The organism is Prosthecobacter dejongeii, from assembly GCF_014203045.1.
Taxonomy (GTDB): Bacteria; Verrucomicrobiota; Verrucomicrobiia; order Verrucomicrobiales; family Verrucomicrobiaceae; genus Prosthecobacter; species Prosthecobacter dejongeii.
This window is the reverse complement of the sequence record NZ_JACHIF010000002.1, coordinates 57672-519044: the sequence shown is the minus strand read 5'-3', so window position 1 is coordinate 519044 and position 461373 is coordinate 57672. Positions and strand designations below refer to the sequence as shown.

General features: G+C 56.9%; 372 protein-coding genes, 5 tRNA genes and 2 pseudogenes (2 of these 379 running past the window's edge). 137 read left to right on the top strand and 242 right to left on the bottom strand.

Going from position 1 to position 461373, the window contains the following annotated elements; translation table 11 throughout:
* From HNQ64_RS07350 to HNQ64_RS07340, 3 genes are all read right to left on the bottom strand, one after another.
* Positions 1 to 241, bottom strand: the 5' end (the start) of a protein-coding gene (locus HNQ64_RS07350; protein WP_184207013.1) for an HAD-IA family hydrolase. The gene continues 464 nt to the left of window position 1, outside the view; the window shows 241 of its 705 coding nt (coding positions 1–241); it begins with the start codon at positions 239 to 241; its stop codon lies beyond the left edge, outside the window.
* Positions 242 to 336: 95 nt separating this feature from the next.
* Entirely contained in the window at positions 337 to 618 is a 282-nt protein-coding gene (locus HNQ64_RS07345; RefSeq protein WP_221305366.1) for a hypothetical protein, read from the bottom strand.
* Between the two features lie 107 nt (positions 619 to 725).
* Positions 726 to 1400: a hypothetical protein gene (locus tag HNQ64_RS07340; protein WP_184207009.1), complete on the bottom strand. Its 675-nt coding sequence runs from the start codon at positions 1398 to 1400 to the stop codon at positions 726 to 728.
* A 160-nt stretch (positions 1401 to 1560) separates the two neighbouring features.
* Between HNQ64_RS07340 and HNQ64_RS07335 the strand changes: the two genes are divergently transcribed.
* On the top strand, positions 1561 to 2052 hold the full coding sequence (locus tag HNQ64_RS07335) for a hypothetical protein (protein ID WP_184207007.1): 492 nt from the start codon (positions 1561 to 1563) through the stop codon (positions 2050 to 2052).
* A 109-nt stretch (positions 2053 to 2161) separates the two neighbouring features.
* Here HNQ64_RS07335 and HNQ64_RS07330 read toward each other — a convergent pair whose 3' ends face one another.
* The 14 genes from HNQ64_RS07330 to HNQ64_RS07265 all read right to left on the bottom strand — a co-directional run bounded on the left by HNQ64_RS07330 (position 2162) and on the right by HNQ64_RS07265 (position 22015).
* A complete protein-coding gene (locus HNQ64_RS07330) occupies positions 2162 to 3253 on the bottom strand; it encodes a 6-phosphofructokinase (protein WP_184207005.1) in 1092 nt (363 codons plus the stop codon).
* A gap of 74 nt (positions 3254 to 3327) precedes the next feature.
* Positions 3328 to 4305, bottom strand: coding sequence for a D-alanyl-D-alanine carboxypeptidase family protein (locus HNQ64_RS07325; protein ID WP_184207003.1), 978 nt, complete (start codon positions 4303 to 4305; stop codon positions 3328 to 3330).
* A 64-nt stretch (positions 4306 to 4369) separates the two neighbouring features.
* Positions 4370 to 6208 (bottom strand): beta strand repeat-containing protein, encoded by a 1839-nt coding sequence (locus HNQ64_RS07320; protein WP_184207001.1) that lies wholly within the window; start codon positions 6206 to 6208, stop codon positions 4370 to 4372.
* 172 nt (positions 6209 to 6380) lie between these two features.
* A complete protein-coding gene (locus tag HNQ64_RS07315) occupies positions 6381 to 6788 on the bottom strand; it encodes an RNA-binding S4 domain-containing protein (protein ID WP_184206999.1) in 408 nt (135 codons plus the stop codon).
* Positions 6785 to 8086 carry a 16S rRNA (cytosine(967)-C(5))-methyltransferase RsmB gene (gene rsmB, locus HNQ64_RS07310; protein ID WP_184206997.1) on the bottom strand — a complete coding sequence of 434 codons (1302 nt, stop codon included), beginning with the start codon at positions 8084 to 8086 and terminating at the stop codon, positions 6785 to 6787. The genes HNQ64_RS07315 and rsmB overlap by 4 nt, the downstream gene beginning before the upstream one ends.
* Before the next feature lie 12 nt (positions 8087 to 8098).
* Complete coding sequence (locus HNQ64_RS07305; protein ID WP_184206995.1) at positions 8099 to 9415, bottom strand: UDP-glucose dehydrogenase family protein; 1317 nt, start codon at positions 9413 to 9415, stop codon at positions 8099 to 8101.
* A 125-nt stretch (positions 9416 to 9540) separates the two neighbouring features.
* Positions 9541 to 11979: an LPS-assembly protein LptD gene (locus tag HNQ64_RS07300; protein ID WP_184206993.1), complete on the bottom strand. Its 2439-nt coding sequence runs from the start codon at positions 11977 to 11979 to the stop codon at positions 9541 to 9543.
* Positions 11980 to 12111: 132 nt separating this feature from the next.
* Entirely contained in the window at positions 12112 to 12906 is a 795-nt protein-coding gene (lpxA, locus tag HNQ64_RS07295; protein ID WP_184206985.1) for an acyl-ACP--UDP-N-acetylglucosamine O-acyltransferase, read from the bottom strand.
* A 32-nt stretch (positions 12907 to 12938) separates the two neighbouring features.
* Positions 12939 to 14009 carry a Gfo/Idh/MocA family protein gene (locus HNQ64_RS07290; RefSeq protein ID WP_184206984.1) on the bottom strand — a complete coding sequence of 357 codons (1071 nt, stop codon included), beginning with the start codon at positions 14007 to 14009 and terminating at the stop codon, positions 12939 to 12941.
* Positions 14010 to 14662: 653 nt separating this feature from the next.
* A complete protein-coding gene (locus tag HNQ64_RS07285; protein ID WP_184206983.1) occupies positions 14663 to 15976 on the bottom strand; it encodes a DUF1501 domain-containing protein in 1314 nt (437 codons plus the stop codon).
* A gap of 34 nt (positions 15977 to 16010) precedes the next feature.
* Positions 16011 to 18356, bottom strand: coding sequence for a DUF1549 domain-containing protein (locus tag HNQ64_RS07280; RefSeq protein WP_221305365.1), 2346 nt, complete (start codon positions 18354 to 18356; stop codon positions 16011 to 16013).
* Between the two features lie 66 nt (positions 18357 to 18422).
* The gene (locus HNQ64_RS07275) at positions 18423 to 19358 is read right to left on the bottom strand and encodes a TIM barrel protein (RefSeq protein WP_184206981.1); all 936 of its coding nucleotides are present in this window, start codon (positions 19356 to 19358) and stop codon (positions 18423 to 18425) included.
* 72 nt (positions 19359 to 19430) lie between these two features.
* Complete coding sequence (locus HNQ64_RS07270) at positions 19431 to 20462, bottom strand: sugar phosphate isomerase/epimerase family protein (protein ID WP_184206979.1); 1032 nt, start codon at positions 20460 to 20462, stop codon at positions 19431 to 19433.
* Positions 20463 to 20509: 47 nt separating this feature from the next.
* Positions 20510 to 22015, bottom strand: coding sequence for a hypothetical protein (locus HNQ64_RS07265; protein ID WP_221305364.1), 1506 nt, complete (start codon positions 22013 to 22015; stop codon positions 20510 to 20512).
* 92 nt (positions 22016 to 22107) lie between these two features.
* On the opposite strand from HNQ64_RS07265, the gene HNQ64_RS07260 reads away from it, so the two are divergent.
* From HNQ64_RS07260 to HNQ64_RS07250, 3 genes are all read left to right on the top strand, one after another.
* Positions 22108 to 22722: a ribonuclease HII gene (locus HNQ64_RS07260; protein ID WP_184206977.1), complete on the top strand. Its 615-nt coding sequence runs from the start codon at positions 22108 to 22110 to the stop codon at positions 22720 to 22722.
* 77 nt (positions 22723 to 22799) lie between these two features.
* Positions 22800 to 27074, top strand: a complete 4275-nt coding sequence (locus tag HNQ64_RS07255; RefSeq protein WP_184206975.1) for a choice-of-anchor D domain-containing protein — start codon at positions 22800 to 22802, stop codon at positions 27072 to 27074.
* A gap of 110 nt (positions 27075 to 27184) precedes the next feature.
* On the top strand, positions 27185 to 28858 hold the full coding sequence (locus HNQ64_RS07250) for a hypothetical protein (RefSeq protein WP_184206973.1): 1674 nt from the start codon (positions 27185 to 27187) through the stop codon (positions 28856 to 28858).
* A 76-nt stretch (positions 28859 to 28934) separates the two neighbouring features.
* Here the strand turns inward: HNQ64_RS07250 and HNQ64_RS07245 are convergent, their stop codons facing one another.
* Genes HNQ64_RS07245 through HNQ64_RS07230 form a run of 4 tightly spaced genes read right to left on the bottom strand, consistent with a single transcriptional unit; the run spans position 28935 to position 31046 of the window.
* Positions 28935 to 29177, bottom strand: a complete 243-nt coding sequence (locus tag HNQ64_RS07245; RefSeq protein WP_184206971.1) for a hypothetical protein — start codon at positions 29175 to 29177, stop codon at positions 28935 to 28937.
* The gene (locus HNQ64_RS07240; protein ID WP_184206969.1) at positions 29174 to 29902 is read right to left on the bottom strand and encodes a hypothetical protein; all 729 of its coding nucleotides are present in this window, start codon (positions 29900 to 29902) and stop codon (positions 29174 to 29176) included. The genes HNQ64_RS07245 and HNQ64_RS07240 overlap by 4 nt, the downstream gene beginning before the upstream one ends.
* Entirely contained in the window at positions 29899 to 30315 is a 417-nt protein-coding gene (locus HNQ64_RS07235; RefSeq protein WP_184206967.1) for an ExbD/TolR family protein, read from the bottom strand. The genes HNQ64_RS07240 and HNQ64_RS07235 overlap by 4 nt, the downstream gene beginning before the upstream one ends.
* Positions 30316 to 30347: 32 nt before the next feature.
* Complete coding sequence (locus tag HNQ64_RS07230) at positions 30348 to 31046, bottom strand: MotA/TolQ/ExbB proton channel family protein (protein ID WP_184206965.1); 699 nt, start codon at positions 31044 to 31046, stop codon at positions 30348 to 30350.
* A gap of 121 nt (positions 31047 to 31167) precedes the next feature.
* On the opposite strand from HNQ64_RS07230, the gene HNQ64_RS07225 reads away from it, so the two are divergent.
* From HNQ64_RS07225 to HNQ64_RS07205, 5 genes are all read left to right on the top strand, one after another.
* Positions 31168 to 31638 (top strand): response regulator, encoded by a 471-nt coding sequence (locus tag HNQ64_RS07225; RefSeq protein ID WP_184206963.1) that lies wholly within the window; start codon positions 31168 to 31170, stop codon positions 31636 to 31638.
* Complete coding sequence (locus HNQ64_RS07220) at positions 31628 to 32278, top strand: phosphoribosylanthranilate isomerase (protein ID WP_184206961.1); 651 nt, start codon at positions 31628 to 31630, stop codon at positions 32276 to 32278. The genes HNQ64_RS07225 and HNQ64_RS07220 overlap by 11 nt, the downstream gene beginning before the upstream one ends.
* 59 nt (positions 32279 to 32337) lie before the next feature.
* Complete coding sequence (locus tag HNQ64_RS07215; protein WP_184206959.1) at positions 32338 to 35019, top strand: zinc-dependent metalloprotease; 2682 nt, start codon at positions 32338 to 32340, stop codon at positions 35017 to 35019.
* 89 nt (positions 35020 to 35108) lie between these two features.
* On the top strand, positions 35109 to 37646 hold the full coding sequence (locus HNQ64_RS07210) for a hypothetical protein (protein WP_184206957.1): 2538 nt from the start codon (positions 35109 to 35111) through the stop codon (positions 37644 to 37646).
* A 36-nt stretch (positions 37647 to 37682) separates the two neighbouring features.
* On the top strand, positions 37683 to 38051 hold the full coding sequence (locus tag HNQ64_RS07205) for a DUF2237 family protein (RefSeq protein ID WP_184206956.1): 369 nt from the start codon (positions 37683 to 37685) through the stop codon (positions 38049 to 38051).
* A gap of 13 nt (positions 38052 to 38064) precedes the next feature.
* On the opposite strand, the gene HNQ64_RS07200 is transcribed toward HNQ64_RS07205, so the two are convergent.
* The 8 genes from HNQ64_RS07200 to HNQ64_RS07165 all read right to left on the bottom strand — a co-directional run bounded on the left by HNQ64_RS07200 (position 38065) and on the right by HNQ64_RS07165 (position 46290).
* Entirely contained in the window at positions 38065 to 39807 is a 1743-nt protein-coding gene (locus HNQ64_RS07200; RefSeq protein WP_184206954.1) for a tetratricopeptide repeat protein, read from the bottom strand.
* 71 nt (positions 39808 to 39878) lie between these two features.
* Positions 39879 to 39983 carry an AURKAIP1/COX24 domain-containing protein gene (locus tag HNQ64_RS24295; RefSeq protein ID WP_133796641.1) on the bottom strand — a complete coding sequence of 35 codons (105 nt, stop codon included), beginning with the start codon at positions 39981 to 39983 and terminating at the stop codon, positions 39879 to 39881.
* 30 nt (positions 39984 to 40013) lie between these two features.
* Complete coding sequence (gene hisG / locus HNQ64_RS07190; protein WP_184206952.1) at positions 40014 to 40898, bottom strand: ATP phosphoribosyltransferase; 885 nt, start codon at positions 40896 to 40898, stop codon at positions 40014 to 40016.
* Positions 40899 to 41079: 181 nt separating this feature from the next.
* Positions 41080 to 41538, bottom strand: a complete 459-nt coding sequence (locus tag HNQ64_RS07185) for a YhcH/YjgK/YiaL family protein (protein WP_184206950.1) — start codon at positions 41536 to 41538, stop codon at positions 41080 to 41082.
* A gap of 98 nt (positions 41539 to 41636) precedes the next feature.
* Positions 41637 to 42623 (bottom strand): L,D-transpeptidase, encoded by a 987-nt coding sequence (locus HNQ64_RS07180; protein WP_184206948.1) that lies wholly within the window; start codon positions 42621 to 42623, stop codon positions 41637 to 41639.
* A 64-nt stretch (positions 42624 to 42687) separates the two neighbouring features.
* Positions 42688 to 42894: a PIN domain-containing protein gene (locus HNQ64_RS07175; RefSeq protein WP_184206946.1), complete on the bottom strand. Its 207-nt coding sequence runs from the start codon at positions 42892 to 42894 to the stop codon at positions 42688 to 42690.
* Between the two features lie 498 nt (positions 42895 to 43392).
* Positions 43393 to 43827 (bottom strand): YciI family protein, encoded by a 435-nt coding sequence (locus tag HNQ64_RS07170; RefSeq protein WP_184206944.1) that lies wholly within the window; start codon positions 43825 to 43827, stop codon positions 43393 to 43395.
* Positions 43828 to 44064: 237 nt separating this feature from the next.
* Entirely contained in the window at positions 44065 to 46290 is a 2226-nt protein-coding gene (locus HNQ64_RS07165; protein WP_184206942.1) for an NADP-dependent isocitrate dehydrogenase, read from the bottom strand.
* A gap of 193 nt (positions 46291 to 46483) precedes the next feature.
* Here HNQ64_RS07165 and bcp point away from each other — a divergent pair, with 193 nt between their 5' ends.
* A complete protein-coding gene (gene bcp / locus HNQ64_RS07160; protein ID WP_184206940.1) occupies positions 46484 to 46957 on the top strand; it encodes a thioredoxin-dependent thiol peroxidase in 474 nt (157 codons plus the stop codon).
* Between the two features lie 168 nt (positions 46958 to 47125).
* Here the strand turns inward: bcp and HNQ64_RS07155 are convergent, their stop codons facing one another.
* The 4 genes from HNQ64_RS07155 to HNQ64_RS07140 all read right to left on the bottom strand — a co-directional run bounded on the left by HNQ64_RS07155 (position 47126) and on the right by HNQ64_RS07140 (position 50957).
* A complete protein-coding gene (locus tag HNQ64_RS07155; RefSeq protein WP_184206938.1) occupies positions 47126 to 48085 on the bottom strand; it encodes an acetyl-CoA carboxylase carboxyltransferase subunit alpha in 960 nt (319 codons plus the stop codon).
* A gap of 14 nt (positions 48086 to 48099) precedes the next feature.
* Complete coding sequence (locus tag HNQ64_RS07150) at positions 48100 to 49026, bottom strand: LysM peptidoglycan-binding domain-containing protein (protein WP_221305362.1); 927 nt, start codon at positions 49024 to 49026, stop codon at positions 48100 to 48102.
* Positions 49027 to 49044: 18 nt separating this feature from the next.
* Positions 49045 to 49578 (bottom strand): hypothetical protein, encoded by a 534-nt coding sequence (locus tag HNQ64_RS07145; protein WP_184206936.1) that lies wholly within the window; start codon positions 49576 to 49578, stop codon positions 49045 to 49047.
* 98 nt (positions 49579 to 49676) lie between these two features.
* Positions 49677 to 50957 (bottom strand): thymidine phosphorylase, encoded by a 1281-nt coding sequence (locus HNQ64_RS07140; protein WP_184206934.1) that lies wholly within the window; start codon positions 50955 to 50957, stop codon positions 49677 to 49679.
* 80 nt (positions 50958 to 51037) lie between these two features.
* Here HNQ64_RS07140 and HNQ64_RS07135 point away from each other — a divergent pair, with 80 nt between their 5' ends.
* Entirely contained in the window at positions 51038 to 53620 is a 2583-nt protein-coding gene (locus tag HNQ64_RS07135; RefSeq protein ID WP_184206932.1) for a VWA domain-containing protein, read from the top strand.
* Positions 53621 to 53626: 6 nt separating this feature from the next.
* Positions 53627 to 54118, top strand: a complete 492-nt coding sequence (locus HNQ64_RS07130; RefSeq protein ID WP_184206930.1) for a hypothetical protein — start codon at positions 53627 to 53629, stop codon at positions 54116 to 54118.
* On the opposite strand, the gene HNQ64_RS07125 is transcribed toward HNQ64_RS07130, so the two are convergent.
* From HNQ64_RS07125 to HNQ64_RS07070, 12 genes are all read right to left on the bottom strand, one after another.
* Complete coding sequence (locus HNQ64_RS07125) at positions 54096 to 59306, bottom strand: beta strand repeat-containing protein (RefSeq protein WP_184206928.1); 5211 nt, start codon at positions 59304 to 59306, stop codon at positions 54096 to 54098. The two genes, HNQ64_RS07130 and HNQ64_RS07125, sit on opposite strands and share 23 nt — an antisense overlap.
* Positions 59307 to 59514: 208 nt before the next feature.
* Complete coding sequence (gene lpxD, locus HNQ64_RS07120) at positions 59515 to 60552, bottom strand: UDP-3-O-(3-hydroxymyristoyl)glucosamine N-acyltransferase (RefSeq protein ID WP_184206926.1); 1038 nt, start codon at positions 60550 to 60552, stop codon at positions 59515 to 59517.
* A gap of 364 nt (positions 60553 to 60916) precedes the next feature.
* Positions 60917 to 61927, bottom strand: coding sequence for a biotin synthase BioB (bioB, locus tag HNQ64_RS07115; protein ID WP_184206924.1), 1011 nt, complete (start codon positions 61925 to 61927; stop codon positions 60917 to 60919).
* A 94-nt stretch (positions 61928 to 62021) separates the two neighbouring features.
* Entirely contained in the window at positions 62022 to 62756 is a 735-nt protein-coding gene (locus tag HNQ64_RS07110; protein WP_184206922.1) for a hypothetical protein, read from the bottom strand.
* 39 nt (positions 62757 to 62795) lie between these two features.
* On the bottom strand, positions 62796 to 63518 hold the full coding sequence (locus HNQ64_RS07105) for a 3-keto-disaccharide hydrolase (protein WP_184206920.1): 723 nt from the start codon (positions 63516 to 63518) through the stop codon (positions 62796 to 62798).
* A gap of 97 nt (positions 63519 to 63615) precedes the next feature.
* Positions 63616 to 64014 (bottom strand): hypothetical protein, encoded by a 399-nt coding sequence (locus tag HNQ64_RS07100; protein ID WP_184206918.1) that lies wholly within the window; start codon positions 64012 to 64014, stop codon positions 63616 to 63618.
* A gap of 39 nt (positions 64015 to 64053) precedes the next feature.
* Complete coding sequence (locus HNQ64_RS07095) at positions 64054 to 64470, bottom strand: hypothetical protein (RefSeq protein ID WP_184206916.1); 417 nt, start codon at positions 64468 to 64470, stop codon at positions 64054 to 64056.
* A 29-nt stretch (positions 64471 to 64499) separates the two neighbouring features.
* A complete protein-coding gene (locus HNQ64_RS07090; RefSeq protein ID WP_184206914.1) occupies positions 64500 to 65834 on the bottom strand; it encodes an ATP-dependent nuclease in 1335 nt (444 codons plus the stop codon).
* A 30-nt stretch (positions 65835 to 65864) separates the two neighbouring features.
* On the bottom strand, positions 65865 to 67100 hold the full coding sequence (locus tag HNQ64_RS07085) for a DNA cytosine methyltransferase (protein ID WP_184206912.1): 1236 nt from the start codon (positions 67098 to 67100) through the stop codon (positions 65865 to 65867).
* Positions 67097 to 67747 (bottom strand): Eco29kI family restriction endonuclease, encoded by a 651-nt coding sequence (locus HNQ64_RS07080; protein ID WP_184206910.1) that lies wholly within the window; start codon positions 67745 to 67747, stop codon positions 67097 to 67099. Before HNQ64_RS07080 ends, HNQ64_RS07085 begins: the two co-directional genes overlap by 4 nt.
* Before the next feature lie 94 nt (positions 67748 to 67841).
* Positions 67842 to 68204, bottom strand: coding sequence for an arsenate reductase family protein (locus tag HNQ64_RS07075; protein ID WP_184206907.1), 363 nt, complete (start codon positions 68202 to 68204; stop codon positions 67842 to 67844).
* 20 nt (positions 68205 to 68224) lie between these two features.
* Positions 68225 to 68584 carry a hypothetical protein gene (locus HNQ64_RS07070; protein ID WP_184206905.1) on the bottom strand — a complete coding sequence of 120 codons (360 nt, stop codon included), beginning with the start codon at positions 68582 to 68584 and terminating at the stop codon, positions 68225 to 68227.
* Positions 68585 to 68839: 255 nt separating this feature from the next.
* Here HNQ64_RS07070 and HNQ64_RS07065 point away from each other — a divergent pair, with 255 nt between their 5' ends.
* Positions 68840 to 70015: an ATP-binding protein gene (locus tag HNQ64_RS07065; protein WP_184206903.1), complete on the top strand. Its 1176-nt coding sequence runs from the start codon at positions 68840 to 68842 to the stop codon at positions 70013 to 70015.
* Between the two features lie 23 nt (positions 70016 to 70038).
* Here HNQ64_RS07065 and HNQ64_RS07060 read toward each other — a convergent pair whose 3' ends face one another.
* Both HNQ64_RS07060 and HNQ64_RS07055 read right to left on the bottom strand, forming a co-directional pair.
* On the bottom strand, positions 70039 to 71688 hold the full coding sequence (locus HNQ64_RS07060; protein ID WP_184206901.1) for an esterase/lipase family protein: 1650 nt from the start codon (positions 71686 to 71688) through the stop codon (positions 70039 to 70041).
* 42 nt (positions 71689 to 71730) lie between these two features.
* Complete coding sequence (locus tag HNQ64_RS07055) at positions 71731 to 72513, bottom strand: glycosyltransferase family 2 protein (RefSeq protein WP_184206899.1); 783 nt, start codon at positions 72511 to 72513, stop codon at positions 71731 to 71733.
* Between the two features lie 92 nt (positions 72514 to 72605).
* Between HNQ64_RS07055 and HNQ64_RS07050 the strand changes: the two genes are divergently transcribed.
* The 4 genes from HNQ64_RS07050 (at position 72606) to HNQ64_RS07035 (ending at position 77261) form a co-directional block, all read left to right on the top strand.
* Positions 72606 to 73610 carry a hypothetical protein gene (locus HNQ64_RS07050; RefSeq protein WP_184206897.1) on the top strand — a complete coding sequence of 335 codons (1005 nt, stop codon included), beginning with the start codon at positions 72606 to 72608 and terminating at the stop codon, positions 73608 to 73610.
* A gap of 54 nt (positions 73611 to 73664) precedes the next feature.
* The gene (locus HNQ64_RS07045; protein WP_184206895.1) at positions 73665 to 74144 is read left to right on the top strand and encodes an Lrp/AsnC family transcriptional regulator; all 480 of its coding nucleotides are present in this window, start codon (positions 73665 to 73667) and stop codon (positions 74142 to 74144) included.
* Positions 74145 to 74168: 24 nt separating this feature from the next.
* Entirely contained in the window at positions 74169 to 75347 is a 1179-nt protein-coding gene (locus HNQ64_RS07040) for a pyridoxal phosphate-dependent aminotransferase (protein WP_184206893.1), read from the top strand.
* Positions 75348 to 76091: 744 nt separating this feature from the next.
* A complete protein-coding gene (locus HNQ64_RS07035; protein ID WP_184206891.1) occupies positions 76092 to 77261 on the top strand; it encodes a serine hydrolase domain-containing protein in 1170 nt (389 codons plus the stop codon).
* Here HNQ64_RS07035 and HNQ64_RS07030 read toward each other — a convergent pair.
* The 15 genes from HNQ64_RS07030 to HNQ64_RS06960 form a co-directional block, all read right to left on the bottom strand.
* On the bottom strand, positions 77227 to 77661 hold the full coding sequence (locus tag HNQ64_RS07030) for a MauE/DoxX family redox-associated membrane protein (RefSeq protein ID WP_184206889.1): 435 nt from the start codon (positions 77659 to 77661) through the stop codon (positions 77227 to 77229). The genes HNQ64_RS07035 and HNQ64_RS07030 overlap by 35 nt on opposite strands.
* A 29-nt stretch (positions 77662 to 77690) precedes the next feature.
* Positions 77691 to 77978, bottom strand: a complete 288-nt coding sequence (locus HNQ64_RS07025; RefSeq protein WP_184206887.1) for a type II toxin-antitoxin system RelE/ParE family toxin — start codon at positions 77976 to 77978, stop codon at positions 77691 to 77693.
* 2 nt (positions 77979 to 77980) lie between these two features.
* A complete protein-coding gene (locus HNQ64_RS07020; protein WP_184206885.1) occupies positions 77981 to 78211 on the bottom strand; it encodes an addiction module protein in 231 nt (76 codons plus the stop codon).
* A 42-nt stretch (positions 78212 to 78253) separates the two neighbouring features.
* On the bottom strand, positions 78254 to 79516 hold the full coding sequence (locus HNQ64_RS07015; RefSeq protein ID WP_184206883.1) for an MFS transporter: 1263 nt from the start codon (positions 79514 to 79516) through the stop codon (positions 78254 to 78256).
* Between the two features lie 56 nt (positions 79517 to 79572).
* Positions 79573 to 80328, bottom strand: coding sequence for a CAAX prenyl protease-related protein (locus HNQ64_RS07010; RefSeq protein WP_184206881.1), 756 nt, complete (start codon positions 80326 to 80328; stop codon positions 79573 to 79575).
* A gap of 80 nt (positions 80329 to 80408) precedes the next feature.
* Positions 80409 to 82118, bottom strand: coding sequence for a DEAD/DEAH box helicase (locus tag HNQ64_RS07005; protein ID WP_343075880.1), 1710 nt, complete (start codon positions 82116 to 82118; stop codon positions 80409 to 80411).
* Positions 82119 to 82241: 123 nt separating this feature from the next.
* Positions 82242 to 82317: transfer RNA gene (locus tag HNQ64_RS07000), tRNA-Ala, on the bottom strand.
* A gap of 88 nt (positions 82318 to 82405) precedes the next feature.
* Positions 82406 to 83998 carry a tetratricopeptide repeat protein gene (locus tag HNQ64_RS06995; RefSeq protein ID WP_221305361.1) on the bottom strand — a complete coding sequence of 531 codons (1593 nt, stop codon included), beginning with the start codon at positions 83996 to 83998 and terminating at the stop codon, positions 82406 to 82408.
* A 171-nt stretch (positions 83999 to 84169) separates the two neighbouring features.
* A complete protein-coding gene (locus HNQ64_RS06990; protein WP_184206877.1) occupies positions 84170 to 84982 on the bottom strand; it encodes an LpxI family protein in 813 nt (270 codons plus the stop codon).
* Between the two features lie 94 nt (positions 84983 to 85076).
* Positions 85077 to 85367, bottom strand: coding sequence for a hypothetical protein (locus HNQ64_RS06985; RefSeq protein ID WP_184206874.1), 291 nt, complete (start codon positions 85365 to 85367; stop codon positions 85077 to 85079).
* Between the two features lie 68 nt (positions 85368 to 85435).
* A complete protein-coding gene (locus tag HNQ64_RS06980; protein WP_184206872.1) occupies positions 85436 to 86515 on the bottom strand; it encodes a pyridoxal-phosphate-dependent aminotransferase family protein in 1080 nt (359 codons plus the stop codon).
* A gap of 106 nt (positions 86516 to 86621) precedes the next feature.
* Positions 86622 to 88469, bottom strand: coding sequence for a DUF4340 domain-containing protein (locus HNQ64_RS06975; protein ID WP_184206870.1), 1848 nt, complete (start codon positions 88467 to 88469; stop codon positions 86622 to 86624).
* A gap of 10 nt (positions 88470 to 88479) precedes the next feature.
* Positions 88480 to 89970, bottom strand: coding sequence for a DUF7088 domain-containing protein (locus HNQ64_RS06970; RefSeq protein WP_184206868.1), 1491 nt, complete (start codon positions 89968 to 89970; stop codon positions 88480 to 88482).
* 39 nt (positions 89971 to 90009) lie between these two features.
* Positions 90010 to 90768, bottom strand: coding sequence for an ABC transporter permease (locus HNQ64_RS06965; RefSeq protein WP_184206866.1), 759 nt, complete (start codon positions 90766 to 90768; stop codon positions 90010 to 90012).
* Positions 90769 to 90785: 17 nt separating this feature from the next.
* Positions 90786 to 91727, bottom strand: a complete 942-nt coding sequence (locus HNQ64_RS06960) for an ABC transporter ATP-binding protein (protein WP_184206864.1) — start codon at positions 91725 to 91727, stop codon at positions 90786 to 90788.
* Positions 91728 to 91916: 189 nt separating this feature from the next.
* Here HNQ64_RS06960 and HNQ64_RS06955 point away from each other — a divergent pair, with 189 nt between their 5' ends.
* Together HNQ64_RS06955 and HNQ64_RS06950 are read left to right on the top strand one after the other, a co-directional pair.
* Positions 91917 to 92180: a Sec-independent protein translocase subunit TatA/TatB gene (locus tag HNQ64_RS06955; RefSeq protein WP_184206855.1), complete on the top strand. Its 264-nt coding sequence runs from the start codon at positions 91917 to 91919 to the stop codon at positions 92178 to 92180.
* Positions 92181 to 92346: 166 nt separating this feature from the next.
* Positions 92347 to 93156 (top strand): endonuclease/exonuclease/phosphatase family protein, encoded by an 810-nt coding sequence (locus HNQ64_RS06950; RefSeq protein WP_184206853.1) that lies wholly within the window; start codon positions 92347 to 92349, stop codon positions 93154 to 93156.
* On the opposite strand, the gene HNQ64_RS06945 is transcribed toward HNQ64_RS06950, so the two are convergent.
* Entirely contained in the window at positions 93139 to 94068 is a 930-nt protein-coding gene (locus tag HNQ64_RS06945; RefSeq protein ID WP_184206851.1) for a bifunctional riboflavin kinase/FAD synthetase, read from the bottom strand. The two genes, HNQ64_RS06950 and HNQ64_RS06945, sit on opposite strands and share 18 nt — an antisense overlap.
* A gap of 131 nt (positions 94069 to 94199) precedes the next feature.
* Between HNQ64_RS06945 and HNQ64_RS06940 the strand changes: the two genes are divergently transcribed.
* The 5 genes from HNQ64_RS06940 to HNQ64_RS06920 are packed head-to-tail and all read left to right on the top strand — an operon-like array spanning position 94200 to position 102068.
* On the top strand, positions 94200 to 95243 hold the full coding sequence (locus HNQ64_RS06940) for a patatin-like phospholipase family protein (RefSeq protein WP_184206849.1): 1044 nt from the start codon (positions 94200 to 94202) through the stop codon (positions 95241 to 95243).
* Positions 95197 to 96690 carry a phenylacetate--CoA ligase family protein gene (locus HNQ64_RS06935; protein ID WP_184206847.1) on the top strand — a complete coding sequence of 498 codons (1494 nt, stop codon included), beginning with the start codon at positions 95197 to 95199 and terminating at the stop codon, positions 96688 to 96690. The genes HNQ64_RS06940 and HNQ64_RS06935 overlap by 47 nt, the downstream gene beginning before the upstream one ends.
* A 45-nt stretch (positions 96691 to 96735) precedes the next feature.
* A complete protein-coding gene (locus tag HNQ64_RS06930) occupies positions 96736 to 98013 on the top strand; it encodes a thiolase family protein (RefSeq protein ID WP_184206845.1) in 1278 nt (425 codons plus the stop codon).
* 28 nt (positions 98014 to 98041) lie between these two features.
* A complete protein-coding gene (locus HNQ64_RS06925) occupies positions 98042 to 100168 on the top strand; it encodes a 3-hydroxyacyl-CoA dehydrogenase NAD-binding domain-containing protein (protein WP_184206843.1) in 2127 nt (708 codons plus the stop codon).
* A 43-nt stretch (positions 100169 to 100211) separates the two neighbouring features.
* A complete protein-coding gene (locus HNQ64_RS06920; protein ID WP_184206841.1) occupies positions 100212 to 102068 on the top strand; it encodes an acyl-CoA dehydrogenase family protein in 1857 nt (618 codons plus the stop codon).
* A gap of 2 nt (positions 102069 to 102070) precedes the next feature.
* Here HNQ64_RS06920 and HNQ64_RS06915 read toward each other — a convergent pair whose 3' ends face one another.
* The gene (locus HNQ64_RS06915) at positions 102071 to 102454 is read right to left on the bottom strand and encodes a YkvA family protein (protein WP_184206839.1); all 384 of its coding nucleotides are present in this window, start codon (positions 102452 to 102454) and stop codon (positions 102071 to 102073) included.
* A gap of 158 nt (positions 102455 to 102612) precedes the next feature.
* Between HNQ64_RS06915 and HNQ64_RS06910 the strand changes: the two genes are divergently transcribed.
* The 4 genes from HNQ64_RS06910 to HNQ64_RS06895 all read left to right on the top strand — a co-directional run bounded on the left by HNQ64_RS06910 (position 102613) and on the right by HNQ64_RS06895 (position 106589).
* Positions 102613 to 104277 carry an extracellular solute-binding protein gene (locus HNQ64_RS06910; protein WP_184206837.1) on the top strand — a complete coding sequence of 555 codons (1665 nt, stop codon included), beginning with the start codon at positions 102613 to 102615 and terminating at the stop codon, positions 104275 to 104277.
* Between the two features lie 19 nt (positions 104278 to 104296).
* Entirely contained in the window at positions 104297 to 105988 is a 1692-nt protein-coding gene (locus tag HNQ64_RS06905; RefSeq protein ID WP_184206835.1) for an ABC transporter permease, read from the top strand.
* A 63-nt stretch (positions 105989 to 106051) separates the two neighbouring features.
* Entirely contained in the window at positions 106052 to 106222 is a 171-nt protein-coding gene (locus HNQ64_RS06900; protein WP_184206833.1) for a hypothetical protein, read from the top strand.
* Positions 106223 to 106280: 58 nt separating this feature from the next.
* Complete coding sequence (locus HNQ64_RS06895; protein WP_184206831.1) at positions 106281 to 106589, top strand: Dabb family protein; 309 nt, start codon at positions 106281 to 106283, stop codon at positions 106587 to 106589.
* Between the two features lie 46 nt (positions 106590 to 106635).
* Here the strand turns inward: HNQ64_RS06895 and HNQ64_RS06890 are convergent, their stop codons facing one another.
* From HNQ64_RS06890 to HNQ64_RS06865, 6 genes are all read right to left on the bottom strand, one after another.
* A complete protein-coding gene (locus HNQ64_RS06890; RefSeq protein ID WP_184206829.1) occupies positions 106636 to 107799 on the bottom strand; it encodes an acyltransferase family protein in 1164 nt (387 codons plus the stop codon).
* 89 nt (positions 107800 to 107888) lie between these two features.
* Positions 107889 to 109262, bottom strand: a complete 1374-nt coding sequence (locus HNQ64_RS06885) for a tetratricopeptide repeat protein (RefSeq protein WP_184206827.1) — start codon at positions 109260 to 109262, stop codon at positions 107889 to 107891.
* Positions 109259 to 109942, bottom strand: coding sequence for an energy transducer TonB (locus HNQ64_RS06880; protein WP_184206825.1), 684 nt, complete (start codon positions 109940 to 109942; stop codon positions 109259 to 109261). Before HNQ64_RS06880 ends, HNQ64_RS06885 begins: the two co-directional genes overlap by 4 nt.
* 24 nt (positions 109943 to 109966) lie before the next feature.
* Positions 109967 to 110374, bottom strand: a complete 408-nt coding sequence (locus tag HNQ64_RS06875) for an ExbD/TolR family protein (protein ID WP_184206823.1) — start codon at positions 110372 to 110374, stop codon at positions 109967 to 109969.
* A 2-nt stretch (positions 110375 to 110376) separates the two neighbouring features.
* The gene (locus HNQ64_RS23890) at positions 110377 to 111885 is read right to left on the bottom strand and encodes a MotA/TolQ/ExbB proton channel family protein (RefSeq protein WP_246430964.1); all 1509 of its coding nucleotides are present in this window, start codon (positions 111883 to 111885) and stop codon (positions 110377 to 110379) included.
* A 22-nt stretch (positions 111886 to 111907) separates the two neighbouring features.
* Positions 111908 to 112702, bottom strand: coding sequence for a DUF3450 family protein (locus tag HNQ64_RS06865; RefSeq protein WP_184206821.1), 795 nt, complete (start codon positions 112700 to 112702; stop codon positions 111908 to 111910).
* Between the two features lie 365 nt (positions 112703 to 113067).
* Here HNQ64_RS06865 and HNQ64_RS06860 point away from each other — a divergent pair, with 365 nt between their 5' ends.
* The 4 genes from HNQ64_RS06860 (at position 113068) to HNQ64_RS06845 (ending at position 117938) form a co-directional block, all read left to right on the top strand.
* Positions 113068 to 115614, top strand: coding sequence for a circularly permuted type 2 ATP-grasp protein (locus HNQ64_RS06860; RefSeq protein ID WP_184206819.1), 2547 nt, complete (start codon positions 113068 to 113070; stop codon positions 115612 to 115614).
* 32 nt (positions 115615 to 115646) lie between these two features.
* Complete coding sequence (locus HNQ64_RS24290) at positions 115647 to 116528, top strand: transglutaminase N-terminal domain-containing protein (RefSeq protein ID WP_184206817.1); 882 nt, start codon at positions 115647 to 115649, stop codon at positions 116526 to 116528.
* Between the two features lie 71 nt (positions 116529 to 116599).
* The gene (locus HNQ64_RS06850; protein ID WP_184206815.1) at positions 116600 to 116854 is read left to right on the top strand and encodes a hypothetical protein; all 255 of its coding nucleotides are present in this window, start codon (positions 116600 to 116602) and stop codon (positions 116852 to 116854) included.
* A 37-nt stretch (positions 116855 to 116891) separates the two neighbouring features.
* A complete protein-coding gene (locus HNQ64_RS06845) occupies positions 116892 to 117938 on the top strand; it encodes an NHL repeat-containing protein (protein ID WP_184206813.1) in 1047 nt (348 codons plus the stop codon).
* A 4-nt stretch (positions 117939 to 117942) separates the two neighbouring features.
* Here HNQ64_RS06845 and HNQ64_RS06840 read toward each other — a convergent pair whose 3' ends face one another.
* The 5 genes from HNQ64_RS06840 to HNQ64_RS06820 all read right to left on the bottom strand — a co-directional run bounded on the left by HNQ64_RS06840 (position 117943) and on the right by HNQ64_RS06820 (position 125019).
* Entirely contained in the window at positions 117943 to 119298 is a 1356-nt protein-coding gene (locus HNQ64_RS06840; protein ID WP_184206811.1) for a hypothetical protein, read from the bottom strand.
* Positions 119299 to 119363: 65 nt separating this feature from the next.
* Positions 119364 to 120899: a 4-alpha-glucanotransferase gene (gene malQ, locus HNQ64_RS06835; protein WP_184206809.1), complete on the bottom strand. Its 1536-nt coding sequence runs from the start codon at positions 120897 to 120899 to the stop codon at positions 119364 to 119366.
* 62 nt (positions 120900 to 120961) lie between these two features.
* On the bottom strand, positions 120962 to 123475 hold the full coding sequence (locus HNQ64_RS06830) for a serine/threonine-protein kinase (protein WP_184206807.1): 2514 nt from the start codon (positions 123473 to 123475) through the stop codon (positions 120962 to 120964).
* 137 nt (positions 123476 to 123612) lie between these two features.
* Positions 123613 to 124098: a hypothetical protein gene (locus tag HNQ64_RS06825; RefSeq protein WP_184206805.1), complete on the bottom strand. Its 486-nt coding sequence runs from the start codon at positions 124096 to 124098 to the stop codon at positions 123613 to 123615.
* 18 nt (positions 124099 to 124116) lie between these two features.
* Positions 124117 to 125019: a hypothetical protein gene (locus tag HNQ64_RS06820; RefSeq protein WP_184206803.1), complete on the bottom strand. Its 903-nt coding sequence runs from the start codon at positions 125017 to 125019 to the stop codon at positions 124117 to 124119.
* 145 nt (positions 125020 to 125164) lie between these two features.
* Between HNQ64_RS06820 and rimO the strand changes: the two genes are divergently transcribed.
* Complete coding sequence (gene rimO / locus HNQ64_RS06815) at positions 125165 to 126517, top strand: 30S ribosomal protein S12 methylthiotransferase RimO (RefSeq protein WP_184206801.1); 1353 nt, start codon at positions 125165 to 125167, stop codon at positions 126515 to 126517.
* Between the two features lie 140 nt (positions 126518 to 126657).
* Here the strand turns inward: rimO and HNQ64_RS06810 are convergent, their stop codons facing one another.
* On the bottom strand, positions 126658 to 129345 hold the full coding sequence (locus HNQ64_RS06810) for an autotransporter-associated beta strand repeat-containing protein (protein WP_184206792.1): 2688 nt from the start codon (positions 129343 to 129345) through the stop codon (positions 126658 to 126660).
* A gap of 253 nt (positions 129346 to 129598) precedes the next feature.
* Here HNQ64_RS06810 and HNQ64_RS06805 point away from each other — a divergent pair, with 253 nt between their 5' ends.
* Both HNQ64_RS06805 and HNQ64_RS06800 read left to right on the top strand, forming a co-directional pair.
* The gene (locus tag HNQ64_RS06805) at positions 129599 to 130900 is read left to right on the top strand and encodes a hypothetical protein (protein WP_246430963.1); all 1302 of its coding nucleotides are present in this window, start codon (positions 129599 to 129601) and stop codon (positions 130898 to 130900) included.
* A 94-nt stretch (positions 130901 to 130994) separates the two neighbouring features.
* Positions 130995 to 132164 carry a class I SAM-dependent rRNA methyltransferase gene (locus tag HNQ64_RS06800; protein ID WP_184206790.1) on the top strand — a complete coding sequence of 390 codons (1170 nt, stop codon included), beginning with the start codon at positions 130995 to 130997 and terminating at the stop codon, positions 132162 to 132164.
* A gap of 45 nt (positions 132165 to 132209) precedes the next feature.
* Here HNQ64_RS06800 and HNQ64_RS06795 read toward each other — a convergent pair whose 3' ends face one another.
* On the bottom strand, positions 132210 to 133616 hold the full coding sequence (locus HNQ64_RS06795) for a DUF1501 domain-containing protein (protein WP_184206788.1): 1407 nt from the start codon (positions 133614 to 133616) through the stop codon (positions 132210 to 132212).
* Positions 133617 to 133711: 95 nt separating this feature from the next.
* Here HNQ64_RS06795 and moaC point away from each other — a divergent pair, with 95 nt between their 5' ends.
* Together moaC and HNQ64_RS06785 are read left to right on the top strand one after the other, a co-directional pair.
* Complete coding sequence (gene moaC, locus HNQ64_RS06790) at positions 133712 to 134167, top strand: cyclic pyranopterin monophosphate synthase MoaC (protein WP_184206786.1); 456 nt, start codon at positions 133712 to 133714, stop codon at positions 134165 to 134167.
* A gap of 9 nt (positions 134168 to 134176) precedes the next feature.
* Positions 134177 to 134662: a MogA/MoaB family molybdenum cofactor biosynthesis protein gene (locus HNQ64_RS06785; RefSeq protein ID WP_184206784.1), complete on the top strand. Its 486-nt coding sequence runs from the start codon at positions 134177 to 134179 to the stop codon at positions 134660 to 134662.
* On the opposite strand, the gene HNQ64_RS06780 is transcribed toward HNQ64_RS06785, so the two are convergent.
* From HNQ64_RS06780 to HNQ64_RS06770, 3 genes are all read right to left on the bottom strand, one after another.
* Positions 134649 to 134804, bottom strand: coding sequence for a hypothetical protein (locus HNQ64_RS06780; protein ID WP_184206782.1), 156 nt, complete (start codon positions 134802 to 134804; stop codon positions 134649 to 134651). The two genes, HNQ64_RS06785 and HNQ64_RS06780, sit on opposite strands and share 14 nt — an antisense overlap.
* A 389-nt stretch (positions 134805 to 135193) precedes the next feature.
* Positions 135194 to 143914 (bottom strand): IPT/TIG domain-containing protein, encoded by an 8721-nt coding sequence (locus HNQ64_RS06775; protein ID WP_184206780.1) that lies wholly within the window; start codon positions 143912 to 143914, stop codon positions 135194 to 135196.
* 1110 nt (positions 143915 to 145024) lie between these two features.
* Positions 145025 to 147763 (bottom strand): phosphoenolpyruvate carboxylase, encoded by a 2739-nt coding sequence (locus tag HNQ64_RS06770; RefSeq protein ID WP_184206778.1) that lies wholly within the window; start codon positions 147761 to 147763, stop codon positions 145025 to 145027.
* 196 nt (positions 147764 to 147959) lie between these two features.
* Here HNQ64_RS06770 and HNQ64_RS06765 point away from each other — a divergent pair, with 196 nt between their 5' ends.
* Entirely contained in the window at positions 147960 to 149036 is a 1077-nt protein-coding gene (locus tag HNQ64_RS06765) for a sugar kinase (protein ID WP_184206776.1), read from the top strand.
* Positions 149037 to 149099: 63 nt separating this feature from the next.
* On the opposite strand, the gene HNQ64_RS06760 is transcribed toward HNQ64_RS06765, so the two are convergent.
* From HNQ64_RS06760 to HNQ64_RS06750, 3 genes are all read right to left on the bottom strand, one after another.
* Positions 149100 to 172001 (bottom strand): SdrD B-like domain-containing protein, encoded by a 22902-nt coding sequence (locus HNQ64_RS06760; protein WP_184206774.1) that lies wholly within the window; start codon positions 171999 to 172001, stop codon positions 149100 to 149102.
* Between the two features lie 258 nt (positions 172002 to 172259).
* Entirely contained in the window at positions 172260 to 172988 is a 729-nt protein-coding gene (gene truB, locus HNQ64_RS06755; RefSeq protein ID WP_184206764.1) for a tRNA pseudouridine(55) synthase TruB, read from the bottom strand.
* Complete coding sequence (locus tag HNQ64_RS06750) at positions 172966 to 173955, bottom strand: DHH family phosphoesterase (protein ID WP_184206762.1); 990 nt, start codon at positions 173953 to 173955, stop codon at positions 172966 to 172968. The genes truB and HNQ64_RS06750 overlap by 23 nt, the downstream gene beginning before the upstream one ends.
* Positions 173956 to 174092: 137 nt before the next feature.
* On the opposite strand from HNQ64_RS06750, the gene HNQ64_RS06745 reads away from it, so the two are divergent.
* The gene (locus HNQ64_RS06745; protein ID WP_184206760.1) at positions 174093 to 174665 is read left to right on the top strand and encodes an acyl carrier protein phosphodiesterase; all 573 of its coding nucleotides are present in this window, start codon (positions 174093 to 174095) and stop codon (positions 174663 to 174665) included.
* A gap of 3 nt (positions 174666 to 174668) precedes the next feature.
* On the opposite strand, the gene HNQ64_RS06740 is transcribed toward HNQ64_RS06745, so the two are convergent.
* Together HNQ64_RS06740 and HNQ64_RS06735 are read right to left on the bottom strand one after the other, a co-directional pair.
* Positions 174669 to 176057, bottom strand: coding sequence for a right-handed parallel beta-helix repeat-containing protein (locus HNQ64_RS06740; RefSeq protein ID WP_184206758.1), 1389 nt, complete (start codon positions 176055 to 176057; stop codon positions 174669 to 174671).
* Positions 176058 to 176125: 68 nt separating this feature from the next.
* Positions 176126 to 179845, bottom strand: coding sequence for a beta strand repeat-containing protein (locus HNQ64_RS06735; RefSeq protein WP_184206756.1), 3720 nt, complete (start codon positions 179843 to 179845; stop codon positions 176126 to 176128).
* A 208-nt stretch (positions 179846 to 180053) separates the two neighbouring features.
* On the opposite strand from HNQ64_RS06735, the gene HNQ64_RS06730 reads away from it, so the two are divergent.
* Positions 180054 to 180887 carry an LOG family protein gene (locus HNQ64_RS06730; RefSeq protein ID WP_184206754.1) on the top strand — a complete coding sequence of 278 codons (834 nt, stop codon included), beginning with the start codon at positions 180054 to 180056 and terminating at the stop codon, positions 180885 to 180887.
* A 35-nt stretch (positions 180888 to 180922) separates the two neighbouring features.
* Here HNQ64_RS06730 and HNQ64_RS06725 read toward each other — a convergent pair whose 3' ends face one another.
* The 28 genes from HNQ64_RS06725 to HNQ64_RS06590 form a co-directional block, all read right to left on the bottom strand.
* Positions 180923 to 182239, bottom strand: coding sequence for a carbon-nitrogen hydrolase family protein (locus HNQ64_RS06725; protein ID WP_184206752.1), 1317 nt, complete (start codon positions 182237 to 182239; stop codon positions 180923 to 180925).
* Between the two features lie 44 nt (positions 182240 to 182283).
* A complete protein-coding gene (locus HNQ64_RS06720; protein ID WP_184206750.1) occupies positions 182284 to 183294 on the bottom strand; it encodes a polyprenyl synthetase family protein in 1011 nt (336 codons plus the stop codon).
* A gap of 209 nt (positions 183295 to 183503) precedes the next feature.
* On the bottom strand, positions 183504 to 184043 hold the full coding sequence (locus HNQ64_RS06715) for a PEP-CTERM sorting domain-containing protein (RefSeq protein ID WP_184206747.1): 540 nt from the start codon (positions 184041 to 184043) through the stop codon (positions 183504 to 183506).
* 144 nt (positions 184044 to 184187) lie between these two features.
* A complete protein-coding gene (locus HNQ64_RS06710) occupies positions 184188 to 184667 on the bottom strand; it encodes a phage virion morphogenesis protein (RefSeq protein WP_184206737.1) in 480 nt (159 codons plus the stop codon).
* Positions 184657 to 184854 (bottom strand): hypothetical protein, encoded by a 198-nt coding sequence (locus HNQ64_RS06705; RefSeq protein ID WP_184206735.1) that lies wholly within the window; start codon positions 184852 to 184854, stop codon positions 184657 to 184659. Before HNQ64_RS06705 ends, HNQ64_RS06710 begins: the two co-directional genes overlap by 11 nt.
* Positions 184851 to 186422: a phage minor head protein gene (locus HNQ64_RS06700; protein WP_184206734.1), complete on the bottom strand. Its 1572-nt coding sequence runs from the start codon at positions 186420 to 186422 to the stop codon at positions 184851 to 184853. The genes HNQ64_RS06705 and HNQ64_RS06700 overlap by 4 nt, the downstream gene beginning before the upstream one ends.
* 45 nt (positions 186423 to 186467) lie before the next feature.
* Positions 186468 to 186923, bottom strand: coding sequence for a hypothetical protein (locus HNQ64_RS06695; RefSeq protein WP_184206732.1), 456 nt, complete (start codon positions 186921 to 186923; stop codon positions 186468 to 186470).
* A gap of 1 nt (position 186924) precedes the next feature.
* Entirely contained in the window at positions 186925 to 187323 is a 399-nt protein-coding gene (locus HNQ64_RS06690) for a hypothetical protein (protein ID WP_184206730.1), read from the bottom strand.
* Positions 187320 to 187529 carry a hypothetical protein gene (locus HNQ64_RS06685; RefSeq protein WP_184206728.1) on the bottom strand — a complete coding sequence of 70 codons (210 nt, stop codon included), beginning with the start codon at positions 187527 to 187529 and terminating at the stop codon, positions 187320 to 187322. Before HNQ64_RS06685 ends, HNQ64_RS06690 begins: the two co-directional genes overlap by 4 nt.
* The gene (locus tag HNQ64_RS06680; protein ID WP_184206726.1) at positions 187526 to 187837 is read right to left on the bottom strand and encodes a winged helix-turn-helix transcriptional regulator; all 312 of its coding nucleotides are present in this window, start codon (positions 187835 to 187837) and stop codon (positions 187526 to 187528) included. Before HNQ64_RS06680 ends, HNQ64_RS06685 begins: the two co-directional genes overlap by 4 nt.
* 9 nt (positions 187838 to 187846) lie before the next feature.
* Positions 187847 to 188089, bottom strand: coding sequence for a hypothetical protein (locus HNQ64_RS06675; protein WP_184206725.1), 243 nt, complete (start codon positions 188087 to 188089; stop codon positions 187847 to 187849).
* Between the two features lie 13 nt (positions 188090 to 188102).
* Positions 188103 to 188321, bottom strand: coding sequence for a hypothetical protein (locus HNQ64_RS06670; protein WP_184206723.1), 219 nt, complete (start codon positions 188319 to 188321; stop codon positions 188103 to 188105).
* Entirely contained in the window at positions 188318 to 188473 is a 156-nt protein-coding gene (locus HNQ64_RS06665) for a hypothetical protein (protein ID WP_184206721.1), read from the bottom strand. The genes HNQ64_RS06670 and HNQ64_RS06665 overlap by 4 nt, the downstream gene beginning before the upstream one ends.
* A 134-nt stretch (positions 188474 to 188607) precedes the next feature.
* Entirely contained in the window at positions 188608 to 189408 is an 801-nt protein-coding gene (locus HNQ64_RS06660; protein ID WP_184206719.1) for a hypothetical protein, read from the bottom strand.
* A 4-nt stretch (positions 189409 to 189412) separates the two neighbouring features.
* Entirely contained in the window at positions 189413 to 189688 is a 276-nt protein-coding gene (locus HNQ64_RS06655) for a hypothetical protein (RefSeq protein WP_184206717.1), read from the bottom strand.
* An 18-nt stretch (positions 189689 to 189706) separates the two neighbouring features.
* On the bottom strand, positions 189707 to 190234 hold the full coding sequence (locus tag HNQ64_RS06650; RefSeq protein ID WP_184206715.1) for a hypothetical protein: 528 nt from the start codon (positions 190232 to 190234) through the stop codon (positions 189707 to 189709).
* 105 nt (positions 190235 to 190339) lie between these two features.
* Positions 190340 to 190915: a host-nuclease inhibitor Gam family protein gene (locus HNQ64_RS06645; RefSeq protein WP_184206713.1), complete on the bottom strand. Its 576-nt coding sequence runs from the start codon at positions 190913 to 190915 to the stop codon at positions 190340 to 190342.
* Between the two features lie 19 nt (positions 190916 to 190934).
* Positions 190935 to 191330 carry a hypothetical protein gene (locus HNQ64_RS06640; protein WP_184206711.1) on the bottom strand — a complete coding sequence of 132 codons (396 nt, stop codon included), beginning with the start codon at positions 191328 to 191330 and terminating at the stop codon, positions 190935 to 190937.
* Positions 191278 to 191442, bottom strand: coding sequence for a hypothetical protein (locus HNQ64_RS06635; RefSeq protein ID WP_184206709.1), 165 nt, complete (start codon positions 191440 to 191442; stop codon positions 191278 to 191280). The genes HNQ64_RS06640 and HNQ64_RS06635 overlap by 53 nt, the downstream gene beginning before the upstream one ends.
* A 25-nt stretch (positions 191443 to 191467) precedes the next feature.
* Positions 191468 to 191908, bottom strand: coding sequence for a helix-turn-helix domain-containing protein (locus tag HNQ64_RS06630; RefSeq protein WP_184206708.1), 441 nt, complete (start codon positions 191906 to 191908; stop codon positions 191468 to 191470).
* A 26-nt stretch (positions 191909 to 191934) separates the two neighbouring features.
* Positions 191935 to 192216 (bottom strand): hypothetical protein, encoded by a 282-nt coding sequence (locus tag HNQ64_RS06625; protein ID WP_184206706.1) that lies wholly within the window; start codon positions 192214 to 192216, stop codon positions 191935 to 191937.
* Between the two features lie 12 nt (positions 192217 to 192228).
* Positions 192229 to 193254, bottom strand: coding sequence for an ATP-binding protein (locus tag HNQ64_RS06620; RefSeq protein ID WP_184206704.1), 1026 nt, complete (start codon positions 193252 to 193254; stop codon positions 192229 to 192231).
* Between the two features lie 31 nt (positions 193255 to 193285).
* Positions 193286 to 193750 carry a hypothetical protein gene (locus HNQ64_RS06615; RefSeq protein ID WP_184206702.1) on the bottom strand — a complete coding sequence of 155 codons (465 nt, stop codon included), beginning with the start codon at positions 193748 to 193750 and terminating at the stop codon, positions 193286 to 193288.
* A 19-nt stretch (positions 193751 to 193769) separates the two neighbouring features.
* On the bottom strand, positions 193770 to 195734 hold the full coding sequence (locus HNQ64_RS06610) for a hypothetical protein (RefSeq protein WP_184206700.1): 1965 nt from the start codon (positions 195732 to 195734) through the stop codon (positions 193770 to 193772).
* A gap of 12 nt (positions 195735 to 195746) precedes the next feature.
* Positions 195747 to 196046, bottom strand: a complete 300-nt coding sequence (locus tag HNQ64_RS06605; RefSeq protein ID WP_184206698.1) for a hypothetical protein — start codon at positions 196044 to 196046, stop codon at positions 195747 to 195749.
* A 22-nt stretch (positions 196047 to 196068) separates the two neighbouring features.
* Entirely contained in the window at positions 196069 to 196932 is an 864-nt protein-coding gene (locus HNQ64_RS06600; protein ID WP_184206696.1) for a ParB N-terminal domain-containing protein, read from the bottom strand.
* A 248-nt stretch (positions 196933 to 197180) separates the two neighbouring features.
* Positions 197181 to 197381, bottom strand: a complete 201-nt coding sequence (locus HNQ64_RS06595) for a hypothetical protein (protein WP_184206694.1) — start codon at positions 197379 to 197381, stop codon at positions 197181 to 197183.
* 29 nt (positions 197382 to 197410) lie between these two features.
* Positions 197411 to 197623: a hypothetical protein gene (locus tag HNQ64_RS06590; RefSeq protein ID WP_184206692.1), complete on the bottom strand. Its 213-nt coding sequence runs from the start codon at positions 197621 to 197623 to the stop codon at positions 197411 to 197413.
* 48 nt (positions 197624 to 197671) lie between these two features.
* Here HNQ64_RS06590 and HNQ64_RS06585 point away from each other — a divergent pair, with 48 nt between their 5' ends.
* From HNQ64_RS06585 to HNQ64_RS06470, 24 genes are all read left to right on the top strand, one after another.
* Complete coding sequence (locus HNQ64_RS06585; protein WP_184206690.1) at positions 197672 to 198619, top strand: S24 family peptidase; 948 nt, start codon at positions 197672 to 197674, stop codon at positions 198617 to 198619.
* Between the two features lie 47 nt (positions 198620 to 198666).
* Complete coding sequence (locus HNQ64_RS06580; RefSeq protein WP_184206688.1) at positions 198667 to 199125, top strand: hypothetical protein; 459 nt, start codon at positions 198667 to 198669, stop codon at positions 199123 to 199125.
* A 273-nt stretch (positions 199126 to 199398) separates the two neighbouring features.
* Entirely contained in the window at positions 199399 to 200472 is a 1074-nt protein-coding gene (locus HNQ64_RS06575) for a phage protease (RefSeq protein WP_184206686.1), read from the top strand.
* Positions 200473 to 200563: 91 nt separating this feature from the next.
* Complete coding sequence (locus HNQ64_RS06570) at positions 200564 to 200980, top strand: hypothetical protein (RefSeq protein WP_184206684.1); 417 nt, start codon at positions 200564 to 200566, stop codon at positions 200978 to 200980.
* A 48-nt stretch (positions 200981 to 201028) separates the two neighbouring features.
* Entirely contained in the window at positions 201029 to 201958 is a 930-nt protein-coding gene (locus tag HNQ64_RS06565) for a Mu-like prophage major head subunit gpT family protein (protein WP_184206682.1), read from the top strand.
* 95 nt (positions 201959 to 202053) lie between these two features.
* Positions 202054 to 202557, top strand: a complete 504-nt coding sequence (locus HNQ64_RS06560) for a hypothetical protein (protein WP_184206680.1) — start codon at positions 202054 to 202056, stop codon at positions 202555 to 202557.
* A 91-nt stretch (positions 202558 to 202648) separates the two neighbouring features.
* Positions 202649 to 203068: a phage protein Gp36 family protein gene (locus HNQ64_RS06555; protein ID WP_184206678.1), complete on the top strand. Its 420-nt coding sequence runs from the start codon at positions 202649 to 202651 to the stop codon at positions 203066 to 203068.
* A gap of 2 nt (positions 203069 to 203070) precedes the next feature.
* The gene (locus HNQ64_RS06550; protein ID WP_184206676.1) at positions 203071 to 203769 is read left to right on the top strand and encodes a hypothetical protein; all 699 of its coding nucleotides are present in this window, start codon (positions 203071 to 203073) and stop codon (positions 203767 to 203769) included.
* 11 nt (positions 203770 to 203780) lie between these two features.
* Entirely contained in the window at positions 203781 to 206987 is a 3207-nt protein-coding gene (locus HNQ64_RS06545) for a beta strand repeat-containing protein (protein ID WP_184206674.1), read from the top strand.
* A gap of 56 nt (positions 206988 to 207043) precedes the next feature.
* Positions 207044 to 207472: a hypothetical protein gene (locus HNQ64_RS06540; RefSeq protein WP_184206672.1), complete on the top strand. Its 429-nt coding sequence runs from the start codon at positions 207044 to 207046 to the stop codon at positions 207470 to 207472.
* A 29-nt stretch (positions 207473 to 207501) separates the two neighbouring features.
* Entirely contained in the window at positions 207502 to 208032 is a 531-nt protein-coding gene (locus HNQ64_RS06535; RefSeq protein ID WP_184206670.1) for a hypothetical protein, read from the top strand.
* Positions 208029 to 208313 carry a hypothetical protein gene (locus tag HNQ64_RS06530; protein WP_184206668.1) on the top strand — a complete coding sequence of 95 codons (285 nt, stop codon included), beginning with the start codon at positions 208029 to 208031 and terminating at the stop codon, positions 208311 to 208313. The genes HNQ64_RS06535 and HNQ64_RS06530 overlap by 4 nt, the downstream gene beginning before the upstream one ends.
* 2 nt (positions 208314 to 208315) lie before the next feature.
* Positions 208316 to 209806, top strand: coding sequence for a tape measure protein (locus HNQ64_RS06525; RefSeq protein ID WP_184206666.1), 1491 nt, complete (start codon positions 208316 to 208318; stop codon positions 209804 to 209806).
* Between the two features lie 6 nt (positions 209807 to 209812).
* Positions 209813 to 210427, top strand: a complete 615-nt coding sequence (locus HNQ64_RS06520) for a hypothetical protein (RefSeq protein ID WP_184206664.1) — start codon at positions 209813 to 209815, stop codon at positions 210425 to 210427.
* A complete protein-coding gene (locus HNQ64_RS06515) occupies positions 210424 to 210783 on the top strand; it encodes a hypothetical protein (protein ID WP_184206661.1) in 360 nt (119 codons plus the stop codon). The genes HNQ64_RS06520 and HNQ64_RS06515 overlap by 4 nt, the downstream gene beginning before the upstream one ends.
* Positions 210784 to 210844: 61 nt before the next feature.
* The gene (locus HNQ64_RS06510) at positions 210845 to 211246 is read left to right on the top strand and encodes a hypothetical protein (RefSeq protein WP_184206660.1); all 402 of its coding nucleotides are present in this window, start codon (positions 210845 to 210847) and stop codon (positions 211244 to 211246) included.
* Between the two features lie 18 nt (positions 211247 to 211264).
* Positions 211265 to 211534, top strand: a complete 270-nt coding sequence (locus HNQ64_RS06505) for a hypothetical protein (RefSeq protein ID WP_184206658.1) — start codon at positions 211265 to 211267, stop codon at positions 211532 to 211534.
* Between the two features lie 42 nt (positions 211535 to 211576).
* The gene (locus HNQ64_RS06500) at positions 211577 to 211858 is read left to right on the top strand and encodes a hypothetical protein (protein ID WP_184206656.1); all 282 of its coding nucleotides are present in this window, start codon (positions 211577 to 211579) and stop codon (positions 211856 to 211858) included.
* Positions 211859 to 211891: 33 nt separating this feature from the next.
* The gene (locus tag HNQ64_RS06495) at positions 211892 to 212077 is read left to right on the top strand and encodes a hypothetical protein (RefSeq protein WP_184206654.1); all 186 of its coding nucleotides are present in this window, start codon (positions 211892 to 211894) and stop codon (positions 212075 to 212077) included.
* A 97-nt stretch (positions 212078 to 212174) separates the two neighbouring features.
* The gene (locus HNQ64_RS06490; RefSeq protein WP_184206652.1) at positions 212175 to 212762 is read left to right on the top strand and encodes a M15 family metallopeptidase; all 588 of its coding nucleotides are present in this window, start codon (positions 212175 to 212177) and stop codon (positions 212760 to 212762) included.
* Between the two features lie 5 nt (positions 212763 to 212767).
* A complete protein-coding gene (locus HNQ64_RS06485) occupies positions 212768 to 213457 on the top strand; it encodes a hypothetical protein (protein WP_184206650.1) in 690 nt (229 codons plus the stop codon).
* 2 nt (positions 213458 to 213459) lie between these two features.
* The gene (locus tag HNQ64_RS06480; protein ID WP_184206648.1) at positions 213460 to 214389 is read left to right on the top strand and encodes a terminase large subunit domain-containing protein; all 930 of its coding nucleotides are present in this window, start codon (positions 213460 to 213462) and stop codon (positions 214387 to 214389) included.
* Positions 214386 to 215090 carry a hypothetical protein gene (locus HNQ64_RS06475; protein ID WP_184206646.1) on the top strand — a complete coding sequence of 235 codons (705 nt, stop codon included), beginning with the start codon at positions 214386 to 214388 and terminating at the stop codon, positions 215088 to 215090. The genes HNQ64_RS06480 and HNQ64_RS06475 overlap by 4 nt, the downstream gene beginning before the upstream one ends.
* A gap of 7 nt (positions 215091 to 215097) precedes the next feature.
* Positions 215098 to 216714: a phage portal protein family protein gene (locus HNQ64_RS06470; protein WP_184206644.1), complete on the top strand. Its 1617-nt coding sequence runs from the start codon at positions 215098 to 215100 to the stop codon at positions 216712 to 216714.
* A 62-nt stretch (positions 216715 to 216776) separates the two neighbouring features.
* Here the strand turns inward: HNQ64_RS06470 and HNQ64_RS06465 are convergent, their stop codons facing one another.
* The 6 genes from HNQ64_RS06465 to HNQ64_RS06440 form a co-directional block, all read right to left on the bottom strand.
* On the bottom strand, positions 216777 to 221354 hold the full coding sequence (locus HNQ64_RS06465) for a beta strand repeat-containing protein (RefSeq protein ID WP_184206642.1): 4578 nt from the start codon (positions 221352 to 221354) through the stop codon (positions 216777 to 216779).
* Between the two features lie 183 nt (positions 221355 to 221537).
* On the bottom strand, positions 221538 to 223772 hold the full coding sequence (locus HNQ64_RS06460) for a redoxin domain-containing protein (RefSeq protein ID WP_184206640.1): 2235 nt from the start codon (positions 223770 to 223772) through the stop codon (positions 221538 to 221540).
* Positions 223773 to 223828: 56 nt separating this feature from the next.
* A complete protein-coding gene (locus tag HNQ64_RS06455; RefSeq protein ID WP_221305360.1) occupies positions 223829 to 225094 on the bottom strand; it encodes an AMP-binding protein in 1266 nt (421 codons plus the stop codon).
* A 68-nt stretch (positions 225095 to 225162) separates the two neighbouring features.
* Complete coding sequence (locus tag HNQ64_RS06450; RefSeq protein WP_184206638.1) at positions 225163 to 226071, bottom strand: ROK family protein; 909 nt, start codon at positions 226069 to 226071, stop codon at positions 225163 to 225165.
* 7 nt (positions 226072 to 226078) lie between these two features.
* On the bottom strand, positions 226079 to 226876 hold the full coding sequence (locus tag HNQ64_RS06445; protein ID WP_184206636.1) for an SDR family NAD(P)-dependent oxidoreductase: 798 nt from the start codon (positions 226874 to 226876) through the stop codon (positions 226079 to 226081).
* 314 nt (positions 226877 to 227190) lie between these two features.
* The gene (locus HNQ64_RS06440; protein WP_184206634.1) at positions 227191 to 228597 is read right to left on the bottom strand and encodes a DUF1501 domain-containing protein; all 1407 of its coding nucleotides are present in this window, start codon (positions 228595 to 228597) and stop codon (positions 227191 to 227193) included.
* Positions 228598 to 228759: 162 nt separating this feature from the next.
* Between HNQ64_RS06440 and HNQ64_RS06435 the strand changes: the two genes are divergently transcribed.
* The 6 genes and pseudogenes from HNQ64_RS06435 (at position 228760) to HNQ64_RS06410 (ending at position 234470) form a co-directional block, all read left to right on the top strand.
* Positions 228760 to 228936: a hypothetical protein gene (locus HNQ64_RS06435; protein WP_184206632.1), complete on the top strand. Its 177-nt coding sequence runs from the start codon at positions 228760 to 228762 to the stop codon at positions 228934 to 228936.
* A pseudogene (locus HNQ64_RS24285) lies at positions 228936 to 229349 on the top strand (putative toxin-antitoxin system toxin component, PIN family). The gene HNQ64_RS06435 and the pseudogene HNQ64_RS24285 overlap by 1 nt, the downstream one beginning before the upstream one ends.
* Positions 229350 to 229432: 83 nt before the next feature.
* Positions 229433 to 230173, top strand: a complete 741-nt coding sequence (locus tag HNQ64_RS06425; RefSeq protein ID WP_221305359.1) for a L,D-transpeptidase family protein — start codon at positions 229433 to 229435, stop codon at positions 230171 to 230173.
* 84 nt (positions 230174 to 230257) lie between these two features.
* Positions 230258 to 231358, top strand: coding sequence for a DNA-processing protein DprA (gene dprA / locus HNQ64_RS06420; RefSeq protein WP_184206628.1), 1101 nt, complete (start codon positions 230258 to 230260; stop codon positions 231356 to 231358).
* A 73-nt stretch (positions 231359 to 231431) separates the two neighbouring features.
* Complete coding sequence (locus tag HNQ64_RS06415) at positions 231432 to 232718, top strand: glycosyltransferase family 4 protein (RefSeq protein ID WP_184206621.1); 1287 nt, start codon at positions 231432 to 231434, stop codon at positions 232716 to 232718.
* A 309-nt stretch (positions 232719 to 233027) separates the two neighbouring features.
* Positions 233028 to 234470: an NfeD family protein gene (locus HNQ64_RS06410; protein WP_184206619.1), complete on the top strand. Its 1443-nt coding sequence runs from the start codon at positions 233028 to 233030 to the stop codon at positions 234468 to 234470.
* 23 nt (positions 234471 to 234493) lie between these two features.
* Here the strand turns inward: HNQ64_RS06410 and HNQ64_RS06405 are convergent, their stop codons facing one another.
* Positions 234494 to 235189 carry an SGNH/GDSL hydrolase family protein gene (locus HNQ64_RS06405; RefSeq protein ID WP_184206617.1) on the bottom strand — a complete coding sequence of 232 codons (696 nt, stop codon included), beginning with the start codon at positions 235187 to 235189 and terminating at the stop codon, positions 234494 to 234496.
* 96 nt (positions 235190 to 235285) lie between these two features.
* Between HNQ64_RS06405 and HNQ64_RS06400 the strand changes: the two genes are divergently transcribed.
* Positions 235286 to 236752, top strand: coding sequence for an enolase-like domain-containing protein (locus HNQ64_RS06400; RefSeq protein WP_184206615.1), 1467 nt, complete (start codon positions 235286 to 235288; stop codon positions 236750 to 236752).
* A 388-nt stretch (positions 236753 to 237140) separates the two neighbouring features.
* On the opposite strand, the gene HNQ64_RS06395 is transcribed toward HNQ64_RS06400, so the two are convergent.
* The 8 genes from HNQ64_RS06395 to HNQ64_RS06360 all read right to left on the bottom strand — a co-directional run bounded on the left by HNQ64_RS06395 (position 237141) and on the right by HNQ64_RS06360 (position 251668).
* Positions 237141 to 238766, bottom strand: coding sequence for a hypothetical protein (locus HNQ64_RS06395; RefSeq protein ID WP_184206613.1), 1626 nt, complete (start codon positions 238764 to 238766; stop codon positions 237141 to 237143).
* 83 nt (positions 238767 to 238849) lie between these two features.
* Positions 238850 to 240229 carry a UDP-N-acetylmuramate:L-alanyl-gamma-D-glutamyl-meso-diaminopimelate ligase gene (mpl, locus tag HNQ64_RS06390; RefSeq protein ID WP_184206611.1) on the bottom strand — a complete coding sequence of 460 codons (1380 nt, stop codon included), beginning with the start codon at positions 240227 to 240229 and terminating at the stop codon, positions 238850 to 238852.
* Positions 240230 to 240338: 109 nt separating this feature from the next.
* Positions 240339 to 243890 carry a GAF domain-containing protein gene (locus HNQ64_RS06385; RefSeq protein ID WP_184206609.1) on the bottom strand — a complete coding sequence of 1184 codons (3552 nt, stop codon included), beginning with the start codon at positions 243888 to 243890 and terminating at the stop codon, positions 240339 to 240341.
* A gap of 2 nt (positions 243891 to 243892) precedes the next feature.
* Complete coding sequence (locus tag HNQ64_RS06380) at positions 243893 to 244939, bottom strand: GAF domain-containing protein (protein ID WP_184206607.1); 1047 nt, start codon at positions 244937 to 244939, stop codon at positions 243893 to 243895.
* A complete protein-coding gene (locus HNQ64_RS06375; protein WP_184206604.1) occupies positions 244936 to 245379 on the bottom strand; it encodes a response regulator in 444 nt (147 codons plus the stop codon). The genes HNQ64_RS06380 and HNQ64_RS06375 overlap by 4 nt, the downstream gene beginning before the upstream one ends.
* Before the next feature lie 24 nt (positions 245380 to 245403).
* The gene (locus HNQ64_RS06370) at positions 245404 to 247347 is read right to left on the bottom strand and encodes a sensor histidine kinase (protein WP_184206603.1); all 1944 of its coding nucleotides are present in this window, start codon (positions 247345 to 247347) and stop codon (positions 245404 to 245406) included.
* Between the two features lie 359 nt (positions 247348 to 247706).
* Entirely contained in the window at positions 247707 to 249437 is a 1731-nt protein-coding gene (locus HNQ64_RS06365) for a response regulator (RefSeq protein WP_184206601.1), read from the bottom strand.
* A gap of 266 nt (positions 249438 to 249703) precedes the next feature.
* A complete protein-coding gene (locus HNQ64_RS06360) occupies positions 249704 to 251668 on the bottom strand; it encodes an alpha-1,4-glucan--maltose-1-phosphate maltosyltransferase (protein WP_184206599.1) in 1965 nt (654 codons plus the stop codon).
* Between the two features lie 310 nt (positions 251669 to 251978).
* Here HNQ64_RS06360 and rsmH point away from each other — a divergent pair, with 310 nt between their 5' ends.
* The 10 genes from rsmH (at position 251979) to murG (ending at position 264383) form a co-directional block, all read left to right on the top strand.
* Positions 251979 to 253172 carry a 16S rRNA (cytosine(1402)-N(4))-methyltransferase RsmH gene (rsmH, locus tag HNQ64_RS06355; RefSeq protein WP_246430962.1) on the top strand — a complete coding sequence of 398 codons (1194 nt, stop codon included), beginning with the start codon at positions 251979 to 251981 and terminating at the stop codon, positions 253170 to 253172.
* Positions 253169 to 253525: a hypothetical protein gene (locus tag HNQ64_RS06350; protein WP_184206597.1), complete on the top strand. Its 357-nt coding sequence runs from the start codon at positions 253169 to 253171 to the stop codon at positions 253523 to 253525. Before rsmH ends, HNQ64_RS06350 begins: the two co-directional genes overlap by 4 nt.
* On the top strand, positions 253522 to 255414 hold the full coding sequence (locus tag HNQ64_RS06345) for a peptidoglycan D,D-transpeptidase FtsI family protein (RefSeq protein ID WP_184206595.1): 1893 nt from the start codon (positions 253522 to 253524) through the stop codon (positions 255412 to 255414). The genes HNQ64_RS06350 and HNQ64_RS06345 overlap by 4 nt, the downstream gene beginning before the upstream one ends.
* Positions 255411 to 256958 (top strand): UDP-N-acetylmuramoyl-L-alanyl-D-glutamate--2,6-diaminopimelate ligase, encoded by a 1548-nt coding sequence (locus HNQ64_RS06340; RefSeq protein WP_184206593.1) that lies wholly within the window; start codon positions 255411 to 255413, stop codon positions 256956 to 256958. The genes HNQ64_RS06345 and HNQ64_RS06340 overlap by 4 nt, the downstream gene beginning before the upstream one ends.
* A 2-nt stretch (positions 256959 to 256960) precedes the next feature.
* Complete coding sequence (locus tag HNQ64_RS06335) at positions 256961 to 258331, top strand: UDP-N-acetylmuramoyl-tripeptide--D-alanyl-D-alanine ligase (protein WP_184206591.1); 1371 nt, start codon at positions 256961 to 256963, stop codon at positions 258329 to 258331.
* Positions 258328 to 259479, top strand: coding sequence for a phospho-N-acetylmuramoyl-pentapeptide-transferase (mraY, locus tag HNQ64_RS06330; protein ID WP_184206589.1), 1152 nt, complete (start codon positions 258328 to 258330; stop codon positions 259477 to 259479). Before HNQ64_RS06335 ends, mraY begins: the two co-directional genes overlap by 4 nt.
* Before the next feature lie 81 nt (positions 259480 to 259560).
* Entirely contained in the window at positions 259561 to 260892 is a 1332-nt protein-coding gene (murD, locus tag HNQ64_RS06325) for a UDP-N-acetylmuramoyl-L-alanine--D-glutamate ligase (RefSeq protein ID WP_184206587.1), read from the top strand.
* Between the two features lie 25 nt (positions 260893 to 260917).
* The gene (locus HNQ64_RS06320) at positions 260918 to 262021 is read left to right on the top strand and encodes a LysM peptidoglycan-binding domain-containing protein (RefSeq protein WP_184206585.1); all 1104 of its coding nucleotides are present in this window, start codon (positions 260918 to 260920) and stop codon (positions 262019 to 262021) included.
* Positions 262022 to 262091: 70 nt separating this feature from the next.
* Positions 262092 to 263267, top strand: a complete 1176-nt coding sequence (locus HNQ64_RS06315; RefSeq protein ID WP_184206583.1) for an FtsW/RodA/SpoVE family cell cycle protein — start codon at positions 262092 to 262094, stop codon at positions 263265 to 263267.
* Between the two features lie 6 nt (positions 263268 to 263273).
* On the top strand, positions 263274 to 264383 hold the full coding sequence (gene murG / locus HNQ64_RS06310; protein WP_184206581.1) for an undecaprenyldiphospho-muramoylpentapeptide beta-N-acetylglucosaminyltransferase: 1110 nt from the start codon (positions 263274 to 263276) through the stop codon (positions 264381 to 264383).
* A 241-nt stretch (positions 264384 to 264624) separates the two neighbouring features.
* Here the strand turns inward: murG and HNQ64_RS06305 are convergent, their stop codons facing one another.
* From HNQ64_RS06305 to HNQ64_RS06260, 10 genes are all read right to left on the bottom strand, one after another.
* A complete protein-coding gene (locus tag HNQ64_RS06305) occupies positions 264625 to 265695 on the bottom strand; it encodes a zinc ribbon domain-containing protein (protein WP_221305358.1) in 1071 nt (356 codons plus the stop codon).
* Positions 265696 to 265750: 55 nt separating this feature from the next.
* On the bottom strand, positions 265751 to 267022 hold the full coding sequence (locus tag HNQ64_RS06300) for a putative Na+/H+ antiporter (protein ID WP_184206579.1): 1272 nt from the start codon (positions 267020 to 267022) through the stop codon (positions 265751 to 265753).
* Between the two features lie 129 nt (positions 267023 to 267151).
* Positions 267152 to 267520, bottom strand: a complete 369-nt coding sequence (locus HNQ64_RS06295) for a DUF1428 domain-containing protein (protein WP_184206577.1) — start codon at positions 267518 to 267520, stop codon at positions 267152 to 267154.
* A 44-nt stretch (positions 267521 to 267564) separates the two neighbouring features.
* Positions 267565 to 267969 carry a hypothetical protein gene (locus tag HNQ64_RS06290; protein WP_184206575.1) on the bottom strand — a complete coding sequence of 135 codons (405 nt, stop codon included), beginning with the start codon at positions 267967 to 267969 and terminating at the stop codon, positions 267565 to 267567.
* Between the two features lie 40 nt (positions 267970 to 268009).
* Positions 268010 to 268420, bottom strand: a complete 411-nt coding sequence (locus HNQ64_RS06285) for a VOC family protein (RefSeq protein WP_184206573.1) — start codon at positions 268418 to 268420, stop codon at positions 268010 to 268012.
* Between the two features lie 223 nt (positions 268421 to 268643).
* Positions 268644 to 269081 (bottom strand): VOC family protein, encoded by a 438-nt coding sequence (locus tag HNQ64_RS06280; RefSeq protein WP_184206570.1) that lies wholly within the window; start codon positions 269079 to 269081, stop codon positions 268644 to 268646.
* A gap of 82 nt (positions 269082 to 269163) precedes the next feature.
* On the bottom strand, positions 269164 to 269703 hold the full coding sequence (locus tag HNQ64_RS06275) for an SRPBCC family protein (RefSeq protein WP_184206568.1): 540 nt from the start codon (positions 269701 to 269703) through the stop codon (positions 269164 to 269166).
* A 41-nt stretch (positions 269704 to 269744) separates the two neighbouring features.
* Positions 269745 to 271037 (bottom strand): RNA polymerase sigma factor, encoded by a 1293-nt coding sequence (locus tag HNQ64_RS06270; protein ID WP_184206566.1) that lies wholly within the window; start codon positions 271035 to 271037, stop codon positions 269745 to 269747.
* Positions 271038 to 271047: 10 nt separating this feature from the next.
* Positions 271048 to 271455 (bottom strand): YciI family protein, encoded by a 408-nt coding sequence (locus HNQ64_RS06265; RefSeq protein WP_184206564.1) that lies wholly within the window; start codon positions 271453 to 271455, stop codon positions 271048 to 271050.
* A gap of 63 nt (positions 271456 to 271518) precedes the next feature.
* Positions 271519 to 272193: a TetR/AcrR family transcriptional regulator gene (locus HNQ64_RS06260; protein WP_184206562.1), complete on the bottom strand. Its 675-nt coding sequence runs from the start codon at positions 272191 to 272193 to the stop codon at positions 271519 to 271521.
* 107 nt (positions 272194 to 272300) lie between these two features.
* Here HNQ64_RS06260 and HNQ64_RS06255 point away from each other — a divergent pair, with 107 nt between their 5' ends.
* From HNQ64_RS06255 to HNQ64_RS06225, 7 genes are all read left to right on the top strand, one after another.
* Positions 272301 to 272453, top strand: coding sequence for a hypothetical protein (locus HNQ64_RS06255; RefSeq protein WP_184206560.1), 153 nt, complete (start codon positions 272301 to 272303; stop codon positions 272451 to 272453).
* Positions 272454 to 272465: 12 nt separating this feature from the next.
* Positions 272466 to 272549, top strand: a complete 84-nt coding sequence (gene kdpF / locus HNQ64_RS24455) for a K(+)-transporting ATPase subunit F (protein WP_184207248.1) — start codon at positions 272466 to 272468, stop codon at positions 272547 to 272549.
* Positions 272550 to 272561: 12 nt separating this feature from the next.
* Complete coding sequence (gene kdpA, locus HNQ64_RS06245) at positions 272562 to 274274, top strand: potassium-transporting ATPase subunit KdpA (RefSeq protein ID WP_184206558.1); 1713 nt, start codon at positions 272562 to 272564, stop codon at positions 274272 to 274274.
* A gap of 22 nt (positions 274275 to 274296) precedes the next feature.
* On the top strand, positions 274297 to 276306 hold the full coding sequence (gene kdpB / locus HNQ64_RS06240; RefSeq protein WP_184206556.1) for a potassium-transporting ATPase subunit KdpB: 2010 nt from the start codon (positions 274297 to 274299) through the stop codon (positions 276304 to 276306).
* Positions 276307 to 276319: 13 nt separating this feature from the next.
* Positions 276320 to 276904 carry a K(+)-transporting ATPase subunit C gene (gene kdpC / locus HNQ64_RS06235; protein ID WP_184206554.1) on the top strand — a complete coding sequence of 195 codons (585 nt, stop codon included), beginning with the start codon at positions 276320 to 276322 and terminating at the stop codon, positions 276902 to 276904.
* Between the two features lie 18 nt (positions 276905 to 276922).
* Positions 276923 to 279556 carry a sensor histidine kinase gene (locus HNQ64_RS06230; RefSeq protein ID WP_184206552.1) on the top strand — a complete coding sequence of 878 codons (2634 nt, stop codon included), beginning with the start codon at positions 276923 to 276925 and terminating at the stop codon, positions 279554 to 279556.
* Positions 279557 to 279624: 68 nt separating this feature from the next.
* Entirely contained in the window at positions 279625 to 280281 is a 657-nt protein-coding gene (locus HNQ64_RS06225) for a response regulator (protein ID WP_184206550.1), read from the top strand.
* A gap of 5 nt (positions 280282 to 280286) precedes the next feature.
* On the opposite strand, the gene HNQ64_RS06220 is transcribed toward HNQ64_RS06225, so the two are convergent.
* Positions 280287 to 283004, bottom strand: coding sequence for a PQQ-dependent sugar dehydrogenase (locus tag HNQ64_RS06220; RefSeq protein ID WP_184206548.1), 2718 nt, complete (start codon positions 283002 to 283004; stop codon positions 280287 to 280289).
* 104 nt (positions 283005 to 283108) lie between these two features.
* A complete protein-coding gene (locus HNQ64_RS06215) occupies positions 283109 to 284542 on the bottom strand; it encodes a sulfatase (RefSeq protein ID WP_221305357.1) in 1434 nt (477 codons plus the stop codon).
* A 430-nt stretch (positions 284543 to 284972) separates the two neighbouring features.
* Between HNQ64_RS06215 and HNQ64_RS06210 the strand changes: the two genes are divergently transcribed.
* Entirely contained in the window at positions 284973 to 287123 is a 2151-nt protein-coding gene (locus HNQ64_RS06210; protein ID WP_184206546.1) for a DUF1549 domain-containing protein, read from the top strand.
* Between the two features lie 33 nt (positions 287124 to 287156).
* On the top strand, positions 287157 to 288458 hold the full coding sequence (locus tag HNQ64_RS06205) for a DUF1501 domain-containing protein (protein WP_184206544.1): 1302 nt from the start codon (positions 287157 to 287159) through the stop codon (positions 288456 to 288458).
* 773 nt (positions 288459 to 289231) lie between these two features.
* Here HNQ64_RS06205 and HNQ64_RS06200 read toward each other — a convergent pair.
* From HNQ64_RS06200 to argC, 3 genes are all read right to left on the bottom strand, one after another.
* Positions 289232 to 289687, bottom strand: a complete 456-nt coding sequence (locus HNQ64_RS06200; RefSeq protein WP_184206542.1) for a transposase — start codon at positions 289685 to 289687, stop codon at positions 289232 to 289234.
* 1208 nt (positions 289688 to 290895) lie between these two features.
* On the bottom strand, positions 290896 to 292185 hold the full coding sequence (gene argJ / locus HNQ64_RS06195) for a bifunctional glutamate N-acetyltransferase/amino-acid acetyltransferase ArgJ (RefSeq protein WP_184206540.1): 1290 nt from the start codon (positions 292183 to 292185) through the stop codon (positions 290896 to 290898).
* Positions 292182 to 293231, bottom strand: a complete 1050-nt coding sequence (gene argC, locus HNQ64_RS06190) for an N-acetyl-gamma-glutamyl-phosphate reductase (protein WP_184206537.1) — start codon at positions 293229 to 293231, stop codon at positions 292182 to 292184. Before argC ends, argJ begins: the two co-directional genes overlap by 4 nt.
* 209 nt (positions 293232 to 293440) lie before the next feature.
* Between argC and HNQ64_RS06185 the strand changes: the two genes are divergently transcribed.
* Positions 293441 to 293833 carry a hypothetical protein gene (locus HNQ64_RS06185; protein ID WP_184206536.1) on the top strand — a complete coding sequence of 131 codons (393 nt, stop codon included), beginning with the start codon at positions 293441 to 293443 and terminating at the stop codon, positions 293831 to 293833.
* 74 nt (positions 293834 to 293907) lie between these two features.
* Positions 293908 to 294741, top strand: coding sequence for a TrmH family RNA methyltransferase (locus tag HNQ64_RS06180; RefSeq protein ID WP_184206534.1), 834 nt, complete (start codon positions 293908 to 293910; stop codon positions 294739 to 294741).
* A gap of 1 nt (position 294742) precedes the next feature.
* Here HNQ64_RS06180 and HNQ64_RS06175 read toward each other — a convergent pair whose 3' ends face one another.
* From HNQ64_RS06175 to HNQ64_RS06090, 18 genes are all read right to left on the bottom strand, one after another.
* Positions 294743 to 295333 carry an HAD family hydrolase gene (locus tag HNQ64_RS06175; protein WP_184206532.1) on the bottom strand — a complete coding sequence of 197 codons (591 nt, stop codon included), beginning with the start codon at positions 295331 to 295333 and terminating at the stop codon, positions 294743 to 294745.
* A 70-nt stretch (positions 295334 to 295403) separates the two neighbouring features.
* On the bottom strand, positions 295404 to 295649 hold the full coding sequence (locus HNQ64_RS06170; RefSeq protein WP_184206530.1) for a hypothetical protein: 246 nt from the start codon (positions 295647 to 295649) through the stop codon (positions 295404 to 295406).
* Positions 295646 to 296416: a tetratricopeptide repeat protein gene (locus HNQ64_RS06165; RefSeq protein ID WP_184206528.1), complete on the bottom strand. Its 771-nt coding sequence runs from the start codon at positions 296414 to 296416 to the stop codon at positions 295646 to 295648. The genes HNQ64_RS06170 and HNQ64_RS06165 overlap by 4 nt, the downstream gene beginning before the upstream one ends.
* Positions 296417 to 296446: 30 nt before the next feature.
* Positions 296447 to 297727 (bottom strand): tubulin beta chain, encoded by a 1281-nt coding sequence (locus HNQ64_RS24280; protein ID WP_184206526.1) that lies wholly within the window; start codon positions 297725 to 297727, stop codon positions 296447 to 296449.
* Positions 297728 to 297784: 57 nt separating this feature from the next.
* Complete coding sequence (locus HNQ64_RS06155) at positions 297785 to 299206, bottom strand: tubulin beta chain (protein ID WP_184206523.1); 1422 nt, start codon at positions 299204 to 299206, stop codon at positions 297785 to 297787.
* A gap of 304 nt (positions 299207 to 299510) precedes the next feature.
* Entirely contained in the window at positions 299511 to 300767 is a 1257-nt protein-coding gene (locus tag HNQ64_RS06150) for a PQQ-binding-like beta-propeller repeat protein (protein ID WP_184206521.1), read from the bottom strand.
* 59 nt (positions 300768 to 300826) lie between these two features.
* Positions 300827 to 301456, bottom strand: coding sequence for an alpha/beta fold hydrolase (locus HNQ64_RS06145; protein ID WP_184206519.1), 630 nt, complete (start codon positions 301454 to 301456; stop codon positions 300827 to 300829).
* A gap of 76 nt (positions 301457 to 301532) precedes the next feature.
* A complete protein-coding gene (rpoC, locus tag HNQ64_RS06140) occupies positions 301533 to 305672 on the bottom strand; it encodes a DNA-directed RNA polymerase subunit beta' (protein WP_184206517.1) in 4140 nt (1379 codons plus the stop codon).
* A 48-nt stretch (positions 305673 to 305720) separates the two neighbouring features.
* Positions 305721 to 309575 (bottom strand): DNA-directed RNA polymerase subunit beta, encoded by a 3855-nt coding sequence (gene rpoB, locus HNQ64_RS06135; RefSeq protein WP_184206515.1) that lies wholly within the window; start codon positions 309573 to 309575, stop codon positions 305721 to 305723.
* Between the two features lie 359 nt (positions 309576 to 309934).
* Positions 309935 to 310315 carry a 50S ribosomal protein L7/L12 gene (gene rplL, locus HNQ64_RS06130; protein ID WP_184206513.1) on the bottom strand — a complete coding sequence of 127 codons (381 nt, stop codon included), beginning with the start codon at positions 310313 to 310315 and terminating at the stop codon, positions 309935 to 309937.
* A gap of 132 nt (positions 310316 to 310447) precedes the next feature.
* The gene (rplJ, locus tag HNQ64_RS06125) at positions 310448 to 310966 is read right to left on the bottom strand and encodes a 50S ribosomal protein L10 (RefSeq protein WP_184206511.1); all 519 of its coding nucleotides are present in this window, start codon (positions 310964 to 310966) and stop codon (positions 310448 to 310450) included.
* A gap of 19 nt (positions 310967 to 310985) precedes the next feature.
* On the bottom strand, positions 310986 to 311684 hold the full coding sequence (rplA, locus tag HNQ64_RS06120; protein ID WP_184206509.1) for a 50S ribosomal protein L1: 699 nt from the start codon (positions 311682 to 311684) through the stop codon (positions 310986 to 310988).
* Positions 311685 to 311732: 48 nt separating this feature from the next.
* Positions 311733 to 312158 carry a 50S ribosomal protein L11 gene (gene rplK, locus HNQ64_RS06115; protein WP_184206508.1) on the bottom strand — a complete coding sequence of 142 codons (426 nt, stop codon included), beginning with the start codon at positions 312156 to 312158 and terminating at the stop codon, positions 311733 to 311735.
* A 68-nt stretch (positions 312159 to 312226) separates the two neighbouring features.
* Positions 312227 to 312796, bottom strand: coding sequence for a transcription termination/antitermination protein NusG (gene nusG, locus HNQ64_RS06110; protein WP_184206506.1), 570 nt, complete (start codon positions 312794 to 312796; stop codon positions 312227 to 312229).
* A gap of 44 nt (positions 312797 to 312840) precedes the next feature.
* Entirely contained in the window at positions 312841 to 313062 is a 222-nt protein-coding gene (locus HNQ64_RS06105) for a preprotein translocase subunit SecE (protein ID WP_184206504.1), read from the bottom strand.
* Between the two features lie 46 nt (positions 313063 to 313108).
* A tRNA-Trp gene (locus tag HNQ64_RS06100) sits at positions 313109 to 313184 on the bottom strand.
* 119 nt (positions 313185 to 313303) lie between these two features.
* On the bottom strand, positions 313304 to 314488 hold the full coding sequence (tuf, locus tag HNQ64_RS06095; protein ID WP_184206502.1) for an elongation factor Tu: 1185 nt from the start codon (positions 314486 to 314488) through the stop codon (positions 313304 to 313306).
* A 76-nt stretch (positions 314489 to 314564) separates the two neighbouring features.
* A tRNA-Thr gene (locus HNQ64_RS06090) sits at positions 314565 to 314639 on the bottom strand.
* Between the two features lie 244 nt (positions 314640 to 314883).
* Here HNQ64_RS06090 and HNQ64_RS06085 point away from each other — a divergent pair.
* Positions 314884 to 315096, top strand: a complete 213-nt coding sequence (locus HNQ64_RS06085; RefSeq protein WP_184206500.1) for a hypothetical protein — start codon at positions 314884 to 314886, stop codon at positions 315094 to 315096.
* A 60-nt stretch (positions 315097 to 315156) separates the two neighbouring features.
* Positions 315157 to 315885: a VC0807 family protein gene (locus HNQ64_RS06080; RefSeq protein WP_184206498.1), complete on the top strand. Its 729-nt coding sequence runs from the start codon at positions 315157 to 315159 to the stop codon at positions 315883 to 315885.
* Positions 315886 to 315949: 64 nt separating this feature from the next.
* Here HNQ64_RS06080 and HNQ64_RS24120 read toward each other — a convergent pair whose 3' ends face one another.
* The 7 genes from HNQ64_RS24120 to HNQ64_RS06045 form a co-directional block, all read right to left on the bottom strand.
* On the bottom strand, positions 315950 to 316441 hold the full coding sequence (locus HNQ64_RS24120) for a hypothetical protein (RefSeq protein WP_281382880.1): 492 nt from the start codon (positions 316439 to 316441) through the stop codon (positions 315950 to 315952).
* 95 nt (positions 316442 to 316536) lie between these two features.
* The gene (locus HNQ64_RS06070) at positions 316537 to 317022 is read right to left on the bottom strand and encodes a GNAT family N-acetyltransferase (RefSeq protein WP_184206496.1); all 486 of its coding nucleotides are present in this window, start codon (positions 317020 to 317022) and stop codon (positions 316537 to 316539) included.
* 8 nt (positions 317023 to 317030) lie between these two features.
* The gene (locus HNQ64_RS06065; protein WP_184206494.1) at positions 317031 to 317678 is read right to left on the bottom strand and encodes a C40 family peptidase; all 648 of its coding nucleotides are present in this window, start codon (positions 317676 to 317678) and stop codon (positions 317031 to 317033) included.
* 67 nt (positions 317679 to 317745) lie between these two features.
* A complete protein-coding gene (locus tag HNQ64_RS06060) occupies positions 317746 to 318507 on the bottom strand; it encodes an ABC transporter permease (RefSeq protein WP_184206491.1) in 762 nt (253 codons plus the stop codon).
* Positions 318504 to 319298, bottom strand: coding sequence for an ABC transporter ATP-binding protein (locus HNQ64_RS06055; protein WP_184206489.1), 795 nt, complete (start codon positions 319296 to 319298; stop codon positions 318504 to 318506). Before HNQ64_RS06055 ends, HNQ64_RS06060 begins: the two co-directional genes overlap by 4 nt.
* A 9-nt stretch (positions 319299 to 319307) precedes the next feature.
* The gene (locus HNQ64_RS06050; RefSeq protein ID WP_184206487.1) at positions 319308 to 320273 is read right to left on the bottom strand and encodes an ABC transporter substrate-binding protein; all 966 of its coding nucleotides are present in this window, start codon (positions 320271 to 320273) and stop codon (positions 319308 to 319310) included.
* A 39-nt stretch (positions 320274 to 320312) separates the two neighbouring features.
* On the bottom strand, positions 320313 to 321743 hold the full coding sequence (locus tag HNQ64_RS06045) for an alginate export family protein (RefSeq protein WP_184206485.1): 1431 nt from the start codon (positions 321741 to 321743) through the stop codon (positions 320313 to 320315).
* 192 nt (positions 321744 to 321935) lie between these two features.
* On the opposite strand from HNQ64_RS06045, the gene HNQ64_RS06040 reads away from it, so the two are divergent.
* Positions 321936 to 322703: a carbon-nitrogen family hydrolase gene (locus HNQ64_RS06040; protein WP_184206483.1), complete on the top strand. Its 768-nt coding sequence runs from the start codon at positions 321936 to 321938 to the stop codon at positions 322701 to 322703.
* Positions 322704 to 322713: 10 nt separating this feature from the next.
* On the opposite strand, the gene HNQ64_RS06035 is transcribed toward HNQ64_RS06040, so the two are convergent.
* From HNQ64_RS06035 to recF, 12 genes are all read right to left on the bottom strand, one after another.
* Entirely contained in the window at positions 322714 to 325290 is a 2577-nt protein-coding gene (locus HNQ64_RS06035) for a secretin N-terminal domain-containing protein (RefSeq protein WP_184206481.1), read from the bottom strand.
* Between the two features lie 21 nt (positions 325291 to 325311).
* The gene (locus HNQ64_RS06030; RefSeq protein ID WP_184206479.1) at positions 325312 to 326103 is read right to left on the bottom strand and encodes a hypothetical protein; all 792 of its coding nucleotides are present in this window, start codon (positions 326101 to 326103) and stop codon (positions 325312 to 325314) included.
* Positions 326100 to 326624 (bottom strand): hypothetical protein, encoded by a 525-nt coding sequence (locus HNQ64_RS06025; protein ID WP_184206477.1) that lies wholly within the window; start codon positions 326622 to 326624, stop codon positions 326100 to 326102. Before HNQ64_RS06025 ends, HNQ64_RS06030 begins: the two co-directional genes overlap by 4 nt.
* The gene (locus HNQ64_RS06020) at positions 326621 to 327907 is read right to left on the bottom strand and encodes a hypothetical protein (RefSeq protein WP_184206475.1); all 1287 of its coding nucleotides are present in this window, start codon (positions 327905 to 327907) and stop codon (positions 326621 to 326623) included. Before HNQ64_RS06020 ends, HNQ64_RS06025 begins: the two co-directional genes overlap by 4 nt.
* A gap of 121 nt (positions 327908 to 328028) precedes the next feature.
* Positions 328029 to 328667, bottom strand: a complete 639-nt coding sequence (locus HNQ64_RS06015; RefSeq protein ID WP_184206473.1) for a hypothetical protein — start codon at positions 328665 to 328667, stop codon at positions 328029 to 328031.
* A 59-nt stretch (positions 328668 to 328726) separates the two neighbouring features.
* Positions 328727 to 330319: an Rne/Rng family ribonuclease gene (locus tag HNQ64_RS06010; protein ID WP_184206471.1), complete on the bottom strand. Its 1593-nt coding sequence runs from the start codon at positions 330317 to 330319 to the stop codon at positions 328727 to 328729.
* A gap of 38 nt (positions 330320 to 330357) precedes the next feature.
* Complete coding sequence (gene mrdA, locus HNQ64_RS06005; protein WP_184206469.1) at positions 330358 to 332631, bottom strand: penicillin-binding protein 2; 2274 nt, start codon at positions 332629 to 332631, stop codon at positions 330358 to 330360.
* On the bottom strand, positions 332621 to 333241 hold the full coding sequence (locus tag HNQ64_RS06000; RefSeq protein WP_184206467.1) for a hypothetical protein: 621 nt from the start codon (positions 333239 to 333241) through the stop codon (positions 332621 to 332623). Before HNQ64_RS06000 ends, mrdA begins: the two co-directional genes overlap by 11 nt.
* Before the next feature lie 132 nt (positions 333242 to 333373).
* Entirely contained in the window at positions 333374 to 334210 is an 837-nt protein-coding gene (mreC, locus tag HNQ64_RS05995; protein ID WP_184206465.1) for a rod shape-determining protein MreC, read from the bottom strand.
* Positions 334211 to 334285: 75 nt separating this feature from the next.
* The gene (locus tag HNQ64_RS05990) at positions 334286 to 335317 is read right to left on the bottom strand and encodes a rod shape-determining protein (RefSeq protein ID WP_133796388.1); all 1032 of its coding nucleotides are present in this window, start codon (positions 335315 to 335317) and stop codon (positions 334286 to 334288) included.
* A 282-nt stretch (positions 335318 to 335599) separates the two neighbouring features.
* Positions 335600 to 335923, bottom strand: coding sequence for a hypothetical protein (locus HNQ64_RS05985; protein ID WP_184206463.1), 324 nt, complete (start codon positions 335921 to 335923; stop codon positions 335600 to 335602).
* A gap of 53 nt (positions 335924 to 335976) precedes the next feature.
* Positions 335977 to 337041 carry a DNA replication/repair protein RecF gene (gene recF / locus HNQ64_RS05980; protein WP_184206461.1) on the bottom strand — a complete coding sequence of 355 codons (1065 nt, stop codon included), beginning with the start codon at positions 337039 to 337041 and terminating at the stop codon, positions 335977 to 335979.
* Between the two features lie 79 nt (positions 337042 to 337120).
* On the opposite strand from recF, the gene hisS reads away from it, so the two are divergent.
* Genes hisS through folP form a run of 4 tightly spaced genes read left to right on the top strand, consistent with a single transcriptional unit; the run spans position 337121 to position 341107 of the window.
* Positions 337121 to 338410 carry a histidine--tRNA ligase gene (gene hisS / locus HNQ64_RS05975; protein WP_246430961.1) on the top strand — a complete coding sequence of 430 codons (1290 nt, stop codon included), beginning with the start codon at positions 337121 to 337123 and terminating at the stop codon, positions 338408 to 338410.
* Positions 338411 to 338458: 48 nt separating this feature from the next.
* Positions 338459 to 339415, top strand: coding sequence for a putative 2-dehydropantoate 2-reductase (locus tag HNQ64_RS05970; protein ID WP_184206457.1), 957 nt, complete (start codon positions 338459 to 338461; stop codon positions 339413 to 339415).
* A 46-nt stretch (positions 339416 to 339461) separates the two neighbouring features.
* Entirely contained in the window at positions 339462 to 340238 is a 777-nt protein-coding gene (locus tag HNQ64_RS05965) for a purine-nucleoside phosphorylase (protein WP_343075883.1), read from the top strand.
* 29 nt (positions 340239 to 340267) lie between these two features.
* Positions 340268 to 341107: a dihydropteroate synthase gene (gene folP / locus HNQ64_RS05960; RefSeq protein ID WP_184206453.1), complete on the top strand. Its 840-nt coding sequence runs from the start codon at positions 340268 to 340270 to the stop codon at positions 341105 to 341107.
* A 15-nt stretch (positions 341108 to 341122) separates the two neighbouring features.
* Here folP and HNQ64_RS05955 read toward each other — a convergent pair whose 3' ends face one another.
* Positions 341123 to 341815 (bottom strand): YggS family pyridoxal phosphate-dependent enzyme, encoded by a 693-nt coding sequence (locus HNQ64_RS05955; protein ID WP_184206451.1) that lies wholly within the window; start codon positions 341813 to 341815, stop codon positions 341123 to 341125.
* Positions 341816 to 341855: 40 nt separating this feature from the next.
* Positions 341856 to 342719, bottom strand: a complete 864-nt coding sequence (locus HNQ64_RS05950) for an alpha/beta hydrolase (protein WP_184206449.1) — start codon at positions 342717 to 342719, stop codon at positions 341856 to 341858.
* A gap of 132 nt (positions 342720 to 342851) precedes the next feature.
* Here HNQ64_RS05950 and HNQ64_RS05945 point away from each other — a divergent pair, with 132 nt between their 5' ends.
* The 7 genes from HNQ64_RS05945 (at position 342852) to HNQ64_RS05915 (ending at position 356146) form a co-directional block, all read left to right on the top strand.
* Positions 342852 to 345338, top strand: coding sequence for a PVC-type heme-binding CxxCH protein (locus HNQ64_RS05945; protein ID WP_184206447.1), 2487 nt, complete (start codon positions 342852 to 342854; stop codon positions 345336 to 345338).
* Positions 345339 to 345409: 71 nt separating this feature from the next.
* Positions 345410 to 347620: a DUF1549 and DUF1553 domain-containing protein gene (locus HNQ64_RS05940; RefSeq protein ID WP_184206445.1), complete on the top strand. Its 2211-nt coding sequence runs from the start codon at positions 345410 to 345412 to the stop codon at positions 347618 to 347620.
* Positions 347621 to 347625: 5 nt separating this feature from the next.
* Positions 347626 to 349869, top strand: a complete 2244-nt coding sequence (locus HNQ64_RS05935; RefSeq protein ID WP_184206443.1) for a PPC domain-containing protein — start codon at positions 347626 to 347628, stop codon at positions 349867 to 349869.
* 11 nt (positions 349870 to 349880) lie between these two features.
* Positions 349881 to 352172 carry a c-type cytochrome domain-containing protein gene (locus tag HNQ64_RS05930; protein ID WP_221305356.1) on the top strand — a complete coding sequence of 764 codons (2292 nt, stop codon included), beginning with the start codon at positions 349881 to 349883 and terminating at the stop codon, positions 352170 to 352172.
* A gap of 74 nt (positions 352173 to 352246) precedes the next feature.
* The gene (locus tag HNQ64_RS05925; protein WP_184206439.1) at positions 352247 to 353671 is read left to right on the top strand and encodes a DUF1501 domain-containing protein; all 1425 of its coding nucleotides are present in this window, start codon (positions 352247 to 352249) and stop codon (positions 353669 to 353671) included.
* A gap of 54 nt (positions 353672 to 353725) precedes the next feature.
* The gene (locus HNQ64_RS05920) at positions 353726 to 354664 is read left to right on the top strand and encodes a GNAT family N-acetyltransferase (protein ID WP_184206437.1); all 939 of its coding nucleotides are present in this window, start codon (positions 353726 to 353728) and stop codon (positions 354662 to 354664) included.
* A 51-nt stretch (positions 354665 to 354715) separates the two neighbouring features.
* Complete coding sequence (locus HNQ64_RS05915; protein ID WP_184206435.1) at positions 354716 to 356146, top strand: neutral/alkaline non-lysosomal ceramidase N-terminal domain-containing protein; 1431 nt, start codon at positions 354716 to 354718, stop codon at positions 356144 to 356146.
* 5 nt (positions 356147 to 356151) lie between these two features.
* Here the strand turns inward: HNQ64_RS05915 and HNQ64_RS05910 are convergent, their stop codons facing one another.
* The 5 genes from HNQ64_RS05910 to HNQ64_RS05890 form a co-directional block, all read right to left on the bottom strand.
* Positions 356152 to 356661, bottom strand: coding sequence for an MOSC domain-containing protein (locus HNQ64_RS05910; RefSeq protein ID WP_184206425.1), 510 nt, complete (start codon positions 356659 to 356661; stop codon positions 356152 to 356154).
* Positions 356658 to 358109: a DUF1501 domain-containing protein gene (locus HNQ64_RS05905; protein WP_184206423.1), complete on the bottom strand. Its 1452-nt coding sequence runs from the start codon at positions 358107 to 358109 to the stop codon at positions 356658 to 356660. Before HNQ64_RS05905 ends, HNQ64_RS05910 begins: the two co-directional genes overlap by 4 nt.
* Positions 358099 to 360765: a PSD1 and planctomycete cytochrome C domain-containing protein gene (locus HNQ64_RS05900; RefSeq protein WP_184206421.1), complete on the bottom strand. Its 2667-nt coding sequence runs from the start codon at positions 360763 to 360765 to the stop codon at positions 358099 to 358101. The genes HNQ64_RS05905 and HNQ64_RS05900 overlap by 11 nt, the downstream gene beginning before the upstream one ends.
* Before the next feature lie 82 nt (positions 360766 to 360847).
* Positions 360848 to 362821 (bottom strand): ATP-binding response regulator, encoded by a 1974-nt coding sequence (locus HNQ64_RS05895; RefSeq protein WP_184206419.1) that lies wholly within the window; start codon positions 362819 to 362821, stop codon positions 360848 to 360850.
* Positions 362822 to 362844: 23 nt separating this feature from the next.
* Positions 362845 to 365607 carry a PAS domain S-box protein gene (locus HNQ64_RS05890; protein ID WP_184206417.1) on the bottom strand — a complete coding sequence of 921 codons (2763 nt, stop codon included), beginning with the start codon at positions 365605 to 365607 and terminating at the stop codon, positions 362845 to 362847.
* A gap of 438 nt (positions 365608 to 366045) precedes the next feature.
* On the opposite strand from HNQ64_RS05890, the gene HNQ64_RS05885 reads away from it, so the two are divergent.
* The 6 genes from HNQ64_RS05885 (at position 366046) to HNQ64_RS05860 (ending at position 374169) form a co-directional block, all read left to right on the top strand.
* Positions 366046 to 366960 (top strand): YceI family protein, encoded by a 915-nt coding sequence (locus tag HNQ64_RS05885; protein ID WP_184206415.1) that lies wholly within the window; start codon positions 366046 to 366048, stop codon positions 366958 to 366960.
* Between the two features lie 83 nt (positions 366961 to 367043).
* The gene (locus HNQ64_RS05880) at positions 367044 to 368546 is read left to right on the top strand and encodes an esterase/lipase family protein (protein ID WP_184206413.1); all 1503 of its coding nucleotides are present in this window, start codon (positions 367044 to 367046) and stop codon (positions 368544 to 368546) included.
* Between the two features lie 89 nt (positions 368547 to 368635).
* Positions 368636 to 369445 (top strand): hypothetical protein, encoded by an 810-nt coding sequence (locus HNQ64_RS05875; RefSeq protein WP_184206411.1) that lies wholly within the window; start codon positions 368636 to 368638, stop codon positions 369443 to 369445.
* A 13-nt stretch (positions 369446 to 369458) separates the two neighbouring features.
* On the top strand, positions 369459 to 370199 hold the full coding sequence (locus tag HNQ64_RS05870) for a hypothetical protein (protein WP_221305355.1): 741 nt from the start codon (positions 369459 to 369461) through the stop codon (positions 370197 to 370199).
* A 138-nt stretch (positions 370200 to 370337) separates the two neighbouring features.
* Positions 370338 to 372833: a PAS domain S-box protein gene (locus HNQ64_RS05865; protein WP_184206407.1), complete on the top strand. Its 2496-nt coding sequence runs from the start codon at positions 370338 to 370340 to the stop codon at positions 372831 to 372833.
* Positions 372834 to 372978: 145 nt separating this feature from the next.
* Positions 372979 to 374169, top strand: coding sequence for an FAD-dependent oxidoreductase (locus tag HNQ64_RS05860; protein ID WP_184206405.1), 1191 nt, complete (start codon positions 372979 to 372981; stop codon positions 374167 to 374169).
* An 11-nt stretch (positions 374170 to 374180) separates the two neighbouring features.
* On the opposite strand, the gene HNQ64_RS05855 is transcribed toward HNQ64_RS05860, so the two are convergent.
* The 3 genes from HNQ64_RS05855 to HNQ64_RS05845 all read right to left on the bottom strand — a co-directional run bounded on the left by HNQ64_RS05855 (position 374181) and on the right by HNQ64_RS05845 (position 375330).
* Positions 374181 to 374462, bottom strand: coding sequence for a hypothetical protein (locus HNQ64_RS05855; protein ID WP_184206403.1), 282 nt, complete (start codon positions 374460 to 374462; stop codon positions 374181 to 374183).
* Between the two features lie 57 nt (positions 374463 to 374519).
* Positions 374520 to 375095 carry a hypothetical protein gene (locus HNQ64_RS05850; RefSeq protein ID WP_184206401.1) on the bottom strand — a complete coding sequence of 192 codons (576 nt, stop codon included), beginning with the start codon at positions 375093 to 375095 and terminating at the stop codon, positions 374520 to 374522.
* 158 nt (positions 375096 to 375253) lie between these two features.
* Positions 375254 to 375330, bottom strand: a tRNA-Met gene (locus tag HNQ64_RS05845).
* Positions 375331 to 375448: 118 nt separating this feature from the next.
* Between HNQ64_RS05845 and HNQ64_RS05840 the strand changes: the two genes are divergently transcribed.
* The 3 genes from HNQ64_RS05840 to HNQ64_RS05830 all read left to right on the top strand — a co-directional run bounded on the left by HNQ64_RS05840 (position 375449) and on the right by HNQ64_RS05830 (position 380633).
* Positions 375449 to 376282, top strand: a complete 834-nt coding sequence (locus HNQ64_RS05840) for a 3-keto-disaccharide hydrolase (protein ID WP_184206399.1) — start codon at positions 375449 to 375451, stop codon at positions 376280 to 376282.
* 132 nt (positions 376283 to 376414) lie between these two features.
* Positions 376415 to 377653, top strand: coding sequence for an LL-diaminopimelate aminotransferase (locus HNQ64_RS05835; protein ID WP_184206397.1), 1239 nt, complete (start codon positions 376415 to 376417; stop codon positions 377651 to 377653).
* A 163-nt stretch (positions 377654 to 377816) separates the two neighbouring features.
* On the top strand, positions 377817 to 380633 hold the full coding sequence (locus tag HNQ64_RS05830) for a hypothetical protein (protein WP_184206395.1): 2817 nt from the start codon (positions 377817 to 377819) through the stop codon (positions 380631 to 380633).
* A 115-nt stretch (positions 380634 to 380748) separates the two neighbouring features.
* On the opposite strand, the gene HNQ64_RS05825 is transcribed toward HNQ64_RS05830, so the two are convergent.
* The 3 genes from HNQ64_RS05825 to HNQ64_RS05815 form a co-directional block, all read right to left on the bottom strand.
* Positions 380749 to 382224, bottom strand: coding sequence for a sulfatase family protein (locus HNQ64_RS05825; RefSeq protein ID WP_184206393.1), 1476 nt, complete (start codon positions 382222 to 382224; stop codon positions 380749 to 380751).
* 214 nt (positions 382225 to 382438) lie between these two features.
* Positions 382439 to 383587, bottom strand: a complete 1149-nt coding sequence (locus HNQ64_RS05820) for a galactitol-1-phosphate 5-dehydrogenase (protein ID WP_184206391.1) — start codon at positions 383585 to 383587, stop codon at positions 382439 to 382441.
* 122 nt (positions 383588 to 383709) lie between these two features.
* Positions 383710 to 384306, bottom strand: a complete 597-nt coding sequence (locus HNQ64_RS05815; protein ID WP_184206389.1) for a hypothetical protein — start codon at positions 384304 to 384306, stop codon at positions 383710 to 383712.
* Positions 384307 to 384447: 141 nt separating this feature from the next.
* Between HNQ64_RS05815 and HNQ64_RS05810 the strand changes: the two genes are divergently transcribed.
* Entirely contained in the window at positions 384448 to 385650 is a 1203-nt protein-coding gene (locus tag HNQ64_RS05810) for a magnesium transporter (RefSeq protein ID WP_184206387.1), read from the top strand.
* A 108-nt stretch (positions 385651 to 385758) separates the two neighbouring features.
* On the opposite strand, the gene HNQ64_RS05805 is transcribed toward HNQ64_RS05810, so the two are convergent.
* A complete protein-coding gene (locus HNQ64_RS05805; RefSeq protein ID WP_184206385.1) occupies positions 385759 to 386280 on the bottom strand; it encodes a hypothetical protein in 522 nt (173 codons plus the stop codon).
* A gap of 102 nt (positions 386281 to 386382) precedes the next feature.
* Between HNQ64_RS05805 and HNQ64_RS05800 the strand changes: the two genes are divergently transcribed.
* Entirely contained in the window at positions 386383 to 386883 is a 501-nt protein-coding gene (locus tag HNQ64_RS05800) for a hypothetical protein (RefSeq protein ID WP_184206383.1), read from the top strand.
* A gap of 72 nt (positions 386884 to 386955) precedes the next feature.
* Here HNQ64_RS05800 and fabD read toward each other — a convergent pair whose 3' ends face one another.
* Entirely contained in the window at positions 386956 to 387888 is a 933-nt protein-coding gene (gene fabD / locus HNQ64_RS05795; RefSeq protein ID WP_184206381.1) for an ACP S-malonyltransferase, read from the bottom strand.
* Positions 387889 to 387992: 104 nt separating this feature from the next.
* On the bottom strand, positions 387993 to 389102 hold the full coding sequence (locus HNQ64_RS05790) for a glycerate kinase (protein ID WP_184206379.1): 1110 nt from the start codon (positions 389100 to 389102) through the stop codon (positions 387993 to 387995).
* Positions 389103 to 389322: 220 nt separating this feature from the next.
* Here HNQ64_RS05790 and HNQ64_RS05785 point away from each other — a divergent pair, with 220 nt between their 5' ends.
* Entirely contained in the window at positions 389323 to 390729 is a 1407-nt protein-coding gene (locus HNQ64_RS05785; RefSeq protein ID WP_184206377.1) for an AI-2E family transporter, read from the top strand.
* 34 nt (positions 390730 to 390763) lie between these two features.
* On the opposite strand, the gene HNQ64_RS05780 is transcribed toward HNQ64_RS05785, so the two are convergent.
* Positions 390764 to 392014, bottom strand: coding sequence for a right-handed parallel beta-helix repeat-containing protein (locus tag HNQ64_RS05780; protein ID WP_184206375.1), 1251 nt, complete (start codon positions 392012 to 392014; stop codon positions 390764 to 390766).
* Between the two features lie 125 nt (positions 392015 to 392139).
* Complete coding sequence (locus HNQ64_RS05775; protein WP_184206373.1) at positions 392140 to 393408, bottom strand: polysaccharide pyruvyl transferase family protein; 1269 nt, start codon at positions 393406 to 393408, stop codon at positions 392140 to 392142.
* A 128-nt stretch (positions 393409 to 393536) separates the two neighbouring features.
* On the opposite strand from HNQ64_RS05775, the gene folD reads away from it, so the two are divergent.
* Entirely contained in the window at positions 393537 to 394409 is an 873-nt protein-coding gene (folD, locus tag HNQ64_RS05770) for a bifunctional methylenetetrahydrofolate dehydrogenase/methenyltetrahydrofolate cyclohydrolase FolD (protein WP_184206371.1), read from the top strand.
* A 212-nt stretch (positions 394410 to 394621) separates the two neighbouring features.
* On the opposite strand, the pseudogene HNQ64_RS24275 reads toward folD, so the two are convergent.
* A pseudogene (locus HNQ64_RS24275) lies at positions 394622 to 394867 on the bottom strand (VF530 family protein); the annotation flags it as partial.
* Positions 394868 to 394978: 111 nt separating this feature from the next.
* Between HNQ64_RS24275 and HNQ64_RS05760 the strand changes: the two are divergent.
* From HNQ64_RS05760 to HNQ64_RS05750, 3 genes are all read left to right on the top strand, one after another.
* Positions 394979 to 396643, top strand: coding sequence for an ABC1 kinase family protein (locus tag HNQ64_RS05760; protein WP_184206370.1), 1665 nt, complete (start codon positions 394979 to 394981; stop codon positions 396641 to 396643).
* A 72-nt stretch (positions 396644 to 396715) separates the two neighbouring features.
* The gene (locus HNQ64_RS05755; protein WP_184206368.1) at positions 396716 to 397894 is read left to right on the top strand and encodes a DUF3419 family protein; all 1179 of its coding nucleotides are present in this window, start codon (positions 396716 to 396718) and stop codon (positions 397892 to 397894) included.
* Positions 397891 to 398523, top strand: coding sequence for a class I SAM-dependent methyltransferase (locus HNQ64_RS05750; protein WP_184206366.1), 633 nt, complete (start codon positions 397891 to 397893; stop codon positions 398521 to 398523). The genes HNQ64_RS05755 and HNQ64_RS05750 overlap by 4 nt, the downstream gene beginning before the upstream one ends.
* Here HNQ64_RS05750 and HNQ64_RS05745 read toward each other — a convergent pair.
* The gene (locus HNQ64_RS05745; protein WP_281382902.1) at positions 398520 to 399440 is read right to left on the bottom strand and encodes a VPGUxxT family thioredoxin-like (seleno)protein, type 2; all 921 of its coding nucleotides are present in this window, start codon (positions 399438 to 399440) and stop codon (positions 398520 to 398522) included. The two genes, HNQ64_RS05750 and HNQ64_RS05745, sit on opposite strands and share 4 nt — an antisense overlap.
* A gap of 199 nt (positions 399441 to 399639) precedes the next feature.
* Positions 399640 to 399942 carry a hypothetical protein gene (locus HNQ64_RS05740; protein ID WP_184206362.1) on the bottom strand — a complete coding sequence of 101 codons (303 nt, stop codon included), beginning with the start codon at positions 399940 to 399942 and terminating at the stop codon, positions 399640 to 399642.
* Between the two features lie 200 nt (positions 399943 to 400142).
* Here HNQ64_RS05740 and HNQ64_RS05735 point away from each other — a divergent pair, with 200 nt between their 5' ends.
* On the top strand, positions 400143 to 400664 hold the full coding sequence (locus HNQ64_RS05735) for a hypothetical protein (RefSeq protein WP_184206360.1): 522 nt from the start codon (positions 400143 to 400145) through the stop codon (positions 400662 to 400664).
* Here the strand turns inward: HNQ64_RS05735 and HNQ64_RS05730 are convergent, their stop codons facing one another.
* Positions 400665 to 402182, bottom strand: coding sequence for a sugar ABC transporter ATP-binding protein (locus HNQ64_RS05730; protein ID WP_184206358.1), 1518 nt, complete (start codon positions 402180 to 402182; stop codon positions 400665 to 400667). It abuts the gene before it with no gap.
* The gene (locus HNQ64_RS05725; RefSeq protein WP_184206356.1) at positions 402179 to 402979 is read right to left on the bottom strand and encodes a Fic family protein; all 801 of its coding nucleotides are present in this window, start codon (positions 402977 to 402979) and stop codon (positions 402179 to 402181) included. The genes HNQ64_RS05730 and HNQ64_RS05725 overlap by 4 nt, the downstream gene beginning before the upstream one ends.
* A gap of 179 nt (positions 402980 to 403158) precedes the next feature.
* Here HNQ64_RS05725 and glpX point away from each other — a divergent pair, with 179 nt between their 5' ends.
* Positions 403159 to 404208 (top strand): class II fructose-bisphosphatase, encoded by a 1050-nt coding sequence (glpX, locus tag HNQ64_RS05720; protein ID WP_184206354.1) that lies wholly within the window; start codon positions 403159 to 403161, stop codon positions 404206 to 404208.
* Positions 404209 to 404498: 290 nt separating this feature from the next.
* On the opposite strand, the gene aroE is transcribed toward glpX, so the two are convergent.
* The 7 genes from aroE to HNQ64_RS05685 all read right to left on the bottom strand — a co-directional run bounded on the left by aroE (position 404499) and on the right by HNQ64_RS05685 (position 410387).
* The gene (gene aroE / locus HNQ64_RS05715; RefSeq protein WP_184206352.1) at positions 404499 to 405431 is read right to left on the bottom strand and encodes a shikimate dehydrogenase; all 933 of its coding nucleotides are present in this window, start codon (positions 405429 to 405431) and stop codon (positions 404499 to 404501) included.
* A gap of 350 nt (positions 405432 to 405781) precedes the next feature.
* A complete protein-coding gene (locus HNQ64_RS05710; RefSeq protein ID WP_246430958.1) occupies positions 405782 to 407311 on the bottom strand; it encodes an MFS transporter in 1530 nt (509 codons plus the stop codon).
* 142 nt (positions 407312 to 407453) lie between these two features.
* Positions 407454 to 407768, bottom strand: a complete 315-nt coding sequence (locus tag HNQ64_RS05705; protein WP_184206350.1) for a hypothetical protein — start codon at positions 407766 to 407768, stop codon at positions 407454 to 407456.
* 29 nt (positions 407769 to 407797) lie between these two features.
* Positions 407798 to 408232, bottom strand: coding sequence for a hypothetical protein (locus tag HNQ64_RS05700; RefSeq protein WP_184206348.1), 435 nt, complete (start codon positions 408230 to 408232; stop codon positions 407798 to 407800).
* Between the two features lie 22 nt (positions 408233 to 408254).
* The gene (locus tag HNQ64_RS05695) at positions 408255 to 408605 is read right to left on the bottom strand and encodes a hypothetical protein (protein ID WP_184206346.1); all 351 of its coding nucleotides are present in this window, start codon (positions 408603 to 408605) and stop codon (positions 408255 to 408257) included.
* 11 nt (positions 408606 to 408616) lie between these two features.
* Entirely contained in the window at positions 408617 to 409522 is a 906-nt protein-coding gene (locus HNQ64_RS05690; RefSeq protein ID WP_221305354.1) for a TIM barrel protein, read from the bottom strand.
* Positions 409523 to 409736: 214 nt separating this feature from the next.
* The gene (locus HNQ64_RS05685; protein WP_184206344.1) at positions 409737 to 410387 is read right to left on the bottom strand and encodes a lipid-binding SYLF domain-containing protein; all 651 of its coding nucleotides are present in this window, start codon (positions 410385 to 410387) and stop codon (positions 409737 to 409739) included.
* Between the two features lie 375 nt (positions 410388 to 410762).
* Between HNQ64_RS05685 and HNQ64_RS05680 the strand changes: the two genes are divergently transcribed.
* A complete protein-coding gene (locus HNQ64_RS05680; RefSeq protein ID WP_184206342.1) occupies positions 410763 to 411338 on the top strand; it encodes a hypothetical protein in 576 nt (191 codons plus the stop codon).
* 17 nt (positions 411339 to 411355) lie between these two features.
* Here the strand turns inward: HNQ64_RS05680 and HNQ64_RS05675 are convergent, their stop codons facing one another.
* Positions 411356 to 412198, bottom strand: a complete 843-nt coding sequence (locus HNQ64_RS05675) for a sterol desaturase family protein (RefSeq protein WP_184206340.1) — start codon at positions 412196 to 412198, stop codon at positions 411356 to 411358.
* A gap of 116 nt (positions 412199 to 412314) precedes the next feature.
* On the opposite strand from HNQ64_RS05675, the gene HNQ64_RS05670 reads away from it, so the two are divergent.
* Both HNQ64_RS05670 and dnaG read left to right on the top strand, forming a co-directional pair.
* Positions 412315 to 413619: an MFS transporter gene (locus tag HNQ64_RS05670; RefSeq protein ID WP_184206338.1), complete on the top strand. Its 1305-nt coding sequence runs from the start codon at positions 412315 to 412317 to the stop codon at positions 413617 to 413619.
* Positions 413620 to 413701: 82 nt separating this feature from the next.
* Positions 413702 to 415528 carry a DNA primase gene (gene dnaG / locus HNQ64_RS05665; protein ID WP_184206336.1) on the top strand — a complete coding sequence of 609 codons (1827 nt, stop codon included), beginning with the start codon at positions 413702 to 413704 and terminating at the stop codon, positions 415526 to 415528.
* A 79-nt stretch (positions 415529 to 415607) separates the two neighbouring features.
* Here dnaG and HNQ64_RS05660 read toward each other — a convergent pair whose 3' ends face one another.
* The 4 genes from HNQ64_RS05660 to HNQ64_RS05645 all read right to left on the bottom strand — a co-directional run bounded on the left by HNQ64_RS05660 (position 415608) and on the right by HNQ64_RS05645 (position 419280).
* On the bottom strand, positions 415608 to 416753 hold the full coding sequence (locus tag HNQ64_RS05660) for a 6-phosphofructokinase (RefSeq protein ID WP_184206334.1): 1146 nt from the start codon (positions 416751 to 416753) through the stop codon (positions 415608 to 415610).
* A gap of 96 nt (positions 416754 to 416849) precedes the next feature.
* On the bottom strand, positions 416850 to 418289 hold the full coding sequence (locus HNQ64_RS24270; RefSeq protein ID WP_343075879.1) for a histidinol-phosphatase HisJ family protein: 1440 nt from the start codon (positions 418287 to 418289) through the stop codon (positions 416850 to 416852).
* A gap of 17 nt (positions 418290 to 418306) precedes the next feature.
* Entirely contained in the window at positions 418307 to 419191 is an 885-nt protein-coding gene (locus HNQ64_RS05650; protein ID WP_184206332.1) for a hypothetical protein, read from the bottom strand.
* 14 nt (positions 419192 to 419205) lie between these two features.
* Positions 419206 to 419280: transfer RNA gene (locus tag HNQ64_RS05645), tRNA-Thr, on the bottom strand.
* A 148-nt stretch (positions 419281 to 419428) separates the two neighbouring features.
* Here HNQ64_RS05645 and HNQ64_RS05640 point away from each other — a divergent pair.
* Complete coding sequence (locus HNQ64_RS05640) at positions 419429 to 419623, top strand: DUF4032 domain-containing protein (protein WP_184206330.1); 195 nt, start codon at positions 419429 to 419431, stop codon at positions 419621 to 419623.
* A 131-nt stretch (positions 419624 to 419754) separates the two neighbouring features.
* On the opposite strand, the gene HNQ64_RS05635 is transcribed toward HNQ64_RS05640, so the two are convergent.
* Positions 419755 to 421806, bottom strand: a complete 2052-nt coding sequence (locus HNQ64_RS05635) for a sodium-translocating pyrophosphatase (protein ID WP_184206328.1) — start codon at positions 421804 to 421806, stop codon at positions 419755 to 419757.
* Positions 421807 to 422055: 249 nt separating this feature from the next.
* On the opposite strand from HNQ64_RS05635, the gene HNQ64_RS05630 reads away from it, so the two are divergent.
* Complete coding sequence (locus HNQ64_RS05630) at positions 422056 to 422496, top strand: DUF5069 domain-containing protein (protein WP_184206326.1); 441 nt, start codon at positions 422056 to 422058, stop codon at positions 422494 to 422496.
* A gap of 71 nt (positions 422497 to 422567) precedes the next feature.
* Here the strand turns inward: HNQ64_RS05630 and HNQ64_RS05625 are convergent, their stop codons facing one another.
* The 12 genes from HNQ64_RS05625 to HNQ64_RS05570 all read right to left on the bottom strand — a co-directional run bounded on the left by HNQ64_RS05625 (position 422568) and on the right by HNQ64_RS05570 (position 434263).
* The gene (locus tag HNQ64_RS05625; RefSeq protein ID WP_184206324.1) at positions 422568 to 423356 is read right to left on the bottom strand and encodes a 3-keto-disaccharide hydrolase; all 789 of its coding nucleotides are present in this window, start codon (positions 423354 to 423356) and stop codon (positions 422568 to 422570) included.
* Between the two features lie 42 nt (positions 423357 to 423398).
* A complete protein-coding gene (locus HNQ64_RS05620) occupies positions 423399 to 424463 on the bottom strand; it encodes a PA0069 family radical SAM protein (RefSeq protein WP_184206322.1) in 1065 nt (354 codons plus the stop codon).
* A gap of 86 nt (positions 424464 to 424549) precedes the next feature.
* Positions 424550 to 425776 carry a type II secretion system F family protein gene (locus tag HNQ64_RS05615; protein ID WP_184206320.1) on the bottom strand — a complete coding sequence of 409 codons (1227 nt, stop codon included), beginning with the start codon at positions 425774 to 425776 and terminating at the stop codon, positions 424550 to 424552.
* A gap of 15 nt (positions 425777 to 425791) precedes the next feature.
* A complete protein-coding gene (locus HNQ64_RS05610; protein WP_184206318.1) occupies positions 425792 to 426271 on the bottom strand; it encodes a type IV pilus modification PilV family protein in 480 nt (159 codons plus the stop codon).
* Complete coding sequence (locus HNQ64_RS05605; protein WP_184206316.1) at positions 426268 to 427749, bottom strand: hypothetical protein; 1482 nt, start codon at positions 427747 to 427749, stop codon at positions 426268 to 426270. Before HNQ64_RS05605 ends, HNQ64_RS05610 begins: the two co-directional genes overlap by 4 nt.
* A 120-nt stretch (positions 427750 to 427869) precedes the next feature.
* Complete coding sequence (locus HNQ64_RS05600) at positions 427870 to 428868, bottom strand: hypothetical protein (protein ID WP_184206314.1); 999 nt, start codon at positions 428866 to 428868, stop codon at positions 427870 to 427872.
* Positions 428865 to 429611 (bottom strand): hypothetical protein, encoded by a 747-nt coding sequence (locus tag HNQ64_RS05595; RefSeq protein ID WP_184206312.1) that lies wholly within the window; start codon positions 429609 to 429611, stop codon positions 428865 to 428867. The genes HNQ64_RS05600 and HNQ64_RS05595 overlap by 4 nt, the downstream gene beginning before the upstream one ends.
* Before the next feature lie 9 nt (positions 429612 to 429620).
* Complete coding sequence (locus tag HNQ64_RS05590; protein ID WP_184206310.1) at positions 429621 to 430202, bottom strand: hypothetical protein; 582 nt, start codon at positions 430200 to 430202, stop codon at positions 429621 to 429623.
* A gap of 19 nt (positions 430203 to 430221) precedes the next feature.
* Positions 430222 to 430773 carry a hypothetical protein gene (locus HNQ64_RS05585; RefSeq protein ID WP_184206308.1) on the bottom strand — a complete coding sequence of 184 codons (552 nt, stop codon included), beginning with the start codon at positions 430771 to 430773 and terminating at the stop codon, positions 430222 to 430224.
* Positions 430774 to 430789: 16 nt separating this feature from the next.
* Positions 430790 to 431656, bottom strand: a complete 867-nt coding sequence (locus HNQ64_RS05580; protein ID WP_184206306.1) for a hypothetical protein — start codon at positions 431654 to 431656, stop codon at positions 430790 to 430792.
* On the bottom strand, positions 431643 to 432707 hold the full coding sequence (locus tag HNQ64_RS05575; protein ID WP_184206304.1) for a type IV pilus twitching motility protein PilT: 1065 nt from the start codon (positions 432705 to 432707) through the stop codon (positions 431643 to 431645). The genes HNQ64_RS05580 and HNQ64_RS05575 overlap by 14 nt, the downstream gene beginning before the upstream one ends.
* Positions 432708 to 432724: 17 nt before the next feature.
* Positions 432725 to 434263, bottom strand: coding sequence for a choice-of-anchor K domain-containing protein (locus HNQ64_RS05570; RefSeq protein WP_184206298.1), 1539 nt, complete (start codon positions 434261 to 434263; stop codon positions 432725 to 432727).
* A gap of 450 nt (positions 434264 to 434713) precedes the next feature.
* On the opposite strand from HNQ64_RS05570, the gene HNQ64_RS05565 reads away from it, so the two are divergent.
* Positions 434714 to 436621, top strand: coding sequence for a type II secretion system protein GspD (locus HNQ64_RS05565; RefSeq protein ID WP_184206296.1), 1908 nt, complete (start codon positions 434714 to 434716; stop codon positions 436619 to 436621).
* A gap of 37 nt (positions 436622 to 436658) precedes the next feature.
* Here HNQ64_RS05565 and HNQ64_RS05560 read toward each other — a convergent pair whose 3' ends face one another.
* A complete protein-coding gene (locus HNQ64_RS05560; RefSeq protein WP_184206294.1) occupies positions 436659 to 437333 on the bottom strand; it encodes a hypothetical protein in 675 nt (224 codons plus the stop codon).
* 251 nt (positions 437334 to 437584) lie between these two features.
* On the opposite strand from HNQ64_RS05560, the gene HNQ64_RS05555 reads away from it, so the two are divergent.
* Positions 437585 to 438064 (top strand): peptidylprolyl isomerase, encoded by a 480-nt coding sequence (locus tag HNQ64_RS05555; RefSeq protein WP_246430971.1) that lies wholly within the window; start codon positions 437585 to 437587, stop codon positions 438062 to 438064.
* Positions 438065 to 438125: 61 nt separating this feature from the next.
* Here HNQ64_RS05555 and HNQ64_RS05550 read toward each other — a convergent pair whose 3' ends face one another.
* The gene (locus HNQ64_RS05550) at positions 438126 to 439838 is read right to left on the bottom strand and encodes a coiled-coil domain-containing protein (RefSeq protein WP_221305353.1); all 1713 of its coding nucleotides are present in this window, start codon (positions 439836 to 439838) and stop codon (positions 438126 to 438128) included.
* Positions 439839 to 439934: 96 nt separating this feature from the next.
* Between HNQ64_RS05550 and HNQ64_RS05545 the strand changes: the two genes are divergently transcribed.
* Positions 439935 to 442334, top strand: a complete 2400-nt coding sequence (locus HNQ64_RS05545; RefSeq protein WP_184206288.1) for a hypothetical protein — start codon at positions 439935 to 439937, stop codon at positions 442332 to 442334.
* Positions 442335 to 442346: 12 nt separating this feature from the next.
* On the opposite strand, the gene HNQ64_RS05540 is transcribed toward HNQ64_RS05545, so the two are convergent.
* The 6 genes from HNQ64_RS05540 to HNQ64_RS05515 form a co-directional block, all read right to left on the bottom strand.
* A complete protein-coding gene (locus HNQ64_RS05540) occupies positions 442347 to 445718 on the bottom strand; it encodes a beta strand repeat-containing protein (RefSeq protein WP_184206286.1) in 3372 nt (1123 codons plus the stop codon).
* Between the two features lie 164 nt (positions 445719 to 445882).
* Entirely contained in the window at positions 445883 to 446668 is a 786-nt protein-coding gene (locus HNQ64_RS05535) for an MlaA family lipoprotein (protein WP_184206284.1), read from the bottom strand.
* Positions 446665 to 447252: an MlaC/ttg2D family ABC transporter substrate-binding protein gene (locus HNQ64_RS05530; RefSeq protein WP_184206282.1), complete on the bottom strand. Its 588-nt coding sequence runs from the start codon at positions 447250 to 447252 to the stop codon at positions 446665 to 446667. The genes HNQ64_RS05535 and HNQ64_RS05530 overlap by 4 nt, the downstream gene beginning before the upstream one ends.
* Positions 447249 to 447725 (bottom strand): outer membrane lipid asymmetry maintenance protein MlaD, encoded by a 477-nt coding sequence (gene mlaD / locus HNQ64_RS05525; protein WP_184206280.1) that lies wholly within the window; start codon positions 447723 to 447725, stop codon positions 447249 to 447251. Before mlaD ends, HNQ64_RS05530 begins: the two co-directional genes overlap by 4 nt.
* Positions 447722 to 448528 carry an ABC transporter ATP-binding protein gene (locus HNQ64_RS05520; protein WP_184206278.1) on the bottom strand — a complete coding sequence of 269 codons (807 nt, stop codon included), beginning with the start codon at positions 448526 to 448528 and terminating at the stop codon, positions 447722 to 447724. The genes mlaD and HNQ64_RS05520 overlap by 4 nt, the downstream gene beginning before the upstream one ends.
* On the bottom strand, positions 448528 to 449304 hold the full coding sequence (locus HNQ64_RS05515) for an MlaE family ABC transporter permease (protein ID WP_184206276.1): 777 nt from the start codon (positions 449302 to 449304) through the stop codon (positions 448528 to 448530). Before HNQ64_RS05515 ends, HNQ64_RS05520 begins: the two co-directional genes overlap by 1 nt.
* A 147-nt stretch (positions 449305 to 449451) precedes the next feature.
* Between HNQ64_RS05515 and HNQ64_RS05510 the strand changes: the two genes are divergently transcribed.
* Entirely contained in the window at positions 449452 to 450114 is a 663-nt protein-coding gene (locus HNQ64_RS05510; RefSeq protein WP_221305352.1) for a M90 metallopeptidase family protein, read from the top strand.
* An 80-nt stretch (positions 450115 to 450194) separates the two neighbouring features.
* Here HNQ64_RS05510 and rplQ read toward each other — a convergent pair whose 3' ends face one another.
* From rplQ to HNQ64_RS05490, 4 genes are all read right to left on the bottom strand, one after another.
* Entirely contained in the window at positions 450195 to 450686 is a 492-nt protein-coding gene (rplQ, locus tag HNQ64_RS05505) for a 50S ribosomal protein L17 (RefSeq protein WP_184206272.1), read from the bottom strand.
* A 31-nt stretch (positions 450687 to 450717) separates the two neighbouring features.
* On the bottom strand, positions 450718 to 451836 hold the full coding sequence (locus HNQ64_RS05500; RefSeq protein WP_184206270.1) for a DNA-directed RNA polymerase subunit alpha: 1119 nt from the start codon (positions 451834 to 451836) through the stop codon (positions 450718 to 450720).
* 259 nt (positions 451837 to 452095) lie between these two features.
* Entirely contained in the window at positions 452096 to 452929 is an 834-nt protein-coding gene (locus HNQ64_RS05495; RefSeq protein WP_184206268.1) for an SDR family NAD(P)-dependent oxidoreductase, read from the bottom strand.
* Positions 452930 to 452941: 12 nt separating this feature from the next.
* Entirely contained in the window at positions 452942 to 454471 is a 1530-nt protein-coding gene (locus HNQ64_RS05490) for a cryptochrome/photolyase family protein (RefSeq protein WP_184206266.1), read from the bottom strand.
* A 95-nt stretch (positions 454472 to 454566) separates the two neighbouring features.
* Here HNQ64_RS05490 and HNQ64_RS05485 point away from each other — a divergent pair, with 95 nt between their 5' ends.
* Together HNQ64_RS05485 and HNQ64_RS05480 are read left to right on the top strand one after the other, a co-directional pair.
* A complete protein-coding gene (locus HNQ64_RS05485) occupies positions 454567 to 455298 on the top strand; it encodes a CorA family divalent cation transporter (RefSeq protein WP_184206264.1) in 732 nt (243 codons plus the stop codon).
* Between the two features lie 67 nt (positions 455299 to 455365).
* On the top strand, positions 455366 to 456667 hold the full coding sequence (locus HNQ64_RS05480) for a nucleotide sugar dehydrogenase (protein WP_184206262.1): 1302 nt from the start codon (positions 455366 to 455368) through the stop codon (positions 456665 to 456667).
* Between the two features lie 12 nt (positions 456668 to 456679).
* On the opposite strand, the gene HNQ64_RS05475 is transcribed toward HNQ64_RS05480, so the two are convergent.
* Entirely contained in the window at positions 456680 to 458857 is a 2178-nt protein-coding gene (locus tag HNQ64_RS05475) for a transglycosylase domain-containing protein (protein ID WP_184206260.1), read from the bottom strand.
* Positions 458858 to 459045: 188 nt separating this feature from the next.
* Here HNQ64_RS05475 and HNQ64_RS05470 point away from each other — a divergent pair, with 188 nt between their 5' ends.
* Positions 459046 to 459987: a S1C family serine protease gene (locus HNQ64_RS05470; RefSeq protein ID WP_184206258.1), complete on the top strand. Its 942-nt coding sequence runs from the start codon at positions 459046 to 459048 to the stop codon at positions 459985 to 459987.
* Positions 459988 to 460022: 35 nt separating this feature from the next.
* Positions 460023 to 461075, top strand: coding sequence for a PDZ domain-containing protein (locus HNQ64_RS05465; RefSeq protein WP_184206256.1), 1053 nt, complete (start codon positions 460023 to 460025; stop codon positions 461073 to 461075).
* On the opposite strand, the gene HNQ64_RS05460 is transcribed toward HNQ64_RS05465, so the two are convergent.
* Positions 461038 to 461373, bottom strand: partial view of an MGDG synthase family glycosyltransferase gene (locus tag HNQ64_RS05460; protein WP_221305351.1) — the 3' end only. 849 nt of this gene lie beyond the right edge of the window; only the last 336 of its 1185 coding nucleotides appear in the window; the start codon falls outside the window, past its right edge; its stop codon occupies positions 461038 to 461040. The two genes, HNQ64_RS05465 and HNQ64_RS05460, sit on opposite strands and share 38 nt — an antisense overlap.

Below are 461373 nucleotides of genomic sequence, written 5' to 3'. Positions count from 1 at the left end.
CGGTAAAAACTTGGTTGACCAATTCATGCCACCAGGAACGGTCGTCATCAGCAGCACATTGCCCTTCAGGCCATTCTTTCGCAGGCAGGCTTCCCCAGACGTTGCGAAAGGCCTGCTTGAGAGCAGCCTCTTCCACGTGCACCCCATGCTCGCGTGCAAAGGCCGCATAGGTCTGCCCCACAGGCTCGCATACCTGAATGAGCGTGCCGGCGGCATCGAAGGAGATCACGGAATGAGACATGGTAAAAAGAAGTCGTGAAAGTTGGACACAAAAAACCCGCGCAGAACCTGCGCGGGTTTTTCAGAAAAGACTCAGTCCGTGGGGACTGGACAAAATTACTCAGCCGCAGCAGCGGTTTCCTCAACGGCAGGCGCAGCCACTTCAGCTACAGGAGCTACCACTTCAGCCACAGGTGCGGCTTCAACCTTGGCTGCAGCAGCTTTGGTAGGGGCTTTGTCTTTCTTCGGCGCGCTTGCCTTCTTCACCGTTTTCTTGGCGGCTTTTGGCTCACGGACGATGGACTTGCGGCTCAGGCCGGACTTCGCAAGAGCTTTCTTGCGAGCGACATAGAGTTTACGACGGCGACGTTTGACGATTTTGTTAAGTTGCTGGCCCATGGTGGCAGGTATTGTGATGCTAAAAGCGGGGCGGAGAGTGACACTATCGCGGGTGGAATCAAGCCCGAATGTCAATCGAACCGCCCATATCTGCCACCAAAGGCTCTTTAAGGCTGCGGTTTGGCCTCATCTTTGACCGTTGGCAGCTTCTCAGGTGTGCTGGGCTCCGTTTTTGTCGCAGCAGCTTGCTGAGTGGGTGGTACCCGGAAAAGCTTGCCGCTGTAAGGATCTTTGACCGCTTCTCCAGCGGCCATGCCGGTGACATCCACCAACTGTTGCTTTTCTGCAAAAGGACTGGTCACCATGCCTGGGCGCCCAGCCACAGGAGTGCCGTAGGGCAGTGTTTCCATGGAAAGCTTAGGGGCATCAGCCACCTTGGGTTCCGTCTTTTGTGTCGCGGCTTCCAAAGGAATCTTCGGTGCCACCACGACTGGTGCCTCCGTCACGACGCGGGAAGGCTGAGAACGACGAGGGGACTGGGCCCGCGGCTTTGCTCGGTAAACGCGTGGTTGCTCTGCGAGATAACGATTTCGCGAACTTTCGGGCCGATAAGGCACCTGCACCTGATGAACGGGCTGAAAAGGGCGGCCATTCGGGTTCAAATAGCGGCTGGGGGCCACCTGAGGTTGATATTCCCTGTCCCAGTAAGTCAGCAGGCCATCTCGCTGAATGATGCGCCAAGCATCCCGTGGAGGAAGTTCACAACTGGTCATCGCGGTGAGGAGCATGCCCATGGCCGCTAGATGAATGACGTTAGAACGAAGCTTGGAAACCGTTTTCATGGCATTTCGAGAGATTCGATGCACACCGCTGCAATGCACATCGCACGTACAATGGTCCATAAACAGGCCCTGGAGCAAGCACGAACTCCGCAGAACTGCGGGTTAAGAAACTCGATTTCATCCTTGCAGCCACGGCCGGCGTTCTTTTTTAATTCAGCCTGTGTCAGACCTCCCCCCCAGCCCCCGGCAACTTTTTCACCTCCTCGATACCGGACGCATCACGCAGGAGCAATTCCGTGAATCCATGGCGCAACATGCCCGTGAGGTCATTGTGGAGATGGAGGAAGATCACCTGAACCCAGCCGTCGCTTTCATCGAACAAATGCTCTGCCGCCGTGCTGCGGCCAAGCTGCTGAAGCAGCACGAAGAGACTCTGATCCGTGAGGTTTTACTCGCCCTGTCAGACTTATCAGATTTCCCCCCGGGCCGCTGGCTGTGGAATGCAGGTCACCCTCACATCCCTCTGCATGCCTTCTTTCGCAGCAAGCGTGATCCTGTCTTCCGCATCAGCACTTTGCAGGCAGATCCTCAAGTGGTGACCGTGGTGGTGGAATATGGACTCAGGGGCCAGCCCCAAACTCAAAAAGAAGAATTTCGCCTGCGCCGGGATCGTCGCAACCAACTGGGCCTAGAACGGCGGCGGCTGGTGTGAACTTGAGGCTTGGAAACGGGTTTGAAAGGTTGCTCAGCGCTTAATCCTCGAAAAAAGGGCAGATTCCCATGCGGAAACCTGCCCTTATTAAAACGGTGGTCCAAACAGATCAGCGGCCTACACGGCAATCACCAAAGCAAATGCCGATGCTGCGTCCCGCACGGATGATTTCACTGTCTGGCTGCACGAGGCGGAGCTGATTCACCGCCTCTTGGATGCTCACATCTCCCACTTGGTAATGCTGATAGCTCACCATGCGGCCAAATTTACCTTCTTCGATCAAGTGAACCGCTTTGGCACCAAAACGCACACCCAAGATGCGGTCGAGCGCCGTGGGTGCACCTCCGCGCTGGAGATGCCCGAGTGTGCAGGCACGGGTTTCTTTCCCGGTCATGGCTTCAATCTTTTTCGCGACGTAATCGCCAATACCACCCAGACGATCTTCGCCTTTGCCCCCGACGTTTTCTTTCTTTAAAAGCTCACCTGTTTCCATGCGAGCACCTTCGGCCACCACCACGAGGGTGCTGTGCAGACCGCGTGCATCTCGCTGGCGGATGGCATCGGCCACGTGCTCCATTTGGAAAGGAATCTCTGGCAGCAGGATCACATCGGCCCCGCCAGACATCCCGCCGTAGAGGGCGATCCAGCCCGCATGACGTCCCATCACTTCCAGCACGATCACGCGCTTGTGGCTTTCAGCCGTGGTATGCAGGCGGTCCAGCGCATCCACCACGGAGTGACATGCGGAATCAAACCCAAAGGTCATCGCCGTGGCTTGGATGTCATTGTCAATGGTCTTCGGCACACCGATGACGGGCACATCCATTTCAAAGAGCTGCTGGGCTGTGGTGAGTGAGCCGTCTCCGCCCACGACAATGAGCGCGCCGATCTCAAGATGACGCAGAGTAGCTTTGGCCTTTTCGACGATTTCACGAGGCACTTCAGCGACGTTTCCTTCGCCCACTTTGGCGACGAAGTGACCTTTATTGGTAGTGCCCAAAATAGTTCCACCGAGTTTCATGATGCCCACCGTGCGGCTGGGGTCCAGCATCATGTAGTCACCAGGAGGCAAAAGACCTTCAAAACCATCACGAAAACCCACGACTTCCCAGCCAAGGGTGTGTGCTGCGCCGACGACGCCGTGGATGACCGCATTGAGACCGGGGCAATCGCCGCCGCTATTCAAGATACCGATTCGCATGATTCGTAGGGTTGGGGTTAGGATCGAAATTACGTTTACCCTGCCTCCACTGGGCAGGCCAAATGGACGACTGACTAAAAGTGATTCAGCAACTGGCGCTTGTCCGTGATGGGGCGACCTGCGGCTAACCAACGATCATACGCGGCCCAGCTTTGCTGGAGTAATGCGTGAGCTTCTGCCGCAGCATTCGCGGATCCTACCACTGTCACGACCATACGATGGCGGTAAATCAGGCTTGATCCATCGGGTTGCTTAGTCACTGAAGCAGGGCGTTCAGCCGTTACGACGATGCAACTTCCCGAACGCTGGGTGGCCGTGTATTTGATGCCATCAATGTTACTCACACCAAGCAATTCATTGGTATTGTTTAATGGCAGGCTGACCTGACCACTAGCACGGTAAACGGTGATGTCTCGCGTGCGTTGATTGGTGTAGAAACGTAGTGCTGGGCGGGAGATGGCATACAGCCCGAGACGGGTCATGTCAGCAGCCGTGGAGTAAGGCATCGTGCGGGTGTTCTCAAACCCATGGGGGTTCGTAAAGCGGGTGTTTCGAGCGCCTTCACGCACCGCGAGCTGATTCATCTGACGTACAAACTCATTCAGCGGGTCGCCTGCACGTTGCAGACGCTGAAGATGGTCACGGCCGACAAAATCGCCCAGGGTGATTGCAGCCATATCATCCGCCGTCATCATCGTGGCATAAAGGAGATCTCGCAGGGTCAAACGATCTCCAGGCTGCAAGCCCAAAGTATTGCTACCTGCGACCTGAGGTGCGTACGCAGGCACCGTTGCCAGGATGTTCACCCCCACTTTTGAAGCTTCAGCCCAATCCAGAGTCACCATCGCCGTAGCGATTTTGGCCAAGCCGCCTACAGGGCGTTTGTCATTGGCCTGACTGGCCACATGCACCTTGCGGTTAAAACTATCTGCCGCGAGCACGGCGGCCTGAGCCGAGGCCGAAACCGGCATCAGGACGGCCATTACCGCCCCGAGGGAAAGGGTGACAAAAACGCACTTCGAAAAGCTGCTGAAACGGGGAGAACACTGCATAGGGCACCCTTTCATTAGCACCTCATCGCCCTGGGGCAACCAGGGATTCCACTCCCCGCCCAGGTCACGGCACACTCACCGTCATCAGCGGCAGTCCCGGTGCAAAGGTCACACTCGCCCCCGTCGTCAGCGCATCATTCTCAGTCCCCCCATCCACCGTCACCTTCTGGCCAAAGTTGATCGCAAAGTTCGCCCCTGCTCCCCCCAGCAAAAACGTATCCGTCCCTGCCCCGCCCTTCAGCATCACCGCCCCTCGGTAGTTCGATGCACCCGCCGAATTCACCTGCTCCAGGCTGAACAAATCGTTCCCAGCCCCCAGGCTTGCCGTGAAAGCTTTGTTTACGACCGAATTGTTGATGGTCAGCGTCTCCACCCCGGCTCCCCCCATCACGGTCAGCGTATTGTCAAAAATGGCGCTATTGATGCGAATGCTTCCCGTCTGCCCCGCAAGCGTCGGTGTGCTCAGCTTCACCGCCCCACCAATGTGCAGCGTCCCGACCGTAAAACAGTCAATCGTGATATTGGAGGCAGCCGACAAAGAAGCCGTGCTCAAATTCACCGCACCCGAGATCGTCCCCATCATTTCCAGGCTCACAAACGCTCCCCCTTTGAGAGTGACCGCCCCATTGATCGTGGAGGCAGTGCTTGTCCCGCCAATAAAAACCGACGTCCCTCCCAGCCCCCCTCCATTTGTCAGTGTCAGGCTGCCGTTGCTCACCAGACGAAAATTGCCGCTGATGGTTAGGTTTGTGTCCCCTGCACCGCAGGTCAGGTTCGCCCCGCCGCCCAAGAACATCCCGTTGAGGGCAAAAATACGCGCGCTGCCATCCCCCACGCCCGCCGCCAGCGTCACTTTGCCGCCAATGAACACCTCGCTGGCGTTCACATCCAAATCACGGTTTGCTCCAGATCCAGAGACCATCACGGTTCCTCCCACATAGAGCGAGTTCAGCGGGGTCAGCTCGGCATCCCCACCTCCCGTGCCCACAGAAATGCTCACCGCACCGCCCACCCGCAGATGGCTTCCGTTAAAGTCCACATCATCCGTCCCGCTGCCGCTCGTCCATTGCAGCGTCTTCGCCACCAGGAAATCCGTCACCGTGCTGAGCAGGGTATTGTTCCCACTGCCTGCCGCTAAGGACAGCGCCCCCACATCCACACGGCTGCCCGCAAACAGCACCGACTCATTTCCCGTAACATCCGTCAGCTTCAGCGCACCGCTGATCAACACCCCAGCATTGGCAAACCCAAAGCTCAAAACATCATCCCCTGCCCCGCCGACAAACGTGAAGTTGCCTAAAATGGCGAGGTCATCCCCGTCCGAGTTCGCCAGCCGCACTTCATCATCCCCGCCACCTCCATCGATCGTCAGTCCCAGCCCAAAATTCAGCCGATCTGCCGTGCCCGTGACATCATCTGCCCCACCACCCAGCTTGATCGTTGCTATACCACCCACCGTGGCAAAATTCCCACTAAAGATCACCCCATCTCCGCCCTCTCCCCCGGTGTAACTGAAGGCCCCGCCAATGTTGCTGTCCGTCATGGTAAAACCATTGGTCCCGTTCCCCAGATTGATGCTCACCGCCTTCGCGAAAAACGCATTATTCAGCGTCACCGCATCATCCCCAGCACCCAGGTTTGCCGTCAGGCCCGCTGTCACGCCCGAGATGATCTGAGGCGTATTAAAATTCAGCCCGCCGATGCGCAACTGCACGCCCGCATCCGGTGTCAGCCGGTAAGTCCCATCTGACAGTCCCTCGATGGTCACCCGCTCATCCCCATCCAGCCCTGGTACCGTTCCCAGCACCAGTGTCCCCCCAGCATTCACCGAGACCGCAATCACTCCCGCAGGAGCCAAGCGGGGTTCAAGCTGCTCAAGCACAGAGTTATAGGAAGCATTCATGAGGTCATCAGGTGAGTGTTAAAAAAGTGTCTAATCATGACACCCTTTGAATGACCCGAAGTTACACCAGCGAATGGGTTTTGAAGAAGAATGTATTGCTTGGCCTCAATGAGGCCTATCGCATTTTGCACGAATGCCTAACAAAAAGCATTCCTACGCGACCGCTGTATCTCTACATGGAGTGATTTTGCTCCTGCCACTCACGCAACTGGCGTAGCTGCTGTTTATTCGGCTTGGTCACCATCTCATGGGCATGGGGTGTCTCCAGTTCTTTTTGGCGACGCAGTTCAGCCGCTTTTTGGATCCACTCGATAGGTGTTTGGTTATCGTAGAATTCCGGCACCTGTGAAGCGCTGAGACGCCGGGGGGCAAATGCCAGAACCCGTAGGCGCAGGCGTAAATCTCCGCGCACCACTTCGAGCACATCTCCCACATGCAAATCACGCGCCGGCTTCACGGGATGTCCGTCGAAAGTCACTTGGCCTTTCGTGCAGGCTGCTGTGGCAAGACTGCGCGTCTTGAAAATGCGCACATGGTGCAGCCATTTATCTGTCCGCTGAGTCTGTCCGGCCTCACTCATGCCTTCTTCACAAGTCGCGCCGCAAAGGCTCCATCAGTCTGCTCCTTCGGCGGGAAAATGAGACGGCTCTCGATCATTTCGAGTTCTGGATGGGCTTCCAGGATGGCCTTGATCACCCCCTGGTTCTCCTCTGGATCAATGCTGCATGTGCTGTAAACCAGTGAACCACCCGGCTTTAAAAAGCGCAGTGCGGACGCCACGATGCGACGCTGAGTTTCTGCCAGCACGGCAAATTCCTCTTCCTGCAAACGCCAGCGCACATCAATGCGGCGACGCATCACGCCGGAATTTGAGCAAGGCACGTCCAGCAGGATACGATCAAACAAAACATCTCCAAAAGGAGGTGGGGCATCCCCCAAAAGATCAAATGCATGCACCTGGGCGATGCGTACCTTGAGCCGAGTGAGGTTTTCACGCAATCTCGTCAACCGTACGGGTGAGGAATCACAAGCAAAAATACGTCCTTCATTGCACATGATCTCAGCCAGTAAAGCCGTCTTGCCGCCGGGGGCAGCGCAGGCATCCAGCACCATTTCACCTGGCTTGGGTGCTAGCATGCGCGGGGCATGGGCCGTGCTGGGATCTTGGGCATAGCAAAGTCCATGCTTCAGTGCTTCACGAGGGGCCGTTTCACACTGGTAAAATCCTTCCCCAACGTCCGTCAGTTCAGGCATCTTGGCCAGCCGTTCTGCGGCCTCTTCGTTCAGAGCATTCAGCCGCACGTAGGTGTGTGGCGGCTCTTGGTTCCACTGGCAGAGCGCTTCCGCCTTGGCCTTACCCATGATCTTGATCCAGCGCCGCACCATGAACTCAGGGTGGGAGTAGCGCACAGCCAAGGGCTGCGCCTCCACCATGGCATGCAACTTCGCCTCTTCACGGCCAGCGCGGCGCAGCACCGCATTCACCAGCGCACCAGAGCGGCCCGCAGCGGCCACAGTTTCATTCACGGCAGCATGAGAGGGAACGCCGAGCAAAAGAAGCTGGCACAGTCCGATGCGTAGCAGCCAACGAGTGCGATGGTCTAAATGCTTACCGTCGGTGAGTTGATCCGCCCAAAAATCCAACAAGCTGATATTCCGCAGCGTGGTGAAGACGATGTCATGCAGAAAGGCCGCATTCGGCGGAGAAAGGACAGCACGGCGCACGCGTTCGTCGAGAAGCTCGGTCGCGAAACGCCCAGATTTTTGCCAATCAGTAAGGACATCCAGCGCATGGTTACGAACGCTGGTCGAAGGGGAAGATGAATGAGAGGTTTTCAGCGGAGTCAGAGGGAAAAGATCAATCGAGTCAACGGTCACAGAGAGAGCATTCTAGCCACGCTCAGCCACCACACCACGGCCAATACCACGATATTGGAAGCCAAAATCACGAACCGCGGCAGGATCTAGCAGATTGCGTCCGTCAAATATCAAGGGCGTGTGCATGGCCTCACGCAGGGCAGCCAGGTCCACCGAGGCGAATTCAGGCCACTCGGTAGCGATCACCAGGACCTCGGCGCCCTGCGCAGCCTCCAGCGCGCTGGCGGACAGTTGAATTTTCGAAGCAAAAGGCAGCTCACGGGCCTTTTCCATCGCTTTCGGATCATAGGCACTCACCAAGGCACCTTCGGCTACCAGGCGTTCGACCAAAGTCACCGCGACTGAGCAGCGCACATCATCCGTGTTGGGTTTGAAGCTCAGTCCCCAAACCGCGATCTTTTTATCCTTCAGCACCCAGAGGGCTTCACGAATAGCATCTAAAAAACGGTCAATTTGCCGATTATTGATGCTCTGTACTTCTTTGAGAAGATTGAAAGGGAGGCCCAACTGTTCGCTGATGGCGATAAAAGCGGCGATGTCTTTAGGGAAACAAGAGCCACCGTACCCCAGTCCCGCATTGAGGAAACTGCGCCCGATGCGCTTGTCCGCACCGATGCCCTCGGCGACTTTCAAAACATCCGCCCCGCTGATCTCACAGATTTCTGCCAGAGCATTGATGTAGCTGATTTTGAGGGCCAGGAAGCTATTGGCCGCGTGCTTGATCAACTCCGCGCTGTTGATATCCGTCACCAGCACTGGGGCCATGAAAGGCTCATAGATCTTCTGCATGAGCGCCAGTGCCCGATCACTATTGCCACCGATGACGATGCGGTCTGGCTTCATGAGATCTGCAACAGCGCTGCCTTCTCGAAGAAATTCGGGGTTGCTCACCACGTCGAATTCCACCCCAGGCTTGGCATGGCGACGGATGGTGTGTGCCACCCTTTCCCCCGTTTTGACAGGCACCGTGCTTTTATCCACAATCACACGATAGCTCGTCAGGTACTGCGCGATCTCCCGCGCCACCTTCTCCATGAAGCTCAGGTCCACACTTCCATCCGCCTGCGGCGGAGTCGGTACAGCGATGAAAAGCACCTCGCCATGATCCACGCCTTCTTCCGTCGAGGAGGTAAAGCGCAGCCGCTTGGCCGAGACATTCTTCTTCACCAGTGCCTCCAGCCCGGGTTCGAAGATGGGGATCTCACCGGCAAGCAGGGAGGCCACCTTGGCCTCGTCATTGTCCACACACACCACGTGGTGCCCCGCTTCGGCAAAGCAGGCCCCTGTGGTAAGTCCGACGTAACCGGAACCGATGATGGTAAGCTTCATGTGTAAAGGTGGGAGTCGTCGCAGAGGCTGCAGCCCGCAGCCCCAGGGCCCCGAAACTGCCATTCCTGCCCTGACGGCTTTGCACACTGTGCCCTTGGGGCCTTCACTCTCAAGGTCAAACTGCTCTACTGGTTGCCGCCGCGACCCGAAGGATTTGGATCGATGTCCAGCGGGATGCTGAGCTGAGGAAAATCCTTCAGGGTCAAAGAAAACAAGATACCAAAGTCCGAAAGACCATCCCGGTTATCTCGCACCATGGCACCGACGGAAGCCACCCAACTGGAGAGATCACGCGTCACGCTGTAGCTTTGAAACTCCATGGTGCCGTCGTCCATTTCAAAAATGTGGTTCATGGAGAAGCCCCAATTGTCTGTCAGGCGGGCGTAGATGCGGGAGAACACCAAGCTGGAATCTGCAAAGAACGGGCTATCACTCACATACTGGTGGCCCAGGGTGAGCTGCATGTTCCGAGCGGGCATGAACGTGACGCCTTGGTTCAGTTCAGAGAAGCTGCCCTCACCACTCTCCAGCGGAATTTGGGCATCCATCCAGAAATTGACCCACGGCACAGGGCGCCAGAAGAGTTCATTGTAGAGGTTGGACATGCTGCGATCAAACTCAGGATCTTTCATGAACACGTCCACATAGGTATTCAAACCCGCCCATGTGTAAGTCTGTGTGTCTTCAGTCGAGGCAGAGTAAAAGTTTCCGTTGTTGGTGGAGGTGTAGTCACGCTTTGTCTGCAAAAGATTCCGCATCCCGATGCGGGCGATGTTCCAAGAGCGCAGGTCATCCACAGCAGTGTAGAGCGGCACATCCAGCGAACGCGGACGTGTCGTCGGCGACAGGCGATCAATGGATGGGAATCCCTCTGGCTGGGAGGCATCTAGATAGGAGACATTCACATAAGGCTGCAACACATGGCGCAAGCCATCCAGGCCCCACTCAGGCTTGGAAAAATCGTTCCAGGTCTTCGTCAGCTTGAAAGAGACATCCAGCCCAGCGTGGAAAATGGCCTTGGTTTCGTCAGACATTTCTGGCGAAGCACCATCAATATTCGAGTAGTGAGTGAGACCACCGCCAATGCGTGGCACGACATTCAACCAGCCGAAGAAAGTCTTCGGATAAAGCAACTCCTGGTAAGTGTGAACACGGGCGAAACCCGCGCCTTCAAGCTGAGCAGCAAACAGGTCAATACCCCGGCTCAGATCCGCTGCGCTCAAAGGTGAGTTGGCATCTAGCCCCAGTAAAGACTGGTAACGGCGGAAATTGTCTGGGCTCATTGTGGCACCGCCATTGAGTTCGATCCGCCCATCACGCACGAGGTTGGCAAAATCGCGCTCTTCTTCATCGCCGAGTTCATCCTTGAGAATCCCTGCGCTGAAAGTTCCCTGATGATAAATCCCCGTATTCCACAGCGGACGGCGGGTCCAGTCGATGGCCAATTCCGGCAGCCTTGTACCAACGGTGTAAAAATCGTTTGCCTGAAAACGGGTCATCAGGGTGGCGACATAAGAAGGGTCCGTGTGGACGAGGGAGACCTGATTGTCCGGCTCCGGAGTCTCGCGGAAGTCATTGAAAAAGAAGTCTTCGTAGAAATGCGCATCTGAGACTTTGTTGATGTCGAAATCCAGGTACCAAGTGCTCTTCTCCGGACCCGGCAAATAAATGCGATGCTGGAAATTGATCCGGTAGCGATCTTCACCCACGGGGCCGCGAGTCTCCCCGGTGCGATTATTTCCAGGGTCCGAATCACGCAGGTAATACAACTTCAGGTTGCCAAAGTTTTTGCGGTTGTCCTTGTGACGCAGAGAAAGGAAATCTGCCCCAACACCCACACCGCGAGAGGAACGAAGGTCCAAGCGATATTTAGCCAGGGTGTGGTCTCCATGGATGACGCCATATTGAGCCAACAAAAAAGCTCCCCAGCGGCTTTGGAAACCCGGAGTGAAACGGTACCCCACTTCTTCAGCCAAAGGCTGAGAAATATACGGGAAGTAGAACACGGGTGTGTCACCAGCGATGACGGTGACATTCCGCATCACCACACGATCCCCAGGATAAATGGTGATCTTGCGGGCACGAAGGCGGAAGTTCGGGTTCTGAATATCGTGAGTGGTGAAGTAGGTATCTCCCCCTTCCAGCTTCTGGATCAGCTTCGTTTCCGTCTCAAACTTATCCGTTTCATAAAAGAAGGTGCCCATTTCCATCGGCATGGAGCTGCGCACGCCATCGCCACTGAGTTCGCCAGAGTTAGCGTTATAGATGATGTTTTCACCGCGATAAGTCGTCCCAGCCTTCCAGATCACCACGCCATCACGCGCAATGATTTCACCCGTAGTGGCATTGTAACTGGCTGTGCCACAACGGATTTCGACGTCTGTGTAACTGATTCGGACATCGCCCTTGGCCGTAGCCAGCCCGGTTTCAGGGTCATAGGTGGTATCTAGGCCCTCGATGTTAAGATTGCTCGTCAGAGAGTCGAGCAGAGCCTGGGCTCGTAAGCCAGGAGCGACCATCAGAGCTGCAAAGCCGAGAACGACGCACAGTCGGGAGAATGTCATGATGCCAGAGAGATTGGGAGAAACAGCCAGGAACAACAAAAATCGGAAGAGTCAAACCCAGCAGGAGCATTCAATAGGCCACCGCCTCATGAGTGACAAGAAAAAGCAGGGGAAAAATCCCATCTGGGAGAATCATTCCTCCCCTGCCCCTCCCTGGCGTACAGCGCAGATGCCGCGCTTACTCGGCATCGCAACAAAGTCCAGCAAACGCTGAGCTGCCACAGGCCATTCCTGCTGACGGGCGGTGGCGACGGCCTGCGAAAGATTTTCGCCAGATAAGAATAGGCATTTGAACATCTCTTTGATGGCCGCCCGCTGCTCTGAACTGAAACCTTGACGGCGCAATCCGATCACATTCAATCCCATGAGCCGATTGATCCGGTGCGCGGCGCAAAAGTGGGGAATGTCTTTCCCAAAACTGCCATTGCCCTGGATGACACAGTAGTCGCCGATACGAATGAACTGGTGAAACACGGCCCCACCTCCGATGAAGGTATTGCTCCCCACCGTGATGTGCCCAGCGAGCAGGCAGGCATTCGCCAAGATATTTTTGTCTCCTAACACCACGTCGTGAGCCAAGTGTGCTCCCGCCATCAGAAAATTGCCATCTCCTAGACGAGTGAATCCACCCGCCTTACTGGCACGGTGAATGGTCACATGCTCCCGGATGACGTTGCCCACGCCCAGGATGACCCCGGTTTCCGTTTCGGGTTTGAACCCCAGGTCTTGAGGATCTCCACCGATGATTGCAGCACGGCCGATGACCGTTTTGGCCCCCATTTCCACCCGGCCTACAATCTGAGCATGCGCCTCAATCCGGCAGTTTGGGCCAATTTTGGCCGGGCCATCCACAATCACATAGGGGCCGATGTCCGCAGTTGGGTCAATTTCAGCAGCAGGGTGGATCAGCGCAGTCGGGTGGATCATGGGTTTAGCAATGGCAGAAGGTCACGAAGGAATCAACCCAGCAGAGGTAGGGTGCGTTTTTGCACCGCACTTTGATAAGCTGTGTCCACGATCTGCTGCCCGATCCGGCTGATCTCCAGGGTCAGCGGGCCGATGAGCGGAGAACCTGTCTCCAAGGAATGAATCAGATGCTCAATGGGGTTTCGATTGGGAGCCACAAGGGCATCCACAGGCACTTCAAAACCTTCAGGACGGGACAGGGTCTGCACTCGCAGTGTTTTCTCGTAGTCATAACAAGAAATCGTCCCGGCGGAACCTTTCAAAACAAAACCGCACTTAGGCTGGGGTTGGTAGGTCCAGGGATCTGTGAATGTGCCCCAGCGAGTCTCCGTTTTACTCAAGCCCGTGGAATAACGGATCACCGTCACACTGTGCTCATCCACCTCCAGGCCATTGGGATGGTCCCAGGTACAGGTCACCTCCAGTGGCACTCGGCTGCCTAGGTGCCAGGTGCCCAGAGTTGCACCGTAGCCCATGTAGTCGAGGAGAGAGCCCCCGCCCTGCTCCCGACTGTAAAACCAACTGGCTGCTTTTTCAGCGGCGGAAGGCTCGTGCTCTGTCTTATCCGCCCCATGATATAAAGGACCACGATTTCCGCCATGATGATGAAACTCACGCACTTCGCCGATCAGGCCTTCTTGAATCAGACGATGCGCGGTTTGCTGCCCAGCATCCCAGACTAGAGGCCAGTTCACGGCCAGAAGCTTACCCGTCGGTTTCATGGCGGCCACCATTGCATCGGCCTCGGCCAAAGAGGCCGCGAAAGGCTTTTCCATCAAGATGTGAGTGCCGAAGGGGGCCACTTTTTCCACCCATTCTCCATGCCTGGAAGCCGCTGGACAAAGGATCACGATGTCTGGCTGGGTCACTTCCAGGCACTGTCGGTAGTCCGTAAAAACCTGTTCAACATTTAGACCAAAACGATCAGCCACCCCCGCCATCCGTGTCACTTCTTCATCACAAATACCGACAATTTCGGCGGATGGATGATCGAACGTCTGCCGCAACAGGTCGCCCATGTGAAAGTGTTCAAAATTAATTCCTGCGATGCGCCAGCGTTTCATGGTTGAGTGTGAACAATCTCGGGAGGATTTGCCCAAGAGCAACCCACCACTTTTGCCCAGAACGCCGCCCCTTTTCCCCCATTAATTCACAACTTATTCACAATGGGTAAACAAGTAGCTCAAACGGTGTTTTTGAGCTCGTTCCCGCATTCACTCTCAAGCCTGGGAAATGCCCCTCAAGCAGTGCCCCCCAAGGGTGTGGAACAGGCATTTCGCCATAGAGGAACGAAACAGGATCGTCACGAAGGGGTGTTGATCCTCCACACGTTCTTTAGCTCCAGATAAAGATTCCTCATTCACTCAAATCGTTCACTATCAACACTTTATCAACTCGATGAAAGAGATCCATTAAGCTTTCCGAAGCATCAAAGCAATTGTTCCAGCCTGAGCTTGCCTGCGTGGAAAGCGGAAATGTAAACTAAAAAGTTTCTTTTGGGGCAAATTGCAAGAATGAGAACCCCTTAGTTTTTCAGGTCTAACTTTCATTACTTTTTGGTAACTTTAACTGACCCAATAGGTATCCCCGAAAAGCGGAAAAAGCCGGGTTGACAGCAGTTTCTTCACATCGCGTGTAAAGAATTCATACGACAAAAAAAAGCCAGTCCCCGAGGGGACTGGCTGCACGGCTGAATGCCTCCCAAAAAAACGTGTGGTTAGGCAAAGAGGCTTGTGATCGGTTGTCCCTTGTCAGCAATCGTGAAGGGGCGTTTACTTGGGCTATAGATTACCTGATCCAGCGGCAACCCCAAAGCATAAGCGATGGTGGCATTGAAATCGGAGATCTGGACCTTGTTCTCAGCCACCTCCCGGCCCTCTTTGTCCGTCTTGCCGTAAGTCGCCCCCCCGGCGATCCCGCCGCCGGCGAGGACGGCTGAGAAGGCTTTTGGATAATGGTCACGACCTACGTTCTGATTGATATCTGGCGTGCGGCCGAATTCGGAGGTCAGGACCACCAAGGTGTCCTTCAACAATCCGCGTGCATTTAAATCTTGAAGCAGGGTCGCGAGGCCCTTGTCCAAAGTATCACACAGCTCTGGCACACGCACAAAATTGGCCGCATGTGTATCCCAGCCGCCGAGGCTTACCTCGACAAAACGCACACCACGCTCCACCAAGCGGCGGGCCAGAAGGCAGCCCTGCCCAAAAGCTTCCTTGCCATAAGCTTTGCGCAGATCCTCAGGCTCTTCCGTGAGATCGAAGGCTTTGAGGTCTTCAGACTTCATCATGGACATAGCATTGTCATACATGTCACTGTAGGCCTTCACGTTCCGATGAGGAAAGGTGGCGCGAAAATCTTGATCCAGCTCATCTGCCAATCCCATGCGTTTCACAAAACGTTCTTCCGTGAGACCAGGCTGGAGTTTGACGTTTTTGAGGCCATTCTCAGGATTGCTCACATACAAAGGGCTGAACTGAGCTGGGAAAAAGCCCGAACCTGGATGGCGGCTGTCATTGCCAATGAAGACAAAGTTGGGCAGCGTGCTGTTGCCGCCGCCCTGGAAAACATTCAGCCAAGCCCCCATGGCCGGGTGGCGGATGGTGCCACGCAGATCATAGCTGGTGTGCATCATATAGTTCCCCTGCTCATGAGCCCCCTGGGTGGAGGTGAGACTATTGATCACGCAGGCATGATGCATCTGCTGGGCGCTCAGCGGTAGGTATTCAGAAATACGGACACCATCAGCACTGGTCTTTATCGGCTTGGTCGGCCCGGCAGTCTCCACGCCTTCTTTAGGATCCCAAGTGTCCATGTGGCTTTGCCCGCCAGACATGTAGAGATAGATCACATTCTTGGCTGTGGCTACCTGCTTGAGTTTGGAGGAATTCTCAAAAGCTCCATAGGATTTGCCATTCATGTAGCTGCCCAGCAGGCCCACGCCGAGCAGGGAGGAGGCCGTCTTAGCGGCGAAGTCACGGCGGCTGATTTCGCCGGAGCGGAGGAGTTTGTTGGCGAGTTCTTGGCGCATACAGGTGAAGCGGTGAAGGATGGTCTAACGAAGGTTATTGAATGAAAATGAATTGCTGGGTATTCAAAAGGGAAAAGACTAAGTCTTCCATCGCGGTCAGTCCCTGGTCCTGGGCTTTCATCCAGATCTCTTTTTCTTTGGCTGTAGGCTTGCGAGAAAGCACCGTCTTATAGATGGCTTCCACTTTATCATCCGGATACACAGCCTTGCTCACCGTCAGCATGAGCTGGCTGTGACGGCTGAGAATCTGCGGCATGAGCTGTCCGTTCATCATGGCCAAAGCCTGGGGCACGCTGGCCTCATGATTGGCATTTTCAATGGTCTCACGATCACTCTGGCCAAACTCACGTAGATAATGCCCCCTAGGTGCAGGGCTTTCCAATTCCGCAGAACGCACCCAGTTGCGGGTCTGCTCAGCACGAACCCGGAAGTAGTCACGCTGCTGTTTTTCAGACAGGCCATAATAAACCGCCTCTTCTTTCCAAACTTCCTCCCGCGCAGCTTGGGCCGCCTTTTCTTCATCCCGAGTCTTTCTTGGCGTATCATAACCCGGCAGGAAGATTTTGTCCTTCACATCGCCATCGGCCATGGAGGCCATCATCATGTCCATGCCCCCGGTAGCTGCCACGACTTGAGGCCCAGCCTTCCCATCTGTCTGCAAGACAGCGGGGACGACCCCGAGATCGGCTGCCAATTTTTTCATGCCCGGCAGGATCAGGTTTTGATTCACTGAAGTGCGTGTTTCACGCTGGAGTTTATTCAGTTGATCACGCAGTTTGTTAGACGTCTCTTTATCTTCCTTAGCTCGTGCTTCAGCGATCTTCATTTGCAAATCACGCACAGTCTCCGCCTGCACCTTGTACTTTTGGCCAGATTTTTCTGCACCAGCCAGCACCTCTTCAGCTGTCAGCGACTCCATGGAATCGCTGATCTTTTTAGCAGAAAGGATGCGATTGGTGAAGGCCTCCCGCAAAGGTTCATTGGGCATGTCGGGGTTGGGATTGATAAGAGTCACGAAAGAGTCCCACATCTGCTCTGCCGTCATACGACGCAGGATAGGCCCGGTGAAGTGATAGACAATCCCTGGCGCAATCTCTTCACGCGTGACTTGGCGCTGATAAGCACGGGTGTTGTAGAGCACTCGAAGGTAGGCCTTCATGTCATAGTTGAGAGTGACGATCAGTTTTTCTAGATGAGCTTGTAGTTCAGCATTCATCGGGACGGTGCTATCCATCAATTCATCTAGAGGCTCGATGAGAGCCAGACCAAACACCCGTTTCCAGAGACGGTTGGCGATCACTTTGTTAAACCGATCATTTTCTTTGGAAGCCATCCAGCGGGCATAAGCTTGGAGCTGAGTTTCTCCAGGCTTCACCTCCGCAGCGTGGCCAAACATCGTGGCGGGTTCCACACGCGATCTTGGCTTGGCATCACTGTATTGATAATCATGAGGCAGAGTCAACTTACGGTCATCCTTAAAGCTCACTGAGGTGTACCGCATGAGGTTGCGCACATCGGTGAGCGCCTCTTCCACGTAGCGGTTTTCTTTGCGGACGGCCTCCCCGGCCAGGCGTGCCTGTTTGCCGATCTGTTCGGCGTCACGCTTGGCCTTGGCACGCTCTTCGGCGGTCATTTTTTTATTCATGACGGGCATCACGAACTTGTCACGTGCCGCCTTTTCACGATCCCTTAACATCTGACGTGCACCTTCTGAGCTGCCTCCATAATAATCATTGGTCTGAACGGGATACGTAAACGCAGCCATCTGGAAAAACTGCATCTGCGTCCATTTATCAAACGGATGGTTATGGCACTGCGCGCATTCCACACGGGTGCCCAGAAAAACACGGGCAGTATTGGCCATATTATCCAGCGGCATGCCGCGATCCCGCATGTAATAACCAATGGCACCGTTGTCCCAAGACTCGCCTTGAGCAGCTACCATCTCCCTCACAAACTGATCATAAGGCTTGTTCTGGCGCAGGCTTTCTTTGATGAAATTGGAATAGGCTGCACCGGTGATAGGGCCGGCCTGGTTCCCATTGGTCTGCGTGCGCAAGACATCTGCCCAATAATTGTACGAGTGCTGAACGTAGCCTTCCGTCGCTAGCAAATGGTCAATCAATTTAGCCCGTTTGTCCGGCGCCTCGGAGTTCATGAAAGTCTCAGCCTCCCGCGTGGTAGGAATGCGGCCAGTCACATCCAGATAAATACGACGCACAAAAGTGGTATCGTCCAATTCTGGGTTGCCTTTGACATTGTGCTTCTTCCAATCTTTTTCCAAGACGGCATCAATTTCGCGAGCTGCTGAAAGAGCGTCTGGAGCAGCCTGTGCGGCTGCACTGAAAAAGAATAAACCGAGCAAAGCGTAAGGGCGCATGCGTTTCATGGAGAAACCAACGCTAAAGCCCTCCTACTTTTTCAAAAACCGTAATAAATCTTTTCGTTAGGCCGGGAATTTTTCACGCCATAAACGCAGAGCTTCCACCACCTCATGTCTGCGATTTCCAGGACTCATTTCCCAAACCAGGGGCACGCCCGCAGGCACCAAAGGTAGCAGATTGGCCAAGTCCACGCCACCCGTGCTCAAGGGTGCGCGATGGTCTTTCATCGGCCATCGCACATCATGGACATGACACCCGAGAAGCCGCGAAGCGATTTCCGACAAATATTGAGCATGATCCACCAGGGCTAGATTGGCCTGCCGCTGCACGTGACCAAAATCATGCCAAGTCCCGATCCAGGGACAGTCGGCATATTCAGCCATCAGTTTCTGCATTTCGTGCTGATTGGGAATCTGCTCGTAGTGGCTGCGGGTTTCGATACCCAGCTTTACTCCTTCCTTTTCACAAACAGGTAGTAACTCACTGAAGGCGGCCCTAATGCGATCCAGAGCACGCGCGCTTGCCTGTTCCCGCTGCGCCACCAGTTTCAACTTCAAGTCCGAGTAATCACGGGAATAGAGGTGTCCCTGGAGGGCCATCGCTTCCAGCTTCTCCGTGATGGAGCGCACACGCGCACAGCCCAAGTGCACCACCACGCGATCTGTGCCAAAACGAGTCGCCATGGCCAAAGTCTTCTTGGTCAGAGAGATCGCCCGTTCCCGTTCCCAAACCTTTTCAGAGGTGAACTCATAGGCGTCTGGCGCATCCATCAGCACCTCCACAGGTGGTGGGCAAAAATTGTGCAGGCTGCTGACCTTGATCTCTTTCGCAGCGACGGCGTCTAGCAAACCTGGAAGCAATGAAATCTTGGTCCCGTGACTAACCTCGATCCATTCGAATCCCAATTCACGAGCCTCCGCCGCAAGTGCCCGCCCTTCGGTATGGCGGTGACTATTCCAGCAAGTGGAGAGTGAAAGGATGGGGGGGATGGCTGTCACGCAGAGGAAGTTTCATCCCATGGCAAGCTCAGTCACTGAGTCAATGCAGGATTGAGATAGGGATTCTACCGTTCAAGATTTCATCTGGGCGTAATGCGTCACGCTGCGCCGAATATTTTCCTCCTCCAAAGTCAATGTCTCGAGCATTGATTGCCCAATAGTGAGGGGTAATTTGGCGGCTGCGTTTGCTTTTACCCAAGCCAAAGTGCGCACAAGATCCAGTCCGGGCTTGTCGGGAAAAGTGATCCAATAAGAGTCACGCAGGCAGGGAATATCCAAAGGGTCCCGCGTGATCATTTCCAGGTGCATCTTTAGACTCGGCCGGGCTGCGATCAGCACGTCCAACATCGCAGCCAAATCCAAACTTCCCTGCCCCAGCGGCACCTCGCTCATTTGAAATCCTTCTTGATAAGGTTTCACCGCCAGATCCTTGAGATGTACCGTGACGGCATAAGGAGCCAACGCTTCAACGACCGCCATCGGATCTTCTAAAAGGGCCAAACTATTGCCAGTGTCCACACAGGCCCCCATGTGCTCACTCGCCATCCCCTTCAGCGCAGCCACCAGTTCTGCCACTTCCCAATCCTTGTGATTTTCAATGCCAATCTGCATCTGCAACCGCCGGGCGATCGGCTCTGCCAACGCCATTGATTTAAGAGCATTCGCTTTCCACCCCTCAAAGTCCGCACGGCGGGTAAAGACTTCATATCGGCGTCCCCCCAGGGCGCTTCGCAAGATGCGAACTCCAGCCTCACGCGCTGTACGCAGTTCGCGTTCAAATCGGGTCACATCTGCCGCATGAGCGGGCAATTTCACACAGCCTTCAAGGGTCATGTCATAAGACTCACAAGTCTGCCTAACTTGTTTAGCAAAATCCAAGGTCCAGCCCTCGACTCCGATTTGCAAAGAACAGAATCCGAGCCCTCGGATGTGATCCATCACATCGAGAGCGTGCTTGAAGGGCGGGACTTTGAAGCTGGAATAACTGCCACGCCACCGATGAGAATAAGAAGCAATCGCCAAGCCCAGTCGTCGCTCACTCAAGACCGCGTGCAATGGCAGCGCAGCCGCGAACATCCCCGTGAGAAGACCGCGCCTAGTCATGCCATATCCTTGGATGCAAGGAGCGTGCCGTCAAGGCGACAGAATGATCACTCCAGCTCGGGCGGTACGTTGCCGTAGGTCCAGGGTTTGCCGAAAATAGCTTTGGGGGCCACAGGAGCTGGGGCGGGTTTCATCTCTCGGGTCAAAGCAATACCCGTCTCGGCCATTTGGCGACCTGCGGTGATCTCAAGATTGCTGTAAGCGGTGAGCCGGGTTTCATAACCTCCGCCATGAGGGCCGAAGGCTTCCTCCGTGGGGACATAACCAACGATGCCGTTAGTCAGCTCGACCGGAAAGGTGAAGGGGAAAGGGCTGCCTTTTTTGATATCCAGACCGAATTGGACGAAGTATTCTGCGGGATTGCTGACAAAGGCGGCGGGTCCCACCTGGATGACCTGCACCTCGGAATCCACCTTGGGAGTGACCTGGCAGAGGTGGTCGAGCATGACGATTTCTTTGGCAAAGATCCAGCCAGAGGTATCGCCCTTGGGCTTGCCTGCCTGCACGATTTCGAGGCTCTTTTTCACTCGATCTGGCGCAGGCTTGCGACGCGGAATGGACAGCACCTGTTGACGTGTATCCAAAACGGCCTCGGTACCGCGGGGGCTGCTGAAAAGGACCTTCAGTGCTTCAGCCCCGACACGACCACCGACGAGCTGCGCCCACTCCTCGGGCCCGGGTCGGCGCGCAGTGCTGAGGTTATCCACCTGCGTCACATCACCGCAAGCGCCCTGCATGAAAACGACTGGGGCTTTGGAACCAAGCGCTCCCTGGATGGTTTTTTCCAGGTAGTAGATCCAGTTCGCCGAGATGCCACCGGGGTTGGTCGTGGCGTGGCAGGCGTAATTGACCATGACGCCGAGAAGCTGACCCTGCATGTCCCAGGCCCCGATGACCCCCACCTGAGGATCAATAGGCCCAGCATACTCAATGATGTCGGCATTGCCGGGCCCTGGGTGGCTCCAGCTCTGGCCATTCTTCATGCGCAGACGGCGGTTAAAGGCCACCTTATCCTCATGACCAAACCCGAAGCACAACTGCGCAGGCACTCGCGCTAGAGAGGCGGCACGCACCCCTTCCACGATCTCGTTTGTTACCCGCAGGAGAAAGCCTGCATCCGCGCAGGAAGACTCTTCATAAGCCAGCTTTTTCACCAACTCCGAAGCTGTGTCATACTCTCCTGGCAGCACCATGCCCACGGGCCCGGAAGAGTGAGAATGCGAGGCCCCGATCATGATGCCATCCCCAGGAATACCCAGCTCTTTTTCGATCCTGGCCCGTGCATCCAGCACCACTTGGCGCGGCACCACCAGAGTATCTAGCCCGACCAAGGCCACCTTCTTTTTGCCATCATCAAAGAGGGCCACTCGCACTTTGCAGGCATCGTGAAACTTCAAGTGGTAGGATTTACCATAGCCGCCGGGTTGCTCCATGCCGATGCCGGGGGTGATGTCCCGTTCGGCAAAACCCGCCTGGATGCTGGAGGTGGGTGCAGGTGTCTGGGCACAGAGGGCCGAGGTGAAGAGACCAAGGATGAGGAGCAGGTTTCTCATGAGAAGAACAATACATCTTTCGTGGTGCAGCTTTGCATGACTTCGTCACCTCATTTTGACTTTTGATGATCTCTGGGGACGTTGCGACCTCCATGCCCAGTCTCGATCACGAAAAAATGCTCCGCGCCGCCGGCCACCCCCTCATCGCCGGGATTGATGAGGCTGGACGCGGCCCTTTGGCAGGTCCGGTTTCAGTGGCCGCCGTCATTTTACCGCCGGACTTTGAGCATGCTATTTTGAATGATTCCAAGAAGCTGACGGAGGCTAAACGGGAGCAGCTTTATGAGGAACTGACCACGGATCCCCGCATCCGCTGGCACTGTGAAATGATTGCCGTGGCAGACATTGACCGAATCAATATTTTACAAGCCACTTGGTTAGGCATGAGGCGCTGTGCTTTAGCGTTGGATCCTCGTCCCACGGCTGTGCTGATTGATGGCAAACCTGTGCGCGATTTCCCGCTGCCTCAGGTAGCGTTGGTGAAAGGAGATAGCCTCAGCTACTCCATCGCCGCCGCCAGCATCATTGCAAAAGTCAGCCGCGACCGTCTCATGCTGCGACTGGCCGAAACCTATCCGGGATATGGATTCGAAATCCACAAAGGCTATCCCACTCCCAGCCATCAAGCCGCCCTCAAAAAGCTAGGTCCCTGCCCAGAACATCGTCGCAGTTTTCGCCCCGTTGCCCAATTGGAACTAGCGCTCTAAAGCCTTTGCGCATCAAGTGCGATTGACCTAAGTTTGCTAAGAACACCTTGCAAACACCCCCTCATAGTTTCCACAAAATGGCAGCTCTAAGCAGTCTTGTTTTTCTTCTGGGCATCTGCCTGTCTGCTGCCCACGGACAGGAGGCTGAGTTCATCGCCCTCGGGCGAACGAGCGCACAAGAAACCATCGTCGGTCCGCTCAAACTGGCACGCAGTGGCTCTGAAGCCGTCCTGGCAGCTAGCTCGGGAGCGGAAGGCGCTTTAAAATCGGTTTATTGGTCCGCTTTGACAGGCTGGCAGCAGTTGCCATCCCCGGCCTCCATCACTTTGGACATTAGCAGTGACGGCCAGCGGATCCTCGCCTGTTCTGCATCGCGGGATGCAGCCTACATTTACAACCGAGAGGCCTCCACACTGACACCGCTCCCTCCTTTCCAGCTGGCTCTCAACGAAACTTTTTTGCGTTGGACGAAGGCCAGTTTTTATGGCGATGGAAAGGTCGCTGGAACGGTGGTATTACGTTATCACATTTCAGGACGCATATCGCAGTCCATGGAGGTCACGCACTCCTTTCGGTTAGACTTGGCCACCGGAATTTTTGAGCGACTGCCGCGTCGAACTCCATCGGGTGAAGAAATCGAATGGGAAGGATCCGTCAGCTCTGAGACAGGGCATTGGGTGACATTGACACGCTCCTCCCTCGGCATCTTTCCCCCCTTCGGTGAAGCCATCGAGCACGCTCACTATTATCTCGACTATCATGGCAAACCGAGCGGGGCCAATCTCTCGCCCCAGGTTCAATGGGCAGTCACGGCCTACACTGAAAACAATGGGTCTGTTTATACACAAGCCTGTCGCTGGGACTTTACGAAGACACCCGCACAGCGCGCGAGACTGGGGCAACCTCTTTCTGGCCGTGGTCACCAAGCCATGCCCACTGCGGTCCTGGATAATGGCACTTGTTTTGGTTCCATCCAGATGGAGACCTCCCCAGCGGAGGTTTCTAGCGAAGCCTGCATTTGGCATCCCAATGGCGCAAGAGTCAGACTCAAAGACGAATTGACGGCTCATTATCACTTCGACCTACCCGGTTGGCAGTTCAATGAAATCCACGATGCTAGTCCCGATGGAATGACTTTGACAGGCAGTGGAGTGAATTCGGATGGCCTTCGTGAATCCTGGCTCCTGCAGCTTTCCGAACCTTTGCCATCACGCCCAGCCAAGCCCACTTTATCCGCGTGGCCAAGTGGCGGTGTCAGTCAGTTGGATGGGCAAGCAATGACATTCCACTCCACTCAAATTGGCTACGAAACACAAAATCTCATTTATCTGGGAAACAGTGGGGATGCCCCTTTGGAGATCTTGGCGCTCACATTGACAGGAGACCAAGCAGCGGAGTTTAGCACCAGCTTTGCGACACCTCAAACACTGGAGGTTGCAAAGAGTGTACCACTGTTGGTGAAATTTAAGCCTCTTAGCATCGGCAGAAAAACCGCACGGCTAACCGTTCAGACCAACGATCCGCAAACACCCGTTTTTGAGGTTCTCCTGATCGGCGATGGCCCAGCACCTGTGTTGCAGTTGTCTGAAATCAAGAATGAAGTGCCTTCCCCCGTAACGACCCTCCATCTAGCCTCCATTCTTGGACGCCAGATCGAAGCTCAATTGCGATTGGAAAACTCAGGCAACCACCCGGCGACGGGCCTGAGTGCCGAGCTGTTAGAATCCACCATCCCAGGACTGGAAATATTGACGCCATTGCCAACAAGCCTGGGCATCGGTCAAACCAGCACTTTCGCGATTCGTTATGCCCCGGATGCCGCAGGTTCAGGCACAGCCTCGCTGAAGGTCACCCACGATCATCCTCAGGCCGTGCCCATCATCCTTCCTATCGCCACGGCTGCCCTTAGTGAGCCATGGCAATACGCTGTAACTCAGGCAGGAAGTGTTGCCATTCCTCACGACACAGCCCTGCCTGATTACGGCCAAGTCACCCTCCGGGCAGAACTCACTCAGACCGTCACAATTACGAATGCAGATAGCCGGAATTTGGACGGTGTTTTTGCCAGGATCGAAGGAACTAACGCCGGCGACTTCATCGCGTCTTTGGGAAACTGGACTTCATCCTCACACGCTTACCCTTTGGAAGCAGGAGCTTCCCAAAACCTCACGATCACGTTTAACCCGAAGAGTGATGGAATCAAAAATGCTCGCTTAATCTTGGATGCACCGGGCCGCTGGGCTAGTCCGCATGTCATTCATCTGACTGGTACCGGAGTCCCCGTAGGAGACCTCCAATTTGTGAGTTACCCTGCTGCTGAGATCAATACGACGACGTTAAACCAAGCCTCGTTTCGGGTTTTGGGTGAGGCACCTGTCAGTTATCGTCTTTATCGGGGTGACTATCCCACCAGCAGTTGGCAGACAGTCCATACGCAGGGCACTGTGTATCTCAATGGCGACCACCAGGGCTATGGGTATGATTACTCCATCGAGCTAAAGTCTGGCAGCACGACATTGCGAGGCCCCCTATTTCATCGAGCCAAGGTCAAGCGGCATGTCGCCTCTCTCGTCATCGTTCCTGGCACTGGCACCGCCATTCCGTGTGACGTGGATGGCTCGCTCGGCTATCTGGAATATCAGTGGCTGAAGGATGGTGTTGAAATCTCGGATGGAGACACCTTTTCAAATACCCAAGGGCAAAGATTGGGTGTGAAGGTGAAAGGCCTCACCGAAAAGGGATATTATCAATGCCGCGTGACGGTGAAGTCGCCATCTGGCACCGCCAGTGCTGTGACGGATGAAACCTTTCTAGATCTGGTCAAAGTTCCTCAGGTTATTCCTTTTTCCTTTCGACCTTCGCGAGTGCTGGAACGTCCCTCTATTGCTCTTCGCGCAACAGACCAAAACTATGCTGCCACGACCTTCACCATCACTGGGCTACCTCCGGGGCTGAAACAAACCAGTCCGGGTTCTGGTGAAATCACCGGGCAAATTTATCACGCGGCCGCTAGCAAAGGCCCCCGAGAGTATAAGGTCACCGTCACAGCGACCAATGCGGTCGGCACAGGATCGCCCTTCGAGACTGTTTGGCGGATTGAACCTTTCGATCCTGGAGTGGCAGGCACCTACCATGCTTATATCGAAAGAAGAACAGCTCATGATTCCGGGCGTGGTCTAGGGGGGCGACTGACGGTGACCGTCACCCGTAGTGGCACTTTTTCTGGGTCTTTACTCACCGCAGGCCGGAGCCGAGGCATCACAGGCCAAATCATCAGCGCACCACCGGATGATCTTCCGACGGATTTCCCTTATCCCCTACCCTATGGAATGACAACGGAGGCGACACCGCCAGTTGGGATCTCTAAACAGTTTTTAGTTTCCCCAGGCAACCCGACTGTGGTCGGTTTTGGCATTGAGGGTAACATACTGGCCGGACTCATGGTCCAATACAATGATGGCCAGGCCATCATCACGGGCCTGCGCCAGATTGCTAACCCGACTAGCTTGCTCGAAGAGGGTAAAAAAGCCCGGCATCACTTTGTACTACAAGGGAACTATCCAGGCTACCCTCTTGATTTTACAGTGCCAGGAAGCAACGGCTTTTTGGCCATGACCGTCGAGAATTCAGGAGTCGTCAAGTGGACTGGAAGGTTACCAGATAGCACGCCATTCACGGGCAGCAGTGGCGTCAGTTTGATCCGTTCAGGTGAAGAGAGTGGTTGGGCCACGACACTGCATACGCCCCTCTACAATCGCCGAGGATCCGTCCAGGGCCTCTTGGCCTTTCCGGGTGTTGATTTCACCGCTGAAACCCTTTTAGACTGGAATAAAACCTACCTGCCCTCAGACCCCACAGACCGTCTGTACAGCCAGATTGCCTTATCAACACTCACCGCCGAAGGAAGTTTGTATCCCCTCACCAAAACACTTCCCCTGCTCAACGGCCAGTTTGACTTCACTACCAAGTCCCCCAATGGCACTTTCGCTCTGGCGGCGGGAGGCATGTTAGAAAATGAAGTGGCCATTCCGATGCGGTTGGAAAAAACAGGACGCATCATCCCCACCGTAAACAAGAGTGGCCCTCTCCCCAAATTGAACCTGAGCTGGATGCCGACCACCGGTTTGTTTAATGTCAGTGGTCAATTCAGCACAGCCCCGTCAGCCCCTTCATCGCGAAACATCTTACGTCCCATTGCCGGGCAGGCATTGTGGATTCCTCACCTCAATAAAGCCGTGGGCCCTTTCACCTTGCCAGATGCCCCCAATCTGGAAACGGATCCTCCGGTCACCCCACGCAATGCACCGATCAGGACTGGTCAGCTCATCTTTGAGTCACTCCCTACACCCTGAGCGTGTTTGTATCAGAGGCACGGAGACCCCTTGGAATTTTCCCTCAATATTTTACTTCCTGTAACCCTGAGTAGGCGATAAGGGCATTCATTAGTCAGGTCTCATAACGCATGAAAAGAACATCGCTCCTCAGCCTTGCCGCAGTCTGCCTGCTGGCTCAGTGCAATAAAACTCCACCCGCAGTCATCTCAGCCGCACCTGTCACGCCAGTGGTGCCTAGCGTGCCTCTCATCACAGAGAATGCCTCGCCTCACTTCATGAAGGTGATCCCGCATTTGGAACTGGGTGGAACTTCATTTAACTATGCCGATCAAGAAGGGCTCGTGAGCCTGATCGCCACACTGCTGGATGAAGCCCTCAAAAGCGTGCCTGAAGAGCAGCGCAAGGACCTGCCAAAAGACTTTTCCGTCACTCGGATTTTCAAGGAACTGGGACTGGACAGTGTGAAGGCTGTTGGCGGCAGCTCGCGTCGTCTGGATTCAGGCAACTACCACTCCCGCACTTATGCCTACATGCCAGGAGGACGGAAGGGGCTGATGACGCTTAACGGCGGTCTGGCTGAGCCCTTTTTGATTCATCAGACCGCCCCTCAAGGCACAGATCTTTCCCTGGAGTTTCCTATCCATTTAAAGACACTGGGCACGGAAACCCTAAACAGTTTCTTGGGCATGGTGCCTGAAAAAGCTCGCGCGGAAGCCGAGGCTCCTCTAGCACAGCCGATCCCCACACTGGGCATCACACTGCGAGAATTGATTGAAAAGCTCGATGCTCGACTGGCGCTTCACGTGAAGGTTTATCCCGAGCAACAACTCATTCTTCCAAACGCTGAATTTCCACTTCCAGGCATGGATGCCTTGCTGGTAGCAGATCGCATCGGCTGGTTGCTGGAACCGCTTAAAAAGCAGTTCATGCCGATGCTTAGCAACCCTGCATTGCCTGTCGAAGTTCTTGAAAAAGACGGCATCCTCACCGTCAGCATGCGCGCCCCAGTGGGCCCTGCGCCGATGGATTTTCAGCCCGTTCTGCGCTTTGACAGCAAGACCGACCGCCTCCTGGTGGCCACCCGCCCGGCATTCCTAGCTGCGGCAGTGGAAGGCAAAGGCCTCGTCACTGGCGATTTGGAATTCAAAACGGCCTGGACCGGCTTGCCGGAAAAAGGCAACTCCGCGATCTACCTTTCCCCCACCTTGCTGAAGACACTGCGAGAAACGGCGCTGAAAAGCATCGCCAGTTCAGAAGAATCCGAGGACTACAAAAACACCGTTAGCAAGGTGCTCAATTTCATCACGCCGTATCTTAACCAAGGGCAGGCCGCGTGCTCATCCAATGAAGCTGAAGGCACCCTCGGCGTGGCAAATCTAGCCATCGCCATGAGCGACAGTTCCACCCTAGGTGCTATCAGCTACCTAGCGGTGGTTTCCTCCATGGCTGTGCCTACCTTTAATTTGACCCAAGAGAAAGCACGGCAAATGAAAGTGGGCAATGAAGGCCGCCAGATTGGACTCGCGTTGATGAAATACGCGCTGGAGCACAATGGGACATTTCCTGCCACTCTCGACGTTCTCACCTCCGAAGGTTTAGTGGATGAAACTGTCCTCAATGCAACCACTACGTGGCTGTACAATCCTACCCTTTCAAACTCATCGCCAGATGACGCAATCATCCTTGCCAGTGAGCCTTCCACCCAAGGTAAACCCGTGCGAGTGGTGGTGCGTAAGAGTGGCATTTCCGAGACTATTCCCGAAGTGCAGTTTGAAGTCGAGAAGGACGAAAACCTTCGCTAACACGGTCACCTTCTGATCACAGACGACTTCTAGACCCGACCCACAAGGTCGGGTCTTTTTTTGGCCTAACCAAATTCTAAATTGGCGGTAAACCACCCCGCTCATTTTTACTTCCGCAAGAAGGACAAATCGTGATGGGACTGCCCTTTTTCGGAATGGCGTAAGTACAGCCGCAGATGCGGCACAGGATGGCAATGCGGCGGCGTTTGGCCTCGCGACGTTGCTCCCGCCAAAAGGTGTAAAACCACAGCCCACAGACTGAAGTCACGCCGATAAGCATGACCAGCATGATGAGCTGGGCGAGGCCGATCCCGATCATGGAGCCTTCCCCTCCCACCGAAAGGAGATCTGCCCCCACTCCATGTCTTTCTCAGACGGAGAGAAATGCATTTGAGTGATGGCTTGATGCAGCTTTTGATTGATGACAGTATCGTCTGAAGCACTCAGAGGCAATGCGACCAGAACCTGGCCGAGGCGACCTACCGCCACCTGAAATCGAGGGCGGGTGATATCGGCCAGCGGAACTTGAGGTATTTCCAAATTTTTCGGTGCTCGCTCTGCCATCGGCCCTTCGACCACAGCCCGGAGAACGGACCTCTTAACCGGTGGTGCCTTTGCGGCAGGCTCCGCAGCAGGCAAAGGGGGCAGCACATCCATGTCCAGAGCAAATGGCCTCACGCGGCTGCTAGCAGCTAGGCCTGAAGGCACCGGCTTCAGCTTCAGTTCATGCTTGGTGTAGCTGGGAGTGAAAGCCGGCATTTTCAGGGCCTTGAGAGGTCCCGTTACCGCAGTCTCAGAGGGTAACATGCCAAAGCTGCGATCCATGGCCTGATGAATGAGCGCCCGCTCAGCAGGTTCATTCGGATTTAGCAAGAGGACACGTTGGGGGCGCACATCCACATGACGTGACTCAGGCGTCACCACTCGAAAAACAATGAACATGCTCACGAGGGCCACCACCGTGACTAGCAGTGCTAGGCCCATCCGAACGACACTGCGGTCATTCGAATGCCAGTCAAAGGTGAGTAGGCGTTCCTGCTTCATGGCACCAGAGGCGCAGGTGAGGGAGTGGTGGAAAGCGCGGCTTCAAATCCGAGTTCTTGCGCGAGATTGATCACCTCCACCACACGCCCACTGGGTGCTTGGCGATCATGGTGAATGATCACGCGGCGTTCGCCTGAGCGACCATCTACCAAGCGCTGTGTCAGTTCCTCAAAAGTCACCCGCCGACCATCAAAATACATGGGCACCTCATTGCCTGGGGCAATCGTAATGATGTGAGCGTGGTCAAAACCAGTCAACCGACTGGAAGAACGTGGTTTTTCCACATTGATGCCGGATTCAATCACAAATCCTCGGCTAAGAAGATAATACACCAGCAGCAGCAGAACGGCATTCAGCAGCGGCGTAATGTAGAGCCAGGGACTTTGCCTCGGCAGGTGGCTTTCGAGCTTCATCGTTGGCAGGTAGGATGCCGTCAGATCTTAACTTAGCCACGCTGACTGCGCGAGCGTCCTTTCACCTGACCATGAGCAGATTCATCCACCGCCGCTTGGCGGAATTCTACGATGTTGTCCGTGGTCTTGGCGTCTTCGATGAGATTCACAATCTCCACCCCTGCCCGCTCCAGATCATGCATGATGGAGCGGGAACGAGCGCTGAGAAAGGCATAACAAAGGTAGGCGGGAATAGCCACCACCAGGCCTAGAGCCGAAGTGATGAGACTTTGATACACCCCACGCGCCACTTCAGCCGGGGTGGTGATGCCATTGGCAGAGGAAAGATTGGTAAAACTATCCAGCAAGCCAATGACGGTGCCAAGGAGGCCCACCAGTGGCCCCACATGAGCAATGGCATTCAGAATGCCCAAATAACGTTCTAGGCGTGGCACCTCAAGCTGGCCCGCCTCCTGCACGATCTCTTTTAATTGACTGCGCGGCGCATGATGACGCAGCAGTGCGGCATGGATGACACGGCCTGCGGGCACCCGGGTGGCCAGGGCTTCCTGCAAGGCTTCTGCATAGTTCCTCTTGCGAATCAAAGCGGCGAGACCGGCGAGGAATTCACCAATGTTCATGCTCACCCGGTGATAATAAGCGAGACGCTCCAGAAAAATAGCGATGGAAAACCCCATGCAGGCCATCAATAGCCACACCAGAGGTCCTCCTTTAGAAATCAGTTCAGTCATGTCGTTGCGTAGTGCCTAGGCTGGCTTGAGGCTCGCGCAAAATGCACAGGAACCTCCTGAGCATGATTTATGCCTCTTGATTGAAATTGTAAACCTGAGAATCTTACTGCGCTTCTCGATAATGGAAAGTTCTTTACCCACGACTTCCCCGCCGCCACGCGTTTTGTTGGCGGAGGAAAGCCTGCCGTTCCGCCGGGTGATCCGGGAGGCCCTTACCTCTTTCCGTCAATGTGAGGTGGACGAAACCCCTTCGGCAGAGAGCGCCTTCGAGTTGGCCCTACGGCGGCCATACCAGCTTTTCATTTTCTCAGTCAACTTACCGGATATGAGCGGCATCCTGCTGGATCGGCTGCTCAGCCGTGCCTACCCCCTTGCTCACCCAGGTAGCCACACGGCCCCCCCTGTGATCCTCATGGTCCGCAACGAAGACACGGCCAGTCACCCAAATTTAATGCGCGATGCCCGCGTGCGAGGCGTTATGCCTTATCCTCCTAAGTTAGACCTCCTACTGTCTCTCACGGCAGGTCTGCTTCCTGGCCACAATATCATCTCTTCTTCGAGTCAATCGTCACCGCCCTCTCATGTTTCCTGACCTTTCCACTCCCCCCGCCGTCAAAATTTGCGGCATCACCCAGGAACAACAGGCTCGCGACATCATCACGCTCGGAGCGGATGCCCTAGGCATCAACTTTTGGCCCAAGTCTAAACGTTACCTGCCCGTAGAAAAAGCAGCCCTGTGGCTGCCAAACGTCCGTGCTGAGACCTGCCTGGTCGCAGTCATGGTGAATCCAGATGCCGCCCTGCTGGACCAGCTCATGCAAGAGGCCTTGGTGGACATCTTGCAACTTCATGGTGACGAATCTCCTGCTGAGGTAGGTCGTCTTCTGGACGCAGGAGCTCATGTCATCAAGGCCCTTCAGATTCGGGATCGGGCCTCCTTGGCCCAAATTGGCGAATATCCCTGTGAAACCGTTTTGCTGGATGCCTACAACCCTGGTCTTTATGGCGGCAGCGGCGAAACATTCCCGTGGGAGTTGGCCGTCATTGCCCAGGAGGAGTTTCCGGAAAAAAAGATCATCCTCTCAGGCGGCCTTACGCCTGCGAATGTGCGGCAGGCCATCCAGCAAACTCACCCAGCAGGTGTGGACGTGGCCAGTGGGGTAGAATCAGGCCCCGGGATCAAGGACCTCGCCTTAGTCGCAGAATTCATCCAAGAGGCAAAATTGGGCTAAATCCATTTTTCCCATTTCTCAGCCCAAGACAACAGACCCCTGGTGCGTTCCTTGCCACCATGCGTCTGCTTTTGCTCTCCCTCGTCTGCCTGGCAGCTCCACTCTCTGCGGCGGAAACACCGCCCAAACCCGCTCCCCCTGCGCCTACCCCCGCTCCGGGAAAGCCGGAGCCTAAACCTGACCCCAAGCCAGATCCCAAACCTGAACCGGAGAAAAAACCAGAGGCCGAAAAAAAGCCCGAAGAACCCGCCAAACCCGCACTAGCGCCTACCACTGTAGCCGCAGTCAAAAAGAAGACTTTGGCTGAGGTCACCAAAGGGCACCAGCACGTCACCGGGCTCTTTGAATTTTACCTGGATCGGGAAAAAGGCACCCTGCACCTGTATGTGAAGAAGGACCAGATCGGTCCTGAGTTCATCTACTTCAATCAAACCATGGATGGGGTCGTCCAGGCTGGACACAATCGAGGGCAATACGGCAGTGAGCGCATCTTCCGCATTAGCCGGACCTTTGACCGCATCGAATTCATTGCTGAAAACACCGCCTTTTATTTTGATCCGCAAAGCCCTCTGGCGCGCGCAGCCAAGGCCAATACCTCCCACGCCATTCTTTCCAGCGAACCTGTGGTGGCTGAAGATGCCAATGGTTATCTGATCTCCGCCACAAACTTGTTTCTGCGCGAGAGTCTCCTGATGGTGAAGTATCCATCGGGTGGCGATTCCAGCAAAGCCGTATTAGGAAAGTTATCGGAAACCAAAACGAAACTCGGTCGCATCAATGGTTATCCAGACAACACCGCCATTCAGGTGGAATATGTGTATGAAAACCCATCTCCAGGCTGGGCTAATGATGGCAAGGTGACGGCGGATGAAATCACTGACCCACGCTATGTGAGCATACGCGTTCAGCACAATCTCATCCGCATGCCGATAAATGATTTCAAACCCCGTTTTGACGATCCACGCATCGGCTACTTTAGCACGCAGGTTACGGATATGACCAGCACCGCAGCCACGCCTTTCCGGGATGTCATTCACCGCTGGAATTTGGTCAAACAAAAGCCCGGCACTGAGCTTAGCGAGCCTGTGCAGCCCATCGTTTTTTGGATTGAGAATACCACCCCGGTCGAACTGCGAGATCTCATCCGCGAGGCGACACTGCGCTGGAATCAAGCCTTTGAAACGGCAGGCTTCAAGGATGCCATCGTGGTGAAACAGCAGCCTGACAATGCCACCTGGGATGCGGGCGACATTAACTACAACGTGCTGCGCTGGACCTCCTCCCCCAACCCACCTTTCGGAGGATACGGGCCCAGCTTTGTAAATCCACGGACGGGACAGATCCTGGGAGCAGACATCATGCTAGAGTTTAGCTTCCTCACCAATCGTTTGCGTAGTCAGCGCCTATTCACGGAGCTAGGCCTAGCCACAGCAGAGGATAAGGAAGCACCCGTTTTCCAAGGGAAAGAAGCCGAACTGTGCCAGGACGGTCAGTTTGCCCAGCAAGGTCTGTTGTTTGGCAATGCCGCCCTTCGCCTGCGAGGAGCAAGTGAGACGGAGATGAAAGATCTGACGCGCGAGGCCTTGATCAAACTCATCCTGCATGAAGTAGGGCACACGCTGGGATTGAACCATAACTTCCGTGCCAGCCATCTCTACGATGCCACGGAAATTCATAAGAAAGAGATCACTTCCAAGACTGGCCTCACTGGCTCTGTCATGGATTACATGCCGGCAAATATCGCCCCCCAGGGCGTTCCGCAGGGGGAATATTACATCACCAAACCAGGGCCTTATGACCATTGGGCCATTGAGTTCGGCTACAGTGAATCTTTGGAAGATCCCGCCGAGGAATCGAAGCGGCTGCAAAAAATCGCCGCGCACTCTCATCAGCCAGAACTGGCCTTTGGCAACGATGCCGATGACATGCGCCGCGCTGGCAAGGGCATTGATCCACGGGCAATGATTTATGACATGAGTGGGGACCCTATTACCTACGGGATTCAGCGCTGCGACTTGGTGAAAGCTCGCCTGAAAGACCTCCTGAGTAAAGAGCCCCGTGAAGGCGAAAGCTGGCACAGTCTGACTCAGTCGTACGTCGCCCTCACGCGTGAATCGGCCGATGCGCTCGTCGCCATGACGCGCTATGTGGGCGGGGTGTATGTGGAGCGTGCCTTTGTGGGCCAAGCGCCGGGTAAAAAACCTTACACACCCGTGGAGAAGGCCAAGCAAGAAGCAGCTCTGGATGCCCTAGCTAAATATGCTTTTGCTCCAGATGCCTGGGACGTGCCCGCAGACCTCATCGCCCACCTTCAGCAACAGCGGCGTGGGTTTAATTTCCGCAAGGAAGATGAAGATCCTAAGCTGCATGAACGCATTAGCCTCTTGCAAAAGTCTTTGTTAGACCACTTGCTCCACAATGAGACTCAGCAGCGCATTCTGGACAGTGCCCTCTATGGCAATGAGGTGCCGCTGAGCCAAGTCATGGATCGGCTAACGGATGCCATTTTTCTCAATGATCCCGCCACGGGACCTAGCAGCTTGCGCCAGGACTTGCAGAGTGAGTATGTGGATCGCCTGCTGCGGATCGTCAATTACGGGGCCTACCTGCCAGCGGCCCAAGCGGTGGCCTTGGGTGAGATTGAAGACATCCGCACGCGCCTGAATGCTGCACCGTTGAATGCCAATGCGGCCCACACAGCCTTTCTCCGCTACAAGATCAAAAGAGGGTTGGACGAGTAAATCTTCCCATTCCCTTCGTTATCCCTCCTGAGCTTTCCGTGGTGGAACACGTTGGCAAAACGGCCACTTCTGTTCTAGCGTAAAGCTCCATGCGCTGCGCCCGACGATCTTTCCTATGCCTCCAGGTCCTTTGCTGGGCCAGCACGCTGCCTTTGCTGGCAGCGGAGTTGCAGGACAATGGTGAATTCCGTCTTGCGCGCCAAGCCCTTACTGATGGATTGCCAGGCGTTGCTGCGACCAAAGCGGCCCGTCTGCTGGAGCAAAAGGACTGGACGAGTACGGACCGACTCACCCTGGCGGGCCTAGCGGTCGAATCCTGGGTACGTGCTAAAGATGGCCGTGCCGCCCTAGCTCTATTGGCGCAGGAGCAGGTGCCCAATAAACCTTTTTGGAAAGCTCAGGCGCATGTCGTCGCCGGGGAACTGGACGCCGCGCGACAAACTTTGGAAACCCGCCTTGAGGCCGAGGAGGCCACCAGCCAAGAGCAGCTTTTGCTCGCTCAAGTTTGGTTAGCCCTGCAACAGGCCTCTCAGGCACGTGATCTTTTGGTGATCCTACGCCGCTCGGCTTCACCTGAAACAGCACGGCGCGCGCGCCTCATGCTGGATGAACTGGACCTCAATTCTGGCAACTACCAACCCGCGCTGGATGATCTAGCCGCACTGCCCCGTGAAATCGGTGAACCCACAGCAGACATGTTACGTGCCCGCGCTTTCATGGAATTGGCTCGATATCCGGAGGCTGAAGCCCTCCTGACGAGTCTTGTTGCCTCCTCAGGAGGTGGAGAACGCCTTCACCATGCGGCAGCGGTGTTGCTGGCTGAAACCCGCCTGCGGCAGGGCAGAGCCGTCGAGTGCATCGAGTCTTTGGTCCAGTTTTTAGACAACACTGTGGATAGCCTGCTGTGGACAGATGCCTTCGATCTCCTCGCCCGCGCTTTGGAGACAGATTCCGGGCACTTACTGCCGCCAGATGCGGCCCTGCGCTGGATCACGGAAGGCAACACGGTCCAAAAGCAAGCGTTGCAACCGCTGGTTTCGACCCAAACTTTTCGTGGACATGCCATGCTGCTCATGTCCCGCTGGCTGCTGAGTCAAAAGCGAACGATGGAGGGCCTTGGGCTGCTGGAGGCCATGGTGCAACTTTATCATGGGCATCCTCGAGGAGCTGAGGCCATGCGCTTAGCCCTGGAGACCTATGGGGCGATGAAAGCAGACGGACGCGTCACTGCCCTGGCCAACCAATGGCGCCAACGCTATGGAGCCGGACAGTCTGCCATGGTGGATTTCGTCACGGGGGGTACCGCTTTTACCCGAGGGGACTACGCCCAAGCCGCCGAACTCTTCCAGGCTGCAGCCAACGTCGCTGTCACCCTGGCAGAACGCCGGGCCGCTCTTTACAACGCGGGCGTGGCGACCCTACGGGCCGGAGAAGCGGCGATGTATCAAAGCCTCCTTAGCCAACTGGAAACCGTCAGCGCCGGCACTGCCGCCACAGTCAAGTCTGGGGACACCGCAGCGGATTTGGAGTTAGACCAAGCTCTAGACCTCGCTACGCGTTCCCAAGCCAGCGCTGCGGAGGCCCTGCGCACCTTCATTCAAAAACATGCTGGTCACCCACGTCTCATCCAGGCCCACATCGCTTTGGCAGAATTTCTGCTGACTCAAATCCCGACCGATTTCGCCGCCAGTGAAGACAGCCTTCAATCAGCCGCCAGCCTCTCGGGTGCTACCGAAAGTCAGCTTCAACAAATCGCCGTCACGCGTCTCTGGATGCTAGACAAGCAGGGGCAGCTTAAAGCCCTCACAGAAGCCGGGGCTGACTTTCTCAAACAATGGCCAGAAGCCCCCCAATCGGCGGCGGTACGCATGAAAATCGCCGATGCTTTTTACCGTCTGGAAAACTTCGCCAGTGCACGCACTGAATTTGAACTGGTGGCCCAAACTTACTCCACCTCCGCGTATGCAGATACGGCGCTCTACTTCGCTGGTATGGCGGCCATCTCCATGATGAGCGATGAAGGCCGCGAATCAGCCATCAATCTCTGGCAGGAATTAGCGGAACGCGGCGGCCCACTCAGCATTCCCGCCCGTCAACAGCAGGCACTGGCCAAACGCCGCGCTGGCCAAGAAGCCGAGGCTCTAAAATTACTCGACAGCCTGCTCACTGAAAAAAATCTGCCCGAAGACATGCGCCGATCCCTCACCTGTGAGCGGGCAGAAATCCTTATGCTTTTGGGTAAGACCGACCCGGCTCAACTGGATAAAGCGGTCACCGCCCTGCGCCAACTGCTGAAGGAGGATGACCTGACCTACCTGTGGAGCGCTCGCGCAGGCTACACTCTAGCCGCAGTCTTGAACGCAGCAGGATTGACCAATGAAGCCCTCGAAGCCTGCTACAATGTGGTCCAAGCCAGCGGCTTTACCGGGCCTACCAACCCCGCAGAATTTCGTTGGTACTATCGTGCAGGCTTCTTCGGCATTGACCTGCTTGAGACCACTAAAGAATGGGAAGCCGCAGCACGCTTAGCGGAAAAGATTGCGCTCTCGACCGGTGACCGCGCAGCGGAAGCCAAGGAACTCTCCACCCGCATTCGCCTAGAGCACTTCATTTGGGACACTAAGTGATCCGTTTCGTAGATTCACCATTTCTCCCTCCCCGTTATGCCCACAAACGTCCTCGGCCAAAATCTCCAGTGTTGCTGTACTCAACCCATGACCGGGTTTTACCGGGATGGTTACTGCCGTACCGGGGCGGGCGATGTGGGGCTGCACACCGTATGCGTTCAGGTCACTGAGGAGTTTCTACTCTTCTCCCGGTCCCGCGGCAATGACCTCATGGCCCCTGCGCCTCAATGGGATTTCCCAGGTCTTCAGCCCGGTGACCGCTGGTGCCTTTGCGTGACACGTTGGAAAGAAGCTTTTGATGCAGGAGTGGCCCCCAAAGTCTGCTTAGAAGCCACGCATTCTTCAGCCATCGAATGGGTCAATCTGGAAGACCTCAAAGCTCACGCCCTGCCTATGGGGGAGTAAACGGTGTTGCGTTTTAAGGCTTCACTCCAGTCTTTTTCAATCCTTCAAGGATGCGCTTTTGCACGCGTGCATCGGTGGGCTGCAGCGAGCGGGCTTTTTCAAACTGCTCACGGGCTTTATCCAGCTCATTCATCTTGAGATACACTTGGCCCAGATGCTCAATGATCTCCGCATCATCCGGCTGTAATTCAGACAGGAGAGTGATCGCGCGCTGCAATTCTTTGACGGCATTGGGGTAATCCCCTTTTTTGAAATGCCACCAGCCCAAGCTGTCAATGTAGGCAGCATTGTCAGGCTCCAATTCGTTGGCCTTGAGGATCAGCTCGCCAGCCTTGTCCAAATGGCGGTCCAGCTCGAGCCACATGTAACCCAGGTAATTCATGGTGTTGGCAGCGGCCTCCACCTCGTCTTTTGGTGTGAGCGTGATGGATTTTTCAAAGATGCGCCCCGCATCTTCATGACGTCCACCTCGTTCTAAGGTGATGCCATATTGAAAGTAGAAGCGGTGATTGATCAGCTCCCCCTGCCCACCTTCAGCCATTTTATCCGCTTCCTCAAAGGCCTCAATGGCTTTGCCCCACCGCTGCAATGAGCGTTGAGCAAGAGCGGCCTGAACGTAAAACATAGCCTGATCTGGGAACAACTTCACACTGCGCTGGCTCAACTGAATCACCTTATCAAAAAGCTGAGCCCGCAGAAGTAACTCGCCCAGGTAGAGGTAGTCTTCTCCTTCACCTCCGCCGATCTGGATAGCCGCCTCCAGGTGAGGAACCGCATTGGCAAAGTCATCTCGCGATTCATAAGCACTGGCCAACAACCGACGCTGCTCCACATCCTTCGGGTCCGCTTTCACAATCTCGATCAATTGAGCCAAAGCCTTATCCTTCTCTCCAAACGCATCATGGAGGCGATGAAGGAGTTTTCGGGCCTGGAGATTGCCATTTTGAGCCACCATCTTTTCACACAAGCCTCGTGCTTCAGGCAGTTGATTGCTTAGCAGGTAGTATTGGGCCACTTCCAGTTGCACAGCTTCGTGCTTGGCACCTGGCGCGTGGCGCAGCGCCTTGGCATAATAGGCATTTACCCGGGCCACATGCTCCTCGCGCATTTCAGCCTGGGCCAAAGGCCAGATCTGCTGCGCTGCTTTACCGAGGGTCAGCCAAAATGCAGGTTCCGGAATCTCCTGGCGCAGCGCCTTTTCCATCACAGCGATGGCATCTGCACGCGATCCCTGAGTGAGGTAAGTCACTGCCGCAAAGCCATAAACCTCCGCTTTCTTCGGGAATTTCTGCAAGGCCGTGTCCAGCGTCTGCCGCGCGCGATCATTTTCAAAAGGATCGTCTGGAGCGTAGGTAGCACAAAAACGGGCCAGGTTCAGATACGGTGCAGGGATGTCTGAGCTGTCCTGCACGGCCTTTTGTAAAATGGCCAGAGCCTCCTTGCGGCCCTTGAAGCTGTAGGCCAGCTCGGCCGTGTGCATGGCTAGGTCGGGATTGGCAGGATCTACAGCCAGGGCGGCTAGATAATGATCCAACGCCTCTCGGAGCTTACCGGAGTTTTCAAACTGGAGAGCACTGGTGTAGTGAGCCAGCGCCTCAGCCACGCGCTCTCCATCACGCTGCAAATGCAGCGCCGGGGGACTGGCCAGGGGAGGTAAAGACAAGTCTGCCTGCTCATGGCCCGTTTTTCCCACCCCAGAGAGCGGGACAAACAGACCTAGCAGGCAGACTCGAAGTCGGCGACTATTTCGGGACATAGTACCCCCGTCAGCGAATCGAATGTTTCTCTTCGCGGAACGGTGGCACATCATGTAACCGAGGCTAGCGCTTAGGACTTATAGCGCAAACGCTTCTTGTGACGGTTCGCGCGCATGCGCTTCTTGCGCTTGTGCTTGTTGATCTTCGTCTTTCTGCGCTTTTTCAGCGATCCCATGTCTGTGTTCTCCTGTGTTCTTGCGTCATCCTAGGGGATGACTTTGTTTAGCGGATATTCCACGATGCCCTCGGCACCGAGAGATTTGAGCCGCGGGATGATCTCCCGCACGACGGATTCCGCAATGACCGTCTCGACGGCAACCCAGTCCGCATTGGCGAGCTGAGAAATGGTGGGGGAACGCTCTGCGGGCAGGCTGGCGACAACCTCCTTCAGGGCGGCGGATGGCACGTTCATCTTGAGGCCGACCTTGTCGCGAGCCTCCAGTGCGCCTTTCAGCAGCAGGACGAGCGTTTCCATCTTCTGGCGCTTCCATTCATCTTGGAAGGCCGCTTTGCTGGACACGAACTGCGGATAACTCTCCATCAGGGTGTCCACGATCCGTAGCTTATTGGCGCGGAGGGAGCTGCCCGTCTCGGTGATGTCCACGATGGCATCCACGAGCTCTGGCACTTTCACTTCCGTCGCACCCCAGCTAAATTCGACTTCGGCTTTGACGCCGTTTTTTTCCAGGTAGGTCTGCGTCAGGCCCACAGCTTCTGTGGCGATGCGCTTGCCTTCCAGGTCCTTGACGGACTGGATGGGGGAATCTTCCGGCACCACCAGCACCCAGCGGGTGGCATTGGAGGTGGCTCGGCTGTAATTGAACTCGGCCAGCACTTCAATATCGGCCTTGTTCTCCGCGATCCAGTCCTTGCCGGTGATGCCGCAGTCTAGGAAACCATGGTCCACATAACGGCCGATTTCCTGGGCGCGCAGGAGACGCAGCTCAAGCTGCTTGTCATCCACGGTGGGGCGATAAGAGCGGGAGGAAACCACCACATGGAACCCTGCGCGCTTCAAGAGTTCAAGCGTCGGCTCCTGGAGACTGCCATTCGGCAGGCCGAGTCGGAGGATGTTCTTTGGGGGTTCCATTTGGTCGGGGAAAAGGGCGCGCAAAGTAGCGGAGTTTGGCAGGGTGCAAAGGATTATTTAACCCGAAAAAAACTTCTCGGTCTTTTTCACTGTGTCAGCGAGCTTTGTATTGGCCCTTCATCTGCTCATTTCCCCCCGCGATTTGGAGGGAAAATGAGGGCTGTAACTCAACTGAATAGGCTCAGTCCACGGCCACTTTCACGACGACCTTGAAGACTTCGCTGGGAGTATCCCACTCCACGCAGGGTGCGTGGGCATCTTCTGGGTAGAGAATGGCAAAATGGCCTGCGCTCAGATGCAGCGGGGTGACATCTGGGACCAGCTTCCACAGAGCAGCTTCTTTCTCTGGGGTGTAAGCCCTTGTCTCTTCCTTCATGGTGGCCAAAGGTGCCCACAGGATGGTTTCACGACCGGAGTGGATGAACTGCACGTCAATATACTTCCGGTGAGCCTCGAACAGGGCTTTTTCCTGTGGCTTGGTGGTGTAAGTCTGGACGATGGCAAAGACGTCATCGCCCGCGATGTCCACCCGGCCCAGTTCCTGGGTGCCATCCACGCCGCGCAGGTAGGCAAAGGCCTGGGCAAAGCGTGGCGACAGGACTTCGTAACGGGCAGCGTTTTCGAGGGTATCGAGGATCATGGATGGTGTGAACGCCGTTTTAGAACCGAGCCGCGCGGGAAGCAAGCAAGGACGTGGCCTCCGCCCCAAATCTCCGGTTGTCAGACGGGCCAGGCCGGTCACTGAATGGTGACGGCCATGCCTTTGTGAACCAGCGTGTAGAAGGTGGCGGCATCCCAATTGGAGAGACGGATGCAGCCGTGGCTGCCGGAGCGCCCAATCGTCTCTGGGAAGGCGGTGCCGTGGATGCCGACGCCGGGGCGGTTCAGCCCGGTCCACAAGATGCCCACGGGACTGTTGGGCCCGGGCGGCAGGTTGTAAAAGGTTTCGGTGCGCTCCCCGCGTTTCAGCACACCTTCATCGTAACGGTACCAGGGCCAGGGCACTGCCCCGGTGATCTTCCATTCCCCCATCGGGGCCGGATGCTCGTCCGAACCCGGCGTCAGGGGAAAGGCGGCCAGCAGACGCGCCCCTTCCGACACCCGCAGCATGCGCAGCCGCGTATCCACCACCACGCGCCGTGATTCCGTCGCAGAAGTAGCCTGCTTGGAATAACTGGAGGGATAGGCATCCACACGTAAAGGTCGCTGGACATTGGGCACGCGGATCACCTCCCCCACGGTCAGCGAATCTATTGGGCGGCCAGGATTCAATTCGGCCACGAATACCACGGTGGTGTGAAAACGCTCAGCGATGAGCTCTGCAAGGCTCGTGTAGGGGAGTGTCTTTTGCTGGGCCTGCGCGGCAGGCTCCTTTGCCATCGTTCCCAGGCGCCCCAGATCCTCTGCCGTGATGGCATAGGTGGTGTAGGGGACGATGCCGCTGACATCTGGTGTCACCTGGTGCGGCAGGCCCTGAGACTCCCGGTAAAGCGCCAGGGCCTTGCTGGTGAATTCACCTGGGTGGCCATCCACCACCCCTGGGCCGAAACGTTGGCCATCCAGAAAGATCTGCAGTTGCACGGTGCGGTCGCGCGACATCGCATCCACCACGGGATCCGGGGTGCGGTGACTTGAGGTCACACATCCGGTTAGACCCAAAAGACCGAGCAGGGCCATCGCGGTCGCAGCATGAGCACGTGAACCCACGCGAAAAGAAAATTGCATGGTTTTAGGAGGGCGTGAGGGGCGCTTTATTCCCTCATGCCGTGATTTCGCGAGGATTACAGCCTCAGAAAAGCTGCAATCCGCAGGCCGTGAAGACCCCGAAATCTTTTCTATTGTTAGTTGCCAGGATAGCACCTTCGACGGTCGCAGTTGCAGCGATCATGGCATCCACTCGCAAGGATCTCTTGCGAGCTGCTGCGTTGAAAAGACGGGCAGCTTCGATGGCGTAACTCTCGCCAAAAAGTACCACCTGATGCAAAAAGGCCCTCATGGCAGAAATCTGAGCGGGACTCACTGGACCGCAGATAAACTCATACCAGGCTGGTATCGGAGTGATCTGCACCTCCCTGCCTGTGCCCACTGAATCAACTCCAAGCTGTCACGACTGCCAGCGACAAGTCCAAGACTGAGATAGTTGGTATCAAGGCAGATCATAGGCCTCTCCACTGGTGGCGGTCCTCGCGAATTTCAGCCGGATAGCTTTGGGCTCTTTTGGGAGAAAGTCCCTCACCAGACTCATGAAGCTGTAGCAGCAAGGCTATTGGATTCGCTTTTGTAGTCTCTACCTCTGCCTGAGATACGGCTCGTCGCACGACTTCTGCCTTGGAAACTCTCCAGAGCTTGGAGAGGCTGCCGATGCGCAAGGTTGTGGCGTCATCAAGAGCGAAGGTAGTGCGGTGAGACATCGTCGCCATACCATCACACATACCATAACAACACAACCTCTGTAAGTCTGGATTGGCTCTCAAAGAAGCGCTTACGTGGGACTTTACACCCCCTGCTGGCGTTCCAGTTCGGTGCGGAGGCGGTCTTCCTGTTCGCGCAGTTCCGGGGTCAGTTCCTCGCCAAAATCTTCCATCTCAAACAAGGGGCGCAGTTCCACCTCAGACTCTTCACCGGGCATGGGATCCGGGCAGCGCTTCATCCATTCCAGGGCCTCGTCCATAGACTTCACCTGCCATATCCAGTAACCGGCGATCAGTTCCTTTGTCTCTGCAAAGGGACCATCCATGATGGTTCGCTGCCCACCGGAAAACCTCACTCGTTTACCCTTGTGGCTAGGGTGCAGGCCGTCGCCAGCCAGCATCACTCCGGCGGCCACCAGTTCTTCATTGAACTTGCCCATTGCCGTTAGGAGTTCCTCACTCGGCATCACGCCAGCTTCCGAGTTCTTCGTTGCTTTGATAATGACCATGACTCTCATTGCGGTGTTTCTTTCTGGTTGGATTTTTCGTTAGGCGAGCCTGCCTCAAGTCGCCGTGACCGTCTTGCCAGTGCCCGATTTCAAATTCATGACGAATGGGCCTGAGCCTAAAGGACAAGTTCATTCCACTTTGACAGCTTAATCTCGCAAGCCTGGAGACTCCCACAAAAAACCCGTCACCTTGTGGGCGACGGGTTTCTCGAAGAAAGGCGTGATTAACACCCGCCAAGGCCAAGCTTACAGCTTGGCCAGGATGTCATTCAGCGTGATGCTGGGGCGCAGAGCTTCGCTGGCTTTCTGGTCGTTTGGTTTGAAGTAACCACCGATGTCCACAGCCTTGCCCTGAACGGCGATGAGTTCTTCAACGATTTTGGCTTCGTTGGTGGTGAGCTCTTCGGCGATGGGTTTGAATTGGGCCTGAAGTTCTGCGTCAGCCGATTGTTCGGCCAGAGCCTGGGCCCAGTAAAGGGCGAGGTAGAAGTGGCTACCGCGGTTGTCAATGGTGCCCAGCTTACGACCTGGGGAGCGGTCAAAGTCGAGGAACTTGCCAGTGGCGGCGTCCAGGGTATCCGCCAGCACCTTGGCCTTGGGATTTTTACAGGTTTCGCTGAGGTGCTCCAGGGAGACAGCGAGGGCGAGGAACTCGCCCAGGGAATCCCAGCGCAGGTAGTTTTCTTCGAGGAACTGCTGCACGTGCTTCGGTGCGGAACCACCGGCGCCGGTTTCAAACAGGCCGCCGCCATTCATCAGCGGGACGATGGAGAGCATCTTGGCGCTGGTGCCAAGCTCGAGGATCGGGAACAGATCCGTGAGGTAGTCACGCAGCACGTTGCCTGTGACGGAGATGGTGTCCTGACCGGCCTTGATGCGCTCCAGGCTGATCTGGCAGGCCTGGGCAGGCGGGAGGATGCGGATGTCTAGCCCGGTGGTATCGTGATTAGCAAGGTATTGGTTCACCTTAGCGATGATCTGAGCATCGTGGGCACGTTTTTCATCCAGCCAGAAGATGGCGGGAGAGCCGGTGGCGCGGGCACGGTTGACAGCCAGCTTCACCCAGTCCTGCACGGGGGCGTCCTTGGTCTGGCAGGCACGCCAGATATCGCCTGCTTCCACTTCGTGTGAGAAGAGGACATTGCCTGCACTGTCCGTCACTTTCACGGTACCGTCGGCAGGGACTTCGAAGGTCTTGTTGTGAGAGCCGTACTCCTCGGCAGCCTGGGCCATGAGGCCGACGTTTGGCACCGTGCCCATGGTCTTGGGATCCAGGGCACCGGTGGTGCGGCAGAAGTCAATGACGGTCTGATAGACACTAGCGTAGCAGCTATCCGGGATCACCGCGAGGGTATCCTGCGGTTTGCCAGCGGCATTCCACATCTGGCCCGAGGTGCGGATCATGGCTGGCATGGAAGCATCCACGATGACGTCGCTCGGCACGTGAAGATTGGTGATGCCTTTGTCGGAGTTCACCATGGCGATGGCCGGGCCATTGGCGTAAGCAGCCTGGATGTCGGCCTCGATCTCGGCCTTTTTGTCGGCAGGCAGCTTATCAAGCTTGGCGATGAGGTCGCCAAAGCCGTTGTTAAAGTCCACGCCCAATTCCGTCAAAGTGTCGGCGTGTTTGCTGATGACGTCCTTGAAAAACACACGCACCGCGTGGCCGAAGATGATGGGGTCGCTGACCTTCATCATCGTGGCCTTCATGTGCAGGGAGAAGAGCACGCCGTCGGCCTTCGCCTTGGCGATCTGCGCCTCCAGAAAGGCCAGCAGCGCCTTTTTGCTGAGGAAGGTGCCGTCGAGGATCTCGCCCGCCTTCAGCGGGGTGCTGGCCTTCAGGACCTTGGTGCTGCCATCTTTGCCGACGAACTCGATCTTCACATCAGTGGCCTCAGCCACCACGACAGACTTCTCATTGGAGAAGAAATCATTCTGCCCCATCGTGCCCACGCTCGTCTTGGAGGCGGTGCTCCACTTGCCCATGGAGTGAGGATTCTTGCGGGCGTATTCCTTGACGGCCTTCGGCGCACGACGGTCGGAGTTGCCCTCACGCAGCACAGGATTTACCGCGCTGCCCATCACCTTGGCATAGCGGGCTTTGATTTCCTTGTCGGCATCCGTTTGGGGATTTTCAGGATAGTCAGGCAGCTTGTAGCCCTGGCCCTGCAACTCGGCCACCGCCGCCTTGAGCTGGGGCACGGAGGCGGAAATGTTCGGTAGTTTGATGATGTTAGCTTCTGGGGCCACGCAAAGTTTGCCCAGGTAGGCCAACTCATCCGGGATCTGCTGGTCAGGCGTCAGGCAGTCAGGGAAATTGGCCAAAATGCGGCCCGCCAGAGAGATGTCCCGAGTTTCCACCGCGATACCGGAGGACTGGGTGAAGGCTTCAACGATCGGCAGCAGGGAGTAGGTGGCGAGAGCGGGAGCTTCGTCTGTCTTCGTGTAGATGATGGTGGGCTTGGAGGACATGTCGGAATGATTTTTGACCGTTCAGAGCTAGACGCACCTGCCGCTGAGCGCAACGGTCAAGGTGCCCGGCAAGCAGATGAAATGCGCAGAAAACGTGCTTCTTTTCTCTGGATTTCCGTAGCTCAATCGCGCTCCAGACACCACCCAGCGCATTTTTCGCGTCTGGACTGCGCCTTGATCCGTTTTCACCCGCATGGCTTCCACACTCACTCTCGGTTCCAAAGCACCCGCGTTTCACGCTGCCGTCGTCGGCGGGGACTATGCCCCTGGGGCAAAAGTCAAACTCAGCGATCTCACGGGGGAAACCGTTGTTCTCTATTTCTACCCGAAGGACGACACACCCGGCTGCACCAAACAGGCCTGCGCCTTGCGCGATGGCTGGGCGGATATCAGCGCCAAGGCGAAGGTCTTTGGGGTGAGCATCGACAGCGTGAAGAGCCACGAAAAATTCATCAAAAAACACGCTCTCCCCTTCCCCATCCTCAGCGATGAAGATCAGGCCATCGTCAATGCCTACGGCGTCTGGGTGGAGAAGAGCATGTATGGCAAAAAGTACATGGGCACAGAACGGACCACTTTTGTCATCGGGCCTGACGGTAAGATCAAAGCCGTTTTCCCAAAGGTGAAACCCGAAGAGCATCTGGCCCAGGTAATGGCGGTGCTGTAAATTCCGGAGGAGTGTTGTTTTTTACGAACCACTCCACGTGGCGAAGTGATCCCCCGCTTTTGCCCTGTCCCTCTCGCCTCTTTTCCAAACATCTTGTTAGGCAAAGTGGCACAAAAAAGGGGCGGCAAATCTGCCGCCCCTACAAGATCCGCGACCGAAGGCGACAGATCAGTTCTCAGTGAACTTACCCAGAGCGCGGAACTTCTGGTAACGACCTTCGAGAAGGTCTGGGATACTCAGTTTTTCCAGCTCAGCGATGGCATTCAGGACGGCATCTTTCAGGGACATGGCGGTGACGTAATGGTCATTGTGAGCACCCCCCGCAGGCTCTGGAACGATGCCATCAATGATGCCCAGTTTGGAAAGATCCTGCGCACTGAGTTTTAAAGCAGAAGCGGCCTCGGGAGCATGTTCGCGATGTTTCCAAAGAATAGCCGCACACCCTTCTGGACTGATGACGCTGTAGTAGGCGTTTTCCATCATGAGCACTTTGTCGGCCACGCCAATGCCCAAGGCACCTCCAGAGCCGCCTTCGCCGATAACGACGGCGACGATGGGGGTGCGCAAAAGCATCATCTCGCGTAGGTTAAAAGCGATAGCTTCGGCGATGTTACGTTCTTCCGCACCGATGCCTGGGAAGGCCCCGGGTGTGTCAATGAGAGTGACGATAGGCAGGCCAAATTTCTCGGCCATACGCATGAGGCGGAGGGCCTTGCGGTAACCTTCAGGATGAGCACTGCCAAAGTTACGGAGCAGATTTTCCTTAGTGTCACGGCCTTTCTGGTGGCCAATAACGACGACTTTTTTTCCACCCCACGTGGCAAAACCTGCCGGCATGGCTTGGTCATCACCGATGTGACGGTCTCCGTGCAATTCGGTAAAGTCTTCGCAGCAATGCTTCACGTAATCCAGCATGAAGGGGCGATTGGTATGACGAGAGATTTGCACGCGCTGCCAGGGATTGAGATTGGAATGGATTTCGCGCAGGAGGCTTTCTGCCTTTTTCTCCATGTCTGAGATCTGACTGGCCAGCTTGTCGCTGGGCTTAGCCGCAAATTTCTTTTTAGCCTCTTCGATCTCTTCGCGGAGTTTGACGACGGGCTTTTCGAATTCCAGGACGTGTTTCATGTAAAAAGGGGCGATTAACGAATAAAGTAGAGTTTGGAGCCATTGCGCACCAGGGCAAACATTTCTTCCAGGTCCTCTCGGGACAGGAAAACACCGGGTTCAGGGGCATCGTCTAAATCAGGGATTCCAGGCTCAGTCGGTGCCGGGGTGGAGGCAACAGGAGGTTTAGCAGGCGGAGGCGTGCGCAGTAAAATGTCTGTCCTTACACCGCGACTGCCAGGTAACCACTTGTCAGCCTCCGTGTAGCGAGGGTCGGTAGAAAGAATGGCCTTGCCGTCCAGCATGGCGGCTTTGCCTTTGATTTCCATGCCGTTTTCCACAGGCACTCGTAGCCCAGGTGGCAGGCGAACGTCCGTCGCATGGTATTCTTTGAAGAAGAATTCTTTTTCCCCCACCTTCCGCCAGAGTGTGACAGTTTTCTCGGACACATCGACCCGGATACTGAAGTCCATGGGCAAGATGGAAAGATGATCTCCTGGCTGCAAGACAGTGCCCATGAGCCCGTTGAGGCGGATGAGCATGTCCAGCGTGGTGCCCTGTTTGTTCGCAATCAGGGCCAGGGAATCCCCCGGCTGGACGATGTAGTCTTTTTTTCCCGTTTTGGATTCTGAGGCAAAAAGCTGGTCCAGATTGATCTCACCGATGATCCGCTTGGCCTCTATACAGGTAGGGGAGGCGGGAAACTGCGTTACCAGCTTGAAAAGACCATCCCTGCCCTCTTCGATGCGGCCGGCTTTGATGAGTTCAATGGCGGCGTCGAATCGTTTCGCACCTGGATCTACTGGTGGGAGATCACTTTTTTTGATGGTGGCGAGCTCTGCCTGGATACGTTTGTCTGGACGCAAGATTTTATCGTAAATGTAGTAGGCCGCAGCCATGCTGCCCAGCGTGATACCCAGGACGATGAGGAAGAGCAGGAGCTTGAGCTGCGCTTTGGCCATAGGGGAGGAAAACGCGTGCTAGCCCAAGAGGCCGCGACGCTTAAAGTCGAAAAGATTGATTTTCTGAGACTTCTCGATCATCTCCACCGTGAATTTCAGCAGGCAGATTTCCCAAGTATCATCCACACCGGAAATCACCGCGCGCATGGGGTTGCCTGAGACACGAATGTCCTCCAGAAGCTTACCACAGACCGCCTCCATGGGCTCATGGACGAGGTCTTCAGTCATGTCGTCCATCTTAAATTTAAAGCCATATTTCAGGATGGCGAGACGGTGTAGGTTGGCTTTGAGAAACTCGCCAAAGGCGTCTCCTTGGGGACCAAAACCATCAAAATCAAAGTCAGCGATTGCTGCCGGATCAGGACGCAAAATGAGAGGCTTTTCAGCCGTCAACTTGCCCTGGCGGATGCGCGTGGTGTTCACGCTGTCCATGAGTTCGGTCACCAGTTGAAACTCAAACTGGGTGGAACCAAAGGTATCTATCCGGCGGTCAGGCTCGTGTAGCACCTGGGTGTTTTCCAGGGCGTATTGGATATCGTACTCCGTGTGCATTAGGGGTTAGTCAGCATAGAACACAAAGCGTTCAGGGCGAATGATTTCTCCAACCGAGCTGAGCGACCTTTTTCATTTTCGAGAGAAGCCCGTTGGGGTCATTCGATCAGGATTCCAGTCAAAATCCGCTTTTCTGCCGCCTCCGCCGCAGCTTGGCTGCGCGCGTGGATGCGCAGCAACACCTCACCGACATGGATTTCCTGGCCGACTTTGCGCAGTTGGTCCACACCCACAGTCGGGTCCACAGGGTCGCTAGCCAGCACCCGTCCGGCCCCCAGTTCCAGCACGGCTCGCCCTAAAGTACCCGCATCCAACTTCATCAAGCGACCACTTGCGGTCGCCTTCATTTCATGAATCACGGGCACGCGGTGGATGTTTTGCATCTGCTCCAGGCTATCGGCCTTACCGCCCTGCACCTCCACCATCTGCTGAAACTTGGCCCAGGCACGCCCGTCCCGCAGCATCTTCGCCAGTTCGGCCCGGGAGGATATGGAAACCGCACACGCCAGGTCCAGAACGAGAGCTTCCAGATCCGGCGGCCCCTGGCCCTGGAGGCAGCGCACACATTCGATGACTTCCAGGGCATTCCCCGCAGATTCGCCCGTGGCCTCATCCATGCAACTGAGCCGGACACTGGCCCGCACCCCGAGTGCCCGCCCGACGGTGACTAGACTCTGCGCCAGTTCATGGGCCTGAGATTCCGTCTGCATGAAGGCCCCACTGCCGTATTTCACATCCAGGATCAGCCGATTCAGACCCTCCGCTAATTTTTTGCACAGGATGCTGGCGGTGATGAGCGGGATGCTCTGCACCGTGCCCGTGACATCGCGGAGGGCGTAAAGCTTCTTATCCGCCGGGCAAATGTTCGCCGTCTGGCCGACCATCAGGCAGCCAGTGATAGGCAGGGTCTTGTAGATTTCGGATTCGCTGAACTGGGTGCGAAAGCCGGGGATGGACTCCAGCTTATCCAAAGTGCCGCCGGTGATGCCAAGACCGCGCCCGGAGATCATAGGCACCCACACGCCATCGCAGGCCAGCAGGGGTGCGAGGACGAGGGAGGTTTTATCTCCAATACCACCCGTGGAATGTTTATCCACCCGCATGGGTGCAGCCTCGGGCCACTGCAGGACGGAGCCGCTGTGCAACATGGCCTCTGTCAGCGCGGTCGTTTCAGCCCCGCTCATGCCTTTGAAAAAAATGGCCATCGCCAGCGCGCTCATCTGGTAGTCTGGCATGTCTCCTCGGGTGAAGGCCGCTATGAGACCTGAAATTTGCTCCCGCGACAGTTCGCCCCCTTCACGCTTTGATTCGATGAGAGACGGAATGTGCATGGCCAGAGAGTAAGCCGTCCCGCCAGGTTTCGGCAAGAAAGGAACCAAGCCAGGCCTATTCCCTCATCTACCTGCACTTGCTGCTTGGAAGTGTCTCATTCCCCCCCTAGCATTCACATGAGACACACATGGACTGGGAATCACCGAAACTCTTGCTGCTAGCCCTGCCCGCCTTGGCTTTGCTGCTGTGGTTTGAAAACCAGTCCACACATCCCATGGAGGGCTTGCGCAAACGATTGCTCCTGGTCGTGCGCGCGGTCGGCATCATGCTTGCCTTAGTGGCCTTAGCGGGTCCAGCGCGAGTTTCCCCGACAGGTAAAAAGGCCCTGGGCATCATTCTGGATGCAAGCCAGAGCATGGGAGCGGAAGGCATCGAAAAAGGGCTCTCTGAGGCACGCCGCCTGCAAGGCAGTCTGGGAACAGAGGCAGAAAGCTTCGTGGTGCTGCTGGGAGATGAGCCTGCCCTACTGCCCGAAGGGCCAAAGCCTGACATCACTCCTTTTCTCAAGGCTCATGGAGGCGACAGCCACTACACTGCCGCCGTGGACTACGCGCAGGCGCTTTTCCCCGCCGGGGCCAGCCGGGACATCGTCCTCATTGGAGACGGGCATGAAACCCGGGGCCGCCTGTTAGAGGCCGCACGTCAGGCCAGTGTCTCTGGGGTGCGCATTCACGCCATCCCCGTGGCAGGACCGCGCAAGCCCGATGCACGGGTGCGCGAGCTGGTGGCCAGCCGCAGCCGCCTAAATGAAGGCGCCACACTGAAACTCACCGCCCATCTGGAATCCACCCTGGAGGCGCAAGGCACGCTGAAGCTTTTCGAAAACGGCATTCAGGTAGAGCAAAGACCCGTCACCCTAAAGCCTGGCCAGCCCCTGACGGAAACCTTCACCCGCACTCCAGCAACACGCGACACTTTCAAATACCGTGCCGTGCTGGAAGGCATATCTGCGGATTCGATCCCGGCTAACAACAGTGCTCTAACACTGGTGGACGTACGCGGTCGCCTGCGCTTGCTTTATCTCGATAGCGAAGTGGGCGAGGCCACCTACCTGCAACAGGCCATGGCCAAAGAAGGTATCGAGCTGGATCTCCGGCAGCCTGGCAACATCCCCAGCACGCTGGATCAACTCTCCGGTTACGACGGCATCATCCTCAGCGATGTCCCCGCCCACTTGCTCGGTGAAGGGGCCATGAATGCCATGCGCGATTATGTGGACAAGCTAGGCGGCGGCTTCCTCATGCTCGGCGGGCCCAACAGCTTCGGCCTGGGTGGTTTCTACAAGACGCCCATTGATGACATCCTTCCCGTTAGGCTGAAAGCGCCCGATGAAGAGGAAAAACAAAGCGCTGCCGTGGCCATCGTGATGGACCGGTCCGGCTCCATGGCGGGAGAGAAGCTGGAGATGGCCAAAAGCGCCTCCATCGCCACCGCCGAGGTACTGGGGCGGAATGACTTCATCGGCATTTATGCCTTCGACAGCGAGGCCCACGTGGTGGCCCCGATGACCCGGCTGACCTCCACCGCCACCCTCGCGGGGCAGATTTCCTCGGTGGCCTCAGGCGGTGGCACGAATCTGCAGCCCGCCTTTGAACAGGCCCGCGAATCCCTGCGCCGGGTGAAGGCCAAGGTGAAGCACATGATCATCCTCACGGATGGCCAGACCTCCGGCACGGGCTATGAGGCCATGGCCGCCCAGTGCCGGGGTGAGGGCATCACCATTTCCACCGTCTCCATCGGTGAAGGATCGCATGTGGCGCTGCTACAAGCCATCGCCAGCAGCGGCGGTGGCCAGTCCTACACCACCACGGATGCTAGCAGCATCAGCCGCATTTTCACTCAGGACACCCTCATGCACACGGGCCGCATGATGCGGGAGGAACCCTTCATCCCGAACCTGGTGGAAAAGCACCCCATGCTGGCCGGTTTTGACAAATGGACTTCGCCAGACCTGCTAGGCTACGTCAAGACCATCCGCAAATCCACCGCCCAAGTCCCTTTGCTAACCGATACGGGCGATCCCCTGCTAGCCCACTGGCGCTTTGGCCTGGGCAAGGTCACCGCCTTCACGAGCGACGCGAAAAGCCGCTGGGCCTCCCTTTGGATCGTGCGCTGGCCGGACTTCAGCCGCTTCTGGTCGCAGCTCCTGCGCGAGACTGCCCGACCTCCGCAGGGCCGCCACATGGACCTGGCCACCGAGATGCGCGGGGATGATGCCCTGCTGCAAGTGGACCTGGAAGAAGATGCAGGCACGCGGGCCAATGATGCCCGCGTGCAGGCAGAAGTTTTTTTTGTGGCAGCCGATGCGCTCGGAGCCCCCTTGAGACCTGTGCAAAACCTTTCGTTAGGCCAAACCGGACCTGGTCGTTATGAAGGCAGTTTTCGCCCTGACCAACCCGGTGTTTATCTCATCCGCGCCCAAAGCGGGGCCGAGATGGTCTCGGCAGGTCTTGTCCACAATCCCGGCAGCGAGGCCAGCCTTGGCACGGTGAATGAATCCCTCCTCCAGCAGGCCACACAAATTACTGGAGGGAAGGTCCTACAGCCCGGCCAGGTGCCCGATCTCAGCCAGACCCGTGCGGTGCAGTACATTGAACTCTGGCCCTCACTCATCATGACCCTGCTGTTCCTCTTCCTAGTGGACTTGGCCATCCGCCGCTGGGAGCATGTGCAGGCTATCTGGGAACTGATCGTTCCTCAGAAAAAGTAGCACTCCATGACTCACCGTTCTCCCGCTCCTCCCCACTTGCCCTACCATGTTGTGGCCTGGAAGTCGGCCGTGACGATCCTCATCATCGCCCCCTGCGCCATGACAGCTGTGGGCTTGTGGTTGATGATGTTCATGATGGGCTCCTGGTCATCTCGATCCAGTTCCCCGGCTTGGGCGGCCTCACTAGCCCTGGTGACAGCCATCCTTCCCTGCCTGGTGGTGTATGCGGCGGCGGTTTCCATCTGGATGGAAAGGCGTACACGCCTCGTCACCCTGGTGCTTATGACAGGCATCATCGCCCTTTCTTTGGCACTGTATCATTTGGGTCCGAAACTTCTGCAACAGGCCACTGCTGAATCCGGCCCAGACACTCTTCGCCTCAACTCAGGCTTCATGCTTTACCTGCTTGTCTCAGGCTGGCTGCTGTGTCTTTGGGAAACATGTCGACCACGCAGGGCTGCAACAGCCGCCCTGATCAGCCAACCCGACAACGCCTAACCAACAAGGCAGCAAAACCAAACATCACCAGCACCAGCCTTGAAGGCTCAGGCACCAGGGCGATGCTGAGGATGCCACCGGTGTAAAGCTCGCTGAGATCCCAGGTAAGCCCAGCACTGAGAGCGGGAAGATCTAGGGAAGTGAAGCTGCCGCTGACAGGCTCTGTAAGACCTGACCAGTCGAAGATCTTCCAGGAATCATTCGCAGCAAAACCCGTCATCCCGTTCGGATTGCTGACCCTCAGCGTGATGTCCGTGCCGAGGCTGACCCGACCCAGGATCACCGCCAGGTCCGCCGCCGTGCTCGTCAGCGTATTGTTGCCTAAACCCGCGCCACTGAAGAGATCAAAAGCAAAAACGGATCCTGCCTGTAAGGACAGACTGCCGGTGCCACTGGTGGCCAGGATCAGATCTGCCGCCGTTGGACTCGGCAAGGTGGAGTCCCCGACGCTGAGCGTGCCCGCCACAATCGTGATGGAGTGATTCAAAGCTGGGGCGATGCGGCCCGTGCCACCAAGAGTCGCGCCAGGATGGACCCACACTGGCCCCGTACCGGTGGCCGAGCTAAGAGCTGAAGCATTGTTGGCCAAAAGACTGCCGCTTTGCACCACCGTATTGCCATAGGCATTGGCATCACTGGTTAGGCGAGTGACCCCCGTCGTGGTGTTGTCAATTCGCAGAGTGCCGGTGCCCGTGATGGCCTGCTGCATGGTGAGAGTGTTACTGCGTTTGGTACTGAGGATCGCCGTTGTGGCGTTCAGAAAGATCTCTGTGCTGGCCACACTGCCTGTCGTGCCTCCATTGCCAAGCTGGAGCAAGCCATTGCTCACGGTTGTGCTGCCCGTGTGCGGGCTGTCGCCTGTGAGGGTCCATGAGCCGGCGCCGTATTTCTCAATGCCCGTCGTCGCTATGGCAGCGTTGCTGATGCCGACAATCTCATTTGCGCCGACTTGTGTGCCGCCCAGGCGCAACGTGCGCGGCGCTGTGTTGCTGCCTTCCGAAAGGAACTGACTGGTGAACTTCACCGTGCCGGTGCCAGTGTTTTCCAGATTCGCCAAGACGGAAAAAGTATCGGCGATTACATCCGCATTGGTGATTCGAATGATGCGATCCGTCACAGAATCCACACTGCCGATGTAGCGCAGCGTTGAAACAGCTTGCACGGTCGCTCCAGTCACGGTGGCTCCACTCATGTCAAGGATGGCGGATTCCGAATTCTGGTCGCCCCGCCCCAGTGAACTGGGCAGCCCTGCATTCGCAAGGAAAGTGGCTTCAATGACACCAGCCAGCATCGTGGTTTTCCCCTTGTAAGTATTGGCAGGGCCCAGAGTCGCCACCAGGGAACCACCTGTGATGAGGCGGAAGTTTAGATTGTCTTCATTCACCCCAGCACCACCCAGCATGCCCGCACGAAAGTCACTGGCCACGGTGTTGTTATCCAGGGTGAAAGTGGAATAAGCCGTGGCACCACCCACCACGGCATTGCCCGTGCCGGTGCCATCCGTGCGCAGCCAGTCCACCGCCAAAGAAACGGCTGTGCTGCCGCTGCCTAGCTTCAGCACCCCACTGGTGCTGCCTGCGCCTAACGTCACTTCCGAGCTAGCCGAAATATTGCCCGAGCGAAGATGCAGCATGCCATTCACGATTCGTGTGGTGCCCGTGTAAGTGTGGGAAACCGTATCCAGATAAACCGTCCCCGGCCCCGTTTTTGTGAAGCCAGTGCTGGCACTGGCGGTGGCGTTGTTAGCAATGACCGAGCTGATGATCAAACCCGCCGCCGTGTTATTCTGGATCACCATCAGATCCGCTACCGCAGAAGAGATATTAGTGGAACTACTGCGCAGGGTCCCGCCACTGAGGGTCACATCCGCTGCTCCGGCCCCCTCCCCGACCAGGATGCCTCCAGTGGTGAGAACTTTCCCCGCAGCAATCGTCACCGCGCTGCCACCTGACGTGTTAAACCGCACCGTGCTTGTGGTTAGATTATCTGGCACACTCACCGTCGGCGTGGTCACATCGGCGTGACCGGAGAGCGCACCGCCTGAAGTATTTGTATATCCCCCAGCGAGGGTGGAAAGGCCTACAATGTTGCGCACACCACCGCTCAGCACGCCCGTTGCAGCCCAGTCGCTAGCGCCCACGGTGGCAAAGGCCATGCTGTCACTCGTCAGCACTGCATTGTCCGCTCCGCCCGTGGTGGTCAGCGTGCCGCTGCTGCCGGGCGTGAACCGCAGCATGCCTGCGGCAGATGGGCGACTGATAGCCCCCAGGGCCACATTCACGTTCATGCCGCCATTTTGTACCACCCGCAGTTCACCGCTGCCCGGACTGACGGTCACCGCGCCAAAAGCTTGGCCCACCGTGCCGCCGCTCCGGCCCGTCACCTGCAGCACTCCGCCGCTGAAAATGGCAGGTGCCCCTGAACCCAAAAGGTTGTCCACCGTGGCCACCGGCGCATTGGCAAAATCCAGGTTCAAAATGCCACCATTGGCCGTGATACTGCCATTCACGGTAGGGCTGGCCCCACGAATATTGGTAGTCCCATTGCCACTCTTGGTCACCCCCAGTGTGCCCGTGCCTGTTTTGGCGATGGGATCTGCGACATTGATGGTGCCATTGCCTGCAAAGGTGACTGCGATGCTGGCCGTGCCGGAGTGCAGGATCGAGTTCCCGCTAGCCACATCAAAGTTCAGAGTGCTGCCCGACTCGGCCTGGAGTCGCAGGTTCGCTCCCAAAGTCACCGTTCCAGCCATCGTGTTGCTGCCGCTCAAGCTGCGGATCGCCCCCTGATTTCCGACCCCCGTCCCGCTGACGGTCATGGTTTCAGGCGTGGTGATGCCGCCACTCAACTCCAGGGCGGCCCCGCTGCTCACCGTTGTTGTCGCACTCGTTCCCACAGTGCCTAACGCATTGTTATGCGTGATGCGCAGCGTGCCTGCCGAGATCGTGACCGTGCCCGAAAAAAGGTTATCTCCCCCCAGGATCAGAGTCCCCGTTCCTTCCTTCGTGATCGCTGAAGTAGAGGTCGTCGTATTGACCCTCCCTGTCACGGTGATGTTGCCTGCCCCGCCAAAGGTGATGGGCACGGTAGCAGCGGAGATGGAAACCGCCGTCGCACCGCCGGCGGGACTCAGGATCAGTTCCCCGGCATCCGACTGAATACGGGTATTCGTGAGGGCCACGGTCTGGGTAGTGATGGTATTTATGCCGCTGACATTCCGCAAGGCTCCAGCCAGATCCACACCACGGCCTGAAAGGATGATTTGCTCCGCCGTGCTGATGCCGCCGGAAAGCAGCAGCGAAGCCCCGGTGAGGACTTGCGTATATCCAGCCCCCGTACCCAGGGCCAAACCGTGGCGTATCTCTAGACTGCCACTGTTCACCGTCGTCTGCCCGGTGTAGGTATTGGCCCCGGCCAGCACCGTCTTGCCCGGACCATTCAGCAGCACGCTCACCGCCCCAGTGCCATTGTTCTCCATCACGGAATTCACAGTCAGATCCGAAGTTGAAAAGTTGGTTAGGATCACTTGCCCCACGGCATTATCTGCCCCACCCGCTGTCAGCTTGCCCCCATTCACCGTCAGTCCATAGGCAGCGCTGACAGCCTGAATGCCACCGACTGCGCCCAGCCGCAAGGTCTGCCCGGCTGCCATTTCCAGAGAACGACCTAACCATGTATCCGTCATAGAAACCGTATTCAGGTTTGTTGTGCTAGCACCAAAGGTCACCACCTGAGTGGAGGCATTGCCCACCTGGAGGTTCGCCGCCGGGGCATCGGCTTGGACGGTGCCGGTGCCATGCACCGTATCACCTGTGAAACTTGTGAGTGTCCCTGTCGGAGCTGCCGCCCAGGAACTGCTGCCACTGGCGCTGGTGAAGGTGGCCCAGGCTCCCAGGAAGGGAGTGGGCGTTGTCGTCGTAATGCTGCCAGAACTAGGTGCCTTGATGGAAAGCACCCCGTTGCCAGTCCTGCTCACGGCGCCCAACGCCAGATTCATGGAGCCACCCGTGCCCGAGATGAGTTCAATCTCTGAGCGATTCTGCGCCACCGTCACATCGCTAAACGTTTGGCTGTTGGTCACACCATCCTTGCCACGCAGCCTCATCACCGTGGTCAGCGCATGACCGCCAAAGAGGTTCAGGGCACCCGGTGTCACGCCATTGTAAAAGATATCTGAAGCGGGTGCGCCGGTGGCAGAAAAATCGAGCACGTTGAGCCCGCCCTCCGCCGAGACTGGCAAGGTAGGGAAAGCGGGCACCACAGCGCGGCCAAAGTTCGTCGAGCCTGTGTAAGTATTCGCCGCCGTGTAGGTCATGGATAGGGCCGCCGTGGCGGTGGTGGGAAGCAGGGCGGTGCGCGTGAAGGAGTAGCTGCCGCCCATCTCCGTGATGGGCGAAGTGATGAATGAGTTAATCACATTCGTGTGCGTATGGATGCGTGCATCGCCAATGAGGGCCACCCCCCCAGCAAGCGTGACGCTGGAGTCCATGCGGATAGCCCCCCAGTTGGTCGTGCCACCACCTCCGGCAATGCGGAAAGGGACATTGTAGGTGACATCCGTGCCTGTCAGTTGCACCACGGAATTGGACTCCACCACCACGGCGGTGAGATTGGGGAAAATGGTCTGTGAACCGAAGCCTAAAAAGATACCGCCCGCATCCCCCTTCAGCGTCAGCAAGCCCGTGAGGCCGGTATTGTTCGCGGTAAAGCGGACGAACCCGATGGCTGTGCCGCTGTTTTTCTGAATCGTCAGATTGCTGGCATTCACCGGTAGCAAAAAGTTCACCGCCGAGACCGCCGTGCTGCTGCCGGAGGTGCTCAGATTGCCAATGTTGATGATCGGTGCCGAGCCCGTGAGGTTCAGCGAACCCGTGCCGCTGAAATGATAGGCCTGGTTTGTCGTGGTGGGGGCGGCGCTCAGCGGTAGAAAATCCAGACCTGTCGCATTGATCGCCGAATTGACCGTGATGGTGCCGCCCACGGCGCTGGAGGAACTGCCAAACTGGGCCAGTCCATCGTTCCAGGTGGTGTTGGAAAGGAGTGTCGGGCTCCACCAGTTCGCCGTGCTCGTGTCCCACACGCCAGCCCCGTTTTGCACTCCAGTCGTTCCGGTATTTCCGTCAAAGATGAGCTGCCCCAAAGAGGGCACAGAAAAGCTCAGCAGCAGGGTCAAAAAGAGGCGCTTCATGGTTCACGGTGGGTTCCCTGCCCGTCCCTCATGACCGTGGACATCCCTGAGCCGGAATGGCCGCTTTCGCGAGTGTGACAGTTGGGGGGGTAACCAACTGTTTAGCAGCGCCTATGCCAGGATGTGAGGTCCTCGCTACACGAGACCACATCTGGCACAATCGTATCAATAGCCGTCAGGGTCTGACGGCTTGCTCGCTGCTTGGGAATCACGCCTCCTCTACGCTGCCATCTTTTTCCAGAGCCTTCACTCGGGCGGAGAGATGCGGAAGGCGATTGATACTGGCCAAGCGGCGGCGTTCATCCATCACCGGCACCGCCGGGAAGCCCATGTACGTAGCCTTGCCCGCAGGGATATCTTTCGTCACCCCACTGCGCCCGCCCAGCGTCACGAAGGACCCCACGCTGACATGCCCCGCCACGCCCGACTGAGCAGCGATGACCACGTAGTCGCCAATGATGGCGCTGCCGGCGATGGCCGTGCCAGCCACCAGGATGCAATGCTTTCCAATGACTACATTGTGGCCGATCTGCACCAGGTTATCAATCTTCGTGCCTTCACCGATCCAGGTGCGGCCAAAACGGGCGCGGTCCACCATGGTCCCAGCACCGATTTCCACATCGTTATCAATCTGCACAATGCCTGCCTGGCGGACTTTGCGATGCCGGCCTTTTTCAAATTCATAACCAAAACCATCGGCACCGATGACCACACCGGAGTGCAGAATGACGCGCTCGCCCAGCTCGCAAGCCTCATGCACGGTCACATTCGCAAATAGCTTCGTCCCGGCCCCGATGACGGCATTGCGACCGACAAAACAACCCGCACCAATCTCGGCCCCGTCGCCGATTTCAGCCCCGGTTTCGATCACGGCGCAGGCAGCGACGGAGATCTTGCTGAGGTCCGCCTTCACACCCTCCGCAATCACGGCGCGAGGATGAATGCCTGCCTCAAAAGCTGCCGCGTGGAAGCCATAAGTATCCACCACTTTCTCAAAAGCGCGGGATGGATCCTCCACCGCGATGCACGCCACTTTGTCTGGGCAGCCTTCCATCCCCTTGGGTACCAGCACCGCCGTAGCGTGGGTGGCCGCCAGCTTATCCCGATAGCGGGCATCATAAAAAAAGCTCAGGTCCCCGGCTGCGGCTTCTTTGAGAGAGGCGAAGCCCGTGATGCGGGTGTCTGGACTGCCAGAGAGAAGTTGGCCTTCCAAAAGTTCAGCTAATTCAGAAAGGGCGATGTTCATGGGGGCCGCCCTCTCTCACAATCTGGCCACAAAGGCGAGAGCGAGTTGAAGCAAAAACAACGTTTTTTTCCGCCGATCAAATCTGACTTTTCTGGATCTTTAACCAGCACTCACGAAATCTCCAAGGCTGACACTGTCTCCCCATTTAAGCTTGAAGCCTAACGGATGGGAGACAGAAAAAAGATGTTTGGTTGATGACAAGAGCATTACATTTATTGCATTGTATTTGCATATTTAAACCCAAGTCTTTTTTGGATCTGTATCTCCCCCCAGAGTCAGGGACTTGAGGCCTCGGCGTTTGCCCACAAAAAAGGCCTTCGCGAAGGAAGGCCTTTCATGAATAAGGAAGAGGTCAGTGCTGCTATTACGCACCACAGGTGACGTGGCAGGCCGGGGCCAGCTCCCGCACTTCATCGGCCACCGGGGCGCTCATGTCCGGGTTGGGCTGCTGGGCGCTGAGGCCCAGTGCCTGAATGAGGGCCAGGTCTTCCTGCGCCTGGGGATTGGCCGCCGTCAGCAGCTTATCACCGTAGAAGATGGAGTTCGCACCCGCAAAGAAGGCCAGGGCCTGTGCTTCGCGGCTGAGATTGGTTCGGCCTGCGCTGAGGCGGACCTTCGCACGCGGGATGGCGATGCGGGTGACGGCGATCATGCGCACCAGGGAGAAGCTGTCCACCTGCACGTTGTTACCCAGCGGGGTGCCTTTCATGGGCATCAGGGCATTGATCGGCACGCTTTCCGGATGCGGATTGAAATTGCTGAGCACTTCCAGCATTTTCAGGCGGTCCTCGATGGTTTCGCCCAGGCCCAGAATACCACCAGCGCAGACGGACATGCCGGCATCCTGCGCATGGCGGATGGTGCTGAGGCGGTCCTCAAAGGTGTGGGTGCTGACGATGTTCGGGTAGTGCTCTGGGCTCGTGTCAATGTTGTGGTTGTAGGCAGTGACGCCGGCTTCTTTGAGAACAGCGGCTTCCTCAGCGCCCAGTTGGCCCAGGGTCACGCACACTTCCATGCCCAGCGTGGCCACGTCTTTCACGATGTCCACCACCTGGTCAAACTTCTGGGTGCCCACGCGCACACCTTTCCAGGCAGCGCCCATGCAAAAGCGAGTGGAGCCACTGGCCCGGGCTGCCCGTGCGCGCTCCATGACATCGGCCTTCTCCATCAGTTTCTCCGCCTGCACTCCCGTGGTGTAGCGGGCGCTCTGGGCGCAGTAGCCACAGTCTTCGCTGCAACCACCCGTCTTGATGCTCAGTAGAGTGCATAGCTGCACCTCATTGCCAGTCCAGTGCTCTTCATGGACGGCACGGGCCTGCTTGAGGAGATCGAAGAAAGGCTGGTGGTAGATGCGATGGAGGTCGGCGTAGTTCATGCGCTAAGTGCTGTGACGCCTTTGCCACGAAACAACCGCGAGGGCAAAACGAATTTGGGATTTCCGCCGCCATTGTCCAAAACCTGCCCAGGCCCTACTGCGTCCAGCGTCCGCCCTGGCCCAACGCCACCTTCCAACCGCGCAGGTGCATGAAGGAGTAGTCCGTCTTGCCGATCGCGCCGATCATCGGCGCCCCTGTGGCCCGTTTCCAGGCCCGGCTCATGCTTTCCCCAGTGTGGCAGCCCCAGCTCTGGCAATAGGCCCCACGGGCAAAGGCGCTGCGATGCAGTCGTGGCAAATCATTTTCATGCAGCCAAGTGGTGGAGGCAGCATACACGTCCGAGCTGTAATCAAAGAGGAAGCAGTACTTGTTCGAGTGGCCGAAGAATTCAAAACCCGAAATCTTGCTGCGGGCACGGGACACGGAACCGCCGCCCCGGTTGATGTAATTGATCACGTCTTCCTTTGTGCGGAACCACACCAGATTGATGCCGTAGGTGCTCTGCACGGACTCCACGTGGCTGGTCAGCGGATCGCGATCCTCCCCCGCACGGCGCAGGTAGGCATCCCGATACACCAGCCAGGTGATGATGGTGCCCTTCGGCTGGGTGCGCTGCAGTTCCTGCATGCGCACACGGGCCGGGCGGACGAAGTTTCCCCACCACCGATCATGCTGCTGCGCGGGCTGGCGCAGGTCTTCCCACTTTCTCAAAGCCGGGCCGCCAGAACAAATGATGTATTCATTCTGGGCCTGGGCAGCGGTGCAGGAAAGCACCATGGTCACCAGGAGGAGAAACGCGGCTCTGACCAAATGGGGGCGTGTAGACATAACGGTAGATTAAAGACAGCCCGGCAGCATAGGCAATGCCTACTTCAAGGGGACCAGGTTGAAATCCTTGAACTGCACCTTCATCGGCGGGCCCTGGTGGATCTGCAGGCCCAGCAGGCCTTCCTTCGGCGCATTGGCGGCGTCTTCATCCGTGACGTCGATGGTCTGCTGACCATTGATGAAATGCTGCACGTGGTTGCCCTTGGCGACGATCTTGTACTCGTTCCAGTCTTCGCTTTTGATGCTGGCCTGGATCGCTTCGCTATCACCCACCGTGCCGGCTTTTTCGACCACGGTCTTTTTGCCACCGTCAGCCGCTGGCTTGATCACCGTCTTTTCCCCGCGCAGGGCCAGGATGCCACGGCCCTTTTCCTCGTAGAGAATACCGCTGTATTTCTTGCCCGCTTCAAAGTCGGCCTGGTAACCGCTGAGCACTGGGCCAAAAGTACCGGCAGCGAGTTCCTTGCTGCGATACTGCACGCCGGAATTGCCCTTCTCGATGCGGTATTTGAAGGTCAGCTCAAAGTCCCCCACCGTGCCGCCTTTCCAGACGAGGAAGGTGTTATGCTTGATGATGCCCTTGGTCGGGTCCGCCGGGTCCGGTGGCGTGATGCCCGTGATGGTCCCCTCCTGCACGCTCCAGAGATCCTTGTTCCCCTCCCAGCCCGTGAGGTCTTTGCCATTAAAAATCTGGACAGGTTCAGCAGCGGAGACGGCGAAGGCCAGCGCGGCAAAGGCAGGAATGAGGAAACGTGCTTTCATGGTTGGAGAATGGCCCGTTGTAACGTGCCACCCGGAACTTGTCTATCGGATTGCAGTGCCAGATCGCGTTTGAAGGATTTGTGAGGGCGGGTCTGACTCAAGAGATTCCGCCAAACTCACCGCAGAAAGCTCCTCTCTTACACTTCGGGCAGCTCCGGCCCTCCAGTTCCTGAGTGTCCATTAGTTCATTGCGGCGGCAGTGTGTACAACGCATCGTGTCACGTTCCGGATCACGCTGCGTCTGCCGCCCACAATGCAGGCAAATCAAGCTCACCTCACAGCCCCCTCGATCTCTCCAAAAAGCCAGATAGTCTTTTTCGACCACCCTCAGACGCCCCATCTCCTTCTGGTAAAATTCGCGACACTCATCTTCATCCCCAGGATGATAAAAGAAGTGGCGTTTGCCCGAACCATCCGTCAAATAAGGATGTCCATCGCTCCAAGACTCGATTTTGAAACCACAGACATTGCAGGAAAAGTCGGTGCATTCAGCCATGGTAGGAAATCGAATTCAGGCCCCAATACAGAAGCACTCTTAAATGAGCTTTTTGACATCTTGGAGCAGTGATTGAATTTCCTTATAGCTTGAAGGCTTCTGTACGGCCCATTTTGTGATGAACATCCGATGAATCGCGTCAATTGTTAAGCCATCACTTCTAGAGCAAATTTTTGAACTTAGCTGTTCAAACTTTTTTTTGGTTTTTAATTGCATCAACTCTACTTTAAATTCATCTAAGCCTTTACTGCCGAAAAACATTTCAAAAAGCCTCCAAGCAGTATCGTCATCCCAGATACAATCTTCAGGATCTATTTCTGGTAAATAGAATACTCTCGTTCTGTAGAATTCGATAAATCGCCGCTTGATGTCACGCTGCTGACTCTGCCGCAAATTAGGTGCCTGGTCACCTCCATCCGAAGGCAAGCATAAAGTCTTCATTTTTAGCTCCGTCATCGCCTCAATGGCATCATCAAAGATCTTATTTATCCCCAATATAAATCCTCATATTGAGAATTGGGGATCATTGAAGGATCCATTAAAGGACCAGACGGTTTTTTACCACCATCTAAAATCATAACGACATTTTTCTGATCATGACTAGAAAAAACCACTGAGTCTTTTTTCATCTCATCACACCCTCCAGGTATAAAGCAAATGTCGAACATGTGCGCACATGGCACAACTTCGTCGTCGATTACTCTTTGCAGAATCATTTGAGCTAACCTGTCTTCCACTCTCAGGGTCATCTTGTCACTGATTTGATGTCCAATGTATCCAAATGCCTCTCTAGAGCTAACGCCTTGTACAATTCTAAACGTTCCGCTTGGGTCAGGTGAAAATACTTTTATGGCTGCTGGAGGTAAGCCATTGATCAAAGTTGGCGAGTGCGTACAAAACACAATTTGAATTCTTTGCTTGATGCAAATGCTTGCCAGATAGCGCATGAGTTCCTCCTGCGCACCAGGATGCAATGAAGTCTCCGGTTCATCTAACAGTAGCAAGGAACCTTTTTTTGCGTAGCTCAGTTCATGTAGTAAAAGCATAACTGCCGACTCTCCACTGCCAGCAAATGCATCTGTATACTTCGCCTTCTCCGTCTCTAAAAAAACCGAATAACCAGGTTCTCCAAAAAGCGCGTGTTTCACTACCTTTGCGCCCCTGTAACTTCGTCCCAAAATTTTCTCTGCAACCCTAAGCATATCCTCACGGATCACAAATTCTTGAGGCCGCGACTCTATTGAGAAGCGATAGTCATACTGCTTATCGAGGGCATTTCTTAACACTTTTGAGCGCATTCGCAAATGGCCCTGAATGCCCGGCGTAGGCGGTCGTACTCTGTGAAACGCTTTTTCGAAGGCATTTGGAATGGCTCTAAAGTTAATATAGATTACCTCTTTTTCGACTGGAGGGTGCCGCACCCCCATCGTCATTCCATATGCCGCAATTGGTTCACTAGTGTCGAAAAGGTCTGGCTGTCCTTTTTTGTTGATTCTTCTCTTAACTACTTCATCTCCAGTGCCATTGTATGAATAAACGAAACAATGCCGATCTTCTGGCCTTAGATTTTCAATTGGGTCCAGTGCGGTCGTGAACCAATAAGTACTAACAGACTTGCCTTTGGGTACTCCAAAGAGCGCCTGTAGGGCTGAGCTTTTACCGCAGCCATTTTGCCCAACAAATGCAGTAATTGGAAATTCAAAATCAACTCTGGCATTGGCCGCTAAATTGCGAAAACGCGGAAATCTGATATAATCAATATAGGATGGGAATAAGCCAGCCGCCTTATCACTGGCAATGGTGGTAAAGTCAGGATTCATTATGAATACAAAGAAATGCTTCTGCGCAGATTATGTAAGCGCAAGGGATGGTGAAAATTTCTCAGAAGCTGATCCCATTGCCATTCGACGCCCAACCAAATTTTGTTCTGGTGGCTGCCTATGACTAGCGGGCGTCGTTAATAAAGTTTTGGCAGCGTTACCAAGACATTCCGCCAGTTTAACAGGCACCGCATTTCCAATCTGGCGCAAGGCTTCGCCCCATGCGCCAGTAATTACGTAGTCGTCAGGGAATGTCTGGATGCGTTTGGCCTCGAAGACCGTGAAATACCGAATGCTGCCATCGGGGTAGCGGATCATGTTTTCACCTCCAGGTACACCGTGTCCTCCGGCTTTAATGGTCTTGGCTGGAAGATCATAACAACTGCCGGTGTGCCCGGGATAACTTCGGGCACCGTCGCGAAAAATATGATCTGGGATGCCATGGTTTTCGTTGGGATGAGGCACATCTCCCAAGACATCACGGGTTGTTCTCCAAGGCTCTCCCTCGGGAGCAAAGAGAACGTAGTCTCTTTTGATAGCTTCAATCCTTCCAGCGAGCGAAGGGCTGAGTTGAGGCCTCTCGCTTTGGGGAACCCGGTGACGGTCCCAATACTCTCCTGTCACATATTGATCATAGAGTAGCCGTTCTTCGGTATGAGTCGCCTTGGGGAATTGCCATTTTTGATCAATATCCTCTCTCACGCCGACGATGATAACGCGCTCACGACACTGGGGGACACCGTAGTCGGCTGCGTTCACCAGACGGTGCGATATACTGTATCTGGTGCCTTTATTGGCGCGCGGACTAATCGCCAATAACTCATTCAAGTGATCGCGCCAATCAATGCCATGCTCCGCTGACAAGCATGGATGCCCGAGGCGGAACAAAATGTATGAGAAATAGTCGGCAAAAGATTCGCGGAGAAGGCCCTTCACGTTTTCGAAGATAAAGAGCTTGGGCTGAAGGACTTCAATGGATCTAATCGCATATGGAAACATATCCCGGTGATCCAAGTTCGCCTGATGCTTGCCCCCCAAAGAGAACGGCTGGCAAGGTGGTCCACCTGCCACGACATCTACCTGACCCAACTTACTAAAGTCGTAGTCTTTGATGTCTCCACAATAGACCCTCTCCGGTGAAAAATTAAGACGGAGCGAGGAGCAAGCATCCTTATTCCACTCGACAAACGCAGCATGATCAAACCCGACCAGATCAAGCCCTTTGGCAAGACCACCAGCACCAGAGAAGATTTCTACCGATCTCATACTACGGAGCCTCCTAGCGTGCTGAGATGCTTCTTTACGCGCTCAATGATCACTTCCGGCTTCGCAGCTATACCTTTGCACTTATCGGCCCAAGCACGTCCTGGATGAATCACATCCCAAGCGCTGCGGGCCTGCTCAAATCGGCCATTCCCCGGAGTATGGTTTCCAAAGCCATCCACTACAGTATTCCACAGAGGTTGAGTAATCTTGATCAGAGCGGCCTCAACCGTGCTAATCATGTCCGATCCGTCACCTTCAAAAATGACGAACCGACACATGAAATCCTTCGGATTGAGATCGGGGGCCTTTGCAATGTTGTGGCTGTGCTCTCGAAGCCGCAGATAGAGTTCAGTTGAACGATCTGTTTTCAGATGTGAGGTGCGTGCTTGTCGCCAGCCTTTGGGAACTGCCTTTCCGACATAAATTGGATATCCGTAGGAGAGCCGATTTAGTTTGCCATACTTCCCGTAGATCGAAGACTTTCCTGTATAATAAATTGCATAAACGCCTGTGCCGCAAAAGCGCTCTTGTGGTGGCAATTCTAAAACGGGCGTGCCATTGAAAAAACGGACCCCGTCTTTAACCAACTCAGCGAAAGCGTCATTACGATAGACGTGTTCTTCGCGATCAAAGGGGCGACTATGCATACTATGGAAAGGAAAAATTTAAATAGATGGACATTACACATTAGCATATGCGCAACAAGCAAGATGCACGAATTGTGCGTAGATCGAAATGATCTTAACGCTTCAGCGCCGCCGCCCACTCCTTCTCTTTGAAGCCCACCAGATGCACACCTGCCGTCTCATCCAGCGCGAAGGGGCGCTTCACCAGATTACCATTCTCCGCGAGCATGGCCAGGGCTTCGTCGGTGGACATCGCAGGCAGTTTGTCCTTCATGCCGAGGGCGCGGTAGTCCTGGCCGGAGGTGTTGAAAAGGGGGCGGAGGTCATCACCTTTAGCCGCGAGCATGGAGCGCAGCTCGGGCACCGTCGGCGGGGTCTCGCGGATAGCGATTTCCTGATGGGCGATGCCCTGGGCCTTCAGCCACTTGAGGGCATTTTTGCAGGTGGAGCAACCCTGATAGGCATAGACTTTCAGCATACAAAAGAGGGGACTAAAAGTTACCAGCCTTTGGTGGCGGCTCCAGCGCCGATGAGTTCTTCGGCCTCGTCTTCCACTTCCTCGCTGTCTTCCTCCAGCGGGGCGAAGCGCTCGGACCGGAAGCCGAGTTCTTGCTTCACCGAGGAGTGCGGGTCTTCGGGATTTTGCAGTTCCTTCAGCAGTACAAGGATGTCGAATTCGGCATCGGTCAGCTTCAGCTCGGCATCGTCATTGACGCTGAACTTGGGGTTCGAGCGTCCTACGGAGATGGACCGGATGGTGTAGGCGCGGCCTTTCTTGGGCAGGGCGCGGTAGAGGTCATAGACCCAGGGCTCGAATTGATCGTTGATGCAGACGACTTTTTGGCCAGTGGTAAACATGCGGTAAGAGGAGGAAAAGCGGGGTTGGCCGTTGTTTGCAGTCGTTTGCGGGTGTTGGCAATGGTTTCTCGAAGGAAGGCGAAGTGAATGCTAAGCATGGGCCTTGAGAATCTTTGGACAAAGCCCCCCTCCCAAGAATGAGCGTCCAATTGCAAAGTGCACTAAATTAGAAAGGATTCGCTTTTTCCTACCAACAGACTTAGATGACAAATTAACTTTGTGGAAAAAGCCCCACTTCCTTTAGCTCAAGATTTAGTGTCAACTGAAGCATCATTTTTTGATCGCTTAACGAGTCTTGCCATCAGCACCTTGGGCATCCCTGTGGCACTGGTTTCGATCGTCGAACAGGACCGTCAGGTCTTCCCTTCGCGCTGTGTGCTTTCAGGGCCTCTCGTCGGCGTGCAGGAAACCCCCATTTCCCATTCCATTTGCGCGCATGTGGTTAGGCTAGACACGCCTTTGATCATCAATGATACGCGCGAACACCCTTTGACGCTGGATAATCCGGTGGTCACGGAGGTGGGTGTTCTAGCCTATGCCGGGTTTCCTTTGATCAATGAGCTCGGCCTGCCCTTTGGCGCGTTTTGCGCCATTGACTACAAACCTCATGTTTGGTCTGCCTCAGACGTGGAAATCTTGCGCATGCTCGCGCTGCAAGTCACTAGCGAGATTCAACTCAGGTCTGCCTTAAACCGAGCGCAGGAGGACTATGCGGCTCTCAATGAACTGGAAAAAAATCGGGCGAAGATCAATCGAGCGAATCGGCATGATCTGCGCACCCCGTTGAATTCGATGATGCTCAGTCTCCAGGCCATCGAGCAGTTTGGCGAGGTGAATGAAGACCAGAAAGAATATCTGGAGATGGCGCACCGGAACGGTCTTCTCATCGCTGGCATGGTGGATCAGATGCTGGACATCGGTAACGTCCATCATCTGGGCAAAGCGGCGCTGCATTTACGCCCAGCGAAAGCGGCAGACCTTTTATCAGCAGCTCTGGATCAAACGGTCATCCTGGCGCTCCAAAAGAAAATCGAACTCACTCACACCTGCAGCAGTGAATCATGGCTTTCGGTGGACCATGACAAGATCGTGCGAGTTCTGGCGAACTTGATCAGCAACGCCATTAAATTCACTCCTGCTCAAGGTCGAGTCACGGTTCAGATTCAAGATGTCGCCAAACCTCATGCGTCCACACAAGTGCGTTTTAGTGTGGTGGATAGCGGCATCGGAATCCGGCAAGATCATGTGGGTTTGATCTTCAATGAAGGTTACCGAGTCAATCCAGACGCGCTCACGAAAGACTCCACCGGGCTGGGACTGGCCTTTTGCAAAGCCATCGTTGAGGCGCATGGAGGGCAGATCGAAGTCAGCAGTGAGTTTGGCAGGGGCAGCCACTTTCATTTCACGCTGCCACTGTCCGTGGGGATCTGAGAGAAAGCGGAGTGCCCCCTCGACTAGAGTTTCCCGCTTTCCCGCAGGTGCTGTTTGAGTCGGAGCTTCACCTCGGCGATGACCTCGGGTTTTTCCACACAACCATGCCAGTAGGGCACCACGAGTTCTGTGCCCGTGGAAAGGTGGGAACTGGAGTAGGGCACCACGCGGTCGCTGCTGTCTTCCAGCGGTCCTTTGCCAAACTGGCCGACGATGCTGTGATGCGGCACCGGGATGGGCTGTGCATTCAGCGCTTTCAAATAGGGATGCCGGGGCGAGAGTGTGCCTAGGCTGACAAAACCAAACGTACCCCAGTCACGCATCTGCGGGGTCAGGGAATCAATGTTCCCGGTGACGATCTCCTTTGCTAAGACCATGGAATCTGTGGGCAGACGAATAAGAGTAGAAAGACGCGAGACGATGCCGCGATCTGCCATGGAGCTTCCCTTATGTGGCACTGCGATGAATATGAGCCGCTTGATGTACGGCTGCTTTTCAAAACGCAGTGTGTTCTTGAGGCGCTGCAGGGTGGACTTAGAGACTCTGAGCTTTTCCGCCTCGCAGTTAAAATAGGCGTTCCAGATGCCATCACCACTGTCAATGGTCTGCATGCGGCTAAGAAGGCCGCCCATGCTGTGGCCCACCATGACCATTCGATTCATGCCGGGGTCATCGCCTTCTGGATCCAGCCTTGCGCGGGCCTGTTCCAGTGATCGGCGGAGTTGCCAGGAGGTGGAAGGCACGGCCATGCCGGAGGGGTAAAGGAAGTACCAGGGCTGGTAGTGCGCCCGCAGCTCGGGATCGGAGTAGATGGCGTTGATCGTGTTGTACCAGATGTGGGGGTCTGACATCAGCCCATGCACGAAGACCACAGGGATGCGTTTGGGATCATAAATTTCCAGGCGATAGAGCTCGGCATCGTTCAGAACTTTGTCTGGAAACAGCAGGCCGGTGAGGGAAAAGCGGCGCAGGAAACCATCATTGAGCGCCAGTTCCTTGGAGGCTGTGTAGTTAGCCGCCAGCGTGGTATTGCGCCCAGCCACCGTCGCCTTCGGCTGACGCAGCGGATTGTAAAAATGCAGATGGCAGGCTCGCGGCAGATCGGCCTGGGGGGGATCAAATTCCAGAACGGCCGTCAGCGTCAGTTGTGCCCCATTCAGAGGCATCATGGGGTACTTCGCTGCAAGTTCCTCTGAATGCAGCACCTGCCCGACGACAGGCACCCCAAGGCCAGGCTCAATGACAGGTTCACAATCCCGCGCAATGCGCACCTTTTCCGCTAAGATAAGGCGGTCCAGGCTGGCAGGCGAGACCTCCAGGGGATTTCCTGGGCCGGGCTGGAGATTGACCGCATAACTGCCCTTTTTACCTTGAAAGACGCTGCCTGTCTGCCAGTCCCGTGGCAGCTCGCCACGGGACCAGTCTTTCAGCATGAAGCCCAGGGCACGCTCATAGGCAGCCTCAGCCTCCCGTTTTTCTTTGCGGGTGGTCCGTGGGTTTTGCAGGGCGTCCCAGGCCTCCGCAGCACGTTCCAGATTCACGCCTACACGCCTTTCGGTCAGCCCAGGCCACGTCCACGCGGGCTCCCGCACCTGCGGGGCCTTGGGCGGGCCGATGCAACTGGCCAGGAGCAATATAAGAGCACTGAAACAAAGAAAATGGCGGGAGAGCACGGCGGATGGTGGGCCATGCGGGCCAGCGAGCAAGCACTTTGCTTATTTCGCTGACTTTTGGGCTAGCTTCGCCTCATAAGCCCGGCTGTAGCGCATGAAGGTAAAAAAAGCAGTCGCCACAGCGATCCAAAATCCGGGGAACCCATCCAGAAAACCGCGCCGCAAAAGATAAGCGCGGACAAAGCGCCACCAGGGCCTGAAGGCCACAGCCACCACGGACCAGCCGCGTCCAGACGCCTTTTCATGATCGGCAAAGACATCGGTATAAACCAAATGTTTGTCCAGGTAGTGAGCCATGTCGGTGAAGGAGTAATGATAAAGATCCCCCTTCAGCGTGGTGTGTGGCCCGTCCACCACCAGTCGCTCATGCACCTGGCTATTTTCATGGCCTTCCCAGCGCCCCTTGTCGCGCCGGAACAGGCGCACCTTTTTGTCCGGGTACCAGTCGCCATGACGAATCCAGCGGCCAAGGAACCAAACGCGCCGGGCCATCCAAGCAGCGTCAAAACGGCTGGCCAAGCCCTGGTCAAAAAAAGCGCGGATGGAGGCTAACAACTCGGGTGAAAGTTCTTCATCACAATCCAGGGCTAAGATCCAGGGTTGGGTGCAAAAGCTGTTGCAGAGGTTCTTTTGATCTGAAAACCCCAGCCACTCCTGGTAGGCAAAACGTGCGCCGTACTCGGCAGCCACAGCGGCGGTTCCATCGGTGCTGCCACTGTCCACGATCACGATTTCCTCCGCCAAACCCACCGTGCTGGCTAGGCAGCGGCGCAGATTGGCCTCCTCATTTTTAGAGATGATGGCGATGGAAAGCGGGTACGGCATGTCTAAGGAGGATGGAAGAGGAGGAATGACGAAATGGAAACGGAAAAGTCTCTCTGTTTGCAATCCTTCGCTAGCGGCCTTCATGTCTGCGCTTGCCTGCCGCCCCCCACTTCTCCCCTTCCCCACGCACCCCCGCATGGCTGTGGCCGCACACGCTCAGCCTGGAGGCCCCCCTGGTGGCCATGCTCTGGCTGGCAGCGCTGGCTAAACTGGATGACTTTGCCCTCATGCCGGGGGTTCTTCCAGGCCTGGGCCTAGCTGTGTGGCTCATCTACTTGGCAGATCGCGTGCTGGATGCCTGGGGAGTGCCGGAGGAGAGCCTGAGCATCCGCCACCTGTTTTACCGCCGTTTCCGCTGGCCGCTGGTCCTGGTGGCGCTCCCCGCAGGCATGGCATATTTGGCTTGGTTAGCCCTGTGGGTGGTGCCCTCGGGCCTGCTGGCGCACTCTCTCACCCAGGTGCTCCCCATTGCCATCTACCTAGTCCTCTACTCCGTGACCAGCATCCGTGTGCGGCGCTGGCTGCTCCAGGCAGGCATTCTTTTGCTATTATTCTTTATCAATGCGCTACCCCTTTCATTCGAGATTCGAGTGACTGTTTCCCTCCTCATTGCTACAGGCACGGCCATCCTCATCAGTCTGCGCTGGCATGAACATCTGGAAAATTACTTCCGCAAAGAAATGGCCGCAGGGATCTTGTTTGCTTTCGGCTGCACCACCTGGACCCGCTTTCACACTCTCGGAAGCGAGGGGCCTGAAACGTGGATGGAACTCATCCTGCTGGGTCTGCTTTTCATCAGCAACTTGGCCACCATCAATGCCCGTGAAATCGGCACCGATGATACCCGCGTGCGGACTCAGGGCACATTGCGGGGGTCACTGGTCCTCACCACCTTGGGTCTTGCGGCTATGTCGTTAGGTTATTTGTCCTCCAGCCTGCTACTGCTCACGATGGCAGTGTGGGCAGGTCTCGTGAGTCTGGAAATTCTATGGCACCTGCGTCAAAGACTATCCATGGAGGCCTTCCGTGTTTGGGCCGATGTCTGCATTAGCCTGCCCCCTTTGGTGATCCTTTTGCTTCCTGGAAAGCCTTTGTGAGAAGTTAAACAAACTTTGTGCAGGAGTTCAGAGGTGCGTTAAATTGCGCTTCCCATGGATCCCCTGATTCAACTCCTCCAAATCAACTCAAACCGCTCCACCAGCGAGCTGGCCCAAATTCTGGGCCTCACTGAAGACGAAGTCGTGCGCAAGATGCGAGCGGCGGAGGCGGATAAGACGATCCTGGGTTACAACGCCGTGGTGGACAAGCACAAGGCTGGCCATCGCGGAGTCACGGCCCTGATCGAAGTGCGTATCACCCCCGAGCGCGAAGGAGGCTTTGACCGTCTGGCCAAGCGCATTGCCAAATTCGACCAAGTGCGCGAGTGCTTCCTCATGAGCGGCGGCTATGATCTCGCCGTGCTCGTCGAGGGCAAGGACCTCCTTGATGTCGCGAACTTCGTGGCAGAAAAACTGAGCACCCTCGGCGGTGTGCTCTCCACGGCCACCCACTTCCAGTTGAAGGCCTACAAGCAGTCCGGGTTCCTCGCGAACTCCGGAGATGATGAAGAACGTCTGCCCGTCAGTCCATGACCTTAGTTTGAGAGGCCCAACCAAATGGATTACAACAGCAAACTTTCGACCCAGATCCGCGACCTTCCGCGCTCTGGCATCCGGGACTTTTTCGAGCTGGTCATCGGCCGCAGCGATGTGATTTCGCTGGGCGTCGGTGAGCCGGACAAACCCACTCCCTGGCCCATCCGTGAAGCGGCCATCCGCTCTCTGGAAAAGGGACAGACCAGCTACACCTCCAACCTCGGTCTGGAATCTCTACGTGTCGCCATCAGTGGCTACGTGGAGAACCAATTCCGCATGACCTACGATCCCAAAAAGGAGATCTTGGTCACCGTCGGCGTTTCCGAAGCTCTCGACATCGCCTTCCGTGCGATGCTGAACCCTGGCGACGAAGTCATCTATCACGAGCCCTGCTACGTCTCCTACTCCCCCAGCATCAAGATGGCCTACGGCGTGCCCGTGGTGGTCGAGACGCGGGAGGAAAACAAATTCGCCCTCATGGCGGCGGATGTGGAGAAAGCCATCACGCCGAAGACCAAGGTCATCGCCCTGAACTTCCCCACCAACCCCACTGGCGGCGTCATGCCACCTGAGGAGCTGGAGAAGATCGCCGCCCTGGCCGTGAAGCATGATTTGTTAGTCTTCACTGACGAGATCTACTGCGAGTTGCTTTATGACAACCAGCAGCACAAGAGCATCGTCGAATACCCCGGCATGCGCGAGCGTACCGTGCTCCTGCACGGCTTCAGTAAGGCCTTTGCCATGACGGGCTGGCGCCTCGGTTATGCCTGCGCCCCCGCCCCGCTCATCGAGGCCATGATGAAGGTGCACCAGTACTGCATGCTCTGCGCCCCCATCCTCAGCCAGGTGGCCGGCATCGAAGCCCTGAAAATGGGTGCCAGTGCCTATGAAGACATGCGTCAAAGCTACGAGCAGCGCCGCAACGTCATCGTCAGCCGCCTTAATGGCATGGGCCTGCACTGCTTCAATCCCGGAGGAGCGTTTTACGTCTTCCCGGAGATCCGCAGCACTGGCCTCACCAGCAAGGAATTCGCCATCGGCCTGCTCGAGAAAAAGAGCGTCGCCGTCGTCCCCGGCACCGCCTTCGGTGCTGCTGGTGAAGGCTTCGTCCGCTGCTGCTACGCCACCGCCCCCGAGCTCATCGTCAAGGCGATGGACCTCATGGAAGAGTTCGTGAATGAGGTGCGCGCCGGGAAGTAGTCAGGCCTAACCATTCGTTGTTCAACCCCTGGTTCATTCGTGAGCCAGGGGTTTTTGTTTGACTTAGTCGCTTTGAACGGGACGGCCATCCTCGCTCATTGGATTCTTCTTTGTGGCTTTGGATTTACACCCTGGATCAGGTTTGAATATGGTCTGCAGACAAAGATCATGCCCAAAGGGCTTATGGAATTCAGCCCAGGGTTGGCACAACCCTGGGTCTCCAGGCATCAGACATGTGCTCTTCGATCAACCCCAAAGGGGTTGCGGCCTTCTGTCGAATCGCTCCCTCATCCCACCTTGGACAGAACCTCTTTGAGGTTCGCCCTTCATCGATTCACATCATCGTCCTATCCCAAGGTTGTTCCAACCTTGGGCTCAAATACACAAGCCCCTTGGGCTTAAAAAACCTGACGGCCAACAACCTCCGTCATTACTCACCTTTCGCCCTTTCCCCCAAGCCCAAAGGGCTTGTGGCATTCAGCCCAGGGTTGGCACAACCCTGGGTCTCCAAGGCATCAGACATGTGCTCTTCGATCAACCCCAAAGGGGTTGCGTCCGTAAAACGCGGCGCCACCGGACACCGCAACCTTCACCAATAACGACGGAATCACATTGACGTTCGTCTTTATCATCGGGCCGTTAAATAGATGTGATGCGACAGAGGGTCAGGGTCGGATAAATTTCCGAAATCTCATCACACTCCATGTGCTGCAATACCCTGTCATCGGCGTGCGTTCATGCCAAATGCTTCGCGCTTTTCTCCTCCTCGCCCTCTTTCCCAGCCTTCTCCCGGCTCTCGACACCACCAAGCTCGAAGCCATCAAGCCCGCGATGGAAGCAGCGGTGAAGGCGAAGCAGGCGGCGGGGATCGTGACGCTGGTGATGGAAAAGGGCAAAGTGGTGCATCACGAAGCTGTTGGACTGGCCAACATTTCCCAAGGCAAGGCCATGGGCAAAGATGCGCTGTTTTGGATCGCCTCCATGACCAAGTCCATCAATGCGACGGCGGTCATGATCCTGGTGGAAGAGGGCAAGCTGTCGCTGGATGAGCCTGCCGCCAAATGGCTTCCCGCCCTGGGTGAAGCGAAGCTGGCCGATGGAACAGCCCCGGAGAAAGCCATCACCCTGCGGCACCTGCTGAGCCATACGGCGGGTATCGCCTTTCCTCCGCGCAAGGCGACGGACGGGGCCTCGTCACTGAAGGCTTATGTGAACGAGCTGCTCAAAGCCCCCCTGGCCTTTCAGCCCGGCAGTGACTACGAGTACGGGTTTGGCCCCACCGTCAGCGGCCGCATTGTCGAGATCGCCTCCGGCCTGAGTTACGCTGACTTTCTGCGCACACGCATCTTTGAGCCGCTGGGCATGAAGGACACTGGCTTTTATCCAGATGATGCCCTGCGTGCCCGCATTCCCGGCACCTATACGATGAATGAAGACACGCATGAGTTGCAGCGTGCCTTCAATCCCTTTGTCACCAGCGATGCCGAAGTCCGCCGCACGCCAGAGCCCGGTGGTGGTCTATTTTCCACTGCGGCTGACATGGGCCGCTTTTATGCCCTGATCGCCGCCGGTGGCGAACTGGACGGCGTGCGCCTGCTCACGGCCAAATCCATCCAGGAGATGACCACCCCCACCACCGCAGGTGACCGTCCCCTGCCCTATGCCTTTGGCTGGCAGGTGAACCGCCCCGACCAGCGTGTGTGCGGAGCCATGCCAGTCGGCAGCTTCGGCCACGGCGGTGCCTTTGCCACCAATGGCTGGGTGGATGCGGAACACGGCATCGTCACCGTCTTCCTGGTGCAAAATGTCCTCGTTCCCGACAGCGGCAAACCCCGCGATGCCTTCCAAAAAATCGTCATGGAAGCCGCCGGCGTGGAGGTCAAACCACCGGCGAAGAAGAAGGCGACGAAGTGACCTTCCGACCACCTTTGATCTGGAGATAAAGCCCCAGGGCGAGCAGGACGAGATCGCGAACGATGAGTTCAGCATAGTTGCTGCTGGCCTCACTGCTGCCGAAGCAGCCGCACTGGATGTCGATGCCCCGATACCAGGAGATGCCGATGGCCACCAAAAAGGCCAGCAAGCTGGCATTCAAGACTAACAGACCGCCCTTGCGCAAGACACCCGTGATCACCGCCAGCCCGGAGAAGATCTCCAGCCAGGGTAGAAACATGGCCAACCAGGCCGCATACGGATCTGGCAGCAGATCAAAGCTGCGCACATCCATCACAAACAGCCCTGGATCCCAAGCCTTCACCGCCCCTGCATACACAAAGATGCTGCCGAAGAGGAGATGGAGGAGGAGTTTGAACATGAGATGTCAGAAGAGAAGGCAGCGAAAAATCAGTAACGTCCATCTCCATACGAAGGACGACGCTTTTGATGCTTTACGACGAGCACTTTAATCCGCTCAGCCTCCACGCGGTACAGCATTTTTTTGTAAGGGAAGCGTTTGAACTGGGCCAGACGACGCCCTCGGCTGGCAAAACCCCAGCGCTGAGGGTGCCGCTGAATGGCCGCAATCATCTCCAAAAACTCCGCAAAAAACTGATCGCCCAAGCCAGCAGAGGCGTCTTCGTAGTAGTGCCAGGCCTGATCTAAGTCTGCCTGCACCAGCCTGTGATAAACCACCTTCACTGGCGGCGGCTGTTGATGAAATGTAGCAGGTCCTCGTGGGAAAGTGTGGCTGCTGGATCCGTATCCATTTCAGCCTCACGCTCATCCGCCATCGCTTCCAGCTCCTCATCTTGAGTTTCGACCAAGCCCGCGGAGAGATCAGCCAAAAGCAATGAGACCAGTTGCCCTTGATCTATGACAGGCAGCCCGCATGCAGAGGCGTAGAGAGTGTCCAAAGTCACTGGCATAAAGAGAACCTAGTCACTCAATTCCAAAAATCAATCTCCACCTCACTCCTCCTCCGGCAGCAGCAGCGCGATGGCGGCGGCGGGGATGAAGAGCAAGCCTGCGTAGTAGAGTGCGAGGCGATAGTCGCCCACGGGCACGTAGAGCTTGAACATCACTGTGCCTGCGGCGGCGACGATGCGGCCAATGTTGTAGCAGAAGCCCGCCCCAGTGGTACGCAGCAGCGTGGGAAAGAGCGGCGGCAGGCACATGGTGAAGAGGCCAAAGACCCCTTGGCACAAACCAATGACGGCATACCACCAAAGCATCTGCTGGTGTGTCCACGTCTGCGAAAAGGCCGTCAGCATGCAGATGCCATAGGCCAGCAGCATCAGCGTGATGGCACGGCGGTAGCCCATGATCTTCGCCGCAGCTCCCGCCACGTAGTTGCCGATGATGGAGCCCACCATGATGTACATCAGGGCTACGACCACCGCGTTCGTCTGCTCTGGACCCGTTAAATTTTTGACCTCCGGTAGGGCGCGTATGAGGCTCTGCTGCCAGAACATGAAGGCCCAGTGAGCCGTGAGGGAAACCGCACAAATGATCATCACACGCCAAGTCGTCCCGGCCACCTGTTTGCCAAAAAGCTCTCCAATGCGTGGGGGTTTGGTACCTTTGCGGGCCTCCTCCCACTCCTCCGTTTCAGGCACGGCCTTGCGAATCCACAGAGTTAGCAATGCCGGTAGAATACCGACCAGGAAAATGGTGCGATGGCTTTCGTCATCCTTCAGCAGCCACCCGGCTAGGCAGGCCAGAAGGACGCCCATATTCACGGCCGTTTGCAGTGTGGCAGCGATCCAGGGCCGCCATTTCTTCGGCCAAGTTTCAGACAGTAAAGAGGCCCCCACGGCCCATTCACCACCGATGCCCAAAGCGGACAAGAAACGGCAGATCAACAGATGCCACCACTCGGTACAGAAGTAGGAGAGTCCGGTAAAACCCGCGTAAAAAAGAATGGTGAGCACCAGCGTGCGGCTTCGGCCCAGGCGATCGCCAATCCAGCCGAACACCCCACCGCCCAGGGCCCAGCCCACCAAGAAGGCGGCCTGAATGATGGAAGCCTTTGTATCCACCTCCCCCGAGGGGGCTGCGATGCCATCCTTCATCAGTAGGGCTGCGACGAAGGGCGTGGCCACCAGCGTGTAGATGTGCATGTCCAACCCATCGAACAGCCAGCCTAACCAGGCAGCTAGCCCCGACTTTTTTTGGTGGGAGGAAAGGTCCCGGAGACGGGTGATTTCTTGGGGCGCGGCAGACTGACTCATGAATTGGGGCGCGAGCTTTTAACATTTAACCCCCAGTGGCAAGTCTTATGGCAGAATTACCAAAAACCCCACTGGCGGGTCTGACATACGTAAAGCCCCAAGGCTAAATTTCCCACCGCATGCATGAACACGCAGGCCCCTAGGCTTTTCGTCCGCACAGCCACGAAATACACCAACCCCCCCCAAACAAACGCCCCCAGGTAATCCACCGGGTTGTGCGCTAGCATCACCAGCAGTGTCACCACCCCAAAGACCCGCCAGGAGTGAAGGCCAAAGGGAATCTGCTGCCAGTCACGCTCCCCTGCCCCGATGTAACGCATGAGGAAGCCACGCCAAAAGATCTCTTCAATCAATGGCACCACCACCACCATGCGGACAAAACGCATGCCGAGGGAGGCCCCTTGCCACGCTGGCCAGGCACTGAGCACTTCGGGATTGAAGCCCTCTTTCCGCTCCACCAAGCCTAGCCACTCCACCCAGCCGGGTAACGGTGTGCCTGAAGCGACCAGCCGCTCATATAGCCATGCTGGCGCGACCCAGAAAGCGATGCCGATCAGACCAAGCACGGCGGCCAAACCAAGTCCACGCCATGGAGCGAGACGATAATGACGCGCAAAAAAGAGGAGCAGGCCTCCCGTCAAAAACGTCTGGAGAGGATAAAGCCAATGCTCGGGCGCCTGCCGATACCAAGGCAGCTCAGGGTTCTCGATTCGAAACCAGCCGGGGACGCTGTTCAATAACATAAAAACCGCCAGCGGCAGCACGTGGGCCACCGTGGCGGATTCTCGAAATCGTGTCAGATGAGCGAACATCGGCGGGAGGCATTCGCACCAGCCACCGTTGATGCAAGCGCGGTCTTCAATGGAAGAGCCGCGCCTGGAAAGAAAGCAGACTACCGCCGCTTCTTCTTGCCACGGCCATGAAGGATGGCGCGAGCCTTGTCCTCTTCATCCAGAACGGTGGTGTATTTGTAGCTGAAGCCTTCCAATTTCTTGCGCTCAATCTTCTGGCTGATGAGGCGCTCAATGCTAGCCACATAGGGCAACTCCTCGGCGCTGAACATGGTGTAGGCATCACCCTCCTTTTGGGCACGACCCGTGCGACCAATGCGATGCACGTAGTCTTCGGAGTTCTCTGGTACCATGTAGTTGATGACATGGGTGACGCCGCTGACATCCAGACCACGCGCCGCGAGATCCGTGGCCACGATGACCTCGAACTCGCCTTCACGGAAGCCTTTGAGGGCGCGTTCACGCTCGCTCTGGCGAATGTCGGAGTGCATGACGGCCACCTTGTAGGTGCCCTGCTCTTTCACCGCTGCATAGATCTGATCTGCCTGCGCTTTCGTGCGGGTGAAGATCATAAGGCTGTCAATGTGAGTCTGCTTGAGAATGGCCAGAAGGAGTTCCTGACGCTGATCGCTCGCCACGGGATACATGTAGTGGCTGACGGTTTCCGCAGGGGAAAAACGAATGCCGATCTCAATGCTTACGGGGTCCTTCAGAGCAAACTCTGCCAGCGTCTGAATCTGGGGCGGCATGGTGGCCGAGAAAAACAGTGTCTGACGTGACTTCGGCGTGCGCTCGACGATTCGACGGACGTCTGGCAGGAAACCCATGTCCAGCATGCGGTCCACTTCATCGAGGATCAAGACTTCCAGATTGTCCAGATTTGCCGTACCATCCTGCATGAAGTCCAACAAACGTCCTGGAGTAGCCACGACCACATCCACGCCCTGCTGCAAGCCCTTACGCTGCTTCTCATAACCCACTCCGCCATGCACCAAAAGTACACGCAGCCCGGTATGTTTGCCGTATTTTTCAAACTGCTCCACCACCTGGGCAGCAAGCTCACGAGTCGGCTCCAGCACGAGGCAGCGGAAGCCGCCAGGAGCACCGAGACGGCTCAGGGTAGGTAGAGAAAAAGCTGCGGTTTTACCTGTTCCGGTCTGGGAAGCACCGACCACATCTTTGCCTTCCAGCACGACGGGAATTGCACGTTCCTGGATCTGAGTAGGCTTTTCGTATCCAGTCTCACGAATGGCTGCCAGAACGGCATCACTGAGGCCAAGAACTTGAAACGCTTCTGGGTATGGACCTTCCGGCACGGGAGGCGCAGGCGGAGGTGGGAGTGCTGCAAAGTTTTCGCGTGGCTTGGCATCGCCAGCATCACGCTCACGGGCGGGCCGTTCACCACGGCGGGGGCGCTCGCCACCGCGCTCTGGGCGGTCACCTCTTTCGGACCGTTCACGACGAGGTGGACGATTACCTTCAGGACGATCTGCGCGTGGAGGGCGATCTCCCTGGCCTTCGGCACGGGGAGAACGAGGCGGGCGGGGACCGCGGTCTTCACCACTGCGCTCGGGGCGTGGGCCACGGTCACGGCGGGGGCCTTCACGTTCGCGGCGGCGTTCGCCGGATTTGGCCTCAGGTGCATGAGGCTCATGAGGAAACATCTTGGCGATGCGATGGGGCTCCGCCTTTTCAGTCGGCTGAGTTTTTTGCTTTTTATCGCCCAGTCCTATGGCTTTTTTGATGCCTGACTTCAGGCGGCTCAGCAAGGATGCTTTTTTCTTGGGCTCGGAATGTCTCGGTTCGCTCACAATTATTTTAGTTGGGGAGTCAGACTGGCTCTATCGGCCACGAAGCTGCACAATGCAAATAAAGAGGGGTGATGCAATGCACGGGCCGTGAAGTAAAAGGCGATTTATTAATGTACCACCTTTTGGTGGAGCATAGCGGGTTCGAACCGCTGACCTCCTGCATGCCATGCAGGCGCTCTACCAACTGAGCTAATGCCCCGGAAAAGAAAACCGGCTCCCCTGGTTTGGGGAGCCGGAGCTTAGCGTTGGCGCTAATGTTGGCAAGTTGATTTTGCTCTTTTTTTGAATTACTTTTTGCCGGAACCTGTAGGCTTAGCCGGGGTGGCTGGAGTTGCGGCTGGCTTTTTCTTACCATCATAGATTTTCGTGGCCTCAGAGATCTGGGCAGCGGTCATCTTAGCCTTCAGTTCGTCATGATATTTGACGGCAAGCTCAGCCTTGTTAGAGGCGTCCATAGCCAGCTTGGCGTAAGCCAAGGCCTGGGGGAGGTTTGGCTTGTTATCCTTATCCAGCAAACCACGCTCATTCAGGCTAGCGAGGCGGAGCATGGCCAGAGGAGCTCCCTGTTCAGCCGCATTGAGGTACATTTGAGATGCGGAGATCGGGTCTGGGCGAGTGCCCGCACCGATTTCGTACATCTGGCCTAGAGCGATCTGGCTGAGCACAAAGTTAGCACCCGCTGCACGCTGATACCAGCCCATGGCAGCGACGAGGTCTTGAGCGACGCCCGTGCCGTTCTGGTAATAAGTGGCCAGGCGATGCTGAGCCTGAGGCAGGCCGGAATTGGCTGCACGAAGCTGGAAGGTGAAGGCCTTTTCAGGATCTTTGTCCACCACGGTGCCGGTTTCATAATAGACACCCACATTGAAGAAGGCTTCAGAAAGACCGTTCTGGGCAGCCAAGCGATACAGATCCAGAGCGCTCTTGGCATTCTGCTGCACCACGGAGACGGCCTTCTCGCCTTCGCCTTCAGTGAGACCTGCTTCGAAGTAATTGCCGAGGCGGAAAAGAGCCTGGGCGTCGTTAGCGTTTGCAGCTTTGGTGAAATATTCGACGGCCTTCTTCAGATCGCGGGTTTTGCCACCCAGACCACTTTCATAAATGGCACCGAGGAGGCGGTTCGCTGCGGCAAAGCCGGTAGCAGCCGCATCTTCAAACATCTTCATGGCTGCTTCAGGGTCTTTTTTGACCAATTGCTTGCTGCCTTCCACGACTGGATCGCCATCAAAAAGGCGTGCAGCGTAGGTGCTCATGGCCACAGCGTTTTTCTGCTCAGTGGCTTTGATGAGATATTCGAGGGACTTGGCTTCGTCTTTAGGCAATCCGGGAATGCCGGCTGCGTATAGTTGGCTAAGACCGAGGGTGGATTCGCCATCGCCTTCAGCACTGCCTTTTTCGAGGAGAGCCTTGGCCTTATCCACGCTTTTTTCCACACCACCGATGCCGGCGATGTGAAGATTCGCCAGAAGGCGACGTGCGACTTTGTTATTGGCAGCTTCAGCTTCCTGAATCAGCTTCACGGCTTCCGCGACGCGCTCAGGATCCTGAGGAGCGGCCTGCAGAAGCACCTGGGCGAGTTCAGCCTTGGCCAGGACCTGGCCCTGGGCGGCGGCTTTGCGATAAAGCTCAATGATCTCGTTCACGTTGCTGTTGCTCAGCACGCCCCAATGCCCCAAGGCATACAGAGCATCTTTGTCGCCGTTTTTGGCCAGTTCATTGACCTTGGCGAGAGCGTTGTTGAAAGAGGCATTGACGTCTGGACCAGCACCCGGCTTCTCAGCGGCGGCTTTCTGGTCAGCTTCGAGCTGCTTAAGGATGGCCTGGAACGCCTCGCTTGGCTTGTCCATTTCGTCGGTATTCAGACCGGCAACTGCGACCATGGCGGCCAATTTAACTTTGAGGGCTGTGAGTAACATATGGGGTTGGTTAAGAAGAACTCGGTTTTTGACCCGCCACAGCGGGAAGCGCTCATTTTTTCCGGTTTTGCCCTGATAAATCAAGACTTTACCACTCTTTTTAGAAAATTATGCCCAGTAAAGCCCTCGGTAAGATCACAAAGCGATAACTGCGACCTTTCTCTGGTGACATTCTTGGCGCAGTTCTTCCAGGCTTAACAATAAAGTTTTTCCAGCCTCTACCGCAATCAAATCCACCCCTGCCTCCGCAGCCGTGCGAATGGTGTCTGGGCCGATCACAGGGACATCAAAACGCATGTCCTGGTTGGGTTTAGAAACCTTGACCATCGTTGCGCCGCCTTTTCCCATGGCCCCGCCACGCTTGACCGCTTCATTGGTTCCTTCAAAGGCCTCCACAGCCAAAACGGTCCCATTTTTCACCACGACCGTCTGACCGATGTCCAGACGGCTGCTTTCTTTGGCGATGTGGAAACCGTAGTCCGCATCCTCCCAACGACGTTTTTTGATGGTGGGACCTGCGACATGACCACGCGCCGGCATGAGGTCTTCGAGAAAAGTGGTGGCAGGTAGGAGCGTGATGCCATCTTTGGCCATCTCATCGCTAATGGCACCGAACAAGGTCTCGGCATTCCGCTGCTTCAGCCGCGCTAGCATCATGAGCAACCGCAAGTCGGGCCGTAGGTCGAAAAGATTTTTGGGTGCGATCTGCCCCACCATCACCGTTTGCTTGATGCCTTGCCTAACAAAAAAGGAGATCATTTTGCTAAGCTGACCCACGCGGAACCATTCGATGGCGTCCACCATGGCAGCGAGCTCTGGTTTTGTCTCATTGACAAAGGCCGCCACCACCAAGCGCTGCACCCCCGCACGGCGCGCGGCTTTGACAAAAGTCTCTGGGTAAATGCCGTTCCCGGCAATAAGGGCAATGGAGGTGAGATCGAGTGACATGCGATGCTGGCTATCATTTACAATCATCTTCTCAAGAGCACAACTGAGGGGAAAGGAAGATCTCCCCCCGCCTTGTAGAAGATTAATGGCCCGATTAAAAAGCAGCCCACAGATAACCCAGCACCATCACGGCTAGCACAATGGCAGCCACCCAACGCCAAAAAAGATCCCGAGAAATGCCACGCCCCGGCTTGGAAGAACCGAATTCGCGTTCCACAAATTCATCGTAATCGAAGTCTTCGTCAGGAAGGTCCAGCCCATCATAAATCTGGGAGTTGCCCTTCCAACCCGACTTAGCGCAAGCGCCACAATCATCACAAGCCATCGCACCTCGTGGCACCCATTCGCCACAGGCTGGGCATTGACCTGGAGGCTTAAATGACATGGAAAAATGAGCTTAAAAAAAGCTGGCGGGGATTTTTTCAAACCCGCGCCAGCCGACATTTAAACAAGCTACAGTTTAGCAAGGCTGTCATCCAGAGCCGCGATGACGGCACCGATGCTTTCATCGGTTTCATCCCCCATGTTGGAGATGCGGAAGGTCTTGCCCTTCAGCTTGCCGTAACCACCATCAATGATGAGGCTATGATTCTTTTTCAGCAGGCCGATGAAGGCCGCGACATCAATCTCCTTGTTGTTAGCCACGCAAGTCAGGGACTTCGAGCGATAGCCTTCAGGAGCAAAGAATTCGAAGCCATTGCGGCGGACCCAGTCGTGCACCAGACCATTGAGGCGAGCATGACGTGCGTAGCGGTTTTCGAGACCCTCAGCGAACATGGTCTGCAACTGATGACGCAGACCGTAGATGAGGCTGATGCAAGGCGTGCTCGGCGTCATGCTCTTCTCGCCATTGGCTTTGAACTCGATGAAGTCGAAATAATAGCCGCGATCTTCCACGGTAGCAGCGCGTGCCATAGCAGCCTCTGAGGCGGCGAAAAGGGCCAAGCCGGGAGGCAGGGCGAAAGCTTTCTGGCTGCCCGTCAAAAGGACATCAATGCCCAGTTCATCAAAGTTCACCGGTAGGGTGGTAAAACCAGAAACAGAATCTGTGATGAACATCACGTCTGGATATTTTTTCTTCAATGCAGCGATCTCCGTCAGCGGGCTGAGCACGCCGGTGGAGGTCTCATTGTGAATGAAGGTGATGGCATCGAACTCACCTGTGGCGAGGCGCTTATCAATCTCCTCTGGCAGGATGGGCTGGCCCCACTCGACCTGGTAAGCCTCGGCCTGTTTGCCACAGCGCTTCGAAACATCCAGCCACTTGTCAGAAAAAGCGCCATTGCAGCAATTCAGCACCTTTTTCTTCACCAGATTGCGAATTGAACCTTCCATCACGCCCCAGGCCGAAGAGGTGCTGAGAAACACCTGCTGTTTCGTGCCGAAGAGAGTCTGCAGCATGGGCTGGATCTCAGCATACAGGTCCTGGAATCCTTTGCCACGGTGGCCCATCATAGGCTGGGACATGGCTGCGAAGGTGGCAGGGCTGACTTCGACGGGACCAGGGATGTAGAGTTTGACGTGGGTGCTCATGAGGTTGGTTTAGCCTGAAGGAGGCTGATGAAAATGGGCCGTGAAAGTAGAACCAACGCGCCCGCGTGCAACTGCGGATGCAAGCCAAGTCCGTTTAGTCTGCCTTTTACTCCGACTTAAAGACCGGGGCTAAAAGCTCGAGCAGGGAAGCACGGGTGACGTAAAAAACATCTGGGCCAGTGCCGACCTGGCCAAAGTACAGAGCAGTATCCATATCCGGCTGGGTCGGCGAGAAATTAAGCTCTATGTCACGTGTGGGACCTGTATTAACTCCCGGTTCCCCCAGGGTGACTACCACGCGGAGAGCAGGTGTTTTCAGAGCCTGAATGGCATTCGTGGCATCTGCGGACCAGTCCTGGACATTGAATTTAGCCAGAGAGCCAGCAAGGCGGTCGGCCTTTACTCGATCAATCATAGCGGTGATGTCACGACCTGCACGTACACCCGTCCACTGAGCGGTGGTGGGATCATAGGAAAGCTCCACGGGTGGTTGGGTGCCAAGGCCGAGGCTGATCCTGCGCAAGGCAAATTGGGTGAAACGCAGCGCCCCTAAGCCTTTCCACTTGATGCCGTCTTGGGGAATGCTGGGTAGCAATGAGGCATCGATCTGATACACACTCGGCTCAGCTTCGTATTTGGCGAAGAATTCCGTCCGCTCGGCATTCGCCCCAAAAAACATCTTCGAGGTGCGACCATCTGCTGCACCAAAGATTAGCGTGAGGAAAGGTTTATCTAAGCCGTAACCCGCTAGATTGGCCGCCGAATCCGAGGCGTAATTGCGAATGGGGTGAGTATTCAATGACTCAAATAGCCGCGCGACACGATCGCCATTCGCAGGCTCCAGTTTACCATGACGGCGGAGGAACCAGGACTCCGATTGTTTTTCCAAGATGACCGGAGGGAAGGCCAGTGACTCAATGCGTACAGAACTCACGGCTTCCGAATTTACCCGCGCGAGCATTCGATCCCGGAGGTCGTTGGGCTGAGCCCAGAGTTCCTTCAAGGATTTCGATAAGACGGTGAAGACAGGACGGCGATAATTCACAGTGGCCTTCGTTTCCAGCGCATCTCCGACAGGTTTAGTTAGATTGATTTCGGTCTCAATCATTGTCTCGCCCTGCTTGGCCGTAAGGGTGATTTTCAGTGGTTGTGCCTGCGTATCTGAGGGACTCTTTCCAGCGTCAATGGAGGCAGCGGAGCTACTGGCAACCTCGACGGCATCCTTGATCTCGAGGTTTAGCAAGGTGGAAAGCAGTTCGCCAATCTTCTCTTTGCTACCGCGAGTGCTAAGCGGTTTCGTCAAAACCCAACTGCCACCGTCTTGGACGCGTGCTAACTCAATCTGACCACCTTCTTGGACCAATTTGATGCCGATGACGTGTTCGGCGGAAAGTCTGACCAATTTGCTATCCCGCCAATCTTTGGGGGCAGGTTTCAGGAGATCTGGCAGGGTGGTTTTAGCCACGTAATAAGTGACTTCGGTGCTATCCTGGGCCTTTTGCAGGGCGATGTAATGGCTGCCTTCGATCGGGGCCGCAGCCCCCAGCCAAAGCTCTAAGACTAGCTCGCTGCCGGCCATGAGACGCAATTTGTGTCGGGGCTGCTCAAGAGCCGTTTTGGCCCAGCCAGCTTCATCGAATTCAGAACGGTGTACACGCTCGATCCAACCGATGGCGAGAAGTTCATCCAGCAGCTTGGTGACTTTGTCGGGATCTGCATGGTCATTGAAGGGGCGCCGCACCCACCAGATGCCTTTTTCACGTGCCAGAGAAACGCCATCGCCACCGCTGGAATCAATCTCAAACTGGGTGACTTCCCCTTTATTGAATTTCGCAGGGCCTTTTTTCATCTCACGCAATTCCCGCGTGGATGGCAAGTAGCGCTCAACCCCAAGGATGACTGCGCCGAGGGCGACAACAAGTAGCAGCAAAAAAGCCGTGGTACGCGGGTGCATGGTGGTGGTGTCAGGCGGCGCGGCGGGAAGCCCAGACCATCATGCCAAGGCCTAAAACAAGCCCCGGCATGGCGATGGTAGTGATCCAAAAAATCAGCTCGTTCTGCCGTGGATTGAGCTGGATCCGATAGCTGTGTTTGAGCTTGGGAGTGATGCCGCCCAGCTTGTCTCGATTGATGATCCAATTCAGGCTGCCAGCGACAAAGTCACGATTCACAGCCAGAGCGGTTTTTTTGTCTAGGAGGGAGGAGTTTCCCACCACCACCATACGACAGGTATCCACACGCAGGCGCTCATCCGTAACGCTTCCACGCTCGACAGAAGCTGCTAGGAAAATGGGGGCTTTCGTATCCTCTTCATCCACCAAAGGCAGGTCTTCGAGGTAATTTTTCTCTCCCCAGTAGCGGTCTGATGCACCAATGAGAGCGTGCACAGTGATGTTCTGATTTTGCAGATAATCATCGTCAAAGCGCAGATCCAATGATTGCGACTGCCCCGGCATGGTGACGGTGGAAGCGGCTAAGGGCTGAGTGATGGAGGACTCGTTGTCAAAAACGGCCTGCACTGAGAATTCTTTTCGAGTGCCCGTGCCGGTGCTTTCTGCATACAGGACGCGGTCTTCACGTGGTGTGACGCCATTCATCCCCAAAAAGGCGTGCAAGCGGGGAGTTTCACCCGCTGGATCCAGCATCACTAGCAAGCCGGCGCGTTTGCTCCCCCAGTAAGCTTTCAGCATGTCCACCTCGCGCTCTGAAAGATCATAACGAAGCCCCACCATGAGCAGCCCATCCGCATCTTCGGGTACCCGTTTGATGTCCGCCAAATTGAGGGGAAGAAGCTGAAAATTCTGCTGGCGTCCCAGTCCACCCAGCGCCGCCATCGCATCGGCCAGAGCAGCCTCAGTGCGGGCACCTTTGCCTAAAACCATGTAGAACTTGCGTTCACCACCTTCGATCAAATTGATCATTGCTGAAGTGACCGCGTCTTCGCCACGAAATTCCTTAATGACACGGACGGTCTGGTTGCCAGTTTCACGAATGACCATCTCCTCTTCCCGAATGAAGCGGGTGCGGTTTCCCACGCGAATGACGATGCCGTTTTGATCCAGTGCCAGCCCGGTTTCAGCCTTCAGAGACTCAGCACGGTCAATGTCACGCAGGGGATCAATGGAACGCAGTTTGACACGACCACGACCATTGATGCGATACTCCTCCAAAAGGGCCTGTACATCCGGGAAAATCTTGGAATCGCGGGCGAAGACGTTGGCGATAAAAACATCTTTGGAGAGCTTGCCCAAATAGTTCAGCGTGGCCGAACTGAGCGTGTAACTCTGCTGCGGGCTGAGATCCCAGCGGGCGTGGTAGCGGTAACTCAGGCGATTGACGCCAAAGAAAATGCCCAGCACCAGGATGACCTGCAAAACCACGTTCAAGCCGATGCCCCATCTCTTTGGCAGAGAAGGCTTCGGAGAGGGGCTGGAATCTGGAAGGGAGTCAGGCATTGCTACGAAATGGCAAAAGGGATCGTGTGCGGAGGCGGCTCAGGACCTCCAGCGGCGGAATTCCACCACCTGATGAGTGAGGGCTAGAAACAGCAAAGCTAAGCTGCTGTAATAGACCAAGGGGCGTGTATCAATGAGGCCACTGGTGAAGGTGCGGATGTGCTCCCGGCTGGCAAAGTAGTTGGTGATGTCCACAAACGTTTCATTCACCTGACGACCAATGACACTGATGAAAAGGCCCACCAGGAAATGCAGCAGGCTGGCCGTGAAGGACATCACGGCGGCGATGATCTGATTGGAAGTCAAGGCGGAGGCCAAACAACCCATGGCAAGATTGAAAAGTCCCATCACGAAAAGGATCAAGTAGCTGCCTTTTAAAGCACCCACTGGCATCTCGATCTGCCCAAGAGTGATCCAGTCGAGAAGCTCAAAGTTTAGGTAACTCGGCACCCACAGCACACAGTAGATGATGACGGCGGCGATGTATTTAGCCCATACCACCTGCCAGGCACGCACCGGGGCGGTAAATAGCGTTTCAAAAGTACCCATCTTTTTCTCCTCGGAGAAAAGACGCATGGTCAGCAGTGGGAAAACAAAGAAATAAGACAGCCAAAACCAAATGGCATCAAAAGTCCAAGTCACGATTGAGCCCTCGCTAGGAGCACTTTCCAATAAAGAAAGAGCGGCACGCAGGCAAAAGCCATTCAGCACCATGATGAGAGCCAGGACGATGTAGGCCATCGGCGACACGAAAAACGCGCGCAGTTCTTTTTTCAGCAGCACCCAGAAGATTCTCATGGTGTCGGTTAGCGGTGTCAGGATTTCACAGGCTCAGAGGCTGCCAGTTCCACAAAGACATCCTCCAGGCTGGGGAGTTGGCGGTGGAGTTCCCGCAGTTTCCAGTTTTTAGAGGCGGCCAGATTCATCACGGCCTCGCGGACATCATTTCCAGGCTCTACTCTCAGGGTATAGTGCGTCCAGGAACCGTCTCTAGAGTCTTCAATGACTTTGCGGACCGTAGGCAGAGATTCCAGAGCGGCGGCCACATCCCCTTCCCCATTCACTTCAACAAAAACCTGGGTCAGAGCGCGCAGTTTTTTGGTCAAGTTGGCCGGAGTGTCGTTGGCCAACAGGCGGCCGTGGTGGATCATGATAACACGATCACAAATTTGCTCCACTTCCTGTAGGATGTGAGTGGAAAGCAGAATGGTGTGCTTGGGCCTCAGGCTGGCCAGCAGCTCACGCACCTGGCGGATCTGGATGGGGTCCAGGCCACTGGTCGGCTCATCTAAAATCAAAAGAGGCGGCTCATGCAGCAGGGCATCCGCCAGGGCCACACGCTGGCGGTAGCCTTTGGAAAGATTGCCGATCAAGCGTCGGCGCACATCCGCCACGGAGCACAGATCCATCACCTCGCCCACCCGGCGGCGCATGTCACGCCCCCGCAGCCCTTTGAGCTCCCCACGAAAGCGAAGGTACTCTTTGACCTTCATGTCCGTGTAAAGCGGGGCCATTTCAGGCATGTAACCGATGGAACGGCGAACTTCGAGCGACTGACGAAAGACATCAAACCCATTCACGGTCACCTGACCGGAGGTGGGCGGCATGAAACCGGTCAAAACCCGCATAGTGGTCGATTTCCCTGCCCCGTTGGGTCCTAGAAAACCAACAATTTCACCTGGCTGAACCTCAAAAGAGATGTGATCCACCGCCATGCGTCCGGCATACTGCTTGGTGAGGTCTTGGACGGAGATCATTGCGAGGGGGGAAATGAGTCTGACAGAATATTTTTTGAGAGGATTTGAAATAAAGACCACATAACGAGCGATGACAACTCCTGAACGGACTTTCCCCCAAATCGTCCTTCTTGTCGTGCATCCTGGCCACCCACGTGGAGAAAAGGTCGGCTTGCACCGTTGCATATTCGAACGTAATTATCTACAGCCATGAATACTAGTCACCTTTTCACCGCCTTTGGCCCTCTCGGCACCCCCGAGTTGATCATCATTGCCATTCTCGTTCTCGTCCTTTTCGGGGCTAAAAAGCTCCCGACTTTCGCCCGCAGCCTGGGTAAAAGCATGGGTGAGTTCAAAAAAGCCCGCGAGGAATTTGAGCACGAACTGACCAACGCGCAGGAAGAAGTCCAGCGCCCGACGATCCCCCAGACCGTCGAAAAACGCCAGCCAGTGTCTTCTTCCCAAGACATTTGATCCTTCTCAGGCGACCCCTATGGAAGCCTCTCAAACATGTTTTAAACGGCGAGGATTCTTCCTCGCCGTTTTCTTTTTTCTCCTGGTTAGCTGGCCTTCCCTCCATGGACAAGAAGTGCCCAAATCGGTCACCTTTTGTTCCTACAACCTTAAAAATTGGCTGCTCATGCAGCGATCTTTTGGGGACGAAAGCAGCCCTCTCACCGCCAAACCTGAGGCTGAAAAAGCACTCGTCGTTGCATTTCTCAAGGACATCCAGCCAGATATCCTCGGCGTTTGTGAGATCGGCAGCTTAGAAGATCTCAAAGATCTGCAATCTCGCCTCCGCGACCAGGGACTGGATCTGCCGCACCTAGAACACTGCACGGGAGGTGATACCACCCGCAGCCTGGGGCTGCTATCCCGTTTTCCCATCTCGGCCCGTGATTCGCAGACGAAACTCACCTACCAGATGGGGGCAGAGACCTTTCCCATGCAGCGCGGCATTTTAGATGCCACCGTGAATGTGGGCGGTGGCTTTGAGATCCGCTGTTTAGGAGTGCATCTCAAGTCCAAACGAGCCATCCCGGAGGCCGATGAGTCCCTGATGCGCCGAAATGAGGCCCATCTTCTCCGGAAACACCTGGATCGTATCTTTGAGGCGCAGCCCCAGGCGAAGATCGTCAGCTACGGGGATTTTAATGAGCATCGTAATGAGCCCGCGATCAGCGAAATCATCGGCTCACGCTCCACCCCAGGATACATGATTGATCTCTATCTACGCGATGCCCACGGGCAGGTGTGGACTCATTTTTGGGACGCGGCTGATGTGTACGGCCGTCTGGATTATCTTTTTGTGAGCCGCAGCCTGCGCCCTTATGTGGATACCAAAGGCACCCTCATCTACACGGCAGCAGACTTTGACAAAGCTAGCGACCATCGCCCCATCGTGATGAAGCTAAATCCCCAGCGCAAAGTCTCAGGCCCCCAAAAGTGAGCGCGCCTGCTGTACATCCTCACGGATCTGGTTCTTCAAGAACTCCACGCTAACAAACTTTTGCTCAGGCCGCACAAAGGCTTTCAGTCGAACTTCCAAGTCCTGGCCATAGAGATCTCCACTCCAGTCAAACAGGTGTACTTCCAAAGAAGGTCGCACACCTTCTTGTTCGACGGTGGGGCGCACCCCTAGATTGGCAATGCCAGGCCGCCATTCGCCTGCCACATGGGCTTCCACCGCATACACTCCATAAGGCGGCAGCACTTCGGCTTCGGGGGCCACATTCGCAGTAGGGAATCCTAATTGCCGTGCCAACTGCCGCCCCTGCAACACGGAGCCTAACAAAGAGTAAGGTCGCCCGAGCATCTCATCCACACGCACCAGATCCCCAGCCGCCACGGCATCGCGGATGAGGGTGCTGCTGACCACATCCCCATGGCTGCGGATGGGTGGCACGCCATAGACGGCAAAGTCATGCCGCTGCCCCAGGTCCATGAGCGAATGAATATTGCCACTGCGATTCTTGCCAAAGCTCCAGGTGTATCCCACCGAGATGCAGCCCAGCGGCCGACAAGCCTGAACCAATGAGTTTACAAAATCCTCCGCAGTGGTCTCCGCCACCTCTCGGGTAAAGGGACAAAGCAAGGTTCCTGATACCCCCATCCCTGCCAGCAGTCGCGTCCGCTGGCGTTCACCACAAAGCCTCTTCGGCAGAGCCTCTGGACGGAGTACACTGAGAGGGTGCGGATCAAAGCTCATGACGATGGCATGCCCATGATGCTGAACCGCATGCTCTTGCGCAGCACGGATGACTTCCTGATGCCCCAGATGCAGGCCATCGAAGACGCCGATGGCCAAGGCCACGGGACCAGGCACCTGGGAAAGCTCGGAAATGGAACGCAATTTCAGCATGGCTGGATGTGGCGCAAGCTACGTCTTTCTGCAAAGCCTGGATGCCTTTTCTATCTACCTAAATTCACACCTACGTGTTGAACGATTCAGCTCATGAGGGCGTCAAAAATAGCAAGAAGGAGGTAAACCCTATGAACCCCAACTTGAATCCATCCCCCACCGGATGGATGCGAAATGCCGAAGATCCTGGCATGGCAGGAAGTGCCGCCTGCCAGCCACGCAAAGATCAACGTCGCATCGGTCTCGCTCTATCCGGCGGCGGTGCCCGTGGCCTTGCCCACGTGGGTGTGCTACAGGTGCTGGAAGAAAATCATATTCCCATCGCCGCCGTAGCGGGCACCAGCATGGGGGCCTATGTCGGTGCCCTGCATGCCGCTGGTTTTAATACCGTGGACCTCGAAGGGCTGGCCCGAGAGATCAAAGATCGCCGCACATTGCTGCGTCTGCTTGACCCCATCTTTCCTCCCACCACGGGGTTAATTCGGGGCCACAAAATCCGCTGTCATCTGGAGCGCTCTCTGGGCACACGCACTTTTGAAGAGCTTGAAAAACCGCTTCTCATCGTCGCCACAGATCTAGATACCATGGCCGCCCATGTTTTTGATTCTGGCTCCGTAGGGGCTGCCGTGCATGCCAGCGCCGCCATCCCTGGTGTGTGTGCTCCCGTGCATCTAGATGGACGTCGATTTACGGACGGAGGCGCGGCCGAACCCTTACCCGTGCGGCTCTTGCGTGATCGTTTCAAACTGGATGCCGTCATCGCTGTGAATGTCCTGCCCACCACACAAGACATTCTCCACTGCAAAGACACGGCTTTCGTCCCTCTGACCACGAAGAAAAACCCTCTCCTACGTCTGCTGAATGCGACCTTGAGACCGATTAACCTACTGGCCTATGGCAATGTGATGGACACTTTTCGCCGGGCACTCATGTGCGCCCAGCTCGGTCTAGCCGAAAAGGAATGCCGTTATGCGGATGTGGTGATCCACCCCTTTTTCTGTGAAAGCACGTGGTTCGATTTTGAGAATTTCGACCGCTACATCCGCGCGGGTCGCCGTGCGGCTGAGGAAGCCCTGCCACGCCTGCTGGCGCTGACGGGTCAAACATCAACTAACCAGGAGTACAACCATGAAAATCCTGTCCACAACCCCTGCGTGGGACTCTGCGCCGCCTGAACTTTGGCAACACTGGCAACTGCGTCGCCTGCGCGACTACCTTGCCCATCGGGTGCTTCCCTTTAGCGCTCATTACCAGCGTTTGTTTAAGGAGCATGACCTTTCCGTCCATGACCTTCATACCCTGGACGATTGGGCCAACGCTCCCTTCACAAGCAAGAGCGATCTCACCGTGCCGCGTGATCAGCAGCGTGAGTTTGTACTGATGCCGGAAGAAGCGGAACTGCGCCGAGAATGGAGTGTCGTGATGAATGCTCTGCTGCACGGACGTGCTGCGGCCAAGGAGGCCCTGGAGCATGAGTTCCGTCCCGTGATGCTGACTAGCACCACCGGGCGTTCCTCGGACCCAGTCCCCTTCCTTTTCACCAAGCATGACCTGGCGAATTTAGACACCGCAGGCCGTCGTCTGATGGAGTGCGGACGCTCGCAGCGGGATTTTCGCCACCTCAATGCCTTCCCTTTTGCGCCACACCTCGCCTTCTGGCAAACACACCATGCGGGGCAGAGTTTTGGCACTTTCATGGTGAGCACGGGCGGGGGAAAAACCCTGGGCACGGAGGGCAATATGAACCTCATGGATAAAATCCAGCCGGATGTGCTGATCGGCATCCCAACTTTCATCTACCACCTGCTGCGGCAAGCAGTGGAAGAGGGCAAACATTGGCCTAACATCAAGCGTGTGGTCTTAGGTGGTGAAAAGGTGGCAGAAGGTCTGCGGGCCCACCTCATCGAACTGGTGCATGAACTTGGAGGAGATGAGGTACATGTCATCAGCACCTATGGTTTCACTGAGGCCAAAATGGCCTTTCCAGAATGCCCCGCAGAGAATGGTGCCAGTGGTTTTCACCTCAGTCCCGACCTCGCTTTCATTGAACTGGTGGATCCCCGCACTGGCAGGCCTGTGCCGCCTGGACATCCAGGTGAAATCGTCTTTACCCCATTGGATGCACGAGGCACCGTCGTCCTGCGCTATCGAACTGGCGACATTGCCGAGGGAGGCCTCACCTGGGTACGCTGCCCGCACTGCGGCCGCACCTGCCCCCGCCTCCTAGGCCCCATCAGCCGCGTCAGCGAGATCCGCGAACTGCACCTGGATAAGGTCAAAGGTACTCTGGTGAACTTCAATATTCTCGAGCACCTGCTGGATGACCAAAAAGGCGTCGCGGCATGGCAAATCGAATTGACCAAGCATAACAATGATCCTCATGACGTGGACGAGCTCATTCTCCACGTCGCCCCTGAACCCGGCATGAATACGGAGGATCTGAAGCAGCGCATTCATCGCCGCTTTGCCGAAGTCACCGAGATCCATCCTAACTCCATTTGCTTCCACGATATACCTGATCTCCGCGAACGGCTCGGCGTGGGTCGTCTTCTCAAAGAGGTCAAAATTCTCGACCGACGTAAGGAACTGCAACAAGCCCAAGTGAACCTCACCGCTCACTGAAGCTTTCTGCCCACGCCTTATCTCAATCCCTCTCCCATCACCGTCATGAAACCTCTCTACATCATCTCCGCCATCCGCACTCCCTTTGCCCGTGCAGGCAGCAGTCTATCTGGGCTGGATGCAGTGGATCTAGGCAAGGCAGCCGTGTCGGCTCTCCTGGCGCGCACAGGTTTGGATCCGCAGGCTGTGGATGAGATAATTTTTGGCTGTGTGGGCCAGCCAGCTCATGCGCAAAACATCGCCCGCGTCATCGCTTTGCGTGCCGGTTTGCCGGAGGCCAAGCCTGCCATGACCGTGCATCGCAACTGTGCCTCTGGCCTTGAAGCCCTCACCACCGCTCATGCCAAAATGTGTGGCGGCCATGGCGAGGTCTTTGTCATCGGCGGCACGGAAAGCATGTCGAATACCCCCCTCTACTTTTCACGCCAAGCGGCGGATAAATTTGGTCTTTTGGGCAAAGCCCGTAGCTTGGGTCAAAAGATCGGCGCCATGACCACCTTTCGCCCAGTGGACTTTGCACCCGTCATCGGTCTCAAACTGGCCCTTACCGATCCCGTGGTCGAAATGAACATGGGCGAAACGGCTGAGCTACTGGCGCGTGAATACAAGATCAGTCGCGAGATGCAGGACCGCTTTGCTCTGCGCAGCCATCAGCGTGCTCTCGCCGCTTCAACTCGGTTGCAGGCAGAGACGTCACCGCTCTACATCATGGGTCACGGGGTGGAGCCCGTGCTGGCTGACAATGGCATACGGGATGACTCCACCCTCGAAAAATTGGGAAGATTGAAGCCTTTATTTGATCGTCATCATGGCACCGTCACAGCAGGCAATTCCAGCCAGATCACGGATGGAGCGGTGGCCATGCTGGTGGCCAGTGAAGAGGCGGTGAAACGACATGGCTGGCAGCCTCTAGGTCGCCTGGTGGACTACGCCTACACAGGCTGCGATCCCCGCCGCATGGGCCTAGGCCCCGTGCGCGCCATGGATGCCGTTTTGCATCGCACGAATCAAAAGCTCAGCGACATGGACCACGTTGAAATCAACGAAGCCTTCGCAGCCCAAGTGCTGGCCGTTTTGCAATGTCTCAAAGACCCTGCGAGTGCGCGCCGTGCAGGATTGGAAGCTCCATTGGGAGAAATCCCTGACGAAGTTTTGAATCCTCGTGGCGGAGCTATCGCCCTCGGACACCCAGTCGGGGCCACCGGAGCCCGCCTAGTACTCACCGCACTGGATCAGCTTCATGAAAGCAAAGGCCAGCATGCCCTTATCAGCCTCTGCATCGGCGGGGGCCAGGGCGGCGCTGCCATCCTAGAACGAGTTTAACTAACGAATCCATTAACCCATCACGATTATGAATACTCATCTGCTCGATACCCTCGCGGCGGAGAAAGATGCCTTTTTCCCAAAACCGCCCAGCACCCTGCGACTTCAGCCTGTTAGCCATTTTCGCCTAACCATGGATGATGCGGGCACGGCCTGGATCACTTTTGACATGCAAGGCAGTGCTGCCAATGTGTGGAATGAATCCACCCTGCGTGAGTTTGATCTCTGTCTAGAAGCGGTTCATCGCAACAAGGCCGCCAAAGCACTGGTCATCCGCTCCGGGAAAGATAAAATCTTCATCGCGGGTGCTGATCTCAAAGCACTGCGAAGTGCGCCCGTGCGGCAGGTGGAAACGCTCATCGAACTCGGCCAGGGCGTCTTTAACCGCCTCGCCAATTTACCATTGCCCAAGATCGCCCTCATCCATGGGGCCTGCCTAGGAGGCGGGCTGGAGCTCACTCTAGCCTGTGATGCCCGCATCGCCAGTGACGCTGAAGTCACCCGCCTAGGCCTACCCGAAACCCAGATCGGCCTCATTCCCGCCTGGGGTGGCTCCACTCGTTTGCCAAGATTACTCGGCCTACCCGCTGCATTGGAGATGATCGTCAGCGGCAAACAGGTCAAATCTTCTGCCGCTAAACGATTGGGCTTGGTGGATAAAATCGTTCCTAGAGAACTGCTGGAAAAAGCGGCCTCAGAGATGCTGGCAGCAGGCATGCCGGAGCGTGAAACGCCCCTCAGTCATGGCTTCTGGAAACTGCCCGGCATCCGCACCGCACTCGCGCATCGAGTGCGCAGTCAGGTCATGGAAAAAACACGTGGCCTTTACCATGCGCCCCTGCGTGCCATTGAAGTGGCGACGGAGGCTGCGGTGTTGCCCCTAGCCAAATCTTTAGAACTGGAGCGCCACGCCATTTTGGACCTCGCGCTCACGTCGGAAACCGAGCACTTGATTGATCTCTTTTTCCGCAAAGAAGAAGCCTCCAAAAAACCGTTCCCACGCGGAATCGCTCTCCATGTGCATGATGTCGCGGTGATCGGTGCCGGAGTGATGGGGGCTGGCATCGCCCACTGGATCTCCAGTCGTGGGCATCATGTCTTGATGCAAGATGTCAATGTCGATGCTCTGGCCCGTGGCATGCACCGCGTGCATGACCTGCTTACTGAAGGTCTCAAACGCCGCGCCATTTCTCGCCACGATTTGAACGACACTATGGATCGACTGAAGCCCGAACACAAGCCTGTGCCATTGGGCCACTACCCGATCGTGATCGAGGCTGCCACCGAGGACATGGCCCTGAAGAAAAAGATCTTTGCCGATCTCGCTGCCCGCAGTGGGCCAGACACAATCCTGGCCACCAATACCTCCGCCCTTTCCATCACGGAACTCGCTGAAACTCTACCTCACCCCGAGCGAGTGATTGGTCTGCATTTCTTCAATCCTGTGCATCGCATGCCACTGGTGGAGGTCATCACTACTGCGCACACGTCAGACGATGTCATCGCTACCGCCGTGGCCTTTGTGCAGAAGCTGGGCAAAGTTCCCGTGGTGGTCAAAGACAGTCCTGGCTTTGTGGTGAATCGCATTCTCATGCCCTACCTCATGGAGGCCGTGCGTCTTTATGAAAGCGGCATCCCTGCGGAGACCATTGACGAAGCTATGCTGGAGTTTGGGATGCCGATGGGCCCGATGCGTCTGCTGGACGAAATTGGCCTGGATGTGGCTGTGCATGTCGGCGCCACCCTCTGCGCTGCCTTTCCTGAAAGACTGGCAACTTCACCGCTGCTGGAGCGCCTAGTGGCGGAAGGCAAGCTGGGTAAAAAGACTGGCCAAGGGTTTTACAAACACGATGCGGGGGGGCGCAAAAAATCCCCTGCTGTCCATGATCAAGCCATCGTCGAGCATGCGCAGCACCGCCTTGCCCTGCTGCTGGCCAATGAAGCCGCCCGCTGCGCCAAGGAGGGCCTCACGCGTGATGCGGCAGACATTGATCTCGCCATGATCCTGGGCACAGGCTACCCGCCTTTCCGTGGGGGGCCGCTCACTTGGTTGCATGATTTGGGTGAAGACAATGCCAGTGTGGAACTGCGCATGCTGCAGCACAGCACCCCTGAGCCTAACTCCTTTGAACCTTCATCCATCCCACAAGTCTAACGTATGATGAAATAAAGACACCAACCTTCAACCTCTCATCCTCATGAAAACAGAACTCACCCCACCTCCAGCGGCCCTCATTGACATGTCAAAGATGTCCGCTGGCCAGAAAGCCGCCCTGGAAATGGCTGAGGCGGCGCGTGATGAACGTAACAATGCAGGCCTCGCCGCCGGGCTTTTTTTTGGCACACCTGACTTTAGCAAAGTGCTGCCATTCCCCGCTCAATCCGTGGAAGATCATGACCAGGGGGATGCCTTCCTGGCCCGGCTCAAACGTGTGTTGGATGAGCACGCAGACCCGGACGAAATTGACCGCACGGGAGAGATCCCTGAAAACCTGCTGGACGAACTGGCCCATCTTGGAGCTTTCGGCATCAAGATTCCCACCAAGTATGGAGGCCTGGGTCTTTCACAGACCAACTACTCACGAAGCGCCATGCTGCTAGGTGGGGAATGTGGAAACCTCGCTGCCCTGCTCTCCGCTCACCAATCCATCGGTGCGCCGCAGCCGCTCATTTTGTTCGGCACGGAAGAGCAGAAAGCTAAATACCTGCCGCTATGCGCCAGCGGTATCATCAGCGCTTTTGCCCTCACGGAAAACAATGTCGGCAGTGACCCTGCCCGCATGACCACGGTGGCAACACCCGATGGAGAAGATCACTTCATCCTGAACGGTGAGAAGCTCTGGTGTACGAACAGTTTGAAAGCCGGCATCATCGTGGTCATGGCCCGCACGCCTACGCCAGAAAAACCCCATGCTACCAGCGCCTTCATTGTGGAGACATCCTGGCCAGGGGTCGAGATCGTCCATCGCTGCCGCTTCATGGGCCTGCGGGCGCTTTACAATGGGGTGGTGCATTTTGATCATGTGCGGGTGCCGAAGGAGAACATCCTGGGCGGCGAAGGACGAGGCCTCAAGGTGGCCCTCACCACGCTGAATACGGGGCGCATCACCCTGCCCGCAGCCTGCACCGGCTTAGCCAAGCGCTGTGTGGAAATCTCCAGTCGCTGGGCGGCGGAGCGTGTGCAGTGGGGCCAGCCCGTAGGCAAACACGCCGCCATCGCAGACAAGCTGGCACGCATGACCGCCGACAGCTTTGCCATGGAGGCCATGGTCCGTTATGTCTCTGCGCTAGTGGATCGCGATAAACATGCCGATGTGCGACTGGAGGCTGCGATCGCCAAACTCTGGGGCAGTGAGCGGGCCTGGGCCATCGTGGATGACACCATGCAAATCCGTGGGGGACGTGGGTATGAAACGGCAGACTCACTGCGTGAACGGGGTGAAAAACCAGACCCGGTGGAGCGGCTCTTCCGCGACTGCCGCATCAACACCATCTTTGAAGGCAGCAGTGAAATCATGCGCCTGTTCATCGCCCGAGAGGTGCTGGATCCCCATTTAAAAATCGGTGCCGAGGTGGTGAACTCCACCCTGCCGCTCAAACAACGTGCCAAGGCAACCCTGCGCGCAGGCCTCACCTACGCCACCTGGTATCCCCGCATGTGGCTGCCTGCTGGGGCTGGAAGCGCTGCCCATGCATTGCATCCTCACCTGCGAAAAGACATGCATGCCATCGCAAAGGAAAGTCATAAGCTGGCCCGCACGCTCTTCCACGCCATGGTCCTGAATGGACCTGCTCTCGAACGCAGACAGATTTTGTTAGGCCGCATTGTAGATATCGGGGCCGAGCTCTTCGTCTGGTCAACGACCATCTCGTATGCTCAGTCGCTCATCACCGATTCTACCGTACCTTCCGCAGAGGTGGATAAACTGGTACGTAAGGTCAGCTATTTTGGCAAGCTCACACGCACGCGTCTCACTAGCCACTACAAGGCTCTCAAGGAAACCTTGGAACCGGAAGCCCGACAGGTGAGTCGGGACCTTCTAGCAGCAGTGTGAAATCACACATCAATCACCTTCCCTGCCTTCACTGGTGGGGAAGGTTTCCGCGCAGCCTGCCACTCTTTGTATTTCACGAGTTCGCGCTCGATGAGTTTCAGACAAAAAGCCACCACGGTAGCATCGTCCAGATACCCCACGCCAATGATCACATCAGGAATCACATCGGCCGGGTTTAGAACATAAAGAAGGGACAATGCCCCCGCGCTAATGGCCCAGTAAGGCACCTCGCGGTAATTACCCGCCCAGTAGTCCTTCACCATGGACAGGATTACCTGCCCCTGCTCCATCCACTGGCGCAGTTTGGGCAGCTTATCCTCAATGTCCTTGGCGCGTTGGTTGACCTTGGCGATGTCAATATCGTGCTGGTTATCAGGGGTGGGCATGGAGTCATTATGCGATTTCGGAGTGGACTTGCGATGACGAAAACGTGGCTTTTTTGCAATCGGCCAACTGGCACCGATGATTTCGCCATTGGAAAAAGATCATCGGATAGCGAATGCCGGGTTGCCGTTTGGCATGCACTCCGCTTGGATGGTGCACGATGCCTGAAGCCGCCGCTCCATCCTTTGTCCGCCGCTGGTGCAAAGAACTCGCCATCGTCAGCGCCCTGCTGGTGACGCTGCTCGGCCCCTTTCTGCTGAAGCCACGTCAGTCCACGGTCTCATCCAAAGCGGAACGCAAGTTGGTCATCGTCACGCCCCACCCTGAGCGGTTAAGAGCCGAATTTGGCCAAGCCTTCGTGCGTTACTGGAAGGAGAAGACTGGAGAAACGGTGGCCGTGGACTGGCGTGTACCCGGCGGCACTTCCGAGATCGCCGTGATGCTGAAGTCTGAATTTAGCGCGGCCTTTCAACTCTACTGGACGCAAGCTCTCGGCCAAGTCTGGAGCCCGAGCATTGCCCAAAATTTCATGAATCCCAAAGCCCCGGTGGATGATCCAGCTCGGCAGGCTTTTTTAAAGTCCAGTGTCGGCGTTGGGTTCGATGTTTTCTTCGGCGGCGGGGCCTATGATTTTCAGATCCAGTCAGAAGCAGGCACCCTAGTGGCCCAAAATGGACCCGGCACGGGCATCCCCGCGCTGCGACAAAAGCACCCCGTATGGTTCGGGGAACAAGGCATCCCTGAGATGGTGAGTGGGGAGCCTTTTCGAGATGGCAAAGATCGCTGGGTGGCCTGCTGTTTATCCAGCTTTGGCATCGTCTTCAATCGCGATGTTTTGCACCGACTCGGCATTGAGAAAGACCCAGCTCAGTGGCGCGACCTAGCGGATCCACGCTTCTACGGGCAGCTCGCCCTCGCGGATCCTGGCCGCAGCGCCACGGTCACCAAGGCTTTTGAAATGCTCATCCAGCAGGAAATGCAGGAGGCCATCGCACGACTGACGCAGAATCCAGGCAATCTTAAAAACGCCCAGGAGATTGAGGCGGCGGGAGTGCGGGAAGGTTGGCGAAATGGCATGAACTTGATCCAGCGTATCAGTGCCAATGCGCGCTATTTCAGCGATAGTTCCAGCAAAATTCCGTTGGATGTGGCACGGGGTGATGCTGCCGCCGGCATGTGCATTGACTACTATGGCCGGTCCACTGAGGAGGAAACCCGCCGCCCCGATGGCACGTCCCGCATCGGTTTTATCATGCCCGTGGGAGGTAGCTCCGTGAGTGTGGACCCCATCGCCATGTTTCGAGGTGCGCCCGAGGCTGAACTGGCCACCGCCTTCATCGAATTTGTGCTGAGTGACGCCGGGCAAAAAATCTGGGCGTATCGCGCGGGCACGCCGGGTGGCCCTACCCGCAGTGCCTTGCGCAGACTGGCTGCGCGCAAGAATTTCTACTCCCCTGAAAACCTGGCGCTGATGAGCGATGCCGCCGAGATGCCGTATGAAAAAGCCAAGGCCTTCACCTACCACCCCGAGTGGACAGCTTCCGCCTTTAGCACCCTGCGTTTCCTCATCCGGGTGATGTGTGTGGACACGCATCAGGAGCAGAAAAAAGCCTGGCACACCCTCATCACGCATCACCAACCACAGCGTGCAGTAGAGGTGTTTCATGAGCTGACGAGCATTCGTTATGATCTGGCCATTGGTGACATCACCAAAGTGGTCCGCTCCCGTGACAAAGTGGCAGAAACCCGCCTGGCCAGAACCCTGGGCGATACCTTCCGCAACAACTACGAGATCGCCTACGACCTGGCCCGCCAGGGTGAATAATCTTTCACCGCTTTCCACGATGTCACGCTCCCTCGCTCTCCTCGTCTTCGGCATCATGGCCGTCTTCTTCGGCTGCTTTTTTGTCTATCCCATCTGGACGACAGTGAAGCTGGCCTTTGAAACGCCCGATCACCAATTCACGCTGGAATTCATTGCGGAGGTGTTTCGCAATCCTCTCTACCGCGAGGGATTGATCAATTCATTCACAATCGCCATTTGGACCACGCTGGGCTGCTTGCTCATTTCCGTGCCGCTGGCCATGATGTTTGTGAGGTATGACTTTCCTGGTAAAAGCCTGCTGAATAGTCTGGTGCTCACGCCCATGGTGCTCCCACCTTTCGTCGGTGCCATCGGCATCAAAGCCATCTTGGGACAGGCGGGGGCTCTAAATTCCGCACTCATTCAGTTAGGCCTGATGAATGCCAAACACCCCACCGACTGGCTGGGCGAAGGGCAGATGCTGGGAATCGTGGTCATGGAGGTATTGCACCTTTACCCCATTCTTTACCTGAACATCTCCGCCGTTCTGGCCAATTTGGACCCCGCCATGGAGGAAGCTGGAGCTAGCCTCGGTTGCCCGCCATGGCAGCGTTTTTGGCGCATCACACTGCCACTCATCATGCCGGGTATTTTTGCTGGGGGCACCATTGTCTTCATCTGGGCTTTTACCGAGCTAGGCGTGCCCCTGGTGTTTGACTATGATCGCGTCACGGCCGTGCAGATTTTCCGCTCCCTGAATGACCTCAGCGACAATCCTTTCCCTTACGCCCTGGTCGTGGTCATGCTGGTCTTCAGCACCCTCATTTACACCCTGAGTAAGGTCTTCTTTGGTCGCGCCGATGCCGTCGGCGGTGGCCGTGCCACTCTAGCACGTGAGACGGTGCGCCTGCCGCTCAGCCTCGGCCTGCTGTGCACCTCTGCTTTTGCCTTCATCACATTCCTGGCTGTGGTGCCACATCTCGGAGTGGTGCTCCTCAGCTTTGCCGATGACTGGTATGCTACGGTGCTGCCGCAGGTCTTCACTCTGGATCATTACCATCAGGCGCTAGGACATGAGCTCACCCTCAGCTCGATCGCCAACAGTCTTAAATACTCTGTCATCGCCATCGCGTTCGCGTTAGTGCTGGGCATCGGCGTGGCCTATGTGAATGTGCGCACGCGCATCTGGGGGCGCCAGTTATTGGACGCCATGGCCATGCTGCCACTGGCGGTGCCGGGGGTCGTCATGGCTTTTGGTTATCTGGCCATGACGCGCCCGGGTCAGCAGTTTGACTGGCTTATTCTGGGGGAGGATCCATTGGTCATCTTGATCATCGCGTATGCTGTGCGTCGCCTGCCCTACATTGTGCGCTCTGCCTCCGCAGGGTTTCAGCAGGTCAACCCAGTCTTGGAAGAGGCGGCACAAAATCTGGGTGCGACACCCGAGCGTGCTCTGTGGCGAATCACGCTGCCGTTGGTCGCGCCCCATCTTCTTGCGGGTGGTCTCCTGGCCTTTGCCTTTGCCATGCTGGAGGTGAGTGACTCTATGGTCCTCGCGCAGCAGTCCGCCCATTTCCCCATCACCAAGGCCATCTACTTTCTAGTCATGGGCCTGGGCAATGGGCCAAACCTCGCCTCTGCCCTCGGTGTGTGGGCCATGATCTTCCTCACCATCACCATTGTGGGGGCCGCGCTGCTTTTGGGCAAAAAGCTGGGGGCTCTTTTCCGCTAAGAGCCCTCCCCTCCTCGCCACTTTTCGCTTTCGCTTTCCACGGCCTCGCCATCATTGATCCTCATGTCACGCCGCCGCCGTCTTTCTCCGCCTTGGCTCCCAGGCTTTTGGCCCATGGTGGCCTTTCTACTCCTACTTGGCAGCGTTTTTGGCTACTACTATGGCTTGGCCAAGCTGACCCGCTTTGAGAAGCTGCCGCTGGAACCCGCTGCCAAAACAGCCGACAAGCCATGAACTGAGGTCGCTTGAGGATTGACGGCCACCCACCCGAGGTGCCATCATTTCAGCCACCATGATTCACAACGTCTATTTCTGGCTGAAAAAGGACCTGAGCCCCGAGCAGGTCGAAACCTTTGAGAACGAATTGATCGCTCTCAAAACCATTGATTATTTGGAGCACGGCTTCGTCGGCAAACCCGCCCCCACCGAGGAGCGGCCCGTGACGGATCACAGCTTCGACTACTCCCTCATCCTGCATTTCAAAAACATGCAGGACCACGACTTTTATCAAAAGGAGTGCCCGAAACACCTTCACTTCGTGAACGTCTGCAAACCATTCTTTGATCGGGTGATCGTTTACGATACCTCACCAATCCATTGATCCGGCTCATCAACGGCGGTTTGAACCCAGGTTCAGACCGCCTTTTTTATACCCGCAAAAAGGCCCGCTGGCGGTATAACCAAAAGCACAGCAGCCAAAGCACGGCTAACACACTGCATCGTTCCAGCACGGGCCCCCATGAACCACTGAAGATATCTGCGCCAGCGTGGGTTTTGACCGCATCGCGGATCCACCCGGCGGCGAGGCTGTGCATGATGTAGATGAATAGGCTATTCATGCCGACCACCACGAGAGGGAAGACAATCTTCCGCTGACCCGCCACTTCCACCAGCCAATAAAAGAACGACAGCATCAGGAACACCCAGCCACTGCTGAAGACGGCCCAGGAGGGAGTCCAAATGCGCTTTACCATGGGAACAGCGACAATATCTAAAATGGTCCCAATGAGCAGGCAGACGATACCTGCAATGAGCAATGCCGCCGCCTTTTGCCGGTGAGACTTAGCACTGCGTAGGAGCTTTTCCCCAGTGATGGCTCCCAGCAGCATCGTCACCAGTGCGGGCACGAAATTCATCGTCGTGTAGCCACCACTGTTCGTGATGAAGGGCTCGGTCCTTGGAAACAGATTCAGCAACCAGCGGTCAAAGTCTGCAGCCACGTTCAAGTGCTTGCTCCACTGGGCAAAGCGCCCGTCCAAGAGGTCTTCAGGCTTGGCCCCGATGGCCGCAAAGTCAAACCCTGCCCCAGGCAAAGGATGCTGGAAAAACCAATACCAGTCTCCTACCAAAATGATGACTACCGCAGCCGCGCAGTACTCCCAGCCTAACGAGGCCAGCACAAAAAGAAACACGTATCCCAAACCGATCTGAGCCAAGACGTTCGGAAAGATCCAGTTGGTCAGGGGATCTCCCACTTTGGTGGAAAGTAACACACCTAACAAAACAAGGATGATCGCACGCAGAACGGCATGAGCAAAACGGCCCCAAAAACCCTGCCCGTCTTGTTTCCGCCGCAGCAGTGAGAGGGGCACCGCCACGCCTACCATGAACATGAATGCGGGCTGGATGAGATCCCACAGCGCACAGCCCACCCACTCCACGTGAGACACCTGATAACCAATCTGCTGCCATGCCCAGGAATCCGGATATGCCTTAGCCATCTGCGCCAGTCCAAAGCCAGAGGAGGCCATCAGCAGCATGATAAAACCCCGGAAAGCATCCAGGGAAATGAGACGTGGGTGGGGTGACATGGCCGGAAACAAACGCCCCAGGCAGGCCGGGGCTTTCGCCAGCTTTCAAAGTCCATCAAATAGCAGCGTTGCTAGCTGCAACTCATGCTCTAGGTTTTTGGCCCCTTCTTCAGGAACTTCTCCAGGTCCTGAATCAGTTTCTGCACCCCATCACGAGGCTTCAGATCATTTGATTTTTTCAGCATGGGCAATGCATCGGCTAACTTGCCATCGGCGATGTTCATCTGCGCCAAACGGATGAGAGCATCCGGTTCGGTTTCTTTGATCTTGGTGGCACGCTCGTAGTAGGCAGTAGCCTTCACACCGTCCTTGGCATCCGCAAAGTGCTGCCCCAAGAGCATGAGGGCGCTGCCATCCATCGGATTCAACTCGACAACACGTTGTAAAATGGGGGCTGCAGCCTCGCCTTTGCCTGCGGACATTTGCAGACGTGCCTCAACTTTAAGCATCTTGGCCTCGACTTCTTTTGGCAATTGTTTGTCGGAGCTAGCCTTGGCTTTAGCCAGCAATAAAGAGGCTTCGGGCAGCGCATTTTGAGAAGAGAGATTTTCCGCCACCATGACGATGTGGGGCACGTCTTCAGCCGGTTTCTTATCACTGCGTTCCAGCCAGCGGCTAAAGGCACTGAGTGCCAGAGCAGGCTCATGGGTCGCGAGGTAAATATCCCCGAGACGTTTGATGTCATCCCCCTTCGCCTGACCACCGCGCACCAAAATCTCTAGGTTCTCGGTTGCCTTGCCATTCTCCTTCATGGCGATGTAGGCCTCAGCTTGCAGGCTCAGCAATTCGATACGGTCAGGATGATCACGCAGGATTTCATCGCAAAGAGCCGCTGCTTCGGCCGCCTTCAGTTGCTTGAGTTGCGCCCGCACCAGACCCATTTTCCAATCGAGCGAATCCGGCTCAAACATCAAAGCTTGGCGGTAGGCACTCTCCGCCGAGGATGCACGCTCAAGGGCCAACAATGAATAGGCGAGCAACCCATAGGTCGGTCCATCTTGAATGCCCAGGCCGATGGCCTTACCCAGACTGGCCACAGCCTCTTTCCACTTGCTGGCTTTCACCTGCGCCATGCCCAGACCACGCCAAGCACGACGAAAAGCAGGAGCTTTGTTGAGGGCTGACAAAAACCACTTCTCAGAGGGATCGTTCATCCCATTGTCCAGATAAAGACTGGCCACCTGAAAATCAAAAATCGCATTGGAATCCTTACCCACCACCTTGGATAAAAACTGGATGGCATCCAGTGGCTTAGCCATCAAAGGCAGGAGCTGCTGAAGGATCTCGCGATCCGCATCTTTTAACTCAGGCTCCACATCAGGAATGTTGCCATAAGTGCCAACGAAGTAACGCGCGAAAGCCGGATCATTCCACATTTGCAGGGCATACGGAGCCTTGTGGGAAGAGGCAGCGTGGAGCTGTGAAAACCCAAGGAGCAAGAGGCCAGGGAGGAGACACTTCATTCGAATCGGAAGGGGAGTTTCAGTTTAAAAGACACAGGCTTGCCCGCACGAGTACCGGGCTTGAAGCGCCACTGACGGGCAGCCTCAATGCAGGGAGCGTTGATGGAGGGATCAGGCGTATCGGTCACGTCCGCTTTCGAAACCGTGCCATCTGGACCTACAACGATGATTAGATTGACCACCCCTTTAGCCTTCTGGCGCTGGGAACTCGAAAGTTTGGGCGAGGCACGGTTCACGGGTTCGGGTTTGTTATCTAGCTGGCCACCCGAAAGCATATCCCCCATGCCGCCCATGCTGCCAGAACCACTGCCACCGATGACACCGCTACCGAAGCCAACGGAGGAACCAAAGCCCCCTTCCCCCCCCCCTGCACCGGAGAGCGCAGAGCTAAGATCGGATAGACTGGCTGCGCTTAGAGCAGGGCCAGGCGCAGAAGCGGCGGGAGCAGCTAGTTCACGAAAGTCTTTCATGTCCTGCTCAATGTCAGGCACGGGCTCTTCCAGCTTTTCCTTGGGCTCCTCTTCCACCTTCTTCTCTTCCTTCTTGTTCACTTCCACCTCCACCAGCACTTCCTTTTTCTTCACGCCCTCTTCGCCTTTGGGGATCAAAAAACCACCAAAGAGAAACACAATCGCATGAAGCCCCAAGGCAGCGAGCAGGCCAACGACAGCTTGTTTCATGACAGGAAGAAGGCAGCAGCGAAGTTACTTCCGCTCAACGGAGTGGGCGATCTTAGTAAAGCCAGCTTTGCGGGCTTCATCCAGTACCGTGACGATGAATTTGTAAGGCACATCTCCATCGCCATTCACTACGACTTGACCGTCTTTGTTGGCAGACTTGAAGCTTTGCAAACGCAAGGGTAACTGAGCGGCATTGATCTTTTCTTTATTAAAGAAGATCTCGCCCGTCTGAGCCAGACTCAGAGTCAAGGTGGCATCTTTGTTATCCTTCGGGCTCGCAGTGGAGGCCGCAGGATTGTTCACCGTGATCCCCTCATTCTTAGTCATGGAAAGAGACACCATGACGAATGTGGCCAGGAGGAAGAACACCACGTCAATGAGAGGAACGACCTCAATCTTGGCGTGCTTTTTAGGCTTTTTACGAAACTTCATGGTTAGGCGGGTAGAGGATCCTGACCGAGGTTCTTGTTCACAGCGGGCTTACCAGAGATTTGCTGGAGACCTACATTTTCACCAGCCATCATTTGGCGGTGGCGGTGACGCAACTCCTCCTCGTGCTTCTTATTCTTCTCGATGATGAGTTCCATCTTGGAGGCTGCCACTTCCAGTTCGTGCTCGGCATCTTCCACCATGTTGTTGAGGTAGTTGAAGGGAACAAGACCGGTCATGGCAATGACGAGACCGAAGGCCGTGGCGATGAGAGCTTCCGCAATACCACCCGTGATGGCGGAGGGAGCGCCCATGTCTGCACCGATAGCGGCAAAGGAGGCCATCATCCCGGTCACCGTACCGAGCAGCCCCAGCAATGGAGCGATGGTCATCCCTGTATCCAGGACGAAGAAGCCACGTTTGAAGCGTTTGATCTCCATGGCTGCGGCCATGCCGAGTGCATCAGAAATATTTGTTTCCACGTGCTCAAGAGCATGGGAAAGAGCGCGACCTACATAATCCTTGGACTTGCTGCCCACACTGATGGCCTTGTCAAAATCACCCGCTTCCACAGCTTCCAAAAGCTCATGCACATCCCGTGGCTGACGGCGCTTTTTCTCACGCAGAATGAAAAAGATTCGCTCGATAGCCGTGCCGAAAACCAGAATGCTAACTAGCAAGAGCGGATGCATGATCGGCCCACCGTGCTTGTAGGTGTCTAACAAACTATGCTTGGTCACGAAGTCTTTGATAGCACCACCCAGGGTGGCATCCAGAGGCAGCAGGCCTTTGCCTGTCTCCACCAGTGTGGCGATGGAGGCATTGATCTCAGGGGTAATACTGCGGATGATCGGCATGGGTGAGCCCACCTGAGGCATTGCAATGCCCGAACCTGCACCTCCCTTGGCAGAGAAAAACGCCATGGGGCCAATAAGGGCAAATTTGCCATCCATGACAAATCCCTGGCTATCCACGGCCTGACCTTCAAAACGAGTGCCACCGATCACTTCCGCCAGCCGAGTGATGGCCGCACGGATAAGGCCTACTTGCGCCATGAAACGATCCTTGGTCGTGGCTTTCTCGTCATCACTCGCAGCCTTGGCTTTGCTAAGGACATCCCCCAGACGTTGCAACTCACTGACGTGCACCTTAGACTCATACCCTTTGGTAAACTCATCCATGATATTCGTGAGGTAAGTGCTTTCGTCAGTGGCGAGCTTGACCTCATTTTTAAGGTTCACCACATTCAGTTCCGCCTGATCCAGCTCACGAGTCAAAGGGGCAAATTTCTCTTGAAGGGCGGCCAATTCTGCCTCCGCAGCGGAGAGCTTGCGATTCATGGGTTCCTTGTCTTTATCAATCTCCGCCCGCGCCTTGGAAAGGTCTTCCAGACTTTTCTCATAGTCTTTTTGAGCGGAACTAGCGGCTGAATTAAACACTGAAGGGGCCGGAGCCTGCGCTTGGGCCGTGGCCATCGCCAACCAAGACGCGCAAAGAATAACAAAAGGTTTCATACTATAAAGAGCAGCAAAAAATTCAATCAATCGTGGCAGGGAGCTCGACGAGCTTTGGGCTCACCGTCTTTTTCATGACCTCAAGCACTTCCATCATGCTCTTGGCGATGGTGGGATCTGTCTTCCACACCCAGGCGTCCGCGTTGGGGACACCCACACCGCCGATGTCACCGGCAGCATTGACAAAGTAGGCCTGTCCGAGACCGATATAGACCGTCTTCACCTCGGCCTTCTTTCCATTCCCCACTTCATGAATTTCAGGCAAAGAGGCAATTTCAAGATTTGCCTTGTTCAGTTCATTGACCACGCCCAACACATTTTGGTAACGCTCCGCAGCGGTGATGTTTTTGACTTCAGCGCCTTCTTTGGGAATGCGGTCAGCCAGCACTTTCACCTTCTCTTTAACATTGGTCGGCACACGTGCGACGAGAGCTCGCACACCTTTTTCCAGCTCTTCCGCCGCAGCCAGCAAAGCATCGCTCGCCTCTTTCGCCTGAGCTTTTTCCAGTTCTACTTCGGCTGCGCGCTTCTTGGCATCCGCCAGCTTCGTTTCAGCCTCCGTGATCTTCTTTTTCATCTCCATCACGGATTGCTCGACGAGGGTGATGCGGCCTTCTAACAGAGCTTTACCTTGCTCCCATTCATGCCGCTCAGAGGCGATGAGGCGCTCCGTCTCTGCCCACTTTTGCAGGAGTGAGCGGGCATGGTTCATAGAGTCTCCGGCATCCACTGGAGTAGGAGCAGGCTCGGCACTGTAGGCCAGCCCTGCCGTGACAAGGCAAAACGCTGAAAAGAGTCTGAGAACGGAGGTATTCACGTGAGATCAGTGGGACAAATTCCCGCGCATGAAGGCCTTTGAAGTGCCTAAAGCTGCGGCCTGGATAGTGAAGTCACGTCTTTGAAATCCAAAGATGATTACGGTGACAAAACAGTCACAAAGGCCACGAAAGCACCTGGGATAAGTGGCAAAAGCCTGTCCCCCACTGTGAAACGGATCTGACAAACTCGCAGGCCTCTGCCACGAAAGAGCGCCATCTATACACCTCCAAATCTTCGTATCGCCCGCCATTTAAGTGCCTATTTCGTAACGCCCAGCTTTTCTAACTTCCTCGTCTGCGTTGGCACTGAATCTGTTTCCTTACTTGATCCCGCCATTCTGGCGATGAAGGAGTGTCCCGCCGAATGTCCAACCCCAAGCCTTTCAATCTCGAACCTCTTCCGCCTGCGGGCCAGTCCCAGCAGCAGCAGCAGATGCGTGGCCTAGACGGGTGCCTGCTCAATTATCGAGCCATGCCGGGCGTCTTTGATGAGATGGTGCTGCCCAGCGGAGAACTGCGCCCGCATTGGAAGACCTTCGGAAGTTTTTTAGCCCACTGTTCGGATGCAGATCTCAAACAGCGGAATGATAGCATCCAGCGTCTGCTGGCAGATCACGGTGCCACCTACAACATTTACGATGACGCCCTGGGCACCAGCCGCCCATGGATGCTGGATCTGCTACCCTTCATCGTGGCTGAGCAGGACTGGCGGCGCGTGCAGGAGGGGCTAGACCAGCGCGGTCGCCTGCTGAACGCTATCCTTTTAGACCTCTACGGTCCTCAGAAACTGCTGAGAAACGGCCTGCTACCGCCTGGCATCGTGCAGGCGAATCCAGGCTTTCTCAGGCCAGTCATGGGTGTCAATCCGCCGGGAGGTAAATTTATTTTCTCGCTCGGCTCAGACCTCGTGCGGGATGCTGGCGGTACGTGGCGGGTGCTGGCAGACCGGGCCCAGGCCCCTAGCGGCCACGGCTACACGCTAGAAAACCGCATTGTCATGTCCAACGTGTATGCGGAGGAGTTCAACGCCTCACGCGTGCGGCGACTGGCAAACTACTTTGAGCTGAAGCGCGAAATGCTGCGCTCGCTCGCGCCCAAACATCGCCACGGGGATGCGGGGATCCTGATGCTAACGCCGGGGCCCTACAATGAAACCTATTTTGAGCATGCCTTCCAGGCAAGATACCTCGGCTTTCCTCTCGTGGAAGGGGCAGACCTCACTGTGCGTGATCGCCACGCGCAGCTCAAGACTCTCGAGGGACTTCGCCGGGTGGAAGTGATGGTACGCCATGTGGACGATGTGTTTTGTGATCCGCTGGAGTTAAATTCCGGCTCCCTTCTCGGCACCCCAGGCCTCATGGAAGCCTGGCGCAGTGGCAATATCGCCCTGGCCAACGGTCTAGGCACAGGCGTCATTGAAACCCCTGCGCTTCATCCGTTTATGCCAGGCCTATGCCGACATATTTTGGGGGAGGAGCTCAAGCTGCCCTGCGTCCCCACCTGGTGGTGCGGCCAGCGGCGTGAGCTGGACATGCTGATGCGGGACCCGGACCGCTGGGTGGTCAAACCAGCCTTCATGCGGGGCTCCCGCGATCCCATCTTCATCCGCGACCAGGAGAAAGAGCAAAAAGCCCGCTTGCTGGAAAGCATCCGTGCAGCCCCCCACGAATGGGTGGCCCAGGAAGTTCTCAGCCTCTCCACCACGCCCACCTGGAATGGCAGTAAGGTGGAGCCCCGTTCTCTGGTCTGGCGCGCCTTTGCCATCGCCCAAGGGGATGGTTTTGCCACCATGCCTGGCGGCCTAGCCCGCGTGAGCCCAGAGCCCCAGCGCTGGCTGGTGACCATGCGCAGTGGCGGCATCAGCAAAGACACCTGGGTGCTGGGAGATGGCACGGAAGATACGACCTTTGGCCATCTCAGCCAGCAGCCCATCGTCATCCGCCCTGCCCGCCCCCCGAGCGGCGTGCCTAGCCGTGCAGCAGATCACCTCTTTTGGTTAGGTCGGTATGCAGAGAGGCTTGAACTCACGATTCGCATGGCCCGTGTCGTCATGCAACGTCTGGCCAGTGAACGTGGCCTGGTGCAGAGCCGTGAAGCTCAGAGCTGTGTGGCATTGATGGTCGAAATAGGCCTTCTCCCTACGGGCACGACGAGCCTGCGTGATCACCTCCAGGCCCTGCTGCAAGATCCCAAACGAGATGGCAGTGTGCCCGACCTCCTAGGCCGCCTGCGTTACAACGCCTCCGCTGCGCGAGATCGCCTCTCCGATGACATGTGGCGTCTTTTCAATCGGCTGGATCGTGATGCACGCCTGCCAGCAGGGCCCTTCAGTGTTTCTGCGGCTCAAAGTGCCCTAGATACCTTGGTGCTAGACCTGGCCGCACTCAGCGGCATGCAGCATGAAAACATGACCCGCGGCCACGGCTGGCGTTTCCTAGAAATCGGCCGTCGGCTAGAGCGTGGATCCATCATCCTCACCCTTCTCAAAGGCACTCTCAAACAGGCACCTCAGGATGATAGCATCCTCAGCCCGTTGTTGGAAATTTGTGATAGCACGATGACCTACCGCCGCCTCCACTTTGCCCGCCCCGTGCTGGCCCCCGTGCTGGATCTGCTCCTGCTCAATGATAGCAACCCTCGCTCCGTGGCTCATCAGCTCATGGTCCTAGGCCGCCAGGCGAGTCAACTTCCCGTGGACCCGACTCTGGAGTCACGCCTGCCGGAAAAGCAGCAGACAGACGTTTTGCTTTCTGACCTCAGCAGCCTGAATCTCATCACCCTGGCGCGCACTCCAGGGGAGCTGCATGCAGCCGTCAAAGCTACCTGCGACACCCTTACAGATGGCTTGGAAAAGCTTTCCGACATCATCACCGAGCATTACTTTAGCCACGCCATCCGGCGGGTGGAATAAAAGCCGCACCTCCTCACCCAAAAACCTCCCCCGTGCGCTACAACATCATCCATCGGACCACGTACAATTACGAGAGCCCCGTGACCGTCGGACATTACACGGCCCGGCTGGAGCCTCGTGCCCTGCCCTTCCAGGAGTGTCCATGGCATGAGTTGACCATCCGCCCGGAGCCGGTGCAGAGATCGGAAAGGTCTGACTATTTTGGCAATACAAGTGTGTACTTTGAGATTGAAGGCTCGCATCAAAAGCTGGAAGTCATCGCCCGCAGTCTTGTCGAGGTGGAGCGTGCCCAGCCTTTCGATTCCTCCAGCACCCCACCCTGGGAAACCATTCGGGATGCCTGCCGCAGCGATGTCTTCAATCCCACCACCGCCGCGGGTGAGTTGACTTATGCCTCCACGCTGATCCCTGTCGGGGCTCAGTTTGCAGACTATGCGCGCCCCTCCTTCCCGCCTAAACGGCCTATTTTGGAAGCGGTCTGTGATTTAAACCGGCGCATCAATGAGGATTTCATCTTTGATCCCACCGCCACCGACTATGCAACCCCCGTGGAAAAAGCCCTGAAGCAGCGGCGCGGCGTTTGCCAAGATTTCGCCCAGGTGATGATCGCCTGCATTCGTTCCCTGGGACTTCCAGCGCGCTACGTCAGCGGCTATCTAGAGACGCTGCCCCCGCCCGGCCAGGTCAAGCTGGTGGGCGCAGATGCTTCTCATGCCTGGATTTCAGTTTATTGCGGTGAGACCTGCGGCTGGATGGATGCTGACCCCACCAACAATGTCCTGCCATCGGAGCGCCACATCACCGTGGCCTGGGGGCGTGATTTTGCCGATGTCAGTCCACTGCGCGGCGTTACGATTGGGGCGGGAGAACAGCGGCTCCTAGTCGCGGTGGATGTCTTACCAGATCCAGACTGATTTTCCTCCCACGCATGCACCTTCACCGCCACCCTTGCGGTTTCTTTTATTCTCAACCCTTCGCAGATTTCTTGAGCGAAAAACACCTCCAGGAGGGTTCCTTCCATGGCGGTGAACTGCTAGCCCTGGAGTATGTGCGCTGCCGTGAAGGGCCGCAGGCTGGCAATGCCTGGTGGCAGCTCACCTGGGTCTCTCTCCTTAGCACCCCGGCCCATCATCGTTTTTTCGTGGGAGAAACGGAAATCGCCCTCTCCAGGCAAACACTCACAGGGCTAGCGGGACATCTCCTGCATTATTCCGGCGGGCAGGTTGTTGTAAAACGGTAGGGCGATAGTTTCTGCCTCTAGCTCTAGTTTACAGAGCATGAAACGCCGTACTTTTCTCGCCACTGCCAGCACCACCTTCGCGGCACCTTTTGTTAGGTCACAGAGTAAAACCAGCCTGCAAGGCAGCACGATCGGCCACGGTCAGCATCGTTACCAACTGGACCTGGAATGGTGCAAGGCCAAACGGGACCAACACCCCGTGAAGGACTGCCATGAAATGGTGATGGATGCCCAAAAGCGCCTCCTCATGATCACCAACGAGGCCAGCAACAACATCCTCATCTTCGACAAAGAAGGTCAGGTGCTGGATGCCTGGACACTCAAACTCAAAGGCGGGCATGGCCTCACGCTCGACCGTCGCAATGGCCAAGAATTCCTCTGGCTGTGTGACCCTTCCAGCGGTGCCGTCATCAAGACCACGCTGAAAGGCGAAGTCCTGCTGAAGCTACCTCATGCCAAAGACTGTGGTGCATACGATGCACTCTCCAAATATGCCCCCACCGAAGCCGCCGTGGCACCCAATGGTGATATCTATGTGGCAGACGGTTACGGTTCTCAGTTCATCCTACAATTTGATAACACGGGCAGATTCATCCGCAAGTTTGGTGGCCTCAGCACCCAGGCGATGAATGCCGGTAAGTTCATGCAAGCGCATGGGGTGACGATCGATTCACGCGGCCCCACCCCACTGGTTTTATGCACCGAGCGCGTTCGCAATGAGTTCCACTGGTACACGCTGGATGGACAATATGTGCGCTCCGTTTATCTGCCGGGCGCTTTCATGAGCCGCCCCGTCATCGCGGGAGATTTACTGCTTTCAGGCGTGTGCTTTGGCATGAAGCCCGGGGACTACCGCATGTGGCGCGAACGAGGATTCATCATCATCCTGGACAAAGAAAACCGAGTCATCTCCGCTCCTGGGGGTCTGGCACCAGAGTATGAGGGAGATCAGGTCAAAGTGCTGCTGCAGGACCAAGCCATCTTCCGCAATGTCCACGACGTCTGCGTGGATGATGAAGGCGACCTCTACGCCTGCCAGTGGAATGCCGACCAAGCATACCCCTACAAACTGCGCAGAATTTAAGGCGCTACTTCGTTCTCAGTCGCTCCAGGCTCACCTCATCTGCCCCGACACCAGAGGGTGAGGTGGCTACCTCTTCCCACTTGGAACCTGCATCACTGCCGAACTTCTGCTGAAACTCCGCGAAGGTTTGGGGGGTAAAAAAGTTCGGGCCTTTTCTGAGGCTCTTCAGGTCATACTGATTGCCCGCCCCCTTCCAGGTAGCTTCATCAAAGATGATGATTTCCGGCTTCTCCGCCCCACCCTTCACCACACATTTGGTTAGCTCTACTTCTGCACCGGGGGTTACCAACACGTTCAATCCAATGAACGTGCAGTTCTCTGCTTTCAGCAGTCCTCCTCGGGTGACTTTGAGATCGCCTGTTTCCCCTGGCTGACGGCGGATCACTACATTTTTCAGCGTCACCCGGCTTAGCCCATTCTGAGGGCGGTCTCCGTGCTGCGCCACACTGAAAGCGTAAGCCGCACTGCTCTCCACCAGCACGTTTTCCATGCTGTGAGGAGAATCGCCGATGAAGAAAATATCATGCCCCAGGCAGTCACGGACATAGACATTTTTGAAGTGGGTCACACTGGAAACCGTGTCGCAAAGCCCCGTGGAATTTCCAATGCTGACAAAACCATCCACACGACACTCGGCAGCTTCATGAGCGCTGAAACCATCGTCCCCACATTCGATCGCGGAAATGTTTTCAAACACCGTGTCCACTTGGTCGCCGTGGATATTAAAGCCATCATTGTACACATGGGTACACGTGAGATTCCGCACCACAAGGTGGCCACCGTCTCCAGAAAGCACGACTCCACTGCTACGCAGTGGGTAGCGAAGATTGGCAGCATCTAGATCCACCCCCACTGGCAGCTTCACATAAAAAGCATCATCCTCCTGAACATAGGTCCATTCATCGGCTAGAAGATCCGCCACTTTTTTCAGCGGCGCACTCGGTCCTTTGGAAGTGCGGCCCATGTGATTCATGCGCCCATTCCACAGGAAAAACCAGCGCCCTAAAATGGCAGGGTCCATGCGCGGCATTAGCTTCACTTTTCGGAATAACCCCGCCCCTAGAGATTCCCACTCCGCCGCACGCACTGGCTCACTTCCCTCAATGATCGCGCCCTGGCCATCAATCGTGATGGGCTTCCCAGGCACGCCTTTTTTCCCACTGAGCACCACACTTTCATAATAAGTCGCAGGCGCCAAAAAAACGGTATCTCCCGGCTGGGCTAACCTGACTCCACGAGCGATCGTTTTCACCGGAGCCTTCACACCATCATTCGCATCGCTGCCTTTCCCGGGATCTACCTGGATGGCAGACAAGCACGGGCAGAACAGAAGGGTAAAAAGAAGGATGACGAGCTTCATGAAAAAGGCAGCGGGCAGCCTTCTTCATACAATCTTAACGGCGCAGATCCATCAATCAAATGCCACTACCTACCTGTGCCGGAGGTAATGTTTTTCATGCGCTCCTCGATTTCAGGCAGCATTTGATCCCAGGTGAATCGCCAGCTCCAGAAGTCTCCCATTTTTCCAGGGGTGTTCATGCGGGACTCGCTGCCCAGGCCCAAGAGATCTTGCAGCGGAGCGATGGCCATGCGGGCTTGAGATCCCCACACGGCCTGGATGAAATCCCAGTTAAGCTGCGACCCATCCGTCTTGGTATAACCAAGGATGGTGCGACGCTCTGCCGCGATTTGTTCCGCCGAGCGCGTCGTGTCCTCCCCTTCCCCGCTGTTAAACAAGCCTAGGACGGTATCATTGTCATGCGTTCCCGTGTAAGCCACAGACTCATCGGGATAAAATTCAGGAATGTAATCTTCTGAAAGGCTATCTGCCCCAAAGGCAAACTGCATCACCTTCATGCCTGGAAAACCATGCCGTAGGCGCAGCTCAGTCACGTCTGGGGTGATGATTCCCAGATCCTCCGCAATGACAGGCACGTGATCTCCCATCTCGCCTTTCAAAGCCTCAAACAAAGCGTCTCCAGGAGCGCCGACCCACCGGCCATTCACCGCCGTCGGCTCTGCGGCTGGAATTTCCCAATAAGCGGCAAAGCCACGGAAATGGTCAATACGCACGATGTCCACCATCTCCAGAGTCTTGCGCAGGCGAGCTTTCCACCACGCAAAACCTTCCGCCTCGTGCGCGCTCCATTTATACAAAGGGTTTCCCCAGCGCTGTCCCGTAGCACTGAAGTAGTCAGGTGGCACGCCTGCCACCACGATGGGATTCCCCTGCTCATCCAGTTCAAAGAGATCTGGCCGGGCCCAAACGTCCGCGCTGTCATGAGCCGTGAAAATAGGGATGTCGCCGATGAGGCTGATGCCCAATTCCTGCGCGCGGGCATGCAATTTCTGCCACTGGCGGAAAAAGAAAAACTGCTGGGCCTTCACCTCTTCCAAAGCATCATCCAAACGCACCATGGCATCGTTGATGGCTTCGGGTTGGCGCATAGCCAGCTCGGGGGGCCATTCATTCCAGGGGCGACCACCGCACTCACCTTTGATGGCGATGAAAAGAGCATAGTCGTCCAACCACTCGGCTTCACGCTCGCAAAAGGCCTCAAAAGCCCGCGCTAGCAATGGGCTGGCTTCACACTGATGCAGGAATCTCTGGCAGGCGAGTTTGAGGAACGCCGTCCGCACCTCTTCCGTCGCAATAAAGTTCACTTTGTGGTCAGGGAAGGCCGGGATCATCGCCAAGTCTTGAGGTGTGAGGACCCCGTCATTGCGCAAAGAATCAAAACTGATCATGAGCGGATTCCCGGCAAAGCTCGATAGGCTTTGATACGGAGAAGCCCCAAATCCCGTCGGCCCCAGCGGCAGCATCTGCCAGAGCTTTTGCCCCATCCGATGCAGGGAATCCAGCCAACGATGCGCTTCAGGACCGATTTCACCAATGCCGAACCTCCCTGGAAGTGAGGTGGGATGCAGGAGGATACCACTGGAGCGCGGGATAGAAAACATGGCTGGAGGGATAAGACAGAGGAGGGTGAGTCAATCAACTCTAAGCACAAAGTGGGCCTGACTTACTTCTGGACCATGCCCTCGGCCGTGATGGTCTTCCACTCCAGGATTTCCGACTGAAAGGCCAGCTCACCCGTTGCTTTTTGCCACTTTTCACAAGCGCTGATAAGGATGCCGCAGATGGAACGCATGAAGGGCGGGTCACTGGTCACCGCAGGCTCCGTCTGTGAGTGATTCCAAAGCAGCGCCGCATCTCTTTTCAAATCATCGTGCAGGCTCATCAAGGCCTCCAAACGCACGATCTGAGACAGCTCATAGATCCATTTTCCCCGGTCCGTATTATACAGCCTCTCCATCTCCATGCACTCTCGGCGGAAGGCCAGGGCTGCCTGCGGATGGCCCGCCTCCTCACGGATCTCCGCCGCTCCGCGCAGGGCCCTGGGTAGCAACTGATCATTTCCCTGGCCTCGGGAAATCAAAATGGCCTCATCCGTTGCCCGGAAGGCATCCTGCGTACGCCCCGTTTTATTATAATGGCGGGCCACCTCGATCCATCGGCCCACCAAGCTGTAAAATTCAGCGCCCTGCTGGGAAGCGGAAATGCGAATGCTCTCCTCCAGCGCCTGAGCCGCAGCCCCATGGTCACCCTGCTTTGCCTTGATACGAGACAGAGTACGCAAAGCGAGCCCACGCGAGTGTGCCCCCGCCAAAGCGGCATCTTTCGAATACAAAGCCAGCAGCTTATTCGCCGTTGCCTCTGCCATTCCATATTCGCCCATGCCCAGTTGCAAATCTGCCAGGAAGAGCCAATTCGACGCCTGTTTTTGCAAATCGCCCAGGTTCTTTTGCATGAATTCTTCCACCAGAGCCTGCCCTTCTTTACCACGACCCTGGCGGGCAAGTTCACGCGCGTGATAACGCGCCACCTCAAAACGCTTGTCATCGTAGGCTGGCCCCAACGAGCGCCAGAGCTCTTCAATCTCATGATACTGCCGCAGGGCCTCAGGTTTATCCCCTGTATCTGAATAAGACCGTGCCATCAGCAATCTGGCCGCCAGCGTACGAGGGTCTGACTCACTGTATAGACCTGCCGATAGCTCATACATTTGACGGCATAGCGGCAGGGCGCTGCGGTAGTCCCCCATGGCCATAAAAATGGAGGTTAGCTGCTTGAGCAGTTCGATTTGCAATTCAGGCTCGCTCTGCAGATTTTCCACTTCCTTCACGCTCTCATTCACTGCAAGCCTGAGGGCCTCGGGATTCTTTCCCTTCGCCACAAACTCGCCAGCCTGACTCAGCAACTGGGTCAAAAATCCATTCAAAGCCTGGGCTTTCTTGGACTGAGATTCGGCCAAAGTTCGCAGCCGTTCCGCATTCGTGCGCGCCCTGGATTCTTGCATGAACGCGTAGGTGCTGACGGCGGCTAGGATGATCAGATTCACCCCAATGATGGAACCCAAAGCAAAGGCCGTGCGATTCCTGCGCACCAGTTTTTTAAACCGATACCAGTTTTCCGGTGGCCCAGCACTGACAGGCTCATCATCCAAGTGACGGCGCAAATCATCTGCTAGAGCATTGGCTGAGTCGTAGCGTTGCTCAGGGTTTTTCTCCAGAGATTTGAGGATGATCCAATTCAGATCCCCTTCCAAAGCCTCTGGTTGGCAGGGCGAATGTTTGCCAGCCGCCGACCTTTGTTTCGCGCGCAAGCTGGGGCGCAAAGGCTCCATCTCATAGATGCGCTGGAGCATCGCAGTGAGGGAAGTTTTCTTGTCGTGAGAGTCAGAATCCAGAGGTGCCACTCCTGTGAGCAGTTGGTAAAGGATGGCTCCTAGCGAGTACACGTCCACCCGCACGTCCACCACCTCAGCCCCCATGGCCGCCTGTTCCGGGGCCATGTATTCCGGTGTTCCCAGCACCATGCCCCGCATGGTGTAGGCGATGCTTTCCCCCGTCAGCCCGTCATCCGAAAGAGCCTTGGCGATGCCAAAATCAATGATCTTCACCACCGGCCCCGAATCGCCGTCAGCCACTAGAATATTCGAGGGTTTCAGATCCCGATGCAGCACCGCCCTTTGGTGAGCATGCTGCACCGCACGGCACACATCTAAAAATAGGGAGATTCGCTGGCGGGGGTCCAGACCTGCTTCCTCACAATAGGAAGTGATGGGCCGCCCATTGACAAGCTCCATCACGAAATAAGGCCGCCCCAAGGGCGTCGTTCCCGCATCTAAAACGACCGCGATATTCGGATGCGACATCCTTTCCAGGGCACGACGTTCAGCCCGGAAGCGCGAGAGCACGGCCAGGGAATCCATGCCTGGACGAATGACCTTGATGGCCACCGTCCGCCGAATGGGCAGGGTTTGATCCGCCTTCCACACGATGCCGAATCCCCCTTCGCCGATGCGTTTCAACAGCGTGTAGCAGCCGATGACATCCCCCTCTTGCTCCACCTGCGCGCCAGCCAGCAGGTCAAACGACTCCTCCAGGGCCAGATCCAGCATGGCCAGCGCATTGTGCGTGGGTGGGATCGGGCAGTCTAATGAGGTCGTAGCCTGGGGGTGAGCGTGACTCATAGCCGTTCAGCCGCTAGAAAACCTGCGATGGCGCCTCACGTCAAGACCAGACACAAAAGGCAAGCACACATCCCCCTCTAAACGAGGATGCAGTGGGGATTCAAACAAGAATACCGTCTCGCGAGTCCTAAAGCAGGCTAGAGGCCAGCTTTCTGCATGAGCAATTCCAGTTGCTGCTGAAACTGAGGCACATCGGCAGGCGGCGGCTGGTACCCCTGGGGGGAACCATTCAGTCCCAGACGCCCCATTTGATCTAGGAACCAGGAAGCCTGGACACCATCGCTAAAGATCACTTTACCGCTGATCAGCGCACCTGGAATGGCGATCTGGTCCGCACTCATTTGGATGCCAGCACCAGGGACCTGACCACCGACCTCCACGTCCAGGCCTTCCTGCCCAGCAGGCACTTCATCAGGTGGGACTGGAGTCGGGGCAGGTTTAATGACCTCCCGCGGCTTGTCTTTGATGCGCACGCCGACATCCAGCATCAGCAGGCGGGCATCCAGGTAGGTGAGGGTGATGCCAAACTCCGTTTTGAGGCGATCTTGGACCGCATTGAGATTGGCACCATCAGCCGCCCAGATTTCCACTTGGGCCAGTTGTTCGGGGGAAAGTTGTGACATGATTCTTCGTTAGGCAAATTAGCTCTTCATCGCACCCGTCACCACGGAGGCCAGCTTGGCAGCCTGATCACTCAGAGCTTTCACTTGCCCCTGAGTCATCGGCTTATCCTGCGGCACATCCATGAGTGGGAGCAGGGCCTGGAAACCTGCACGCAGGGCTTTGAGAGATTCATTGGCTTGCAGGCGGGGACTCAGGTGCTCCAGGCTGGCCAGGTAATATTCAGCGATGTCCTTGCGCATGAGACGCAGGGTTTTCTCAGGTGTGTAGTTGTCATGCACGCTACGAGTGGCGATCTCAAAAGCCCGCAGCCAGCCGCCCAAGCTCACCAGGTGGGCAATGTCCACATCCCGCAACTGCACCATTTCCGCCTCCACATCGGCCTGAGTCAGGGCCAATTCAGTGCGCAGCTTGTCCCACTGACCATCAATGCTGTGCTCAAACAAACTCTGAGTGTGGCGGTTCATGCGGCTGCCCGTTCCCAGAACCTTCGCATATTTGATCAAAGCACGCCCCACATCCTCCATCGCTTCCACCTTTTCACATTGGACGATGAGAAAGCCATCCGCGATCAGCGTGCCCAAGCCCAATGAGACCAGCACACGATCCGAAGGTGTCTGGCGAGAAATGGGCCTCTTCAGCGCATCGTAGGAGAGTTTGCCCAGGCCATCCAGCATCTCAAAAAGCTTGCGAATACTAGGGGTGGTAAATTGGTTCACGCCAAATTCCTCCCGCACGTGTTCATCGCCTAGCAGGTCATCTGGGATGGCCATGCGCTGTCCCTCCTGACCCGGAAGAGGGGGAACAGGGGGTTTAGGAGGAGACTCCGGGGCGGGTGTCTGTGCCCAGCCTCCCACCAAAGTGAGGGCAGTGAACACACCCACAAGGCAGGCGCGGGCAGAAAAAGAACGGACAAGAGACATGGCTATTGGAGATATACGTGGGCGCTACACCTATTTCCAGCGATTGCTAGACCTTGTTTTCAAACGGGGTGGGATTCCATTTTCCCCAGGAAAGCCCCATCTTCTCCTTTCCTCCCGGCTTTTTACCCGTATTCTCAGCCCCCCTATGATCAAAGTCGGTCTCGTCTCCCTCGGTTGCGCCAAGAACCTCATTGACTCCGAAATCATGGTCGGCCACCTCCAGCAGGCAGGCATGACCATGACCCCGGAGGCTGACCTGGCCGATGTTCTCATCATCAATACCTGCTCCTTCATTGACATGGCCAAGAAGGAAAGCGTGGGTGCCATCCATGAAGCTGTGGATGCACGTGAAGAGCAGCAGGCGCGCAAGAAGCAAAAGATCATCGTCGCAGGCTGCCTTTCCCAACGCTTCCGTGAAGAGCTGCCGACGCTGATGCCAGACGTAGATGCCTTCATCGGCCTGGACCAGATCACTCAAGTGGCCCCCATCATCCAACGTCTCATGGGCCAGGAGCAGCAGGAAAACCACGTGACGAAGGGCCCGCAATACATCCCAGATTACGACACGCCTCGCTTCCGTCTCACGCCCAAACATTTCGCCTACATCAAGATCGCTGAAGGCTGCAATCACACCTGCTCCTTCTGCATCATCCCCCGCATCCGTGGCCGTCATCGCAGCCGCACTCAGGAAAGCGTGGTCAAGGAAGCCCGTCAGCTCATCGAAAGCGGCGTGAAGGAGATCAACCTCATCTCTCAGGACACCACCTACTTTGGCATGGACAAGTGGGAGGGCGAACGCCCTAAACCCCGCAGCGAAGTGGACTCCACCAAAGGCCATTCCCTTTCCACCCTCATCCGCGAGATCAATGCCATCCCGGGAGATTTCTGGATTCGCCTGCTTTACACGCACCCTGCGCACTGGAGCGACGACCTCATTTCCGCCATTGCGGAAAGTCCCAAAGTGGCCCGCTACATTGACATGCCGCTGCAGCACATCAGCGACAATATGCTGAGCCTGATGAAGCGTGAGACCGACGGTGCGTACATCCGCAACCTCATCAAGCGCATCCGCGCAGGCATCCCGGACATCGCCATCCGCACCACCTTTATCGTCGGTTTCCCCGGAGAGACTGAGGCTGATTTCAACGAGCTCATCCAATTCATTGAAGACGAAAAATTCGAGCGTGCCGGCGTCTTCAATTACTCTCGTGAAGAAGATACCCGCGCCGCCAAAATGGACGGCCAGATCCATCACATGACCCGCAAAGCCCGCTGGAATGAAGCCATGCGTGCCATCCAGCGGAGTGTCGAACAGGTGAACCGCCAGCAAGTCGGCCGCACCCTTCGCGTTCTTGTCGAGGAACCCGGCGTGGCCCGCAGTGAAATGGATGCCCCGGACATTGATACCACCGTCTTTGTGGATAAAAAGCTCCCCGTCGGCAGCTTCGCCGATGTCACTATCAAAGACTGGCGCGGTTACGATCTCGTGGCGGGCTGAAGTTACGACGAATCAAAATTAACGGCGGAATCTGCCAAAAAGCAGCTTAAAAAGAGGTTGGGTAAAGGTCTGGAGATCAACAGTCTCCATCTTTTACCAGACCTCTTTTTTTGTTAAAGCCTTGCGTTTTATCTATCGCTTTAAAACGAGCGCCTCCTGCGGAAGACAATCGCCGTCATCGCCAGGCCTAACAAGAAGGCTCTTCCAGGTTCAGGAACCATCACGTAAACAATCCCGTCGGTGAAAAACTGGGACGTGTTCCAAAGGCCATTGGTCAGGGTGGGAAGAATCAGGAAATCATTCTCATTGGTGGAACCCGTAAAGTTGCTGAATCCCCAGTCGAAAAGATTGAAGACATCCCCCGCGACAGGTTCATAACCACTGGCCAGTTCCACTTGGAATTTCATCCCCAAATCCACCGTCAACGTGTTCGTGATGCGGATCTGATCATGCGCGCCGATTAAGCCTGTCGTGACGGTTTGGATACCGTTCGATAGATCGTCCGAAAGCAGGATGGCATTGAGTGTCGCGCCATTCAGCGTCAGCAACCCACCAATATTGGACGTCAGTGGATTTGCATCATCCTGAAGACGTAGCCCACCCGCTGCGGTGAAAGTAAGGAAGCCCGTGCCCGCACCCGCCGCATCGCCAGGGCGGATCATGCCGCCATTCACCAATGTGTAGCCACCCACCGTGCCAGAGCCTGCGAGAATCCCATCCGTCATCAAGTCCACATCCCCACTGCCGATGCTGCCGCTGCCAGCAGTGCCGACTTGCAAGGTACCGCCATAAACATGGGTTTTGCTGGTGTAGGTATTCACTCCATTGAGCACCAAGGTGCCGGCACCGATCTTGGTCAAATCCGCCGTGGCCGTGGAGCTTGAGACCACCGCATTGACGATGATGTCGCCACTGCCGCCCACTCGTGAGGCCGTGGCTAGATTGATAGACGAAAGATTGGCCACTGCGGTATTCGTGCCTGTTCCATTCACCGTCACGGTAGGCGCGGTGGTGTAGCCAGACCCAGGGTTGTTCACAGCCACCTCAATAGCGTAGTTGTTCGTGTTGGTGGTGATCGTGGCAGGCACTTCCGTCACCCCGGGGGCATCCGCAATGCTCACGTTGAAAGCCGTGTTTGAAAAACCACTGCCCATGTTGAGAATCTCCACCCCAGTGACAGTGCCGCCCGTCAATACCACCTTCGCATACGCCCCAGTGCCACCCCCACCAGAGATGCCGAGTACCGAATAACCATTCGTTCCAGTGGTATAACCACTGCCTCCGTTCGTGACGGTAAAACTCTGCGCCGTCAGGCCCAAAGTTCCTACAGCGGCCGCTCCGCTACCGCCACCACCGGCGATGCTCACCGTCACGGCAGCCCCACTGTTTCCACTTGAACTTGTCATGGTGATGGAGGCGATACCGTTGTTGATCACCGCCGGTGTGCTGCTGTTGTTCACCAAAGCCCCCTGATCGGCAAACCCTTTGCCATTGAGGGTGATAACCTCATTGATATTGGTCTGACCATTCAAGTCCAGAGTCCCCGCAGCCGCAGCATTGACGCTCGGTAAACTGGAGGCATCCGAAGTCACCGTGCGGGTCAAGCCTGCCGATACGACCGTGCCGCCATTGTTCCCTGCGGTGGTAAAACCACCACTGCCCAGCGCGGTCGAGTTGCCGATTTTCAGCACACCATCATACACCGTCGTAACACCCGCATGAACGTTAGGCGCATTCAGTGACCAGGTGCCCGTGCCAGCTTTCACCACTTCTGTTTTGATGGAGTTAGCGATGGTCGGTGTGGTGACGACGGTACCTGTGGCGAGGCTGCCATTGATCACCCCATTCCCCGCACCCAGCATCCATAGACTGGATCTGGCTGCGCCAACACTGGAAGTAACACGGCCATTAAAGGTCGCAGTTTCGCCAGCCACCGTGTTTTCCAAAATACCGCCGCCCCAGATGTTATGCGCGGCCAGTGATGTGCCCGCCACAGCGGATAGACCGTTGCTGAGGTTGATGGAGCGATTGGTTATCCCGGAGCCCGCGTTGCCGACCACGCCTGTTTTAGAATTGACCTCGTTGGTGAGTTGCAGCGTCGCCAGGCTGACCGTGTTTGAATACGATTGGCCTAGGCCAATGTTAGACCCTTTGCCGATCGAAGAATTCACTCCCGTATTGGCAATATTATTGGTGCTGAGAATGCCTGCCGCAGCCCGGGCCTCAGCAGTGAAACTGTTGTTAGAATTCAGCAGCTTTAAGGTGCCGCCATTGGTACGATATGCCCCGCCCGTGTTCGACAGTTCCCCCAGGAAAGTCACGCTCCCACTCGTGACGTAAAACGTGCCTGCGCCCGTCGCATTGCCGCCGAAGATCAGCGTTCTGCTTGAACTGTTGACGGATCGGTTTCCGCTCGCTGTGAGAGCAAAGTCAAAATCAATGCGCTGGTCGTTGCTGCTATTGTTGGCAATGATGGCCAGAGGGCTTGATCCAGTCGGCCAGGAAACTTGGTTACCCGTTAAAGTATAGGCTCCGGCTCCCGCCAGAAAGGTGATGCTGCCCAGGGAATATCCCGCATTAAAATTGTTGTTCGAAATACCTCCCGCACTGTTGGCAAACTGCAGGACCAAGTTGCCACCCGAAATATTATACGGCGTCACACTTCCCGTGGCATTCACCCAGTTAGCCCCTTCCGTGGGCGAAGTGGACCAATTCGTTCCATTGGTGGGCGTCCAGACGGCCTCATTGGCCGCAAAGACCGATGAAAAAACGCAAACGCAAGCGAGGCAAATGAACGCACGAAGCCCGTGCAAAAGGGGGGACTGCATAGGTTGGGGGGGGGGGTCATCTAAGCAGTCAGCCCGCAAACCGCAATGAGCAGAACCTTTAATTGTGGCACCTCCCAAAGAAGTCCCCTCACCTTTTTTCAAAGGAGTACACGCCTTCTCAGACAGATAGAAATTTGACCAACGTCTAGCTTGCTGCCCTGAATTTAGAACAGGCTTTGTCCCGAAAGCCACTCTCTCACCGAATAACGTGGCCTAACCAGGGGGCTCAGGATTCATCATGCCTGCACAAGCCATGTCTGATCCAACCCTTTCCGGTGAATCCACGCACTCGCTCTACTCACCCTCCAACAAAGCTCTTCGAGCCCCCGCCCAAGGCGCAGCCCTCTCAATATCTTCCCCCTGGTTGCGTGTCTGGAAGAAAATCGGTGGTGGTTCGCTCACCTTAAGCCTCGCCATCCACATTGTTCTATTATTGGCGGCAGGGTTGGTCGTCGTCGTTACCCAAAGCGTGGAACCGCAGGTGGATTTCCTTCCTGGAGGCGGCACCCGGCTAGGCGCTGAAGCTTCGAACGAAGTCAAACACCAGATGCAGCAGAAAAAGCGGTCGTCCCTCAACAAACCCCGGCCGATGCAGAGACTTGTCACCACCTCCATAGACGCCACCCTTTCCCTACCCGAAGCTCCGCTGGAACTCCTAGACCTGCCAGATGCCAGTGCCATGATCGGCGCCAGCAAGTTGGGCAGCAGTGGCTTTGGTAAAGCCGGAGGCGGCGGGGGGTTCAACTCCGCCTTTGGCTCTGGAGCTGTCCAGGGATTTGTCGGCATGACTTTTTTTGGCAAACTTGGCGGCGAGGGCATGCCCGGCACCTTTTACGACCTGAAGCAGAACCGGGATCGCAAGACCACGGGTTACACGGATTCGGAAGCGGCTTACGCAGCCATCATCAACAATGCGGCTAACAAAAAGTTCGCTGACACAACGATGAAGGATTTTTATCAAGCTAGCCAGCAGATGAATTTTACCTTTTTGGCCATCCCCAACATGTCTGCCAATGAAGGCCCCAAATCCTTTGCCGTGGAAAAGGAAGTGGAGCCGAGAGCTTGGTTCGTTCACTACACCAGCACCATCGAAGTCCCCGAGCCGGGGGACTACCGTTTCGTCGGTTTTTTTGACGATGCCCTTCTCGTTTACATCAATAACCGCCCTGTGCTGGATGCCTCCTGGTATCCCATCCATGACCATGGTGAAAAGCGCCGAGATACGGAAATCCGCCAGGACTTCGGCGGCCCCATGGTGGCCCCCAATCGCCATGCCTATGCCGGGCGTTGGTTTAAATTCAACAGCCCTGCCCGCATTGACATCGTCGTGGGGGAACGCCCTGGAGGTCGTGTGGGCGGGGTGCTCCTTATCCAAAACAAAAAGCAGCGTTATGAGCTCCGGGCAGACGGCACGCCCATCTTGCCAGTGTTTGCCATGAGCAAGCCTGAGATGGCGGATATGAAGCGGCTAACGGAATTCAAAAACGGCGAAGTCCCCTTTGAGATCGCCACCGTCATCCCCGTCTTCAAAATTCGCAAATCCCCCTTCGACTGAGTTTTGCCCAGGCGCACGAGACGACTTTCGGCGGCTTCGCAGTTGCCCTAGCGGTCATCCCGCTGCATGGAGAGGGTTCGTCTTTCTTCCTGCCATGCCCACACTCTCTATCCAGCCTCGCGCACGCATTTTCCACGGTCATGTTTGGGTGTATGCCACCGAGATCAAAGGCCGCTTTGGCGAGCCTAAACCCGGAGATGTGGTGCAGTTGCAGGACGCACGCGGCAAGCCCATGGGCAGTGCCATCTACAATCCACAATCGCAGATCAGTGCGCGGCTTTTCTCTTATCGCCGTCAGGATTTGGATCTGGATTTCTTCACACGCCGCATCGAGCGCGCCCTGAAAGCCCGCACCGATGCCGGGGTAGATACCAGCCTTTGCCGCGTCGTGTGGAGTGAATCCGATGGCCTGCCAGGGGTGGTGGTGGACCGTTATGGTGATTACCTCGTCCTTCAAACGCTGACCTTGGCCATGGCCATGCGCCAGGATCTCATCATCCAGGCCCTGGTGCAGATTTTCTCCCCCAAGGGCATCATCCAGCGCAATGAAGGTGGCGTGCGCAAGGCAGAAGGGCTGGAGCAAATCAAAGGCGTGGTCTATGGCGAAACCCCTGAACCTTTTGTGGTTCGACATGAAGGCAGCGCATTTCACGCCGATCTCATCGAAGGTCAAAAAACGGGCTTGTATCTCGACCAGCTCGACAACTACCAGCACGCCGCCAAGCTGGCCAAGGGACGACGCGTTCTGGATTGCTTCAGCAATCAGGGAGGCTTTGCCCAAGCCTGTGCCCTGGCAGGAGCGGCCGAAGTCACTGCCGTGGACATCAGCGAAAGCGCCACCGAGCTGGCCAAAAAGAACGCTGAAATTTCCGGAGCCAAGGTCACTTTCATCGCCGCGAACTGCTTCGATTTTCTCAAGCAGCAGGAATCCAGCGGCGCGACTTACGACCTCATCATTCTCGATCCCCCTTCATTCACCAAGACTAAGGCCAATGTGAAGGACGCCATGCGGGGATATAAAGAGATCCATCTGCGCGCATTGAAAATGCTGCAACCTGGCGGCATCATGGCCACCTACAGTTGCAGCCACCACGTCAGCACCGGCGAGTTTCATTCCAGCATCGAAGATGCTGCCGTGGATGCTCGCAAGACCCTGCGCCGCGTGGCGATGTACAGCCAGCGCCCAGATCATCCCATCCTCGCCACCATCCCCGAGACGGAATACCTCGTCGGTTACGCCTACGAAGTCGTGGCAGCCTGGTGAGGCCCAAAGTCTAACTTCAAGTTTCGCCCCCTTCCCGATGGGGGGCTAGGCCAAAATATCCTTCACCACATGGCCGTGGACATCCGTGAGGCGGAAGTCACGGCCTGCATAACGATAGGTGAGCTTTTCGTGATCTAGCCCGAGGATGTGCAGGATGGTCGCGTGAAAGTCATGGATGTGAACCTTGTTCTCTGTGGCGAAGTAACCGTAATCATCCGTGGCTCCGTATGCGATGCCGCCTTTCACCCCGCCGCCTGCCATCCACATGGTAAAGCCTTCAGGATTGTGGTCCCGCCCATCTCCGCCCTGCGCCACAGGCGTGCGGCCAAATTCACCACCCCAGACCACAAGGGTATCTTCCAGCAGACCGCGTGACTTCAGATCATGCAGCAGGCCGGCGATGGGTTTATCCACCTCTGCTGCATTCTTGGTGTGGCCTTTGATCAAATCACCGTGCTGATCCCACTGAACATTGGCATCACTATGCGTCACCTGGATGAAGCGCACGCCACGCTCTGCAAAACGCCGTGCCATCAGACACTGGCGGCCAAAGTTTTGCGTCACGGGATCGTCTAGGCCATAGAGCTTCCTCGTAGCTTCCGTTTCGCCCCCGATATCCTGCAATTCCGGCATGGCCGACTGCATGCGAAAGGCGAGCTCGAAGGAATTGATCCGAGCTTCCAGATCGGCATTCTCCCCCGTCGTGCCCAGATGCTGCCGGTTCATTTTACTCGCCAGGTCTAACTGCAAACGTTGTAACTCTGGCACCTTCAGAGGGCTATGAATGTGCCGTACCACAGCTTGAGCCGCCGGCACGCTCGCATTCCCCATCGGCGTGCCTTGGGCCCAGGCGGGTAGGAAAGCGGAGCCCCAGTTATTGACCCCGCCATGCGCCAGTGTGGGGCAGATGGTGACGAAGCCAGGCAAGTCCGAGTTTTCGGTGCCTAGGCCATAACTCACCCAGGCTCCCAGGCTCGGGCGAACGAAGGTATCACTGCCCGTGTGCAGCTTCAGCAAAGCGCCACCGTGAGCCGGATTCGTCCCATGCAGCGAGCGCATGATGCAGAGGTCATCCACACACTTGGCCACATGCGGAAAAAGATCACTCACTGGCAGGCCGCTCTCACCGTAGTTTTTGAACTTCCATGGCGATTTCAGCAGTGTGCTCGTCTTCGCAAAGGTCACGCGAGGCAGTGCAAATGGCAGCGGCTTTCCATGATCACGGTCTAACAAAGGTTTCGGATCAAAGGTGTCCACATGGGAAGGCCCGCCCTTCATGAAGAGAAAGATCACCCTCTTAGCTCGCGCTGGGAAATGCGGCTTTTTGGCCGCCAGCGGATTCTCCGTTTCCGTGGCACTCAGCAGTCCACGCAGGGCGAGTGCACCGAATCCAGCAGCGGAACGCTGAAGCAACAGACGGCGATTCAAGCGATTTTCAAAAGCGGGGGCCATGATAGCAACTTACGGCCCAGGCCAGGCCACTCTATCCACCCCAGCCCTCAAGACTTCCATTTGAGCACAGGACAATGTCTTGCCATCATCAAAGTATGCCCTCCCTCACACATCTGGACGATGCTGGAAAAGCCAGCATGGTCGATATCTCTGACAAACAGCCCTGCCTGCGTGAAGCCGTGGCTCAAGGGAAGATCCTCCTGCATCCCGAGACCCTGCGTCTCATCCAGGAAAATGGTCACAAAAAGGGAGATGTCCTCGCCGTGGCGCGCATCGCAGCCATCCAGGCAGCCAAGCAAACGCAACACCTCATCCCCCTCTGCCATCAGATTCCTCTGAGCAAAGTGGCCGTGGATTTTGATCTGCAAACAGAGGCTGTTCAAATCCTGGCCACAGTGAAAACCACTGCTGCCACCGGGGTAGAAATGGAGGCCCTCACAGCGGTCAGCATCGCCGCCCTGACTATTTATGACATGTGTAAGGCCGTGGACAAATCCATGCAGATCACCGATATCGGCCTGGTTTCCAAAACCAAAACTCCCCTCCCCTAAAGCGCTCCCATGTCCACTCTCCCCGTCGGCATCATCACTGTCTCAGATCGCGCCAGCCAAGGCGTCTATGAAGATCTCGGTGGCCCCGCTCTGCGCCGAGCCGCGGAGGGCTACGGCTGGCAGGTCATCGGCGAAGTCATTGTGCCAGACAACCTCGAACGCATCCAGTCGGCCATTCGCTCACTCAATGCCCAAGGCTGCGGGCTCATCCTCACCACCGGCGGCACAGGAGTGGATGTGCGGGACGTCACCCCGGAAGCCATCCGCGGCATCATGCGGGTAGAGATTCCTGGCTTTGGTGAATTGATGCGCATGCGCTCCGTTGAGATCACACCGAATGCGATTCTGAGCCGCAGCCTCGCGGCGATTGTGGATCGCGCCCTCGTGATCGCCCTGCCTGGGAAACCCCAGGGCGCGGTCGAATGCCTCAGCTTCGTGTTAGGCGCCATTCCCCACGCGGTCAAACTGGCCCAGCGGGTTCCTACCAGTTGTTAGCCTTCACGGAATGTCCTTCACCAGGACTCTGCGCCGTATTTTTGAGATTCACCGTCTGCGCCACCAGGGGCAGTGGAGTGGGGCCATAGGCAACAGCCATGAGGAACAGCATTTTCAAAGGCATCACGTAGCGAATTTTCATCTGAGTAACGGTTCAAAACTGACAAGTCATCTCATCATGGCTGACAACCTAAACGGGTGCTTTTGAACACACGCCTCAGGATTAATCATCCATTAAATAAGAATTAACTTTATCATCAAACCAAAAGTCTGATGCCTACGCAAGACCATTTCAGCATCCTTGATTCGAAATCGTCTTTTCTCCAGGCCTCACATTCCGCCCATCTCACGCCGTTCATTTCCCGAGTTCACTCACCGCTAAACACAGGACTTACCCTGGAGAAATAAGACGACTTCAGACGAAGGGGCGACGAAAGCAAGCAAAGTTCCAGCGTTCCAGACTCCAAAGCTGGGCAAAGAAAAAGGCGCGACCTTTGCAGGCCGCGCCTTTTACCAGAAACCTTTACAGGACTACGGCACGATCACCTGGCTGGTGCTGCCATCAGCGAACGTCACGTAAACCACCATGCGGCCCGTGCTATCCATCACTGGCTGCTCCCAGCGGCGGTCCGTTTGGTTCGATCCTGGAACGTCAATCTTCGTCACCACTTTCGGGCCTTCTGTGGTGGTGATGGTCGCCCCTTTGCGGATCGCCAGCGTCAGCGCTCCACCATTCGGGGCGCTCTTCCACAGACCTTGGTTATTCGCTGTCACCGTGTCGCCACCGGAAAGATTCCCCAGGATTGCATACTGGTTGTTGCCTCCCACCATCGGCAGGTCAAAACCACTGAAGGTCGCTCCAGTTGTTCCGGGGGCTGCATCGCCCACCTTCACGGCCAGTTGCATCGTTCCAGAGAGGTTGGCAAAGATCGCGTTCACGTCTCCATCCGCCGTGGAGCTGATGCCATCGCCATCCACGTCCAGCCAGGCTCTCCAGGCTCCCAGATTGCTGTTGGTCAGCCAGCCACCCCAGGGGTTCCCCACCAGGCTGCCCACGGGCAGGTTCGACACCTTCGACACGCCATCTCCGCGACGCAGCACGCAGGTGAAGCTAGCCGGATTCGATGCACTGCCATTCCAAATGCCGTCGTTGCGGGCATTGGTCGCATTGTCTCCATTCAGGTTCAGCGTGGCGCGGAAGCTGATGAATCCATTGCTGCCCATGGATGGGCGCTGCAGGCGGGCGAAGGTGGCGCCTCCGGTTCCAGGGGCAGTTTCACCTGCAAAGAATACCTTGCTAGGCGTGCCGCCCGTGACGGGTTGATACCAAATGCCTTCTTTGTTGCCCGGGGTGGTCAGAGCCGAATAGACGAAGTTCCCCTGCGCATCCATGCGCCCTGGGTCACTGTAGCTGCCCGCGACACTCACGTAATTCGCGGCCGGGGAAGCACCCGGGGCGATCTCGCCCTCTTGGGCCACCACACTCACCGTGGTGGTAGCACCACTGACGCTGGTGCGCAGCAGGGCCGTTTTGGTGCTGGCTCCTTTGTAAGTGACGGAGAAGACCGCTTCGCCTGTGCTGGCTCCAGTCCGGGCAGTGGCATACACGCCGGAGGCAAATGAGCCCACCTTTACTCCCGCAAGGGAAGGAATGCTGTCATCCTCACGCAACAGCAGGCGCAGACCACCACCGCCGATTTCACTCCACAGACCCGTATCATTCGCGCTGGTAACACCACCGCTGCCAATGACTAAGGTAGAGAGCATTGAAACGTCGCCAGATTCGCTCAGCCCCGGTACCTCTGGCACCGTGGCAAACAAAGCGCCAGGCACGTCAGGCACTGTTGTGCCCGTGCGGGCAACTAGGAGAGGATTTCCCCCCTGCACCTTCCAGATGCCAGAATTGTTTGCCGCGGTGACCTGAGGGCTGCCGCTACCGGTCAGCAGGTAACCTGGGTAGGCAAACACGCCATTTTCGGCCAAGAAACCGCCGCGACGCAGCACACCGTAATTGCCGATGGTGGATGTTCCATCAGCACCGGTGGCTAAGCTATTGCTGATCACATCACCGCTGTCGCCGGGGATCGATTCAGGCACGGAAAGCGTTTGGAAGCTGCCCGTCGTTAAGGTGTAAGTCGTGCCGATGGCATTGCGTGCGTAGGCCTTAAATCTGTAATTGGTACCCGCGACCAAGCCCGCCACATTGACCGTAAACGTGCCTGTGGAGGTGCCGCTGGCCGTGGCCTGGAAAACACCGGTCCCACCCACTTCCGGGTTGCTGTTGACGGCGGTGGCCGAATAGACCACGCCACGTTCCAGGATGGCCGTGCCGCCCGTCTGAGAGATATCTCCACCCAGGGTGGCCCGGGTATTTTTCACATTGGTCACGCTAGGGGAAGCGATAGACGCACTCGTCAAACGCTCTGCCACAAACCGACGATCTCCTGCCATGATGCGTGGTTCATCCATCACTGCCGTGCCTGTCACTTCGAGCCGCACTCGGTTGAAGTCGTAGTTACCACCGGAAGCAGACCCAGCGCGGCTGGTGCAGTTCGGTGCTCCCAGTGGCAAAGCCAGATTCGGATCCAGCCACATGTCCACGGTATTGAGATCTAAGTCCACACGGGCCAGGATCAAATGAGTCGCCGTATCGATGGGCACTGCGGTTGGAACCATGGCTGCCCCTCCTTCGAATCGACGCGTTTCATCGAACAAGCCAAAATTGGGATTGAACGTTCCTCTCAGAGGATCATAGACCACCCCGAAGGATACTTTTTCCTGGGTAGTATCATAAAGGGTGATGTTGCAGTAGCCGCCGCCTTTCAGCAGCGCAGAGACATAGACCACCCCGGTCGTCTGGGCCGCACCCAAGGTGCGGAATCTCTGCCCCGCACCGCTGCCTGCCGCCTGTCCGCCCGAATTCAGAGGCGGATAAACCAGATTGGCCACGGCTGGATTGGCCACACTCCAGTTGGTGGACCAGCCACTGCCCGAGTCGCTAGGTCTGCGGAAGTCGTCATAGGCAATTTCTTGTTCCAGCAAGTCTCTGACGTTGATGGTTAGAGCCTTTTCAATAAAAGCAGTGCTCGCCTCGGTAGAACGCACCCGGATCGAGTAAGAAGGCTTGGTTTCAAAGTCCACCCCGGGAATGATCCGCAGGGTGTTACCCACGATGGAGAAGCTGCCATTGTCCGTATTGCCAGCACCCGTCACTAGGCTGTAGGAGAACGTATCCCCCACATCTGGGTCAATGGTGCTGAGGGTTCCCACAATGGCGTTTGGCTCATTGTTTTCGGGGACGTTTGAGGGGGTGACGGCGATGTCAGTCGGTAGATCATTCACCGGTGCCAAATGGATCGTGCTGGTGGTGGAGGTGCTCAGGCCGCCGTCTGAAACAGTGACCGTGAGCGTGCGGGAAACCGTGTTATTCGGGGCCCCCAGGTAAGTCACTTTGCCAGGCGTGGTGAAGTAGGCGTTCAGATCCGCCACGCTGCCCGTGAAGGTGCGTGAGATCGCTGTGCCACCCACCGTGATGCCAGTGCCAGCATTGCCTGTGATGGTGCCGTCCGCGATGGAGAGAGTCACCGTGAGGGAGGCGCTGTCATCTTGGAAGGGCGCATTGAAGAACAGGATGTTACCCACCACGTCTTCGGTGAAGCTCATCGCCGGAGGAACAAAGTTGTTCTCGATGTAAATCTGCATTCTCCAGGCATTGGTGCCCGTGTTCGTGAAGGTCCAGTCGGGATGGATTCCAATCGTCGCATTGCCAAAGCCAACTTCGGGGACAGCACCATTGCTGTGATTGTTCCAGGCAAACACCGTCTCCGGCACGGTGGCCGAAAGGTTGTGCAACTGGAAGCTGCCGTAACCCACGATCGGCGTCTGTGGCGTATCGTCGTAATCATACAAACTGCCAGATCCGCCAATGATGCCGGGAGTGGCGTAATTATTGGTCCAGTGTTCCAGTCGGCCCAGCTCGGTATTGCTATTGATCACCCGTGGGTGGTTGGAGCGGATGGAGACATTCGTCACATTGCGCTGCGTCGTGAGGATGTTCCCCGCGTCGGGCACTTTCAGTCCCGCGACGGTGAGACCTCCCCAGGCATCAAACGAGGCATCCGCATAGTAGGCCACGCCACCCGTGGTGTTATCCATACGGTAACGCACACGGTTAAAGGGTTGAGCTGCCAGCGTCGCCGCATTGTTCGTTGTATAGACAATCAGGCCCGAGGCGTCACGGGTCGGGTTCACTGTCTCGTAAGCGAGGAAAGAACTGGAAGGGCGGATCGCCGGATTTTCGTTTACATCGGTGACGATGATCGAAAGATCTTGGACATCATTCAAGGCTGGCGAGCCGGTATCTGCCACGGTCACGGTAACCTCATAGATGTTGTTCAAGCCACTGTCCGCAGGAGCCTCATAGTTAGGCGCGGTGATGAAGCTGAGCACGCCCGTAGCGGAGTCCAGATTGAACAGGGCCGCATCCGCACCGCTCTTGGTGAAGGTCAGCGTCTGCGCTGGCAGGTCCGCATCCGTCGCGGTCACCGTTGTCACAGCGGCACTGTTTTCGGCGACGTTGATGGAGGCTGTGGCATCACCACCATTGCTGGTGATCACCGGGGCAAAATTCGGCACCACATAGGTGAACAGCGTGTTCGCCGCATTGGTGCCACTTGGTGTCGTCACCAACACACTTGCCGCGCCTGCCGTGCCTGCCGGAGTTGTGGCTGTGATCTGCGTGGCGCTGTCCACCGTGAAGCTCGTCGCAGCCGTGCCACCAAAAGTGACCGCCGTGGCGTTGGTGAATTCCGTGCCGGTGATTGTCACGCTCGTGCCGCCGAAGGTGGTGCCTGAAGACGGCGCCACATTCGCCACCGTCGGCGCAGGCGGTAAGACTTGAATGGTGAAGGTCTGCGCAGCGCTGCTGTCAACACCACCTGCTGCCGTGCCGCCATTGTCCACGGCAGTCACCGTCACGATGGCTGAACCTACCGTATTGCCTGGCGTGAAGGTCAGGGTGCCATTGTTCGCGATGGCTGGCTGGGTGGTGAAGAGTGCGTTGTTGTTGTTCGTCACCGTGAAGCTCACCGTCTGTCCATTGTCTGAGGCTGGCCCCGGGCTGATATTGAAAGCAAAGTTAGGCGTCGTGGATGTGCCCGAGCCGGCCAACACCTTCACCACAGGAGGCAGCGGTGCGGGGACTGATGTAAAGATCTGACCATTGGTCACGGTTGCCGCTAGCTTGCTGCCATCTGCCGAAGAGGCGACCGCACTCCACCGCCGACTGGTATCCTGGGGTGTCCAGGTCACCCCGCTATCTCCCGAAATGTAAACAAGGTTAAAGCTCACGGTTGCCACCAGCTTGGTGCCATCCGCTGAGGAGGCAATGTAGTTCCAATTTCGGTTGCTATCTCGCGCCACCCAGGTCACGCCACTGTCCGTGGAAGTGTAGATCTGGCCGCCAAACGCGATTGCTGCCAGCTTGCTGCCATCCGTGGAGGAGGCGACGGTATTCCAATTCCGGCTGCTGTCCCGCGCCGTCCAGGTCACGCCACTGTCGGTCGATGTATGAATCGGAGCTCCATACGCGCCAGCCACCAGCTTGCTGCCGTCTGCCGAGGAAGCGATGGAGTTCCAATTGAAGTTGCCACTGGCCCGGGGCGTCCAGGTCACGCCGCTGTCGGTCGAGGTGTAAACGGGGCCGGCATAAGTCGTGGCCGCTAGTTTACTACCGTCTGCGGAGGAGGTGATGGAAGTCCAGCTTCGACTGCTTTCCCGTGCCGTCCAGGTCACACCGCTGTCGGTCGAGGTGTAGATCTGTCCAGCGCTCACGGTCGCAGCGAGCTTGCTGCCGTCTGCGGAGGAAGTGATGGAAGTCCAGTTACGGCTATTTTCCCGCGCCGTCCAGGTCACGCCACTGTCCGCTGAGGTAAAGATAGGCCCGCCAAAGATCACAGCGGCCAGCTTGCTACCGTCCGCAGAAGAGGTGATGGCATTCCAGCTATCGAAGCCGCTGGTTCTCTGCGTCCAAACCATCCCTGCCGGTCCGAGATCGCCGAGAGGTAGGTTGAAGCTCGGGGCCGAGTTTGGCACGATATAAGTGAAGAGAGTGTTAGCCACATTCGTACCGCCTGCGGTGGTGACCAGAACACTGGCTGGGCCCGCGGTGCCAGCCGGAGTGGTGGCGGTGATGGTCGTGGCATTAAAAACCCTGACTCTCGACGCTGGCGCACCGCCAAAGGTCACACCCGTGGCTCCTGTGAAGTTCGTTCCAGTGATTGTCACGCTGGTTCCTCCCACGGTGCTGCCCGTTGCAGGGTTGACGTTGGTCACGGTGGGCGGAGCAATGTAAGTGAAGAGCGTGTTCGCCGCATTCGTACCGCCTGCGGTGGTGACCAAGACACTCACTGCACCTGCGGAGCCTGCCGGAGTCACCGCCGTGATCTGCGTGGCGCTGTCCACCGTGAAGCTCGTCGCAGCCGTGCCGCCAAACGTCACCGCCGTGGCTCCAGTAAAGTCCGTGCCCGTGATCGTCACGCTTGTGCCGCCTGCGGTCGGGCCGCGAGCTGGGGCGACGTTAGTGACCGTAGGTGGTGACACATAAGTAAACAGCGTGTTCGCCGCATTCGTACCGCCTGTGGTCGTGACTAGGACGCTCGCTGTGCCTGCGGTGCCAGCCGGAGTCACTGCCGTGATCTGCGTGGCGCTGTCCACCGTGAAGCTCGTCGCAGCCGTGCCGCCAAACGTCACCGCCGTGGCTCCCGTGAAGTCCGTGCCGGTGATCGTCACGCTCCTGCCGCCTGCCGTGCTGCCTGTTGCAGGGGAGACGTTGGTTACGGTCGGGGCAATCGCTGCCTGGCCGAGATTAAAGATGTAGGCCGCTCCCGCTTCAGTAGCGTTGTTGTTGCTACCATCACCACCGACGGTGGTCGCATCACTATCCTCAAAGCTAGCACCGATGATGGCGGTGTGACCAGACACGGCCACGGAAAGGCCGAAGCGGTCATTCTCCCCGGTGTTACTGGCCTTAAGGTAGTCCTTTTGTGTCCAGACGCCCGCGCTCCGGGTAAACACATACGCCGCGCCCGACGCGGAAGTGCTATTGTCCGCCTGATTCCCGTTGACTCCGGTCGCGTTGCTATCCTCCGCGAAGGCACCAATCACGGCAGTGTTGCCGGATACGGCCACAGACAACCCAAAGTTATCAGAGACCGCAGAGTTGCTGGCTTTCAGGTAGGCCTGCTGGGTCCAGGTGGAGCCGCTACGGCTGAAGATATACGCCGCACCTGAGAAATAGGCGCTGTTGTTAACTTGATTCCCGTTGACTCCAGTCGCGTTGCTGGCTTCCCCGTAGGCCCCGATGACGGCGGTGTCACCGGACACATCCACGGAGCGGCCGAAGCGGCCATCCGCCTGGGAGTTGCTGGCTTTCAAATAGGCCTGCTGGGTCCAGGTGGAGCCGCTACGGCTGAAGATGTACGCCGCACCTGAGAAAGAGGCGCTGTTGTTAACTTGATTCCCGCCGACTCCGGTCGCGTTGCTGGACTCCCCTTGGGCTCCGATGATGGCGGTGTCACCGGACAAGGCCACGGACAACCCAAAGTAATCATACTCTCCGGTGTTGCTGGCTTTCAGATAGGCCTGCTGGGTCCAGGTGGAGCCGCTGCGAGTGAAGACGTAAGCTGCGCCGGAGGTTGAGGCGCTATTGTCCGCTTGATTCCCACCGACTCCGGTGGCGTTGCTGGACTCCCCTTGGGCTCCGATGATGGCGGTATCGCCGGATATGGCCACGGAGTAACCGAAGGTGTCATACTCCTCGGTGTTGCTCGCTTTCAAATAAGCCTGCTGGGTCCAGGTGGAGCCGCTGCGAGTGAAGACGTAGGCCGCGCCCGAGTAAACGGCGCTGTTGTCCGCTTGATTCCCGTTGACGCCGGTCGCGCTGCTGGCCTCCGCGTAGGCCCCAATGACGACAGTGTCACCGGACACGGCCACCGAACATCCAAAGTTGTCATACGCCTCGGAGTTGCTGGCTTTGAGATAGGCCTGTTGGGTCCAGACGCCCGCCGTGCGGGTGAAGATGTAGGCTGCGCCCGAGTAAGAGGCACTGTTGTCGGCACCATTTCCATTGACACCGGTCGCATTGCTGCCCTCCGAGTACGCCCCGACGACGGCTGTGTCACCAGAGACGGCTACCACTTGACCAAAAAAGTCCCCTGCCTCAGCGTTACCGGCTTTGAGATAGGCCTCCAGAGCCGCTAAAGGTGTCGAAGCGGTGTAAGTGAAGAGTGTGTTTGCTGCATTTGTACCACCTGCGGTGGTGACCAGGACACTGGCTGCACCTGCGGTGCCTGCCGGAGTCACCGCCGTGATCTGCGTGGCGCTGTCCACCGTGAAGCTCGTCGCCGCTGTGCCGCCAAAGGTCACGGCCGAGGCCCCTGTGAAGTTCGCACCCGTGATCATCACGGTGGTGCCGCCCACGGTGCTGCCTGTCGCGGGGGTGACATTAGTGACGGTGGGCGGAGCAGCAGGCAGTGCGCCCATGATTATGGCATCCACAGCCGCTGTGCTGGTGCCATTGGACTGGTTGTGCACGCCGACACGGAACGTTTTGCCGGAGGTGGAACCTAAACCCGTCAAGGCACCTGAGGATGCGCCCACGGTGAAAGTCGGGGTGGCTACTGCACCCGAGAAACTGATGCTGTAAGTCGTGTCGGTAGTCGTGAGGCTAACGGTGAGATTGGAAAGCTGAGTGACATCACTCCAGTTCCAAGAGGCTAGGATGGTGCGGATAGACCCATTGTGTGAAACCAGGTTACCCGTGTAGTTATAGGCATTTTCGAACCCGGTGTTTGAAATAACCGAGACATACAATCCCTGAGCCGACGGCTGGTCTGGGAAAAAATGATTGTCAAAGAATGCAGAGTCTCTGTAGCCTAGCCAAAACCGCTGCCAAGCAGATGCGTATGCGATGGTACCAAAACGGAAATGCGTGGTGGTGCTGGTCGCCTGAAATGGGTTCACCGTGTCATTCGACTGAATGACCATGGTGCTGTAAGAGCTACCCGTCATATTCACAACTCCGCCACTTTCCGAGACACCCAGTTGGCCTATGGAGGAGAACCCCGTGCCGTTACCGGTGATGTTTGTGCCCAAATTGCCATCGTCGAAGTTATCCACGATCTGCGCCTGGGAGGTGGCGGCGAAGAAGGACAGCAGAAAGGCGACAGTGAGGTTGAGGAATCTCGAGGGCATGAATGAGGCGGGCAGGAGTGAGGCGGCGAATCGAAGGGACGAGCGGGACTTCAGAGAAGCGGGCAAGAGTGCCCACGCTCCCCTCTTGGTTTTTGACGTAGTGGGCAGGATGGTGCCCATCGCTGGCTGCTGAGGCATGCGCGATAACCAGGGGGTAAAGAGATCTTTCTTCATAAGCCAGGAGAGACTGGAGAGAGTAAAAGTGCTTTAGCGTGGGCTAGATTTACTGCTGAGGGCGGCGTGTGGCTGCACCTCAGCCGAACAAGAAATGCATAAAGAATCCCCCCAAAAAGAGGGTGCGGAATCTTTCCCAGACAGCTTCTGAGCGGATGAATGATGGAACGCACGGTCCCTGCGAGCTGCTAAAAAGCGCCCTGGCTCGGAATTCAAAGACCGAATGGAGATGAAAAAAGGGGAGTCCACCAGCTCCACTGATAGCCACACCCTTGTAGGACAATCAAACCCTATATTAATAATATGCAATATGCACAATAAACCGGGCAAAATGCCTAAAATAGCCCCGTTTTATCATTGTAATTATGGATTATTTGATAAAAAAAGCATTTCACTTAAACGCATCTCGCTAATGTTCGGTTTTTGCGTTCTTTCACCTTAATTTTGATTAGGATTGACGTGCTCTAGGGCTTTTATTGTGCTGCTTGATCCTTTTCACTTGAGTGACTGGAGATGCTGAAAATGCTTTCCCAAACTCTTTTTTCAGAATCCTGGAATTGTGGAAGTGAGGCGGTCGAAAGTTCCAGCCGCATTTCACCACTGTGAAATAAAGCGCAGGCAAAGAATTTGCTTAGACGCTGGAGAAGGCGGAGCCGGGAACCAGCCTTTTGCGTGGGTGGGGAATGCGGAGCTAGGTCGTGAGGTCGCTCTAGCAAATTGACCCGCCAGCTCTGACGGTGGCATTTCTCATCCAACGGGGGATTCAGCCGATGAGTGCCCCCTGGAGGAAGAGTCGAGACTGCCACGAATAAGGGGAAAAATCTCCCAGATCTCCCCGCCAGACAAACTTCCCGACAGTCGTCATAGGTGCATGTGTGTGCTTACGCCCACACCTTTTTAAAGGTGTGGGGTGGCAGGCCGTGATGGAGGGGCGCCTTAGCCTGTGGTGCGCAGGCCTGAGGCCAGAGCATTCACAGAGATGAGGAGGTCAGGCAGCATGGCCTCGGCCCCTTCGTTTTCGCCAGCGGCGAGGCAGGCGCGCCATTCACGCAGCAGATTGACCTGCTGGTGATGCAGCACACGCAGGGGTTCCTCACGAATGTCCAGCGTGTAGGCCAGACGAGGGCGGCGATTGGCAAAGGTGCCCTGGAAGATGTCTTCCAGCAGCTCACGGGTGCGGGAGTATTCGGCCAAGATCGTGCCCATGAAAGATTCCCGCACCATGGCATCTGGGACGAGGCCTGCGTATAAAGTCATGAGCTCCGGATTGGCACTGACGAGGGAGCTTTCGATATTTGTCAGAACGTAACGCAGGAAGGCAGAACCCCGAAGCTGGGTGCGCAGCTCTTCAAAGGCTGCTCTGTCTTCAGTGCGCAGCTTCTCCAGTGCGGAGCCTGCACCGAACCAGCCAGGCAGGTAGAAGCGGGACTGAGTCCAGGAAAAGACCCAGGGAATGGCGCGAAGGTCATCCAGCGTAGCCTGGCCGGTGCGGCGGCTGGGGCGGGAGCCGATGCGGGCGTGCTCAAGTGCATCAATAGGCGTAGCAGCGCGGTAGAAGCGCATGAAATCCGGCGCGTGAAGGAGGCCACGGTAGGCATCGCGACTCCAGTCCGCCAAACGATCCATGGTGGAATGGATCGCTAGGGGTGCCGTGGTGGCATGGCGATGCCGGGCCGTAGCGGCAGCGGCAGAGGCCATGAGGAGCTCCGTATTATAAACGGCAGAGCCGAGGTGAGCATACTTTTGGGCGATGGTTTCCCCCTGCTCCGTCATGCGCAGCCAGCCGCCGAGGGAGCCCTGAGGCAGGGCCTCCATGAACCAGTGGGTAGGGCCCGCCCCTCGCCCGACTGTGCCGCCGCGTCCGTGGAAAAAGACGGCCTTTACGCCATGAGCCTGGCAGGTATTGGCCAAGGCGATCTGGGCGCGGTGAAGTGCCCACTGGCTGGCGAGGATACCGCAATCTTTGTTCGAATCTGAGTAGCCCACCATCATCTGGAGGGTGGGTTTCCCCTTCCCCAGGCTGCGCTGGGTGACGGGATGAGAAAGGAAGTCCTGGACGATGCCAGGCCCTGCCTCCAGGTCATCCATGGTCTCAAACAAGGGGGTGACAGGCAGTGGGCAGTGCAGTCCTTCCGGCGTCCACTCGGTGAGTCCGGCTTCGCGGGCAAGGATGTACACGGTCAAGAGGTCTTCCACATTTTTGGTCATGGAGACAATGAGCGCGCCCAGACCGGTCGGGCCGTGTTTTTGCAAATGGGTGGCGACGACGCGGTAGCAGGCGAGCACCGTATCCGCCTCTGGGCCAGCGGACATGCCAGGGGCCAGGAAGGGGCGAGGCGAGAGGAGCTCCTTTTCCAGCAAAGCCCGTTTTTCCTTCAGAGGCCAGTCGCTGAGAGGACGATCATCCAGCAGCCCAGCGGTGCGGAGGAGCTGATCCAGCGCTTTTTCATGAAAGCTGGAGTTCTGGCGAATGTCCAAAATGGCGGAGTGGAAACCGAAGGCCAGCAACTGCCGCCGCAGGGGGACGATGAATTCCTGCACCAGGGTGCTAGCACCGACAGCCATCAAGGATTCCGCATAAGCGGTGAGGTCGGCATCCAGTTGGGACGCCTCAATGTAAGCAGCGGGGGATTCGGGCTTGTCCATAGCCAGGACGATCTTTGCCCGCATGAGGTAGATGGCGGCGCGCCAGGGCTCCTCTTTATTCCGCTCCAAAATGTAGGCGAGGTCCACGCTGGGCTCTGCCTGGAGGGTGGCCGTGAGCTGGGCAATGAGGTTTTCTAAGACCTCCGGCGTTTTCTGAAACAGCGAACTGAGCGGGGACTGGAAGGCGAGGGCCTCCAAAGAACGACGCTGGATGCGCAGGGCATTGGCCCGTAGGGAGGTGAGAGAGCGGGCGGTGACTTCCGCAGTGACAAAGGGATGGCCATCACGATCCCCGCCGATCCAGGTGCCAAAGCGGAGCAGCGGTGGCAGTGAATCCACGGCAGCCGGCTCATAGCCAGCGGCGATCCAGGCCTCGCGCAGGTGAATGTGGGCGCGGGAAAGCGCCTCGGGAAAGACCTCACGCAGGTAATGCAGAGCGTTTTGCAGCTCGGCATCAATGGTGGGGCGAGTGACATGGATCTCCCCGGTACGCCAGAGGTTTTCCAGCCGTGTTTCCAGGTGACTCTGCAGCCGCACTTGCTCGCGCGGTGTGTAGGAGGGGTTCTCATGACGATTCATGAGGCTGTAGATTTCCAGGTGCAGCTCGCGCACGGTTTCGCGCTTAGCCTCGGTGGGGTGAGCGGTCAAAACAGGCTCGACCAGGACCTCGCGGAGCACATCCAGAAGCTCGTCCTCGCTGAGGCCCAGGGACTGCATTTCCCGCAGGTTATCTGGCCACAGGCCTTTTTCTGCGAGGGGGCCTTTTTCCTTTTCACGAAGACGGCGCACCTGAGCGGCCGCACGTTCTTCGACGATGTTCAGCATCTGAAAGGCGATGGAGTAGGCCTGGCCCAAAGCACGATCCGGAGCATCTCCGATGCCCTCACACTTGCCTGCCCAGGGCAGCTTTTCAGCCAATGCGGGCTCGCCCAGACGGCGCAGCACATTGGCAAAAGCATCCATCAGAAACTTCAGTTCATCTTCGAGAAGGCGGAAGCCATGCTCCCGCAGCGGGTTGGTCGGTGTCATTCGGCGTCACTTTTAGCAGGAAGGATGCCGGGTGCCAGTGATCTGTGTTCTGGATTCGGTATCCCGTGTTCAGTTTTCGGTATTCAGTCTTCGGTATCCGTTTCCGCATTGAACACTGAACACTGAACACTGAACACTGAACACTGGATACTGAATAGCATTTACTGTTTCATTCTCCCACTCCATATCTCTGCCCATGTCCCGCCAACCGTTCTATGATGTCCTCTCCCTCGGTGAAGTTCTTTTGCGCCTGGATCCCGGTGAAGGGAGAGTGCGCACTTCCCGCCAGTTCACCACCTGGGAAGGTGGGGGCGAGTACAATGTGGCGCGGGGAGGACGGCGCTGCTTTGGTCTGCGAACGGGAATTTTGACCGCCTTTGCCGACAATGAAATCGGCCGCCTGATCGAGGACCTGATCCTGCAAGGTGGGGTGGATACGAACCTGATCAAATGGGTGCCCTATGACGGCATGGGCAAGCGCGTGCGCAACCCCATCAATTTCACCGAGCGCGGTTTTGGCGTGCGCGGTGCCAAAGGCAGTGTGGACCGTGGGCACAGCGCGGCCTCCCAACTGAAGCCGGGCGACTTTGATTTTGATCACCTCTTTGGCACCCTGGGCTGCCGCTGGCTGCATACGGGTGGCATTTTTGCGGGCCTTTCCGAGTCCACAGCCGAGCTGACCATCCAGGCCTGTGAGTCGGCCAAACGCCATGGAGTGACGGTGAGTTATGACCTGAACTACCGCCCTTCCCTGTGGCAGGAGCGTGGCGGCTTCCCGGCAGCGCAGGCGCTGAATCGGCAACTGGCTCCCTACATTGATGTGATGTTCGGCGTGCTGAGTGATGAGCCGCCAGTGGCGAGTGCGGTGCCGACTGATCCCAACGATATCTTTGCCGCTGAAGATGCGAAGCTACGCCCCGCCATCCAGAAACTGGTGACGGAGTATCCAAATCTCAAAACCGTGGCTGCGACCCTGCGCCGTGTGCACACGGCGAGCATCAATGACTGGGGCTCTCTCTGCTACCATGAGGGGAACTTTTATCGCAGCCGCAATTACCCACGTTTTGACATCCTCGACCGGATCGGTGCGGGAGACAGTTTTGTCGCGGGTCTGGTCGCAGGCATGCTGCTGGAAAACGATGCGCAAAAGGCGGTGGACTACGGTGCTGCCCATGGGGCTCTAGCCATGACCACCCCAGGAGATACCAGCATGGCCACCCTAGTGGAGGTGCAAAAGCTAGCTGAAGGCGGCGATGCGAAGGTGCAGCGCTAACAGCGAGTTTGAATCAAAGACGGTTTCCTGAGGAGCGCGGCATACACCCCGCGCTCCTTTTTGTTAGGGCTCACGATAACCCGGAAGGGCTACCGGAGTAACGAGGAAGTAAGCGCGAGTCGGCTCCAGAAGAGTCTGAGTGCTGACGTCAGTGCCATCGGCCTCATCCAGCCAGAGGGAGGCAGGATTGTGAAGGTAGAGGTGGCGGTAGGTGTGGTCGCCAGGGGTGACATCCCCCTTCCACAGGCGCAGGCGGGTGGCGGCCTCTGGAGTGATGGAGGCGGTAAATCCGACCTCAGTCTTCAGCCCCAGTGTCTGCACCGTGTGAGCCACAGGGAAACCACTGCCGATGAACTGGGCACCCGCTTGCAGAGGCTGGGCAAACTTCGTGCTGCGGACTTCACCTGTGAAGGTGAGGGAGACAGCGCCACTGCGAGCGTGAATGAGCAGGCCTTCGCCGGGAGCCACGGTGCGGTCACCGCTGCTATCGCCCGTCCAACCATTGGCAGAAAGCCAAGTGGTGCGGAAGCTGCCTGAAGCGGCATCAAAGAACAGCAGGCTATCCGCTGTGGCGGCCTCCGTGCCTGAGGTAAAGGCATCCCCAGGGAACAGGCGATTCACCGTCCAGTGAGGACGCACGGCCAAGCGAGCCCCGACCAGATCTGGAGTGCTGCCTTCATAAGCAAGAGCGGTGTCTGTGGTGGCAGCTTCATCCAGTTCATAACGTTGCCCTTCATAACTGCCGCTGAGAACTTCGACATAGTAGGACTGGCCAGTGAGTAACTTCGACTTCACTCCGGAGGTTTGCGTTCCGCAGAAGACGGCAGCAGGAAGCAGTGGCATGGAGAAGCTCTGCTGACCCGTGATATCGCGGCGCACCCAGGCCTGAGTAGCAGAGACGACCGTAGCCTCTGCTGTGCCATTGAGATCCGCATCCAAATTCACCTTTAGCCGCACGAAGCCCATTTCACCCTGAGAAGCGATGTCGGTATAACGAAGAGTTTCGCTGCCATTCTGGTTCTGCGTGATGACAGGGGTCTTCACCAGGCGTGTCCACTGCCCACCCCGCAGTTCAGAGGAGGTTTCGAGGAGGTGATTCACATCTACACGACCACCGCTGGGGCGAATGACGACCGCATCCACACGGCCCGTAGCTGCATCCGTTTCCAGGAAGAAGCGCTGGGTCTGCAAGCCGGAAGCGGCATCCGTGTCGAGAGCGTATTCGAGCAGATTGGCAGAGCCATCGGCATCCAGATCCGCAGTCGGTTTACCCAGGGTGCGGGTAAGGTTTTGCCACGTGCTAACGGCGGGGGTTGCGACGGGTGCGGGGGCAGCCTGGGGCGGCGGTGCTAGGCCCAGACCCAGGAGACCCGTGACCTTGAAACCAAAGTCCACGGTGAGGTCATAGTCAGCATCCGAGTCATCATCGTAGCGGCCATCAAAGCCCCCTTCATCATTGCCCGTGGGGGCCGTGCCAGCTTGCAGATTAATGGCGCGGCTAGAGATGCCGACCACGGTGAGATTCAGCACATCCATACCATCTTCGCCCGTGTTGTCATCGCCAGGGCTAGTTTGATAACCGGGCAATGAGGTAGCCTTGAACAGAGGTCCTTCTTGCACGAGCCCAAGAACACCGGCCTGGAAGTTCGCCGCAGGGATGTGGACCACGTAGCTGTCTGTAGCGAGGTCGGTGAAGACGTAGCGACCTTCGCTGTCGGTGGTGGTGGTTTTAAGCGGCCCTAGAAGGGCGAGCAAATCCGCACTGCGATAGAGATAAACCACCACCCCAGGAACGCCTTCGCCGGGATTGTAACGCCCGTTGCCATTGCTATCCATGAAGACCAAGTTACCGATGCCTAGACGCGGCAGTCCAGTATCCACCACAGGGACCACTGCGGCGAAACCGAAGTCCACGGTGAGATTGTGGTCTGCATCCACGGCATCGTCAGAGCTGCCCTCGAAGCCCCCTTCGACCGAGCCCACTGGAGCATTACCCACCTGGAGGGAGATGACCTCGCTGGAGATGCCTGAAACCAGAGGCAGGAGTGAGTCCACACCATCTTCACCCAAGTGATCATCCCCTGGGCCTGACTGGTGGGAAGCCACGGAAAGATGATTGTACAAGGGTCCTTCCAAGATGACGCCAGCCACCCCGAGCGCGAAGTTTTCTGCGGGGATATGGACAAAATAGCTGCCGCTCTTCAATTCACTGAAGAGGTAACGACCGACGGCATCCGTCACCGTGGTCTTCAGCGGCAAGGCCACCCCGAGAACGTCGGTGCTGCGATAGAGCTGCACCTTGACTCCCATGGCCCCTTCACCTGCATCGTAATGGCCGTTACGATTGGCATCCTTGAAGACAAGGTTACCGATGGCCAAACTTTCCGGCAGAGGTGTCACATCCACGAAACCAAAGTCCACGGTGAGGTTGCTATCAGCATCGCGGGCGTCATCCGTGCTGCCCTCAAACCCGGACTCAACGGAGCCGACGGGAGCCTGCCCGACCTGAAGCTGGATGATACCGCTGGAGATACCGGTAACCAATGGCGTGGTGGCATCCATGCCATCTTCACCTTGGTCGTCATCTAGCACAGGGATCTGGTGCCCCATGACAGAAAGATGGTTATACAAAGGCCCTGCGGAGACTGCTGCCAAGATCGGAGCACGGAAGTTTTCCGCCGGGATGTGGACGATGTAGCTACCGGAGTAGAGACCGCCGAAGAGGTAACGACCCGCACTATCCGTGGTGGTAGTTTTGACAGGCAGGGCCAGCCCTGGAATATCCGTGCTGCGGTAGAGATAGACGCTGACGCCAGCGGCCCCTTCGCCAGCATCGTAGTGGCCATTGCGGTTAAGGTCTTTGAAGACCAAGTTGCCGATGCTGAGATCTTCTGGAGCCACAAACGGCACGAAACCAAAGTCCACCGTGAGGTTGTAGTCTGCATCCTGGGAATCGTCCGAGCTGCCTTCAAAGCCACTTTCAACGATGCCAGTCGGCGCGGTGCCTACTTGCAGATTGATGGTAGCACTGGAGATGCCAGAGACCAGAGGAGTGGGGGAATCCTGCCCATCTTCACCCACATCGTCGTCACCCACCTGAGCGCCGGCAACGGAGATGAAGTTGTAAAGCGGTCCTGCGGTGACGAAGCCTTCCACTCCTGGACGGAAGTTTTCCGCAGCGATGTGAACACGATAGTTACCTGGAGCCAGATTTTTAAAGGTGTAACGCCCCATGGCATCTGTGAGCAAGGTCTTCAAAGCGAGAGAAACCCCTGGCACATCCGTGCTGCGATAAAGCTGCACAGTCACCCCTGCGACACCTTCACCCACATCGTAATGGCCGTTGGAATTGGTATCTTTGAAGACCACGTTACCGATGCCGAGATCATCTGGCAGAGGCTCTTCCACAATGGCGACAAAACCAAAGTCCACAGTGAGGTCCGTGTAGGCATCTTCAGCATCATCTGAGCTACCTTCAAAACCACTTTCCACCGCCCCCACGGGGCAGGCCCCCGCCTGCAAGCTAACCATGCCGCTGGAGATGCCCGTGATGTTTGGCAAGGCCGCGTCACGACCATCTTCACCCAGGTGATCATCCTGCACCAGAGTCTGATGCCCGGTGACAGACACATGGTTATACAGAGGTCCATTGACCGTCAGGCCAGCTACGCCGGCGACAAAGTTAGTCGCTGGAAGATGGACAAAATAGTTGCCAGCAGGAAGACCACTGAAGCGGTAGCGCCCATTCGTCGCGGTGGTGGTCACTGCCACAGGAAGGGAGATACCCGCAATGTCCAGGCTGCGATAAAGCTGCACCACAACATTGGCCACGCCTTCACCAGCATCGTGGCGACCATTGCGATTGGCATCCTTAAAGATCAGGTTACCGAGACCAAAGGTGGTCGGATCAGGGCCTTCGCCTGGGTCCGTGCCAGGAGCAGCAAAACCGAAGTCCACGGTGAGATCGAAGTCGCCATCATGAGCATCGTCTGAAGTGCCATCAAAACCTTTCTCAGCCGCCCCCGTCGGTGCCTGACCAGGCTGGAGAATGACCAGAGCACTGCTGATGCCGGTGACCATCGGTGTTGCAGAATCAATGCCTTTTTCACCCAGATGATCATCACCCGTCTGTTCACCTGCGATGGACAGGAGATTGAAGAGCGGACCAGATTGCAAACCAGGCAGAGTCTGGCCGCCCAGCGAAGTGAGATTTGGCTTAAAGTTATCTGCCGCCACGTGAACGATGTAACCGCCAGGAGGCAAGTTGTTAAACAGGTAACGACCTGCGCTATCTGTGAAGGTGCTGGCGTAAGGAGTGGAGAAACCAGGGGTATCCTCACTGCGGTAAAGCAGCATCCAAACGCCAGACACTCCTTCATTCGCATCGTAACGCCCGTTGGTATTGGCATCCTTAAAGACGACGTTACCAAGAGCCAAATTCGTGGGCACGGGGACATCCAGGAAGCCAAGGTCAATGGTCATGTCAGCATCTGCATCGTAGCCCACATCTTGCTGGCCTTTGTAACCTGTTTCTTGCTCATCAGTCGGCTCGGTGCCGAAGTCGAGATCAAACAAAATGGAGCTGATGCCGGAACTGGAGGGGTTGGCTTGATCCAGTGTATCTTCGCCCTCACCATCATCACGACCATCGTCATTGCCAAAACCAGGCACAGCCGAGGCGCCAGCCAAAGGTTTGTCCACGCCAAACTGCGACGACGGAATGTGGACGAAGTAGGAGCCTGCACCTGGTGCTTTCAATTCGTAGGCTCCATCGCTACCGGAGTAAGTCTCTGCTAGAGGGGTCGAGCTTTCTGGAATATCGCCGATGCTGTAGAGCTGCACCAAGACACCTGGGATACCGAAATCTACCGTGCGGGAAAAGCGCCCATCGCGGTCCACATCAGCAAAGACGAGGTTACCCACACGCACAGGCTTCGGAGCGAAGCCGAGGTCAATGGTAAGGTTCGAATTTAGATCGTCTTCGTCGTCGCTGTCAGAGTTGTGACCGGTTTCGCCATTTTCTGCCGAGGGAGCCTCATCCGCCTCAAGGATGAAGGAAGCGGTGCGTGCGCCGACGACTGTGACATTGCCATTCTCATAGAGGTCCTGGCCAACATCGTCATCCACATAGAAGTCGCCACTGTTTGGAGTAGCAATGGAGGGCACAAGGTCATGCAGAGGGCCTTCTTCACCGAACTGAGAAGCGCCGACGCGCAGATAGTAGGTGCCTGGCGCGATCCTGAAGGAATACGCCCCCCCCCTTGTGGAGGTAACAGTCGCCAGCGGTGCTGTGGCTCCCGCTTCATCGGCCCAGAGTTCGATGTTGATGCCATTGAGTCCAGTCTCGGTGTCTGAATCGAAGAGGCCATCGCCATTGGCATCATTGAAGGCCAAGTTACCAATCTGAACACTCGGCACGAACCCGAAGTCGCGGGTCAGATCCACGCTGGCATCGGTCAGATCATCCAGATTCCCACCTTGCCCACCTTCGGCAGTCCCCACAGGGGAAGACGAAGGGCTGAGGGCAAACACAGCCGTGCTGATGCCATTGCTTTCAGGATTGCCATCATCCAGGCCATCTTCGCCCAGATTGTCATCCCCAAGGGAGGTGCCATAAACACTGGCTTGCTGGTGCAAAGGAGCTCCATCCAGGAACATGGTGTAGGGCACATGCAGGTAATAATTCCCCGGAGTGAGGTCTGTGAAGAGGTACCGGCCATTGGCATCCGTGGTGGTGGTAGCCAAAGGCTCATCAAAGATCGGTGAAGCGGATTCTTCAAAAAGATAAACCGTGACTCCTGACAGGCCCTCCGCTTCATCAGCCACGCCGTTGCGATTGCTGTCGAGATAAACAAGGTTGCCTACCGATGCGAGCTTGGTGAAACCAAAGTCCACCGTAAGGTCTGCATTATTATCATTCGCATCGTCCATGAAGGCGTCACGACCAAATTCACCCAAGAAGTTTTCAGGCTCATTGTCTGGCTGGAGAGAGATGAGGACAGAGGAGACCCCCTCGATGGCCGGATCCCCATCACTGCCGTTTTCGTCGGTGTCATCATCCAGGCCCGTATCCAGGCCTTGACCAGGGAGGGACTGCCAGCCGTACAGGGACTTCCCTTCGGCAAATTCGGAGGCGGGGATATGTATGCGGTAGTCCCCTGCCCCTAGATTGCCAAAGAAGTAGATGCCTTCATTTGTAGTCACCGTGGAGGCCAGCGGACTGGCCGTTTGAGGATTCGCAGCGGCGGCGAATAGCTCGACACGGATGCCATTGATGCCTTCACCACTGTCATAGACGTTGTTACCGTTGGCATCCCGATAAACCAGGTTGCCCACACCGACTGCATTTGGATTCGCTTCGGCAAAGCCAAAGTCCACGGTGAGGTCGAAGTTGTTGTCGTCAGACACATCATCCTGGGCAAATAGTCCCTTCTCCGTGGTGGTATCAATAGGGGCAGAATCCACAGCTAGGGAGATGATGCGAGTGCTCACGCCATTGAGAGCCGGATTGCTTTCATCAATGCCGTCTTCGCCACTGTTATCATCTGCCGGACCTGTCTGGCTGCCCTGCACGGAAAGCGTGTTTTGGAGAGGACGGCCCGAGGCAAACTCGCTCGCAGGGATATGAACGATGTAGCTGCCCGAGTTCAGGAAATCAAAGAAGTAACGCCCACCATTTGCGGTGGTGGTCTGGGCCAGAGGCGTGGAGGTGCCTGGAGTCTGATTGGAGCGGTAGATCTCCACCCTCACATCATCCTCGCCTTCGCCCACATCTGCGATGCCGTTATTATTGCGATCAAGGAAGACAAGATTGCCGATGCCTACGGGCATCTGAAAACCGAAGTCCACGGTGAGATCCACAGCGGCATCATTTTCATTGTCCGTGGTGCCATCCAGCCCGGTTTCCCCACTGGAGTCCGTCGGGGCAGAGCCTGCAAACAGACGGACTTCTGCCGTGGTCACCCCCTGTGTGAGAGGCAGGCCTTGGTTGAGACCGTCTTCCCCCACATTGTCATCGCCAGCTAGTCCTTCATTGATGCTGACCTGCTGGTAAAGCGGGCCGCTGCTGGCAAACATGGCCGCAGGGATATGCACGAGATAATTTCCCGGACGAATGAAGTCGAACAGATAGCGGCCACCGTTAGCCGAAGTGCGGGTGGCGACCGGAGTATCTTCACCCGGTTGCTGATCTGAGGTGTAGAGTTGTAAGGTCACGCCATTGACGCCTTCACCGGGATCGTAGTGACCATTGGAGTTGCGGTCTGCGAAGACCAGGTTCCCCAGGGCCACCGGACGGAAGAGGCCAATGTCCACGGTGAGGTCCGTATTGAGGTCATCTGCATCATCTTCGCTGCTATCGAAACCCGTCTCACCATTGGCATTTGTAGGGGCGCTATCCCGGGTCAGGACGATACGGCCAGTGCTAATGCCTTCCACGGTCGGCTGCAAATTATCCACGGAGTCTTCCCCCTGGTCATCATCCCCAGCTTGCACGCCTTCTAAGCTGTATAGACCACGCAGCACGCCCGTGGACTGGAACTGCAGGGCGGGGATGTGGACAAAATACTGGGCCTGCCAGAGGCCGGTGAAAAGATACTTACCACCATTCGCCGTGAGAGTGGTGGCGAGAGGCTGATCCACACCTGGTGTCTGGCCCCAGTAAAAAAGCTTCACGACGACATTGTCCATGCCCTCGCCCAAGTCAAAACGACGGCTGCCATTGAGATCATTGAAGACGAGGTTACCGATGGCCATGACGCCGGGCTCCACAAAGCCGAAGTCCACGGTCATGTCACCATTGGCATCCACGGTGTAATCATCCACTTCACCCCCCGAGCCGATTTCAGCGCCCGTCTGCGCATTGCCCAGAGGTTCGGTGCCTGGAGTGAGTGTAATGATAGGGCCCTGCACTTCCGTGAAGCTGCCGTTTGGCTGCAGGCCGTTGTCATCATTGTCCGTCTGGTCATCATTGCCATTGCTGATGGGGCTGCTGAAGCCAGAACCTGCGAGCGGCAGCCCGCTGCCGAAATTCAGCGCAGGAATCTTCAACTGATAACGCCCAGCAACCTGACCGGAGAAGTAATAGATACCGCGCTCGTCCGTGAAGGTCCAACCTACCAGGAACTCCGCGCCATTGGCGGCGTTGCCATCCACATCCTGCCACAGATCCACACGCACGCCGGGAATGCCACGTTCACCAGCATCACGGCGGCCATTGGCATTGAGATCGTTCCAGACAAGGCTACCCACAGAGACTGATTCCGCGAGCTTCACAAACGGACGACCAAAGGCCAAGTCGCGAGGGCCCGACCAGATTTCATTGTTAGGCCCAGGGGGAGATGGGATGGGAGCTTCAAAGACTTTGACGATGCCGTTCGGGGCCCCAGCAGGATCTACCTCGACCACAGCACCCGTAGCAAAGGTGCCGCCTAGCACAGGCTTGGCCCAGTTGTAACCAGCGATGTAGAGCTTCCCATTCCCAGGATTCATTTCGATATCCCGAGCCTCGACCGAACCAACGCCAGAGGTAGTGATGGTGGAGACTAATTGGGGCGGGCCAGGTGAACTTGGATTCGTCAGATCCACCTTGAAGATTTCATCATCCAGGCGGCTCACGCCATAAAGAGTGTTGCCATGAATATCAATGCCGGAAATGACAGAGACAGGCTCACCACCGGGAACCATTCCGACGAGCTGGATATCCGTCACGATGACATTCATGAGGCTGCCCGTGGTGGCATTGTAGCGGCGCACTTCACGCACCGCACCATTCAGAATCACGACATAGAGGTTTCCATCCGGCCCGAAATTGATGTCCTGGATGCCCGGCTGAGTGATAAAGCTGTAGGGTGCTGTGCCCATCGGGGCGCCAGGAGTGGCCCCCAGAGGTCCCTGGAATTTGACGATGCGACCGCCATTGAGATCCACCACGTAGAAGTTTCCATCGGGCCCGATGGCAAAGACCTCGATGAAGCTGACGTTGGCGGCTGTATTGATCAACACGGCACCGAGGTCGGTTCCAGTAGGGCTGATTTTCCGCAGATTGCTGGCACCAAAGTGAGCGACGTACCAGTTGCCGTCAGGGCCCAACTCGATGCTGTAAGGCACATCGAAAGGATTGCCATCCCCTTGGTTATGGCTGCTGCCAAAAGGATGATGGAAGTTGCCTTTAAATTGCCGCGCCACGGGGTCATAAACCTGGATGCTATCATCCTGAGTGGCGGAGACATAAGCCGTCGGGAGGACATTGCAGAGGCCGAAGTCCACCGTGGTATCCGTGTAACCATCGTCGGAACTTTCAGCACCGGGGCTGAGGGTGATGACGGGGCTGTAAATGGAACCGCCAGCTACCTGGTGACCATTGTCATCGTGGTCCACACGGTTGTCTGCCAGAACGGTACTGCTACTGGAAAGTGGGTGTGTGAGTGGCGGAGTGGGGATGCGCACATAGAACTTGCCTGGAGCCAGAGAACTGAAGGCATAAAGGCCGCCGCCAGCGGTCGTGACCGAGCGCATGCGCACATCATCTGTGCCGCCGATTTTTTCATCCACACCTGTGGACCAGAGCTCCACCGTCACGCCATCCAGTCCCGGCTCGCCAGCGTCACGGAGGCCATTGTCATTGGTATCCTGGAAGACCAGATTGCCCAGGCCCATTCCACGGAAAAGGCCAAAGTCCAAGGTATAATCTGTGTCTGCATCTCCATCATCCACCGTCGGCTCGGTGCCCACAGCGAGCTGGATCACAGGGCTAAAAATGGTGGTGCCTGCGCCGCCGGGCTGAGAAGCAGCGTTGTTATCATTGTCCACTCCATTGTCTGCGGCCACGGGATTGCCACCCGGCAGCGGGCTGGTGACTGGCGGCACCACACGCACATAGTAGCGGCCAGGAGCCAGACCTGTGAAGGAGTATGCACCGCTCGCTGCCGTGGTGAGGCTGGTTCCCACCTGAGCATCTGCATTGAGGCCTGTGCCGCCGATGGCATTGTCCGCGCCGGTGGTCCACAACTGCACCGTGGCCCCAGCGATGCCTGGTTCACCAGCATCACGCAGGCCATTGAGATTGACATCGTTATAAACGAGGTTCCCCACAGAGAGACCGCGTGAAGCCAGGCTGTAAGCACGCAAGCTGGAACAACCAAAGGTATCCGTGACATTGATGGTGAATAGAGCGGTGGTGGAAGAAGTTGCCTTCCCCTTGATGGTGCCCGTGGAGGTCATGCTCAAGCCCGGCGGCAGAGAACCAGACTCGATCACCCACAGGTAAGGCCCTGCACCGCCTGTAGCGGTGAGGGTTTGCTCGTAATAGGTATCCAGGTAAGCAGCAGGCAGTGTAGCCGGAGTGACCGTGATGGCAGAGCAAGCACTCTTGATGGTGAAAGCACGTGTGACGGAGCAGCCGCAAGCATCGGTGACGCGAAGGGTGAATGAACTATCCACCGCTGCGGACGGCACGCCGGAGATACTGCCTGAGGCGGAGAGTGATAGCCCAGGGGGTAGTGAACCTGTGGACACCGTCCAGGTATAAGGTGCAAGGCCGCCGGAGGCCTCCAGCACTTGAAGGTAACTTTGGCCCACGGAGGCATCCTGCAATGTGGTGGTGAGGATAGAGACCGGTGCGCAGGTGATGGGGATGGTGTAGTTCGCCACCGCAGCACAGCCACTGGCATCCGTGGCTTTGAGTGTGAAGACTTGCGAGTTATTGCCACACAGCGGGGTACCGATGATCTTTGCCTGCGGGCTGCTGGTGCCATTGCTGGAGATGATCTGGAGATTGCGAATGGAGGCGAAGGTGGTGCCCAGGCCTAGAACGGTGGTGTTCAGCGCTGCACTGCCTTTGATGCGTAATTTTGCGGCCCCTGTGCCGACACTGCCAGGGGTATTGAAGGTCAAATTCACGGTGCCGCTGGTGACGCCCGTTCCCAGCAAGCCTAGGAGATTGATCAACGTGCCAGAGGACTGTGAAGCGATGGCATTCCCTGAACCATCGAGAAGCTCAATGGTGAAAGAAGGCGAGATGCCCAGGCCGGATTGCAGAAGGCCATTGCTGCCATCTACCAGGAAGCTCACGGTGTAACGAGTATTCGGCTGTAGCTCGATAGGAGCACCGGGTTTGTTAAAGGTAGCTGTGGCCTCCCAAGTGGAGGTGATAGAGGTGCCTACGCCCAGCCACCCGAGCAGGCTGGAGGAGTTGTTACTGACCTGGAATTTCAGGGCAGAGCCATCCAGAGACACACGTGAACCACTCTCCGTTAGGCCAATGCCCAGCAGGCCGATGCTGACACCACCAGTGGCCTTGAGACTCCAAAAGCCCACATCCGTAGGACCTGCAGAGCCACCTAACGACAAGGTGAGAAGCCCCCCGTTTGGAGGATCCACCGTGACAGAACCTGAAGGCGAAAAGATGCTGGCGTAGGCGGTATCTGCGCCGACGACTTTGCTATCGCCATGCACAAGTTGAAGTCCCTGCGGTAGGCTGCCGTTGACGACACTCCACGCATAAGAACCCGAGCCGCCCGTCGCTGTCAAAGTCGTGTCGTAAGCCGAGGCCACCGTGCCTGCTGGCAGGGTGGACGGACTCATGGTGATGACGGGGCAACTGATGGCCAGGGTGAGATTCGTTTCCTGCACACAAGCACCTGAGTCTGTGATGCGAACGGTAAAGGTGTAACTGCCCGAGCCGCCTACGGTAGGAGTACCCGCAAGTGTGCCATCTGGGGCAAGAGTGATGCCTGAAGGCAGTGCGCCACCGACTAAGTTCCATGTGTGGGGGCTAGTCCCACCACTCGCGGTCAATTTCTGTGAGTATGCCACGTTTGCCGTGCCGGTAGGTAGCGAAGCTGGAGACACCGTGAAGACCGGGCAGGCGACCGGGACAGTGTAGGTGCGAGTGGCGGTGCAGCTCCGGGTGTCTGTGGCCGTGACGGTGAAGGTGTAGCTTCCAGAGGTGACCGTTACGTTACCCGTGATCTGCCCGCTCGGCGAAAGGCTGAGTCCTGGCGGCAAGCTGCCCGTGGTGATCGCCCAGGTGTAGGAGCCGTTGCCATTGGTAGCGCTGAGGGTCTGGTTATACGGGACGCTCTGGCTCACCGCTGGCAGGCTGCTAGGAGAGATGGAGATGACCGGGCATGTGACCACCAAATTGTAAGCGCGGGTGCTGGAGCAGCCCACGTTATCCGTGGCACGCAGCACCACGGCATAGCTCCCGGGCACAGCCGCTGGGGTGCCGCTGAGGCTGCCATCTGCTGAGAGGGCCATGCCTGCGGGCAGGCTGCCTGTGGAGATGGAATAACGATAGGGTGCCGTCCCCCCCGTTGCCGTGATGGTCTGTGCCGGGTAGGCAGCAAACTGCTGCGCGGCTGGCAGCACCGAAGGTGAGATGGTGAGTGCCGTACACTGAACGGTGAAGCTGTAAGAACGTGCGCCTATACAACCCGCCGCATCTACGACGGTGACGGTGAAGTTTGAGGTGCCTGCATTGGCATTGGTATTGCCGCTAATCACACCTTCAGGAGATAAGGTCAGTCCGGCAGGAAGGCTGCCAGTGCTGATACTCCAGGTGTAAGGGGCCGTGCCACCTGTAGCAGTGAGGGTTTGATTTGGGTAAGCCACCAAACGAGTGGCGGCAGGCAAGGTCGTAGGCGCGATGGTGGGGGTCCCACAAATAACAGCGATCTGATACGCACGCCCACCGAGGGTGCCGGAGGAATCGCTGGCCCGCACATGGAAGGAATAAGTGCCGGGAAGCGAAGTCGGTGTGCCCGTGATGGCTCCAGAGTTGGCATCCAACGCCAAGCCCTGTGGCAGTCCTTGGTTACCAGTGAGGGTGGCCTGATAACGTGCCTGTATTTCGGCTAGGCTGAGTGCGCGATTGTAGATCAGCGCCTCATCCACACTGCCCTTCCAAGGACCGTCCGTAGAACCTCCGCCAATAAGCAAGGAGGTGCTACTATGACTGATGCTGCCGGTAAAGCTGTTGCTGGCCTGAAGCACGCCATTCACATAAAGACGCATGGCACTGCCATCAAAGGTGGCCACCACATGCTGCCAGACACCCGAGGTCAGGGTGGTGGTGACACGGTTCGTGCTCCGGTTATTCAACCAAAAGCCGAAGGTGTTATCTGCCCCGAGCTGGCCTAGACCGTAACCATCATTTCCAAGAGCGGAGGTCGTTTTAGAGATGACCGAGCCGTTCGCATTCATCGGGTAGGTGGGGTTGACCCACGCCTCCAGGGTGAGCAAGGCAGGACGCAGGGCAGCGGAGTCTGCCACGGCCACCACATCATCCACCCCATCAAAGGTGAAGGCACGACCGATGCGTCCTGGTCCGAACGCTGTGCCAGAAAGGGCTGAGCCAGCGTCTGTGCCGACGAGAGTCCCCGCGCTATTTTCGCCAGGCCACCAGGCCACCACACCCGTCGGCACGGGTGGAGCTACCGTCCAGGTATAAGGAGCGCTACCACCGCTGGCGACCAGGCTTTGCGAGTAAGGCAAGTATTGCGTGGCTGAAGGAAGGGTCTCAGGATTGATGGCGATGACACCCTGGGTCACCTTCAGAGTATAACTACGAGTGCCGAAGCAGCCCGTGGCATCCGTCGAGCGCACGGTAAAAGGATAGTCACCCAAGAAAGCCCCCGATGAGACGGCACCCGAAAGCTGCCCAGCAGACGTGAGGGTAATGCCCTCAGGGAGGGAGCCCATGGCCAGCGTATAATTATAAGTGCCACTGCCACCCGTGGAGCTCAAGGTTACAGAATAAGTTAGGTTACGTGTGGCAGCCCCCAATACGCCGGGATTCACCACGATGGTAGGGCAGGCACGGAAACCGAAGTCCAGGGTGTTTTCAACATTGGTCGTGCCAGCACTGCCAGGCTCAGAGGCCGCAGCGAGTGTGAATGTGGGGCTGAAGACGGCTGCTCCGACACCCCCTGGCTGGAGGGCATTGCTGTCGTTATCCTCACCGTTATCATTCTGATCTGCCACAGGGCTAGCCAAGGGGTAGGTGGAACTAGGAGTGGGGATGCGCAGACGATAGATGCCTGGTTGATAAGCCAGCAGGCTGTAAGCTCCTGTGCTGTTCGTTGTGGTGGTGGCCACAACCTCATCGGCCTGATTCAGCAACTGAACGGTGAGGCCACTGATGCCTTGCTCGGAAGTGCTGTCGTAAACACCGTCATTGTTGGTATCGGCCCAGACTTGGTTCCCTACCGTAATGCCACTGAAGAGACCAAAGTCCACACTCAGGTCGGTGTCTGCGCTATCATCGCCATCATTCACAGGTTCTAAGCCTGACGTGAGGGTGATGACGGGGCTAAACAAAGCCGTGCCTTGGCCACCAGGCTGGCTGCCATTGTTGTCATTGTTCACTTGGTTATCCGCCGTCACCGGTGTGCCGCCGGTGAGTGGCAGGCCTGAGGGGGGAGTCACTTTCAGCACATAACGGCCTTCGTTCAGATTGGAGAACTGAAAGTTCCCTGTGGTGGAAGTGGTGGCGCTGGTGATGAAGACATCGTCCGCATTCCCCGCTGTAAGATCCCCACTGCTGTAGAGTTGCACCGTCACCCCGCTGCGGCCAAGTTCGTTGCCATCCTTGAGGCCGTTGTTGTTAGCATCCGTCCAGACCTGATTTCCTAGTGCCAAGTTGCTGGTGGAAGAAAGCTGGCAGAGAGAGACAAAGTCTGCCACCACTGGCCCAGTGCTAGACCCGCCGCTGAGCACGAGGCTAGCCGTATCAATCTGCGAAGCCGTGGCACCAGCAGCCACGCGGAAGCGCCAGGTAAACTGCCGCCACTGAGGCTGGGCGCCATTCGAGACCGATTCAGACCAGGCATTGTAATCCGCAGCGGTAAACTTGCTGAGAGAGGTGTCTGTGATGGGGAACCCACAGCACTGCTGCTCACCCACGGCAGAGGCTATCATCTCAGACTGGGACACGGTATATTGAGAATAGGTGCCGGGTGTGCTGCCCGTGATGACTTGGAAGATGGGAGCATTGGCTCCTAAGTTCCAGAGGATGGAGGCATCTGCGGCACTGGCATTCGCTGCCCACACAGAGAGCTGATATTCCCGCCCTGGCACAAGAACGGTGCCCCAACCCACACCACCGGCGGCGCGGACGCTGACACCCGAGCTGGTGCCCTGGAGCAAGACGTGACGCCGACCATGACGTGACTTTAAACTTTCCATCCATGAGACGCGTGATCCGCTGCCGGTGGCCTGGATCTGCACTCGCTGGATGGGTTCCCCCAGCCCGCTGCTGCCGTTCACGCCATTCACCCACTGGTAGGCATTGATGCCCGTGCCCAGACCAGTGCCCGTTCCATTGTAACCCAGCACACTGGCCAGTGCACCTGTGCTATTCGGCAGTTGCTGAAATTCGAAGCTGGGGTTGTCAATCAAGTTGGTGACATAGCAGGCATCCAGGTTAGCAAAGCCGAAGTCCACGGTGGAGTCCGTATCGGAGCCGTCTCCATCCACTGCGGTATCAGGTTCACCCGCAGGGGTGAGGACGATAACGGGGCTGACGACTTGCGTGCCGCTGCCAGCTAGCTGCAAGGCATTGCTGTCATTGTTGATGCCATTGTCCAGGCTCACTGCGGTGCTGCTGACTGAAGGGAAATGCAGCGGAGGTGTAGGCATACGCACGTAGTAGCTGCCAGGCACCAAGAGGGTAAACTGGTAGAGGCCATTGGCATCCGTGATGGCATCCGTCGCCGCCTTGACATCATCGCCACTGGCATTGTTGCGCACCCCATCAGCACCCACCGTCCAGAGTTCCAAACGCACCCCGGCAATGCCACTCTCGCTGGACTGGCGCAGGCCATCGTTGTTCATGTCCACCCAGACGTGATTTCCCAGTCCCAGGCTCCGTGTGGTGACGCTAAAGCTGCGCGTCACCTGACATCCAGCACTGTCCACAGCGCGCAGGGTAAAGCTAGCTGGGCCCACCTGTGCAGGCGTGCCTGTGAGGGCACCACCCGGGCTGAGAACCAGCCCAGTTGGCAGGCTGCCGGAGGCAACACTCCAGGTCAAAGCAGTGCTGGCTCCGCTGGCGGTCAAATTCTGACTGTAAGCCACGCCCAAGTAGGGATCTGGCAGGCTGCTGTTGGTGATGGTCATCGTGGGGCACACCGGGCCCAGGGTGTAGGTACGGGTGCCGGAGCAGGCGGCGGCATCGGTCGCGCGGATGGTGAAAGTGGAGCTGACATTGCTGGACGGTGTGCCACTGATGACACCCGTAGCCGTGTTCAAACTCAGCCCTGCTGGCAGACTGCCCGTGGCGACCGACCACGTGTAAGTCTGCCACTGGCTCAAGGGCTGTGAAGCAAAGCCTGGCCCCGACCAATACAACCGAGCCACAGCGCCCCCGCCATTTTCATAAAACTCCATTTTGACAGACACTTCAGCGCCTGCCGTCAAGTTGACCGCTGCCGCATAGTTGGCAGGGGATTGATCACGCCACTGGTCAATGACCAAGACATTGTTAATCCATAAACGCACGCCGTCATCACTGGTGGTTCTAAAGGTATAGGAGCCCGTGGTTGCAGGCACCAGCTTGCCCGTCCAGCGCACAGAGAATACATTGTTAGGCACCAGGGGATCTGGGGATCCATTTCCCCAATCAAAATCAATGGCGTTGTCTTTGCGGGTGAGCAGCAGCGTGTTGAAATTGAGACCCGAATAATATTCTCCCGTGAGACCGATAGCAGGCAATGCGGTCAAGGCCTGGGAGTATGGCACCCCCACGGTGGCGCTACTCAGAGACTCAGGATTCACCGTCACGACCGCGCACCCAGCGGTCACTGTGTACGCACGGGTGCCTTCGCAACCTTTCCAATCCCGAGCCCGCACGGTGAAAGTGGCTGGATTTGAATTGAACAACACGCCGCTGATGGTTCCAGTGGCGGCATTTAACGTTAGGCCCGCTGGCAGGTCACCACTAGCGAGGCTCCACTGATAGGTCGTCCACTCCGTAATGGACTTCATGGCAAAGGAAGGTCCCGACCAATCCAGAGAGGCTACTGCATCCCCCCCGCGCTCATAGTATTCCATGCGCACAGCCACGGGAGTTCCGGCGGTAAGGTTAACGCTGGCCGTATAGGCCGTCGCGCCTTGATCTTTCCACTGATCCACCACCAGCACATTGTTCACCCAGAGGCGCACGCCATCATCGGCCGTCACGCGGAAGGTGTAGCTGCCCGAGGTGGGAGGTAAGACAGAACCCGTCCAGCGAGCCGAGAATCCATCCACCGAGATCACAGGGTCTGGCGAACCGCCGCCCCAGCTGAAATTCACGGCGGCATCTTGGCGGGTGAGGGCCAGAGTTTCAAAATTCATCCCCAGGAAATATTCCCCCTTCAGACCGCTGGGGAAATCGCTCGATAGGGTCTGGGAATAAGAAGAACCTGCGGTGCCGGGAGGCAGCGTGGAGGGAGAAATGGTGATGGGGGAGCAGCCCACTGCAAGAGTGTAGCTGCGAGTGCCTACGCAGCCGTTGGCATCGGTGGCCGCGACCACGATGCTGGCTGGAGCTGTGTTGGTGGTGGTGCCGCTGATGAGGCCGCCCGGGGTCAGTGCGAGACCTGTCGGCAAGGTGCCGGAGCTGAGGGTGAAATTATACGAAGCCGCTCCACCGCTGGCGCTCAACTGCTGAGAGTAAGCAGCCCCAGAAACGACGGGAGCGAGAATGCTAGGAGTAAGTGTGACGACCGGGCAGACCTTCAAAGAAAGCGTAGCCGTGCCCTGGCAGCTTCGTGCATCGGTGACGCGGAAAGTGAGGGAACTGCCAGCACCATTGCCCGTGGTAGGCAGACCACTGACCACGCCAGTGGAGGCATCCAAAAGCAGTCCGGCAGGCAGGGTGCCACTGGCCACTTCCCAAGTGTAAGGCCCCGTGCCACCCGTGACGGTGAGGGTTTGACTGTAGTCCACCCCGACGGCGGCTGCGGGCAGGCTGGCCGGAGTGACGGTGAGTGTGGGGCAAACGGGCGTGAGCACATAAGCACGGGTACCACGGCAGCCGTTGGTGTCCGTGGCTGCGACGGTGAAGCTGGCGGAATTGAGGCTGGTGGCGATGCCGCCGATCTCACCCGTGTTGACATTCAAAGCTAGGCCCGCAGGCAGATTGCCCGTGCCCAGGGTGTAAAGATAAGGGGCGGCACCGCTGGCAGCCGTGACGGTTTGAGAATAATTACCCCCTAAAACCGGTGCAGGCAGTGTGCTAGGGGTGAGTGTGATGACCGGGCAGACACGCAGCACGAGAGAGCGAGAAACCTGGCAGCCATTGGCATCCGTCGCCCGGAAGACCAGCGTGGCGCCAACGCCATTACCGGTGGTAGGAGTGCCACTGATCTGGCCTAACGGATTCAATAACAAGCCCGCGGGCAAGGTGCCAGAGGTGATCTCCCAATTATAAGGACTGGTGCCGCCCGTGGCAGTCAACGGCTGCTGATAGGAAACCCCGACCGAGGCCGCAGGCAGTGAGCTGGTGGTGATGCTGAGAGCCGGGCAAACTGGCGTGAGGGTGTAAGCCCGCGAACTGAGACAGCCGCTAGCATCAGTGGCCCGTATGGTGAAGGAGGCGGCAGCGATGGTATTCGGGATGCCGGTGAGCACGCCGGAATCTGCATTCAAAGTGGCCCAGGCTGGCAGCGCACCCGCTGAAACGCTGAAGGTGTAGGGGGCCGAACCGCCACTGGCACTGAAGGTTTGCGTGTAGCTGGCCCCGGTGGTAGGCACACTGAGCGTGACGGGATTGACCGTAATGGTTGGGCACTGAACTGTGACTTGGTAATCTTCCACCTCGCCCAGGCCATGAGCACCCGTGGCAGGCACTGCGACTAAGGAACTGAGGCGAAAACGCAGGCCTAAGGGCGTGCCACGAATGGCCGTACCGGGGACATTCACCGTGAAGCTGCGGGACTGCGCACTGGCACTGGTCGTGACGGTCGTCTCCGGAATGACCTGCTCATTGCTGCCATTCAGAGCACCGTCATTATTCCAATCCACCCAGGCAGAAAGGTAGGCATTGGCTCCAGTATTATTCAACAAGCTCAGAGTCAAAGTCGTGCTCGCTCCGGCGTTGAAAGCTGGCAGGGAAAGATCTTCATCATCCGTGCCCACAGCATCATCTCCGGTGGCGGTACTGTTGGCTGGATTGGTGACTTCCGCATCCGTGGCGTTCGTGCCGATGCGCAGATTGCTGGAAACGATGCTGCTCGCAGAGCCTAAAACCGCCAAGTCACCAAAGTCCACCGGCGCAGCCTGGAGCGCGACGATGTAATCTTCCACTTCCCCGGTCCCCCCGGCACCCGTAGGCCCGACATTGTTCACTGATGAGAGGCGAAAACGCATGCCAGCCATCCCTGGGGTGACTCCTGCGGGAACGGTGAGACTGATGTTTTGAGTCACACCATTCGTGCCATTCGCCACAGCCACATTGGTGATCACCTGCTCGCCGGCATCGGAGAGATTACCGTCTAAATCTGCGTCTAACCAGGCGTTGAGATAAACCGTGCTGCCGGAGGTATTGAGCAGCTTGATCGGCACCGTTACTGTGCTGCCTGCGGTCAGGGTGGCTGGCATCGTCACGCCGTCCTCATCGTCAATGTCATCTATGTCATCGCCATTGGCGTAGAGGTTACTGCGAGGTCTGGATTCAGTATCCACTTCATTGCCCAAGCGCACCGTGGTGCTCCACGTGCTATTGGCCGCGCCAAAACCAGAGTAGTCACCGAAGTCCTGCGTGGAGGCATTACAATCTGAGAAGGCCACCGCATGGGGACCGCTCAAGCTGGTGGTGAGTTTGCGAATCAGGCTGCCAGAGGCAGAAAAGACATCCAATTCGTTTTCGCCATAGTCCACCACATACAGGTTACCATCGGGGCCCCACTTGATGCCAGTGTAAGGATTGGAGCCCGAATCCAAAGTCACAAACGTGCTGCGAGTATTCCCAGAAAGATTGATGGCATCCACGCGACCATTACCAGCATTGTTATTCAGCACGTTGACGTATAGACGATCATCAGGCCCCCAGGCGAGACCACGTGGATATTCACCCGCTGGCCAGGTGGCGATGGTAGCTAAAAGGGTGCCGCTGCTGTTATACTGGCGCAAAGAACCACCCGAAATGTTTTGGGTGATGTAGAGTTTTCCCGACTCATCGAACACCAACCCTGCAGGGCTGCTGGTGCTGAGCACGGTGCCCAGGACTTCACCCGTCGTTTGGTTAAAGCGCAAGACATTGCCCGCATTCTGGTTGGCAATGTAGATGCTGGAGTCGAGCGCGACCGCCATCTGGTAGGGAAAATTCAAGCCTCTGCCAGCGGGCACGAGGGTGCTGATGAGATCCCCCGTGAAAGGATTGTGCTTCGTGATGGTGTTGGAAGAACCATTCGCCACGAGCAAGGTATTGTCACTCACCCGATACCCATAGTTAGGCGCACTGAGACCGGAAGGAGTCCAGGTGACAAGGTGAGAGCCATCGGTCCCGCTGAATCGGCTGATGGTGTTGTTGTTATAGTTCACCACCACGACGGCAAATTCAGGGCAAGCACTGACGATGGAGGCTAGGTGGTCTTCCACTTCGCCGACACCGCTCGTAGTGGCTGCACCGGGGCTGGCGGTGGAGGTCAGACGCACACGGACACCGATCATACCTTCCATAGCCGTGGCTGGCACCGTGACATTGATGACGCGGTTCACATTGTTTGTCCCATTCGCCACGGAAAGGTTGGTGGCCACCTGCTCCGTACTGCTCAGGGTGCCATCGCCATTCCAGTCCATCCAGGCATTGAGGTAGGCTGTGGAACCACGTGTATTCGTGACACGCACCGTCACAGTGCCGGCTTTCCCCTGCACCAGAGAACTGAAGGTGACGCCATCTTCATCATCACTGCCAAAAGTATCATCACCGGCGGCGATGTTATCGGTAATAGCAGCACCTTCAGCATCCACGAGTGTGCCGATTCGAAGCCGACTGTTCACCGTGCTGCTGGCATTGCTGAACATGTTGTAATCCCCGAAGTCCGAGGTAGCAGCATTGATGGTGATGCTGTAGGCGCGGGTGCCGATACAGCCGCTGGCATCCACAGCCTGCACCGTGACACTGGAGGCCCCCGCCGTGGTAGGCAGGCCAGAGATTGCTCCGCTGTCGGCATTCAGGGTTAGGCCAGAAGGCAAGCTGCCACTGCTCACGCTATAAACATACGGAGGGGTGCCTGCCGAGGCCGTAACGGTACCGGTGTAATTGAGCCCAAGGGTGCCATTCCCTAATGTGGTGGGGGCCAGCGTGACGACCGGGCAAACCACCAGGCGCACGGTGGCACTGCCGGTGCAGCCGACACTGTCCGTAGCCGTGAGAGTGATGTCCGTGCCTGCGCCATTGGCACTGGCAGCTTTTCCACCGATGGTGCCGGTATCGGCATTTAACGTTAGGCCTGCTGGCAGCGTGCCACTGGTGACTGCCCAGGTATGAGGGCTGGTCCCGCCGGTGGCTGTAAAGGTCTGGCTGTAAGTGACATTGATCACCGCATTTGCCGGGGTGGTGGGGGCGATGGTGATGGGGGTGCAAAGAGGGGCCGTGGTGTAACTGCGGGTGCCCACGCAGCCTTTGGCATCCACGACACGGAGGGTGAAAGCCGCAGACGCTGGACTAGAAATCGTGCCCGAGATCACACCTGTATTTGGATTTAACGACAGGCCCTGTGGCAGGCTGCCACTGGCAAGACTGTAAACATAAGAGCCTGCACCGCCTGTGGTGGTCAGCGTCTGCGAATAAAAAGCGCCGAGGCTGCCGGTGGCCAGGGTAACGGGGTTCAGCGTCAGCGTGGGGCAGTTCTGCTGAAAGAGCATGGAGTCCTCCACCGTGGCGAGGTTCCGCCCATAGATGCTCATGGTTAGGCCATCTGCGGAGATGCCGTCGCCGCCATTGTAGAGATTCCAGCCGTAGTAGCTGGAATCAATCGCGGTGTGGCCATCGGTAGCCAGGAGATCTATGAAGGGGGTGTAGTTGCTGATCGGGTTCAGCCACATCACCGAAAAACTGCCATTGCTGGCAGCGGTATGGATGGAGCCTAACACGCGGCCAGTATCACTCACAGCGCCCACCGTTCCCCCCAGAGTATCTCCAGAGCGGAGCGGCAAATTCAGACGCAAGCCCTGGACTGTGTCATAAACGAAAGGGCCCAGGAGGCAGTCATTTTCAACCTCACTTGTGCCGACGTAGCGCCCATCGGGGCTCACTTTACCGCCCCGAATAAAACCAAAACTGGCCACTGTGGTATTCCACCCCGTCGCCACACTGCCACGTAAGATTTTACCAAACCCATTGTTATCCACCACCAGCAAGACGGTGCCATCCGCTGAGGCGTCCATCACTTCCTTGACCCCGGGGATGCTAGTCCGCACGCGAGTGTTGAGGTTCCAGTAAACCCCTTGGCTGGGCGTTGCCCCGAGGGGCCCATCTGCATCCGCCATGCCGAAGGCATAGGCACTGTTAGACGTGATGGCGGTGGGGATAGCCGTGAGGGTAGCACTGGCCGCATTGTAGAGGGACGTCACTGTACCCGCACTGCGATCATAGAACCAAGGGATGATATTGACGACATTCCCGGAAGTCCATTTTTCATAACCCACCACGTCCCCTTCATTGTTCACGTCTTTGCCATGAGCGTAGGGATGGGAGGTGGCTACTTTGGGGATGTCCAGCACCACTGGCATGCCGGTGGTCATGAGAAAGCCGCGTGTGCTGCTGCCAAAGCGTACCCCCGTGGCATAGCGACCATCTGGCGAGATGGCCATGATATTTTGGGAAAGCGAATACGCTTCTCCCCCCAAAACGTCACGACCGATGCGCGTGACTTTGTACTGGGTGCCCACAGTCTGGGCGGCACTTTGGCTGACAAGCCCCAGCATGAAGAAGAGAACACTTAAAATCACTCCTATGGACTGGCGACTTACGATCACAGCCTTAGGCGCGACCGAAAATGTGTCGCCCAACAGGTAACGGAAGCCGCAGAGAATGCCCATTGTATGAAGAATCACCGCATTCTAACCACACTCAATATAATTTCAATAATTTTTGACCCTTATAGTTAACTTTTCTTAATTTTCACAAATTTGAACGTGTAGGAAATGAAGAAGCCGGATCTCCTAAAAACGAAAAGCGGTGTTGGCAGGAAGCCAACACCGCAGATTTTAAAATGAAATGTCTCGACGGGGAAGTTACGCCCCGCGTAATTTCGACACGTCGTAAAGGCTCATCATGGAGGCGATCACCTCATCCCGTCGGCCTTCTTTGAGGGCTGAAAAAGTGGTGTGATTGCCGGGTTCAAATTTAAAATGTCCGCTGCGGCTACGACGCAAAGCCGTGAGATGAGCCCCGCAACCGAGCTTTTGGCCGATGTCATGCGCGTAAGTGCGGACGTAGAAACCTTTGCTGCAGACCACACGGAAGTCCACATCTGGCACAGCCACGTTATTGAGCTGGTAATCATAGACGCGGACGAAGCGGGGCTTGCGCTCCACTTCCACGCCCTGACGTGCGAGCTTGTAGAGGGGCACGCCATCAATCTTGATGGCACTGACCATGGGCGGAGTCTGGTAAAAATCTCCCCGGAAACCATCGAAGGCCTCGCGGATCTGGGCTTCAGTGAAGGCAGGCACAGGTTTTTCCTCCAAGATCTCCCCTTCCCGATCCTGAGTGCTGGTGGTGGCCCCCAGGCGCAGGCTGCCGATGTATTCCTTGTCCTCACTCATGAGGAGGTCCTGCAGCTTCGTGCCATTGCCGATAACCAGGATGAGCATGCCGGTAGCCATGGGATCGAGCGTGCCACAATGGCCGATCTTTTTGGTATTTAAGCAGCGGCGGGCCACGGCCACCACATCGTGGGAGGTCATGTCCGGATCTTTGTCCACTAGGAGGACACCGTTAAGCGAGTCGTCTGACTTCATGTTCTAAAGCTGTCAAAAAGGTTTCTGCGGCCTCCTGGATGGGGCCTTTCATGCGAGCACCGGAGGCGAGGCGATGGCCGCCGCCGCCAAACTGCCCACACACCGCGGAGACGTCCAACCGCTGGTCTTTCGACCGGGCGCTGACACGGATTTTGCCATCGGCCATTTCTTCAAAAATCACGGCCGTGACCACACTGTCAATCATCCGCAAGGTATCAATCATCCCCTCGGTATCCCCAGGTTGCACCTGCACCTCGTCCATCAGGGCACGAGTAAATTGCCAACTGGCGATGCGGCCTTCTGCCCGAAAATCCATCTCATTGAGCATGGCGCGAAGCAGTTGCAAACGACGGGCCGGGTAGGTCTGGTAGAGCAATTGCGCCAGGCGGGAGCTATCCAGCCCTGCGGCCAGCATTTCCCCGGCGATGTGATGCGTACGGGCATTCGTGCTGGAATACTGGAAGGACCCTGTATCCGTACTGATGGCCGTGTAGAGATGCTGCATCACCGCATCGGTGATGGGAAAACCACCCGCTTTCAGCAACTCGTAGATGATCTGGCCCACCGCTGGCTGGGTGCCGTCCACATGGTTGAGGTGGCCATAGCCTGGGTTCGTAGGGTGGTGGTCAATGTCTATGAGCAGGGGTGCACGGGCCAGGGCGGCCTTCGTGTGCTCGCCCACACGTTCGTGAGTGGCCGTATCCAGAGCCAGGGCCACATCCACCTCAAAGTCCGCATAGGGAGGGGTGAGGATGGTCACCGTTTCGGGTAAAAAGGCCAGATTCAGAGGCACTCCATCTTCCAGCAGAGCATACACCGTCTTGCCCATCGCCCGCAGACTGAGTGCGAGGCCCATGACGGAACCGAGGGCATCCCCATCTGGCCGCACATGCGCGGCGATGGCGATACGCTGGGCAGGACGCAGAGCGTCAGCGATCTCGGAAAGGGATGTCTGGATGGTGGACATTTTGGGCGGGTGTTCACAAAGCACTCACCGCGAAAGCTGCAAGGGGAAGATGCGTTTGGCCACAGGCACTTTCCACCCCAGCTTTCTAGGATTCGATGGCCACACGCATGATTGGGGCGTAACTTCCTTACCCTGTTATGAACTGGCTGGCCCATCTTTTTCTTTCTGAGCCGTGCCCAGCTTTCCGCATTGGCAATGTGCTACCAGACCTGGTGAAACAGGCTCAACTGGTTTCCTTGCCGGAGGCTTACCAGCGCGGTATTCGCCAGCATCGGCGGATTGATGCGTTTACGGACACGCATCCGGTCGTCCGCCGCAGCATCCTGCGTTTAGGACCGGAGTACCGGCGCTATGGCGGCATCTTGACGGATATGTTTTATGACCACTTTCTGAGTCTTTCCTGGGCCTCGTTCTCCCCGCAGCCGCTGCCGCTTTTCACGGCCGAGGTTTACGCCTCCTTCGATGATCACCGGGAAATGATTCCCGCAGAAGCTCATCCGCCTCTGGATGGTATGAAGGACGAAAATTGGCTAGGCAACTATGGCGAGATGGAGGGGCTGGCGGATACCCTACGCCGGATCGGCCTGCGCTTTCGCCGCCCCGTGAATCTAGCTGCTGCGATGAAGGTGTTTCAGCAGGAGTACGCGGGTATCCAGGAGGACTTCCACGAGTTCTTCCCTGCCCTGACCCGACATCTTGCTGAGCGATGAGTCCTACTGTACCTTCTTGCCATTGCCCAGCAGGTTGGAGCCGATCTGGTTGTCATTGCCACCAGTGACCACCAGGGAGGGTTCCTTGGACTTCACATCCGCCATCCGGTCATCGCGGATGATGTTGTCGCTGACGAGGCTGCCTTCCACCCCTTCCAGCAGGAGGCCGATGCTATCGCTATCTAGGATGCTGTTGTTGGTGATCATGAGGCGACGTCCACCCAGGATCTCCACCGCAGCACGCTTGCGCATGACCCCGGCGATGATGTTGCCAGAGAGAGAGCTGTCAGCGCAGTTTTTGAAAACGAGGCCATTGTTCTCGGAGTTCTGAAAGCCATTCACCAAGTAACGCGGGTTGCGGTCGAAGTTGTTATTGCTGACGATGAGGTGCTCGCAGTTTTCGGCTAAGATGTCGTGTTCAAAACCTTCCCAAAAGGTATTTCCAGTGATGACGACGCCCCGGGATTCTTTGACCTCAATGTTCACCCGCACGTCGCTGAAGACATTGGCGCTGATGGTGACATTGCCCTCACGGGTGTGGGCACGGCCCATCTTGCGTTCCAGGCTGGGATCGGTGCCAGCTCCGAGGATGCGGATGTTGGCAGAGCCGGGGGCCTTGCTGGTGTGTTGGAGGGTGCAGCCGACGATGGCCACTTCACCGATGGAGCCACCTGTGGAATCCAGTTCCACATTCGCAGAGGGTGGGGAGTCGGCATGGTGATTTCCTTCGATGTCGCAAGTTCCAATGTGGAGGTTTCGGACGTTGCCACCGCGTGACACCACACCCCCACCCCGGTTGTAGCTGATGTGGCTGCCTACGATGTTGATCTGGTGCAGGTTGAGGTTGTCCAAAAACACACCGATCCCGGAGTTGTCATAAAGATGGCAGTCGCTGATGACCACGTTGCGATTGCGGGGCGTGAGACGGATGCCATGGCGGCATTTGCTGACCACTAGCCGGTGAAAGGTCACCTGCATCGTGCCGCCCACTTCCACGCCATCCGCCTCAGGATGGCCACCGAAGATTTCCAGGCCACTGATCATGGGCGTTCGCTCTTGCGCCCAGACTTCGGGCTTCAGCGAGGCAGGGGCAGCAGTGCCTTCGTGGTGCCCCGTCACACGGAAGGCCGGGCCCGGCCCGGTCATGATAAAACGGGCAGTGCCGTCACTAGACAGGCCCGTCAGGCCGGTCTTGGAAAGATCCACCTCGATGGTCTGAGTCAGCTTGTAGGTGCCTTTGGGGAAAACCAGGCTGCCTTTTTCCAGCACGGCTTTCTGGATGGCCGCCGTGTCATCCGTCTGGCCATCGCCCTTGACTCCCAGAGTCAGAACATGGGTCTGAGCGAGAGCGACAGAGGCACTGATTGCGAGCAGGCAAAGAAGGCGTAACATCTGATGTAAACGCCACTCATCGCCAAAATTCACATACGACAATGCTGCCGAAGAATGATTTTGTGAACCTATCGGCGGCGACGTCCCAAAAGGGCCATCATTCCGAAGAGGAGCAACAGAGCGCGGCTGGGCTCAGGAATGAAGACGATGACAAGGCTGCCGGTATGGATGAACTGGCTCACATCCCAGAGGTAACCAGTGCCGCTGATGTCAGGAAGATTGAACTGATCGAAGTCATCGCTGGCACCATCGCGATTTCCGCCCACTTCAAAGCCGGTGAAATTGGTGGCTACCAGGGTGGCCCAATCCAGCAAGTTAAAGACCTGACCCGCAGTGGGGGTGAAACCCACATCTTCCACGGTGATATTGCCGCTAAAGGTGAGAGTGGAACCGCTGCCCCCATTAAAAACGAGGCGGTCATGGTCCCCACTGCCGGTGATGGCCTGGATGTAAGATTGATACCCAGGCGAGCCGACGATGTTACCGCCAAAAGAGGGATCGAGCACGCCTTGATTGGTGGCACTAGTGATGCTGAGGGTGATGCCAGAACTGGAGGCAAACTCATAGATCCCCACGCCGGAAGCCGGGGAGAAAGTAAGAGTGCCATTGCCCGTATCAGACCCGGTGGTGATGTTTCCCGCCTGGAGACCCGCACCTTCTTGCAGGGAGAACGAAGAGGCCTGCACGGTGCCCGTACCCACGAACTGCGCACCGTAAGAGACAAATATGGCCCCGGTGCCAGTGAAGCCCCCTGAGCCAACTTGCAGCGTCCCTGTGAGGACCTGAGTGATGCCAGAGTGGGTATTGGCAGTGCTTGTGATATTCAGGACTCCAGAGCCGATCTTGTTAAACTCACCGCTGCCTGAGAAAGCATTGCCGATGGTGAAGGTCTTGTTAGGCTCCACTTCCACTGTGCCGCCATTCGCACCGAAGGTGATGCCGCGATTCACATCGTCCATCACAAAAGATTCCGCAGCAGCGAGGGTGCCGCCATTGAGGGTCAAATGGCCCGGATTAAAGACTGCTGGGTTGCTGCCCAGGTTCCGCTCATCACTGAGGCGCAGTTTGCCAGCATTGATGGTCGTCGTGCCTGTGATGGAGCCTGCGGAAGTCGAGGCTTCGCCAGGGGCAAACCCCGTCAAGGTCAGGGTGCCGGTGCCGTTTTTGACGATGTTCAAATCGTAGTCACTCGTGCGGCGCTGGAAGTGGTTGACGGTGGTGTTTCCGCTGCCGTTAAACACCATATTGAGAGCGGTCGTGGTGTTGCCAGAAAGGCGATGAAACATGATCGAGTTCGAAAATGTCAGCGTTCCATTGTTGTAGATATTGTAGGCTGGAGCGGTGCCATTCGCCACACGGAGCTGGGCATTGAAAATTTGTGTGCCGCCTTGGACGTCCAACGTATCACCGTAAGAATACAGCACCCCTCCGCTGCCGGTATTGACGACGAAGTTTTGCTCGCCGCTGAAGTAGAGACTGCGCACGTTTCGGTCCCCATCAATGGCCGTCGTTAAGTTACTGGCCAAGCCCTGGAAAAACACATCATTGCTAGCTGTCGGGACGGTGTTGACTTGCCAATTCGCAGCCGTGGCCCAGGAGCCGCTCGTGCCACCCAGCCAAGTGTGGTTATCAGCGATCTTGTTGATGGAAATGGTGCCGTCGTTGAGAAAATTCGTGGTGACCCAACCATACCCACTCGGCAAAGGCGCGATGTTGCTGAAGTCGAAGGTAAACTCGCCCGTCTTGGTGGCTGAGCCGATGCCGCTCCAGTCAATGAGCTGCCAAGTGCCTGCACGCCAAGGAGCATGAGCGCCCGTGACATCCGCAAGCGAAATGGTGCCGCCGAGCGTGATGGAGGCTGCCTGCGTGGTGAGGCTGAGCAAGTCGGCCTGCCCGAGGCTGGCGGAGCCTGCGTTACTGAAAAGGTCAAACTGCAAAGTCCCTGCTAGAGTGATGGCCACATTGGAGGCACCGCCCAGGCGAAGATTTGAAACCTGGCCGAGATACCCTGCGCTGCCCGCCACCCCACTGGCGACCTGATGGGTGTTACCCACCATCAACCGTGTGCCTGATGCGATGGTGATGCTGGCCCCAGCGCCACCGCTGATAATGCCGGTGCCGCCCAGGGTGCCCGTGCCACTGGTGATGACATTGCCCGTACCGGTAGCTGAGCCTGTCGTATTGGTGGCCAGCAGAGTGCCTGCACTGATGAGCGTGCCGCGAGAGTAATTGTTAGCCGCAGAGAGGGCCCAGGTGCCATTGCCCGTCTTGGTGATTTGCAGGGCGATGGTGGCCGTAGGGGCTGCATTGGTGCCGCCAATGATGCCACTCATCACTCCATTGCCAACGCCGTGCAGATTCAGGCTGGAGACATGGGCTGCATCGGTACTGGTGGAGCGCACGGTGCCACTGAGAGTCAGCGTTTGACCGGCCACGGTGTTATCAATGCGGCCATTGCCGCTGCTGGCTCCGTTGCCATTGGAAAGACGAATGTCACGATCGCTGGAGCCTCCATTGGCACCGGTAAATTCGATGCGCCCGATGGTTGCGCTATTTTGTCCTAAAGTAATGAGCGTGCCAGCGCCCATGGCCGAATTCACGCCTTTGTTTCCCAGGGTGGCGAAACGGAAAGCACCATCTGAGATGCTGATGTTCCCCAAAAAGCTGTTGGCATTGTTATTGAGGAAAACGGTGCCGTTGTCCGTGCGATTCAGGCCGCCGGTTCCGGAGATCAATCCATCAATGATGAAGTTCTGCCCACCACGAAAAGTGAGTGTGCCGGGGAGTAGAACGCTTCCCGTCAAAGTGAGGGCTCCCGTGCCTTGATTGTAAAAAGAACCACCGCCCGTGATGGTGCGATCCGTCATGGCCGCAGCACCCGTGTATTTGACATGCGAGTTAGCTCCGACGGTGAACCCACTCCCCGCACCGATGGCGCTATTCGTGCCAGCATTAGCGATGCTCGAAAACAGGAGCGTGGCATTGGTCACGACCGTGTTGCCCGTGTAGCTATTGGCATCATTGATGATGCGCCAGACGCCGCGCTGCCCGCCGTTGACTCCATTGACGGAAACGGCAAGACCGCCCTGGGCGCCCCCATTGGAAATGAGGCCACTCACGGTGTTTCCGGAGGCATCATTGCTGCGATTACCGATGGTGGTATTCAGATTGAGGGTGATCGTCGAGGTGGTGTTTCCACCACTGATGTTGCCCGCAATGTTCAGCTTATACGTGCCAGGATCGGCATCGGCACTGGTGGCATTATTCGCAATCGTATAGGTGCCAGCGGTGGTGCCACTGGCCGCTTCCAAGATCAACGGCGCATTGATGGTCGTCGTCGTGAGAGTCCCGACAGACATCGTCAAGCTGCCACCACTGCTCAGGCTCAGGGCAGGTCCCGCATTGGCTCCTGCGCTGCCGATCGTGTAAAGCCCGGCTGCATTGGTGCCATTGAAAACGAGGGAGCGGAGATTTCTCCCTGCATCAATCGTGATCAAAGTTGCCGCCGTGGTGCTGCCAAAAGTCGCTGTGTCTGCATTGGTCGTCCCGGTGGTTAGGCCAGGGATGACGCCCCCATTCCAGTTGGTGGAAAGAGACCAGTCCTGCGTGCCTGTCTGCGCAGTATTCCAAACGCCATCAGCCGCTTGTGTCGAAGGCAGGCAGAGACTCATGAGAATCACCCCACACAGCATGAACCATCGCTTTTCAGAAACTTGGGCTAGATGGCGATCTGAACGCGAAGAAGAAGCACGGTTGCCCATGCTCTGAATGAGCTGACTGATTTGCATGGTTTTTCGCAGGGGGGTAGCGAACGTTTGGTCTGCCCTAGCAGGGGGTTGGAAAGGCAGAAACGTATCGTAACTCGTTCCCTAGGAACACGCAAAGAGGAATTCCTTTACTCCTGGACTGCGATTTGCCTGATCGCTAATTTATCCCGAAGTTCGTATTTTTAAATAATTCGTGCCTTAAAGAGGTCGAATTTGAGGAAAACCAACCATGCCAACTCCCAACATTCAAGACAAGGAAGGCCGCCCTGGCAGCAGTGCCCCCATCCCCCGCCCGCCCCCTCAAGCCCCGAGTGAAAAACAGATCCAGCAGGCTTTCTGTGGCCATTTGGTGGATCGCGCCTTGTTACAGGGGCCCAATCACCGCCTCACAGAGCTGCGCCTGCTCTTTTCGGTCGTGACGGACTTTTTGCGGGGCTTTCGCGGTCTGCATTTTGTCGGGCCATGCATCACGGTGTTTGGCTCAGCCCGGTTCAAAGAAGACCATCCACACTACCAACTGGCGCGCAAGGTGGGAGCCGCGATCACGCGCATCGGCTTCACGGTCATGACAGGCGGTGGACCCGGCATCATGGAGGCGGCCAATCGTGGGGCTAAGGATGTGGGAGGCCGCAGCGTCGGCTGTAACATTGAACTGCCTTTTGAACAGAGCCATAACCCCTACCTGGACCGCTGGGTGACGATGAAGTACTTCTTTGTCCGTAAGGTGCTGCTGATGAAGTACAGCTATGGTTTTGTCATCATGCCTGGCGGCTTTGGCACGCTGGACGAGATGTTCGAAGCCCTGACGCTGATCCAGACGAAGAAAGTGCGTAACTTCCCCATGGTGGTCATGGGCAGCCAGTTCTGGGGCGAGCTGAGGGCACTGATCGACAGCATGGTGACGAATGGCACCATCAGCCCCGAGGACTTGGACCTGATCTGCTGGACAGACAGTGTGGAAGAGGCCATCAACCACCTCCAAGAAAAGGCTGTGAAGCAATTCGGCCTGACCTGCGAGATACCGCCCCAGAGCAACTCATGGCTGGGCGAAAAGGGGTTGTAAGAAAAGGCCTCAAAGGAGTGAGATTCAGCAGGATCTCACTCCTTGATAAAGCTGGGGCGGTGGCTGGGAATCTGGGCTTTAAAATCCCCCAGACTGTTCCAGTGGGCGCGTGCATCCAGATCCACCTCCGCAATGGCCACAGTGCCCCAAGCCGTGGCCTTAGCCAAAACATCCCCATAATGATCAAAGATGCCTGAGATCATCCACTGATGTTTGGTTTCATCGGTGTAGGTGCTGCTGACGACATACACATGGTTTTCACAAGCCCGTGCCGCGGCTAGGCGGGGATTGCAACCCCAGACGGGCCAGGCGATGACCTCAGCACCTTTCACCGTGAGGGCACGGGCCACTTCAGGGAAAAAGCCATCGTAGCAGATCATGATGCCCACCTTGCCAAAGCGGGTGTCAAAAACGGGGTAATCCCGCCCAGGGCTGATGCCTGCCTCCACCTCACTGCGGGGTAGGCTGACCTTGCGATATTTACCCACAAGCTCGCCTTCGGGGCCGATAAGAGCAGCGGTGTTGTAGAGAGTCGCCCCGTCCCGCTCGACCAAACCCACTACGAGGTAGAGGCGGTGCTGGGCGGCCAGCTTGCCGAAAAAAGCGGTGCTGGGCCCAGGGATGGTCTCGGCGCACTCGGCCATCTTTTTGCCCGTGCCGTAGTAGGTCAGAGTTTCTGGCAGCACCACGAGATCGGCTTTCTTTTGCGCAGCTTCAGCGATGAGTGGGGCAAATTGTGGCGGTTTGTCCGCGGGCTCTTTACCCTCCTTCGGTTGCAGGTGAATGGTGGCCAGGCGCACCTTGCGCGGCGTGGGGGCAGGCACGGCTTTTAAAGCCACATCGCTAAATGTCACACGGGCATTTGAGGCCCACTGGAGATAGAGCTCGATCTTCGCCTGGCGCGCAGCTTTGGGAGCCCGCAGTGTTTCCTCAAAACGGCCCCATTCCCCGACGGCACTGCCGAGATCACGGGGATACTCAGGCTCAGCCTGCGGAATGGTGCCCGCAGCATAACCACTCGGCGCAGGCTCCTCCCACCGGACTTGTTTCCCTGCGGCATCCTGCCAAATCACGCGGGCTACCACGCTGCGGCGCGGCTCAGGCACGGACTCAAAGTTTCTCCAAGCGGTAAATTGGTAATGCTGCCCACCTTGAACAGGCAGAGTCTGAGTCCAGCAGCCGATCCATTGCTCCCCTGCCCCAGTTTGAATGATGAGACCAGGGTGGTTTTCACGCCCACCTTTTTCCACCTGCTCATGTTGCGGGGTGGCCTCGGCACGCGGAGACTCAAAAGTCCATGTCTGAGCCCAGAGGGAGGAACATAAACCAAGAAGGACAAACAGGCATTTCATGCCAGCTACTACGCGATGAGAAAGGCCCTTTGTGCAAACACGACTCAGAGAGAAGCGCGGCAATTATCCAGCAACGCGTGCAGGTAATCCGCGATCTCTTCAAAGGCGCGTTTGTAGTCGGAATCCGCCAGGCAGATCAGCTCCGCGCGCGCTTCATTCAGCATGTTCTGGGCGAAGCTCACCGCACGCTCGATGGCGCCTTCGTAGTCGGCGATGCCTGCGAGGATGGAGGTGTCCATCGGCTCGCCTTTGAGCAGCATTTTGTTCAACTTCTGCTTCTGGGCATCGGTCGCATCCATGAGCAGATACAGGATGGGCAAGGTCAGTTTGCCCTTCACCAAATCCGTGCGCAGGGTCTTGCCGACTTTGGCTTCATCTCCGACCAGATCGAGACAGTCGTCATAGATTTGGTAAACGGTGCCCAGCTTCATGCCATAACTGTAGAGAGCCTGCTCCACCTGCTCGGGCACGCCATTGAGACGAGCCCCGAGACCAGCGGCCGCTGCAAACAGGGCTGCGGTTTTCATCTCAATCATGCGCAGATAATCAGGCACGGAAAGATTCAGGTCAAAACGACGCTGGGTCTGCAAAATCTCACCACTGCACACATCCCGGGAAGCTTTGGCGATGCTGCGGCAGACGTGGGCATCTTCAAATTCGGTCGCCAGTTCCAGCGAGTAGGCAAAGATGGCGTCTCCCAAAAGCACACTGAGGGCGCTGCCCCACTTGGCCGCTGCGGTGGGCAGGCCGCGACGCGTCGCAGCACCGTCCATGATGTCATCATGAACCAGGGAGGCGATGTGCACCATCTCTAGAATCACGGAAAGACGAGTGTGGTCGGCAGTCTTACCTCCGGTAGCACCGCCGGCCATCAAAGCCAGGGCTGGGCGAATGCGCTTCCCGGCGGCCTGGCAGACGTAACTGACATAACCCTCGACGGCAGGATCAAAGGCCCGAGCTTGGTCGCGAATGGATTTCTCGACGATCTCGAGATCGGCACGAACGAGTTCGAACGGGAAAACAGGGGCAGAAGCGCTGGCGGGGGGATTTTTCATGAACAGGGCGTGGCTGGCAGCGCCGGGGGATCTAAAATCTGACTCTTATTACGTGGCGCACCGACTTTCGTGAGTCAATTACGACCTGCATGGAATCTGCGGATGAACTTTCAGAAAGGTTAATACCCCTGAAAGTTGTGAAAACAGTCATTCCCCCTGCCAAACCTTACTCCCAGGCTGAAAAGGCACTTTTTCCGCACTCAAGAGAATTAGCGGCGACGGCGGCTCAAGAGGGACATGGCACCAAAAACCAAGAAAATTACCCGAGAAGGTTCTGGCACGAGTGAGATGCTGAGGACTCCGCTGGTGAGAAGATCCGCCGTGTTCCAGGTGAGGCCATCAGGCAATGAGGGAAGATCAAAAGCGGCGATGCTGCCAGAAACGGGCCCGGATAGCCCTGTCCAGTCAAACAGACGCCACTGGTCATTCGCGGCCCAGGTGGTCATGCCTGTGGGATTGGCCACTTTTAAAATCGTGCTGCTGCTGAGATCCACCCCACCCAGGATGATGGCCCGGTCTGCAGAAGCAACGATGCCAGTATTGTCCCCCTGTCCGGCTCCTGAAAAGAGATCGAAGTCCAAGATGGAGCCCGTCTGCATGGTGAGCAGGCCCGTGCCGGTGGTTTGCAAAGTCAATAGGCCCGCTGCCGTAGGAACCGCCCCCGGCAGCTCCGTGCCGATCTGGAGGGTGGCCCCGGTAAAGGTGATGTTTCGATCTGCTCCCGCGAGAATGCGCCCACCCGAAGACACGATTTAGCTTGATACAGTGCTATTTGGAGCGCCTTTCCTTTATCTACAAGGCTTTCAGCGTTTGACCGTCTCAAGTGTCGCATGTGTCTCATGAATTGAGCGGAAAGGGTGCGAGACGACAAGAGACAAAGTACATGGAAAGGGTCAGGGTTTTTTGAGGTCGGCGTCGAGCGAACGCTTGATGGCGCTGATGATGTTCTTCTCGGCGCGGTCCGTTGGCTTGCCGGACTTGGTGAAGGGAAAGAACGGGCGCGCTGGGATCTTCCCATCCTTTGTCCCCATTTGATGGATGGCTGCCAGGCTATGACTGCCGACCTTGCGGTCGCTGCCCACGGTCACAGTGGTGCTGGTGACCCGAATGATGCGAGGGCTATGAGCGAGCGCCCCTGAGGAGACCAGCGGCTTGGTGCCATAGCCTTTCTTTTGCTTGGCCTTGATGGTCGCAGGTTTTAGCGCTGGCCAAGATAAGGGTCGCAGTGATGGCTGAGTGAATGCGCGTTGAGCCATGCTCACCACCGTGAGGCCAGCGGCCTCCATGGCCTTCTTTGGATTCTTTGCCGTGGCCAGCTTCCTCTTCAGGTCTGGCGTGACAATGTTCTTTGTCTTGGTGAGGCTAATCTTCATCGGGTTCCTCTGGCCAGTTGATTAAAAGGGTTCTGCCATCGGGCATATTGGCAATGACCTTGCCGCTTTCGTCGAGAGCTAAGCAGTCCCCCACCACGCCGACCACCAGATCAGCGGTCTCGTGGTCGAGGTCGTTTAGCTCGGCCACGCGTTTGACTAAGGCTTCAAATTCGTCGGGATAGATCATGGTGTTTTCTGTGCGGATTTCATCCAACTGCGCCCCTCAAAGACTTTGCGAATCTCATCGCGAATGGGGGCAAAGTCATCCGTCTCCCACTGACGATTTGGCACCGGTTCGGTGCGGATCGTTGCAACGTGGCCAATCAGTGTGGCATCACCACTCTCTTCGGCGATGAATTGGGCATAAGACCTCGCCCAAGCCTCAATGGGCGACTTGTAGTAAATGAGCTGTCCAGGCGTCAGGCGGGGATTTGAATCAAAGGCCTGGTAAGCCTGGCTGTCTTGGATGGCTTTCCACCAGCCAGCTAACTCGGTGGTCAAGTTGTCGGTCGCGAAAGTGTCTTTGCCTTTGCCGGAATGGTCAAGCCAATGGCCGATTTCATGAGCCAGCGTCAGCTCTGGATGAATGTAAGATTGGCCCTTCTTTGGTTTCCTGTATTGGATTTCTTTGGCCTTTATGCCTGACGCCCCCCAAAAGTAACCAAGCGAATTGCCTGGATTGTTGCCCACCGGGATGTCTGTCAGCGGCCCGTCACCATGCACGCTATCAATGATCTTGAGCACCTTATCCACTCGCGCCCGCTCAGTCTTGGACATCTTGGCCACGGGCTTCAGCTTGCCCTTGAGGGGTGTGCCTGCGGGTGTGGTTGCGGGTGCTTGAACGGGGGATGGGGCTGGGGTTGGTGCTGGCGCTGGAGGTGTTGCGGGTGCTTGCCCCTTGGCTTTGCGCGCTTTGCTCTTGCTGCCGTTGAGCCAGTCCCAGACGGTGCGACCATCGGGCAGCTTGTTGGCTTGGGCGGCGGCTTCAAACTCTGACCAGGTGGCGTCATCGTAGCGCTCTTTGAGCTGCTTGACGGGGATGGTCAGGCCGGACGGGTCAAAGTGGTATCCGTCCGCTTTGCCGCGCATGCGGTCGCTACGGATGTCCACCTGCTTGGCTGGGCCTGCGTCGAGCTGGCCATTGCGCGCCTTGTCCAGGGCGGTCCCTTCAAGCAGGCGCTTGGACTCGGGGGCTTTCTTGGCGTCCTCGGCCTGGATCTCATCCACCTCATCCGGCAAAAGGGACACTTTGCGGCAGCGGCACCCCCATTGCCAAGGGGGCGAATGATCATGCCAAAAGGGATCATTTGCGGGGACTATTCTTTCGTTTAGTGCGGCATGAGCTGGCCTGACTTTTTCGTCGCCCAAGCTGATGTACTGCCAGAAAGGAAACACATCGGCCTGGCTCTCCATGACCTTGTGCTGTGCCAATTGATAGGCCTGGAAACCGTGGGTGCGGAGTAGGATCTCGGCGCGGGCTGCGGCACCCTCCGGCTTCATCCATGGGCCAAGCTTCTCAATGATGGCCTTCTTTTGGGTTTCCCACTCGGCACCTTTGGGCACCTCGGCAATCAGGTCGCGGATCTCTTGGACGGTGTTGGCGTCCTCAATGCCCGTGATGAGAAAAGCGCGGGCTTTAAGCTCTGGCAAAAGGCTGTCAAAAACCTCCCGGCTGACGATGGGTTTGTCAGAGATCCACTTGGCCGCCTCATCGTGGGGCACGGGCTCAAGGATGAAGGCGGAGTCGTCAGGCATGATGCAGACTCATTCCATTTTCCCGCCCTGGCCAAGTGCAGGTGGTTAGTCTGCGGGGGTGATGTCCTCTGGGCGGCCCTCCCGGCTTTCCTGCCAGGCCATGCGCCGTGCCTTGTTCCACCAATTTGTTTGACCCGGCTTGATGCGAGTGCGGCGGAGATGCTTGAGCAGGCTGGCCGCATCAATCAAGATCACGCCTGGGCTGGGGAGGCAGGCCTCCACCGCCCCCATAAGGATGAGGCGGCGCAGGGTGTTGCGATGCACCGGGATGCCGAGTTGTGAGGCGATGCGGTGTCCCATCGGGAGCCATTGCGGATAGATGGCGGGGGCGATTTTGTATCCTCCTTTACCGTCTTCGACCACGCCGAAAAGGGCGTAATGAGGCACGTCCTTGGGCAGCTTGGCCTTGATGACCTTGCCGGGCGTGAGCTCAATGTCCACCTCAGGCGCATCATCTGGGATGGGCCATGCACCTTTAGGGACGGATCGTTTTTGCTTCATGCTATAATTTTTCCTTCAGTTTGGCTGCCCATTCTTTCGCTTCATCCAGGCTTGGCAGTCCCTGGCTTGGTGGGGGTGTCGGCTGAGGTTTCGGGCGATAAAGGCGAGATGCTTTGGCGGACTCCTTGGCTAGATTCAGATCCTCCTCAAAACGGTCTGGAGAACCAATCAGATTGTCAAATTTGAGCGCGCCCTCATTGCGTTTTCCCGCCTGGATCTGACTGCGGAGGTAGGCGATGACGCGGGCAAGATCGGCGTCGGTCCATTCCCAATCGGCCCAACGGCACCACTCTGACCACTGGCGCTCGCGATGGACATTCCAGCGGATGGGGTAGCCTGTGCGGGCCTCAAACGAGGCATGCAGGGCGCGGACATGGGCGATGGGGTCAGGCGGGGTCATAATTCGGATTTGTCGAGGCTGCAAAAAACGCGGGCGCACAGGCGTTGGGCTTCTCTTCCATGCTTGCTGCGGCGTCGCAGGTGACGACCTCCAGCGCGGTTGCACTGCGCGGCCCGATCACAAGCGACAAAGCCCTTGGCCATGCCGATGGGGATGTCGAGGCGGTGCATGTAGGCAACGATGCGTTTGCGGTTTTTAGGGGTCATAGCGTCAGCAAAAGTTGGGGGTTAGCGGCGGCCCGGCGTTCGATGAAGAGTGTCTCGGCCTGCGCGATCGTGAGGGCGGAGTACACGCCTTCATTGCCGTGGCCACCGTCACAGACGATAAAGCCGAGCTGGGCCAGCTCAGTGACGCGGGGGCGAACGGTCAGGAGGTCAATACCGCAGGCGTGGGCCAGCTCTCGGGTGGTACATGGCCCGTGCTCCAGGAGTGCCTCATAAACGGAGGCGCGGAGATGCACCAAGCGTCCCTGGATCTCGCGCCAAGTGGCGTTGCTGAAGTCAATGGGGGCCATGGTCGGGGGTCAGATGGGTTGCAGGTCTTGGCTATCCACCAGGACAAGGTGTGAGCCGATGCGGGCGATGACATGGCTATCATTGGCGATCTCTCGAATGACCGTGATAGGGTCGCCATCCCCAACAATGACGGTGCCAGCGGCGGCACTGGCGGGCACGGGCTCGGTGGAGAGGTCCAGATCCAAGACAATGTTGTGGAGCTTGACCAGGTGAGAGCGGCGCGGGGAGCGGAGTTTGATGGTGCGTTCCATAAGGGTGGGGTGATTACCAAAGTTCCACGTCAGCCAGTTGGCAGGTCACGTTTGGCGCGTCGGGCTTGAGAGAGGTCAGGTGGACAAAGGGGCCTTCAAAGCCAGCGACCTCGTAGCGGGCTCCCGTGTGAATGGTTAGACCGCTCCCTTTGTAATGCCCGTCTGAGTAAGTTGCGGCAATGGGGCTAACGGGGGTGACGATGCTGCCGATCTGGATGGTTGGGGTGCTCATGTGAGGCTTTTGGGTTTGGGGGTGTTGAGCAGTTTGTTCTCAGGGATGACCATGGCATCTGGCTGGTCTCGGCGGTCCACTACGCGCCCCTCATGTGTCACGCCGCCATAGCCGCTGGTTATGGCGTCAGCCGCCTTGCGGAGTGAGCGCATACGCTCAAGATGGGGGAGGCAAATCTCGCAAGGCTTAAGGCGGCCAGCGAGAACCTCTTCCAGTCCAAGGCACGGCTGGATATAAGGTTTCTCACAAAGCTCGAAAAGGGGGCGTTGGGGTGTGTTCATTCCAGTCAAAGGCTCTTGGTTTGTTTGCTGGCCAAGCGCTTGGCCTTGGCGCTTTTGAAGCGGTTGTTGGGGCTGCCTTTGCCTGAGGCGGCATTGGCGTTGTTGATGATGGTGTACATGAGGCTCCAGACCTGTTTCGGGCTGTGGATCTGGGCCACGTCACACTTGTAAAAGCGGCGGCTTAGGGTCTCGGCATAGGCCGGGGGGAGCTGGAGTTCATGGACCTTTGCCCAGAGGGTATGTTTGGCGATGTCTAGCGCCGTGGTGGCGGCTTTGGCGACGGCGCGGGCGGCTTGTCCAGCCTGCCCCTTGAGCGCCAGGAAAGCCGCCTGGATCAATTTGCGGTCGCCATGACAAGCTTGGCTGATGCGCTTCCCGCAAGCCCCCACCGAGACGCGACGGCGGAAGTTTTCCAGGCTTTCGCCAGCGGGGATCTCCCCTGCATTTTTCAGGTGGTCGTAAGTCCGCTTGGCCAGGTCGCTGAGCTTCCACTTGGCGTCATTGTCCAGTGGCTTGGCCGTGCCCTTCAAGTCATCGGGGTGCGGCGCTTCCCCCGACTCCATCGGCATGGCCGCCAGGATCTCACTCAGCATCGGCGCGGGGCCTGTGCCACTCGCGGGGTCGAAGTAAGGTTTTGACGAAGGCGGCTCAGGATCGAAAGGGGTGTAAGGCGCTTTACCCGGCTCCATCGGTTTGGCTGTCAGGATCTCGTTAAGAGCCAGCGCAGCAGGCTGCGCGTGGCGCTTGGGCTGTGTCACCTGGCCAAGCTGGTCAGGATCGAACGGGATGGGGGTAGCGCGGCTCATGGGGTCAATCGTTGAGGAGTTGTTTGATGGCGGCCACGCGGCGGCGGGCTCCGGTTTCCAGGCCTGTCTTGATGATGAGACCAACGACCTGATGGAGGCTCGGGGTCTCGCCGGGTGAGAGGGTGATCTCCAGGTTGTAAGGCGGCAGGCCATTGCCGCCGATGGCGGTAAACCGCCAAGGGCAGCGCTCCGATTCTGAGTCTTGCGGAGCAAAGCCTAAGAGCTGCATGAGCGCGCTTTGCTCGGCGCAAGGGGTGGGGGTGGTGACGATGACTGGCATGGCGGTGAAGGGTTGGGTCTAACAATCGGTGCGGGCCTTGTCGCCAAAGACGTATTCCCGAAATCCAATCCACTGGCCGTCTTGGACGAATCCCCAAGAGCGGCTTTTCGGCAGGACGATGACGAGCGTCCAGCAATCCCCGCATTCAGAGGCTCGGACTCGGTGGAGGTGGTGGGCCGGGAAGGTGCGAACCCAGGGAGCTATGTGAACCCGGGTCTCTTGCATTACGGTTTTGCCTTTGAGGGGGCCGTCCCGGTCCAGGTAAATTTCCGGGTGATAATAGATGTCTTCAAAGTACCAGCCTTTTAGGCCGATGCTGATAAAGCGGCGCGGGTGGTCATGTGGATCAGTGGCCCAATCGTCACCGATGAAACGATGCAGGTAAATGCCGCAACCAAAACGGAGGGCCAGTGTCCAGCGCTCCATATAGACCGGGCAGCGGCCTGCTCCGCTCATCGTCTCATAAAAACAGAGACGGTTGAGCAGTCTGCGAAGCCATGAGGGCTTTTCGATCTTCGGAGCATGATTGCCGTCAATGATTTTCATGGTGGTTGTTAGGCGGCTTTTTTGAGCAGCCGGGCAGTGCGGAGGCGGCTGGCCCGGGCGGCTTTGACGAGGGTTGGGATGCGGCGGGGTTTGCGCTTCATGGGGTTAGGCGGCTTGGAGTTGGGTTTCTGCGCCTTCCACCAGGCTGAGCTTGATGGTGAAGTTTTCGCTGTGTTCCAGCTTCAGGCCGATGCCTGTCAGGAACTCTTTGTGGTCGGGCCATTTGGCCTTGATCACGTCTTTGGACAGGCTGGCTTTCCACGTCACAAAGAGATCAGCGACCTCTTCATTCGCATGGCTGATGAGGCGATCCAGGGCGGTGGTCTGGGTGATGCCCTTGACGGTTTCCACCGCTCCGCCGTTGTCGCGGAAGCTCAGCTCATGGCCTCCGATCTCGACGGTCTTGGAGTCTTTGCCAAAGAGTTCGTCGCGATGGCTCAGGGCGTAGGTTTCAATCGCCGTCGTGCATTCGCTGACGGTCTCCTTGTGGGTTTCCAGCTTGGAGACAAAGCGGGCTTTGACCGCTTCAATCTCCGCGTTCATTTCGGCGGTCAGCGCGTTTTGCAGGATGCTGGCGCGGGTGAGTTCACCGAGCTTCTTTTCCAGCTCGGGGCGGTCCTTGATGAAGGTGGCCAGCTTGGCGCGTTTGGCTTTGACGGTCTTGGCTTTGGGTGTGCTCATGGTGATAAAAAAGGTTAGGTTAATTGGAAGTCAGACGTTTGCGGGGGGGGGTAAACTCAGCGCTGGTAAAGCCCTGATAATTCTTGATGGAGGCGGTAGCGCGGGCTCCTGAGGGCAGGTCGGCGAAGGCCTTTTTATGGGGCTTGGCGGTTTTGCCTTGGGCGTTGTATTGCTCGGCTAGGGCTCGGAGGCTGCGCTCGCCCGTGGGGCCTTCTAGGGTAGCCTGGATGGTGCCCAGGTAGCGGAGGTGGGAGACAGTCACGACGACCAACTGAGCGTTGGTTAGGCGCTCGTGTTTGGGGGTGCGGTTGTGCTGGTGACTATCCACCGTCCAAGCCATCTCCAGGAGCGGCGCGGCGGTCTCAGTCGGCGTCGAGGAGTGTTTCGATTTGTTCTCCGAGGTGCGCGCAGACACCTTGGAGGATGGCCGCTTTGTCGCGGGCGCTGAGGCCTGCGGTGAGGATCTCGGCTTGGTGGTCGAGCGCGTTTTCGAGGCTGTCTTGGATGGCGCGGATTTCATGGGTCATGGGGTGCTTAGGGGGTGGGGGTAAGTCAGCGTGTCTTGCGGCCCAGGAGATTGGCGGCCTGGGCCAGAGAGGTGCAGCCGATGATGATGGCGGCCTGCGTGGTGCCTTGGATGGTGATGAGCGTTTTGCCCTCATGAGGGCAAAGGATCAAGCCGCGCTGAAAAAGCTCGGCGATGGCGTGCAAGGCGCTCTCAGTGGGGATGCAAAGATCTTTCGCGAGTGTCTCAGCCGTCCAGGCTGGGGACTGTGCGTAGCAGAGCAAGACATGGGCTTGCAAGACGCTCAGATCCAGCCGGGACAGGCCGCGCAGGCAGCCTTGCACGGCGGCCATGGTCGGTCCGTCCGTCTGAAGGCCGCGAGCTTCGTAAATGAGGCTTGCAGCGTTCTGGTGGATGCTATCGGTGTCGGGTGTCTCGGCAGGCTGGAGAGCAAGGCCAAGGAGTGAGGTAGCGGTGTTTGGGCTCATGGGGTGCAGTGAGGTTGAAGGGTTGGTTAGCATGCCGGGCAGCGCCGTGCGTTGTAGGAGGTGCAAAAGGCGGCGTAATCAGGGATGCCTGTTAGTAGATCTAGCTCAAGGTCCGTGCCTTCCATGACAAGCCTGCGGGCGGTTAGTTTGTAGCTGGGCCTGCCGTTTGTTTCAGTGACCATGGCCAAGCCGAACTCGGCGTTTCTGGTGATTCGTTTGGAGAACTGCTCTGCTCCATTCACATGCATGTGAAATTTGAAAGGGGGTGACTTCAATTTCTCGACGGTTAGAGGTGCAGGGGTGCTCATGGGGTGCGGGGGTTACAGGCTGGTGGTGGCTTTGTTGCGGGCTTTCAGCTCGTCGCTGATGTGGCGTTTGATCTCTTCAAAAGTGATGGGGGTTTGCGCCTTAGCCTGGGCGCGGTGCGCTCGGACTAAGACCTCGCGGACAAAGGCCAGATTGCCGTTGCCACGGGCGTGGCGGGCCAGCTCGGCGGCAGCGGCGGCGAGATGATCGGTGACGATGGCGGGCAGGCGCTTCTGGAGTAGGATCTTGACGTCATCGGCCTGCGGTGCGCCAAGCTCCACGATGGCCAGGAGACGGTTGCCCGTGAGCTGGGAGAGGTCGTCGGCGTGCTCCGTCTCAATCGTGCGGAAGAGCCGCTTGTGACAAGCGAGCTGGATCTTGACGTTCGACTGGCTAATCACTGTCTTGAGCGTGCGCAGGCAGCGGACACCAAAGTCATGCACCTCATCCACCTGGATGATGGTGCCGACTCCCCGAGTGTTGATCGTGTCGGAAAGCTTGCGCAGGCGGGCCGTGGCATTGCGGCGGCCTGGATCCACACCCAAGGCGGTGAGCATCTCTTCCAGCATGCTGTTAGGCCTGTCTCCCCATGCTGCCGAGGCTTCCACGCGAAACACCTGAGGTTGCACAGTCATGCCGTTGTACTTCTCGCGGATGATGTCGAGGGCGCTGGTCTTGCCCGTGCCAGTCTCGCCTTTGATGATCAGGATTCGGGCGAGGGTCTTGGAGAAAATCAGGCGGCTGGTCTGGCCACGCACGGCTTTGGCGCTGCTCAGCTCCTCATACAGGGTCAGCTCGTCATCATCGGAGGCTCCGACAAGCTCGGCAAAGACGGCGCGGTAAGCGGGTAGCCACTTGGCGACGTCCAGGTCATCGGTCTTGCCCTTGGCGATGGCCGTAATGGTCTTGTCTGACTGGCCAAGGCCAGGATGCAGGCGGATCAACTCAGCCTTGCTGAGGTCGTCGGCATTGGAGATCTCCAGGATCTGGAGCGCGAGGGTGCGCAACTCTTGCGCGGGTGTCTGGGTCTGGGTGCTCATGTGGGTGCGGGGTGCGTTGACGGGGTTGCGGTTAGGCGGCTAGAAAGGTGGCGATGCGGGGGTCATCGGGGATGGGTTGTGGGCTCCCGGTTTCGGTGGGGCGGCACTGGTAGGACAACTCAGCTAGGCGAAGGTGAAACCGGATGTCGGCCTTGTCTGATTCCGAGGTGTAGTCGGTCAGCCTGGTGACGATGATGAGGCTCTGACGGGCGGCCTCGCGCAGATCAGCGGCGGCACAGTCGGCGCAGATGCCTGCCAGGCGGATGGTGGGGTCATTCGCCCGTCGTTTGGCATCGCCCTCCAACTCAAAGAGATCGGCCTTTTGAGCGGCGGCCTCGGCCTTGCGGAGATGCAGCTCACGGATGCGAGCGGCGCGGTCGGGGGCCGTGTTGTCCAGCGTTAGCAAGGCGAGAGGTTTGAAGGGCTTCATCGCAGCGCCGGGGCGGACGGCGCTGGCGACGTGATCCCAATGGTAAGGCGTGGGGGTGGTGCTCATAGATGGTTAGGCAAAGGGGTTAGAGGGCCTGCAAAGCGCGGAGTTCTTCTTCCTCGTCGAAGTCGGGGGCGGTCGTCTCGGTGGCCTGGCCACGGCGGGGGGTGGTGAGGTGGAGGCGAGGTTTAGAGGTGCGGCTTTTGCGTGGGGCCTCAGCGGTGCGGTCAGCACTTGGCATCTCCACGGGGGTGGGTGTTTCGCGTTCGGGCGGGGTGCTCATGATGGGGTGGGTGGTGGCGGTTTCGGCGCGGTCGCTGGTCATCTCTTGAGTGAGCTGATTGCCAAAGCTGTCTTGAGCGTGGCTGATGCGGCGTCCTTGGAAGTTGGTGCCGCCAATGATGAGGCGGGTTGCTCGGCGCACCTGGGCAGCGGCGCGCTTCTGGCCAGGGCTGTAGCTCGCGCCATACAGATCCTCTTGCAGGCCATCGGGCATGTACTCAGCCACGCCGATGCGCTCGCCAAATCCCCAGCCCTCACGGTTACGGGCGGACTTGTCCCGATTGAAAACCTCGCAGCCTTCCCAGGCGCTGCCGGGTGTGAAGGCGACCAGTACTTCATGCCCATTGTCACAATGAACGTTAGGCGTGCGACTGCCGCCATGGACGCGGAAACGGAAGCTCACCGGGTAATGCGGGGCCTTCACTTCAATGATGCCCTTGCGCACGGTGGCGGTGGTCTTGATGGCGTGGAATCTCCACATGGAATCCGAGGGGCAAGGACGCTTGACGTGCGCTTTCCAAAGCTCAGCCGGAACACGAGTTTCATTGGCAAAGCACTGGCGGCGTTTGGGCCGCTGATTAAAGAGCGCCATCGCTTGGGCGACTGCATCGGCAGATTGCTCAATGGTCCAAAACTTGGAGAGAGCGTCCAGGTCGGGATTCTCGCGGTTGGCGCGCAGCATCAAACGAGTGGCCGCTTCAAACTCACCACGCTCGCGGCCAATGCTCAAGGTCTGGCCACTGAAGCCGTGATCCATGAGGGCCTGGAGCAAATCAAAGGCACCTTCCACGTTCGCCTTGCCGTCGCTGGTGTGCTTCTCGCGGATGTGGATGATCTTGTCCAGGCCACCCCAGCGAATGTCTTTGCCTTCGGCATCGGTGCCCAGCTTGACGCCCCAGATGAAGTCATTGTCCCAGCGGCCTTTTTCGATGCGCCAGATGTAAGGGAGGCCATGCTCTTCGACGATGGCCCGGAAATGGCTGGCGATGTCCTCGGCGCGGTAGCTGTCGCGCTCGCGGCCAATGTGGGATTCGCCTAACCAATTCAGGGCAAAGGCGTCAATGGTGGCCAGGATCTGACGGCCGAGCATTTCCTCTTGCGTGGCGGCGTCATGGAAGCGGAACGGATCATTGACGCTCATGTCATCGCTCTCCCAGATGGCCCCTGGATACCACGGGACAAGGTCACCTTCCGGCGTGCGGATCATCACGCCTCGGCGCTCGGTGCCGCGTGCATCGGTGGCGTGTTTGTCACCTCGGAATTGCGCGGCCTCTTGGGCCGTGGCGCGGCAGGCGCGTTGCACGCTGAGGGGCCAGGTGACCACCTTGCGGGCTTTGTTGGCGGCCTGCCAATGGGCCTGCATGGCGCGGGCCAGTTCCGGGCTGGCGCGGTGGCCTGTATCGGTGGGGCTGGCAATGCAGGCTTTGAGCGCCTTGAAATACGGCTCCTCGTTACCTGTCAAACCCTCAGCGATAAAGGCCTCGACCGCCAACGGCACGGACTTCTTAACGAGATGCCAAAACCGCAGGCGACGCGCATCGGCCTCGCCCAATTCCCACTTGGCCTTACGACCACGCTTCGCGGTCTCTTTGGGTTCTTGTATCGGGTTTGCATCGGCGGTCCAGCGGTAATAGTTGTTGTGATTGATCCCCACCTCAGCGCAGGCCTTGCGCAGGGGCGTGCCACTCTTCACCAGCCCCTGGATATGGGTGATGATGAGGGCGCGGTCTGCGGCGTTGGTGGGCTGGCCTTGGCGGGTGGCGATCATGAGAATAATTGGTTAGCGTGACCACCCTCCTAGGAGGATGAGGCAGGCGATGAAGAGGAGGCCCAAGACCAGCGCGGCAGCGAAGTCGCGGAAGAGGGCTTGAGAGTCTGTGAGCTCCTTGAAAAATACCCGTTGGCGGCGATGCTTGACGGGAGGTGTGGCGGGTTGGGTTTGCTCCTCTTCCTTGAGGAGGGCTTGGCAGCGCAGGGCCTCGGCGTGGTGCTGAGTCTTGCTCGCCAAAGCGAGGCCGATGGCGGCCAGTGTAGGCAGGCCGATGCCAGCGGCGATTTGGAGGATGTGAGGGGTGCTCATGGCGTTGGGGTGTGGGTGTTGATCAGACCTCGGCAGCGGCGAGGGCCTCGCTGACGGCGAGGCGGAAATCCGGGCTCATGTCCTTGAATTTCACGGTCATGAGTTGTTGCGCTTTGTTGCGCTCTTCGGGCGTCCAGGTGGTATAGAGCGCGCTGAAACGTGAGAAGGTGCCGAGAGGCTTATCCAGGCCGTGGAAGCCGCTGGGGGGCTTGGTCTGGCCACTGGTGGCCTTGCCGCCCTCAATGCCTGCCAGCACCGCACCCAGGCCATTGCCAGCCCAGATAGACATCTCGTATTGCTCCTTGAGAGACGCTGCTTCAATGGCCTCAACGGAATCGGGCTTGCTGCCAGGGGCATAAAAAGCGCGGTAAAGCTCAGCAGCTTGATGGATCAGGCCAATCGATACGCCAACTCTCTTGGCGAGTTCCTCCATGGAAATCTTCACTGAGTGAACTTTTTGCGGGCGTCCAGCGGTGCCTTCTGTCACCTCGGGATGCACAAGGATGGCGAGATATGCTCTCTGCCCCTTCGTCCAGTGGCGACGACCTACCACCGTGGCTTCAATGATGGTGCTGGCCTGGCTTTTGCTGATTTCAATCAGCGGTATTTTCGGGATATTGCGAGCCGTGGCCCATTCCAGGCGGTGGCGACCATCGGCCATGATCCATTTGCGGCCCTCACGGTAAGCTTTGATGGGTTCGAGGATGCCCTCGCGGTCCAGGCTCTGCCACAGGGCGTCCTGTTCGTCGGCCATCTCTTGCCCTGCCTTCTTGTGCTCTGCCTTGGATGCGCCAAGGAATCGGGCGGCTACATCGCTCATCATCGGGACGGATGCGAGCCGGGGATCAAGGGAAATGAGGGTGTGTCTAACAATGTGTGTTGTCATGGTTGAATGGCGGGAAAACTGAGGGGCAACGGGTTCCGGTTTCGTGTCCGGGGTTGTGAGGGAGGCGGGTTTCCGTTCCTCCAGAAGGAAGACAAAGGAGTCGGAGGGAATGGCTTTGGTGTTTCCCTTGGGTGGGTAGAGATGGACCTCTTTTCCGCACATGGGTCCGGCCTCATAAATGGTCTTGGAGCCTGGGATTTGAACCTTCTCCCCACGGACCAAGTTGGAGGCTTCAACGGACTGAGGCTTCATTGTCCGCCCTCCTGTGCAAACTCACGAAAGTTCAGTTGGAGCATCTCAGCTTCCCTCAACGCATTGGCTAAGTTGAGCGCATCCCTTGCTGTGGTTGCCAAGCCTGCGCGTTCGGCGATTTGCGCAATGCCTTCGTAAACGTCAGCCTTTTCAGTGGCGGGGAGGGAGTCGGCACCTTTGATGGCAGAAGCGATCATGGGCCGGATGAGGTTTGGAGAAAGCCTTCTCATATGTGAAACCCCAGTTCCTTTTTGATCTCTTCCTTCACGCCCGGGCACATCGTTTCATGATTGATGGCTATGCTCACTGTGTTGCGCTGACGACCGAGGCGGTTAGCAAGTGCCGCCACAGTGAGATTTCGCCGCATCATTGCCAGCTTGGCGGCTTCCTTGAAACTTGCCGCTTGCAAGGGTGGAGGTGTAGAGTTAGCGGTTGCCATATCCGAGTGATAATATGCTAACAATAAAACCGCAAACAAAAAGTGAGCATGGATTTAGATTTTGCTAACAGAATTTTACTGTTGCGTCGTGCCATGAGCATGAAGCAGGATGAATTTGCTAAGCTAATTCCCTGTTCAAGAAACTATCTGAGCATGGTTGAAGGTGGACGCGAGCCTTCCGAGACCTTTAAAACCAGAGTTGAGAGGTTAGAAAAAGCTCACAAATCTTCACTGAATGAAGATTTTGATCAGTCGGAGGCCTTGGATTTAAAACCGACTGAATCGGTTTTATCAGTGGCTGAAGAGCCCATTGCCTACGGTCCGCGAGGAAAATTAAAAGCCGGTCGCCTTGCATTGGGCATGACCGTGCCGCAGTTTGCCAAGGCGATTGGATACCCGGACACGGGCACGTATCAGGCCATTGAAGACGGGGTGTCCCGCATGGGGGAAAAGATGATTCGCAAAGCGGCCAAATTGTTGGGCATTAGCGAATCTGAATTGATGAACGGTGCGGATGAGCCTCCTAGCAGAGATGTCCCGTATGGATCATTCGGGGCAGTCCCCAATATCGGCATGGGGCCAGGCATGGAGAAAAGCCGGGCAAAGTTTGTCCCTCTGTTGAGCATGGCTGAATGTGGATCTTTGGGGGCGTGGGATGACAACGGTTATACTGGGGAGGGCTACCTGGCCTTTGACGTGAAAGACCCCAAGGCCTTCGCGGTGACGCTTTCAGGTGACAGCATGGCTCCCGTTTATACTCCAGGTGATGTAGCTATTGTTAGTCCTGGTGCCAAACCTCGTAATGGTATGGTGGTCATTGCGCGGCTGAATGATGGCCATAATGCCGATGTCATGTTCAAACTTTTTCAAGCCAGTGGTAACAAGGTGGTACTCTCCAGCTACAACCCTGCGTATCCGCCGATGGAATTTACTCCTGAGGCCTTCAGTTGGATTTATCCGGTGTCTCAGGTGAGCAAGAAGATGCCTGGGTTTTGACTTTGACACTGGTAAAAACCCCATTGAATCGGTGTCATCCACTCTATATGAAACGATTTCTCGCCCTAATTTTAATGATTGCTGTGCCCGCCTTCGCGAGAATTGGCGAGCTGCCGAGGGAATGTGAAGCCCGATATGGCGAGCCTGTCCAGGATGATGGTGACAGAAAATTTTACCGGATGTCCGGCATGATTATCATGTGTGACTTCTTTGAGGGGCATTGTGAAGGCATGATGCTGGCAAACGAAAAGCGAGATGCAGTGGGCAGGTCTCTACCTTTGAGCGCCGATGAAATCGATGTGCTCCTAGAAGCCAACAGTGGAGCCCAAAAATGGGAAATGGCGGCTTCTGCTGTTTTTAATAAAACATGGGTGACGGCAGATGCTGGCCGCGTTGCTCATTGGGATGAGATAAAGCGGGTATTGCTGATTCTTACGAAAGGCCAAAAAGAACGGTTGGAGGCGCTGAAAAAGAGTAACGTTCGCGAGAAGTTAAGGGGATTCTAATCATGATCCAGCGCCCTGGCAATTTTGGCAAAAAGCACCATGAACCCCGTTCCTCAGGCCTCAGACATGCCGTGGTATTTCTGGCCTCTCGCGGTCTTGGCTTGGGTGGCCTGGAAAGTCTTTCGCGAATGGCTGCGTAGGCGAGCCCGATGAATTAACAAAGCCCGCAAGCGATAAGGCCTGCGGGCTTTTTGTTTGGGTTGTTGGTTAGGCTCAGGCACCCTGGCACCTCCGGCACTTAGAGGTATTGAGGCGGGTGGGGCAGTCTGAGGAATGCTCAAGGCCGCCACTGACACCGCTCTGACTCTCTGCGCTTTCCGCGCCGATGGCGCTGCGCTGTCAGGCGGCACCCGCTCTGCCCCCACTCGTCTGGTCGTGGCTCCTTTGGGCAGTCATGATGCCCGTGGTCGTGGCAAGGTCATTGTCTCAGCGGCCACGCTGGAAGGCTTTGCGGAGCGCCAGGCGGCGGCTAAGCTCGGCACCCGGCTGGCGCTCGACTTTGAGCATGAGACCGTGCCAGGCACGCCCGCTTATGCAGCCAGCCAGGAGCCGCGCAACATTGCGGCCTGGGCCACTTGCTCCGCTGTGCCAGGGGAAGGTCTGGTCTATCACGACATCGAATGGACCCCGATGGGCCTGCGGGCCTGGAAGCGCAAGCTCTTCCAAGACATCTCCCCCGCCGTTTTCCGCCGTGCCGATGGCACCGTCATTGCCCTGCATTCCGCCGCGCTCTGCCGCCATGGCGAGATTGACGGCCTAACCATTTCCGCTGCCGCCGCTGGGCCTCAACTCGCGCCTTTCTTTGCCGCCCTTTCCGCCTCTCTCCCATCCGAATCCGCACCCATGAAACCGACTCCTGAATTGATCGCCCTGTTTACCGCCCTCGGCATGACTCTCGCTGCCGATGCTGACGAAGCCACTGTTACCACGGCCCTGAAAGACGCTGTGGCCAAGATCGAAGCCGCTGCGAAGAAAGCCCCTGACGCCATGAGTGCCGACATGCAGGCCATTGAAGGTCGTGTCACGGCCCTCAGCACTGAAGTCAAGACTCTGCAAGGTGAGCGCGATGAACTCAAGCGCGCTGAGCTGATTCGCCAAGCCACGGCTGAGGGCAAGATCATCCCCCTGAGTGCCGAGACCCTCAAGAACACTCCCCTGGATGTCTTGGCGGACATCGTCAAGCAAGCCAAGCCTGGCGAGGTGCCTCTCAATGCCCACCAGACGGGCAAAGAAACCAAGGGCAGTGTCGAAGCCTTCAGCGCTGCTTCCATCGCTCGCTTGGAGGCCATGGGGCTGAAGCCTGAGGATGTGGCCAAATACGCGCCGCAGTGCCTCCCCGCTGCCTAGGCCGCCTAACCAAGTTGCGAGGCGTCCTAGATGCCCGCGAAAGCCCGCGAGACCCCATTCCATTTCCTCACCCTCTCACTGATCCACGACCATGGCTGACACCACCGTATCCATCCCCATTGACCGCCGCTCTGGCAACATCATCCTTGCCCCCATCGCAGCGACCACCAAGATCCTGCAAGGCACCATCGTTTGCCGCAACGCTTCCGGTTACGCTGTGCCTGGGAGTGACACCGCCAACTTGGTCACACTCGGCCTTGCGGCTGAAGAAGTGGACAATTCTGGAGGTGCGGCTGGAGATCTCAGTGTGCGTATCGAACGCGGCGAGACCTACAAGCTGCTCAATGACCCCACCAACCCGGTCACCATCGCCAGCATCATGACAGGCGGGGCGGCGGTCATCAAAGATAACCAGACTGTCTGTGTCGCTGCTGGCGCCACGAATGACATCCCTGTCGGCAGGCCCGTGCAGGTAGATGCAGACGGCGTGTGGATTGAGATCCCATAACCACCTGCCCAACAACCCCTCACCCATCCTCCCACTGATCATCCATTTATGAAAGGCGTCGTTATCAATACCTCTGTACTCCGCGACATTGACGCGGGGTTCCAAACCAACTTCAACCGCGCTATCGGCAACGTGCCTGCTTTCTACAAAAAGCTGTGCATGTCGGTGCCGAGCGTCACAGCGGAGAATGTCTATGCCTGGCTGGCCTCGCTCCCAGCCATCAGCGAGAAGACTGCCGAGATCATCAAGACCCGCCTCCAGGTCTTGGGGCAATCCGTGCTCAATAAGGAGTTTGCGGGCATTGTCGAAGTGCCACGCACGGCCATTGAGGATGATCAATATGGCGTCTTCGCGCCGACTGCGGCCCTCTGGGGTCAGCGCGCTGGGCAGTCTCCAGACTTGGAGCTCATCAAATGGTTAGGCCTGAGTTTCACCACTTCTAAGTCGTATGATGGCAAGCCCTTCTTCGCGGCTGACCATAAGGCGCATGGTCGTGCGGCGGCTTGGAGCAATCTGGGCACCAAGAAACTCAGCGCGACCAACTTCCAGCTCGCTTATGCCAACCTGCGGGATCGTCGGGATGCGGCGGGTGTGCCTCTGTTCACGCTGCTCAATCCAGCTCAGGTCTATCTGGTGGTGTGCTCTGACGATGAGGCGACGGCGGACTCCATCGTCAAGTTGGCGACTCTTGCCGGGGGTGGAGAAAACCCGAATTTCAACAAGGCTCAAGTCTTGGTGCTGCCTGGTCTCCAGCCAGCGGGGGCGGCCCGCCCTTGGTTCCTCTTGGATTGCGGCGGAGAGGTCAAGCCCATCATCTATCAGGAGCGTGTGAAATTTGAGCTGACCGCCAACATGTCACTCACTGCTGACAAGGTCTTCAATGATGACCTCTTTAGCTGGAAGGCTCGCGGTCGTTTCGCCATCGCTGGCGGCCTGCCTGAATACGCCTACGGCTCCACGGGTGCTGATGCGGCCTAACCAAGTGTGACCACCCGGTCAAGCGGGGCCGCTGGGGTGTATTTATCATCTCTCCATCGCTGGCGGCTCCGCCTCATTCTTTCTCTTCTCTGCTCATGAAAAGTTCCTCTCCTTTCCTTTCTCTGTGGCTGCTCCTGGTGGCCTTCTTTATCGCCTTGAATCCGATGCAGTCGGCAACGGCTGCGGATGTCACCATCACGGCGGCTAACCTCACGCCGGGTGCCAATGCTCAATACCGGTATGGCAAGGCTGGCGTGGCCATCACGGCGGGCCAGCTCATTTATCTGGATGTCAGTGACAACACCTGGAAGCTCACCGACTCCAACTCGGCAACGGCGGCGGCCAGGGATGTGGATGGCCTCGCGGCTACCACCTCCGGCACGGGTCAGCCTGTCACCATCATCACGGCAGATGATGACCTCACCTTGGGCGGCACCGTCGTCAATGGCACCATCTACGTGGCCAGCGCCAACCCTGGCGCGATAGCTCCAGCGGCAGACCTCACCACAGGCTGGCGGCCCATCGTCATCGCCGTGGCCAAGTCCACCACCAAGATCCTTTTCCGGGCCGAGGGCCTGCGGTCTCCGACTGCGTTGTAACACTTTTGGGCAGGGGTGCCCAAGCCAAAGGGGAGCAGGCCGGGAGCGAAAGTCTCCGGCCTGCTTTTTTAAAGACCACTCTCGTTTTCACATGGCCTACTTTACTCAAGACGATCTATCCGCGCTCATCCCTGAGGGCTGGCTCACTGAGGGCCTGGATGATAACAGCGACGGCACTCAAGATGCCTTCACGAAAGTGCAAAGGCTGGCTGAGGCCCGTGTCAATGGCGTCCTGGGCCAGCGGTATGCCGTGCCGTTTGCGCCGGGCAATGCGGGGCTGGATGCTTTCTTGTTAGACGTGGCTTCTCATGTGGCGGCCCGCCTGGTTTATCAGCGTCGGGGCCTGTTGGATAAATTCCCCTTTGCGGCTGATTTCGAGATCCTTTGGTCTCGCCTGGGCCGCATTGCGAGCGGCGAAGATCCACTCTCGCCAGTCATTGAGCAGGTCAATGACACCGTGGCCGTCATTAGCGAGCCAAGCCGAGTCTATTCCAAATCAGCGGGACACTAACCATGACGCTATCTGCTCTGCTCATTGCTCTGGAGGATACGCTGCAACCCCTCATGGCTGATGCCGGGGGTGTGCTGGCGGTCGCGGATACCGAATACGATGCGCTGGAATCCCTGACGCAGGCCGCTGACCGTTGGCGTGTGGTAATGGTGCCAGGCGGCAATGACAGCATGGAGAGCGGGGATGATGTGGGTGGGTATGTCTCCGATCAGATCCACTTTTATGTGACGGCCCCTCTCGGCCTGGCAGCCAATCCGTCTAAAGGATTGCATCGCAGCAAGCCCAATGCCACCCCCTCTTTTTTGGCGCGCCTGGAATGGCTGATGCGGGAGGTGCGTGGCCTAACGGTGGATGATGAAAGTCTCGACCAAGAGTGTGGTCGCGCTTTCCGCTTTGGCGGCTGGGATTGGGTGCGTGTGGAGGGCATGCCTTGGCGTGCAGCGCGGGTGCGTTTCACTGTGCGTTATGTCCTCACCGATACCGATGGCCCTGACCCACTGCCGCCCATCATGCTGAGGGGTGTTGGTTATCTCCCTCCTGGCGGCGCGCCTGGCCAGGTCATTGTCAAGACTGGCCCTGGCGACTTCGAGGTCGCTTGGGGAACGCCTGCCGAGGGTCTCGCTATGGCCGTGGTCGGTAACTATCTCCACATCACCGATGGCGACGGCGTCACAAAGCGCGTGCGGATGGTTGAGCTTTGATTTTTATGCCCATGAAAAAACACCTGAAATCCTTCCTGGCCTTGGCGCTGGGGATGTTCAACACCTTGGCTTTGGCGCAGTCCAGCGGACTGGCGTTAGATCGTTACGTTGGCACTAGCTTCATTGAGGTGCGGTTGCCTGCCGTGCCTAACTCCATCTTGGCTTTTGACTCCAACGGCATCCCCATCACGGCGGCACTAACCACGGGTCTTTCGGTTTCGAGTGGTCAGCTCATCCTGTCGCCAGCCTGGTCTCAGCTCAGCGGCGTGCCTAGCACGTTCACGCCTTCAGCTCACAGTCACATCATTGGCGATGTCACGGGCCTGCAAGCCGCATTGGATGGCAAGCTCGCAACCTCAGCCATCTCGGCCTTTGGCCTCACGTTGGTGGATGATCTCAGCGCCTCGGCAGCACGCACCACGTTAGGCCTGGGCACTCTGGCGGCCGCTAACTCGCTGGCCTTTGCGGATCTCACCAGCAAGCCCACGACCTTGGCAGGCTATGGCATCACGGACCCCATTGTTTTGACCTCGGGCAGCTATGCAAACCCGTCATGGCTCGCCTCGTTAGCGTGGTCAAAGATCACAGGCGCGCCGACGACGTTGGCGGGCTATGGCATCACCGATCCCATTGTCTTGACCTCCGGCAGTTATGCCAACCCGGCCTGGCTGACTTCGTTAGCCTGGTCAAAGCTCACAGGGGTGCCAAGTACCTTTGCGCCCTCGGCTCATGCTCACATCATTGGCGATGTCACGGGACTGCAAAGCGCGCTGGATGGCAAGCTCGCAAACTCGGCAGTCTCGGCCTTTGGGCTGACTCTTGTGGATGATCTCAGCGCCTCGGCAGCACGCGCCACATTAGGCCTGGGGACTCTGGCGGTCGCCAACTCGCTGGCCTTTGCGGACCTCACCAGCAAGCCCACGACCTTGGCAGGCTATGGCATCACGGACCCCATTGTTTTGACCTCGGGCAGCTATGCAAACCCGTCATGGCTCGCCTCGTTAGCGTGGTCAAAGATCACAGGCGCGCCGACCAGCTTGGCAGGCTACGGCATCACCGATCCTGTCGTCTTGACCTCCGGCAGTTACGGCAACCCGGCCTGGCTGACTTCGTTAGCCTGGTCAAAGCTCACGGGGGTGCCTAGCACCTTTGCGCCTTCAGGTCACAGTCACATCATTGGCGATGTCACAGGCCTGCAAAGCGCGCTGGATGGCAAGCTCGCTTCCTCGGCAGTCTCGGCCTTTGGTCTCACATTGGTGGATGATCTCAGCGCGTCCGCTGCGCAGTCCACTTTGGGTTTGGTCATCGGCTCTCAAGTACAGGCTTATGATTTGGATCTCGACGACTTGGCAGACGGCAGCCTCACGGGCAGCAAGGTGGGCAGCGGGATCTCCGCCAGCAACATCACCTCGGGCACACTGCCCGTGGCTCGCATCGGCACGGGGGACATTGGAGCCACTCAGATCGCCAGCACCTCCGTGACGCCGGGGAGCTACACCTCCGCCAACATCACGGTGGATGCAGACGGACGAATTACCTCGGCGAATAACGGATCGCCGGGGGGAATCACCGCCCTAACGGGGGATGTGACTGCCTCGGGCTCTGGCTCAGTGGCCGCCACGTTGGCCCCCACGGGCGTGACAGCGGGGGCGTATCCCATCGCTGGCTTTACAGTGGACTCCAAAGGCCGTCTTTCGGATGTGACGCCTTACCTTTTGGACTATGCCAATGGCGTGCCTCTAATGACCCCTGCCATCAATCCTCCTGGTGCGTATGGAGTGCGCTTTTGGTTCAATCCAGACTGGCCTGATGAGCCACCCTTCAGCTATTCTCATGTGCATCTTTTGGCTGATCCTTACAGTGAAGATGGCGCGGCGATCTTGCTGCCGCGCAAGGCGGGTCGCCTGCTCCTTGGCCCGAGTACATATGGCTCTGATGGCGATGTCGTCGTCTCCAATGGTGACGGCACTACTCGTTATGAGGCCATCGGGGGCGGCACGGGCACGGTCACGTATGTGGATGCCAGCGGCGGCAGTACGGGCTTCACTTTCACAGGCGTACCCGTGACGGGCAGCGGCACCCTGGTGCTGGCAGTCAACAATGCAGCAACGGTGCGCAGCTCTATCGGTGTGGCCATCGGCTCTCAAGTGCAGGCTTATGATGCGGATCTCGACGACCTCGCAGACGGCAGCCTCACAGGCAGCAAGGTGGGCACCGGGATCTCCGCCAGCAACATCACCTCAGGCACGCTGCCCGTGGCCCGCATCGGCACGGGGGATATTGGAGCCACTCAGATCGCCAGCACCGCCGTGACACCTGGCAGCTACACGATGAGCAATGTCACAGTGGATGCTGATGGGCGGATCACGGCGGCAGGCAACGGCAGCGCGGTGCAGGTGGATATTTACGATGGCTCTATCCTGACGGCTGGCGCTGGCCCAACTACAACTACCTGGAACAAGCCTGCTGGCTGCAAAGCCATAGAGGTCTATATGATTGGCGGGGGAGGGAGCGGCGGCAGCGGTCGGCAGGGAGCTGGCAGCACCGTGCGCGGCGGCGGTGGTGGCGGTGCTGCGGGGGCTCGGGTGCATGTCATCCTTGATCCTGCCGAGGTGCCCAGCTCAGTCACGGTGAGTTATGCGGGAAGGCGGCTGGGCGGCCAAGCCGTCACTCTGGCGAGCACGAATGGCGACGCGGGGACGAATGGCGTGGCATCCTCTTTTGGAAACTGGACGGCGGTAGGAGGTGCGGGCGGTTCGGCGGGCACCACGGCCACGGTCACAGGGGGCGCGGCTGTGCCTGACTCTTGCGCAGCCATGGGGGTGACGACTGCCAACCTCGGCGGCGGCAGCGGTGGCACAGGCGGCGGGACGGCTGGGGCAAGTGGCTTTGGCGTCTTGCCAACGGGCGGTGGTGGAGGCGGGGGCATTACCTCCGCCAATGCACAGTCCGTTGGCCTAGCTGGCGGTGGGGCATCTGGAATCTACACTCAGGCGGGGGCGGCAGCGGCCACGGCTGGCACGGCCATTGGATACATTGGGTTAGGCGGCGGCGGTGGCGGTGGCGGCACCAATGCAGGCGGCGCGGCTCAATCCGGCGCGGATGGGGCAAACTATGGCGGCGGCGGTGGTGGTGGCGGCGGCAGTGTGAATACTATCAGCTCGGGCGCGGGTGGCCGTGGTGGCGCGGGCCTGGTTATTGTCCGCAGCTACTTCTAACACCCTGGAACCTCCGGCACTTAGCCGGAAGAGCCTGAGCGCGGCAGGCTGTGAACATGTCCGCACCGCGCACCATCATCGGAAACGCCGATCTTATTTTCGGCACACTTGAACTGGCTGGCACTGTCTTTGGCCAGGTGGAATCTGGCTCCATTGAGCACATGGGGGATGAGGAAGGCATCCCCGATTCTGAGGGCGGCTGGCAGTCTTACCTGATCACGAATCCGCAGTATAACATTCAGTTCACGGCCATCTTCCCCAAGACTGCTGAGCTGCCTACGATTGGTGCTCGTGTTGACATCACCAAGCTAAATCTCGCTGCCAACCTGCTGAAATGGAAGCTGGTCTATGAGGGAAAGCGGGCACGCAAGATCGAGATCACGGCTGCGCATTGGGCCAGCATCGGCGGCGTCATTGGCGTGGGTGCCACGGTCACGGTGGAAGGCGGCGGCGCGGGGGCTGTGCCGCCACCTGCCGAAGACTGATCTCGCAACCTTCCACTGAATCCATCCCCATGAACCCTACCGACACCCGGCCCGTCATCACCGAACGCACAGCCTCGCTCCATGAGGCCGAGGCAGGCATCCGTGGCCGCCTGGAAGCCCAAGCAGCGGGCGCAGATCCTCACCAACTGCGCACCGTCTTGCGGGCCGCCCGCGCCGGCGAAACTCCGCGCAACCTGACCACCATCGGCGGTCTGCCCATGCATGACATGTGCCTGGCCGTGAGCACCGCCAATGAGGCTCTCAAAGCTCACCCCTTTGCCTGCGCGACAAGCCAGTCCATCACCGTGGCCCGCACGGCCTTCCTCTTTCATGATCCCATCGGAGCCTATGAGCTGCTGCGGACTCGCGAAGCGGATGACCTGGCGGAACTGGATAGCCAGGCCTTGGAGCTGGTCGGTGGGTGGGGGAAAGAAGAGATGACGGCCTTTGCTGATCACATGCGGGCCGTGGCCCCCGCTCCGGCCCCTCAAGAGGTGAAGCTGGGAAAGCGGGAAGCGGCGAAGAGGAGGAAGCCGCTGAAGCCGGGACGGGGCCGATGACCTCCGGGCAAGCAGTGGCCGCGCTGGCTGCTGCGATGCCTAAAGCCGGGCCGGGGGCTGGGTGGGTGATGGCCTTCATCGAGATCCTCTGCGCGGAGTATCGCTTCACTCTCGCGGAGGTGGTTCTCGGCCTGCCTTTGGAGGCAGGGCTTGCCCTCATTGAGGCCCGCGCCTGCCGCATCAATCCCCGCTACGCCATCGGCTACATCGAGCGGGCCATCTGGAGAGCCCGCGATGAATGCCGGGCCGAGCTCGAAAAAGTTTACCGAATCATTCCCTAGCCGTGCCTGATCTCTCTTACACCCTTGGCCTCGACAGCTCCGGCTTTGCCGGGACGGTGAGCAGTGCCATCGGCGTCCTGGGCAGTCTGGATCTGGCCATTAACCTGGTCAATCGGGCGGCCCGTGTGATGGCCAGCTCCTTTGAAAAGGCGGCGTCCATGGAGTCGGTAGAGACCGCCATCGGCACCATCCTGAAGGATGCCAATCTAACCAAAGATGTGATGTCGGAGTTGAAGCGCATCGGCGCTGAGACTCCCTTTGAGATGTCCGACCTGGCCCCCGCTGCCCGTGCTCTTTTGGGGGCTGGCACGGCGGCGAAGGATCTGGGCAAACAGATCAAGATGCTGGGCGATGTCGCCAGTGGTGCGGACACGGATCTCGGCGGCCTGGTCAGCATCTTCAATCAGATTCGCGGCAAAGGCACGTTGGCGACTGAGGAGTTTCTCCAGCTCGCTGAACGCGGTGTTGCTGGGCTGCGCGAAGAGATCGCCAAGTTCAAAGGCATCAATGTCAATGAGGTGGGCGATGCCCTGACTAAAGGCGCGGTGTCGGCCAAAGACTTCGAGAACATCCTGGGCCGCATGACAGGCAATGGGGGTGCGTACTTCGCCAGCATGTCCCGTCAGAGCGAGACCTTTGCGGGTAAGCTCAGCACCCTGAGCGATGCCTGGTCATCTCTCCAGGTCGCCTTTGCCGCACCGATCAACGAGGCTCTCAAGCCCATCATGGATGACCTCACCAGCCTGGGCGGCATCATTGAGCCCGTCTTTGCGGCAGTTGGCGGGCAAGTGGCCGAGGTCATTTCTTCTTTCCGCGAGTTCATCTTGCAAATCAATGAGGGGGCAGGCGGGGTGGATGCCCTCACTAGCAGCTTTGGCGACTTGTTGGGGACTGTGGATGAGTTGATTAAAATCCCGTTTGGGGCCATTGCGGATGGTATGCCAGAGTTGGGAATGGCATTGCTTACGGCCCTCCTCCCCGCCTTGCAGATGCTCGATGCGAAGCTCGGGGCTATCGTGCTGCACTTCGCTAGTGACATGGCCAATGGCATGGCGGATGTGCTCCGAGCAATGGGCGACGAAACCTGGATGGATTTTGGAGCATTCACGGCGGCCGCTGATACCTTAAGCGGCACGGCTTCAAATCTTGAAAAGGGAGCTGGCCGGGAAGAGCTCCGTGCCGATTCGGTGCAGTTAAAGAGCGGTTTTGATCCCGCCAAGGCATTGCTCAATGAGGGCATGAGGGACATATTGGATGGCCTCGTCAGTCGCGGGCGCGCATTCAACCAAGGCATGACGGGCGGCGCGGAAGCCCTGCCCGATGTGTCCGTCTCTGAAGATCTCTTCACTCGCCTAGCCAATGCCGCTGCGCCTGGCATCGCCCAACCCTTTGCAGACGCAGGCATGCAGAGCAGTAGCCCTCAGGACGTGCAGCAATCGCTGGTGCGCCTGGATGCCATCCTTAACGAGCTGCAACGCCTCAACACTTTCTGACCCCTCATGCCTGGCCTTAATATCATCATCGGTCGCCCGCCTCCCGGCGTGGCAGGCGAGAGCATCATCCGCATTGGCGCGCCGCTTTTTGAGGAGGTGCATGCGGGGTTTGATCTCATGCGTGAGGTGCTGTGGGTGACCAGCTTGGATCATCCGAGCCTTGTGCAAGGCTCCACGCGCACGATCCAGAGCGGCCTGCCCAATGGCCTGTTTTACGCTTTCACCAAAAGGCAGATCGGCACCAAGGCCGGGCGGCCTGTGGTGGAGCTGCTTTCCAAGGGATGGATGGCTCCCAAAGAGGAAACATGGCAGTTCCGGCGCAACGTCGGTGGAGATGCTGCCAATGGTTTGGTGGACGGCTTTGCCTACGCCATCCGCACACGCTTCAGCCTGACGCGCCCTAACGGCAATGGCAGCATCAAGGTGGCTCCAGTGGGGGTCACTTGGGGCTTTGGTGCCAGCGTGTGGAATCCGACTTACGGCTCAAGCTGGCCCTATGCCCCCACGGGCGATGCCACGGGCTGGCTGCGCGCCAGCCTGGAGGTGGAAGAGTTGCCGCCGCTGACGGGGATTTGCAAGATTGTGGACACCTTTGCCTATGACCTGCCTAACGCTGCATGATTGCCCACGCTCATCATCTCCGCAGCGCTCTCGCTCCGGTCGCTGAGCGCCTGGCCACCTATGCAGACGGGGGCAATCGCGACCGCATCCGCCAGGCCGTGGATGCCTTGCCTGTGAGTGGCCCGGCGCGAGTGGGGCACTTGGCTGACTTTTTGGCTGCGCTGGAATCAGCAAGACCACGCGCCAACACCGCCAAGAAAGATCTCAACACTCGGCCCGAGGGCGAGCGCTTGGCCACACGTCCTCTCACGATGGTCTTTGGCCTGCCTGAGCGCCGGGCCACGCTTTTGAGAAAGTCCACGCTGGCCAGTATTGCGGCTGAGCTGATGAGCATGCCGCTCTATACACGCACGTAAGGGCACGCCAGGGCACCTCCGGCACTTAGCCAAGCGACTGGCGCGAGGCCACGGTGCTAAGATGTCTCCCGCGCTGCCGCCCATCCTCCTCGCCCTCTCCGAAGCTGACCAGCCTACGTTGGTTTTTTGGATCATCACAGCTCTGGTGGCCACCGGGCCAGCGGCTTATTATTGGCTGAAGATTTGGGACCGCTTCCACCCAGATCCAGCGGATCAAAGCAAGCTGGCCACCAAAGAGGAATTGGAGACGGAACGCGTCAAGGTGCGCCAGGAATTGGCCGAGGTTGAGAAGCGCATCGCCGTCGCTCACAAGATGGAAATCCAGGGCCTGGAGAATCGCCTGGGCACGATCCAAACGGGCATGCACGGCATCGAATCAAGCATGCGCGAGATCTTTGGCGAGCTGCGCGCCCTGCATCGCTCCCTGGGCAAAGCCGAGGGCATTCTTGCTTCCCAAGATTAACCCCCGACCGCTCAATTTATGTCCGATCTCGCCCGCGCTGAAGACTGCCGTTTCCTCACCCGCAAGGTGCTCTACTCCCGCCCCACGGCGGCCCTGCCTGTGGAGGCCATTGTCCACCAAAGCAATCGCCTCGGCGGTGACTACACGGCTCAGGAAATCCAGGCCGCTGCCGAGTTCCTCGCAGGCTTGGAGCCAAGCCAGGTCAAGCAGACCAAAGCCACTCTCGGTTCAACGCTCTACTTCCAAATCACCTCGGCGGGCATCCTCGCTTACGAGCGCAACGAGTAGCCGCCGCCCTTTTCGTTAGTCCACCTCAAGCCAACGCCGCCCATGAAACTCAAAGCCCTCGCCCTCCTCTTCGCTCTCGCCACCCTCAGCACGCTGCCGAGCTGTGCGCCCTTTACCAAACGGGATGCCGCCGAATACGCCATCATCGCGGCGGAGGGTGCCCTTGACCTGGCTAAGGCTCGTCTAGTTGCCGAGGCCGTCAGACCTGGAGCTGACCCGCTGAAAATCGCTGCCCTGCAAACAGCCGTCCTGATGGCTGAGCGTGCCCTCGAAAAGGCCAAGGAACGCCTGGCCTCCCCTCCTGTCCTCACCTCCGCCAAGTAAACCCACACCCTCTCAATCCTTCTTTTCCATCCCATGAAATTGAATCTCAAGCCTGGCGTCACCCCCGCCTTTTTCTGGACTTCCATCGGCGTCGGCGCGGCCTCAACCGCAGCGACGGCTCTCTCTCTCACGGCCTATGGCTGGGCAGGCATGGCGGGTTCCCTGATTGTTCTCATCCTCGGCTACATCAAGGCCAACGGCCCGAAAGGACCGCAATAAACCATGGACGGACTCCCGCCAAGCTGGTGTGCCTGGATCGCTTTCGCGTTCCTGCTCTGGCTCTGGTGGGGGCTCGGTCGGCGTCTCGACTGACCCCATGAAAACCAACCTCAATCTTACCTTCGACGTGACACCCTTTTTAACTTGGTTCTTTGGGCTGATTGGACGCAAGGCTGTCACTGAAGCTGCCGCGCCAGTCGGTTTTTCCAAACGTACTCTCGAAAACCTTTCCGGCCTTAATGACCGTGCCCAGGTGAAGCTGGAAGGCTTTGTTGCAGCAGCTCAGAAGGCTATGGCCAAGAGAGGTGTGATGGTGGAGGTCATCTCAGGTCTGCGCTCCTGGCCACAGCAAGCCGCGCTGTATGCCCAGGGTCGTACCAAGCCGGGTAAGGTCGTGACCAATGCGCGACCCGGTTCCTCCTGGCACAATTATGGGTTGGCCATTGATCTGGGGCTGTTTAAGGGCGGGATATATCTGGATGAGAAGAATCCAAAACTGGCTCGGCAACTCTATGCTGAGCTGGGTCAGCTTGCAGCCTCCATGAATGTGGAGTGGGCAGGCACCTGGAAAAGCTTCCCTGAAGGTCCGCACTTTCAGACCCCTTTCGGTCTTACGTTGGCTGCCGCACGCGCCCAGATGCAGCGTAACGGCCTCAACGTCCAGCGACTGACCTTTCCCAACTGACTGGCATGTCTGACCCTCTCCCCAAGACTCCCAAGGGCAAGCTGGCCCGCCTCCCCGCGAAGCTGCGCGAGGCCGTGTGCCGTCGCATCCATGACGGTGAGACAGCGGGGCAGATCCTGCCTTGGCTCAATGCCCTGCCGGAAGTCATCAAGGCTTGTGAAACCCACTTCGAGGGCGAACTCATCACGCCCCAAAACCTCAGCGCCTGGCGCATGGGAGGTTATCAGGTTTGGCTTTCCCAGCGGGATGAGATCGAGGCCACACGCGACCGGGCGCGCTACTCGTTAGAGCTAGCCAAAGCCAGCGGTGGCAATCTCAGTGAAGGAGCATTGGCTCAAGTCACGGGAGAGGTGATGGAGCTGATGGAGGAAATCACCGCCGTGCGCAAGGCTGGGGGCGAGATAGACCCCAAGGCCCTGGTGGCCATCAACAAGATCCTGGTGGCGGCCCGCTCTCGCGAGCTGGACACGCTGACCCACCAGCTCAACCTCAAAAAGCTGGAGCAAAAAGACCGCGAGCTGGCTTTGGCTGAGGATAAATTCCAGATCCAATTTGTGGAGGCCTTCCTCAAACATCTGGATGACAAAAAGGCCCGCGAGATCGCCGAGAGCGGCGTGCATAAAGACATCAAAATGGATCAACTCCGCCTGCATCTCTTTGGGCGTAGGCCTGAGCGTCAGGAGGGGCCGCCATGAGCATGCCTGAGCCCATCATCAAATTCACGCCGCCTCAAGAGGAGGTGTTTTGGAGCACGCACCGCATGCTGTGGATGCTCTGGCGTCGCCAGCTCGGCAAGTCCTTCCTTTTTGGCGGCAAGGCGCTCGACCGCTGCATGGAGCGTGCCGACCACATGGCCTGCTTTGTATCGGGCTCCATCCTCATGGGTGGGGAGCTGATCGAAAAGGAGGCTATCCTTTGGCGCAAGCTCATTGACGCGCAGCGCATCGCCGCCCGCGCCGCTGGCCTGCACCTCACAAGCATTGCCGATGATGACAAGGGCAATACCCTGGATGTGGATGCCATCGCGGATCTCTTCCAACACGCCAAGTTGGAATGCACCATCTGGCACAGTCAGACCAGTTACAGCCGCACCCGTGTGCTCAGCCCCAACCCGGCCACGGCCCGTGGTTTCTCTGGCGATGTGCTGGGGGATGAGGTGTGCTTTTGGCCGGACTTCAAAGCCACGATGGACGCCATTGAGCCCATCATCTCCCGCCGTCCTGATTGGATCATGTGGCTGGCCTCTTCGCCACCTGCCGATGACACCCACCCCACGTTTGAGATCCTACAACCTCAGCGGGATGCCTGGCCAGCGAATGCCCGTGGCAACTGGTACCAGACTAACACTGAGGATGGCACCGAGGGCTTCCCCGTGCATCGCTGCGACGCCAATGACGGCATCCTCGCTAATGTCCCGCTTTACTCGCTGAAGACGGCGGGCAAAAAGCTGACCATCGAAGAGGCGATGAGCGAGGCCATTGATAAAGAGAGCTTTCGCCGAAACTACCTCCTGCAATTCATCGCGGGCGGCTCTGCGGCCCTGGGGCTGCAAGACCTCATCGCCGCGCAGCAACGGGGCCGCAATCAAGGCCTGGCCGTTGAGATCACAGATACCCTTTTTGTATGACCGTCAGAGACGCCATTCCTCGCTCCTGGCTGGACTTCCTGAAGGAAGGCCCGGTCGGGGTCGGCATGGACATCGCGACGAGCGATGGCCCCAATAGCAACCCGGCCAGCATCACGGTGACTCAAGCCACCGATGGGCGGCTTTATGAGCGCCTGGTCATCTCCTGGAAGACGCGAGATGAGGCAGTCGCCCGCGCCATGCTCACCACCGCGTTGGAGGATCTTTCCAGTGTCTTTGGCCTGAGGATTCAAGCCTGCTGCCTGGATGCCAGCAACGAAGTCTTCTTTGCGCAATCCCTGGCCAAAGGCCTGCGCGAGCATTGCCCCTTTCACCTCATCAAGGGTGGGGAAAACATCACTTTCCAGGGCCAAACGCTGAGATCCAAGGAGCTGCTCGGCAACCTGTATGTCAATGCTCACACGGATGGCCTGATATGCACCCCTGAAGGCCCCTTCATCAAAGAGGACCGCCGACTCGTCCAAAAATCCAAAGGCCTCTTTGTCACCCTCACGGGCAAAGGCGGCAAGCATGGCGACACCTTCGACTCCGGCAAGCTGGCCCGTTGGGCTCTCATGTCCTCGGGCGCGGTTGAGGCCGCTGCCGCTGCGGTCTCTGGATCTGGCCAGCGGTTAGATCCTTTCCACCGCACCTCCGAGGATGAGGACGCGGATTTTTACACTTTCGACCCCCTTTCTTGCTGACCCTTTTATGAATCTTTCCCCTGCCATTCTCCAAAGGCTACGCTCTCCATCCGATGAGGTGGATGAGGCCTTTGTTTCTGAGATCATCCCTCCGACCTCGCCCAACACAGTCGGCGTCAGTCTTGGCGAGCCGCCTGCCGTCGCCCACACCATGAGCACCGACCGGGTGCATGCTGCCTTGCGCCAGGCCGAGGCGGGCGACTGCCGAGATCTCTTTGCCATCTATCGCGACATTCGCCTCGGCCATGCCCACACCCAAACGGTCATCAATCAGCGCAAGCTGGCGGTCTTGACCAAGGCTCTGACCATCGTTCCGCGAGACTCCAAAAACGCCGATGACGTGCAGGCCGCTGAGCGCTGCCAGATCCTCACCGATGTGCCTGGCTGGACAGGCACGGCCATGAATCACCTGCTCAATGGCCATCTTTATCCGCTGGCCGTCTTAGAGCAGGTCTATGCCCCCGCTGCCGCCAGCACGGGCCTGCGCTACGTGCCCTCTGGCTGGCATGTGGTGCCTTATCACCTTCTGGATTGGACAGACGGTGTCCTCAGGATCTGGGATGCCGATCAAACGACGGGCCATCGCCTGGCCACCAAAAAAGCACCTCAGCCCATCCGTCACATCATCCATCGTGGCCACCTTCTGACGGACATCCCTGACCATTGGGGCGGCCCGTTGCGCGCTGTGTTGTTCTGGTGGTTGTTTGCCACCCAAGACCGTGACTGGTGGGTCCGCTTCCTTGACCGTTTTGGAGCACCCTTTTTGGTCGCCAAATACGACCCGAATGACAAAAAGAGCAAAGGCACGCTTACGCAGGCCTTCAGCTTGGCGAGTCGGCTCTTTGGCCTGGTGGTCAGCCAAGATACTCAGATCGAGGTCAAGAGCGTGGCCACCACTTCACACGGGGAGGCTTTCAAGGTTTTCCAGGAGTTCGCCAACGCCGAGCTGTCCAAGCTGATCTTGGGCCAGACCATGACGGTCACGGCTCAGGCCTCCGGCCTCGGTGGCGGTGCTCAGGCTGAAGTGCAAGAGAATGCCCGTGGTGACATTGAGGCCTGGGATCTCACCATCCTGGCTGCGACGGTCAACTCTCAGATCATCGCACCCTTTTGCCGCCTCAACGGCATCAAGGGCCGGGCGGTGCTCCAAGTGGCCGTGGACAGTGCCAAGGATCTGGAAGGCAAGACCAAGCTCCTGGAGGTGGCCGCCAAAGCAGGCCTTGAGCTGACGGATGAGGGCATCGAGATCCTCAATAAGTCTGGCGGCCTGCCATTCCAGCGCTCCGCCGCTCCCGCCGTGCCAGGTCCACCGCTGAGCCTGGCTGCGCTCTCGGCTCTCACGCATACCGACAACGCCGTCGCCATCCTGGAGCGCCTCGGCCAGCCGACCAATGCTCAGCTCGACAAGATTGCCAAGAACGGAGCCCCTCGCCTGGCCGCAGCGTTCCAGGGTCGCTATGCAGCGGTCAAGGATCTCATTGCCGCCAGCACCAGCGCCGACGATCTGGAGCACCGCCTCCACGTCCACTTCGCCAGCCTGACCCCCGCCAAGCTCCAGCCGATTTTAGAGAACGCTCTCACCGCCTATGCCGCCACTGGCTCAGCCACCGCCCGAAACCCTTGACCCTTTTGGCTTTTTGCTGGGTTTTTAAATTGGACCCTTTTCGCGAATTTTAATTTTGTGTATCAAGTTTTTTCGCGTTTTTGGCCACTGCCGCCCAAGGTAGCCCCTGCAGCTACGGTGACATTGCCTGTGCCTGTGGCGGAACCACTGCCCGTGGCGTTACTCACTAAAAGCGCACCCGCATCCACCAGTGTGCCGCCACTGTGGGTGCTGTCGCCCGTGATTATCCAGGTGCCTAAGCCCGCCTTTTGCAGCACGGTGCCGACACTGCCGTTGTTCCCCACGCTAACGATTTCATTCGCTCCCAAGTTGGTTCCGGTAAGACGCAGGGTGCGTGTGGCAGTGAGATTGGTACCTGTGGAGGTGAAGGGTGCGGTGAACTTCACGCTGCCGACGCCATTGTTTTCCAGCACCGCCAAAAGGGTCTGCACTGTGCTCACGGAGTTGGCGATCTGAATGGGCCGATCTGTGCTGGCATCCACACTGCCCACGTAACGCAGCGCCCCGATGATATGAAGAACCGTGCTGTTGCCGCCACTGGCCATCTCGATGACTCCATTGCTGGCACCGGTGCCCAGAGAACTGGCAGTGCCTTGATTCGCCAGCACCGAGGCTTCCACCGTGGCATTGCGGATGAGGGTCTGGCCGGCATAAGTGTTCGCAGGCCCCAGGGGCAGGAACATCGTCGTCGGCACCGTGGCGGTGCTGACAGTGGCGACATCGTTCACGGAGAGGGAGAGATTGTTCTCGTTCTCGGCTGGTCCGCCGAGGAAACCCGCGCGGAAGTTGTTGTTAGACGTGACGTTATCCACCATCAGCGTGGAGATGACACTGGCCCCGCCGACGATGCGGTTATCTGTGCCTGTGCCCATGACCTGTAACCAGTCCACCGTGGTATTATAAGCCGTGCTGCCGATGCCGAGGATGATCTTGCCACTGCGCTCGCCCGAACCCAGCAGGAACTCCGTATTGGAGCTGATGGACCCAGCTTGCAGATGCAGGATGCCTTCATGCACACGGGTGCTGCCCGTGTAGGTGCTGGCACCGCGCATCACCAGAGTGCCAAGCCCACCTTTGGTCACCGTGGTGCCGAAACCGGTGGCATTGATGATGGCGGAATTGATCACCAGAGGTGCAGCAGTGTTGTTTTGAATGATGGGCAAATCATTGTTGGCCCCGGCATCCGGCGACTTCAGCGTGCTGGTGGAAATCGTCTGGGTGAAGTTTCCCACCGTGCTGGAAACTAGGATGCCGCCGACAGTCAAAACGCGTCCGCTCACATCCTGGGTGACGGTGGTCGCCTGGGCCTGGCCAAAGCGCAGGCTGGTGATGGTGGTGTTCGCTCCCAAGGTAGTCGTGCCTTCTCCCAATGTGATGTTGGCATTGCCCACCAATGCGGTAGCGGTGGAAGGAGTGTAGCCCCCAGAAGGCAGGGCTGAGAGGGGGACGATCTGCCTCACACCGCCACTGATGGCCGTGGAGCCTAACCATTCATCTCCAGCAGCGGCATCGAGTGACCAAAGGTAAGGCGCGCCGAGAGAGGAAGTAAAAATGGCATTGTCCGCGCCACCCGTCGTCGTGAGGCTGCCCGTGGCAGGTCGAGTGATACCCACGATGCCACCGACGCCACGAGTGAAACTGCCAAAGGAGAGATCTACCCGAGTGGCCCCATTCTGCGCCACGGTGATGTAGCTGGACCCCCCATGCGCGGTATTCACGCCCGTAGGCACCACCGGGCCAAAAGCTTGGCTGTTGCTAGCGCCACTCTTGCCTGTGATGAGCAGGGTACCGCTATTGAGGTTGAGTTCATTGGGCGTCGCGATGCCACTGTGCAGGATGTTCGTAGTGGGGCTGGTGGCCGCACTGAAGTCCAGGTGCAAAGCCCCACCATTCAGCGTGGTGATGGTGTTTCCGACAGAGGATGCCAGCATGACGGTGCCGTTGCCCTCTTTCACAATCGTCAATGCGCCTGTGCTCGTGCGGGTGATGGGGTCCAGCACATCCATATTGCCAGCTCCAGCCAGCACCAGCACGCGGGCCGTCGTGGCAGTTTGTGTGATGGCAGCTCCAGTGGGCGCATCAAAAATAAGTTTGCCACTGTCTGACTGGATGCGGATGGTGGTGACACCGCCCAGAGTGATGAGCGCCGTGAGGGTGTTGTTTCCACTGACATTGCGGATGCCGCCATTGTTCGCCACCCCGAGACTGGAGATGGAGATGGGCTCGGCAGCTAAAGTGATGCCCCCTGCCAGTTCCATGGCTGCGCCCGCACTGATCACGGTGGAGCCAAAGGTGCTGCCTGAAACACCGAGGGCATTGGCATGAGTGGGCCGCAGCACCCCGGCGCTGATGGTGAGAACGCCCGTGAAATTATTATCCCCACCCAAAGTTAGGCTGCCATTGCCAGTCTTGGTCAGCAGCCCGGTGCCGATGCCGATGCGGCCATGGATGGCCATGTCCCCACGCCCGCCAAGATTTAAATTCACCGTGCCTGTGATGGCATTGGTCGCTGGGGTAGCAGACTGGATAGTCAGCAGACCGGCATCGGAAGTGAACGTGGAATTTCCCACTAGAGTCATCAGCCCTGTCAGAGTGTTATTCCCACTGACATTGCGAAGGACACCATCCACCGTGGTGCTGGTCCCCAGCCCTGAAAGCGTGAGCGGGCGGCTGAAGGTGATGCCATTGGAGAAGCGTAAAGAGCCCCCTTCGATCACATTGATGGTGCCGCCCGTGGTGCCGAGAGCAGCTCCATTTCGCAGTTCCAATGCACCGCTGGCGACCACCGTGCCACCTGTATGACTGCTGGCACCCGTCAGAAGGGTCGTGGCACCAGCAGAGCCATTGACCAAGAGGGTCACAGCACCCCCGCCAGCATTATTCGTGATCCCTGAGTGAATGGTGAGCAGGGAGCTATTCGAATGATTGGTTAGGAACAGTTGCCCCGTGCCAGCACTAGCGCCACCCGCAGAAAGGGAACTGGCGACGCCTAGCTGGCCGATGGTGAGGTTTTTCGCGTTCGAGGTGATTTGAACGCCACCCACCACGCCCAGGCGCAGAGTATTTCCCGCCCCCGTGAGGACCGTCCTATCCACCTGGGTATCCGCCATGGAAAGTGTGGCGAGGTTTGCCAGCGCACCCGTCTGGTTCAGGGGTCCGGTGGAGCTGCTATCTAACCTGAGATGTGACGTGGCATCGCTGGTGACAGGCACGGCCGTTACCGCCGGTGTGGCACCACTGAAATTTGTCAAAACACCGCCAGAAACCTGCGCCCAGGTTCCTAGACCCACGCCCGATCTATAAGTGGCCCATGGACCTAAAACCGTATCTGCCATGCTGGTGGTGATGCTGCCCGAGGCTGGTGCGGTGAAGGCAACAGTGCCCGTAGTCGTCCGGCTCAAAGTGCCAAAGCTGAGGTTCATTTCCCCACCTGTGCCCGAGGTGAGCTCAATGGAGGAACGAAATCCCTGAACGCTGATGTTGCCTAGGCGCTGGGAGTTGATGGTGCCCGCTTTACCTGTCAGCATGAGCACGGAGCTGCCGATGTTGCTCCCCAGGAGATCCAGCCCGCCGGGGGTGGTCAGGCCATTGTAAAGGATGTCCTGCTGAGGAGCCGTGGCAGCAGCGTAGTCCAGCACGGTGATGCCCCCCGTATAGCCAGAGCTGTTGCGACCCAGGACGGTATTTCCACCGTAAGTATTCGCCGCACTGAGCGTCACCGTCCCATCACTTTTGGTTAGAGTAAAACGGTGAAAGGCATACCCCGACCCACCATCCGTGATCGGGGCATTGATGACCATGCCCGTATTGGTGGAGTGCATGAGCACACCCGTGCTGCCTGTCATGGTGATGCCACCAGAAAGAGTGACCCCATTCCCTGTCACGCGAATGGCTGCGTAAGTATTGGCAAATCCGGAGGCGGTGATGGGCATGGTATAATTGCCAGTTCCGCCTAGCGTCAGAGTGCCATTGTTACGGATCGTGATGCCACTGACATTCGAGATCGTTGCCTGGGCTGCGATGCCTGCATAGACATAGCTGCCGATGGTTAACATGCCCGTGAGATTCGGGTTGGAGAGCATGTTCAAGTTCACAAACTGGGTGGCCGTGCCGCCACTCTTCTGGAGTGTCAGATTGCTACCCTGGAAAGCGAGGTTGGTCCCAAAACTCACGAACTGAGATCCACCCGAGGAAAAGTCCGCGAACTGGATGAGGCCGCCATCGCCGAAGTTCAACACCGTGTTGGCCGCAGCACCATTGAGGGCATATTGCTGGCCCGCGACGGGGGTGGCGGTGCCCAGCGCCAGGAAATTCATGCCCTTCAAATTCATGTTGGTGGCGATGGTGACGGTATTGGCAGCCGCAGGCGTGGTGCTGCCGAACTGGGCCGTTTCCAGCCCCGTATTCCCCCACAAAACATTGGCATTCAAAGAGTCAAGCCAGTTTGCCACGGAGGTATTCCAGGTCCCGTTGCCATTTTGTAAACCCGGAGTTCCTGGGGCGGCATCCCAGGTCAGTACCTGGGCTTCTAGTCGAGGGGGCAGTGCCAAGTAGGTTTGGCAGAGCAATAGAAGGGCCACACTGGAAGACCGAATCCACGCAGAAGAGAGGTGGGTGGCAGGGTGCACGGGGAATTTCATAACGGAATGCCCCCATCCTTGACTCGCATCCGTGGACTTCCCGCCGTGGGGGAACCCGGTTTTTCACAAGACGTTTGGGGGGATGCCTAACCAGCAAAGCATCGGTCATGCCATGCGCCCACCTCAGCAGCTAGCTGGGCACATTAATACAGGAATCGGTCGTGCAGACGCCTGCGCCCTGGATCACTCCAGCCCTAACAAACGTTGGGATTCCTCCAGCAGGAATTTGGTATCGGTGAAGGGTTCCCAACTCACATCCCACCAGCGCAGGCGCCCCTGGGCATCCACCAAAACGGCGGCGTGCAGGGGCTCGTCTTCAAAATCGTCGTAGGCTTTGAAGGTCTTGAACATGGCGAGGCTCGGGTCGCAATAGATGGGGAAAGGCGGCAGCTTTTTCGTGGTCATCTGCTCCGTGATGCGTCCAGCCAGAGACATGGGCTCCAGAGTGATAGCCGCCATTTGAATGCCGGCTTTTTCGAAATCGGAAGAGACTTTGGAGAAGGCATTGATCTGGGTCATGCAGTGCGTGCAGGCACTGCCGAGGTAGAAAAGCAGGAGGTGTGGTTTGCCCTCCAAAGAGGAACTGGCCACCGTTTTGCCCTCCAGCGTCAACGCCTCCCACTTCGGCCCCACCGGAGGCTGCCAGTGCATGGGGCCTAATGTATCCAGCGCAGGGCGCACGCCGCTGTCTTTGCGCTCAGGGGCAGTGGCCTGCCAGTTATCTTTGATCCCTAGAGTCGGGGCCAGGGAGGTGAGGCGCTTAGCTAGAGGCAGGTCCTGGTCCATGGCAAAGGCGAGCTTGCCAGCCTGCTCGAGAGCTTTTTTGGCCTCGTCTTTTTTGCCTACCGCAGCTAGCAGTTCCGCCTTCGCCGCAAAGCCTGCGAGGTCTTGAGGAAACTCTTTGATGTCTTCCTCTGCCTTCTTTTTGTCGCCTAAGGTCAGCCACAGAAAGGCAGCCCGCTCAGGCGGCATGGAGGTGGCAGCGTCCAAGACTTTGGCGGCATCTTTGCTTTTCGAAAGGATGGCTTTCAGCGCCCGCAATTCCTTGAGGGTGCTCACAGCGGGGCCTTCATTGGGTTTTTCCTTGGTGACGACTTCAGGGGTTTTAGGCTTGGCCTCGTTCCCCTTCGTTGCTTTGGCTTTGCCAGCTTCTTTGGCCTTGTCCGCTTTGGCTTTCTCCGCTGCGACCTTGGCTTTTGCGATGGCTTTGCGATTCAGTTCTTGGAGCTGGGTGATGTCGGCTTCGAGAGATTTGAGATCCCCCTTGTCATAAAACGCCAGAGCACGAGCCTCAAGGCGAGCGATTTCGATTGGGTCGTGGTCCACCGCTTTGAGAAGGGGGCCATCGGTGAGCGTCAGCACCTCGTCCCACAGTTCCCATTTTGTCAGTGTATCAATGAGGCGGAGAGGACCATAGTTGGCGCTGCCTTTGCCCAGGTTGTTATACTTGGGGTGGCGTGGATTGCTGATCAGACTTTTGGCTAGGCCGAGGGCATCTTTGGCACGACCCAGTTCATTGTAGGTGCGCACCAGCCATTCTTCATTGTGAGCGTAGTTGTGGATCTGGTCTGGCAGGATCCAGTTTTGGATCATGTAGGCGTGGTCCACGCGAGTGCTGGCCTCCTGCTGCCAGGCCGCATCGTCCGGACGTTTCAGCTTGGAAAAGGTGTGCCCAGACATGTGCCACATGTGGGCGATGGCCGGGGCGATCTGGCCATTCTGCGCAGCGGATTTCAGGGCTTGTCCAGGCTTGGGCCCATCCCAGAGGTGGATGCGGTAGTGGTGCGCGGGATGCTCTGGATTGGCGGCGAAAACTTGATCCAACAGGGCATTGAGCGCCATGGGACTGGAGAGGGGTGCATCACCCTTGGCATGCCAGATTTTCCAGGCCAGGAAGGCCTTTGCCTCCACGTCATCGCCATGCTCCTGGACGATGGTTTCCAGGTCGCGAATGAAATCCAAAGCGCGCTGTTTTTTATCCCGTTTGTCCTCTTTGTAAAAAGTCTCCAGGGTGGCGATCCATAGCTTCTCACGCGCCGTCGCCTTCTCCTTCAGCGCGGTGGCTTTTTTGATGAACTGCTTCGCCCGCGCCTCGTTGTTGACGTTGGCCATCGTCAGGCCCCAGTAGGCCATGGCGCAGTCTTGATCCAAAAGCGCCACCTGTCGAAAGGAACGCTCTGCCTCGTAATACCAAAAGCCATGAAGCTGGCCGACGCCTTGATTGAAAAACTTCTGCGCTTCAGCGTTCTTGGTGGAGATTTTAAAGTCCACCTTGCCCGTGCCCGGCATCAAGACCGCTGCCTGTCGTGGCCCCTCATTGAAGGCCTCCCCGTGCTGCGAATGCCCAGGCAGGGGATCTGCCGCTGGACAGGCCAGGGCCAAGCTGAAGGAAAGGAACAAAGGAAGGCGCGGGTGCATGCAGGCTGGTATCCATAACGGCCAAGCCCACACGAATCCTTCCATGCGGTGTTGAATCATACCTTGCGCCAGCGTTTGGCCTTGAACTCATGTCGCGGCAGGCTGTCTGCCTCCACCAGCCGCACGGGGATGCGCATGGAGAAAGTATCCCGTAGCTTGGCCTCCAGCCGTTTGATCAGGGCCTTGGAAACATTGCCCGGCACTTCGATGAGAAGCTCGATCTCGTCCATGGCATCCACCTTGCGCTGTTCCACCATGAATTCGACGATCTCACTAAACTGCCGCACCACGGCCTCGACCGCGCTGGGGTACACGTTCACCCCCCGCACCACCACCATGTCATCTACACGGCTTAGAACGCCGCCTTCCAGAGCTAAGCGGCCCTGCCAGAGGCGTTTTTTCACCCAGTCCCCCGTGCGGTAGCGCAGCAGCGGCCCCGCAGTGCGATCCAGCGTGGTGAGCACCAGTTCCCCACACTCGCCTTCGTTCACTTCCAGACCGGTGGCGGGATCAATCACCTCGGCCAAATAGGCCTCTTCAATGACCACGAGCTGGCCCGGAACGGCGGTGGTTTCATAACTCACGGGGCCCACCTCCGTCATGCCATGGTGATCATACACACGGGCATTCCACAGTTTTTCAATGCGGGCACGGACCTCAGGGATGCTGCCACCGGGCTCGCCAGCGACGATGATTTTCTGCACGCGCAGAGACAGGTGCTCGACTCCACTGGCCTCGCCGATCATCTCGCCCAGGCGCAGGGCATACGTGGGCGTGCAGCACAGGACGGTGGCCCCATAACGGGCCATCATTTCCAGACGCGCCTGGCTGGAAAGACCGCCGCTGGGGAGGGTGAGGTAGTGCCCATTGGCCGCCTCATACGCGGTCCAAAAACCCAGGAAGGGCCCGAACGAAAAAGCGAAGAAGATGCGGTCTTTGCCTGCCGCCAGATCCGCGCCGTCATAGACGTGACGCCAGCATTTCAGCATGGCCTCCCAGCTTTCTGGCGTGTCCAGCCAGGCCACAGGCTGGCCGCTGCTGGTGCCGCTGGTCTGGCAAAAGCGGGTGTAGGACTCCAGCGGCTGAGTCAAATGCGTGCCGAAGGGCGGGTGAGCCAAGCGATCTGCCAGCAGCTCCTCCTTCAGAGTGAAAGGCACCTGCTGGATAAAATCCTCCACTCCATCCATGGACGAGACGACCACTTTGGCGGCTTGAAACTTGTTGGCGTAAAATCCCCCCGCGCCATTCACGCTGACGAGAATGGAGCGCAGCTTGCGCCATTGGTTGGAACGCAGGCGGTCACGATCTATGGGGGAACTCACATCAGCCACGGTGAAGGGTTGGCGAGCAGCCTGGATGGGTCAAACAGAGATGCATTCGTATCGGCAGATCACCCCAGACTATGCACGGCTCCGTAGGCTCCGGCATCGTCACCGAGTGCTGCCAGCACGAGCCGTACCTGATGGCCCCCGGGTCGCCATTCATACTGATCCAAAAACACGGCCAGAGGCTCCAAGAGACGTTCCCCTGCCCCCGTGGCGATGCCGCCGCCTAGAATGATGAGCTCAGGGTCCACCACATTGATGAGACTGGCCAGACCTGCGGCGAGATGACGCACGGACTCCAGCCAGATTTTTTCCGCATCAGCATCCCCAGCAGCACAGGCCGCCAGCAGCGCATGCGTGGTGGCATACTGTCCTTTTCCGCGCGCTTGCAGGGTCTTGTTACCGATGGCCACCTCCAGGCTACCCGGCGTGCCAAAGAGATCCACCGGGGCATTGAGATCTGTGGTGATGTGGCCCAGGTGCCCAGCGCGGCCCAGGGTCCCTTTCAGCAAACGCCCACCGCTGTAAATAGCCCCGCCCACGCCTGTGCCTAGCGTGACCATGAAAACATCCCGGCAGCCCTGCGCCGCCCCCACCCAGACCTCACCTAACAAGGCGGCCTGCGCGTCATTGAGCACATTCACCTGCCGATTTAAAAAGGTGGACCAGTCCAGTTTCTCCAGCCCGTGCATCCGCCCTGGCATCCACTGAATGCAGTGCCCCTCAGGATGGGCCAAACCAGGAGCGGACAGCCCCACGGGCAGCTTTTGCCCTCCTGCGAGTGTTTCCAACTCCGCCACGATGCTGCGCACGGTGAGGGCAAACTGGGGCACACCCTCCACGAACTCACCATCCCGCGTGGGTCGCGAAAGATGCGTGATCTGCCTGCCCGTACCTCTTTCAATGAGCGCGGCCTTGATGTTGGTGCCGCCGAGGTCAATGCCGATGGCGAGTTCGCTGGTGGATGCACTCATGGTTAGGCTAAGCTTCACGCCCCTCCGAAACTGTCCACCCACCATCCACAGCCAGTACCTGCCCAGTGATGAATTTTGCCGCTCGTGATAGCAGGAAGAGGGCGGCCCCTTCTACATCCTCCGGATTGCCCACACGCCCACCATCCAGAGGCTGTTTGGCCGCGACAAAACGGACGATGGCCTCATTTCCCACGGCCCGCTGGGACATGGGAGTCTCCACCAAAGCGGGTGCGATGACGTTCACCCGGATGTTTTGCTTGGCGTAGTAACTGGCGATGGATTGGCTGAAACCGACGATGCCCGCCTTCGCCGCCGCATAGGCATGGCTGGCAAAAAACTCGGGCGAGGGCGACCAGCCGAGGACGCTGCCCATGTTGAGTATGCACCCTCCCCCACCCTGGAGGAGAAACTGGCGCACCGCCGCGCGATTTGACAGGATGAGGGAGGCGAGATTGAGATCCAGCGTGTAGCTCAGGCCTGCATCCGTCATCTCATGCAGAGGCCCATCTCCACGCGAGCGACCACTGCCTCCAGCCACGTGATAGAGGGCATCCAGTCGCCCAAAATTCTCAACAGCGAGTGCCACGGCTTTCTCTGCCGTTTCAGGCTGGCTGGCATCTCCGGCGAACCCACAAGCCCCGCTGCCTAGGATCTGCAAGGCCGACTGCACATTGGCCTCGCTGCGACTGGTCACGACCACGTGTGCCCCATTCGCCACCAAAGCCTGCGCGGCGGACAGCCCCAGCCCCGTGGTGCCGCCCATGACGACCACGGACATTCCTTCGACATCGTAGCGAGTGTTCATGACGGGTGACTATTCCGAGCGCGTCTTCCCTGACAAGCGCCACAGCGGATGCTCCATGAAACAAGGCTGTTTGCACCAAGGGAGGCTGGGGCTGCTACCTTTTCAGAGAAGCCCCTCCACACCTGCCTTCGCGCAGGCCGATGGCGGAGCGCGAGTTTTCAACTCGACTAACTTTCCTGGTGGAGGCGGATACGCCCATGTCCTCTTTCGCTCACAAACCACCCGCTGTCGCTACGGGTTGGGGCGAACGCATCACTCGGAGAGTGATGAATACTGTACTCCCGAGCTAAAGCTCGGGATTACTTGGCTGGACCTTACGCGAGGATTTCCTTCACTACATGACCATGGACATCCGTGAGACGGAAGTCGCGACCGGCATAGTTGAAGGTGAGTTTTTCATGATCCAAGCCTAACAAATGAAGCACGGTCGCATGCAGATCATGCATGTGGACTTTGCCCTCCACTGCCTGGAAGCCGATGTCATCCGTAGCCCCATGGGCAAAGCCAGCCTTCACACCGCCGCCGGCCAGCCAGACGGTGAATCCGGCGGGGTTGTGGTCGCGTCCGGTGCCGTTTCTTTCGGCGTAAGGGGTGCGGCCAAATTCGCCGCCCCACCAGACGAGCGTATCTTCCAACAGTCCGCGCTGTTTGAGGTCTGCCAGCAGTCCGGCAATGGGTTTGTCCACCGCAGCGGCGTGGTCACCATGCTTGGGCAGATTGCTGTGCTGATCCCAGGCTGGGTTGTTGGAGTTATCCCCGTAATTCACCTGGATGTAGCGCACCCCCTGCTCAGCCATGCGGCGGGCCATGAGGCACTGGCGGCCAAAGTTGTCCGTGGTCTTGTCCCCGATGCCGTAGAGGCTCAGCGTGGATTCGGATTCCTGGGCGAGGTCCAGCGCATCGGGTGCTTTGTTCTGCATGCGCCAGGCGAGTTCGTAGCTCTGAATCACAGCCTCGATCTCGTTATCACCAGGGCGAAGCTGTTGGGCATTCAGCGCGCCTAACAACTCATACTGCCGCCTCTGCTGCTCCGGAGTCCAGGTGGTATTGACAATGTTTTTGATGGTGGCCTCTTTGCTGGGCAAGCCACTGCGGCCGAGAGGAGTGCCCTGATAAAGGGCAGGCAGGAAGGCATTGCCATAATTGCGAGGCCCACCATTGCCCAGGCTGGGGCTGATGGTGACAAAACCGGGAAGATTTTCATTTTCCGACCCCAGTCCATACATCACCCAGGCGCCCATGCTGGGGCGGATGAAGCTGGTGGTGCCCGTGTGCATAAACAGCGTGGCTGGGCCATGGGCCACGCCTTCCGTATGCATGCCATGCAGGAAGCACAGGTCATCCACATGGCGATTGATGTGCGGAAAAAGATTGGAGGCCCAGCGCCCGGATTCACCATGCTGAGCGAACTCCCAGAGGGGCTGCTTTAGGCGCTGGGGAGATCCCTTGCCCGTCTTCGCCACCGTGCGTGGATCGGCAATATCAATGATCTTCTGGTCATCCTTCAGCAGCCGAGGTTTGTAATCATAAGAGTCCACATGACTAACCCCACCCTGCATGAAGAGGAAGATGACCCGCTTGGCCCTCGGTGCATGATGCGGCTGCCTTCCCATACCAGCAGTGCCCGCCGCCCACGCCTGCCGCTGCGCCAGCGCAGACGCGGCGAGGTACCCAAAACCACAGCCCGTGGTCTGGAGAAAGGAACGTCGGGAAGAGAACATGCGGTTAGAACGTGCGGAGCATGCCTTTTTTTGCGTGGCGGACCAAGATCATTTTCCGCCTTCAGCATTGAATTCTAAATTCAGGTGTGGCAATCTTCACACACGATGTCTGTAGGCCTTCCCACATCAGACCCACTTCTCCTTGCTGAAGTGACCGAACGCTTGTCCAAAGTCGAACATAACGAATTGGATGCGGTGAATCGCTTTTTAAAGAAGTTGGAGATGCTCAGACTGCGCCGTTCCATCGGTCAAGCAATTGACCAAGCCGATGCGGCGGGACTGATGACTCAAGTGGAAGATTCGATCCGCGAATTTCGTGAGCGCCAGCCTTACCGCTGATGGTTGTCTGCATTGATACCAATGTGGTCTTGCCGATGCTGAGCCTCAGGCACCCTTTCAGTCGTATCCTAGATGCCTGGATGGACGGTCATTTTTCACTAGCCGTTTCCAACGAGATCCTCACAGAATATGAAGAAATTATTCGTCCTCGCATTGGAGCAGCGCGTTGGTTAGACTTCCTTTCGCTGCTTCAGTTAGGAGAAGAACTGAATGGAAATTTGGTGAGAATCTAGCCGAGCTTCAGGTTTAATGTCATTCAGGTGGACCCTGACGATAACAAATTTTCTGACTGCGCGATAGCGGCCGATGCTTCATGGGTCATTACGCAGGACAAACATTTTAATGCGCTCATCAACAGTGGATACCGTCCCAGACCCCTGGCTCCAGAGGCTTTTATCGCGGTCTTGGTTTGAAAACTCAGCTCATAAGACATCCAGATCGTATTCCAGTCTCGACAATCTCCTGTGCTCGTTTTTTGATCAGGAAACTCCCGCCCATGACTGACGCCTCCTCCTTTCTCCGCTCTGCATTGACCCTCTTGGCCGCAGGTTTATTGATGAGCAGTTGCAGTTCGGCTCCAAAGGAAGCAGCCGGCCAGGCGGGACCGCCCAAGCGGGACGACAGCTTTTGGATCGGTGATCAGGTGGCAGGCAGTCCCAAACTGGTCATTGACCTGTCGGCGCAGCGCCTTCGCTATTACAAGGGCGGCAAGTTGGTGGGCCTATCCCCCATTTCCTCGGGCCGTGATGGTCATGACACCCCCACAGGCAGTTTCAAGATCACCCAGAAAGATGTTTATCACCGTTCGTCCATTTACGGAGCTTATGTGGATGCGGAGGGAAATGTGGTGATGGAAGATGTGGATTCGCGTATTGATCCCTGCCCGGCGGGGGCGCGATTTGTCGGGGCCAAGATGCATTACTTCATGCGTGTGGTCGGGGCGGTGGGCATGCATGAGGGATACCTGCCGGGGTATCCAGCGTCGCATGGCTGCATCCGCCTGCCGACCAAGATGGCCTCCATCTTCTATCATGCCACTCCCCACGGCACGCCCGTGCAGGTAACGGGCAATGCAGCATACGCCAAGTATGAACCGCCAGTGCCACTGGCCCCAGTGACTTCCGAAAAGGTGAAGAAGCCGAAGTCCAATGCCCCCGATGGCGGGATGCGCCCAGGAAGCCGTAAAAAGGCTCCTAAAAAAGGGACTGTGCCACCAGGGACCACTCTGTATCTTTGAGGCGTGCTTTGATAAAACTGCCCTCACGGGAAGAAAGGAGCGCATGCAGGCTTGAGTCTGCCCGGACTTTCGCGACCATGCTGCATGACCCGCACGGAAGCCTACCTAGCCCTGAACCTGATCCCCCAAGTGGGACCGGTGCGCATTCGGCGGCTGGTGCAGGCCTTTGGCTCTCCTGAAGCCGCGCTGCGGGCCAGGGCATCTGAAATCGCCCAGGTGGAAAGTTTTGGCCCGAAGCAGGCGGAAGCCATTGCGGCCTGGGAAAGCGTGGTGGAACTGGAGCAGGAGCTGCGAAAGATTCAAGATCGCGGCTTAACCCTGCTAACTCAGGAGGATGATCTCTACCCTCCCCTCCTCAAGGGCATCTACGATGCACCCATCCTGCTCTACGTATGGGGGGAGCTGCAAAAGCGCGACCATCAGGCCATCGGCGTGGTGGGCAGCCGCCATGCGACGATCTACGGCATGAATGCGACCAAGAAGCTCAGCTTTCAGATCGCCTATGCGGGTTACACCGTCATCAGCGGTCTGGCGCGTGGCATTGATACCGCCGCTCATGAGGCTGCCCTGGCGGCTAAAGGACGCACTGTGGCGGTCATCGGCTCAGGCATGGGGAAACTCTATCCGCCTGAAAACATTGCCCTGGCCCAGCGCATCTCTGAAAATGGTGCCGTCATCAGTGAATACCCGGTGGATCGCATGGCAGATCGCCAGACCTTCCCGTATCGCAACCGCGTGGTGGCAGGCTGGGGCAGTGGGCTGCTGGTGGTGGAGGCCCCGATCAAGAGCGGCTCTCTCATCACAGCGCAGCAGGCCACTGAGCAGGGCCGCTCCGTCTATGCCGTGCCAGGGCCCATTGACAAGCCCACCTCCAGCGGCTGCAATCGCCTCATTCAGCAAGGGGCCAAGCTGGTGATGGATGCGGCGGATATCCTGGATGACCTCACCACCCTTTTCCCCACAGCCCCCATCGCGCCTAAGGTGGAACCCGTCTCGTCTCCTGCCAATCTCACCTTGGATGAAAAGATTCTCTACCAGACATTGAGCACGGAAGAACTGCACATTGATGAAGTGACATCCCGCTCAGGCCTGGCCACAGCCACGGTGAATGTCAACCTCATGCGCCTGGAAATGAAACGTCTCGTCCGGGCATTGCCTGGCCGACGTTATGTTCGTGTGGGATGAATGATTCCTCGGCCCTTGCCGATGCGTATCCCCTGCGTTAAACATCGCGCCCCTTTTCTCTGTCCCAGCTCCTATGCGCATCCTCCACCTCACGCCCGGCACCGGCAACTTTCACTGCGGAAGCTGCCTGCGAGATCATGCGCTGATCAAAGCCCTGCGCTCACGCGGGCATGATGCCATCATGGCTCCGCTCTACCTCCCACTGGTGACGGATCGCGAGGCACCCAACCCTGAGATTGGCATTCGGGTAGGGGGCATCTCCTTGTATTTGCAGCAGAAGCTGCCCTGGTTCCGTTTCATGCCGCGATTCATCCACCGTTGGTTGGATAAACCGGAGCGGCTGCGTTTTGCCTCCAAATTCATGGGCATGACTAGCCCGCGCGATCTTGGCGAAATGGCCTTGGGGGCCTTGCAAGGCGAAGGCGGCCGCCAGTGGCCGGAGTGGAAGCGCCTCATCGAATGGATCCGCACCGAGGGTCGCCCCGATGTGATCTCCCTTTCTAATAGCCTGCTCATGGGCCTTTGCCCAGCCATCGAGCGTGATCTCGGCATCCCCGTGGTCGTTTCGCTTCAGGGGGAAGATTCCTTTCTCGATACCTTGATCGAGCCTTACCGCAGCCAGTCCTGGTCCGCCATGCGGGTGAATGCGCAGCATGTTTCCCGGTTCGTCGCTCCCAGCCAGTTTTACGCCCGCGTGATGCAGGAGAAACTGGGCGTAGGTGAGGAAAAAATGGCCGTGGTTTACAATGGCCTGGATGCCAACTCCTTCGGCGTGGCCGAGCCCGACCCCAACTGGCCCGTGATCGGCTACTTCGCCCGCATGATCCATGGCAAAGGCCTCACCACCCTGGTGGATGCCTACATTGAACTCGCCAAACGCGGCACGGTCCCACGGGTGAAACTGAAGATCGGCGGGGCCAAAACCGCCGCCGATGACAAGTACGTCAACGGTCTGAAAAAGAAGCTCCAGCAGGCCGGGCTGACCCAGCGCGTGGAGTGGCACCCCAACCTGAATTTCACCGACAAAGTGAAGTTCTTCCGCAACCTCACCGTCATGTCCGTGCCCGCCACTTATGGCGAGGCTTTTGGCCTTTACATCGTCGAGGCCATGGCCAGTGGCGTGCCTGTGGTGCAGCCTGAGCATGGCGCCTTCCCCGAGCTCATTGCGGCCTCCGGTGGCGGCGTTTTGTGTGCACCCGATGACGTGAGCTCCTTGGCAGATGCCCTGGAAACCCTGCTGCAGGATGACCACCAGCGGGAACAGATCACCAACAAGGGGTTGCAAGGTGTGCGCAACGAATTCAGCGCCGCACGCATGGCTGAGCGTTTCGATGAAGTTCTCACCGCAGCTCGTGGTTAGGCCACTCGGTGGAGATCCTGCGCTTAGAGCGCAAGTACAGTATGCATCACTCTCCGAGTGATGCATTCGCCCCAAGCCACAGTGCCTACAGGTCGGTTTGACAGTGAGCGATGACGTTGACGTATCCGTAGATTCCAGGAAAGTTAAGCGAGTTAAAAACTCGCGCTCCGCCCCGGCCTTCGATGTTGCAGGAGTTGAGGAGGATCTCGAGAGGGCTGGAAGCCCTCACTCCTTGAGCGTGTGCTCCTGTCTCGCCTCACCCCCACCTCCCGCATTGCCATCGAGCTTCGGCCCGCTATGGTGCACGACATGAAGTCTGCCCTGCTCCTGCCGCTGTTGGTTTGCCTCAGTCTGTGGATCATGATCGGTCATGGCCAGGCACAGACAGGCAGTTATAAAGGCAAAGTGGTCATCATCCCGGTGGGGGAGGAGGATCTCATCGCCCGCGCCCGGTTTGAGTTCATGTCCCGCACGCTGGAACGTTGCACGGATGAAGGCGCTGAAGCGGTGATCTTTGACCTGGATACCCCTGGCGGGCTTCTTTGGGACACGGTGGACCTCATGATGAATGACCTGCAAAAGCTGAAACCCCGCAGCTTTGCCTTCGTCAATAAACGCGCCCTTTCCGCCGGCGCGATGATCGCCGTGGCCACCGATGGCATCTACATGGCCCCCACCAGCACTGCCGGGGCTGCCACGCCCATTTATGGCAATGCCCAGGAAATGGGCGATGCCGAACGCGCGAAGATGAACTCTGCCACCATGGGCATGGCCCGTGCCGTAGCCAAACGCAAAGGCCACGACCCGCGTGTGATCGAGGCCATGATTGACATGAGTCGTGAGCTGAAAGTGGGCGATCTCGTGCTGGATACGAAGGACTCCATCCTCACTCTGGATGCCCAGGAAGCGACCATGAAACTGGATGGCAAACCGGTCTTTGCGAAAGGTATCGTGGACAGCCTGGACGACATCAAAAAGGCTGAAGGGCTGAAAGGAGCCACGGTCACAGCCGAACCGACGATGTTTGAGGCCATTGCCATCTGGGTCACCAAATATGCAGCCATCCTCATTCTCATCGGCGTGGCGGGTGGGTATCTTGAAATGCAGACGCCAGGGTTTGGCATTCCCGGATTTGTTTCCATCGCTGCTTTCAGCTTGTTCTTTTTTGGTCATTATGTGGCGGGCAGTCTGGTGGGCCAGGAGACAGCGGTGGTGGCAGCGCTGTTTGTCATTGGCGTGTTTCTACTCATCCTTGAGCTCGCCCTCTTCCCCGGTCTGCTGGTGCCAGGCATCCTCGGTTTTTTCCTCATCATGGTGGCCCTGGTTTACACCATGTCCGGCTGGGAAGTGCCGCTTCCGACCCCATTGCCAGGAGATGGCAAAGACATCCCGCAGGAGGTGGGGTTCGATCTCCAGGTCTATGCCCTTGGGCTGCGCAACTTTGCGTTAGGCATCCTCGGTGCGGGCGTTCTCATTCTGGCCGTGTTCCGCTTCTTGCCTGAAACGGGTCCGTTTAAGAAATTGGTACTCACCTCCTCCATTGATGGTGGCGAGGCGATGATGACACCCACGGTCTCTTTGAGTGTGGGGAATGAGGGCCATGCTTGCAGTGCCCTGCGCCCTTACGGCACCGTTCAGTTTGGTGAGCGCCGCCTGGAGGCCATGGTGGAAGGTGGCTACCTGCCCAATGGCACCCCCGTCCGCATTCGCGAAATCCAGGGCCCGAAGATCATCGTGGAGCCGTTGGTGTAACGTGTCAGATTGAAGGATGAAATCTACTTCGCTCCCGCCAACGCAGCCTTGATTTCTTGCGCGACTTTTTGCGCCAGGTACTCAGAGCCTGCCTCATGATAATGCACGTCCTGCTGTTTCTGCATCTCGGGTAGTTTGGGAGTGATCCAGGCGTTCAAATCGTTGATGGTGACACCATTCTCCTGCATGACCTTGGCGGCGATGGCATTGTATTCGCTCACTTCACCAAACTCGCGCGGTGGGAGCAGTGGGCCTTTTGGAATGGGCGTCGTGGTGGCCCAGATCAGCTTCGCTCCCGTCTTTTGTAAGCGTGTCACCAGCGTGCGAAGATTCGCTTCATAGTCCGCAGCTTCCACCTGACGTTTGCCATCCGGCATGAACTTCAGGTCATGGATACCCCAGTTGAAATGGATGACCGCCCACTTGCTGTTACCCAACCACTTTTCGATGTTGGCCACACCATTTTTGGTCGGCCCACCATTCTGGGGAATGCGGTGTACATTGGCCACGCCTTCCAGCAGCTTCCGTGTGGGTAGCGTGTAGCCCATGGAGATGGAATCCCCGATCAGCAGCACGCGGGGGAGGCCCGCCACATCCTGCACGGGCAGGAGCGAGGGATTCGGCACTGCTTTTTTGGCGGGAGCCTTGGTTTCTTGGGACCAGGCAGGTGCCACAAGGGCCAGCGAGAGCAACGATAGCAGCAGAGGGCGAAGTTTCATGAGAGAGATAGACGATGAATCACCGCCCTACACCGCCCCGGCAAATCCTGCCTGACCAGCGGAAAGAACGTGAAACCTGAACGCATCTGCGTTCCCATGTCCTTCATGCGATTTCAGATTCACGACTTCCGTTTTCATGTGCTGCCCATGCGCACGCGTTTTCCCTTTCGGTATGGGATTGCCAGCATGTGCGCCCTGCCCCACCTGCTGGTGCGGGTGGAGATGAGCGTGAATGGCAAGACCATCCAGGGCACCGCCAGTGAAGGCCTGCCGCCCAAATGGTTTACCAAAGATCCTCACAGCTATTTTGAGCAGGATCTGGCTGAGATGCTGGCCGTGGTCCAGAATGCCTCCCGCATCGCTCGTTTAGCGTCAGCCACACCCGTCACATTTTTTGCTTGGTGGCAGACTTTGTATCAAGAGCAGGCCCGCTGGGCTAGCGTGAAACAGATCCCCTCCCTGCTGGCCAACCTGGGTGTGAGCCTCATGGAGCGGGCCGTGCTGGATGCTCTCGCCAAAGCAGCAGGCACGCCCCTGCATTCTTTGTTAGGCTCTGACTGCCTAGGCATTAATCTGGGAGAGATTCATGAGGAGCTGCACGGTCTTTCGGTGGCCCGAGTCTTAGCTCCACAGCCTCTATCTCAGATCAACGTGCGCCACACCGTGGGTCTGGGAGATCCGCTCTTCGCTCAAGACATCCCAGCAGAGGAAAAACTGCATGATGGACTTCCTCACGCTCTCGATGAATCCATCCGCGCCTATGGGCTGCGCTACTTTAAGATCAAAGTTTGCGGCCAGCCAGAAACTGATCTGCAACGGCTGCGCGAAATCACTACGGTTCTCACTCGCGAATGTCACACGGGCTTTCACGCCACGCTGGATGGCAATGAGCAGTTTCTAGACCTCGCCTCCTTCCGCGACTTTTACGAGACGCTGCGAGCCGAACCTGCCCTCGCCCCACTTTTTCAAAACCTGCTGCTCATTGAGCAACCACTGCATCGCGCCCATGCACTGAAAGACGACGTCGCTCCTGCCTTCGCCGCTTGGCAGGATGGGCCTGGACTCATCATTGATGAATCCGACAGCGCAGTGACCGACCTCCCCCGCGCCTTGGCTCTGGGCTACATCGGCACCAGTCACAAGAACTGCAAAGGCATCGTCAAAGGCCTAGCCAATGCGGCTTTGCTGAAAGTGCGGGCGGCCACTTCTTCGCGCCCACTCATTCTCAGTGGCGAAGATCTAGCCAATGTGGGCCCCGTAGCCCTACTGCAAGATCTGGCCATGATGGCCGCCCTGGGGGTGACGCATGTGGAGCGCAATGGCCACCACTATTTCAAAGGACTCTCGATGCATCCCGATGCCATACAAAACGCCGCCCTCCTGCACCATGGCGATCTTTATCGCCAGCATGAAAGTGGCTTTCCCACGCTGCATATTCGCAAAGGGCGGTTGGATCTTCACAGTGTCAATGCAGCGCCCTTTGGTTGCGCGTTTGAGCTGGATCTCGAGAGCTATGAACCCCTGAATGCCTGGATCAAACGCGGCGGCATGACGGAGTTGTGACGCCGAGTCGCTGCGGCGTTAGCAGATGCTTTTGGAGAGCGGCAGAAGAGCGAACGAGGGCTATTGGGTAGGCCGCTATCGCTAGGAAAGTTAGGCGGGTTGAAAACTCGCGCTCTGTCTTGCGGCCTGCGGCACTCCAGCGTTTGAGGGGTAAACCTGAGATAAGGTCGAGACCAGTGCTGCCTCTTTGAAGGTGTGAATGGTCTTTGTTAGACGAAGGCCAAAAGACATCCCCCTCACCCCGCTTGCGGGGAGTAGGGCCAGGGGTGAGGGGCGGTCGAGTGGTCTAGGAGCCCAAAGTCTAGAATCGTTGTTTTGGGTACATGGTGCTCCTTCACAAACAATGTTTATTCAAATTTCGACCGCCCCTGACTTTGGCCCGCGAAGCTCAAGCGATGCTCACATCCAGGTATTCCAGAGTCACAGGTTTACCACCCAGATGGCGAACCTCAAAGATGTTGGGGCCATTTTTTAAAAGCGCGGTGGGCAGGCTCCAAGCATGCAGGTTTTCAGGCAGGCCTAACAAGGAAGGGTAAGGATTTTCAAAAGGTTCACGGACATCGCTCACGGACTCTAAGAGCGTGCCATTGCAGCGCGCCTCCAGGTTACGTCCCTCCAGCGTGGCATCGGCCTGGAGCCGCAGTCTTCCCTGTCCTTTCCAGCCCCTCGTGGGCGGGGCCATGTCCAGTTCAAAACTCGTCTTGGCCTTCTCATTCAATCCACGAGGGAGCACTGGCGGCCTAACGTAAGGGTTGTTCCAGCCAGAAGCGAGAAACCAGTGCTGCGGCTGATTGGCGATTGTTTGAGGTTTGGCCAAAGCAGGCAGCACCTCAAACGGAGGCTCGGCAAAGGGGCCGCGCCCTGGCCCACCGTGCTCGCGGTAATAAGCAAAATTAAAAAGGCTCACGCCATCTGCACCCCGGGCATAGGCCAGATGCGCCGTGGTCTCATACTGCTGCTGGGTGGTGCGGCGAAAAGTGAAAGTGTCATACCCCGGCACCAATTTGCCACCATTGGCAGTGGAGTGACACATCTCCACATAGAGGGCTGCCGTTTCGGGCACTTGTGCGCGAATGGCGGCCAGATCCATCTGCTGAGTGGTAAAATAACTGGCGGAGAGATTCACCATGTCCAGCCCCGCTGCGACCAGTGCCCGCAGGTCCAGGCCCAGGGCATCCAGGCCTTTGCTCAGGCAGGGCACACGCGCGCACAGCCAGCGGCGGTGGCCGCCTCGCTGAGTGCGATCCAGCACGCCACGCACTTGCTGCATAAATCCGGTCATGATGCGCTGACGCTGTTCCAGCGTGGTTTTTTCAACATCAAAGAAGTTGTAAAAGCGCATGTAATCCAGCTCCAGCCCATCGAGATCGTAGTTCTCACACAGCTCGGTGATGAGCGCCAGTTTCTGCGCCCGCACTTCGTCATGCAGCCAGTTTTGCACGAGGTCGGCCCCGCGTTTGGAGGCCTTGTTAAAAACGTATTCCGGGTGCTCCACATAGTGCCGTGTTACACTCATGCCGATGCTGGTTCCCGGCTTATCTCCAGGCTTGGGATCCGCGTATTCCTTGTGGTGCGCGTCATTGAGCCGAAAGGAAATAAAAGCCGCCTGCTTCGTCTGGCGACAGCGGTCCACAAACACCTTCACCACATCGCCCCCCCGCATCACATACTGGCCAAATGAATCCGGGGCCACCCCATAACGCTCTTTGATCCAGGCGTAATGCTCCGCCAGCGGCAGCACCTTACTCGGCCACATGGGCACCATGCCCAGACCAGGCTGGAGAAAATGCGCATCCACCTTGCCCGCCACTTCATCCACCGTCGCCTCCAGCATCCCTTCACGAAACGGTTCACGCGCTTGGCGGAAGAGGCTCACACAACTGGTGATGTTCGTCGTATCATTGCTGTAGAGCACTCGAAACGGTGCCTTGGCCCGTGGAGCTTGGGCACGGATGAAAGGCACCGTAGCCAGCGCTGCGGCAGTGGTTTGGATGAAATGGCGACGGTGCAACATGTGAACTGAATGAAACGCCAACGATCACTCGTCTATTGCCGCGCACCCATTTCGGCATGCGGGCGTGACAACGCGCAGGCTATTCAAGCCAGGGCCGCGAGCAACTTGCCATGGATGCCGTCGAATCCCCCGTTACTGAAGATGACGATGACATCTCCGGCGCGAGTTTCCGCCTTCAGCCGGGCCACGATGGCGTCGGTATCCGGTTCATGGAAACAGGCTTTGCCAGCGGAGGTCACACTATTCGCCACGGTTTCAGGGTCCAGCCTTTCAGAGTCAGCCACCTTTTCAGGATTGGCCACCGCTGCGATGACGGAACCGTCGGCCTCTTTCAGGGCCTCGATCAGATCATTCTGCAATACGTTGCGGCGGCTGGTGTTAGACCGGGGCTCAAAAACGGCCCACAGGCGCTGGCCAGGGTATTTCTGGCGCAGGCCACGCAGCGTTTCACGCAAGGCTGTGGGATGATGACCAAAGTCATCCATCACCGTGATGCCACCCACCACACCACGCACCTGCTGGCGACGGCGGATGCCCTTGAAGGTCTCCAACCCGGCGCGGATTTCATCATCGGTTAGGCCTGCGTGGCGGGCCGCACACACGCACATGGCGGCATTGCGCACATTAAATTCGCCGATCATCGGCACGCTGAAGGCCACGCCATTGATCTCAAAGGCCGTGCCCTCTGGGCTCGCCTCCGTGATGAGGATACGCTCGCTACAGTTTTCGCCCGTGCCCACTGTTTTCACTGGGGCATAGCTCTTCAGGGAGGTGCAGTTCTTGTCATCGCCATTCAGCAGCACCAGGCCATTGCGTGGCACGCTGTTGAGCAGGCGCTGAAAGGTCAGTTGGATAGCCGCGAAATCCGGGAAAATATCCGCGTGGTCAAACTCCATGTTATTCACGATGACGCACTCCGGTAGGTAATGCAGGAACTTGGACCGCTTGTCGAAATAAGCGGTGTCATACTCATCCCCCTCGATCACAAAAAGATCACTGTGATTGAAGCGAGCCCCGCTGGTGAAATTTTCTGGAACGCCACCGATCATGAAGCCGGGGTCTTTCCCCGCGTGCTCAAAGATCCAGGCCAGCATGGTGGTGGTAGTGGTCTTCCCATGGGTGCCGCTGACGACAAAGCTGCGCTTTCCCTGGATGACTTCCTGCTTCAGCAGCTCCGCCATGGAGATGTAGGGCAGCTTCCTTTCCAGCACGGTCTCCAGTTCCTCATTGCCACGGGAGATGGCATTACCCACGATGTAGAGGTCTGCACCCGCCGGCAGGTTCTCTGCCCGGTAACCTTCTGTGAGGGTGATGCCCGCCTGCCGCAGCACGTCTGACATGGGGGGATAAACCTTTTCGTCCGAGCCAGAAATGGTATAACCAAGAGTGCGGAGAGCCGCTGCGGTGGAGCCCATGGCCGTGCCGCAGATGCCGATGAAATGAAGATGCTTGAAGGAGGACATGTCAAAAACCGCACCCGTCCAGGTACAGAGGTCTCCTCAAGTAGGGCAAGACGGACAACGGGCAAGAAGATTCCCGGAGATTTCCATCCCCGGGTTTCCACGGCGGCCCCTACCCCTCCGTCTCCGCCAGGGCCACCTGCAGCACTTTCAGCAGTGACTCGGCCGTGTAGGGCTTGGAGACAAAATGCTTCACCCCCTGCCCGGCGGCTTTGTTCACCGCCTCGTTCGTGGCGATGCCACTGGCTGCGATGATCTTCACCTTCGGGTTCATATTCCGCAGGACCTTGATGGTGGCAGGGCCGTCCATCACCGGCATCATCATGTCCGTGAGGACGATGGCGATGCTGTCGCGATACTGGGCATAACGGGTCACGGCCTCCGCCCCGTCCGCCGCCAGGATGGCCTTGTAGCCGAAGGCCTCCAGCGTCTGTTGGGTGATTTCCCGGATGGTCTGCTCATCATCCACGACCAGCACGGTCTGGCCCTGGCCATGGGGCAGTTCCACCGTGCGGGTCTCCAGCGTGTGTTCCCCGGTGCCTTCACGGGCAGGCAAGTAAACGCGAAAGCTGCTGCCCTGCCCGCTTTGACTGGTCACCCGGATGAAGCCGCCGTGGCTTTTAATGATGGCGAGCGAGGTCGAAAGCCCCAGGCCCGTGCCTTTTCCCAGCTCTTTCGTGGTGAAAAACGGATCGAAAATTTGTTCGATGATGGATTGAGGGATACCCAGGCCTGTATCTGTCACCTCCACCCGTAGGTAGGGGCCCGGCACCGCATCCAGATTCATGGCTGCGTAGTTTTCATCCAGCCACACGTTTTTTCCAGTCACCACCAGGCGGCCACCGTCTGGCATGGCATCCCGCGCATTCACACACAGGTTCAGCAGCACCTGATGGATCTGAGTAGGATCCCCCACCACGGGCCACAGATTTTCCCGGTGATCGGTGAAGATCTGGATGTTTTTCGGAAAGGTATCCCGCGCTATTTTTTCAATGTCACGGATCAGCATGTGGGCATGCACATCCATGCGTCGGCCTTCCATGCCACGGGCAAAGGAGAGGACTTGGTTCACCATCTCCGCCCCGCGCTGCGCACTCTGGGAGATGGTGGCTAGGATCTCCTGCCCCTGGCGGTCTTTGACCGTCATTTTCAGCAAATCAATGGCCATCATGATGGGGGCCAGCACGTTATTCAAATCATGCGCGATGCCGCCCGCCAGCGTGCCGATGCTCTCCATGCGCTGGGCCCGGAGGAACTGCTGCTCCAGCTTCTTTTTCTCCGTGATATCGGTATTGATGCACAAGACCGACTTCGGTTTACCCGCGCGGTCATTGACCATCGTCCAGCGGCATTCGATGATCAGTGGCTTACCATCCTTGGTCACTTGGTCCAGCTCCCCCACCCATTCCCCTTCCTGCAGAAGCTGCCGGATCGCCGCATCGAAGTCCTGTGTGTTGGGGTAAAAGATGTCCGTCACCGCTTTTCCCAGCACTTCCTTAGCCGTCCAGCCATAGAGGGCCTCGGCACTTTTATTCCAGAAGGTGATACGATGGTCCAGATCCCGCACCAAAATGGCATCCTGGGCTTTGTCCAAAAGGGAGGCCTGCTCGCGGATGCGCTCATCCGTCTCCTGGCGCTCCAGTTCATCCGCCACACGTGCGGCGAAGATTTTCAAGGTGGAGTGGACCAGGGAGGCCTGGTCCAGCGGACGGCGGAAAAACACAGACATGATGCCGCTGACCTGCCGCTTCGTATCCATGAGCGGGATGCCTGCATAGGCCTCGATCCCCTGCTCCGCTAGCCAATCATCGGCAGGAAACTCACCCTGGATACCCCGCTCAAAAATGCAGGTGTAGCCCAGGCTGACCCCCTCACACGGCGTGCCAGGGAGGGTATAACTGACGTTTTCGACAAACTGCCCGTTCATGAAAAGGGCGCGGGTCTCGATGCTCTGTCGGCTTTCTGGATTCAGGCGTCCCACGAGGCCGCCATCCGCACCCAGTGCCTCCACCATGTGGCGGGTGAGGGAGTGGAAAAAGTCTTCACTGTGCCCGGCTGAAACCGCCTGGGAGACCTTCAGCACCACGTCCTGCATGCGCTGTTTTTCCTGCCGGCTGCGCAGGTGCCGGATGCCAAAGGCTAAATCCTCCGCCATTTCTTGGAGGAGTTTGATCTCATCTGCCCCCACCTGCTGGACCTCAGAGGCATAAAGGGCCAGCAGGCCAAAGGTACGGCCTTCATCCAGCAAAGGCAGACACACGATGCCGCGATACCCCCGACTGAGGGCAGCCGTCTTCCAAAAAAAACCTTCACCATCCGAAGTGATGTCTTCGCAGACCACCGTCTTTCCCGTGCGGATGCAACGTGCAGCGGGCCCCATGCCAGACGGGGCGGTCTCAGACCAACTCAGCCGGATCTCCTGCAGATACCCAGCCTCTGCCCCCGCATGTGCGATGGGCTGGATGTTTTTTCCCTCATCATGCTGCGCGTAGCCCACCCAGGCTAGCCGATACCCCCCGATTTCAACCGCAAGGCGGGAGACCTCCGCCAGCAGGTGCGGCTCATCCGTGGCACGCACCACAGCTTCATTGCAGGCAGACATCATCTTCAGCGCCCGGTTTGTGCGCGCCAGCATCAGGTCCGCCAGCTTCCGCTCAGAAATATCCTGGATGGTGACCACCCAATACACCGGAGCCCCATCCTCCCCCTGCACATTTACCAGATCCACCTCTGCGGCAAAGCTGGCCCCACCCGCGCGCAGCATGGCCACTTCAAACTTCGCCTGACCTTCCACCTGCGAGGCGGTGATGGCCGCATACACGCGCTCATGGTCACCCGGGACGAACAAATCCATGAGGCTCAGGTGCGCAATTTCGGCCGCCGACTTTCCGTGCAACTGCGCCAGGGCCCGATTGCAGGCAAAGATGCCCAAACTCCCCGGTAGGCCGATGAGGATGCCCTGAGCGCAGTTTTCAAATGCATCCGCCCAGCGGCGCAGCTCATGCCCCAGCCTTTGCTCATCCTCGAGCACACTCAGCAGTGCGTTTCGGGACTTTTCCGCCAGTTCTAGCAGCCGTCCCGTCTCCTGCTCACTGTGCAGGAGCTGGGCATTCTGCTCCCGCAGTTGCTCCGTGATGCGGGCCTTTTCTTTCAGTTCCGCAGCCAGTTGCTTGGCATGCAGGCGCAGTTCCATCTGTGCCACCACATTCCGGCTCAGAGTTTGCAGGGCCTCCGTCTGCGCGGCTGTGAGCTGCCGTGGCACACGGTCAATCACACACAAAGTCCCCAGGGGCTGATTTCCCCGGGCCACCAGCGGGGCACCTGCGTAAAAGCGGATTTCTGGCCCCGATGTGACTGAGGGGTTATCGGCAAAACGCTCGTCCAGGCTCGCGTCAAAGACCTCCATCACTTGGTCCTTGTGCAAGATGGCATGGGAGCAGAAGGCGATGTCGCGCGGTGTTTCATTCACCGGCATGCCGATCTGGGACTTGAACCACTGTCGGCCTTCATCAATCAGCGAGACCACCGCCATGGGGGTCTGGCAGATGTGGGCGGCCAGTTGTGTCAGGCCATCGAAGGCCGCTTCCGGTGGGGTATCCAGAATCTCATATTCCCGCAGGGCAGCGAGGCGCAGGTCTTCATCTTCAGGCAGCGGGGCTTTCATGTTCAGGCCTGGCTGGCGTAACGGACGGGTTCCCCCAGACGCAGGAGCAATTCATTTACCTCAGCTTTAAGCTGCTGCACGCGGTCTTCACGATTTAACATCGCATTTTGCCACCGCAGCAGTTCGTCTAAATGCTCCCGCAGGCGCACCTCCGAGCGGCATCGCTCGATGGCCACCCCCACCAGCTTCGCAGCCGACTCCACCCACCGTAGCTCGTCCACCGTCGGTGCGCGCCGCGTGCGGTAGTAGATGGCCATGGTGCCCACCACTTCACGCCCCGAGGAAAACACTGGCACAGACCAGCAGGCCCGCAAACCATGCTCCATCGCCACAGCCCGCACAGAGGCCCAGTGCGGATGAGTGGTGATGTCTTCGATGACCACGGTCTCCTTCAGCGCCGCCGCCCGCCCACAGGACCCCACGTTTGCACCGATGGCTAGCGGCGTGATTGCAGCCGTGTAAGCCGGTGGGAGATGGGGAGCCGACCCCGGTAGCAGGTGAGTGCCATGCGCATCCATCAGTAAGATGGAGCATAGCGCCCCGCCCTGGCTCAGCTTCTCAATCCGCAGGGCGATGTGGTCTAAAATGGGCGTCAGAGCAGAGCCAGAAAGGATCATCTCCAGCACCTCGGAATGGCTGACGGTGATGGCCTCCAGCAGGCGGCTGTACCTGCCTGCAGAGGCAGCCCCCAGCTCACTGTCCACCGCAGGCCCCAGGCGCGTCAGGTTCTGCTTCAGGATGTAATCATGAGCTCCATGCTTCAGCGAGGCCACTGCCACATCCTCCCCCACGGTGCCGGAGACGATGATCACCGGCGTATCCACCTGCTGCTGGCGCACGATTTCTAGCGCGGCCAGCGCATCAAACCCCGGCATCACATAGTCACAAAGGATGATGTCCCAGCGCTCGGCTTGCAGGGCCACCTGGAGATCCCGCGCCGTCATCACCTGTCGCGTCATGCACTCATAACCATGACGTTCGAGATATTTGAGGATGAGCAACGCATCGTCCTCGGAGTCTTCGATCAAGAGCAGTCTTAGTGGTTTCATGGCTTCACAGGAGGTCCCTCATTGAGCAGCAGCCAGTATAGGCCTAACTGGCGTGTTGCTTCTACAAACTGGGCAAAGTCCACAGGCTTGCGCACATAGCTGTTGCAGCCCAGGGAGTAACTTTCCAAAAGGTCACGCTCCTCGCGGGAAGAGGTCAGCACCACCACGGGCAGCATGCGTGTGCGGTCGTCTGAGCGGATGCGTTTCAGCACCTCCAGCCCATCCACTTTTGGCAGCTTCAGATCCAGCAAAATGAGCGTGGGCAGCAGGCGCCGCTGCGGAAAACTGCCTGCTCCTTCGCCAAATAAATAGTCCAGCGCCTCCACTCCATCCCTCGCCACCACCACCTCGTTGAGGATGTTGTTCTTTTGCAACGCCATCAGCGTCAGCTCCTCATCATCAGGATTATCCTCGACCAGCAAAATGACTTTAGAATTCATCAGAAGACTTCAAAGGTTAACGAATTATACAACAAAAGAGAACGTGGTGCCGACATTCATTTCAGAATCTGCCCAGACCCGGCCACCGTGACGGCGCACCACCCGCTGCACCGTCGCCAGGCCGATGCCAGTGCCAGGAAACTCCACCATGGAATGCAGCCGCTGAAAGGCCCCGAAAAGTTTGGAAGCGTAGCGCATGTCAAAGCCCACACCATTATCCCGCACATGACAGATTTTCTCCCCAGACTCTCCCACACTCATCTCCACCACGATCTGGGCTTGAGGGTTTTTGGAAGTGAATTTCCAGGCATTTTCCAGCAGGTTTTCCATCAGCACCTGCATCAGGGCCGGATCTGCCTGTAGCGTCATCCCGCCCTGCACCCGCCATTCCACCTGGCGCTCGGCGTCCCGTTGTTTGAGCTGGGTGAGGATGCCCAGAGCCTGCCCGGTGAGGTCCACCGCCTCCAGACGCATCTCTGTGCGTGTCAGCCGGGAAAGCTTCAGCAGATCATCAATGAGGTACCCCATCCGGTCCGCCGCCCGCCGCACTCGCAGCAGGTAGCTTTGCGAGGTCTCATCCAGCATCCCCTTTGCACGCTCTTCCAGCGCCTGGGCAAAGCCTGAAATCCCACGCAGCGGCGCGCGTAAATCATGCGAGACGGAGTAGCTGAAAGCTTCCAACTCCTGGTTTGACGCATCCAATTGCGTGGCCCGCTCATGCAGCGCCTCATTCAGCAGGCGAAATTCCCGCTGCGCACGCTTTTGCTCCGTCACATCCCTGCCCGTGGCAAAGATGAGGCCGTCATCCTCATAAAACTGAGCCTGCCACCAAAACCAGCGGTAAGTCCCATCCCGGCAACAGTAGCGATTCTCAAAAACCCGCGTGGGCTGCCCCAAGATGACCTGCTCCGCCTCCCGCTCCGTCTTTTCTCGGTCCTCAGGATGAATGAATTCCAAAAACGACCGCCCGAGCATCTCCTCCATCGTCAATCCCAGCGTCTCAGCGAAGGCTGGATTGATGCGCCGCAGTTTCCCCTCCCGGTCTGCGATGCAGAGCATGTCCATAGACAGGGTGAAAAAGTGTTCGGCCTGCCGCCTAGCTTTATCCGTGTGGTGTAGCGTGCGGGCACTCCACCAGATCAAGCCGCCCACCAGCAAGATGGCCACGATGGTGTAAAGAGTCGTCCCCATTTCCGCCACAAAAAGGCCACGCCGCTCCCCTGCCAGCCGCAGCCAGCCCAGCAGCACCAGCGCCGGCACTAGCAGCGGAAACAACTGCCGCACCAGCACCCCGCCCGGGCTAGAGCTCAAAATCAACCGCATCCAGCCTCGATCCCTGCGTGCAAACAGGAGACCTGCCGACAGCAGTAAAAAAACCGCCGCCGTGGGCAGTGCCATGGGGATAAACGTCACCACCCCGTACAGCCAAGGCACCTCATAAAGATAGCCCAGCAGCGCTAAAAACGACAGCAAGTTCAAGAGCAGCGCGCACACCTCCGTCGGCCGAAACCCACGCCGCGTGGTCCAATTCATCACCAGCAAACCCAGGCCTAAAAGGACAAAGCCCAGGGCCGCATTCGGAGACATTTCATTCACCCGCCCCGGAAGATCTCCTGCCAACTGGTCGGCAAAAAACCACTGATCCAGACGTCCCATGCCCTCCACCCCGTAAGCCAGCAGCCGCCACCCTCCCACGCCCATCACCACCAGCGCCAGCCCCTGAGCCCAGAGACCTCTCGCCCCAGAAAAAGGGCGGCCATGCAGCGCCAAACAAATCCCCGCCAAGATAAAAAGCAGCGCCGTCACTGGATTCATCGAAACCGCCCCCGCAAGCCCGCGCCGCAGCACCTCCACATGCCAGTTCCAGCCCACCAGCGCCGCCACCCCTGCACCGATGGCCAAGACACTGACCACCGGGGAAACCCGAGCGGAAAGAGCCGAAAGAAAGCCATGAAATCGGTGCACCATGAGAAATATCATCAAGAAACTTCACAGAGATCAAGCTTCTACAAGTTAGCCAAGCTCTCATCCCCTTACCCATCATATAGGTTGCTCTAGTAATTCACTTCGCGGGAAGTGATGCAATCAAATACGCATGCAAAAAGCACGTTTATGCGGCCTTCTTGGAATAAGAGCGTCTGGGCTAAGAGGAAAAACCAGCTTGGTCAAAACGACGGACAAGCGACGAAGGTCATGCCAAAGTAGCCAGAGCTGTAGCTCGCCGCAGCCTCGCATCTCCAGCACCTTCTAGACTGCGCCTTATCAGGGCGGGTCCCTCTTGAGAAACCGCCAGCTACTTGATAGATTCTAGATTCAATGGCGCTGCCTCAGCTCAATCCATGATGAGCATGGGTCGCTAGGGCACGATTGGCCACGGCTAGCAGGTCGTTCATGCCAAAAGGTTTCGGCAGATAATTCGTGCCGATCTCTAACTCCGCGAACTGATGCACCGCCCGGTGGCCACTCGTGTAAATGACCGGCACGGAGCCATCTTGCTCCTGGATGGCATGGCCGAGTGCCACCCCATTCGCCCCGCCGGGCATGTTGATGTCTGTGATCAGCAGCTTGATCGTGCTGCGATTTTGGCACCATTGCTGCCAGGCTTCATCGGCACTTTTAGCGGTGATCACGCGGTGCTTTTCCGTGGCTAGCACCTGGCTCATGATCATGCAGATGGTGTCATCATCATCCACCACCAAAACGGTCGAAGGCACCACAGGCCCGGTCTCTTGGCGGCTAATCACCGGCACCATTGCCTCCTCATTCTCCACCTCTACCTCGGCCAGCGGAAGCAGCATTTGATAGGTGCGGATCATTCCCGGCAGCAGTGTTACATTGAAGGCCCCACCGGCCTTTTGCAGGGCCCGCTGGATCCAGGCCAGGCGATCATCTGCCGCACGCTGGACAATGGAAGGCAGGCTCACCACCACATGCCGGGGGTCTGCCTCCGTGGTGGCATCCATCGGGTTTGGGTCCTCGATCGTCAGCATCACATACTCACCGTGCTCCGCCTCTGGAAAAAGGCGCGCATACTTGCTGCCCGTCTGGTGGTGGATCTTGCTGGAGGAAAACTGCAGCACCCCGCCCTGCGGCATGGAATTGCGCGCATGCAGCGCCACGTTGATGATGAGCTGGCTCAAAGTCGCAGGGGAAATCCACACCGCAGGCAGGTGGCTGCCATGGTTCACCTCCAGGGAAATGTGCTCGCCCAGAGTCTTTGCCAGCAGGCCCACCTCGTCATTCACCGCCGTGGGTACATCCAGGGCCGCAGGGGCACTTTCTTCCTCTGGTGTGAAGGAAACGAGCTTCTTCGAAAGCGCGGAAGCACTGCGCGCCGTATCCATCACCTGCGTCAGCAGATCCACCACATGGGGTAGATCTCCCGCCTGCTGGAGCGCCATGTCCATCTGGCTTTGGATCACGGTCAGCACATTGTTAAACTCATGAGAGATGCCTGCGGCCAGGCTACCTACCACCTCCAGGTGCATAGCGCCGCCACCTTCCGTGGCCGTGCTTGCCGCCGCTGGCTGGGCTGCAGTCGTCTCCTGCTGGGCGCGCGCAGCCTGCATTTCCGCCAATTTGTGATTCGCCTGCCATCCCGCCACCATCAGCTTCAGCGCCTGATACACCTGTGCCAGAGAGGCGGGCATTTGCAGGAAACTCAACCTCGGGCTGTGGGTAATGAGGTCGAGAAAAGGCTTGGAAAGTGAAGCCCCATCCGCCAGCAAAACCAGGATGCTCAAAGTCGGCTCCGCGTAGTACAGCGCGTTGAGAATCTGCTCCGTTTTAGATTCCGTGCCAGGCTGCAAGTCCACGATGACCACCCCCACGGGGCGATCCCCCATGCGGCTCCTCACTACCGTATCCACCACATGGTAATCCAGGCCCTGAAACACCAGCCGCTGCTGTGGCCGGAACAGGCCCCCGCTTTCCGCCACGCTCTCGGCCTGGGTCACTTGCTGGAGCGGCTGCAGCAGCCTCAGCGTGCTCTCAGAAGCGGTGGCAATCAGCACCTGATACTTGGCCGTGCCGGAGGCGATGGACTGAGATACTTGCATTTCAAAAGAATAATTTCATTAGTTTCCAGACACAAATAAAATTTTCATAACGCCTCCCATTCCTTCACGGATTCTTTTTCGAGCAATATTCCGCGAACCCCACCTCCATTGTCCCACAGTGTAACCGATATTTGCCTAAGTGCAAGCGCCGGGCTTACCCCTGGATGGCTCACGTGCTTTGGTTCTGGTTCCTGGTTCTTGGTTAGCTCTAACGGACGCACGAGCGCCCGCTATAGCTCAGACACAAGCGACCGTTGGAACGCCCGTTAGACCGATTCGATCTTGAAGATGTGCAGGCTGGTGCCGTCGGGATTCAGGGAGACAAAGTTGTCTTCCCCCCTCCATTCGTAAACACCGCCATACATCAAATCCCGCACGCGATAGGGCTGGTGCCGATTTAAACCTAGCGCCTCCAGGTTCAGTCGCACCATGGAGGAGACAGGTGCATAGCCATTGAGACTGACGATGCAGAGCAGACGGTTGCTAAAATCTGCCGTGGTTTTGCTGTAGCAGATCACTTGGTCGTGGTCGGCCCCGTGAAAGACCACATTATCATAGAGATGCATGGCCGGATTGTCCCGGCGGATGGCGTTCAGCCGGGCGATGAAACCCTTGATGTTCCCCGGGCCATTGTAGTCCCGCTGGCGGAGCTGAAATTTCTCGGAGTCCAGATACTCCTCTTTCCCTGGCAGAGCTTCATTCTCGCAGAGCTCATAGCCCGCATACATGCCCCAGGTGCTGGAAAGCGTGGCCGCCAGAGCCGCGCGGAGGCGGAACATGCTCGCAGGCGCGTTTTGCAGGTAAAAGGGGTGGATGTCAGGCGTGTTCGGCCAAAAGTTCCCACGGTAGTACCAGCGCATGTCGCTCTGGGTCAGCTCCCGCACATACTCGGTGAGGCCCGCCTTGTCTTCCCGCCAGGTGAAGTAAGTGTAGCTCTGGGTAAAACCTACCTTGCCCAGCACCTGCATCATCTTTGGTTTGGTGAAGGCCTCGGCCAAAAAGATCACGCTCGGGTCTTGGCGGTGCACCGTGCTGATGAGCTCTTCCCAGAACGAAACCGGCTTCGTGTGTGGGTTATCCACGCGGAAGATTTTCACGCCTTTATCCACCCAGAAAAGCACCACGTCGATCAGCTCGCGCCACAGGTTTTTCCAGTCGGCGCAGTGGAAGTTGATGGGGTAAATGTCCTGGTACTTCTTCGGCGGATTTTCTGCGTAGCGGATGCTGCCATCCGGACGCTGGTAAAACCAATCTGGGTGATCCTTCACATATGGATGATCCGGGGAACAGTTGATGGCGAAGTCCAGGGCGATCTCCAGCCCGCGTTTGTTGGCCTCCCCGACTAACCAGACAAAGTCTTCGACCGTGCCGAGTTGCGGCTCCACATCGCGGTGACCTCCCGCTGGCCCACCGATGGCCCAGGGGCTGCCCACATCCCCGTCATAGGCAATGAGGGTATTGTTTTTTCCCTTCCGGGCAGTGATGCCGATGGGGTGAATGGGGGGAAAATAAAGGGTGTCAAAACCCATCGCCTTCGCATCGTCCAGGCGCGGCAGGCAGTCGCGGAAACGGCTGTGTTTGTCTGCCCGGCCTTCGGCTCCACGAGGGAAAAACTCATACCAGGCGGAAAAGCGTGCCCGCTCCCGCTCCACGATGACACGCAGTGGCTCCGAAGTCGTGGAAAGCGCCCTGTCAGGGTAGCAATCCACCAGCGCCTGGAGGTCGTCAGACAGCAGCACTTCCATCACTTCCTGAGGCGGCAGTTGGCTCAGCAGCTCCGCCACTTCATCCATCTGGGCCCCCACACTTTCCGCCCCCGCAGCACGGGCGCGCTGCGCGGAGTCACGCAGCAGGCGTGCGCCTTCCAGGGCCTCCACGGGCACATCGGGATCCTGGGCTTGCACGCGGATGGCGAAGGTCTTTTTCCAACCCCGGAAGGTGTCAGACCAAGCCTCCACCGCATACTCCCAGCGGCCCATGCTTTCAAACCGGCACTGGCCCTGCCAGCGGTCATTTTCCAGCGGCTTCAGGGGAGACTCAAACCAGCGCCGCGTGCCGGAAAGACGCCACTTCACCACGGCAGACATGACCACGTGCCCGTCGGTAAAGATGTCACACCACAGATCTAGCGGTTCCCCGACGATGCGTTTGATCGCATGGCGGCCCCCTTCAATGCAGGGATAAAAGTTCTCGATGACAACGGTGGGAGCGTGGGCGGCGGGAGCAGGCATGAATGCGCCCAACATGACCAGGAACCCTGCCGATGCAAATGTGGCCTGCGCGCTGATGCAGGCCCTGGACAGCCACGGTCGCTGCACTCAAAAATCTATTTGTATGAAGACCGCCTTCTTATAAAGAGGCTTTTTAGCACAGGAGTGTTCATTTGAACGCATTCATGCGACTCACTTATGACATACTTTCAGCAAATCCGAGATTGCCTTTTGTGGCCTTTCTCGTTACTAAGCTCATCTTAATTACCAGCAATTGTGGAATATCAATTGCTAGTGATCGAGAAAGTCACCGTTCCCGTGATCTACGCGCATGTTTGCTTCAGCCGCCAGTATTTTCTCGAATCCCTGGAATGCCGATGTCCTTTCGGCTGCGGGAAAAGCGCGCCAGGATGGGGAAAAAGGATGGATTTCTAGAATTGTACAAACGTTCCAAGTCGGCGTCTGGCCGTGGTTCGGAACTTCTGAAGATGGAATGGACGACATGATGCCTTGGGGTCGGGGCACGCTGACGACGCGTGCCACAGAGGGTGAAGCAGGCTCCAGCGGGGGTGCAGGGCCAGAGCCTGGCGGCTCCCGTGAGGTGCCGTTTTATCACCTACCGGTGCTTTTGGCGGAGGTGCTGGAGATCCTGCAACCTGCGCCCGGTAAACTCATTTTCGATGGCACCCTGGGCGGCGGTGGGCACACGGAGGCCCTGCTGCAAAAAGGCGCCCGCGTGGTGGCCATGGACCAGGATGACGAAGCCCTGCGCCATGCCAGCGAGCGCCTGAAGGGCTACGCTGACCGCTTTTGCGCACTGAAAGGCAATTTCCGCGACTTTCCCACCGTCCTCGGTGAGGCGGGGGTCATTGGGCTGGATGGCATGCTGATTGACATCGGCGTGAGCAGCCGCCACCTGGACGCTGCCGAGCGCGGATTCTCTTTTAATAAGGATGGCCCTCTGGACATGCGCATGGATACCTCGGGGCCCATCACGGCGGCAGACATCGTGAACACCTACGACCAAGGCGCGCTGGAGCAGATCCTTTGGAAATATGGTGAGGAGCCACAGGCAAGAAAGATCGTGAAGGCCATCCTGGCCGAGCGGGTCAAAGCACCGATCAAGACCACCCTGCAACTGGCAGACCTGATTTCCAAAGTGTGCCCAAAATACAGCAAGAAGCACCCCGCCACCCTCACCTTCCAGGCGCTGCGAATTGAAACCAACCAGGAACTGGCTGCGCTGGAAGACTTCCTGGCCGCAGCCCCGAAATGGCTGAAGCCTGGCGGTCGCCTGGCCGTGATCAGCTTCCACTCCCTCGAAGATCGCGTGGTGAAACACACGCTTCAACATCAGAGCCAAGTCTGGCTGGATCGCCCTGAATGGCCCGCCCCACGGCCCAATCCAGACTGCGTTTACCGCCTGCTCTCGCGCAAACCTTTGGAAGCCACGGAAAACGAACTCAGCCTCAACCCCCGTGCCCGCAGCGCCCGTCTGCGCGGTGTGGAACGCCTGCCTCAATGAAGAACAATCGCTATCGCAATACCATCGGTCTGCCGGTGCTGACAGCGGTCCTGATCCTGTGCGGGGCCGTCCTGCTGGCCGCCCTCAGCGTGGTGGTGAATAAGAACCGCATCACCGCCCTGGCGGAGCAGCAGCGGCAGGTGGAGCAGGAAATGAAGCTGCTGAATTTCGAGATCGTCAGTCTGGGCCGCAAGGTGGACCTGCTGCTGGATGGGGCACGCGTGCAGCCCATCCTCCAGTCCAAAGGCACCTGGCTGCAAAAGCTGAGCCCGGATGCCCGGGCCATCATCCATTTGAAACCCATCCCCACAGCCACCGCTGTGGTTCAATCTGCTGAGGCTACCCTGCCATGACGCCCACCCCCAACCAGGCCCAACTGCGCCGCGATCGTCCGCTCTGTCACCGGATGATGTTCATCACCTGCTTCCTCACGCTGTGCTTTTCTGGCGTGCTGTGGCGGCTCTATGACCTGCATTTGAAAAAAGGTCCAGCACTGGCGGAAGAAGCCGCCAAAAAATTCCGCGAAGACCGCGTGCTGCCAGCACAGCGTGGCTCCATCAAAGATCATTCAGACCGCTACCTGGCCTACGATGAAGAAGTGTATGAGCTGCGCACCGACCGTGTGCATTTGCATGACGTGCGCTCCGTGCTGCCGAATCTGGCACGCATCCGTGGTGTGAGCCAAAAGGAGCTGACCCGCACTCTGACGCCAGAGGAAATCCTGAAGACCTACCATGTCCACGTCGCCGAGGCCCTCAGCTCTAAAATGGGCGTGCCAGTGGAAACCATGCTGGAGAAAGTCACCTCCAAGCGCCCCATCGAGGTGCTGACGCAAAACATGAATGATGACCAGGGCAAAGAATGGCGCCAGCACCTGGAAAACCTCTTTGTCAAAGGAATCTACGTGAAGCCTGCCGTGCGCCGCCATTACCCCACGGACAACCGTTTGGCCCTCATCATCGGCGGTCTCGAGGAAGGCAAAGGCGGGGTGCAGGGCATCGAAAGAACCTTTGAAGACACGCTGCGTGGCGTGCCCGGCTCCGTCTGTGTGGAGCATGACAAATACGGTCGCGAGCTGCTGCTGTACCGTGGCGAGATCAAGGAACCCGTGCATGGCAAGGACGTGCACCTCACCGTGGATCTGCAGATGCAGGATGCCGTGGATGCCATCGTAGCCCAGGCCCAGGCCACCTACCGACCTAACAAAATCATGGCCATCGTCACGGAGGTCGCCACCGGCTCCATCCTAGCCATGAGCTTCCTGCCCGGCCACGACCGCGCCCAGCCCGACACGACCAATTGGAAAAACCTCACGATCAACGAGCCGTATGAGCCCGGCTCCACCTTCAAAGTCGTGGCCTTCACCGCCGCGCTGGACCAGCGCAAACTCAATGCGGACGAGAATTTTGACTGCCACTGGGGCCTCTACACGGATCCTGTCTTGAAAGCCACCCTGCGAGACGTTTCCAAAATGGGCACCGTTCCAGCACGTGAGGCCTTTGCCAAATCCAGCAACATCGCCACCTACAAAGTCTTCAAGCGTGTGGGGCAGGATACTTACCTGGATTATGTGAAGCGCTTCGGCTTTGGCAAAAAGACCGGGATCGCCCTCTCCGGTGAGAGCCGGGGCTACATCAATGATGGCGACTGGTCCAATACCACCTACTCCCGCTTCCCCATGGGCTATGAAGTGAACGTCACCCCCTTGCAGATGGCCATGGCCTACGGGGCCATCGCGAATGGCGGCATCCTCATGAAACCTCGGCTGGTGGACCGCATCGTCAGCGATGGGGGGCGTCAGGTCACGCCCGTGCCACCGCAGACCGTGGGCCAGGTCTGCACCGGGAAAACCGCCGCCATGATGCGGGAGCTGCTTCAGGGCGTCGTCGAACACGGCACCGGCTCCCGCGCCCAGGTCGAAGGAATCCAGGTGGCTGGGAAAACCGGAACGTCCCAGCGCTACGACCACGAGTTGATTGTTGGAAAGAATAAAGATGGAAGTCTGCGAAAGGGAGGCTATCGAAAAGACCAGTGGATCACTTCCTTTGCGGGGTTCGCACCAGCGAACGACCCAAAAATCGTGTGCGTGGTCGTGCTGGACAATCCCCAGGCACCCGACCCCGCCGACATCGGTGGGGGTAAGGTCGCCGCTCCCATCTTTGCTGAAATCGTGGCTGAAACACTCAAACAACTCTCCGTTCGTCCTCAACGTCCCCTCGCTCTCGAAGGAGGTGCCGAATGATCTTACGCGATCTTATTCCCCATTTGGATAACCCCGTCGTTTCTGGGAGTCTCGACACCGAAATCACCGGCCTGACCTATGATTCCCGCACGGCGGGCCCGGGCATCGCCTTCGTGGCCCTGCGTGGTAACACCGTGGATGGTCATGACTTCATCCCCAAAGCTATCGCCGCTGGGGCGGCCGTGATCATCTCTGAACAGGCCCCGCCTGACGATGTGAAGCTGCCCTGGGTCCATGTGAAGTTCAGCCGCGTCGCCCTCGCGCAGGCCGCCGCAGTTCTGCACGGATTCCCCGCGCAAAAGCTGGCCATCGCCGCCGTCACCGGGACGAATGGAAAAACCACCACCGCCTTCCTCACCCACCACCTCCTGAATGCGGGGCAAAAACGCTGCGGCCTGCTGAGCACCATCCTCTACGATCTCGGTGGCGAGCAAATGCCCTCCACCCACACCACGCCGGAGTCGCTGGAGATCCAGAGCCTGCTCTCCCAGATGCTGAACAACGGCTGCCGCGCCGTCTCCATGGAGGCTAGCTCCCACGCCCTGGACCAACAGCGTACTTACGGCCTACCCATCGCCGCTGGCATCTTCACCAACCTCACGCAGGACCACCTGGACTACCATGGCACCATGGAAGAGTACTTTGCGGCCAAGGTGCGTTTGTTTGAAACCATCGCCGCCCAGCCCAAAGGGGCAATGATCATCAATGCCGATGACGCCTGGGGCCGCAAGCTCATCACCCGCTTTGAGCACACAGGCCGAGTGGTCAAATTCGGTTACGGAGTCGGCTTTGACTTCCGCGCGGCCAACGTGCGTTTTGACCTCACTGGCACCAGCTTTGAACTGGAAGCCAAGGGCCGCACCTTCCTGGTGCGCACGCCTTTGATCGGTGACTTCAACGTGTACAATTCGTTAGGCGCACTCGCCGCCGCCAGCGCCATGGGCCTGAATCTGCGGGAAACGGTAAGCCACCTGAAAAACGCCCCCCAGGTGCCTGGCCGCCTGGAGCGCGTGACGGAAGCGACGACCAAGTTCCAAGTCTTTGTGGACTACGCCCACACGCCCGACGCCATCGAAAATGCCCTGCGCACCGTGCGCTCCCTGCGCCCGCGCCGCATCATTACCGTTTTTGGTTGTGGCGGAGGGCGCGACCGCTCCAAACGCCCGCTCATGGCCGCCGCCGCAGAAGCTGGCAGCGACATCTGCATCCTGACAAGTGACAACCCGCGCAACGATGATCCCCAGGTCATCATCGCCGATGCGGTGAAAGGCTTTGCCCGGCCCAAAAATCACGTCACCGCCGTGGATCGCCGCGAGGCCATCCAGATCGCCCTCGAAAACGCTCGCGGTGGCGACATCGTTTTGGTGGCTGGAAAAGGCCACGAGGATTACCAAGAGATCCAGGGTAAAAAGCACCCCTTTGATGATCGCCGCGTGGTTCGCCAGGTCATGCTCCAGATCGCCGGAAATCGCGATGTGGAGCGCGCCGAACGCGAGATGCTCCGCGAGCAGGAAAAAATGAATCGTCGCCCTTACGATCGCTAAAAATGAAACCCATCGCTCTCCAAACGCTGGCCGACTTCGCCGATGGCACGCTCCATCACGGAGACGGCACGCGGTTGGTGACGCAGGTGACCACCGACTCCCGAAAAGTCGGCCATGGAGAGGTCTTCGTAGCGCTGGTGGGAGATCGGTTTGATGCCCATGATTTCATCCCCCAGGTCATGGCCGCTGGCGCTGCCGCCGTGGTGGTGAGCCGCCGGGACAGCGCCTGGCCCACCTCAGGCTGTGCCGTCATCGAGGTCAAGGATACCCTCCTGGCGCTGCAAGACATGGCACGCGGCTATCGCGCCTGGCACCAGCCGATGATTATCGGCCTCACCGGCAGCAATGGCAAAACTTCCACGAAGGACCTCACCGCCCTGATCATGGGCCTACGGGTGCAAACCCGCGCCACCTTTGGCAATCTGAACAACCACATCGGCGTGCCACTCACGCTCCTCAGCCTGGGTGAAGGCGATGAGTGCGGCGTGGTGGAGATGGGCATGAACCACCCTGGCGAGCTGAAAGTGCTGGCAGACATCGCCCTGCCAGATGCTGCCATCGTCACGAATGTCGGCCTGGCTCACATTGAGTACATGGGCAGCCGAGATGCCATCGGTTGGGAAAAAGCCACCGTTCCCGCCAACGTCCATGCCGAGGGCGTGGTGGTGCTGAACGCGAACGACCCCTACACCCCGCTGATCTCCCGCCACTGCCAGGCCACCGTGTTCACCGCAGGCACGGGGGCTGGAGACGTGCACGCCTTTGACCTGCGCGCCAGTGGTGAAGGCACCCGCTTCAAACTGGACTTCGCTGGTGAAATTGTGGAGACCTTCCTGCCCATCATGGGAGATCACATGGTGGGAAATGCCGCCTTGGCCGCCTGCATGGGCTGGGCCCACGGCATCGCCCCCACAGACATCGCTGCCGCCTTTAGCAGTGCCAAACTGACTGGTGGCCGCATGGAGACCAAGCTCGTGCAGGGCATCCTATTCATTGACGACTCCTACAACGCCAACCCTGACTCCATGAGAGCGGGGCTGGGTACCCTGGCGGCCCTGAATTCTGCCGGGCAAAAAATCGCCGTGCTTGGCCGCATGGGCGAGCTTGGCCCCCATGCGGTGGCTGAGCATCAGGGTGTGGGGCAGTTTGCCGCCGGCCTAGGTCTCACTGCACTTTTCACCGTGGGTGAAGAAGCCGCACAGATCTCCTCAGCCGCCCAGTCCGCTGGCCTAGCCACCACCCTCAATTTCCCCACTCACGAAGCCTGCGCCGCGCATTTGAAGCAAATGCTGCAGCCTGGAGATGCCGTGCTGCTGAAGGGCAGCCGCTCCGCAGGCATGGAGAAAATTCTCCCTCACTTTCAGACGGTATGATTTATTGGCTCTACGAACTCCGCAACTGGCTCGAAGCCGCTGACTGGATCAGCGACGACTCCGCGCTGTACAAGCTGCTCAACATCTTCCGCTACCACACCTTTCGGGCAGGTGGGGCCTTCATCACCGCCTTTGTCCTTTCTCTCCTCTATGGAGAAAAACTGATCCGGAAACTCATCTCTCTCAAGATCGGCCAGCCTATCCGCACGGCGGAAGAAGTGGGCAAGCTCTTTGAACTCCAGGGTAAAAAAGCAGGCACCCCCACCATGGGCGGCATTCTCATCCTGGGCACCATCGTTATCTCCACTCTCCTTTGGGCCAAATGGGATAACATCATGGTCTGGACCATCCTTTTCACCACCATCGGCCTCGGCGGTCTGGGTTTCTGGGATGACTACCTCAAGATCAGCAAAAAGAACTCCAAAGGCGCCAGCGCCCGCCTCAAACTCATCTGGCAGACCAGCGTGGCCCTGATCGCAGGCATCCTCATGGCCTATGCGGTGCCGACCGATCCCGAAGGCGGCCTCACACTCAGGGCGCTGTATGTGCCGTTTTTTAAAGACGCCATCATCGCTGACATGGGCATATTCTCCGTGCTGCTTTTCACCCTCATCATAGTGGGAGCCTCGAATGCGGTGAACCTCACAGACGGGCTGGATGGCCTCGCCACAGGCTGCTCCCTCACCACAGCACTGGCTTACGCCGGCTTTGGGTATGTTTGTGGAAATGCTAATTATTCCACTTATCTGGGCGTCGCGCACCACAGCTTGGCCAATGAACTGCCCATCGTCGCCATGGCTCTCGCCGGGGCCTGCGTCGGTTTCCTGTGGTTCAATGCTCATCCCGCCCGCATGTTCATGGGAGACACCGGCTCCCTCGCGCTCGGCGGTTGCATCGCCACCCTGGCCATCGGTTGCAAGCAAGAGATCGTCCTGGCCTTAGTCGGCGGCGTCTTTGTCATGGAGGCCATGAGCGTGATCATCCAGGTCATCAGCTTCAAGACTCGGGGCAAGCGCGTGTTTCGCATGTCACCCATTCACCATCATTTTGAGCTGGGCGGCTGGCATGAGAACCAGGTCATCGTGCGGTTCTGGGCCATGTCACTCTTTTTCGCTCTTCTTGGTTTAGCGACCTTGAAACTTCGGTAGATCCAAAATATTAATAAAACCGAATGATCAATGCCAAATTAGTGGTAGTTGACTAGAGTTTTAAAAATCACCATCGTTTCCATGCCAAAATTCACCGGAAAACACTTCGCCATCCTGGGGGCAGGACGCAGCGGCCTAGGGGCTGCCCGTCTCGCGCGCCTGCATGGGGCTGAAGTGACGGTGGTGGATGAGGGGGAACCGCAGAAAATCAAAGCCGCGCTGGATAAACAGCACGCTGAAGGCTTTCGCACCCTCAGCGGCCAGGCCGCGCGGGATCTGGTGGTGAAACCGGGAGATTTTGACCTCGTCATCACCAGTCCGGGCCTGGATGCCAACTGGCCACTGCCCAAGAAATTTACCGATGTCGGTATCCCCCTCACTGGGGAAATGGAGTTCGCCTTCAATCTCACAGATCTGCCTCTGGTCGGCATCACGGGGACCAATGGTAAGAGCACCTGCACGGAGCTGATCGCGCATCTTTTCAATGCGTGCGGGAAAAAATCAGTTCCCTGTGGCAATCATGGCATGTCGCTGAGTGAAGTCGTCGCAAGCGGCGTTTCTTATGACGTGCTGTCACTGGAGATCAGCAGTTTCCAACTGGAGACGATCCAGAATTATCGGGCCAAAGCGAGCCTGTGGCTCAACTTCGCTGCGGATCACCTGGATCGCTACCCGGACATGCAGTCCTACTACGCGGCCAAGGCGCGCATCTTTGAAAACGTCACCGCCAGCGATGTCGCCATCGTCCGCGCCGGTGAAACGGTGGATACAGGTGCGGCCCAGCGGCTGACCTTTTCTGCCTATGGCGCAGAAGCCGACTGGACCTACAGCGCAGGTTGCATCCAGGTAGGTCCTGAAAACGTGACCTTCGAAGTGAACTCCACGCTGCGTGGACGCCACAACATGGAAAACGTCATGGCGGCCATGATGGCCTGCCAGGTGCATGGCCTGTCACTAGAAGAAATGCAGGCGGCCCTGGCCGGTTATGAAGCCCCCGCGCACCGCTGTGAACTGGTGCGCGAGCTGCATGGCCGCGAGTACATCAATGATTCCAAGGCCACCAACCTGCATGCTCTGGAAGCCTGCATCGGGGCCATGGAACGCCCCATCGTTTTGATCGTGGGTGGCAAGGACAAACAGCTCGACTACACCCCGCTGCGCGACTCCCTGAAAGGTCAGGTCCGCGCGATGGTGTGCATTGGAGAGATCGCCCAGGCACTGAAGACTACTTTTGAAGACCTCGTGCCCTGCCAGACCGCCGCCGACATGGCCGAGGCCGTGCAACTGGCCACAGAACTTTCACGAGCTGGGGACAGCATCATCCTCAGCCCCGGCACCTCCTCCTTTGACATGTACACCGGCTACGCCCAGCGCGGTGAAGCCTTCCGCACGGCTGTCCAATCCTTGACCTGAAGATCACCTCAACATCCCGAACACCATGAGCAAAAAGAAGAAAGACAAGCTCCTGCTCAACCTCCTGGAGGGTGAGAGATACAAGCACCGTGTGGCCATGGTCACAGACGAAGGTGCCTTCAATCAGCATGAACCAAATTCCAACATGGCGCGCATGTTTGTCGTCATGCTGCTGATCCATGTCGTCGTCATCGGCGGCATCATCATCTACGACTTCATGAATGGGGAGGAAGCCCCCACCACGGCCCTGGCTGAAAATTACAACAAGCCCGCTCCCGCCAGTGTGCTGCCAGGGGCCTCTGTGGACCTCGGTCTCGTCACGGACAAGTCGCTGGAAGAATACTCCACCTACGCCTGGATGTCTGGCGACTCTATCCCCAGCGTGGCCAAGAAGCTGGAAGTGTCTGAAGAAGTGCTGATCAAGCTGAACAAGCTGGACGAAGGCCGTCAGATCAAGATCAACGACGTCATCCGCTACCCAATGCGCCCCGTGGTGAAAGCGGTCGGCATCAGCGTGGCCGGTGCCAATGGCGAGATCGCCCAGCCAGCAGCCCCCACGGCCTCCCTGGCTGAGGCCCAGGTACCCATCAATCTGGCTCTTCCTGGTGAAAGCGGATTCAGCTTCAGCCCTACCATTGAGAATGAGCTGACCCCAGCCCCGACGGTGGCCCCCACAGCCGCCTCCGGCATGCAGGTGCAGGACAGCCCCCCCCCTGCGGTCAGCAAGGAAGCCTCCGGCACGCCTGTCATCGTCGAGTTGCCCCAGACCTCCGCACCCAAGATCGAAGAAGCCCCTCCCGCCCCCCCTGCCCCGGCTCCCCAGCCCGTGGTGAAAAAAGAGGTGGAGAAGGAAGTGCCCAAAGCCATCCCCGTGCCACGTCAGCCTGAGCCCAAACCCGCCCCTGTGGTGGAAAAAGCCCCGGTGAAAAAGATCGCCGATGCACCGCCTCCAGCCAAAAAAGAGCCTACCAAGGCTACGGCAGGTAGCCACATCGTGCAGTCGGGTGAGACCCTTTATCGCATCGCCAGCAAACACGGCATCTCCGTGAAAGCTCTGCAAGAGGCGAACAAGAATACTCGCCCCGAAGCGCTCAAGATCGGCATGAAGCTGGTCATCCCGCGCAAATAAGGACAGTGGGGAGACAGTCCCTGTGGCTGTCTCTTGTCCATCATTGCACCCTGAACTTGGTTCTTCTCCCATGGCCAAACGCTCCATCCTCCTTCTTTTGCTGGCGGTCGCGCTGCTCACAGGTCTGGGAATCACCATGCTGGCCAGCACCAGCTTCTTCACCAAAGAAGGCGGCGGCGAAGACTACGTCACTCTGTGGCGGCAAGGCCTTTGGTTAGGCGTCTCCCTGGTGGGTTGTGTGGTCATGGCCGTCGTGGATTACAATCTATGGTTCCGCTGGCGCTGGTGGTTGCTAGGTGGGGCTGCCTTTACCCTGCTGCTTTGCTATGAATGGCACCTCGCCCAACTGCTCGGCTACAAGCCGGTCATTGCCGCTCGCGTGAATGGCGCTGCGCGCTGGATCGGCTATGGCAGCATGCGCGTGCAACCCTCCGAATTTGCCAAGCTGGTCCTCATCGTCGGAATGGCAGGTTGGTTTGCCACGCATGAAAATTTGGAACGCACGCTGAAACATGGTCTCATTCTCCCAGGCCTACTTTTAGGCGCGTTTGTGGGCCTCATCGGCGGTGAGGTGGACCTGGGAAATGCCTCCGTCTCTGCGGCTGTAGGGGCAGGCATCATGTTCGTCGCAGGCACACGCTTCAGTTATCTCGCCGTCATCGGTGGTACCGCCCTAGCCGCTCTGTGGACGGGGATCAAGCTGGCGCCCAACCGCTTTGAGCGTGTCATGATCATCTTTGACCTGGAGAAACACAAAGAAACGCTGGGACTGCAGCAGTGGATTTCTAAGCTGGCCTTCGGCTCAGGCGGCCTGGAAGGGCGTGGCCTGGGTGAAGGGCGCATGAAACTCTCTTACCTGCCTGAGGCACACACGGACTTCATTTTCCCCATGGTGGGTGAAGAACTGGGCCTCTGGGGTGTGGGCGGGGCTGTCTTGGCCTTCATCCTCCTCACCTTTGCAGGCATGTGCATCGCCTCCTATGCACCCAATCGTTTTGGTAAATTGCTGGGTTTCGGCCTGACTTTTCTCCTCGCCCTCGAAGCGCTCTTGAACATGGGCGTAACCACTGCTTTGCTGCCGAATAAGGGATTGCCGCTCCCCTTCGTCTCGTACGGGGGGTCGAGCCTCCTGGCTGCCATGATGGCCGTCGGGGTCCTCATCAATATCCACCGCCAGGGCGTGCATCTGACTTGGGATCAGCTTCCAGTGATCCGCAGAAAACGCCGCTGGACACCCCAGCTTTGAATCTCTGTGAAATCCAAATCCAAAAAGTCCCTCCACGTGCTGATCGCTTGTGGGGGCACGGGCGGTCATCTGTTCCCCGGCATCGCCGTAGGTGAAGTGCTCTCCGCACGCGGTCATGAAGTCACCCTGCTGATCAGCGAGAAAAAGATCGATTCCATTGCCGCCTCTGGCCACAAGGATCTGCGTTTTGAAAAAATGCCCTTCCTCGCCATGCCTAAGCCGTGGTCACCCAAAATGATCGGCTTTCTCTCGGGCCTATGGAAAGGCATGAGCCAGTGCCGGAAAATCATCCGTGACAAGAACGTCAGCGTGGTGCTGGGCATGGGCGGCTTCACTTCCTTTGCGCCTCTTTATGCAGGCAAAAAGGAAAAACGCCGCACACTTATCCATGAGAGCAATGCCATCCCAGGCAAGGCGAACAAACTGAACGCCCGCTATGCAGACACCGTGCTCTGTGGGCTGGATGCCTGCAAAGCCTTCTTTCCCCAGCACAGTGATGTGCGCGTGGTGGGCACTCCCGTGCGCAGTTCCATGCGCACGACTTCAAAGGAAGACCCTTACGAGTTTTTCAAGCTGGATAAGACCAAAAAGACCCTCCTCATCATGGGCGGTAGCCAGGGTGCCCGTGGCGTGAACCGGGTGGTGGGCATGACGCTGGAGCAATTTGAACGCATGGGCATCCAAGTCCTGCACATCGCGGGGCCGACAGATTATGAAGAGGTGCGGGACGTGTATGCCAAGCACCCTACCCTGCCCCAACACGTGGCCGCCTTTTGCCATCGCATGGACATGGCCTACCGGGTGGCAGATCTAGCCATCGCCCGCAGTGGGGCCTCCTCCATGTCTGAACTGGCCTACTTCGGCGTGCCCAGCCTGCTAGTGCCTTACCCCTTTGCCGCAGATGATCACCAGACGCGCAATGCCGAAGTCTTCGCCAAAGAAGGCGCGGCACGCCTGCTCACGGAAAAAGAGATCAACGCCGACGTCCTGGCCGATGCCGTGCGCGACATCCTCATGAATCCGAAAAAGGCTGAAGAAATGAAACGCGCCGCGAACAAGATCGCCGTGCGCAATTCTGCCGAAAAGATCGCCGACTTGATCGTCAAAGAAGCGTGAATTCCCACGTAGCTGCCTGCGCCAGCAGGTGGCCTTTGAAGGTCATCGAAAGCTGAACTCCGTGCATTGTAGTTCCATCCCGCACGCGGGACGGTCTGAAAAGAAACGAGAGCGTAAACGCCTCCGTTTCCGCCAGGAAAGTGAGGCGCGTTAAAAACTCGCGCTTCACTGGCTGGCCCTCGATGTCGAAAGAGTGGAAGGGGACGTCAAGGCCAGAAATCCCCATCGGCCTGAACACGTCTCAATTTCCATTCAGCCAGAAGATCATGAGGATGATCAATCCTAGCACCACCGCGATGGTGATCTTCACCCAGCTCAGCGGGTATTCACCCGTGATCTTCCCGGTGACGCCATTCACCGCCACTTGGTAAGTTTTTGTGCCGTAAGTGTAAGTGAGTAGCCACACCGGCAGCAGCACATGCTTAAAAGTTTGTGCACTGTACTCAGGGGAAATTTGCAGGTTCCGGTACGTATCGCCAGGGATCCGCTGGGCACAGGCACTGCGCAGCAGGGCATCCATGCGGGAACGCGAGGCCTGGGCAGACTCGATAAGGTCAATCTGATACTGCTCCACCACCCAGCCAGAAAGGTACCCCGCATCATACGGCACCAGACTGTCCACCGTGGGGAAAGGCTCCAGCGCCGTCAGCAGTGCCGGATGCACGCCTTTGGAGGCTGGCACCAGTACATCATCAAAGTCCTGGCTCACATGCCCACTCGCGTATTCCCAGCGGGTCTGGCGCTGCTGGCGGCCCTGGCTATCCCGCGTGTAGTAGTGGTGACCCGCCTCAGCCTCCCACGGGCATTCGGCATGAGCGTCAAAGGTCCAGTAGGGCAGATAAAGGCCATGCAGCGTATCCGTCATGGCCTTGTCGTTCAGATTACTCCGCGCCCAAAAGTGGCTGCCATACCATTTACGGATGTCCTCGCGCACATGCGTCTCGGCGATCTTAAACGGCAGTAGGCTACCCGGCCGGATGGGGGCCTGGATGTCATCCACCTTGAGCAATGAGGAAGAACCGCAGAAGTCGCAACGCTGCGCCACCCGCTTCGCATCAAAGACTGAGATGGCCTGGCAGCTCTGGCAGCGCACCGTTTTCCGCTGGGCCGCCCAGCCGCGCTGATCTTCGGGGATGGAGCGCAGAGCTGTTGCAAGATCACTCTCCTCGATCAAAGACCCATCGGCCTTCAGTTCCGCCGGCGAGACCGTGCCGCAGTAGGGACAAACGAGGGCCTTTTTAGCCGGGGTCCACACAGCCTCGCCCCCACAACCGGGGCAGGCAAACTTGCTGATGGCGGTGACTTCAGACATGCGCCGCACAGTGGGATGGACCTAGCCCAGGATGCAAGAAAAATGACAGCCCACCTCACACCCACCAGAAAAACATGATGGCGACCAACGTGGGCAAAAGGGCCCCCAACAGCAGGCGCAGTGGACTGATGCCCTCCCCCCCAAAGACCTTCGCACTCTGCAAGATCCCCACGCCCGCAGGGTTCGGCGCATTGGCGATCACCGTTAATCCACCACCGGTCACGGCACCCGCCACCAGCGCATATTTTAGATCGGGGCTAATGCCATCCACCAGGGACCCCAGATAGGTCAGCGCTGCATTGTCCGTCAGTGCTGTCAGCCCTGTCGCCCCATAGAACAAAGCATGGCCACTGAGGCTGCTGATCAACGGCTTTAACCAATAAGCCTGAAGAGACCCCAGAGTGACCAATCCCGCCAGAAAGAACCCCACCAAAAGACCTTCTTTGAGCTTGAGGTTGTCCTGATACTCACGTGTGGCCGAAACAAGCCCCAAGAACAGCATGAAGACGCCGAAAAATACATCGGGGTGATGCGCAAAACCGACGACAGCGGCGAGGAAAAGCATGTGCAGCACTGTCAGCCAGATAGGCACAGCACCACTGTGATTTTCCGCCACCTTGAGCCCTCGCAATTCCTGCCGAAACAGAAAGGTGATGATTGTCGTTGCCGTGAGGCAACTCAGCGCTGCACGCCAGCCAAAGTGGGTGAGCATGAACATCGTATTCCACTCCCACTTTGCTGCCACCATCAGGACGGGCGGTGCCGCAAAGTGTGTCAACGTACCGCCGATAGAGACATTCACAAATAGCAGGCCCAGCGTGGCGTAGGCCAATTTCAAGCTGATACCCTGGTCAAAATATCGACGCTTCAGCACCAGGGCCAAAAGCGTCATCGCAGCAGGTTCGGTAATGAACGACCCCAACAACGGGCCCACCACCAAAGCCGCTACGTAAAACGCCATGGCCTCCTGCATCGGTAGCAGTCGGGCAATGCCGCTGATGAGACCTTCAGCCATCTTCACCACAGGCCGGGTGGCGGCCACCACCATTACGACCAGCACAAATTTAGGCTCTGTGTAATTCAGGCTTTCAATGTAAACGACCGCTTCGTGGACGGAGCCTTTCAGCACCACAATGCCAGCGAACAGGGCTGCCGCCCACAGGCCAAAAACCACCTCCGTCTCGGCCAGAAAATGAAGCAGATTCTCCTGAATGGAACCCCGGGGATAACGATGCGCCCAATGCGCAAAACGCTTTACAGCAAAAGTGTGCAGGACCGCCAGAGCAAACAAGACCGTGGCCAGAATTTCCATGGGGGCAGGATTCATGCGCCCTACCCTAGGGAGTCAAACCCGTGAGGCAACCCAAGAATCCGCCATTCGTTTCATCCATTTTGTTAGTCCACAAAAAAAAAGGTGCAGATTTCTCTGCACCCTTCGTGGCCTTAGCAGGCAGGATCAAACGCTCACGATGGTCTTAAAACCCCCGTAGGCCATGCGTCTGTAGTCAAAAGGGGGAGTGCCTCCATGATCTGGGCAAAATTCATGCATGCGTGGATCGGCCATGACTTTGGCATTCACCTCATCACGGTGTTCTCGCGATTCATAAACGATGTAGGCAAAGACCACGGTCTCTCCGTCCTTAGTTCCTGCGAGGGTGGGAAAAGAAACCATGTCTTTGGCGTCCGTGTCTTCGGCCACGCATTCGCGGTAGTCGAGAGCTCCATGATCCATCCAGATCTTACTCACCTTTTCGGCGATGCTTTGATACTCGGGAATTTTATCTGCCGCGATGGGCAGGACGAATCCATCAATGTAGTGTGACATATTGTTAGGCTGGGTTTGTGGTTTTAACCAAAGTGAGAAAAGATTTAGCGGTGGAGAAGTCCCATCCACGCCCGGCGCTCCACCCATAGGAGGTAAAGAGGAGCTAAGCTGATGAAGGCCAGCATACCGATGGTGCCGCCACTGCTGGTCAGATCTCTGGCAATCAATGCATGATAGGCCAGGATATTGACAATGATCGGCCCTAGGAAAAGCAGGCCAAGATTGCGCGTGCGCGGAATGATGAGCAGCAGACCGCCCACTAGCTCACACACTTTCACCAGTGTCAGCATGCCAGAGGGCCCGATAGCTGCCATGAAAAGTGCGGCAGGCGAACCTTCCGGCGGCATGTCTTCCGGCTTAGGCTGGGCCAAATTAAACAGCACCATCACAGATGCGAAAATGAATAGGAAGCCCAAAAGGGCGCTAACGATGGAGGGTATGTATTTCATAAAAGAAGATTGAGTTCAGGCGTGAAAAGTTCGTGTCATTTCAGGATTGCACGGTGGTAGAACGATCCATCCAAAACACCTCCCAGATATGGCCGTCGAGATCCTGGAAACCGTAGCTATACATGAAGCCATGGTCCTGCGGGTCATTGTAGGTGGAGCCACCCGCTGCGACGGCCTTGGCCACTTGCGCATCCACCTCATCACGGCTTTCACAGGATAGGGCGATTAACACCTCCGTGCTCTGTTTTGCATCCACAAGGGGTTTAGGTGTAAAGCTCTGGAACTTCGGCTCGGTCAGCAGCATCGCAAAAATGCTCTCTCCAATCACCAAATAGGCAGCGTTGTCATCGCAGAACTGCTCATTGAAACTGTAGCCTAAGGCGACAAAAAACGCCCTGGATTTGGGCAGATCTTTGACGGCGATATTGACGAAGATCATTTTGTTAGTCATGCGAGCAGTGAGTTCTGGAAGGATTCGTGGCAGGAGGATTGAATGGCTGTTCAAAGAGATGACGAACGAACGGCCGCCCTAAAGACAGCCAGTGTGCTTTTTGAGAAAATTCGCCCGCAGAATCAGGCAGCTAAGCTTTCCTTGGGCTCCGGCGTCTTTTAGGCGGCACCTCCAGTCATCCATCACGCCGTTTCTCCAGTCGCATTTTCGTCACCTTCAACTTCTAGGGATTGGGAGCTGCCTCTTCAAAAAGCGTAACCATCCACCCCATCCCGAATTGATCTTTCAGCATGCCAAAGCAAGGGGACCAAAAAGTCTTCCCCAGAGGCATGGTCACTTCCCCTCCCTCTGCCAACGCTGCAAATTTCGCTTCAGCCTCCTCCACCGTCCCTACACTCAAAGACAATGAAAAACCGGCAAAAGATTCTGCGCCGCCACAGCCATCGGAGGCCATCAAAACCGTCTCACCAACGGTGAAGGAGGCATGCATCACTTTATCTGCAAAACCAGGGGCCAGCATGTCCGGCGGCGGCGGCTCAGGGCTTTCGCTGAAGCGCATCACCATGCCCACTTGAGCGCCGATGGCCGTGCGATAAAACTCAAGAGCTTCCTCACAGCGACCGCCAAAAAAGAGATAAGGTTGAACAAGAGATGTTTTCATAAATTGAGAGAATTAAATGGGTAGGATACTTAGAATGGGAATTGGATGAACTGATTCAGCACACATCTAAATCAGTCCGTGTTTAGGCCTTCGGCGTGACTTCAACGATGCTTTTCAAGCTGGCCAACCCCTCCACGAAGAAGTCTCCGCACATCTTGTCGCAGTCCATCACTAGCCCCACGGCCTTGCTCATGAAGTTGTTTTTGCCAGACATGGTCCATGTGACCAGTGTGCCCGGCCCTTCAGGTTTAAAAGTGAACTCCACATCGTTCGTGCCTGCAAAGGGGCGGACGAATTCCAGCTTCATTCCCACTCGTTCTCCGGGGCGACTTTCGACAATGGTTTGCTTGCCTTCACCCACGTCATTGTTGCCCGACCATTTCACGGAGGAACCCACACCTGTCGCAGGCCCCTCAAAGGTGTATTTGCAAGAAGGATCCAGCTTGACCCAGGGAGACCAGGCCTGGCCTTTGCGCAGATCATTCACCTGCTCAAAAATAGCCTGGGGTGTGGCCTGCATCGTGGCAGAACGGGACACCCGAAAATCATCTGGGCGCATGGAAATGACGACGGCAAGACCAGTGAGTAGAACGGCAAGGCCGATGAGAATTTTAGCGAACATAGTTTATCTTTTAGTTAGGTTGGGTTCGTGTGAAATGGGGTTCAGTCAGATTCCTCGATTTCTTGCAGCCGTTTGCTCAGCAAGCTCTGTTCGGAAGCCATCTCGGTGAGTTTTAAAGCTGCCCGCAGATGCGCTGCCGCTGACTGGTAATGCTGCTGCTGGGCCTCCAGTTCTCCCATCACAGCATGGAAAAGATGGTAGGAGTCCAGAGGTTGGCGGTCCAAGATGGCCTCCACAGCCGCTAGACCTTGGGCAGGCCCCTGCACCTTGGCCAGCGCCACCGCGCGATTTAGAGCGATGATGGGGGAGTCATTCATTTGAAGGAGATGATCGTAGAGCCGAAGGATCTGCGGCCAATCCGTGGAGGCCGCATCTGGAGCCAAGGAATGGCAGGCCGCAATGCCCGCCTGAAGATGATACTCGCTGGCCTGGTCTCCCTGTGTGGACAATCCCAGATGAAAAATCCCCCGCTGAATCATGCCCTTATCCCAACGCCGGCGGTCCTGCTCCTCCAGTCGCAGGATATTGCCCCCCGCATCCAGCCTCGCGGCGAAACGCGCACCATTCAGCAGCATGAGCGCCAGCAAAGCATGCGTGCGCGGCTGATTCCCAGCAGGATGCGCAGCCAACAAAGAGGTCAGGCGGATAGCCTCATGACACAGATCTTCGCGGATCAATCGCAGCCCACTGGAGGCTTTGTAGCCTTCATTAAACAGCAGGTATAAAATCTGTAACACCACCTCCAATCGAACGGGCAACTCGACCCCAGAAGGGATTTCAAAAGCCACCGCTTCCTCCTGCAGCTTCTGCCGCGCGCGTGTCAGTCTTTTAGCAATCGCAGCCTCCGAAGTGAGAAAGGCACGAGCAATTTCCAGCGGGCTGAAACCACACATCACTTTCAAAGCCAGCGCCGTCTGCGCCTCTTGCGGGAGCTGTGGATGACAGCACGCAAACATCAATCGGAGACGATCATCCTTAATCTCACTGTCAAAACGCGGCTCCGCTCCCGTCTCCGTCTCCGCCAGCCGATGCTCGATGAAATGGACAATTTGCGGCTGCTTTTGCTGAAAGCTGGATTCCCGGCGGATGAGATCGAGGGCAAGGTTCTTCGCCGTCTGCATCAACCAAGCAGCAGGGTTCGCCGGAACGCCATAAAAGGGCCACGTTTGCAGCGCCCGTGCCAGTGCCTCCTGCACCACATCTTCCGCCATCTGCAGACGATGGATGCCAAAGATACCCGTCAGGATGGAAACCAGCTTTCCCGATTCATGACGGAAAAGATGGTCTGCCAAGTGACTGATACCGGACTCGGCACTGGAGGCTAAATCAGACATAAACTTAATGTTAGGCAGCCGCCATTTGTTCTTCCTTCACTCGATTGAAGCTGGGGCACTCCGGAGCCACAGGCCGCACTTCCGCCGTCGCGCCACAGTCCAGCATGGGCCACTCCTGGGCGATGCTCACCGCCTCCTCCATCGTCTTCACATTCAGCATCAGATACCCGCCGATGGTTTCTTTGGATTCCGCAAAAGGCCCATCCGCCACCTGACGCACTTTTCTCCCAGAGATCACTTTTCCTTCTTCAAACAGCGGCTGTGCCCCTTTCATCTTCCCCTGCTGCTGGAGACGCTCAAACCATGCCATGGTGCGGGCCATGACCTGTTGCATTTCTTCAGGTGAAAGGTCCTGCTGCCAGCCTGTGGCACGAAACAAGACCATGTATTCAGTGGAATCAGAAGACGAGAGGCTCATACAATTTAGGGTTTAATGGATGGTATTCAAAGGCATGACGAACAGCCGGGGCGGTTCAGGACATCAAGACAGACTTTTTTGTTTTTTTATTCTACCCTTCCAAATCCCCAGACGCGGCGAGGGAGATTCAAACAATGAATCCACAAAATCTCGCGCCAGTTCGATGTTCTGGATCACCAGCTCGGGGCTCTGACGCGTCTTACCCACCAGCATGGAGCCCTGCCAGAGACTGTTAAGAAAATGCGCCACCTGCGCTGGCTCAAAGGCACGCCGCACTCGATGGATTTTTTTTGCCTCCGTCAGCATGTGGGTCACGCGTGCTTCCCAGTCTTGCAGGTGCCCATCGCAGGCGGTCCGCATCTCCGCGTTCACTTGGGAAAGCTCCTGGGACATCATCCCCACCATGCACACGCAGAGTTCATCAGGCCGTTGATTGAAGCTGACCATGATGTCCAGCAGCCGATGCAGTTGCTCCAACGGATCCACCCCAGGCTCAGACCAGGCGGGGGTGTATAAATCCGTGCCCATTTGCGCAAACGCATCCAGGGCCGCACGGGCGATGGCCTCTTTGTTGGCAAAGTAGTGGAAAAAGCTGCCCTTCGTCAGCCCCGCCTCTGCACAGATCTGGTCCACCGTCGTCGCCGCATAGCCTTGGCGCAGCATCAGGCCCAAAGTCGCCCCCACCAGCCTTTGGCGGGTCTCTGCAGGATTGCGGATGTGCTTAAGGGATTGAGCCATACATACTGTTTAGTATGTAACTAAAAGCATCGCAAAAACACAAGGACTAATTTCTCTGCCTTTCAGAGTCCCGCTTTTCTCGGTGTTAACATCTTCTTAACACCTTTTTGCCAGCCCTTAACTACGCAGAACGGCAAACACGGGAATCTTATCCCCGAGCCGCAAGCTCTCTGCCCATGATTGACCTCCTCTACCTCGGCCTCTCCGTCGCCATCATCGTCCTCTGTGTCTTCTACGCCCGCGTCATCGAAAGCCTCTAATTCCTCCCCGCCATGGAAACCTTCTTCATCGCACTCATCGCCACGGCTCTGCTGGCCTACCTGCTGGTAGCCATGCTGCGCCCCGAAAAATTCTAATCCCTCACGACCATGCACACGAACGACTGGCTGCAACTCGCCCTATTTCTGGGTCTCCTCGCCCTCATCACCAAGCCCATGGGCCTCTACCTCATGCAGGTGCTGGATGCCCAGGGCCGCACCTGGCTGGACCCCATCCTGAAACCCATCGAAAAACTCACCTATCGCAGCCTGGGCACCGATCCTCAGCGCGAGCAAAATTGGAAGCAGTACACGCTTTCCATGCTCGCCTTCAGCCTTGTCGGCATCGTTTTCACCTACCTCATCCTGCGCTGCCAGCACCTGCTGCCATGGAATCCCCAGGGCCTGCCCGCTCTCAGCCCACACCTGGCTTTTAACACCGCCGTCAGTTTCACCACCAACACCAACTGGCAGAGCTATGGCGGCGAGGCCACCCTCTCCTACTTCAGCCAGATGGTGGGCCTGACGTTTCATAACTTCGTCTCGGCCGCCACCGGCATCGGCATTGCCGCTGCTTTGGTGCGTGGGATTGCCCGCAGTTCCGCGAAGACCTTGGGCAATTTCTGGGCCGACCTTGTCCGTGTCACCTATTACCTACTGCTGCCCCTGTGCGCTGCTTTCGCTCTCTTCCTAGTTTCCCAGGGCATGATTCAGAACTTCGATTCCTACACGCAGGCCACCACACTGGAAGGGACAGAACAACTCATCGCCCAAGGCCCCATGGCCTCCCAGGTCGCCATCAAGATGCTGGGCACCAATGGCGGCGGTTTTGTGAATGCGAACGCCGCTCACCCTTTTGAAAACCCCACCCCTCTTTCCAATCTCGTGCAGATGCTTTCCATCTTCGCCATCGGCAGCGGCCTAACGTATTATTTAGGACGCATGGTGAAGAATCAGGCCCACGGCTGGGCCGTCTGGGCAGCCATGATCATCCTGTTTGTCGGCGGGGTGCTGGTTTGCGCCCATGCTGAAGCCGTAGGCAACCCCATCCATCAGCAGCTTGGTGTCGCCACAACAGATGGTAACATGGAGGGCAAAGAAGTGCGCTTTGGCATCTTCAATTCCGCCCTCTTCGCTACCGTCACCACCGCCGCCTCCTGTGGCGCAGTGAATTCCATGCACGACTCTTTCACTGCCCTCGGGGGTTTTGTGCCCCTATTCATGATGGAGCTGGGCGAGGTGGTCATCGGTGGGGTCGGGGCCGGTCTTTATGGCATGCTCGTCTTTGTCATCCTTGCCGTCTTCATCGCCGGGCTCATGGTGGGCCGCACGCCGGAATACCTCGGCAAAAAGATCCAGGCGAAGGAGGTCAAGCTGGCCATGCTTACCCTGCTCATTCTCACGCTCAGCATCCTTGGTTTCACCGCCTGGGCAAGCGTCAGCGCCTGGGGGCTGGCAGGTCTGAACAATGCAGGGCCTCATGGCTTTAGCGAGATGTTGTATGCCTACTCTTCCGCCACGGCGAACAACGGCAGCGCCTTCGCTGGCCTGACGGCCAACACCCCCTGGTACAATACCACGTTAGGCTTCGCCATGCTCATCGGTCGCTTTCTCATGATCGTGCCCATCATGGCCCTGGCAGGATCTTTGGTGCAAAAGCAGGCCGCACCGCCCACCGCAGGCACCTTCCCCGCCCATGGGGCCACCTTCACCCTGCTGCTTATCGGCACCGTCCTCCTCGTCGGTGCGCTGAATTTCCTCCCTGCCCTCGCCTTAGGGCCCGTTGTCGAGCACTTCCTCACGCTCCAGGGCCGCTTGTTCTAATCAACCTTTCACCTCGACTCTTATGTCACACACACCCAGTTCCCTTTTTGACGCCTCCATTGTCGTCCCCGCCCTCGGCGAGTCGTTCAAAAAACTCGACCCACGCCTGATGGTGAAAAATCCCGTCATGTTCGTGACGCTCATCGGTGCGCTGCTCACCACCTTCAGCATCTTTACGGCTGGCGAAGATCGCGCCTTCATCATCCAGCTCAGTGTCTGGCTGTGGTTCACCGTCTTGTTTGCCAACTTCGCCGAAGCCGTCGCCGAAGGGCGTGGCAAAGCCCAGGCGGACAGCCTGCGCCGTGCCCGCAAAGACACCATGGCCCGCCGCCTCATCGGCAACGAGGAAAAACTGGTGCCCGCGGCCGCTTTGGAGAAAGGCGAACTCGTCGTCTGTGAAGCCGGCGATGTCATCCCTGCCGATGGCGAAGTGATCCAGGGCATCGCCAGCGTGGATGAGGCCGCTATCACAGGTGAGTCCGCGCCCGTCATCCGCGAAAGCGGGGGCGACCGTAGCGCCGTCACAGGTGGCACACGGGTCATCAGTGACCGCATCATCATCCGCATCACTTCCGAAAAAGGCCAGACCTTCCTAGATCGCATGATCTCCATGGTGGAAGGCGCACAGCGTCAAAAAACGCCCAATGAAATCGCTCTCACTATTCTGCTTTCAGCCATGACGCTGATCTTCCTGCTGGTGTGCATCACGCTCATGCCGTTCGGGATTTATGCCGGGGCAAATTTTTCCATCCCAGTGCTCATCGCCCTGCTGGTCTGCTTGATCCCCACCACCATCGGAGGCCTGCTCAGCGCCATCGGCATCAGCGGCATTGATCGCCTCATCCGCCGCAATGTCATGGCCACCAGTGGGCGTGCCGTGGAGGCTGCGGGCGATATTGACGTACTGCTGCTGGACAAGACTGGCACCATCACCATCGGCAACCGCATGGCCTCAGACTTCCGCCCTGCACCCGGTGTCACCGAGCAGCAACTGGCCGATGCCGCCCAGCTCGCTTCCTTGGCCGATGAAACGCCCGAAGGCCGCAGCATCGTGGTCCTGGCCAAAGAGAAGTTTAACATTCGCGGTCGCGAACTCGCCGCACCGCACGCCACCTTCGTCCCATTCACCGCCCAGACTCGCATGAGCGGCGTGGACTTGGATGGACGCAGCATCCGCAAAGGTGCAGCAGATTCCATCAAAGCCCATGTCATCAACCAAGGTGGCACCTACCCCGTTGAGGTAACCAAGGCCGTGGAAGCCGCCTCACGCGCTGGGCGGACGCCTCTTGTCGTTTGCGAAGGCCATCAAGTGCTCGGCATTGTCGAGCTCAAGGACGTGGTCAAAGGCGGCATCAAAGAACGTTTCGCACAGCTCCGCAAAATGGGCATCCGCACCATCATGATCACCGGAGACAATCCCATGACTGCCGCTGCCATCGCCGCAGAAGCAGGCGTGGATGACTTCATGGCCCAGGCCACGCCGGAAGATAAACTAAAACGCATCCGCGATGAGCAGGCCGCTGGCCATCTGGTGGCCATGACTGGCGACGGCACCAATGACGCCCCTGCCCTAGCCCAGGCCGACGTGGGCGTGGCCATGAACACAGGCACCCAGGCCGCCCGTGAAGCGGGTAACATGGTGGACCTGGACAGCAACCCCACAAAGCTCATTGAGATCGTCGAAATCGGCAAACAACTGCTCATGACGCGAGGCAGTCTAACCACTTTTAGCATCTCCAATGACGTGGCAAAGTACTTCGCCATCATCCCCGCCATGATCATGGCGACTTTTCCAGAAGTGGCTCCGCTGAATATCATGGGCCTCGTCAGTCCCCAGAGCGCCATCCTCAGCGCCGTCATCTTCAATGCCCTCATCATCGTGGCTCTGATCCCACTGGCACTGAAAGGCGTGCCTTACCGGGCCATGGGCGCAGTGGCGGTGCTGCGGCGAAACCTCCTCATCTATGGCCTCGGAGGCCTCATCGTCCCCTTCATCGGCATCAAGATCATTGACCTGATCATCAATCTCTAATCCACCACCTCTTATGAAACTGCTTCTCCAAGAAATCCGCCCCGCCATTATCGCCACCTTCGTGCTGGCAGGCATCACCTGCGGAGTTTACCCCCTGCTCGTCACCGCCATGGCACAGGCGGCCTTTAAAGATCAGGCCAAGGGCAGCCTCATCATCGGTGCCGATGGCAAGGTGCGTGGCTCCAGCCTGCTGGGGCAAAACTTCTCCTCAGAGCGCTACTTTCACACACGCCCGAGCGCGGCGGGCAGCGGTTACGACGGCGCCAGTTCCAGCGGTAGCAACCTCGGCCCCACCTCTCAAAAATTGCGGGATCAGATCCAGGAACGTCTCACCGCCTACCGCACTCTGAATGGTCTGGCCGCCGATGCCGAAGTGCCTGCCGATGCCGTCACCGCCTCCGGCTCCGGTTTGGACCCACACATCAGTGTCAAAAATGCCGCTCTCCAGGCCACCCGTGTGGCCAAGGCGAGAAACCTGCCTTTGCCACAGGTCGAGAACCTCATCACCGCCCACACCAGCGCACCCACCTTTGGCCTTCTAGGTGAGGCGCGGGTGAATGTGGTCTTGCTGAATCTGGCACTCGACGCCGTCAAATAATTCGTCTCAAGATACGCCATGCACCCGGAACCTCCACGCCCCAACCCCGATGCCCTGCTCGCGCAGATGCAAAAGGAGCACTCGCTGGCACAGCCTGGGCGGCTGCACATCTTCCTGGGCATGTGCCCTGGTGTGGGTAAAACCTACGCCATGCTACAGGCGGCCAGGCAGCGTGCCAAGGAGGGTGTGGAGGTTCTCGTGGGCGTGGTAGAAACACATGGCCGCCATGAGACCTCCGCCTTGCTAGAGGGCCTGCACATTTTACCACGGAAATTGTTAGACCATCGTGGCTATACTTTAGAGGAATTTGATGTGGATGAGGTGCTGCGATTGCGCCCTCAACTTGTGCTGGTGGATGAACTAGCGCACACAAATGCACCCGGCTCACGCCATGCCAAACGTTACCAAGATGTTCTGGAACTGATGGATGCCGGGCTGGATGTGTACACCACCCTCAATGTCCAGCACATCGAGAGTCAGGTGGACATCGTCCAGCAGATCAGTGGCGTGGCCATCCAGGAAAAGGTACCTGACTCTCTTCTTGATCGTGCCCATGAGATCCAGCTCATTGACCTCAGTGCTGAAAAGCTGCTGGAGCGCATGGCTGAGGGCAAGGTGTACATGGGTGAACGGGCTGAACATGCCGTCTCCAATTTCTTCAAAGAAGGCACCCTCACCGCCCTGCGAGAACTCGCCCTCCGCTTCACCGCCGAACGGGTAGATCGTGACCTGGAGGACATCCGCCGTGCACGGCGTGTGACCAGTGCCTGGAAGACCCATGCGCGTCTCCTCGTCGGCATCGGTCCCAGTCCTTATGCGGAAAGCCTCATCCGCTGGACGCGCCGCGCCGCCGCAAGACTGGACGGATCCTGGATCGTCGCCTGGGTAGAAAGATCCGCCCCACTCAGCCCTGCCGAACAAGAAGTGCTGACACGCGCCCTGGGGCTGGCGCGACGCCTCGGGGCTGAGGTGGTCACCCTCACGGGGGATGATGTGGCGGAGGCCCTGCTGCAACTGGCCAGCGAACGCAATGTCTCCCAGATCGTCGTGGGCAAGCCTGACAAACGCACCTGGGGCAGCTCGCTGGCAGATCGCCTCATCGCCGAAAGTGGTGACATTGATGTCTGTGTGGTGCGCCCCGTAGCTGGGCGGCAGCTCACGGCCACCACGACACTTCCCTCTAGCATCCCCATCTCTCAAGTCGCCGAATATAGCTGGGCAGTGGCGCTCACGTTCGTGCTGACGAGCCTGTGTTGGGCCCTTTTGCCGATCACCGGCTACACCTTTGTCGCGCTCGTTTTGTTGCTCGGCGTCATGGCCGCAGGCATGCGTTTCAGCCGAGGCCCCGTACTGGCCATGGCCTCCGTCAGTGCCCTCGCGTGGAACTACTTTTTCATTCCACCGCAGTTTACCCTGCACATTGATCAGCCTGAGGACATGCTCATGTTTGGCATGTTCTTTCTGGTGGCTCTCAGCATGGGCCACCTCACCACACGTCTGCGCCAGCGTGAGGCCGCCGAGCGCCGCCGCCAGCGCCAGACGGCGGCTTTATTGCGCGTCACTCAAAGCGCCGCCCTGGCCGCCGAGCCTGACAAAGGCCTGCACGAAGCTCTGCGTGTGATCACGGATCTCTTGCAGTCTAGCGTCTCCCTGGTGCTGCGGCAAAGTGACCACACCCTCAGTCCAGCGGCTCATACCTCCAGCAGCTTTCAGCCTAACTCCAAGGAGTGGGGCGTGGTGGCTTGGAGCTTTGATCACAAACAAGCAGCCGGTCGTTTCACCGATACCCTGCCCGAATCGGACGCCACCTGGTTCCCTCTGCAAACTGCCACCTCCACCATGGGCGTGCTGGGCATCCGACTGGAGCGGGAAGCGAGACTGGATTTCACCACCCGGCAGACCATTGAGGCGCTGGCCCTGCAGCTCGCTCTGGTTTTGGAGAAAGAGCATTTCATCCAGGCTGCCAGCCGAGCCGAGGTGCTGGAGCAATCTGAAAAGCTACGCCAAACCCTGCTGGACAGCGTTTCCCATGAGCTCAAAACTCCCCTCGCCATCATCAAAGCCAGCCTGGAAGGTCTGAGTGAACAACCAACGGCCACCAACCTTTACACAGGAGAAATCGCCACGGCTACCACACGCCTCCAGCGCGTGGTGGATCATCTCCTGCACATGACTCGCATTGAATCTGCCGTGATGCAGCCGCACCTCGATTGGTGTGACATCCGCGATGTCATCCAGGCTGCCCGCACTGCCGCAGGACCCGCCGTTACCGCCCATCCACTCAGCGTCTTCATTCCAGACACCATGCCTCTCGTTAGGCTGGATCATAGCCTCACGGCACAAGCTGTGGCCAATATCCTGCATAATGCCACCACTTACACGCCTGCGGGCACCGCCATTGAAATCCGTGTTACCTTACAGGGAGATCGCTTTTATCTCATTATTCGGGATCATGGCCCAGGCTTCGCAGGTGAAAGTGTGCTGCGGGTATTTGAGAAATTTTATCGCGCCCCAGGCAGTCCAGCAGGGGGGACAGGCCTAGGTTTAGCCATTGCCCGTGGTTTCGTGCGCGCTCAAGGAGGCGAGATCAGCGCCCGTAACCACCCCGATGGCGGGGCCGAGGTGGCCCTCGAAATGAAACATGTTTTTTGAGCGGTTGTCTTTGCCAGAACCGCGCCGCTCGCTGACGTGTGTTTCTTCCACCGAGTCACCGTCCCTGCATGACCAGCCTGATCATTGATGATGAACCCCAGATCCGTCGCCTGCTGCGACTGGCTCTGGAATCACGCGGCTACACCGTGCGCGAGGCTGAGGCTGGGCAGTTAGGCCTGCAAGAGGCTGCCTTTCACAAACCAGATGTCATCTTGCTGGATCTGGGCCTGCCTGACATGGACGGTCTGGATGTGCTAAAACGCCTGCGTGAATGGAGCGATGTCCCCGTGCTGATCCTCAGCGTGCGCGATCAAGAAAGTACCAAAGTCGCCGCCTTGGAAAACGGCGCAGATGACTACGTGACCAAACCTTTTGGCACCGCTGAGCTCATGGCCCGTCTCTCTGCCATCACTCGGCGGCAGCGCAGCACAGAGGTGGCCGAGGTCACTCTCGGCCTCCTGCACATCAGCCTTGTGGATCATGCCGTCACGCTCGCAGGCCAGGAGCTGAAACTCACCCCCACCGAGTACGCTCTCCTGAAGGCCCTGGCCCGGCATCCCGGTAAAATCATCACCCAGCAGCAGCTCCTCAAAGCCGTATGGCCCGGCACGAACGTAGAACAAACCGCCGCCCTGCGCGTGCATGTGAATCACTTGCGCAGCAAAGTCGGCAGCAGCATCGAAATTCGCAACGAACCCGGTATCGGCTACCGCATTCTTGGTTAGGAAACTTAAGGCTGACGCAAACGCACGCGAAAAAATCGCTTCTTTTCCGTCAGGGGAAAATAGAAACTTCGGTTTACGGGAGCAGCCGGGTACAAATACTCATTGTCCACAGCGGTTAACATCCGCCAGGTGATAAGATCGTGACTGATCTCCACCAAAGCCATGCGGTTTGCTGGCTGGGTAAAATTCACCGTCACCCTCCCATTGGCCTTGGTGATGGCATCGTACTTCCAGCGACTGGCGGCACTTTGGGGATTGGTTCCCAGAGCGTATTCCTCCTGATTGCTCAGGCCGTCGCCATCGGCATCCGCAGCAGGGGCTGCATTGGGCCCTGCGGCAGCGCCAAAATGATCATCCAACCATTGTTGCAAAGTTTGGTAGCCACTCAGTTCCTGGATCCAGCTTGCAATCAAGTTCTCCCCATCAACATCACGCATGAGCGATCCCACCGGAGGCATGCGAGACAACCCTTGGGCCTCACCCTGCATCCGTTTCAGAAGCATCGAATGTTCCGTATCACCCGGTACGATGACACGACTATCAGGATCTGCCCCTTGATTGATCAGACTGCCCTGAATGATCTGGCTAAGCTCCGTGGGCGTGACATAGCGTGCATCCCAGTTTCCCTGCGCGCCTCCGCCAGGCTGGTGGCAGGGGGCACAGTTCACCGCCAGATAAGATCGCGCCCGCCACTCCAGTGACTGAGTGGGCGCCGTGCTCAGTGCCGGTAAATGCGGCTGTATGGACTCCGCCATTCCTGAAAGATATCCAGCCGCGTTCAATAGATCTAACTGCTTCATGTTGGTGCCAGCGAAAGGATACGGCCCATTGATCTGTGCCGTATTAAAACCCAGGGCATAACCTGCCGCAGCCGTGTGGCAGCTCAGGCATTCACTGCGTGAGGGGTAGCGCCAGTACTGGCTACTCCCAAAAGGAACAAGACTGGTTTCACCTGCCGCAGGGACCAGATAGGCTTCTGTGTCTGAAGTCCATTTATAAGTGAGCCCATACACACCGTCGGCAGTCTTCACTAGCAGACGAGTTTCCAGCCGTCTTCTGAATCCATTGACAGGGATTTCAAAATGCTTCACCCACACCGTCCCGGTGGGAAAGGTCCAATTACCCGTCTCGCTGTACCCGATCTTTGGAGTCGTCTCCTTGATGGCAAACCAGCGCTCTTTGATGGCTCCGTCACTCCAGAAGCTCACATTGGGGCGGTAGCGCACAAAGCCTGGAAAAGTAGCCAGGGTGGACATGTCTCGAAACACTCCTACCTCCGAGAGCTTCATTGGCGCTGAGGACGCCGTCCCCCTAACAATCTTGTAAAAAAGGCCATCGTTCAGGCAGCAAAGGAGTGGCTCTTCAGTACTCGGGTTGATACCAAAATCCACGATGCCAGACTTCGAAGGAAGCCCCTGTCCCGTCCACACTCCAGGCGTCGTTTCCTGGTAGGCCCGAATGCGGCCGGAATAGATGTCAGCCACCCAAAACATACCCCGCAGTTCTGGTAACAGAGTCCCACGATAGACAATCCCTGCACAGACGGAGGCCCCAAACATATTGGGGTTTTGGGCACTCGTTCTTGGATAGCTGATGATCGGGGAAACGGGAGAAAAATTCGCCCCTGAAGGCGGGGTCGTGGAACCCGTTGCATCGTTGGGGAATTTGGGGGCACCATTGAAGGCCACGTCCCCTTCCCGCCAGCTCCAGCCGTAGTCGCCACCTTTCACCACTAGATCCACCTCTTCCTTGGTATTCTGCCCCACGTCCCCGAGAAAGAGCCGACCCGTCGTAGGATCAAAATTAAACCGAAAGGGATTCCGAAAGCCTGTAGCATAAATTTCCCTTTTTACATTGGCTGGATTCACACTCCGTCCGTGCCAGGTAGTGCGGCCAATGAATGGATTGTCCGCAGGCACCTTATAGGTCCCCGGATGAATGGCCGAGGGAAAACTGGTGGAGGCCGTCTGAGCCAGCACGGAAGGCCCCTGGTTTGTTGCGAGATTATTCACGTCTAGGCGCAGCATTTGGCCCCAGAAATTTTTATCAATGAAGCGCGCATTATTATACTCATCATCACCGCCGCCCTCATCGCCTAACGAAAGGTAAAGATATCCGTCACCACCAAAGCCGAGGTCCCCGCCGTTGTGATTCCCGATCCGGTCATACAGAGTCAGCAAAGGAGACTCAGTGGCCGCACTCGCGCTTGTAGCTGCACGGAAATTTCCCGCTGTGCCTGTGGCGGTGAATCGTGCCAGCCTCTGATGGAGCTGATTGTTCGTCCGGATGCTGTAGAACAGATAAAACCAGCCGTTTTGCTGATAGTCAGGATGAAAGGCCATGGCCAGCAGCCCGTTTTCATTGTCAGTCGCCAGTGGCCGGTTTTGAGACTGGAGATGCGCCGCCAGATCCATGAACAAACTTTTTGTTGGGGAGCTACCACCTACCCCATGGATGATCCAGATCTTTCCCTCACGCTCATTGACGTACACACGGCTCGTCTCCCCCGTTGGGTATGTGCTACCCATCGGGGCATTAAAGGTCACGCCAGGAAACGCAGAAACGATCGCATAAGTCAGCGGTCCTGAAGTCTCAGGCGGTGTCGTGGCAGGTAGATATAGGGACGTGTTTGCCTGCCGGACGATCTGCCCATGCAGAGGCACCTGGGTTAGGACCAATAGGCAAAGCAGTCGCAGGAAAGTTAGAACCAGAGAAAAGCGCATAGCCGGGGGGGGACTTTGGAAGGACATTAATCGGACGACCTATCTTATGTAAAGAAAAGATCGTCCCGCCCCCAGCCCCCGGCCCTATCTCCAGGTCTCAACCCTCACTCCTCTTGGGCTTTGCCTTTCGCTTTTTTCTTCCCCTTCCCTTTGGAACTGCCGTTGCTTTGGCGGCCAGAAGTAGAGGGTACTTCTTCATCTGCTGCGGGCAGGGCAGCCGCCAGCTTGGCCTTTACTTCTGCCAGTCCCTTATCTTGGGCCAAGTTGGTCCACTCGTTCGGGTCTTGAGTGTGATCATAGAGTTCCTCGCTCCCGTCCGCATAGCGGATGTAGCGCCAGCGGGCATCACGCACGCCATGATTACCACGACCATGCGTGCAGATGGCCACCTGATCCCACGCTACGGTAGGATCTTTCAGCAGCGGCATCAGGCTGGCACCTTTGACATGTGCAGGCAGGGGCAGCCCCGTCAATTCACACAGCGTGGGGTAAATATTCATGTAGTCCACAGGGGCTTTGCAAACAAGGTTAGGCTGCGTGATGCCAGGGGCTACGATGGCGCAGGAAGTGCGCGTGGTTTCCTCCCACAGGGCAAATTTGCGCCAATGCTGCTTCTCCCCGAGAGCCCAGCCGTGATCTGTCCACCAGACAATCATCGTTTTATCCTTACGCGGGCTCGCATCCAACCCGTCCAGTAGGCGCCCCACCTGATCATCCAAAAACGAGATGGTGGCCAGATACGCCTGCACCGCCTTTTTCCACTGGTCACCTTTCAGCACTGCCGCATGGTCACCCTGCGGTTTGGCCATCTGCACGCCGGCCGCAGGTATGTCGGCAAGGTCATCCTCCTTTGTCACGGGAAGCTGGATGCCCTCCAATGGAAAACGGTCGTAATACTCACGCGGCACATACCACGGCAGGTGCGGTTTCACATAGCCCACCCCGAGAAACAGTGGCTGATCCAGAGGCGCTGTCTTCAGGTGATTCACAGCCCAGTCCGTCAGCTTGTAGTCGCCCATCTCCTGCGGCTTTGCTTCCACAGCCCCCCAGTCAAAGTGGCCGCTTTTCAGTCCATTCAGGTTTTCTTCATGATCGCTGATGCTGGGAAAAAGCCCCGCCCATTCCGTCCAGCCATCTTCACGACCTTCGGCATTAAAATTGTGGTAAATCTTGCCACCGCCCCGGGTATTGTAGCCCTGGGCCAGAAAGTGGCGATTGATTGTCAGCGTGTCCTTCATCACCCCTTGAGCGGGATCTCCATTCGTATAAATGCCCGTCTGCCAGGGCCGCAGGCCACTCATCAGCGCAGCGCGCGAAGGGTTGCACGCTGGGGCCGCGCAATGGCTATTGCTGAAGGCCATCCCGCGCGCGACGAGGCGATCAATGTTCGGCGTCTTCGTCTGGGGATGCCCACCCAGATACGTGACCCAGTCATTGAGATCATCCACGGCGATAAAGAGCACATCCGGCTTTTCAGCCGCTGAAACTTGCAGAGCAAAGAGACCCAACAGGACCGTGAGGAGACACATCAATTTCATGGGCGCTGGGAACGTGGCAGCCGCTCTCCATCTTCCCACTTTTCTTCATTGCTTCCACGAGGTCGAAAACGCACTGCCGTAAATCCTCAGCGCGGCGCCGGCAGCACGCCCGCAAGGAGCATCAGCACGACCAATACCAGAAGCAAAGCCGTGGCCACAGAGAAAGTGGTCTTGGAAGGGATGGGGGTAATATTCATAATTTCGTCTTCTTTATACCTCATCTATCCGTAAATGCATAGTACATACCATGTAAATCATTCCAAAAATCGTTTGAGCCCTAAATAGACGTCACCTTTCAGATTCAGTGGATCGGCTTTGCACGTCCCCTAACCAAAAGATGCGCAACTTTTCACAAGCTTTGAAATTAAAATAAAGAAACTGCGAATCTTCACGTTTCAGCCGCCGTCAGACCGAAGCCTGCCTTCACGCCATGAAAAAAATCGTCCTTCTCCTGCTGGTAGCCGCTGCCGCTCACGGCGCAGCACTGCCCGAAGCCACTCAGATCGATAGCTTGCTCGCTGCCGATTGGCAAAAGCACAACCTGCAGCCGAACGCCACCGCACCGGATGAAGTCATCGTTCGTCGTCTGTATCTCGACATCGCAGGCCGCATCCCCACTGTGGAAGAAACTCGCGACTTCATGAAGTCGGTGGATCCACAGAAGCGCACCAAGCTCATTGATAAGCTCCTGGCCAGCGACGGCTACACCAGCCACATGTTTAACTTCTGGGCCGATGTGCTGCGCCTAACCGACAATACCAAAGGGAAGATCACCGCTGAGGCTTATGAAGAATGGCTGAAAAAAGAACTGAAGGCCAACACCCCCTACGACCAGTTTGTGAAAAAGCTGCTCACCACCGAAGGCGGTGCCTGGGACAGTGGCAGCATCGGCTTTTACCAGCGCGATGAAAATAAGCTCGACCACCTCGCCTACACCGTGCAGGTCTTCCTGGGCACCAGCATCGTCTGTGCCCAATGCCATAACCACCCCTTTGATAAATGGTCCCAAAAAGACTATTACAGCATGGCCGCCTTTACCTACGGCATGGACACTCGTGGCGGCGGTGTGAATGAAATCAAGCTGCCAAAACGCCCCGAGGGCAGACAGATCCCAGAGGCTCTGGCTAAGATGTCTAACAAAGAGCGTCGTCAGTTCATGAAAGACCACCCTGAAGAGGTGGCAAAAATGCGCAAAGAAGCTGCCGCCAGCCAAACCACCGCCAGCAGCCGAGAAGACATGCAGCAGGTGCGGAAAGCCCTGGGCGATGTGATGAAACCTCTGCGCTACACCGCCATCACCTGGAATGAAGGCAAGCTACCCAAACTGCCAGCGGACTACGCCTACACCGATGCCAAGCCCGGTGACACCATCGAACCCCGCGCCATGTTCGGCCACGAGGCCAAACCCAAAGAAGGCCAGACCACCGTGCAGGCCTTTGCCGACTGGATGACTTCCCCAGAAAATCCACGCTTCACCACCGTCATCGCCAACCGCATGTGGAAACATGTCTTTGGCAACGCCCTCATCGAGCCCCTCGATGAAATGACCGACTCCTCCGTCGCCAGCAACCCTGCCCTCATGGAGTACCTCACGCAGCTCATGATCGAGAAAAAATACTCGCTCAAATCTTTCCTGCGTGTGCTTTACAATACCGATACCTACCAGCGCATGGCCAGCACCCAGGAAGTGGCCTTGGGCGAGATCAATCACTTCACCGGGCCCAGCCTCCGTCGCATGAGTGCTGAGCAAGTCTGGGACTCCATGATCACCCTCACCAAAGGCAATGTGGATGGCGAAGTGGACGATGAAAACCAGCGTCTCCATCAATACCTGGGAGACCTGAACATGTTCATCACCACGATGAAAGAAAAAGGCCCGGAAGGCATCATCGCCGCCGCCAAAGCAGGCATGGAACAGCGAAAAGAAAACGACCGCGAACTGGATGCCATGCGCGCTAAGATCGCTGAAAAAGGCACCACCAGCCCAGCCGAAGCTAAAGCCCTGGCCAATGCCGCGAACAAACTCCGCCGCGAATCCAGCAATGAACTGCTCGTCAACCTCATCGGCGAAGAGCGAGCCGAGGCCCTCATTCAGGGCTATCGCCCTAACAAACAAGAAAACAAACGTCCACGCCTTGACCGCAGCGTCATGGCCACCCTCACTAAAGAGCAGCGTAAGGACCTCGTGCGCAGCGCGGGTAACAACACCATGGTCTCCCGCGCTTCCGAGCTCCCCTCCCCCGCCCGCCCCGGCCACTTTCTGCGCACCTTTGGCCAGTCAGACCGCGAGGTCATTGATAACGCCAGTGACGATGCCTCCGTGCCCCAGGCCCTCACTTTGCTGAATGGTCCTGTGGTGGAAAGCCTCACCAGCCCCATCTCGTTGCTCAGCCAGCAGCTTAATAAAGCAGGGAGCAACGACCAAAAAGCCGCCTTCCTCTACGAAGCCCTGCTGAGCCGCCTGCCCACCAACAACGAGCGCGCAGTCCTTTCCCAAGTCCTCAACGAACGTGGTGACCAGGCCATCGAAGACATCACCCACGCCCTCATCACCGGCTCCCAGTTCCTCTTCATCCAGTAAGAGACTTCTTCCATCCCCTAGCCCTTTCTCGTTATGAATTCTTCCTTTCTCCGTGCCGATGAGCCTACGCGTCGTGACTTTGTCATGAACATCGCCAAGACCTGCCTGGGCGTCTCCGTCATGTCTCCGCTCATGCGCGGCCAGGCGCAGGCCGTTGCCTTTGAGGGCAGTTCTAAGGCCCGACAAGTGGCCACCGCCAGAAACGTCATCTACCTCTACATGGCAGGTGGCATGACCCATCTCGATACCTTCGGCGTCAGCCCAGGGGCTGCCACCATGGGCGATACCAAATGCATCCCCACCAGTGCGGATGGCGTCCAGATCGGTGAAGGGCTGCCCACCGTGGCCAAACACATGCATCATGGCGTCATCATCAATAGCCTCTCCAGCACACAGGGTGCCCATGAACAGGGGAACTACTATCAGCACACCGGCTACACCATGCGCGGTGCCACCCGCCACCCCACCATGGGCGCTTGGCTGCAAAAATTTCAGGGCAAGGGCAATCCAGACCTGCCAGGCACCGTCGTCATTTCCAATGATAGCAAACACCCAGGTGGAGGTTTCTTCGAGGCCTCCTTCCAGCCCTTGCTGCTGAACAATCCCAGCACCGGCCTCCAGCACAGCAAGCGCATGGCCAGCCTCGACGAGTCGGATCTCGACTACCGTCTCGGCCTGTCAGCCAAGCTCAATGCCGGTTTTGAAAAGACCTACTCTCACAGCGCCGTCCGCGCCTACAGCGACGTCTATAAAGACGCCGTCCGCGTCATGAAAAGCGCAGACCTCACCGCCTTCGATCTCAGCCAGGAATCCGCAGAACTGCAAAGCGAATACGGCGAGTCCACTTTTGGCCAAGGCTGCCTTCTCGCCCGCCGTCTCGTCGAGCACGGAGTGCGCTTCATCGAAGTCACAAGCGGTGGCTGGGACATGCATAACGACCTCCACGCCCGCTTGCCGGAAAAGATCGCCGAATTGGACAAAGCCCTCGGTGCTCTCCTGGGTGACCTTGAGCGTCGCGGCCTCCTCCAGGACACTCTCGTCGTCCTCACCAGCGAATTTGGCCGCACTCCTGACATCAATCAAAACGCCGGTCGCGACCACTACCCCAAAGCTTTCAGCTCCGTCCTTTGGGGCGGCGGCGTGCAGGGCGGCCAGACCTATGGCAAAACGGACAAAGGCATCGAAGTCACCGAAAACAAAGTCTCCCCGCCTGATCTCAATGCCACCATCGGTTACGCCCTCGGCCTGCCCCTGGACCAAGTGCTCTACTCCCCCACCAAGCGCCCCTTCACCATTGCCGACAAAGGCCAGCCCATCACCGCTCTTTTTGGTTAGGCCTGGCAGGAAGCAGCCCCAAGGGCTTATGGAATTGAGCCCAGCAGAACCCTGGGTCATGAACAACTTGAAAACCCATCGCCCCCAACCGCAACGGGGTTACTTCCTCCGCCGAAGATCTGCCCTGCCCCCCTGGACGGAACCTCGTTGAGGTTCCCCCCTCACTTGTTCGTGTCATCCGCCTACCCCAGGGTTGTTCCAACCCTGGGCTGAAAGACACAAGCCCTTTGGGCTTTGATGAACATGACGGCCAAAAACCTCCGTCGTCACCCACGATTCGCCCCTTTCCTCCAAGCCCAAAGGGCTTACGGAGTTGAGCCCAGGGTTCGAAGAACCCTGCGGTACAACACGCCGCACCTCCGCCTCCGCGATCAACCCCACGGGGTTGCGTCCATCGCCGAAGATCTGTCCTGGCCCCAACCTCGGACGAAACCTCGTTGAGGTTCTCCCTTCACCTTTTCATGTCGTCCGCCAATCCCAGGGTTGTTCCAACCCTGGGCTGAAAGACACAAGCCCTTTGGGCTTTGATGAACCAGGCAGCCCCCACCATCGTCCATCTCTCATCTCCTTTCCCCAGCCCAAGGATAGATTCACTCGGCGACCAAAGAACCTCATACATTGCCCCATCGCGGTTATTTTCCCCAAGCCCAACGGGCTTACGAAGTTGAGCCCAGGGTTCGCACAACCCTGGGTCACGAATAACCCGACATCTCGCCCCCCACGACCAACCCCAACGGGGTTGCGTCCGTCGCCGAATGTCCCTCGCGCCCCTTTCAATCCCACACATACCGCTCATCCCAAGCCTGCCCGTGTGCCGACAAAATGCTGCGTAACTCCTCCTGGAATGTGTGCTGCCGATGATGTTCTGCCTGCCCTAGAATGTACTGGATCACCGCTGGCACCTTAGATTCCGAAACGGAAAAACATCCGTAACCCGCCTGCCAATGAAACTTCCGGAACAAACCGCCTCGTGTTTGAATCCAGGCTGTTGAAACACGTTTCACCTCTTTGACAAAATCAGCGATGGTGATCGTCCGCGACAACGTCGTGAGCAGATGCACATGATCTTCAACCCCACCTATCTGAAGAGGCAGACAATCGAGCGTTTTAGCACACCCGCCCAGATACGCATGCAGCTCATCCCGAAAGGCCGTATTCTGAAAAACAGGCTCACGACCCTGCGTCGAAAAAACAGTGTGAATGACAACTCGCGCTAACGATTGAGGCATAACCAAAAGATTGAAGGGGACGGTCAAAACGCTCAAGTCTAACTTTCACGATCTCATCGGTGCTGCCACAAGCGCAAAAAATGAGCCTCACCGGATGGCGAAAACACCTTTCGCCGGCGCCAATGTCTGCTCCCCAAGCCCAAAGGGCTTATGGAATGAGCCCAGGGTTCGAAGAACCCTGAGTCACGAATAACCCGACACCTCGCCCGCACCACACCCAACTCCAACGGGGTTGCGTCCTCCGTCGAATATCTGCCGCGGCCCCAATCCTGGACAGAACCTCGTTGAGGTTCACCCTGAACCTATTCATGTCGTCCACCGACCCCAGGGTTCTGCGAACCCTGGGCTGAAAGACAAAAGCCCTTTGGGCTTGATGAACCTAAGTTGAGGTCAGGGTTGGAACAACCCTGGGGCACAAGACGCCATCTCGCCGCCTCCGCGATCAACCCCAACGGGGTTGCGTCCATCGCCGAAGATCTGCCCCACCCCCGGACAGAACCTCGTTGAGGTTCCCCCCCTCACCTGTTCGTGTCATCCGCCTACCCCAAGGTTGTTCCAACCCTAGGCTGAAAGACAAAAGCCCTTTGGGCTTCCAAAACCTGGTGGCCAAAAAGCCCCACCTCTAAGTCTCACCTTATTTCCCTAGCCCAAGGATGGATTAACGCGGTGATCGAACAACCTCCTCAATTGCCCCGTCGCGGCAATTTGTCCCTAAGCCCAAAGGGCTTACGTCGTTAGCCCAGGGTTCGAAGAACCCTGGGGCAGAACACGCCACATCCTCATCCCACGACCAACCCCAACGGGGTTGCGTCCTCCATCGAATATCTGCCGTGGCCCCTCCCAGGACGAAACCTCTTTGAGGTTCACCATTCATCTTTTCATCTCATCCACCTACCCCAGGGTTGTTCCAACCCTGGGCTGAAAGACAAAAGCCCTTTGGGCTTCATGGACCTGACGGCAAAACCGCCATTACTCACATCCGGCATCCTTTCACAACAACGGGTTGCATCCGCCATCGAGGATCCTTCTCGGACCGCCGCCACCCCGCACGGCAGCTCATCACGGCCAACCTCCCCCCCAAGCCCAAAGGGCTTGCGTCATTGAGCCCAGGGTTGGAACAACCCTGGGGCACGAATAATCCACACCTCGCCCGCACCAACCCCAACGGGGTTGCGTCCGTCATCGAATGTCCCTCGCGGCCCCTAACCTCACGCAAGACCCTTTTGGCGCTTCGCATGAATCGCCGCTGAGTACTCACTGCTGTTAAAGTCCACATACTCCTCAGACAGATCACTCGTGTAAACGATGTGATTGGCCGTGCCTTGATTGAGATCAATCGTCACCGAAAAACGCGGTTCCTTCACCACTTTCTCCAATTCACTCACGGGCGTATTCGTGGTTAGGCCACCTTTGCAGGCAATGAGGCCGCCGAAGTAGATATCAATGAGCTCCTCCCTCAGACGCGCTCCAGAATACCCTACGGCATGGATCACGCGTCCCCAGTTCGGGTCGCTGCCGTGCCAGGAGCACTTCACCAGCATGGACTTCGCCACCGCTTCTGCCGCCTTCTTGGCATCGGCATGGGTGCGGGCATTGCGCACACGGATCTCGACAAACTTTGTCACGCGTTCCCCATCGCTCACGATCATCTTCGCCAGTTCCAGCATCACTTTGTGCAGCGCACAGCGAAAGATCTTCGCCTCGTCACTGCCTTTCTTGATCGGTGGGCACTCGGCCATGCCATTGCTCATCACAATGACGGTATCGTTCGTGCTCGTATCGCCATCAATGGTGATGCAGTTGAACGACTGATCCACCGCGCTGCGCATCGCCCGCTTCAGTTCATCAGGAGAGATCTTCGCATCGGTCGTGATGAAGCACAGCATGGTCGCCATGTTCGGGCAGATCATGCCCGCACCTTTGGCAATACCACCAATGCGGAAACTGCCGTCCCCGCAGGGCACTTCGATGGAGTAACTCTTCGGCTTCGTATCGCTGGTCATGATGGCGCGTGAAGCATCATCAGACCCTGTGGGCGTGAGTTTTTCTGCCAGTTCTTTCACCCGGGGCGTGATGCGCTGGATGGGCATGTTCATGCCGATGATGCCGGTGGAACACACCTGCACCTGACGCATGCGGATGCCCAGTGCCTCGGCCGTAGCTTTGCACATGGCCTTCGCATCCTGGATACCCTGAGGTCCAGTGCAGGCATTGGCATTGCCACTGTTGGCAATGATGGCACGCACGTCGCTGTCCTTGATGTGCTGCTGGGAGACACGCACGCAGGCCGCACGAACTTTATTCGTGGTGAAGACCGCATCCGTCACCGTAGGCCCATCGGAGGCCAGCAGCATCAGGTCCAGTCGGGTTGCCTCTGGATTTTTGATCCCGCAGGAGATGGCTCCCGCACGGAATCCGCGCGCAGCCGTCACCCCACCGTCAATGATTGTAAATGGCACCCGCACCTCGCGGAAGGGATCAAAGAAATCGTCACTCATACACTCAAAAGTCCTGCAGCAGGGTCAAAGCCACACACAAGGTTCATGTTCTGCACCGCCTGGCTGGAGGCGCCTTTGCCGATGTTATCCTCGGCACTCATCAAAATCAGGCGGCCCGCCCGTGTGTCCATGGCCCAGCCGATGTCCACAAAGTTCGTCCCCATCACATGCTTGGTATCCGGGCTCTGGTTTTTGCCCAGTAGCCGGATGAAGGTCTGGCCCGCATAGGCTTCTTTCAACACAGCCTCCACTTGCTCAATCGTCACACCCGGTTTCGGCGTGGCAAAAATGGTGGTGCAGATGCCTGCAAAGACAGGCACCAGGTGCGGCACAAAGGACAACCTCACCGGACGTCCCGCCGCGATCTCCAGCTCCTGCCCCACTTCGCTCAAATGGCGATGCTGTGGCACGCTGTAGCTGCGCAGGCTGTTTTGGATCTCACAAAACAGCAGCGGGATACTGGCATTCCGCCCCGCCCCACTGGCCCCGCTCATGCTGGAAACGGCCAGCGGATCTTCCGCCAATAGCCCAGCCTTCAACAGGGGGATCAGCGGCAGCAAGATGCTCGTCGGGTAGCAGCCCGGGCAGGCGATGAGACGGGCCTTTTGGATCTCTTCCGCACGCACTTCAGGCAGGGCATACACCGCCTCATCCAGCAGCTCAGGTGCGGGATGTTCATGAGCATAAAATTCTTTATAAACCTCCGCACTGCGCAGACGGAAATCAGCACTCAGGTCAATGACCTTGATGCCCGCTTCCAGTAGCGGTTTGGCATACTCCACGGAGACTCCATGAGGCAGGGCAAGAAAGGCGATCTGGGCACCACTTTCCTTCAGCGTGGCGACATCGGGATTCGTGAAAGTCAGCGTATCCGCCACGCCCACTTGGCGGAAGCGGGGGAACTCAGCCGAAAGCGTTTTACCCGCGAGCGTGCGGGAGGTAACCGCGACCAGCTCGGCATGAGGATGGCGCAGCAGCAGCTTCAGCAGTTCAATGCCTGAATAACCACTCGCACCAAGGACGGCAACTTTGACTTTGTCTAACATCGGGAGGGCGAAGTATGCGCCCCTGCGCCCGTCTCGCAAGACCTGATTTAAGTTGTGTGTGACGATGAGCCACAAAACTCCGCCGCTATGCCCCGCTGTCATGCTGAGACTAAGGAGGCTGCATTGGAGAGATGCAGGGGCCACCGCGAGAGATGGAGCGTCAACAACGACACGAATCCAAGCAACCTATAACTCAAAACCTCACCGCTATGAAACACGCACCTACCGCCGCCGGGGCCCTCCTAGGCCTTCTGTTTGTCACCTTTGGCCTGAACTTCTTCTTCAACTTCATCCCCATGCCAGCGGATCCCTCCCCTCCGGATGCTCCACATAAGCTCTTCATGGCCGCACTCTTCCCCACAGGTTACCTTGCCTTTGTGAAGGTGCTGGAGATCACGGGAGGTCTTCTCGTGGCCTTGCCGAAAACGCGCAACCTTGGCCTGCTCATCCTCGGCCCCATCGTGGTGAACATTCTGGCCTTCCATGTCTTCCTGACCAAGGGCGCGGGTCTGTTTGAACCTCCGGTGCTGCTCATCACCGCTCTTTCCGCCTACCTGCTCTTCGCTGGCCGCCGTGCCTTTGCCGGACTGTTGAAGGCATAAATCCCCCCCGGAAACCAGGAGCCAGTCTTTCGCAGATCGCGGGAGGCTGGCTCTCTTTTTACCCGGGAGATCCCATGACTTCTTCATGGACCCACCGCCGGGGCTGCGCTATCCGCATGAGTATGCAGATCACCAGTGCCAGCAATGAAAAGATCAAACACGCACGCCGTGTCCGCGATGGACGCGAGCCCGGACTGATCTTCATTGAGGGCCTGCGCCTAGCCGAGGAAGCCGTCAATTCCGACCTAACCATTGAAGTCTGTTTTTCTGATTCCCTTGACCCATCTGAGCCGCGCCTCGCCACACTCTTGCATCGGCTGGAACAAAACTCCGTGCCTCACTTCACCACCACCACGGACATCATCCGAGGCATGAGTGACACCGTGCGGAGTCAGGGTATCATCCTCATCGCCCGCCGTCCAGGTCAGCCAGCGACAGGTATCTGGCAAAAAAACGCCACCTTATTGTTGGGGTTGGATCGCCTACAAGATCCAGGCAATCTAGGTACCCTCATTCGCACAGCAGAGGCCGCTGGGGTCGGCGGCATCGTCTCGCTGAAAGGCAGTGCGGATGCTTTCTCGCCTAAAGTCTTGCGCAGCTCCATGGGCTCAGCCTTCCGCTTACCCCTGCTGGAAAATGCAAGCCCCGCAGATCTTCAAGCTTTGCAGGCAAACCAGGGATTCCAAATCGTCGCCGCCGCGGGTGAGGGCGAAATGGATTACACCGACTACAATTGGCAGCAGCCCACACTTTTATTGTTAGGCAATGAAGGGCGCGGTGTGGCCCCAGAACTGATGCAGCAGTGCGACGTACGCCTTCGTATCCCCATGCACGCAGGGGTGGAATCGCTCAACGTCGCCGCAGCCGGAGCCGTCATGCTGTTTGAGGCGGCACGTCAGCGCCGGTGATTCAGCGCAGCGTGCGCGGCACAAAGGCCCACTGCATGCCAGCCGCCTCAGCCGCCACGATGCCCGCCTGACCATCTTCCAGCACCAGGCATTCCTTGGGATCAACCCCCAGCTTCTCAGCCGCGAGCAGGAACATATCCGGCGCAGGTTTGCCCCGCTTCACATACGCAGGCGTCACGATGACCGGGAACAGGTGCAGCAAACCGCTGGCCGCCAAGCAGCCGCGCACGATGATTTCTTCGCTGCCTGAGGCCACAGCCATTGGAAACTTGCCTTCCAGCGAACGTGCAAAATCCGCCACCGGTTTGATCGCCTCCATCTGCGGGATGATCTTCAAAAACATCTCCACCTTGGATTCAGCCACAGCATCTGGATCAATGGCGCTGTCATACTTCTCATTCAGTTCCATCACCACATCTTGCTCACGCACACCTGCACGGGCGTAGAAAAATTCTTCGGTGAAGTCGAAGGGGGCACCATGCAGCTTCAGAGAGGCCAGCCAAGCTTCGTAATGCTTTGGCATGGAGTCCACCAGGGTGCCGTCACAATCAAAGATGTAGGCGCGAAAAGGGTAATCAGGAATTTCGAGCATGAGGAGGGTAGCCAATTCTTATACCAGGACTGGCCCGATGTCGAACGCCACCTATTCCATCACTTTGATCTCAGTGTCCCTCGCCCTTACCTTCCAGGTAATCGAGGGCCTTGGTAAAGCTGGACTGGGAGAGGAAGTGATTCAGACGCGCCGAAAGCTGCGACTTTAATCGAGCATGCTCAGCGCTCAGGGCCTCGGACACGTGCTGCAATGCTGCTAAATGAGCCGCCGGATCTCGGTCCCGAAAAGAATGATCGGCGATGGTTTCCAGCCGCTGACGCAGCAAGGCATGAAGGGTAACAAATTCAGGATTCACAGCGATTTATCAATCAACAGAGCCGCCGCGCGTCGTGGGTTCGGGTGGTAACCATTCATCCCTGCGCGGATCTTCTTAGCACGGTCCACACAGGCCTCAGCTTTCTGAAAATCTCCCGAAGCTTTATAGACAGCTCCTAGGTTGATGTAGGTCTGCGAAAGATCTCCCGGATCTATTTGATCCTGCGCCAGATTTTGCCGGATGCTCAGCGCGTGCTCATGCATCTGCTGGGCATTTTCCACGTCCAGATTCGCGTAATACAGTACGCCGAGGTTGTTATAGACTGAGGCCACTCGCGCACTGCGTTCCCCATCCGTGAGTTGGAAAATATCCAGAGCTTCCTGGTAGTATTGCTCCGCCTTAGCGTAGTCCCGCGTCTGCTTGAAGATCATCGCCAAGTTATTCTTGATCGTGGCCACCTTGTCACTGGTGGCGATGCCCCCTTGGTCGGCAATCTTCAGGGCCTTTTGATAATACTCCGCCGCCTGATCCGCACGACCCCAGCGATCATACAGATGCGCCAGCAGCGAGTGAATGCCCGTGAGCAGTTCAGCATCTGGTTTGCGCGGTTCCTGGGCGCGAAAAAGAGCCTCACGATAGAGCGACTCCGCCTTGCGAAAGTCCCCTTCCTTTTGCCGCAGATCCGCTAAAACGCTGATCTGCTCCACCAACGCGCCCACCCGCGACGAATCGTGGTAGGCAACACGCCGTGCCTCCTCCACGCTGCGAGAGGCGGCGGCGATTTGACGCTCCAGGTTGGGGTCCACAAAGAAGAATAGGCTAAACCGCGACAGGGATCAACTCGCGTCGCGGTAAGATTGGGCGAGAGTGGCGATCTGGTTACGCGCCTTCGCCATCATGTCACGGGAGACACCCGCGTTCTCATACCAGTGCGTGTATGCATGGTTATCGAACATGATGTCAAACTGGGCAATCAAGCGCTCAAAAACCGCCGCGATGCCCGTGTGATTCACCAGGGCCAGGCCACTGGAGGCAAAACCTTCCGGCGCTGTCTCCGCATACCCCAGTTTCAGACCGCCCGAGGCAGGCATGTAGCTCGCATAGTTGAGGGATTTGCGAATGGTGGCCATATTTTCATCCACATCCTTCGCCTTCACATCTCCCCGGAAGAGGGCGCTCGCTGCCAGATAAACGCCCTGCTGCCAATCAATAGCCGCTGTGAAATTATCCTGAGCAAAGGTCTCACGAGCCAGGTCTGGGAAATTCGTCCGCACCTGCCCTTCCTGTCCCGCCCCACGCATCGGCGCAAAGCTAGCCGTGAGGAAATGATTGCCAGGGAACGGCACCAGATTGGTCACAAACTCACTCAGGTCGGTGTTTAATTTACCCGGGAAACGCAAAGACGCCGTCACTGAGCTCACAATGAGCGCGATGATGTTATTCAGGTCCATGTAGTTCGGGCTGCGATTCAGCTTCGCTTTAGCGATGCGGAACAGCGCCTCGTTATCCAGCAACACAGCTCCATCCGCATTGTCCAAGATGCGCTGCAGAGTCAGGATGGCATTGTAGGGCTCCACAGCCGAATCGGAAATCAGGGGAGAGGGCACCACCGAAAAAGTGAAGATACGCTTTTTCGGATATGCCTGGCGCAGCCGCTCCAAGATCAGCGAGCCAAGGCCTGAGCCGGAACCGCCACCGATGGAGTGCGTCATCAAGAACCCTTGTAGGCCCTTGGTTTTTTCGACCGCGCTATCAATGACGTTCATGATCTGGTCAATGACCTTCTCACCCTCGACATTGTAACCACGCGCCCAGTTGTTCGCCGCACCGGGGATCTTGCGCACGATGCTGCTCTCATCAAAAAGCTGAGACATGTCGCCCCCTTCAATACGGGCGATGACTCCAGGCTCCAAGTCCACCAAAACAGCCCGTGGCACATACTTGCCATCACGCACCTTGTGAAAGAAGACTTCCATGTTGGAATTTGCCGCAGCATTGCTGCCTTCTTTCAGGGTACCTGCTTCTGTGAGGCCATGCTCGCGCAAAGCCAACCTCCAAAAGCTATCGGCGATCTGGTTGCCACACTGTCCGACGTGAATGCTTAAAATCTCTCTCACAGTTTGTTCTCCGGGATGGTTCTTAAAACGGTTGGTTTAGAGGCAATTGCGGCGCGTCTAGCGGCGGCGATCCACCAGGTCACGCAGGCTCATGGAGCCTCGTGCATCATCACTCACACCAGCGGCAGCAGCACGCATGCCAGTATCGCCAGCGCTATCCTGCACCTTGGCCTTAGCACCGCTCTCTTCCGCCACTTGATAGCTCTGCACCAGTTCCTGGGCAGAAGCACGCAGGACATTGATCTGCTCCTCAGACATGCCTTCGTTGAGATACCAGTTAGCGAAGGCCTTGCGCTGCCAGAGTTTGTCAAAGTTGTGGCAGATCCGGTCCAGCACACGGGCAATTTCCGTGTTGTTCGCCAGCAGCACCATGCTCTTACGGTGAGAAATACCGGGCTGCTCCACATAGCCGATTTTAAATGCCGTGGGGATCCAGTAAGTCAGCGGCAGCTTCTCCCTCATCGCAGCCAGGGCCGCATCAGCCAGAGGTTTATCCTCCATGATCCCGCGGTAAAGCACCGCCGTGCTGAGGAAGCGCCCTTCCATGGGTGAACAAGCAGCAAAGACGGACCCGTTATCGAAGAGAGACTTGATCATCTCCTCAATGCCCAATTCCTCAAACTTACTGCGGTCTGGCGGTGTCAACGGAGCAAAGGCGCACATGAGGAAGTGCAGCGAGGGTTGAGGAACCAAGTTCGTCAGCAGCTCTCGCAGGCTGATTTCCACCGTCAGGAACCCACTGAAACGCATGGAGGCGGTGATGCCAGCCAGAGCTTCCGTGATCAACAGATTCAGGTCATCCACCGTCGGGCTCTCGATATTCCATTTGCGGTGAGCCAGGTCAAAAAGCGCCTCATTGTCAAAGATCAGGCACGCATCGGCAGAACGGCGCAGCGTGTTTAGCGCGAAGACTGTGTTGTAAGGCTCCGTCACCACCGAAGACACCTGAGGAGATGGCAGTACCGCACAACTCAGCACTGGGATTTCGCCATATTTCTCCTTCAAGGACTCGATCAAAAGAGCCCCAAAACCCGACCCTGTACCGCCACCGATGGCGTGCAGTACGATGATGCCACCTACATTATCGCATTTATCAATTTCATAGTCCAGTCGGCTCATCACCTCTGGCAACACTTCGCGTCCTGCGCCCAGGTAACCCACGGCAAAGTTGCCGCCCGCCCCTTCTGTGCGGGAAATCAAGTTTGCCGGATTGAAAAGAGAGCCACTTGTTGCCTTCACGTTATCAATCACACTCGGCTCCAGATCCACCATGATGGCGCGTGGCACGTAGCTGCCAGAGGAAGATTCGCCCAACTTGGAGAAAAAAGAGCTCCAGTTCCCACGTGGCGCTACCCCTGGGGCCGTCTGTCCTGTGAGCGGGTCTATCCCATGCTCAAGGCAAACCGTCTTCCAAAAGGAAGCCGCGATCTGATTACCTGCCTGACCTATCGAAACGACAATGGTGTTGTTGACCTTCATTCAGTGACTGGAATTTCAATCTTTTCTATTATGTTTGAGAATGTTTGCAACATTACTTCTCAAAATAAAGACTGTTGGCCAAATGATAGCAAGAATGATCCCAATGTACACAGGAGTTTAGCAAAGTTTTTCCCGCTCGATTCCTCAAAACCTTGAATACCAGAAAGCTAGGCACGACTCGGAAACTCCAATTCATGGAGCTTTCCGCGCACAAAAAACGCCTATTTCACAACCCGGCTGTCGTATTTTGATAAACCGACATCGCAAATCTAAATTTTAGCCTCCCAGAGGCTCTGCGTCAGACTCATTGGCCAATGCACCACAGGTGTTTGTAGCCACGGATGAAAATCTGGCCTTCGCTCACCGCCATGGAGCCAATGACCTTTTCCCCAATGGAATTCGTCGCCAAAAGCTCAAACTTTGGGCTAGCACGGAAAACGAAAGCGTCCCCACCCTGATTCACCGCATAGCACAGTCCATCCGCCGTGAGCACGATGGATGACCAATTTTGTCCCGTCGGCCCGGGTCCTTTAAGGCGCTCATTCCACACCATCTGCCCAGTTTTCAGGTCTCGACATTCCGCGATGCCCCCGTCACTGAGGATGTAGTGATGGCCCTGATAAACCACCCCAGAGCCGATCCTCTGGCTCACCTTCGGCAAGTGCCAGAGACGGTGCGTTTTCGTCACGTCCCCCTGCCCTCCAGCTTTCACCGAGACCCCCATCCCGCCGTAGCCCCCAAAGGCAATGACCTGCCCCTCTGCAAACAAGGGCGAGTTATAAACCAGTGGGTTCAGCCCCTCGCAGGTCCACCATTCCTTGCCCGAGGCAGGATCAAAAGCCGCCACTCGCCCAGGGTAGGAAAGAAAAAGCTCCTCCCGGCTACCCACTAGGCGCAGAAGCGGATCTGCCCAGGAGCCCAGCCACTTTTTATCTTTCCCTTCCCCCGAGGCACCACCCGGCTCATCATGCTGCCACAGGGTTTTACCCGTGACTTTATCGAACGCATAAAGCGTCGTCTTCTCACCGGGGCCGAAGTTTAAAAACACTCGGTTTCCCGCGATCACGGGGGAGGTGCCATTGCCCCAAATGTGATGTTGTTTGCCCAGATCTGTGCGTTTCCACAGTTCCTTTCCCTCCAGGTCATAACAAAACACCCCCGCTGAAGCAAAAAAGACGATGACACGCTCCCCATCCGTGGCGGGTGAGGCTGCACAATAAGGATTCGTTCCATGCGTCAGTTCGGGCTCACGATAAATCGTCCCAGCTTGCCAGAGCTGCTTTCCCGTCTGCCGATCCAGGCACAGCAGCAGGCGCTCACCCGTCTTTTCGATGGCTTGAGTGATGAACACCCGTTTTCCCCAGACCACCGGTGTGGAGTTACCACGGTCTGGCAGCGAGATCTTCCACCGCACGTTTTGCTCTGGTCCCCAGCTCTTTGGTAACCCGCTTTCCTCCGTCGTCCCATCCCCCTGCGGCCCACGCCACATAGGCCAGTTTTCCGCCTGCAAGCCAGCCACCATTCCAAACGACCCTAAAACCAAGGATGCCAAAAGTTTCATGCATCCCCATCGTCCCCAAAACACTCATTCTTGCAAGATGCCCCAAACCGACAAACCATTCACTCCTCCCCTCCATGTCGCGCCAGCAGCAAAGGTAAAATCTCTGTTCGTCGGCTGATGACCATCAAGTGATCTCCCCCTGAGACGGTGTGATGCACCCGCTGCCGCTGAATCGGGAACACCGGATCTCGATCCCCATGAATGCTGACCAAGTCCTCATGCTCGGCTAAGCCAGACCAATCTGCCGCACAGGAGCAGGCCCAGCGGACAAAGTCGGCATCTGCCTCGCGGAACATTTCCACGGCCAACTTCCTAGCAGGCGAAAGTCCAGGCACAGGCCTCGCCAGGCGCTGAAGACGGGCCCAGGGCACACGCGGTCCTAAAAAGGCAAGGCGCGTCAGCAGTGGATGCAAGTGCTGCCGCTGCGTGCATGAGGAAATGAGCGTCAACTTTCGGATCGGCACCTGCTTGGCAATCTCACAGGCCAGCATGCCTCCCAAAGAAACCCCCACTAGGCTATCTCCCGGCTGGATGCCCTGCCGCTGGATCAAAAACGCCGCGTATTCATCAAAACCACACCCAGGACGCGGCGGCCCCGAATAGTCCAGCGTCTGAATGGGAAAAGGAAACGAGTAACCGGAATACAATGCCGAAGTGGCCCCAAGCCCCGGCAGAAAGTGCAGTGACATAGACCATCCTACCCACAAAACAAAACCCCTGCCAGCTTTACAGCTAGACAGGGGCCATGTGAATTTTTTGAGCGGATTAGGCCTGCATCAGATCAGCCTCTTCTTCCTGTTCTGCCACCGGGGACTTTTCAGTCTCAGTGATGTCAAAGCTACGATGGCTGATGAAACCGGTGCCAGCAGGGATCAGGTGACCCATGATGACGTTTTCCTTGAACCCACGCAGGTAGTCAGACTTCGCCAAAGTGGAGGCTTCCGTGAGCACGCGGGTGGTGTCTTGGAAGGATGCCGCCGAGATGAAGGACTCTGTTTCCAGAGAGGCCTTGGTGATGCCGAGAAGAACTGGCTCAGCCTCTGCAGACTTACCCCCTTCTTCGGAAACACGCTCGTTCTCTCTTTCGAACTCGGTGCGGTCCACTTGGTCACCCCACAGGAACTCGGTGTCCCCTGTGTCCGTGATCTTCACCTTGCGCAGCATCTGACGGATGATGATTTCGACGTGCTTGTCGTTAATTTCCACGCCCTGGGCGCGGTAAACTTCCTGCACTTCGTTGACAAGGTGTTCGCGGAGCGCCTGAGGCCCAAGAATCTCGAGGATTTCATGCGGCACCACCGGTCCGTCCGTGAGCTGGTCACCCTTGGTCACGACGTCGCCGTTGAAGACCAAGATGTGCTTGCTACGAGGGATGAGGTGCTCTTCCTGCTGGCCAGACTTCTGGTCAGTCACAATCACGCGGCGCTTGCCACGGACCAGACCGCCGATCTCCACCACACCGTCAATACGAGCGATTTCGCAGGCATCCTTCGGTTTACGGGCTTCGAAGAGCTCCGCCACACGTGGGAGACCACCCGTGATGTCCTTCGTCTTGCTCGCCTTACGTGGCGTCTTAGCCAGGGTCGTACCAGCTTCCACCTTCTCACCGTTTTTCACGTTGATGTGAGCGCCGGCAGGAATGGTGTAGCTAGCGAGGACTTCGTGCGTCTTCGCATTGGTCACCACCACCTGTGGGTGAAGGTCTTCCTTATGCTCAATGACGACGGTTTCTTCGTTGCCTGTGGATTCGTTCTTTTCCTTCGTGAAGGTAATCCCAGCGATCATGTCGCGGAATTCGATCTTACCGGCTTTCTCGGTGATGATCGGCATGTTGTATGGATCCCAAGTAGCGATCTGCTCGCCCTTCTTCACCACGGAGCCGTCCGGCTTCGCGATGATGGCACCCAGCACCAGCTTGTGGCTTTCCAATTCGCGACCGTCTTCATCCACGATGGCCAGCACACCGTTCTTGGTCAGGGCGATCCACTGACCTTCCGGAGTCTGCACCATACGCATGTCGGCCAGCTTCACGATACCGTTGTTCTTCACATTGATGAAGGGCTGCTTGAAGGCACCCACGGCCACACCACCCACGTGGAAGGTACGCATCGTCAACTGCGTTCCAGGTTCACCGATGGACTGGGCGGCCACAATGCCGACGGCTTCCCCGATTTTCACCAGGCGGCTCGTTGCCAAGCTGAGGCCGTAGCACATTGCACAGCAACCACGCTTGCTTTCGCAAGTCAGCACCGAGCGGATCTTCAACCGTTCCACACCGATCTTGGTGAGGTGAGCAGCTTCTTTCTCCAGCACCAATTGGTTAGCGGAGATGATGGTTTCCTTCGTGACAGGATCGTGGATGGTTTCGCAGCTAGTGCGGCCATAAACACGGGTCTTCAGGTCCACCACTTCTTCGTCCCCCTGATAGATGGAAGAAAGTGTAATGCCATTCACGGTTCCGCAATCGTCTTCCGTGACGATCACGTCCTGAGAAACGTCCACCAGCTTACGGGTCATGTACCCGGAGTCAGCCGTCTTCAAAGCCGTATCCGCAAGACCCTTACGAGCACCGTGAGTGGAGATGAAGTATTCGAGCACGCTCAGACCTTCGCGGAAGTTCGAGGTGATCGGACGTTCGATGATCTCACCGGAAGGTTTGGCCATCAGGCCGCGCATCCCGCCGAGCTGCTTGATCTGCGTGCGGTTACCACGGGCACCGGACGTCACCATCACGTAAAGTGGGTTGTGGTGCTTTTTGCCTTCGTTGTATTCCAGGGTGCGGAACACTTCGTCAGCCGTCTGGTCACCTGCCTGGGTCCACACGTCAATGATCTTCTGGGAGCGCTCACCCTGCGTGATGAGACCACGGCGGTGAAGCTTCTCGACGTCTTCGATTTCTTTATAAGCCTTCTCCAGCGCCATTTTCTTGGCTTCTGGGATGACCATGTCCGTGATACCGATGGAGCAACCGGAGCGAGTCGCTTCGCGGAAGCCCAGGGCTTTCAGACGGTCCAAGCAAGCCACCGTTTCCTTCTGGCCCACAGTCTGGAAACAACGCCAGATGATGTCAGAGATCTGCTTCTTACCCACGGTGTTATTGATGAAGCCCAGCTTCTCAGGCCAGATTTCATTGAAGCGCACACGGCCAGCCGTGGTTTCGATGAAGGTCTTGGTCGGATCACCAAACGCACGCTTCGGCTGCTGGTAGTCAGGATTGCGATAACGCACCTTGTCGTTCACGCTCAATGCACCTTCAGTCAGGGCGAATTCCACTTCCGAAGGATCATTAAAGATCGGCAGGCGTTCTGGCCCTTCGTTCTTTTTATTCTTGTCCGGGAACTCACGCAGATACGTCAGGAAGTAACAACCCAGAGGAATGTCCTGGGAAGGCGTCATGATCGGCTTACCGCTCGCAGGGCTGAACAAATTGTTCGGCGCCAGCATCAGCAGGCGAGCCTCAAGCTGGGCCTCAATGGAAAGAGGCACGTGCACGGCCATCTGGTCACCATCAAAGTCAGCGTTGTAAGCACCGCAAACAAGCGGATGCACACGGATAGCTTCACCTTCGATCAACTTAGGCTCGAAAGCCTGGATGGACAGACGGTGGAGGGTTGGCGCACGGTTCAGGAGAACCGGGTGACCTTTGGTGACTTCATCGAGGATGTCCCACACTTCAGGCGTGCGGCGTTCGATCATCTTCTTCGCGGAGCGCACGGTGTGCACCAGGCCCATCTCTTTCAGACGGCGGATGATGAAAGGCTCGAACAAGACGAGAGCCATCTTCTTCGGCAGACCGCACTGGTTGAGCGTAAGGTCAGGGCCGATGACGATAACGGAACGACCGGAGTAATCCACGCGCTTGCCGAGCAAGTTCTGACGGAAACGACCGGACTTGCCCTTGAGCATGTCGGAAAGGGATTTCAGCGGGCGATTGCCTGCACCTGTGACAGGGCGACCGTGACGGCCGTTGTCAAAGAGGGCATCCACAGCTTCCTGAAGCATGCGCTTCTCGTTACGGATGATGACATCTGGCGTGCGGAGCTGAAGAAGGTTCTTCAAACGGTTGTTACGGTTGATGACACGACGATAAAGGTCGTTCAAGTCGGAGGTCGCAAAGCGGCCACCTTCCAGCGGCACCAGCGGACGAAGGTCCGGCGGGATGACTGGAAGCACTTCCATGATCATCGCCTCAGGGCGGCTATGAGATTCAGCAAAGCCCTGGCAGAGCTTCAAACGCTTCGCCAGCTTCTTGCGGATCTGCTTGGAGCGCGTCTTGGTCATCGCGTCCTCCAGGTCCTTGATCGCATCAGTCAGATTGATCTGGCTGAAGATGTCACGGATAGCCTCAGCCCCCATGCCCACGCGGAAGGCGTCAGCACCATACTGTTCTTCGGCTTCGCGAAGGTCCACTTCGGTCAGCAACTGGCCACGCAGCAGCGGGGTGCTGCCGGGATCCACCACCATGTAGTCTTCATAATAGATCACGCGTTCCAGGCTACGAGCCGTCATGTCCAGCATGAGGCCGATACGGGAAGGCATGCACTTATAGAACCAAATGTGAGTCACCGGCACGGCGAGTTCAATGTGGCCCATGCGCTCACGACGCACGCGGGACAGCGTCACTTCGACGCCGCAGCGGTCGCAGATCACGCCCTTGTGCTTGATACGCTTGTATTTACCGCAGGCACACTCCCAGTCACGGGTAGGGCCGAAGATACGCTCGCAGAAAAGGCCGCCCTTTTCAGGTTTGAACGTACGATAGTTAATGGTCTCAGGGTTTTTCACTTCCCCGTGGCTCCAAGACCGGATCCGGTCTGGAGAGGCGATGCAGATTGACACAGAGTCAAACTCTTCACCGGTGGGCTTTTCCCCGAAAATTTCTTTCAAGCTCGCGTCAGCATTCATAGTCGTTTTTTGATGCGTTAAGGGTTTTTGGCTTGGTTCAGGGTTGAATTAGGCACCTGCTGTGAAGCGTTCGATGGCTTCCACATCCGCATCCAGAGTGGCGCGCTTGTGGACTCTCACATCGAGACCCAGTGATTGCATTTCTTTGATCAACACGTTGAAGGATTCAGGAGTGCCTGCTTCCAGCGCATTGTCACCCTTGACGATCTGTTCGTAGATGCGGGTACGGCCCTGGACATCGTCAGACTTCACCGTCAGGAGTTCCTGTAGTGTGTAGGCGGCACCGTAGGCCTCAAGGGCCCAGACTTCCATTTCCCCGAAACGCTGACCACCATACTGGGCTTTACCACCCAGAGGCTGCTGCGTTACCAGCGAGTAAGGTCCCACCGCACGAGCGTGGATCTTGTCAGCGACAAGGTGTCCCAGCTTCAGCATGTAGATGTAACCCACAACGACATCGAGATTGAAGGACTCACCCGTGCGGCCGTCATAGAGCTTGGACTTGCCATTGAGGCCCATCCACTCATAACCTTCCACCTTCTTGGCGTCCTTGATGTATTCGATGATCTTAGATTCAGGGATACCATCGAACACCGGAGTGGCGATCTTCATGCCCAGAGCCTTGGCTGCGAGACCCAAGTGGGTTTCAAGAACCTGACCAACGTTCATACGAGATGGCACGCCCAGAGGGTTCAGCACGATGTCCACAGGCGTTCCGTTTTCCAGGAACGGCATGTCTTCTTCAGGGACGATGGTCGCCACCACCCCTTTGTTACCGTGACGTCCGGCCATCTTGTCACCGACGGAAAGCTTACGCTTGCTGGCCACAAACACGCGGACCTGCTTGACGACGCCATCGGCGGCTCCGTCTTCGCTGGTTTCGATGCGGTCCAGGTTACGCTCACGTTCCATGTCGGCATCGGCGAACTTCTGTTCGAAGGTCTGGATGATGTCGAAGATCTTGTTACGGATCGGGCTCGGGTCGATTTCAACCGAGTCGTAGCTTTCAGCCAGCTTGCGAAGCAGGGTTTTGGTGATCTTCTTGTTCGCGCCGAGGATGATTTCACCCGTCTGGCCGTTCACCACATCGAGAGGGATCTTCTCATTGAGAAGGATGTCGCTGAGCTTCTCCGTGAGCTGCTCCGTGAGATCTTCCTTCTTCGCACGATAGTCTTCTTCGATCTGCTTGATCTGCTTCTTAGCTTCGGCTGGGGAGAGCTTCTCCTTGTCCGTGCCATTGACGCCACCACGCTGGGCTAGCTTCACGTCCATCACGATACCAGCACAGCCAGAAGGCACACGCAGGGAGGTGTCCTTCACGTCTGCAGCCTTCTCACCGAAGATGGCGCGCAGGAGGCGTTCTTCAGGGGCGAGTTCGGTCTCGGACTTCGGAGTGATCTTGCCGACAAGGATGTCGCCAGGCTTCACTTCCGCACCGATGCGGACAACGCCGTCCTGATCGAGGTTCTTCAGAGCTTCGTCACCGACGTTTGGAATGTCGCGAGTGATTTCCTCAGGCCCCAGCTTCGTATCACGAGCGATGACATCAAAGTCTTCGATGTGAATGGAAGTGTAAATGTCTTCCTTCGAAACGCGACGGCTGATGACGATAGCATCTTCGAAGTTGTAACCGTTCCAAGGCATGAACGCGACGAGCATGTTCTTGCCGATGGCGAGTTCGCCCTGGTCCGTACAAGGTCCGTCAGCGATGACGTCGCCCTTCTTGATCTTCTGGCCGCGACGCACCAGCGGACGCTGGTTGATGCAGGTACCGGCATTGGAGCGACCGAATTTACGCAGAGGATAGACAAAAGTCCCCTTCTCCACGTCCGTCTGCACAGACTTCAGCGGATCTGCTAGGAATTGCTTGTCACTAACAGGCAGGTTGCCGTCTTTCGTGATGATGATCACGTCAGCCGTGGCAGAAGCGACGGTACCATTGGCATCCGCCACGATCACCGCGCGGGAATCACGGGCAGCTTTGCCCTCCATGCCGGTGCCGACGAGGGGTGCTTCAGCTTCGAGAAGAGGCACACCCTGGCGCTGCATGTTCGAGCCCATCAACGCACGGTTGGCGTCATCGTGCTCCAGGAAAGGAATCAAGTTAGCCGCGATCGAAACAAGCTGTTTTGGCGACACGTCCATAAGTGTCGGCTTATTCGGTTCGACTTCCAAGAAGTCTCCGCGGTAACGCACAGTGACCTTAGCCGCTGTGAAGTGGCTATTTTCATCCAGGCGGTTGTTAGCCTGGGCGATGAAGTGATTTTCTTCCTGATCAGCCGTGAGGTACTCGATCTTATCTGCCACCACGCCGTCTTTGACAGGGCGGTAAGGTGTCTCAATGAAACCGAATTCGTTGATACGGGCATAGGAGCCCAAGGAGTTGATCAGACCGATGTTCGGGCCTTCCGGTGTCTCAATGGGGCAGATACGGCCATAGTGAGAAGGATGAACGTCGCGAACTTCGAAACCAGCGCGGTCACGGTTCAGACCACCAGGCCCGAGTGCGGACAGACGGCGTTTGTGAGTCAGCTCAGCCAGAGGGTTGATCTGATCCATGAACTGGCTCAACTGGCTGCGACCAAAGAAATCACGCACCACAGCGCTCAGGGCCTTAGGATTGATCAGCTTGGCAGGAGTCATGGTGTCCATGCTCACATCAAACAAAGTCATGCGCTCTTTGACCAGACGCTCCGTGCGGGCAAGACCCACGCGGCACTGGTTGGCCAAAAGCTCACCCACGGCACGCACACGGCGGCTGCCAAGGTGGTCAATATCGTCCAGAAGACCTTCACCAGCACGCAGCTTGAAGAGGTAGCTCATGGCGCTGATCACGTCATTCGGGTCCAGAATGCGCATGTCAGAGTCTGTCTTCAGCGTCAGTTTCTGATTGATCTTGTAACGACCGACGCGAGTCAGGTCATAACGCTTCGGATCGAAGAACAAGCGCTTCACCAGGGCACGGGCGTTCGGGATGGTCGGAGGATCGCCCGGGCGCAGACGGCGGTAGATTTCCTTCAGAGCTTCATCTTCGTCCTTCGCAGGGTCTTTGCGCAGGGAGGTGACGATGAGATCATCCTGGGAAGCCGCGATGACTTTCACGGTCTTGTGGCCAAGCTGGATCAACTGGCGGATCACGCCAGCGGTCAGCGGCTCATAGGCACGGGCCACGATGAGTTCGCCATCCAGGATGTCCTTGAACAGAAGTTTGCTGGAGACTTCTTCTTCGCTGAGGTTTTCCTTCAGCTTCAGGTCTTCGATGTTGTAGAACAGCTTGAGGATGTCCTCGTCATGGGAGTAACCGATCACGCGCAGAAGCGTCGTAGCCAGGAACTTGCGACGGCGGCGGCGGCGGTCGAGATAGACGTAAAGCAGATCGTTCGTGTCGAACTGAACTTCCAGCCAAGTTCCACGGTCAGGAATGATGCGGAAGCCATAGAGCCAGCGGCCATTCAAATGCTGGCTGCTTTCAAAACAAATACCAGGGGAGCGGTGAAGCTGGCTGACGACCACACGCTCTGCGCCATTGATGACGAAAGTCCCGCGATCCGTCATCAGAGGGATTTCACCCATGTAAACACGCTCCTGCTTGGCACCGGCTTCATCGCGGAGCTCAAAGGTCACGTAGAGGGGAGCGCTGTAAGTTTCCGCTTCACGGATGGCTTCCAGCGAAGAGAGCTTGGGCTCGCCGATTTCGTACATGACGAAATCGAGCGTCATTTTAGCGTCATAACTCTCGATCGGGAAAACTTCTTTGAAGACAGCCTGCAAACCAACTTCCTTGCGCTTCGAAGGAAGGATGTTCTTTTGAAGGAACTCCTCATAAGACCGGAGCTGAATCTCGATTAGATTCGGGGGCTCGGAGACTTCATGGATTTTGCCAAAGTTGGTGCGCTGGGACATAAGCAAAGGTAGGGAGACGACGGGGTGGCAACGGCGGTGGCGGGGTGCAGGGGGTAAACCTGCGGACACTGAGGATCAAAAAACCGGGCAGCCAGCCTGGTGATCGATGGATTCAGCGTGAAAATGACGAAGCGAGAACGCAGACCGAAGTCCCCGTTCAGGCGGTGAAATAGATATTACGAAGCCCGAGTCCGGTGTGGCACCCTCGTTTCCGAAGCAGGAGCTTCGTGCAGCGGAGGAAATGCGAACCAGTAGGCGGGGCATGCGGAAATTGGATTTTTTCAGAAAGGAAGTTCTTTGGAAAGACTCCTTTCAGCCGAGTGTCACCGCAAGGGCGACACTCGGGAAAGGATGGGAGGTTACTTGATCTCCACTTTGGCGCCGGCAGCTTCGAGCTTCTTCTTGATCTCTTCAGCTTCTTCTTTCTTGGCACCTTCCTTGACCTTCTGCGGAGCGCTCTCAACGAGCTTCTTCGCTTCAGCCAGGCCGAGACCAGGAACAACACCGCGCACTTCTTTAATCACGGAGATTTTGTTAGCGCCGCCATCAACGAGGATGACGTCGAACTCAGTCTTCTCTTCAGCAGCAGCAGCAGGAGCTGCAGCACCGCCAGCGGCGGCAACAGCGACAGGAGCAGCGGCGCTGACGCCCCACTTCTCTTCGAGGGACTTGACGAGTTCTGCGACTTCGAGGACCGTAAGGCCACTCAGTTCTTCAACGATTTTTGTAAGGTCTGCCATAATAGTGTGTCGGTATCGCCGTTTCTCGAAGCATCGAGTGATTTAAGAGAGAAAGCTTTCGCTCCGGCAAGGAACCATTGGATGTTGCGTTCAGGCTCCAGCGATGGAGCCATCTGATCAAAGGGGTGGGGTTTAGGCTGCGGCGGCGTCGCCTTTGGCCTTGAGCACGCGTGCCAGGGAGGCAGCAGGCTCGTTGAGGAGGCGGACCAGCTTGGAAGCAGGGGCCTGAAGCACGCCAAGCAACTGGGCCTGGAGAGTTTCTTTGGAAGGCAGGTCAGCGAGGACCTTGATGCCTTCAGCGTCGAGGAGGTTGCCATCGAGCACGCCAGCCTTGATTTTAGGCTTGGTGAACTCAGCGGCGAAGTTCTTCATGATCTTCGCGGCAGCGCAGACGTCTTGGGCACCCATCACGTAGGCGCTCTGGCCAGTGAGGTGTGTGCCAAGTTCTTCTGGGTAGCCAGCGCGTTCAGCAGCCTTCTTAACCAGCGTGTTTTTGAACACGTGGATCTCAGCGCCGGTAGTCGCCAGGCGCTTACGCAGCTCAGCGAACTTATCCACGGTCAGACCGGTGTAATCCACAACGAAGAGGAAGGGAGAGGCATTGACCCGGGTAAGAAGGTCGTCAATGAGGAGTGTCTTTTCAGCTTTCATGGGTGTCGTTCCTCAGGAATTACAGTTTCACGTATTTGGAGACATCAATGCGCAGCGCAGGTGACATCGTGGAAGCGAGCGTGATGCTCTGCACATATTTACCGCGAGCGGAAGCGGGCTTGGCGCGGACAATCGCGTCAATGAGGGCACTGCCGTTCTCAGCAAGGGAGGTGACGTCGAATTCAACCTTGCCGATGGTGGCGGCAATGTTGCCGTTCTTATCAAGCTTGAAATCCACTCGACCAGCCTTCACCGCTTTCACAGCGCCAGCGACATCGTCTGTCACCGTGCCGGTTCTTGGGTTGGGCATCAAACCGCGAGGTCCGAGCTGCTTACCAAGTTTACGAACTTCATTCATGGCGGCTGGAGTAGCGATGGCGACATCGAAATCCATTTTGCCTTCTTTCACCTGAGCAATGACGTCTTCATAACCGACCACTTCAGCGCCGGCGGCTTTGGCAGCATCAGCAGCAGCACCCGTGGCGAAAACAGCCACACGAACGCTTTTACCGGAACCGTGAGGAAGTGGGCAAGTACCACGAACCATCTGGTCGCCTTTCTTCGGGTCCACACCCATGTGAAAGGAGAGAGTTACGGTCTGATTGAACTTCGTGCCAGGGAGTTTGCGCACGAGTTCAGCGGCTTCTTCGAGTGAGAAGATCTTTCCTGCCGGAACCATCTCGGCAGCTTTCTTGTATCTTTTGCTTCTTGTGATCATGGGATGCTTGCAGTGCTGTCGAACGAAAACCGTTCTCCTGCGGTTGGATTAATCAATGACTTCGATGCCCATCTGGCGGGCGGTGCCTGCCATGATGCGTGAGGCACGCTCAAGGTCGGGAGTATTCAGGTCCACCAGCTTCATTTTGGTGGCTTCCAGGAGCTGGGCCTTGGTGATCTTCGCCACCTTCTTCTTGGCAGATTCGCCAGAGCCAGAGGCAATGTTAGCGATCTTCTTCAAGATGTTAGAAGCAGGAGGCTGCTTGGTGATGAAGGTGAAGCTCTTGTCTTTGTAAACCGTGATCACGGTTGGGAGGACATCACCACTGGACTTCTGAGTCGCAGCATTGAACTCCTTGCAGAAAGCCATGATGTTCACGCCAGCCTGACCGAGCGCAGGACCGATGGGCGGAGCGGGGTTAGCAGCACCAGCTTTGATCTGGAGCTTGATGAATTTGACGATTTCTTTGGCCATGTTTTTTGTTCGCTTGCTTGAGATTAAAAGAAAGCAGCCCTGCAAAAATTAGGACTGCCGGGTTGGCATCAGGCCTTCTCGACCTGCCAGTATTCGAGATCCACCGGAGTGGAACGACCGAAAATGTTCACTGAGACACGCAGCACGCCGCGCTCAGGATCAATTTCTTCAATGATGCCCGTCTGGCTTTCGAACGGACCATCGGCCACACGAACGCTGTCACCCACGGTGAAGGCGATCTTCGGCACAACGGAGTCATCTTTATCACGTACCTGAGCCAGCATGCCGTCCACTTCACGCTGACGCATGGGGATGGGGTGGTCTTTAGTACCAGCAAAGTTTAGGACACCATCGGTCTCCTTCACAAAATACCAGGTCCTGTCCACCAGCTGGTTGTGCTCATTGAGCAGGTAACAGTTGGCGATCACATAACCGGGGAAAAATTTCCGATTGGTCTCCGAACGCTTGCCCTTTTTCACCTCGGAGACACGCTCCGTAGGCACAAGCACTTCGTAGATGTAATCACCCATCTCTTCTGTCTGGATACGGCGGACCATGCTGTCACGGACCTTCTGTTCGAAGCCGGAACGCACGTGAATCACGTACCATTGATCGCGAGGGGCGGGGATAGCTCCCATATAGTCAATCGGTGGAATTAAATTAAATAGAAAGGTGGCTGTAATCAGCCGGCGACCCACTTAGCCAGAGCGTCAAAAGCCCCACGCAAAGCAGTATCAAAAAAGGCCACGAAGGCACCGAGCAAGATCATTGCAATGAAAACAACGATGGTTGAATCAATGAGCTCCTTGTACTTCGCAAAACCCTTTTCTTTAGGGTCCCACGGCCAATTTGCTTTTTTGAGTTCAATGTAAACTTCACCAAGATAGGTGCGGAAGCGGCTCATGTGAATCGGGCGTCAACGGAAAATTCTAATCTAAAAGAAGGAAAAATGGCAGGCCAGGAGGGACTCGAACCCCCGACACGCGGTTTTGGAGACCGCCGCTCTACCAACTGAGCTACTGACCTGAAAGCTATTTTTCCAGCGAGTTGCGATTTGCTCGACTTGCCTCCCGATGAAGGGGCCGCCGCAAAATCTGTGCGCCAGATTTCACGACGGCTACGACAAGCAAACAATAATACGCAGATTAGTCAAGGATGTCGGCAACACGGCCGGCACCCACAGTCTTGCCACCTTCACGGATGGCGAAGCGGATGGTCTTTTCCATGGCGATCGGGGTGATCAGCTCGACGGTGATCGAGACGTTGTCACCAGGCATCACCATTTCAACACCTTCAGGTAGGGTCACGCTACCAGTCACGTCCGTCGTGCGGAAGTAGAACTGTGGGCGATAGTTGTTGAAGAAAGGAGTGTGACGGCCACCTTCGTCCTTGGAAAGAACGTAGATCTCAGCCTGGAACTTCTTATGAGGCTTCACAGAACCCGGCTTTGCAATGACCTGACCGCGCTCAATGTCGGTCTTCTTCACGCCGCGAAGCAGAAGGCCCACGTTGTCGCCAGCACGACCTTCGTCGAGCAGCTTGCGGAACATTTCGATGTCGGTGACGGTGGTCTTGATCGTGTCGCGAATGCCGATGATTTCGACTTCGGACATTTTCTTGACGATACCACGCTCAACACGGCCGGTGCAAACGGTGCCACGACCTTCGATCGCGAACACGTCTTCGACTGGCATGAGGAAGTCCTGGTCGATCGGACGCTCAGGAAGCGGGATGTAGGCATCCACAGCATCCATGAGCTTGTAGATATTAGCGCGCTGCTCTTCGTCGCCTTCGAGGGCCTTCAGAGCGGAGCCTTTGACGATCGGGATGTCATCACCTGGGAATTCATACTTGGAAAGGAGGTCGCGAACTTCCATTTCGACGAGGTCGAGGAGTTCAGCGTCGTCCACCATGTCAACCTTGTTCAGGAAGACCACGATGGCAGGCACGCCCACCTGACGAGCAAGCAGGATGTGCTCGCGAGTCTGTGGCATCGGGCCGTCGGCAGCAGAGCAAACCAAGATCGCACCGTCCATCTGGGCAGCGCCGGTGATCATGTTTTTCACATAGTCAGCGTGTCCTGGGCAGTCAACGTGAGCGTAGTGACGCTTGTCGGTCTGGTATTCCACGTGAGCGGTGTTGATGGTGATACCACGTGCCTTTTCTTCAGGCGCCGCATCGATATCAGCATAATTCTTCGCTTCTGCAAAACCCTTAGTTGCGAGGGTGGTCGTGATTGCAGCGGTAAGCGTGGTTTTGCCGTGGTCAACGTGGCCGATGGTGCCAATGTTCACGTGCGGCTTGTTGCGTTGGAATGCTTCTTTAGCCATGAGTTGAGGTGAGTTTAGTGCGCTAGGACTTCTTGTTCGTTTGTCGTGTAACGGCGATTCCTGAGCATGACTCCGCTGGAGCTGATGGAGGGATTTGAACCCTCGACCTCGTCCTTACCAAGGACGTGCTCTACCACTGAGCTACATCAGCAAAATTTATCCGGCGGCGACTCGCGAAGAATCTCCTCCTCTTTCGACAACAAAACCGGGACCCACTGTCTATCCTGATGACGTCAGGCGACAATACACCCCGGCTTCTTTTGTTGAAAAAGTGGGTTGAGAGTAGTTGGCCTCGCCTTCCTGTCAAAGACAATTTGCTCTGTTTTTCATCAAAGTTCAAGAAAACCTCGGCCTCAGCTTGGCAAACCCTCGTTTCAGCCCTCCATTCCCACTTTATGACACGCCCCGAAGCCATTCAGCAGATCCGTGATGCCTGCAAAACCGTCGCCCTTCAGTTCATGAAGATCCACCCTGCCCTGCCCCATCTTCAAAGCGCAGAAACCATGGGAGACTGCCTCAAAGCCCTGCATGAGATGACCGTCCAACTGGAAACCATCAAAAAGAAGGTGGGGAAACTGGAAAGGGAGGACGATAGCTCCCTGCTCTAAAATGGATCTCCAAAGCGCTGATCCTCAGAGCGCTAACTTTAAGTCTTATCACGTTTTCTCATGCCTTCGCCTAACCAAGAACAGCCCAATCCACTCGCCGATCTCCTACTGACCATCATCCTTCCCTCGGTGGTGCTGGAGTCCTTGAGCAAGCCGGATCGCTTGGGACCCGCCTGGGCGCTCGTAGTGGCCTTGTTACTACCGCTCGGCTTTGGCATTTACTGTTTCATCAACAAACGTGGGCTCAATTTCTTTTCCATCTTAGGCCTCATCGCCATCATGGTGACGGGTGGTCTGGGCCTGCTGAATCTCAGTGCAGGCTGGTTTGCAGCCAAAGAGGCCGCTTTTCCCATTTTTCTGGGCTTGGCTTTTCCCCTCAGTTTTTTGTGGGGCAAACCCCTGGTATCAGAACTGCTGCTCAACCCTCAAGTGATCAATCACGACCTGCTCAACAGCCGCCTAACCACAGATGCGCTCAAAGACTCTTTCCAGGCATTGCTGAAGCAAGCTTCATGGGCCTTGGCAGGCACAATGCTCATCTCTGCCGCTGCCAATGCCATGCTGGTGCTCTATTACCTAAAAGGCACCGTTCCCGGCACGGAGGCTTACACGCAGGCCATCGGTCGGCAAAATTGGGTAGGCTTCATCGTCATCGGCGTGCCAATGTTAGGCGTGACCATGGGCTTGCTGTTTTGGATGCTGAGCCGCCTACAAAAACTTACAGGACTGGAACGCGATGACCTCATGAATCCGGGCACGACGGTTCGGCGGCAAGTGGGAGGAGAATGACTCCCCCGTTTGGACACACAAAAAACCGCAGATTTTCATCTGCGGTTTTTCATTTAAAGACACCTTACTGCGGTCCGCGAATGTATTCCGTGACCCGATTCCCCCGGAAGGAGACCGAAGCCGCCTTGTAGGGAACGTAAGTAACAGTGGGGCCGTAACCTCCCCAGTAAGGGTCCCAGGCACCGTAGTAGCCGTAACCCCGGCCAAATCCCCTGCCCCAGCCATACCCGTACCCGCCGCCCCAACCGAGGCCGTAGCTCTGGGTGTACACGGGCTGGGTGCCCACATAGATCCACTTCTCAATCTTTGTGCCTTTTTGGCTGCCTTCAGAGACTTGATCTGGCCGCCCCCAGGAGAGGAAGACGCTTTCCTTGGTCATGCCTTCCCGGATACGACCTTGATTGACCAGTACTTTATCACTGTCTGAAAGTTTGTTATACAAGGTGGGATTGCTGGCGATACGACGCTCCACAGGGGAGGCGCAGCTCACCAATCCGAGCGCCACTGCTAGGCAGGCCGCCGCCTGACAGATTCGAAAAAGGGATTTTGCATTCATAACAATCAATTATACGTGACCCAGGCACAGACTGACCGCATTTGCCCGTTGTTCAAACAGGAAAGGGATTCTCCAGCTTTCATCACCACACGTTGTCAGAGCTTCATGGCAAAATGCACCTGCCGACCGATTTCCTCAAAACCACAGCTTGGGTAAAGATTTTGGCCAATGACGTTAGAGGCCATGGTTTCTATCTTCGCCACTCGCAATCCCTGGTCGCGAAAGTAATCCAGCGCATGGTGAATGAGCCGACGCCCTAGACCTAGGCCACGCGCCGCTTCCACCACGGCTAAATTTGGGATGCGCCCCACGGAATTGACAGGGTCCGCCCGGGTGGTGATGTAACCCAGGATCTGGCCACCACGCTCTGCCACGAAACAGCCTTCCGGATTCACCGTGCAGTCGTCATTGATGTTATCGGCCTTGCGCGCCTTCCAGTCCCGTTCATTCCACATGCCCAGGCGATCTTCCAGCATTTGATCCAGAGCCACAGCGCCAAAGGAATCCACGGTGATTTGGCGCAAGATTTCCAGATCTTCCGGACGATAATGACGAATGGTAACGGGCAATTCAGGAGTCATGAGCTTGATTAAAAGGGCCAGCGGTAAGGGGCGTTGTGGATGAGCTTGCTCTTCGGATACGCGCTGATGCGAACTTGATTTGCGGAGTTCCCGCTCAGCAGCCACACATTTTTATCATCCATCGCATGGAGAAAACCTATGTGCCCACTGCTGGCCTGGTCCACCGTCAAAGGTTGCAGCAGGCAAACTGCCCCGTAAGTCGCTGCCACGGGGCGCCCCCAGCCCCACCAGTCTGAAACCCGGCCACTCTTCTGCCCTGGGTAGCCAGACTTCCACAGGCACCAAAAGGCAAAGGCAGCACACCAGGCCGTCTCGTCTTTCAGCAGACTACCGCCGATGCCGACACTGCTGAGATACTCCAAAATGCGCGGGTTGTCTTTCCCGCTACCCCATTCCTGCACCCCCTGCTCCATGATGGCGATCTGCATCCACGGGGGCGGGGCATTAAAACTCACGGGCTGGGCCGGTATACCCATCGGCTGCCCAGTGACAGTCCCAGTCACCTGGAGAATCTGGCCTGGAAAGAGCACCTGACAGTGATTCGTCCCATACTCACAGAGGCCAGGATTCGCCTGCTGAAACTGCGCCAATATCAGGCCAAATTTCCTGGCAATCTTGGTGGGGTTATCCCCTGGCTGGACGATGTATTGGGCCATGGCGATCCCTAAGCCAGAGCCTCTCAAAAAGCCATGCTGAATGAAAGGCCTGGCACCAGATCTTCATTCACACCAGACCCCAGCGACGCCGCAGGAAGGACTCCCAGGGGCTGAACAGAAGTTTATCTGCGGCAAAACCCACGATGAGGATCACCAGCATGATCGCCGCCACTTGATCCATGGCCTGGAGTTCACGCCCGTAATGTAGCAAATGACCGAGACCAAAACCTGTCAGAACCGTGACGTAAATTTCCGCTGCCATCAGCGAGCGCCAGGCAAAGGCCCAGCCCTGCTTCATGCCACTGACCAAATGCGGCAGGCTGGCAGGCAGGAGCACGTGCCAGAGCAGGTGCAGCCCGCCCGAACCCATGGTAGAAGCTGCCCTGCGATAAATAGGGGGAATCTGGCGAATGCCGTGATCCGTGGCCAGCAAGACCGCCCACAAAGTACCCATGATGACAATGAAAAGCATGGCCGATTCTGTCTGACCAAACCATAACAGCGCCAGCGGCACCCAGCACACGCTGGGCAAAGTCTGAAGTCCGAGAGCCAACACGCCCAACGTATCCGCCGCGAAGCGAAACCGAGCGGTCAGCAGTCCCAAAGGAATACCCGCCGCCAAACCCACAACATAACCTACCAAAAGACGCTTCATTGTCACGCAACCCGCCTCAAACAAAGATCCGTCTTTGACCGCCGTGATGAGATATTCACCGATGGCTAAAGGGGCTGGAACGAGGACGGGGGACCACCACCCCGCACGTGAAGCTGCCTCCCACAGGACAATGAGCAAAAAGAAAAAACCAAGAGAACGAATAACGCGGATCATGCAGAAGGGGTGTGTTTTTTAAGGTCGGCGGTGATGGTGCTGGCGAGTTGGGCCACAGCCACATCATTGATGTCACGCGCACGTGGCAGGGTGATGCGATACTCATTGTGAATGCGACCTGGGCGCGGCGTGAAGAGCAAGACACGGTCCCCCAGACAAACGGCTTCACGCACGTTGTGGGTGACGAAGATCACAGTCTTGCGGCGCTTTTGCTGGATGTTTTGAAGATCTGCATAGAGCTGCTCGCGAGTCATGGCATCCAAGGCTGCAAAGGGCTCATCCATCAGCAGCACCTGAGGGTTCGGTGCTAAGGCACGGGCCAGAGCCACGCGCTGTTTCATCCCGCCAGAGAGCTCATGAATGTTTGACTGGGAGAACTTTTCCAGCCCCACCAGTTTGAGATAAAACATGGCCAGTTCCCGCCGATCATCCTGGGTCAGGCCTGGTTTCAAATTGAGCCCAAAAAGCACATTTCCAATCACATCCAGCCAAGGGAAAAGCGCATGCTCTTGGAACATGACCATGCGCTGCCGCCCAGGACCTGTGATGTCCTGACCATCCGATTGGATCGTCCCCTCCGTTGGTTTCTCCAAGCCTGCAATCAGGTTCAGCAATGTGCTTTTACCACAACCACTGGCCCCCAGAAGACAGACAAATTCGCCATCTTCTACTTCCAGATTGATGTCTTCCAGCGCTGTAACGGTCTGCCGGGCTCCACGAAAAAGCTTGGAGACATTTTTAATGCTCAGTTTGGCTGTGCTGGAATCTCCCAGCTTGTCTTGGATACTCATGAATTCAGATCAAAGTTGCGGCAACAAAGCGTCGAGTGAAGGGATATCTTTGAGAAATCCTGCTTTTTGTGCCGAAATCACCATTTCATCCAGACCTGCCCGATTCACTTCCGTATTCAGCAGCACCCGTGGCAGGGCACGATCAAGCAACTCTTCACCTGGAGCTTTGGTGGTGAGTTCCTTCAATTCAGACTGAATGAGTTTGCGAGCTTCCAATGGATTTTTTTGAATCCATTCTGTCAGCTCCTCATGCGCTGCCACCAGTTTCTTCGCCAGTTCTGGGCGGTCCTTCAAAAAGGCCACACTGGAGGCTAGGATGGTGGCAAAGGTGCCTTTATCTTCGACAAAGATCTTCCCCCCCGCTTCAAGCTCCAGGCGGCTCACCCATGGTTCCACCGTCCATACAGCATCAATGTCCCGTTTGATGAAAAGCGCGAGTTGATCCGGGTTCTGCGTGGGCAACACGGAAGCCTCGCCGCCCGTGGCGGTCACTTTAATGCCATTGTCTGACAACCAAGCACGAAGCTGCACATCCTGGGTATTGCCTAACTGTGGAGTGGCGATGCGCTTGCCTTTGAAATCCGCTGGTGTCTGGATATTTGCCTCAGGCCGCACCACCAGGGCACTGCCCCCGGTGGCTGCCCCAGACAGGACGCGAATCTCCGTCCCCTTTGATTTAGCATACGCATTCAGCACGGGACTAGGGCCGATGTAGGTGACATCCAGTGAGCGAGCAAAGATGGCCTCCGTGGCAGAAGGTCCCGCATTGTAAACGAACCACTCCACCGGCACGCCCAGGCGTGGCTCAAACCAGCCCTTCCCCTGACGGCTCAAGGCATGAGCTACCAGCCCCTGGATGTGAGTGATGTTAGGGAAATGCCCAAAACGTACGGCGGCATTCGCATCCGCAGGTTTTTTGCCGCAGGCAGAAAGACCAGCGGCACCGAGGGTGGAAAGAAAGTGTCTGCGATTCATGAGGTAGAGTTGGGTTGATGAGGATTGAAGCAAAAATGGTTAGAAAGCTTTGAGGCTGATCTCGAGATAGGCAAAGTCAGTGTCCTGTGGGCGACCTTGCCCGCGGGTAAAGTCTCCTGCGGTGAAGTGGGCGTAACCGAGGATCGCCTCCACTTTCGGTGTCACTTGCCAGCGGATACGCCCATCGAATTCATGGCCGATCATGCTGCCACTCTGGCCCTGGCGGTCCCGAAGATTCGCCGCAGAAAAGCGGTCCGTATCACTGGCCAACCAGTAGAAACTGTAGCCTAGATCCATGCGCACTTTTTTAGAAGGTGTCAGCTCAAGACGCAGCTTCGGTGTGCTGATGTTTTCATAAACTATGTAGTCATTGGCCGACCACGGACGACCAAAACCAAAGAAGCGCTCGAAACGGTTGTCTTCATTGTCATTGGGATCTTCGTCCCCGCTGGCATAACCATAAAACAGGCTAAAGCGCGGCTGCCAAGAGTGTTTGAAACTGTATCCCACTTCCGCCGTGCCTGCATAAGCCTGGACATCTTGCGAGCCATTCCGGCCGAATTGATAAACCAGATTGAAATCATAATCAAAGCCCGTTTTCCCCATCACACCATAACCACGAAGACCGGGGGAATGGACCAGCCTTTCTTGTACATCGTCATGGGCAGACTGGCTGAGGGCGAGGTAGTAGGGCTCCAGCGTAATGATGTCTGACCAGCGCCGCCAATGACCGATCGCGGCATACATCCACTGCTGCTCCACGGGCCTGTCCCAGTCATATTTCAGGCGGTTCAGAGGCTGCACTGCGAGCAAGTCTAACTGCCAATCATTCCGCTCCTGCCCAAGGGTGCCATGAAAACCTTGAAACGTATTGGCCGTATTACGCCATTGGTTATTCCCGATGAGACGACGGTCTAAAAACTCAAAGTTATGAATGCCATAACGCAGGCTTACAGGGCGGTCATTGCCCAAAGCATCTTTACCCAGAGCATTTTCAAAATACAGTTCAGCATAAAGACGGATGATCTCGAACTCATTCACATCTCGGTTATCCCTCGGGTAATGGCTATTGTATCGGCGAGAGTCCTGCATCTCCACCGCGAAACGAAAAGGGTCCAGCACTTCACGAACTCCCAAGTAAGCTCGGGTACGATGAAGGAGAGGGTCATCCAGGCCCACCTCACTGCGGCGGAGATCATCGTCCCGGTATTCGTAACGGAAACGATAGTCCAAACCGAGATCCAACCAGTCTGCCTCCTTTAGAGTGCTCCAGCCTGATTTCGAGGCCTGAGTGGCATACTTCGGCACGTCAGGGTCGCGCGTGGTGCTGTAGCTCTTGGGTGCGCGATAGTAACTCGCTTGCCCGTCCTCAGCGGCTAGGTAAGGCATGATCAAAAAGAAACCAGCAAGGGTCAAAGCTGGGGTAATCTTCCAGAGCTGGGTGAGCCTGCGAAAGAGGAGTGCGATCATGAGGAAAAGGGCGATCAAGGTGCGATACCTCCACGTGGAGGAAATCGGTCTATCCGTGGCGTATTCCTATGCTTTGTAAATATACTCGTCAAGTAGGAATTAAAAAGCTTGTGCGCCTTGTTGTGTTCTCCGTTGGGACTATTACGGTCATGAAAATAGTTCAACATTCTTCACCATCCTGCACGTTCCTTCATGAACATCTATGCCCTCCAGCTCGACTCCATCTGGGAAAATAAACAGGCCAACTTTGCCAAAGTTCAGGCCTTGCTCTCCACCGCCCCTCCCGTAGCTGGGTCCCTCATCGTTTTACCGGAAATGTTCGCCACCGGATTTAGTTGTGAACTGACGGTTACAGCCGAAGCCCTCGCGGGGGAAACGGAGATCTTTTTGAAGACCCTGGCGCAGCAGTGGCAATGCACCGTTTTAGGAGGGCTGGTAACTCAGAATACACAAGGCCAAGGCGACAATCAGGCACTGGTGATCGGCCCAGATGGGAGCGAGCTAGCCCGATATACAAAGATCCACCCTTTCAGCCTGGGAGGGGAATCTGCCGCACACACTCCAGGAAAGGAAACGCTCGTGTTTGAATGGCAAGGGCTAAAGATGGCCCCGCTCGTGTGTTACGATCTGCGCTTCCCCGAGCTAGCCCGTTCAGCCCTCAAGCAGGGTGCCGAGGTGTTGATCTACATAGCCGCCTGGCCGGCGCGCCGCATCCAGCACTGGCTAACCCTGCTCCAAGCTCGCGCCATCGAAAATCAAGCCTATGTGTTAGGGGTGAACCGCTGCGGGCAGGAGCCACAATACAGCTACTGTGGTCGTAGCGTGTTGGTGGATCCCCACGGTGTCATCGTGGCAGATGCGTCAGATGGTGAAAAGATCCTCAAGGCTGAAATCCACCCCGCAACGGTGCGGGAGTGGCGGCGAGATTTCCCTGCCGTGACGGATTATCTGAGCCGATAGGCGACCCTGACTACTCCGAGGCCATAGGTGCTGGCCGTTCGATATCAGGATCTCCCCGGCGGAAAAGTTTCCGGACGAGTTCTTTGACACGATTGCGCTTCACAGGCTGCAAGACAGACTGCTTGGCCATAGCGGCAGCCTCACGATCCATTTTTTTCTCGCTATCAAAGAATTCCATGGTTTCACGTCCGAAGGGGCTGTTACCAGCACCGTCCTGTGCTGTCGGCGGCAGATCATGCATCGTTTCCACGATGCGCGGCTCAATGAAGATGAGCAGTTCGCGGCGATCTTTTTCATCGCTGGTGGAGCCCGTCAGATACTTCAGAATGGGCACATTTGAGAGGAAGGGCACATTAACCTTGTTCTTCTCATCACTCTCGCGGATGAGGCCGCCCAAAAGGACTGTGGAGTTGTTTTTGCACATCACCACCGTATTGAGCTGCTGCTTGGTCAAGACGGGGTAGGTGTTTTCAGCGATCTCTGTGCTGCCTGCCACTTCGCTGTTTTCCTGAGAGATTTGCAGCGTCAGTTCATCGGGAGAATTGATCAGAGGAATGATGTTCAGGCTGAGCACCACATCCTGATACTGGACGTTGGAAAGCAGACCATTGTTGGCACCGCCGCCGACGAATCCCTGAGTGGAAGTGGCGATGGGGAAGGATGAACCGCTGCTGATATTGGCAGCCGTGTTGTTCATCGTGAAGACGGATGGGCGAGAGATGACTTTGAAATCCGTGCGGCTATCCAGCGCATTCACAATGATGTCCACGCCTTCACGAATACCGCCGTAAAAAGTCAGGCCACTGCGCGCCGCAAGATCCGTCAAACTGATGGCCGTGCGGGGATTGAGTGGGGCGATGGAGTTCCCCAACTGGGAAGCGATACCGCGGGTGGCGCCTGTGGAGGTGGCATTGTTGCGAGCACGGAAAAGCGTCTCGATACCAAAGGACTCGTCTTTACCAAGCTGGACTTCACCGATCACGGCAGAGATGAGAATCTGTTGAGGACGACGATCCAATTCATCCAGGATCTCATTGAGCACCCGAAGATGCTCGGGCGGGCCAGAAGCAAAGATGGAATTCGCCGTGGGATCACTGATGAGCAGTGTCTTCCCGATGACCAAAGAACGCGGTCCATTGTTAGGCCGCAGGGGCTGTAGATTTCCACCGCCAGAACCAAAGCCGCCACTTCCGCCAGAAAGGCCACCGCCACTGCTGCTACCGAAACCACCGCTGCCGCCAAAGCTGCTGCTGCCACTATTGGAGCCACTCAGGCTATTGCCAAAAAGGCCACTGCCGCCGGTGCCATTGCTGGAGGTTCCCGTGGTGCCGTTCCGATTGTTCGATGAGTTGTTAGGCTGGCCCAGACTATTGACGCCACCACTGCTGCCAGAGCCGGAGTCTTCCCCTTCCGTGCGGGCAATGGCGTCACTGATGATGCCCATGGCCGCTTCGACGCCTAGATAATTCAGCGTGCGAGAAACAAAGGTGCGGAGCTCCGAGGCCGCATCCAGCTCTTCCACAAGAGTCTCGATGTAAGTCAGCGTCTCAGGCATGGCGATAACCAGCAGACGGTTGGTGCGTGGAATGGAGAGAATTTTCGGCTTTACCTCCGCTGCGGTCGAGCCATCCACACTGCCAGGCAGAGCTGCTAGCTGCTGCGGAATGCCGCCGGGCTGCTGGCCGAGCGCGGGTGTGGCGGTGGCACGACCTCCGGTGCTGCCATTTGCCCCCCCCTCTTTTTCATCCAGGCCTAAGATTTCATCCAGCGCCTTTTTCACATCTTCCGCATCCGAGCGAACGAGCTGAATCCGCTTGGTCACGGTGGCACCAGGTTTCACATCCAGACGCTCGAGCAAAGCAAGGATGGAGCGGATGGTGTTGCTGTTTTCGACAATGACGAGGGCTTTGGCATTGGGCACCGTGGTGATAACGCCGTAGCTGTGGCGAGGAATGATTTGGTCAATTGCTTTCACCGCATCATCCGGGGAGAGATACTTTAGAATGGCGACGAAGCTCACCACCTGATCCGTCTCAGGCAGATCAGACGCCGCCTCAAAAAGGGGCGCACCTTCAGCCTGGGCTTTCTTGCCTTCACCCAAGATTTTGACCATGCCCTCGCCAGCAGGCGCGAAGGAGTAACCATTGAGCAAAAGGCTCTTTTCGATGAACATGATGGCCCGGTCTTTGGGCAATTCACCCGTGGTCTCGATGGAGACCGTCACCTGCTCAATGGCGGCATCGCGAATGATTTTTAATCCGGTGAGATCCTCATAAACGAGGAGGATCTGAGACAGCGGCGTGTTTGGGAATTGCAGTTCTACGCCGCCTCCCGGCTTGATGGCATCTTCCGGGCGGATGGCAGGGCGTTCCTCTCCGGTTGCGGCCGCATTTCCACCGCCAGCGGGACGGGCCTGGTTACCACCTGTGGGCGGGACATTAGGCCGGGGACGATTGAATCCAGCAGCTCCTGGCGGAGGAACGGCGTTTGGATTCGTGGGACGAGCCTGGGGCGGAATCTGAGCCAGGAGGGCCGTCACAGGGGCCAGGCAGGCAGCCAAAAGAATGCGGCGAAAAGAAACGATCATGAAGTTAGGCAGGCTAAAGGCTTACTGCGGCTGTGCGGCGGGCGGGGACACAGGTGCAGGGATCAACTGACGACGACGAGAAATGGTGGGGGCGGTTGCTGGCTGGCCCGCAGTGGGCACAGCACCGGGCTGAATCCCCGGCTGAATGCCACCAGGCTGAACGGTGCCACGCGGGGCCGTGACATTCACCGGTTGGCCGAGCTGCCCTGGCTGCTGTCCGGCCTGGCCAGGCTGAGGAGTGCGCAGATTGGGATTTCCCTGGGCAGCCCCAGGCTGCCCCCCCGCAGGCGCTTTGAAGGTATTGCTCACGGTGACGGGCCGGGAGGTGAGATTGTCATCATACTTGAGCGTGGCTTTTTTGCCATCCTTCTCAAGGTCCACTGAGGCTTCGGTGCGATTGCGATTGAAGTTGGCTGAGATCAATTTGAACTCGCTGTTGGCATCCGCATCACTCGTTACACGTTTGAATTCAGCCGTCTGTTTATTTTGCAGGCTGATGGTGATCTTCCCTGTGGTGCTTTTATACATTCCCGCCAGTGCCCAGTCGTTGGACCAATCAATGGTGGGATTGTTGGAGACGACGGTCTTGCGCAAAAAGGGATTGCTGCTCCAGGTGGCCTGATAACGCGTGTTGGCGAAAGCTTTGGGAATGACTTCTTCGCTCAACACATCTGCTGCGGTGGGAGGGATGGAGACCGGGGCTTCGCCTGAGGCCGCTTCAGCCACAGGCGCATCGGATTCACTGACGACTTCTTGAGCCAAAGCACTGAGTGTCAAGGAGCCCAAGAATAGAAATGTAAGTAGCCTTTTCATAGGGGTGGAAGGCGAAACCATTTCTGGATGTTCATGTTCACGATGACCTGGGTCGTATCATCATTGTTAGGCGTCATCGTCAGCGATGGGATGCTGATGTAGGACTCAGGCTTTTGCAGATCGTGCAGCCATTGATTGATTTCCGCCCAGCCACCATGGGCTTCCAGATTGAAGGTGGAAGAGACGATGCCCGCGCGTTCCGTCGGCTCCAGCGGCTGAATCTTGGGCAGCTTCACGCCGTGTGAATCCGCCGAAGATTCCAGTTGCTCAAGAAAATCTGTGTCCACCGTGCCACGACGCGTGAAGACAGGCTGCTTTTCCGTGAGCCAGGTGAAACGCTCGTTCCAAAACTCTTTTTGGGCCAGCAGATCATCGGCCTCAAGACGGCGGGTTTCCACCTCAATGGAACGCACGTCCACCGTCTGTTTCCAAGACTTCAGACGCGTCAGGCCAATGAAAGCCCCACCGATTACCACGACGGCGGCTAAACCCAGCCCGAGACGTTGTTCATTCGCGGTCATAGCTGGGTCACCTCCGTTTCAGTGGCGGCCAATTCTGCAGGGCGTCCTTCAGCTCGGAAGGTGGCGGTGCCATCGTTCAAGTTCGTTGGGTTGGGAAAATCCCAAGTCCAGCGTTTGAAGGCTTCGTGAGACAGAAGCTTTTCACGAAAATCAATGCCGTGGCCGAGGCTGGAAGCCACACCTTCCACGATGATGCCATCCTCCCGGATCTCAAAGCGGGTGATGCGGATGTTTTCATTCGGCAGCAGTTGCACCAACTGGTGCAAAGACTCGACCGGATAAAGATCTGGCGTGATGGCATGACGCATGTCTTCCCAGGCCGCCTGGGCATCGCGAATGGTGACGAGCTCAGGCTCCAGGGCATCTAGCCGGAGGGTTTCTGCGGCCAGAGAATGCTGGCGCAAGGCGACCCTAGCCGCAAAGGCACCCAACGCAGCGATGAGGACGAAGGTAAAGGCCAAGGCCCCCATCATGACCATGCGACGCTGCTGACGATCCTGCCGATGCCTAACCACAGGTGCGGGGATCAACCGCGAACTATGATCTGGCAAGGAGGGGATCTGCTCCTGCCGGAGAGTGACGGGCAGGTCTAAATCCTGAGTGAACTCTTCGGTGATTAAGTCTTCTAAAATCACCGGTGCCTCACCTTCCACAGGGACCTCGGTGGGCGCTGCGGCACGGGCAGAGCTGACCACGGCCAGCGATTGCACATTAGGCGTTAGGCCGCCGAGTTCTAAAGAAGCGAGAATGCAGCGAATCTCCGCTGCGGCATCCGCATCCAGAATGCGGGCTGCTAAAGCTTGGCAATACAAAGGGGCTCCCGATTCATGAGGGATGGCAAGAACCAACGCACCTGCTTCACGCCAGATCAAGGCCTCCCCCGGCTGAAGCTGATGGAAAGCGACAGAGGGGGCAAATTTCGCATCGTTGCCTTCCTCCAAAACATCCGCTGGGAGGGGGGCTACCTGAATGAAGCCGATGGAGCGCTGATCCCGCTCATCTTGGCCGAGGTTCCAGACATCGAAGTTATTGGAATCAGCCGTTTCATTACCAAACCCAGCCGCCTCCAGTTCGAGCTGCGCCATGGACTCCCGTCGCGAGGGATCTACCCCCTGAAAACGCAGCGGTACCGTGACGAGACTGCGCGCTGGAAGGGCGATCCAAGCGGTGCCCCGGCGTGAACGGGCGTCTTGGTCCGCCTGGGCTGCCTGACCGCCACGAAGACGCCATGCACGGAATCCCTCCTCGTGAGGGATGAGCATGAGTTCTTCAGGATTTTTCATGGGGCAAAAAAGGCAAGCCGGGAGGATATCAAATGCCTATGCAGAGTGCAAGGCAGGAAGGGAGACAGCACTGTCACGAAGACGGTTCAAAGTTTCCGCAGACGATCGAAATCAAGTTTCACTACTGAGCCTGAAGAGTCTTCAACTCCTCATTGGTCCACTTTTCCCAAGCGGCCATGTCCTTGCCAAAATTTTCTCCGGCCAGGATCTGCATCACATTCTCTACCTCTTCATTCTGGGGATGCTGAGGATTTTTGAGGATGTTCAGGAACAATGGCAATTGCAGGGTGCGCTCCCGATTCATCAGGTCTGAAAAGAGGACTTCAATGACTTCGGGATTGGTTTTCTGATCCACCAATAGGCCAGCGATAAGGCCGTAGTCTTCGTCACTGGTGAGGTTGACTAAATGACGGCTGGCATTCACTTGAGCCTCGCCATTGAGTTTCTTCACCAGTTCAGCGAGATCCCGCGCCATTTGAGGAATCTCTTTTTCGGAGCGCAGAATCTCATCAATGAGCACATCTCCCTCCTCAGCCGTGGTGAGCTGAGTGCCAGGCTGTCCTGTCGGCATGGGAGCTGTGGTAGCAAGCGGCTGGATGTCCGACTTGGCGGCAGACTTCTCCTGCTTCTTTTCAGCCACAGGAGGGCGCACAGGCTCAGAGCCGCCATACTGCCATGCGATGTAAAACACAGCAGCAGCGACGAGGCCGGAGATGATGATAATGAGTCGTTTTTTAGACGAAGAAGAAGCTGAAGACATACGCGTTATGACAAGCGGCAGTTCCGAATGCGTTCAAATCCAAAGTGGTGACAATGCAATCAGTTGCGAATTTCTTCCCCACTGGCGGCATTCGCCAGCTTCATTTCCTCGCGGTGCAGAGAGGGATCACTGCGGAAGGTAAGGCGGGCACCGTATTTGCGCTCTAGATCTACCAGCAGTTCTCCATCTTCCGTCTTCAGGCGCTGCATGACTTCGGGGTGAACGACGACGAGGAGGCTTTTTTGATCCTCTTTCCCACGACCGAGAATGGCACTGAGGCGGCGCTGGAGTTCCACACTCATGGTCATGGTGGTCTTCACCTGGCCATGGCCTTTGCAGTAAGGACATGGTTCATAGAGGGCGCTGCTGAGGCTTTCATGGAGACGCTGGCGGGTCATTTCCATGAGGCCAAACTGACTGATGGGCAAGACCTGCGTCTTGGCCTTGTCACGCTTGAGGTGATCCATCATGGCCTTGTAAACAGCCTGCTGATCTTTGCGGTGCTTCATGTCAATGAAGTCCACTACAATGAGCCCGCCCATGTTCCGCAGGCGCAGTTGTCGAGCCACTTCCTGGGCAGCTTCCATGTTGGTATCCAGGAGCAGTTTATCCTGATCCTTCGCACCTTTATTCCGGCCAGTATTGACGTCAATGGAGACGAGCGCTTCCGTCTGGTCAATGACGATGTAACCACCGCAGGGCAGCCAGACTTGGCGATAAAAGGCATTATCAATCTGCTTCTGAATCCCGTAGTGCTCAAACAAGGCGGTCTGCCCCTGGTAATGGGTGATGCGGCTTTTCGCCCGACGCGAAATCTGTGCTGCCATCTTCTGCATGCGCTCCACGGTGGCAAGGTCATCGCAGGCCACTTCATCAATCTCTTCCGTGAGGAAGTCACGAACCGTGCGCTCGATCAACTCTGGCTCCTGGAAGCAGCAGACCGGAGCTTTTTGCCCGTCCCGCTTAGCGACGATGTCATTCCATTGCTCAATCAGGAGGCTGAGGTCACGGATGATGTGGCGGGCACGTTTGCCAGAGGCTTCCGTGCGCATGATGAGGCCCATGCCTTCCGGTAGGTTCACCTTCTCGATGATTTTGCGCAGGCGAGCACGCTCCTTGGGATCCTCCACTTTGCGGGAGATGCCGAACTGATCATTCTGCGGCATGAGCACCAGAAGACGACCAGCGAGAGAAACGTTGGTGGTAACGCGCGGGCCTTTGTTACCAATGGGGCCTTTGGTCACCTGGACCATGATTTCAGATCCCACAGGGTAGAGATCGGGGATGTCTTTGGCCTCGATGCGCTTGCGCTTTTTCTGCGCTCCGCCACGGGTCACTTCCTCCATGCCCTGATTGGAAAGAGCTTCTGGAATGGCATCCCAGAAATGCAGGAAGGCATTTTTATCTAGCCCGATGTCAATGAACATGGCCTTCAGGCCTTGCTCGATGTTTTTGACCCGACCTTTGAAAATGGAGCCCACGATGGTGCTCGTTCCCACGCGCTCAATGGTGTATTCTTCCAGCACGCCATTGTCCAGCAAGGCCACACGGTTTTCCAGTTTCTCACAGTTGATGACAAGGCGGGTTCCGCTCTTGAGATCTTTTTTTCCGGTGATGAACTCTTTGATTCGTTTCACGATTCCAAGGGGCATAAAAAATAGGTCAGGTTAGGGTTAAGAAATGAGGCAGGTTACTGGCGAAAGAGCCGACGTAAGAATCCACCACCAGGGGATGATGGGGCAGAAGGTTCTTCGGTGCTTTCTCCACGGTTGAATAGCGGAGCTCTGCGGACAGGCTCGGCTTTTGGAACCGCACGGTTGGAGTTGACACCGGATGACCCTTCACGGTCGGCTTCCCTGCGAATTTTAGGGGCGCTGCGGATGCGTGGCGCTTCGTCAGTAGATTCATTGGCCGGCTCATTGGTGCCGGTATCACCATCTTCATCTGCGGCAGCCACCAGCGGGACGCCGAGGTCCTCATAGGTGACGGCTTCGATGGCATTGAAATTTCCTTCCACCTGAGCTAGTGGAGTGGGGGTGACTTGATAGCCATTTTCAAGCGCAAGGGCTTGCTCTAAAACGCGATGAGCGACCGGAGCGGCACAGCCACCGCCGGATTTCCCCCCCTGCACCAGGATGCAGACGGCGTATTTAGCATTCACGTAAGGAGCAAAGCTGATGAACAACGTGTGGTTATCCACCACGCGGACATTCTTTTCATTGCGGCGCCAGTTCTGTGCTGTGCCCGTTTTGCCAGCTACCTCCACACCCGGGATGCGTGCGCCCTTAGCCGTACCGCCGGCATCATTCACCACTTTCCACATGCCTTTGCGCACGAGCTCCAGGGCCTTAGGATTGAAATGCTGAGACAGATCTGCACGTAGGATCGGCTTTTGGTCCAGCACCACTTCTTCGCCATCCATGACGCGATGAAGGAGATGTGGTTTAAAAGATTTCCCGGATGCCACTGCCGCAGTGACCGAAGCCATCTGCAAAGGCGAAGCCAATACCGACCCTTGACCAATCGAGGTGTTTGCGGTGTACCCATTGCTCCAGCGTTCCTGGGGGCTGTTGAGGCGCAGCCAATTCGGATTTGGCAGGATGCCCGCTTCATCTTCATCCAGCTCAATGCCTGTGCGCTCGCCAAGGCCTAGCAATTTCCCCACCTTGGTGATGTTATCAATGCCAGCGGTGTTTCCATACTGGTAGAAGTAGCAGTTGCAGGAACGCATCAGGGCATCACTCAGCCCCAGAGAACCATGGGAACCACCACTCTGGCGCTGGATCCAGCACTGCATGGGCTTGCTGCCGTAGGTCACACTGCCGCTGCAGTTGAAGTTGCGGTCCTGGATGTTTGCCAAACAACCCGCCAGAGCGATGGGCACTTTATAAGTGGAACCTGGCGCAAAGGGGCGCGTGGCTCGGTTCATCAAAGGCACGGTGCGGTTATCCATCAGCACATCCCAGTCTGCCTGGCGGATGCTGGGGATGAACGTATTGGTGTCATAACTAGGCACAGAGGCCATGGCCAGCACCTCACCTGTCTGTGGCTGGATGACGACCACTGACCCACGGCCGATCTTGCCATCACGCAGAGCTTTTTCCGCGATGTATTGGATGCGCGCATCCAGGGTAAGATGCACATCATTACCTTTGCGCGGAGATTCAAAGCTGACCTCTCCCACGAGACGCCCACGCTCATTGACCTGCATCGTACGCACCCCCGGCTTGCCGCGCAGGTGTTTGTCAAAACTCTTTTCAACACCAGCAACCCCGAAATCATCGGGCATGTAATAGTCCCAGCCTTTGCGTTCTTCTACCGACACACGCTGATCATCTGGCAAACTGACATAACCAAGAATGTGACAAGCCATGGCCCCAAACGGATACACGCGGCTACCACGCTCCGCGACGGTGACACCAGGCAGCCCCAGATTATGCTCGGCAAAACGACTGAATTCCGAAAAGGTCAGACTATCCCGATAGACCCAAGGGATAACGCCCCCAAAACTGCGGTAATGGGTGCGCAGATCTTTTTCGGCATTGAATCCCACAGCCAAGCCCATCTCATTGAGACGTCCGATGATCAGCTCCTGAAACATGCGGACAATATCTGGCTCCAGCTTTTTACGTGGCAGGCCATTGTCCATGTACTCAAATGGCACGGTGGGGATGTCCACCTTCCGCGCCTTGCACTGACGAGCGTACTCTTCGTAAACCTCCCGCAGATTTACCTGCACCTCAAAGGTCGCTTTATTCGTGGCTAAGACGATGCCGTTGCGATCCTTGATCTCGCCGCGAACACCAGGGATGCGTGCACGCTGTTGCCGGGCTTCCGGCACTTTATTGACGAACTCCTCATGACGCACGATTTGCAGCGTCCAAAGCCGGTAAGTGAGAATGCCGAACCCACCCAGCATGGCAAGGGTGAGTAAATAGAGGCGAAAGCGATATTTAACGACCATCGAATGAGTACCTCAGTCCTTCGTATTTGATCTCGTAACGTGACAAACCCGCCAGGGAATACAGGAAAAGAAAAATGAGTGGGGAGGCCAACATGGCCAGCAGCGTGTCGGTGATCATCTTCGTCCACACAGCCGTAGGGAAATGCAGACTGCCGCGCAGAAAGGTCATCACCATGTATTCGCTGAACAACCAGGCAAAAGTGGTGAAGCCGACCAACAGAACAGGCAGCTCCAAACGGCCTCGCTTGAACAAAGGTCTCACACCTTGCAAAAAGGTGCCTAACAAACCGAACAACAAAATGGAAAGGCCAAATCCAAAACCGCCCCCAGCCATGTCCAGCTCAGGTAAATTTCCACCCGTGCTGATGAGTGAATGCGCGGCCTTGCCCACAGGCTCGAACACGCCAGGCACATAACGGGCATCCCATAAAAAACCCGTTGTGAACGCCAGGATCAGCATCACTGGAAAAGGCACCGCGACGGAAGCCGCAAAGAAAAATACCGGCGGTAAAAACAAGGTGGCATACTGCGCCATGGGGATGCCCGGAATGAACTCCTGCACCACGAAGGTGAGCAGCAGGAGAAGGAAAGTGACAGGATAAAAGACCATGACGGCTTAAAAGACTGAGTCGGTGTAGAAGCTGCAAAAGTAAGGAACCAGTCCCATCCGGCTCTGAGAGCCGATAGAGGCAGTTTCAATCTTGGCAGGCAGCTTTGTCATTGGGTGACCACACTTCGTTCGTCATTTCTTCTCAGGCTTAGCGGTGGGCTCAGTAGTCGGCTGCATTTCCACCACAAACACGTACTCAAGCGAGGAAAAATCCACCGCAGGCTCCACAACCGCCTCACCTGAGAGATCTCGATTTTCAAACCGCTTCACCCGCCCGATCAATAGCCCAGCGGGGAAGACCCCACCTTCCCCCGTGGAAAGCACATTGGCCCCCGGATTGATGAGGATGTTCTTGCTGAGGAAGCGCAGACGTAGATCTGGGCGCATGTCCAGGCCTGCCCGCTCCCCTGAAATGATTCCCTGCTCCAAGGTGCCTTCGATCTTTGCAGACACACGGCACATTTCATCGGTGAGTAGAATGATCTCGGCCATGTGATCGGCCATTTTGCCGGTCTTACCAATCAAACCTGAAGCACTGATCACGGGGCTATCCGTAGCCAGCCCATCCAGCAAGCCTTTATCAATGATCATGCTGTTCCACCAGGTGGAGGAAACACGCTTGATGACACGTGCGGCTGTGGATTTGAAAGGCGCAGCCTGCTTGAACTCGATGAGGTCACGGAGTTTGTTATTCTCATCCAGTACCTGCGCATACTTTTGGGAGATGATGCGGAGACGCTCCACCTCGATCTGCATGCGTTCATTTTCACGCTTCATCTCGCGTGGATCTTCAGGCGAAGCGGTGACACCGGTGACGCTCTGCTCCACAGCTGCACTGGAGTGAATGAAGGGGGACAGCACCGTCATGGTGCGGCTCTGGATGTCACGCGTGACAGGTGTGTCCAGCGTGAATACGGATACGACCGCCGCAATGAAAAGCAGCAGCGCCAGGATGTTGAGCTTTTTCATGGTTTAGCCTTTTCTCCTGTCACCAGTCGTAGGACTGCAAGTGAACAGGAATCGGGTTTACACCTGCCAAGTCGCCTACACCTCCGTGGTGCTGACCTTGCGCAGAAACTCCAGCTCACTGAGCACCCGGCCCGTGCCTTCGCCCACCGCGCTGAGAGGATCTTCAGCCACATGCACCGGCAGAGCTGTCTCTTCCTGCAACAGTTTATCCAGACCACGGAGCAAGGCCCCTCCACCGGCGAGCATGATGCCGCGATCCACAAGGTCAGCCGAAAGTTCAGGGGGGCAGCGCTCCAGCGTGGTGCGCACAGCATCAATGATGGCGTTTAACGGCTCCAGCATCGCCTCACGCACTTCCTGACTGGTGATGGTGATGGTCTTTGGCAGACCGGCGACCATGTCGCGGCCTTTCACTTCCATGGTGGTTTCTTTACCGAGGGGGAAAGCCGAACCGATGCGCAGCTTGATCTCTTCCGCCGTGCGCTCCCCGATCATGAGGTTGTAGGCGCGTTTCATGTAGTTGATGATGGCTTCATCCAGCTCATCCCCCGCCACACGAACGCTGCGGCTGTAAACGATGCCGCTGAGGGAGATGATGGCCACTTCCGTGGTACCACCACCGATGTCCACGATCATGTTGCCCGCAGCTTCCTGCACGGGCAGGCCCACGCCGATCGCAGCGGCCATGGGTTCTTCGATGAGGTAAACTTCACGCGCCCCAGCCTGTTCAGCACTTTCTTTGACAGCACGTTTTTCCACTTCTGTGATGCCCGAAGGCACCGCGATGACGACACGCGGCCCACGCATGGCGCGGCGGTTGTTATGCACCTTACGGATGAAGTGGCGCAGCATGGCCTCCGTGACACGGAAGTCTGCGATAACACCATCTTTCAAAGGGCGGATGGCGGTGATGCCACCGGGGGTTCTCCCCAGCATGCGTTTTGCATCGTCCCCAACGGCGACCACTTCGTTGGTGCCTGTTTTTACGGCGACCACAGAGGGCTCGCGGAGCACGATGCCATGATCCTTGACGTAAACGAGGGTGTTAGCAGTTCCAAGATCGATTCCGATGTCGTTGGCGACGAAGCCAAAAAGTTTGCCAAGCATGAGCTATAAAAGGTTGTGAATGAAAGAGTTAGCAGCGGACCCTGTGTGGTAGTGGAAGGAATCCGGCTTTTTTCAGATCACAAAAGCAGCGCCACCCACGGGCTCCTGACTGGACACGAACGTAAGGGCAGCGGTTTTTAGGGTCAAGGAGAGATTCCCCAAGGTGAAAAAGAGGCAAAATGGCCCGATTTTGAGCAATTTTGGCCGAAAAATCAGGTATTTAGCCTCTTGGACAAAAATTTTAGGAGACCGTGAGCTTCGTGAAGGCACTCCATATTCACTTCAATCCGGTAAATCTGCCAGCCGGGGATATCTCCCAAGACACTCCGCCATCAAGCCGACGATCAGTCCGACGACCATTGACCAGACGAAAGCTAGCAGATGAAGATTCCAAAAATTCAGATCTTCTACTTTAAACAAGGCTCTGGCTAACGGCGTCCAAATCCACATCCACTTGTTCCAAAATGCCATTTCATCAGTCACGTTTTCAGTGAAGGACCCCATGGCCGTGATGAAAATCCATCCTGCAAAGACATACGTCAGACAAAAATGAACAATAAATGTAACAATCGTCGCTTTCGCTGAAAATGAAGTTTGGGTAGCCATATCAGGGCATGCGAGCAAACCCAGGCCAAAGGATCATGAATGCGAAAATTTTTTCATTCAAGTACCGTCACTCGCGCCCCTTCCACCTGATAGACCAATCCAGGAATAACCTCTCCTTGGGCCCATTCCAAATGCGTGGTGGTGATGACCTTCTGAGTGCCCACAGGCAACAGCCGTAGCAAGGCCCGACGACGATGCGCATCCAGCTCCCCAAATACATCATCTAGCAAAAGCAATGGAGGCTGTCCCGCGACTTGCTCCAAGGCATGAGCTTGAGCGATCTTCAGAGACAGGGCTAGACTGCGCTGCTGCCCTTCTGAGGCGAAGGAGGTGGCATCGAGATCATTGAGCAGCAGTTGCATATCATCCCGGTGCGGCCCTATAGATGTTTGCCGCAGGCGTTGCTCTTCTTCACGTCTCTCAGCCAGTCCTTCCACCAGACTGCCCTCGAAAAAACTGGGTGCATAATTGGTTACGCCACGCTCACTCCCGCCGCTCAATTCAGCATGAATGCGTGTGACATGCGGTTGCAGGATCTGCACCAGTTCATGACGTCGGGCGATGATGACCTGGGCAAAATCATCCATCACTTTTGCAAAAGCATCGGCTTGTCGCCAAGCGATGATGGCATCTCGCTTGAGCACGTAGTTACGCCCCCGCAGGGCACGTTCATACCCCCGCAAGGCTTTGAGATAGTCGGGAAACATCTGGCTGGCCGCAAAGTCTAGGTACCGCCGCCGATGTTCCGCGCTGCCACGCAGGAGGTTCATGTCGCGATGATCCATCCAGACGACCAACCCACTCTGGGAGAGGTATTCCGCCGTTTTGCCACAGACGGTGCCTTCGATGGCCAGACGCCGCACGGTGGCCGATTGCGCACAGCGCATTCGTTTGTCTTTCAACGTGCCCTCAATCAACATCGTCTTTGCCCCCAGGCGGATCACCTCGGCGCGGTTGCTGGTGCGCGGGGATTGCAGGCGCAGCAGCACGCAGGCCGCCTCCATGAGAGAGGTCTTTCCCTGCGCATTGCGACCGACAAAAACCGTCATCTCCGGATGCAGCGTGACGCGGCATTCTTCAAAGCAACGGAAGTCTCGAAGCAGCAGATCTGTGAGCATGGGCACATCTCACACAACGCCCTGCGACTGAATTTTGGTTGAATTCATCGAGCAGGGGGCCATGTGTCCGGCCCTTCTAATGGCCTCCTTCCGCACCGTCAAAGGCTTTCGCGACTTCTTCCCCGAGGAGTGCGCGTTGCGCAATTATATCTTCGACACCTGGCGCTCTGTCGCGCGCCGCTATGGTTTTGTCGAATACGAAGCTCCCGTCGTGGAGTCCACCGACCTGTACCGCAAAAAGAGCGGAGATGAGATCACCAGCCAGCTTTTCTGCTTTTCAGACAAGGCGGATCGTGAAATCTCCCTGCGCCCGGAGGTCACCCCTTCCCTGGCCCGCATGGCCACGGCCCGTCATCGCGACTATAAGAAGCCGATGAAGTGGTTCCAAATCGGGTCTTGCTTCCGCTATGAAGAACCGCAGGAAGGCCGCACGCGTGAGTTCATCCAGTTCAATGCCGATATCCTCGGAGATGCCAGCCAGGGCACGGATGCCGAACTCGTCGCTCTATCGATTGATGTGATGCTGGCCTTTGGTATCCAGGCTGAGGACTTTGTCATCCGCCTGAGCAATCGCCAGATCTGGACCGACTTCCTCGCAGATAAAAACATCGCAGTGGAGCACACCTCCGCGTTTCTTCAGATCATTGATAAAATCGAACGCGCCAAGCCTGAAGACACCGCCAAAAAGCTGGAAGCCATCGGCCTAACTTTGGATGAAGTGCGAAACTTCATGACTGCGACGGATGGTGACCACCCAGCTTTTGCCGCGCTGAAGGCCGATCTCAGCGCACGTGGCCTGTGGTCTTATGTGAAGATTGATGCCAGCATTGTACGCGGTCTGGCCTATTACACAGGCACGGTGTTTGAAGTCTTCGATCTCAAGCATGGCCTGCGCGCGGTGGCAGGTGGCGGACGTTATGACAAGCTCTGCTCTTTGATGAGCGATGGCAGTGTGGACATGCCTGCGGCAGGTTTTGCCATGGGTGATGTGGTGCTGGGCATCTTGCTTTCCAAAACTCCTGGAGCTCAATTTGGCATTACGGAATACCTCAATGCTCAGCAAGGCGTGGAGGCCTATGTCGTCATTGCCGATGAAGCCCAACGTGCCCCAGCCCTGGCCACCGTACAGGCTCTGCGCAGTGCAGGCGTGCGGGTGGATTACAGCTTCAGCGCCCAGAAAGTGGGCAAGCAATTCCAAGCAGCCGAAAACCAAAAGGCCCGTTTGGCCGTGGTCTTCGGGGCCGAGTATCCCCAGGTGGCTATCAAAAACCTCGTCAGCCGCAGCCAGGAACTGGTGGCGGTGGAGCAGTTAGTGAGCCTCGTCACGGATGAACTGAAGAGGCCTATCACAGGCAAGCTGATAGCTTGATTTATCAAACCAGGAAAACATCAAGCTCACGGAATATTTGGCCCCTTCATGCCTCTAAAATCCGTGTCTTCTGTGGAAATTCCTTCTGAGTTAGGTCGCGTGGCGATCATTGGTGCTGGGGCGGTCGGTTGCTATTATGGCGGGCGACTTGCTCAGCATGGGCATGATGTGCATTTTCTAATGCGCAGTGACTATGAGGCCGTGAGTAAAAAGGGGCTGCATATCACAAGCCCGCTGGGAGATGTTCAAATCCACGTCAATGCCCACCAGACAACAGCGGACATCGGCCCGTGTGACCTTGTGATCATTGCGATGAAGGTCACGTCCAATGCAGCACTGCTGGATCTCTTACCTCCGCTTTTGCACGAAAACACAGCGTTATTGACGCTGCAAAATGGACTGGGGAATGAGGAATTCCTCGCCCAACATTTCGGTGCGGAACGGGTGCTCGGAGGGTTGTGTTTCGTGTGCATCAACCGCATCGCTCCAGGTGTGATTCATCACATTGCTCAAGGACGGATCAATCTAGGGGAACACATCCGTGCTCCCGTGCCCCGCACGCACCAGATCGCAGCGGAGTTTCAGCGCAGCCAAATTGACTGTCAGGTTATGGAAAGTCTGGCTGCAGCTCGCTGGCAAAAACTCGTCTGGAATATTCCTTTCAACGGCCTTTCCATCGCCGCCGGTGGAGTGGATACCGAGACCATTTTGGCTAATCCCACCCTGGAAACCAGGGTGCGTGATCTCATGGCCGAAATCATCCAGACGGCCGCTAGCCTGGGTCATTCGCTGCCGGAAAACCTCATTGAAACCATGGTAACAAATACCCGCACCATGGCTGCCTACAAACCTTCCTCCCTCATTGACTATTTGGAGAGACGGGAGGTGGAGCTTGAGGCTATCTGGGGACAGCCGATCCGCCATGCTGCACAGGCAGGTCTCACCATGCCGCGAGTGCAAGAGCTGTATGAAGAACTGAAGGTCAAGCTGACCCAGTCCAGCTGAGCAAAGCATTTGCAAATGAAAGCGGTGGTTTAGGAATTTTAGGGAGATACACTCTGCATCAGCCATGCCTCTCTCCCACCTCCAAAAAGCCTGCCCCGAAACTGCCATCGTGCTCGGCTCGGGCCTGGGCAGTGTAGCGGATAGCCTGGGAATCGAGGCAGAAGTTCCCTACGCGGACGTTGCCGGCCTCAGTGCATCCACAGTTCCAGGTCATGCCGGGCGCTTTGTCCTCAGTCGTTTGAATGGCAAGCCCATACTCATTGCCCAAGGGCGGCGTCATTTGTATGAGGGGCTCTCGGCTTATGAAGTGACCGCAGGCATACGCTTCATGCACACACTTGGCGTTAGGCGCATCATCCTGACCAATGCAGCGGGCGCCATTCAGGAATCCATGGCTGTGGGAGATCTCATGCTCCTGACAGATCACCTGAATCTCCTGGGCACCACACCTCTACTGGGCGGCCCCCATTTCCACGATATGAGCGAGGTGTACTCGGCAGAGTGGCGCGCCCAGTTTCTCGAGGCGGCAGCACGGCTCAGTCTGCCACTGCACCAGGGGGTCTATGCGGCTACGCTAGGGCCCCAGTATGAAACCCCGGCAGAGATCCGCATGATGCGTACGCTAGGGGCCGATGCAGTAGGCATGTCCACCGTGCCGGAGGCCATCCAGGCCCGCGCTCTAGGCATGCAGGTGGCCGGCATCTCCATGCTGACCAACTGGGCCGCCGGGCTGAAAGCACAGACCTTGCACCACGCCGAAGTGGTAAGTGTGGGCCAGGCAGCCTCGGCAAATCTGACCGCTCTGCTTAAAACAGTGTTGTGATTCCCAATCATCTCGTTTGAACTGAGCGCATGAATTTCCACTGGCGTATCCAAGGACAGGAGCACGACCTCACGCGACGCGGCATGGTCATGGGCATCGTCAATGTCACGCCGGATTCCTTTTCAGATGGCGGTCGCTTCCTTGATACGGGCCGTGCAGTGGAACATGCACTGACCTTGGTCGCTGAAGGTGCAGACATCCTGGACATCGGCGGGGAGTCCACCCGCCCTGGCGCAGAACCTGTGGATGAAGCGGAGGAACTGAAACGCGTGCTGCCCGTGATCCGAGCCGTGCGGTCTGAAACCAAAACACTCATCTCCATTGATACCATGAAGGCCAACGTGGCCCGTGCGGCACTCGAAGCGGGGGCAGACATCATCAACGACGTCACAGGCCTCCGTGGAGATCCCATGATGTGCCGAGTGGCAGCCGAAACCGAAGCCGGACTGGTGGTGATGCACATGCTGGGCACCCCACGCACCATGCAGCAGCAAGCCGTGTATGCAGATGTGGTGGCGGAGGTACAGACCTATTTCGAGGAGCGCCTGCACATCCTCGCAGAGCAGGGCATCTCCCCAGAGCGAGTTGTGTTGGACCCCGGTTTCGGCTTTGCCAAAACACTGGAGCACAACATCGCCCTCATGCAGGTCCTGCCTTCACTGGCTGTGCAAGGAAGACCTGTGCTCGTAGGTGTTTCCCGCAAATCCCTCATCAGCCGACTGCTGGATAGCGACGATGTGGAGGACCGCGACTGGCCCACCGTGGCTCTGACTTCTTACTCCCGCGAGCTAGGGGCACGCATCGTCCGCGTTCATCAGGTCAAAGCCAATGTGGAAGCCCTGCGCATGACCGAGGCCATCCTGGGCTAACCTACGTCATTGATCTCACGCTACCGCCTTCCGCGAACCAAAGATGGCACTCCCCACCCGCACGATGGTGGCCCCCTCTTCAATGGCGACTTCAAAGTCATGGCTCATGCCCATAGACAAGACCGGCAGAGGTGCTCCCCCGAATTTTTCCAACTCGTCGCGCACTTCGCGAAGTTGAGTAAAATAACGCCGACTTTTCTCCGCCACTGGATCAAAGGGCGGGATGCACATCACCCCCTGAATGTAGAGGCGATCCAGTTCATAAAGAGCCTCCAACTGCTCTCGAATCGCCTGAGGCGTGAAGCCATGTTTAGAAGATTCTGCAGCCAGATTGATTTCGATGAGGACCTTCGGGTGTAGGCCCAGTTCACCACCGATGCGGTTGATGTCTTTGGCGATGTCCACCGAATCCACCGCATGGATCATCTGCACCAGCGGCAGCACTTTACGCACTTTGTTAGACTGCAAGGGGCCGATGAGATGCCACTGCAATTTCCCAGAGAGTTGAGGTTGTTTCAGCGTCACTTCCTGCACACGATTTTCGCCAAAGAGAATCTGCCCGGCCTCTACAGCCTCCTGGATGATTTCCACCGGATAAGTCTTCGAGACCGCCAGCAAGTCCACGCTCTCCGGCTTGCGGCCAGAGCGGGCGGTGGCTTGGGTCAGGCGGTGGCGGATTTCTTGGAGGCGATCAGCGATGTCAGACATGCGATCGCATCTGAGCGTGAACAGCCCCGCCTGCAAGCAGTCACTTCACCTGGGGTTTTAGATGCTTATCAAAAAAGGCGAGAACCAGAGGCCGAAGATCCTTCTCCTTCGGCTGAAGATGAAAGGTATGCGGCGCACCCGGGATGATCTCCAAGTGATGCTCAATGCCATGGGACGCCAGCACCTGGGCAAACTTCTCCGACTGACTCACATCCACCGTCGTATCTGCCGTCCCGTGGAGAATGAGAAAGGGAGGATCGTTTTTATCCAAGTAGGTCGGCACGGAAAATTGCTTGTAGAGCTCAGGCTTGGCCGTGCGGCTGCCACGCAGGGCAGCGACATCCTTCCAGGCCATCACGTCCACAGGCCCGTATAGATCCACCACGCAGCTCACGCGGCAGCTTTGGTCACCGTAGGGTCCGGTGGGGTCTAGCCCATCTTTGGCCTGCGTCACCCCCACCATGCTGGCCAGATGACCGCCAGCAGAACCACCGATCACCCCGATGTGATTCACATCCAAGTGCAGCCGCTCTGCATTCGCGCGCATCCAGCGCACCGCCGTTTTGCAGTCGTGCAGATTCTGCGGCCAGCAGGCTTGTTCACTTGCCGCATTGTGAAGCAGATAATCAATGCTGAGACATACATAGCCCTGCGCAGCCAAGGTGGTGCCAATATTGATCTCTCGAGCCGCATCCTTGACGCCTCCCGTCCAGCCGCCTCCATGGATGATCAGGACCCCAGGATGCTTTTTGCCATCCTCCACAGGCAGGTAGAGGTCTGCCTTTTCTGCACGCTCTTTGGGCAAGTATTGGATGTTCTTTTCGATCCTCACCGAGGTTGGTTCCGCAGCCAATGGAGAGAGGCTCGAGGCAAAACTCAAAAAGAACAACAGGCGAGAAAGCATAACTAAGCAATACGGTTTCAGAGCATCTCACGATTCCGTTCTAAAGCGGCCTTTGCACATGTTTCTGTGACCACTTCACAGCATCTGCATTTTGTCGTTTAGAAGAGGCTAAACTCCCTGCGTATATGGCACATGCTGCGCCTGTCACTTGTCTGTCTTATCATCATTCAGTCCACTTTGTGGGCGGTGGAGGCACCAAAGATGCCCATCGTCCCAGCCGAAATTCCGCCGCAGATTGAGATCTTGCAGCCTGGGGTCAAGCTTACCTTGATCGCCGAGCACCCCCAACTGGTCACACCGACGGGCATTGATGTGGATGCCCAAGGGCAAATCTGGCTCATCGCCTGCCACACCCATTTTCGTCCAGAAGGCTACACGGGGCCCGCCCATGACGAGATCCTCGTCTTGGATGCTCAGGGAAAAAACAGACGCGTCTTTTACAACAAGACCCGATCCACGATGAACCTTCAGTTAGGTCGATATGGGTGGGTTTATCTGGCCGAAAGATCTCGCATCCTTCGCGTGAAGGATACCGATGGGGATGGAGTGGGAGATATGGAAGAGAATATTGCCACGCTGGACACCGTCTCTGATTACCCACACAATGGCCTTAGTGGCATGGCCTGGGACCCAGATGGAGGGCTCGTTTTTGCCCTGGGCGAAAACTTCGGCAAAGACTGGACTCTCACCGCCCACGATGGATCCAAGGTGAGCGGACGAGGCGAAGGAGGCATTTTCCGCTGTACCCCAGAGGGGAATATGATGCGCCGCATCGCCCGTGGTTTTTGGAATCCCTTCGGCCTCCTCGTGCGCAAAGATGGCGAAATCTTTGCCGCTGAAAATGATCCCGGCAGCCGCCCTCCGTGCCGCCTGCTCCACATCGTGGAGGGGGCAGACTACGGCTTTCAGTGGGTGTATGGCAGTGCCCCGGTGCATCCCTTTGTGGCTTGGAATGGTGAACTGCGTGGCACACTCGGCATGGTGCATCCCTGCGGTGAAGGCCCCTGTGCCGTCAAGGAGCTGGGAGGCGGTGTCCTTATACCATCGTGGAGCAATCACTGCGTGGACTACTTCCCGCTCACTCGCCACGGGGCTGGCTACACGTCCCAACGCATCGAGCTGCTGCGCGGCAGTGACTTCTTCCGCCCCGTCTGTATGGCCCAGGTGCCTGATGGCAACTTTTACCTGACGGATTGGGTCTTCAGTTCCTACCCCATTCATGCACGTGGCCGCCTTTGGAAATTGGAGATTGATCCCGTCAAAGCATCCTGGATGAAACCAGCTGCCGAAGCACCCAATGCGGCCTCACAACTCGCCCAAGGTCTGCGCAGCGGAAAGGTGAAACTACCTGTGCCAGAGCTGCTGAGTCACGCCCGTGGAAAGGATGCCTATCTCTCCGATGCGGCTTTGAGCGCACTAGCCCGTGAAGAATGGACACCGGAAACGCTCCAGGCCTTACCCACGTCCGACCGTGTCTGGGTTCTGGTATCACTGCGGCGCACGGAAATGGCGGAAGAAAAATGGGTGCGTTCGTTGTTAGGCAATTCAGATCCCGAAATTCGTTTTGAGTGCCTGCGCTGGATTGCGGATGCAGTGCTCACCAGCTTCACGCCTGAGGTAGAAAAAATGCTGACGGATCCCACCCTGGACTACCGCCTCTTTGAAGCCACGCTAGCCACCTGGAATACCCTCCGTGGTGAACCGGGCGCAGGAGTTACCAACCCCGAAGTCCTCGTGGGGCGCATCCTGGATACCACCACGCCCGCAAAGATCAAAGGGTATGCGCTACGCCTCGCACCCGTGACAGACAAGCGACTGACCGTTCCATTGTTGCACAGCCTTGTGAGCCAGAACAACGACGTCTTATCACTAGAAGTGGTGCGCACCTTGGCCGCGAAGACCACAGAGGAAGCAAGAGAACTTCTAGCAGATATCGCCCAGAATGAAAAGAATCCCGCCAGTTTGCGCACAGAGGCCATTCAGGGCCTAGCCACCTCGGCCCAGCCTGCCCACCGAAGCTTGCTTGTGCTCCTTTCTAGCCATGCTGAGCCTAGCATTTCGAGAGAAGCTCACCGGGCGCTGCGCTTCACGCCAGAGGACAAAAGCTTCATCCTCAATCCGCAACGTCCCTCCTTTGACGATACGTCCGCGTGGCTACGCCTGCTGGATTCTCTTCCTGGCGAAGCGGACACGGAAAATGGACGTCGGCTTTTCTTCCACCCGAAGGTTGCGCTCTGCGCCAACTGCCATCGCCACAGTGGTCGTGGGAATGTGGTAGGGCCAGACCTCAGCCTAGTTTCTCGGCAAGGTGACCGTGCCGCCATCCTGAGCAGCATCCTGCAACCTCATCGTGAAGTAGCTCCCCAATTTTACCCGACTCAACTAAAGCTGACCGATGGGACAGACTTCATCGGTATCCTTCTCCGCTCCTCTAACACGGAAGTCTATCGAGATCTCAATGGCAAAGAACGCACTTTTCAAAAGGCAGACATCGTCAGCCGTCAGGAGCTCAAAACATCCCTCATGCCAGCGGGTCTCGTGGCCTCAGTCACGGATTCCGAATTGCGCGATTTGCTCGCTTTTCTAACCAAATCTTCGACTGAGTCCACCGCTCCCTAAGAGCGGCTTTATCCTGGCAATCTCGACATCTCGCTAAAGATCCTCAGTCGATCCACCGTAGCTCTTTCCTCATGCAGTCTCAAGTCCGATTCATCGCCTGGATGACCTTCCTTTTCGCGAGTGCGAGCCAAGGAGCCAACTCTCCCAGCCCGCTCAACTTCATCAACGATATTCAGCCCATCTTGACGAAGGCTGATTGCAATACTGGTGGCTGCCATGCCAAGGCAGGCATGGGGCAGCGAGGATTCCGTCTGTCCCTACTGGGTTTTGAACCTGAAGAGGATTACGAGCACATCGTCAAAGAAAGCAAAGGCCGCCGCGTCTTCCCACCCGCGCCTGAGCAAAGCCTATTGGTGATGAAAGCCGCCAACATCGTGCCTCATGGTGGCGGAAAGAAATTAGAGCCTAACTCAGAAGAGTATAAAACTCTGGTGCGCTGGATCAGTGAGGGCATGCCCTACGCGCAGCCTACAGACCCAAAGATCACCCACATCGAAGTGCAGCCGAAACGCCTCTCGATGAAAGTGCACACTGGCCAGCAACTGAAAGTCACCGCCCGTTACTCCGATGGCAGCACGCGCGATGTCACCCACATGGCACTCTATGAGGCCAATGACAAAAGCATGGCAGAGACAGACCATCACGGACACGTCAAAACTCTGGACATCCCCGGCAATGTGGCGGTGATGGTGCGCTACTCTGGACTCGTCTCCGTCTTCAGTGTTTCCATACCTCTCGGAGCACCGGTGGAGACTTTGCCACCCGAGAAGAACTTCATTGACCGTCATGTCTTTGCCAATCTGAAGCAGATCGGCGTTCCTCCTTCTGCGCTTTGTGATGACTCCACCTTCCTACGCCGTGTCTCTCTGGACATTGCGGGTCGGCTGCCAACGCTTGAAGAGACTAAGACCTTTCTCAGCAGCAAGGAAGTCAACAAACGGGACCTCCTCATCGAATCCCTGCTCAGCAGTCCTGACTACGCAGACTTCTTTGCCAACAAATGGACAGCCATGCTAAAAAACAAACGCGATGATGTGGCCGACATCACCGCCAACTTTGCTTTCCATGCGTGGATGCGTGACAGCCTCCTGGCGAACAAAAAGTATGACGAGATCGTTCGCCAGATCCTTGCCTCCACAGGCACCATTGTTTCGAATCCGCCGGTGGCCTGGTACAAACGGGTCAAGGAACCCACCCAACAGTTGGAAGACGTGGCCCAGCTCTTTCTAGGCGTGCGCATGCAGTGCGCTCAGTGCCACCACCACCCGTTTGAGCGCTGGAGCCAGCACGACTACTACAGTCTCTCCGCCTTCTTTAGCCAAGTGGGACGCAAGCCAACAGCCATCGCGGGCGAAGACCTCATTTTCCATAAACGCGGCATCGCACAGACCGAGAATAAAAAGACTCGTCAGCCGGTAAAACCTGCCGCCCTCGGTAGCGATACCCTCGATATTCCAGCGGATGAAGATCCACGTCTGAAGCTAGCCGATTGGATGAGCCAGCCGTCCAATCCGTTTTTTGCCAAGTCTCTCACCAACCGTTATTGGAAGCACTTTTTCAAACGCGGCCTGGTCGAACCAGAAGACGATATTCGAGACACCAATCCAGCGACCAATCCTGAGCTGCTCGATGCCCTAGCCAAACATTTTATCGAGAGTGGCTTCGACCTCAAGTCAGTCGTGCGAGTCATCACCCAAAGTCACACCTACCAGCTCTCGGCCATGCCTAATGAACACAATGCGGTAGATCGCCAAAACTTCTCCCACTACTACCCCAAACGCATGCAGGCCGAAGTATTGCTGGATGCCATGGACCTCATCACAGGAGCCAAGTCCGACTTTGCTGACCTACCTCCTGGTACCCGTGCCATTTCCCTGCCAGACAACAGCTACAACCGCGCATCTGCTTTTCTCAAAGTCTTTGGCCGTCCCGAAGGGGCCAGCGTGTGTGAATGCGAGCGCTTGCAATCTGCGAGTCTGGCTCAGAGCCTGCACCTGATGAATGCATCAGATGTTAAGGCCAAACTGGTCACGAACAATGGGCGCGCGGATACGCTTTCAAAAGCCGAAATGCCGGAGCCCAAACGAATTCGCGAGCTCTACCTCGCTGCCTTTTCCCGGGAGCCCACAGCGGATGAAGTACGCATTGCTGAAAGCCACCTCATCAAGCCTCGTGCCGATGCCCAAGGCAAAGCCCTGGACTCCCTAAGAGCACGCCGACAGGGGTATGAAGACCTCATCTGGGCACTGCTGAATACCAAAGAGTTTCTCTACAATCACTAACCGCCATGCTTTTCAAAAAATCCTTTTCAGCGGCCGTCGCCACCCTTGGTCTCGCTGTGGCCAGCACCGGCGTAGCTCAGCAAGTTACCCTTCCCTTACCACACCTGCTCACCCTCATGCCGATGGGGGGACAAGCAGGCAGCCAGACGGAGGTGACTTTAAGCTGTGAGTCGGTGGAAGACATCAGCGCCCTCCTTTTCTCTCATCCCAAAATCACGGCACAGCCAATCACAGGCCTAGACGGAAAGGTTAGCCCTAACCAATTTAAAGTCAGCATCGCAGCGGATGTTCCACTTGGTGTGTATGATGCGCGGGTCCTCTCCCGTCTTGGCGTCTCCTCCGTCCGCGCCTTCTCCGTTAGCCAACTGCCAGAGATCACCCGCAGCAAGCCTAACAACACTCTCGAAACCGCGCTACCCCTCCCCGCGAACTCGATCTGCAATGCCACGATGACGAAACGTGCTGTGGATTTTTATGCCTTTGATGGCAAAAAAGGACAACGAATCGCCGTGGACTGCGCGGCTATCGGCATTGATTCTCGGCTGACTCCCGTGGTGATTTTGGCAGATGCCCAGGGCCGTGATCTCATGGTCAATCGCACGGGGGGAGTTCTGGACTTCACCCCGCCTGAGAATGGACGTTACCACATCAAGGTGAGTGATCTTACCTTCCAAGGAGGCGAACGACATTTCTATCGGCTCGCCCTCCAGGAAGTGCCCCAAGGCGCTCCTACCCCGCGTCAGCCTCAGACCCAAACCGTGAGTGCCATGTCCTGGCCACCCGTGAATCTAGCCCCTACGGCGGCGGCAAAGGAGACTGAGCCTAACAATCAAGCTGTTCAAGCCCAAAAGATCACACTCCCCTGCGACATCGCGGGCAGCTTTTTCCCTGCGGCTGATGTGGACACCTTTGAATTCACTGCCAAAAAAGGCGAAGTCTGGTGGGTGGAGGTAGCGTCTGAACGGCTCGGCTTAAACACAGATCCCTTTATCTTGGTGCAGCAGGTGACCCAAAAGGCAGGCAAGGAAACCCTCACCGATGTGGCTGAGCTTTATGACATCGCCCCCCCGATGAAAGTTTCTACCAATGGTTATTCCTACGATGGACCACCGTATGATGCAGGGTCGCCAGATGTGAATGGCAAATTTGAGATCAAAGAGGATGGCACTTATCGCCTGCAGGTGCGTGATCTCTTTGGCGGGACACGCAATGAGGCAGGCAATATTTACCGCCTCATCGTACGGCAGGCCACGCCAGATTTTTCACTCGCCGCCTGGGCGGTGCACATGACTTTGCGCAATGGCGACCGCTCAGCGCTATCCAAACCCATGGCCCTTCGCGCAGGTGAATCCCGTGCCTTTGAGGTTGTGGTTCAGCGGCGAGATGGCTTCGATGGGGAGATCCACATCGGCATGGATAAACTGCCCGCAGGTGTGACTGCGGAAGGTCTCAAAATTGCCAAAGGCAAGTCCGTAGGACATCTCATCCTCAGTGCCTCTCATGAGGCGAAACCCGGCTTTACCATCGCTAACCTCTTCGGTCGGGCCACCTTGAATGGCCAGGAAGTCACTCGTCCCTGCCGCGTTGCCAGTATGGAATGGCCCGTGAAAGATGCGAAAGGCGAAATCCCAGCCCCGCGCCTGATGGCAGATATTCCGGTCTCGGTGACGGACTCTGAACACGCCCCCATCACCCTCGAAACGGCAGAAGACAAGGTGTGGGAAGCCAAGGTGGGCGAGACGCTAAAAATCCCGCTGAAGGTCACTTGGCACAACGAATTCACGGGCACCTCCCTCAAGTTGAAAGCCTATGGAGATGGCCTCACCACACTCAAAGAAGTGGATATTCCAGTTAAAGCTACCACTGCGGAACTGACCTTGGATTTAGCTGCGCTGAAAATAGTCCCGGGCGACTACACCTTCGCCCTTTATGGAAGTGGGGTAAGCAAGTACCGATACAATCCCGCCGCAGTGCCCTTGGTGGAAGCCGAGCAAAAAAAAGCTGAACTATTGGCCACCACGGCCGCAGCCGAGGCTAAAAAACTAGCCGCGACCGATGCCCAGGCCGCCAAAGTCGCCGCAGAAAAGCAGAAGCAGGCCGAGGCCCTGATGGCAGATGCTGTGAAGCGCATGAAATCCGTCAGCGCAGTCGCTGAACCCAAAGACACGGTGGACATCATCGTCTCTCGGCCCATCCGCCTGTCGGTCAAGGCCGCCGCAGGGGTCGCTATTTCCACCGCTAAACCGTAACGCCTATGTCTGTGAAGTTGCTTCCCCTCCTCATGCTCGCAGCAGCCTCTCACGGCATGTCCGCAGAGCTGGACTTTTATCAAGACATCTATCCTTTTCTCAAAGCCAACTGCATCTCCTGTCATAACAAGACCACCACGAAGGCGGACCTGGACATGGAGACTCCTGAGATGATGAAAAAGGGCGGCGAGTCCGGTCCCAGCATCCTTCCAGGCAAAGGCGCCGAAAGCCTCCTCGTCCTCGCCTCTCTGCATCAAAACGATCTGGAGATGCCTCCAGCTAACAATAAGTCTGGAGCCGTCAACCTCACCCCCAAAGAAGTGGCGCTGCTGACTCAGTGGATCAATGAAGGAGCGAAGAGTTCCACCCAGCAACAACGCACCGTCTCCTGGCAGCCACTGGCCGCAGGCGTACACCCGATCTACAGTGTGGCCGTGAGCCAAGACGGACGCTATGCCGCCTGCGGCAGGTCTAACCAGATTTTCGTTTACGACCTAGCAACTCGCCAGTTCATCACTCAGATCACCGACCCGAGTTTAAAAGACGGCACGGCCCATCGTGCCATGGTGCAGTCTCTAGCCTTCAGCGCAGATGGCACGCGCTTAGCCAGCGGCAGTTTCAGAGAAGTCAAAATCTGGCATCTGGCTCCTATTCCCACTACACCCCTCCCGGCCCAAGCGGCACAACCCATCAATGCCGCCCTTCTCAAAAAACTGGCAGAAGCAGCCAAAACCACCTTCACGTGTCACACAGCCACAGCTGATGGAAAACAGATCGTCACGGGCTGTGCAGACGGTTCGGTGCGTGTCTGGGATGCTACAACAGCAAAGCCTGTGATGGAACTTCGTGGCACTGTTGCCCTCGCCAAGAAAACAGCCGAGCTGAATTGGGCGATCGCTGCGCAAGGCCTAGAACAATCTTTCTACAAAGCTGAAACCACCAAGACCGAGGCGCAAAATAAAGCCTTGGATGAGCTTCTCAAAAAAGCCAATGAAGCCATCGTTTCCATGAAGAAAGTGCTGCCTGAAAAGCAGAAAGCTCTCAAGCCAGCCACAGACGCGAAAGCAGCGGCCCAAAAAAGTGTGGATGACATCCAGGCCCAAATAGCCGCCCTTCCTGAAGGCAAGGCAGATACTGTCCATGCAAAACAGCTCAAGGATGCTCAAGAAAAACTGATCACGGCCACCACCGCAGAAACCTCGGCTCTCTCAGCCATTTCCGCTGCTGAAAGCAATGTGAAAGATGCCGAAGAAGAAGTGCAGCGCATCACCACTTCCAAAAGTAAAAATGCCACTGCATTAACCGACGCCAATAGGGCCATCGAAACTTCCAAAAAGATCCAGGACAAAGCCTCCGCTGAGCTCGCCGCCCTGAAGCAAGTCAAGAGCACTGCCAAGCCCCTGACTCTAGCTTTTTCGTCAGATAACCAGCGAGTCGCGGCCTTGTTTGATGACCGCACTCTGCGTGTCTGGGCCGTTGCCTCTGGGCAACCTTTAGCGGAAGACGCGGCACCAAGTTCCCCCGCCACTACACTGGTGCAGGCTGCCGACGGATCCTTCATTGCCAGCCAAACGGTACAGATCCATGCAGGCGCCACACCGCGTTGGGCACTGGAGCGGACTCTGGGTGGCGACAAGTCCTCACAAGTCTTTGCAGATCGTGTCAATGCCCTGACCTTCAGTCCTGATGGCAAGACCTTAGCCACAGGTGGCGGGGAGTTGTCACGCTCTGGCGACATCCTGCTCTTCGATGTCTCCACGGGCCAATTGACACAGAGCTGGAAAGACCGCCACGAAGATGCAGTGCTCAGTCTCGACTTTTCTCCCGATGGCAAACACCTCGCTTCAGGAGCCTCGGACAAGATCGCCAAAGTCACGGAGGTGACTACGGGTAAACAGATGAACCTCTTTGAAGGCCACACGCATCACGTCATGAGCGTGGACTTCCGTGCCGATGGTCGCGTGCTGGCCACCGCAGGCGCAGATGGAGTGGTGATGACCTGGGACATGAACCTGGGCGAACGCAAAAAGAAGATCGAAGGCTGGACCAAAGAGGTGACCTCCCTTCAATACATCGGCGCGACCAATCAACTCATCACTGCTGCGGGAGACAATCTCGTGCGTGTGGTAACGGATGAAGGCGTGCAAGTGCGCTCGATTGCAAATTTGCCCAATTTCATGCAAGCCGCTGCCAGCACCCCGAGTGGTGCCTTGTTCATCGCAGGCGGTGAAGACAGCCTGCTACGCCTTTGGGATGGAGCCACTGGAAAAGAAATGGCCGCGTTTGGATCCAAAACGCCTTAAAGAACACCCCATCTTTTGGTTATTCCACGCCAGATAAGCCGATAAACCCCATCTCGCCTCTGCGTATTTTCTTCATGTCATCACTTCTTGAATCCCCCTCGATTATCCGCTGTGCCGGCCCTCAGTTTTCACGACGCGGATTCATGCAGATTGGCCTGACGGGCTTTGCTTCTTTAGGGTTGCCAGGCTTGATGCGTCTGCGTGCCGAAAATGCCCTGAAGCCCCAAAGCGAACGCACGGCCGTGATCATGGTGTGGCTTCCAGGGGGGCTTTCTCACGTGGATTCCTACGACCCCAAACCGGACATCGGTAGTGAGTATCGAGGCCCCTTTAAAACCATCAGCACCAAAGTGCCGGGCACCCAGTTTACCGAGCTGATGCCCATGCAGGCCAAGATTGCAGACAAGTTCACCGTTCTGCGTTCCATGAATCAAAAAGCAGGGGGCCATCCGGCAGGTTCCATGCAGATGCTCTCAGGGGATTCCGATGAACGGGACAAGCCCAAACCTCGCCTGCCGGACTGGATGTCTGTGGCGCATTACCTACGTTCTAAAAACAGCAAACGTGCGAATCCGCTGCCTAACTACATCGGTGTCAATCCACCGCTGGAGTACAATGGCCCCGCTTATTTGGGCGATGCTTATGCGCCCTTCGGCGTCAGTGATGATCCGAATCGGCCGAACTTCCAGGTGCCTAACATCGGCCTTTCCGATGACGCCGAAATGAAGCGGCTCAGTGACCGTGTGGTGCTGCGAAAAAATCTGGACAAGATGGAGCGCGCTTTTGACCGCGAGGGCGAATTGGGAGCTTTGGATGAATTTGAATCTCAAGCCGTCACCTTGCTCACCAATCCCCAGACACGCGATGCCTTTGACCTCAGCAAGGAGGATGCCCGCACTCGAGATCGTTATGGTCGCAATCGCTGGGGCCAGCAGCTTCTACTCGCCCGCCGTCTTGTGGAGTCGGGCGTGGAGATTGTCACCAGCAGCCTTAGCGGCCCTCTTTGCGGTCGAGTGAGCAATTGGGATGACCATGCGGTCAACCATCACCAATTTGAAGCCCTGCGTTTCCGCATGCCGAACTATGACCGAGCTGTCTCGGCCCTGATTGAAGACATCTACGCTCGCGGCCTGAGCAAACGGGTCCTCATCGTCGTCACGGGTGAGTTTGGTCGCACGCCCAAAATCAGCTTCGACCGTAGCACGGGCGCTGGGGATGCGAGCGCTCCCGCAGGCACCTTGCAGCCAGGACGCGACCACTGGCCACGCGCCTTTTCAAACATCTGGGCAGGTGGCAACATTCAGACCGGAGGCATCATCGGTGCCACCGACAAGCGGGGTGAAGACGTCATCGAACGGCCGTGTGGCCCTGGTGATTTCCTCGCCACCATTTACCATCATCTAGGCATTGATTCGTCCAAGGTCACCATCAATGATTTCAACGGACGTCCAACCCCCATCGTGGATCATGGCAAGCCCATCCCCGAATTGATCGCTTAATAGTTACGGGCCAGTTGCAGATGCGAACCTCCAGGGTTTGTTCAAGTTTTGATCATGTCACACACGCTTCAGTTTGGCCGATTGAGTGCAGCAGATCACGAAGCTGTCTCAGGTCTGCTTCATCGTTCCCTGGTGAAGTGGTATGAGAGCCGTCTGGGCCAAGGGGCCCGCTTTGGTGATAGCCCTGCCCCCTTCTTACTCTTTCCACAAGTTTACGAAGCTCTGGACCCAGGCGAAGCTATCACGGCACGCGATGAAGAAACCCAGGCCATTCTTGGAATCTGCTTCACGCATGAGCGTGAAACGCACCTCTCCATCGGCATCGTGGCCACTTCGCCAGAAGCCTCAGGAAAAGGCATTGCACGCCAGATGATGCAGGCCGCGTTGGACAAAGCCCAGCATCTCGGGAAGCCCGCCCGCCTTGTCTCCAGCTTGCTCAATCTGGATTCCTTCTCGCTCTACACACGCCTTGGTTTTATACCGGGCCCTATCTTTCAAGATGTGCAGTTTAATGTGCCTGAAACTGGCCTAACCATTCCAGTACCCGAGGGCCATGAGAGGGTGCGTCTCGCCGGTCCTGAAGACGTGAAACGCATCGCAGACTTTGAATTCATCACCCAAAGCATCCGGCGTGAAAAAGACTTCCATTTTTTCCTGCGCAATCAAGTGGGTGACTGGCGCGTCTTTGTGCAAGAAGATGCAGCGGGCAGTCTAACCGGATACATGGTTGTCAGCACGCATCCGTCATGCTGTATGATCGGCCCAGGTGCTGCGACCGATGAAGACGCCGCGACGGCTCTCATATGGCAGTCCCTGGAGACCCTACGAGGGAGAACCACCGTCATCCTAGTTCCTTGTCTAGCCGCTAGACTGGTCAAAACGCTCTACCGCTGGGGAGGCAGAAACGTGGAACTCCATGTCGCCCAGTCCACTGCCATTCCACCAAAGACCACAGGACTAGCCTTCCCCACATTTCTACCTGAATCCGCCTGAGGGAGCGTTCTTTGAAGTCGCCTCATTTTTAATTCCACGTTGTTCATGAATATGAGATGGATCATTCTAACCCTGAGTTTGCTCACGTTTTCCTGCACCGTTCAGGCTGCCGATAAATCAGGCCTCCAGGCCGGCGCGGCAGCGGTGGACATCACACCTCAGCAGTTTCCCATGAACATGCCAGGGGGCTTCAGCGCGAACATGGCGGAGAAAGCGCACGATCCCTTTCATGCTCGCGCAGTGGTATTGGCAGATGGCATCACACAGGTAGCCCTGGTGGTGGTGGACAATCTCGGGGCAGGCCCAGATGTGCTGGATGAAGTTAAAACCATCGCTTCAACGAAGACGGGGATCCCCGTGGATAAGATGCTCATCTGCTCCACCCACACTCACAGTGGTCCCTCCCTCAACATTCGCAGTGAGCCTGCCGCCGCATATTATCAAAAGTTTGTTCAAGGCACTGCCGATGCCATCATCCAGGCTCACGCCGCCCTCCAGCCCGCCGCAGCCGGAGCAGCGGCCCATCCTTTAGCGGACGAAGTTTTCAACCGCCGCTGGTATGTGAAGGATGGTAAAATGCCACTGAATCCCTTCGGCCGTCTGGATAAGGTCAAGACCAACCCAGGCACCAGCCCCGATGTGCTCGCACGCCCGGCCGGCCCCACCGATCCAGACATCACCGTCCTCTCGATCCAAGACTCCAAGCGCAAGGCTTTAGCCCTCTTTGCCAATTACTCCCTGCACTATGTGGGCGGCGCACCCCAGGGACAAATGTCGGCAGATTACTTTGGCGAATTTGCTCGCCTCATGCCTTCCCGCCTACGAACCGGTGAAGGCTTTGTGGCCATGATGTCCAACGGCACTTCTGGGGACATCAATAACATCCCTTTTGGAGTGACTCGCCCTCCACGCGAGCCCTTTGAGCAAATCCGCATTGTCGCTCAAAAGGCTGCCGATGCCGCTTGGCTCGCTCATCAAAAAATCGGAAAACACCGTTCCGATATCCGTCTGGGCATGCTGCAAAAAGAGGTCACACTCAAGTATCGTCGGCCCACGCCTCAACAAGTCGCCGAAGCTCAAGCGGTGCTGGCCGTGAAGGATAAAGATGCCATCGCCCAGCTCCCCCGCCTGGCCCAAAACTACGCCCGCAATGTCATCGGTGCCGCAGAACGTCCCGAGGAAACCCTCACGGTAAAAATCCAGGCCCTGCGCATCGGCGATTTTGCCATCTGCGGCATCCCGTTTGAGACCTTCGTCGAAATCGGGCTGGATCTGAAAAAGCGTAGCCCCTTTCCCCAAACGATGGTCATCGGCCTCGCCAATGCCCGCCATGGCTACCTTCCTACACTGGAACAGCACCCTCTTGGCGGTTATGAAACCTGGCTAGGCACCAATCAAGTTCAGGAAGATACTTCTACCATACTCACGGATCATTTACTGGAAATGCTCAACACCTTAAAGAGTGCTCCACCTAACCATTAATTCAATCAAGGCAAGCTTGGGCGGGGCTTGACTGACATGGTGATGATTTGGATTTCCATACCTACCTCCAGCAGACCACCTTCCAAGACTCTCATCCCGATGCCTGCTCCACGGCCTAGCGACTTAGTCATTCCAGGCACCGTCAGCCGCTGCAAATAATCACAAGGGGGTCTAGGGCGATGGTATTCCAAAAGCACATCCCCTAACCGCAAGCGCTGCCCTTCCAAAGATCTCAATGCGAGACCACGAGTCACTAGGTTCCGACGATGCTCACCGCCACTCATGAGAACCCCATCCTCCTGTGAAATACGGTCCAAAACCTCACCTTCAATCAAGCTCACCTCACAGTCATACCGCCCCGAATAATACCCAGTCCCCAGCGCATAGCGATCCCCCTCCAGCCCACGACCAGCCACGGCCAAAATGGAAGACACCCGCTGCATGGGTAGCCCCCGTGCAGGGGAGATAAACAGAGCCTCCAGAAACGGCCTCGTCCCCGCAGGCTCGTCACTCATGCCAGCAACTCCGTAACGACTCTGGCAGCAGGATTTTCTACCAGCACCTGTTCCGTTCCATTGCGCTTGTAGGTCAGCTTTTTCGGGTTCAGACCAAAGAGATGCAGAAGGGTGGCATGGTAGTCATAATGATTCACCACCTTCTCCACTGCGTGGTGGCCAAATTCATCGGTCGCACCGTGAGCGTAGCCCGCTTTGAATCCACCGCCAGCCACCCACATGCTAAAGCCATAGGTATTGTGGTCACGCCCGACCGTGGTGCGATCCTTCGCCCCCGCCCGGTTCTGGATCACCGGCAGACGCCCCATCTCCCCACCCCAGTGAACCACGGTGGAATCGAGAAGCCCGCGCTGTTTCAAATCCAGCACCAGAGCTGCCGCAGGCTGGTCCACCTGTTCGCAAGCCTTCGGCAAAGATGTCAGGATACTGCTGTGATGATCCCAGGTCTGGTTGCCCGTAAAGATGGAAACAAACCGCACCCCACGCTCCACCAAACGGCGGGCGATGAGGCAGCGCTTGCCGAACTCTTCTGTTGCCGGTTTGTCCAACCCGTAAAGCTTCTTGGTAGCCTCACTCTCATGAGTGATGTCCAGGGCCTCCTTTGCCGCCGTTTGCATGCGTGCGGCCAATTCAAAACTCTGAATGCGTGCCTCCAGGTCACTTTCACCTGGGCGTGAGTCCGCATGCTCGCGATTCAGTCGCTGGACGAAGTTTAGATAGCGAGACTGTGCTTCCCCCTTCAGCGACATGGGTGGATCCAGATTGAGAATGCGCGGCTCCTTGGAGCGCACGACCGTCCCCTGATACACGGAGGGCAGCCACCCATTGCTGAAGTTATCCACGCCCAGCACGGGCAAGCCACGCGGGTCCGTCAGGGCCACGTAGGCTGGCAGATCTTGGTTATCACTACCCAGGCCATAAGTGATCCAGCTTCCCACAGTTGGACGACCACCGACGACCTGGCCATTGAGCAGTGCATAGATGGACTGACCGTGATTGTTCACGCCTGTGTGCATGGAGCGGATGAGCGTCATCTCATCCGCAATGCTGCCCATGTAAGGGATGAGATCGCTCATCTCAATGCCGCTCTCCCCTCGAGGTTTGAACTTCCACTGCGGCCCCATCACCTCCCGGCTGGCACCGGCCGCATCATCGTATTTGATCTCACCCGGGAAGTCCTTGCCATCCAGCTTCATCAGCTCTGGCTTTGGCTCGAACATGTCAATGTGACTCGGCCCGCCCTGCATGAACATGGAGATCATCGCCTTTGCCTGACCAAAGCCATGCGCCGGCTTAGGCGTGAGGTCAAAATGCTGCGGCAGTCCACCTGCGAGTGCCGGGTTCGCAAGCAGGCCTTGGTCACGCAGCAAGGAAGCCACAGCGATGCCGCCAATGCCATAAGCATTGGATAAAAAGCTACGACGGGAAACAGAGGATTCAGTCCACATACAAAAATTCGTTGGAGCTCATCAAGGCATGGCAGAGAGCCGTAAGACCAAGCAACTCTGGGGCGGCATCGGTCTTTTCAGGCGCACCTGTCACGCGCTCCAGTTTGGCGGGGTGCGTTTTGTAATAAGCGGTCTGCTCTTTCACGAAGTCCACGGCACCCAATTGATCAGCCATGCTAGGAGAGCGTCCAAAGCTAAGCTGCCAGATGCGCTGAACCTGCTTTTCCAGATCGGCACCCACGTCTTTTTGCACACGCAGGGCAAAGTCCTGGGCGTGCTCGCGCATGTAGCCATTGTTCATCAGCAGCAGGCTCTGCGGGCTGACGGTGGTCACGGGACGGCTGGCGCAGTTGGCATCCGTCATGGCCGGGGCATCAAACGCGGCAAACATTTCCAGCGGCGTGCTACGTCGGGCCTGCACATAAATGCTGCGACGGTACTCCTCCCCATTCAGGGAAGTGTATTTACCTGTCTGGCGACCAGCGGTATCTCGCGTATCAATGCCGATGATGATCTGGCCCTCCTCACTAAAAGTCACTGGCACAGGCTCACCACCAAGCTTGGGATTCAACTTGCCCGAGACCGAGAGGAAAGAATCCCGCAGTGTCTCAGCTTCAAGACGCAGCACGTTCATGCGGCTGAGGAGGCGATTGTCTGGATCAATACGATCCCGCTCTGCATCCCGACGGGAAGACTGACGATAAGTCGTGCTGGTCAAAATGAGGCGATGCAGTTGCTTGAGGCTCCAGCCGCTGCTCATAAATTCACTGGCCAGCCAGTCCAGCAGTTCAGGGTGGCTTGGTTTCTCGCCTAACTGACCAAAGTCATCCGGCGTATTGACCAAGCCCTTTCCAAAGTGGCGTTTCCATACCTGGTTGACAATCACACGTGCCAGCAGCGGGTGCTTACCATCCGTCAATGATTGCGCAAAGGCCAGGCGGCGTCCAGTGGTCGGCACAGAGGCTGTTTTCTCCGGCACCTCAATCTGGCGCTGACCGGCGAGCACCGTGAGATCACCGGGCTGCACTTTTTCCTTGGGCTGCTCAATGTCGCCCCGGTTAAAGATAAACGTCGCAGGCACCAGCTCAGGCTTCATCGGCACCTCGTCAAAGGCGTGCAAAAATTCTTCTTTAGGCTTCTTAGCTCGCACAGCCGTGGCCTCATCAGTCATCTTCTTCAGCGTGTCCGCATGCTTGGTCTTGTAAGTGGTATCGTAAAGATACAGTGAGCCCGAGGTAAGCTGGTTAATGCGCGGCCAGGCTTTCAGCAGCTTCACCTGCTCCGGCGTACGCATCTTCACCACCGTGCGGTAGGCCACTCGCAAAGAATCGCGATCTTTCTCGGGCGCTTTGGCCAGTTCTTTCTCCAGCACCTCGGTGATGAACTCCTCAGCCTTCGCGAGACGCGCAGCATCCACTTTTTTGGCTTCGGCTTCTACCTTAGCGGCCTCGGCACGTTCTTCATCCGTCAAAAGGGAAACCAGCCGTCCATTCGGCACTTTCCAGCTCTTGGTATTGAAGCCCGGCTCAAACACCGCCCGCAGCCGATAATAGTCCGCCTGGGTAATGGGATCATAACGATGATCGTGGCACTGAGCGCAGCCGATGGTCATGCCATAAAAGGCCGTGCTGACGATTTTAATGGTGTCGGCGATGGTCGCATTCTGCGCTGCCTTATCATTCATCGCTCCGGTGCCATCGGCCGCCATGCGCAGAAAGCCCGTGGCTGTAATCTTCTCGATGGCCTCGGCATTCAGATTCTTGTGAGGCTGCGGCACCATCTCATCTCCAGCAAGCTGCTCCCGCACAAACTGATCGAACGGTTTGTCCTTATTCAAGGACTGGATGACGTAGTCTCGATACTTGAAGGCCCACTTGCGCTCCAGGTCCTTATCCGTGTAGCCGTCGCTGTCCGCATACCCGGCGATGTCCAGCCAGTGGCGGCCCCAGCGTTCACCATAAGCCGGGCGGGCCAGCAGGCGCTCAATGTGCGCCTCGTAGGCTTTGCGTGCTTCAGCACTGCCTTGGGCGGAGGCTTTGACAAAACTCTCCACCTCCTCAGGGGTCGGCGGCAGGCCCGTCAGGTCAAACGTGATGCGACGGATCAACGTCACGGCATCCGCCTCAGGCGAAAATGAAAGTTGGTTAGACGTGAGCTTATCACTCACGAAAGCATCAATCGAATTGGTGATCTTCCCGCCGGCCTTGATAGCAACTGGCACCGCTGGCTTGCGAATGGGTTGCAGCGACCACCACGCACGATCTTCATCGGTGAAGGCGTGTTCAGGCCCCAGCGCCAGAGGTTCTGGGCGAGCTGTTTTCGCTCCTTGAGCAATCCATTTTTCGATAAGGGCGATCTCCTTGTCCTTGAGTTTGGCCTTTCCTTTTGGCATCTCCCCTTCCCTCACCATCTTTAGCAGGTGACTTTCAGCCGCCTTCCCAGGCACAATGGCAGGCCCCTCCTTACCGCCTTTGAGAAGGAAGCGTGCGAGCCTAACGTCCAGCCCTCCCTTCATCTCGCCCTCTTCCCCATGGCAATGAAAGCACTGAGCTTTCAAAATAGGGCGAATGTGCTTTTCAAAAGTCACGGATTCATCCGCAGCCTGCGCTAGAGGAGCCAGTGCGGTGAGGAGGAGGGAAATGTGACGGAGATGCATGACGGTGAGACCACTGAGAAATACGGTCTTTGCACGCCAGTTTCTTGCCAGCACAGCCACTTGGTCACTTTTGAATGCTTTTTTAGCCTAAAAGTGCCATCAACTTCTCTTTAATGGCCTCCACAGTAAACGGTTTTTGAATAAAAGAGGTTGGCCCCCCATCATTCATGAGATCTGTCGCCTGATGCGAGGAATAACCACTCATGATAATAATCGGCAGATGTGGCATGCGCTCACGGACGATTTTATAAACTTCACGCCCATCCAGATTTGGCATCGTGAGATCCAGCAACACCACTTGATAGCTCACGGCTTGACGCAAGATTTTTTCCAATCCCCGCATGCCATCCTCCGCCACCTCCACCTGAAAACCGAGGTATTCTAATACCGCCTGCCCTGCCATACGGATGGTGGCCTCATCATCCACAATCAATGCATGCCCAGCGCCTAACCAAGAAGTAGAATCATGGATCTCTCCCGGTGTCACTTCCTCCGCGACTTCCAAAGTGGGTAAATAGATACGAAAGGTCGTGCCAGCGCCAGAAACACTCTCCACCGAAAGATCCCCGCCATGACTGCGCACAATGCCAAGCACTGCGGCCAACCCTAACCCACGACCCGTAAATTTCGTGGTAAAAAAAGGATCAAAAATGCGGGCTAAAACCTCCGGCTCCATCCCTTCCCCAGTATCTTTGACCTCAATCATGAGATAATTCCCCTCAGGCAGGGAATTGCCACTGCGACAGGCAAAGAGCCGCGCCTTCTCCACATGCATGTAGCGAGTTTTCAGCTTGATCTTACCGGGTAGGTCTTGCAGAGACTCCGAAGCATTGATGACCAGATTCATGATCACCTGCTGGAGTTGGCTGCGGTCCCCATTCACCAGTGGCACGTGATCGCCTAAGTCTAACGAGAGCGCTGTCTTTTTACTGATGGCAGTGGTCAAAAGTTGAGCTGTATCCCTGGTTAGAGCATTGATACACAGCGCTTCTTTACTCACAGGTCCCTGCCCCGCATAGGCAAGCATCTGGTTGCACAACTGGGCAGCACGCTCAGCCGCAGCCTGGATGTCCGTCAGCCCGCGCATCACCTGCGACTCACGGGCCACGAATGTCTTTGCCAGTGAGGCATTCATCGTCACCACCGTCAGTAAATTATTAAAATCGTGGGCGATGCCCGCCGCCAAAACACCCAGGCTTTCCAGACGCTGCGTCTCCTGCATTTTGGTCTCCAGGCGTCGCCTTTCCTCCTGCAACTGTTGGCTTCGGGTGCAGTCACGAAATACCACCACACAGCCATTGATGTAACCATCGTCGTCACGAATGGGTGAGATGCTGTCATCGATGGGCACCATCCGGCCATCCCTACTCTTTAGGCACTTATTTTCGCCCATGTGGACAGTACTCCCAGACTTGACCGCCTCCACAAAAAGTGCGGACGTTTCATTGCGGCCGTCTTCTCCATAGATTTCCAAAACTTCTTCGAGAGGACGGCCCAGCGCCTCAAAGTGAGACCAACCGGTCACAGACTCCGCCAGTGGATTGATCAAGGTGATGCGTCTTTGATCATCCGTGGCGATCACACCATCCCCGATGCTGTTCAGCGTCGTGGCCAGCCAGCGCTCAAGCTTGCGCAACTTTGCCTCCGCCCTGTGACGATACAAGGCCATCTCAATCGTGGCACGTAGTTCCCGCTCATCGAAGGGCTTTAAAACATAACCAAAAGGTTCCGTCTGCCCCGCGCGCTTCAGGGTTGCTTCATCCGCATGAGCCGTCACGAAAACCACCGGCACGTTGGACCTCTGGCGTAGCTGGCTAGCCACTTCCACACCGTCCATTCCATCCCGTAGATGGATGTCCATCAACACAAGATCCACCGTCAATCTTTTTAACTCGGCCAGAGCATCCAGACCATTATCAGCAATGCCCAAAACCTGATAACCCATTTGAGTTAAACGTTCTTCCAGATCCATCGCCACCAGACTTTCGTCTTCAACGATGAAGACGGTCAGAGGATTGCTGGGCGTCTTGGCCACAAGATCTCCATAGATGGACATGGTATTTAGATTTTGAAGACGGGTTAAACATCAAAATTCACCTCAACACAACAACCGGGATTCTGAACTGGAAATAAAATCTGCGCCCGCAACTGATGACTCAGAGAGCGAACCAACCGCAATCCCAAAGTTCGTGCGCTGATTGGGTCGGCCCCAGGTGGCAGGCCGTTGCCATCATCCCGCACCTGAAGCTGCATTTTCCGCCCCCCGCTAGAGCGCAGAGATATGGAAATGCAGCCCTCTTCACGGTCCTTGAAAGCGTGTTTGAAAGCATTAGTGATCAGTTCCGTAGCGATCAGTCCTAGCGGGATCGCTTTATCCAAATCCAGTTCCACATCTTCACAAGCAGTCTCCAGCCGGATCTGCCGCCCCAGTCCCGCTTGACCACAGGCCATGAGATTCGCCACTTCGCACAGATGCTCGCCAAAGTTAATGGTGGAAAGATTGCCTGAACGATAAAGCCGATCATGCACCATCGCCATGGCATGGATGCGTGTTTGGCAGTCTTTAAAAATGACAACATCGGCCGCGTCATGGAGCGAGCTTGTCTGGAGTTGCAGCAGGCTGGAAATGATCTGCATATTGTTTTTCACCCGATGGTGAATTTCCCGTAACAGCACCTCTTTTTCCTCCAAAGAAGTGCGAATTTTTTCTGCCGCATTCTTCCGCTCCGTAATCACCTCCGTGAACATCACTACCCCACCGATATCTCCTCCAGGCTCCAGCCAGGGCCGCACTTCCCAGCGCAACCATTCTTCCAGACCATCCTTACGGATAAACATATCCTCAGCCCGGCTTTCCACCGCTCCAGCCAAACAACGTTGATGGACTTCCTTCCACTCTTCGCCGATCTCTGGGAAGACCTCATAGTGGCAGCGGCCTAACAGTGTTTGCTCCTGCAAATGATAATCTTCCAGCCACCGCTGGCTTGAGGCCACGTAATTCATTTGGCGGTCAAACATCGCCACAGCCGCAGGCGTGTGTTCGATAAATTTCCTCAACTGCTCCTGCTGATACTTCAAGACCCTATCGGCCTCATGCCTTTGAGTGATGTCCTCTACCTGGGCGATGTAGTAAGCGGGGCTACCATCTTCCTCTCTCACGAGGGATGCCGTAACTAACACCCAGACAATGCTTTGATTCTTCCGCACATACCTTTTCTCCATCTGAAAATGCGTGATTTCCCCCCGAATCAGACGATTCAGATGATCCATGTCTTTTTCGAGATCTTCGGGATAAGTAATTTCATGAAACCGATGCCCGATGAGTTCTTCCTCAGCGTAACCGACGATCTCACACAGAGCTCGGTTCACCGCCATCCACCCGCCGTCTTGATCCAACAGAGCAAAACCAATGGCCGAATACTCGAAAGCATGGCGAAAACGCTCTTCACTCTCCTGCAATCTCGCCTCCGCCATCACCTGCGCGGTGATGTCCGCGTTTGTCCCTAGCATACGCATGGGCCTGCCATCTCCATCTTTTTGCACAATCGCTTTCGTTTGGATATAATGCACCGACTGGTCTGGCCAAAGAATGCGAAATACCATGTCGAAGTCAGCCCCGCCACCTAGGGCGACTTGGATCGCAGCGACTGCGGCCTCGCGGTCATCTGGATGCACACATTTCTCCCATAAAGCATAAGAAGCCGATGCCCCTGAATCTTTTGTTTGGTAGATCTGATGCATCATCTCATCCCAAAAAAGTTCATGCGTCATCAGATCCCAGTCCCAGATTCCTATCCGGGCGGCCTGGGTCGCCAGCAACAGCCGCTGAGAAATATTTTCCAGCTTATGAGTCGCTAGCTGGTGATCTGAAACATCTCGCCCCTCAGGCACGAGAAAGATCACTCGCCCCTGAGCGTCTAACACAGGATTCAGACAAAAATCTACCGGGCGCCATCTCTTTTGAGCAGAAAGGTATTCCGTCCTGAAACGCACCACCTCTCCGGCGGCGGCACGGCGGATGCTTTGGCGCATTCTTGACTGCTCAGCCTCTGTAGGCCGCCACCAAGCACACTCCCAAAAATACTTCCCTAGAACATCATTCGCAGTCAAGCCAGTTGCCTCTAGCGAGGATTGATTTGACTCCATAAGCACCCCTTCTGGAGTCAATAAACCAATGAACTGTGAGGCACTGTTAAAGATCCCGCTAAAGCGCTGCTCACGCTCCTCGATAAGCTTCTTTACACGACGTTCAGACTGCTGGCGAGAGCGCTCGGCCTGCTCCACGGACTTCGCGTGGCGCAAGATGACAATCAACAAGATGACCATCGTTGCAGTGCTGTAGAGAGCGGTGCCGAACTCCGTACTGAATGCCCACCGTTCCTGAGCCCAAAGACGCACCAGACCAAAAATAAAAGTCAGCAGCATAGCCAAAGGTAACAACTGCCGGACCAGTGTCCCGGCCACACTACGAGCTGCCAATAAACGCACGACGCCCTCATACGGCCTCAACAAAGTTAAACTAACCGCAAGGATCAGCATGACCACTGACGTCGGCAACGAGACGGTGCCAAAAAGAACGTTAGGCCAACCAGGATCACTTCCATATAGCAAGTTCACCAGTGCCAGCCAACCTACGGCTGCTGCTAAACCCGTACTCAAACTGAAAAGAGCCGGGTCTCGCGCCCGCACACTGAATAATGCCACTGCCAAAAAAACCAGACAGACTCCTGATGCGGGAGCGGGCCAAGTGCTCACCGCATCTACCAAAGAGTCCTCCCATAACCATCCCACTAATACACGCCCACCCACCCACAGTGGCACCCAGGCAAGGATGCCTCCCATCAACGCCCATGCTTTTCTTCGGGTGCGCCATCTAGGCCAGCGACTCAAGGAAAGACATAAAACTGAACCCGCCACGCCTAACAGCCCTACAGCCGTCAGACGTTTCATCGTAGGCCCGTCTGGAGACCAGCTCAGTAGGATTGGCACATTCCACTTCCACCCGATCAAAATGGAAGTGCAAATGAACCCCGCCAAAACCACTCCTAATATCACCCCGCGACGAGACCACCGGGTCAAACGTACGGTTGTAGGGGGATCAGATGCATTCATGGAAAGCATGTTAAAAGAGCAGCTTCTGAACACCAGCTTTAACCAAGCCACTGAACCTGAAAAAAATATCTCCTCGCAGAGGCCCTCACTCCTTTCATATCATTTGGTAAATTCTCTCAGGAAGATTAATTTATCGCTGTCTCCTCCCCGGAAATATCTTTTGCTGCCATGAACTCCCCTCGCTTACTCAGCGCTCAGGAATTGAATGCCTTGCGCCAGCAAGAGCCTCGTCTGATCATTGTAGATGTTCGCCTTCCTGACGATTATTCCAGACGCGCTATCGCTGGAGCTGTGAACAATTGTGTTTTTGAAGTTACCTTTCAAAAACGTTTGGAGGAATTAATCCCCCATCTGCAAACCCCGATTTGTGTTTATGGTGCATCGCAGACCAGTCATGAAGCCAGCATGGCCGCAGAAAAAATGCGGCGCGCAGGTTACACAAAAGTTTATCAGCTTCAGGGCTGCCTCACGGCCTGGTGTGAGGCAGGGCTGCCAGAACAAGGGAGCCAAGAGCCACTAGAACCCCTCACATTTCCCGCTGGACACTTCAGGCTCGATCTCACTGAAAGTCGTGTGGAATGGCTGGGGCGTAACCTGCTCAATAAACATTCAGGTCATCTCCCCATTCAGTCTGGCTACCTTGACATTCAAAACGAAACCATCACGGGCGGTGAAATCGTCTTCGCGATGAATGAAATCACTTGCGATGACTTGGCCGGAAATCCTTACCACGACGTCCTGATTGCCCATCTACGAAGTGATGATTTTTTTGATACCGAGCTGTTCCCCGAGGCCCGACTAACCCTCCAACGCGCTTCACATATCCCAGGCTCAGCCGCCGGCACACAAAATCTAGAAGTGAAAGCTGCACTGACCCTGAAGGGTGTCACCCATAGCATCCAATTCTCCGCAGCAGCAGGACTCGATGCAGAGGGCCGCTATGTTGCGCAGGCTGCATTGAGCATAGATCGGACTCGTTGGGGGGTCCTTTATGGCTCAGGCCGTTTTTTCAGTCGGCTGGCTGGCCACTTGGTCAATGATCTGATCGAAATCCAAGTCCGCGTCGTTACCCAGCCCCTCTAATGGTACGTCTCTTACCCTTTTGGATCATCAGTCTGCTGGTCATCCTGAACTCCTGCGCCATGGCCCCGGCCAAGATCAGGCGTATGTCCAGGTTTCCCTTGCACCAGATTCAGTCCAGCCAAGAACCCAGTCTTAGAGATTTAGTGACTGAAATCTTGGATAAGGGTGCTGAGTCGCAAGAAGGCAAAAAAGCCTTGGCGCTTTTGGTCGAAAGGTGGAAGGACACCCAGCTTCCTGACCGCAGTATCTTAAAGCCTAACAAGACGGGTGAACCCGCCTATGAGATTCAGTTTACAGGAAGCCCGGAGAGCCCATCCCCCCTGAGTTACTTCGATGAAATTCATCCAGCAGACGGGTTGAAAGTGCTGAAGATCCATCACCACCAGCGCTCAGGCATCGGCATCCCACTGCTGGCCATACGCGAAAACACTCATCGCGAATCTCTGGAAAAATACTTTCCTCCCGAGGTTATCACCCGTCCTCTTACCGCCGTCTTCCAAGCTGGGCCAGCACACCAAGGGAATCAGCGTATCTTCATACGCCTACTCTGCCCTCTGAGGCAAGAAAACCTCCTCCACCAGGGCAAGCTGCAACCCCTAGCGGCAGATTTTTCCACCCCTTGGGCAGCCGCACTCTCCCGCACTGGCAAATTGCGGCAGTCCGCTGTATTGGACATGCTGACGGGCACTCCCAAACGTGAGCCTCAACTCTATCTCATGGAGGCGTACGATCCACGCAAAGAGCCGCTGATCATGATCCACGGCCTCTTATCCAGCCCCCTAGCCTGGGCTAACCTAAGCAATGATCTTTGGGCCGATCCCGAAATCCGCCAGCGCTATCAAATCTGGCATTACCTTTATAACACATCCGCTCCCGCACTTTATTCCGCGCGCCTACTGCGGGCTCAATTGAAGCAATTACGCTCTTTGTTAGACCCGGAGGGAGATGATCCAGCCATGCAACAGACCACCTTGGTCACCCATAGCATGGGCGGTATCATCGGCAAAGGGCTGGTCGTCCGGCCAGGTGACGCGTTCTGGAGAGCCGCATTTACGCAGTCCCCTGCCAGCCTGAAACTCTCACCCACAGATCGCGCGGTACTTGAAGATGCCTTTGAATGGGAGCCAGACTCCAGCATTCATCGCATTATCTTCATCTGCACGCCCCATCGTGGTAGCGCTTTTGCAGACAACCCCATTGGCCGCATCGGAAGTTGGCTCACCAAGCCACCCACACCGTTTCAAGAATTTTTCAAACGTGTCTCAGCAGCCAATCCTGGAGCCTTCACACCTGAGTATGCAGCGCTGGGTCGCGGGAAGTTAGATAGCGTCAGCGCGCTCTCGCCTCGGCAACCTACCCTTCGTATCTTGGCGGATTTACCCTTCCCAGAAGATGTCGAAACGCATAGCATCATCGGCAATCGAGGCCGTGAAGGGCCGCTTGAACAAAGCAGTGATGGCATCGTCCCCTACACCAGCAGTCATCTGGAGAATGCCTCATCTGAACTGATCGTACCGACAGGTCATGGAGCTTTTCACCATCCTGCGGCTTTGGCTGAAATACGCCGTGTATTGAAGCTGCGCTGACAAGAATTCCTGCAAGACCCAGTCAAAAACATATCACTTTCCAAGTTGACACTTTGCATCACAAAGCCAATTACTTTGCATCACAAAGCATGAAAGACTCAGCCCTCCATCATCCTCTGAAGACCCTCGTCAGAGGAGATCCAGATGTGCTGAGTGGGTGGTTAAAAAACAAAGCGGCTCACCAATCCCTAGGCCCCTTGGTCGCAGCCATTATTTCAGGATGTGCTGCCTATGGTTTTGCCATCGGCTTGTGGCGGGCCCCCATTCAAGGGCTGTTTGTCGCGGTCAAGATGCCCTGCCTCATCTTTCTGACCTTGCTGGTCAATGGACTCATCAATGGCATGCTGGGGCTGTTGCTAGGCTCCGGCTTATCTTTCCGCCAGACCTTGCACGCTTGTTTGATGAGCTTTGCCATTTTCAGTCTGATTGTCGGCTCTCTCAGCCCCATAGCTATCGGCGTCGTGTTGGATGCACCAAGCCCTGGAGAACCCGGAACAGAGGCTTGGTACCGTACCATCCTGCTCACCCACACGGCGATCATCGCGTTTGCAGGCATTGTGGCTAACCATAAGTTACTTAGACTCATTCAAGTCTTTTCAGGCGATGCGGCGACTGGCTGGCGCACACTGATCGCGTGGCTGGCAGGAAATCTTTTTGTCGGAGCACAACTATCCTATAACCTACGCCCCTTTTTCGGAAACCCAGATCTGCCCGTCCAGTTTTTACGGCCAGCCCCCTTCGATGGCAGCTTTTACGAATCTGTGACCAAACTGGCCCTAGCCTCAGTCCCCGAGGGCGTCCTAGGCAGCCTTTTTGTGTGGATTTGTCTCCTGCTCACCTGCTGGGCCTTCACCCGCGCTGTCTTTTGCTTTGGCAGGCACTTCACTTCCCGAAAATAAAATGACTCACATCATGAACACCGAAACCCCACCGCCCTCCTCATCCATACCTGTTGCTAAAGCCACCTCCTCAATCCTAGTGGAGCCTATGCAAGTTCCCATCACTCTTTTGAGTGTCACTGAACATTTGCTTAAATACCCTGGGCGCATCCTGCATGCCTGCCAAAATGGTCAATTACAAGTGCCACTGCGCTTACTGCTCAGCACCCTGATCTCGTTCAGTGTCTTTGGCTTTTTGTTAGGCAGTTTCTCTGGCGGCATGCAGCTCTGGGCAGCCCCGCTCAAGGTCACCTTGGGAATCTGCATCGCCATGCTCATCTGTCTGCCCAGCCTTTACATCTTTAGCGCCTTAGACGGGCTGGATGCGCGCCTCAGCCAAATCACCACCGTTTTACTCACAGCGATCTCTTTAGCAGGACTTTTACTTCTGGGTTTTGCTCCGGTCATCTGGGTCTTCAGCACTTCCACAGATTCATTGGCCTTCATGGGCTTTCTAGGCCTCATCTTCTGGGTCATCGGCCTCTACTTTGGCTCACGTTTGCTTTTACAAACGGCCTCAGTTTTAGGCATGCAATCCTCAGCTTACCTGAAGACCTGGCTCACCATTTTCATCATCGTCACCTTGCAGATGTCCACTTCTTTGCGCCCCATCATCGGCAGCTCTAAAAACCTACTTCCTGACGAAAAGAAATTTTTCATCCAACACTGGGTCGAAACTCTTGGCTCACCCGTAGAGGCATCTTCAGTTCACTAATTGGTCAAAGAAAGGGCAAAAGATCGCATTTAGCACGATTTTACAGAGAGATGAACGTAGATTCTCTAAATCCGGTTTGGACAAGGAGCCATTGTAAGGGAAGCTCTGTTGACTTGCCTTGTGACTCATTCGCCGCTTTTGACATCGTCAGCTCCCAGGGCTGACTTCCCGCTACCGCTCGCCGGACGGATTTGTGGTGTCATTGTCTATGCTGCCAGTCTCATCGTTTTAGGTATCGCTACCAGCAACTTAGCTCTTTGGTTCATCCCGTCGCTTCAGTTCATTGCAGACTGGCCAGGCATGATGATCATGCGGGCAAATACCAGCTTTGCACTCACTTCAGCCGCACTTTCATTGTTCATCTGGCACCGTGCAGGTCGCAGTGGAAGGCTGACGGGAGCCCAATGGCTCGCCAGCCTGCTTGGGATGATACCCGCCCTTATCGGAGGAATAACATCCCTTGAGTATTTAACCGGATTAAATTTGGGGATAGATACCCTTATTGCAGAAGCCTCTTTTCCAGGGGACAAAGCCGACGCTTTCGTCGTTGCGCCAGGGCGCATGAGCTTGAATGCAGCCCTTTCATTGTTTTTTGTGGGTCTCGCTTTAGCGGGGCTTGATGTATCGGTCGATATTCGCAGACCACGTCGCGTTTTCACGGCTCCTATTTTGGCCGTGATCTCAGCCCTACCAGCCTGCTTAGGCCTCGTAGGTTATCTTTCAGGTGCAGGTGGTTTCACAGGTCTCCTGAAGTCCACCAACATGCTCTTGCACACAGCCATGGCCCTGGTGCTGTTGGCCGTCGGGATATTGGCAGTGCGAGGTGAACGCCAACCAGTGCGCCGCATCCTATCTCAGGGCGCAGGAGGCATCCTGCTACGCTGGCTGTTACCTGGAGCGACCGCCTCACTCATCCTCCTAGCCAGCGGCATCGGGAAAGCTCGTGCCTATGGCTACGTCGCCCCTGGTGAAGGCACCGCATTGATGCTTTTCGGCGGGCTCATTCTCCTCTACGCACTCATTGTCTCCGCCAGCCGCGCGGTGGACATCCAAGAGGCCCGCGCCCAACGCGCAAAGTCTGCCCTGCATGAAGAAGAATTGCGCAGTCGCTCCATCCTGGCCACCTCCTTAGATGGCGTTTTGCTCATGGATATGCATGGCTGTGTGGTGGACTGGAATCTGGCCGCAGAACGTATCTTTGGCTGGCGGCGCGACCAGATCCTCGGTCGTCCCCTGGCAGACCACATTATCCCTGAGCGACTTCGCTTCGCCCACAATCAGGGTTTAAAAAATTACCTTCTCACGGGCAGTGGTCCCGTTCTCGGCAAGCGCCTGGAGCTCCCAGCTCTGCGACAGGACGGCACGGAGTTTCCTGTCGAACTTAGCATCAATGCAGTCACCGATGCCGAGCCGCCCCTGTTTGTGGGCTTTATCCGTGACATCACCGAACGCCAGCAAGCCGAGCAAGCGCTACGTGAGGCCAAAGAACAGGCAGAGAAAGCCAGTCAGGCGAAGGACGATTTTCTCGCTGCACTTTCACATGAACTGCGCACACCGCTCACTCCGGTATTGCTGAGTTCATCCGTCCTCAGTGAGGACCTACGCCTGCCAGAAGATGTGCGCCGCACGGTGGCAATGATTGAACGCCATGTGACGCTGGAGGCCCGTCTCATTGATGACCTGCTCGACCTCACCCGTATCTCTCGCGGTAAGCTTCACCTGCGTCTCGAAAAGTGCGATCTCAACACGCTCATCCGACATGCCGTGGAAATCATCCAAGAAGATGCCACCCGCAAGAATCTCACTCTAAATCTTCAGTTAAGCCCTTCGGACGCCGCCCTAGCAGGTGACTCAGCCCGCCTCCAGCAGGTGTTTTGGAACTTGCTGAAAAACGCTGTGAAATTCACCCCCGCTTCGGGAAGCATCACACTCATCAGCCGCCCAGATGACCATCAAAAGGGATACATGGTTACGGTGCAGGACACTGGAGTCGGCTTTGAACCCGCTAGTGCAGGGCAACTCTTCCTACCGTTTGAGCAGGAAAAACCCAGCACCCAGCACCAATTTGGCGGCCTGGGCCTAGGCCTCGCCATCGCCAAGGCCATCGTTACCCTGCATGGCGGAGAGATTCATGCTTTCAGCGCAGGGGCAGGCCATGGGGCCACCTTCACCGTGAGGCTCCCCTTCGGCAACCTGCCAGATGAGACCACCCTTACTCCAGCCTCGGCTCACGAATCACTCACAGAGAAGCAGAGTCTCTACATCCTGCTGGTGGAAGATCACGAGCACACACGCCAAGTACTCGCCCACCTGCTGCAGCGTGCTGGGCACCGAGTCATCTGTGCAGGCAATGTCCAAGAAGCTCTGGAGATAGCCAGCTCAGCCGCCACCAAGCCTAACATCCTCATTTCAGATCTAGGCCTTCCTGATGGCACGGGGTTGGACCTGATGCTTCAGCTTCGCAGTCGCGGCTTTACTTTGCCTGGCATCGCTCTTTCTGGCTACGGAATGGAGGAAGACCATGTCCGGACTCGCGAAGTTGGCTTTGCCTGTCACCTAGTCAAACCTGTGAAATTTGAGCAATTGACCCAGGCCCTCGCCAGCCTCCAAAACAGCTTAGCCGTGATGGATTAAATGGCCGTTTTTAGGCAACACGGCTTGGTCCATTCTTCGTCTCATTCCTGAATAAATAGTTTATCCCGCCTGGCTTTTTACTGAGTCAAGCTTTGCATCAAGGCCCATCCTCGGCAGCATCCACTATCGTCACGACGGGTCCCACATGCCTACTCCTCTCCGAATCGCCATCGTCGGTTCAGGCACCGCAGGCCCCGCTGCCAGCCTCTTTCTCGCGCGTGCAGGACATGCAGTAACCTTATTTGAGCGTGCCGTAAAAACGCTGCCTGTTGGTGCTGGATTCCTCTTGCAGCCTACAGGCTTAGCCGTGCTGGAACGTCTAGGCCTACGGACAGAGTTACTTCCACACACCGCAGCAGTTTCCCGACTCTACTGCCAAACGCACCGTGGCCGGGTGCTGCTAGATTTATCGTATCAAGAGTTAGGCCCAAGCCTCCATGGCGCAGGCACGCACCGGGCCACCTTTCTCGATATGCTTTTGAAAGCCATGCCTCAAGCAGGTGCCACCCAGCACTGGGGAATCACGATTCAGAGCCTCACACGGGACTCAACCGGACGCCCCCTTCTCCATGACACAGCCGATTGCACTCACGGCCCTTATGATCTTCTACTGATCTGCGATGGCGCTCAGTCAATCCTTCGTGCGCAGTGCGGTATTCCTGCACGGGTCCGCCGTTATCCTTGGGGTGCCCTATGGTTTATCGGCAAACGCACAGCCGAGTTTCACCCCCAAGAACTCTGGCAATGTGTGGGCTCCACCCGTGAACTGAATGGCTACCTCCCCACAGGCACTCAGGAGGATTTACTCAGCCTTTTTTGGAGCCTCCGCCTGGATGCCATGCCTGCATGGAAAAACACGCCACTGAACACTTGGAAACAACAGATTTTGCGCCTCACTCCGCAGGCAGAACCCTTTTTGCAACAGATCGAATCCCATCAGCAAGTCGCCACGGCCACCTATCATGACGTGACCATGCGCCAATGGCATGGCGAGCGCATTGCCATCCTAGGAGATGCTGCGCACGCCCTCAGTCCTCAACTCGGCCAAGGCGTCAATCTCGCCCTCATGGATGCAGCAGCCCTGGCCGATGCCATGGCCCAATACCCTCTTGAAAAAGCCCTGCCGCATTATTCAGAGACTCGGCGTCGCCACCTGCGCTTCTACCAATTTGCCACCCGCTGGAGCACGCCTTTTTTTCAATCCGATCTCCTCCCTCTAGGCTGGCTTCGCGACCTCACCTTTCCACTCATGCATCAACTCCCCTGGATGCGCCGCCAAATGGTCGCTACCATGGCGGGTGGAAAAACCGGCCCTTTCAGTGAGATGAGGCTGTAATATCGTCTCACTTAGAGATCATCATCGTCCACGTTATAAAAGGGATCATCAGGGGTTACATCCTCTCCTAGAGCCAATGCCTTAGCCTTTACTGCCGCCTCATGAAGTTTTGGATGGTGCTTCAGATAATAATCTGGTAGCTCTCCGATCAAAGCATCAATAATGGTTGCTGAGCCATCAGGCAGACGTCGAATGTTACCTTTGTGCAGGTCACTCAACAGCCAGACTCTATGCTCCGCATAAAAGACCCAGAGTTCATTGCCATAAGACCCTTTAGGGGCCACTCCGTTCATTGCTTTCACTGCGAGTTCCTGATCTTTGTCAAAGTCATCGTAAGCTTTGCAGCGAGGTTATTTAACAATCAGATATTTACCATCCTTCGAGAGACCTATGATCTCCGTTGGACAAGCGCCTGCTTCATGAAGTAGGCAAATTTTATCCAGGATGTCACCTAAAACAGCAGGCTGCTGGATGACTTCCACTTCGTTAGGTGGCTTACCTTGAATCTGAAGTTTGAGGCCCATTGAGGCCCGGTTTTCGGAATCCAATTTGAGATCAAACAGCTTATAAACGCATCCATAGGTGCGATCAGCCCAAGCACTGGCTTCACGTCCCAGTCCGATGTTTCCAAGATACTTGGAACTCATGCCTTCAACACCATCTTCCAGAAAACCGAGATCCTGAAGGCTGATTAATGGAATTTCTAACGTCGAGGCTCTTCGGGCAAAGGAGTCAATCCAAACATCAAGCGGAAGCGATTCGCTGGATGCATCGTCTCGAGCCGTTTCCTTGATTGCTCGCGCCCGCTGTCGATTGAGTTCAGCACAAGCCTGCTGGTTTGATCGGGACATGACTCCAGCATGAACGAAAGTTGTTCCGCCTGTTCTGAAATCAAATTGAGGTTGTCCTGTTGAGTATTCATTCACGATGTCGTTGTCGGTTTATGCACCCTCAATCTTAAGGGGTATTTTACTGATTCCCCACTCTGTGATACAAGCATAAAACAAGCCCGAAAAGATTCATAATTACTTTGGTTATCTACCTAGACACGGCGAAGGCCGTGCATCACTGCACGGCCTTCATTTGGTAGCGGGGACAGGATTTGAACCTGTGACCTTCAGGTTATGAGCCTGACGAGCTACCGGGCTGCTCCACCCCGCGATCTGTTGGGATGTGAAGATGCCACAGGTACTCAGGCATGCAACACCTTTTTGCTTCTTTCTCACACGGCTCTTGCAACATGCTCCGTGCGTGCTCGTTTCGTTCCCTCCTTATCACCATGAAGTCTTACCTTACCCCTGCCCTGTTGCTGGCTCTGGCCACCACTCTCAGCGCGGCTGACAAGCCCGCCCCTGCTGCTCCTGAGAAACCTTCTCCCATCGGCTATTCCGATACTCCAGTGATCCCAGGCACCCAGTGGAAGGTGCATGACATTGACCGTCCACGGCCTGAATACGTGGCCCCAGGGGCGAAGCTGGGCGATGCCCCGGCAGATGCCATCGTGCTTTTCGATGGTAAGAACGCTGACGCATTTGTCTCTTATAAAAAGGACGACAAAGGCAAGCCCACCAAGGAACTGGGCCCTTGCGCCTGGAAGGTAGAAAATGGCGAACTCGTCGTGGACGGTGGTGACTCCTGGACCAAGGAGCAATTCGCCAGCTGCCAGTTCCACATCGAGTGGAAGAGCGAGCCCCACACCGAAGGCAACTCCCAGAAAAAGGGCAACGGCGGTGTCTTCTTCATGGATCGTTATGAGTGCCAGATGCTGGACACCTACAACAACCCTACCTATGCCGATGGCATGACGGGCTGCATCTACGGCCAGACCCCACCCCTGGTGAATGCTGTGAAAAAGCCTGGCGAATGGCAGAGCTATGACATCATCTTCACCGCCCCGAAACTGGAAGGCGATAAAGTGGTGGAGCCCGCCTACGTCACCACCTTTGTGAATGGCGTCTGCGTGCAAGTGCACACCAAAATCATGGGCCCGACGAAGCACAAGAACATCACGGACTACAGCGGCAGCTTCCCCGCCACCGCACCGCTACGCCTTCAGGACCATAAAAACAACCCACCTGTGCGCCTGCGCAACATCTGGGTTCGCAAGCTGTAATCATCTCGTCACCCAGGCGCCATAGCCTTCGGTTTACTTCACACGCCCTGACCATCCCTGGTCAGGGCGTTTTTCTTCCCCTGTTGCATCCTGGCGCACATTCGCCACACTGGCGGCCCATTTTTCTCTGCCATGGCCTACCTCAACGAAAACTACCTCAAGCTCAAAGCTGGATACCTCTTCCCCGAAATCGCACGCCGCGTGAAGGCCTTCACCGAAGGCAATCCCGAGGCCGCCAAGCGCCTCATCCGCTGCGGCATCGGTGACGTCACCGAGTCTCTGCCTGAGGCCGTCCGCACGGCTATGCACAAGGCCGTGGATGAAATGGGCGACCGCTCCAGCTTCCGTGGCTACGGCCCGGAGCAGGGTTACGACTTCCTCCGCAACGCCATCGCCGACAACGACTACAAAGCCCGTGGCATCAACGTGGATGCCGATGAAATCTTCATCTCCGACGGCAGCAAGTGCGATACCGGCAACATCCTAGACATCTTCGGCAGCGGCAACAAAACAGCCATCACAGACCCGGTTTACCCCGTCTATGTGGACACCAACGTCATGGCCGGCAACACGGGCGATGCCGATGAATCCGGTGCCTACGAAGGCCTGCATTACCTTAAATGCACCCCAGAGAACGGCTTCGTTCCCGAGATCCCCAGCGAGCCTGTGGACCTTGTCTATCTCTGCTACCCGAACAACCCCACAGGCGCCACGGCCACCCGTGCGCAGCTTGAGGCCTGGGTCGCCTACGCGAAGGCCAACGGCACCATCATCCTCTATGATGCCGCCTATGAGGCCTTCATCCAAGATCCCGCCATCCCCCGCAGCATCTACGAAATCGAAGGTGCCCGCGATGTCGCCATCGAGTTCCGCAGCTTTTCCAAAAACGGCGGTTTCACCGGCGTCCGCTGCGCCATCGTGGTGATCCCAAAAGGCCTCATGGGTAAAAAGAAAGACGGCAGCCCCCTGGCCATCCATCCCCTCTGGAGCCGCCGCCACAGCACCAAGTTCAACGGCGTCAGCTACATCGTCCAGCGCGGTGCTGAGGCCATCTACAGCCCCGAGGGCAAAGCCCAAGTCGCCGCTCTCATTGAGCACTACATGGGCAATGCCAAGCTCCTGGTCGAAGCCTGCAAAAACGCAGGCCTCCAGGTCTTCGGCGGCGTCAATGCCCCCTACGTCTGGGTCGGCTGCCCCGCAGGCGTGACGAGCTGGCAGATGTTCGACAAAATGCTCAACGAAGCCAACGTCGTCATCACCCCCGGCAGCGGCTTCGGCAGCGCCGGCGAAGGCTTCTTCCGCATCAGCGCCTTCAACAGCCGCGCAAACGTCGAAGAAGTCTGCAAGCGCATTGCTGCTCTTCAGAAGTAATCATTGGTTAGTCAGTTTTAAACGTCCAGCCCGCGAAAGCAGACTGGACGTTTTTTGTTTCGATAAGCCGAAGACCACGACAGCAGTGAACTTTGCTTAAATTCCTGTATTAAACGGAGGATTCGACTCGACCGTTCTTCCACTTTTCAGATAAACTCGACGCATGAATTGCAAATGGACTCTTTTACTCACTGCTTGGCTTTCAGTTAGCCACCTTTCATCAGCACCCGAGGAAAATACGTCACCGTCTAAGCAGCCGTCATTGTCCGAAGAAAGAGCTTTTCCATCCAAGATCGAAACCCGTATCTTTGACATTTCTCCCAACTTTATTTGGGATGCAAAACATGCGGCAAAAAACAGCTTGAGATGGCCTACTCCCGCCGCGACGAGCGCAGATCCATTTAGCGCCCTCCCAATTGAAGTTAAGTCAGATTCCGCTGGAACGAATGTTCCAGCGGTTCAACTCCGCCAAAGCACCCGAGCGTTCTTGGAACATATCGGAATTCCTTTTCCTAAGGGCACAGCAGCTTTTATCGATCCCATCAATCACCGTCTGCATGTCCGACATGAACCGCTGTATCTAAATATGATTCAGCGCATCGTGGAGACGATGCGTCCTCCAGAAACGGTCGCAATTACCGTGCATCTGATTCAAGCACCCGGCCCAGTTCTACGCACCCTCGCCAAACCTTCGAAAGGCTCGGATGACAGCACTCAGGACCTAGAACACTTGCTGTTAGAATCAGAACGTCCAGGATCTGACATTCGGGTGCTGAGCACAGGATATTTGCTGGCAAAATCAGGAGAAATATCCTATCTGGAGGCAGTGATTCGGCATGCCTCCTCGACTGAGACAGTCTTGGATACCAAAGGAGTATCAACCGTAAAGACTGTGAATACACCCGTTGGGTTTCGCATGGAAGTGAATCCTCATATTGATTTAAAACTTAAGTATGTTGAACTGCTTTTGGCCCCAGAATTCACGACGATTCCGGTCACCTCAACTCAGGCACAATTCCGTGAACCCGTGACAGGCATCGCTCTGAAAAAGAAGGTCCCGCAGAGCCAGAACGGCCACGTTCAAACAGCACTCAGGCTTAAATCCGGACACGCTAAAATGATCTCTTTGTGGAGACCCAAGGATGCAGGCGAAAGCTTAAAGGACGATTTTCTCCAGGCCGCCTTTGTGACAGCAGAGATCATCAAATCAAAATCTCTTACCAAGGAGGATCTTAACGTTGTTGAGGTAGATTTGACGCAACCAGATGCCCTGATCAAGCATACCTTCACTTTGCCGCATTCGCACTGGCTAGACTCTTTACCTGAAGCAAAGATCAGCGCCAAAGATATTCTGCGATGGCACCATATTGACCTGCCAGGAGAAAGCCGGGCAACTATCACTGATACTCTGCATCTAACAGTGGAGGCGAATCTGGAAACCCTCGATATTATCCAGCAATGGGTCGCTGAAGAATGGCAATCCTTGCCCAAAAGCATGGGCCTCACACTGAATATATTGCGGGGCCCTGGCCCTCTTTTACGGCGCATCCTCCATGATAGTCAGGATCTGAGCGCCGCTTCAAATGCGCAAAAGCAGATACAACTCGCCGTGTCTAGCAATGAGGCAAAGTGGGTCAGCACAACTTACCTTCAAGGAAAAGCGGGAGCTAAGGGCAAAAGTCAGGCGATACGTGAGCATCTCACGACCAGTGAAGTCGCATGGAGCGGTCATTCTGGGCCAGTGCTCAGATCTCAAATGCATCCGTCTGGCACAGTCTGGGAGGTAGAACCTTTGATCAGCCCTGAGGGTCATTGGGTGCATCTTTCAGGCGAATTTACCAGCCAGACTGCCCCGCCAACAAGCTGGAAGGAAAAGCTGGATGATCCAGCCTCAAAAACAGATTATGAAATAACCCGACATGATTTTCATGAGGCCAAGGTCAACACCTCAACAATCTTCGCTCCTGGACAAACCAGGATCATCGCAGCTTGGCGTCCATGTGGCCGCCCTGAGTCGGAGGCCCAAGATGTTCTAGAATTGGCTTTTGTGACCGTCGATATTCTGAAGACCACTTTTGATGAAGAAGCCCAAAAGATAACGTCACAGGTCAAGAAATCTTCGTTAAAGGATGACAAGGTCATGGTCACCCGCACGATCCACGTTCCTTCCGATTTCTTGAGTATTTCAGGAGCCGCCCAAGATAAGCCGTTGGTAAAGAAAACTCAGAATCAATTCGCCTTCGAGGTCTTGGAGGCAATGGGAGTTCCCATGCCAGAAGGTAGCAGTGTCATCTATGCCGCAGGCAGTGATGAATTAATCCTTACCAACACTCTTTCCAATCTAGATATTGCGCAGGTATTTATAGGGCAGGACTGTGCTTACCCGTCAAAAAATGTCATTTTCAATCTTCACCTGCTTCAAGCCAAAGGAGACCTGATTCGAGAAATCCTGGCACTTTCCGCCCAGCATGCCAATCATTCCGAAGAGTTGGATCGGCTGCTAAAAGGCCTAACCAAAGGTGAAACTTTACCCGTCGAAACACTTCGAATAGTAACTCGAGGTGGACAGAGGGCAACGGTGAAAAATGTCAGAGAGCACATCCAAAGATTGACGCTCAATAAAACGAAAAACGACGAAACAAGGGTCACTCCCGAAGTGCGCGAGGTCGGCTCGCGAATGGAAATAGACCCCACAGTGGGCGCTTATGGCACGACCATTGACATCAATCTTGCGGTCGAACATCACACTGCGCCTCCCATTCCTCATCTTGAAAATCTGACTCGCGATAATGCTGCCGCAACTGTGGGAGCCCCCCTAACCGACTTTCATCCCGAAACCGTCAACACCAGCCTCAGCATGGCCAGCGGCACGGCCCGTATTTTGGCGGTGTGGAAGCCGATGGGTAAGCCAGAGTATGAAGAGCAGGACCTTCTCCACATTGCCATTTTAGAAGCGGCTGCCGTGGGCAGCGAAAAGTAATTGGGCGTTCTTCGAAGTGCACTGAAGACGAATTCCAAGCACGTCCTTGTTGACTGACAAACGACATTCAGATTCATATCGGCTAAAGCCTAGACACCAGCAGAGCTTTCAGCAATCACTCCGCTCGGCCCAGGGGGCGGACTTCGGTGCCCACGGTCTTTGTTAGGCTGTCACCAAGCTGCTGGCGAAAGGGATCGGCGAGTTTTTGTAGGCGCTCAACGATGTCGGGGTGAGCGGCGCTGACATCGGTGAGCTCGCCGATGTCCTCTTTGAGATGATATAGGGCTAGAGGCTGCTGAGCCACTTTGTAGCCGTGGCGGGTGGCGATGCCTTCGATGCCGGATTGCGTGATGGCGGCGGGTTTCATGTTCTCCCAGTTCGAAGGTTTACCATCGCGACCAGGGCTATCATGAGGGGTTATGTAGGGATGGACAAAGTGAAGTTTCCATTCGCCGCTGCGGATGGCCTGCAGCTCGCCACCAGCATAGATGGCGATGGCTTCATGCGGGCTTTTCGCCCCTTCTTTGCCTAACAAGAGGTCCGTCACATCTTTACCATCCTGCGTTTTCACCGGAGCGGCCGGTTCGGCATCCTCACGCCAGGCCTGGAAGGTGGGCATGAGATCCATGGCGGTGAAGAGTTCTTCATTCACCTTTCCGGCAGGGACCTGGCCAGGCCAGCGGGCAATGAAGGGCACGCGCACACCACCTTCATAACTCGTCAGCTTGCCCTCGCGGAGTGGGGCGGCATTGCCAGCATGGTTGCCGTAGCTGAGGAAGGGACCGTTATCAGACATGAAGAGGATGAGGGTGTTATCTGCCACGCCCGCCTGCTGGACGGCGGCGAGGATCATGCCCACGCTCCAGTCCAGTTCCTCCACCACATCGGCATACAGACCGTGCGGCGACTGCCCCTTGAAGCGATCTGAAGCAAAGATGGGCACGTGTGGCATGACGTGTGGCACATAGAGGAAAAAGGGCTTCTTCTCATTGCGGCGGATGAAGCTGACGGCCTTCTCTGTAATGCGTCGAGTGAACTGACTTTGATCCGGATCCACCTGCTCCACCTTTTCATCGTCGTACAGCGGCAGTGGCGGCATCTCAGCGGCCAGCGAGGGATGAAACTTGCTGTTGTCGTTGGAGTAAGGGATGCCCCAGAATTCGTCAAAACCATGCTTCATGGGGTGAAACATTGCCGCCGTGCCCAGGTGCCATTTGCCATGAATGGCGGTGCTGTAGCCGCGCTGTTTGAAGAGCTCTGGCAGGAGAAATTCGTCCGGGTTGATACCTTCTTTGCTGGTATGATTCAATGCGCCCTGCATGCCCACTCGGTTTGGGTAACAGCCCGTCATCAGTGCTGCGCGCGAGGCACTGCACACGGCCTGGGCCACATAAAAGGAAGTGAAGCGAGTGCCCTCTGCGGCCAGGCGATCCAGGTTCGGTGTGCGGATGGTTTTGGAGCCATAACAGCCGAGATCAGAATAGCCCAGGTCATCTGCCACGATGAGGATGACATTGGGCCGCAGGGCCTTGGCCAGCAGCGGTGCGGAACTCAGGCTCAGAACCAGGAAAGAAAGAAAAAGCAGGCGCATGAGGAAAAATGTAAGCCTCCAGCATCCGCAGGAGGGGAGTGGCTACAACGACATAAACTGTCGCTGCTTTGCGGTAAACTCTGGTTTGGATCCCAATAAAGGCAAACTCCTCTGAGCTAACGAGACGTGGCGCTACTCAAGAAGCCTAAAACGAAAAAAGCGCAGCATCCCCCCTTGGTCATGCCACGCTTCTCGTCCTTAGTGCTACTGGGGCTTATTCAGGCTTCAGCACCACTTTCAGCAGGCCTTCTTTGTTGTCGTAGAGGCGCTTGAACCAGCCTGCGCCTTCTTCCAGCGGGGCCACGGCGCTGAGCAGGGGCTCCACTTGGATGCTACCGTCTTCGATGCGGCGGATGGCCTCGGGGTATTCACCCGCGCAGGAGCAAGAACCACGCAGGGTGATCTGGCGAGTGACGACTTCCTGAAGTGGGAATGGGATGGAGGCCTGAAGATTGCCTACCAAGATGACTTGGCCACCTTTGCGAACGCAGCGCACGGCGAGGTCCACCGGAGCACCAGCACCCACGACTTCAAAGCTGGCATCGGCACCATCACCGCCAGTGATCTCACGCAGGTGCATGGCTAGGTTTTCCTGCTTGGCATTGAAGGCATCATCGGCCCCCAGGGTCTTTGAAAGCTCCAGCCGTTTGTCATCCAGATCCACGGCGATCACACGCTCCCAACCACGGGCCTTGAGAGACTGGATGACCAGGAGGCCGATCAGGCCTGCGCCGACCACCACGGCCACGCCGCCCCGGATTTCTTCCTGGCCGTGTTCGTGGGCTTCACCATGGTCATGCCCACAGCCCTCCCCACACGCGCCACAGTCACCCTCTTCGCATTCATCGGCAAAGGCTTCGCCCACTTCGATGCCATCCGCCAAATTGACCGCATGGAGAGCGATGGCCACTGGCTCGGCAAAGGCAGCCTTTTCAAACGAAAGAGCCTCGGGAATGCGATAGAGGATGCGCTGAGGCAGCACGATCTTTTCAGCAAAACAGCCGTGGCGGCGGTAGCTGCCTGGAGACACACCCAGGACCTTGCGATCCGGGCAAAGATTCACGTAACCTGCCTGGCACTCCTCGCACTCACCGCAGTATTCGGTGGAGTCAAAGGTGACGCGGTCGCCCACTTTCCAGTCGGTCACACCTTCGCCCACTTCGGTGATTTCGCCCGCAGCTTCATGGCCCATGACGATGGGCATCTGGCGGCGGCCACTGCGGCCATCCATGCCATGAATATCACTGCCGCAGATGCCACAGGCCTTGATCTTCACCAGCACCTCACCTGCCCCGGGAGTCGGGTCTGGGAATGCGGTTTCATAGCTAAATTCGGACGGAGCGGTGAGGACGAGGGCTTTCATGGGGTGGTTGGATCTGCACCATGATGAAAAGCCGAAGCCGAACGGCAAGAGCAGATTCCTCTTTGCGACAGGCGGATGGCTCTTTCTCCACCGGAGTTAACGAATCAAAATCGACATTGGGGTCAGGCGGCCGTTTGACGGAAAATGACCGTGATGGACTCCACCTTCGGTTTGGAGGCACGCAGTTTGACGTTGGTCGTCGGGATTTCCTGGTCTCCCATCAGCGAGTTGTCGGTGTTCTTCCCGGGCTCAAAACGCAGGCTCACTTTGCCGTCCAGTTTGCCGCCTTTGAGGTTCGCGTAGCCACCGTAGTCCCAGCCAAAACCGAAGATGATGAAAGGGCCGCCGTTGATCTTTTCCACCTCTTCCAGCGACAGCCCCACCTTGAGCCCATTTTCAAACTTCCAGGCCTTACCGATGATGCGGATATCCCAAACCTCCTTTTCGTCGCCTTCGGGATTGAAGAGGACTTCCAATTCTTTATCCGTGCCTTCAAAGAGCTTGGCTCCAGGCAGCGTTTCGCCCTCGCCCACTTCGATGTCGGCGGCCTTCACCTTCCCAGCGCCTAAGAGCGTTTTCAGCCCAAAGAGCGTCATGCCTTTTTCGATGGGGCCCACGCGCTCTCCAATGACGATGGTGGTGTCATCCACGGGAATATCCAGAGCAGGGAGAGAGGTGCAGGTGAGCAAAAGTAAGCAGAGGTCGAAGAGAGCACGCATATCAATCATAGGTTAGAGGAACTCGGTTCCGATCCATCGGTTACAGAAGCACTTCAAACTCGGAATTTTACTGGCAGTTTTTCCTTTAGAAGGCCGTCCCCTGGATGGACACCTGGGCAAGTCCGCATTAACTCTAGGCTCATGAGCCTGGAAGCCGATGCCAACCTCCTCGAAGACGTCCGCGAGCGTGCACCTCACGATGCTGCAGACCTTCTAGAAACCCTGCCCGCACTGGACGGCGTGCGAGTGCTAGAGGCGCTGAATCCCATGGTAGCTCAACAAGTGCTGCATGAGATGACCGACGAGCATCGCTGCACCATCATCGCAGCGGCGCCCATCGAGAAAGCACGCCAGTGGATGCGCAACCGAGAATATCCTGAAGACTCCGTGGGCTGGCTGATGGAGCCTCCCGTGGCCGTTTTCCGCCCGTCCATGACAGTGCAAGGCACCATTGAGGCGCTGCGCAAGCTGACGAAGCGTGCCTTCATCACCTACGGTTATGTCACGGATGATGCCAACCGCCTGCTGGGCGTGCTGGTCTTTCGTGACTTGATGTTAGGCAAACCGGAGGCGCTGCTTTCAGAGGTCATGTACACCAATATCTTCGCTCTGCGCCCAGACATGGAACTGACAGACGCCATGAAGCAAACGGTGAACCGGCACCTGCCCGTTTACCCTGTTTGCGATGCGGAAGGGCGGCTACTGGGCCTGGTGCGGGGACAAAACTTATTCGAAGCCCGCGCCATCGAAATCAGCGCCCAGGCAGGAACGATGATGGGCGTGAATGATGAAGAGCGCCTGAGCACGCCCCTCTGGCGCAGCCTGCGCTTTCGCCACCCCTGGCTCCAGGTGAATCTCGTTACCGCCTTTCTCGCGGCAGGCGTGGTGGGTTATTTCGAGCCTACGCTGGATCGCCTCGTTCTCCTCGCTGCCTTTCTCCCGGTGCTAGCGGGGCAGTCTGGCAATACGGGCTGCCAGGCGCTGGCGGTGGCATTGCGCGGCATGACGCTGGGAGACCTGAAGGCTGGCGATGAACGACGACTGGTGATGAAAGAAGGCACGCTAGGCCTCCTCAATGGTGCGCTTGTGGGCCTAACGGCGGGCATCGGCATGTTTCTGTATGCGAGCAGTCAAGAAAACCCCAAGGCAGTGATGCTGGGCGTCGTCGTGCTGCTTTCCATGGTGGCCAGTTGTGTGGTCAGTGGCCTGTGTGGGGCGCTGATTCCCCTCACCTTGAGGAAGCTGGGGGCGGATCCCGCCACGGCTTCCAGCATCTTCCTCACCACGGCCACGGATGTGGTGAGCATGGGGGTTTTCCTGGGACTGGCAACGTGGTTGGTGTGAGGGGCTTTTTAGGCTGCCTCATCTTGGTCTTCGATGGAAGTTTCCAGGCACAAAAAAGCCCGGTGCTTCACACACCGGGCTGATTGAAAAGAGGAGTAGCTCGACAGCTTAGACGGCTGTGGTCGTCGTAGCAGTCTCAGTAGTGCCAGACTTGCTGTGGCTGCTGCCATTTTCAGGCAGGGCTGCATTGCCATTGGAACCTGGGCCGATGAGCTTGCGGAAGATTTTCTGCGGGAAAGACATACCCTTTTCCTCGGTCTCCATCTGTGAAAGAGCTTGGGACTTGGCCATTTCCCACGCGGGAGCAAAGCCAGGAGCATTGATCAGCATGTGCTTTTCCGCACGGGCTAGCACTTCCAGCTCACGCTGAAGCTTGTTGTCAGGACGCTCATTGAGACGGTTCACCTGGATTCGCAGATGCTCATTTTCCTGGGCCAGGCGGGCGCGCTCCTTGTTGGTATCCTGGAGTTGTTTCGCATCCAGCTCCAGCTTGTCGCTCAGGTGGGACTTGTAGCGTTTAAACTCACCTTTGGTTTTCCAGTGGCTGAAGTAGGCCATGACCAAAAAGATGGCACCGAGGGCAAAGCCCATGCCAAAGGTGTTCAGGGGACTTTCGAAAATTTCGAGCATAACAGGGTTGGGGGTTCGGAAAAGATAGACGAAACCGACGGTTTGTCGTTCAGATTATTATTCGCTTCTGCTAAGCTGCTCACGCCTCCCAATTTCCAGCCAATGAGTGCTTCTCCGGTATCTTCCTCTTTTTTCCGATGGCTCGCGTTTGCGGTAATTCTGGGTTCAATCGGCGTCTTTTCAATCCGATACAACAAACTGCCCAGCGAGGTCCTGGAAAGTATCAAGAAGAGCCCAACTGTTATTTTCTTATCTCTGGAACCCAAGCCGGAAAACCTTAGCGAAGATGACCCAGCACATCGTGTGACGCTCAAGGACTATCCCATTCTAGGCAGCTTCCAACTCAACAATGAGCAGAAACATCTCGTCGCAGACACCCTCTCGACTCAGGTTCCCATATTCGCTTTAGAGGCCAGCAAATGTTTTGACCCGCGTCACGCCATTCGAATCGAAAAAGGCTCCGAAACGATGGACCTACTGATTTGTTATGACTGTGGATGGATTGAAATCCACCATTCAAGATCAAGAACAGTGCGCCGACACATGATAAAAATGTGCCGGGTGTTTTTAACAAACTTCTACAGTCACAAGGCATTCGCCTAGCAGTAGCACCTGGACAGTAAACCTGGAGCCCCTCCAGGAGAATCGATTGGAGGGGCTCAGGACTTTAGAACGTCACGCATTCAACTCCGCCACGGCCGCGTCCAACGTCGCGGTGTCCTTGATGGAGATGACTTTGACGGTTTTATCAATCTTGCCCATCAGGCCGGCCAGGGTCGCGTCCGGCCCGAGTTCGATGAATAGGGTGTGGCCTTGGGCGATGAGATATTGCATGGACTCCACCCAGCGGACACTGCCCGTGACCTGGGCGGTCAGCGTGGCGCGGATCTCCTCCTGACGGTTCACGGGCCGCGCTTCGAAATTGCACACCACGGGCACGCCCGGGCTGACGATGGTGGCTTTTTCCAAGGCCACAGCCAGCTTGTCCTGGGCGCTTTTCATCAGGCGGCTGTGGTAGGCCCCGGCGACAGGCAGGGGAATGGCGCGTTTGATACCCTTGTCCTTTGCCTTGGCAGCAGCGGCTTCGATGCCTTCCACACTGCCGCTGAGCACGATCTGGCCGGGGGCATTCAGGTTCGCCACGTCCACATCGCATTCGGCAGCCAGTTCACGGATGGCGCTTTCTTCGCCGCCCAGCATGGCCAGCATAGCTCCACGCGTCGTATCGCAGGCCTCTTCCATGAAACTGCCGCGCTGGAATACCAGGTTCAGCCCGGTGGCAAAGTCAAAAGTTCCAGCGGCGGCGTGAGCGGTAAATTCGCCCAGGGAGAGGCCCGCAGTGGCTGTGATCTCAAGATCGGGCACTTTGGACTTCAGCACTTCCAGCAAGGCGAGGCCATGGGCGTAAAGCGCAGGCTGGCAGCGGCTGGTCTTCGTCAATTCCTCCATCGGCCCCTCAAACATGATTTGCGAGAGCGGGTAGCCGATCGCCGCATCGGCTTGGGAGAGTAGGTCGCTCACTGCGGGATAGGCCTCGGCGAGATCTTTTCCCATGCCCACTTTTTGGGCACCTTGACCAGCGAAGAGGAGGACGGCTTGTTTTGGCATCGTGATGTCAGGATTCTGTATTCAGTTTCGGCATTCGGGATTCAATTCCCGAAGTCAGGCCCTGATAGTGTCTGAAAACCGAATCCTGAAAACCGAAAACTGCATTACCTAGCCAGCAGGCGACCAATCTCCCCCGAGCTTTCGCGCACAGCCAGGGCCAACAGTTCCTCAGCCCGTGCAATCGCCTCGGCCAATGGCAGGGAGTCAGGTTTGGTCGCCCGGGTGAAATCGAATTGTGCCTGCAAAGCGGGAGAATCCTCGATCCCTCCCGCAAAGGCCGCCACCTTTTTCCTCAGTCGCCGGGCCATCTGGGCGATGCCCACGGGACCTTTGCCGTGCAGGGTCTGGGCATCCAGACGCCCCTCTCCAGTGATCACGAGGTCTGCCTGTGCTACCCGGGCCTCTAGGCCGATCTGCTCGGCCACCAGGTCAAAGCCATGAGTCAAATGGGCTCCCATAAAAGCCATTAGCCCCCAGCCCAGCCCGCCGGCGGCTCCGGCGCCCGGCACATCGCGCGGGTCCGTCCCCAGGTCCCGGGCGACCATGTCTGCCAAATGGGCCAGCCTATCTTCAAACCAGACAAAATCTTTCACCCCCTTCTGAGGCCCATAAATACGGGTGGCCCCAACTTCACCTAACAAGGGATTGTCCACATCGCAGGCCACGAGAATAGGGCCATAAACATCCCCGGGCGACTGAATGTGGCGCATGCGCAGCACTTCGGTCATGAGCGGAGGCACATCCCCACCGGCAGCATCTAGGAAACGATAACCCAAGGCAGCGGCCATGCCGAGACCACCGTCATTCGTAGCACTGCCGCCGATGCCTATGACGATCTTTTTCACGCCGCGATCCAGCGCATGTTTCAGCATCACTCCAGTTCCATAAGTGCTAGCGGTGCGCGGATTCAGTTCAAGATCATTCACCATGGCAAGGCCACTGGCTGCACTCATCTCCATCACGGCTTGGTCAGCGCACCACCCATAGCGGGCTAAGCATTCACGGCCTTGGGCATCCACCGTCGCAACTGTCATCCATTCCCCTCCCAGCGCGGTCACCATCGCCTCCGTCGTGCCCTCTCCACCATCAGCGATGGGGCAGAGATCACAGACGATATCCGGCAGTGTTTCACCAAGCCCCAGCTCAATGATCCTCGCCACCTGAGTGGCAGTGAGGGAACCTTTGTACTTGTCGCTAGCGATGAGAATGCGCATTTCCTCAAGCTAGCGGAGGCTTCCAGCTCGGCAACCACCGGTGAATATTTAGAAAGCAAATCAGCACCAGCGATCGGCTACAAGATTACTGCAAAATTCCACTTCCTGAAGGTTGGGAAAACGTTCCTAATCCTGCCCCGACTCATCCAGGGTACTTTCCGCAGGGTCTATGTGAATCCTGCTTCCATCTTTGCAATCCTCTGCCACCCTCTCGCGTCCCATGAAGAATCTCCCCACGGCCTTTCAGCGCAGTGCCCTTTGGACAGCGATCACCGCTTTATCCATCACCCTGGTCGGGGCCCTGGCCATCGGATTCATTTACCTCAGCACCCAAGTCATCGGCTTTCTGCAGCCCATCCTCATGCCCTTTGCAGTGGCGGGTGTTCTAGCCTACTTACTAGAACCAGGGGTCGCGTGGCTGGAGCGAAAAGGGCTCAAGCGTCAGCGTGCCGTACTCATCATCTTCGCGGTTTTTAGCATGGGACTTTTCGGGCTAGGCTGGTGGATCCTGCCCAAGTTGGGCGAACAGACCTCCAACCTCGCCAAGAAAATCCCAGGTTACACGGTCAAGGCGCGTGCGGCCGTGCTCGACTTTGCTACCCGCATGGAGCGTGAATACGGCATCCCCCTCCCTGCGCCATTGGCAGATTTGGTGGATGGCTCAAAATCCAATTCTCCCACCCCTGCCCCTCAGACATCATCCCCCTCCCCAGACACAGTCTCAGCCCCGACGGTCCCTGCTGCTCCCGCTTCGCCCGCCCTGGGTGGAATCACGCAAGAACCCAATACCACTCAAGAAGCGAGCCTGGAAAGCCAGGACAAAGAGCCTCCGAGCGAGCTCGATTTCGACCTCAAGGCACTGCTCACGGGTGACTGGGTGAAGACGACGCTGCCCACGGTCTTGAGCAATGCGTGGAAGTTTATCCGCTCCACCTTTGGGGGGTTCCTCGGTATCTTCGGCTTCCTCCTCTCGCTCATCATCGTCCCACTCTATCTCTACTATTTCCTCATCGAGAGTGCGAAGATCAAGACCCAGTGGTCAGACTACCTGCCGCTGCGGGCCAGCGCCTTTAAGGATGAGGTGGTCTCCTGTTTGAATGAGATCAATCGTTACCTCATCGCTTTCTTTCGCGGCCAGCTCTTTGTGAGCGTCATCAATGGCATCGCAACGGGCGCGGGCCTCATGATCATCGGGTTGGACTTTGGCCTCCTTATTGGTTTGGCCCTGTGTGTCGCAGGCATCATTCCCTACTTGGGCATTGCCCTGTGCTGGATCCCCGCCGTCATCATCGGGGCCGTCCAGGGGGGCAGCGCGCTTATCCCCGGCGATCCTTGGTGGGCCCTACCTCTGGCGGTAAGCATCATCTTCATCATGGTGCAGCAGATTGATGGTCTCTTTATTACGCCCCGCATCGTGGGCGAGGCCGTAGGCCTACACCCCATGACGGTCATCGCCAGTGTGCTCGTGTGGACCCTGCTCCTCGGTGGTCTCTTAGGAGCTATCTTGGCAGTGCCCATGACCGCCAGTGTGAAGGTGCTTTTCCAGCGTTACATCTGGCGCGCCCGCATCGCTCCGCGCACCGTGGGGGGTGCCCGGCAGGGTACCGTATCTGCGGAGGTTCTCTGATCTCACATGCCAAACTCCTCTCGCACTCAGCCAATCAGCGTGTCACCGCACCACTGATGGGCTGGCTACGGGGCATCCCGTGAAAGTCCGTAGCCTGTAAATGCGACCCCTCGGCCTGGGCAAAAGGCGCTGTGGAGGAAGGTTTCGCATCATGTTTGGCACCATCCCAGCTCAAGTCTGGAAGGTCTTGTTCCAAGCTCCGCCCCACGGTCTGGCGGTGTTTGTCCCCTGCCCCCAGCACCACGTTTCCAGCCAGATTCGCCCCTTCACTGCCATTGGGAAAGTGGAGGGCATTGGCATCCCGAGAATACACGATGTTGTTGGCAAGAATTAAACCTTCCCGGCCATTCCATGAACGACCACTAAAAGCGTGTCCCGTATTGATGATGGTATTGTGGATGACTTGAAGATTCAGCGTCTTACCCTGGTGATCCATGCTGGAAAAACCGGCGTTTTTACCAGCGATCAGAATGTTGTTTCTCACCACGGCTTCTCCTTGCACCTGCATGACATTGTCGGCACTGCGATAGCAGAGATTTCTCTCGATCATATTCACGGGTTTACCTCCCGTTCCATAAACCGTGATGCACGGATATTGAGTATCGTGAATGTGATTTTCAGCGATAAGGTTTCCCCAGGAGCCCTGCTTGACTTCGATGCCATCTCCCTGACTACCAGCGCAATCATGGACGTGATTCAGAGCGATGACGCTTTCACTCATGATCACCGAGGCCTCATTACCGCCGAGATACATGCCCTCACCATGGCCACCGCCATCATGGAGGTGATTGCGGGTGAGGAAAAGCCGGCGAGTATCGGCACTATTCGCCGTGATGCAGGGACCTCCCGTGTGGTGGATGTGGCACTGGTCCACCCACACATCGCTGCAATGCCCCAGGCGCATCCCATGGCTGCCACCCGTGAATTCAATGCCCCGAAAAACGAGATGCGAAACCGGTGCAGACTGCCCCACATTGATGATGTTTTGTTGAGCATCTGAACGGGTGATGACCACCCGCGCACCGTCAGCAGGCTGGATCTTTATCGGGGCCTCCGCAGTCCCAGAGACTTGCACATTCCAAAACGAATCCACCGTGTAAGTGCCAGCCGCAAGCTCAAGACATTCCCCCGGTTTGAGTGCCGCCACGGCAGCCACCAGAGCGGCTCCATCCACATCACTTAAACGAATCACTCGACGCGGCGTGATCGAAGCCCAATCGGGCTCATAAACACCCGCTCTAACGACCTGGGTCAGCAAACAGAGAGCAATAAAAAAGCGGCACATAAATTCAGTGGATTCAGGACGCAGACAAATACGAGCCCACCCCAAATCATGTTTCCTCGCACTGCTACATTCCATGGATGACAGCGGGTCCTAAAGGGTAAAACCCGCAGCCTCCATCCGCCCATTCATCGAGCCTGGATAACTTTCCCCACCACGCTCATGGTGGAAGTCTGGCGTTCTTTCACAAAGTCCATGGCCTTCTTGACCTTGGCCTGGGCGGCAGGGTAATCCTTCTCGATGGCCATCACCGTCTGGAAAACCGTTTCCGCTGGGATCGTATCAATTTCCAGTAGCCAATCCTTCAGGCCGATGTCCTCAAACATCCAGCACTTCAGGCCGTGGAACTCTGAGAACCAGTGGATGATGGGTGTGCCATTGGCGAGGGCAATGATGGGGGAATGCGGCTCATGGCACACCACCGTGTGCGCTCGCGCAAAGATGGAGGCGGCCTCATCGGCATTCCAAAAGTACTCCAGGTTCACCACATGCTTCTGGATCTCCTTCGGCAGTGGATCATGAATCAATCGTTTGTTATGCTCCATTTCCTTGAAAGTCTCCGGGGCGATGAGCACCTTGTAGCCCGTGGCCTGCACCCATTTCGTGATCAGTTCACGGAATCCAGCAGCCCGGCGTTGATCATCCTCCACTTGCTGAGGAGTGGGGTGAAGCGGATTCAGTTTCTGTGGGCGTGGGTCATCCACACCGGGAGCTTTAGGGGTATTTGTCCGCAGCAACACCGTGATGAATTTTTTGTCCTCCAACCCCAGTTTTTTCATGGTGGCGAGACCGCGCTCCTCATCCCGCACATCAATGCCAAAGCAGCCATCGGGTGCAAATTCTAGCACCGGCGTCTTCACCCCAGCTCCTTGCAGCATCTTTAGCGTGCGACTTTCCCGTGTATAAATGAAAGCAGCCGTATTCAGCAGCGCCATGTTTTCCGCGCCTTTATCCCCAGTCACCATGGTGTCAAAATAGGATTGACCATACACGCCGTAGGGTTTGCCCAGGTCTCGGCAGTGCTTCATCCAGCTTGTATCTTGCCCCATGCCGGAATTGCGGATAAAAACGTCACAGCTCGCGATGGCCGCGCGAAGAGCTTCGTCATTCGGCTTTTTACCGGTGAGATTTCCCTGGAGAAATTCCGCTTTTGGAAAACGGCGCTTCAGCATAGCCAGCACACGTTCATCCAATTTCATGGCCCAGACCACCACCTTCACCTCTGGTAAGTGCTGCTCCAGGATGTGCAGAGTCCCTGGAGTATGGCCGATGTCTCCTATATTCACCGTGTCCCAGGCGGACATCAGCAGCACTTTCTTAGGCTGACCATTGGCAGCGAAAAGAGAGCCGCCCAGAGCAGCGGTCACGGCAGAAAGGAAGGATCGGCGGGTAGTCATACTGGTCCATATAAGGCAGATCAGCAGTTGGTTTGGACAAAAAACATGCTGTACGTCAATGATGAATTCCGCTCCCTCCCGGCTGGGATCGTCGTTGACTCCGCCCCCGGCCTGATTCACCAAAAGAGATGCAACTGATCTCTGGAGCCGCCGTCGCTGAAAAAGTCCTCGAAGAATGCCGTCGTGACATCGCCGCCCTCGCGGCGGTGGGCAAGAAACCCGGCCTCGCCGTGGTGCTTATCGGCGACGATCCCGCCTCCCGCGCCTACGTTCGGTCCAAAGACAAAAAGTGCCGCGATCTCGGCCTGCATTCGGTGAAGTTGGAACTGCCCGCCAGTACGACTCAAGAGGAAGTGCTGGCCCATGTTCACGCGCTGAACAACGACCCCGCAATCCACGGCATCCTCGTTCAGAGCCCTCCGCCGCCGCACATTGATGAAGCCGCCATCGTGCGCGCCATTGACCCGGCCAAGGATGTGGACGGATTCCACCCCGTGAACGTGGCTAAGCTGGCCCTGGAGGATCCCACCGGCTTTGTCCCCTGCACGCCCCTAGGCTGCCAGCGCCTGCTTATGGATGCCGGCATCGAAACCAAAGGTGCCAACGCCGTCGTCCTAGGCCGCAGCATGATCGTGGGCAAGCCCATGGCCCTGCTGCTGATGGCCAAAGGCCCCGGCGGCGACGCCACCGTCACGGTCGCCCACTCCCGCACCCAAGACCTCGCTTTTATTACCCAGAAGGCAGACATCATCATCGCTGCTATTGGCCGTCCCGAATTTCTCAAGGCCGAACATGTACGTGAAGGCGCTGTCGTCATTGATGTCGGCATCAATCGTGTCGAAGCCCCCGGCACGGAGAAAGGCTACAAGCTCGTCGGAGACGTCGCCTTTGAGGAAGTCGCTCCCAAGTGCAAAGCCATCACCCCCGTCCCTGGCGGTGTCGGCCCCATGACCATCGCCATGCTGATGGCGAACACCATCAAGGCCTGCAAGCAATCGTAGGCCCTTTGTAGCCGCGCCAGGGTGAGCCCTGCATTCCAGGAGTCTGGCGCAGGCTGCTAGGCCTGAGGGGGGGCATCCTTGGCAACGGGCGTGGTCACATTTTCTCCACCCGCCTCAGCCGCAGCTTCCCGCGCACTCACTTCCACCTTGGTTTCGGTCACAGGCGCGGTTTCCTCAGGCACTTCCTCATCCCGCCATTGAGACGGGGCTACAGCTCTGCCCTCTGCGGCGGCTTTCAGGTCAGGCAATGTGTCCACATAAAGTTCCTCCACCTTTTGTCTGGCCCAGGGTGTCTTCCGGAGGAAGGTCAAACTGGATTTGATGCTCGGCTGCCAGTTGAAACTATTGATCTTAATCATTCGCCCCAGCATGTCCCAGCCATAGTAGGCCTGGAGATCCGTCACCATTTTTTCGAGGGTGATTCCGTGAAGGGGATTTTTGGGGCCAGCCGCGTGCATTCCAGACAGGTGGATCATTTGCGCGCGCTGTCCACGACCTTTCACTGTGGCTCCTAATTTCCTGACAAGGAATGCTCTTGGCAGTGGCCGCCGCTCGCTACATTACTCCCCATGAAGATCGAACCCCTGGCCCGACTGGAACGCCATGCAAAAAGGCTCGGCGAAATCGCTGCTGTCCTCGGCAAATACGGTTTGGCAGATCTCTTTGGCGGCTTTGACTACCCGTGGCTGAACAACCGACTGCGCAGTGCCGACGGCCAAGTTCTGTCGGATCTCACCACCCCAGCACGCGTGCGCATGGCCATGACGGAACTGGGCACCACCTTTATCAAGCTCGGGCAGATGCTCAGCACCCGTCCCGACCTCGTGGGCGCAGAGATGGCAAATGAGCTGGCTGAGCTTCAGTCCAATGTCCCTGCCGAACCCGTCGAATCCGCCCATGCTATCCTTTTGGAGGATCTCGGCCAACCTGCTGAAGAATTGTTTGCTGAATTTGCAGACATTCCTCTGGCGGCTGCCTCCATCGCGCAAGTTTACAAAGCCCGGCTTCACACGGGTGAGCATGTCGTTGTAAAAATCCGCCGCAGCGGCATTGAGGCGAAAAGCACCACCGACTTAGAGATCGTCCAGGCCATGGCCGAACTGCTCGAAAAACACTCACCTGCCCTGCGTCCTTATCAGCCCGTGGCCATCGTGCGGCAGTTTCGCAAAGCCCTGCTGCGTGAGATGGACTTCACTTATGAAAAGCGGAACATCGAGGAATTCACGCGCAACTTTGCCGATGAAGCCAACGTCCGCATCCCAGCAGTCTATGCAGATCTTTGCTCCAGCCAGATCATCACTATGGAGCACCTGCAAGGCGTCCCAGGCACGGACATTGAAGCTTTGCGCCGTTCAGGTGAAAACCTAGCCGAGTTCGCTCGACGCGGGGCCAATATGTACCTCGAGATGGTGTTTCGCGACGGATTTTACCATGCCGACCCTCATCCCGGAAATCTCATGCTCCTACCCGGTTGTGTGGTTGGGGTCATTGATTGTGGTCAGGTGGGCCGCATTGATGACGAACTCCGAGATGAAGTGGAGAGCCTCCTCCTCGCCATCGTTGAAAACGATTCCAGTCAGGTGACCGAACAAGTGCTGCGTCTAGGGTCGGTACCGCCCGACTTTAATCGCGAGCGTCTGCGCGGTGACCTGGATGAATTCATGGCCGACTTCGTGGGCCATCCCCTTAGCGACATCAATGTCGGGCACGCATTGACATCATTGATCGAAATCATCCGCCGTTACCACATCACCCTACCGCCACCGTTGGCGGTCCTGCTAAAGACTTTGATCGTCCTCGAAGGCACCAGCCGCCGCTTCAGCCCGGAAGTCAGCCTCGCAGAGCTGATGCAGCCCTTTTGCCAGCGCATGATCCTGCGCCGTCTCTCCCCCACACGTCTGGTTAGGCGCGCCCGCCGCACTTATCGTGACTGGGATCGCTTGCTCAGTGCTCTGCCCCGGGATCTCACAGATCTCTTGGCACGTTTCCGGGACGGCACCCTCACGGTCCATCTCGATCATCGGCATCTAGATCCCATCATCAACCGTCTCGTTCTGGGTGTGCTCACCGCCGCCATCTTCCTCGGTTCATCCCAACTTTGGAGCAGCAATGCCAAGCCTCTTCTTTGGGGGGTGTCGGTCTTCGGGGCACTGGGTTACATGATCAGCGTTTACCTAGGTTGGCGTCTCCTCCGCGCCATCCGTAAATCTGGGAACATAGATTCTAAAGACTGATCTGGCCCTCTGACGAATTCGTTGCACGAAGCCGCCTGCCAAGCAGCCACATTCAGGCTTTCTGTGCAGCCCATGGTCGCACGCACCTCATTTCATCCCCTCGCGCAGAGGGCTCACGACGTTATTTTCAACCGGGTCCATGGTGGCAACCTCGTCTATAACACCTGCTGGGAAGATCCACGACTGGACCGCCAAATGCTGGAACTGCGGCCAGAAAGTCGCGTGGTCATGATCACCAGCGCAGGCTGCAATGCTCTAGACTATCTGTTAGACTCCCCGGCTGAGATCCACGCCGTGGACATGAACCCACGCCAAAATGCCCTTCTCCAACTCAAGATCGCCATGATCCACCGTGGCCAGTTTGACGATCTTTTTCAGCTCTTCGGGCACGGCTCGCATTTTCAGTTCAAAGACCTAGTGGCCTCCCTCCACGGAGATTTACACCCCTTCGCCAGACGCTACTGGGAGGCCAAACATTATTACTTCCAGAGCACGCCGCTGAACCCGTCCTTTTACTACCGTGGTACCGCTGGCCAGATGGCCTGGATCGCCCTTCAGACCTTTTCACGCAGCCGCCGTGTTCGTGAATATGTGGAGGCACTTCTACAATCGGAAACCCCCGAAGAACAACGCCGCCTCTATGAAGAGATCAAACCAGCACTTTGGAATGGCCTCGTTTCCTGGCTAGTGCGGCAACCCATGGCCATGACCATGCTAGGTGTTCCCAGGGCACAAATCCGCCTCATAGAGACCCAATTCCCGGGTGGATTGACGGGGTTTATTCAGTCTAAAATGGCCCATGTGCTCACCGAAGTGCCGTTCCAAGACAACTACTTTTGGCGGGTCTATCTCACCGGCCGCTATACCTATGACTGCTGCCCGAATTACCTGAAAAAAGAACACCAACCTTTGCTGCAATCTCTCAGTGACCGCATCACCACCCACAGCAGCACCGTGGCCAATTTCCTGCGCGAGAATCCCGCAGAGTACTCTCATTATGTTCTTTTAGATCATCAAGACTGGCTCGCTGCTCACAAGCCCCTAGCCCTGGCGGAAGAGTGGCAACTCATCTTGGAAAATAGCCGTCCTGGCACCCGCATCCTCATGCGTTCCGCCAGCCCCGTTATTGACTTCATCCCAGACTTCGCCCTCCAGCGCCTGCGTCTGAATCAACCCCTGGCAGATAGCCTGCACCAGCAAGACCGCGTAGGCACCTATGGCTGCACCCTTCTCGCAGATGTCATCGCATGAGCACCGCTGCCCCTAACCAGAAGTCACTCACCGGCTACTACCGCTGGCATGCGCAGATCTACGACCTTACGCGGTGGGCCTTTCTCTTTGGTCGCCGGAGCTTGATTCACCGGGCAGCCGCCCATGTGGTCATGCCTGAGCGCATTTTAGAAATCGGCTGCGGCACAGGGAAAAACCTCGTCGAACTGGCCCGCGCTTTTCCAAAAGCCCAAATCATCGGCCTGGATCTTTCCCAAGATATGCTAGACCGCGCACGACCAAAGCTGAAAGAATTCGGCCCACGCGTCGGACTTTTGCATCAAGCTTATGAGGCCCCAATCGCTGAGGGTCCCAAGTTTGATCTCATCGTCTTCAGCTACTCCCTTTCGATGATCAATCCTGGGTATGACGAGGTCCTACGCGTCTGCCGGGCAGACCTCAGCGAGCGCGGCAGCATCGCCGTGGTTGATTTTCATGAGAGCCGCTGGAGCTGGTTCCGCCGCTGGATGGGAGTCAACCATGTGCGCATGGAAGGACAGGTTTTGGAGTGCCTAAATCAGCACTTCCAGCCGCTCACGCGCCAGGTCCATACTGGCTACGGTGATCTCTGGCGCTACCTGCTTTACGTGGGGAGCCCCATCAAGAGCTAACGCAGCCTTTTCACCTGTTCAGGCGTCAGATATTTCTGCGCGATAGCCGGTTGGCTACGTGCATAAGCGTTGGCTTTGGTCGCCTGCTTTAGCGTAAGTTCAAGCTTGGCGAAGGGGGTGCCCTGAAGCTGTTTTTTCTGGTCAGAATCAGGGGCGGCTCTGTACCCAGCCTGCAGTTCACTCACCTGCTGATGACCCGCTTTTTTGGCCAGGATTTTCTGGTCCTCCGTACTCACATAAACCCGGTCAGCACATTGAACCGCCGTCGCCTTTTTGACCAATTCATCGAATGGGAGAACACCAGGATCGAATTCCACAAGGGTCACCTCATGGCCATCATAAAAGCCTGCTTCCGTGGTGACCACACCTTCGATCTGGCCCAATTTCATCTCTCCCGTCCAAAAGCAATATTGAGCAAAAGCCGCTCTTTCAGTCATGGCGGCTTTGATACCCGCGAGCGACTTAAGCTCGGGTGGAGTTTTTCGACCTGCTTTCTCCAATGCCGCGATCATTCGCTGCGCCAGCGGTTTGGCGGTCCAGACTCCGTCTTTGCGTGGAACTAAGTCTGCGCCGTTCGCATCTAAAAACCGTACCACTTGATAGTTCCATGCTGGTTCATTAAAACGCTTCAGCGTCGCCGCATCTTTTCCCAGCTGATTATTCGCAATGAAGACAGGAATGAAATGATTTTCGATGGCTTTGACCATAGCCGGATCACTCAAGACCTCCTGGCCAAACTTCTGGCACCCAGAACATCCTGGCACCTCTTGAAAAAGCAGAAACAAAGGTTTTCCGGTCGTCTTCGACATGAGTAAACCAGCATCCACATCTCGCCCCCACTGGACCAGCCCTATTTCGACAGGATTCGAAAAGTCTCCATCCAGGGCTTTTGCACAACTGGGAAGGATAACCGACATGACGAGGAGAGCACAAAGACGTGAGCTTAACAAAAAGGATGGTTTCATAAATAATCAAAGGCTTAACTTCGGTATGCGAGATGAAGTCCCACTGGTTATTCCCTGAAAAACACCATCAAAACGCAAAAACCCCGCAATTTGCCCAGCCCTAAAGGCAGACAAATCACGGGGAATTCTTGGTCGAAAAGGGTAAAACCGATTACTTAGCCTGTGCGTCCACGCGGGCTTTTTCAGCTTCTGCGGCAGCTTCAGCTTTCTTTTTGTCAGCTTCGGCCTGGGCCTGGGCAGCTTCTTTGTTTGCTTCGATGTTTGCCTTCTCGATCTTGGCATTCACATCAGCCTGTTCTTTGGCTGCATCAGCCGCTTTTTCAACGGCATCTTTCTGTGCCTCAATCGCGTCTTTAGTGGCTTCCTTGCGATCTTCGATGGCAGCTTTTTCCTTGTTGCAGCTCACAGCGAAAAGGGCAGAAGCGGCAAGGAGAGTGAGGATGGACTTTTTCATAATGGTGATGAGGTTGATAGACCAGGCTGGGCAGATGCATCCGCTTCGCCCTGGTGTGCTTCTAAATCGAAAAGTCCGCCAAACGTGGATGTAACTTTTTGCATGAAAGTGAATTTTGCACGCAGCCGTAGAGTTGGAGACTTTTTTGCTTTACCGATGATTAGGCCAGATCCGTTGTCTTTACTGGAAGCGCTTCCATCATGAAAACTTTCCTCTTCCTCACGTTCGGCGGACTACTCGTGGCAGCCCTGCCTGTTCCCGCTCTAGCAGCAGAGCCTCCACGGACACGCCCAGGACTCATCATCATCCAGGGACCACGTCCAGAGATACGTCGCTTCTTGCCCGTCCATCCACGGCCCCAGCCTCAAGGCTACCCCAGTGGATGGCTAGCGCCGACCAAACAACCCAGCAAGTCCCCTTCCACCACGGGAAAATCGCATCTTTACTCCGCCTATGGCCAGGGGACGGCCAAACTGCAACCTCGAGAATCCATCGCCCCTCAAACCCGTGCCATGCCATCGTCCCAACGCATGGCTCCCCCCCCAACTCCTAGCCAACCACCGCAGGAACCCACAGTAAACCAGCATCCCGTGGCCACTGAAATCCGCCCCGGCATGGTCAAAAGTCCTTTCGCCCCCCACGTGCCGCTGGATGTGCAGGGCCTGCCCAGCGGAGCCTTAGCCAAAGATCCCGTCAGCGGGAAATTGTTTCGTGTCCCATGATTAGGCGGCCGTCATTGTCTGCCCCATCGCGGCTTCCATGAGTTTTTCCTGCGTGGCCTCTGCTCGCGTGAAGCTGCCGCCGATGCGGCCTTCATTCAGCATCAAAATACGATCACTCATGCCGATGAGTTCCGGCAGTTCACTGGAAACCAGCAGCACGGCCTTCCCTTCCGCCGTGAGTTGATTGATAAGTTCGTAGATCTCCAGCTTGGCTCCCACATCAATACCTCGGGTCGGTTCATCCAGCATCACCACCTGAGGACCCGTCATCAGCGCCTTGCCCAACACCACTTTTTGCTGATTGCCTCCAGAAAGGCGGCCCACGATGGCCTCCAGCCCGGTGGCTTTCACGCGCAGGTTTTTGAAATACTCCTGATTACGCAAGGTTTCCTCGCTGCGATTAACGAACCCAGCTCGGCTAAACTGGCCTAACGAGGAGAGCGACATGTTGAAGCCTATTTCTTGCTCAATCACCAGCCCATAACGGCGGCGGTCTTCGCTCACCAAGGCTAGCCCAGCGCGTAGCACCTTCGCTGGTGGCAAGCCATCTAGGCTGAACCCATTCAGTTCCACCTGCCCGCTACTGCGGCGTCCCCAGGCACCAAAGAGGTGCATCAAGAGTTCCGTGCGCCCAGCCCCCATGAGGCCACCGATGCCTAGCACCTCACCCGCACGGAGGTCAAAGCTGATGTCATGCAAGCGCGGCAGGCCGTGCTCGTCCTTCACAGAGAGATCTTGCACTTTCAGCACTGTGGCCCCTGGCGTGGCGGCCCGGCGCGGAAACAGATCTGTAATTTCACGCCCCACCATGTGTCGGATCACCTCCGCTTTCGTCATGGCCTTGGCCTCCTTCGTCAGGATGCTGCTGCCATCACGAATCACGGTGATGCGGTCAGAAATGGCGAAGACTTCGTCCAGCTTGTGGCTGATGTACACGCAGGCCATGCCGCGTGCGCGGAGGTCTTTGAGGATGTCCAGCAGGATCAGCACCTCATGCTCCGCCAAGGCGGCCGTGGGCTCATCAAGAATGAGGATCTTCGAATCCTTGGCTAGCGCCTTCACGATTTCCACGAGCTGCTTTTGGCCCACGCCCAGGGAGCCGACACGCTCGGCGGGATCGAGATCCACCTTGAAACGGTCCAGCAGCAGCTTGGCCTCGCGGTGGATTTTGGGCCAGTCAATGAAGCCGCCAAAACGTCGCGGCTCGCTGCCCAAAAAGATGTTTTCCGCCACGGTCATCTCATTCACCAGCGCCAGTTCCTGATAAATGACAGCGATGCCCTCACGCGCTGCATCCGAGATGGAATGAAAGCGAGCTTCCTTCTCCCCCACTTCAAACCGCCCCTCGTAACTGCCATGCGGATGGATGCCCGAGAGCAACTTGATCAGCGTGCTTTTGCCCGCGCCATTCTCCCCGCACAGCGCGTGGATCTCCCCAGCCCGCAGGTCAAACGACACGTCCTTCAGGGCGATGACACCAGGGAATTTCTTGGTCAAATGCTGGGCGGAAAGGATCATAAGAGACGGCGTTTTTGTTGGAGTTGCAGAACTTCGTCCAGCATAGCCTGAGCGGCGGCCTGGGCTTCGACACAGAGGTCTTGAAAGGCTTGCAGTTTTTCCTCCTGCACCATTAGGGCCTGGCCACGTTTCATGGGCCCACAGGCGAGCTGCCAAGTGGCGAGAGCCTCAATATAGGCTAGCCGCTTTTCGGCAGGAATGAGCAGCGGCATCTGCCCACGGTTTAGTAAAGGCAAATTTGCTAGCAGACGCGCCATTCGACCATTGCCATCAGCGAAGGGATGAATGCGGACAAAAGTGGCATGAGCCCACACATAGTCTTCAAATCCGTCGGTAGTAGCAGCGAGACACCGCTGGTTCAGCTCACCGAGCCAGACGTTCATCAACTCGGGGACATCCGCCGGAAAAGCATAGGTGTCATTGATGACCGTTTTACCGCCCTGTTTGGCCAGAGTTGAATTGGGTTCCACCTTCCAGGCTCCTAGGGGCTGAAAAGCATCCACCACGGCGGCCGTCTGCACCGCCTGATGCAGTGCAAAAAGATCTGCCGGAGCTAGGGCTCGGCCAATCATTTGATCCAGCAGGTCCACGGCCCGACTGTGACCCATCACCTCATTGTGGTGAGCCAGCGGCTTGCCTGCGATGGTCAGGCCATACTCCAGAACGCCCAGAGTTTCTCCCTCACTCAGCGTGTTTCCTTCCAAGGCTGTCGAGGTATGGGTCCAGCGCACCTTCAGGCGCTGCAAAAGCACCTGACGCAGATCTGCATCTAGATCAGCTAGTGGGCGGAGGGTCATCCGTTAATAATGACAGGAACCACCCGCGATGCCAAGGCCTGAAAATGAATGCAAATGTGTTTTCCATTCCTGCCCGCTGGCTTCTATCTTGCCGGGAACTGAACAGGGATTGCCAAATCGGATACACTTCCGCCCTTGGCAGTCTGGGTCACCTGGGCCTTGTTCCCTAACCAACCGCCATGTCCTCCAACCTACCGCCCCTGCGCAGCCCTCTCGATCTCGAACGCGTGCTCGAATTTGAATTCGTGCGCGCCACGGAGAATGCGGCCCTGCAGTCCATTCATTGGTTAGGCCGAGGTGAGAAGGAACTGGCGGATGCAGCGGCATGTAGCGCCATCTACGGCGTGTTCGACATCCTGGATATCCGGGGCGAGGTGATCATCGGCGAGGGCATCAAGGACAATGCTCCCGGCATCTTTGTGGGCGAGCACCTGGGCACCTGGAAGTCGGGCAGCCCACGTTTTGACATTGCCCTGGACCCCATTGACGGCACCACGAATATCGCCAAGGGCACGCCTAACAGCATCTCCGTCATCGCTGCTGCACAGAAGCCGGACGGTGCCGCGAGCGCGATGAAAAACATCCCCAGTTTTTACAGCCACAAGCTGGCCTATGGCCCTGCGGTGAAACGTGCCTTGCAGAAGAAGGGCGATCGAAGCTTCTTGGACATGCCTTTGAAAGAAGTCATTGCCTTTGTCGCTGAAGCCCTGGGAAAAAATGTCCGCGATGTGGTGGTGGTGACTATGGACCGCCCGCGTCACGGTGGCATCATTGAAGAAGTGCGTTCCTGCGGCGCGGCCCTGCGCATGATCACCGATGGCGACATCACCGCCGCCGTGGCCCCCTCCTTGCCAGATAGCGGCGTGGACATGTACGTGGGCATGGGTGGCAGCCCAGAGGCTGTGCTGGCCGCAGCAGCCCTAAAGTGCCTGGGCGGTGACATGGATGTGCGCATGTGGTTCCACAATGAGGAGCACCGCGCGGAAGTGGCCCTCACCACCAGCGAAGCCGAAATGAACCAGGTCTTCCGCAGCGATGACCTCATCATGGGCGAAAGCGCGCTCTTTTGCGCCACGGGCATCAGCGACAGCCCGCTACTGCCCGGCGTGAAGCTCATCGGCCATCGGGTGGAGACCCACAGCATCCTCATGCGCTCCCGCAGCGGCACCGTGCGCCACATTCATGCCAGCCATGACCTGGACCGCAAAGTGGTGCCTTTGAGAGGGTAGCGGTGCGTAACCGCGGAGCGTCCTGGAGTGCGGTGGCAAAGAAGCCGGAGCCATGAGGCTTCGGCGACACCGCTTTCGAACGCAGGGTAGGCCACCCCATTGGGGATCATGCCCTCGTTCGAAATGGAAGAGATGCCGACTTGATGCCCCCATTCCTCCAACGCCACAATTTCAAAAAAAGCTCCTGTGTTCCTTCGGCGAGGGCGGTGTCGCCGAGGCACGCTGTGCACGTGCCTCTCTGCCACCGCACTCCAAGACGCTTCGCGCTAGGTGCGTCTCCACTCCTTCGGTTAGGCATTCGCATCCGCCAGCCCCTGCCGCATCGCTTCGAGCGGGGCGGTGACACCAGGGAACCAGTGCTCAAAGGAGATCGCGCCCTGGTGCAGCAGCAGGCACATGCCATCGGCATGACGAGCACCGGCTTTGACGGCGGCCTGGATGAGTTCCGTCGGGCCGCTGGCACGATACACCATGTCGTAAACACAGTGGCGGGACTCCAGGCAGCCATCGGGCAGCAGCGGGGCATCGTCCGCCTTCATGCCCAGGGAGGTCGCGTTGACGATGAGGTCCACATCCGCCAACTGAGTTTCCAGATCGGCGTGATCCAGCGTGCAGGTCTGCACTTGGGCAGAACCTAAAGACGCGAGCTCTTGCACCAGCGGAGCCAGCTTGGCCTCCGTCCGGTTGGCTAACCAAAGATGCTGACATCCCGCCAGCACGCTCTGCACGGCCACGGCACGCCCGGCACCACCGCCAGCGCCGAGAATGAGCACGCGCAAGTCCTTCACCTCTGCACCGAAGGCTTCCTTCACACTGCGCAGGAAGCCTGGGCCATCGGTATTAAACCCGTGCATCTTCCCTTCGCGAATCGCCAGGGTATTCACCGCGCCCAAACGGCGGGCCAGCGGGTCCACAAAGTCCACGGCATCCAGCGATTCGAACTTGTGCGGGATGGTGATGTTCACCCCCTGGAATCCATTTTGAATGAACAGGTCAAAGGCTTCCTTCACCCGGCCCACAGGCACCTGCACCCGCACATACTGCGCATCCAAACCGCAGGCTTGCAGGGCCGGGTTGTGCATCTGCGGGGACTTCGAATGACCGATGGGATCCCCGATGACCGCCAGCCGTGCCGGAGGTTGCAGTGTGGGGGCCACATCGGCCCAATGCTGGAGCTGTTCGTAAGTGTAAAAGGAGGCCACGGAAAAAAGGGGAGCAGGCACTGTGGCCTGCGGATGCTTCAACGCAAGTGCTCCGAGGGGAGCGCAAAATTTCACACCACGACTTTAACCCCGTCCGCAGCATTCTGCCTATGGGCCTCTAGAATTAGAATCAGGGTCGCTGCGCTCCCGCAGCGGGTGGATGCGGACAGGAGTGTCCACGCTCCTCCCGGGACGGCTTCGTTCACGACCGATGCCACCACATTGCCTTGGCTGTCTAAGGGCAACGAGGGGAGCGCGGACACTCTTGTCCGCATCCTAAAACATCGGACGCGCAGCGGCCCAAATCCCGTGCTCACTGAATCTCCGCGCGGAGAAAGCACACGGCATATCTCCGAGCTCCCGCAACTGCCTCACGCCAGTGCCTTACCCTTCGTCTCCGGGGCGAACCACACCAGCAACATGCCTGCGACATAGATCGCACAGAGGGCGGAGTAAGCATTCGCCGAGGAGCCAAACACACCCACCAGATTCGCGATCTGGAGACCGCCGATGGCAGCGATGATGCGGCCCACATTGAAGCAGAAACCCTGGCCGGTGGCGCGCACGCTCGTCGGGAAAAGCTCTGGCAGATACAGTGGGAAGAAACCATAGAAGCTCGCCGTGAGACCGCCCATGAGGAAGGCCGTGGCAAAGAACCAAGGCCCGATGATGGTGTTTGTCTTGTAGAATAGCAGGGCTGAGCCGAGGGCGGCCACGCACATGAGGAAGTAGGTCTGGCGGCGATTCAGGATATTCGCGATGACCGGGGCGATGAAGGCAAACAGGATGGCTCCCAGGGAGGTGGCGATCTGGGTAAACTGGGCCACGTTCGTGTAGCCATTGGCATTCAGTTCAGAGGAGCTGGACCATTTGGCACTCTGCTGCGCTGCCCCCCAGGTGCCCAGCAGGGCGATGCCTGCGAGAGTTGCGCCCAGGATCAAATTCCGCCGGATGGTGATGCGGCTCTGCTCTGTGATGCTGCCGGCGCTTTCCGCACGGCCCAGGTAACGGCGCACGGGCAGCAGGTAACCCCATACCACGATGGCAAAGCAGGTGACCGTGATCAGCGCGGCGACCACCGTGGTGACCCCGGCATCAATGCCCATGGGCGACCAAGACCAGATGATGACCATGGCGGCGATGGCACCGATGAGCACGCCGTTGAGATCCACCGTGCTCCAGTGGCTGGTCTTGCCGGAGGCCTTCTCTTCTTCCCACTTGTCGGATTCTGGCACAAAGATTCGGATCAAGAAGATGATCAGCGCCGGCAGAGCGCCGATGATCATGAGGAAGCGCCAGGCCTGGTGGTCCAGCAGGTAGTTCGCCAGATTTTCAGAGCCGCCCAGGGCCAGCGTCCAGCTACGCATGGTGCCGATGAAGGTATTCATGCCCAGGCTCAGCCCGGCCACCAGCAGGTAGCCGATATTGGCCGCCGCTCCGATGGCTCCAGCCACAAACGCGCGGTTGCCCTTGGTCCAGAGTTCGTTCACCAGGGCCACGCCCAGGGCCCACTCGCCACCCATGCCGAGGGAGGCGATGAAGCGCAGGATGGCCACATGCCAGGCCTCGGTGGCAAAGCCGCACAGGCCCGTGAAAATGGCATACGTGAAAATGGAAAACGACATGGCCTTCACGCGGCCGATGCGGTCGCCCAGCCAGCCAAAGAACACCCCACCCGTGGCTGCGCCGACCAGGAAGGTGGCGATGATCACGCTGAACCAGCGGTCTAGGGTCGCCGTCATCAGTTCCGGGGCGATGCGGGAGGCCAGCAGGTCCTGCAACGCCGGTTTGCCGATCAGCGGAAACAGCCCCATTTCAAATCCATCAAACAGCCAGCCCAAGAAAGCAGCAATGAGGGCCATGTTGCGGCCTGTGGAGGAAGGAGCTTTGGGGGAGGACATGAGGCAGTTGACGGGGGAAGGACAGGTTTTTCGGAAAAGCGGTCACAAAGAACGCCGGAAAGCGCGGCATTCTTCAAGGAGATGTGCGACCGAGGGAAGGAGAAATTTGGAAATCTTACCCCGGACTGGAGCGCGAAGAACCTCAGGAAGTACTTTTGTGGCGGGGTTGCAGCATGATCAGTCGTCCTAGAAACTCCGCCAAGGATAAGATGACTCGCAGAGCAAGCATCAGCAAAGCGCCCATGAAAGCCAAACATCCGGCAACCAGAAGGGGAAGGTAAGGGCTGCCGATGGATTCGTAAGCGTCATGGTCATGTCCCTCCTGAGACAGGAATTCCTGTTCCACCAGAATCTCTAACGCCACAAAATCAACCCAGCACAGCAGTCCTAGCAGCCCGAGAATCCACGAGGCGCGAATGCTCCAGCCTTTCATCAGGTGACGCATACGACTGCTCATGCAAGCATCATAGAAAGATTTCAGCCCCTTCATTGGCCTCCGGCTTGCTCGGTTTGGCTGGCTATCATCTGCTGCCTCAGCTTCTCCGGGGCTTTAATCAGGAGTTCAGACACCACATCGCTGGAGGAACTTTTGAAGCCACTGGGAGTGAGGGTTCTTTCCATCAGCCGGATCTGCCCCAGACCATCATGAATCCAAAGTTCGTTAGGCGGTACAAATTGCAGGGCCCATTTCCCTGGAAGCATTTTCATGGGAGCATTCTTACCCGTGCCCACAGCTCCTTTGAAACCCGGCAAATCAAACTTCATCTTGATGCTTACCGAGACATCACCGCTGTCTGTAATCTCCACCACCACCCCATGCTCTGCATAGGAGTGATTTCCGAAGGTATTGATCAAGCTCTCCTCCGCCATGCTCCAGGTAGTGCTAAGGACCAGCAGCAGACAGATGAGTATGGTTTTCATGGGCAAAAAGTTCCTCTGGGATTTATTGGATCGAGCTTGTGGAGTCAAGATTGCTCCTGGCGGTCATCGCAGGACGCTGCCAGGAAATAATGGCTTTGTGGGTCATGACGATGGGGAGTCCGGCCCAAAAGCCGATGAACAGAATCGCTACCATCACATACCAAATCAAGGCAATAGGCCTGCGTGTTTTGCTTTCGACGAAAGCCAGGATGCCACTAACCAGTGAGATAAGCAGGACCAGCTCTACCACAAAAGATGTGGGGTAAAACGGCCTAACCATATTCTCATCCACACCCACTTCCCAAACTAGGATGAGCGAGCAGGAAAAGAGGATGGTTACACAAAACAGACCTGCCAAAAACAACGCACGCATGAGTATTAAACTCAAACATCACACACCATGCAGGCATGCCTTAGCGCCAAGATGGGATCGTCCCAGGTGGGGATGAACTCATGAGCGACGTAGTCGTGGTAGCCGATCTCGAGGGCGGCTTTCATGATGGCGGGGTAGTTGATCTCCTGGTTCTCGTCCAGCTCGCAGCGGCCTGGATTGCCTGCGGTGTGCAGGTGGCCGATGTACTCCTTGTGCTCGCGCATGCGGCGGATGACATCGCCATTCATGATGCTGACGTGGTAGATGTCGAACAGCAGCTTGAAGTTCGGGCTGCCGACCTGCTTGATGAGGTCCACGCAGAAGTCCACGTCGTCGCCGAAGTAGCCGGGGTGGCCTTTCATGGGATGGCTGCTATCTCGGCTGTTCAGGTGCTCCAGCACCAGCGTGATGCCCTTCTTTTCGGCATGCGGCAGCACGGCCTTCCAGGTGTCTAGGCAGTCTTGGATGGCCTTGCCGCGATCCATGCCTTCAAACTTCATGCCGGTAAAGGTGATGACCTTTTTGCAGCCCACATCGGCGGCCAGATCAATGCCTTCGGTGAGGCTCTTGATGACGAAGTCGCGGTTCTCTGGATTGCAGGGGCCTTTGGCAAAACCATGCGAGCCCACGAGGCTGATGCCCAGTCCCAGCTTCTTCACATCGGGGTAATATTTTTTATCGATGCCCTCAATGCCCACCAGCCCGATGTCCTTGGCATGCTGGGCTAAAACGAGCGTGTCCATCGGCTTCCAGCACCACCCCATGAGGGTGTGTTTGATGCCGCTGTTCTTGATCTTGTAGGCGGGATCTGCCGCTGCTTTGTCAATGACGGCGGCGGAGGCACGGGGAGCGAGGGCAGCCCCAGCGGAGGCGGCGGCCAGGGCGGTGGACGAACGGAAAAAGGAGCGGCGGTTCATAAGGCGAAAGAGAACGTCTCCAGAAACAGGAAACCATCACCCCGATGCAAGCCCGGATTTGTCACGCGGGTAAAAAGAACCTCCGACACTCCCCAAACACCACGTCCTGGCGGACGCGGCTACAATACCTAGCGGACGCAGCGACCCAAAAAAGCGGCCCAGGAAAACCCGGGCCGCTTGGGGGGATCGTCCTCCGCAGGGACTTCACCGCGCCTTACAGCGTGTTGCGCAACTGGCTGGCGCTTGCTGGGGCACGCACTTTGCCGGCCAAAATGGTGGAGGCCTCAACCTGACGATTATAGTAGCGCTCGTTGGCTTTCTTCTTCGTCGCGATCACCGTCCCTTCCAAGGAGATACCAGCAAAGAGGCCCTGGCTACGGCTATAAGCATAGACGGCTGCATTGGGCGTCACGCCCGCCTCGGCGCTACGGCCCACGGGACCTGCGGCCACACTGAGAGCACCGCCGAGCTGGACGTTGGCATCATTCGAGAAAGCGCGCACAGCTTCAGGCGTGTTCAGCACGAAGATGAACTCGGTGACCTGACCACCGATCTGGGGACCAAAGCCGACACCACCCGTGCCGATGAAGGAGGGGCCAGACCAGCTACGGCCATTGCGGGCCACGACGACGCCCTGGCCCACTTTACCCGACCACATGAAGCCACCTTTGGTCATGGTCACGATGGCCAGACCTTTGGCATTGCGCAGCACATGCTGAGGAATTTCGGTTTCAGGAATCGTCTTGAAGCGGGTCATTACTGCGGCCGCTTGGCGCACCTGTTCGTCTTCTTTGGGACCTGCCATCGTCACTATCGGAGTCAGCAATGTGAAGGCAGCAGCAAGAGGAAGGAGTGTGTTTTTCATGATGGGTGAGGGGGTTCAAGTTGACAGCATCTCTTGAAGGCATGGCGTATGCCAACTCATCACCGTCGAACATAAAATCACTGATAATCAACACTTTAAGAGCAAGCTCATTCAGAGTCATCACCGCCGATCTAGGGCACTTCGCACGACAAAAAACAGCCCTGTATTGCAGGACACCACAGTACCCATCACGATAGCCGTTACCCTGCGAAGGGGTCGCGTTGGCCCAACTCTTCCGACCTAGGCCAAAACGGGCTGGGACATAAAGTTTAGAGATGCGAATCTTTATTTTTCCTGGCCGATTTGTGGCATTGTCGCGCCACCTCAAACCCAATGCATTTTCAAAAATTCATACGAATCAAGTGGGCCTTCTTAGTGACCTGCGGATCATGCCTGTGTGCTACGATTCCAGGTTGCAGCATCAGTAGCAAGGTTGAGTCTAGGCAGCTTCAGAGACATCTGAAATCCGAACTCATCGAGAAAGTCCGCATCGTCCTCTCAGGCCTGCCAGGCAGCAATCGAGTGACCCCCGTGTACGACGTTCAGAACCTCCCGCCAGCCACGGACGAAGAAGGCAACCTATGGGTTATGGTCGTCGAGGGAATGGCTGGCTACTACCTCACCTATCACAACATGGCTGTCCGTACGGAATACTCCCTAAAATCCCGAAGTTCATCCCCCTCTTCCAAGGCCGATGACAGAAGACTACTACCCACCCGCCAGGCGTGGAAGCAATGGTATGCGGCCGTCAGCCAGGACTCTCTGCTGCGGCTAAAGGACTATGGATACACAGCAAAGGTCGAATTCCTGAACGCCCGCGGGCAACCCTTGGAAACGATCACGACGGAGACAGCCAAACCTCAGCCTATTCTGGAATCGGCCAGGACACCCCCTCAATACTTCGAGAAAACAGGGGACGTCATTCATGCTAGGAGTCCCTGGCCTGGCTAGCGCGTTTGTAAAGGGCATCATCCCACCTGATCCGCATCCAGTGTATCACACCGCTTTTGGTTAGGCAAAAGCCGACGCACCGGTTCCCAAAGCTGACCCGCCATGTCCTGCGGGAAACCTCCGGCCACGCCGAAGTCCTCCGGCACGCGACCACGCGGCATGAAGAAGGTGCCAAAGAGCAGATCCCAAAAGGGAAAGAGGCCCGCAAAGTTTTTGTCCCAGGCCTCGCGCAGGCGACTGTGATGCCAGCGATGAAACATGGGTGTGGCGATGACGTAACGCAGCGGCCCGAAATCCCAGTCCACCCGTGCATGCAGGAAGATGGCATAGAGGGTGAAAAAGGGCGCGGTGGAAAGCGTCACCCAGGGGTTGAACCCCAGTAGCAGCAGGGGCGTGACCTGGAAGAATTTGTTCACCAGATCATTCACCGGATGCACCCGGATACTGCTCAGCCAATCGAGATCTTCCGAGCTATGATGCACCGCATGGAAGGGCCACCAGCGCCCGCCGTGGAAGAGGCGATGGCTCCAGTAGGCAAGGAAATCTGCCAGCAAATAGATCTCGATCGCTTGCAGCCATAAGGGCTGCCTGGCCAGGGGGCCAAAGCCCGCATAGGTCTGCTGGCGAAAGTCCTCTGCACTGGCCACCCCGCACCACACCAGCAGTACGGCAGGCAGGATGAGCCCACCTTTGGAAAGCACCCGCGTAACAAAAGGGGTGAAAAAGAAATACGCCACGTCCGTCAGCCATCCGCGGCGCAGCAGCGGCCCGCGCGCCTTGCCCAGCACACGCTCCACGATGAGGAAGAGGACGGCGAGAATGAGCAGCCCGACCAGGGTATTTTTCAGTGAAGGTGACATACGCCGGGGCCTAACGGCAGACGTCGGCACCCGGTAACGAAAAAAAGGCCAGGGATCTGCTTTGCCAGTCTCGTCCTCCTGCACCACTCTCACGCTGCCCTCTACTCCCCTCGCCGATGCCTCTCAACGCCCGTCTTTTCATCTGGTTCCGGCTGCTGTTTAACTGCCGGTTTTATTACCCCATCTTCACCGTCCTCTTTCTGGACCTGGGGTTGAGCATTGCCGAATTCGCCGCGCTGAATGTCGTTTGGGCCATCATCATCGTCCTCCTTGAGGTGCCCTCCGGGGCCCTGGCAGACCAGTTTGGCCGTCGCCCGCTCATCATCGCCGCTGGCTGGCTGATGGTGGCGGAGATGGGCGTACTGTGCCTCATGCCCGTGGGGAATCACGATGTCGTGCTGTGGCTGTTCGTGGTGAATCGCATCCTCAGCGGGGCGGCTGAAGCGGCTGCCAGCGGGGCGGACGAAGCATTGACCTATGATTCCCTGCCCGAGGCCGAACGCCCGGTACTGTGGCCGAAGGTCATGGCCCAGCTCAGCCGTGCCATGGCCCTGGGGTTCATCGTCTCCTCCGTCAGTGGTGGCCTCCTCTATGATCATGGCAAAGTCAGCACCGTCCTGGCCTGGCTGGGCCTGGGAGAGGTTCCCCGTGCATGGACCATGAAGATCCCCCTGGGGCTGAATTTTCTCACCGGCATCGCCTGCCTGGGGGTGACCCTGCGCATGACGGAGCCCGCCGCGGCCATCGTTGCTCGCACCGGAGGCTGGCTGCATGAGGCCCGGCTGGCCTTGGCTCGCATTTTGGAAACCGGTCGCTGGATCTGGCGCACGGAGGCCGCCTTCACGCTCATCCTCCTCGGCGTCGTCTTTGACAGTATCATTCGGCTCTTCCTCACCGTCTCCAGCAACTTCTACCGTCTCGTCGGCATCACCGAGGCCTGGTATGGCATCATCGGCACGGTGGCTTCGCTGCTAGGCCTGGCCACGGCGGGGCTGATGGAGCGCATGTCCACCCAGGGTAGCCAGCGGTCGAATTTTGCATGGCTAGCGCTTATGACCCTGGTGGGTCTGCTGTTCGCCGCGTACCCGCAGCCCGGCTTCCTGGGCGTGGCCCTGGTGGTGCCCCTCATGTTGGCCATGCGCTTCCTCCAGTTCTTCCTCTCCTATTACCTCAATGACATTGTGGACTCCACCCGCCGCGCTACAGCCCTCAGCTTTCGCGGCCTTACGATGAACCTTGCCTATGGGGGGATGACGCTGCTCTTCGGCTGGCACACCCAATGGTTGCAAAAGGACCTCGCCCTGCCTGCAGAAGATTTGCGCATCTTCGCTACCAGTCTCACCTGGTGGCCCGGCTGGTTCCTCGGCACCCTAGCGCTGTCTCTTCTGTGGCTACACCTGCGCAGGAAAACACGGACATAGGAGCTCACCTCCCCCTCGGTATTACCGTTACTCCGCCGCGCCAGTTGCACACTGGCCCGGCCTCCGCCATCTTCTCTACCCCATGCCTCGCATCCCGGAAGAAACCTTGCAGCAAGTGCTCGCCGCCACGGACATCGTGGACGTGGTGGGGCGCTCCGTAAAGCTGCGCCGGGCCGGGACAAACTGGGTGGGCCTGTGCCCCTTTCACAACGAAAAGTCCCCTTCCTTCAACGTTCGCCCTTCCACCAATTCCTACCATTGCTTCGGCTGCGGTGCTGGCGGCAATGCCTTCCGCTTTGTCATGGAGCACGACGGCCTCACCTTCATGGAGGCGGTCAAGCGCTTGGCGGAGCAGGCCGGCATCCGCATCGAGGAAGAAGTCTGGGACGCCAATGCCGAAGCTGCGGCCAAGCTGCGCAGCTCCCTCATCCGCGTGCATCAGGAGATCGCCACCTGGTACCACCAGCTCCTGATGAAACACCCCATGGCCGATGCCGCCCGGCAATACCTGAAAAGCCGTGGCATCAGTGCTGAGGTGGCCAAACGCTGGAAGCTCGGCTATGCCCCACCCAATACCCAACCCCTGCGGGAATGGGCCATGAAAAACAAGATCGGCTCCGGCCTGCTCATTGAGGGAGGCATCCTGGCTACCAGTGAAGAACGCGGCGATGCCTACCCACGTTTCCGCCACCGCTTGATGTTTCCCATCTGCAATGACAATGGCGAGGTCATCGCCTTCAGCGGACGCGTCCTGGAGGCCGATGCCAAAGTGGCGAAGTATCTGAACTCGCCCGAGACCCCGCTGTTCAGCAAGAGCAAAGTCCTCTTTGGCTTCGACAAATCGAAGCGCGGCATTTCCAAGGCAGGCCAGGCCATCGTCTGTGAAGGCCAGATTGACACCCTCATGGTCTATGAGGCTGGCTTTCAAAACGTGGTCGCAGGCCAGGGCACCGCCTTCACAGAATTCCACGCCAAAGCCCTGAAACGTCAGGCCGATGAAATTGTGCTCTGTTATGACTCGGACAACGCTGGCTACAAGGCTGCCGAGCGCGCCTTCCAGGCCCTGGCCCCCTATGGCCTCATTGTCAAAGTAGCCATGTTGCCCAAGGGTGAAGACCCGGACTCTTACATCCGCAAAGAAGGCGTGGAAGCCTTTGGCGAACTCGTCAAACACGCCAAAGATTTTGTGGACTACCAGCTCGCCAGCGTCGGCTCCCGCCGCGACCTGACGGAGATGCGGGAGCGCATTAAGTTCGCTGAAGAAATGGCGGAAAACGTTAAGCTCTTCGACACGCCCATCGCCAAGCAGACCACCATCCAGCGCGTGGCCAACAGCCTGGGCATCTCCGAGGAAATCATGCGCAAGCTGGTGACCAAGGCCGAAAAAGGCAGCAGCAGCCGCAGCAAAAAAGAGGCTGGCCCCACCACCGAACGCGCCGGGGAAAAACTCCTGGCCAGTCAGGATGCCACCGCACTCATGCTGTGCCGTCTGGCGCTTTCAGATCCTGAAATATTGCTCTGGCTGCGCGAGCATGGCGAACAAAAGGTACTGCACGAGCTCGTCGGCACGGAGCTTTTATCACGCGTCTGGTTAGGCGACTTCGAACCTGCCAACCCAGACTCTTTCAATACCTTCCTTTTCACTTTAGACCGAGACGAGGAGGCCGCACTAACCCAAGTGCAACACATGGCCCCACCTCCAGGAAAGCTGGTGGATGCCCAGCACGCCCTCCAGATCTTGTCTCTAAAATGCCTCAAGCAACAACACCAGCGCCTGCAAACTCAGCTCAAGCATCCTAACCTAGACCCCCAGGATGTCGCCGATCTCCAGCGCGAAAGTTTGGATCTCTACCGTGAGCTGACCGAGTTACAAAAAATCGTAGCAGCCGCAGCGAGAGCTCCCGTTTAGATCAGCCCTGGCAGCTCCTCAATCCCAACAATTAAAAGGCCTCACTCCGAGTAGGAATAAGGCCGAAAAACAATCCTGCTTACCAGGAGCTCAAATCATCATGCAAACGATCCATCGCAACGGAAGATAGCGCGCGCTCGGGCAAATCAGCACAGCCAAAGGGTACCATTGTGGCTTTGTTATGCTGCAGCGCTGTGATGCCATTGCCAGCATTCGGATCCAAGATCGCTTTCCAGGCTTCTTCCGCGAAACGAGCCGCCAAGATGCAATCTCCCGGCGTGGTGTGACCACCGCGCTGAAGATGCCCAAGCACGGAGGGGCGCACTTCCAGATCCTGGAACGGAGCCCCTTCACGCTGAAAGTACTTCTGAAATGCATCCCGCAAAATGTAGGCCCCATTGCGCGACTGCGGCGGGTCAAATTTCACCCCTTCAGCTATGAGCACGATGGCGTGGCCACGACCGCGAGTCATCGCCCCTTCGATCTCCTCTGCGTAGGCCATCATGGACTTTTCTGTCAGCGGTCCGCCTTCCGGCGTGATGACCATCTCCGCACCCGAGGCCAGGGCTGCCATGCGGGCAAGGTCACCACTTTCGCGCCCCATCGTCTCCAGTACCATCACTCGACGGTGGCTGCGCGCAGTGTCAATGAAATGGTCCACGGCCCACACCAGCGTATGCACAGCCGTATCCACGCCCAGAGCCATCTCTGTGAATTGCAGATCGTTATCAATCGTGGAAGGTACTCCGATGATCTTGAGGTTGCTCTCTTCAGCCAAAAGGCGAGCACCCGTGAGTGACCCATCCCCACCCGCCACCACCAAAGCGCGCACACCCAGGTTTTCCAAGAGCTGAATGACACTCCGGCGAACTTCGGGCTTATGAAAATCTAAGCAACGCGCCGAACCTAAAATCGTTCCCCCTTTGCCCATGATCCCACTGACACTGGCGTGATCCATCTGAATGATGCTCTGCTGGGCATCGATCAAACCGCGATTGCCCGTGTTGGCAGTGATCTCTAATTTCAACCGCACCAGTTCTGCGGCGTCTCCATTCACCTGCTTCGCGGCACGCACCAGACCTCGGTAGCCCCCCCGAATGCCCAAAACTGGCACTTTATGCCGATTGAGCCCCAGACGCACGATAGCGCGCAGGAAGGCATTCATACCGGGGGCGTCGCCACCGCTGCAAAGCACGGCGACCGGGCTGTCTGGAAAAGAAATCATGGAACCGTTGCCCATAGCGATGACTGGCGCGCCCGCAAGCAACGGCTGGGGCACTTTTCATGGATTCGAACCAATTCCTAAAAGGCCTGCTGTCGATTAAGAATTGGCATCAATCGCTTTCCGAATACTAGCGAGCACATCACTGATTCGCAGGTCAATCCGCTGACGTTTTTTGAAGTAGCTGATTTCCTCGTAGCCCGCATCACTCAAGTTATTCAGCGCCGTGATGAAGTGCTCACCCACGCGAACAGGCTTGTGAGAATCACTGCCCAAAACGACGGGGATTTTTCGCTCAGCCATCATGCGCAGCATCTCATTGCCGGGATTCATCTCCGAATAGCTTTTATTCAGCCCCGAGGTATTCAACTCCATCGCTACCCCCGTTTTAGCAATGCGGTCCAAAACCGTGGAAACGGTGTTTTTGATGATGGCAAAACACCAGGAATCAGGGTGATAGTTTTTCACCAAATCGGGGTGGGCAAGACAATCATAAAGCCCCGTCTCAGCACTCTGCGCCAAATGCTCAAAGTAAGTGCGACGGAAATTTTCGATAGTGCCAGTTTCAAACTTGGCCAAGTAATCCTTCGACTGCCAGTGCACAGCGCCCAAAATGTAGTCGAACTCTGCCCGTTTGTGGAGGTTTTCAATCCACTTTTCATGGCCCGGGAAGAACTCACTCTCCAGTCCTAAACAGACGTCCAGCTTGCCTTTATAGGCCTCGGCCGTCCGCTGAACGATGGACACGTAAGTATCAAATTCGCTATCAGACATGCGCACGGTCGGCCAAAAACCATCTGGCATCGGGCAATGACAAGTGAAGATGATTCCCTTCAGGCCCGACTTCAGCGCCTGGGCCGCATATTCTTCAGGTTCACCCCAGGCATGTTTACACAGGGGAGTGTGCATGTGGGAATCATAAAACAGCGCACCTGATTTTACCGCAACGGGCTTTTCATCCGAGATCACAGGTGGCTTGGGCGGTGCAATAGGATCCGCCACAACCACTGGCGCAGCAGGAGCCTTACCCCCCGCTTTTGAGGATGCAGCGGGCTTTGCGACGGGTGCTGGAGTTGGCTTCACCGGAGCAGGAGTCTCTGCCTTCACTTCCACTTTCACCACAGGCTTCACGGCGGGCGCTTTCACGCTAGCTGTTGGCTGAGTCGGCGCTTTCTTCACAGGTGCAGCTGGCTTTTTCGCTACCGCGTCTTTCTTCGCCGGAGGTGCTTTCTTCACGGCAACAGGCTTTTTAATGGGTGCGACTTTTTTTGCCGGAGTGGCCTTTTTCGCAGGCGCATCTTTCTTTGCAGCCACCTTCTTCGCAGGCGGCGGTGCTTTTTTCGCCGAAACTATTTTTTTCGCCGCACTGACTGTTTTAACTGGCTGCTTTTTAGCCACACTTTTTGTCGTCGGCTTAGTTTGCACAGGCTTTTTGGCAGGAGCTTTAGAGGGAGCTTTTTTGGTTACAGCTTTGGGGGCGGGCTTAGCAGGCACCGTTTTTTTAGCCGTCTTGGACTTGGGTGGGTGGGTCTTGCTCACGTGGTTAGCTCCTCCTGTCAGTTTAGTATCAACCAGCCTTTGCCTTCACAGTTTACGATCTGAACGGTGTCAGCGTTTAATTTAGGTTTCGAATAACACAGTCTGAGCGTGAGCGGAACATTTTTCCAGCCCCCGGCCTGAAGTTGATCCACTAAAGGCTGAAACTTGGGGTCGTTGCGGTCAAAATAAGCCTGGATGGCGTGATCATGACCCGGGCTACTGATTTGTAGCCATTCGCGCCCCTCGGCTGGCTTCATGACACTTTGAGAAGCCATGACCCGCATCATGGTAGGCGTTTCAGGCCGCTGCCGGATAAAATCAGCCCATTCCATTTCACTGTAACGAACCAAGCTTTCCCAATCCACGCGAAATTGCTTATCCTCCTGCTCCTCCACGATGACACTCACAGGCGTCTCTTGGGCAAAAAGAGCCTGAATGTAGCCTAGACGATAGCCTTTTTCTCCGACTGACTGGCAAGTTCCCAGCCCAGTTACGGTGCGCGGCTGGAAAGGGCGCTGGCGATAATAATCCCGCAACAACGGTCGCACACGCTCGGGCGCACGGGCGAAAGCCAATTTATCTTCCACCGTTGCGGCCTTAAAAAATGCGCGGATAACCGTCTCGATTTGAGATCGCTTTTCCTCCAGTCGTTCAATCCCCTGAACGACCTCCGCAGGAGATGCCGACGTGGCTTTAACAGGCTCCGCTCTCGGAATCTTGGCAGAAGGTTGATATTCAGGCTGCACAGGCGGGCTGCGCTCCAGCTTGTGGATGCTGAGGTTAAACAATGCCGCAATCAATAAAACTAAAGCAACAGCACCTGCCAACCTTGCTAAAAGACCCAAGGTGTCCCCCTGCCGACGATTGCGGCTGGCACGAGGCGTTTCTGGGGCTGGAGTCATTTCCTGACACGGAGTGGAGCCGAAGGCGGGATTTGAACCCGCGACCCTCGCATTACGAATGCGATGCTCTACCACTGAGCTACTTCGGCACGTGCAACGTTTCGGTTGAGCCTGGACGTTATACCTAGCTTACACCTTTGTCATTTTCTTTCTGCACGGCGACTTCATTTCAGTCTGAGCTCATTTTCGCGAGACCTTGCAATCTACCGTTTCCCATCGAAACTCACCTTCCGCCTCATGCCCGCTGCCCCCCTCAATGCCTACTCCGAGTTCAAAGCGGAACTCGAACAGATCCTGCGGCACAAGTGGCTGGTCAGTGAAAAAGAAAATCGCGATGTCGGTTTCGAGCGCGCCCTCAATGAATGGGCCCAAAATCACCGCGCCGAATGGCGCCGGGATCGCAATAAAAAAGGGTCGAAGGCTAAGGCCTAACTACGTTGAGGCTGGCATTAAAAGCCCAGGTAAAGGCTCGATCATCGAACCCTTACAGCCCCATCCGCTTAACAAAAAAACGGGCTGCCCAGTGAGGATAGCCCGCTCTCGAATGTTAGCGAATCTAGCGCTTATTTGAAGAACAGCGGGATCACCAAGATGGCCAGCACGTTCACCACTTTGATCATCGGGTTTACCGCAGGACCTGATGTGTCCTTGTAAGGATCGCCCACAGTGTCACCCGTCACGGCTGCCGCGTGGGCAAAGCTGCCTTTCCCACCATGGTTGCCTTCTTCCACATACTTCTTGGCATTGTCCCAAGCACCGCCTGAACTCGTCATGGCGATACCCACAAACAGGCCTGTGATGATGGTGCCGATGAGCAGGCCGCCCAGGGCTTCCTTGCCCAGGAAGGCCACGCCAACCACAAACACGATCGGCAGCAGCGCAGGCACGATCATCTGGCGCAAAGCGGCTTTCGTCACGATGTCCACGCACTGGCCATACTCCGGCACATCCTGCCCAGTGAGAATGCCAGGCTTGAGCTGGATCTGGCGGCGCACCTCACGCACCACGGCACCGGCGGCATTGCCCACGGCATCCATGCCAAAGGCGGTGAACAGGTAAGGCAGCAGACCACCGATGAACATGCCGATAATGACCTGCGGGTTCATCAGGTCAAAGACCAGCACATCCAGCTTCAGGAAAGCCTTCACCTCTTCCACATAAGAGCCGAACAGCACCATGGCCGCCAGACCGGCGGAGGCGATGGCGTAACCTTTCGTCACTGCCTTCATCGTGTTGCCCACAGCATCCAGTTCATCCGTGATCTTGCGCACCTCTTCAGGTAGGCCAGACATCACGGCGATACCACCCGCGTTGTCGGTGATCGGGCCAAACGCATCCAGGGAAATGATGATGCCACTAAGGCTCAGCATGGAAACAACGGCGATGGCGATACCATACAGCCCCCCCATGTCCCAGCAGCCCCAAATGGAGGCCGCGATGGCCAGCACGGGTAGGAGGGTGGCATGGTGGCCCACGCTGATACCGGCAATGATATTCGTCGCATGCCCCGTCTCGGAGGCCTTAGCAATCCGGCGCACAGGGGCGTGGGCAGTGCTAGTAAAGTAATTCGTGATCCACACCACCACAAAGGTCAGCACGATGCCGATCAAAGCACAATAAAACAGGTCATTGGCCGTCACCGTCTTGCCCGCCATCACGATGGCTTCAGGGAACATCACATCCGTCGCCCACTTAAACAGACCAGCAGAAACAACGCCTGCCACCGCTACACCACTGACCAGAGAAGCCGTCGCCTTCTGCTTTACAAAGTTCACCCAGCCGATGCCGAGCAAGGAAGAAAGGATGGATAGCCCACAAAGCACAAAAGGATACACCAGCACCGAGTGGTTGCCTTCAGGCCCCGTCAGGTGACCGACCAAAATACCGCCGATGAGACTAACTGCATAGGTTTCAAAAACGTCAGCCGCCATGCCTGCGCAGTCCCCCACGTTATCACCCACATTGTCCGCGATGGTCGCCGGGTTGCGTGGATCATCTTCATTCAAATTCTGCTCGATCTTGCCGACCAAATCCGCGCCTACATCCGCTGCCTTGGTATAAATACCGCCGCCCAGACGAGCAAAGACAGAGATCAATGAGCTACCGAGTGCCAGGCCAATCAAGGCATCAATCGCCGCCTTCGCGCCGGCCATCTTTTCCACGATGAGGTAAAACACACCCACAGAAAGCAGTCCCAAAGCCACCACCAGCAGCCCCGTGACCGCACCACCGTTGAAGGCCACCTTCAGCGCAGGGTGCGAGCCAATGCTGGCTGCCCAGGCCGTGCGCACGTTCGCACGCACCGCCACCATCATGCCGATGTAACCCGCCACCATGGAGCAAACCGCCCCCACCACAAAACCCGCACTAGCCAGACTGCCACGCGTGTACCAAACGATGGCAAACACCACGATGGCAATGAGACTCACCGCACGAATCTGGCGGTTGAGATACGCTTTTGCCCCCTGCTGAATCGCATCCCCAATCACCGCCATTCGGTCATTGCCTGGAGAGCTGGCCATGATTTGGCGAATCAAAAGGATGGCAAAAGCCAAACCCACCACAGCGAGCGCGATGGATACTAGGATGCCTTGGTCGAGAAGGAACGAGTTCATGGGAGATGTCTAAAACCGGCTGGTTGGACCGGGGAATAAAGCGCGCGAGTCTAGCGGTTGCCCATGGCATGGCAACAGCCTTTTCACACAAGTGCGCTTGCTACGTTCCAGCTCGCCCACTTCTGCCAATGAACCACCGAATCCTGATTCTTTTCTGCCTGCCTTTGACGAAAACCAGTCGTAATGGACGTTCTACGGACGGCAGCCCATCTGCCGTTCAGACCTAACCAATCCTTCCCTTCATTATCCATGAGCCAAATCGTCCCCCTCATTTCCTCCGGTGTTGCCGGTCCTCTCGGTGTGCTTCACCTGCCCCGCCTCTGGCTGAAGGCCTCCCTGGCTGCCGCTGGCAAACTCCACTCCGACTACCCCGCCTGCGGCAAAGGTTATGATGGAATGACCCTCGGTGCCCTGGGCATCAAAGAAGATGAATTCCTCGCCTTCATCGCGACCAAGCCCACCTACGTCCAGCTCGAAGCCTGGGTGAAAGCTTATCCAGGAGTGAACCTCACCAAGGCCAATCTCTACAAGCACAATCAGGCCATCCTCGGCTACATCCACGGCGACGATGTCCGCAAGACCATCCTTGAGGCCGCTGGCGTGAGCGATGAAACCGGCGTCAACCCTGGTGCTGTGGACCTCAACAACCTCGACGACTGGCAGACCCTCTGGGCCGCCGAGATCAAGTAATCTGTCCACCGCACATCCTCTTCCTCTGGGCCTCAGGGCACCCGTGGCATCGCCACCGGTCACCCTGGGGCTTATTTTTTAGCAGCGGCTTTTTTCTTACCGCCGCCCTGTGGCACCACCTTCACTGCATCCGCAGGGATGGGCGCCCCCTCAGCTTTCAGGATCGGCAGGTCATCCGCCAGGTGCTTCACAAAAAAATCCTTGTACTGGATCTTCATCGGCGGGCCCACATGCACCTGCACAGCGATGACACCCTCCAGCGCCCGGCCTTTTTCATCCAGGTCCACCACGTCCACCGTCATCACACCGTCGATCCAGTGGCGGTGATGATTCCCTTCCACCCGCACCCGGTAGTCATGCCACTCCCCGCCAGGAAATTTCTGCACGGGCATCTTGCCCACCACCCAGGGCTGGCCTTGGGGATCAATGACCACTTTCTCCCCAGTGTGCGCCAGGATACGGCGGCCTCGCTCTTCATAGAGCATGCCGTTATAGTCAGGGTTCTTGGGCACCACATCGCACTGGTACCCTGTCACCACCCACTCACCTAAGTCGGGGCGCTCCTGGCCACGATATTGCAGTCCACTGTTGCCATCCGGCGTCACTTTCACCTTCACCCGCAGCTCGAAGTTTTTTACCTTCCCGGCCTTCCAGGTGATGAAACGATTGTAGTCCAGCGTCCCATCTGCCACCCCGGTCAGGCAGCCATCTTCGACGGACCAATACTTGTCACTCCCTTGCCAGCCTGTGAGGTCCTGACCATTAAAAATAGCAATGTAACCTTCTGGCGGTTCAGGCTCAGCCGCTCCCAGGGAAAACACGACCGACAAAGAAAACGAGAATAAAAAAGTGCGCAGCATGCACCTGCCAAAACGCAATCCGTGAAGCCTTGTTGCATCACATCACCAAAGTTCCATCTGCCCACCCACCTCACGAGGCCGGCGAAAAGCAGCCGCATTCACCTCCGGGCGGCGATGCAGCATCCCCGCTCGTTTCAATGAAATCTTGAAAATCTGCGCGATTTGCTCAGACCACACTCCAACGCCTTTTAACCGCTTGCCAAATTCTGGATGCGATAACGTGCGTCCCTGAGTTTCCTCGATTCGGCCTAACACCTTATCTTTCATTCCTGGGAAATGCTCTTCTAACCAAGAGCTAAAAACCTCCTTCACACTGAAGGGCAGCCGCACCACGGTGTAACCGGCAAACTGGGCTCCCGCCTCGCGCGCAGCCTCTAAGATGGCCGGAATCTCACTGTCATTCAGCCCCGGAATCATCGGCGCTACAGACACCCCCACCGGAATCCCCTGCCCAGCCAGGTTGCGGATTGCCTCCAGCCGCATCTGCGGAGACGACGCCCTTGGCTCTAACTTTCGTGCGAGGTCTGCATCCAGCGTGGTGATGGAAATGTAAACTGCCGTTGCTTCGTGGCGCGCCAGTTCCTCCAGGTGATCCATATCGCGGGTGATGAGGTAATTCTTCGTGATCATCACCACCGGGTGCCTGCATTCCGCCAGCACCGCCAGGCACCCACGGGTGATTTCCAGTCGCTTCTCCACCGGTTGGTAACAGTCCGTCACTCCACTGAGAGACAGGCGCTCAGGCACATATTTTTCCCGCGCCAGTTCCGCCCGCAGCAGCGCCGGGGCCTCCGTCTTCACCATGATGCGGGACTCAAAGTCCAGCCCTGCTGAAAAGCCCAACCACTCATGCGTCGGCCGCGCATAACAATAAGCACAACCATGCTCGCAACCTCGGTAAGGATTCAGGCTTGCCTCAAACGGTAGGTCGGGACTGTTGTGCCGGCTGATGATACCACTGGAGTGATCCTGAAAAAATTTCGTCACTACCTTCTCCGGTTCTTCTCCCGGGTCATAAGTCATCTGCAGAGCCGAGAAACGCTGGGCCGTGTTCGCTGCCGCACCACGCCCCCGTGGGCGATTGACGGGCAAATCATCTGTTCTCATGAACACATGATTCCCTGCGCGGGTCGAAATGCAAGTATTTCAAACCAGCGCCTGCTCCTGCGTGCAGGGCGCTGGTCTTACCACGCCTACTTCTTTTTCAGGATCACATCTCCCAGGCTGAACATCGGCCCGTAGATCGCATAGATGAGGAAGCCCACCATCACCCCAAGGATCAGCATCGTCAGCGGCTCGATGAGCTTATCCAAAGACGCCGCCATGTTATCCAACTCCTCCTCATAATCATCCGCAATCTCTGCCAGCATCTCCGTTCCAGAGCCCGTTTCAGAAGCCAGCTCGATCAGACCGCAAAGATTTCGTCCGTCTGAGCCTAACCAATGAGATTCCATCAGGAAAGCCTCGTGCAAAGTACGCCCCACACTGATGTGGTCGCGCAAACGATTAAAGAACTCCTTGTAGTGGTAATGCCACGTGGCGGAAGAAGTGATCTCCAAAGCACTGGTTAACCGCACGTTTGATTCGGTGAGCATGGCCAGTGTGCGAAAACCAGCCGCTGCGGCCGATTTACGCACCAGCATCCCCACCACTGGAATTTTCAGCACCAAATCCTGCACCCACTTTTGAGCCATGATCTTTCCAAAATTGGAAAAGAAAATGTACAGCCCTACCAGCGGAGCCGCCGCCATGTAGGGCTTATGAATAAATAGATCTGACAACGCGATCAGCGCCTTAGTCGCAAACGGCAGGTCCGCATTGAAACTGGTAAACAACTTCGACATCGCAGGCACCAGAGTGAAACTCATGACGATGACCACCACCACCCCGAGAACCATCACCACCCCAGGGTAGATCATCGCCCCCTTCAGCTTCTTCAGTGTCTTGGAAGACTTCTTCTGCGCCACGCCGATGCGTTTGCACACACGAGCTAGCTGGCCCGCTTCTTCACCCGCAATGATGAGGGATAAAATATCCTCCGAAAAAAGATCGCGAAACCTAGCCACCGCATCGCTAAATTTTTCCCCCATGGAGATGGCATAGATCACCTCCGCGATCATGCCTTTGTAGCGTGCAGAAACCACCCGGTTCACCTGCAGCTTCAAGCTCTTGGTCATGCTGATGTTTCGCTCCAGACAGCGCCCCAGACCGGAGAAAAAAGCACCGCAATCTTCAGATCCACCTTTAGGAGAAGTCAGCCTCTGCAGTTTCTCATCCGGCCCGGTAATGTCCTCAATAGACGCCGTTTCATTCGGGGCGATCCCACAGCCGATCAACGCCTTTTCATGCGTGTCCGTATCCACCATCGCGATGGATTTGTGCCCGGTATTGACGTTCGTGATGGTGACTTTTTTCAGCATGAGCGTAGTGGGAGATCAGCGGTTGAGAGCCTGTGTACGCAGGCCGCTAGGCAGGCTGGGACGGTAAGCCGTGAGGGTAAAGCTAGCCCCGAGCACTTCTTTACCAGGGTCAGATGAAACATTCACCACCGCTGTGATGGATGCCGTTTGTAGCTTACCTAAGCCCTCTGGATTGGCAGTTCCCGTTTCGATCAAAAATGGCGTGCCATTGATCGCTTCATTGAGGAGCGTGCTGAAGCTCTGGCTCGGCATCACAGCACCAATATTAGTAGCATCCTTGCTGCCTGCGGGGCTCATTCCCAACTGCCAAAGCCTCACCATATTCTCTTGATAATTCCGCGTGATCGCCACTCGCCAAGCGAGCTCTTCTTGGGCCATAAGCGAAGCCGCTAGACTCACCGCTGCGGCCATACCGACGGAGACGACGGCACCAGCAGCCAAAACCTCAATCAAGGTATAACCACGGCGTAGATGCTGGCAGAGACGGCTTTTCATAGGCTATCAGGAGATTGAGGTAAAAAATAAGACTCCAGCCAAGCCTCACGAGGCAGCAGGGATTCATAGCTTGCCCCTACCACTGGTAGGGTCGGCACCGCCCCATCAGATTGAAGGATGAGCCGCTCACTGCGGGGGCCCGTTACCAGGCTATTGCGCCAGACAGACCAGTTCGTCATGATTCCACCGATCCAGCGGATATCCGTCGCCGCATTTTCATGCAGATTCATGAGAACCGGAAAGCCTTCATTGATCAAAGTCATACGCCAGCGCAATTCACGTCCTAATATCGGCGAACCCGCCCATGAAAAAATAATTTCACGACTTGTTAGGCCAGACTTGACCTTTGTACCGATGATTAAGCGGCGATTATTCTCATGCTGAAAGGCCACGTTTCGCACGGGAGATCCAGAACCCTGGATCAATGTCACAATGACAGGACTCATGGCTCCTGCGGCTTCATATTCTGCAGAAGTCTTTTGCCCCACAAAGACGATCTGGTCCACGATGCGGATGTCTTGGCGAATGCAGAGATGCTTTAAGCCCGGGTGAGCCAGATTGATGTACAGCGTCCGAAACGGCACCTCAAATCCACCGTTCGCATAGTCAGGCGGAGGCACGAGCGGCTTCTCGGTGTCATACTTTGCCATCCAATAACTCCCCGTAGGAGGCAGGTTATCCTGATACACCTCAATCTCCTCATGACTTCCCTTTTGCATCGTGTGCCAAAGCGAGTTTTCCGGATTGTCAGCATTCTCGATCACATTGAGGTAACCATCAAACAGCTTGCTCTCAGCCGCAGAATCAGGACCGGTGGATGAGGGTGCCACGGCTAAATTGGAAGGCATCAGCGTTTTGCCATCGAGTCCCGTGCCTGAAATCGGATAACGCGCCGCAGCATCGTGTGACTGAATGTAGAGCGACTTCGTCAAAAAAGGCAACTGCACCGCAGACGTGTTCTTAACGAACAATGAAGGCGGGTGTCGAACCACCGTGCGTCCATAAACCTGAAAGGGTGCCACATTTTTATAGATGTTTAACTCAGTCAGGGCCGCATCCGGTTTACGATAAATCACGAACAAATCTCCGTTCAGGACAGGGCTGCGGCTCTTTAAAAATTCGTGTGCGGTGAAGTTATCCAAGGAAACATCATTCGGCAGAGCGGGACGGATAAACTTCTCATGTGTCAAGTATGAGCCGCCAGGGCGAAGTCCGGTCGCGTTATAAGGAAACACGGTGGTCATCGTCAGCGGCGAAGTGAGCATGTTGTACAGATTCAGGTCAGACCATCCATTGTCCGTGCTCAGGGCTCCCACTTTACCATTAAACAACAAAGTCGATTTACTGGCCAGATCAGACTCAGCATCGAAGGCATGATCCATAGCAGTTTGCCAGGCCAGCAGTCGCGAGTTTTCAAGGGCGATTCGCCTCTGCACAGCACTCTCCAACCAACTCACTTGGATCGATCGTGTGCTCATCAGCGTCACCCACCCCGCGAGAAAAAGCCCGCTACAAAGCATCAGCATCAAAGCCACCCCCATGAGAGCACCCTTGCGAGGCAAAGCAGAAGATTTAAAGCGCAAGTTCATATCAGGATATCAAAGCGCTGGAAAGACAGGCACGGTAAACATGAAAGACGTGCGCCCTGCCATGTGATTATAGGCCCCCAAAGGAGTCGTCGGTGAGGCCGTGTTTTTTTGCTGCCCTAGATGACGCGCCGAAGGATCTGGCCACCAGATGAAATAAAATGGGCGCTCCGCTGCCAGCTTAAAACGATCAATCGCCGTGGACTCACGAACGGCTAAGCGGGTGTATCGCTCAAACGTCACAAACAACGGTGTAAATCCATCGGTCGCCATATCCGCTTCCACCTGCGCGGCGGGATTTGCAGGCGGATAAAAGACCGAGTAGCCACCGGAAAAAATAAGATTGTAATCCACACCTGCTGGCGGCCCAGCAGGATCGGTATATCGCTTCACACTCGCGTGAAAACCCAGGGGTTGGGATTTCTCTACGAAGCGAATGACATCAATGTCATAAATCGCAAGCACCTTCAGGTAACCTGACATCTTGCTGTAGCTCAGGATAAAGACGCTCAAATTCGGCAGGTCCTTTTCACTGCTAGCACCGGGATTCCGATAATTCTGATACAACGAACTAGCGACCCCGGCGACACGAATGACATGAGCACGAAATTTCTGAGACGTATCCAGCTCTTCATCGGTGTCTGGATTGTATTTGATGTAGCTGGGTTTCCAAGTGTTGTCCCCCTGACGTGGCAGACAAAACACCGCCGTGGCACTCATCACATCATGGTAAAACTGCTCTCGCAATTCTTCCGCAAGAGCCAAACTGCCGAAACTCGGTGCCGAAGCTGTATCCTGCCGTTTCAGATCGGCTTCACCGTAAAAACGCGTCAGCCGCGTCGTATCCAGCGGCACCTTCACCACCCCGGCGATTTGAGGTTGGCTGCGAACCAGTGTTCCATAACTCACCACCATCCCGCCCAGCACGATGGCTGAAAGGGAAAGCACCATCAGCAACTCGATGGAAGAGAAGCCAAAGCGAGGCTGTAACCGCTGGACAAAAAATTTCATTTAGCCACAGGAGCGTGATTGCCGAACAACATGCGTAACACAGAAGCCGAAGGCGCATCGGATGAAGGGGGGGCTGAAGCTGGCTTTTTAGCCGCAGAAGGTGCAGCCGGGGCTGCCGGTGGCGATGACATCGCTTTTTCTTCAGCCGGTTGGGCACGGGCTACCGTGGGCGCATCTTCTGCACGGGGTGGCAGAGCAGAGACATCAGGCCGCCGCATCGTCCCCATGCTCCCCCCTTCAGCCGCACCTGCATCCGGACTGGCCGGCATGCGATAACGAACGGTGGGAGAGCCATCCATAGGAATAACTAAAAGTTTAGGAGGCAGGCCTGTTGGCTTTTTCTCCACCCACACCAGTTCAATGGCTGAGCTGGTGATGGACTTTACCTTTAACAACACTTGCTGGTCTGGAATCACACTCGGCACATCCATCCCTGTTTCTAGTCGCATCCCTCCCAGCATCACACGGATGCCACGTGTACCTGTGACTGCACCTCCCACAGGCATGCGCAGCAGCATGTCACGCACTTGGTTTTCTTCGGTATCACCTTCATCATCCACGCGCCCGTCGGTTGCCGCCTCGAAGGGATTATTCTCCTCAGGTTTCACCATTTCAGGCGTTTTTTCTTCCGGCAGGATCAGCGCGTACTGCACGCGTTCAGTCCCCTCCCCTTCAGCTTCTTCCTGGGCATGAATCTCCAGGCTCGAAAGCATGAGAAACATGAAAATAAAAATTCGTTTCATGGTCAAAAATCAGGCTTTTTTCTTGGTCTTTGCAGCCGCAGCAGGTTCTGAGGCCAGATTGATCAACGGCGTTTCAAAGGAAACATCCATGCGCAGTTGCCGGGCGCTGCTGCCCCCCGTGATGCGGCAGGTCTTGACCCGCGCCAATGGCAGGCGCTTCTCCACATCCCCCAGCCAATTCAGCACCTTGGCATATTCATCTTCAATAACCACCGTGGTGAGCACACTCTTGGGGATCACTTTGTTTTCCCGTGAAATCTTCACTTCCGTCTTCCGGGAACGCACCAGAGAAATACCGCGCTCGCGCAGGCTAAACTCGATGGTGCTTTCCACCTCCTGTTCCGTCTGCGCTTTATCCACATGGGGTGTCCAGGACTGAAGAAAGCGGCGGATCTCTTCGGTCTCTGCCTTCGTCCTAGCCGTCAGAATCTCCGAAGCTTGACGCGCCCCTTCAGCCGCCACGGCATCCTGTTGAGCCATGTCTGCAGATTTTTTCATCACCCCGACCTTCTTATGGACGATCTGAGCAAAATACGTGACACAGCCGATGAACATCATCAGGATGACACAGGCGAGTTGTTTGGGATTCATGAGCGTTTAAAAAGAGAGGTTATTGCTCCTGACGAACGAGTGTGGAACGGTACTCAATGATGTCCCCCACTTTGGTTTGCTGAGGGGAGTAGGAACGGTAGTTGAGGCGCGAGATGCTGCTTTCAATCAAGGCAACCTCTGTGGCGGACCCGCCATTGATTCTCACCGCCAACGCCAAGTTTGATGGCACCTGATCACTCCGCTCCAGAGTTAGATCTGAAAGCCGAACTTCGGCAGGCATCGCGCGGGCAATAGCAACACTGATAGGCTGGAGATTACGAGTGCCTTCCACCCACTTCGCCACCGCTTCCGCCTTCGCTGTTTCTGCATCCAGCGCCGCTTTCTCCTCACTCATCTGTTTAGTCACAGCCTCATGCTCCTTTTTCACTTCCTCCAGAGTCATTTTCTGCTGTTGGGCGCGCTTATAGGCCATCCAATCCATGGTCATGAAATAGGCCCCTCCGATGAGCGCCAGATAAAAGGCGATCGGCACCATCTTAAAAGAATTCGGCAGACGTTTCGACGTATCGGTACGCGGCGTCTTAAAGTCGTGGCAAATGTAGTCGGACATAGGAAACGAAAGCGGGTTAATGGTTGCCTAGAATGTTCCACAAGAGATCCTCTTGGGTCATGTCGGTGGCACCCAGGCGTTCAAGGTGAACAAAAAGTTCGGAGCGGAATTTGGCGTCCTGCCCATCACTGATGAAATAGACCGGACTGCCCTGCGGAACTTTCTGCACCAGGGGGCTGATGATTTGCAGACTGGTCTCCACAGCATCCGGCCCCAGGCCACTGCGGCAGCGGAGTTCTTTCCACTGCCCATCCTGCTGCACCAGCACCGCAATGGATCCCTCACAAGCCGCAATCAGAATCATGTTTTGGGCAGCACCACGCTGTGCGACATAAAGTTGATGCACAGCGTATTCTGTGAGTGCAAAGAGTCCACAGCACACACGCCCTGGGCGAATGCCGATGGTCTTCAAAACATCTTCCGTCACCTTCACCATGCTCTCCTCACAAGCCAGAAGCATGCTGGCTGAACTCTCTGGGTGGTGGCAAATGGCGTACCTTTTACCCCGATCAAACTTAGGTCCCAAGACGGCTCGTGGATTGGTCCGCAGAAGGTTCACGCAGTTTTCACCACGCATCATGTTATTCTCCAGGCTGACAATGAAGCGGTTATTGACGGATACCACGCACCAGCCTCCGTCGGCCAGCATGCGCCATTCGTCGGCACGTTGGGGCGCCACATCAGCGAACTCTCCTTCCATGACACCACCTTCTTCAAAGCGGCCCTTCTTATTGATGCCTCGCCAGCTCGTCTGATTTCGACTGACGTTGATAAGCAGAGTCTTGCGCCCTTCAAAGCGCCGGCTCCAAGATACGCTGGCATCATCCGCCTCCGGTTTGAAGGCGGCAAAGCTCAGCACAGATTTGATTTCATCCAACAGCATATACGGAAGTCAGGTTTTCTCGGGATAGGAAGTCATAGACTTCATGTTCGGCATAGCCGGTCTTACGCGTTTGGGAGGGTTTCCACCCATCCTGCTGGCGAAAGCCCAGGCACCTTTCAAAGCTAATCATGCCGCGCGTAAAGCCGGCCTCGAGTTCTTGCTCAAGGTTCTTGAATTCGCCGCGCCGGATCATGCCGCAGACTGAGTCATAGGGCAGCAGCAATTCATGAATGGGGAAACGCTTCCCTCGTGATTCATCAAACAATAGCCGCTGGCAAAGAATCCCACGAAAGCTATCGGCAAAAGAGAGCATGGCGTTTTCCATGCGATCACTCGGAATCAGTTTCAGATAACGCTGCACCGTCTGCGCAGCACTGGAAGTATGCAGCGTCGCCACCACCACGTGTCCTGTTTCCGCTGCTTGCAGGGCGATCTCAGCCGTCTCACCATCACGAATTTCCCCCACCAGAATCACATCCGGGGCCTGACGAAGAGCGGCACGCAATGACTTGTTAAAGTCCAACTCATCCGTGCCGATCTCACGCTGAGAAACCAGCGACGGAATGCCTGAGGGATAGACAAACTCGATCGGGTCTTCGAACGTCAACACATGTTCCTGACGGCGTTTCGCACGCTCTAAAATCATGGAAGCAATCGTGGTAGATTTACCAGAACCCGTGGCTCCACAGACCAGAAAGAGTCCATTCTTCGCCTCCAGGAAAGCTTTGATCGCCGCTGGTGGCACCATCAATTTACTGATGTCGGGAATGGTTTCAGGGAGCAAACGCATGACCCAACGCGGGCGCCCCCGCGTGACCATGCGGTTCACACGATAACGACGATTCCCTAACGTGAGAGCATAGTCCACACACCCTGCCGTAAATTCCAGTGGCCGCTCAGGTTGGTAGATAAAGGAATCAAAAAAGAGCTTTCCATTCCGCTTGTAGGTCAGCGGCTCCCACGGCGTGATGTAAAAATCACTCACCCCTGCATCCTTAGACAGATGCAGCATCCGATAGCCTAACTGGCTGCGTTCATTGATGTCTTCCATGGCGAGATTCTAAAAAACTATTTGTTAGGCACAAAACGACCTCGAAGAGAGGCACTGGCGGAGGCCCCTTCAAAAACCAGAAACTGATTTCCCTGCGCCACTCCGGCACCAGGATCTAAAGTGGCCCAGCTCAGCTCCAGACGGTATTCCACCCCGTCCACCGTCACGGTGAAGTCCGTGCTAGGATTGCGTAACTCCACAATGTCAGCACTCGCCATGCGGTCCGTGCTGTTCTCCGTATTCACCAGCCCCATGTTGATATGAACCACGGCATTCTGCGCAGGCTCGGTAAGCCCGAGATTGATGCTTAAAGTCACTCCATCCGCCTCGCTGTTGTAAAACGTCGTGCCATTCAGCATCACCAAATCTCCCAGGGAGAACCAGACATTTGGCACGACTGCTTCAAAGGGTTTAGGCTCAAAGCTCAGTGTATTCTCTTTTCCTGAATCTAGAAACTGGCCATTCCCCAGATCCAGCTTGGTGTTGCCATGCTTAATCGTGGATTTTTCATCCCCGTTTTGAATGGTGTTTACCAGGCCTGTCCCCCCCGTCACATTCCCCCAAGTTCCTTTGCCTGAGCCTGTAAAACCTGAAACAAGCCGGTAATAAGAGGCCGATGCAATGCTGCTGGTCTTATAAAGAGCCGTATCTGTCGCGCGATTACGTGCCTCCAATTTATCCGCAGATCCCACTGCTAATGGACTGCCGGTGTAAGGGGTCCAAGCACCTCCATTCACACGGTATTCTAGAGTGGATCCATCGACAGGAGCTCCATTCGGGCTGATCAAAACCATCCCCGGAAAAGCTGCATAAGCGAAGGTCCCACCCGATGGACTGATGCCTGGGCGTGGCAGTGTAATCGCAGTGGGCGGTGAGCTCCCGCCACCTGTATCCCCACCACTCCCGCCGGATCCCCCTCCAGACCCTCCGCCACCACCGCCACCGCCTGTATCAGGCGGCGTGATAGGGACTGCATCCCCGGGATTAAACGGAGAGGAAACCCCATTTCCGCCATTGCTACCAGGCGTGTTGTAAGCCGCTTTACCCGAGCTTGAATGTCCCCATACCCAACCCTGATTTTTACTCTTGCCTACATTGAAAAGAACCACGGATGGCGTTCGGGCATCCGTGCCAGGCTCTACCCTTGCAAGAGTCTCATCCAAATAAAACTCCGTCACAGCAGAACCTGAACCTGTGGTTAGCTCAAATCTCTGCTTTTGCGCATTCCACTTCGCACGTGCCTGACCACTTTTCTCGGGGCTAGACGTGATGCGCGCCTTCAGACGAACGTCCACCAATCTCCCTGAAGCTGGTCCCACATGGCTTTTCCACTCAGTTTGAGGGCGGCTACGTTTCAGTTTATCCAGCACCGCTTGGGGATCTGAGCCTGCCTTAAAGCTTCCCCCATCAGACGTATAGACGGAGATCATCTGGTTCAGGGTGGCCACATCTGAAGAGAGCTTGATGTCCTTCACGGCAGTGGGTTGCCGCCCCACGAGAGATAGAACCACCGTCGCCAGCACCCCCATCATGGCGATGATGACCACGAGCTCCATCACCGAAAAAGCCTGACGAGACCGCGAGGTCGGCGGTCTGAGAGGTGAGTGTGTGAATGGAGTGATTTCCATATTGGTTATGGTAAATAATTAAACCTAGCTAAATTTGTGGTGAAAATCAACACCAAGCAACGTTTTTCCATATTTTCTATAAATTTGATTTCTCATTGTTGCGAATATTGGGAATCCCAAACCATCTTTAAAGGCAATCTTATCGTCAAAGCCCAATATTTAGGCATTCCGGAAAATATTATCATCATGGTGATAAATAGCATTTGAGTGAATTCACCAAATCCACTATATTTTTCATAACAGCCCATTTCAATGCACACTCTGCGCCCTTTCCTTTTGATCCTCTGCCTCGGGACAAGCTTTGTTCTCCGCCCCGCAGGAGCGCAGATGAGCGGCCCTGGCTTCAACTTCACCTCTAGTCAATATGAGGCGGAGTCCATGAAACTCCGGGATGCCCCGCCACAGCAGTATGATTTCTCGAATGCGATCCTCTCGGATGTGCTGCGCTTTTTGGCGACAGATGCAGGCATGTCCTTCTTTTCCTTGCCCAATGACAGCCCTGAGGGCAATCGGCAGGTCACCTTTTCCATTCGCTCCAGTCCTTTCCGGGTCTTAGAAACTCTCTGCAAGGCTAACCAGCTTGCCATCATCCCAGACAACGGCATCTGGTACATCCGTCCAGCCGACGATAAAGAACTCATCGGCAAGTCATACCTCATTCGGCATAATTCCCTGGAACGCGTGGACCGTGTCAATTCAGGTTCGGGTCTCAGCCTCACTCCCGTAGGTGGCTCTGGCGGCGGTAGTGGCAGCAGCGGTGGTGGAGGTGGCGGGGTGAATCTGCAAGGCAATCAAGAAACCTTCTCGGTGCGCCGAAGCGAAATCATCAATGACATCCGTTCCCTGCTCAGTCTGCCCACGGAAGAGCAGGAAACTGGCGGCCAAAGCACCGGAGGCGGTGATCTCGGAGCCGCTTTGGGAGGCTCTGGCGGAGATCTGACCAAGGCCATGAACTCGAATGAATTGAGTGCTTTCCGTAAACCCAAAGTGATCTGGAAGTCAGACTCCAATACTCTCTATGTCGTCGCCACGCGGTTGCAGCATCTTTGGGTGGAAGGCTTCTTGGAAGTGGCAGATAAGCCGCAAACCCTCATCGCCATTGAGGTTAAATTTGTAGAAACCACCCGCGATCCCAAGCGTGAATTTGGCATTGATTGGACAGGCACTTTTGACACCGGAAACTTCCGTCAAATCAACCAAGTAAACGAAGAAATTGATGAAACAACAGGTCGGCGAACCATCCAGGTAGAGTACGACAATGTCGCTACCAATGGCGGTTACCGTGCAGATTTGACCAACCTCCTCAGTCCGACCAATCTCAACGCGGCAGGCGGAGCACTTGGCTATCCGGCGTTGGGCATCTTGAGTTCTCAGGACATCAACGTGAAACTGCGTGCCTTGTTGCGTGATGAAGAGACCCAAATGACCTCTTACCCCCGCATGGTGACCCTCAATAACAGTGAAGTTTCCTTTCGCAGTGTGGTCAACCAGCCCGTGCTCGATGGCACGGCCTCTGCCACCGTCGGAGCAGGTGCCACCACCACTTCTTCCATCGCGTATTTGCCGATCGGGACCGTGCTTAACATCCTCCCGAAGCGCATGGAAAATGACAAAATCCTCCTCAACATGGCGGTGACAGTTTCCAGCATCATCATCACAGAAGTCATCAATGGAAATCCTTACCCGGTGGCCTCCTCCCGCGTTTACAATGCACCGGTCGAGGTGAACTCTGGCTACACAGTCGCCGTGGGCGGATTGGACGAAGCGCGCGAGCGTGAAGGCAAAGCAGGCATCCCATTTCTGCATAGCATCCCTGTTTTAGGCAAAGCCTTCAAATACGACAGCAAGAGCAAGAATCATAAAAACCTGATGCTCTTTATCACCCCCAAGATCATTGATGCACGTGAAGGCGGCCTGCCCAATGAGCCCCAATCCGTCATCCCTCAGCGTCCAGACAAACTCCTCCCCAAGATCCCTCAAGTGGATCCTAACACCGGTGCCATCATAGGAGGCCCTGCATCTTTGCCCAATGCCGTGGCTTACCTCACCCGCGAGACGGACATCCTCCACCACACCATTTATGAAGGCCGCATCACCCCCGACGAAAGCCGCAAGCTGAAAGAACTCAAAATAGCTGTCGAGCAACTGGATGCCCAGTGCGAAGTGCTGAAACAGCAATATCCAGATCAAGGATCTCTGATCTATACCAACCAACAACAGCTCAAAGGCTTGCTGGATCGCAACCAGCAAATGGCCCGGCTTTTGTTCTCAAAAAAATACTTTTGAGAAAGCCGGGCCAGCGCAAACCTAACCTCAAGTGTGATTAACGCTCCCGACGCCGATCTGAGGATGCTGAAGGTGTGCGCCCAGCCGAAGAGGGAGCGGAGCGCATGGCCGCAGTCGTCACACGTGGGCTAGAGCGCATGGTCGGCGCAGGGCTGGATCGCATCGTGGGAGCTGGGCGCGACTGCATACGTGGTGCAGATCTAGACTCCACCCTTGGGGCAGAGCGCATTGTCGGAGTCGGTGAGGTGTAGGATCGAGAAGCCCGTGAAGAACTGCTGGACGGGCGCGTCAACTGACGAGGCGCACCCAGTGTGGGTGTGCGGGGAGCTGACCCCAGAGTGGTTCCGTCGCGGAAGGAGCTAGGCCGACTCACGCGCGAAGCGTACCGGGAGCTGCTCGAGGATGGACGATAATGGCTGCCATAGTGATGATCATGATGGTCATGCCGATCATAATAACGACCGTAGCCTCCGGGATAATATCCCCCACCGCCAAAGCCCAGAAAGCCGATGCTGGAGTAGCCTGGGGCGTAACCATAACCAGGAGCGTAGCCGTAGCCACCGCCGTAATAGGAAGTGTCCTCCACATAAACACTGCTCCCGACTGGTGCCACACCTGAGTAGCCGTAGCCATACTCGTCATATGTCACGCAGGAGCTGAGGGCGGCGCCACAGAGCACGGCACCCGCCAAAGATAGAAATTTGATTTTCATAACTGAGGTTCAGACGCTGGAAACTTCTACATTATTCAAATAACGGCGATCTTTATCTTCAGTCCTGCCATTTGCATGATCCTCACTTTCCCCTTTGCATATTCCGCGTCTCCATGCCTCTTTCTCTCCCCAACTGTATGAAACTCAATCTTCCGCTTCTTGCCGCCCTCGCATTCACGTTTGTCGGCTCGACCGGTTTAACCCAAGCCCAAGAGACCCCTGTGAGCGATACCAAGCCTGTGAAAGTCGTGATGGAAACCAGCAAAGGCACCATCGAAATCGAACTCGACGCCGCCAAAGCCCCCGGCACTGTCAACAACTTCGTCAAATACGTGAAGAAAGGCCACTACGATGGTCTCATCTTTCACCGCGTGATTCCTGACTTCATGATCCAGGGCGGAGGTTTCACCGCTGACATGCAGCAAAAGAAAACGGATGCCCCCATCCAGAACGAAGCTGCCAACGGCCTGAAAAACGTCAAGGGCACTCTGGCTATGGCTCGTACGCCGGATCCGCACAGCGCATCTAGCCAGTTCTTCATCAACCTCAAGGACAACAGCTTCCTCGACTATCCAGGACAAGATGGCTGGGGCTACTGCGTTTTCGGTAAAGTGACCAAGGGCCTCGACATCGTGGACCAGATCGCTGCTGTGCAGACCACCAGCAAAGGCGGCCACCGCGACGTGCCAGCTGAAGCCGTCACCATTAAGACAGCCAAGGTCAGCGAATAATTTCCGCTGTTTCTTTCGAGGCCAGTCACCCTCCGGTGGCTGGCCTTTTTTGTGGATTGCCTCAGGACTGTGCCGACGAGCCAGCCTGCCGCACCACCATTTGTGGAAATGGAATGTCCCACCCATGACGAGTCGCGGACGCCAAAGCGGCACGCTGGAGCACGCGTGGAATGGAGAGATAATGGGCCGCCTGTGAACCTGCCACCACCGCTACGATAAGGAAATTCAGGGAGGATGCAGCCGCTTCCTGAAACTCCACCACCACATCCAGCAACTCCTCTTCCCTCATGCTCTCCAGCAAGGCTGCACGTACATCCGCCTTCAGTTTTTCAGGGATTTCTGTCAGTGCTTGGGGTTGATGTTGAAAGTCAAACCCCACAGTGACCGAGCGGGCAAAACCTCCCGCCAGACAGGCCACATCTAACTTCACAAAGTCACTGATCGGCAGGCTGCGTTTCAGCCCCCCACCGTAGCGCAGTTCCACCTGATCTGGCGTGATGTCTGTGACCTGGGCCAAAGTGGTGCCGTTGAGCAAAATCCAGGACCGCTTACTGCACGGAAACCACGGCTCATCCAGAGAACTAGGGCGTGAAACCATCTTCGAAAGTTCTGCCAGTGGCAGCCGCAGTCCTGGGCCGCCAATGGCCACATTGGTCAACTGAGTGAACATGTGGATCGCGCCCACACGCCAAGGCACTCCATTCACGTAAACGCGCTCCCCTTCCCTCACGGAGCCCAGATTCAAAAGAAATTGCAACTCTTCGAGATGCTTGCCGATCCCAGACTTGGCCGTCATCAACAAACCGCCTACAGCTAACAAAGCCAGACCACCTAACAACCAATCTCCCCGAGCATACAGAACGAGTAATGCCGAGACGATGGCCAGCAGTAAGCTACCGCCTTCATGCACCACATCCAGCAGACGAGCTGAAAAGCTAAGCCTCTGGTACTTCTTCACAGGCACTAGCTTCAGGGCATAATAATAAGCGGCTCGTAGCCCAAAAAGCACCACTAGAAATGCGAGTAGTGCCAGAGCAATATTGGTGCCCCGTGTGAATACAAAGCGCTGCACCTGTTTCCCTAGTTCCGACCAAAAATTCGCACCCGAAAGTGTCAATTCCTTGAGCTGATGCTGCACCACCGTGATGCGGCTTTCCGTTTCACCCAGTCGGGTCTGCCAGCGTTTGCGGGTTTCATTCAGCTCCGTGCGCAGACCTGCATCTGGGGATTTACTGGCTTTGATATCTGCCAAAAGTTTATCCACCTCATCCAGGGCCCGTTTCGCCTGCTCCTTTTGCGAGTCTAATCGGCTCAGTTCATCCTGTAGAGCCCGCACTTCCCGCGGCTTGCGCGTGAGTTCGCGCAAGTCACTGAAGATGGGTGTGAGGAATTGTCCCAATTCATCTTGGAGTTTCAGCGGTGCCTGACTGACCGGATTGATGCTGTAATCTTCCAGGGATTGCAGCCCTGTGACCATCACGGCAAAGTCGCGCTCCACTTCTTGGCGGCGTTTCTCCAGCCGCTCAATCTCAGTCTGGAGGTCCTTTTTAGACGTTTCAGCGGTTTCGTTGCGTAGCTTCTGCCGTGCTTCTTCCAGCGCCTTTCGCAGGCCCTCACGTGTGGCGAGCAGGGAGCTGAGCGTTTGTTTTTTATCCGGTGGAGGCTCTTCCACAGGCACAGGCTCAGCTACCTTTTCTGGGAGTGTCTGCGCAGGGCCAGAAGCTGCCAATACCAGCAGTAGAAGACCTATCCGAATGATCCATGACAAACTCATTCTGTATTACACGTGGGAGCGTACTGTTTGCAAGTCGGTGTCTCCCCACTGCTGCGTCGTTGCTCTCGGGTCCAGCATCGCTAATGTCTCACTTTCATGCCAGCCCCGCGCCGTTCACGTTCTACTCAACCAGCCGCTCGTCCAGCCCCGCCTTTGATCCCTCTGGGGACAGTGATGAGGGAGTTTGAATCATGGCGCGCAACCCAGACGGGAAAGCCCAGTCGAGGCATATTGAAGGACTACTGGCAAAAGCAGGATGCCCGATATGCTCAGCGTCCAGATTATGCGCTCTGGCGTGAACTTCATGGCAGCGACTCACCACCGCAGCGGAGACAAGATGTGACCGAGCTCAGCCTGCGTGCGCTCAAGTCCCCCGAATCCCCCATCTTCTGGGCCGCGCTCACTCTGCTCCCAGAGGTACTGGATCTCTCTGCGCTAAGCTCAACGAAAAAAGACACGCTTCGGCAAACTCTACGTCAGCGATTGGAGAGGGACCGGCTCGTCCCCATTTCACGTTCCCCCTTGGCCTCTAGGCTAGTTCTCTTTTTAGCACGCAGCTTACTTGCCAGAGAAAAAACCTCCTTCTGGCAGGAACTCCAAACTCTGCTCCAAACAGCCACCCCAGGGTGGAAACCCGGTCGCAAAGTGGACCTGAACTTTTGGAACCAGGAACTCCCCTGGCCAGCCACTCAAGCTCACATGGCGCGGCGGTTAGCCACGGTCATTCATCGGCAAATTCTGGACCAGCTCCCCAGTTCTAAAACCATTGACGCAGCCGAGCTGGCCCCTTGGCATTTCACTGCCTGGACACTGCATCGCGATGCCCGCCCAGCTTCCAGCCCTGCACGAGGGATGGAACTTGAAACCCTCCTGGCCGCAGCTTCCACCGCCCGTCTTGGGGGCGATGCAGATCAGGCCGCTAGGCTAACGGCCCTCGTTTTACACCTGCTGCCACCTCAGGCCCCAGAATCTTTTTTGCAGCGCTGCCGTGTTGCGGCTTGGCATCTTTCTGAGGTGGGCCTTTGTGGTCATCCAGCTCTTCAGGTTCCGTTTGAAGACCTTCCTTTCCCTGGGGATCCGCCTGCGAGTGAGATGGGGCAGGCTGCCGCGCATCAGTATCTGGATGCAGCAGATCCAGCGCACCATCACCTCACTCAGGAGGTTCAGACAGACCCTCTATGGGATGTTCTGCGGCGCGCAGGTATTGTCCTGCATCACCCTTTGGCGGCTCTGAGTTGGGTAGCACGCAAGGCTCAGGCCTATGGGTTAAAAAAGCAGCATGAGCTCCTGCAGGCTGCGGCGACTTTGGCCGCGAGACATCATCGCCTGCTCACTTTAGGCCGTCTTTTACCCTATCTGCCACCTTCCGCAGAAACGCTTCTCGAATACGCGCAGAAGCTCCGGCAAAATCAACGGCGTATGCCCTTCCTGCGGGATGAAGAGTTAGGCCAGGATTGCCTACGCTCTTTGCGTCATGCATGGGCGAAGTTGGAACCCGAGGCCCTTCAGGACCCGGAGCATCTCTTTTTTCTTCATGAGACATTGCATGACCGCACCGTCACCACGCTACGCGCCCTTCCCGCAGACCTCAGGCTGCTAGCCCTGCGGCACCTACACAGTCGGAACCAGCCTTCCTCGCTTGTGCAGACGCTAGTGGCAGACCCTCGGCAAATGCAGCAGCTGGAGCATCAACGCCAAGTGGAGCTTTGGTCCGTCGCCACGGAGCTGCGTGAACGTGCCGAATGGGCCACCACCGTGTGGTTATCAATCGTTTTGCGCGGAGAGCCTAACCAAGGCCGTTACAGCCTCATCATCCAAGGCCCTTCCGGTAGAGTGATCCATCATGATCGCCTGCGCGCCCAGCCTTCCGGCGAGCTGGACTTGTCTCCCCTCATCAGCACCGTTCTTCAATCTCTAGCTCAAGTCAGCCCCGAGGCCACTCAAGTCTTGGCAGCGGTAGATCCCGCACTCGCGCATCAACCATGGGCCGCGCTGCTGAAAGCTGCGGGCAGGGACATCGCCATCACACTCATTCCAGGCTGGGAGTGGGCCTTCCGCGTTTCCCGCGAGACGGCCAGCCCGGCTACCGCCCCGGCTGAATGGCGCTGGCCAGCCGCTTGGCCGCCAACTTCGCCGCTCGATACTCTACCAGCGCTCTCTAACACGGTCTTTCTTCTACCCTCCGCAGACCATTGCGATGCCGATACGCGCTGGGCCGCAGCCCCAAAAACTGACGAAGGACAAGACAGCCCACCAATGCGTTCCTTGCAGTTAGGCCAGTATGAACAAATCTTCTCTGGCATGCCCGTCACGCAGGGATTTTTGAAGCAAGATCTCATCCGCCTCAGTCTCGCCCACAACACACTTAGCTTTCTCTCTCCGGCAAAAGTTCTGAATGAGGCTGAACGTAAACTTTTCATCCAGGCACCACTGATCCAGGCAACCGAATTTCTCCGCCATGGATTGCCCCTGACACCACCCGCAATGCCGAAGTGAACCCGGCCTGATTTAAAGCGAACTGCGCCGACGACGGAGCAGAACGCTCCCGAGTCCCAGCACCACAAACAACAGCCGCCCAGGCTCGGGGACAAGCACCACGGAAATCGTCCCCGCTGAGTAAAGCTGTGAGACATCCCAGGCATAACCCATCACACCGAGGTCAGGCAGGTTTAAAAAATTACCTCTCGTGCTGCTGAGGTTGCTAAAGCTGCCAGAAGGTGATCCAGTGAGGCCACTCCAGTCAATGATTTGCCAAGTCGTTCCGGGAGCCCAACCTGCCGTATTGCCCGCATCCACCGGGATGCTAGTGACGATATTCAACACTGAACTCCCCCCCAAAATCACGCCTGCTTGACTGGCGAGAATCAGGCGGTCCGCACTCGCAGCATTATTCAAGCCGCCGCTGGCCTGCCCAGAAAAAAGATCAATGACCACGCGGCCGCCAATCTCCACGGTCCCCAACCCCGTGGTGCTCAATGTCAGCGTCTGCCCAGCCACCGGACTGGGATTCCCCACCGAGACGATGCCATTGAGGGTAATCCCCAAGCCGGATGCCGGTGCAGCGCGACCTGTGCCGCTGAGAGTCGCACCACTGCTGACGGTCAATGCCCCGCTACCGGTTGCACTGCCGCTGGCATTCGACAGGCGCAGATTTCCCATGCTGACCGTGGTGCCGCCGCTGTAGCTGTTCCCGCTGGCCAAGACCAAGGTGCCACCGCCGCTTTTCTGAAGCGAAGCCGTATCCGTAACCTCCAGCCCCAGCGTGGTAGTGCCACCCGTGATATCAAAAACACGGTTCCCCGTGCCAAGATGCAGTAAGGGCTCAACCGTGCCGCTGGACCCTGCTGTGATAGCACTTGTACCGCTGGCCGTCACATCCCCGTCCAGGTACATTTCTGATCCTGCATTGCCACGATTCAGCGTGATGCTCCGCCCCTGCAGCAGCAAGCCACCGCTGCCGATGGTCAATTTCGTCCGTGGATTTCCGATGCCGTTGTTAGCCCCAACCAGGATATCTGCGCCACGCAAGAGGGCGCGATTGAACTGCCAGTTAGGCGGTGTAGCCCCACTGCTATTCAGGGTCATGATGTTGCCTCCATCCAGTGTCATCGTCCCGGTCACGATCAGGTGCCCTACATTGCCGCTGGCACTCAAGCCCCCTGAATTTTGCGTGTAGTAAGCCACTGTTTCCGTCGTCGTTAGGGGAGATAGCAGACCTCCATTCATGACAATGCCAGAGCCATTTGAAATCTGCTCATTGGCCGTCAGCGTGACGGTGCCGCCTGTCTGGATGTCCAACCCGTTCGTGATGGCATCCGTCCCCGCCGTTTGATTCAGGTTTAAAACACCTCCGTTCACCGTCGTCACACCCGCATAGGTCTTGGGCAAGTTTCCAGTGAAAGTCAGTGTGCCGGGGCCACTTTTGATCAAGCCGCCACTCCCCACCATGCCCACACTGATGGTGGTGTTGCCACCGGTCTCAATGGTAAAAGTACGCGTCGCTAAGCCCAAGTTCAACTCCGGCTCGACCAAGCCTGGATTGTTCACGATGATGGAGTTAGTCCCCGCACCTGTGAAATCTCCATTGAGATTCAAAACCGTTCCTGCACTGCCACGATACAAGGTGAGAGTGCGACCGTTCTTCAAACTCAACCCCCCACTACCCACCGTCACAGCAGTGCGGCTGATGCCCTCGCCATTGTTACCGCCGACCAAAAGGTCCGCCCCGCCCAGTTCCAGACTGCCTGTCTGGAAATGCGCTGGAACGGCATTGCTATTGATGGTGAAGACATTGCCTCCCAGCAATCTCATGGCCCCTGTGATAATCACCTGACCAACATTGCCACTGGAGGTCACACCCCCACCATTCTGAGTGTAAAAAGCCAAAGTTTCATTCCTGCCCCAGGCCGAAATCGTTCCCCCTGTGTTCACGGTGATGCCTGCCGTATCGGCAATTTGATCATTCGCACTCAACGTCAGGGTGCCACCCGCATTCACTTCAATGTTGGCGGCCACGGCATTAATCCCTGCCGTTTTGTTCAACGTCAATGTGCCGCCATTGATCCGAGTGGTGCCTGTGTAGCTATTGGCATACCCCCCTGTAAAAGTCAGGTTGCCATTTCCAGTCTTCGTCAGCCCCGCCTGGGAAGAGGCGCCATTGGTCATTTCCACATTGATGGTTAGGTTAGCCCCACCTGCACCGATGTTAAACTCGCGCTCTACCGCTGCGGTGGTCCCACTGAGCTCCAACCTGACCGAGCCCACCATGCCGCCCGCAGTATCTTCCGTGATGAACGAAGCTGCGGTGCCCACCGTACTCAGGCTGCCATTCAGTACCACTTTGCTCCCAGCGGTGCCCGTACCGCCACGACGCAAATTGAGTCGCGAACCATCCAGGATCAGCCCACCAGCCCCTACCGTGATGGAACTCTGCGTGGCAGAGTTCCCATAAAGAGTGAAGCTATTGTTTGTACCGACCACACCCGCAGCGGTCGCCGCCATGGCGGTGAGCCGCAAGCTATCAAAGCTGAGCCGGGCACCGCTGTTACCCACAAAAATAGTGTTATCCACCCCACCAGTGAAACTCCCGGCGCCCGTGATGGTCCAGATGGATGCTGGTCCAGGATTGAAGGCACCGCCCGTAACCACAAGCCCGGCGATGGTTTCTGAAAAGGAGTTTGGCATGCCCACATTCACACCTGTGCCGTTAAACACACTGCCCGCGCCGCTGAGGGTCACGAGGGTCGTATCAGAAAGTTGGTTAGACCTTACAAAGGTGACTCTTCCGCCAGCGGTGATATCCAGATTCCCAGCGATGGCATTCACGCCTGCCGTTTTATCCAGATTCAGGATCCCAGCGCTCACCGTCGTCACCCCCGTGTAAGCATTCGCTTCCGTCCCGCTAAGGTTCAGCGTCCCCGTGCCTGTTTTATTCAGTCCCCCATTGCCGCTGATAACTCCGCTCACGGTCAGCGCTCCTGCCGCCGCATTGAAATTTCGCGTGGCCTCGATCAGCATTGGCAGGCTAATCGTTTGCGTGAGGGTGGAGTTATTCAGGACATCCCCACCCAGTGTGATTCGATTGCCAGAAAGCGTGAAGGCACCTGAACCGCTGTTAAAGGTGATGCCGGCAAAGCTCGTGTCTGCCGTAAGGTTATTTACCGCCGCCAGTCGCAGACTGCCACCAAAGGCGAGCGAGTCCCCAGCCAGAGGCACCGCACCACCCCAGTTTAGCGCTGTGGACCAATTGTTGTCAGCGCCCCCGCCATTCCATGTCACCTCAGCCGAGGACAGGCGCATAGTCCAAAGCAGTAGCGCAAGCCCCATTACGATGAGGTTGAGAAGACGGCCATTCAGAAAACGATGATTGGGGGGAATCATAATCGGGGAGGTGTATCAGTACACATCCCACACATCATTTCATCGCCTCTTTTTCATTTCAGGGATGCGCTCATGCTATGAGCAAGGATCCACTGAGGCTGGGCTAAAGAACCTTACCCCTAGACTTACATTTTTGATGAACAGACCAGCCGCGTAAAAACAGACTACTGGTCTGCGGCTGAGTTGCGATTCTGAATGTAAATGCTGCGAACTGAAAGGTAGGGATCCACAGAATTTTTGCAGGCTTCGTCGTAATAATAGAGTTGGTCTGGCAAAGACTGCACGGTGTTCACCGTCGAAGGGATCCACACCCAATCACGAGCATCTCCCTTCAGGAAGAGCCCCCAGTTGACCGGATTGAGCGCATAGTCACCCGCAAACCCCACGGTTTCACGAGCCGTGCTGGGGCCAAAAACAGGCAGCACGATGTAAGGGCCGTGACCGAGGCCCCATTTGGCCAGCGTCTGACCCGTGTCTTCGCTCGGCACTGCGACGAGGGAGGGAATTTTGTCAGAGACCTTCACAAAACCACCTGCACCCACAAGGGTATTCACGCCGAATTTCTGCACCTCTTTGCCAGCACGGCCAAACTTTCCCTGAAGACCGCTGTTCACAAAGCGCACGGGGAATTTGGCGTTGTCAAAAAAGTTGGTCAGTCCTTTCCGCACAGGCTGGGGTGCCACGAATTCATAACCTTTGGAGACAGGCCTGAAGACAAAGTTGTAGAGGCCATCGTTGAGCTTGAAGGTGGCGCGGTTGAGGCCCTCCAGAGGATCAGCCACCTCCGCAGTCGCAGCGTAATCGTCCAGTTCATCCACTGCATCCAGCGGCTTCACTGCGGCTGGGACTGCTGCTGCAGAAGGCTTTGAAGTCTTAGGCGTGGCACAATCTGTCAAAAAGGGGACCAAGGCCAGTGACAGGAGGCGGAGAGTGGGGATGCCAGTTTTCATTGGGGGCGGGAGACAGATTGTTCGAGAGACGTGATCACCGCAGCAGCGCCACCTTTTTTAAAGGTAGCATCAAGCTGGGTACGATAATTGGCGACCATGCTGACACCTTCGATGACAACATCCACGATGCGCCAGCCGCCCCCCACCTGCTCCATGCGGTAGGTGACACTGTAACGACTGCCTTTGTACACCAGAGTGGTCGGCACATCCACGCGACCAGCGGCAGGTGCGACGGCAGACTGGAAATCCACCGAGGCTTTTTCACCAGGCGTGAACTTGTTGCTGTAAGTGCGAATCACGAGGGTGGTGAAAAGCTGCGTGGCCTTCTGCTGCTGAGCAGCGCTGAACTGGCGCCACCCCACGCCTACCGCGCGGCGGGTCATCGTTTCAAAGCTGATGTGCTTTTGCAAAACAGGCCGTGCACTTTCTGCCAAGGCACTGCGGCTGGAGACTCGGTTTGATACGGAAAGGACTTCATCCACCGCCGTTTTCAGACGTGCCTGGGCCTCCGCAGTGGAGGCAGATGCCTGCCCGAGCAGGAGGGGCGCGGACACAATCAAAGCGAGTAAGGAACGTCGATTCATGGGGGTGGTGCTTTTTCAGTTTCTTCTGACACGCTGCCGAATGCCATCTTCCCGATTAAGGACTCCAGATCAACGGAGGACTCTGTCATCGTGATTCGCTCGCCAGCTTTTAGGTAAGTTTCGTCTGCGCCCGGGGAAAGTGCTAGATATTTATCACCTATCAGCCCGGTTGTTTTGATGGAGGCCATGGAATCCGTGGGCAATTTCAGCCCTGCCATCACATTCAGGGTCACGATGGCCGTGTATTCAGTGGGCTCCATGCGGATGGATTCCACCCGCCCGACAGGCACCCCAGCCACGACCACATTGCTGCCAGCATTCAGCCCGCTGACACTGGTAAAGCGTGCTTCCAGCTTGTAGGTATCTCCCCCCAACAGAGTGCCCGCCCCTAGTTTCACCGTCAGGTAGGCGACGGCAGCTAGGCCCAAGAGTACAAAGGCACCGACTAAAAATTCAAGCTTGGTCTGTTTCATACGTCTTCAGAATGGAGAATCTCACCGCTGCGGATCGCGGCTAAGGAAGTGCTGAGGGCTGCCGTATTATCGCGAAAACTGACCACAACAGAATCGGATGAAGCGGAAAATTGCGCGGGTGTTCCCTGAAAATGCATTCGCCCCTGGTCCAGCAGCGCCACACGATCGCTGGCGATCAGCGCCTCCGGCACATCATGCGTCACCACCACGGCGGTAAAACCAAACTGCCGCTGGTAACGGGCGATCATGACAAACACGGCATTTCGGCGCAAAGGGTCCAGGCCCGCCGTCGGCTCATCAAAGAGCACCAGTTCCGGCCGGGTGACAATCGCCCGAGCCAGCGCCAATCGCTTTTGCATGCCCCCGGAGAGCTGGCTGGGGTAGCGGTCTTGGTGGGCTTCCAGTTCCAGTTGGCGCAGGGCCTCCCGGCTACGCTCGCGGATCTCTTGATCTGAAATATCCCGTGTCTGCTCCAGCGGCAGCGCCACATTTTCTAAGGCCGTCAAAGAATCAAACAGCGCATTGCTTTGAAATAGAAAGCTACAACGACGACGAAAGTCCGCGCGAGATTCACCTGCGGTCAGCGCCTTCCCATCAAATAGGATGCGCCCTTCATCGGGGCGGATCACATCGGCGAGGCATTTGAGAAAGACCGACTTACCCGCGCCGCTGCGACCCATGACCGTCACCAAGCTACCGCGCGGAACATTCAGATCCGCGCCGGCGAGGACGACGTTGTCGCCAAAGCGCTTATGCACGCCCTGCACCTGAAGCAACAATTCTTGAGTGGGAACGGACATCATCAAATCAAGAAAGAGGTGATCACATAATCCGCCGCCAGCACGGTGATGCTGGACTGCACCACCGCCCGGGTGGTGGAGGCACTGACCGCACGCGCGCCCGTGGCTGAGCGACAACGATGCGCATTAAATCCATGGTAAGCACAAAGGGCGATGGTCAGCAGGCCAAATGTTCCCGCTTTCAGCAGGCACTCCGTCACATCCTGCATTTGCACGGCGCGCTCCACTGAGGACCAATAGACCCCGGACTCCAGGCCTAACAACCAAGTGCCGGAAAGGCTGCCACCAAAAAGACCGATGGTGACAAACAACGCCGTCTGCATGGGATAAACGATCAAAGCAGCGAGCAATCGAGGAGAAATGAGATAACCCAAGCTATTCACACCCATCGTGTCCAGCGCGGCCACTTGCTCCGTATTTCGCTGAATGCCCAGTTCCGCCGCCAGGGCTGAACCCGCCTGCCCCACCAACATCAGCGCCGCAAGAACAGGTCCCAACTCACGCACCAGGCTCAACGACACCAGGGCTCCTAGCAGACTTTCGGACCCGAAGCGGTTCAGGACGTAATAACCTTGCAGTCCCAACACCAGTCCTGTGAACAGACCAACGATGAGGATCACTGGCAGGCAGCGCACCCCTTGCTCGAACACACCTCGCAAGACCCGGCGGAACAATCGCCGTGCACTGAATACGGACTGGAATGACTTTAACGTAAATAACGCAAAGTCTCCCAAACCGTGGACCAACGCGAGAGTATGAGATCCCAGAGCACGCACCATGAGTGAGCCACAGTCAGCCACCCTGAGGCACGATGCAATGCTCAGATGTTTCTTATTCAAGACAAATGGCACTCCACAGAACGTTATACCCCCATGCGAGCCGTTTCTCCTCTTTGTTTCCTTCTTGTCCTTGTGACCTGGGTCAATATGGCCCGAGCTGAAACACCGCCGGCGAACCACCCCTCCCGGCAAGTGGAAGGCTGGACGATCCATGTGGATGAGCGCCTTCTACAGCCGGACCACGCCACACTGGGAAGGACCGCGCTCGCCCTTCTCCAGGCTCGCTTGGCAGACATCCTCACCGTCCTGCCGAAAGACAAAGTGCCCCAACTTCAAAAGGTCCCCATCTGGCTGGAACTCAACAGCCGCGATCTCACCTCCATGCAGTATCATCCGTCTGCCAAGTGGCTGACCGACCATGGCCATTCAGCTTCCCTGGCCAAGGCTGTGCACATCCCTGTCGCTGCACAGTTCGTCTCCGCCCGCCATCAGCACATCCAGCCCTGGAGCCTGCTGCATGAGCTAGCCCACGCCTATCACGACCTGGTACTGGGCTTTGACGAACCCCGCATCGCCGCATGCTGGGACGCCTACCAAAAGTCTGGCCATGGCGATAGAAGCCTGCATGTCACCGGTCGCCGCATCCGCCACTACGCCCTAACCAATCCGAAGGAATTCTTCGCCGAGATGACCGAAGCCTACTTCGGCATCAATGACTTCCACCCCTTCGTCCACGGCGAACTCAAAACCGCCGAACCTGCCATCCATCAACTGCTCCAGGAAATCTGGGGCAAAACCGCATTGGATTGAGATCATCTCTCCTAACAAAAAGCGCGGATACCTTTCGGCATCCGCGCTCTTCAATAGATCTTTAGATCCGTAGAGGCTGATTACTCAGCGGCAGCTTCAGCGGCCTTTTTGGTGGCGCGCTTCTTCTTCGGAGCAGCTTCTTCAGCAGCAGCGGCTGGCTCTTCGACAGTCACCACTTCGACAGCGGCTTCTTCAGACTTCGGTGCTGGTGGCACGTAAGCGTCAACCCACTCGATGAAAGCCATCGGAGCAGAGTCGCTGCGGCGCTGGCCGAGCTTGATGATACGGGTGTAGCCACCCTGGCGATCTTTGGAAGCAGGAGCGATGTCTTCAAACAGCTTCTTCACAGAAGCAGGCTGGCGCAGCTCAGAGATGGCGGTGCGGCGGGCGTGAAGGTCACCACGCTTGCCCAGGGTGATCATTTTTTCTGCCAGTGGGCGCACAGCCTTGGCCTTAGCCAGGGTGGTGCGGATGCGGCGGTGCTCCACAAGGGCGCAAACGAGGTTGGCCAGCAGTGCTTTGCGGTGAGCGGCGTCGCGCTGGAGTTTAGGGACTTTTCTTCCGTGTTTCATGTCTTCGTTCTCTCTAGTCTAAGGTCAGGGATTATTCGTCGTCGTCACCGTCTGGCAGGTGGCTGTCGATCAGGCTGGCGAAACCAGCGGCATCAGCTTCATCATCGTCATCAGCGATCATGCTGCTGCGGGCGAGCAAGGAGCTGCCGCCGGAGGTAGGCTCAAGCAGCGATGAATCGAACTTCATGCCGAGAGACAGACCCAGTTCGGCCAGCTTCTCTTTGATTTCGGTGAGGGACTTCTTGCCGAAGTTGCGGTAGCGCAGCATTTCGGCCTCCGTCTTCATGGCCAACTGGCCCACGGAGGTGATGTTGGCGTTGTTCAGGCAGTTCGCCGCACGGACGGACAGCTCGATTTCGTTGACGCTCATGTTCAGGAGCTTGCGCAGCTCGCTGTTTTCTTCGGTCTGGGCTTCTGGAGCCGCTTCGAATTCGATGGCCTTGTCGTCGTAGTTGACGAACACGTCCAGGTGGTGACGCAGGATGGAGGCGGCCTGGAGGAGGGCGTCGCTCGGGGCGATACGACCGTCGGTCCAAACGTCCAGCACCAGCTTGTCATAGTCGGTGTTCTGGCCGACGCGGGTGTTTTCCACGCCGTATTTCACGCGGGTCACCGGGCTGTAAATGGAGTCAATCGGGATCACACCGATCGGGGTGTCTGCACGCTTGTTTTCTTCCCAGGTGGAGAAACCACGACCGACGCGGACTTCGAATTCGCACTCGAACTTGGCTTTGCGGTCTAGGTTGCAGATGACGAGGTCCTTGTTGATGACTTCGTAGTGGTTGTCTTCCTTGATGTCACCGGCGGTGACAGCACCTTCCTTGTCCACGCTGATGGAGAGGAGGCGGGCTTCTTTGCTCTCGCTGTGGTGCTTGAAACGGACTTTCTTCAGGTTCAGAACGATCTGAACCACATCTTCCAGCACGCCAGGCAGGGTGCTGAATTCATGTTCCGCACCGCGGATCTTCACCGACGTGATGGCTGCACCTTCCAGGGAGGAAAGCAGGACACGGCGAAGGGAGTTCCCGATCGTGTGACCGTAACCTTTGTCAAAAGGCTCGGCGCTGAACTGGGCGTAGGTATCGGTGGCGGTGGCCTCGTTGCGGACGAGGCGACTCGGCATTTCGAATCTGGCTAGGCGGACGGACATGGATGGATTTGGATAAACCGGGTTACCTCCAGAGCGAGCGTCCGTGGCTTCTCAAAGGAGAAAACGGACCTGGAGACCGACGGCGATGTGACTAGGCAGCTCGCAAGGGGCGTGGATTATGGGCTGGCGTCACCGCTTTGCAAGGGGCTTTTTGGGCGCAAATCAAGCTTTCCACGAGATCTCAAATTCAAAAAAGGGCTAAAAATGAAGAAAACCCGACGAAACCAAGCGAGTCGATAACCTTCCCCTCCGGAGCTCTTCAGCCATCCGTCTCCCCTGCGGCCTGTTCCCAGGCTTCCAATTCACGCAGGCGGGAGGCTGCGACATCGCGGACTTTCTTCACGGCATACTTGCCCAACGCGAGACGCAGAGGGGCCTGCCCGTCTTGGACCATTTTCACGATGAGGGCGGCGGCGCGTTCGGGGTCGCCGGGCTGCTTGCCATCTACTTTCTCTAAATAGGCAGCGAACTTGCCACTGCTGCCCGCATAGGTTTCCGTGGCGGTGGCCTGGACCATGCCTTTGCCGATGAAGCGGGTGCGGAATGGGCCGGGCTGCACCAAGGTGACCTTGGTGCCATGGGCCGCCACCTCCAGACGCAGACTTTCGCTCAGTGATTCGAGGGCCGCTTTGGCCGCGCCGTAGATGCCAAAACCGGCATAGTTCGAAATGGCCGCCGCCGCGCTGATGTTGATAATGTGTCCCTGCTTTTGCTGACGCAGGATGGGCAGGGCAGCCCGGATGACATTCAAAGCGCCGAAGAAATTCGTTTCAAAGTTTAACCGGATCTGCTCCTCGGTGCATTCCTCCACCGCGCCCAGCAGGCCGTAGCCCGCATTGTTCACCACCACATCCAGCCGCCCCCACACCGCCTGCGCGGCGGTCACCTGTTGGCTGACTTGCGCGGCATCCGTAACATCCAGCGGCAGGATGTGGCAGCGGCCTGCGCCGATGTGTTCCAGCATTTCCAGATCCGCGACCTGACGAGCCGTGGCGATGACGTGATCTCCCGCCAGCAATGCCGCCTCGGCCATGGCATGACCGAAACCTGAAGAGCAACCTGTGATGAACCAGACGCGGGGAGAGGTGGACATAAGTGGTGGGGATTACGCCAGACTCGTCCGGATGGACTGCGCCTGTTCCACAATGGCTTCTTTCTCTGCATCGGTGAGGCGGGCTAAATTGCGCACCTGCATGGACATGCGCTGATTCATCTTCAGCCGTGGCTCATGACGGAGGAGAAACTCCCAGTAGAGCGTGGTGAAGGGGCAGGCTTTGGGCCCGGTGGACAGGGCCGGATCATAACGGCAGCCCGCGCAGTAATTGGACATGCGCTGGATGTATTTGCCGGAGGCGATGTACGGCTTGCTGGCCATGATGCCGCCATCGCCATGCTGGGACATGCCCAGGGTATTCGGCAGCTCCACCCACTCCACCGCATCCACATACACGGCCAGGTACCATTCGTGGACCTCTTGTGGCCGCACACCTAACAACAAGGAGAACAAACCCGTGACCATCAGCCGCTGGATGTGATGGGCATACCCATAGCGGAGGGTCTGGCCGATGGCATCGCGCAAGCAGTTCATGTCCGTCTCGCCCGTCCAGTAAAACTTCGGCAGAGGCTGCTGGGCCCGGAGCTCATTCATCTCTCCATATCCCGGCATAAAGCGCCAGTAGATGGCCCGCACATATTCCCGCCAGCCGAGGATCTGGCGGATGAATCCCTCCACCGCCGCCAGGGGCGCGCGGCCTGTGTGATAGGCCTTTTCCGCCGCTGCGATGACCTGCCGGGGATCCAGCAGTTTTAGATTCATGACCGCACTGAGACGGCTGTGAAAGAGCCACGGCTCCTGAGTCCACATGGCATCCTGGTAATCGCCAAACTCCGCCAGCCGATGCGCAATAAAATCCTCCAGGGCGATCTGCGCCTCCGCCGCCGTGACAGGCCAGTCAAAGTCGCCGAGGGTGCCGGGATGTTCTGGGAACATCGACTCCACCGTCTGGATCACGTCCTGGGTGATGGCATCTGGCAGGAACTGACGCGGGGCAGCATGCAAAGGTGGGCCTGCTTTGGCAAAGCTCTTGCGGTTCTCACTGTCGAAATTCCACCCACCCCCGACAGGTTTCCCGCCCTCCATGAGGATGCCATGACGAGTGCGCATTTCCCGATAGAAGAACTCCATGCGCAGGCCTTTGCGCCCCTTGGCATGCATTTCAAAATCCGCATGAGTGGCCATGAAATGGCGGTCTTCACGCTCGTCCAGCTCTACCTTCAATCGTTTGGACGCCTGGCGGAAATCTTCGCGTACCTGCCATTCGCCCGGCTCCACCAGGATGAGCTTTTTCGGCTTTAGCCGTTTCACTGCCGCCTCCAGCTCCACGATGAAGTCACCCTGATTCTGCGGATCCTCCAGGCGGCGATATTCCACAGGCAGCCCCGCCTTTTTCAGTTCCTCAGCAAAGTGCCGCATTGCCGCCAGGAAGGTGACAATGCGCGCCTTATGCACCCACACCTTGGTGGATTCCCGCGCCACTTCCGTCATCCACACGCGATCCTGCTGCGGATCGAAACCATCCAGGGCGGAAGATTTGAGATCGAGCTGATCTCCGAGGATGATGACAAGATGACGCATGGCCTTCTCTACGTCTGCCAACCTAAAGCGGAGCGAATCTCGGCAGGAAATTGTATTCCCCTACCCCAGGCCTCTCGGCTAGGATCGCTGCGTTTATGAAACCTGAAGCCAGCATTCTCCCGAAGCTGTGGACCATCCCCGACTCCATCCGCAACCGCCTGGGCCGCGAGCCGGGCCCGCAACGCGCCATGCTGGAGGAGGGGCACTTGCTCATCATCCTGCACCAGCTTCCGCAGCCCGATGAGCACCAGCGCAAACCGGCGCTGTTTTGGCGCAGCCCGGTGGGCGAGTGGAAGACCAACCTCCAAGGCACTGGATTGGCCGCCTTGAACGATCACATGCGGACTTTTGACAACAAGCTGACCGAGCTAGAGGATGCCGAAAATCTGGCTAGCACCGCCACCGAATACCATACGGTGCTGGAGAAACTGGCCCCCGTGCTGCGTTCTTCACGCGGTCTGCATCGCACTATGCAGCAGGCGCGTGAGTTGGTGAAGGGCGAGCGAGAGCTGATCAACTTCCGAGATCAGGCGGCGGCCATCGAGCGGAACTCCGAGCTCCTGCTTCAAGATGCCCAGTTTGGCCTGAACTTCACCGTCGCCCGCCAGGCCGAGGCCCAGGCGGCCACCGCCCGACAGATGGCCGCCACCGCGCATCGCCTCAACCTACTCGCCGCCCTCTTCCTCCCACTCACGGCCCTGGCCAGCGTCTTTGGCATGGAAATCCATAGCAAGCTACCCGACACGCAGACCAATTTTTGGCTCATCTGTGTGTGCGGCATCTTGCTGGGATTGGTGGTCATGAGCTTCTTGGGGAAGAAGAATTGACGGATACCCGTCAATCCTTCCACCTCTGCCCTTGTCGGTGACTGAAGATCTGTGCTAAGTGCACGATATGAACGTCAGCATTTTTGGTCTGGGATACGTGGGCGCGGTCACCGCAGGGTGTCTGGCGGAGCAAGGGCATGGAATCATCGGAGCAGATGTGCAACAGGCCAAGGTGGATGCCTTTAACACGGGCGTCTCTCCCATCATCGAGCCAGAACTGGATGGTCTGCTGCAAACGGCTAAGCGTGAGGGCCGCCTGTCTGCCACCACCAGCGCGGTGGAGGCCGTGGCAAACTCCGACGCCAGCATCATCTGCGTAGGCACACCCTCTTTAGAGTCCGGCAGGCTGAACCTGGACTTTGTGCGGAAGGTGAGTGAGCAGATCGCCCAGGCACTGCGCGAGAGCGGCAAAAAACACGTGATCCTTTTCCGCAGCACCATGCTGCCAGGTAGTACACGCACGATGGTGCGCGACTTTTTTGAAGACCTACGCACCTCTGGTCAGGTGCGTATTTACTACTGCCCGGAATTCCTGCGGGAAGGCACGGCGGTGAAGGACTTTCGCGAGCCCTCCCTGGCCGTGGTGGGCACCCATGATGGCCTAGAGCCGGAGAGCGAAGAGGCTCGCCAACTGCTTGGCGGTACACCTTCCGTACTCGCTTGGGAAGGGGCAGAGATGATCAAGTACTCCTGCAACTACTTTCACGCGCTGAAGGTGGGCTTTGCCAATGAGATCGGCCGCCTGTGCAAGTTCCTGGGCGAAGATGGCGCACGGGTGATGGATGTGGTGTGCGCGGACACTCGCCTGAATATCTCGAAGTATTACATGAAGCCAGGCAATCCGTTTGGCGGCTCCTGCCTGCCGAAGGATGTGAGTGCGCTGTTGTCATTCGCCCGGCAAGAGGGCATCTCGCTGCCGCTGCTGGACAACACGCTGGATACCAACCACGCGCACCTGGATCTGCTAATCAAGCTCATCACGAGCAAGGGAACCCGCAAGGTGGGTCTGCTGGGCCTCGCCTTCAAGGCCGACACGGATGACCTGCGCGGCAGCCCGATGGTAGCTGTGGCAGAAACGTTGTTAGGCCGTGGTTACGAACTGCGGATCTATGACCCCAGCCTGAACCTATCCCGACTGATCGGGGCGAACGAGGCTGAGATCCAGCGCCGCATGCCGCACTTGGCATCGCTGCTGCGCCAGGATGCCCGGGAAGTGGTGGAAGGCAGCGATCTCATCATCGCCTCCCAAAAATGTGTGAAGCCGGAGGATCTGGCCGCATGGGTGACGGCGGAGAAGAGCGTGATCGATGTCAATGGCTGGCGCGAGCTCAAGGCCCTGCCGTGGAGCTATGAAGGCCTGTGCTGGTAATCCAGCACTGGTCTAACGGAACCAACCGCGAATGCGATTGAACAGCCCTGGGCTGCGGTCCCGGGGACGATCTTCATACTGAGGCGAAGCGATGACGCCCTGATGTGCGCCACAGTTCCCCTGCGGGATGAGATCATAAGGCAGCTTTTCGTCATAGGCCGTGCCACTAGCATGGCAGGCGGGAGTGGCAAGCTGGCTGCTGAGGTGGCAGAGCTGCACCGCGGCCAGCGGTGGCTCCACACGTGGGCCAGCGGGGATGTAGCCGAGCTCGACGGCTTTTTTTACCACATCAGCCCAGATGGGGATGGCGAGGCGGCTGCCATACCCCTGATCCACGATGGTTTGGGGTTTATCCAAACCCACCCAGACCGCACAAGTGACGCGATCCGTGTAGCCCGCGAACCACGCATCTTTGTAATCGTTAGTGGTCCCTGTTTTTCCGCCGGCGGGATCTTTAAATTTATGCTCGCTGCGCACACTGGCAGCGGTGCCACGGTCCATTACCTGCCCCAGAATACGGCGCATGAGATGGGCCACACCTGGACTTACCACATCAGCCTCTAACAGGCTGGTGCTGTAAAGAATATTGCCCGCTTTGTCGGTCACTTTATCAATCAGGAAAGGACGCCGGCGGATGCCGTCATTCGGGAAGATGCTAAAAGCACTGGTGAGATCGCGTGGCGTACCGCCTAAGTTGCCAATGAAAATCTGAGGGGTGCGCTCAGCACTGTTGCCGATCCCAGCATCGCCTAACAAATGCAGCACTCGGTCAAGCCCGGCATAGTTCCCCACACGGATGGTCATGGTGTTACGGCTCTGCACGAGCCCCGTCATCAGCGTCTGCTGACCGGTGAATTTGCCATCGCTATTTTGCGGGGACCAGCCTGCGCCTGCGCCCTCGATCTCTCCTGGTTGGATAGGCGCATCGTCAATGAAGGTGCCCGGGAGGAAACCACTGGCGATGGCTGTGGCATACACAAAAGGTTTCACCGTAGAGCCGATCTGGCGCTGCCCTTGAGTCGCGCGATTGTATTTGCTCTGCCGATAATCCCGCCCGCCAACCAAGGCCAAGATGCCCCCAGTCGCATTGTCCAAAATAGTCACCGCCCCTTGAAGATAGGGCGTGGAGGCCACCTCCTGTGTGCCATCCCAGGTCGCATCAAAGGCCGCTTTAGTGGGGTGTTTATAACCTGGTAATTTCTCCACCACCGCGAGACGTTTCTCGACGGACTGCTCTGCCAAGGTCTGGAGTTCCTGGCTCAAGGTCGTGTAAACGATGAGCCCACCGTCTTCGATCTCGTGATCTTCGAGAACACGATCCAGATCTCGGCGGACGGCATCGAGTGCGTAACCGCCCTGGCTTTGAAATGCGGGCTGAGCATGCAAGGCGATGTCTGCATAACGGGCGGCCAGTTCTTCCTCAGTGGTGATGACTTTGGTAGCGAGCATGCGCTTCAGCACGTCATCCCGCTCCTTCAGAGCACCGTCGAAATTACGAAAGGGTGAAAAGCGTACCGGGCTGCGGATGATGCCCGCGATGAGGGCGGCCTCGCTCATGTTGAGCTGGCTGGCGTGCTTGCCAAAGTACACTTGGCTTGCACGCTGGATGCCGTAGAGGTTCGTGCCGAAAAAGATGCGGTTCACGTAATGTTCCAGGATCTGGTCTTTCGTCCAGTAACCTTCAATCCGCCGCGCCAGCATCATCTCCAACATCTTGCGGTGAAAGCTGCGGTCATTGAGATCCGGGTAGCTGTTGCGCGCGAGCTGCATGGTGATGGTGCTGGCCCCCTGCACCACCCGGCGGTCCTTGATATTCCTGACCGCAGCGCGGGCCACCCCCACGTAATCAATGCCACCATGGTCATAAAAACGTGAGTCTTCCCGCGCCAGCAGTGCTTTGACGAAAAACGGCGAAACCTGACTGAGGGGAACCACGATGCGGTTTTCGCCATGCATGCGGCCTAACATTTCCCCCTGGGCATCCAGCACCACCGTCCGTTCGGGCATTTCGCCGAGTTTGCTCAAGTCATACTGCTTGGCCAGATGGGAATAAACACCGAGGGTTACCGCGATGGTTATGGTCACTAGCAAGCTGCCCGCCATGAGACAGAGCAAGAGAAACCGCGCCCAACGCCGCCAGCGAGACGAGTGAACTGGGGGGCGATGGGGAGCGGGAGGCTGGCTTTTCATGAAGGTGGCTTGGACGCAACCGAGGGCTGAAGTATTCCGAGAATTCGGGCCAAGAAACAGCCATCGAAAGAGTTTCCGAGAGCTTTAAAAGACTTTGGCTTGAATCTCGCTTCGGAATTAAAGAGAATTTTGGTCGTCTTGCACGTTAGAATTGAGTCGTTATGAGAAATGCTCTCTTTCCCAGGCTCATGTGGATGCTCCTCCACCTGCCGGCCCTTGTTTTCGCGGCGGGTGAACCTGACCCACAGCAACCTTTCCTGGATCTCCAAGATAAAGTGCAGTCTCTCCTACCGAAGGTGCGCCCTTCCGTAGTGGCCATTTTCACGGGTGATGGAACGGCTAGCGGGGTGATCATGAGCGAAGATGGCCTCATCCTCACCGCTGCCCATGTGGCTGAACGCCCGGGGCGTGAGCTACGAGTCACCCTCGAAGACGGCACGGTGGTTAAGGCGACGACCCTGGGCCTGGACAAGACGACGGATGCCGCGCTGATGCAACTCAACGACAACGATAAAAAGTGGCCTCATGTCAAAGTTTCACGGCAAGTGATCAAGGCGCAACCCGGGGAGTGGTGCTTTGCCCTTGGTCATCCAGGGGGGTATGATGAGAAACGGGGTGTCGTGCTGCGCGTGGGGCGCATCGTGAAACAAACGGCAAATTCGCTGCAAACCGACTGCGTGCTCATGGGGGGAGACTCAGGCGGGCCTCTCTTTGATCTCAACGGTGATGTTATCGGCATCCACAGCCTCATCTGGGAAGGGCGAAATGAAAACATGCACGTCTCCATGGCCCCCTTCCTTCGGTCCTGGGATGAAATGAAAGGCAGCCTGGTTATCCACACCTGGGGCATAGGCAGTGGTGGCTATCTGGGTATCGCCACGGAGATGAATGCGAAAGGAGCCCTGGAGATTGTGGATGTGATTGCAGGCTCACCCTCAGAAAAAGCGGGTCTGAAAAATGGTGATGTCATCCTTTCACTCAATGGTGAAACCATCACCGATCTACCTCAGTTTACCCACGCCGTCCGGCTGCGCCCAGCGGGCGAAGAAGTGGAACTCAGGCTGCGCAACGTTAGCGATGAACGCGACGTTAAAATCATACTGGGCATGCGCCCAAAAGACGAAGGATGATCACCCGACTCCCATCCCCTCCCACTTTAGGGATCTTGATTTTCGCCATCCTGTGCCCGTTCTCACAGGCTGAATTACGCGCGCCGCTGAGTGATGATGAGATGACCAATGGCCGCCAAACGCTGGCCCCGCTAGCTGCGCTCCAAGATCAGGTCACCCGCAGTACTGCTCTCATTTTAAACAAGAAGGATAAAGTTGTAGCCACTCTCACTTGGGTGGGCAAAGACGGCTATTTCATCACCAAAGCTAGCGAAGTCCCTAGATTAGAAGAATGCAGTGTCAAATGGGGCAATGCGCCCAAAGCCCAAGTGCGGGAGATCCGCCGAGATACACGCCATGACATCGTGCTTGCCCAGGCCATCCACATGCCTGAGGTGCCTGCGGTCAGCTTTATCTCCTCCAAAAACCTTAGCTTTGGCCAATGGATTGCCGCACCCGCTGCAGGCAAGGCCCTCAAAATCGGCGTCATCAGTGCGAAGCGCCGCGAGATCAAAGGCTTTGGCGCAGCCATGGGCATCCGCATGGATGATAAGGGCATGGATAAAGTAGGCGTGCGTATCATCGGAGTGGCCGAAGACAGCCCAGCCGCAGCGGCTGGACTACGCGCAGGAGATGTCATGGTGGAACTCGGCGGCGAAAAAATCCGTGACTTCCGCCGGGTGAACGAGATCATTTTCAAACGCCAACCTGGCGAAGAAGTGGAGATCAAATACCAACGCAATAACAAAGAGGCGAGTCTGCAAGTGCGCCTCGCCAGCCGGACGAAAGTGCTGGCCAACTGGGATGGCGAAGACTTTGCGAACGGGGGCATCTCCATCCGTACGGATAATTTTGCCGAAGTCTTGCAGCACGATCTTCCGCTGAACCCTCTGGACATGGGAGGCCCTCTGGTGGACCTCAAAGGCCGCGCCATCGGCCTCAACATTGCACGCGTGGATCGCATCACCACATTTGCTCTTCCTGGAGAACTCTTTTGGCCGATGATCCAGCAGTGGATCGAGGCTGATCGTCATCCTCCGAAAGCCCAGCCCGCGACCATCCCGCCGCCGACTACGCCTCCTGTTTCGTCGCCGAAAGTGACTCCTTAGTGGCGAGTGGAGACGCCATCTCCAGGGCGATTTGAGCCGTGCGAATTGCTGCATCAGGAACACTGATCGCCAACATATTGGCCTGCATTTGGCGGCCTACTTTTCCTCCATTTGCTAGCACCTTAGCCACAGCTTCGCCGGTTTCCTTGGAGGTGAAAGTTCGATAGGCACAGTTGCGGGATAGCAGCATCTCCGCATTTCCTTCCTCCTGACCGGGTACCACATAATCAATCACCGCCGGGATACGTGCGGCCAGCACCTCATGAAGGATGGCACCACCTGCCTTGCAAATCACCAC

What these genes read in the sequence shown, in the direction of transcription:
- HNQ64_RS07225 (WP_184206963.1), top strand. Translation starts at nt 31,168, where the DNA reads ATGGAAAGTTCTTTACCCACGACTTCCCCGCCGCCACGCGTTTTGTTG.
- HNQ64_RS06320 (WP_184206585.1), top strand. Translation starts at nt 260,918, where the DNA reads ATGAGCAAAAAGAAGAAAGACAAGCTCCTGCTCAACCTCCTGGAGGGT.
- HNQ64_RS05775 (WP_184206373.1), bottom strand. Translation starts at nt 393,408, where the DNA reads ATGACTACCCGCCGATCCTTCCTTTCTGCCGTGACCGCTGCTCTGGGC.
- HNQ64_RS06010 (WP_184206471.1), bottom strand. Translation starts at nt 330,319, where the DNA reads ATGCCCCTTGGAATCGTGAAACGAATCAAAGAGTTCATCACCGGAAAA.
- HNQ64_RS05545 (WP_184206288.1), top strand. Translation starts at nt 439,935, where the DNA reads ATGCCAGCCCCGCGCCGTTCACGTTCTACTCAACCAGCCGCTCGTCCA.
- HNQ64_RS06685 (WP_184206728.1), bottom strand. Translation starts at nt 187,529, where the DNA reads ATGACCCCTAAAAACCGCAAACGCATCGTTGCCTACATGCACCGCCTC.
- HNQ64_RS06670 (WP_184206723.1), bottom strand. Translation starts at nt 188,321, where the DNA reads ATGAGCACCCCAACCATCCAGATCGGCAGCATCGTCACCCCCGTTAGC.
- HNQ64_RS05620 (WP_184206322.1), bottom strand. Translation starts at nt 424,463, where the DNA reads ATGAGAACAGATGATTTGCCCGTCAATCGCCCACGGGGGCGTGGTGCG.
- HNQ64_RS06065 (WP_184206494.1), bottom strand. Translation starts at nt 317,678, where the DNA reads ATGGCCCAATACATCGTCCAGCCAGGGGATAACCCCACCAAGATTGCC.
- HNQ64_RS06205 (WP_184206544.1), top strand. Translation starts at nt 287,157, where the DNA reads ATGAATTCTTCCTTTCTCCGTGCCGATGAGCCTACGCGTCGTGACTTT.
- HNQ64_RS06580 (WP_184206688.1), top strand. Translation starts at nt 198,667, where the DNA reads ATGAAACGATTTCTCGCCCTAATTTTAATGATTGCTGTGCCCGCCTTC.
- HNQ64_RS06385 (WP_184206609.1), bottom strand. Translation starts at nt 243,890, where the DNA reads ATGAAAGCCCCGCTGCCTGAAGATGAAGACCTGCGCCTCGCTGCCCTG.
- HNQ64_RS07210 (WP_184206957.1), top strand. Translation starts at nt 35,109, where the DNA reads ATGCGCTGCGCCCGACGATCTTTCCTATGCCTCCAGGTCCTTTGCTGG.
- HNQ64_RS05625 (WP_184206324.1), bottom strand. Translation starts at nt 423,356, where the DNA reads ATGCTGCGCACTTTTTTATTCTCGTTTTCTTTGTCGGTCGTGTTTTCC.
- HNQ64_RS07205 (WP_184206956.1), top strand. Translation starts at nt 37,683, where the DNA reads ATGCCCACAAACGTCCTCGGCCAAAATCTCCAGTGTTGCTGTACTCAA.
- HNQ64_RS06880 (WP_184206825.1), bottom strand. Translation starts at nt 109,942, where the DNA reads ATGAAACAAGCTGTCGTTGGCCTGCTCGCTGCCTTGGGGCTTCATGCG.
- rplL (WP_184206513.1), bottom strand. Translation starts at nt 310,315, where the DNA reads ATGGCAGACCTTACAAAAATCGTTGAAGAACTGAGTGGCCTTACGGTC.
- HNQ64_RS07330 (WP_184207005.1), bottom strand. Translation starts at nt 3,253, where the DNA reads ATGCGAATCGGTATCTTGAATAGCGGCGGCGATTGCCCCGGTCTCAAT.
- HNQ64_RS06625 (WP_184206706.1), bottom strand. Translation starts at nt 192,216, where the DNA reads ATGAGCACCCCTGCACCTCTAACCGTCGAGAAATTGAAGTCACCCCCT.
- HNQ64_RS07290 (WP_184206984.1), bottom strand. Translation starts at nt 14,009, where the DNA reads ATGAAACGCTGGCGCATCGCAGGAATTAATTTTGAACACTTTCACATG.
- mraY (WP_184206589.1), top strand. Translation starts at nt 258,328, where the DNA reads ATGATTTATTGGCTCTACGAACTCCGCAACTGGCTCGAAGCCGCTGAC.
- HNQ64_RS06950 (WP_184206853.1), top strand. Translation starts at nt 92,347, where the DNA reads ATGCAGCGATCTTTTGGGGACGAAAGCAGCCCTCTCACCGCCAAACCT.
- HNQ64_RS05705 (WP_184206350.1), bottom strand. Translation starts at nt 407,768, where the DNA reads ATGAGCAGTCGTATGCGTCACCTGATGAAAGGCTGGAGCATTCGCGCC.
- hisS (WP_246430961.1), top strand. Translation starts at nt 337,121, where the DNA reads ATGGCCTCCTTCCGCACCGTCAAAGGCTTTCGCGACTTCTTCCCCGAG.
- HNQ64_RS06365 (WP_184206601.1), bottom strand. Translation starts at nt 249,437, where the DNA reads ATGCAAGTATCTCAGTCCATCGCCTCCGGCACGGCCAAGTATCAGGTG.
- HNQ64_RS05595 (WP_184206312.1), bottom strand. Translation starts at nt 429,611, where the DNA reads ATGAAACGAATTTTTATTTTCATGTTTCTCATGCTTTCGAGCCTGGAG.
- HNQ64_RS06830 (WP_184206807.1), bottom strand. Translation starts at nt 123,475, where the DNA reads ATGAGTCACGCTCACCCCCAGGCTACGACCTCATTAGACTGCCCGATC.
- HNQ64_RS06450 (WP_184206638.1), bottom strand. Translation starts at nt 226,071, where the DNA reads ATGAGTGCATCCACCAGCGAACTCGCCATCGGCATTGACCTCGGCGGC.
- HNQ64_RS05840 (WP_184206399.1), top strand. Translation starts at nt 375,449, where the DNA reads ATGAAGTCTTACCTTACCCCTGCCCTGTTGCTGGCTCTGGCCACCACT.
- rplQ (WP_184206272.1), bottom strand. Translation starts at nt 450,686, where the DNA reads ATGAAACACGGAAGAAAAGTCCCTAAACTCCAGCGCGACGCCGCTCAC.
- HNQ64_RS06055 (WP_184206489.1), bottom strand. Translation starts at nt 319,298, where the DNA reads ATGAGTATCCAAGACAAGCTGGGAGATTCCAGCACAGCCAAACTGAGC.
- HNQ64_RS06400 (WP_184206615.1), top strand. Translation starts at nt 235,286, where the DNA reads ATGTCCTTCATGCGATTTCAGATTCACGACTTCCGTTTTCATGTGCTG.
- HNQ64_RS06270 (WP_184206566.1), bottom strand. Translation starts at nt 271,037, where the DNA reads ATGTCTGATTTAGCCTCCAGTGCCGAGTCCGGTATCAGTCACTTGGCA.
- HNQ64_RS06260 (WP_184206562.1), bottom strand. Translation starts at nt 272,193, where the DNA reads ATGGCTCAATCCCTTAAGCACATCCGCAATCCTGCAGAGACCCGCCAA.
- HNQ64_RS05710 (WP_246430958.1), bottom strand. Translation starts at nt 407,311, where the DNA reads ATGTCCTCCCCCAAAGCTCCTTCCTCCACAGGCCGCAACATGGCCCTC.
- HNQ64_RS06230 (WP_184206552.1), top strand. Translation starts at nt 276,923, where the DNA reads ATGCACCCGGAACCTCCACGCCCCAACCCCGATGCCCTGCTCGCGCAG.
- HNQ64_RS24120 (WP_281382880.1), bottom strand. Translation starts at nt 316,441, where the DNA reads ATGAATGCAAAATCCCTTTTTCGAATCTGTCAGGCGGCGGCCTGCCTA.
- HNQ64_RS07165 (WP_184206942.1), bottom strand. Translation starts at nt 46,290, where the DNA reads ATGTCCTCCAAGCCCACCATCATCTACACGAAGACAGACGAAGCTCCC.
- HNQ64_RS06650 (WP_184206715.1), bottom strand. Translation starts at nt 190,234, where the DNA reads ATGAAAATCATTGACGGCAATCATGCTCCGAAGATCGAAAAGCCCTCA.
- HNQ64_RS05895 (WP_184206419.1), bottom strand. Translation starts at nt 362,821, where the DNA reads ATGTCCATCTATGGAGATCTTGTGGCCAAGACGCCCAGCAATCCTCTG.
- HNQ64_RS06735 (WP_184206756.1), bottom strand. Translation starts at nt 179,845, where the DNA reads ATGCAAATCAGTCAGCTCATTCAGAGCATGGGCAACCGTGCTTCTTCT.
- HNQ64_RS06745 (WP_184206760.1), top strand. Translation starts at nt 174,093, where the DNA reads ATGAACTGGCTGGCCCATCTTTTTCTTTCTGAGCCGTGCCCAGCTTTC.
- HNQ64_RS06150 (WP_184206521.1), bottom strand. Translation starts at nt 300,767, where the DNA reads ATGAAACTTTTGGCATCCTTGGTTTTAGGGTCGTTTGGAATGGTGGCT.
- HNQ64_RS05945 (WP_184206447.1), top strand. Translation starts at nt 342,852, where the DNA reads ATGCTGCGCCTGTCACTTGTCTGTCTTATCATCATTCAGTCCACTTTG.
- HNQ64_RS05475 (WP_184206260.1), bottom strand. Translation starts at nt 458,857, where the DNA reads ATGAAAAGCCAGCCTCCCGCTCCCCATCGCCCCCCAGTTCACTCGTCT.
- glpX (WP_184206354.1), top strand. Translation starts at nt 403,159, where the DNA reads ATGTCCTCCAACCTACCGCCCCTGCGCAGCCCTCTCGATCTCGAACGC.
- HNQ64_RS06680 (WP_184206726.1), bottom strand. Translation starts at nt 187,837, where the DNA reads ATGGCCCCCATTGACTTCAGCAACGCCACTTGGCGCGAGATCCAGGGA.
- HNQ64_RS06475 (WP_184206646.1), top strand. Translation starts at nt 214,386, where the DNA reads ATGACCGTCAGAGACGCCATTCCTCGCTCCTGGCTGGACTTCCTGAAG.
- HNQ64_RS06635 (WP_184206709.1), bottom strand. Translation starts at nt 191,442, where the DNA reads ATGACCCATGAAATCCGCGCCATCCAAGACAGCCTCGAAAACGCGCTC.
- HNQ64_RS07200 (WP_184206954.1), bottom strand. Translation starts at nt 39,807, where the DNA reads ATGTCCCGAAATAGTCGCCGACTTCGAGTCTGCCTGCTAGGTCTGTTT.
- HNQ64_RS05565 (WP_184206296.1), top strand. Translation starts at nt 434,714, where the DNA reads ATGAAACTCCGGGATGCCCCGCCACAGCAGTATGATTTCTCGAATGCG.
- HNQ64_RS07055 (WP_184206899.1), bottom strand. Translation starts at nt 72,513, where the DNA reads ATGCCGTACCCGCTTTCCATCGCCATCATCTCTAAAAATGAGGAGGCC.
- HNQ64_RS05585 (WP_184206308.1), bottom strand. Translation starts at nt 430,773, where the DNA reads ATGTCCGACTACATTTGCCACGACTTTAAGACGCCGCGTACCGATACG.
- HNQ64_RS06380 (WP_184206607.1), bottom strand. Translation starts at nt 244,939, where the DNA reads ATGAAACCACTAAGACTGCTCTTGATCGAAGACTCCGAGGACGATGCG.
- HNQ64_RS06585 (WP_184206690.1), top strand. Translation starts at nt 197,672, where the DNA reads ATGGATTTAGATTTTGCTAACAGAATTTTACTGTTGCGTCGTGCCATG.
- HNQ64_RS06990 (WP_184206877.1), bottom strand. Translation starts at nt 84,982, where the DNA reads ATGTCACTCGATCTCACCTCCATTGCCCTTATTGCCGGGAACGGCATT.
- HNQ64_RS07040 (WP_184206893.1), top strand. Translation starts at nt 74,169, where the DNA reads ATGGATTACAACAGCAAACTTTCGACCCAGATCCGCGACCTTCCGCGC.
- HNQ64_RS05640 (WP_184206330.1), top strand. Translation starts at nt 419,429, where the DNA reads ATGCCCGCTGCCCCCCTCAATGCCTACTCCGAGTTCAAAGCGGAACTC.
- HNQ64_RS05555 (WP_246430971.1), top strand. Translation starts at nt 437,585, where the DNA reads ATGGAAACCAGCAAAGGCACCATCGAAATCGAACTCGACGCCGCCAAA.
- HNQ64_RS06820 (WP_184206803.1), bottom strand. Translation starts at nt 125,019, where the DNA reads ATGTCTCTTGTCCGTTCTTTTTCTGCCCGCGCCTGCCTTGTGGGTGTG.
- HNQ64_RS07180 (WP_184206948.1), bottom strand. Translation starts at nt 42,623, where the DNA reads ATGCAATTTTCTTTTCGCGTGGGTTCACGTGCTCATGCTGCGACCGCG.
- HNQ64_RS07245 (WP_184206971.1), bottom strand. Translation starts at nt 29,177, where the DNA reads ATGATCGGGATCGGCCTCGCCCAGCTCATCATGCTGGTCATGCTTATC.
- HNQ64_RS06370 (WP_184206603.1), bottom strand. Translation starts at nt 247,347, where the DNA reads ATGGTGCACCGATTTCATGGCTTTCTTTCGGCTCTTTCCGCTCGGGTT.
- HNQ64_RS05835 (WP_184206397.1), top strand. Translation starts at nt 376,415, where the DNA reads ATGGCCTACCTCAACGAAAACTACCTCAAGCTCAAAGCTGGATACCTC.
- rpoB (WP_184206515.1), bottom strand. Translation starts at nt 309,575, where the DNA reads ATGTCCCAGCGCACCAACTTTGGCAAAATCCATGAAGTCTCCGAGCCC.
- HNQ64_RS06540 (WP_184206672.1), top strand. Translation starts at nt 207,044, where the DNA reads ATGTCCGCACCGCGCACCATCATCGGAAACGCCGATCTTATTTTCGGC.
- HNQ64_RS06770 (WP_184206778.1), bottom strand. Translation starts at nt 147,763, where the DNA reads ATGACACCGACCAACCCGCTGCGGGAGCATGGCTTCCGCCTTCTCGAA.
- HNQ64_RS06965 (WP_184206866.1), bottom strand. Translation starts at nt 90,768, where the DNA reads ATGAGAATCTTCTGGGTGCTGCTGAAAAAAGAACTGCGCGCGTTTTTC.
- HNQ64_RS05855 (WP_184206403.1), bottom strand. Translation starts at nt 374,462, where the DNA reads ATGAACGGAGTGGCCCCTAAAGGGTCTTATGGCAATGAACTCTGGGTC.
- HNQ64_RS05660 (WP_184206334.1), bottom strand. Translation starts at nt 416,753, where the DNA reads ATGATTTCTTTTCCAGACAGCCCGGTCGCCGTGCTTTGCAGCGGTGGC.
- HNQ64_RS06515 (WP_184206661.1), top strand. Translation starts at nt 210,424, where the DNA reads ATGATTGCCCACGCTCATCATCTCCGCAGCGCTCTCGCTCCGGTCGCT.
- HNQ64_RS06530 (WP_184206668.1), top strand. Translation starts at nt 208,029, where the DNA reads ATGACCTCCGGGCAAGCAGTGGCCGCGCTGGCTGCTGCGATGCCTAAA.
- HNQ64_RS06040 (WP_184206483.1), top strand. Translation starts at nt 321,936, where the DNA reads ATGAACATCTATGCCCTCCAGCTCGACTCCATCTGGGAAAATAAACAG.
- HNQ64_RS05820 (WP_184206391.1), bottom strand. Translation starts at nt 383,587, where the DNA reads ATGAAAGCCCTCGTCCTCACCGCTCCGTCCGAATTTAGCTATGAAACC.
- HNQ64_RS06730 (WP_184206754.1), top strand. Translation starts at nt 180,054, where the DNA reads ATGCCAACTCCCAACATTCAAGACAAGGAAGGCCGCCCTGGCAGCAGT.
- HNQ64_RS07240 (WP_184206969.1), bottom strand. Translation starts at nt 29,902, where the DNA reads ATGAAGCAGGAACGCCTACTCACCTTTGACTGGCATTCGAATGACCGC.
- HNQ64_RS07220 (WP_184206961.1), top strand. Translation starts at nt 31,628, where the DNA reads ATGTTTCCTGACCTTTCCACTCCCCCCGCCGTCAAAATTTGCGGCATC.
- HNQ64_RS06765 (WP_184206776.1), top strand. Translation starts at nt 147,960, where the DNA reads ATGTCCCGCCAACCGTTCTATGATGTCCTCTCCCTCGGTGAAGTTCTT.
- HNQ64_RS05570 (WP_184206298.1), bottom strand. Translation starts at nt 434,263, where the DNA reads ATGGAGCTCGTGGTCATCATCGCCATGATGGGGGTGCTGGCGACGGTG.
- HNQ64_RS06960 (WP_184206864.1), bottom strand. Translation starts at nt 91,727, where the DNA reads ATGATCTCCGTCCAAGACCTCACCAAGCAGTATGCCGGACGCATGGCG.
- HNQ64_RS07020 (WP_184206885.1), bottom strand. Translation starts at nt 78,211, where the DNA reads ATGCCAGTGACTTTGGACACTCTCTACGCCTCTGCATGCGGGCTGCCT.
- HNQ64_RS05860 (WP_184206405.1), top strand. Translation starts at nt 372,979, where the DNA reads ATGCCTACTCCTCTCCGAATCGCCATCGTCGGTTCAGGCACCGCAGGC.
- HNQ64_RS06780 (WP_184206782.1), bottom strand. Translation starts at nt 134,804, where the DNA reads ATGAAAATTCGCTACGTGATGCCTTTGAAAATGCTGTTCCTCATGGCT.
- HNQ64_RS05490 (WP_184206266.1), bottom strand. Translation starts at nt 454,471, where the DNA reads ATGCGTCATCTTGTCATCATCCTCGGAGATCAGCTCGATCTCAAATCT.
- HNQ64_RS07085 (WP_184206912.1), bottom strand. Translation starts at nt 67,100, where the DNA reads ATGAGATCGGTAGAAATCTTCTCTGGTGCTGGTGGTCTTGCCAAAGGG.
- HNQ64_RS06910 (WP_184206837.1), top strand. Translation starts at nt 102,613, where the DNA reads ATGCCTGAAGCCGCCGCTCCATCCTTTGTCCGCCGCTGGTGCAAAGAA.
- rpoC (WP_184206517.1), bottom strand. Translation starts at nt 305,672, where the DNA reads ATGAATGCTGACGCGAGCTTGAAAGAAATTTTCGGGGAAAAGCCCACC.
- moaC (WP_184206786.1), top strand. Translation starts at nt 133,712, where the DNA reads ATGCCCTCCCTCACACATCTGGACGATGCTGGAAAAGCCAGCATGGTC.
- HNQ64_RS06505 (WP_184206658.1), top strand. Translation starts at nt 211,265, where the DNA reads ATGTCCGATCTCGCCCGCGCTGAAGACTGCCGTTTCCTCACCCGCAAG.
- HNQ64_RS06495 (WP_184206654.1), top strand. Translation starts at nt 211,892, where the DNA reads ATGAAATTGAATCTCAAGCCTGGCGTCACCCCCGCCTTTTTCTGGACT.
- HNQ64_RS06300 (WP_184206579.1), bottom strand. Translation starts at nt 267,022, where the DNA reads ATGAATCCTGCCCCCATGGAAATTCTGGCCACGGTCTTGTTTGCTCTG.
- HNQ64_RS06520 (WP_184206664.1), top strand. Translation starts at nt 209,813, where the DNA reads ATGCCTGGCCTTAATATCATCATCGGTCGCCCGCCTCCCGGCGTGGCA.
- HNQ64_RS05940 (WP_184206445.1), top strand. Translation starts at nt 345,410, where the DNA reads ATGCAGTCTCAAGTCCGATTCATCGCCTGGATGACCTTCCTTTTCGCG.
- HNQ64_RS07235 (WP_184206967.1), bottom strand. Translation starts at nt 30,315, where the DNA reads ATGAAGCTCGAAAGCCACCTGCCGAGGCAAAGTCCCTGGCTCTACATT.
- HNQ64_RS07250 (WP_184206973.1), top strand. Translation starts at nt 27,185, where the DNA reads ATGAAAAGAACATCGCTCCTCAGCCTTGCCGCAGTCTGCCTGCTGGCT.
- HNQ64_RS07075 (WP_184206907.1), bottom strand. Translation starts at nt 68,204, where the DNA reads ATGCTGAAAGTCTATGCCTATCAGGGTTGCTCCACCTGCAAAAATGCC.
- rsmH (WP_246430962.1), top strand. Translation starts at nt 251,979, where the DNA reads ATGTTTGCTTCAGCCGCCAGTATTTTCTCGAATCCCTGGAATGCCGAT.
- HNQ64_RS05590 (WP_184206310.1), bottom strand. Translation starts at nt 430,202, where the DNA reads ATGAATCCCAAACAACTCGCCTGTGTCATCCTGATGATGTTCATCGGC.
- HNQ64_RS06510 (WP_184206660.1), top strand. Translation starts at nt 210,845, where the DNA reads ATGTCTCCCGCGCTGCCGCCCATCCTCCTCGCCCTCTCCGAAGCTGAC.
- HNQ64_RS05610 (WP_184206318.1), bottom strand. Translation starts at nt 426,271, where the DNA reads ATGAAAAGCCGTCTCTGCCAGCATCTACGCCGTGGTTATACCTTGATT.
- HNQ64_RS06935 (WP_184206847.1), top strand. Translation starts at nt 95,197, where the DNA reads ATGAAAATCCTGTCCACAACCCCTGCGTGGGACTCTGCGCCGCCTGAA.
- HNQ64_RS06225 (WP_184206550.1), top strand. Translation starts at nt 279,625, where the DNA reads ATGACCAGCCTGATCATTGATGATGAACCCCAGATCCGTCGCCTGCTG.
- HNQ64_RS06360 (WP_184206599.1), bottom strand. Translation starts at nt 251,668, where the DNA reads ATGCCTGCTCCCGCCGCCCACGCTCCCACCGTTGTCATCGAGAACTTT.
- HNQ64_RS06315 (WP_184206583.1), top strand. Translation starts at nt 262,092, where the DNA reads ATGGCCAAACGCTCCATCCTCCTTCTTTTGCTGGCGGTCGCGCTGCTC.
- HNQ64_RS06335 (WP_184206591.1), top strand. Translation starts at nt 256,961, where the DNA reads ATGAAACCCATCGCTCTCCAAACGCTGGCCGACTTCGCCGATGGCACG.
- HNQ64_RS06085 (WP_184206500.1), top strand. Translation starts at nt 314,884, where the DNA reads ATGACACGCCCCGAAGCCATTCAGCAGATCCGTGATGCCTGCAAAACC.
- HNQ64_RS07030 (WP_184206889.1), bottom strand. Translation starts at nt 77,661, where the DNA reads ATGTTCAAACTCCTCCTCCATCTCCTCTTCGGCAGCATCTTTGTGTAT.
- HNQ64_RS05560 (WP_184206294.1), bottom strand. Translation starts at nt 437,333, where the DNA reads ATGAAAATCAAATTTCTATCTTTGGCGGGTGCCGTGCTCTGTGGCGCC.
- HNQ64_RS05575 (WP_184206304.1), bottom strand. Translation starts at nt 432,707, where the DNA reads ATGGAAGACATCAATGAACGCAGCCAGTTAGGCTATCGGATGCTGCAT.
- HNQ64_RS06395 (WP_184206613.1), bottom strand. Translation starts at nt 238,766, where the DNA reads ATGTTGCACCGTCGCCATTTCATCCAAACCACTGCCGCAGCGCTGGCT.
- HNQ64_RS06445 (WP_184206636.1), bottom strand. Translation starts at nt 226,876, where the DNA reads ATGAACACTCGCTACGATGTCGAAGGAATGTCCGTGGTCGTCATGGGC.
- HNQ64_RS06945 (WP_184206851.1), bottom strand. Translation starts at nt 94,068, where the DNA reads ATGCTGAAATTGCGTTCCATTTCCGAGCTTTCCCAGGTGCCTGGTCCC.
- HNQ64_RS07150 (WP_221305362.1), bottom strand. Translation starts at nt 49,026, where the DNA reads ATGGCCAAAGCGCAGCTCAAGCTCCTGCTCTTCCTCATCGTCCTGGGT.
- HNQ64_RS07280 (WP_221305365.1), bottom strand. Translation starts at nt 18,356, where the DNA reads ATGCGCCCTTACGCTTTGCTCGGTTTATTCTTTTTCAGTGCAGCCGCA.
- rplA (WP_184206509.1), bottom strand. Translation starts at nt 311,684, where the DNA reads ATGATCACAAGAAGCAAAAGATACAAGAAAGCTGCCGAGATGGTTCCG.
- HNQ64_RS06000 (WP_184206467.1), bottom strand. Translation starts at nt 333,241, where the DNA reads ATGGTCTTTTATCCTGTCACTTTCCTTCTCCTGCTGCTCACCTTCGTG.
- HNQ64_RS05515 (WP_184206276.1), bottom strand. Translation starts at nt 449,304, where the DNA reads ATGGTGCGTGCTCTGGGATCTCATACTCTCGCGTTGGTCCACGGTTTG.
- HNQ64_RS06795 (WP_184206788.1), bottom strand. Translation starts at nt 133,616, where the DNA reads ATGGCCCCCGCTTTTGAAAATCGCTTGAATCGCCGTCTGTTGCTTCAG.
- HNQ64_RS05790 (WP_184206379.1), bottom strand. Translation starts at nt 389,102, where the DNA reads ATGCGCATTCTCATCGCTAGCGACAAGTACAAAGGTTCCCTCACTGCC.
- HNQ64_RS06465 (WP_184206642.1), bottom strand. Translation starts at nt 221,354, where the DNA reads ATGAAATTCCCCGTGCACCCTGCCACCCACCTCTCTTCTGCGTGGATT.
- nusG (WP_184206506.1), bottom strand. Translation starts at nt 312,796, where the DNA reads ATGGGAGCTATCCCCGCCCCTCGCGATCAATGGTACGTGATTCACGTG.
- HNQ64_RS06985 (WP_184206874.1), bottom strand. Translation starts at nt 85,367, where the DNA reads ATGTCATTTAAGCCTCCAGGTCAATGCCCAGCCTGTGGCGAATGGGTG.
- folP (WP_184206453.1), top strand. Translation starts at nt 340,268, where the DNA reads ATGAATTTCCACTGGCGTATCCAAGGACAGGAGCACGACCTCACGCGA.
- HNQ64_RS06425 (WP_221305359.1), top strand. Translation starts at nt 229,433, where the DNA reads ATGACTGACGCCTCCTCCTTTCTCCGCTCTGCATTGACCCTCTTGGCC.
- HNQ64_RS06015 (WP_184206473.1), bottom strand. Translation starts at nt 328,667, where the DNA reads ATGTCTTCAGCTTCTTCTTCGTCTAAAAAACGACTCATTATCATCATC.
- murD (WP_184206587.1), top strand. Translation starts at nt 259,561, where the DNA reads ATGCCAAAATTCACCGGAAAACACTTCGCCATCCTGGGGGCAGGACGC.
- HNQ64_RS07130 (WP_184206930.1), top strand. Translation starts at nt 53,627, where the DNA reads ATGACTCACCGTTCTCCCGCTCCTCCCCACTTGCCCTACCATGTTGTG.
- HNQ64_RS06860 (WP_184206819.1), top strand. Translation starts at nt 113,068, where the DNA reads ATGTCCAACCCCAAGCCTTTCAATCTCGAACCTCTTCCGCCTGCGGGC.
- HNQ64_RS06890 (WP_184206829.1), bottom strand. Translation starts at nt 107,799, where the DNA reads ATGTCACCCCACCCACGTCTCATTTCCCTGGATGCTTTCCGGGGTTTT.
- HNQ64_RS05520 (WP_184206278.1), bottom strand. Translation starts at nt 448,528, where the DNA reads ATGATGTCCGTTCCCACTCAAGAATTGTTGCTTCAGGTGCAGGGCGTG.
- HNQ64_RS05540 (WP_184206286.1), bottom strand. Translation starts at nt 445,718, where the DNA reads ATGATTCCCCCCAATCATCGTTTTCTGAATGGCCGTCTTCTCAACCTC.
- HNQ64_RS05675 (WP_184206340.1), bottom strand. Translation starts at nt 412,198, where the DNA reads ATGTCACCTTCACTGAAAAATACCCTGGTCGGGCTGCTCATTCTCGCC.
- truB (WP_184206764.1), bottom strand. Translation starts at nt 172,988, where the DNA reads ATGAAGTCAGACGACTCGCTTAACGGTGTCCTCCTAGTGGACAAAGAT.
- HNQ64_RS05815 (WP_184206389.1), bottom strand. Translation starts at nt 384,306, where the DNA reads ATGCGTGCTCTCTTCGACCTCTGCTTACTTTTGCTCACCTGCACCTCT.
- rimO (WP_184206801.1), top strand. Translation starts at nt 125,165, where the DNA reads ATGATCAAAGTCGGTCTCGTCTCCCTCGGTTGCGCCAAGAACCTCATT.
- HNQ64_RS05830 (WP_184206395.1), top strand. Translation starts at nt 377,817, where the DNA reads ATGAATTGCAAATGGACTCTTTTACTCACTGCTTGGCTTTCAGTTAGC.
- HNQ64_RS05885 (WP_184206415.1), top strand. Translation starts at nt 366,046, where the DNA reads ATGAACTCCCCTCGCTTACTCAGCGCTCAGGAATTGAATGCCTTGCGC.
- malQ (WP_184206809.1), bottom strand. Translation starts at nt 120,899, where the DNA reads ATGTTTTCTATCCCGCGCTCCAGTGGTATCCTCCTGCATCCCACCTCA.
- HNQ64_RS06200 (WP_184206542.1), bottom strand. Translation starts at nt 289,687, where the DNA reads ATGCCTCAATCGTTAGCGCGAGTTGTCATTCACACTGTTTTTTCGACG.
- HNQ64_RS05750 (WP_184206366.1), top strand. Translation starts at nt 397,891, where the DNA reads ATGAGCACCGCTGCCCCTAACCAGAAGTCACTCACCGGCTACTACCGC.
- HNQ64_RS06750 (WP_184206762.1), bottom strand. Translation starts at nt 173,955, where the DNA reads ATGTCCACCATCCAGACATCCCTTTCCGAGATCGCTGACGCTCTGCGT.
- HNQ64_RS24295 (WP_133796641.1), bottom strand. Translation starts at nt 39,983, where the DNA reads ATGGGATCGCTGAAAAAGCGCAGAAAGACGAAGATCAACAAGCACAAG.
- HNQ64_RS05580 (WP_184206306.1), bottom strand. Translation starts at nt 431,656, where the DNA reads ATGCTGTTGGATGAAATCAAATCTGTGCTGAGCTTTGCCGCCTTCAAA.
- HNQ64_RS07015 (WP_184206883.1), bottom strand. Translation starts at nt 79,516, where the DNA reads ATGAGTCAGTCTGCCGCGCCCCAAGAAATCACCCGTCTCCGGGACCTT.
- mlaD (WP_184206280.1), bottom strand. Translation starts at nt 447,725, where the DNA reads ATGAAACAGACCAAGCTTGAATTTTTAGTCGGTGCCTTTGTACTCTTG.
- HNQ64_RS07105 (WP_184206920.1), bottom strand. Translation starts at nt 63,518, where the DNA reads ATGAAAGCACGTTTCCTCATTCCTGCCTTTGCCGCGCTGGCCTTCGCC.
- HNQ64_RS05920 (WP_184206437.1), top strand. Translation starts at nt 353,726, where the DNA reads ATGTCACACACGCTTCAGTTTGGCCGATTGAGTGCAGCAGATCACGAA.
- HNQ64_RS05745 (WP_281382902.1), bottom strand. Translation starts at nt 399,440, where the DNA reads ATGTCGGTTATCCTTCCCAGTTGTGCAAAAGCCCTGGATGGAGACTTT.
- HNQ64_RS06615 (WP_184206702.1), bottom strand. Translation starts at nt 193,750, where the DNA reads ATGAGCACCACCCCCACGCCTTACCATTGGGATCACGTCGCCAGCGCC.
- HNQ64_RS06845 (WP_184206813.1), top strand. Translation starts at nt 116,892, where the DNA reads ATGAAACGCCGTACTTTTCTCGCCACTGCCAGCACCACCTTCGCGGCA.
- HNQ64_RS06220 (WP_184206548.1), bottom strand. Translation starts at nt 283,004, where the DNA reads ATGCGCTTTTCTCTGGTTCTAACTTTCCTGCGACTGCTTTGCCTATTG.
- HNQ64_RS05730 (WP_184206358.1), bottom strand. Translation starts at nt 402,182, where the DNA reads ATGATCCTTTCCGCCCAGCATTTGACCAAGAAATTCCCTGGTGTCATC.
- HNQ64_RS06995 (WP_221305361.1), bottom strand. Translation starts at nt 83,998, where the DNA reads ATGGTCGCAGTTGCCGGTCTGAATACCGACGAAATGGACAAGCCAAGC.
- HNQ64_RS06470 (WP_184206644.1), top strand. Translation starts at nt 215,098, where the DNA reads ATGAATCTTTCCCCTGCCATTCTCCAAAGGCTACGCTCTCCATCCGAT.
- HNQ64_RS07145 (WP_184206936.1), bottom strand. Translation starts at nt 49,578, where the DNA reads ATGCACACGGAGTACGATATCCAATACGCCCTGGAAAACACCCAGGTG.
- HNQ64_RS05990 (WP_133796388.1), bottom strand. Translation starts at nt 335,317, where the DNA reads ATGCTTGGCAAACTTTTTGGCTTCGTCGCCAACGACATCGGAATCGAT.
- kdpC (WP_184206554.1), top strand. Translation starts at nt 276,320, where the DNA reads ATGAAACTGCTTCTCCAAGAAATCCGCCCCGCCATTATCGCCACCTTC.
- HNQ64_RS05510 (WP_221305352.1), top strand. Translation starts at nt 449,452, where the DNA reads ATGGCCCGAGCTGAAACACCGCCGGCGAACCACCCCTCCCGGCAAGTG.
- HNQ64_RS06885 (WP_184206827.1), bottom strand. Translation starts at nt 109,262, where the DNA reads ATGAAGTGTCTCCTCCCTGGCCTCTTGCTCCTTGGGTTTTCACAGCTC.
- HNQ64_RS06700 (WP_184206734.1), bottom strand. Translation starts at nt 186,422, where the DNA reads ATGCCTGACGACTCCGCCTTCATCCTTGAGCCCGTGCCCCACGATGAG.
- HNQ64_RS07340 (WP_184207009.1), bottom strand. Translation starts at nt 1,400, where the DNA reads ATGAAAACGGTTTCCAAGCTTCGTTCTAACGTCATTCATCTAGCGGCC.
- HNQ64_RS05755 (WP_184206368.1), top strand. Translation starts at nt 396,716, where the DNA reads ATGGTCGCACGCACCTCATTTCATCCCCTCGCGCAGAGGGCTCACGAC.
- HNQ64_RS05910 (WP_184206425.1), bottom strand. Translation starts at nt 356,661, where the DNA reads ATGAGTGACGAGCCTGCGGGGACGAGGCCGTTTCTGGAGGCTCTGTTT.
- HNQ64_RS06145 (WP_184206519.1), bottom strand. Translation starts at nt 301,456, where the DNA reads ATGTCACTGCACTTTCTGCCGGGGCTTGGGGCCACTTCGGCATTGTAT.
- HNQ64_RS07255 (WP_184206975.1), top strand. Translation starts at nt 22,800, where the DNA reads ATGGCAGCTCTAAGCAGTCTTGTTTTTCTTCTGGGCATCTGCCTGTCT.
- HNQ64_RS07230 (WP_184206965.1), bottom strand. Translation starts at nt 31,046, where the DNA reads ATGACTGAACTGATTTCTAAAGGAGGACCTCTGGTGTGGCTATTGATG.
- HNQ64_RS06575 (WP_184206686.1), top strand. Translation starts at nt 199,399, where the DNA reads ATGCTCAAGGCCGCCACTGACACCGCTCTGACTCTCTGCGCTTTCCGC.
- HNQ64_RS07035 (WP_184206891.1), top strand. Translation starts at nt 76,092, where the DNA reads ATGCTTCGCGCTTTTCTCCTCCTCGCCCTCTTTCCCAGCCTTCTCCCG.
- HNQ64_RS06555 (WP_184206678.1), top strand. Translation starts at nt 202,649, where the DNA reads ATGGCCTACTTTACTCAAGACGATCTATCCGCGCTCATCCCTGAGGGC.
- HNQ64_RS06290 (WP_184206575.1), bottom strand. Translation starts at nt 267,969, where the DNA reads ATGAAATACATACCCTCCATCGTTAGCGCCCTTTTGGGCTTCCTATTC.
- HNQ64_RS06340 (WP_184206593.1), top strand. Translation starts at nt 255,411, where the DNA reads ATGATCTTACGCGATCTTATTCCCCATTTGGATAACCCCGTCGTTTCT.
- HNQ64_RS05550 (WP_221305353.1), bottom strand. Translation starts at nt 439,838, where the DNA reads ATGAGTTTGTCATGGATCATTCGGATAGGTCTTCTACTGCTGGTATTG.
- HNQ64_RS05500 (WP_184206270.1), bottom strand. Translation starts at nt 451,836, where the DNA reads ATGTCCGTCCGCCTAGCCAGATTCGAAATGCCGAGTCGCCTCGTCCGC.
- HNQ64_RS05480 (WP_184206262.1), top strand. Translation starts at nt 455,366, where the DNA reads ATGAACGTCAGCATTTTTGGTCTGGGATACGTGGGCGCGGTCACCGCA.
- HNQ64_RS06940 (WP_184206849.1), top strand. Translation starts at nt 94,200, where the DNA reads ATGAACCCCAACTTGAATCCATCCCCCACCGGATGGATGCGAAATGCC.
- HNQ64_RS05605 (WP_184206316.1), bottom strand. Translation starts at nt 427,749, where the DNA reads ATGAGCACACGATCGATCCAAGTGAGTTGGTTGGAGAGTGCTGTGCAG.
- dprA (WP_184206628.1), top strand. Translation starts at nt 230,258, where the DNA reads ATGACCCGCACGGAAGCCTACCTAGCCCTGAACCTGATCCCCCAAGTG.
- HNQ64_RS05495 (WP_184206268.1), bottom strand. Translation starts at nt 452,929, where the DNA reads ATGTCCACCTCTCCCCGCGTCTGGTTCATCACAGGTTGCTCTTCAGGT.
- HNQ64_RS05690 (WP_221305354.1), bottom strand. Translation starts at nt 409,522, where the DNA reads ATGAACCGCCGCTCCTTTTTCCGTTCGTCCACCGCCCTGGCCGCCGCC.
- mreC (WP_184206465.1), bottom strand. Translation starts at nt 334,210, where the DNA reads ATGAAAAAGCTCAACATCCTGGCGCTGCTGCTTTTCATTGCGGCGGTC.
- HNQ64_RS06775 (WP_184206780.1), bottom strand. Translation starts at nt 143,914, where the DNA reads ATGCCCTCGAGATTCCTCAACCTCACTGTCGCCTTTCTGCTGTCCTTC.
- HNQ64_RS05725 (WP_184206356.1), bottom strand. Translation starts at nt 402,979, where the DNA reads ATGACCCTCCGCCCACTAGCTGATCTAGATGCAGATCTGCGTCAGGTG.
- HNQ64_RS06045 (WP_184206485.1), bottom strand. Translation starts at nt 321,743, where the DNA reads ATGATCGCACTCCTCTTTCGCAGGCTCACCCAGCTCTGGAAGATTACC.
- HNQ64_RS07100 (WP_184206918.1), bottom strand. Translation starts at nt 64,014, where the DNA reads ATGGCTGAATGCACCGACTTTTCCTGCAATGTCTGTGGTTTCAAAATC.
- HNQ64_RS07270 (WP_184206979.1), bottom strand. Translation starts at nt 20,462, where the DNA reads ATGACTAGGCGCGGTCTTCTCACGGGGATGTTCGCGGCTGCGCTGCCA.
- HNQ64_RS05650 (WP_184206332.1), bottom strand. Translation starts at nt 419,191, where the DNA reads ATGACTCCAGCCCCAGAAACGCCTCGTGCCAGCCGCAATCGTCGGCAG.
- HNQ64_RS05970 (WP_184206457.1), top strand. Translation starts at nt 338,459, where the DNA reads ATGCCTCTAAAATCCGTGTCTTCTGTGGAAATTCCTTCTGAGTTAGGT.
- lpxD (WP_184206926.1), bottom strand. Translation starts at nt 60,552, where the DNA reads ATGAACATCGCCCTTTCTGAATTAGCTGAACTTTTGGAAGGCCAACTT.
- HNQ64_RS06630 (WP_184206708.1), bottom strand. Translation starts at nt 191,908, where the DNA reads ATGAGCCCAAACACCGCTACCTCACTCCTTGGCCTTGCTCTCCAGCCT.
- HNQ64_RS06490 (WP_184206652.1), top strand. Translation starts at nt 212,175, where the DNA reads ATGAAAACCAACCTCAATCTTACCTTCGACGTGACACCCTTTTTAACT.
- HNQ64_RS06460 (WP_184206640.1), bottom strand. Translation starts at nt 223,772, where the DNA reads ATGCACCCGCGCCTTCCTTTGTTCCTTTCCTTCAGCTTGGCCCTGGCC.
- HNQ64_RS06690 (WP_184206730.1), bottom strand. Translation starts at nt 187,323, where the DNA reads ATGACCCCGCCTGACCCCATCGCCCATGTCCGCGCCCTGCATGCCTCG.
- HNQ64_RS06810 (WP_184206792.1), bottom strand. Translation starts at nt 129,345, where the DNA reads ATGCAGTCCCCCCTTTTGCACGGGCTTCGTGCGTTCATTTGCCTCGCT.
- HNQ64_RS07300 (WP_184206993.1), bottom strand. Translation starts at nt 11,979, where the DNA reads ATGACATTCTCCCGACTGTGCGTCGTTCTCGGCTTTGCAGCTCTGATG.
- HNQ64_RS07135 (WP_184206932.1), top strand. Translation starts at nt 51,038, where the DNA reads ATGGACTGGGAATCACCGAAACTCTTGCTGCTAGCCCTGCCCGCCTTG.
- HNQ64_RS06035 (WP_184206481.1), bottom strand. Translation starts at nt 325,290, where the DNA reads ATGATCGTTTCTTTTCGCCGCATTCTTTTGGCTGCCTGCCTGGCCCCT.
- HNQ64_RS06620 (WP_184206704.1), bottom strand. Translation starts at nt 193,254, where the DNA reads ATGAGCACCCAGACCCAGACACCCGCGCAAGAGTTGCGCACCCTCGCG.
- HNQ64_RS05735 (WP_184206360.1), top strand. Translation starts at nt 400,143, where the DNA reads ATGAAAACTTTCCTCTTCCTCACGTTCGGCGGACTACTCGTGGCAGCC.
- HNQ64_RS06800 (WP_184206790.1), top strand. Translation starts at nt 130,995, where the DNA reads ATGCCCACACTCTCTATCCAGCCTCGCGCACGCATTTTCCACGGTCAT.
- argJ (WP_184206540.1), bottom strand. Translation starts at nt 292,185, where the DNA reads ATGAGTGACGATTTCTTTGATCCCTTCCGCGAGGTGCGGGTGCCATTT.
- HNQ64_RS06805 (WP_246430963.1), top strand. Translation starts at nt 129,599, where the DNA reads ATGTCTGATCCAACCCTTTCCGGTGAATCCACGCACTCGCTCTACTCA.
- HNQ64_RS06175 (WP_184206532.1), bottom strand. Translation starts at nt 295,333, where the DNA reads ATGCTCGAAATTCCTGATTACCCTTTTCGCGCCTACATCTTTGATTGT.
- argC (WP_184206537.1), bottom strand. Translation starts at nt 293,231, where the DNA reads ATGTTAGACAAAGTCAAAGTTGCCGTCCTTGGTGCGAGTGGTTATTCA.
- HNQ64_RS05985 (WP_184206463.1), bottom strand. Translation starts at nt 335,923, where the DNA reads ATGGCTACCCAAACTTCATTTTCAGCGAAAGCGACGATTGTTACATTT.
- HNQ64_RS06345 (WP_184206595.1), top strand. Translation starts at nt 253,522, where the DNA reads ATGACGCCCACCCCCAACCAGGCCCAACTGCGCCGCGATCGTCCGCTC.
- HNQ64_RS06295 (WP_184206577.1), bottom strand. Translation starts at nt 267,520, where the DNA reads ATGTCACACTACATTGATGGATTCGTCCTGCCCATCGCGGCAGATAAA.
- HNQ64_RS07070 (WP_184206905.1), bottom strand. Translation starts at nt 68,584, where the DNA reads ATGTTTACCACTGGCCAAAAAGTCGTCTGCATCAACGATCAATTCGAG.
- HNQ64_RS05740 (WP_184206362.1), bottom strand. Translation starts at nt 399,942, where the DNA reads ATGAAAAAGTCCATCCTCACTCTCCTTGCCGCTTCTGCCCTTTTCGCT.
- HNQ64_RS06925 (WP_184206843.1), top strand. Translation starts at nt 98,042, where the DNA reads ATGAATACTCATCTGCTCGATACCCTCGCGGCGGAGAAAGATGCCTTT.
- HNQ64_RS05535 (WP_184206284.1), bottom strand. Translation starts at nt 446,668, where the DNA reads ATGAAAACTGGCATCCCCACTCTCCGCCTCCTGTCACTGGCCTTGGTC.
- HNQ64_RS06560 (WP_184206680.1), top strand. Translation starts at nt 202,054, where the DNA reads ATGAAAAGTTCCTCTCCTTTCCTTTCTCTGTGGCTGCTCCTGGTGGCC.
- HNQ64_RS05915 (WP_184206435.1), top strand. Translation starts at nt 354,716, where the DNA reads ATGAGATGGATCATTCTAACCCTGAGTTTGCTCACGTTTTCCTGCACC.
- HNQ64_RS07285 (WP_184206983.1), bottom strand. Translation starts at nt 15,976, where the DNA reads ATGCGCCAAGAACTCGCCAACAAACTCCTCCGCTCCGGCGAAATCAGC.
- recF (WP_184206461.1), bottom strand. Translation starts at nt 337,041, where the DNA reads ATGCTCACAGATCTGCTGCTTCGAGACTTCCGTTGCTTTGAAGAATGC.
- mpl (WP_184206611.1), bottom strand. Translation starts at nt 240,229, where the DNA reads ATGTCCTCCTTCAAGCATCTTCATTTCATCGGCATCTGCGGCACGGCC.
- HNQ64_RS05695 (WP_184206346.1), bottom strand. Translation starts at nt 408,605, where the DNA reads ATGCGTGCGTTGTTTTTGGCAGGTCTGTTTTGTGTAACCATCCTCTTT.
- HNQ64_RS05875 (WP_184206411.1), top strand. Translation starts at nt 368,636, where the DNA reads ATGAAAGACTCAGCCCTCCATCATCCTCTGAAGACCCTCGTCAGAGGA.
- HNQ64_RS07175 (WP_184206946.1), bottom strand. Translation starts at nt 42,894, where the DNA reads ATGAGGGCCTTTTTGCATCAGGTGGTACTTTTTGGCGAGAGTTACGCC.
- HNQ64_RS06570 (WP_184206684.1), top strand. Translation starts at nt 200,564, where the DNA reads ATGGCTGACACCACCGTATCCATCCCCATTGACCGCCGCTCTGGCAAC.
- HNQ64_RS05670 (WP_184206338.1), top strand. Translation starts at nt 412,315, where the DNA reads ATGCCTCTCAACGCCCGTCTTTTCATCTGGTTCCGGCTGCTGTTTAAC.
- HNQ64_RS05785 (WP_184206377.1), top strand. Translation starts at nt 389,323, where the DNA reads ATGAAGAATCTCCCCACGGCCTTTCAGCGCAGTGCCCTTTGGACAGCG.
- HNQ64_RS23890 (WP_246430964.1), bottom strand. Translation starts at nt 111,885, where the DNA reads ATGAAACCTTTTGTTATTCTTTGCGCGTCTTGGTTGGCGATGGCCACG.
- HNQ64_RS06350 (WP_184206597.1), top strand. Translation starts at nt 253,169, where the DNA reads ATGAAGAACAATCGCTATCGCAATACCATCGGTCTGCCGGTGCTGACA.
- HNQ64_RS06610 (WP_184206700.1), bottom strand. Translation starts at nt 195,734, where the DNA reads ATGATCGCCACCCGCCAAGGCCAGCCCACCAACGCCGCAGACCGCGCC.
- HNQ64_RS06025 (WP_184206477.1), bottom strand. Translation starts at nt 326,624, where the DNA reads ATGACCGCGAATGAACAACGTCTCGGGCTGGGTTTAGCCGCCGTCGTG.
- HNQ64_RS06375 (WP_184206604.1), bottom strand. Translation starts at nt 245,379, where the DNA reads ATGAATTCTAAAGTCATTTTGCTGGTCGAGGATAATCCTGATGATGAG.
- HNQ64_RS06905 (WP_184206835.1), top strand. Translation starts at nt 104,297, where the DNA reads ATGTCACGCTCCCTCGCTCTCCTCGTCTTCGGCATCATGGCCGTCTTC.
- HNQ64_RS06210 (WP_184206546.1), top strand. Translation starts at nt 284,973, where the DNA reads ATGAAAAAAATCGTCCTTCTCCTGCTGGTAGCCGCTGCCGCTCACGGC.
- HNQ64_RS06020 (WP_184206475.1), bottom strand. Translation starts at nt 327,907, where the DNA reads ATGAAAAATCCTGAAGAACTCATGCTCATCCCTCACGAGGAGGGATTC.
- HNQ64_RS06180 (WP_184206534.1), top strand. Translation starts at nt 293,908, where the DNA reads ATGACTTCTTCATGGACCCACCGCCGGGGCTGCGCTATCCGCATGAGT.
- HNQ64_RS06705 (WP_184206735.1), bottom strand. Translation starts at nt 184,854, where the DNA reads ATGATCTATCCCGACGAATTTGAAGCCTTAGTCAAACGCGTGGCCGAG.
- HNQ64_RS07110 (WP_184206922.1), bottom strand. Translation starts at nt 62,756, where the DNA reads ATGTCTACACGCCCCCATTTGGTCAGAGCCGCGTTTCTCCTCCTGGTG.
- HNQ64_RS06875 (WP_184206823.1), bottom strand. Translation starts at nt 110,374, where the DNA reads ATGAAGTTTCGTAAAAAGCCTAAAAAGCACGCCAAGATTGAGGTCGTT.
- HNQ64_RS06660 (WP_184206719.1), bottom strand. Translation starts at nt 189,408, where the DNA reads ATGAGCCGCGCTACCCCCATCCCGTTCGATCCTGACCAGCTTGGCCAG.
- HNQ64_RS06785 (WP_184206784.1), top strand. Translation starts at nt 134,177, where the DNA reads ATGTCCACTCTCCCCGTCGGCATCATCACTGTCTCAGATCGCGCCAGC.
- HNQ64_RS06725 (WP_184206752.1), bottom strand. Translation starts at nt 182,239, where the DNA reads ATGAAATGCCTGTTTGTCCTTCTTGGTTTATGTTCCTCCCTCTGGGCT.
- HNQ64_RS07080 (WP_184206910.1), bottom strand. Translation starts at nt 67,747, where the DNA reads ATGCATAGTCGCCCCTTTGATCGCGAAGAACACGTCTATCGTAATGAC.
- HNQ64_RS05615 (WP_184206320.1), bottom strand. Translation starts at nt 425,776, where the DNA reads ATGCTGAAAAAAGTCACCATCACGAACGTCAATACCGGGCACAAATCC.
- HNQ64_RS05780 (WP_184206375.1), bottom strand. Translation starts at nt 392,014, where the DNA reads ATGTGCCGCTTTTTTATTGCTCTCTGTTTGCTGACCCAGGTCGTTAGA.
- HNQ64_RS06655 (WP_184206717.1), bottom strand. Translation starts at nt 189,688, where the DNA reads ATGCCAGTCATCGTCACCACCCCCACCCCTTGCGCCGAGCAAAGCGCG.
- lpxA (WP_184206985.1), bottom strand. Translation starts at nt 12,906, where the DNA reads ATGATCCACCCGACTGCGCTGATCCACCCTGCTGCTGAAATTGACCCA.
- HNQ64_RS06695 (WP_184206732.1), bottom strand. Translation starts at nt 186,923, where the DNA reads ATGAAGCAAAAACGATCCGTCCCTAAAGGTGCATGGCCCATCCCAGAT.
- HNQ64_RS07095 (WP_184206916.1), bottom strand. Translation starts at nt 64,470, where the DNA reads ATGACGGAGCTAAAAATGAAGACTTTATGCTTGCCTTCGGATGGAGGT.
- HNQ64_RS05635 (WP_184206328.1), bottom strand. Translation starts at nt 421,806, where the DNA reads ATGAACTCGTTCCTTCTCGACCAAGGCATCCTAGTATCCATCGCGCTC.
- HNQ64_RS07045 (WP_184206895.1), top strand. Translation starts at nt 73,665, where the DNA reads ATGGATCCCCTGATTCAACTCCTCCAAATCAACTCAAACCGCTCCACC.
- HNQ64_RS06080 (WP_184206498.1), top strand. Translation starts at nt 315,157, where the DNA reads ATGCCTTCGCCTAACCAAGAACAGCCCAATCCACTCGCCGATCTCCTA.
- HNQ64_RS06975 (WP_184206870.1), bottom strand. Translation starts at nt 88,469, where the DNA reads ATGCACCCGCGTACCACGGCTTTTTTGCTGCTACTTGTTGTCGCCCTC.
- HNQ64_RS05630 (WP_184206326.1), top strand. Translation starts at nt 422,056, where the DNA reads ATGAGCCAAATCGTCCCCCTCATTTCCTCCGGTGTTGCCGGTCCTCTC.
- folD (WP_184206371.1), top strand. Translation starts at nt 393,537, where the DNA reads ATGCAACTGATCTCTGGAGCCGCCGTCGCTGAAAAAGTCCTCGAAGAA.
- HNQ64_RS06595 (WP_184206694.1), bottom strand. Translation starts at nt 197,381, where the DNA reads ATGATCGCTTCTGCCATCAAAGGTGCCGACTCCCTCCCCGCCACTGAA.
- HNQ64_RS06915 (WP_184206839.1), bottom strand. Translation starts at nt 102,454, where the DNA reads ATGCCCACCCCTGATAACCAGCACGATATTGACATCGCCAAGGTCAAC.
- HNQ64_RS06030 (WP_184206479.1), bottom strand. Translation starts at nt 326,103, where the DNA reads ATGAAAAGGCTACTTACATTTCTATTCTTGGGCTCCTTGACACTCAGT.
- HNQ64_RS07305 (WP_184206995.1), bottom strand. Translation starts at nt 9,415, where the DNA reads ATGAAGCTTACCATCATCGGTTCCGGTTACGTCGGACTTACCACAGGG.
- HNQ64_RS05900 (WP_184206421.1), bottom strand. Translation starts at nt 360,765, where the DNA reads ATGCATCTCCGTCACATTTCCCTCCTCCTCACCGCACTGGCTCCTCTA.
- HNQ64_RS06405 (WP_184206617.1), bottom strand. Translation starts at nt 235,189, where the DNA reads ATGAAACTTCGCCCTCTGCTGCTATCGTTGCTCTCGCTGGCCCTTGTG.
- HNQ64_RS06500 (WP_184206656.1), top strand. Translation starts at nt 211,577, where the DNA reads ATGAAACTCAAAGCCCTCGCCCTCCTCTTCGCTCTCGCCACCCTCAGC.
- HNQ64_RS06720 (WP_184206750.1), bottom strand. Translation starts at nt 183,294, where the DNA reads ATGAAAAATCCCCCCGCCAGCGCTTCTGCCCCTGTTTTCCCGTTCGAA.
- HNQ64_RS05800 (WP_184206383.1), top strand. Translation starts at nt 386,383, where the DNA reads ATGAGTGCTTCTCCGGTATCTTCCTCTTTTTTCCGATGGCTCGCGTTT.
- HNQ64_RS06970 (WP_184206868.1), bottom strand. Translation starts at nt 89,970, where the DNA reads ATGCCTGACTCCCTTCCAGATTCCAGCCCCTCTCCGAAGCCTTCTCTG.
- HNQ64_RS05870 (WP_221305355.1), top strand. Translation starts at nt 369,459, where the DNA reads ATGAACACCGAAACCCCACCGCCCTCCTCATCCATACCTGTTGCTAAA.
- HNQ64_RS05950 (WP_184206449.1), bottom strand. Translation starts at nt 342,719, where the DNA reads ATGCTTTCTCGCCTGTTGTTCTTTTTGAGTTTTGCCTCGAGCCTCTCT.
- HNQ64_RS07265 (WP_221305364.1), bottom strand. Translation starts at nt 22,015, where the DNA reads ATGAGAAACCTGCTCCTCATCCTTGGTCTCTTCACCTCGGCCCTCTGT.
- HNQ64_RS05935 (WP_184206443.1), top strand. Translation starts at nt 347,626, where the DNA reads ATGCTTTTCAAAAAATCCTTTTCAGCGGCCGTCGCCACCCTTGGTCTC.
- HNQ64_RS07345 (WP_221305366.1), bottom strand. Translation starts at nt 618, where the DNA reads ATGGGCCAGCAACTTAACAAAATCGTCAAACGTCGCCGTCGTAAACTC.
- HNQ64_RS06565 (WP_184206682.1), top strand. Translation starts at nt 201,029, where the DNA reads ATGAAAGGCGTCGTTATCAATACCTCTGTACTCCGCGACATTGACGCG.
- HNQ64_RS07170 (WP_184206944.1), bottom strand. Translation starts at nt 43,827, where the DNA reads ATGAGAGTCATGGTCATTATCAAAGCAACGAAGAACTCGGAAGCTGGC.
- HNQ64_RS06980 (WP_184206872.1), bottom strand. Translation starts at nt 86,515, where the DNA reads ATGAGCACCCACGTCAAACTCTACATCCCTGGTCCCGTCGAAGTCAGC.
- HNQ64_RS06825 (WP_184206805.1), bottom strand. Translation starts at nt 124,098, where the DNA reads ATGTCACAACTTTCCCCCGAACAACTGGCCCAAGTGGAAATCTGGGCG.
- HNQ64_RS06050 (WP_184206487.1), bottom strand. Translation starts at nt 320,273, where the DNA reads ATGAATCGCAGACACTTTCTTTCCACCCTCGGTGCCGCTGGTCTTTCT.
- HNQ64_RS07325 (WP_184207003.1), bottom strand. Translation starts at nt 4,305, where the DNA reads ATGCAGTGTTCTCCCCGTTTCAGCAGCTTTTCGAAGTGCGTTTTTGTC.
- HNQ64_RS06415 (WP_184206621.1), top strand. Translation starts at nt 231,432, where the DNA reads ATGCGCATCCTCCACCTCACGCCCGGCACCGGCAACTTTCACTGCGGA.
- HNQ64_RS05685 (WP_184206344.1), bottom strand. Translation starts at nt 410,387, where the DNA reads ATGAAAAACACACTCCTTCCTCTTGCTGCTGCCTTCACATTGCTGACT.
- HNQ64_RS05485 (WP_184206264.1), top strand. Translation starts at nt 454,567, where the DNA reads ATGAAACCTGAAGCCAGCATTCTCCCGAAGCTGTGGACCATCCCCGAC.
- HNQ64_RS06060 (WP_184206491.1), bottom strand. Translation starts at nt 318,507, where the DNA reads ATGATCCGCGTTATTCGTTCTCTTGGTTTTTTCTTTTTGCTCATTGTC.
- HNQ64_RS07125 (WP_184206928.1), bottom strand. Translation starts at nt 59,306, where the DNA reads ATGAAGCGCCTCTTTTTGACCCTGCTGCTGAGCTTTTCTGTGCCCTCT.
- HNQ64_RS06070 (WP_184206496.1), bottom strand. Translation starts at nt 317,022, where the DNA reads ATGACTCCTGAATTGCCCGTTACCATTCGTCATTATCGTCCGGAAGAT.
- HNQ64_RS05530 (WP_184206282.1), bottom strand. Translation starts at nt 447,252, where the DNA reads ATGAATCGACGTTCCTTACTCGCTTTGATTGTGTCCGCGCCCCTCCTG.
- bcp (WP_184206940.1), top strand. Translation starts at nt 46,484, where the DNA reads ATGGCTTCCACACTCACTCTCGGTTCCAAAGCACCCGCGTTTCACGCT.
- HNQ64_RS05470 (WP_184206258.1), top strand. Translation starts at nt 459,046, where the DNA reads ATGTGGATGCTCCTCCACCTGCCGGCCCTTGTTTTCGCGGCGGGTGAA.
- HNQ64_RS06590 (WP_184206692.1), bottom strand. Translation starts at nt 197,623, where the DNA reads ATGGCAACCGCTAACTCTACACCTCCACCCTTGCAAGCGGCAAGTTTC.
- mrdA (WP_184206469.1), bottom strand. Translation starts at nt 332,631, where the DNA reads ATGGTCGTTAAATATCGCTTTCGCCTCTATTTACTCACCCTTGCCATG.
- HNQ64_RS05825 (WP_184206393.1), bottom strand. Translation starts at nt 382,224, where the DNA reads ATGCGCCTGCTTTTTCTTTCTTTCCTGGTTCTGAGCCTGAGTTCCGCA.
- HNQ64_RS06275 (WP_184206568.1), bottom strand. Translation starts at nt 269,703, where the DNA reads ATGTTCGCTAAAATTCTCATCGGCCTTGCCGTTCTACTCACTGGTCTT.
- HNQ64_RS06665 (WP_184206721.1), bottom strand. Translation starts at nt 188,473, where the DNA reads ATGCGCTCACTCCGCAAGGCGGCTGACGCCATAACCAGCGGCTATGGC.
- HNQ64_RS07260 (WP_184206977.1), top strand. Translation starts at nt 22,108, where the DNA reads ATGCCCAGTCTCGATCACGAAAAAATGCTCCGCGCCGCCGGCCACCCC.
- HNQ64_RS06930 (WP_184206845.1), top strand. Translation starts at nt 96,736, where the DNA reads ATGAAACCTCTCTACATCATCTCCGCCATCCGCACTCCCTTTGCCCGT.
- bioB (WP_184206924.1), bottom strand. Translation starts at nt 61,927, where the DNA reads ATGAACTACGCCGACCTCCATCGCATCTACCACCAGCCTTTCTTCGAT.
- HNQ64_RS07155 (WP_184206938.1), bottom strand. Translation starts at nt 48,085, where the DNA reads ATGAAACACGTCCTGGAATTCGAAAAGCCCGTCGTCAAACTCCGCGAA.
- HNQ64_RS05925 (WP_184206439.1), top strand. Translation starts at nt 352,247, where the DNA reads ATGTCATCACTTCTTGAATCCCCCTCGATTATCCGCTGTGCCGGCCCT.
- HNQ64_RS07320 (WP_184207001.1), bottom strand. Translation starts at nt 6,208, where the DNA reads ATGAATGCTTCCTATAACTCTGTGCTTGAGCAGCTTGAACCCCGCTTG.
- kdpA (WP_184206558.1), top strand. Translation starts at nt 272,562, where the DNA reads ATGCACACGAACGACTGGCTGCAACTCGCCCTATTTCTGGGTCTCCTC.
- HNQ64_RS06410 (WP_184206619.1), top strand. Translation starts at nt 233,028, where the DNA reads ATGAAGTCTGCCCTGCTCCTGCCGCTGTTGGTTTGCCTCAGTCTGTGG.
- fabD (WP_184206381.1), bottom strand. Translation starts at nt 387,888, where the DNA reads ATGCCAAAACAAGCCGTCCTCCTCTTCGCTGGTCAAGGTGCCCAAAAA.
- HNQ64_RS06955 (WP_184206855.1), top strand. Translation starts at nt 91,917, where the DNA reads ATGAATACTAGTCACCTTTTCACCGCCTTTGGCCCTCTCGGCACCCCC.
- HNQ64_RS06600 (WP_184206696.1), bottom strand. Translation starts at nt 196,932, where the DNA reads ATGACAACACACATTGTTAGACACACCCTCATTTCCCTTGATCCCCGG.
- HNQ64_RS07315 (WP_184206999.1), bottom strand. Translation starts at nt 6,788, where the DNA reads ATGAGTGAGGCCGGACAGACTCAGCGGACAGATAAATGGCTGCACCAT.
- HNQ64_RS05905 (WP_184206423.1), bottom strand. Translation starts at nt 358,109, where the DNA reads ATGTGGACTGAATCCTCTGTTTCCCGTCGTAGCTTTTTATCCAATGCT.
- HNQ64_RS07090 (WP_184206914.1), bottom strand. Translation starts at nt 65,834, where the DNA reads ATGAATCCTGACTTTACCACCATTGCCAGTGATAAGGCGGCTGGCTTA.
- HNQ64_RS05890 (WP_184206417.1), bottom strand. Translation starts at nt 365,607, where the DNA reads ATGGGAGGCATCCTTGCCTGGGTGCCACTGTGGGTGGGTGGGCGTGTA.
- HNQ64_RS06545 (WP_184206674.1), top strand. Translation starts at nt 203,781, where the DNA reads ATGAAAAAACACCTGAAATCCTTCCTGGCCTTGGCGCTGGGGATGTTC.
- HNQ64_RS06550 (WP_184206676.1), top strand. Translation starts at nt 203,071, where the DNA reads ATGACGCTATCTGCTCTGCTCATTGCTCTGGAGGATACGCTGCAACCC.
- HNQ64_RS06645 (WP_184206713.1), bottom strand. Translation starts at nt 190,915, where the DNA reads ATGAGCACACCCAAAGCCAAGACCGTCAAAGCCAAACGCGCCAAGCTG.
- HNQ64_RS05955 (WP_184206451.1), bottom strand. Translation starts at nt 341,815, where the DNA reads ATGTCTGACATCGCTGATCGCCTCCAAGAAATCCGCCACCGCCTGACC.
- HNQ64_RS05810 (WP_184206387.1), top strand. Translation starts at nt 384,448, where the DNA reads ATGAGCCTGGAAGCCGATGCCAACCTCCTCGAAGACGTCCGCGAGCGT.
- HNQ64_RS06105 (WP_184206504.1), bottom strand. Translation starts at nt 313,062, where the DNA reads ATGAGCCGCTTCCGCACCTATCTTGGTGAAGTTTACATTGAACTCAAA.
- HNQ64_RS06535 (WP_184206670.1), top strand. Translation starts at nt 207,502, where the DNA reads ATGAACCCTACCGACACCCGGCCCGTCATCACCGAACGCACAGCCTCG.
- HNQ64_RS05880 (WP_184206413.1), top strand. Translation starts at nt 367,044, where the DNA reads ATGTCCAGGTTTCCCTTGCACCAGATTCAGTCCAGCCAAGAACCCAGT.
- HNQ64_RS05805 (WP_184206385.1), bottom strand. Translation starts at nt 386,280, where the DNA reads ATGCTCGAAATTTTCGAAAGTCCCCTGAACACCTTTGGCATGGGCTTT.
- HNQ64_RS06155 (WP_184206523.1), bottom strand. Translation starts at nt 299,206, where the DNA reads ATGAAGGTCAACAACACCATTGTCGTTTCGATAGGTCAGGCAGGTAAT.
- hisG (WP_184206952.1), bottom strand. Translation starts at nt 40,898, where the DNA reads ATGGAACCCCCAAAGAACATCCTCCGACTCGGCCTGCCGAATGGCAGT.
- HNQ64_RS06265 (WP_184206564.1), bottom strand. Translation starts at nt 271,455, where the DNA reads ATGAGCCTCTCGTCTTCTGATTCCACTGAATACATGGTCTTGTTTCGT.
- HNQ64_RS06740 (WP_184206758.1), bottom strand. Translation starts at nt 176,057, where the DNA reads ATGTTACGCCTTCTTTGCCTGCTCGCAATCAGTGCCTCTGTCGCTCTC.
- dnaG (WP_184206336.1), top strand. Translation starts at nt 413,702, where the DNA reads ATGCCTCGCATCCCGGAAGAAACCTTGCAGCAAGTGCTCGCCGCCACG.
- HNQ64_RS06485 (WP_184206650.1), top strand. Translation starts at nt 212,768, where the DNA reads ATGTCTGACCCTCTCCCCAAGACTCCCAAGGGCAAGCTGGCCCGCCTC.
- HNQ64_RS06285 (WP_184206573.1), bottom strand. Translation starts at nt 268,420, where the DNA reads ATGACTAACAAAATGATCTTCGTCAATATCGCCGTCAAAGATCTGCCC.
- HNQ64_RS06185 (WP_184206536.1), top strand. Translation starts at nt 293,441, where the DNA reads ATGAAACACGCACCTACCGCCGCCGGGGCCCTCCTAGGCCTTCTGTTT.
- HNQ64_RS05600 (WP_184206314.1), bottom strand. Translation starts at nt 428,868, where the DNA reads ATGAAATTTTTTGTCCAGCGGTTACAGCCTCGCTTTGGCTTCTCTTCC.
- HNQ64_RS06920 (WP_184206841.1), top strand. Translation starts at nt 100,212, where the DNA reads ATGAAAACAGAACTCACCCCACCTCCAGCGGCCCTCATTGACATGTCA.
- HNQ64_RS06900 (WP_184206833.1), top strand. Translation starts at nt 106,052, where the DNA reads ATGTCACGCCGCCGCCGTCTTTCTCCGCCTTGGCTCCCAGGCTTTTGG.
- HNQ64_RS07185 (WP_184206950.1), bottom strand. Translation starts at nt 41,538, where the DNA reads ATGATCCTCGATACCCTCGAAAACGCTGCCCGTTACGAAGTCCTGTCG.
- HNQ64_RS07215 (WP_184206959.1), top strand. Translation starts at nt 32,338, where the DNA reads ATGCGTCTGCTTTTGCTCTCCCTCGTCTGCCTGGCAGCTCCACTCTCT.
- HNQ64_RS06840 (WP_184206811.1), bottom strand. Translation starts at nt 119,298, where the DNA reads ATGAAGCTCGTCATCCTTCTTTTTACCCTTCTGTTCTGCCCGTGCTTG.
- HNQ64_RS06215 (WP_221305357.1), bottom strand. Translation starts at nt 284,542, where the DNA reads ATGAAATTGATGTGTCTCCTCACGGTCCTGTTGGGTCTCTTTGCTCTG.
- HNQ64_RS06710 (WP_184206737.1), bottom strand. Translation starts at nt 184,667, where the DNA reads ATGAAGATTAGCCTCACCAAGACAAAGAACATTGTCACGCCAGACCTG.
- kdpB (WP_184206556.1), top strand. Translation starts at nt 274,297, where the DNA reads ATGTCACACACACCCAGTTCCCTTTTTGACGCCTCCATTGTCGTCCCC.
- HNQ64_RS06305 (WP_221305358.1), bottom strand. Translation starts at nt 265,695, where the DNA reads ATGTCTGAAGTCACCGCCATCAGCAAGTTTGCCTGCCCCGGTTGTGGG.
- HNQ64_RS06605 (WP_184206698.1), bottom strand. Translation starts at nt 196,046, where the DNA reads ATGAGCACCCCTCACATCCTCCAAATCGCCGCTGGCATCGGCCTGCCT.
- HNQ64_RS06675 (WP_184206725.1), bottom strand. Translation starts at nt 188,089, where the DNA reads ATGGAACGCACCATCAAACTCCGCTCCCCGCGCCGCTCTCACCTGGTC.
- HNQ64_RS06440 (WP_184206634.1), bottom strand. Translation starts at nt 228,597, where the DNA reads ATGTTCTCTTCCCGACGTTCCTTTCTCCAGACCACGGGCTGTGGTTTT.
- HNQ64_RS06480 (WP_184206648.1), top strand. Translation starts at nt 213,460, where the DNA reads ATGCCTGAGCCCATCATCAAATTCACGCCGCCTCAAGAGGAGGTGTTT.
- HNQ64_RS07010 (WP_184206881.1), bottom strand. Translation starts at nt 80,328, where the DNA reads ATGTTCGCTCATCTGACACGATTTCGAGAATCCGCCACGGTGGCCCAC.
- HNQ64_RS06895 (WP_184206831.1), top strand. Translation starts at nt 106,281, where the DNA reads ATGATTCACAACGTCTATTTCTGGCTGAAAAAGGACCTGAGCCCCGAG.
- HNQ64_RS05760 (WP_184206370.1), top strand. Translation starts at nt 394,979, where the DNA reads ATGAAGATCGAACCCCTGGCCCGACTGGAACGCCATGCAAAAAGGCTC.
- kdpF (WP_184207248.1), top strand. Translation starts at nt 272,466, where the DNA reads ATGGAAACCTTCTTCATCGCACTCATCGCCACGGCTCTGCTGGCCTAC.
- tuf (WP_184206502.1), bottom strand. Translation starts at nt 314,488, where the DNA reads ATGGCTAAAGAAGCATTCCAACGCAACAAGCCGCACGTGAACATTGGC.
- rplK (WP_184206508.1), bottom strand. Translation starts at nt 312,158, where the DNA reads ATGGCCAAAGAAATCGTCAAATTCATCAAGCTCCAGATCAAAGCTGGT.
- HNQ64_RS06280 (WP_184206570.1), bottom strand. Translation starts at nt 269,081, where the DNA reads ATGAAAACATCTCTTGTTCAACCTTATCTCTTTTTTGGCGGTCGCTGT.
- rplJ (WP_184206511.1), bottom strand. Translation starts at nt 310,966, where the DNA reads ATGAAAGCTGAAAAGACACTCCTCATTGACGACCTTCTTACCCGGGTC.
- HNQ64_RS05700 (WP_184206348.1), bottom strand. Translation starts at nt 408,232, where the DNA reads ATGAAAACCATACTCATCTGTCTGCTGCTGGTCCTTAGCACTACCTGG.